Annotated in this window: 344 protein-coding genes, 4 tRNA genes, 2 rRNA genes, 2 pseudogenes and 1 riboswitch (1 of these 353 only partly in view); of the genes and pseudogenes, 144 read left to right on the plus strand and 208 right to left on the minus strand. The window is 71.1% G+C overall.

Going from position 1 to position 383,491, the window contains the following annotated elements; all coding sequences use genetic code 11:
- On the plus strand, positions 1-952 hold the 3' portion of the coding sequence (locus tag ACGFZA_RS27075; protein ID WP_385285153.1) for a peptide MFS transporter. 545 nt of this gene lie to the left of the window's left edge; the window shows 952 of its 1,497 coding nt (coding positions 546-1,497); its start codon lies beyond the left edge, outside the window; its stop codon occupies positions 950-952.
- A gap of 201 nt (positions 953-1,153) precedes the next feature.
- Here the strand turns inward: ACGFZA_RS27075 and ACGFZA_RS27080 are convergent, their stop codons facing one another.
- The 6 genes from ACGFZA_RS27080 to ACGFZA_RS27105 all read right to left on the minus strand — a co-directional run bounded on the left by ACGFZA_RS27080 (position 1,154) and on the right by ACGFZA_RS27105 (position 6,842).
- Complete coding sequence (locus ACGFZA_RS27080) at positions 1,154-2,509, minus strand: hypothetical protein (protein ID WP_393682878.1); 1,356 nt, start codon at positions 2,507-2,509, stop codon at positions 1,154-1,156.
- A 38-nt stretch (positions 2,510-2,547) separates the two neighbouring features.
- Positions 2,548-3,681 carry a hypothetical protein gene (locus ACGFZA_RS27085; RefSeq protein ID WP_393682463.1) on the minus strand — a complete coding sequence of 378 codons (1,134 nt, stop codon included), beginning with the start codon at positions 3,679-3,681 and terminating at the stop codon, positions 2,548-2,550.
- Entirely contained in the window at positions 3,678-4,781 is a 1,104-nt protein-coding gene (locus ACGFZA_RS27090) for a hypothetical protein (RefSeq protein WP_393682465.1), read from the minus strand. The genes ACGFZA_RS27085 and ACGFZA_RS27090 overlap by 4 nt, the downstream gene beginning before the upstream one ends.
- Before the next feature lie 46 nt (positions 4,782-4,827).
- Positions 4,828-5,505, minus strand: a complete 678-nt coding sequence (locus tag ACGFZA_RS27095) for a peptidase (protein WP_393682467.1) — start codon at positions 5,503-5,505, stop codon at positions 4,828-4,830.
- A gap of 192 nt (positions 5,506-5,697) precedes the next feature.
- Positions 5,698-6,246: an ATP-binding protein gene (locus tag ACGFZA_RS27100; protein WP_393682469.1), complete on the minus strand. Its 549-nt coding sequence runs from the start codon at positions 6,244-6,246 to the stop codon at positions 5,698-5,700.
- Positions 6,247-6,473: 227 nt separating this feature from the next.
- Positions 6,474-6,842 carry an STAS domain-containing protein gene (locus ACGFZA_RS27105; protein WP_393682471.1) on the minus strand — a complete coding sequence of 123 codons (369 nt, stop codon included), beginning with the start codon at positions 6,840-6,842 and terminating at the stop codon, positions 6,474-6,476.
- A 281-nt stretch (positions 6,843-7,123) separates the two neighbouring features.
- Between ACGFZA_RS27105 and ACGFZA_RS27110 the strand changes: the two genes are divergently transcribed.
- Positions 7,124-8,107, plus strand: a complete 984-nt coding sequence (locus ACGFZA_RS27110; RefSeq protein ID WP_393682880.1) for an RNA polymerase sigma factor SigF — start codon at positions 7,124-7,126, stop codon at positions 8,105-8,107.
- A gap of 189 nt (positions 8,108-8,296) precedes the next feature.
- On the opposite strand, the gene hutI is transcribed toward ACGFZA_RS27110, so the two are convergent.
- The 4 genes from hutI to hutU form a co-directional block, all read right to left on the minus strand.
- A complete protein-coding gene (gene hutI, locus ACGFZA_RS27115) occupies positions 8,297-9,484 on the minus strand; it encodes an imidazolonepropionase (RefSeq protein WP_393682473.1) in 1,188 nt (395 codons plus the stop codon).
- A gap of 107 nt (positions 9,485-9,591) precedes the next feature.
- Positions 9,592-10,980 (minus strand): formimidoylglutamate deiminase, encoded by a 1,389-nt coding sequence (locus tag ACGFZA_RS27120; protein ID WP_385285167.1) that lies wholly within the window; start codon positions 10,978-10,980, stop codon positions 9,592-9,594.
- Positions 10,977-12,191, minus strand: coding sequence for an allantoate amidohydrolase (locus ACGFZA_RS27125; RefSeq protein ID WP_393682882.1), 1,215 nt, complete (start codon positions 12,189-12,191; stop codon positions 10,977-10,979). Before ACGFZA_RS27125 ends, ACGFZA_RS27120 begins: the two co-directional genes overlap by 4 nt.
- 17 nt (positions 12,192-12,208) lie before the next feature.
- A complete protein-coding gene (gene hutU / locus ACGFZA_RS27130) occupies positions 12,209-13,921 on the minus strand; it encodes a urocanate hydratase (RefSeq protein ID WP_385285169.1) in 1,713 nt (570 codons plus the stop codon).
- Positions 13,922-14,176: 255 nt separating this feature from the next.
- On the opposite strand from hutU, the gene ACGFZA_RS27135 reads away from it, so the two are divergent.
- The 4 genes from ACGFZA_RS27135 (at position 14,177) to ACGFZA_RS27150 (ending at position 16,327) form a co-directional block, all read left to right on the plus strand.
- Entirely contained in the window at positions 14,177-14,584 is a 408-nt protein-coding gene (locus tag ACGFZA_RS27135; RefSeq protein ID WP_393682477.1) for a hypothetical protein, read from the plus strand.
- Complete coding sequence (locus tag ACGFZA_RS27140) at positions 14,581-15,366, plus strand: transcriptional regulator (protein ID WP_385285173.1); 786 nt, start codon at positions 14,581-14,583, stop codon at positions 15,364-15,366. The genes ACGFZA_RS27135 and ACGFZA_RS27140 overlap by 4 nt, the downstream gene beginning before the upstream one ends.
- 38 nt (positions 15,367-15,404) lie before the next feature.
- Positions 15,405-15,878 (plus strand): roadblock/LC7 domain-containing protein, encoded by a 474-nt coding sequence (locus ACGFZA_RS27145; protein WP_385285175.1) that lies wholly within the window; start codon positions 15,405-15,407, stop codon positions 15,876-15,878.
- A gap of 74 nt (positions 15,879-15,952) precedes the next feature.
- Positions 15,953-16,327, plus strand: a complete 375-nt coding sequence (locus tag ACGFZA_RS27150; RefSeq protein ID WP_385285177.1) for a hypothetical protein — start codon at positions 15,953-15,955, stop codon at positions 16,325-16,327.
- A 7-nt stretch (positions 16,328-16,334) separates the two neighbouring features.
- On the opposite strand, the gene ACGFZA_RS27155 is transcribed toward ACGFZA_RS27150, so the two are convergent.
- Complete coding sequence (locus ACGFZA_RS27155; protein ID WP_393682480.1) at positions 16,335-16,871, minus strand: hypothetical protein; 537 nt, start codon at positions 16,869-16,871, stop codon at positions 16,335-16,337.
- 735 nt (positions 16,872-17,606) lie between these two features.
- Entirely contained in the window at positions 17,607-18,452 is an 846-nt protein-coding gene (locus tag ACGFZA_RS27160) for a MurR/RpiR family transcriptional regulator (RefSeq protein WP_385285401.1), read from the minus strand.
- Positions 18,453-18,675: 223 nt separating this feature from the next.
- Here ACGFZA_RS27160 and ACGFZA_RS27165 point away from each other — a divergent pair, with 223 nt between their 5' ends.
- Positions 18,676-19,104, plus strand: a complete 429-nt coding sequence (locus tag ACGFZA_RS27165; RefSeq protein WP_385285399.1) for a hypothetical protein — start codon at positions 18,676-18,678, stop codon at positions 19,102-19,104.
- A gap of 15 nt (positions 19,105-19,119) precedes the next feature.
- Here ACGFZA_RS27165 and ACGFZA_RS27170 read toward each other — a convergent pair whose 3' ends face one another.
- Complete coding sequence (locus ACGFZA_RS27170; protein ID WP_385285397.1) at positions 19,120-19,881, minus strand: SDR family oxidoreductase; 762 nt, start codon at positions 19,879-19,881, stop codon at positions 19,120-19,122.
- A gap of 150 nt (positions 19,882-20,031) precedes the next feature.
- On the opposite strand from ACGFZA_RS27170, the gene ACGFZA_RS27175 reads away from it, so the two are divergent.
- On the plus strand, positions 20,032-20,901 hold the full coding sequence (locus tag ACGFZA_RS27175) for a helix-turn-helix transcriptional regulator (RefSeq protein WP_385285395.1): 870 nt from the start codon (positions 20,032-20,034) through the stop codon (positions 20,899-20,901).
- Positions 20,902-21,179: 278 nt separating this feature from the next.
- Here ACGFZA_RS27175 and ACGFZA_RS27180 read toward each other — a convergent pair whose 3' ends face one another.
- A complete protein-coding gene (locus tag ACGFZA_RS27180; protein ID WP_385285393.1) occupies positions 21,180-22,592 on the minus strand; it encodes a cystathionine beta-synthase in 1,413 nt (470 codons plus the stop codon).
- Between the two features lie 163 nt (positions 22,593-22,755).
- Between ACGFZA_RS27180 and ACGFZA_RS27185 the strand changes: the two genes are divergently transcribed.
- The 3 genes from ACGFZA_RS27185 (at position 22,756) to ACGFZA_RS27195 (ending at position 26,632) form a co-directional block, all read left to right on the plus strand.
- Complete coding sequence (locus tag ACGFZA_RS27185) at positions 22,756-23,808, plus strand: SGNH/GDSL hydrolase family protein (protein WP_385285405.1); 1,053 nt, start codon at positions 22,756-22,758, stop codon at positions 23,806-23,808.
- Positions 23,809-24,121: 313 nt separating this feature from the next.
- Positions 24,122-25,342: an acetyl-CoA C-acetyltransferase gene (locus ACGFZA_RS27190; RefSeq protein WP_385285392.1), complete on the plus strand. Its 1,221-nt coding sequence runs from the start codon at positions 24,122-24,124 to the stop codon at positions 25,340-25,342.
- A gap of 420 nt (positions 25,343-25,762) precedes the next feature.
- Positions 25,763-26,632, plus strand: coding sequence for a hypothetical protein (locus tag ACGFZA_RS27195; protein ID WP_393682484.1), 870 nt, complete (start codon positions 25,763-25,765; stop codon positions 26,630-26,632).
- 167 nt (positions 26,633-26,799) lie between these two features.
- Here ACGFZA_RS27195 and ACGFZA_RS27200 read toward each other — a convergent pair whose 3' ends face one another.
- The 3 genes from ACGFZA_RS27200 to ACGFZA_RS27210 form a co-directional block, all read right to left on the minus strand.
- Positions 26,800-27,117: a hypothetical protein gene (locus tag ACGFZA_RS27200; RefSeq protein WP_385285388.1), complete on the minus strand. Its 318-nt coding sequence runs from the start codon at positions 27,115-27,117 to the stop codon at positions 26,800-26,802.
- A 204-nt stretch (positions 27,118-27,321) separates the two neighbouring features.
- Positions 27,322-28,209 carry a Bax inhibitor-1/YccA family protein gene (locus ACGFZA_RS27205; RefSeq protein ID WP_385285386.1) on the minus strand — a complete coding sequence of 296 codons (888 nt, stop codon included), beginning with the start codon at positions 28,207-28,209 and terminating at the stop codon, positions 27,322-27,324.
- Between the two features lie 166 nt (positions 28,210-28,375).
- A complete protein-coding gene (locus ACGFZA_RS27210) occupies positions 28,376-28,972 on the minus strand; it encodes a DinB family protein (protein ID WP_385285384.1) in 597 nt (198 codons plus the stop codon).
- Positions 28,973-29,109: 137 nt separating this feature from the next.
- Between ACGFZA_RS27210 and ACGFZA_RS27215 the strand changes: the two genes are divergently transcribed.
- Complete coding sequence (locus tag ACGFZA_RS27215; RefSeq protein ID WP_385285382.1) at positions 29,110-30,291, plus strand: alpha/beta hydrolase family protein; 1,182 nt, start codon at positions 29,110-29,112, stop codon at positions 30,289-30,291.
- 4 nt (positions 30,292-30,295) lie between these two features.
- Here ACGFZA_RS27215 and ACGFZA_RS27220 read toward each other — a convergent pair whose 3' ends face one another.
- From ACGFZA_RS27220 to ACGFZA_RS27280, 13 genes are all read right to left on the minus strand, one after another.
- On the minus strand, positions 30,296-30,691 hold the full coding sequence (locus ACGFZA_RS27220) for a DUF4259 domain-containing protein (protein WP_385285403.1): 396 nt from the start codon (positions 30,689-30,691) through the stop codon (positions 30,296-30,298).
- A 79-nt stretch (positions 30,692-30,770) separates the two neighbouring features.
- Positions 30,771-31,184, minus strand: a complete 414-nt coding sequence (locus ACGFZA_RS27225; RefSeq protein ID WP_393682488.1) for a DUF3592 domain-containing protein — start codon at positions 31,182-31,184, stop codon at positions 30,771-30,773.
- A gap of 10 nt (positions 31,185-31,194) precedes the next feature.
- On the minus strand, positions 31,195-31,650 hold the full coding sequence (locus ACGFZA_RS27230; RefSeq protein WP_385285378.1) for a hypothetical protein: 456 nt from the start codon (positions 31,648-31,650) through the stop codon (positions 31,195-31,197).
- A 59-nt stretch (positions 31,651-31,709) separates the two neighbouring features.
- Complete coding sequence (locus ACGFZA_RS27235; protein WP_393682491.1) at positions 31,710-32,300, minus strand: hypothetical protein; 591 nt, start codon at positions 32,298-32,300, stop codon at positions 31,710-31,712.
- A 25-nt stretch (positions 32,301-32,325) separates the two neighbouring features.
- Complete coding sequence (locus tag ACGFZA_RS27240) at positions 32,326-33,825, minus strand: hypothetical protein (protein WP_393682493.1); 1,500 nt, start codon at positions 33,823-33,825, stop codon at positions 32,326-32,328.
- Between the two features lie 251 nt (positions 33,826-34,076).
- Positions 34,077-35,222, minus strand: a complete 1,146-nt coding sequence (locus tag ACGFZA_RS27245) for a PP2C family protein-serine/threonine phosphatase (protein WP_385285372.1) — start codon at positions 35,220-35,222, stop codon at positions 34,077-34,079.
- Between the two features lie 262 nt (positions 35,223-35,484).
- Positions 35,485-35,570 (minus strand) — tRNA-Leu (locus tag ACGFZA_RS27250).
- 248 nt (positions 35,571-35,818) lie between these two features.
- Positions 35,819-38,227: a glycoside hydrolase family 2 protein gene (locus tag ACGFZA_RS27255; protein WP_385285370.1), complete on the minus strand. Its 2,409-nt coding sequence runs from the start codon at positions 38,225-38,227 to the stop codon at positions 35,819-35,821.
- Complete coding sequence (locus tag ACGFZA_RS27260; RefSeq protein ID WP_385285368.1) at positions 38,224-39,132, minus strand: ABC transporter ATP-binding protein; 909 nt, start codon at positions 39,130-39,132, stop codon at positions 38,224-38,226. Before ACGFZA_RS27260 ends, ACGFZA_RS27255 begins: the two co-directional genes overlap by 4 nt.
- Entirely contained in the window at positions 39,117-40,058 is a 942-nt protein-coding gene (locus ACGFZA_RS27265) for an ABC transporter ATP-binding protein (protein ID WP_385285366.1), read from the minus strand. The genes ACGFZA_RS27260 and ACGFZA_RS27265 overlap by 16 nt, the downstream gene beginning before the upstream one ends.
- 44 nt (positions 40,059-40,102) lie before the next feature.
- The gene (locus tag ACGFZA_RS27270) at positions 40,103-41,029 is read right to left on the minus strand and encodes an ABC transporter permease (protein WP_385285364.1); all 927 of its coding nucleotides are present in this window, start codon (positions 41,027-41,029) and stop codon (positions 40,103-40,105) included.
- Positions 41,026-42,021, minus strand: a complete 996-nt coding sequence (locus tag ACGFZA_RS27275) for an ABC transporter permease (RefSeq protein ID WP_385285363.1) — start codon at positions 42,019-42,021, stop codon at positions 41,026-41,028. The genes ACGFZA_RS27270 and ACGFZA_RS27275 overlap by 4 nt, the downstream gene beginning before the upstream one ends.
- Before the next feature lie 216 nt (positions 42,022-42,237).
- Positions 42,238-43,974, minus strand: a complete 1,737-nt coding sequence (locus ACGFZA_RS27280; RefSeq protein ID WP_385285361.1) for an ABC transporter substrate-binding protein — start codon at positions 43,972-43,974, stop codon at positions 42,238-42,240.
- Between the two features lie 222 nt (positions 43,975-44,196).
- Here ACGFZA_RS27280 and ACGFZA_RS27285 point away from each other — a divergent pair, with 222 nt between their 5' ends.
- The 3 genes from ACGFZA_RS27285 to ACGFZA_RS27295 all read left to right on the plus strand — a co-directional run bounded on the left by ACGFZA_RS27285 (position 44,197) and on the right by ACGFZA_RS27295 (position 48,816).
- Positions 44,197-45,216, plus strand: a complete 1,020-nt coding sequence (locus ACGFZA_RS27285) for a LacI family DNA-binding transcriptional regulator (RefSeq protein WP_393682497.1) — start codon at positions 44,197-44,199, stop codon at positions 45,214-45,216.
- A 231-nt stretch (positions 45,217-45,447) separates the two neighbouring features.
- Positions 45,448-46,218: an ABC transporter ATP-binding protein gene (locus ACGFZA_RS27290; RefSeq protein ID WP_393058586.1), complete on the plus strand. Its 771-nt coding sequence runs from the start codon at positions 45,448-45,450 to the stop codon at positions 46,216-46,218.
- A gap of 69 nt (positions 46,219-46,287) precedes the next feature.
- On the plus strand, positions 46,288-48,816 hold the full coding sequence (locus ACGFZA_RS27295; RefSeq protein WP_393682500.1) for an ABC transporter permease: 2,529 nt from the start codon (positions 46,288-46,290) through the stop codon (positions 48,814-48,816).
- A gap of 64 nt (positions 48,817-48,880) precedes the next feature.
- On the opposite strand, the gene ACGFZA_RS27300 is transcribed toward ACGFZA_RS27295, so the two are convergent.
- From ACGFZA_RS27300 to ACGFZA_RS27365, 14 genes are all read right to left on the minus strand, one after another.
- Positions 48,881-50,185, minus strand: coding sequence for a class I SAM-dependent methyltransferase (locus tag ACGFZA_RS27300; RefSeq protein ID WP_385285354.1), 1,305 nt, complete (start codon positions 50,183-50,185; stop codon positions 48,881-48,883).
- A 364-nt stretch (positions 50,186-50,549) separates the two neighbouring features.
- Complete coding sequence (locus ACGFZA_RS27305) at positions 50,550-51,935, minus strand: NAD(P)/FAD-dependent oxidoreductase (RefSeq protein ID WP_306070337.1); 1,386 nt, start codon at positions 51,933-51,935, stop codon at positions 50,550-50,552.
- A gap of 435 nt (positions 51,936-52,370) precedes the next feature.
- Positions 52,371-53,315 carry an exopolyphosphatase gene (locus ACGFZA_RS27310; RefSeq protein WP_393682503.1) on the minus strand — a complete coding sequence of 315 codons (945 nt, stop codon included), beginning with the start codon at positions 53,313-53,315 and terminating at the stop codon, positions 52,371-52,373.
- Positions 53,316-53,414: 99 nt separating this feature from the next.
- The gene (locus ACGFZA_RS27315) at positions 53,415-53,954 is read right to left on the minus strand and encodes a DUF501 domain-containing protein (protein WP_385285350.1); all 540 of its coding nucleotides are present in this window, start codon (positions 53,952-53,954) and stop codon (positions 53,415-53,417) included.
- 72 nt (positions 53,955-54,026) lie between these two features.
- On the minus strand, positions 54,027-54,497 hold the full coding sequence (locus tag ACGFZA_RS27320) for a septum formation initiator family protein (protein WP_385285348.1): 471 nt from the start codon (positions 54,495-54,497) through the stop codon (positions 54,027-54,029).
- Positions 54,498-54,607: 110 nt separating this feature from the next.
- The gene (gene eno / locus ACGFZA_RS27325) at positions 54,608-55,888 is read right to left on the minus strand and encodes a phosphopyruvate hydratase (RefSeq protein WP_073738482.1); all 1,281 of its coding nucleotides are present in this window, start codon (positions 55,886-55,888) and stop codon (positions 54,608-54,610) included.
- 286 nt (positions 55,889-56,174) lie between these two features.
- Positions 56,175-56,915 carry a transglycosylase family protein gene (locus tag ACGFZA_RS27330; RefSeq protein WP_393682506.1) on the minus strand — a complete coding sequence of 247 codons (741 nt, stop codon included), beginning with the start codon at positions 56,913-56,915 and terminating at the stop codon, positions 56,175-56,177.
- 4 nt (positions 56,916-56,919) lie between these two features.
- Positions 56,920-57,091: riboswitch (cyclic di-AMP (ydaO/yuaA leader) on the minus strand.
- 301 nt (positions 57,092-57,392) lie between these two features.
- The gene (locus ACGFZA_RS27335) at positions 57,393-58,352 is read right to left on the minus strand and encodes a transglycosylase family protein (protein WP_393682508.1); all 960 of its coding nucleotides are present in this window, start codon (positions 58,350-58,352) and stop codon (positions 57,393-57,395) included.
- Positions 58,353-58,457: 105 nt separating this feature from the next.
- On the minus strand, positions 58,458-59,789 hold the full coding sequence (locus ACGFZA_RS27340; protein WP_385285342.1) for a cytochrome P450: 1,332 nt from the start codon (positions 59,787-59,789) through the stop codon (positions 58,458-58,460).
- Positions 59,790-59,818: 29 nt separating this feature from the next.
- Positions 59,819-60,805 carry a nucleoside triphosphate pyrophosphohydrolase gene (locus ACGFZA_RS27345; protein ID WP_393682511.1) on the minus strand — a complete coding sequence of 329 codons (987 nt, stop codon included), beginning with the start codon at positions 60,803-60,805 and terminating at the stop codon, positions 59,819-59,821.
- A gap of 31 nt (positions 60,806-60,836) precedes the next feature.
- Positions 60,837-61,493, minus strand: a complete 657-nt coding sequence (locus tag ACGFZA_RS27350) for a SurA N-terminal domain-containing protein (protein ID WP_385285338.1) — start codon at positions 61,491-61,493, stop codon at positions 60,837-60,839.
- A gap of 206 nt (positions 61,494-61,699) precedes the next feature.
- A complete protein-coding gene (locus ACGFZA_RS27355; protein WP_385285336.1) occupies positions 61,700-62,137 on the minus strand; it encodes a hypothetical protein in 438 nt (145 codons plus the stop codon).
- A gap of 170 nt (positions 62,138-62,307) precedes the next feature.
- On the minus strand, positions 62,308-62,709 hold the full coding sequence (locus tag ACGFZA_RS27360) for a GtrA family protein (protein ID WP_385285334.1): 402 nt from the start codon (positions 62,707-62,709) through the stop codon (positions 62,308-62,310).
- The gene (locus ACGFZA_RS27365; protein ID WP_385285332.1) at positions 62,706-63,674 is read right to left on the minus strand and encodes a glycosyltransferase family 2 protein; all 969 of its coding nucleotides are present in this window, start codon (positions 63,672-63,674) and stop codon (positions 62,706-62,708) included. Before ACGFZA_RS27365 ends, ACGFZA_RS27360 begins: the two co-directional genes overlap by 4 nt.
- 130 nt (positions 63,675-63,804) lie before the next feature.
- Between ACGFZA_RS27365 and ACGFZA_RS27370 the strand changes: the two genes are divergently transcribed.
- On the plus strand, positions 63,805-65,889 hold the full coding sequence (locus ACGFZA_RS27370; protein WP_393682515.1) for a hypothetical protein: 2,085 nt from the start codon (positions 63,805-63,807) through the stop codon (positions 65,887-65,889).
- Here ACGFZA_RS27370 and ACGFZA_RS27375 read toward each other — a convergent pair.
- The 5 genes from ACGFZA_RS27375 to ACGFZA_RS27395 all read right to left on the minus strand — a co-directional run bounded on the left by ACGFZA_RS27375 (position 65,873) and on the right by ACGFZA_RS27395 (position 71,879).
- Positions 65,873-66,889 (minus strand): hypothetical protein, encoded by a 1,017-nt coding sequence (locus tag ACGFZA_RS27375; RefSeq protein WP_393682517.1) that lies wholly within the window; start codon positions 66,887-66,889, stop codon positions 65,873-65,875. The two genes, ACGFZA_RS27370 and ACGFZA_RS27375, sit on opposite strands and share 17 nt — an antisense overlap.
- Before the next feature lie 78 nt (positions 66,890-66,967).
- The gene (locus tag ACGFZA_RS27380) at positions 66,968-67,429 is read right to left on the minus strand and encodes a suppressor of fused domain protein (protein WP_393682519.1); all 462 of its coding nucleotides are present in this window, start codon (positions 67,427-67,429) and stop codon (positions 66,968-66,970) included.
- A gap of 31 nt (positions 67,430-67,460) precedes the next feature.
- Positions 67,461-68,993: a protein kinase gene (locus tag ACGFZA_RS27385; protein ID WP_393682521.1), complete on the minus strand. Its 1,533-nt coding sequence runs from the start codon at positions 68,991-68,993 to the stop codon at positions 67,461-67,463.
- A complete protein-coding gene (locus ACGFZA_RS27390; protein WP_385285322.1) occupies positions 68,990-69,625 on the minus strand; it encodes a hypothetical protein in 636 nt (211 codons plus the stop codon). The genes ACGFZA_RS27385 and ACGFZA_RS27390 overlap by 4 nt, the downstream gene beginning before the upstream one ends.
- Before the next feature lie 121 nt (positions 69,626-69,746).
- On the minus strand, positions 69,747-71,879 hold the full coding sequence (locus ACGFZA_RS27395; protein ID WP_393682524.1) for an N-6 DNA methylase: 2,133 nt from the start codon (positions 71,877-71,879) through the stop codon (positions 69,747-69,749).
- A gap of 171 nt (positions 71,880-72,050) precedes the next feature.
- Between ACGFZA_RS27395 and ACGFZA_RS27400 the strand changes: the two genes are divergently transcribed.
- Positions 72,051-72,797 carry a hypothetical protein gene (locus tag ACGFZA_RS27400; protein WP_393682526.1) on the plus strand — a complete coding sequence of 249 codons (747 nt, stop codon included), beginning with the start codon at positions 72,051-72,053 and terminating at the stop codon, positions 72,795-72,797.
- A 132-nt stretch (positions 72,798-72,929) separates the two neighbouring features.
- On the opposite strand, the gene ACGFZA_RS27405 is transcribed toward ACGFZA_RS27400, so the two are convergent.
- Positions 72,930-73,688 (minus strand): HNH endonuclease family protein, encoded by a 759-nt coding sequence (locus ACGFZA_RS27405; protein WP_393682528.1) that lies wholly within the window; start codon positions 73,686-73,688, stop codon positions 72,930-72,932.
- Positions 73,689-73,820: 132 nt separating this feature from the next.
- Positions 73,821-74,687: a hypothetical protein gene (locus ACGFZA_RS27410; protein ID WP_393682530.1), complete on the minus strand. Its 867-nt coding sequence runs from the start codon at positions 74,685-74,687 to the stop codon at positions 73,821-73,823.
- 109 nt (positions 74,688-74,796) lie between these two features.
- Between ACGFZA_RS27410 and ACGFZA_RS27415 the strand changes: the two genes are divergently transcribed.
- Complete coding sequence (locus ACGFZA_RS27415) at positions 74,797-75,384, plus strand: TetR/AcrR family transcriptional regulator (protein ID WP_393682532.1); 588 nt, start codon at positions 74,797-74,799, stop codon at positions 75,382-75,384.
- Between the two features lie 114 nt (positions 75,385-75,498).
- A complete protein-coding gene (locus tag ACGFZA_RS27420) occupies positions 75,499-76,803 on the plus strand; it encodes an SGNH/GDSL hydrolase family protein (protein ID WP_393682534.1) in 1,305 nt (434 codons plus the stop codon).
- Positions 76,804-76,909: 106 nt separating this feature from the next.
- Here the strand turns inward: ACGFZA_RS27420 and ACGFZA_RS27425 are convergent, their stop codons facing one another.
- The 6 genes from ACGFZA_RS27425 to ACGFZA_RS27450 form a co-directional block, all read right to left on the minus strand.
- On the minus strand, positions 76,910-78,226 hold the full coding sequence (locus tag ACGFZA_RS27425) for an MFS transporter (protein ID WP_393682536.1): 1,317 nt from the start codon (positions 78,224-78,226) through the stop codon (positions 76,910-76,912).
- Positions 78,223-79,020 (minus strand): ArsR/SmtB family transcription factor, encoded by a 798-nt coding sequence (locus ACGFZA_RS27430; RefSeq protein ID WP_393682538.1) that lies wholly within the window; start codon positions 79,018-79,020, stop codon positions 78,223-78,225. The genes ACGFZA_RS27425 and ACGFZA_RS27430 overlap by 4 nt, the downstream gene beginning before the upstream one ends.
- 151 nt (positions 79,021-79,171) lie before the next feature.
- Entirely contained in the window at positions 79,172-82,702 is a 3,531-nt protein-coding gene (gene mfd, locus ACGFZA_RS27435; protein ID WP_393682540.1) for a transcription-repair coupling factor, read from the minus strand.
- Positions 82,703-83,149: 447 nt separating this feature from the next.
- Positions 83,150-85,735: an ABC transporter permease gene (locus tag ACGFZA_RS27440; RefSeq protein WP_393682542.1), complete on the minus strand. Its 2,586-nt coding sequence runs from the start codon at positions 85,733-85,735 to the stop codon at positions 83,150-83,152.
- Positions 85,732-86,502: an ABC transporter ATP-binding protein gene (locus ACGFZA_RS27445; RefSeq protein WP_385287631.1), complete on the minus strand. Its 771-nt coding sequence runs from the start codon at positions 86,500-86,502 to the stop codon at positions 85,732-85,734. The genes ACGFZA_RS27440 and ACGFZA_RS27445 overlap by 4 nt, the downstream gene beginning before the upstream one ends.
- A gap of 358 nt (positions 86,503-86,860) precedes the next feature.
- Positions 86,861-87,472 carry a TetR family transcriptional regulator gene (locus ACGFZA_RS27450; protein ID WP_385287623.1) on the minus strand — a complete coding sequence of 204 codons (612 nt, stop codon included), beginning with the start codon at positions 87,470-87,472 and terminating at the stop codon, positions 86,861-86,863.
- 73 nt (positions 87,473-87,545) lie between these two features.
- Here ACGFZA_RS27450 and ACGFZA_RS27455 point away from each other — a divergent pair, with 73 nt between their 5' ends.
- From ACGFZA_RS27455 to ACGFZA_RS27465, 3 genes are read left to right on the plus strand one after another with little or no spacing between them, the layout of a single operon-like run.
- Positions 87,546-88,238 carry an NAD(P)-dependent oxidoreductase gene (locus tag ACGFZA_RS27455; RefSeq protein ID WP_393682545.1) on the plus strand — a complete coding sequence of 231 codons (693 nt, stop codon included), beginning with the start codon at positions 87,546-87,548 and terminating at the stop codon, positions 88,236-88,238.
- Entirely contained in the window at positions 88,235-88,639 is a 405-nt protein-coding gene (locus ACGFZA_RS27460) for a pyridoxamine 5'-phosphate oxidase family protein (RefSeq protein ID WP_385287618.1), read from the plus strand. Before ACGFZA_RS27455 ends, ACGFZA_RS27460 begins: the two co-directional genes overlap by 4 nt.
- 47 nt (positions 88,640-88,686) lie before the next feature.
- Positions 88,687-89,565, plus strand: coding sequence for a haloalkane dehalogenase (locus ACGFZA_RS27465; protein ID WP_385287615.1), 879 nt, complete (start codon positions 88,687-88,689; stop codon positions 89,563-89,565).
- 116 nt (positions 89,566-89,681) lie between these two features.
- On the opposite strand, the gene ACGFZA_RS27470 is transcribed toward ACGFZA_RS27465, so the two are convergent.
- The gene (locus tag ACGFZA_RS27470) at positions 89,682-90,302 is read right to left on the minus strand and encodes a helix-turn-helix domain-containing protein (RefSeq protein ID WP_385287612.1); all 621 of its coding nucleotides are present in this window, start codon (positions 90,300-90,302) and stop codon (positions 89,682-89,684) included.
- 337 nt (positions 90,303-90,639) lie between these two features.
- On the opposite strand from ACGFZA_RS27470, the gene ACGFZA_RS27475 reads away from it, so the two are divergent.
- A complete protein-coding gene (locus tag ACGFZA_RS27475) occupies positions 90,640-92,088 on the plus strand; it encodes an NCS2 family permease (RefSeq protein WP_385287610.1) in 1,449 nt (482 codons plus the stop codon).
- A gap of 157 nt (positions 92,089-92,245) precedes the next feature.
- Here ACGFZA_RS27475 and ACGFZA_RS27480 read toward each other — a convergent pair whose 3' ends face one another.
- Complete coding sequence (locus tag ACGFZA_RS27480) at positions 92,246-93,703, minus strand: MFS transporter (protein WP_393682549.1); 1,458 nt, start codon at positions 93,701-93,703, stop codon at positions 92,246-92,248.
- 183 nt (positions 93,704-93,886) lie between these two features.
- On the opposite strand from ACGFZA_RS27480, the gene ACGFZA_RS27485 reads away from it, so the two are divergent.
- Positions 93,887-94,342 carry a MarR family winged helix-turn-helix transcriptional regulator gene (locus tag ACGFZA_RS27485; RefSeq protein WP_385287604.1) on the plus strand — a complete coding sequence of 152 codons (456 nt, stop codon included), beginning with the start codon at positions 93,887-93,889 and terminating at the stop codon, positions 94,340-94,342.
- Positions 94,343-94,476: 134 nt separating this feature from the next.
- On the opposite strand, the gene ACGFZA_RS27490 is transcribed toward ACGFZA_RS27485, so the two are convergent.
- The 3 genes from ACGFZA_RS27490 to ACGFZA_RS27500 form a co-directional block, all read right to left on the minus strand.
- Positions 94,477-95,370, minus strand: coding sequence for a cellulose-binding protein (locus tag ACGFZA_RS27490; RefSeq protein ID WP_385287602.1), 894 nt, complete (start codon positions 95,368-95,370; stop codon positions 94,477-94,479).
- Between the two features lie 193 nt (positions 95,371-95,563).
- Positions 95,564-97,990: an SUKH-4 family immunity protein gene (locus tag ACGFZA_RS27495; RefSeq protein ID WP_393682552.1), complete on the minus strand. Its 2,427-nt coding sequence runs from the start codon at positions 97,988-97,990 to the stop codon at positions 95,564-95,566.
- A gap of 5 nt (positions 97,991-97,995) precedes the next feature.
- Positions 97,996-98,973, minus strand: a complete 978-nt coding sequence (locus ACGFZA_RS27500; protein ID WP_385287596.1) for an SMI1/KNR4 family protein — start codon at positions 98,971-98,973, stop codon at positions 97,996-97,998.
- A gap of 304 nt (positions 98,974-99,277) precedes the next feature.
- On the opposite strand from ACGFZA_RS27500, the gene ACGFZA_RS27505 reads away from it, so the two are divergent.
- Complete coding sequence (locus ACGFZA_RS27505; RefSeq protein ID WP_385287595.1) at positions 99,278-99,811, plus strand: YwqJ-related putative deaminase; 534 nt, start codon at positions 99,278-99,280, stop codon at positions 99,809-99,811.
- Between the two features lie 10 nt (positions 99,812-99,821).
- Positions 99,822-100,346 carry an SUKH-3 domain-containing protein gene (locus tag ACGFZA_RS27510; protein ID WP_393682555.1) on the plus strand — a complete coding sequence of 175 codons (525 nt, stop codon included), beginning with the start codon at positions 99,822-99,824 and terminating at the stop codon, positions 100,344-100,346.
- Positions 100,347-100,417: 71 nt separating this feature from the next.
- On the opposite strand, the gene ACGFZA_RS27515 is transcribed toward ACGFZA_RS27510, so the two are convergent.
- Positions 100,418-101,719 (minus strand): sensor histidine kinase, encoded by a 1,302-nt coding sequence (locus tag ACGFZA_RS27515; RefSeq protein ID WP_385287589.1) that lies wholly within the window; start codon positions 101,717-101,719, stop codon positions 100,418-100,420.
- 150 nt (positions 101,720-101,869) lie between these two features.
- Here ACGFZA_RS27515 and ACGFZA_RS27520 point away from each other — a divergent pair.
- The 6 genes from ACGFZA_RS27520 (at position 101,870) to ACGFZA_RS27545 (ending at position 106,652) form a co-directional block, all read left to right on the plus strand.
- Positions 101,870-101,941: transfer RNA gene (locus ACGFZA_RS27520), tRNA-Gln, on the plus strand.
- Positions 101,942-102,050: 109 nt separating this feature from the next.
- Complete coding sequence (gene glmU / locus ACGFZA_RS27525; protein ID WP_393682558.1) at positions 102,051-103,499, plus strand: bifunctional UDP-N-acetylglucosamine diphosphorylase/glucosamine-1-phosphate N-acetyltransferase GlmU; 1,449 nt, start codon at positions 102,051-102,053, stop codon at positions 103,497-103,499.
- A gap of 120 nt (positions 103,500-103,619) precedes the next feature.
- Positions 103,620-104,594 (plus strand): ribose-phosphate diphosphokinase, encoded by a 975-nt coding sequence (locus ACGFZA_RS27530; RefSeq protein ID WP_024490433.1) that lies wholly within the window; start codon positions 103,620-103,622, stop codon positions 104,592-104,594.
- Positions 104,595-104,796: 202 nt separating this feature from the next.
- Positions 104,797-105,375 carry a 50S ribosomal protein L25/general stress protein Ctc gene (locus ACGFZA_RS27535; RefSeq protein ID WP_385287584.1) on the plus strand — a complete coding sequence of 193 codons (579 nt, stop codon included), beginning with the start codon at positions 104,797-104,799 and terminating at the stop codon, positions 105,373-105,375.
- A 111-nt stretch (positions 105,376-105,486) separates the two neighbouring features.
- On the plus strand, positions 105,487-106,080 hold the full coding sequence (gene pth / locus ACGFZA_RS27540) for an aminoacyl-tRNA hydrolase (RefSeq protein ID WP_330828496.1): 594 nt from the start codon (positions 105,487-105,489) through the stop codon (positions 106,078-106,080).
- Between the two features lie 101 nt (positions 106,081-106,181).
- On the plus strand, positions 106,182-106,652 hold the full coding sequence (locus tag ACGFZA_RS27545; RefSeq protein ID WP_393682562.1) for a hypothetical protein: 471 nt from the start codon (positions 106,182-106,184) through the stop codon (positions 106,650-106,652).
- 71 nt (positions 106,653-106,723) lie between these two features.
- Here the strand turns inward: ACGFZA_RS27545 and ppc are convergent, their stop codons facing one another.
- Entirely contained in the window at positions 106,724-109,453 is a 2,730-nt protein-coding gene (ppc, locus tag ACGFZA_RS27550) for a phosphoenolpyruvate carboxylase (protein WP_393682564.1), read from the minus strand.
- 367 nt (positions 109,454-109,820) lie between these two features.
- Between ppc and ACGFZA_RS27555 the strand changes: the two genes are divergently transcribed.
- Positions 109,821-110,801, plus strand: coding sequence for an acyl-CoA desaturase (locus ACGFZA_RS27555; protein ID WP_385287577.1), 981 nt, complete (start codon positions 109,821-109,823; stop codon positions 110,799-110,801).
- On the plus strand, positions 110,798-111,484 hold the full coding sequence (locus ACGFZA_RS27560; RefSeq protein ID WP_326736644.1) for a TetR/AcrR family transcriptional regulator: 687 nt from the start codon (positions 110,798-110,800) through the stop codon (positions 111,482-111,484). Before ACGFZA_RS27555 ends, ACGFZA_RS27560 begins: the two co-directional genes overlap by 4 nt.
- 33 nt (positions 111,485-111,517) lie before the next feature.
- Here the strand turns inward: ACGFZA_RS27560 and ACGFZA_RS27565 are convergent, their stop codons facing one another.
- Positions 111,518-111,901, minus strand: a complete 384-nt coding sequence (locus ACGFZA_RS27565) for a VOC family protein (protein WP_393682567.1) — start codon at positions 111,899-111,901, stop codon at positions 111,518-111,520.
- Positions 111,901-112,695, minus strand: a complete 795-nt coding sequence (locus ACGFZA_RS27570) for a trans-aconitate 2-methyltransferase (RefSeq protein ID WP_385287571.1) — start codon at positions 112,693-112,695, stop codon at positions 111,901-111,903. The genes ACGFZA_RS27565 and ACGFZA_RS27570 overlap by 1 nt, the downstream gene beginning before the upstream one ends.
- An 88-nt stretch (positions 112,696-112,783) precedes the next feature.
- On the opposite strand from ACGFZA_RS27570, the gene ACGFZA_RS27575 reads away from it, so the two are divergent.
- Positions 112,784-113,281, plus strand: a complete 498-nt coding sequence (locus ACGFZA_RS27575) for a MarR family winged helix-turn-helix transcriptional regulator (protein WP_385287568.1) — start codon at positions 112,784-112,786, stop codon at positions 113,279-113,281.
- Here ACGFZA_RS27575 and ACGFZA_RS27580 read toward each other — a convergent pair.
- A complete protein-coding gene (locus ACGFZA_RS27580) occupies positions 113,240-114,064 on the minus strand; it encodes a LuxR C-terminal-related transcriptional regulator (protein ID WP_393682885.1) in 825 nt (274 codons plus the stop codon). The genes ACGFZA_RS27575 and ACGFZA_RS27580 overlap by 42 nt on opposite strands.
- Positions 114,065-114,346: 282 nt before the next feature.
- Between ACGFZA_RS27580 and ACGFZA_RS27585 the strand changes: the two genes are divergently transcribed.
- Positions 114,347-114,787, plus strand: coding sequence for a GNAT family N-acetyltransferase (locus tag ACGFZA_RS27585; protein ID WP_385287565.1), 441 nt, complete (start codon positions 114,347-114,349; stop codon positions 114,785-114,787).
- 19 nt (positions 114,788-114,806) lie between these two features.
- On the opposite strand, the gene galK is transcribed toward ACGFZA_RS27585, so the two are convergent.
- Genes galK through galT form a run of 3 tightly spaced genes read right to left on the minus strand, consistent with a single transcriptional unit; the run spans position 114,807 to position 118,011 of the window.
- Positions 114,807-115,994 carry a galactokinase gene (gene galK, locus ACGFZA_RS27590; RefSeq protein ID WP_385287563.1) on the minus strand — a complete coding sequence of 396 codons (1,188 nt, stop codon included), beginning with the start codon at positions 115,992-115,994 and terminating at the stop codon, positions 114,807-114,809.
- Positions 115,991-116,971 (minus strand): UDP-glucose 4-epimerase GalE, encoded by a 981-nt coding sequence (galE, locus tag ACGFZA_RS27595; protein ID WP_385287561.1) that lies wholly within the window; start codon positions 116,969-116,971, stop codon positions 115,991-115,993. Before galE ends, galK begins: the two co-directional genes overlap by 4 nt.
- Positions 116,968-118,011 carry a galactose-1-phosphate uridylyltransferase gene (gene galT, locus ACGFZA_RS27600; RefSeq protein WP_385287558.1) on the minus strand — a complete coding sequence of 348 codons (1,044 nt, stop codon included), beginning with the start codon at positions 118,009-118,011 and terminating at the stop codon, positions 116,968-116,970. Before galT ends, galE begins: the two co-directional genes overlap by 4 nt.
- Positions 118,012-118,245: 234 nt before the next feature.
- Here galT and ACGFZA_RS27605 point away from each other — a divergent pair, with 234 nt between their 5' ends.
- Positions 118,246-119,916 (plus strand): sodium:solute symporter family protein, encoded by a 1,671-nt coding sequence (locus ACGFZA_RS27605; RefSeq protein ID WP_385287556.1) that lies wholly within the window; start codon positions 118,246-118,248, stop codon positions 119,914-119,916.
- Between the two features lie 15 nt (positions 119,917-119,931).
- Positions 119,932-120,228, plus strand: a complete 297-nt coding sequence (locus ACGFZA_RS27610; protein ID WP_385287554.1) for a hypothetical protein — start codon at positions 119,932-119,934, stop codon at positions 120,226-120,228.
- 31 nt (positions 120,229-120,259) lie between these two features.
- On the opposite strand, the gene ACGFZA_RS27615 is transcribed toward ACGFZA_RS27610, so the two are convergent.
- The 5 genes from ACGFZA_RS27615 to ACGFZA_RS27635 form a co-directional block, all read right to left on the minus strand.
- Positions 120,260-120,955, minus strand: coding sequence for a LuxR C-terminal-related transcriptional regulator (locus ACGFZA_RS27615; RefSeq protein ID WP_385278852.1), 696 nt, complete (start codon positions 120,953-120,955; stop codon positions 120,260-120,262).
- A 271-nt stretch (positions 120,956-121,226) separates the two neighbouring features.
- On the minus strand, positions 121,227-123,173 hold the full coding sequence (locus tag ACGFZA_RS27620; protein WP_385278854.1) for a PQQ-binding-like beta-propeller repeat protein: 1,947 nt from the start codon (positions 123,171-123,173) through the stop codon (positions 121,227-121,229).
- Between the two features lie 113 nt (positions 123,174-123,286).
- Complete coding sequence (locus tag ACGFZA_RS27625) at positions 123,287-125,152, minus strand: PQQ-binding-like beta-propeller repeat protein (RefSeq protein ID WP_393682574.1); 1,866 nt, start codon at positions 125,150-125,152, stop codon at positions 123,287-123,289.
- 262 nt (positions 125,153-125,414) lie between these two features.
- The gene (locus ACGFZA_RS27630; RefSeq protein WP_393682576.1) at positions 125,415-127,211 is read right to left on the minus strand and encodes a PQQ-binding-like beta-propeller repeat protein; all 1,797 of its coding nucleotides are present in this window, start codon (positions 127,209-127,211) and stop codon (positions 125,415-125,417) included.
- Positions 127,212-127,389: 178 nt separating this feature from the next.
- Positions 127,390-129,207 (minus strand): ABC-F family ATP-binding cassette domain-containing protein, encoded by a 1,818-nt coding sequence (locus tag ACGFZA_RS27635; protein WP_385278860.1) that lies wholly within the window; start codon positions 129,205-129,207, stop codon positions 127,390-127,392.
- Between the two features lie 192 nt (positions 129,208-129,399).
- Here ACGFZA_RS27635 and ACGFZA_RS27640 point away from each other — a divergent pair, with 192 nt between their 5' ends.
- From ACGFZA_RS27640 to ACGFZA_RS27650, 3 genes are all read left to right on the plus strand, one after another.
- On the plus strand, positions 129,400-130,044 hold the full coding sequence (locus ACGFZA_RS27640; protein ID WP_393682579.1) for a lipoprotein: 645 nt from the start codon (positions 129,400-129,402) through the stop codon (positions 130,042-130,044).
- A gap of 92 nt (positions 130,045-130,136) precedes the next feature.
- The gene (locus ACGFZA_RS27645) at positions 130,137-130,388 is read left to right on the plus strand and encodes a type II toxin-antitoxin system Phd/YefM family antitoxin (protein ID WP_385278864.1); all 252 of its coding nucleotides are present in this window, start codon (positions 130,137-130,139) and stop codon (positions 130,386-130,388) included.
- Complete coding sequence (locus ACGFZA_RS27650; RefSeq protein ID WP_385278866.1) at positions 130,385-130,645, plus strand: Txe/YoeB family addiction module toxin; 261 nt, start codon at positions 130,385-130,387, stop codon at positions 130,643-130,645. The genes ACGFZA_RS27645 and ACGFZA_RS27650 overlap by 4 nt, the downstream gene beginning before the upstream one ends.
- Here the strand turns inward: ACGFZA_RS27650 and ACGFZA_RS27655 are convergent.
- The 6 genes from ACGFZA_RS27655 to rsmI form a co-directional block, all read right to left on the minus strand.
- Positions 130,633-131,538: a 4-(cytidine 5'-diphospho)-2-C-methyl-D-erythritol kinase gene (locus ACGFZA_RS27655; RefSeq protein ID WP_385278868.1), complete on the minus strand. Its 906-nt coding sequence runs from the start codon at positions 131,536-131,538 to the stop codon at positions 130,633-130,635. The two genes, ACGFZA_RS27650 and ACGFZA_RS27655, sit on opposite strands and share 13 nt — an antisense overlap.
- Positions 131,535-132,407, minus strand: coding sequence for a 16S rRNA (adenine(1518)-N(6)/adenine(1519)-N(6))-dimethyltransferase RsmA (gene rsmA / locus ACGFZA_RS27660; protein ID WP_393682584.1), 873 nt, complete (start codon positions 132,405-132,407; stop codon positions 131,535-131,537). Before rsmA ends, ACGFZA_RS27655 begins: the two co-directional genes overlap by 4 nt.
- On the minus strand, positions 132,404-133,678 hold the full coding sequence (locus ACGFZA_RS27665) for a ubiquitin-like domain-containing protein (RefSeq protein WP_393682586.1): 1,275 nt from the start codon (positions 133,676-133,678) through the stop codon (positions 132,404-132,406). The genes rsmA and ACGFZA_RS27665 overlap by 4 nt, the downstream gene beginning before the upstream one ends.
- A 115-nt stretch (positions 133,679-133,793) precedes the next feature.
- Positions 133,794-134,660 carry a TatD family hydrolase gene (locus ACGFZA_RS27670; RefSeq protein WP_393682588.1) on the minus strand — a complete coding sequence of 289 codons (867 nt, stop codon included), beginning with the start codon at positions 134,658-134,660 and terminating at the stop codon, positions 133,794-133,796.
- A 48-nt stretch (positions 134,661-134,708) separates the two neighbouring features.
- Positions 134,709-135,089 (minus strand): hypothetical protein, encoded by a 381-nt coding sequence (locus tag ACGFZA_RS27675; protein ID WP_393682590.1) that lies wholly within the window; start codon positions 135,087-135,089, stop codon positions 134,709-134,711.
- A 159-nt stretch (positions 135,090-135,248) separates the two neighbouring features.
- Positions 135,249-136,145: a 16S rRNA (cytidine(1402)-2'-O)-methyltransferase gene (rsmI, locus tag ACGFZA_RS27680; RefSeq protein WP_393682592.1), complete on the minus strand. Its 897-nt coding sequence runs from the start codon at positions 136,143-136,145 to the stop codon at positions 135,249-135,251.
- Between the two features lie 53 nt (positions 136,146-136,198).
- Between rsmI and ACGFZA_RS27685 the strand changes: the two genes are divergently transcribed.
- From ACGFZA_RS27685 to ACGFZA_RS27700, 4 genes are all read left to right on the plus strand, one after another.
- Positions 136,199-137,977 (plus strand): dolichyl-phosphate-mannose--protein mannosyltransferase, encoded by a 1,779-nt coding sequence (locus tag ACGFZA_RS27685; RefSeq protein WP_385278880.1) that lies wholly within the window; start codon positions 136,199-136,201, stop codon positions 137,975-137,977.
- A gap of 142 nt (positions 137,978-138,119) precedes the next feature.
- Positions 138,120-139,763, plus strand: coding sequence for a penicillin-binding transpeptidase domain-containing protein (locus ACGFZA_RS27690; RefSeq protein WP_393682594.1), 1,644 nt, complete (start codon positions 138,120-138,122; stop codon positions 139,761-139,763).
- Between the two features lie 121 nt (positions 139,764-139,884).
- Positions 139,885-140,400 (plus strand): YbaK/EbsC family protein, encoded by a 516-nt coding sequence (locus ACGFZA_RS27695; RefSeq protein ID WP_393682596.1) that lies wholly within the window; start codon positions 139,885-139,887, stop codon positions 140,398-140,400.
- A complete protein-coding gene (locus tag ACGFZA_RS27700) occupies positions 140,397-141,248 on the plus strand; it encodes an EamA family transporter (RefSeq protein ID WP_393682598.1) in 852 nt (283 codons plus the stop codon). The genes ACGFZA_RS27695 and ACGFZA_RS27700 overlap by 4 nt, the downstream gene beginning before the upstream one ends.
- Positions 141,249-141,323: 75 nt before the next feature.
- Here ACGFZA_RS27700 and ACGFZA_RS27705 read toward each other — a convergent pair whose 3' ends face one another.
- On the minus strand, positions 141,324-141,704 hold the full coding sequence (locus ACGFZA_RS27705; protein ID WP_393682600.1) for a winged helix-turn-helix transcriptional regulator: 381 nt from the start codon (positions 141,702-141,704) through the stop codon (positions 141,324-141,326).
- Between the two features lie 83 nt (positions 141,705-141,787).
- On the opposite strand from ACGFZA_RS27705, the gene ACGFZA_RS27710 reads away from it, so the two are divergent.
- From ACGFZA_RS27710 to ACGFZA_RS27730, 5 genes are all read left to right on the plus strand, one after another.
- Positions 141,788-142,222: a nuclear transport factor 2 family protein gene (locus tag ACGFZA_RS27710; protein WP_393682602.1), complete on the plus strand. Its 435-nt coding sequence runs from the start codon at positions 141,788-141,790 to the stop codon at positions 142,220-142,222.
- A gap of 163 nt (positions 142,223-142,385) precedes the next feature.
- Entirely contained in the window at positions 142,386-143,006 is a 621-nt protein-coding gene (locus ACGFZA_RS27715) for an RICIN domain-containing protein (RefSeq protein WP_393682604.1), read from the plus strand.
- A 371-nt stretch (positions 143,007-143,377) separates the two neighbouring features.
- Entirely contained in the window at positions 143,378-144,490 is a 1,113-nt protein-coding gene (locus tag ACGFZA_RS27720) for a DUF1996 domain-containing protein (protein ID WP_393682606.1), read from the plus strand.
- A gap of 109 nt (positions 144,491-144,599) precedes the next feature.
- Positions 144,600-146,357, plus strand: coding sequence for a discoidin domain-containing protein (locus tag ACGFZA_RS27725; RefSeq protein ID WP_393682608.1), 1,758 nt, complete (start codon positions 144,600-144,602; stop codon positions 146,355-146,357).
- A gap of 19 nt (positions 146,358-146,376) precedes the next feature.
- Complete coding sequence (locus ACGFZA_RS27730) at positions 146,377-146,823, plus strand: DoxX family protein (RefSeq protein WP_393682887.1); 447 nt, start codon at positions 146,377-146,379, stop codon at positions 146,821-146,823.
- 71 nt (positions 146,824-146,894) lie between these two features.
- On the opposite strand, the gene ACGFZA_RS27735 is transcribed toward ACGFZA_RS27730, so the two are convergent.
- Positions 146,895-148,289 carry an MFS transporter gene (locus tag ACGFZA_RS27735; protein ID WP_393682889.1) on the minus strand — a complete coding sequence of 465 codons (1,395 nt, stop codon included), beginning with the start codon at positions 148,287-148,289 and terminating at the stop codon, positions 146,895-146,897.
- A gap of 161 nt (positions 148,290-148,450) precedes the next feature.
- On the opposite strand from ACGFZA_RS27735, the gene ACGFZA_RS27740 reads away from it, so the two are divergent.
- Positions 148,451-148,933 carry a MarR family winged helix-turn-helix transcriptional regulator gene (locus tag ACGFZA_RS27740; protein WP_385278898.1) on the plus strand — a complete coding sequence of 161 codons (483 nt, stop codon included), beginning with the start codon at positions 148,451-148,453 and terminating at the stop codon, positions 148,931-148,933.
- A 24-nt stretch (positions 148,934-148,957) separates the two neighbouring features.
- Here the strand turns inward: ACGFZA_RS27740 and ACGFZA_RS27745 are convergent, their stop codons facing one another.
- From ACGFZA_RS27745 to ACGFZA_RS27765, 5 genes are all read right to left on the minus strand, one after another.
- Positions 148,958-149,752, minus strand: a complete 795-nt coding sequence (locus tag ACGFZA_RS27745; protein ID WP_385278900.1) for an SDR family NAD(P)-dependent oxidoreductase — start codon at positions 149,750-149,752, stop codon at positions 148,958-148,960.
- Complete coding sequence (locus tag ACGFZA_RS27750) at positions 149,749-150,909, minus strand: serine hydrolase domain-containing protein (RefSeq protein ID WP_385279125.1); 1,161 nt, start codon at positions 150,907-150,909, stop codon at positions 149,749-149,751. Before ACGFZA_RS27750 ends, ACGFZA_RS27745 begins: the two co-directional genes overlap by 4 nt.
- Before the next feature lie 151 nt (positions 150,910-151,060).
- Positions 151,061-151,840, minus strand: coding sequence for an energy-coupling factor ABC transporter ATP-binding protein (locus ACGFZA_RS27755; protein WP_393682611.1), 780 nt, complete (start codon positions 151,838-151,840; stop codon positions 151,061-151,063).
- Positions 151,837-152,598, minus strand: a complete 762-nt coding sequence (cbiQ, locus tag ACGFZA_RS27760; protein WP_393682613.1) for a cobalt ECF transporter T component CbiQ — start codon at positions 152,596-152,598, stop codon at positions 151,837-151,839. Before cbiQ ends, ACGFZA_RS27755 begins: the two co-directional genes overlap by 4 nt.
- Position 152,599: 1 nt before the next feature.
- Positions 152,600-153,664, minus strand: coding sequence for an energy-coupling factor ABC transporter permease (locus ACGFZA_RS27765; RefSeq protein WP_393682615.1), 1,065 nt, complete (start codon positions 153,662-153,664; stop codon positions 152,600-152,602).
- Between the two features lie 201 nt (positions 153,665-153,865).
- On the opposite strand from ACGFZA_RS27765, the gene ACGFZA_RS27770 reads away from it, so the two are divergent.
- Positions 153,866-154,219: an SsgA family sporulation/cell division regulator gene (locus ACGFZA_RS27770; protein ID WP_385278908.1), complete on the plus strand. Its 354-nt coding sequence runs from the start codon at positions 153,866-153,868 to the stop codon at positions 154,217-154,219.
- A gap of 180 nt (positions 154,220-154,399) precedes the next feature.
- Here the strand turns inward: ACGFZA_RS27770 and ACGFZA_RS27775 are convergent, their stop codons facing one another.
- Entirely contained in the window at positions 154,400-156,643 is a 2,244-nt protein-coding gene (locus ACGFZA_RS27775; RefSeq protein WP_385278910.1) for an MMPL family transporter, read from the minus strand.
- A 124-nt stretch (positions 156,644-156,767) separates the two neighbouring features.
- Positions 156,768-157,340, minus strand: coding sequence for a TetR/AcrR family transcriptional regulator (locus ACGFZA_RS27780; RefSeq protein WP_385278912.1), 573 nt, complete (start codon positions 157,338-157,340; stop codon positions 156,768-156,770).
- 167 nt (positions 157,341-157,507) lie between these two features.
- Here ACGFZA_RS27780 and ACGFZA_RS27785 point away from each other — a divergent pair, with 167 nt between their 5' ends.
- Positions 157,508-160,792 (plus strand): S41 family peptidase, encoded by a 3,285-nt coding sequence (locus ACGFZA_RS27785; RefSeq protein WP_393682618.1) that lies wholly within the window; start codon positions 157,508-157,510, stop codon positions 160,790-160,792.
- Positions 160,793-160,824: 32 nt separating this feature from the next.
- Here ACGFZA_RS27785 and ACGFZA_RS27790 read toward each other — a convergent pair whose 3' ends face one another.
- A complete protein-coding gene (locus ACGFZA_RS27790; RefSeq protein ID WP_393682892.1) occupies positions 160,825-162,399 on the minus strand; it encodes an FAD-dependent monooxygenase in 1,575 nt (524 codons plus the stop codon).
- Positions 162,400-162,470: 71 nt separating this feature from the next.
- On the opposite strand from ACGFZA_RS27790, the gene ACGFZA_RS27795 reads away from it, so the two are divergent.
- The 3 genes from ACGFZA_RS27795 (at position 162,471) to asnB (ending at position 166,718) form a co-directional block, all read left to right on the plus strand.
- Complete coding sequence (locus tag ACGFZA_RS27795) at positions 162,471-163,109, plus strand: TetR/AcrR family transcriptional regulator (RefSeq protein WP_393682620.1); 639 nt, start codon at positions 162,471-162,473, stop codon at positions 163,107-163,109.
- A gap of 430 nt (positions 163,110-163,539) precedes the next feature.
- On the plus strand, positions 163,540-164,574 hold the full coding sequence (locus tag ACGFZA_RS27800; RefSeq protein WP_393682622.1) for a MarR family transcriptional regulator: 1,035 nt from the start codon (positions 163,540-163,542) through the stop codon (positions 164,572-164,574).
- A 314-nt stretch (positions 164,575-164,888) separates the two neighbouring features.
- Complete coding sequence (asnB, locus tag ACGFZA_RS27805) at positions 164,889-166,718, plus strand: asparagine synthase (glutamine-hydrolyzing) (RefSeq protein ID WP_393682624.1); 1,830 nt, start codon at positions 164,889-164,891, stop codon at positions 166,716-166,718.
- On the opposite strand, the gene ACGFZA_RS27810 is transcribed toward asnB, so the two are convergent.
- Entirely contained in the window at positions 166,708-167,121 is a 414-nt protein-coding gene (locus ACGFZA_RS27810; protein WP_393682626.1) for an ATP-binding protein, read from the minus strand. The two genes, asnB and ACGFZA_RS27810, sit on opposite strands and share 11 nt — an antisense overlap.
- Positions 167,118-167,336, minus strand: a complete 219-nt coding sequence (locus tag ACGFZA_RS27815; protein WP_393682628.1) for a hypothetical protein — start codon at positions 167,334-167,336, stop codon at positions 167,118-167,120. The genes ACGFZA_RS27810 and ACGFZA_RS27815 overlap by 4 nt, the downstream gene beginning before the upstream one ends.
- Positions 167,337-167,456: 120 nt before the next feature.
- Between ACGFZA_RS27815 and ACGFZA_RS27820 the strand changes: the two genes are divergently transcribed.
- Both ACGFZA_RS27820 and ACGFZA_RS27825 read left to right on the plus strand, forming a co-directional pair.
- A complete protein-coding gene (locus ACGFZA_RS27820; protein WP_393682630.1) occupies positions 167,457-168,308 on the plus strand; it encodes a helix-turn-helix domain-containing protein in 852 nt (283 codons plus the stop codon).
- Positions 168,289-168,492, plus strand: a complete 204-nt coding sequence (locus tag ACGFZA_RS27825; RefSeq protein ID WP_393682632.1) for a DUF397 domain-containing protein — start codon at positions 168,289-168,291, stop codon at positions 168,490-168,492. The genes ACGFZA_RS27820 and ACGFZA_RS27825 overlap by 20 nt, the downstream gene beginning before the upstream one ends.
- Positions 168,493-168,511: 19 nt before the next feature.
- On the opposite strand, the gene ACGFZA_RS27830 is transcribed toward ACGFZA_RS27825, so the two are convergent.
- Positions 168,512-168,940 (minus strand): nucleoside deaminase, encoded by a 429-nt coding sequence (locus ACGFZA_RS27830; RefSeq protein ID WP_385278930.1) that lies wholly within the window; start codon positions 168,938-168,940, stop codon positions 168,512-168,514.
- The gene (locus ACGFZA_RS27835) at positions 168,937-169,788 is read right to left on the minus strand and encodes an LLM class flavin-dependent oxidoreductase (RefSeq protein WP_393682635.1); all 852 of its coding nucleotides are present in this window, start codon (positions 169,786-169,788) and stop codon (positions 168,937-168,939) included. The genes ACGFZA_RS27830 and ACGFZA_RS27835 overlap by 4 nt, the downstream gene beginning before the upstream one ends.
- 94 nt (positions 169,789-169,882) lie before the next feature.
- On the opposite strand from ACGFZA_RS27835, the gene ACGFZA_RS27840 reads away from it, so the two are divergent.
- The gene (locus tag ACGFZA_RS27840; protein ID WP_385278934.1) at positions 169,883-170,350 is read left to right on the plus strand and encodes an Lrp/AsnC family transcriptional regulator; all 468 of its coding nucleotides are present in this window, start codon (positions 169,883-169,885) and stop codon (positions 170,348-170,350) included.
- 39 nt (positions 170,351-170,389) lie between these two features.
- Here ACGFZA_RS27840 and ACGFZA_RS27845 read toward each other — a convergent pair whose 3' ends face one another.
- Positions 170,390-171,304, minus strand: coding sequence for an NmrA/HSCARG family protein (locus tag ACGFZA_RS27845; RefSeq protein WP_393682637.1), 915 nt, complete (start codon positions 171,302-171,304; stop codon positions 170,390-170,392).
- Between the two features lie 117 nt (positions 171,305-171,421).
- On the opposite strand from ACGFZA_RS27845, the gene ACGFZA_RS27850 reads away from it, so the two are divergent.
- Complete coding sequence (locus ACGFZA_RS27850) at positions 171,422-171,985, plus strand: TetR/AcrR family transcriptional regulator (RefSeq protein WP_393682639.1); 564 nt, start codon at positions 171,422-171,424, stop codon at positions 171,983-171,985.
- Between the two features lie 185 nt (positions 171,986-172,170).
- Here the strand turns inward: ACGFZA_RS27850 and ACGFZA_RS27855 are convergent, their stop codons facing one another.
- The 4 genes from ACGFZA_RS27855 to ACGFZA_RS27870 form a co-directional block, all read right to left on the minus strand.
- Entirely contained in the window at positions 172,171-172,401 is a 231-nt protein-coding gene (locus tag ACGFZA_RS27855) for a hypothetical protein (protein WP_393682641.1), read from the minus strand.
- An 88-nt stretch (positions 172,402-172,489) separates the two neighbouring features.
- Positions 172,490-173,395 carry an SDR family oxidoreductase gene (locus tag ACGFZA_RS27860; protein ID WP_385278942.1) on the minus strand — a complete coding sequence of 302 codons (906 nt, stop codon included), beginning with the start codon at positions 173,393-173,395 and terminating at the stop codon, positions 172,490-172,492.
- Positions 173,392-174,333: an alpha/beta fold hydrolase gene (locus ACGFZA_RS27865; RefSeq protein ID WP_393682643.1), complete on the minus strand. Its 942-nt coding sequence runs from the start codon at positions 174,331-174,333 to the stop codon at positions 173,392-173,394. The genes ACGFZA_RS27860 and ACGFZA_RS27865 overlap by 4 nt, the downstream gene beginning before the upstream one ends.
- A complete protein-coding gene (locus ACGFZA_RS27870; RefSeq protein WP_393682645.1) occupies positions 174,330-175,856 on the minus strand; it encodes a flavin-containing monooxygenase in 1,527 nt (508 codons plus the stop codon). Before ACGFZA_RS27870 ends, ACGFZA_RS27865 begins: the two co-directional genes overlap by 4 nt.
- A 194-nt stretch (positions 175,857-176,050) precedes the next feature.
- Here ACGFZA_RS27870 and ACGFZA_RS27875 point away from each other — a divergent pair, with 194 nt between their 5' ends.
- A complete protein-coding gene (locus tag ACGFZA_RS27875) occupies positions 176,051-176,689 on the plus strand; it encodes a MerR family transcriptional regulator (RefSeq protein ID WP_385279129.1) in 639 nt (212 codons plus the stop codon).
- A gap of 228 nt (positions 176,690-176,917) precedes the next feature.
- Here ACGFZA_RS27875 and ACGFZA_RS27880 read toward each other — a convergent pair whose 3' ends face one another.
- Both ACGFZA_RS27880 and ACGFZA_RS27885 read right to left on the minus strand, forming a co-directional pair.
- Positions 176,918-179,947: a BTAD domain-containing putative transcriptional regulator gene (locus tag ACGFZA_RS27880; RefSeq protein ID WP_393682648.1), complete on the minus strand. Its 3,030-nt coding sequence runs from the start codon at positions 179,945-179,947 to the stop codon at positions 176,918-176,920.
- 364 nt (positions 179,948-180,311) lie between these two features.
- Positions 180,312-181,127, minus strand: a complete 816-nt coding sequence (locus ACGFZA_RS27885) for an exodeoxyribonuclease III (RefSeq protein ID WP_385278950.1) — start codon at positions 181,125-181,127, stop codon at positions 180,312-180,314.
- Between the two features lie 49 nt (positions 181,128-181,176).
- Between ACGFZA_RS27885 and ACGFZA_RS27890 the strand changes: the two genes are divergently transcribed.
- Complete coding sequence (locus ACGFZA_RS27890; RefSeq protein ID WP_393682650.1) at positions 181,177-181,659, plus strand: GNAT family N-acetyltransferase; 483 nt, start codon at positions 181,177-181,179, stop codon at positions 181,657-181,659.
- Here ACGFZA_RS27890 and ACGFZA_RS27895 read toward each other — a convergent pair.
- Positions 181,656-182,489: an alpha/beta fold hydrolase gene (locus ACGFZA_RS27895; protein ID WP_393682652.1), complete on the minus strand. Its 834-nt coding sequence runs from the start codon at positions 182,487-182,489 to the stop codon at positions 181,656-181,658. The two genes, ACGFZA_RS27890 and ACGFZA_RS27895, sit on opposite strands and share 4 nt — an antisense overlap.
- On the minus strand, positions 182,486-183,304 hold the full coding sequence (locus ACGFZA_RS27900) for an SAM-dependent methyltransferase (RefSeq protein ID WP_393682654.1): 819 nt from the start codon (positions 183,302-183,304) through the stop codon (positions 182,486-182,488). Before ACGFZA_RS27900 ends, ACGFZA_RS27895 begins: the two co-directional genes overlap by 4 nt.
- Before the next feature lie 199 nt (positions 183,305-183,503).
- Here ACGFZA_RS27900 and ACGFZA_RS27905 point away from each other — a divergent pair, with 199 nt between their 5' ends.
- On the plus strand, positions 183,504-184,490 hold the full coding sequence (locus ACGFZA_RS27905; RefSeq protein ID WP_393682656.1) for an aldo/keto reductase: 987 nt from the start codon (positions 183,504-183,506) through the stop codon (positions 184,488-184,490).
- A gap of 171 nt (positions 184,491-184,661) precedes the next feature.
- Here ACGFZA_RS27905 and ACGFZA_RS27910 read toward each other — a convergent pair whose 3' ends face one another.
- Complete coding sequence (locus tag ACGFZA_RS27910; RefSeq protein WP_393682658.1) at positions 184,662-185,711, minus strand: aldo/keto reductase; 1,050 nt, start codon at positions 185,709-185,711, stop codon at positions 184,662-184,664.
- Between the two features lie 108 nt (positions 185,712-185,819).
- On the opposite strand from ACGFZA_RS27910, the gene ACGFZA_RS27915 reads away from it, so the two are divergent.
- The 3 genes from ACGFZA_RS27915 to ACGFZA_RS27925 all read left to right on the plus strand — a co-directional run bounded on the left by ACGFZA_RS27915 (position 185,820) and on the right by ACGFZA_RS27925 (position 188,499).
- A complete protein-coding gene (locus ACGFZA_RS27915) occupies positions 185,820-186,239 on the plus strand; it encodes a MerR family transcriptional regulator (protein WP_385278963.1) in 420 nt (139 codons plus the stop codon).
- Between the two features lie 200 nt (positions 186,240-186,439).
- Positions 186,440-187,267, plus strand: coding sequence for a YwqG family protein (locus ACGFZA_RS27920; RefSeq protein WP_393682661.1), 828 nt, complete (start codon positions 186,440-186,442; stop codon positions 187,265-187,267).
- A complete protein-coding gene (locus ACGFZA_RS27925; RefSeq protein WP_393682663.1) occupies positions 187,267-188,499 on the plus strand; it encodes a hypothetical protein in 1,233 nt (410 codons plus the stop codon). Before ACGFZA_RS27920 ends, ACGFZA_RS27925 begins: the two co-directional genes overlap by 1 nt.
- A gap of 200 nt (positions 188,500-188,699) precedes the next feature.
- On the opposite strand, the gene ACGFZA_RS27930 is transcribed toward ACGFZA_RS27925, so the two are convergent.
- The 8 genes from ACGFZA_RS27930 to galU all read right to left on the minus strand — a co-directional run bounded on the left by ACGFZA_RS27930 (position 188,700) and on the right by galU (position 194,987).
- Positions 188,700-189,200 (minus strand): hypothetical protein, encoded by a 501-nt coding sequence (locus ACGFZA_RS27930; RefSeq protein WP_393682665.1) that lies wholly within the window; start codon positions 189,198-189,200, stop codon positions 188,700-188,702.
- Between the two features lie 264 nt (positions 189,201-189,464).
- A tRNA-Ala gene (locus ACGFZA_RS27935) sits at positions 189,465-189,538 on the minus strand.
- A 110-nt stretch (positions 189,539-189,648) separates the two neighbouring features.
- A complete protein-coding gene (gene glpR / locus ACGFZA_RS27940; protein ID WP_393682667.1) occupies positions 189,649-190,827 on the minus strand; it encodes a gephyrin-like molybdotransferase receptor GlpR in 1,179 nt (392 codons plus the stop codon).
- Between the two features lie 163 nt (positions 190,828-190,990).
- Positions 190,991-191,614, minus strand: a complete 624-nt coding sequence (locus tag ACGFZA_RS27945; RefSeq protein ID WP_393682669.1) for a GNAT family N-acetyltransferase — start codon at positions 191,612-191,614, stop codon at positions 190,991-190,993.
- 17 nt (positions 191,615-191,631) lie between these two features.
- Complete coding sequence (locus ACGFZA_RS27950) at positions 191,632-192,150, minus strand: molybdenum cofactor biosynthesis protein B (RefSeq protein WP_385278975.1); 519 nt, start codon at positions 192,148-192,150, stop codon at positions 191,632-191,634.
- On the minus strand, positions 192,147-192,647 hold the full coding sequence (gene moaC, locus ACGFZA_RS27955; protein ID WP_385278977.1) for a cyclic pyranopterin monophosphate synthase MoaC: 501 nt from the start codon (positions 192,645-192,647) through the stop codon (positions 192,147-192,149). The genes ACGFZA_RS27950 and moaC overlap by 4 nt, the downstream gene beginning before the upstream one ends.
- Before the next feature lie 122 nt (positions 192,648-192,769).
- Entirely contained in the window at positions 192,770-194,080 is a 1,311-nt protein-coding gene (gene glp, locus ACGFZA_RS27960; protein WP_385278978.1) for a gephyrin-like molybdotransferase Glp, read from the minus strand.
- 4 nt (positions 194,081-194,084) lie between these two features.
- Positions 194,085-194,987 (minus strand): UTP--glucose-1-phosphate uridylyltransferase GalU, encoded by a 903-nt coding sequence (gene galU, locus ACGFZA_RS27965; protein WP_385278980.1) that lies wholly within the window; start codon positions 194,985-194,987, stop codon positions 194,085-194,087.
- 108 nt (positions 194,988-195,095) lie between these two features.
- Between galU and ACGFZA_RS27970 the strand changes: the two genes are divergently transcribed.
- Entirely contained in the window at positions 195,096-195,680 is a 585-nt protein-coding gene (locus ACGFZA_RS27970) for a 5-formyltetrahydrofolate cyclo-ligase (protein WP_393682894.1), read from the plus strand.
- 98 nt (positions 195,681-195,778) lie between these two features.
- Here ACGFZA_RS27970 and ACGFZA_RS27975 read toward each other — a convergent pair whose 3' ends face one another.
- Positions 195,779-198,529, minus strand: a complete 2,751-nt coding sequence (locus ACGFZA_RS27975; RefSeq protein WP_385278984.1) for a penicillin acylase family protein — start codon at positions 198,527-198,529, stop codon at positions 195,779-195,781.
- A 277-nt stretch (positions 198,530-198,806) separates the two neighbouring features.
- Here ACGFZA_RS27975 and ACGFZA_RS27980 point away from each other — a divergent pair, with 277 nt between their 5' ends.
- The 6 genes from ACGFZA_RS27980 (at position 198,807) to ACGFZA_RS28005 (ending at position 204,886) form a co-directional block, all read left to right on the plus strand.
- Entirely contained in the window at positions 198,807-200,354 is a 1,548-nt protein-coding gene (locus ACGFZA_RS27980; protein WP_385278986.1) for a potassium/proton antiporter, read from the plus strand.
- 321 nt (positions 200,355-200,675) lie between these two features.
- Positions 200,676-201,959: an MFS transporter gene (locus ACGFZA_RS27985; protein ID WP_385278988.1), complete on the plus strand. Its 1,284-nt coding sequence runs from the start codon at positions 200,676-200,678 to the stop codon at positions 201,957-201,959.
- A gap of 66 nt (positions 201,960-202,025) precedes the next feature.
- Entirely contained in the window at positions 202,026-202,403 is a 378-nt protein-coding gene (locus ACGFZA_RS27990; protein ID WP_385278990.1) for an FmdB family zinc ribbon protein, read from the plus strand.
- 221 nt (positions 202,404-202,624) lie between these two features.
- Positions 202,625-203,464 (plus strand): S-methyl-5'-thioadenosine phosphorylase, encoded by an 840-nt coding sequence (locus ACGFZA_RS27995; protein ID WP_385278992.1) that lies wholly within the window; start codon positions 202,625-202,627, stop codon positions 203,462-203,464.
- A 183-nt stretch (positions 203,465-203,647) separates the two neighbouring features.
- Positions 203,648-204,226 (plus strand): hypothetical protein, encoded by a 579-nt coding sequence (locus ACGFZA_RS28000; protein ID WP_393682675.1) that lies wholly within the window; start codon positions 203,648-203,650, stop codon positions 204,224-204,226.
- 174 nt (positions 204,227-204,400) lie between these two features.
- Positions 204,401-204,886, plus strand: coding sequence for an MscL family protein (locus tag ACGFZA_RS28005; RefSeq protein ID WP_393682896.1), 486 nt, complete (start codon positions 204,401-204,403; stop codon positions 204,884-204,886).
- 25 nt (positions 204,887-204,911) lie between these two features.
- On the opposite strand, the gene ACGFZA_RS28010 is transcribed toward ACGFZA_RS28005, so the two are convergent.
- The 6 genes from ACGFZA_RS28010 to ACGFZA_RS28035 form a co-directional block, all read right to left on the minus strand.
- The gene (locus tag ACGFZA_RS28010; RefSeq protein ID WP_385278998.1) at positions 204,912-205,121 is read right to left on the minus strand and encodes a hypothetical protein; all 210 of its coding nucleotides are present in this window, start codon (positions 205,119-205,121) and stop codon (positions 204,912-204,914) included.
- Between the two features lie 81 nt (positions 205,122-205,202).
- On the minus strand, positions 205,203-205,580 hold the full coding sequence (locus tag ACGFZA_RS28015; protein ID WP_385279000.1) for a hypothetical protein: 378 nt from the start codon (positions 205,578-205,580) through the stop codon (positions 205,203-205,205).
- A complete protein-coding gene (locus ACGFZA_RS28020) occupies positions 205,577-206,371 on the minus strand; it encodes a Rieske (2Fe-2S) protein (RefSeq protein WP_393682678.1) in 795 nt (264 codons plus the stop codon). Before ACGFZA_RS28020 ends, ACGFZA_RS28015 begins: the two co-directional genes overlap by 4 nt.
- Positions 206,368-206,970, minus strand: coding sequence for a 4Fe-4S dicluster domain-containing protein (locus ACGFZA_RS28025; protein ID WP_136327991.1), 603 nt, complete (start codon positions 206,968-206,970; stop codon positions 206,368-206,370). Before ACGFZA_RS28025 ends, ACGFZA_RS28020 begins: the two co-directional genes overlap by 4 nt.
- 7 nt (positions 206,971-206,977) lie before the next feature.
- A complete protein-coding gene (locus ACGFZA_RS28030; RefSeq protein WP_393682681.1) occupies positions 206,978-209,302 on the minus strand; it encodes a molybdopterin oxidoreductase family protein in 2,325 nt (774 codons plus the stop codon).
- The gene (locus ACGFZA_RS28035; protein ID WP_393682683.1) at positions 209,299-210,450 is read right to left on the minus strand and encodes an MFS transporter; all 1,152 of its coding nucleotides are present in this window, start codon (positions 210,448-210,450) and stop codon (positions 209,299-209,301) included. The genes ACGFZA_RS28030 and ACGFZA_RS28035 overlap by 4 nt, the downstream gene beginning before the upstream one ends.
- 465 nt (positions 210,451-210,915) lie before the next feature.
- Here ACGFZA_RS28035 and ACGFZA_RS28040 point away from each other — a divergent pair, with 465 nt between their 5' ends.
- Both ACGFZA_RS28040 and ACGFZA_RS28045 read left to right on the plus strand, forming a co-directional pair.
- Positions 210,916-212,061 carry a P1 family peptidase gene (locus ACGFZA_RS28040; RefSeq protein ID WP_393682685.1) on the plus strand — a complete coding sequence of 382 codons (1,146 nt, stop codon included), beginning with the start codon at positions 210,916-210,918 and terminating at the stop codon, positions 212,059-212,061.
- A gap of 133 nt (positions 212,062-212,194) precedes the next feature.
- Positions 212,195-213,001 (plus strand): DUF6227 family protein, encoded by an 807-nt coding sequence (locus tag ACGFZA_RS28045; protein WP_385279010.1) that lies wholly within the window; start codon positions 212,195-212,197, stop codon positions 212,999-213,001.
- A gap of 96 nt (positions 213,002-213,097) precedes the next feature.
- Here the strand turns inward: ACGFZA_RS28045 and ACGFZA_RS28050 are convergent, their stop codons facing one another.
- Positions 213,098-214,645 carry an MFS transporter gene (locus tag ACGFZA_RS28050; protein ID WP_393682687.1) on the minus strand — a complete coding sequence of 516 codons (1,548 nt, stop codon included), beginning with the start codon at positions 214,643-214,645 and terminating at the stop codon, positions 213,098-213,100.
- A gap of 62 nt (positions 214,646-214,707) precedes the next feature.
- Between ACGFZA_RS28050 and ACGFZA_RS28055 the strand changes: the two genes are divergently transcribed.
- A complete protein-coding gene (locus tag ACGFZA_RS28055) occupies positions 214,708-215,679 on the plus strand; it encodes a helix-turn-helix transcriptional regulator (protein WP_385279014.1) in 972 nt (323 codons plus the stop codon).
- Between the two features lie 176 nt (positions 215,680-215,855).
- On the opposite strand, the gene ACGFZA_RS28060 is transcribed toward ACGFZA_RS28055, so the two are convergent.
- Entirely contained in the window at positions 215,856-216,854 is a 999-nt protein-coding gene (locus ACGFZA_RS28060; RefSeq protein WP_385279016.1) for an RNA polymerase sigma factor RpoD/SigA, read from the minus strand.
- Between the two features lie 148 nt (positions 216,855-217,002).
- Between ACGFZA_RS28060 and ACGFZA_RS28065 the strand changes: the two genes are divergently transcribed.
- Both ACGFZA_RS28065 and ACGFZA_RS28070 read left to right on the plus strand, forming a co-directional pair.
- Positions 217,003-217,557, plus strand: a complete 555-nt coding sequence (locus tag ACGFZA_RS28065; RefSeq protein WP_385279018.1) for a GNAT family N-acetyltransferase — start codon at positions 217,003-217,005, stop codon at positions 217,555-217,557.
- Between the two features lie 71 nt (positions 217,558-217,628).
- The gene (locus ACGFZA_RS28070; protein WP_385279020.1) at positions 217,629-218,705 is read left to right on the plus strand and encodes a questin oxidase family protein; all 1,077 of its coding nucleotides are present in this window, start codon (positions 217,629-217,631) and stop codon (positions 218,703-218,705) included.
- Positions 218,706-218,968: 263 nt separating this feature from the next.
- Here ACGFZA_RS28070 and ACGFZA_RS28075 read toward each other — a convergent pair whose 3' ends face one another.
- A complete protein-coding gene (locus tag ACGFZA_RS28075; protein WP_385279022.1) occupies positions 218,969-219,751 on the minus strand; it encodes a dioxygenase in 783 nt (260 codons plus the stop codon).
- Positions 219,752-219,885: 134 nt separating this feature from the next.
- Between ACGFZA_RS28075 and ACGFZA_RS28080 the strand changes: the two genes are divergently transcribed.
- Positions 219,886-220,401, plus strand: coding sequence for a MarR family winged helix-turn-helix transcriptional regulator (locus ACGFZA_RS28080; RefSeq protein WP_385279024.1), 516 nt, complete (start codon positions 219,886-219,888; stop codon positions 220,399-220,401).
- A gap of 111 nt (positions 220,402-220,512) precedes the next feature.
- Here the strand turns inward: ACGFZA_RS28080 and ACGFZA_RS28085 are convergent, their stop codons facing one another.
- Both ACGFZA_RS28085 and ACGFZA_RS28090 read right to left on the minus strand, forming a co-directional pair.
- Entirely contained in the window at positions 220,513-222,042 is a 1,530-nt protein-coding gene (locus ACGFZA_RS28085) for an MFS transporter (RefSeq protein ID WP_393682692.1), read from the minus strand.
- Positions 222,043-222,296: 254 nt separating this feature from the next.
- Positions 222,297-222,959, minus strand: coding sequence for a TetR/AcrR family transcriptional regulator (locus tag ACGFZA_RS28090; protein ID WP_393682694.1), 663 nt, complete (start codon positions 222,957-222,959; stop codon positions 222,297-222,299).
- 328 nt (positions 222,960-223,287) lie between these two features.
- On the opposite strand from ACGFZA_RS28090, the gene ACGFZA_RS28095 reads away from it, so the two are divergent.
- Complete coding sequence (locus ACGFZA_RS28095) at positions 223,288-224,565, plus strand: M6 family metalloprotease domain-containing protein (protein WP_385279030.1); 1,278 nt, start codon at positions 223,288-223,290, stop codon at positions 224,563-224,565.
- On the opposite strand, the gene ACGFZA_RS28100 is transcribed toward ACGFZA_RS28095, so the two are convergent.
- Entirely contained in the window at positions 224,552-226,084 is a 1,533-nt protein-coding gene (locus ACGFZA_RS28100) for a class I adenylate-forming enzyme family protein (RefSeq protein ID WP_393682695.1), read from the minus strand. The genes ACGFZA_RS28095 and ACGFZA_RS28100 overlap by 14 nt on opposite strands.
- A 303-nt stretch (positions 226,085-226,387) precedes the next feature.
- Here ACGFZA_RS28100 and ACGFZA_RS28105 point away from each other — a divergent pair, with 303 nt between their 5' ends.
- A complete protein-coding gene (locus tag ACGFZA_RS28105) occupies positions 226,388-227,011 on the plus strand; it encodes a glyoxalase (RefSeq protein ID WP_393682696.1) in 624 nt (207 codons plus the stop codon).
- A gap of 602 nt (positions 227,012-227,613) precedes the next feature.
- Here the strand turns inward: ACGFZA_RS28105 and ACGFZA_RS28110 are convergent.
- Positions 227,614-228,531, minus strand: coding sequence for a hypothetical protein (locus ACGFZA_RS28110; protein ID WP_393682698.1), 918 nt, complete (start codon positions 228,529-228,531; stop codon positions 227,614-227,616).
- 217 nt (positions 228,532-228,748) lie between these two features.
- Positions 228,749-229,210, minus strand: coding sequence for a peptidase inhibitor family I36 protein (locus tag ACGFZA_RS28115; protein ID WP_385279036.1), 462 nt, complete (start codon positions 229,208-229,210; stop codon positions 228,749-228,751).
- A 792-nt stretch (positions 229,211-230,002) separates the two neighbouring features.
- Here ACGFZA_RS28115 and ACGFZA_RS28120 point away from each other — a divergent pair.
- From ACGFZA_RS28120 to ACGFZA_RS28135, 4 genes are all read left to right on the plus strand, one after another.
- A tRNA-Arg gene (locus ACGFZA_RS28120) sits at positions 230,003-230,075 on the plus strand.
- Positions 230,076-230,592: 517 nt separating this feature from the next.
- Entirely contained in the window at positions 230,593-231,564 is a 972-nt protein-coding gene (locus ACGFZA_RS28125; protein ID WP_393682700.1) for an SGNH/GDSL hydrolase family protein, read from the plus strand.
- Positions 231,565-231,867: 303 nt separating this feature from the next.
- Positions 231,868-234,585, plus strand: a complete 2,718-nt coding sequence (locus ACGFZA_RS28130; RefSeq protein ID WP_393682702.1) for an FG-GAP-like repeat-containing protein — start codon at positions 231,868-231,870, stop codon at positions 234,583-234,585.
- 471 nt (positions 234,586-235,056) lie between these two features.
- Entirely contained in the window at positions 235,057-236,496 is a 1,440-nt protein-coding gene (locus tag ACGFZA_RS28135) for a glycosyltransferase family 39 protein (RefSeq protein ID WP_393682704.1), read from the plus strand.
- Here the strand turns inward: ACGFZA_RS28135 and ACGFZA_RS28140 are convergent.
- From ACGFZA_RS28140 to ACGFZA_RS28155, 4 genes are all read right to left on the minus strand, one after another.
- Entirely contained in the window at positions 236,484-236,708 is a 225-nt protein-coding gene (locus ACGFZA_RS28140; protein WP_393682706.1) for a hypothetical protein, read from the minus strand. The genes ACGFZA_RS28135 and ACGFZA_RS28140 overlap by 13 nt on opposite strands.
- A gap of 159 nt (positions 236,709-236,867) precedes the next feature.
- The gene (locus ACGFZA_RS28145; protein WP_393682708.1) at positions 236,868-237,734 is read right to left on the minus strand and encodes an adhesin; all 867 of its coding nucleotides are present in this window, start codon (positions 237,732-237,734) and stop codon (positions 236,868-236,870) included.
- Between the two features lie 147 nt (positions 237,735-237,881).
- On the minus strand, positions 237,882-239,873 hold the full coding sequence (locus ACGFZA_RS28150; RefSeq protein WP_393682710.1) for an MFS transporter: 1,992 nt from the start codon (positions 239,871-239,873) through the stop codon (positions 237,882-237,884).
- A gap of 249 nt (positions 239,874-240,122) precedes the next feature.
- Positions 240,123-242,888 carry a serine hydrolase gene (locus tag ACGFZA_RS28155; protein WP_393682712.1) on the minus strand — a complete coding sequence of 922 codons (2,766 nt, stop codon included), beginning with the start codon at positions 242,886-242,888 and terminating at the stop codon, positions 240,123-240,125.
- Positions 242,889-243,052: 164 nt separating this feature from the next.
- Between ACGFZA_RS28155 and ACGFZA_RS28160 the strand changes: the two genes are divergently transcribed.
- The 3 genes from ACGFZA_RS28160 to ACGFZA_RS28170 all read left to right on the plus strand — a co-directional run bounded on the left by ACGFZA_RS28160 (position 243,053) and on the right by ACGFZA_RS28170 (position 245,363).
- Positions 243,053-243,775, plus strand: coding sequence for a GPP34 family phosphoprotein (locus tag ACGFZA_RS28160; RefSeq protein ID WP_326736782.1), 723 nt, complete (start codon positions 243,053-243,055; stop codon positions 243,773-243,775).
- A 268-nt stretch (positions 243,776-244,043) separates the two neighbouring features.
- Complete coding sequence (locus tag ACGFZA_RS28165; RefSeq protein WP_385279055.1) at positions 244,044-244,913, plus strand: helix-turn-helix domain-containing protein; 870 nt, start codon at positions 244,044-244,046, stop codon at positions 244,911-244,913.
- Between the two features lie 243 nt (positions 244,914-245,156).
- A complete protein-coding gene (locus ACGFZA_RS28170) occupies positions 245,157-245,363 on the plus strand; it encodes a DUF397 domain-containing protein (protein ID WP_385279057.1) in 207 nt (68 codons plus the stop codon).
- Positions 245,364-245,509: 146 nt separating this feature from the next.
- Here ACGFZA_RS28170 and ACGFZA_RS28175 read toward each other — a convergent pair whose 3' ends face one another.
- Positions 245,510-246,379: a hypothetical protein gene (locus tag ACGFZA_RS28175; RefSeq protein ID WP_393682715.1), complete on the minus strand. Its 870-nt coding sequence runs from the start codon at positions 246,377-246,379 to the stop codon at positions 245,510-245,512.
- A gap of 79 nt (positions 246,380-246,458) precedes the next feature.
- Here ACGFZA_RS28175 and ACGFZA_RS28180 point away from each other — a divergent pair, with 79 nt between their 5' ends.
- Together ACGFZA_RS28180 and ACGFZA_RS28185 are read left to right on the plus strand one after the other, a co-directional pair.
- The gene (locus ACGFZA_RS28180; protein ID WP_393682717.1) at positions 246,459-247,241 is read left to right on the plus strand and encodes an SDR family oxidoreductase; all 783 of its coding nucleotides are present in this window, start codon (positions 246,459-246,461) and stop codon (positions 247,239-247,241) included.
- 368 nt (positions 247,242-247,609) lie between these two features.
- Positions 247,610-249,181 (plus strand): sodium:solute symporter family protein, encoded by a 1,572-nt coding sequence (locus ACGFZA_RS28185; RefSeq protein ID WP_385279062.1) that lies wholly within the window; start codon positions 247,610-247,612, stop codon positions 249,179-249,181.
- Positions 249,182-249,269: 88 nt separating this feature from the next.
- Here the strand turns inward: ACGFZA_RS28185 and ACGFZA_RS28190 are convergent, their stop codons facing one another.
- A complete protein-coding gene (locus ACGFZA_RS28190) occupies positions 249,270-250,385 on the minus strand; it encodes an ADP-ribosylglycohydrolase family protein (RefSeq protein WP_385279064.1) in 1,116 nt (371 codons plus the stop codon).
- A gap of 128 nt (positions 250,386-250,513) precedes the next feature.
- Positions 250,514-250,822 carry a hypothetical protein gene (locus ACGFZA_RS28195; protein ID WP_385279066.1) on the minus strand — a complete coding sequence of 103 codons (309 nt, stop codon included), beginning with the start codon at positions 250,820-250,822 and terminating at the stop codon, positions 250,514-250,516.
- A gap of 139 nt (positions 250,823-250,961) precedes the next feature.
- On the opposite strand from ACGFZA_RS28195, the gene ACGFZA_RS28200 reads away from it, so the two are divergent.
- The 5 genes from ACGFZA_RS28200 to ACGFZA_RS28220 all read left to right on the plus strand — a co-directional run bounded on the left by ACGFZA_RS28200 (position 250,962) and on the right by ACGFZA_RS28220 (position 255,274).
- Positions 250,962-251,786, plus strand: a complete 825-nt coding sequence (locus ACGFZA_RS28200) for a helix-turn-helix domain-containing protein (protein WP_393682720.1) — start codon at positions 250,962-250,964, stop codon at positions 251,784-251,786.
- Positions 251,783-251,995, plus strand: a complete 213-nt coding sequence (locus tag ACGFZA_RS28205; protein ID WP_393682722.1) for a DUF397 domain-containing protein — start codon at positions 251,783-251,785, stop codon at positions 251,993-251,995. Before ACGFZA_RS28200 ends, ACGFZA_RS28205 begins: the two co-directional genes overlap by 4 nt.
- Before the next feature lie 190 nt (positions 251,996-252,185).
- Entirely contained in the window at positions 252,186-252,932 is a 747-nt protein-coding gene (locus ACGFZA_RS28210; RefSeq protein ID WP_393682724.1) for a phosphotransferase family protein, read from the plus strand.
- 265 nt (positions 252,933-253,197) lie between these two features.
- A complete protein-coding gene (locus ACGFZA_RS28215; RefSeq protein ID WP_393682726.1) occupies positions 253,198-254,280 on the plus strand; it encodes a tyrosine-protein phosphatase in 1,083 nt (360 codons plus the stop codon).
- A gap of 85 nt (positions 254,281-254,365) precedes the next feature.
- Positions 254,366-255,274: an aminoglycoside phosphotransferase family protein gene (locus ACGFZA_RS28220; RefSeq protein ID WP_385279074.1), complete on the plus strand. Its 909-nt coding sequence runs from the start codon at positions 254,366-254,368 to the stop codon at positions 255,272-255,274.
- A gap of 125 nt (positions 255,275-255,399) precedes the next feature.
- Here ACGFZA_RS28220 and ACGFZA_RS28225 read toward each other — a convergent pair whose 3' ends face one another.
- Positions 255,400-256,200, minus strand: coding sequence for a hypothetical protein (locus ACGFZA_RS28225; RefSeq protein WP_393682728.1), 801 nt, complete (start codon positions 256,198-256,200; stop codon positions 255,400-255,402).
- A gap of 188 nt (positions 256,201-256,388) precedes the next feature.
- Between ACGFZA_RS28225 and ACGFZA_RS28230 the strand changes: the two genes are divergently transcribed.
- Positions 256,389-257,315: an SDR family oxidoreductase gene (locus ACGFZA_RS28230; RefSeq protein WP_385279078.1), complete on the plus strand. Its 927-nt coding sequence runs from the start codon at positions 256,389-256,391 to the stop codon at positions 257,313-257,315.
- 88 nt (positions 257,316-257,403) lie between these two features.
- On the opposite strand, the gene ACGFZA_RS28235 is transcribed toward ACGFZA_RS28230, so the two are convergent.
- Entirely contained in the window at positions 257,404-258,288 is an 885-nt protein-coding gene (locus tag ACGFZA_RS28235) for a hypothetical protein (RefSeq protein WP_393682731.1), read from the minus strand.
- A 200-nt stretch (positions 258,289-258,488) separates the two neighbouring features.
- Positions 258,489-261,071, minus strand: coding sequence for a bifunctional FO biosynthesis protein CofGH (locus tag ACGFZA_RS28240; RefSeq protein WP_393682733.1), 2,583 nt, complete (start codon positions 261,069-261,071; stop codon positions 258,489-258,491).
- Between the two features lie 129 nt (positions 261,072-261,200).
- On the opposite strand from ACGFZA_RS28240, the gene ACGFZA_RS28245 reads away from it, so the two are divergent.
- Positions 261,201-261,887, plus strand: a complete 687-nt coding sequence (locus tag ACGFZA_RS28245; protein ID WP_385279131.1) for an HAD family hydrolase — start codon at positions 261,201-261,203, stop codon at positions 261,885-261,887.
- Between the two features lie 265 nt (positions 261,888-262,152).
- Complete coding sequence (locus ACGFZA_RS28250) at positions 262,153-263,457, plus strand: DUF4157 domain-containing protein (protein ID WP_393682735.1); 1,305 nt, start codon at positions 262,153-262,155, stop codon at positions 263,455-263,457.
- Between the two features lie 149 nt (positions 263,458-263,606).
- Here the strand turns inward: ACGFZA_RS28250 and iolD are convergent, their stop codons facing one another.
- The 6 genes from iolD to ACGFZA_RS28280 are packed head-to-tail and all read right to left on the minus strand — an operon-like array spanning position 263,607 to position 270,011.
- A complete protein-coding gene (gene iolD, locus ACGFZA_RS28255; RefSeq protein WP_393682737.1) occupies positions 263,607-265,463 on the minus strand; it encodes a 3D-(3,5/4)-trihydroxycyclohexane-1,2-dione acylhydrolase (decyclizing) in 1,857 nt (618 codons plus the stop codon).
- Positions 265,460-266,299 carry a 5-deoxy-glucuronate isomerase gene (gene iolB, locus ACGFZA_RS28260; RefSeq protein WP_393682739.1) on the minus strand — a complete coding sequence of 280 codons (840 nt, stop codon included), beginning with the start codon at positions 266,297-266,299 and terminating at the stop codon, positions 265,460-265,462. Before iolB ends, iolD begins: the two co-directional genes overlap by 4 nt.
- Before the next feature lie 11 nt (positions 266,300-266,310).
- Complete coding sequence (locus tag ACGFZA_RS28265) at positions 266,311-267,186, minus strand: deoxyribose-phosphate aldolase (RefSeq protein WP_393682741.1); 876 nt, start codon at positions 267,184-267,186, stop codon at positions 266,311-266,313.
- Positions 267,179-268,123 carry a 5-dehydro-2-deoxygluconokinase gene (gene iolC / locus ACGFZA_RS28270; protein ID WP_385279133.1) on the minus strand — a complete coding sequence of 315 codons (945 nt, stop codon included), beginning with the start codon at positions 268,121-268,123 and terminating at the stop codon, positions 267,179-267,181. Before iolC ends, ACGFZA_RS28265 begins: the two co-directional genes overlap by 8 nt.
- 32 nt (positions 268,124-268,155) lie before the next feature.
- On the minus strand, positions 268,156-269,013 hold the full coding sequence (locus ACGFZA_RS28275; RefSeq protein WP_385279135.1) for a TIM barrel protein: 858 nt from the start codon (positions 269,011-269,013) through the stop codon (positions 268,156-268,158).
- Complete coding sequence (locus ACGFZA_RS28280; RefSeq protein WP_393682743.1) at positions 269,013-270,011, minus strand: Gfo/Idh/MocA family oxidoreductase; 999 nt, start codon at positions 270,009-270,011, stop codon at positions 269,013-269,015. Before ACGFZA_RS28280 ends, ACGFZA_RS28275 begins: the two co-directional genes overlap by 1 nt.
- A gap of 173 nt (positions 270,012-270,184) precedes the next feature.
- On the opposite strand from ACGFZA_RS28280, the gene ACGFZA_RS28285 reads away from it, so the two are divergent.
- A complete protein-coding gene (locus tag ACGFZA_RS28285) occupies positions 270,185-270,928 on the plus strand; it encodes a GntR family transcriptional regulator (protein WP_393682745.1) in 744 nt (247 codons plus the stop codon).
- 51 nt (positions 270,929-270,979) lie between these two features.
- Here ACGFZA_RS28285 and ACGFZA_RS28290 read toward each other — a convergent pair whose 3' ends face one another.
- The 8 genes from ACGFZA_RS28290 to ACGFZA_RS28325 all read right to left on the minus strand — a co-directional run bounded on the left by ACGFZA_RS28290 (position 270,980) and on the right by ACGFZA_RS28325 (position 276,989).
- Positions 270,980-271,585, minus strand: coding sequence for an SRPBCC family protein (locus ACGFZA_RS28290; protein WP_393682747.1), 606 nt, complete (start codon positions 271,583-271,585; stop codon positions 270,980-270,982).
- Between the two features lie 50 nt (positions 271,586-271,635).
- Complete coding sequence (locus ACGFZA_RS28295) at positions 271,636-272,247, minus strand: TetR/AcrR family transcriptional regulator (protein WP_393682749.1); 612 nt, start codon at positions 272,245-272,247, stop codon at positions 271,636-271,638.
- A 249-nt stretch (positions 272,248-272,496) separates the two neighbouring features.
- A complete protein-coding gene (locus ACGFZA_RS28300) occupies positions 272,497-273,153 on the minus strand; it encodes a maleylpyruvate isomerase N-terminal domain-containing protein (protein ID WP_393682751.1) in 657 nt (218 codons plus the stop codon).
- Between the two features lie 113 nt (positions 273,154-273,266).
- Positions 273,267-274,007: a class I SAM-dependent methyltransferase gene (locus ACGFZA_RS28305; protein ID WP_393682753.1), complete on the minus strand. Its 741-nt coding sequence runs from the start codon at positions 274,005-274,007 to the stop codon at positions 273,267-273,269.
- 137 nt (positions 274,008-274,144) lie between these two features.
- A complete protein-coding gene (locus tag ACGFZA_RS28310) occupies positions 274,145-274,606 on the minus strand; it encodes a hypothetical protein (RefSeq protein ID WP_393682755.1) in 462 nt (153 codons plus the stop codon).
- A gap of 49 nt (positions 274,607-274,655) precedes the next feature.
- Positions 274,656-275,099 carry a nuclear transport factor 2 family protein gene (locus ACGFZA_RS28315; RefSeq protein WP_393682757.1) on the minus strand — a complete coding sequence of 148 codons (444 nt, stop codon included), beginning with the start codon at positions 275,097-275,099 and terminating at the stop codon, positions 274,656-274,658.
- Positions 275,100-275,219: 120 nt separating this feature from the next.
- Positions 275,220-276,530, minus strand: a complete 1,311-nt coding sequence (locus ACGFZA_RS28320) for a serine/threonine-protein kinase (RefSeq protein WP_393682759.1) — start codon at positions 276,528-276,530, stop codon at positions 275,220-275,222.
- A gap of 126 nt (positions 276,531-276,656) precedes the next feature.
- Positions 276,657-276,989 carry a winged helix-turn-helix transcriptional regulator gene (locus tag ACGFZA_RS28325; RefSeq protein ID WP_393682761.1) on the minus strand — a complete coding sequence of 111 codons (333 nt, stop codon included), beginning with the start codon at positions 276,987-276,989 and terminating at the stop codon, positions 276,657-276,659.
- An 82-nt stretch (positions 276,990-277,071) separates the two neighbouring features.
- Between ACGFZA_RS28325 and ACGFZA_RS28330 the strand changes: the two genes are divergently transcribed.
- Both ACGFZA_RS28330 and ACGFZA_RS28335 read left to right on the plus strand, forming a co-directional pair.
- A complete protein-coding gene (locus ACGFZA_RS28330) occupies positions 277,072-277,680 on the plus strand; it encodes an NAD(P)-dependent oxidoreductase (protein WP_393682763.1) in 609 nt (202 codons plus the stop codon).
- A 251-nt stretch (positions 277,681-277,931) separates the two neighbouring features.
- Entirely contained in the window at positions 277,932-278,078 is a 147-nt protein-coding gene (locus tag ACGFZA_RS28335; protein WP_393682765.1) for a hypothetical protein, read from the plus strand.
- Positions 278,079-278,178: 100 nt separating this feature from the next.
- Here the strand turns inward: ACGFZA_RS28335 and ACGFZA_RS28340 are convergent, their stop codons facing one another.
- Positions 278,179-278,826 (minus strand): TetR/AcrR family transcriptional regulator, encoded by a 648-nt coding sequence (locus tag ACGFZA_RS28340; protein WP_393682767.1) that lies wholly within the window; start codon positions 278,824-278,826, stop codon positions 278,179-278,181.
- A 93-nt stretch (positions 278,827-278,919) separates the two neighbouring features.
- Between ACGFZA_RS28340 and ACGFZA_RS28345 the strand changes: the two genes are divergently transcribed.
- The 4 genes from ACGFZA_RS28345 (at position 278,920) to ACGFZA_RS28360 (ending at position 281,791) form a co-directional block, all read left to right on the plus strand.
- Positions 278,920-279,726, plus strand: coding sequence for an enoyl-CoA hydratase/isomerase family protein (locus ACGFZA_RS28345; RefSeq protein WP_393682769.1), 807 nt, complete (start codon positions 278,920-278,922; stop codon positions 279,724-279,726).
- Positions 279,727-279,789: 63 nt separating this feature from the next.
- A complete protein-coding gene (locus ACGFZA_RS28350; protein WP_393682771.1) occupies positions 279,790-280,131 on the plus strand; it encodes a VOC family protein in 342 nt (113 codons plus the stop codon).
- A 373-nt stretch (positions 280,132-280,504) separates the two neighbouring features.
- The gene (locus ACGFZA_RS28355) at positions 280,505-281,431 is read left to right on the plus strand and encodes a helix-turn-helix domain-containing protein (protein WP_393682773.1); all 927 of its coding nucleotides are present in this window, start codon (positions 280,505-280,507) and stop codon (positions 281,429-281,431) included.
- A gap of 147 nt (positions 281,432-281,578) precedes the next feature.
- The gene (locus ACGFZA_RS28360) at positions 281,579-281,791 is read left to right on the plus strand and encodes a hypothetical protein (RefSeq protein WP_393682775.1); all 213 of its coding nucleotides are present in this window, start codon (positions 281,579-281,581) and stop codon (positions 281,789-281,791) included.
- Between the two features lie 43 nt (positions 281,792-281,834).
- On the opposite strand, the gene ACGFZA_RS28365 is transcribed toward ACGFZA_RS28360, so the two are convergent.
- Positions 281,835-282,515, minus strand: coding sequence for a hypothetical protein (locus ACGFZA_RS28365; RefSeq protein WP_393682777.1), 681 nt, complete (start codon positions 282,513-282,515; stop codon positions 281,835-281,837).
- A 1,845-nt stretch (positions 282,516-284,360) separates the two neighbouring features.
- On the opposite strand from ACGFZA_RS28365, the gene ACGFZA_RS28370 reads away from it, so the two are divergent.
- Together ACGFZA_RS28370 and ACGFZA_RS28375 are read left to right on the plus strand one after the other, a co-directional pair.
- Positions 284,361-285,071, plus strand: a complete 711-nt coding sequence (locus ACGFZA_RS28370) for a non-ribosomal peptide synthetase (RefSeq protein ID WP_393682779.1) — start codon at positions 284,361-284,363, stop codon at positions 285,069-285,071.
- A 199-nt stretch (positions 285,072-285,270) separates the two neighbouring features.
- Positions 285,271-286,065: a hypothetical protein gene (locus tag ACGFZA_RS28375; protein ID WP_393682899.1), complete on the plus strand. Its 795-nt coding sequence runs from the start codon at positions 285,271-285,273 to the stop codon at positions 286,063-286,065.
- A 254-nt stretch (positions 286,066-286,319) separates the two neighbouring features.
- Here ACGFZA_RS28375 and ACGFZA_RS28380 read toward each other — a convergent pair whose 3' ends face one another.
- On the minus strand, positions 286,320-289,277 hold the full coding sequence (locus tag ACGFZA_RS28380; protein ID WP_393682780.1) for a hypothetical protein: 2,958 nt from the start codon (positions 289,275-289,277) through the stop codon (positions 286,320-286,322).
- Complete coding sequence (locus tag ACGFZA_RS28385; RefSeq protein ID WP_393682781.1) at positions 289,277-291,874, minus strand: S8 family serine peptidase; 2,598 nt, start codon at positions 291,872-291,874, stop codon at positions 289,277-289,279. The genes ACGFZA_RS28380 and ACGFZA_RS28385 overlap by 1 nt, the downstream gene beginning before the upstream one ends.
- Positions 291,875-292,136: 262 nt before the next feature.
- On the opposite strand from ACGFZA_RS28385, the pseudogene ACGFZA_RS28390 reads away from it, so the two are divergent.
- A pseudogene (locus tag ACGFZA_RS28390) lies at positions 292,137-292,477 on the plus strand (DUF4267 domain-containing protein).
- A gap of 46 nt (positions 292,478-292,523) precedes the next feature.
- Entirely contained in the window at positions 292,524-293,021 is a 498-nt protein-coding gene (locus tag ACGFZA_RS28395) for a cupin domain-containing protein (protein ID WP_393682782.1), read from the plus strand.
- Between the two features lie 30 nt (positions 293,022-293,051).
- On the opposite strand, the gene ACGFZA_RS28400 is transcribed toward ACGFZA_RS28395, so the two are convergent.
- Complete coding sequence (locus ACGFZA_RS28400) at positions 293,052-293,816, minus strand: MerR family transcriptional regulator (RefSeq protein ID WP_393682901.1); 765 nt, start codon at positions 293,814-293,816, stop codon at positions 293,052-293,054.
- Between the two features lie 185 nt (positions 293,817-294,001).
- On the opposite strand from ACGFZA_RS28400, the gene ACGFZA_RS28405 reads away from it, so the two are divergent.
- The 3 genes from ACGFZA_RS28405 (at position 294,002) to ACGFZA_RS28415 (ending at position 298,645) form a co-directional block, all read left to right on the plus strand.
- A complete protein-coding gene (locus ACGFZA_RS28405; protein ID WP_393682784.1) occupies positions 294,002-295,513 on the plus strand; it encodes a hypothetical protein in 1,512 nt (503 codons plus the stop codon).
- Between the two features lie 149 nt (positions 295,514-295,662).
- Positions 295,663-297,846 carry a SpaA isopeptide-forming pilin-related protein gene (locus ACGFZA_RS28410; protein WP_393682786.1) on the plus strand — a complete coding sequence of 728 codons (2,184 nt, stop codon included), beginning with the start codon at positions 295,663-295,665 and terminating at the stop codon, positions 297,844-297,846.
- 97 nt (positions 297,847-297,943) lie between these two features.
- Entirely contained in the window at positions 297,944-298,645 is a 702-nt protein-coding gene (locus tag ACGFZA_RS28415; protein WP_393682788.1) for a L,D-transpeptidase, read from the plus strand.
- Between the two features lie 24 nt (positions 298,646-298,669).
- Here ACGFZA_RS28415 and ACGFZA_RS28420 read toward each other — a convergent pair whose 3' ends face one another.
- Positions 298,670-299,515, minus strand: coding sequence for an LLM class F420-dependent oxidoreductase (locus ACGFZA_RS28420; RefSeq protein ID WP_385288467.1), 846 nt, complete (start codon positions 299,513-299,515; stop codon positions 298,670-298,672).
- 97 nt (positions 299,516-299,612) lie between these two features.
- On the opposite strand from ACGFZA_RS28420, the gene ACGFZA_RS28425 reads away from it, so the two are divergent.
- Together ACGFZA_RS28425 and ACGFZA_RS28430 are read left to right on the plus strand one after the other, a co-directional pair.
- Positions 299,613-299,957, plus strand: coding sequence for a hypothetical protein (locus ACGFZA_RS28425; RefSeq protein ID WP_393682790.1), 345 nt, complete (start codon positions 299,613-299,615; stop codon positions 299,955-299,957).
- 213 nt (positions 299,958-300,170) lie between these two features.
- Positions 300,171-301,706 carry a CehA/McbA family metallohydrolase gene (locus ACGFZA_RS28430; RefSeq protein WP_385288461.1) on the plus strand — a complete coding sequence of 512 codons (1,536 nt, stop codon included), beginning with the start codon at positions 300,171-300,173 and terminating at the stop codon, positions 301,704-301,706.
- An 11-nt stretch (positions 301,707-301,717) separates the two neighbouring features.
- Here ACGFZA_RS28430 and ACGFZA_RS28435 read toward each other — a convergent pair whose 3' ends face one another.
- From ACGFZA_RS28435 to ACGFZA_RS28470, 8 genes are all read right to left on the minus strand, one after another.
- Positions 301,718-303,124, minus strand: coding sequence for an MFS transporter (locus ACGFZA_RS28435; protein WP_393682792.1), 1,407 nt, complete (start codon positions 303,122-303,124; stop codon positions 301,718-301,720).
- A gap of 242 nt (positions 303,125-303,366) precedes the next feature.
- Positions 303,367-304,839 (minus strand): aldehyde dehydrogenase family protein, encoded by a 1,473-nt coding sequence (locus tag ACGFZA_RS28440; protein WP_393682794.1) that lies wholly within the window; start codon positions 304,837-304,839, stop codon positions 303,367-303,369.
- Positions 304,836-306,575, minus strand: a complete 1,740-nt coding sequence (locus tag ACGFZA_RS28445) for an amidohydrolase family protein (protein ID WP_385288453.1) — start codon at positions 306,573-306,575, stop codon at positions 304,836-304,838. The genes ACGFZA_RS28440 and ACGFZA_RS28445 overlap by 4 nt, the downstream gene beginning before the upstream one ends.
- A 201-nt stretch (positions 306,576-306,776) precedes the next feature.
- Entirely contained in the window at positions 306,777-307,898 is a 1,122-nt protein-coding gene (locus ACGFZA_RS28450) for an LLM class flavin-dependent oxidoreductase (RefSeq protein WP_359536360.1), read from the minus strand.
- Between the two features lie 124 nt (positions 307,899-308,022).
- Positions 308,023-308,808, minus strand: a complete 786-nt coding sequence (locus ACGFZA_RS28455) for an SDR family NAD(P)-dependent oxidoreductase (RefSeq protein WP_393682797.1) — start codon at positions 308,806-308,808, stop codon at positions 308,023-308,025.
- 10 nt (positions 308,809-308,818) lie between these two features.
- Complete coding sequence (locus ACGFZA_RS28460; RefSeq protein ID WP_393682903.1) at positions 308,819-309,736, minus strand: LLM class F420-dependent oxidoreductase; 918 nt, start codon at positions 309,734-309,736, stop codon at positions 308,819-308,821.
- Positions 309,737-310,400: 664 nt separating this feature from the next.
- Positions 310,401-312,329, minus strand: coding sequence for an AMP-dependent synthetase/ligase (locus ACGFZA_RS28465; RefSeq protein ID WP_393682799.1), 1,929 nt, complete (start codon positions 312,327-312,329; stop codon positions 310,401-310,403).
- Between the two features lie 96 nt (positions 312,330-312,425).
- The gene (locus tag ACGFZA_RS28470; protein ID WP_393682801.1) at positions 312,426-313,703 is read right to left on the minus strand and encodes an acetyl-CoA C-acetyltransferase; all 1,278 of its coding nucleotides are present in this window, start codon (positions 313,701-313,703) and stop codon (positions 312,426-312,428) included.
- A 76-nt stretch (positions 313,704-313,779) separates the two neighbouring features.
- Between ACGFZA_RS28470 and ACGFZA_RS28475 the strand changes: the two genes are divergently transcribed.
- Both ACGFZA_RS28475 and ACGFZA_RS28480 read left to right on the plus strand, forming a co-directional pair.
- Positions 313,780-315,099 carry a 3-oxoacyl-ACP reductase gene (locus ACGFZA_RS28475; RefSeq protein ID WP_385286463.1) on the plus strand — a complete coding sequence of 440 codons (1,320 nt, stop codon included), beginning with the start codon at positions 313,780-313,782 and terminating at the stop codon, positions 315,097-315,099.
- 5 nt (positions 315,100-315,104) lie between these two features.
- A complete protein-coding gene (locus ACGFZA_RS28480) occupies positions 315,105-315,926 on the plus strand; it encodes a MaoC family dehydratase (RefSeq protein ID WP_393682803.1) in 822 nt (273 codons plus the stop codon).
- Positions 315,927-315,962: 36 nt separating this feature from the next.
- Here ACGFZA_RS28480 and ACGFZA_RS28485 read toward each other — a convergent pair whose 3' ends face one another.
- From ACGFZA_RS28485 to ACGFZA_RS28510, 6 genes are all read right to left on the minus strand, one after another.
- Positions 315,963-316,586, minus strand: a complete 624-nt coding sequence (locus tag ACGFZA_RS28485) for a TetR/AcrR family transcriptional regulator (RefSeq protein WP_385286526.1) — start codon at positions 316,584-316,586, stop codon at positions 315,963-315,965.
- A gap of 203 nt (positions 316,587-316,789) precedes the next feature.
- Positions 316,790-318,133: a dicarboxylate/amino acid:cation symporter gene (locus ACGFZA_RS28490; RefSeq protein WP_385286466.1), complete on the minus strand. Its 1,344-nt coding sequence runs from the start codon at positions 318,131-318,133 to the stop codon at positions 316,790-316,792.
- 431 nt (positions 318,134-318,564) lie between these two features.
- Entirely contained in the window at positions 318,565-318,819 is a 255-nt protein-coding gene (locus ACGFZA_RS28495) for a DUF4229 domain-containing protein (RefSeq protein WP_385286528.1), read from the minus strand.
- Between the two features lie 166 nt (positions 318,820-318,985).
- On the minus strand, positions 318,986-319,510 hold the full coding sequence (locus ACGFZA_RS28500; protein WP_385286468.1) for a GNAT family N-acetyltransferase: 525 nt from the start codon (positions 319,508-319,510) through the stop codon (positions 318,986-318,988).
- 122 nt (positions 319,511-319,632) lie between these two features.
- Positions 319,633-320,796: an aminofutalosine synthase MqnE gene (gene mqnE, locus ACGFZA_RS28505; RefSeq protein WP_385286530.1), complete on the minus strand. Its 1,164-nt coding sequence runs from the start codon at positions 320,794-320,796 to the stop codon at positions 319,633-319,635.
- 49 nt (positions 320,797-320,845) lie between these two features.
- Positions 320,846-321,301, minus strand: a complete 456-nt coding sequence (locus ACGFZA_RS28510; RefSeq protein ID WP_311311891.1) for an Lrp/AsnC family transcriptional regulator — start codon at positions 321,299-321,301, stop codon at positions 320,846-320,848.
- A 132-nt stretch (positions 321,302-321,433) separates the two neighbouring features.
- Here ACGFZA_RS28510 and ACGFZA_RS28515 point away from each other — a divergent pair, with 132 nt between their 5' ends.
- On the plus strand, positions 321,434-321,568 hold the full coding sequence (locus ACGFZA_RS28515; protein ID WP_359085743.1) for a hypothetical protein: 135 nt from the start codon (positions 321,434-321,436) through the stop codon (positions 321,566-321,568).
- Positions 321,569-321,579: 11 nt separating this feature from the next.
- Here ACGFZA_RS28515 and ACGFZA_RS28520 read toward each other — a convergent pair whose 3' ends face one another.
- The 3 genes from ACGFZA_RS28520 to ACGFZA_RS28530 form a co-directional block, all read right to left on the minus strand.
- The gene (locus ACGFZA_RS28520; RefSeq protein WP_393682907.1) at positions 321,580-322,245 is read right to left on the minus strand and encodes a UbiX family flavin prenyltransferase; all 666 of its coding nucleotides are present in this window, start codon (positions 322,243-322,245) and stop codon (positions 321,580-321,582) included.
- An 82-nt stretch (positions 322,246-322,327) separates the two neighbouring features.
- Positions 322,328-323,245, minus strand: a complete 918-nt coding sequence (gene mqnP / locus ACGFZA_RS28525) for a menaquinone biosynthesis prenyltransferase MqnP (protein WP_393682806.1) — start codon at positions 323,243-323,245, stop codon at positions 322,328-322,330.
- Complete coding sequence (locus ACGFZA_RS28530; protein ID WP_385286472.1) at positions 323,242-324,699, minus strand: menaquinone biosynthesis decarboxylase; 1,458 nt, start codon at positions 324,697-324,699, stop codon at positions 323,242-323,244. The genes mqnP and ACGFZA_RS28530 overlap by 4 nt, the downstream gene beginning before the upstream one ends.
- An 89-nt stretch (positions 324,700-324,788) precedes the next feature.
- Here ACGFZA_RS28530 and ACGFZA_RS28535 point away from each other — a divergent pair, with 89 nt between their 5' ends.
- Positions 324,789-325,187, plus strand: a complete 399-nt coding sequence (locus ACGFZA_RS28535) for a PLD nuclease N-terminal domain-containing protein (protein ID WP_385286474.1) — start codon at positions 324,789-324,791, stop codon at positions 325,185-325,187.
- Positions 325,188-325,238: 51 nt separating this feature from the next.
- Here ACGFZA_RS28535 and ACGFZA_RS28540 read toward each other — a convergent pair whose 3' ends face one another.
- Positions 325,239-325,703 carry a MarR family winged helix-turn-helix transcriptional regulator gene (locus ACGFZA_RS28540; protein WP_385286476.1) on the minus strand — a complete coding sequence of 155 codons (465 nt, stop codon included), beginning with the start codon at positions 325,701-325,703 and terminating at the stop codon, positions 325,239-325,241.
- A gap of 149 nt (positions 325,704-325,852) precedes the next feature.
- Between ACGFZA_RS28540 and ACGFZA_RS28545 the strand changes: the two genes are divergently transcribed.
- The 4 genes from ACGFZA_RS28545 to ACGFZA_RS28560 all read left to right on the plus strand — a co-directional run bounded on the left by ACGFZA_RS28545 (position 325,853) and on the right by ACGFZA_RS28560 (position 331,419).
- A complete protein-coding gene (locus tag ACGFZA_RS28545; protein WP_393682809.1) occupies positions 325,853-327,160 on the plus strand; it encodes an aldehyde dehydrogenase family protein in 1,308 nt (435 codons plus the stop codon).
- Positions 327,157-327,612 carry a nucleoside deaminase gene (locus ACGFZA_RS28550; RefSeq protein ID WP_385286479.1) on the plus strand — a complete coding sequence of 152 codons (456 nt, stop codon included), beginning with the start codon at positions 327,157-327,159 and terminating at the stop codon, positions 327,610-327,612. Before ACGFZA_RS28545 ends, ACGFZA_RS28550 begins: the two co-directional genes overlap by 4 nt.
- A gap of 125 nt (positions 327,613-327,737) precedes the next feature.
- Positions 327,738-329,858 carry a hypothetical protein gene (locus tag ACGFZA_RS28555; RefSeq protein WP_393682811.1) on the plus strand — a complete coding sequence of 707 codons (2,121 nt, stop codon included), beginning with the start codon at positions 327,738-327,740 and terminating at the stop codon, positions 329,856-329,858.
- Complete coding sequence (locus tag ACGFZA_RS28560; RefSeq protein WP_393682813.1) at positions 329,851-331,419, plus strand: ABC transporter substrate-binding protein; 1,569 nt, start codon at positions 329,851-329,853, stop codon at positions 331,417-331,419. The genes ACGFZA_RS28555 and ACGFZA_RS28560 overlap by 8 nt, the downstream gene beginning before the upstream one ends.
- Positions 331,420-331,493: 74 nt before the next feature.
- Here the strand turns inward: ACGFZA_RS28560 and ccsB are convergent, their stop codons facing one another.
- The 7 genes from ccsB to hemL form a co-directional block, all read right to left on the minus strand.
- Positions 331,494-332,576, minus strand: coding sequence for a c-type cytochrome biogenesis protein CcsB (ccsB, locus tag ACGFZA_RS28565; RefSeq protein ID WP_385286486.1), 1,083 nt, complete (start codon positions 332,574-332,576; stop codon positions 331,494-331,496).
- Positions 332,573-334,360, minus strand: a complete 1,788-nt coding sequence (locus ACGFZA_RS28570; RefSeq protein WP_393682816.1) for a cytochrome c biogenesis protein ResB — start codon at positions 334,358-334,360, stop codon at positions 332,573-332,575. Before ACGFZA_RS28570 ends, ccsB begins: the two co-directional genes overlap by 4 nt.
- 7 nt (positions 334,361-334,367) lie before the next feature.
- Positions 334,368-335,129, minus strand: a complete 762-nt coding sequence (locus tag ACGFZA_RS28575; protein ID WP_393682818.1) for a cytochrome c biogenesis CcdA family protein — start codon at positions 335,127-335,129, stop codon at positions 334,368-334,370.
- Between the two features lie 4 nt (positions 335,130-335,133).
- Complete coding sequence (locus ACGFZA_RS28580) at positions 335,134-335,742, minus strand: TlpA family protein disulfide reductase (protein ID WP_385286491.1); 609 nt, start codon at positions 335,740-335,742, stop codon at positions 335,134-335,136.
- 67 nt (positions 335,743-335,809) lie between these two features.
- Positions 335,810-337,072 carry a hypothetical protein gene (locus tag ACGFZA_RS28585; RefSeq protein ID WP_393682820.1) on the minus strand — a complete coding sequence of 421 codons (1,263 nt, stop codon included), beginning with the start codon at positions 337,070-337,072 and terminating at the stop codon, positions 335,810-335,812.
- A gap of 385 nt (positions 337,073-337,457) precedes the next feature.
- On the minus strand, positions 337,458-338,159 hold the full coding sequence (locus ACGFZA_RS28590; RefSeq protein ID WP_219567288.1) for a histidine phosphatase family protein: 702 nt from the start codon (positions 338,157-338,159) through the stop codon (positions 337,458-337,460).
- On the minus strand, positions 338,156-339,481 hold the full coding sequence (gene hemL, locus ACGFZA_RS28595) for a glutamate-1-semialdehyde 2,1-aminomutase (protein ID WP_385286495.1): 1,326 nt from the start codon (positions 339,479-339,481) through the stop codon (positions 338,156-338,158). Before hemL ends, ACGFZA_RS28590 begins: the two co-directional genes overlap by 4 nt.
- Positions 339,482-339,610: 129 nt before the next feature.
- Here hemL and ACGFZA_RS28600 point away from each other — a divergent pair, with 129 nt between their 5' ends.
- From ACGFZA_RS28600 to ACGFZA_RS28615, 4 genes and pseudogenes are all read left to right on the plus strand, one after another.
- Complete coding sequence (locus tag ACGFZA_RS28600; protein WP_385286497.1) at positions 339,611-340,198, plus strand: hypothetical protein; 588 nt, start codon at positions 339,611-339,613, stop codon at positions 340,196-340,198.
- A gap of 56 nt (positions 340,199-340,254) precedes the next feature.
- A pseudogene (locus ACGFZA_RS28605) lies at positions 340,255-340,902 on the plus strand (helix-turn-helix transcriptional regulator); the annotation flags it as partial.
- Positions 340,903-341,084: 182 nt separating this feature from the next.
- Positions 341,085-341,621: a DUF3291 domain-containing protein gene (locus tag ACGFZA_RS28610; protein ID WP_393682823.1), complete on the plus strand. Its 537-nt coding sequence runs from the start codon at positions 341,085-341,087 to the stop codon at positions 341,619-341,621.
- Between the two features lie 170 nt (positions 341,622-341,791).
- Complete coding sequence (locus tag ACGFZA_RS28615) at positions 341,792-342,106, plus strand: hypothetical protein (RefSeq protein WP_385286503.1); 315 nt, start codon at positions 341,792-341,794, stop codon at positions 342,104-342,106.
- Here ACGFZA_RS28615 and ACGFZA_RS28620 read toward each other — a convergent pair.
- The gene (locus ACGFZA_RS28620) at positions 342,039-342,611 is read right to left on the minus strand and encodes a TIGR03086 family metal-binding protein (protein WP_393682825.1); all 573 of its coding nucleotides are present in this window, start codon (positions 342,609-342,611) and stop codon (positions 342,039-342,041) included. The two genes, ACGFZA_RS28615 and ACGFZA_RS28620, sit on opposite strands and share 68 nt — an antisense overlap.
- Before the next feature lie 89 nt (positions 342,612-342,700).
- On the opposite strand from ACGFZA_RS28620, the gene ACGFZA_RS28625 reads away from it, so the two are divergent.
- The 4 genes from ACGFZA_RS28625 (at position 342,701) to ACGFZA_RS28640 (ending at position 346,071) form a co-directional block, all read left to right on the plus strand.
- Entirely contained in the window at positions 342,701-343,534 is an 834-nt protein-coding gene (locus tag ACGFZA_RS28625) for a DUF6597 domain-containing transcriptional factor (RefSeq protein ID WP_393682827.1), read from the plus strand.
- 29 nt (positions 343,535-343,563) lie between these two features.
- A complete protein-coding gene (locus tag ACGFZA_RS28630; protein WP_393682829.1) occupies positions 343,564-344,094 on the plus strand; it encodes a GNAT family N-acetyltransferase in 531 nt (176 codons plus the stop codon).
- A 280-nt stretch (positions 344,095-344,374) separates the two neighbouring features.
- A complete protein-coding gene (locus ACGFZA_RS28635; RefSeq protein WP_393682831.1) occupies positions 344,375-345,214 on the plus strand; it encodes an NAD(P)H-binding protein in 840 nt (279 codons plus the stop codon).
- 83 nt (positions 345,215-345,297) lie between these two features.
- Positions 345,298-346,071 carry a Mut7-C RNAse domain-containing protein gene (locus ACGFZA_RS28640; protein WP_393682833.1) on the plus strand — a complete coding sequence of 258 codons (774 nt, stop codon included), beginning with the start codon at positions 345,298-345,300 and terminating at the stop codon, positions 346,069-346,071.
- On the opposite strand, the gene ACGFZA_RS28645 is transcribed toward ACGFZA_RS28640, so the two are convergent.
- Positions 346,068-346,556, minus strand: a complete 489-nt coding sequence (locus tag ACGFZA_RS28645; RefSeq protein ID WP_393682835.1) for a MarR family winged helix-turn-helix transcriptional regulator — start codon at positions 346,554-346,556, stop codon at positions 346,068-346,070. The genes ACGFZA_RS28640 and ACGFZA_RS28645 overlap by 4 nt on opposite strands.
- A 194-nt stretch (positions 346,557-346,750) precedes the next feature.
- Positions 346,751-347,272 carry a hypothetical protein gene (locus ACGFZA_RS28650; RefSeq protein ID WP_393682837.1) on the minus strand — a complete coding sequence of 174 codons (522 nt, stop codon included), beginning with the start codon at positions 347,270-347,272 and terminating at the stop codon, positions 346,751-346,753.
- Between the two features lie 89 nt (positions 347,273-347,361).
- Between ACGFZA_RS28650 and ACGFZA_RS28655 the strand changes: the two genes are divergently transcribed.
- Together ACGFZA_RS28655 and ACGFZA_RS28660 are read left to right on the plus strand one after the other, a co-directional pair.
- A complete protein-coding gene (locus ACGFZA_RS28655) occupies positions 347,362-347,697 on the plus strand; it encodes a YnfA family protein (protein WP_219567274.1) in 336 nt (111 codons plus the stop codon).
- A 54-nt stretch (positions 347,698-347,751) separates the two neighbouring features.
- Entirely contained in the window at positions 347,752-348,510 is a 759-nt protein-coding gene (locus ACGFZA_RS28660; RefSeq protein WP_385286516.1) for an SDR family NAD(P)-dependent oxidoreductase, read from the plus strand.
- 72 nt (positions 348,511-348,582) lie between these two features.
- Here the strand turns inward: ACGFZA_RS28660 and ACGFZA_RS28665 are convergent, their stop codons facing one another.
- The gene (locus tag ACGFZA_RS28665; RefSeq protein ID WP_385286518.1) at positions 348,583-349,776 is read right to left on the minus strand and encodes an RtcB family protein; all 1,194 of its coding nucleotides are present in this window, start codon (positions 349,774-349,776) and stop codon (positions 348,583-348,585) included.
- 170 nt (positions 349,777-349,946) lie between these two features.
- Here ACGFZA_RS28665 and ACGFZA_RS28670 point away from each other — a divergent pair, with 170 nt between their 5' ends.
- From ACGFZA_RS28670 to ACGFZA_RS28680, 3 genes are all read left to right on the plus strand, one after another.
- A complete protein-coding gene (locus ACGFZA_RS28670) occupies positions 349,947-350,822 on the plus strand; it encodes a DUF3558 domain-containing protein (protein ID WP_385286520.1) in 876 nt (291 codons plus the stop codon).
- Between the two features lie 134 nt (positions 350,823-350,956).
- Entirely contained in the window at positions 350,957-351,814 is an 858-nt protein-coding gene (locus tag ACGFZA_RS28675; protein WP_393682840.1) for a DUF3558 family protein, read from the plus strand.
- Positions 351,815-352,082: 268 nt separating this feature from the next.
- Positions 352,083-353,471, plus strand: a complete 1,389-nt coding sequence (locus tag ACGFZA_RS28680) for a DUF2637 domain-containing protein (RefSeq protein ID WP_393682842.1) — start codon at positions 352,083-352,085, stop codon at positions 353,469-353,471.
- A 91-nt stretch (positions 353,472-353,562) separates the two neighbouring features.
- Here ACGFZA_RS28680 and lysS read toward each other — a convergent pair whose 3' ends face one another.
- Complete coding sequence (gene lysS / locus ACGFZA_RS28685; RefSeq protein WP_385286533.1) at positions 353,563-355,320, minus strand: lysine--tRNA ligase; 1,758 nt, start codon at positions 355,318-355,320, stop codon at positions 353,563-353,565.
- Positions 355,321-355,455: 135 nt separating this feature from the next.
- Here lysS and argS point away from each other — a divergent pair, with 135 nt between their 5' ends.
- Positions 355,456-357,237: an arginine--tRNA ligase gene (gene argS, locus ACGFZA_RS28690; RefSeq protein WP_393682844.1), complete on the plus strand. Its 1,782-nt coding sequence runs from the start codon at positions 355,456-355,458 to the stop codon at positions 357,235-357,237.
- Positions 357,238-357,321: 84 nt separating this feature from the next.
- Here the strand turns inward: argS and ACGFZA_RS28695 are convergent, their stop codons facing one another.
- Entirely contained in the window at positions 357,322-357,750 is a 429-nt protein-coding gene (locus tag ACGFZA_RS28695) for a hypothetical protein (RefSeq protein ID WP_385288858.1), read from the minus strand.
- Between the two features lie 237 nt (positions 357,751-357,987).
- Here ACGFZA_RS28695 and ACGFZA_RS28700 point away from each other — a divergent pair, with 237 nt between their 5' ends.
- Positions 357,988-359,268: a choice-of-anchor A family protein gene (locus ACGFZA_RS28700; RefSeq protein ID WP_393682846.1), complete on the plus strand. Its 1,281-nt coding sequence runs from the start codon at positions 357,988-357,990 to the stop codon at positions 359,266-359,268.
- 140 nt (positions 359,269-359,408) lie between these two features.
- On the opposite strand, the gene ACGFZA_RS28705 is transcribed toward ACGFZA_RS28700, so the two are convergent.
- Positions 359,409-359,723, minus strand: a complete 315-nt coding sequence (locus tag ACGFZA_RS28705) for a hypothetical protein (RefSeq protein WP_385288864.1) — start codon at positions 359,721-359,723, stop codon at positions 359,409-359,411.
- A 295-nt stretch (positions 359,724-360,018) separates the two neighbouring features.
- Positions 360,019-361,515: a helix-turn-helix domain-containing protein gene (locus ACGFZA_RS28710; RefSeq protein ID WP_393682848.1), complete on the minus strand. Its 1,497-nt coding sequence runs from the start codon at positions 361,513-361,515 to the stop codon at positions 360,019-360,021.
- 416 nt (positions 361,516-361,931) lie between these two features.
- Between ACGFZA_RS28710 and ACGFZA_RS28715 the strand changes: the two genes are divergently transcribed.
- Together ACGFZA_RS28715 and ACGFZA_RS28720 are read left to right on the plus strand one after the other, a co-directional pair.
- Positions 361,932-362,717 carry a DUF4232 domain-containing protein gene (locus tag ACGFZA_RS28715; RefSeq protein ID WP_393682850.1) on the plus strand — a complete coding sequence of 262 codons (786 nt, stop codon included), beginning with the start codon at positions 361,932-361,934 and terminating at the stop codon, positions 362,715-362,717.
- Between the two features lie 55 nt (positions 362,718-362,772).
- Entirely contained in the window at positions 362,773-363,516 is a 744-nt protein-coding gene (locus tag ACGFZA_RS28720; RefSeq protein ID WP_393682852.1) for a DUF4232 domain-containing protein, read from the plus strand.
- Here the strand turns inward: ACGFZA_RS28720 and ACGFZA_RS28725 are convergent.
- Complete coding sequence (locus ACGFZA_RS28725; RefSeq protein ID WP_393682854.1) at positions 363,510-363,941, minus strand: DUF3224 domain-containing protein; 432 nt, start codon at positions 363,939-363,941, stop codon at positions 363,510-363,512. The genes ACGFZA_RS28720 and ACGFZA_RS28725 overlap by 7 nt on opposite strands.
- A gap of 136 nt (positions 363,942-364,077) precedes the next feature.
- On the opposite strand from ACGFZA_RS28725, the gene ACGFZA_RS28730 reads away from it, so the two are divergent.
- Complete coding sequence (locus tag ACGFZA_RS28730; protein ID WP_393682855.1) at positions 364,078-364,887, plus strand: HEAT repeat domain-containing protein; 810 nt, start codon at positions 364,078-364,080, stop codon at positions 364,885-364,887.
- Positions 364,888-364,983: 96 nt separating this feature from the next.
- Positions 364,984-365,772 carry a DUF4253 domain-containing protein gene (locus tag ACGFZA_RS28735; protein ID WP_393682857.1) on the plus strand — a complete coding sequence of 263 codons (789 nt, stop codon included), beginning with the start codon at positions 364,984-364,986 and terminating at the stop codon, positions 365,770-365,772.
- 64 nt (positions 365,773-365,836) lie between these two features.
- Here ACGFZA_RS28735 and hemB read toward each other — a convergent pair whose 3' ends face one another.
- The 6 genes from hemB to ACGFZA_RS28765 form a co-directional block, all read right to left on the minus strand.
- On the minus strand, positions 365,837-366,835 hold the full coding sequence (gene hemB, locus ACGFZA_RS28740; protein WP_385288884.1) for a porphobilinogen synthase: 999 nt from the start codon (positions 366,833-366,835) through the stop codon (positions 365,837-365,839).
- 113 nt (positions 366,836-366,948) lie between these two features.
- Positions 366,949-368,616 carry a uroporphyrinogen-III synthase gene (locus ACGFZA_RS28745; protein ID WP_385288649.1) on the minus strand — a complete coding sequence of 556 codons (1,668 nt, stop codon included), beginning with the start codon at positions 368,614-368,616 and terminating at the stop codon, positions 366,949-366,951.
- Positions 368,613-369,599: a hydroxymethylbilane synthase gene (gene hemC, locus ACGFZA_RS28750; protein ID WP_385288646.1), complete on the minus strand. Its 987-nt coding sequence runs from the start codon at positions 369,597-369,599 to the stop codon at positions 368,613-368,615. The genes ACGFZA_RS28745 and hemC overlap by 4 nt, the downstream gene beginning before the upstream one ends.
- Positions 369,596-371,104, minus strand: coding sequence for a glutamyl-tRNA reductase (locus ACGFZA_RS28755; RefSeq protein ID WP_393682860.1), 1,509 nt, complete (start codon positions 371,102-371,104; stop codon positions 369,596-369,598). Before ACGFZA_RS28755 ends, hemC begins: the two co-directional genes overlap by 4 nt.
- On the minus strand, positions 371,101-371,868 hold the full coding sequence (locus ACGFZA_RS28760) for a redox-sensing transcriptional repressor Rex (protein WP_393682862.1): 768 nt from the start codon (positions 371,866-371,868) through the stop codon (positions 371,101-371,103). The genes ACGFZA_RS28755 and ACGFZA_RS28760 overlap by 4 nt, the downstream gene beginning before the upstream one ends.
- Positions 371,869-372,140: 272 nt before the next feature.
- On the minus strand, positions 372,141-372,416 hold the full coding sequence (locus ACGFZA_RS28765; protein ID WP_385288639.1) for a glutaredoxin family protein: 276 nt from the start codon (positions 372,414-372,416) through the stop codon (positions 372,141-372,143).
- A gap of 159 nt (positions 372,417-372,575) precedes the next feature.
- On the opposite strand from ACGFZA_RS28765, the gene ACGFZA_RS28770 reads away from it, so the two are divergent.
- The 3 genes from ACGFZA_RS28770 (at position 372,576) to ACGFZA_RS28780 (ending at position 376,138) form a co-directional block, all read left to right on the plus strand.
- Positions 372,576-373,526: an HAD family hydrolase gene (locus ACGFZA_RS28770; protein ID WP_393682865.1), complete on the plus strand. Its 951-nt coding sequence runs from the start codon at positions 372,576-372,578 to the stop codon at positions 373,524-373,526.
- Positions 373,527-373,930: 404 nt separating this feature from the next.
- The gene (locus tag ACGFZA_RS28775) at positions 373,931-374,713 is read left to right on the plus strand and encodes an ECF subfamily RNA polymerase sigma factor, BldN family (RefSeq protein WP_385288633.1); all 783 of its coding nucleotides are present in this window, start codon (positions 373,931-373,933) and stop codon (positions 374,711-374,713) included.
- Between the two features lie 225 nt (positions 374,714-374,938).
- Positions 374,939-376,138: a DUF5667 domain-containing protein gene (locus ACGFZA_RS28780; RefSeq protein WP_393682867.1), complete on the plus strand. Its 1,200-nt coding sequence runs from the start codon at positions 374,939-374,941 to the stop codon at positions 376,136-376,138.
- Positions 376,139-376,295: 157 nt separating this feature from the next.
- On the opposite strand, the gene ACGFZA_RS28785 is transcribed toward ACGFZA_RS28780, so the two are convergent.
- From ACGFZA_RS28785 to ACGFZA_RS28830, 10 genes are all read right to left on the minus strand, one after another.
- Positions 376,296-377,324, minus strand: coding sequence for a lysophospholipid acyltransferase family protein (locus ACGFZA_RS28785; protein ID WP_385288628.1), 1,029 nt, complete (start codon positions 377,322-377,324; stop codon positions 376,296-376,298).
- A 15-nt stretch (positions 377,325-377,339) separates the two neighbouring features.
- Positions 377,340-378,410, minus strand: coding sequence for an NAD-dependent epimerase/dehydratase family protein (locus tag ACGFZA_RS28790; protein ID WP_385288625.1), 1,071 nt, complete (start codon positions 378,408-378,410; stop codon positions 377,340-377,342).
- Between the two features lie 250 nt (positions 378,411-378,660).
- Complete coding sequence (locus ACGFZA_RS28795) at positions 378,661-378,759, minus strand: 30S ribosomal protein bS22 (protein ID WP_003948845.1); 99 nt, start codon at positions 378,757-378,759, stop codon at positions 378,661-378,663.
- 110 nt (positions 378,760-378,869) lie between these two features.
- Positions 378,870-379,082 (minus strand): helix-turn-helix domain-containing protein, encoded by a 213-nt coding sequence (locus tag ACGFZA_RS28800; RefSeq protein WP_123460011.1) that lies wholly within the window; start codon positions 379,080-379,082, stop codon positions 378,870-378,872.
- Positions 379,083-379,210: 128 nt separating this feature from the next.
- The gene (locus tag ACGFZA_RS28805) at positions 379,211-380,026 is read right to left on the minus strand and encodes a phosphatase (protein WP_385288622.1); all 816 of its coding nucleotides are present in this window, start codon (positions 380,024-380,026) and stop codon (positions 379,211-379,213) included.
- Positions 380,027-380,120: 94 nt separating this feature from the next.
- Complete coding sequence (locus ACGFZA_RS28810) at positions 380,121-381,293, minus strand: acetoin utilization protein AcuC (protein ID WP_385288619.1); 1,173 nt, start codon at positions 381,291-381,293, stop codon at positions 380,121-380,123.
- Positions 381,262-382,464, minus strand: coding sequence for an MFS transporter (locus ACGFZA_RS28815; RefSeq protein ID WP_385288617.1), 1,203 nt, complete (start codon positions 382,462-382,464; stop codon positions 381,262-381,264). Before ACGFZA_RS28815 ends, ACGFZA_RS28810 begins: the two co-directional genes overlap by 32 nt.
- 42 nt (positions 382,465-382,506) lie before the next feature.
- Positions 382,507-383,151: an HAD family hydrolase gene (locus ACGFZA_RS28820; protein ID WP_385288614.1), complete on the minus strand. Its 645-nt coding sequence runs from the start codon at positions 383,149-383,151 to the stop codon at positions 382,507-382,509.
- 71 nt (positions 383,152-383,222) lie between these two features.
- Positions 383,223-383,339 (minus strand): 5S ribosomal RNA (gene rrf / locus ACGFZA_RS28825).
- A gap of 79 nt (positions 383,340-383,418) precedes the next feature.
- Positions 383,419-383,491, minus strand: a 23S ribosomal RNA gene (locus tag ACGFZA_RS28830); the annotation flags it as partial.

Genomic DNA, 383,491 nt, shown 5'->3' on the forward strand with positions numbered 1-383,491 from the left:
CTGGCACTTCGGCTTCGCGCTCGCCGCCATAGGCATGGCGCTGGGCCTCGCCCAGTTCATGCTCGGCACCCGCAACCTGAGCCCGGAGAGCGACGTCGTCTCCACCCCGGCGACGGAGCAGGAGAAGCGCTCCGTCCTGCGCAAGGGCCTGGTCTGGCTGATCGTCGCGGTCGTGTTCTACACCCTGCTCGGCATCACCGGGAACTTCGCCGACTGGGCGCTGCTGCCGATCACCGTCGCCGGCCTGATCATCCCCGTCGCCGTCCTGGTGCGCATGAAGCGCGACAAGGAGCTGACGGCCACCGAGCAGTCCAAGCTGTCGGGCTACGTCTGGTTCTTCGTGGTCGCCGCCGTCTTCTGGATGATCTACGACCAGAACGGCTCGACCCTGTCGATCTTCGGTGAGAACTCGACGACGAACAGCCTGCTCGGCTTCGACTTCCCGACGTCCTGGTACCAGTCGCTGAACCCGATCTTCATCATGGCGATCGCCCCCGTGGTCGCCTCGGGCTGGCTGTGGCTGAACAAGCGGGGCAAGGAGCCGAGCACCGCCGTCAAGTTCGCCTCCAGCCTCGTGCTGATCGGCATCTCCTTCGTCGTCTTCATGATCCCGCTGATCGACACCGCCGCCAACGGCGGCAGGGTCAGCCCGATGTGGCTGGTGGCGATCTACTTCATCCAGACGGTCGCGGAGCTCTGCCTCTCGCCGGTCGGTCTGTCCGTCACCACGAAGATGGCTCCGGCGAAGTACAGCTCCCAGATGATGGGTGTCTGGTTCCTCGCGGTCACCGCGGGCGACTCGGTGACCGGCCTGCTCACCTCCCCGCAGCTCGGCGTCGACCTGAACACCACGGGGGCGGTCGCCTTCGAGGCGGTCCTCGCGGTCATCGCCGGTGTCGGCATCTGGATGTACCGGAAGAAGGTCACCCAGCACATGGGCGACGTGAACTGATCCCCCGGTTCCACGCGCAGGGGCCGCCGCACCGCTTCCACGGTGCGGCGGCCCCTTCCGTATGCGTACGGATCCGGCTTCCGGATGGCTACCGGCCCGGGTTCCGTACGCCTGCCGGCCCGGGTTCCGCATGCCTCCCGGCCCGGGTCGCGTACGTGCACGGGTCCGGGTTTCCACCTGGGTACGGGATCCGGGTTCGGCTCACCTGCCCGAGCGCAGCCGGCGCCACGGGGTGAAGGTGAACACGGCGCCGCCCAGCAGGATCGCCGTACCGGCGACCAGGCCGAGTGCGCGCAGGGCGCCGTTGTCCTCGGCGCCGGTGGCCGCGAGCCCGCCGCCGGACGCCGTACCCCCGCCCGCCGCCGCCGCTGCTCCGCCGGAGCCCGCGCCGTCACCGCCGGAGGCACCGCCCTCCTGGGCGGTGGTGTCGAGTTCGAGCGACGCTTGCGGGGTGCCCTTGACCGCACACGGGATGTTGATCTTCTGACCGCCCAGCATGACGTCGATCGTCAGGGCACCGGGGGTGAGGGTGGACTTGCCGGAGGCACCGGGCTTGTACGTGCCGGTCATGTCGGGCAGGTTGACCGGTTTGCCCGTCTCCAGTGCCTCGGGGTTGCCGGGTCCGGTGACGTTGACCGAGCCCTTGTCGGCACCGCCGATGACGATCTTCATGGACGGCTTGAGCGCACCGGCAGGCAGCGGAGCCGGGCTGTTCATCACGCCCTTGGCGGTCTTGACCGTGAGCGCGTAGCTCCCGCCGTTCTTCTTGGCGTTGATCGTCACCTTCGAGGCGATGCCCTCCTGCGGACCGGGCGACTTGCAGGTGAAGTTCACGACGACTTCCTTGCCCGGGAAGTCGGTCGCACCCCCGCTGCCGCCGGAACCCGAGGTGGAGCCACCGGCGGTCGTGCCGCCACTGGTCGTGCCGCCCGCGGTCGTCGTACCGCCGCTCGTGGTGCCGCCGGCCGTCGTCCCCCCGGCCGTCGTCCCCCCGGCCGTCGTACCGCCCGCCGTCGTCCCCCCGGCCGTCGTGCCTCCGGCTGTGGATCCGCCGCCGTCCGTGACCTTGATCGTCGCGCCCGGCTGGACGGACTCCTTGGGGGAGCACTTGGTGTCCGTGGAGATCGGCTTGGAGACGTTGATGTTGTACCCGTCGGGCGTCAGCGTCAGGTCACCCGCCTTCTCCAGCTTCAGCGAGCCCTTCATGTCCGGCAGGATCATCGGGCTGTTCTTGGGGATCGCCGGGTTCTGCCGGGGGCCCTCCATCTTCAGGTCGCCACTCGCGGCGCCGCCCAGCTTGATCGTGCCGGTCGGCTTGACGGTGTCCTTGTCGAGGTCGAGGACATCGGGGTTGTTGGAGGCGGCCTGGACCGTCTTCCACACGACCTCGACGGTGTCCCCGACCTTCGCCTCGGCGGGCGCGGTCAGCTGCACCTTGGTGGTGCCCTGTACGGCCGGCAGTCCGGAGATGGCCGGGGGTATGCACTCCGTCTTGTACGAGATGTCGGCGGCCTGGGCAGGGCTCGCGGCCAGCAGTATGCCCGCCCCGCCGATCATCATCGCGACTCCCGCCGCGACCGTCCTGCGTTGCGTACTCACGAATGTCCCTTCGTCGTCGGTCTGTGCTCTGACGGTGCGGAATCAGGGGTGAACCACGGCAGCGCGGCCGTGGTCGTGCTCGCGGGCGGCGCGGGACCGGCGGCCGGGGCCGGGGCCGGGGCCCGCCGCAGCTTCGGGAACCTCACGGTCACGCCGGAGCGCGGGGACGAACGCCGCCCCCGCCGGCCCGCCGCGCGCCCGGGGCTCGGGCGGACCTTGTCGACGATCGCCATGCCGATCCGGAACACGGCCGCGGGCACGACGAGGCAGAGCAGGATCCAGAAGAGCGTCACGCCCCAGGGGCGGCCGACCCCCCACGGCTGCTCGGCCAGCACCTTCGTGCCGTACTTCAGCGAGATCTGGTAGTCGCCGTGGGCGCCCGCCGTCAGCTCGACGGGCAGCTCGATACGGGCCTTGCGGCCGGGCTCGACCGTCCCCCGCCACTGCCGCTCCTCCCACTGCGCCGCGTAGACGCCGTGCGCGGTGCCGACCCGGAAGACCGGGTCCTTGACCGGCGCCGAGCCGAGATTGCCGACCGTGAACACGAGACGGCGCGACGGCGGGGCGCCGAACCAGGTGAGGATCCCGCTGTCGCCCTCCAGCCGGGTGGCCGCGAGGACGGCGAGCTTTCCCTCGCCCGTCTGCTTCGGCAGTGCGGCGACGGGATGGCCGGCGACCACGAACACGGCGTCGGCCAGAGCCTGTTCACCGGTCACCGTGGCGACGTGGACCACGCAGGGGCAGGGCGCGGGCGGCTCGGCGACGGGCAGTTTCTTCGCGAAGGCGCCCTTCTTGTCGGTGGTGACGGCGCGACCCTCCGCGTTGGCACAGGAGTTGGTACCGCCGATCACGCCCCGGGCCGGGGTGGACTGCCCGCAGATCAACATCATGAGCAGGGTGTCGGACCGCCAGCCCTTGCCCTTGACGGTGATCTCGCCGCCCTTGCCCGCCTGCTTCTGCGAGAGCGTGACCACCGGCTTCGGGTCCGCCCTGCCCGGGCTTTCGGCCCGGGCCCCGGTCGCGGTCAGCAGCAGGGCGGGCAGTATCACGGCCAGCAGTGCGGCGAGCAGCACGCCCGCCCGCCCGCGGCCGTCGCTCCGGAATGCCGCCGGTCCGGTCCGTCGAGTCACGATTCCGCTCCCGCCTTCACCAAGTGCCTCTCGTCGGAGTGCTGTCGGGGATCCGGAGCCGGGTCGGCCCCGTCGTCACCTGCGCCCCGCCGCGTCCCTCGCCGGCGCCGGAGGCCGTACACCCCGGCGGCGACAGCGCCCAGGAGGAGCAGTACGCCGCCGGTCACGGGGACCCAGGGCACGAAAGCCGCCGAGGCGGTCGCCTCGCCGTGTGCCCCGCCCACCGCCGTGACGCGCAGCCGTACGGTGACGGAGTCCAGTGCGGGGGTGTCCCGCCACGGTTCGGTGAGCCGCACCCGCTGACCGGGCAGCAGCTCCACGGGCAGGGTGCGGGCGTCGCGCCGCAGCAGGGTCCCGAACACCCCGTCCGCGCCGACGGACAGGCGCGGCACGAGGACCGCGTTGCCCCGGTTGACCAGCGTGTAGTGGATGGCCCCGCCGCCCACCGTCATGCCCTCCACCGTGAGCGCGGCCAGCGTCGGCCCGCCGACCCGCAGTTGGACCCGTACGCCCACCGAGCGGCCACCGCTCTCGGCGACGATCGCGCCGGGGTGGTCACCGGGCCGCGCGTCCTGCGGCACGGTGAAGGAGACCGGCACGTCGGCCCGGGTCCGGCCGGGCACCGTCACCTCCTCGCTGGCCGTCCGCAGCCAGGCGCCGGTCCCGGTGGAGCCGTGCGCACCGCGCACTGCGAATCCGCCGTTGCCCGTGTTGTAGGCATCGGCACCGCGCAGCCGTACGGTGACCGGCTCGGGCCCCGGGTTGGTGACCGAGAGCCGGTCCTCCAGGACACTGCCCGGCAGACCCTCCAGGTAGAAGTACGGTCTGCCCTCACCCCGCCCGGAACCACTCACCGCGGGCTGCGCCGTCCAGGCAGGAGCGGCCGGATGCTCGTCGGCGCCGGCCACCGCCGTCATGGCGAGGGTGCACCACAGAGCGGCGAGCAGCGGCAGGGCGCGGGCCAGCCGTCGCACGGCGGACGGCCGTGCGGCGGCAGGTCCCGCGACGTCAGGTCCTGGGACGTCAGGTCCTGGGACAGCGGGCCTCACGGCGACGGATCCGGGGGCGAGGCGGTCGGCGTGACCGGTCAACGGCGGCATGGACGGCTCCCTGGTGCGTGACGGCGGCGGCGGTTCGCGCGGGGGGTCAGCCCGCGGCCCGCTGTCCCCGCCTGGTCAGCCACAGCACGCCGGCCGCACCGGTCAGCAGCACCGTGCCGCCGAGGGTGCCGAGCGCCACCGCCGAGTCCAGCGGGCCGGTCTTGGGCAGCGAGTCGCTGCCGCCCGACGCGCTCGCGCCGCCGCTCGTCCCCCCGCCAGCCGCGGTGACGTCGAGGGAGAGCGAGGGGCCCGGATTGTTCGACGGGGTGCAGGTCGTCGTCGTACCGAGTGCCTTGATGGTGAGCACCCCGGCGGTGAAGTCGACCTTGCCGCTCTTCTTCGGGGTGTACGTCCCCGACAGATCGTTGATCTTGATGGGGCTGTTGGCGGGGATGGCCGCCGCGTTGGCCGGACCGGAGACCTGGACCTGTCCCGGGTCGGCGCCGCCCACCTTGATCACGGCGCTGGGGTTCATCGCCCCTTTACCCAGTTCGACCGGGCTGGAGGAGACCCCCTTCTGGAAGGACATGGTGAGCTTGTAGCCGCTGCCGCTCTTGACACTCTTGATGTCGATGGGCGAGACGGCGGCCTTGTCACCGATCGGGGTCTTGCACTTGTAGTTGACGTCGACGACCGTCGCGTGGGCGGCGGGCGCGACCAGCAGCACCACCGCGCCCGCCAGCCCTGACGCCAGCGCGAGAGCTGTTCGCTTCTGGTACGACACCTAGAGTTCCCCTCATGCCGGGAGTCGCCGAGCGCCGCTTCGCGCGGCACACATAACTGACGACACATCAGATTGGGCGCTCAAGGTACGCCCGGGGCCTTGTGGAGGGAAGACAAAGAGCGCGCCGATCCGGCGCGCTCTTCGAGGGGTCCACGAACCCGGGGGGACGAGCAGGGAAAACCTGCGTGGGGGCTATACGGGGGCGGCCAGCTCCGCCCAGACGGTCTTGCCGGGCTCACCCGGCACCCGTACGACTCCCCAGTCCAGGCAGAGCCGCTGCACGATGAACATGCCGTGCCCGCCGGGCCGTCCCGCCCGGTGGGGGGTGCGGGGCGCGGGCTGTCCCGCGCCGTTGTCGGTGACCTCCACCCTCAGCGCCTTCGGCGTGCAGGCGATGCGGAGCTCGTCAGGACCGTCCGCGTGCAGGCACGCGTTGGTGACCAGCTCGGAGACGACCAGCAGGACGTCCTCGGCGGCGGCACGGCGGTCGGCGGTCGAGGCGGGGAGCCAGCCCCAGTCATGGAGCGCCTCACGGGCGAAATCGCGGGCCGTCGGCACGATGCCGGTGGCCTCTCGCAGCGACAGCGTGCGCCACTGCCGCTCCGCGGACTCCACGTGCGCGGCGGAGGGAACGCCGGGACGCGCGTCCGCGCGCAAGCCCGCGTCGGCGCGTGCACCCACGCCTGCGCCCTCCGGCTCGCGGCCGAGGTCGCCCGGCGGATGCTGCCGGGTGGTGCTCATCAGCGCTTCACCTCACCGATTCACCAGGTCGCCATCGAACAGATACAGATACGAATACTGATACGGACACTGATACAGCTACCGCACAGACACGCAGTGTGCAGGTCTTATAAGGCCCGCCGGGGTGTCTCCTGCCCGGCCGAATCGTGACAACACCCACTCCGCCTACACGGAACGCGTGACACGGGCGACAGAAGGGGCACCCGAGGCGTCGAAACGCGGCACGATCAGGTGTCCAGGGCCTCTTCGAGGGAGTCGTGGACGGTGAATACCGCCTCGGCCCCGGTGATCTCGAAGACCCGCGCCACCACCGGCAGCATTCCGGCCAAATGGACCCCTCCCCCGGCCGCCTCCGCCTTGAGGCGGGCACCGAGCAGCACGTTCAGCCCGGTCGAATCACAGAATTCGAGCTGCGAGCAGTCGACCACCAGACGCACACGCCCTTGCTCGACCGCGTACTCCAAGGGCTCGCGCAGCAGGTCCGCCGTGTGGTGATCCAGCTCACCCACCGGCGTGACAACCTCACTGCGGCCCTCGGTCCGGACCTCGACCTGAAGCCGACCCCGGTTCGCGCTGCCGACCGTCCCGCGGTCCATGCCCGTCCCTCTTCGCGTCGTCACTGTCTGCATCAATGCGCATGCAGATGCGTTGCAGCTGTCGCTGACGTTCCTAAAACAGTACGCGTTTCGTGCGCCACGCGGTAGCCGAAGAACTCAACAAAGCGGACATATAGCGTCAATTGGCGGTTGTAACGACCTGCAGGAACCGGGTAAGGGTAGGGGGACACCCAAAACACGGCCGGCTTTGGAGGCGCCGCTTCACCGCAGGAACACGTATGGGCATCGGCAGCCATATGCCGAGAACGATGGAGGAGACCATGTCACCCCGGCTCGACGAAGCGCGTACCCGCAACGCGACGTCAGCATGTCCTCAGGGACTGACCGAATCAGACTCCCCTGCTGCGGCCGTCCTGGACGGCACGCGCAACAGCACCACCAGCAGTGGCAGTGACACCAGCAGTACCGAAGACAACCGCAGCACCGAAGGCGTGACCGGTCTCGAAGGACTTCCCGAGATCCCGCCCTACTCCGAAGTGGGGCCGCTGGATGCCAGGGCCTTGTCGAAGACGCTCTTCGCCCGGCTGGAATCCCTCGAAGAGGGCACGCACGAGTACTCCTACGTACGCAACACGCTCGTCGAACTGAATCTGGCCCTGGTCAAGTTCGCCGCCTCCCGGTTCCGCTCGCGCAGCGAACCGATGGAGGACATCATCCAGGTCGGCACCATCGGCCTGATCAAGGCGATCGACCGGTTCGAACTCAGCCGGGGCGTCGAGTTCCCGACCTTCGCGATGCCGACCATCATCGGCGAGATCAAGCGCTTCTTCCGCGACACCAGCTGGTCCGTGCGCGTCCCGCGCCGCCTTCAGGAGCTGCGGCTCGACCTGGCCAAGGCGGGTGACGAGCTCGCCCAGCAGCTGGACCGTTCGCCCACTGTGGGCGAGCTCGCCGACCGCCTCGGCATCACCCACGACGAGGTCGTCGAGGGCATGGCCGCGAGCAACGCGTACACCGCGAGCTCGCTGGACGCCAAGCCCGAGGAGGACGAGAACGAGGGCGCGCTGGCCGACCGGCTCGGCTACGAGGACCACGGGCTCGAAGGCATCGAGTACGTCGAGTCCCTGAAGCCGCTGATCGCCTCGCTGCCGGGCCGCGACCGGACGATCCTCTCGCTCCGGTTCGTCGCCAACATGACGCAGTCGGAGATCGGCGAGGAGCTCGGCATCTCGCAGATGCACGTGTCCCGGCTGCTCTCCCGCACCTTGGTCAAGCTCCGCAAGGGACTGACCCTGGAGGAATGAGCGGGCACCCCGCAACACGCGTGCGGGGACTGCCCGGCGACTGCCGGACCAAGGACCTGCCCCGCCGAGGGGCAGGTCCTTCCGCGTTCTGCGGGCACGGTCACCCGTTGCGCGGTGTCACGACCGGCCTTCTCCGGCTCCGGTCACCCGTTGCGCGGCATCACGACCGGCCTTCTCCGGCCGCCCCGGTCACCCGCTGCGCGGTGTCACGACCCGCTCGCCGCGCCGCCAGACCTCGTGGACCAGCGGTACGCCCGGCCGGTAGGCGAGGTGGACGTGGCTGGGGGCATCGAGGACCACCAGGTCGGCGCGGGCGCCGACGGCGATCCGGCCGACGTCGTCGCGGCGCAGGGCCGCCGCACCGCCCGCCGTGGCGGACCAGAGCGCCTCGTCGGGGGTCATCCCCATGTCGCGCACGGCGAGGGCGATACAGAAGGGGACGGACGAGGTGAACGAGGAGCCCGGGTTGCAGTCCGTGGAGAGTGCGACGGTGGCGCCCGCGTCGAGGAGGCGTCGGGCGTCGGGCCAGGCTGCCCGGGTGGAGAACTCGGCTCCCGGGAGCAGCGTGGCGACGGTCTCCGACCCCGCCAAGGCGTCGATGTCGGCGTCGGTGAGGTGGGTGCAGTGGTCGGCGGACGCGGCATCGAGCTCGACGGCGAGCTGGACGCCGGGACCGTGCCCGAGCTGGTTGGCGTGGACCCGGGGGTGGAGGCCCTTGGCGCGGCCCGCGGTCAGGATCGCCCGGGCCTGGTCGCCGTCGAACGCGCCCTTCTCGCAGAAGACGTCGATCCAGCGCGCGTACGGGGCGCAGGCGTCGAGCATCGGACCGGTGACCAGGTCGACGTAGCCGGCCGGGTCGTCCGCGTAGTCCGGGGAGACGATGTGGGCGCCGAGGAAGGTGACCTCGTCGGTGTGACGGGCCGCGATGCGCAGGGCCCGGGCCTCGTCCTCGACGGTGAGGCCGTAACCGGACTTGGTCTCGAAGGTCGTGGTGCCCTGCCGCAGTGCCTCGGCGAGGTAGCGGGCGACGTTGGCGGAGAGCGCGTCGTCGGTGGCCGCGCGGGTGGCGGCCACGGTGGTCCTGATCCCGCCCGCGCTGTAGGCACGGCCGGACATCCGGGCGTTGAACTCCTGGGTGCGGTCGCCCGCGAAGACCAGGTGGGAGTGGGAGTCGACGAAGCCGGGGATCACGGCCCGGCCGCCCGCGTCGACGGCGTTGTCAGTGGCGGGTGCTTTGCTTGATTCACCGGTCCAGACGACCCGGTCGCCCTCGATGACGACGGCCGCGTCCTGGATCAGTCCGAGGGGGGAACTGTCACCGAGGGAGGGGTCGTTGGTGACCAGTGCGGAGATGTGGGTGAGGGCGGTCGTCGTCATCGGGGGGCTGCTCTCCTTGCGGGTGGGCGGTGGAGGGGCCTGCGCCTCGGTGCTCGGTGACGCGGGCCTGCTCGGTGGTGCGGGGCCGCTCCGTGGTGCGGGCCTGCTCAGTGGTGCAGGGCCGCGATGGCCCGGGCGAGCGCTCCGGGGACGTCACCGACCAGCTCGTGGTGTCCGTCGCGGACGATGTGCCGCCCCGCCACCACGGTGTGGCGCACATCGGCTGCGGAGGCGGCGAATACCGCTGTCTCGGCTGCCAGCCGGGGCACAGGTCCCGCCGTCCTGACGGAGTCGAGCGCGATGGTCACGAGGTCGGCAGGGGCGCCCGGTTCCAGGACGCCCGCCTCCGGCCGGCCGAGTGCGGCGTGGCCGTCGGCGGAGGCGGCGCGCAGCAGTGCGGCGGCCGTCCAGTGGCCGCGGGTCCGGGTGCGCAGGCGCTCGTTGAGCTCCATCGCGCGGGCCTCTTCGAACAGGTCGATCACGGCATGGCTGTCGCTGCCCAGCGAGAGCGGCGATCCGGCGCGCTGGAGGGCGACCGCGGGGCCGATGCCGTCGGCCAGGTCGCGTTCGGTGGTCGGACACATACAGGTGCCGGTGCTCGTCGAGCCGATGAGCTCGATGTCCTCGCCGGTCAGGTGTGTGTTGTGGACGCCGGTGGTGCGGGGGCCGAGCACGCCGTGGTCGGCGAGGAGCCGGGTGGGGGTCCGGCCGTGGGTGGCGAGGCAGGCGTCGTTCTCCGCGGTCTGTTCGGAGAGGTGGACATGGAGCGGCGCCTGCCGTTCCTCGGCCCACTGGGCGACGGTGGCGAGCTGGTCGGCGGGGACGGCCCGCACCGAGTGGACGGCGGCGCCGATCAGGGTGTGTTCGTCGCCCTTGAGGAGGGAGGCACGCTCGGCCCAGGCGTCGGCGGTGGTGTCCGAGAAGCGCTGCTGGTGCCGGTCGGGCGTCTGGTACTGGGAGGGCCGGCGGCCGAAGCCGGCGGCGAGGTAGGCGGTGTCCAGCAGGGTGATCCGGATGCCGGCCTCGCGCGCGGCCGCGATCAGGGCCTCCCCCATCGCGTTCGGGTCGTCGTAGGGGACGCCCCCGGGTCCGTGGTGCAGATAGTGGAATTCACCGACCGCGGTGATGCCGGCCAGCGCCATCTCGGCGTACACGGCGCGGGCCAGGTCGTAGTACGTGTCGGGGGTGAGCCGGGACGCGACCTGGTACATGATCTCGCGCCAGGTCCAGAAGGTGCCGGAGCCGACCTGGACGGTCGAGCGCAGGGCGCGGTGGAAGGCGTGCGAGTGGGTGTTGGCGAGACCGGGCAGGGTGAGCCCGCGCAGCACGGTCGCGCCGGGAGGCGGGGCGTCGACGCCGGTCCGCACCCCGGCGATCCGCCCGCCGGCCACCTCCAGGACGACGTCCGGTTCGACATGGGTGCCGAGCCAGGCGTGGGACAGCCAGTACGTCGCGGTGACGGGCCTGCCCGTCGCTTCCGTCGCTTTCGTCGTCATCGGCACGCGAGACCTTCCAGTACGTCGGCGAGTGCGATCACCCCGGCCACGCAGTCGTCCTCGGCGGCGTACTCGGCCGGCGAGTGCGAGATCCCGGTGGGGTTCCGTACGAACAGCATGGCGGTAGGGACCGAAGCGGACAAAATACCCGCGTCGTGTCCGGCTCCGGTGCCGAGCACGGGGACGTCGCGCCCGGTGTCCCGGATGGCGGAGCCCTTGAGGAGCGCGCCCAGCTCGTCACGGAGGGCGTGCTGGAACTCCACGACGGGCGTGAAGGACTCCCGTACGACGTCGAGGTCGATACCGGCCTGCTCGGCGTGGTCCCGGGCGGCCGCTTCGATGGCGGCGACGACCGTGTCCAGGGTGTCCTGGTCGGCAGCGCGGGAGTCGAGCCAGCCGCGCACGAGGGAGGGGATGGCGTTGACGCCGTTCGGCTCGACGGCGATCTTGCCGAAGGTGGCGAGCGCTCCGGTCAGTTCCGCCTCCCGGCGGGCCGCGAGCACGGTCTCCGCGTAGGTGAGCATCGGGTCGCGGCGGTCGACGAGCCGGGTGGTGCCCGCGTGGTTGGCCTCGCCCCGGAAGTCGAACCGCCAGCGTCCGTGCGGCCAGATGGCGGAGGCGATGCCGACCGGGTCGCCGGTGAGGTCGAGGGCACGGCCCTGCTCGACGTGGAGCTCGACGAACGCACCGATCCGGGCGAGCCGTTCGGGGTCCGGTCCGATGGCGTCGGGGTCGTACCCGGCGGCCTCCATGGCCCGGGGCAGCGTGACGCCGTCCCCGTCGCGCAGCCGGTGCGCGGCCTCGGTGGTCAGCTGCCCGGCGGCGAGCCGGGAGCCGACGCAGGCGAGGCCGAAGCGGGCCCCCTCCTCGTCACCGAAGTTGGTGATGGCCAGCGGTCGGGTGAACTCCGCTCCCCTGCAGCGGAGTTCGTCGAGCGCGGCGAAGGAGGAGACGACGCCGAGCGGCCCGTCGAAGGCTCCGCCGTCGGGCACGGAGTCGAGGTGCGAGCCGGTGACGACGGCGTCCCCCGCGAGGGGGTCGCCGAGCCAGGCCCACTGGTTGCCGTTGCGATCGGTCTCCAGGAACAGCCCCCGGGCCTCGGCCTGCATCCGGAACCAGAGACGGCAGTCGGCGTCGGCCCCGGTCCATGCGTAGCGCCGGTAGCCACCGGACTCGGCGTTGCGGCCGATGTTCCGCAACGAGGCCCACATGGCGTGGAAGGTGGGGCTCACGCGGCGGTCCCGCCCGTGCCGGACGCGTCGCCCGTGCCGGCTCCCTCGTCCGGGCCGCCCTCGCGCATCGGGACCCTGACCCCGCGCTCCGTGGCGACCGACTCCGCGATGTCGTACCCGGCGTCGACGTGCCGGATGACGCCCATGCCCGGGTCGTTGGTGAGCACGCGGCGGATCTTCTCGCCCGCCAGCTTCGTACCGTCGGCGACGGTGACCTGCCCCGCGTGGATGGAGCGGCCCATGCCGACACCGCCGCCGTGGTGGATGGAGACCCAGGAGGCGCCGGACGCCACGTTGACCATGGCGTTCAGCAGCGGCCAGTCGGCGATCGCGTCGGATCCGTCGAGCATGGCCTCGGTCTCGCGGTACGGCGAGGCGACGGAGCCGCAGTCCAGGTGGTCGCGGCCGATGGCCAGCGGGGCGACCAGCTCGCCGGCGGCGACCATGTCGTTGAAGCGCTCACCGGCCTTGTCGCGCTCGCCCTGGCCGAGCCAGCAGATGCGGGCGGGCAGGCCCTGGAAGTGGACGCGCTCGCCGGCCATCTTGATCCAGCGGTGCAGCGACTCGTTCTCCGGGAAGAGTTCGAGCATCGCCTTGTCCGTCTTGTGGATGTCGGACGCCTCACCGGAGAGCGCCGCCCAGCGGAACGGTCCCTTGCCCTCGCAGAACAGCGGCCGGATGTAGGCGGGCACGAAGCCGGGGAAGTCGAAGGCCCGCTCGTACCCGGCGAGCTGGGCCTCTCCTCGGATCGAGTTGCCGTAGTCGAAGACCTCGGCACCGGCGTCCATGAAGCCGACCATCGCCTCGACGTGCCGGGCCATCGACTCGCGGGCGCGCTGGGTGAAGTCGGCGGGCTTCTCGGCGGCGTACGCGGCCATGTCGTCGAAGTCGACGCCGAGCGGGAGGTAGGCCAGCGGGTCGTGCGCACTGGTCTGGTCGGTGACGATGTCGACCGGGGCACCCTCGGCGAGCATCCGGGGCAAGAGCTCCGCGGCGTTGCCGAGCAGCCCGATGGAGAGCGGCCTGCGCGCGTCCCTCGCCTCGGTGGCCAGCTGGAGCGCGTGCTCCAGGCTGTCCGCCCGCACATCCAGGAAGCGGTGCTCGATGCGGCGCTCGATGGCGCGCGGGTCGCAGTCGATACAGATCGCGACGCCGTCGTTCATGGTGACGGCGAGCGGCTGGGCGCCGCCCATGCCGCCGAGCCCGGCGGTCAGCGTGATCGTCCCGGCCAGCGTGCCGCCGAACTTCTTCGCGGCGACGGCCGCGAACGTCTCGTAGGTGCCCTGGAGGATGCCCTGCGTACCGATGTAGATCCACGAGCCGGCGGTCATCTGGCCGTACATGGTGAGCCCGAGCGCCTCCAGGCGGCGGAACTCCTCCCAGTTCGCCCAGTCGCCGACCAGGTTGGAGTTGGCGATCAGGACCCGCGGCGCCCACTCGTGCGTCTGCATGACGCCGACCGGACGCCCCGACTGGACGAGCATCGTCTCGTCCTGCTTGAGCGTCCGCAGCGTGCGGACCATGGCGTCGAACGAGCGCCAGTCACGGGCGGCCTTGCCCGTACCGCCGTAGACGACGAGCTTGTCGGGGTGCTCGGCGACCTCGGGGTCGAGGTTGTTCTGCAGCATGCGCAGGGCGGCTTCCTGCTGCCATCCCAGGGCGCTCAGTTCGGTACCGCGCGGTGCCCGTACGGGGCGGGGTCCTGACATGGCAATGCCTCCTCGCGACTGTGAATTTTCTATTCACATCTTGAGTGGCTGAATAGCCCCAGTCAACAGGGCGGGGCGTGAGAGCATCCGGAACCATCGCCGCCGGTCGGCCGCCTGCCCGCCCCCGGCCCGCGGCGGGGCATTTTCCCAACCCCCTCGCATGTACCAATGGAAAATGCCAGAACCTCCACCTGGAGCGAGCACGTTGCGTAACCTCAGGGTCACAGTCGCACGCAGCGTCGGAGGGGAGTCCGCGTGCCCGGAATCGACGAGTGCCTGCTCGACGTCATGAGACTGCCCGGTGCCCGTGGCGCCGCCGTGGTCGACTGGACGAGCGGTCTCGCTCTCGGCACCATCGGTGACTCGCCCAACGGCGACCACGAGGCCACCGCCGCGGAGACCGCGGAGGTGGCGCGGATGGCGGCCGAACAGCCCGCCTTCGCGGTCGGCTTACCCGAGGCGGACGGCGGGGGAGCCACGGGGACGCCGCCCGTGGAGGACGTCATCGTCACCACCCGTGCCGGGTACCACATCCTCAGATTCGTCGAGACGGACTTCGACAGCAGCGTCTTCCTCCACCTCTGGCTGGACCGCGCGGAGGGCAATCTGGCCCTGGCCCGGATACGGCTGGGCGAGATGGCCGAGCGGCTGGTCCTGGCATGAGAACACCCGCCCCCTCGAACGCCCCGGCCCCGGCCGCCGCCCTCTCCCCCATGCTCCAGCGCCTCGCCGCCGAACGGGCCACCGGCGCCCTGATGCGCGACCGCGGCACCCTCTACCTGGCCGACGGCAAGGTGGTGCACGCCGAGAGCCCGGCCACCCCCGGCATCGACGTCCTGCTCACCCGGGGCGGCTCGCTGCACCGCGAGGGCTGGTGGGACGCGGTCGCGCAGGCCGGTGCCGGGCAGCGGGTGGGGCGCTACCTCGTGGACAGCGGCCGGGTGCCGGGTGGCGCCCTGGAGCTGTGCCATCTGGGCGCCCTGTACGACGCGGCGTTCTTCGCCCTCGCCCCGACCCGGACCCCGGCCCGCTTCCGCTACGGGGTCGCCCACTGGATCGGCCCGGTCCGCCCCGTCCCCGTGGACGCCGTGCAGCGCGAGACGCTCCGGCGCCGCGAGCTGCTGGACCGGATCTGGCCCGAGGCGGTGACCGACAGCGCCCCGCTCGTACGTACCGGCCGGCCGGCCGACTCCCCCGTCCCGCCCCGCCAGCGCCGCGTACTGGAGCGCGTGGACGGAGTGCGTACGGCGACGGACATCGCGCAGGAACTGGGCAGGTCGGCGTTCCACACCCTGGTCGACCTGCGCCGGCTGGCGGCCGCCGGTCTGGTCGCCGCGGTACGGCAGCCGACGGACCCGGCCGACCGCGTCGCGCTCCCCGAGGTCACGGCCGACCCCGACGTCGCCCTGTTGCGCCGGCTCCGAGACGCATTGGAGGCCCTGTGATACGCGCGCTCAGACAGCGTGCCGGGAGGAGACAGCTGATGGTGCCCGAGGCCGAAGTGCAGGATGTCCTGGCCGAGCTCCAGCGGTTACGCGCCCGGGTTCCGCTCCTCTCCGGCGCCCTGGCGGCCAGCACCGACGGCCTCGTCCTGGCCCATGACACCCCGGGAGTGGAGGCGGAGGGCGTCGCCGCACTGACCGCGGCCGCGCTCGGTGTCTCGATCCGGATGACGGACGCGACCGGCCGCGGCGGCTTCCGCGAACTCCTCGTACGCGGCGAGACGGGCTACATCGCGACGTACGCCGCCGGCTCCTCCGCCGTGCTGACCCTGCTCGCCGAGGACCGGATCAACGTCGGCCGACTCCATCTTGAAGGCCGCAGGTCCGGCTCCCGCATCGGTGAGCTCGTCGACGCCGCCCTGGAACGCGCACCCCAGCCCGCCCCCGGCCCGCGCGCCCCGGTGACCCGCACCCCGCAGCAGCCCGGTGGCCCCCTGCCTCACCGCCCGACATGACCCCGCACGAGCCCGGCACGACCCAGAAACGGAACCGGTCGCCACGACCGGTCAGGGAAAGGAAACGAGCACTCATGGCGAACACCGAAGCGTCACTGAAGGAAGCGATGTCGTCCATCGAGGGCACCACCGGTGTCGCCCTCGTCGACTACACGAGCGGCATGGCCCTGGGCACCCTCGGCGGCGGCAAGGACTTCAACCTGGAGGTCGCGGCCGCGGGCAACACCGACGTCGTACGGGCGAAGCTCCGCACCATGGAACACCTCGGCATCCAGGACGAGATCGAGGACATCCTGATCACCCTGGGCACCCAGTACCACCTGATCCGGCTGCTCAAGACCCGTGGCAACAACGGCCTGTTCCTGTACCTGGTGCTGGACGCCAGTCGGGCCAACCTGGCCATGGCCCGCCACCAGCTGAAGAAGATCGAGGCCGACCTGGACATCTGACCCCGGATCAGTGTGAGCGCCGCGCCCCGCCCGGCGCGGCGTCGCCCGCCGCGGGCCCCGTCGTCCGGTAGGCCTCGACCTGCTTGCCGGCGGGGCGGCCGCGCCCCACCCAGTCCGTACGGACCCAGTACAGGACGTCGTCCCGGCGCTCCCGCTGCCCGATCCGGACGGCCTTGACCCAGAGCCCGGCACCGGCCCCGGCGAGCAGCAGCCCGCCCGCCCCGGGCACCGCGAACGCGCTGGCGACCGCGGCGAGAAACGCCCCGAGCAGCCACCAGCGGTGTCCCCGGCGCCAGTGGCGGACGGTCACGGCGCGGTCCTGGAGGAAGTCGGTGCGGCCGGCCCTGGTCGCACCCCGGGCGAGCGAGGCGTACCGGCCCCCGCGCGACAGCGCGACGACGGCCAGGGCGACCAGGAACAACGCCGCCCCCGCCAGCAGCCCGATGCGGCGGCCGGTGAGTCCCGGTACCAGTGCCCCGATGGCCGCCGCGACCAGGCCGGGCCACCACATGGGCGCCGCTCCGGCCCGTACGATCACGGCCACTCTCGCCAACGACTGCGCTCCGCGCCCCACGTCCGTACCCCTCTCGACGCTCCATTCCGTGGGCGCAGATTAGGGGCCGTACATGAGCGATCTCTGAGAATCCCGGTACGGGGGCCCCTTTCGGGGCCGGGTCCTATGTCTTGCCCATCCCCTGGCGGAGGGTTCCGTCCTCAATCGCCGGACAGGCGGGGGCCCCTGCGGGGCCGGGTCCTATGTCTTGCCCGGTCCTCTGGCGGAGGGTTCCGTCCTCAATCGCCGGACGGGCTTGAGAGGTGCGGGTGCTCCGCGGGGTGCGGGGTGCGCCTTTGCCCGGTGGGTAGGGGTGGGGGCCCTCCGGGGCGTCTCCTCAGAAATGGCGTGTTCACCCAGGACCGTGAGGGACCCGGGTCGTACGCCATTTCCTGCGGGGACTCCCCTGCACGCCCCCACCCTGCATCGCCTGCGTCTGTACACCGGCCCGGCGTCTGTCGCAGACGCAGGGCGGTCGGGGCCGGGGCCGTGCAGGGGAGTCCCCGCAGAACGACGAACACCGACCCGGGTCCCTCGCGTACCCGCGGAACGTTCGTCGTTTGAGGAGACGCCCCGGAGGGGCCCCGGCCCCCCACCCACCCGGCAGAGGCGCACCCCGCACCCAACGGGAACACCCGCACCAACAAGCCCGTCCGGCGATTGAGGACGGAACCCCCCGCCCGGGGACCGGGCAAGGTCAAGGAACCCCGCACCAAGGGCCGCGCGTCACTCGACGAACAGGCCCCGGGCCGCCGCCCCCGCGTCGAACTCCTCCAGCCGGGACTGCGCGTCGGGCAGGTCGTCGCACATGGCCTCCAGCAGCACCCGCCCCAGCAGCATCGGCGCGCAGGCGGTGTCGAAGGCGAGCCCCGTCCCCACGGCGGCCGGGATCAGCAGATCGCTGTGCCGGGCCACGGGGGCGAAGGCGGAGTCGGCGACCGACACCACGGTCAGGCCCTGGTTCCGCGCGTAGCCGAGCGCGTCCACGACCTCGCGGGGGTGGCGGGGCAGCGCGAAGCAGATCAGCGCACTGGCACCGGCCCGCCGGGCGGCGTCGATCCGGTCGTGCAGCATGCTGCCGCCCTCGTCGAGCACCCGGACGTCGGGGTGCACCTTGGCGGCGAAGTACCCGAACCCCCGCGCCTGTGAGGAGGCGGCGCGCAGCCCGAGCACGAGCAGGGGGCGCGAGGCGGCGAGCAGGTGTCCGGCCCGTTCGACGGGTCCCGGGTCGGCGAGCAGTTCGGCGAGGTGGCGCAGGTTCTCGATCTCGCCGAGCACCGCCTGCTGGTACTCGTTGTACGTGTTCTCCGCACCGCTGTCCGCGGCCCCGGCCGGGGCGACCTCGCGCAGGTGCTTGCGCAGCGCGGGATAGCCGTCGAAGCCGAGGGCGACGGCGAACCGGGTGACGGAGGGCTGGCTGACCCCGGCCAGTTCGGCCAGTTCGACGCTGGAGAGGAAGGGGGCGTCGCCGGCCCTGCGCACCATCGAGTGCGCGATGCGGCGCTGGGTGGGTGTGAGCCTGTGCCCCTCGAACAGCTGCTGCAGCCGTGCGGCCGGGCTGTTCCCGCTCATCCTGTCCCCTCCGTAGACCGTGCGCGCCGAGACCGGCACCGACGAATCCATTCAGCCAGCAAGGCGTCTGCATGTCCATATGCAGCCGGTCGCGGCGCACCTGTCCGGACAGGCCGGTCCGCGTGGCCCGGTACCCCCGGGACCGGGCGGAGCCCGCGGCTTCCCCGGAAACCGGGGGGTTAGCCCCACTGACCCGGCCGCCGCCGCTTCGTACCGTAGGACCATGGACGCACCCGACACCGAGCTCAAGAAGGAGCTCAACGCCACCCTTCAGGCCCGCGGCGAGCTGGGGGCGGAGTACGAGTCCGCGCTCGTCGAGTCGTTCCTGGAGAAGGTCGAGCAGCGGCTCGACGGCACGCTGGACCGCCGGGTCCGGCGGCATCTCGCGGAACAGCAGATCGTCGTCGCCCGAGGGGCGCGCGCCCCCGAAGCGCCGTTGGGGCACTTCGGTGAGCGCTTCGGGTTCGGGATCATCTCGCTGGTCCTGGCGATCCCGCTGTCCGCCATCGGTGTCGCGAACGCGGGGATCGAGGGGCTCGTCGTGGCCTGGCTCGGCATCGTCGGCGTCAACATGGTCCAGGCGGCCCACGGCGGGCGGCTGTTCAGACGCCGGGAGGCCGAGCGGCGGACGACGTCCGACTGGGAGGCCTGACCAGGGCGGCCGGCCTCACGCCTGGCGGGTCGGCAGCACGACCACCTGGCGCAGGTTGATGTGGCGTGCGCGGCTGGTCGTGTAGGCGATCAGGTCGGCGATCTCGTCGCTGGAGAGCCCGCCGAGCGCGTCGAACATGCCGTCGAGCTGGCCGCTGAGTTCCGCGTTGTCGACGTGTCCGGCCAGTTCGGAGTCGGTGAGGCCGGGCTCGATGTTCGTGACGCGGACGTCGCGCGGCCCGAGCTCGGTGCGCAGCGAGGCCGACAGGTAGGTGAGCGCGGCCTTCGTGGCGCCGTACACCGCGTAGTTGGGGAACGTGATGTGGGCGCCGATCGACGAGATGTTCACCAGGTCGGCGGTGCGGCCCTCGGTGGCGGCCGCCACCAGGTCGGCCGTGAAGGCCCGGATGATGCGCAGGACGCCCGTCACGTTGGTGTCGAGCATCCGCTGCCACTCGTCGGCGCGGCCCGCGTCCACGGGGTTCGGCAGCATCACGCCGGCCGCGTTGACCACCAGGTCCACCGGGCCGAACTCCGTGTGCACCCGCTCGGCGGCGGCGTCCACGGACGCCTGGTCGGTGACGTCGGCGGCCACGACGAGCGCCTGCCCGCCGTCGGCGGTGATCTTGGCTGCGAGCTCTTCGAGCCGCTCGGCGCGGCGGGCCAGCAGCGCCACCCGGACGCCCTGGGCGGCGAGCAGCCGGGCGGTCGCGTTCCCCATGCCGCTGGCGGCGCCGGTGATGACGGCGGTGCGGCCCGAGAGCGTTGCGTACGACATGTCCGTGACTCCTTGATGCGGGTGCCGCCGGGGCGTTTCCCCGGCCTGGGCTCCACTCTGTGACGGTGCGCGCCGGCTACCCAGGGCTGCGTCTTTCCTGGGTCCGGCAGTACCAGGCTGGGAGACGGCCAGTCTTCTACGATCGGCGGCATGGACGGCGACCTCGGAGACTTCCTCCGCTCACGACGAGCACGTATCCAGCCCGAGGACGTGGGGCTGAACTCCTACGGCCGCAGGCGCGTCCCCGGGCTCCGGCGCGAGGAGGTGGCCCAGCTCGCCGGGGTGAGCGTCGACTACTACATCCGGCTGGAGCAGGGGCGCGGCCCCAGCGTCTCCGACGCCGTGCTCGACGCGATAGCCCGGGTGCTCCGGCTGGACGGGACGGAGCACGCCTACCTGCGCACGGTGGCCCGTCCCGGGACGGGCAGGGCGACGTCCCCCGCCGCGCAGCGGGTACGGCCGGGGCTGCGGCTGCTCCTGGACACGCTGGACCCGGCGCCCGCCTTCATCCTGGGCCGCCGGATGGACGTCCTGGCGTGGAACGCGCTCGCCGACGCGCTCGTCGGCTTCTCCCGGATGCCCGCGGCCGAGCGCAACATGCCGCGCCAGACGTTCCTGGAACCGGCGGCCCGGGAGCTGTACCCGGACTGGCCGGCCGTCGCGGCGGAGACGGTCGCGTATCTGCGGCTGGACGCGGGGCTGCACCCCGATGACAAGCAGCTCGCCACCCTGGTCGGCGAACTGTCCATGAAGAGCGAGGACTTCCGCCGGCTGTGGGCGGATCACCAGGTGAAGGCGAAGACGTACGGCGTGAAGCGGATCGACCACGCGGTCGTGGGCGGGCTGACGCTTCCGTACGAGACGCTCGGCGTGCCCGGCGACCCCGATCAGTCCCTGGTGGTCTACACCCCGGAGCCCGGTTCGGAGACGGCGGAGCGCATCGCCCTGCTGGCGAGCTGGGCGGCCGCGCCGCAGGTGCCGGGCGGGGACGAGGAGGGTGCGCGCGGTCTCCGCGCATAGATATATCGCGGGGACCGCCGCACCCCCGGTTTCCCAGGGGGCGGGACGACGGCGGTCCCCGCGAAGGACGCGGTCCGGGTCAGGGCCGGTCTCGCATCCGGGCGACGGTGGAGGTCCGGGAGCCGCTCCGTAGTCCGTGTCGCCGTTTCGGTGCCGGCGGGTTTCCCTGCCGACACCCACTAATCTGCCCGAGCCGTGTTAAGCCGGTGCTGCGGGTACGTGTCGTGCTCGTACCGTTTTCGCGAAGCGCGTGTTCCGTCGCGTGCCTCGCGTCCCGTCTACGGCTGGGCGGGCGCGGCCGACGCGTCCTTGGCGAGGAACGCCAGCAGGTCCTGCCGGCTGACGACGCCCTTGGGCTTGCCCTCCACCAGCACGATCGCCGCGTCCGCCGCGCCGGTGCCGCCGAGCACCGCCATCAGGTCCTCGACCGGCTCGCCGGAGCCGACCTGTGGCAGCGGCGGCGACATGTGCTTCTCCAGCGGGTCGGTGAGCGAGGCCTGCTGGGCGAAGAGCGCGTTGAGCAGTTCCCGCTCGACGACGGAGCCGATGACCTCGGCGGCCATCACGTCGGGGTGGCCGGCGCCGGGCTTCACGATGGGCATCTGAGAGACGCCGTACTCGCGCAGCACGTCGATCGCCTCGCCGACGGTCTCCTCCGGGTGCATGTGGACGAGCGTCGGGATCGGACCCGCCTTGTAGTCGAGGACGTCGGCGACACGGGCCGACGGGCCGGTGTCCTCCAGGAAGCCGTAGTCGGCCATCCATTCGTCGTTGAAGATCTTGCTGAGGTAGCCGCGGCCGCTGTCCGGCAGCAGGACGACGACCACGTCGTCGGGCCCGAGCCGCTTCGCGACCTCCAGAGCGCCCACGACGGCCATGCCGCAGGAGCCGCCGACCAGCAGCCCCTCCTCCTTGGCGAGCCGGCGGGTCATCTGGAAGGAGTCCTTGTCGGACACGGCGACGATCTCGTCCGTGACCGTCCGGTCGTACGCCGACGGCCAGAAGTCCTCGCCGACGCCCTCGACCAGATACGGACGGCCGGAGCCGCCGGAGTAGACCGAGCCCTCCGGGTCCGCGCCGATGACCTGGACGGCGCCGCCGCTGGCCTCCTTCAGATAGCGGCCGGTGCCGCTGATCGTGCCGCCGGTACCGACGCCCGCCACGAAGTGGGTGATCTTCCCGTCCGTCTGCTCCCACAGCTCGGGACCGGTGGTCTCGTAGTGGGAGCGCGGGTTGTTCGGGTTGGAGTACTGGTCGGGCTTCCAGGCTCCCGGCGTCTCACGGACCAGCCGGTCGGAGACGTTGTAGTACGAGTCCGGGTGCTCGGGGTCGACTGCCGTCGGGCAGACGACGACCTCGGCACCGTAGGCGCGCAGAACGTTGATCTTGTCCGTGGACACCTTGTCCGGGCAGACGAAGATGCACTTGTAGCCCTTCTGCTGCGCGACGATCGCCAGGCCGACGCCCGTGTTGCCGCTCGTCGGCTCGACGATCGTGCCGCCGGGCCGCAGTTCGCCGCTCTGTTCGGCGGCCTCGATCATGCGCAGGGCGATCCGGTCCTTGACCGATCCGCCGGGGTTGAAGTACTCGACCTTGGCCAGGACCGTCGCCTGGATGCCGGCCGTCACACTGCGCAGCCTCACCAGCGGGGTATTGCCTACGAGACTGATCATCGAATCGTGGAATTGCACCGTGTACTCCGGGGTCTCCGAGATGGTGCCGCAAGAGTATGCGTACGGGCATGAGATTGGGCGAAGCGATTGAACAACGGCCACTTGGGGGCAGTTAGCTCTGTGTACGGCGGTGGGTCAGTACGGCGAGGAGGAGGTGGACCGGACTGTGTCGAGGGCAAGGGTGGCACGGCGGATCGCGGCGGGCGCGGCTTACGGCGGTGGCAGCATCGGGCTGCTCGGCGCCGCGGCGGTAGGCGTCCTGCTGGCGGAGGTCCAGCTGGCGAAGCGGCAGGTGGGAGGCGGCACCGCGCCGGTGCCGCCGAGTGCGGACGGGCGGTACGGGGTGGCCTTCGCCGGGCCTTCGGATCCGCTGCGGTTCGGGCTGCTCGGGGATTCCACGGCGGCCGGGCAGGGGGTGCGCCGGGCCGGGCAGACCCCGGGGGCGCTGCTCGCCTCGGGACTGGCGGCGGTGTCGGAGCGGCCGGTGGATCTGCGGAACGTCGCGCAGCCGGGCGCCCGGTCGGACGATCTGGAGCGGCAGGTGTCGCTGCTGCTCGCGGACCCGGCCCGGGTGCCGGACGTCTGCGTGATCATGATCGGCGCCAATGACGTCACGCACCGGATGCCCGCCACCCAGTCGGTGCGCTGTCTGACGACGGCGGTGCGCAGGCTGCGTACGGCGGGGGCCGAGGTCGTCGTGGGCACCTGCCCGGACCTGGGCACGATCGAGCCGGTCTACCAGCCGCTGCGGTGGCTGGCCCGGCGGGTGAGCCGGCAGCTGGCGGCGGCCCAGACGATCGGTTCGGTGGAACAGGGCGGGCGCACGGTGTCGCTGGGCGACCTGCTGGGTCCCGAGTTCGAGGCGAACCCGCGGGAGCTGTTCGGCCCGGACAACTACCACCCGTCCGCGGAGGGCTACGCGACGGCGGCGATGGCCGTCCTGCCGACCTTGTGCGCGGTGCTGGGGCTGTGGCCGGAGACCGACCGGCTGGACGGCGCCCGCCGCGAGGACATGCTGCCGGTGGCCAAGGCGGCCTCCCAGGCGGCCAGGGAGGCCGGTACGGAGGTCACCGGGGCCCGGGCGCCCTGGGCACTCCTCAAGCACCGCAGGCGGCGGCGCCTGCCCGCGGCCACGGAGCCGCACCCGCACCCGGAGATGCACGGGGAGGCGGGCGGCTCCACCCGGGTGGAGCGGCGCCCCGGCACCGACACGGGCTCACCCCGGCACGTCTGACGGCGGCGACGGGCCCGCGGGCCCGGCACATCCGGCGAAGACGTGCGGGTGCCCTGCCCCGGCACCTCCAGAAGGGCGGCCTGCCCCGGCACCTCCAGGAGCCCCGGCACGTCCGGGCCTGCGACCGGTCCCGCGGCCTCCGGCACGTCCGGGTCGGCAGGCGGTCTCCGCGGCCTCGGAGACCGACGAACTGAGCGGTTGCTTAGAAAAGAGGCCCGCATCACATGCCGCGTCGGGTGACCTCAGCAGTACGTCCGGGTAACTTCCAGAGCAGTCCTGCCAGACAGCCTTCCAGCCCTCATGGAGCCGCGTGATGCCCGAAGCCGTGATCGTCTCTGCTGCCCGTTCGCCCATCGGCCGGGCCTTCAAGGGTTCGCTGAAGGACCTGCGCGCGGACGACCTGACCGCCACGATCATCCAGACCGCCCTGGCCAAGGTCCCCGAGCTGGACCCGAGGGACATCGACGACCTGATGCTCGGCTGCGGCCTCCCCGGCGGCGAGCAGGGCAACAACCTGGGCCGCATCATCGCCGTACAGATGGGAATGGACCACCTTCCCGGCTGTACGGTCACGCGCTACTGCTCGTCCTCCCTGCAGACGAGCCGCATGGCGCTGCACGCCATCAAGGCCGGCGAGGGCGACGTCTTCATCTCCGCAGGTGTCGAGATGGTGTCCCGCTTCGTGAAGGGCAACTCCGACAGCCTGCCGGACACGCACAACCCGGTCTTCGCCGACGCCGAGGCCCGCACCGCCGCCCGCGCGGAGGAGTCCGGCGCGAGCTGGCACGACCCGCGCGAGGACGGCCTGGTCCCGGACGCGTACATCGCGATGGGGCAGACGGCCGAGAACCTGGCCCGGATCAAGGGCGTCACCCGTCAGGACATGGACGAGTTCGGCGTCCGGTCGCAGAACCTCGCCGAGGAAGCCCTGAAGAACGGCTTCTGGGAGCGGGAGATCACTCCGGTGACGACCCCGGACGGCACGGTGGTCTCCAAGGACGACGGTCCGCGTGCGGGCGTCTCCCTGGAGGGCGTGCAGGGCCTGAAGCCGGTCTTCCGCCCCGACGGTCTGGTCACGGCGGCCAACTGCTGCCCGCTCAACGACGGCGCCGCGGCGCTCGTGATCATGTCGGACACCAAGGCGCGCGAGCTGGGCCTGACCCCGCTGGCGCGGATCGTCTCCACCGGCGTCTCGGGCCTCTCCCCCGAGATCATGGGCTACGGACCGGTCGAGGCGAGCAAGCAGGCGCTGAAGCGGGCCGGGCTGACGATCGACGACATCGACCTCGCCGAGATCAACGAGGCGTTCGCCGCCCAGGTGATCCCGTCCTACCGCGACCTGGGCCTGCCGCTGGACAAGGTCAACGTCAACGGTGGCGCCATCGCCGTCGGCCACCCCTTCGGCATGACCGGCGCGCGGATCACCGGCACGCTGATCAACAGCCTGCAGTTCCACGACAAGCAGTTCGGCCTGGAGACCATGTGCGTGGGCGGTGGCCAGGGCATGGCGATGGTCATCGAGCGACTGAGCTGAGCCCGGCCGAAGGCACGAAGGGCACGGGCGGCACGGGCGGCTGAGCCGAGCGGGCGGGCCGAGTCGTTGCGGGGGCGGGCCGGGGCAGGTCGGTGCACCGCCCCACCCCCGCAACCCCCCTCGTTTTCGTGACGCTCCGGATCCGCCGGATCACCGGCCATCGGCGCCCGCCGGGCCCACAAGGCCCTCCGGGCCCTTCGGCCGGACGCGGTGGCCGGTTCCGAGCCCCGACCGTGACCGAATCTCCCCCAGGATGTGACCTATCTCCTGGGGGAGAGTCGTTCTCGCAGGTCACACCCGCATCAGGGTTAAACCCCAGGCCCAAAGACCTGTCCAATTCGTGACGTAATGCACTGACACATGGTGCCGGTACAGGACAAGCTGATGTAGGAAGTCGGGGGATCGATTGAAACCGGGAGTATGTCAGTGAGCGCCATGCCTCTTGCCCTGTTGCTGACCACCGCCGCCGCCACGGCCGTGGGCGCTGCCGCTCTGCACGCCGCTCACGGGCTGCGTCGACAGGTAGCCGCCCTGCGGAGAGAGCTGGCCGACGGCCGCGCCCACAGTGCGGCCGTACCCGCCCAGAGCCGTGGCGAAGCCACCCCCGCCGCCGAGATACGCGCGGCGGTCGCCGAGGCGCTGGCCGAGGAGCGGGAGCGCGAGCTCGCCGAGGCCCGCGCCTTCTGGGCCACGCAGGAGGCACGCGACGCCGCCGACGCCCCGTCCCTGCTGGGCGGTCTGGCCGGGCTGGGCGAGGACGCCCCGTTCTTCATGCCGCGTCAGAGCGACTTCGCCGGGCTGGAGTCCATGGACCTCGACGCCACCGAGGCGTTCGAGGAACTGACCGAACTGGCCGAGCTGACGGAGCTGGCCGACATGGCCGAGCTCCCGGAGACCGCCGAGTTCGCCGAGGACTCCCCCGAGCTGGCCGCGGCCCGCCGCCGCCACCCCTCCCACCCGGACTTCGTGCCGGTGCAGACTCCCGCCGTCACCGATCACGAGCGCACGGTGAACCGCCTGGAGGAGCTGGCCGACAGCCGGACCGAGCTCTCCGACGTGCGCCCCGGCCCGCTCGGCACGCTCGACGTCTACGTCTTCGCCGACGGCACCACGCTCTGTATGACCCCCGGCCACCGCGAGACGGCCGAGCAGCTGGCCGCGTCGCTGCGGGCCGGTGAGCACCCCGTGCTCCTGGGCGGTTCCGGCGTCTCCGGCGCGTACGCGCTGACGTTCTCGTGCGGCAAGGACAACGTCTACATACTGGCCGACCGCGTCATCGCGAGCTTCTAGCCCGCGGACCGGTCTCCGGCACCACCCCCGGCACAGCGGCTCTCGCCGGCCGCTGCCCCAGGACGGCGCGCCCTCATCCGGCGCGCACCACCCCGGCCGAACGCCCGCGCGCACGGCCCGGGAGAGCTCCCGCACGCACCGCTCAGGCGAACGCCCGCGCGCCCCGCTCAGGCAAAGGCCCGCGCGGCCGCCTCCTCGACGAACTGCACGGCCTCGTCCAGCTCCACGGACGGGGCCATTTCCAGTGCCACGGCCAGATCACGCCCCGCGACGGCGAGTTGGTCGCCGATGGCGAAGAGCCCGGCGTCCGGCATGATCCGCGGCTCCCGCCCCGGCGCCTCGAAGCGCTGGGCCCGCACCGCCAGTTCCCTGGCCGCGGCCAGCCCTTCGGCCGCCGCACCCCGCTGCAGCCTGCTCTGCGGGGCGGCGCGCAGCCGGTCGGCGAATCGGTCCACGGCCATGATCAGAGGCGTCGTATCGAGCACCCCGCGACCCTACGCGCCCCGCCTGGGCGGTGACCAACGGGCCGATGGCCGGGCACAGTGCCGGGAAGGACCGGCAACGCGCACCACGCGTCGGAGGCGTCGCCGCCACAGGGCGTCCCCTCTCGACGGGAAACGGCCCGCAGGCTCCGTCGTTCCGGAGCCTGCGGGCCGTTTCGTTTCCGCGATCAGGTGACGCCGTGGTGACTAGTCGTCGCCGCTGAGGATGGAGAGCAGGCGCAGCATCTCCAGGTAGATCCAGACCAGGGTCATGGTGAGGCCGAAGGCCGCCAGCCAGGACTCCTCGCGCGGAGCGCCGTACGCGATGCCGTCCTCGACCTGCTTGAAGTCCAGGGCCAGGAAGCACGCGCCGAGGATGATGCCGATGACACCGAAGAGGATGCCGAGGCCGCCGCTGCGGAAGCCCAGGCCGTCCCCGCCGCCGAACGCGGCGAACAGGAGGTTGACCACCATCAGGAGCATGAAGCCCATGGCGGCGGCCATCACGAAGCCGTAGAACCGGCGGGTGACACGGATCCAGCGCATCTTGTACGCGAGCAGCACACCGGCGAAGACACACATGGTGCCCATCACCGCCTGCATCACGACGCCCGGCGAGATGTACGTGCTGACCGCGCTGGAGATGACCCCGAGGAACACGCCCTCGAAGGCCGCGTACGCGATGATCAGCGCGGGCACGGGCTTGCGCTTGAAGGACTGGACGAGCGACAGCACGAAGGCGACGATCGCGGCGCCGATCGCGATGCCGTAGGACTTGCCCAGGTTGGCCTCGTCGACCGGCAGCAGGGCCCAGGCGAGCGCGGCGCCGAGCACGACCGTGCCCAGCGTCAGTGCCGTGCGGGTGACGACGTCGTCGATCGTCATCACACCGGAGCGCGCCGGCGCCTGCGGGGCGCCTTGCTGGGTGTCCTGCTGGGCGTAGGGGTTCGTGGCGTACGGGTTCGGGGCGGTGCCCTGCGCGTACGGGTTGGCACCCGCTGCGGGGGCCCCGGCCTGCGGTGACGCGTTGAAGCCGGCGTAACCGTTGTCGCGGCTGAAGCCCCGTCGCGAGAAGACCGGGTTGCTGCTCCTCATCTCACTCCTCCATGGCCACCCAGTGTGGCCTTCCCACAAGAGTAATGGGTAGGCAAAACAATCTCCCTAGTGCCAGGGGAGGATCTTTCCGGACCGCCGGCAGCCCGTCCGGCCGGGAAGCACCGCCCGCCGCCGGCAGGATGTCCGCCCGGCACCCGGCTCCCGGTCACCGGCCCTCTCGGCCCTTGGCCGCCTCCCGCGCCGCGCGCTCCACCCGGGCCCGGTGACCCGCCCACCACGCGGCGTCACCGGGTGCCATGTTGCGGCCCTTCTCCCGCTGGCCCGTGGCCCCGTCGATCAGCTCCCGTACGACGTCGGCGTGCCCCGCGTGGCGCTGGGTCTCGGCGACCATGTGGACGAGGACCCGGTGGAGCGTCAGCTCCTTGCCCTCTCCCCCGGGGAGCAGGCCCGTCGCGTCGAGGTCCAGCGCGTCGATCGTCGCGTCGGAGTGGGCCCACACGCGGCGGTAGTGCGCGACCGTGTCCGCACGGGACTCGTCCGCCGTCGCCCACAGATCCGCGTTCGGTTCGGCGTCACCGGCGATCCAGAGCTCCGGCGCGTCGACCGGGCGTCCGAAGACGTCGCCGAAATAGAACGCCTCGGCTCCGGTGACGTGCTTGACCAGGCCCAGCAGATTGGTGCCGGTGGGGGTCAGGGGGCGCCGGATGTCGTACTCCGGCAGTCCGTCCAGCTTCCACAAAAAGGCGTCACGGGCGTCCTGCAAGTACACGTGCAGGTCCTTCTTCTGTTCAGTTCCCGTCATGGCACCAACGTGCCGGTCACGCGCTCCGTGATCAACGGGATATCCGCGTCCGGCACGGCGGGTCAGACCAGAGAGGTACCCCAAGTACCCACGCAGGTTGATGTGTTGGGGACAGAGGGCGGCCTAGCGTCGGCTGCATGACGACCAGACCCCGCAGGGCCGCCGCCGCCACGCTGCTCGCCCTCGCCCTTTCCGTTCCCCTTGTGGGGGCCGCTCCCCACGCCTCCGCGCACGGCGTGCGGGCGCCCTCACAGGTTCCGTACACGAGCGGGCCCTCCCTGCCGCTTCCCGCCGGTCCGTACCCGGTGGGCCGTCGCACCCTGCACCTGGTCGACGGGCACCGCACCGACCCGTGGGTGCCCGCTGCGGGGAACCGGGAGCTGATGGTGTCACTGGCCTACCCGGCGCGCGGGACGGGCGGGTCCCCGGCGGCGTACATGAGCGAGGACGAGGCGCAGCTTCTGCTGGAGGCCCAGGGGCTCGGCGGCGTGGTGCCCGCAGCAACGGTCGCGGGGACACGGACGCATGCCCGGGCGGGCGCGCTCCCGGCGCCGGGGCGTTTCCCGTTGGTGCTGCTGTCTCCGGGGTTCTCGATGCCGCGTGCCACGCTCACGTCGCTCACCGACGATCTCGCGAGTCGCGGCTATGTCGTCGCCTCCGTGGACCACGCGTACGAATCCGTCGGCACGGTCTTCCCCGGGGGCCGCATGCTCCCCTGTGTCGCCTGTGAGCAGGTGGACACGGCCGAGGAGCGGGCAGCCGCCGTGCGCGGCCGGGCCCAGGACCTGTCCTTCGTGATCGACGAGCTGACGAAGGGCCGGCGGGCGGGGGCGCTGTCCCTCGCGATCGACCCGGGCCGGATCGGAATCGCCGGGCATTCGATCGGGGGCGCGAGTGCCGCGGCGACCATGGCCGTCGATCACCGGGTGCGGGCGGGGGCCGACCTGGACGGCGACTTCTTCCTGCAGCCCGCCGCCGCGGGGCTCGGCCGGCGCCCGTTCATGATGCTCGGCACCGAGTCCACGCACAGCCCCGACAGCGGGAAGACCGACTGGCCCGAGGCGTGGAGGCGGCTGAGCGGCTGGAAGCGCTGGCTGACGGTGACCGGCGCCGGGCACTTCTCCTTCACGGATCTGCCGTACATCGCCGGCCAACTGGGGCTGGAGGACCCCGCGCTGCCGCTCTCGGGGGAACGCGGCTGGTCCCTCACCCGTGACTATGTGGCCGCCTTCTTCGACCTTCATCTGCGGGGCATCGCGCAGCCGGTCCTCGACGGGCCCACGGCCACCCGTCCCGAGGTCCGGTTCCATCAGCCCTGAGGCCCTACTCCGCCTCCGCCACCACGGCCCCCGCCGCCACCGCCGACGCCTCGGCCAGGCGCTCGAAGGTCTCGTTGAGCACGGCTCTGCGCTCCTCCTTGTGGGCGGGGTCCGGCTCCAGGCCGTCGATCGTCGCCTCCCACACGGCCAGGAACGTCTTCTGCCAGGTCCGGATCAGCTCGGCCGGCGGAAGGGTGACGCCGACCCAGCCCTGTCGGTCCAGGACGAGCAGCAGTTCCAGGTTGCAGGGGACGGTCACGCCCCCGTACTCATCCGGTTCGAGCTCCACGGGGTCACCGGCCATAGCCTCCGTCACCTCGGCCACCAACCGGCCGGCCAGCTCCCCGAGATGATCCGCCGCCGTGTCGCTGTCGAAGTTGCCCGCGCCCCACGTGCCCACTGTTCCGCCTCCGCGCTGTGCGTCGTCGCTTTCGTCGCTCATCACAGCAGAGGGCACTGACAATCGGCGGTCCGGCGGGTCAGCCGAACAGGCTCTCCGGGAAGTCGGTGAGGAACATCAGCAGCACCAGCCCCATCAGCAGCAGGGAGACGGCCCCCTCGGTCAGGGCCGCGCGCGGGCTGCCCGCCAGGGTGGCCGTCCGGTGCGGGTCGGCGGGGTCGTAGCGGACCGTGACCCGCGCCCCCTCGTGGAATCGCCTGTTGCCGCCGTTGCGGAACTCGACCCATTCCCCGCCCTGCGCGGTGAACGCGAAGACGTACCAGGTCCGCCGGTCGCCCGACGAACCCGTCGCGGAGTCGCGCTCGTCCACCCGGACGCAGCGCGCCGGAGCGGACACGCCCGCGCGGGCCCCGCGCAGTTGCCGGAGGGTCCGCGCCAGAGATCTGAGCGCCACCAGCGCGACCACACCGGTGATGACGAGCGACGTGTCCATGGAGCACCCTCTAGTCGTTGCGCAGTCTGTCGACGAGGAAGCCCACCGCGCAGCCGGCCACCAGGACGACCAGCTGCACCAGGAACGTGAGCACGGTGAGGTCGCCGCCCTGAGAGAAGAAGATCACCAGCTGCAGGGCGACGGCCGGGGTGAACGCCGCGACACAGTGCCGTACCCGCGACTCCCTCGACGCCCCCTGGTGCACGGCCGCCGCGGCCCAGACCCCGAGTGCGACGCAGGCCGCGGAGGGCAGGTGGAGCAGCAGGACGGTGCGGACCGGTGAGTCCATGGTGGAGACGTCGTCGCCCGTGATGATGTCCCAGACGAGCACGGCGAGGGCCAGCTGCGACATCAGCATCACGACGATGCCCGCGGCCCAGGGAAGCATGAAGTTCAGCAGCCGCGGCCGTTCGTGGCCGGGCGCGGGGGCGGGGGCGTACCCGCGGTGCATGTCATATCGGGACATTCGACTGCCTCTTCGTCGTCGCCCGGCGTCCGGGCGCTGCGTCACCTGGAGTGCGGGCGCTACTTCACCTGGATGCTGTCGACGATCTTCGTCCGGTCCGCGTCGCTGAGCTTGCCCTCCTGGGCGTCGATGCGGACGGAGTAGATCTTTCCGCCGGAGTCGACGCCCGTGATGACCACGCCGTCGACCGTCGCACCCTTCGGGGGCGACTGCGGCACCCCCGTGCCGGTGTAGGTGAAGTCGATGCGCTTGGCATCCCTCGCCCCCGGGATACCGGCGTCCTTCGTGCTCTTCACCTCGGTGGTCGCCATGAGGAGCGCCCGGCCGACCGAGGCCGCGTCGTCCCCGGTCGAGGCGTCGGCGAAGCCGCTCTGGATCGACACCTTCACCGTGGGCCGTCCGGCCTCGCTCCGCAGGGCCGCGGCGTCGTTGAGCTTGCCGCGCTCCGCCGCGCTCTGCTCGGTGAGGCCGGCCGGGTAGGCGAGCGACACCGTCGGTCCGGCGAGCTTCTTCCAGTCGCTGGGCGTGGCGGGCGCGGCCTTGTCCGAGCCCTCGTCGCCGCCGCACGCGGTGAGCATCAGACCGGCGGTGAGTACAGCGGTGGTGACGGCGACGGCCCGCACCGTCCGCCGGACGGAAAGCTTGGTCATGATCACGTCTCCTTGCACCTGTGGATCACTTGGCACAGTAGCTGTACGGGAAGAACGACCGCTGGCCACCGGAGGGAGCCCCCAGGAATTCCGCCTTCGTCAGGCTCTTCTGCGACTCGGAGCTGGTGTAGGCGCCGTTGATGCCGGCGACTTCCAGGTTGATGTCCAGGCCGATCTCCTCGGACGAGGAGGAACCGTCGTACTCCTGCTTGCTGACCTGGCCGTGGTTGAACGCGTAGTGGCCGAAGGGGTCGCCGGCCCCGGGGTCCGTGGTCGGCACCGGCGTGCCGGTGAAGAGGTAGGTGAAGGCGCTGTTCATGCCCTGGCCGGAGAACAACTGGGCCTTGATGGCGTCGGACTCGGCCCGGGACATGTTCTTGTCGTCGAGGGGGACGGTGGTGGTGATGACCTGGGTGGTCGTACCGCCGCCCTTCGCGTTGCCGTTCACATCGCCCTTGAGGCCGGCGTTGGCCTCCGCCTTGCCCTCCAGCGTCCGCGTCATCGTGATGCTCTTCACCTTGCCGGTCTTGCTGTCGACGGTGACGGTGATGGCGCCGGCCGCCGAACCGGAGGCTTCCGCCCCCGCCTTGACCGGACCGGCCTCGCCCTTCGCGTACGCACCGCCGGTGGCCTTGGCCTGGTAGGTGTACGCGTCGGTGTTGTTGATGTGGTTCTGCGTCAGCGTGACTTCCTGGGCCTCGGAGATCTTGAGGCCCGCCTCGGCGGTGGCGCCGGGCTTCGGGGCGGGGGTGGTCGTGCCGTCCGGGTTCGTCGTGTCGGGGGCGTTCATGCCCGCGCCGAACTGGAAACCGGCCTGGGCGGCGACTTCGAGGCTGATCTTCTGCGTGGTGATGTGCTTGTTGCCGAGCCGGTCCTCGATGTTCTGCTTGAGGCGGCTCTCCTCGGCCTTCGGCCCCTTGCCGAACCAGCTGGCGATCTCGGTGGAACCACCGACGATCGGGCTGAGGTTGGAGAGCTTGTTCAGCCGGCTGAGCTTCTTGTACTCCTGGAGGTCCTTGCGGAACTGGTCCGCCTCCTCCTGGCTGTCGAAGACCCAGGTGTCGCCCGTGGTGACGGTGAGTCCGGCGGCGATCTCCACCTTGTCCTTGCCCACGTCGCCGATCTTGATACGGCCCTTGGGCTTCTCGGTGCCCTTGACCGACCCGGCGTCCGTGAAGGTCAGCGAGACCTGCTCGTCGTTGTCGTCGATCTTGCCGTCCTTGTTGACGTCCGTCCTGGCCTTGGAGGTCGTCTCCTCGAACCCGAACTCGCCGCCGAACTCGACACCGAGCGTCTCGAACGAGACCCCGAACTTTCCGCCCTGGGTGCCGGACTTGGTCACCGTGGCGCAGGTGAGGGGTTCGAACTCGGCGTTGGGGTCGCCGCCCGCCTCGTCCCCGCTCCCACCGGCGCATCCCCCGCCGCCCATGACGGAGGAGACGGCGCACGAGAACCTCTCGCTGATCCGGCCGCCGAGGCCGGTCACCAGCAGGGCGCCCACGATGGCGACGGCCACCATGACCATGCCGACGTACTCCAGGGCGGTTCCGCCCCGGTCGCCCCATGCGCCGCACGAGGATATGGTCCCCCGACACCTCGTCCGTGACATGTTCGCGTCCTCCCCGATGACCTGAGGGCTCGGAGGCTACGAGAGGTGCGGGTGGTCGGGCACGGGCCCGTGGGCCCAAATACAGGGCCCCATTGCGGACGTACGAGCGAAAGCCAGTGGGCCCAGTGGGTCCGGGCAGCGGCCGGCGCTCCGGCGGGGTCCGCCCCCTACGAGGGCTGGTGCGGGGTACGGCGTACCGCGAGGACCGCCAGGTCGTCCTGCTGGACGCCTGCGGTGAAGTCGCGTACATCGTCGATGAGTGAGCTGATCAGCCGGCCGGCGGTGATGTCGACGCGGCCGTCCAGACGCGCCTCCAGCGGGTAGAACGCGCCCTCGGGCGAACGGGCCTCGGTCAGGCCGTCGGTGCACAGCAGCAGCGTCGCCCCGGCGGGGAAGGGGAACCATGCCACGGTGCGTGGTTCGTCGACCAGGCCGGCCAGGCCCAGCGGCACGTGCTCCTCCCCCTCACCGACGGCCGAGACGGCGCCTTCGTGCAGCAGATAGGGCGGGATGTGGCCGCACCCGACGACCTGGGTGTCGGTGCCGGCGTCCACCCCGAGGACGAGCGCGGTGACGAACCGTTCGGGCTCGCCGCGCTGTGCGGCGTAGTCGTTGTGCCGGACGACCGCCGCCTCCAGCGCGTCGACGAGGGCGGTCACCGTCGGCTCGCGGTGGGCGGCCTCGCGGAAGGCTCCCACCACGTCGATGGCCATGCCGATGGCGGGCAGCCCCTTCCCCTGGACATCGCCGATCAGGACCCGGGTGCCCCAGGGAGTGGCCACCACGTCGTAGATGTCGCCGCCGACGAGCTTGTCCTGCTGCAACGGCTCGTAGACACCGTCCACGAGGACGTCGTCGGTGAGCACCGGCAACGGCCGCAGGATCTGCCTCTGCATCGCCGCCGCGGTCGACCGCAGCCGCACCAGGGCGTCCTCACGCACGATGCGCACCCGGGCCCCGTAGACGGCCAGCGCACCGAAGCCGATGGCGAACACCGTCAGGATCACCCGGTCGATGACCGGTTCCCCGGGCTGGAAGACCACCGGAGCGATGACGACGAGGCTCACCCAGGCGGAGACCAGTGCCGTCTGACTCGGACTGCACAGGGCGGCGGCGAACGCCGGCAGGAACACCAGCAGCCCCAGAAGGATCACCGCGGTCCCGGTCAGCAGTCCGAAGACGACCACCACGGCCGTCGCCGCCAGGGTCGCCAGGACGACGTCGCGGGTGGCGGGCGTGCGGATGGCGGTGATGTCGTCGTCGTCCGCCGGCCTCGGTGCCGATGACATCGCCGCACGCAGCGGACGGAACATGCGGGGGCCTCCAGCGGCAACGTGGTCGGCGCGTGCGCGTGGCGCACACGGCAGCACACAGGGAGGTCCCGATCATCCCCACCCGCCGGGGGGCCGAGGGGAGGCTGGCCGGGGCTCCGCCGAAGTGCCCCCGTTCGAGTGCGCCGGCCGGCCCTTCGGCACCGGGCTCCCGAGGAGGTCACGGCCCCCGGAGGTGGCTGGCGGGATGCCGCCGAATGCGTCGTGTCGAGCCCGCCGGCGACCCCCGTCCCCGTACGCGCGATGGTGCCCGGAGCCGGACTCGAACCGGCACGCCCCCGAGGGGCAGCGAGGTTTAAGCTCGCCGTGTCTGCATTCCACCATCCGGGCTTGGCGCGCGGCTCCGCGTTGGCACATGACCCTATCCGGGGGCTCGCCCCGACCGGACGGACAGTGGCTCGATGTTGTCTTATTTTATTGATCGCTTGAGGGTGCGTCAGCACACCCGGGAGGCATAGTCACATGCCTGGGCCGGGTGACGGGCGCGGCGGCCTCGCATCCGAATTGACGGAAAGTCGCCGCACCCACACAGCCGATTCGCCAGGGGCGCGCCACGGATCGCCAGGGGCGCGCCACCCCTACCGGGTGACGGCGTCGTTGACGCAGCGCAGCACCGGACGAGTGCCCAGGGCCTCGGGGTCCGCCAGGGCCGCTCCTGTGATCATGAACACCGCGCTCTCCCCGGGCAGCAGCGTGACGAGCATCTCGTCCACCTCGGCCGCCGGGTCCAGCCGGTCGGGGAAGAGCGCGAGGTCCCGCAGAAGGGTGCGGGCCGTCACCTCGACGCGGTAGCCGGGCGCCTCGCCCCCGCTCTCCGTCACCGTGACGTCGTACCGGGCCGGCGGCAGCGCGAGGCGGGTGTCCTCCTCGTAGAACTCCACCGCCCGGGTGTCTCCGACGCGCGCGACCAGCAGTTCACGGGTCCGGTCGGCCGGTTCGGCCACGGACGGCGGCAGCGGGACCCGGGAGACCGAGCGCGCGGCCGTGCTCACCACCACCTCCTCCTCGGCCAGCACCGCGCCGTCCAGGCCGTGCCGGGTCAGCCGCAGCGTGCCGGCCCAGGGCGTGGAGGCGTCGTTGACGAGGTGGACGGCCCCGTCGCGTACGGCGATCAGGCGGTCCGCGTACACGGCCCGCAGGGCGTACCAGAGGGGCTTGCGGCGGCCGTCGCCGTCGACGGCCGACCAGGAGACCACCGGCCAGCAGTCGTTGAGCTGCCACACGATCGTCCCCATGCAGTACGGGGTGTGGGAGCGGAAGTGGCGGATGCCGAAGGCCATGGCCCGGGCCTGGTTGAGCTGGGTGAGCCAGTGCCAGTCGTCGAAGTCCCCGCCGGGCTGCGGGAGGTGGTCGCCCAGGCCCCGGAGCAGCTTGGCGTCGCCGTCGTCGGCCTTCTGGTGGTGGGCCAGGAGCGGGGCGCCGGGGGTCAGCGGGCCGCTGACGGCGCGGCGCAGGGTGGCGTACGCGGGCGGGCCCTGGAAGCCGAACTCGGCGACGAAACGCGGCACCCGGTCCGCGTAGGCGCGGTAGTCGGCCCGGTTCCACACGTCCCAGATGTGGACGGTGCCGTGCGCCGGGTCCTGCGGGTGGATGTCCTCGGTGCCCGAGTAGGGCGAGCCGGGCCAGTACGGGCGGGTCGGGTCGGTTCCGGCGACGATCCCGGGGAGCAGTTGGTGGTAGTAGCCGTGGCCCCAGGTGCGGTCGCCCAGTTCCTTCTGCCAGTCCCAGTCGGCGTGGCCCTCCAGGTTCTCGTTGTTGCCGCACCACAGGACGAGGGAGGGGTGCGGGGCGAGGCGGGTGACGTTCTCCCGGGCCTCGGCCGCCACCTCGTCCCACAGCGGCTGCTCCTCCGGGTAGGCGGCGCAGGCGAAGGGGAAGTCCTGCCAGACCAGCAGGCCCTTCTCGTCGGCCAGGGCGTAGAAGTCGTCGCTCTCGTAGAGGCCGCCGCCCCAGACCCGGATCAGGTTCACCCCGGCGGCGACCGCCTGGTCGAGGCGGTCGGAGATCCACTGCCGGGTGAGGCGGTGCGGGAAGCAGTCCTCGGGGATCCAGTTGACGCCGCGCACGAAGACGGGTTCGCCGTTGATGACGAGGCGGAACGCCTCGCGCTCCAGCGTGACGCCGCGGAAACCGGTCCTGCCCCGCCAGGTCCGCCCGCCGAGGCGGACGGTGACGTCGTACAGGGGCTGCTCGCCGTGGCCGATCGGCCACCAGAGGCCCGCGCGCGGCACGGAGAGGACGGCGGTGGCGCGGTCCTCGCCGGCGAGGACGGTGAACGCGTGCCGCTCGCCCGCGACCTCCACGACCGCTTCCAGGGCCTCCCGGCCCGACCGGTCGACGTCGAGGGTGACGGTGAGGCGCGGCACCCCTTCGTCGTCGAGGTCGGGGAGCAGGGTGACGGAGGCGATCCGCGGACCGCTCCACGTCTCCAGCGCGACCGGCCGCCAGATGCCGGAGGTGACCAGCGTCGGCCCCCAGTCCCAGCCGAAGTTGCAGGCCATCTTGCGGATGAAGGCGTACGGCTCCGCATACGCGCCGGGCCGGTCGCCCAGCCGCTCGCGCAGCTCCTCGGCGTAGGTGTACGGGGCGGTGAACCGTACGTCGAGGGTGTTGGCGCCCTCGGTCAGCACCGCGTGGACGGGGAAGCGGTGGCTGCGGTGCTGGTTGGCGCTGCGGCCCACCTCGATGCCGTTGAGCAGGACGGTGGCCACGGTGTCGAGTCCGTCGAAGCACAGGTCGGCGTGGTCGTGCCCGTCGGGCTTCCAGTCGAACGTGGTCCGGTACGTCCAGTCGGTGCGGCCGATCCAGCCGAGCCGGTTCTCGTGGTCGTCCAGGTACGGGTCGTCGATCAGCCCCGCCGCGAGCAGGTCCGTGTGGACACAGCCCGGCACGGTGGCGGGGACGCCCCCTGTGGGGAGCCCCAGGGGCACGGGGCCGTCCGCGGTGAGCGTCCAGCCGTCGTGCAGGGGCAGGTGGCGCAGGGTCATGCGGAGGTCCTTCCGCAGTCGGGGAGCTGGGCGCAGGCGACGAAGTGGTCCGGCTCGGTCTCGTACAGGTCGGTTTCCGCGGAGCCCGCCTCGTGGAAGGCGCAGCTCTCCAGCGGCTGCGGCGGGTCCCACGGGGTGTTGAGCCGGGGCACGGCGGCCAGCAGGGTGCGGGTGTAGGGGTGGAGGGGGTTGCCGAACACCCTCTGGGTGTCGCCGCGTTCGACGACGCGGCCGCGGCGCAGCACCACGGTCTTCTCGGCGAGGTAGGTGCCGAGGGCCAGGTCGTGGGTGATGTAGAGGACGCCGAGGCCGCGTTCCTTGAGGCCGGCCAGGAGGTTGAGGACGTCGATGCGGGTGGAGGCGTCGAGCATGCTGGTGATCTCGTCGGCGACCAGGAAGCTCAGGTCGAGCAGGAGGGCGCGGGCGATGAGCAGGCGTTGCAGCTGGCCGCCGCTGAGCTGGTGCGGATAGCGGCCGAGCACCTGGCCGGGGTCCAGGCGCACATCCCGTACGGCCTTCTCGACGCGTTCGGCCCACTCCTTGTCGGAGACGCCCGGGTGGTAGGCGCGGCGGACGAGGGCGAAGACGCGGTCGGCCCGGAAGACCGGGTTGTAGCAGGAGAAGGGGTCCTGGAAGACGCCCTGGACGCGGCGGTAGAAGTCCTTTCCTGGACGGACCTGCTGTCCGTCCAGGGTGAGGCTGCCGGAGCTGACGCCGGTCAGGCCGAGGATCATCCGGCCGATGGTGGACTTCCCACTGCCGCTCTCGCCGATGAGGGAGACGACCTCGCCGGGTGCGGCGGTGAAGGACACCCGGTCGACGGCCGTGACGGAACCGCCGCCGAACGCTCCGGCGCGGTAGGTCTTGGTGACATGGTCGAGGGTCAGCATCAGGCCTTCCAGCATGCGACGGAGTGGCGGGGGGCGATCTCCACGACCGGGGGCTCCTCGGCGCACCGGTCGTCGGCGAGCGGGCAGCGGTCGCGGAAGCGGCAGCCGGCCGGCGGGTTCAGGAGGGAGGGCGGGGCGCCCGCGATGCCCTTCAGCGGTTTGTCGGCGTACCGGGCGCCGACCTCGGGCAGCGAGCCGAGCAGGAGCTTGGTGTACGGGTGGCGGGGCGCGGTCGTCAGAACCTTCGTGGGCGCCTTCTCGGCGAGCTTGCCCGCGTACATCACCATGATGGAGTCGGCGATGTGCGAGGTGAGGCCGAGGTCGTGCGTCACGAAGATCATGCTGGTGACCAGGCCCTTGTCGCGCAGCCCGGTGAGCGCGCCGACGACGGCCCGCTGGGTGGAGACGTCGAGGGCGGAGGTGACCTCGTCCGCGATGAGGACGGACGGGTCGAGGAGCGTGGAGATCACCATGACGGTGCGCTGCTTCATGCCGCCGGAGAGCTCGATCGGATAGCGGTTCAGGACGTCGTGGTCCAGGCCCACCAGATCGAGGCGGCGGTGCAGTTCGGCGGTGTCCACGCTGACGCCGCGCGAGGCGAGCAGTTCGCGGATCATGCGCCCGATGCGGCGGGTCGGGTTGAGGGCGCTCATGGAGTACTGCGGCACGAGCGATATCCGGTGGAAGCGGAAGGCGTTCATCGCCCGGTCGTCGGAGATCGGGACGTCTTCGCCGTCGAGGGTGATGGTGCCGCCCGCGTGCCGCATCCGGCCGTCGAGGCGGATCAGCGACTTGCCGAGCGTCGTCTTGCCGCAGCCGGACTCGCCCGCCAGGCCCAGGATCTCCCCGTCGGCCAGGTCGAAGCTGACGCCGTCCAGGGCCCGGACCTCGCCGCGCAGGGTGCGGTAGTGGACCCGTAGGTCGGTCACGGTCAGGGTCATGTGCTCAGGGCCTCTCCGGGATCGGTCACGGTGGAAGTCATGTCTCAGGCCTCCCGGAGCTTCGGGTTGAAGACCTCGTCGAGGCCGACGTTGGCGACGTACAGCGCACCGACGATCGCGGTGATCCCGGCGCCCGGTGGGACGAACCACCACCACATGCCGAGTTGGAGCGCGCTCCACTGCTGGGCGCTCTGCAGCATCATCCCGAGCGAGACGCCCTCGGTGGGGCCGAGCCCGATGAAGTCGAGCGAGGAGGCGATCAGTACGGATCCGCCGAAGAGCAGGATGAACATCATGAAGAGGTACGAGCTCATGTTGGGCGCGATCTCGCGGAAGACGATCCGCCAGGTGCCGCTGCCGCTGAGCCGGGCCAGGTCCACGAACTCCCGGGTGCGCAGCGAGAACGTCTGCGCGCGGATCGCTCGCGCCGCCCAGGGCCAGGAGGTCAGCCCGATGAACAGGCCCTGCACGGCGACCGAGCGGACCCCGAGGTAGGCGTTGATGATCAGCAGCACGGCGAGGGCGGGCAGCACCAGGACCACGTTGGTGATCATGTTGAGGATCTCGTCGACCGCTCCGCCGCGGTAGCCGGCCAGGAAGCCGACGAGCATGGCGATGACGGCGGCGATGGCCCCGCCGACGACGCCGACCAGGAAGGTGGCGCGCAGCCCGTGCACGAACTGGGCGTACACGTCCTGGCCGAAGGTCGTGGTGCCCATCCAGTACGTGCCGTCGGGCGGCGCGGCCTGCGGGCCCACGTATTCGTTGGGGTCGGCGTTGTCGAGCAGCGGCGGGCCGAAGACGCCGACGAGCAGGAGCAGCAGGACGACGGTGAAACCGATGATGAGTTTGGGGTTGCGCACCGCGTAGTGCAGCGTCTCGCGGCCGGGCGCGGCCGCGGCGGCAGCGGGCCCCGCCGGGGCCCCGGGGACGGGGCCGGTGTCGGTGGCCGGTTCGGGCACGGTACTCATGACTGGCCTCCTGCCATGCCGGTACGGGTCCGGGGGTCGACGACGACGTACACGATGTCGATGAGGAAGTTGGCGATCAGTACGCCGATGACGATGAACAGGAACGCGCCCTGGAGCAGGAAGAAGTCCTGGTTCTGGATCGCGGCCAGGATCAGCGAGCCGAGCCCCGGATAGGCGAAGACGATCTCGGTGACGAGGGCACCGGCCACCAGGACGCCCAGTTGCAGGGCGAGTCCGGTGATCTGGGGCAGGACGGCGTTGCGGAAGGCGTAGCGGCGGATGAGCCGCTGCGGTGCGCCGAGCGCCGACAGGTACGAGGAGTAGTCGGACTCCAGCTCGTAAATGATCATGTTGCGCATGCCGATCGCCCAGCCGCCGAGCGCGACCAGGAAGAGCGAGAGGAACGGCAGCACCCAGTGCTGGAGCAGGTCGAGGGCGAAGTCGGTGGACCAGTTCGGCTGGATGTCGAGGCTGTAACCGCCGGAGAGGGGGAACCATCCGGCCTTGGAGCCGAGCGCCCAGGCGAGGATGACGGCGATCCACATGTACGGCATCGCGGTCAGCAGGTACCCGGCCGGCAGCACGGTGTTGTCGAGCACCTTGCGGCGGGCGGCCAGCGCCCCGGCCCAGTTGCCGACGAACCAGCTGAGCAGGACGGACGGGATCATCAGCCCCAGCGTGTACGGGAGCGCGTCGAGCAGCACGTCGGCGACGGGCTTGGGGAAGACCCAGATGGACAGCCCGAAGTCGCCCTGCAGCAGGGCGCCCCAGAAGTGCAGGTACTGCTGCCAGACGGGCTCGTCGAAGCCGAAGAGGTTGTTGTAGTAGGCGCGCATGGCCTCGACGGCCTCGGGCTGCGAGACCCGGGCCCTGGCCACCATGGCGGCGACGGGGTCGCCGGGCATGAAGCGCGGGATCATCCAGTTGACGGTGACGGCGACGACGAAGGTGAGTGCGTAGATCAGAAGTTTGCGGGCGAAGTAGCGGCGCAAGTCAGCTCCCCGGAGAGAGCCCCACCGTGCGGGCGCGGTCAGGGCGGCGTGCGCACGGCGGGGCGGTCGTGGAATCGAGAGCGGCCGGCACGGAGTCGGCCGCTCTGCCGGAACGGCCGGCACAGGGCGGCCGGGCTCCCGGAACGGCCGGCACGGAGTCGGCCGTACTCTCGGAGCGGCCGGCGCGGTGCCGGCCGCTCTCTCAGAACGGGACTGTCACTTGGCGGGCTTGAGCTGGGTGAGGGCTTCGAAGCCGCCCATCTCCAGCCAGTTGCGCCACAGGGCCGGGGCGTACTTGGGCGCACCCGCGGCGTCCGACGGCCAGTTCGTCCAGCTTCCGACGGTGGACTGGGCCCAGAGGCCGTTGTACCAGAGCGGAATGACGGGCATCTCCTCGAGCTGGATCTTCTGGATCTTGGAGATGACCTTCTTCATGCCCTCGGTGTCGTCCGTCTTCACCGCGCCGAGCTCCTGGACGAGCTTCCATGCCTCGGGGTTCTCGTACCGGCCGAAGTTCACCGTGTTCTGCTGCTTCTGGACGGGCAGCTGGAACATGTACTCGTAGTACGTCCACGGGGTGTTGGACAACTGCCGCTCGTTGTTGACGACGAGATCGAAGTTGCCCTTGCCGCGGGTCTCGTTGAGGGCGTTCGCGTCGGGGAACTCGGTGGTGATGCTGATGCCCGCGTCCTTGGCCGACGAGGCGATGACCTTGGCCGCCTCCATCCAGTCGGTCCAGCCGGTGGGCACGGCCAGTTTCAGGCTGAGCTTGGAGCCGTCCTTGTTCTCCACCAGACCGTCGCCGTCGGTGTCCTTGTACCCGGCGTCCGCGAGGATCTGCTTGGCCTTGCCGGTGTCGAAGGAGAAACCCTCCTGGGCGACCAGGCCCTGATCGACGAACTTGTCCCACTGAGGGAGCAGACCGGTCGGGTTGGCGGGCTTGACCAGCTCCCCGTACACCCCCTTGACGATCTTCCCGGTGTCGACCGAGGCGGCGAGCGCCCTGCGGAAGGCCGCGTCGTTCATCGGCTTCTTCGTGGTGTTGGGCACCAGCCAGGCCGTGTTGGCGGAGAGCATGTAGGGCGGCTTGTCGTAGTACGAGACGACCTTCTTGCTCTTGATCAGCGAGGAGGCGCCGGGCAGGAAGTTGTTGCTGAGGTCCAGCTGGCCCTGGCCCAGCTGGCCGATGACGACCTCGTTGCTCGGATTGGAGACGTCGACGATGTAGCGGGGCGCGGGCTTCATGTCGAGCGCCTTGACGCCCCACCAGTCGTCACGCCGCTGCCAGACGACCCGGTCCTGGGAGTGGCTCTTGAGCGTGTACGCGCCGGTGCCGACCGGCTTGTCGTTGACGCCGTCGAGGATCTCCTTCTCCGAGCGCTTGCTCCAGATGTGCTCCGGGACGATCGGCTGCCCGTAGAGGGTGAAGTCCCACTCCTGGTAGCGGGCCTCCTTGAAGGTGAAGCGGACCGTCGTGGCGTCCACCGCCTTCGCGTCCGACAGCCAGCTCCACAGGGTGTGGAAGGACGAGGCCTCGATCTTGCCGAGCCCGTAGGAGTACGCGACGTCCTTGGCGGTCAGCGGCTTGCCGTCCGACCAGGTGATGCCCGGACGGAGCTTCATCTCGTACGTCTTGTCACCGGTCCAGCTGCCCGACTCCGCCAGCCAGGGCGTCAGCTTGCCCGCGTTGGGGTCGAAGTGGAACAGCGTCTCGTAGACCAGCCCCTTGGTGCCGGTCGCGTGGTCCCAGTTGTGCAGCGGGTTGTAGTTGGCCGGCGGCCCCCATTGCGTACCGGTGGTGTAGAGCGTCTCGTTGCGCGGAAGCGCACCGCCGCCCCCGCCGCCCGATCCGCCCGAGCCGCCCGCCGAGGAGCCGCCCCCCGTGCACGCGGTGGCGGCGAGTGCGATCACGGCGAGCGTGGCCGCGGTCCGTCCACGGAATCCCGTGCCCATCGTCCCTCCTTCTCCCCGCCGTCATTGCCGAGCGGAGTTACTGAACCGGGTAAGTGCCGTGAAGCTAAGGCCGTCAAGAGGGCATGTCAAGGGTGCGGGAGCGCTCCCATCCCTTTATTTTCTTGGGTAGTTGGGCGATCATCCTTCGAGGGGAGGAGTCGCACGCGAGAGACTGCCGACTAAGGCGTTTCGTGTAATACGAACCGGTTAAGTGAGGTCGCATTGCCCAGACACCGCCCCACGATCGCCGACATAGCGCGCCGCGCCGGGGTTTCCAAGGTCGCGGTGTCCTATGCGCTGAACGACCGGCCGGGCGTTTCCCCCGCGACCCGCGCCACCATCAAGGCGATCGCGCAGGAGATCGGCTGGCGTCCCAACAGCGCGGCCCGCGCCCTCACCCGCGCCCGGGCCGACGCGGTCGGCCTCGCCCTGTGCCGGCCCGCCCGGCTGCTCGGCATGGAGCCGTTCTTCATGGAGCTGATCAGCGGCATCGAGAGCGAACTCTCGCCGCGTGGCTGCGCCCTGCTCCTCCAGGTCGTCACCGATCCGGCGCAGGAACTGGAGGTCTACCGCCGCTGGTGGGGCGAGGGCCGGGTGGACGGCGTGTTCCTCGCCGATCTGCGCAGCCCCGACCCGCGGATCGACGGCGTCGCCGACATGGGGCTGCCGGCCGTGGTGATCGGCCACCCCTCGGCGGCCGGCCACCTGCCCTCCGTATGGTCGGACGAACACGCGGCGCTCCGGGACACCCTCACGTATCTGACCGCGCTGGGCCACCGGTCCGTCGCCCGGGTCGCGGGCATGCCCGGCCTCACCCACACGGAGCTGCGCGACCGGGCCCAGCGCGCGATCTCCGCCGAACTCGGCCTCGGTGAACCGGTCATCGTCCACACGGACTACTCCGGGCAGGACGGTGCGCATGCCACCCGGCGGCTGATCAGTTCCCCGCAGCGCCCCACCGCCGTCATCTACGACAACGACATCATGGCCGTGGCCGGTCTCTCGGTCGCCCAGGAGATGGGCCTCGACGTGCCGGCCGACCTCTCCCTCGTCGCCTGGGACGACTCCCAGCTCTCGCGCGTGGTCCGGCCGCCGCTCACCGCGCTGAGCCGCGACATCCCCGCGTACGGGGCACATGCCGCGCGCACCCTGCTGTCCCTGGTCACCGACGGTGCGGCGGCGTGCTTCGAGGACACGGCCGCCCGCCTGGTCCCGCGCGGGTCGACGGCCCCGCCGCGGTAGCGGTGCGGGCCCCGCGGGTCCACCTCGCTCAGGGTCGATGTCATACCGCAGGAGGACGCCGGAGCCCCTGTGGTGCGACTCAAGAGGGCCCCGGGAACGGGCACGTGGAGTGACGACCGGCGGCGGAACGGCGGAGACGATGGAGCGGTGCCCATCCCCCGGCCGCCGCCCCCGGCGGGGCCGGCCGGAACGGGGCCCCCGTCCCGTACGAACCCGACCCTGGAGTCTCCCGTGACCACCATGTCCACCGCTCACCGCGCCACCGCGGTGGCCGCCCGCGCCACGGAACTGTCCAAGGTCTACGGAGAGGGCGAGACCAAGGTGACCGCCCTGGACCGCGTCACCGTGGACTTCCCGCAGGGCGAGTTCACCGCGATCATGGGCCCGTCGGGATCCGGCAAGTCCACGCTGATGCACTGCGTGGCCGGCCTCGACAGCTTCAGCAGCGGCTCGGTGCGCATCGGCGAGACGGAGCTGGGGTCCCTCAAGGACAAGCAGCTCACCCAGCTGCGCCGGGACAAGATCGGGTTCATCTTCCAGGCGTTCAACCTGCTGCCGACGCTGACCGCGCTGGAGAACATCACGCTGCCGATGGACATCGCGGGCCGCAAGCCCGACCAGGACTGGCTGCGCAAGGTCATCGACATGGTCGGCCTCGCCGACCGCCTGAAGCACCGGCCCACCGAGCTCTCCGGCGGCCAGCAGCAGCGCGTCGCCGTCGCCCGCGCCCTGGCCTCGCAGCCCGAGATCATCTTCGGCGACGAGCCCACCGGAAACCTGGACTCGCGCTCCGGCGCCGAGGTCCTCGGCTTCCTGCGCAACTCGGTGCGCGAACTGGGCCAGACCGTGGTGATGGTGACCCACGACCCGGCCGCCGCCTCCTACGCGGACCGGGTCATCTTCCTCGCGGACGGCGCGATCGTCGACCAGATGATGCACCCCACCGCGGACGGGGTGCTGGACCGGATGAAGGCGTTCGACGCCAAGGGCCGCACCAGCTGAGCCCGGGCCCGCCAGGGCCTTCGCCGAACCCCCTCACCCGGAACCCCTCCCATCCCAGGACTGACAGACATGTTCCGTACCGCCCTGCGCAATGTGCTCTCGCACAAGGCCAGGCTGCTGATGACCGTCCTCGCCGTGATGCTCGGCGTGGCCTTCGTCTCCGGCACCCTGGTCTTCACCGACACCCTCGGCAACGCCTTCCGCAACCAGTCGGCGAAGAGCTACGACGACATCGCCGTCGCCGTCACCACCCACGCCGACCAGCGCGACGCGAAGTCCACCGCCATCGACGCGGCCACGCTGAAGAAGATCCAGGCCCTGGACGGCGTGGCCTCCGCCACCGGCCGGGTCGACGGCTTCGCCGGGGTCGCGGACCCCGACGGCAGGCTCATCGGCAACGGCTGGTCCAACACCGGCTCCAACTTCGCTCCCGGCAAGGACGGGAAGGACGCCCAGTACACCTTCACCGACGGCTCCGGACCGGCCGCGGCAGGCAGCGTCGCCCTGGACGAGGACACCGCGAAGAAGGGCGAGTACGAGGTCGGCGACAAGGTACGGGTCGCGACCAACGGGCCGGTGAAGGAGTACACCCTGTCCGGGGTCTTCACCACGGAGGACGGCGCCGTCAACGCCGGCGGCAGCCTGGTCCTGTTCGACACTCCGGTCGCCCAGAAGCTGTTCCTGCGGCCCGGCGAGTTCCGGGACGTCAACGTCGCCGCCTCTCCCGGCACGTCCGACGAGCAGGTGCTGGCCGCCGTCGAGCCGCTGCTGCCCAAGGACGCCGAGGCCAAGACCGGCACGGTGCGCGCGGACGAACAGGCCGATCAGACCGAGACCGCCCTGAGCAGCCTCAACAAGCTGCTGCTCGCCTTCGCGGGCATCGCCCTCTTCGTCGGCGTCTTCCTGATCGCCAACACCTTCACCATGCTGGTCGCCCAGCGCACCAAGGAGCTGGCGCTCCTGCGCGCCGTCGGCGCCTCGCGCCGCCAGGTCAAGCGTTCGGTGCTGCTCGAAGCGGCCGTGGTCGGCCTGATCGCTTCCGTGGTCGGCTTCGCCCTGGGCCTCGGGCTCGCCACCGGACTGCGCTCCGCGATGAGCCTGATCGGCGGGAAGATCCCGGCCGGGCCGCTGGTCGTCGCGCCGCTCACCGTCGCCGCCGCCTTCGGCGTCGGCGTCCTGATCACCGTGCTGGCGGCCTGGCTGCCCGCCCGCCGGGCCGCGAAGATCCCGCCCGTCGCGGCGATGAACAGCCAGTACGCGGTGGCCACGGTCAAGTCCCTGGTCCTGCGCAACTCGATCGGTGGCTTCATCACCCTGCTCGGCGGCGCCCTCGTCGTGGCCGGCGCGGCGAAGGCCGGGTCCGACGGTCAGATGCTCCTCGCGGGCGGCGCCTTCCTGGCCCTGATCGGCGTCATCATCCTGATCCCGCTGCTCTCCCGACCCGTGATCGCCCTGGTGCGCCCGCTGCTGCGGCGGCTGTTCGGGGTCTCCGGCAAGCTGGCCGCGCAGAACGCGGTCCGCAACCCGCGCCGCACCGGCGCCACCGCCTCCGCGCTGGCGATCGGGCTCACCCTCGTCACCGGCATCTCGGTGCTCGGCGTCACCCTCGGCCAGGCGGTCGACAAGATGACGACCGACAACATCAGGGCCGACTACATGGTCTCGATGGCCAGCGGCGACGCGCTCGACGAGTCGGCGCTCACCGCCCTGGGGAAGGCCGCCGGCGTCACCGCGCTCTCGCCCCAGCAGGCGGTCTGGCTGGACATCGGCGACACCTCGCTCTCGGCGTCCGGTGTCACCCCCGGGGATGTGCAGAAGGTTCTCACCGTCGACACCGTCGCGGGCTCCCTGGACTCCCTGGGCAGGGGTGAGATCGCCGTATCGGACAAGACCGCGAAGTCGCACGGCTGGAAGACCGGGGACAGCGTCCCCGTCACGTACGAGGACGACAAGAAGGGCAGCCTGAAGGTCGGCGCCCTCTACAAGGACAACGAGTTCCTCTCGCCGGTGCTGATCCCCCGCGACATCGTGGCCCCGCACCAGGGCCGTGCGGACATCCGCGAGATCTGGGTGAAGACGGAAGGCGGCGCGAGCGCGGCCCACGAGCAGGCGCTGGTCGACGCGCTGGGCGACAACCCCGGCATGAGCATCATGGACCGCAAGGACATCCGTGACATGTTCGGCGGGGGCATCAACCTCGCGATGAACATCATGTACGGGCTGCTCGCCATGGCGCTGATCATCGCGGTGCTCGGGGTCGTCAACACCCTGGCCATGTCGGTGTTCGAGCGTCAGCAGGAGATCGGCATGCTGCGGGCCATCGGCCTGGACCGGCGCAAGGTCAAGCGCATGATCCGGCTGGAGGCCGTCGTCATCTCGCTCTTCGGCGCGGCGGTCGGCATCGGGCTCGGGATGTTCCTCGGCTGGGCGATCGGCCGGACCGTGGCGGCCGAGATCCCGCAGTACGTCCTGGTCGTGCCGTGGGGCCGGATCGCGTTCTTCCTGCTCCTGGCCGGTCTGGTGGGGGTGCTGGCCGCCCTGTGGCCGGCCCGCAACGCCGCGAAGCTGAACATGCTGACGGCCATCAAGACGGAGTAGCACGCGCCAGACACGGCGGAGGGCCGGTACCCGGGCGGGTGCCGGCCCTCTGCCGTGTCCTGGATCAGCCGGCCGCCGAGGCCTTCCAGTCGCGGGCGCGCAGCGGCATGCGGGCGCCGCCGCCGTCGGCCGGGCGGACCGCGAGAATCTGGTTGACGCCGATCTTGTTGTGCTCGAAGGAGAGCGCGGAGGCCGCCATGTAGAGGCGCCAGACCCTGGCCCTGCCGGGCGAGGTCATCCGCACCGCGAGCTCCCAGTCCCGCTCCAGGTTGGCGACCCAGCGGCGCAGGGTCAGGGCGTAGTGCTCGCGGAGCGACTCGACGTCGCGCGTCTCGAAACCGGCTTCTTCGAGCGTCGCGACGGTCCGGCCCACCGGGGCCAGTTCGCCGTCCGGGAAGACATAGGCGTCGATGAACTCGTCCACGTGGTACGCGGACTCGTCCTTCTCCGGGCGGCGGGCGATCTGGTGGTTGAGGAGCCGCCCGCCGGGCTTGAGGAGTGCGTACAGGTCGTCGGCGTACTCGCGGTAGCGGACCGAGCCGACGTGTTCGGCCATGCCGATCGAGGAGATGGCGTCGTACGGGCCGTCCCTGACGTCCCGGTAGTCCTGGACCCGGATCTCGATCCGGTCGGTCAGGCCCTCCTCGGCGATGCGCTTCCTGGCGAAGGCGGCCTGCTCGACGGAGAGGGTCACTCCGGTGACGCGGGCGCCGTACTCGCGGGCGGCGTGGATGGCCATGGAGCCCCAGCCGCAGCCGACGTCCAGGAGGCGGTCGTCCTCCTTCAGCGCGAGCTTGCGGCAGACCAGGTCGAGCTTGTCGCGCTGGGCGTCCTCCAGGTTCCCGCCGTCCTCCCAGTAGGCGCAGGAGTAGACCATGGACGGGCCGAGGACCAGTGCGTAGAAGTCATTGCCCACGTCGTAGTGGTGGCTGATGGCCTCCTTGTCGCGGCGCTTCGTGTGGAGGCTGCCGGTGCGCCGGCGCACCTCCTCGGGCGGGGGCGGGGGCGGCGGCCACGGCCCGGCCAGTTGCACCAGGCCCTTGGCGGCGGCCCGCAGCTTCGGGTCGCGGACCGGGTGGACACTGCCCTTCGCCTCGCCGCCGCGCTCCCAGATCAGTTCGGCCATCAGGTCCAGGGCGGCGTACAGATCGCCTTCGATGTCGAGTTCGCCGGCCACCCAGGCGCGGGCCAGGCCCAGCTCGCCAGGCTTCCACAGCAGTCGGCGCAGGGCACGGCGGTTCCTGATGACGAGGACGGGGGCGCCGGGGGGTCCGGATTCGCTGCCGTCCCAGGCCCGGATGCGGACCGGTAGGGGTTCTCCCAGCAACTCCTGGGCGAGAGCGGTCAGCCGCGATGCGGCGTCTGCCATGGCGCACACCTCCGTGATGGTGTTTCCCAACGTGCCCAGACATGCCCACACATGTCCTGGACCACGCCCCGGCACCCTTGGCGCCGCGGCGAGGTACACCCCCCACAACAGTTTCCGGCGGCAGGGCCATCCCGCTACTGCGCAATGGAACGGCAAAATACTTGTACCGCACACGCATCCGCCGGGGTGCTGGCCCCCGCGCTCCCGCGACGGCTACCGCGCCGACCTGCGCCGATACGCCGAAGGGGCCGCCCGCACCACGGATGGCGGACGGCCCCTTCGGGCGTCGTGCGACTGCCTGTCGCGGATACGGAGATCCGCGGACCGGACCGGAGAGCCGGGGCCCTCCCGTCCGGGTGCGGGACTAGGAGGCCTTGGCCTTCTCGCCCACGGGCTTCGCGGCGGCGGGTGCCGGCGCCGGCTTGGCGGCCTCGTAGAACTCCTCGCGGGGAGTCTCCATGGCGCCGAGCGAGACGACCTCGCGCTTGAGGAACATCGCCAGGGTCCAGTCGGCGAAGATCCGGATCTTGCGGTTCCAGGTCGGCATGGCCATGCCGTGGTAGCCGCGGTGCATGTACCAGGCGAGACGGCCCTTGAGCTTGATCTTCACCTTGCCCATGACGATCATCGCGACGCCCTTGTGCAGGCCCAGACCGGCGACCGCACCCTTGTTGGCGTGGCTGTAGTCACCCTGCGGGAAGCCGCGCATCCCGGAGATGACGTTATCGCCGAGGACCTTGGCCTGACGCAGCGCGTGCTGGGCGTTCGGCGGGCACCAGGCGTTCGGGTTGCCGGCCTTGCGGCCGATCATGTCCGGAACCTGGGCGTTGTCGCCCGCGGCCCAGATGTAGTCGGTGCCCTGCACCTGGAGCTTCTCGGTGGTGTCGACGTGGCCGCGCGGGCCGAGCGGCAGGCCGAAGCGGGCCAGTGCCGGGTTCGGCTTCACACCGGCGGTCCACACGATGGTGTTGGAGTCGACCTCCAGGCCGTTCTTCAGCACCACGTGACCGTCGACGCAGGAGTCCATGGACGTCGAGAGGAAGACCTCGACACCGCGGGACTCCAGGTGCTCGCGACCCCAGGTGCCCAGCTTCGGGCCGACCTCGGGAAGGATCTTGTCGGCGGCGTCGACGAGGATGAAGCGCATGTCCTCGCGCTTCACGTTCGTGTAGTACTTCGCCGCGTCGCGGGCCATGTCCTCGACCTCGCCGATGGTCTCCGCACCGGCGAAACCGCCGCCCACGAAGACGAACGTCAGCGCCCTGCGGCGGACGTCCTCGTCGGTCGTCGAGTCAGCCTTGTCCAGCTGCTCAAGGACGTGGTTGCGCAGGCCGATGGCCTCCTCGATGCCCTTCATGCCGATGCCCTGTTCGGCCAGGCCGGGGATCGGGAAGGTACGGGAGACGGCGCCCATCGCGATGACCAGGTAGTCGAAGGGCAGCTCGTAGGCCTCGCCGACGAGCGGCGCAACCGTGGCGACCTTGCGGTCCTGGTCGATGGTCGTGACTCGGCCGGTGAGAACCTCAGCCTTGGGCAGCACGCGTCGCAGCGGGACGACGACATGCCGAGGCGAGATGCTGCCGGCAGCAGCTTCGGGGAGGAAGGGCTGGTACGTCATGTACGACCGGGGGTCGACGACCGTGACGGTCGCCTCTCCATAGCGCATCTTCTTCAGAATGCGCCGAGCTGCGTACAGGCCTACGTACCCACCGCCTACTACGAGGATCCTGGGACGCTCCGTGGTGCTCATGCCATCGAGTATCCACCCCACTCGGGGGGCACGCTCGTGAGCCCCTTCACAAGGTATGCCCCACCCTCTGCTACACTTCGCCGCCCACGTGACCCAGGTCATGAGCCGACAGGGGAACCACGGCACCCTGGCGAACGTTGTTCACCGCTTGTGAGCTGGCCCTTGAGCCGCCGAGCGGAGTGAACCACCCCTCCGATTCACACGCCCGCAACGCATCCGGAACCGTCCCGTATGCGGCGCGGAGGACCCCGCACACCCTCCCGCAGGCCCGTTCGGAGCAGAAGTCCGCCCCAGGGGGCCGAATTCCTTGTGAAGAAGTTCACGAACTTCGTCGCGCCGTGTCTCCGAAGGGGCCCGCAGAGGGGTTCCGAACGGCTCAAAAGTGCAGGCCGGAGTGCCGATGAGCGGTGTTCGAGGCCGACTGCGGGACGGCCCTCAGCGGGCCGCGTAGAAGGCGATGCCGTCGAGAATGTCGTGTTCGCTGACGACGACCTCGCGCGCGCCCGTCCGCTCCATCACGGCCAGCAGGATCAGCGCGCCCGAAGTGATCACATCGACCCGGCCCGGGTGCATCGCGCCGATCGCCGCTCGCTCGGCATGGGTGGAGGCGAGGAGCCGCCCGGTGATCTCCCGGACCTGCTCCAGGGAGATCCTGGAGTGGTGGATCGCCTCGGAGTCGTACTCCCGGAGCCCCAGGGCGATGGCGGCCACCGTGGTGACCGTACCGGCGAGGCCCACGAGCGTGGCCGCGGAGGCGATCGGGACGGTCTCCTCGGCAAGGTCCAGAGCGGCGTCCACGTCGGCCCGGATCGCGTCGATCGCGGCCGCCCCGGGCGGGTCGGCGACGACACCGTCCCGCGTCAGGTGGCGCTCGGTCATGCGGACGCAGCCGATGTCCACGGACCGGGCTGCCCGCACCCGGTCGTCACCGACGACGAACTCGGTGGAACCGCCGCCGATGTCCACGACGAGGTAGGGCCTGGCGAGGTCGTCGCGCCCGACGAGCTCCTTGGTGGCCCCGTCGAACGAGAACTCGGCCTCCTGGTCGCCGGTGATCACCTCGGGCTCGACGCCCAGGATGTCCAGCACGCCACGGACGAAGTCGTCCCGGTTCTCCGCGTCACGAGAGGCGGAGGTGGCGACGAAACGTACCTTCTCGGCGCCGAGCTCCTTGATCACCGCCGCGTACCGCCGGCAGGCGGCGAAGGTCCGCTCCAGCGCCTCGGGGGCGAGCCGTCCCGTCCGGTCGACGCCCTGCCCCAGCCGGACGATCTCCATCCGCCGGTCGAGCTCGACGAGCTCCCCGGTGGCGGGATCGGCGTCGGCGACCAGCAGACGAATGGAGTTGGTACCGCAGTCGATGGCGGCCACGCGTGTCATGTCTTCAGCCTCTCCAGCAGAACAAGCCCCTCCGGCGGCAGTCGAAGCCCCTCCCGCCGTTGAGGAGCGGGGTCCGGGGCGGGGCCCCGGCCGAAACCCTCAGCCCTCGTCCGGGGCCGCCTCGCCGCAGGGCGACACACACGGCCCCTTGCGCCACCACTCCGGCAGCATCGCGATCGCCTCGTCCCCGAGCGGGTTCACCCCCGGCCCGGCGGCCAGCGAGTGCCCGACGAGCACGTGCAGGCACTTCACCCGGTCCGGCATGCCGCCCGCGCTCGGGAAGCCCTCCAGCACCTCGATGGCGTCACGCCGCGCGATGTAGTCCTCGTGCGCCGCCCGGTAGGCCGCGGCCAGCTCGGGGTCCGTACCGAGGCGCTCGGTCATCTCCTTCATGACCCCGTTCGCCTCCAGCGTGCCGATCGCGGAGGCCGCACGCGGGCACGTCAGATAGAACGTCGTGGGGAACGGCGTACCGTCCTCCAGCCGGGGCTGTGTCTCGACCACGTCCGGGTTGCCGCACGGGCATCGGTGCGCGATCGCGCGCAGCCCCCGCGGCGGGCGCCCCAGCTGCTGCTGGAACGCGGCGATGTCCGCGTCGGTGGGCGCGGTGGACTCGGTCTGGGGAGGGGGCGTTTCCATGCCTGCCTAGGGGTTCTGATCGGACTGCTCGAACTGCGGTTCTGCAGATGTACGGGAATGAAGGGATGCGGCTCAGCCGCGGTCGGCGCTGTCGACGCCGTCCCACAGGTTGGAGTGCCACGGCCGGTCGGACTCCTCCGGCTTCCCGTTGCGCTCCTTGACCGCGTCGGGGTCGACCACGGTGTAGCCGGTCTCCCCGGGAAGAAGGTAGTGCAGGTGCTCACGGGCCAGCCGCTTGATGTACGCGTCGTCCTGGAGCCGCGCCTTCTCGTCGCGCAGCTCCTCGGTACGGGTCTCGGCCTCCTGAGCCAGCCGCTCCTGGTCGGCGATCTCGTCACGCTGCGACACGTACTGCCGCATCGGATACGCGAGCGCGACGATCAGTGAGCAGACGATCAGGGCCAGGAAGGCGGCCCGGCCGGTGAGCCGGGAACGGCGGGCCTGACGGCGGTTCTGGGACCGGTAGACGCGGGCCGCGGTCTGCTCGCCGAGCAACCGCAGCCGGGTCGCGGTGGAGAACCGGTCCCGGTCCTTCGCGGCCATGTCTCCGCCTCCCCATTACGCACGTCCGTCCCCGCACACGGTACGGGACCGAGTGCGGGGACGGACGGAGGCCGGGGCACTTGACCCGGCCGGGCTTCGTCGGGCCGGTGTCAGCCCTTGAAGCGCGGGAACGCCGAGCGGCCCGCGTACACCGCGGCGTCGTCGAGGATCTCCTCGATGCGCAGCAGCTGGTTGTACTTGGCGACACGGTCCGAGCGGGCCGGGGCGCCGGTCTTGATCTGGCCGCAGTTCACGGCGACCGCGAGGTCCGCGATGGTGACGTCCTCGGTCTCGCCGGAGCGGTGCGACATCATGCACTTGAAGCCGTTGCGCTGGGCCAGCTCGACGGCGTCCAGGGTCTCGGTCAGCGAACCGATCTGGTTGACCTTGACGAGCAGGGCGTTGGCCGAGCCCTCCTCGATGCCACGGGCCAGACGCTCCGGGTTGGTGACGAAGAGGTCGTCGCCGACGATCTGCACCTTGGCGCCGATCTTGTCGGTGATGACCTTCCAGCCGGCCCAGTCGTCCTCGTACAGCGGGTCCTCGATGGAGACCAGCGGGTACGCGGAGACGAGCTCCTCGTAGTACTCGGTCATCTCGGCGGCCGAGCGGGACTTGCCCTCGAACTCGTACTTGCCGTCCTTGTAGAACTCGGACGCGGCGACGTCGAGCGCGAGCGCGATGTCCTTGCCCGGGGCGTAGCCGGCTTCCTTGATGGCCTCGACGATGAGGTCCAGGGCGGCGCGGTTCGACTCCAGGTTCGGCGCGAAGCCGCCCTCGTCACCGAGACCGGTGGACAGGCCCTTGGTCTTCAGGACCTTCTTCAGCGTGTGGTAGACCTCGGCGCCCCAGCGCAGGGCCTCGGAGAAGGACTCCGCGCCGATCGGGGCGATCATGAACTCCTGGATGTCCACGTTGGAGTCGGCGTGCGACCCACCGTTGAGGATGTTCATCATCGGGACGGGCAGCAGGTGCGCGTTCGGACCGCCGAGGTAGCGGAACAGCGGCAGGTCCGAGGCCTCGGACGCGGCGTGGGCCACGGCGAGCGAGACGCCGAGGATGGCGTTGGCGCCGAGGGAGCCCTTGTTCTCGGTGGCGTCCAGGTCGAACATCGCCTGGTCGATCAGCCGCTGCTCGGTCGCGTCGTAGCCGACGAGCTCCGGGCCGATCTGCTCGATCACGGCGAGGACGGCCTTTTCGACACCCTTGCCGTGGTAGCGGTTGGGGTCGCCGTCGCGAAGCTCAATGGCCTCGAACGCGCCGGTGGAGGCGCCGGACGGAACAGCAGCACGGCCCGTGCTGCCGTCGTCGAGGCCGACCTCGACCTCGACCGTGGGGTTTCCGCGGGAGTCGAGGATTTCCCTGGCTACGACGACGTCGATGGACGGCACGAGGCATCTCCTTCTGGGATGTGACGCTTGTGGTGCAGGGTCGCTTTGGCCTTGCGACAAGAGCCTAACCGGCCCGGCCGCCCCAACCGGCCGACCGCCCGTCCCCTGGGACGAAAAAGGACCCAAGGGCAGGCACAGTGGGGCAAAAGGCCAGAAATTTACTGACGAGTAACGACAACAGTTGAACGGTCAACGCAGAAACCGGCGCACCCCGGACCGGTACGCACGGGGGGAGGGTGCGCGCCGGGCCGGGGCGGCCGGGGTCATCAGCGAGGAGAGATCGCGACTACTTCGTCAGGTGGAGCTGCTGACCGGGGTAGATCAGGTCGGCGTCCGTGACGATGTCCTTGTTGAGCTTGAAGAGCTGCTCCCAGCCGCCCTTGACCTTGTGGTCGGCGGCGATCTTGCTCAGGGAGTCACCGGTGATGACCTTGTACTCGCCGTCACCCTTCTCGACCTTCTTGCCGGTCGGGGTCGTGACGGTCTTCGACTCGGCCTTGGGGGCGGCCGAACGCTCGGAGCGGTTGGTGGCGGGGGCCTCGGTGCGCTCGGCCTTCTTCGGCTCGGCCTGCTTCGGGGCGGCCTCGGCCTTCGGCGCGGTCTCGGTCTTGGCGGCGGAGGAGCCGGTGTCGACACCCGGGTCGACACCGTCGTTGCTCAGGTTGCCGGCACCGGCGCAGGACCAGGCGCCCGGACCCTGCATGTCGAGGAGCTTCTCGGCGGTGGCGATCTGCTGGGCCTTGGTGGCCAGGTCGGCGCGGGCCGCGTACTGGGTGCCACCGGCGGCGGCCCAGCTGGACTGCGAGAACTGCAGGCCGCCGTAGTAGCCGTTGCCGGTGTTGATGGACCAGTTGCCACCGGACTCGCACTGGGCGACGGCGTCCCACGTGGACACGGAGGCGGCGGAAGCGCCGGTCGCACCCATCAGGGGCACGGCGATGGCGGCACCGGCGACACCGGCGAGCGTGGCGATACGGACGGCCTTGGACGGGCGACGGTGCTTGTTGCCCTTGCTGTTGAGCAGCATCGAGACTTCTCCTCACCGACGCCTACGAGGTGAGCTGTCGGGTTCGGGCCAAGTGAGTTGCCCGGTCGCACGTCCTAGCGCACGACTTCACCCCAAGCCGGTCCTGATCCGTCTTGCGACGATCGGGCCCGGCGCTTACCTGGGTCCCCCGCTCCTGCCTACGGCGCTTTACGCGTCTGTTCCCTTCGACCGACGGCAGGATTCGGCGTGACGGTCGACGGGGCCCGCGGTGCGAGCGGTTCCGACCGTAATCACACCCCACCCTCATATCCAAAGATGGACATACCGGATAAACAGCCCTTCCTTGCATCCGAAGAACCCTCGTTTGCGCAGGTCGGAACGGATGCGGCGGGACCTCCCGGACAAGACGCGCCAGTTCACGCAAAGAGACCCATGTCTCACTCCGTCAAAAGTGGGACATAGGCCTCTTAACTACCCCAATTTTTGGGGTGTTTTCAGCTGATCATCAGACTGCGCTCACTCGGTCTTCAGGCCGAGATCGAGGCTCTGGCCAGGCAGGATGAGGTCCGGGTCGGAGCCCACCTCCGCCTTGTTGGCCTCGTACAGCTGGGTCCAGCCGCCGGCCAGGTGCTGCGCGTCGGCAATCGCCCAGAGGTTGTCGCCTGCGCGCACGGTGTACGTACCGTCAGCAGCCGGGGCAGCGGTGTCGCGTGCGTCACTGTCACCGCGCGAGGCGTGCCGCCCCGCGTCACGGTCACCGGCGCGGCCACTCGCCCGGGTCTCCTCGGGGGCCGGAGCACCCCGGTGCTTGCCGGCCTTCTCCTGACCTCCTGCCGGGTCCTCCTCGGCGCCGGAGGCCTTGCCCGAGGGCGTGGCGGAGGGGGTGGCCGACGGAGAGGCGGACGCGTCCGGCTTTCCGCCCTTGCCCTTGGCGTCGTCCGCGGCGTCGCCCGTGGCCTCGTCCGCCGGCGTGGTCGCGTCCGAGGACTCGTCGTCCGACGCGGCGTCATCACCGGAGGAGTCGGCGCTCGCGGACGGGTCCGCGCTTCCGGACGGGTCGGCGGACGGGGTGCTGCCCGGGTCCACGCCCGGCAGGCCGCTGTCCACGGCGAGGCCCGAGACGACCGCGCAGCTCGGCCACGCCTTCGGCCCCTGGTCCTCCAGGACCTTCTCCGCCACGGCGATCTGCTGCGAGCGGCTGGCGAGGTCCGCGCGCTCGGCGTACGACTCGCCGCCGTACGACTTCCAGACCTCCTGCGAGAACTGCAGGCCGCCGTAGTAGCCGTTGCCGAGGTCGGCGCTCCACATCCCGCCGCTCTCGCACTCGGCCACCCGGTCCCAGGTCGAGGCGTCGGCGGCGTGCGCGCCTGCCGCGCCGAGCAGCGGGATGGCGATGGCCGAGCCGGTCACGCCTGCGGCGACGATGATCGCGGGTGCCTGCCGAGGGCGACGGTGTCTGCCGTTCGCGGAGCCCATGGGGATGCCTTCCGTGTGACTGACGAGTGACTGGTGAGTCGAACGGTGAACCTAGCGGGACTCGAACGTGTGTCACAAGTCGATGCAGCAGAGATCACGTGAAAGTCACAGAGTTGACAGAGTGTCACCTTCATCGTGTGCCCGCTCCGGTGCGAACTCCACCGGCAGCGTGCGCAGTCCACGCATGATGAGACCGCCACGCCACCGCAAATCGGCAGGATCTCCCGCAAGTCGCAGGTCCGGGAGGCGTTTCAGGAGCGTGGCGAGGGCGACCTGCCCCTCCAGCCGGGCGAGCGGCGCTCCCAGGCAGTAGTGGATTCCGTGACCGTAACCGAGGTGCTGATTGTCACGCCGCGCGAGATCCAGCACGTCCGGTCCGCCGAAGCGTTCGGGGTCCCGGTCGGCGGCCGCCAGCACCACGAGAACGGGGTCACCCCCGGCGACCCGCTGTCCGCCGATGGTCAGCGCCTCGGTGGCGTACCGCCAGGTCGCCAGCTCCACCGGGCCGTCGTACCGCAGCAGTTCCTCGACACCCGTGGCCAGGAGCTCCGTCTCCCCCGCGGCAAGGGAACCCTGGAGCCGCGCGCGCTGTTCGGGGTGACCCAGCAGGGTGTGGACGCTGTTGCCGATCAGGTTCACGGTCGTCTCAAAACCGGCAAAGAGGATGATAAAGGCCATCGCGGCAGCCTCGTTCTCCGTCAGGTGCTCACCGTGATCGCTCGCCCGGATCAGCCCCGAGATCAGGTCGTCCCCCGGGTTCTCGCGCTTGCGGTGGATCAGTTCGAGGAGATAGCTCCGCATCTTCTTCACGGACCGGGCGACCCCGCCGCGCGGCCCGCCGCCGTGGCGGATCATCATGCCCGCCCATTCCCGGAAGTCGTCCTGGTCCTCGCGCGGAACGCCCAGCAGGTCGCAGATCGCGTAGATGGGGAGCGGGAAGGCGAACTCGTGGATGAGGTCCGCCTCGCCCTTGCCGGCGAACCCGTCGATGAGCCGGTCGGTCAGCTCCTGCACGCGCGGAGCGAACTCCGCGACGCGACGCGGGGTGAACGCCTTGGACACGAGTCGGCGCAGCCGGGTGTGGTCGGGCGGGTCGATGTTCAGCAGATGCGTCATCAACTCCGCTTTGCGCTCGCCCGGGATCCCCGTCTTCCCCTTGGCGTGCGCGGACTCGGCGTGGTGCGCGGGGTTCTTGGACAGCCGGTTGTCGGCGAGGGCTTCCCTGGCGTCCGCGTACCGCGTCACCAGCCAGGCCTCGACCCCGCTGGGCAGCGTGGTGCGGTGCACGGGGCTGTGCTCCCGCAGCCAGGCGTAGGCGGGGTACGGGTCGGTGGCGAACTCCCACGTGAAGAGTTCGGGCGCGGGCGGCACGACGGGGGCCGCGTGGGCGGGGCAGCCGGTGGGGGGAGCTGGGGTCTCGGCGGGGTGGTCGTTCACCCCCCGACGTTATCCGCTGCCGTCCGCCGCTACTCCAGGCCCTCCGCCGCCCTGATGGCGTCCCGGTACGCACGCCCCGCGGCCCGCAGAGCCGCCTCCGGGTCGATGCCGTCCTCCTGGGCGCGCGCGGCCAGGGCGAGGAGCCGGTAGCCGATGGCGTCGCCCTCGGTGCCGTTCTCGTCGTCGCCCGAGGGGAGCGGCACGTCGAGTCCGGCGGTACGGGCCCGGCTCGCCAGCTTCGCGGCGAGTGCCAGGCCGGGCTGGCCGAGGGGGACCCCGTCGGTGACGGACTCGCGCTGCTTCTCGATCGCCTTCGTGCGCAGCCAGTGGGCGTGGACGTCCTCCGGCGTCTCGGCGGTCTCGTCGCCGAAGACGTGCGGGTGGCGGTGGATCAGCTTCTCGACGAGGGTGGCCGCGACGTCGTCGACGGAGAAGGGCTCCTCCTCGTCCTCCTCGGCGATGCGCGCGTGGAAGACGACCTGGAGCAGGACGTCCCCGAGCTCCTCGCGGAGCTCCTCCCGGTTGCCGTCCTCGATCGCCTCGACGAGTTCGTACGCCTCCTCGATGGCGTACCTGGCGAGGCCCTGGTGGGTCTTCTGCGAGGTCCAGGGGCATTCGAGGCGGATCCGGTCCATGACCTGGACCAGATCGAGGAGCCGGGCGCCGGGCAGGTCGTACGAGCCGGGCAGCAGCTCCAGGTTCGGCATCCGCACCCGTCCCGAACCGGCCAGCCTGGCCAGTCCGTCGGTCAGCGGCTGGTTGCCCTCGCCGCCGGTGAGGACGACGACGGTCCGGCCGCCGGCGCACGCGTCCACAAGCTCCTGCGCGTCGGGCACGCCGGGGGTGACGGTGACGCCCGCCTCGCGCAGGTAGGGCAGCTGGGGCTGGTCCTGTTCCCCGCAGTGCACGCGGTCGGCGGCGTGCAGGGTCTGCCAGGCGGGCCAGGACAGCAGTCCGGGCGCGACACGGTGGCTGGCGGTGAGCAGGACGATGCGGCCGGGGTCTTCAGCGTTCACGCGGTGAATCTACCCGGCCGCCGGTCCGTCCTCAGGCCCCGGCCTCCGCGGCAGACTGGGCCGGCTTGGTGACCTGGGTGATCCAGGGGGCCTTGTACTCCGCGAGCTGGATCTGCTGGTTGTTCCAGGTGCCGAAGCGCGGGTTGACGTCGACCTCCAGCGACTTGGACGCCTTCGTCAGTGCGTCGCCGAGGACCTTCGTGCCGGCCGGGGTGGTCGGGTCGGCGCCGAGTGCCTGGCCGAGCTTGGTCAGCTGGATCTGCTCGCGCAGGAAGGCGTCGATCTGGTCCGGGGCGATCCAGCGCTCCTGGAGCACCGCGGCGCGCAGCCCGGCCTCCCCCTTGTACTGGGCGACGGCCGACTGCCGCATCTGCTGGACCTCGGCGCGGGTGACGGTCACTCCCGCGTCCGCGGACGCCTTGTCCAGGACCCGGTCCAGGATCAGCCCGTGCAGCTTGGCGCGGACGAGCTGGCCGGACTGGTTGGTGATCTGGGCGGCCTGCTTCGAGGTGTCCTGGGCCTGGCGCACGTCGGCCACCTGGCCCTGCACGGTGGCCACCGTGATCCGGTCGCCGCCCACGACGGCCGCGGCGCCCGGGTGGGCCTGGCTGCCGCAGGCGGCGAGGAGCGGCGCTGCGGCGAGCAGCGCGGCGGAGACGGTGAGCGCGGTGCGACGGCGGCGGTGCAAAGGAGCCTCCCGAGGAGATTGTGCGGCGGTGCACAAAGCCTTGCGGTGATCGATGTTAGGCAGTGGAGCTGGTCCGGGCCACTGATTCGACCAACGATTCGGGAGGAGTTGGGGATGCGGGCGTCCGGCGGCGCGGCCGGGGCGGCGCGTCCGGACGGTCGAGGCGGGTCTCTCGTGGGGCGAGGCCCGCCCCCGCGGGGCGACCGCTACACCGTCGCCGGAGGAACGAGTCCTGCCACGGCGTCCATGTCCTTGACCCCGAACCACGGGAAGAAGATGCGCAGGGCGCTGCCCGCGGACTCGTCGAGCAGGATGAAGGAGTGCTTCACGAATCCGCGCTTGATCTCGGTCCGCGTCACGTCCTTGATCTCGAACGTGGCCAGGTGCCGGTCCGGCTTCGCGAAGGTCGGGTTGGCCTGGAACAGGAAAAGGCGTTCGCGGCTGGCCGCGAGGTACATCGGCTGGGGGGCTGCCGCGGCGATCATCGTCCCGCCGCTCAGGACCGCCGCGGCGATGCCCATCGCCACGTTCTTCTTGACGGAGACCTCGCTGAGATTCACCAGCGACGTCGCCTCGATCTGTTCACCGGGCTCCAGCATGACCGTGACGGCTTTCAGCAGGGCCCGGCGTCTTCTCGCGTTCACAACACACCTCTGTGGATGGATCAAGGAATTGCTGTGCGGCGAGCGGGGCGCGAGGAGCCGCGCCGAGGGCACCACCTCACCGGAGCCGCACGGCGCGACGGCTTCGTCCGGCTCGGCGCATATGACCGGGACACTGTGCCATACGGAATGCCGGGCTCCGCACCGCCGGCTCAGCCGACCCGTTCGACCGGTTTGGGCGGAGTGTCCGGCCTCAGCATGATCGTGCGCGAGACGACGAAGGTGATGGGGATGGCGGCCGCGGCGGCGACCAGGGGCGCGTACCGGCTGCTGAAACCGGCCAGGTCGACCAGCAGGTAGACGCCGCCGGTGGTGATGACGAAGTTGGCCGCGTTGGTGAGCGGGAAGAGCAGGAACTTCCGCCAGGTGGGCCGGGTGCGGTAGGTGAAGTACGAGTTGAGGAAGAACGAGCCGGTCATGCTGAGCGTGAAGGCCAGCACGTGCGCGGCCATGTAGGGCAGCCAGTGCAGCAGGGCGAGGTAGCAGCCGTAGTACGTGCCCGTGTTCACGACGCCCACGAGGGCGAACCGGGCCAGTTGTGCCTTGACCGTCATCGGCGTACGGGCTCCAGGGGTTCCGGCTCCGGGGCCGGCCTGCGGATCCGGGTGTTGGTGTCCTTCACCAGGAAGTGCGGGCGGCGTTTCACCTCGTAGTAGATCCGGCCGACGTACTCGCCGACCACTCCGACCATCACCATCTGGACGCCGGCGAGTGCGGTGAACACGACGAGGAGGGTGACGTATCCGGGAGTGTCGACACCCTTCACCAGGGCGACGCCGACGATCCAGGCGGCGTAGACGAAGGCCACGGACATGAGGAGCATGCCGAGGTAGAGCGCGGCGCGCAGGGGCTTGTTGTTGAAGGAGAGGAGTCCGTCGAGGCCGTAGTTCAGCAGTTTGCCGAAGGTCCAGGCGGAGCGGCCCTGTTCCCGGACGGCGTTCTCGTAGCTGAAGGTCGTGGTGGGGAAGCCGACCCAGGCGAAGAGGCCCTTGGAGAAGCGGTTGTACTCGGTGAGTTCGAGTACGGCGTCGGCGGCCCGTCGCGACAGCAGCCGGAAGTCGCCGACGCCGTCGACGAGTTCGACGTCGACGAGGCGGTTGATGAGCCAGTAGTAGGCGCGGGCGGTGAGGGTGCGGGTGACGCGGTCGCCGGTGCGGGTGCGGCGGGCGATGACCTGGTCGTAGCCCTGCGCGTGCTCCTGGAGCATGCGGCCGACGAGTTCCGGCGGGTGCTGGAGGTCGGCGTCCATGATGACGACGGCGTCGCCCTCGGCGTGCTGGAGGCCGGCCAGCATGGCGGCCTCCTTGCCGAAGTTGCGGCTGAAGGAGACGTAGCGGGCCCGGGGGTCGGCGGCGGCCAGCTCCCGCAGGATCGGCAGGGTCCGGTCCGCGCTTCCGTCGTCCACGTACACGATCTGGAACGCGTGGCCCAGGCGGGTCATCTCGTCCGTCACGCGTTCATGGAAGCGTTCGAGGATGTCTTCCTCGTTGAAGCAGGGCACCACCAGCGAGATCAGCACGCTTGTAATTCAGCCGGTCAACGTGTCGGGCGCGGATGGCCCGCATGGCCTCGTGGCGACGGCTGGGTGAACTGGTTTCCGTGTCGACATAATCGGGCGCCAGCCGCATCGTCGTCCGAAGGAGCAAGAAGTGCCGCAGAACCTCCCCTCCGGCGGAGCGCCGGCGAAAAGGCGCTCCGACCTTGCGGCCGTGAAGGCCTGGTGGCGGACGCTCGGGAGCGAGGGATGCGTGGTTCTTCCGCCACCGGGCCGGAGCCGCTACACGCAGAGCGACGGCCATGAGGACGCCGCCGAGCTGATCGGGGCGCGGGGGCTCGGCGACGGCACCTCCTTCGTCTACTGGCACTGGCAGTCCCACACGGCCTTCGACCGTTCCGGAGCGCTCCTCCGCGAGCTGAACCTGCACTGGGGCGGCGACCACGCGGTCGTCGCCGCCTGCCTCGGAGAGGGACCGCCGGGGTACCGGGTGGCCGACGGCGGGCCCCGAGGCGCCTTCGGGCTCGACCGGCTGACAGAACGGGACGGTGAAGGGCTGCCGTCTCCCGACGACGCCGCCGCTGTCCGGCAGTTCCTCACGGACGTCGACACCCCTCTCAGCCGGCGGAGGCTCCCCTACGCGTACCGGCCGCTGACCGGCCCCGAGGCCGGCTGGCTGCATGACCGGCTGCGTGCCCCGCTCGATGTGTCCGCCGCGGGTCCGTTCGTCACCTGCCTCGAACGGCGGGACGCGCTCACGTACGAGGAGGCGGCCGGGCTGCTGACGGCCTGGCAGGAGAACTACGCCGGACGGCCGACGTCCTGGGACGGCTGGTCGGCGCTGCTGCACGCGCTGCTCCGTCATGACCACCCGCGGGCCTGGGAGGTGGTCGCCGCTCTGGGTCCCGTGGCGGCGGGCGTCGCCGGGGAAGTGCCCTCGGAGCCCGGCCTCGCCGTTCTGCGGGACTGGGCGCTGGCGGGCGAGCGGGTGGCGGTCGGGCCGTGGCTGGCGGCGTATCAGGCCGTCCGGGAACCCGACTGGGTCTCGGCGGCGGGTGCGCTGGCCCGGGAGATGACGGAGTGCGGGGCGCCGGACAGGTCGGTGCGTGCGCTGTACTCCGCGCTGAGCCGGGCCGTGACGACGGTGTGGCTGCGGGGCTCGGAGGCCGGCCGGGCGGCCGAGCTGTCCTTCACCGCGTTGCTCTCGGTGCGGTTCGCGGTCGACGAGCGACTGCCGCACCGGCTCCGCGTGGCAGCCGCGGAAGTGGCGCAGGGACGGATCGCGGAGCTGCGGGAGGAAGCCGCGCTTCTCGGACCGGCTTACGCCGACGTCACCGGCACCGGCGCTGCGGACGCCCTGGCCGCCGCCGACCGGTTCGAGGCCGCCCGAGCCGGGCTCCTGTCCGGGACCGGCCCCGACCTGACGGCCTACGAGGGCGCGTTGTGCGACGTCTGGCCCCGCTACCGGACCTTGACCGAAGCCGACACCGCGTGGCTGCGGGCCCAGGTGGCGGACGGCAGGACGGCGATGCAGGGGCTCGGCTTCTGTCTCGAACTCCTCTACTCCCACGGCGCGGCCACCGCTGCCGAGGTGGACGCGCTCGTGCCGCTCTGGAAGAAGGTGCTCACCAAGCGGTACCGGACGACGTACACCGAGTGGCGCCACCCGCTGGTCACCCTGACGTGCCTGGCACTCGATCTCGGCCATCCGGTCGCGGACGAACTGGTGGCCTGGTGGGCGAAGCCGAAGCCGGTCTGGAAGAACGAGCTGCGCCTGCTCACCCATCTCGGCGCCCCCGACGAGGCCAAGGCAGCGGAACTGTGGGACTTCGTCGAATCGAGGGCCCATGACACCGGCCACCTGATGACCTGGGTGCTGATGCGCGCGAGGCTGGACGGTGTGCGTCCGCTGGAGGTCGCCGACCGGCTGGTGTGCGGGCCGGGCCGGGCGCCGTACGCACTCGACCGGACCCTGATCGGCGTGGCCGACCCGGCTCAGCCGCTGTGGCACTACAGCGTCGACCTGCGCAGCCGGGACTGGTGGAGGCGCGCCCAGGAGGTCGCGGACGACATCTCCCTGTCGCCGCAGGCACGCCGCATCGGCTTGGAGGCGGCGCGCGGGCACCATCTGATCCGCTACCCGGACCAGGTGCGCCCCGCCCCGACGAAGAGCGAGGTGGCGGAGGCTCTCGCCTGGGTCGACGGCCACGGCGACACGGAGCTCAGCCCCGGAGAATGAGCCGCGGCGGGTGGGTGAACTCCGCTCGGCAGACGAAGACGTTCATGGAGCCCCAGCGGCCCACGGTGATCCGCGTCGGGACGTTGGCGCCCATGACATCCGCTGTCGCGCGGTCCTCCTGCGGGATCCAGCTGCGGTTCCCGGCGTCCCACTCCTGGCTCGCCACCGTCATCAGGAGATCCGTCGGTGCCCCGCACGGACAGACCACGTCGACGTGCTCCGTCGACTTCCAGGGGGCGTGGCCGCCGGCCTTCCAGCCCGGCGCGACCGACAGGTCGGACCGGTAGAGGACCGCGTCCTCGTCCAGGTCGTCCTCGTCGCCCTCCCACGCGTCGATGCGCTCGCGCACGTCGTGCGGCAGTCGGCCGATGTCCGGATGCTCGACCACCTGCTCGGGGTCGAGCAGGCACGACGCGGGGACGTACCCCTCGGAGCCCACCACCTCGGGTTCCGGCTGATCTGCCAGGACCTCGCCGATCTCCGCCGACCGGCGTCCGCGCAGTGCGACGGCGGGCTCGTGACGCCCGTGGTGGGCGTCGAACGGACACCACAGGATCTGGAGCAGGTCGCACCGGGCCGGGACCGCGAGGCCGGGCACGTCCCGTCGGAACAACTGGGCCAGCGCAAGGAGGGGAACGGGGTCCGTGTCCCCGAGCGAGGGGGCATGGCGCGCCCGCTTGAACGAGCGGAGGACGTTCCCCTCCTCGTCCGTGGGGCCGGGACGCTGTCCTGGAGCGGGAACCCGGCTCCATGCCTCGTCGAGGATGCGGCGGCTCAGGCGTACGTCCGCCGTGCGCTCCCCGTAGCCCCGCCGGTGCCGCTCCGTGCAGACCGGCCAGGGTTCGTCGGCGGGCCACAGCAGCGGCCCGCCCACCGAACTGTCGTGATGCCCGGGGACTCCGGGACGCGGGTGCAGCCGGGTGGCGGTGCGCCGGTGGGCGGCCAGTTCCGGGAAGACGCTCTCGATGTCCACCGGTCGGGAGGGGGTGGTGCGGGACATGCGTCTCCTTGCACGGGGCGCCGCGCGGGCGTCGGGTTCTCCTCGCACGGTGCGGGGGCGTCGCGCGGGCGTCGGGTTCTACAGACTCGTCTGCGGGCGGCGGAGGTCGAACAGGTCGGGGTCCTGCTTCGTCAGTTCGCTCTCGAAGTCCGGCCATCCGTGCTTCTCCACGTACTCCGCCTCGATTGCGTGGAGCGGTACCAGCCACACGAGGGACACGTGCGTCCCGTTCTCCAACGTGACGGAGAAGAAGGCGTCGTCGAAGCAGATCGGCATGGCCGCATACAACGCCGTCAGGGAACCCCCGGGAGTCAACGGCATCGGCAAGGGCACGACGTCCCCGCGAAGAACCGCCCGGCCGGTCGGCCCAGACGTTTCTCCAGGTGGTCGATGAGAACAGCCACGCTTAGCTCTTACGTCGTTTCGGTGCTCGGCCGGTTCGTATCCGTACGGGCATGACGCCCGGCGGACTCGGCCCTCTGCGCTCCTGCCGGTGCCGCCGCGAGGGCCCGGCGTTCTTCGAGGCGGCACGGCGCTCATCGCTCGTCCCTTTCGTGCGTCCGGCACCGGTTCAGCCGCCCCTGACCTCCAGCTGACGCTCCAGCTGGCGGCGCAGTTCGGCCGGGAGCGGGTGGTGCGGGCCGTACATCCGCTCGGTGTCGTACAGCAGTGACTGGAGCTGGCCGCAGCCGCCCATGTGGTCGCCGAGGGCCAGCAGCAACTGGCCGATGCGGTGGCGGATCTCGTAGGAACGGGCCGGGTCGTTGTTCGTCGCGTACTGGTTCTCGTAGTACGGAAGGACCGCGCGGTACTCGGCGAGTGCGGCGGCGGGTTCGCCGAGCTGTTCCAGGCACTGCGCGGCGTCGTAGCGGAACTGCAGGGTCTGCGGGTCGGCCGGTCCGGCCTCGGCCGCGCGGTCGTCGGCCAGGCGGCGCAGTTCGGGCAGGGCGCGGCGGTACTGGCCGTCGTCCATCAGGGTCGCGGCGTACTGCTTGCGCAGGATGCGGACGACCGGGGAGCCCTCGCCGTGCTGTTCGGCGGCGGCCGGGAGGATGCCGCCGAGCATGTCGACGGCCTGGGTGATGCGGCCTTCGCCCAGGAGCCTCTTGACCTCGTCGACGGCGGCTGCGACGTCGGGCCGGGCGGGCATCGGCGCGGGCCGCTCGGCGGGCGGGGTCGTGGCGCGGTCGGGCCACGGGGCGTGGGGGCGCAGGAAGGGGCGGGTCGGGTCGAGCGGGCCCGACGGGTGTCCCGCGTTCCGGGCGGGCAGCAGGGGGGCGAGGTGTTCGTACACCTCCTGGGCGCTGGCCGGGCGGTGTTGCGGGTCCTTGGCGAGGAGCCGCAGGACGAGCGCTTCGAGGGGTTCGGGGATGTCGGGGCGGATCTGCCGGACGGGGGCCGGCGGCTCGTAGAGGTGGCGGTGCAGGACGCCGAGGGCCGTCGATCCGGTGAACGGCACGTCTCCGCTCAGGAGTTCGTGCAGGAGCACGCCGAGGGCGTAGAGGTCGGTGTACGGGCCGACGGCGCCGCCCATGGCCTGTTCGGGGGCCATGTAGGCCGGGGAGCCGATCGGTGAGCCGGTGTGGGTGAGGCGGGTGGTGTCGGTGTCCAGGACGGAGGCGACGCCGAGGTCGAGGACGACGACGGTGCCGTCCGGGCGCACCATCAGGTTGCGGGGCTTGAGGTCGCGGTGGACGATCGGCACGGCGTGCACGGCGCTCAGGACGGCGCAGAGCTGGGCGGCGACGGCGACGGACCACTGCCAGGGGTACGGATCGTGTTCGGCAAGGTGGTCGCCGAGGTCGGCGCCCTCGACGTACTGCATGACGAGGAACAGCTCGTCGCCGTCGCTGCCGGCGTCGTGGACGGTGACGAGGCCGGGGTGGTCGACCTGGGCGGTGACCCGGCACTCGCGGACGAAGCGGCGGCGCAGCTCGCCAGCGGCGTCGCTGCCGATGGGGCCGGTGACCCGGTCGGGGCGCAGCAGCTTGACCGCGACCCGGCGGTCCAGACGCTGGTCGTAGGCCGTCCAGACCTGGCCCATGCCGCCTTGTCCGAGGATCGTCGCCAGCTCGTACCGCCCGCCGATGAGGCGACCGCTCACCGGCCCTCCTCCTTACGGAGGTAGTCGCTGAGCTCGTCGAGCTCGGCGCGCACCTGGTCGAGGCGCTGGGGGTGGGGCGTCGGGTGCGGCTGGTGGGCGGGAGGCGTCGGCTGGGGCTGCGGTGTGGGGTGGGGCTGCTGGTACGGCGGCGTGTAGGGCTGCGGGACCGGAGGCTGCTGCCCGAACTGGTGCATCGGCGGCTGCACCGGTGTCTGCATGGGCACCGTGGGCCCGTACGCGTAGCCCGGGAACGGCGGCACGGGGCCGTTCGTGCCGTTCTGCCGGGCCGGCTGCGCGTAGTGGCGGATGTCCGCGACGATGAAGTGCGCGGGGGCGGCCACCATGGCGAGCAGCAGCAGCGGTATGAGGACGTAGTCGATGCCGTGGGCCTCGGAGTCGCTGCCGTCCCTGCCGATGATCGGCAGCAGGACGCAGACGAAGACGAAGCCGGCCCCGGTCATCCACCAGTCGAAGGCCCTGCGGCGCACGATCGCCAGCCGGAGCAGAGGCGTCCACAGGAGCATGCCGCAGGAGAACGCCGAGAGCACGCTGAACAGCACGCGCATCGACACGATCCAGGCCCTGCTGGGGACTGTGCGCGGCGCCGTCGGCGGTTGGCCCGGGGCGTACATGGCTGCTCCTGGATACCTGGTCATGGGACGTTCGCGCGCACGTGGACGTGCGCGCAGAACCGAGCGTAAGGGGCGACACCGACAAGGGTCCCCGGGTTGTGCGGAACCGTTGTGGTTCCGCTCACTTCGGCGTGACCGTTCCGTCCGTCAGTCCGTCGTACATCCCCTGGACGAGCCGTCCGCCGAGTTGGCCGGCGAGGCGTAGGGCGTCCTCGAAAGCGGCCAGGATGCGGAAGCGTTCGCCGTACCGCTGCTGCTCGGCCAGCGGCAGCCGGGGCAGTTGGAGGCGGCGGGCGTCGAGCCGGGTCGCGGTGGAGGCGTAGCTGCTGGCCTGGCGGTTGTTGGCGGTGCCGCGCAGGAAGCCGGCGAGGAACCAGGGGTCGAGTGCGGCCGGATCGGGGCGCAGCAGCTGGAGGTTGCGGCCGAGTGCGGCGCCCGCCGTGGCGTCGTCGATGACGCGGGCGACGGAGCCGCCGCCGAGCACGGGGACGACGACGTCGCCCGGTTCGACGAGCACGGGCTCCTCGTGCGGCCCGTCGGCGGGCAGGCTCCCCGACGGGGCGGCGGAGCCGAGGACGTCGTGCTCGGTGAGCACGGGCCCGGTGCCGGTGCCGGAGCCGCCGGTGCGGAGCTGGAGGGCGCCGGCCCGGGCGAGCTCGCCGACGGTGGTGAGCGGCCAGCGGGCGGGGGCGGAGACCTCGACGGGCGGCGGGGTGAGGCGGCCCGCGAGCCCCAGACTCTTCGTCAGCCGTTCCCTTACGTCGATCAGCTCGGCGGGTCCGTCCGCCGCGGCCGCTGCGGGCAGGTGGCGGGCAGGGGCCAGGTCGATGTCGTCGTCGAGGAGTTCGATGACCGGGACGACGCGGCTGGTGCCGAGCCGGGGGCGGCTGTTCTCTTCGCGCTCGCCGCTCGCACCGGCCTCACCGCTCGCGCCGCTCTCACGGCTCTCGCCTGTCTCACCGCCGAACGGTCGCCAGGCGTCGAGCACGGCGGCGTGCAGGGCCGGCCAGTCGAGCCGGTCGCGGCCGCTCCGGTCGGAGGCCGGTTCGGCGGGCTCGGCGGTGTCGACCAGGAGCAGTTCGGGCGAGGGGCGCGGCCCGGCGTCCGGCTTGCGCAGGACCCAGAGGTGGAGCGGGATGCCGTACGGGGGTGCGGCGCCGGCCGGGAGCGCGATGACGGCCCGCAGGGCGCCGCGCCGCAGCAGATCGGCGCGGATACGGCGGCCGGAGCGGCGCGACGCGGCGGCGGGCGGCATCAGCAGGACCGCGGTGCCGCCCTCGTGCAGATGGGCCAGCGCATGCTGCACCCAGGCGAGCTCGGACTCCGTGCGGGCGGGGAAGCCGTACTCCCAGCGCGGGTCGTAGGCGAGCTCGTGGTGTCCCCAGTTGCGCTCGTTGAACGGCGGATGGCAGAGCACGGCGTCGACGGTGAGGCCGGGAAAGGCGTCGGCGCGCAGGGTGTCACCGGTCCGCACGGCGAGCGTGCGCCCCGCGGAATCGGCGTGCAGGGCGAGCCGGAGCGCGGTGAGTGCCGCGAGGTCCGGGTCGTTCTCCTGCGCGTACAGCGCGTCCGGCCGCGCGACGGCGCCCAGCAGGGCCCCGGTCCCCGCCGCCGGGTCGAGGACGGTGCGCGGGGGCCGGCCGCCGGTGCCCGCCAGTGCGGCCATCAGCTCCGCGAGGCCGGGCGGGGTGAGCGTGTACTGCCGCGGGTTGGCGTCGAGCTGGCGCCCGAGCAGGAACTCGAAGGTCTCCCGGACCCCGGCCTCCGCGGCGAGTTCGGCGGCGGCGCGGAGCAGTGGCACGGAGGGCAGCAGTTCCGCACGGCCGGGGGTGCGTACGGCCCGTCCGGGTTCCGCTGCGGGGCCGAAGCGGTCGTCGAGCACCGCGCCGAGGGCGAGCGACAGCACACCGGCCATCGCCTCGTCCGCGACTGCGGTGAGCTCTCTCCAAGCGGCAGGGCTGCTCCGCATGAGCAACAGGGCGCTGCCCGTGTGGATCAGCGCGGGCATGGCACCCTCCGGATGGCCCGTCAGCTGTTGCCAGACCCGTTCACGGAGGGGGATCTCGGCGATCTTCCCCTGCTCGCGCAGCCACGACTCCACCGCGGACAGGGCGAACGACGGGCTCGTCTCGGTGCCGCCGACAGGCTGGGGGAAGTCGGCGTACCGGCGACGCCAGTTGCTGACGGCAGCGCGTCCCACGCCCGCGAGCCTGGCGATCCCGGCAGCGGTCACCTCTGTCGAGTTCTCCGGCACTGGCTGTCTCCCTGGTCGGTTGCCCTGTGCGGGCGAGCATACCGAGCCGACCTGTCAGCAGACCGTTCACAGCGTGTTCCCACCTCTCCCTCGTATTGAGTGTTGACTCGGTTCACAAAGACTGTCTGATGAGCGTGTCGTCACCCCATCAGCCTTCGGAGCCTTCTTCCCATGCGCCTTCTCGCCCGTACCGCCGTCAACACCCTCTGCGCCTTCACCGTGCTGGGTCTGGCCGCCTGCGGCACCGACACGCCCGCACCGAAGGACTCCGCGCCGAAGGAGTCCGCACCCTTCGCGGACCTCTCGGGCCCCGAGGTCGCCAACAAGGCCGTCACGGCCACCAAGAAGGTGAAGTCCCTGAAGATCGACGTCGACACGACGGCCGACGGGAGCAGGGTCTCCGCCCACCTCAGCAGCAACACGGCCGGAGACTGCACCGGCACGATGACCATCGGCCCGGTCGGGGCGATGGAGATCCGCAGGACCGGCGACACGGTCTACACGAAGTTCGACGAGGCGATGCTGCGCGAACAGTCCAAGGGCGAGCCCGCCGAGGACATCGACGCGGCGGTCGACATGCTCGCGGGTCACTGGCTGAAGTCGAAGGCGTCGGACCCCGACAACAAGGAGATGCTGGAACTCTGCGACCTGAGCTCCCTGCTGAAGGATTTCGAGGCCAACGACACAGGCGCCAAGAAGAGCGGGCGCACCACCGTCGACGGCCACCCCGCACTGCGCCTCACCGAGAAGGACAGCGAGGGCACGTACACGATCCTGGTGTCCACCGAGGGAGCGCCGTACATCCTCAAGGTCGACTCCAAGGGCGGCGACGACCCGATGTCGATGACGCTCTCCGAGTTCGACAAGCCCGTCGTGGTGAGCAAGCCCGCCGTGAAGGACATCGTCGACCCGGGCTGACCGCACCCGGGCGCCGCACTCGCGCCCGCACCGGGGCCCGGGCGGGACCCGTACGCCACCGCCGGGGGCGGGGGTGCCACGCCGGACGGCCCGGCCCCGGCGATACCGCCGGGGCCGGGCCGGTCATCCGGTTCAGCCCCCGCACAGCTCCAGCATGACCTTCTTGTCCGCTGTCGTGACCGGGAGTTCGTACTTCAGCGAGACCTGCGCGAACCGCAGCGCGTACGAACAGCGCACCGGCTTGTACGGCGGCAGCCACGACGCGGGACCCGAGTCGCGCTTGGCGTTGTTGGCCGGGCCGTCGACGGGAAGCAGATTGAGCGGGTCGTTCGCGATCTGCTGCCTCTTGGCCTCGTTCCAGCGGGCGGCGCCCATCTGCCAGTCGTAGGACAGCGGCATGACGTGGTCGATCTGGACCTTGGTGGCCTGCTGCTTGCGCCACTCGATGGCCGAGCCGGTGTACGGGTCCATGAGGGTCATGGCGATGACCACACAGTCCGAGCCGTCACGGAACCTGACCTTCCGGCCATCGCGGTTCAGCAGGTCGTTCCGCGTGTCACAGCCGTTCCGCGAGAGCGGGATGCCGTCGACCGAGTCCTTCCACGCGTAGCCGAACTTGTCGCGCTCGTAACCGGTCTTGGGGCCGCGCCCCTTGGTCGCCACCTTCTCGATGACCTTCCGGGCCGCCGCGCGGTCCGCGTCGGAGGTGAGGGGGGCGAGGCCCGGCTTCGTACCGTCGGGATTGTCCAACGGGCTGGCGCCGAAGCCGGTGCCGGACTGGCCGCCGCCGTTCGAGCTGCCGCTGGGCGACTCGGCACCGGACGTGATCGATTCGGGATCACAGCCGGTCAGGGCCAGCACCGCCGCCAGGCCCAGGGCCGGCACGATCACTCGACAATCGCGGGGAGATATCACTCGAAGCCGTCCTGACGGGGAGAAAGCCGAACCAACTCGGGAATTCTACGGACGTCTGCCCCGTCGGGACGTGTTCATGGCATCCGTTCACTCCGGATGCGTCGGGAGTCACACCTTGCCGATGCCCATCGTGTTCTCCGAAGGCAGCAGGCCGGAGCCGATCACCGCCACCCACAGCGGTCCGAGCAGCTCCACGAGTCGCTCCCGCTCCTGGTCGGTGAGGACTCGCCACGGAGCGGCCGCCGCCTCGTCCGTGCGCCGCTCAACCTCGGCGCGCAGCGCCCCGCCCGCTTCCGTCGCCGTACCGTCGTCCGCCACCAGGCCGCGCTTCGCGAGCCGTTCGCGAGCTTCGACCCACTCCCCGTCGCCCCATCCCCGGCTCGCGAAGACCTCCGGGCGCGCCGCGCCGATGGCGGCGAACGACACCAGCGCCTCGACCGGGTCGAGCTCCGCGGCGGCGAGCGCCGCGAGATGGCCGTCGCCGCGGTGTTCACGCAGGACCGTCGCCGCGTGCCAGAGCGCGAGGTGCGGTGCGTCCGGCCAGGGCAGTGCGGCGTTGGCGGCCGCGAGCGGACGGCCCGCCGTGTCGGCGGCCTCCGCGACGCGCCGCAGGAGCGTGGCGGCCTCGGCCGTCTCCGGAGCGGTGACCGCCTCCCCCAGCAGCGTCCCGTACGCGCGGTCGACGGCCCTGCGCCGCGCGGCGAGCACGGCGTCCGCCGAGGCGACGGACCAGGCGGCGGGAACGTACTCCCCCACCACCACCGGGCTGAAGCTGTAGAACGCCTCCGCGACCCTCCCCGCCCCGGCTTCCCCGAGCGGCGCCGCCCGCCAGGCGAAGTAGCTCGGCCAGCGCTCGTCGACGGCGTATCCGAGCGCCGAGGCCTCCTCGAACGCCTCCGGCGCGTAGTAGAGAACAGCGTGCAGGGGCTCCAGCAGGTGCCACATCTGCCGTACGCGACCCAACTCGTCGGACATGTCTCCGCCTTCCGCGGCAGCAGGATTGATCTAGCCGATGACTAGATAGCCAGCGTGCACCCGCACCGGGGAACTTGTCAATGACTAGATAGCGCGTAACCTGCTGTCCATGAGCAGCGACCGCACCTACCACCACGGCGACCTGCGGCGGGCCGTCCTCGCCACCGCACTCGACGTCATCCGTACCGAGGGCCCGGCCGCGCTGAGCCTGCGCGATCTGGCCCGCCGGGCCGGCGTCTCCCACGCCGCCCCCGCCCACCACTTCAAGGACCGCACCGGTCTGCTCACCGCCATCGCCACCGAGGGCTACGTCCTCTTCGCCGACGCCCTGGCCGACGCCCCGGACCTGCGCGAGCGGGGCGTGCGGTACGTACGGTTCGCCGCCGAGCACCCGGCCCACTTCCAGGTGATGTTCCAGCCCGAGCTCCACCGCATCGACGACCCGGACCTCATCGCGGCGAAGGTGCGGGCGACGGTGGAGCTGCGCGCGGGCGTCGACGGCCTCCCCTCCGGCGGCGGGGACGATGCCCGGCTCACCGGCGTGGCCGCTTGGTCCCTGGCCCACGGCTTCGCCACCCTGTTGCTCAGCGGGAACCTGAGCGGGGCGGTGGGCGACCGGGACCCGGAGGAGGTGTTCAGGACGCTCACCGGACTGTTCTTCCACCGCACACACCCGACTGACGCCCCCGGGGAATAGCCGGAGCCTTCGCACGATTGCCCAAGGCGTGCGCACGTGATCCACGGAACGGCCGTCCCAAGGGTCCGAAGAACCTGAAGAGTCCGAAGAGTCCGAAGAACGAGGGCGGAAATCATGGGAACCACGAACGCGACCCGGCGTGCGGGTGTCGCACTGTTATCAGCACTCACGCTGCTGGCACTGCCGGTCGTCGGCGGGCAGGTCGCCGGCACCTCCGCGACCGCGGCGGCGGCCGGTCCCGGCGCCGCGCAGCGGCCGAACCCCGGGAGCTGGCAGGGCGGCTGGGCCGCCTCACCGCAGGCGCCCACCGAGGCCTTCACACCGAACTGGTCCCAGCAGGGCTTCGCGGACCAGACGGTCCGCCAGGTCGTACGGGTCAGCACCGGTGGCACCCGGGCCCGCATCGAACTGTCCAACCGCTACGGCGGCACGCCGCTGCGGATCACCGGGGCCACGGTGGCCCGGACGGACAACGGGGCGTCGGTCGAGAAGGGTTCGGTCCGGCAGCTGACCTTCGGCGGGCACCACTCGACGACCGTTCCGGCGGGCTCCGATGCGACCAGTGACGCGGTGCCGTTCCGGACCCGGGCCCTGGAGTCGCTGACCGTCACGCTGTACCTGGCCGGGCCGACCGGGCCCGCCACCTTCCACATGATGTCGTCGTCGACGAGTTACCGGGCGCGGGGCGATCACCGTGCCGACCGCGGCGGAGCGGCGTTCACGGAGACCAGCGAGTCCTGGTACTACCTCACGGGCGTCGAGGTCAGCGGCGGTGGAATACCGCCCAGGAACGGGGTCGTGGCCTTCGGCGACTCCATCACCGACGGCGTCGGATCCACCCCGGACACGGACAACCGCTACCCCGACGAACTGGCGGAGCGGTTCGCCGCCGCCGGCCGGCCGCGCAGCGTCGTCAACCAGGGCATCGGCGGCAACCAGGTCACCAACGACACGGACTGGTTCGGGGAGAAGGGCGTGGTCCGCTTCGAGAAGGACGTGCTCGGCGAGCCCGGCGTGGGCACGGTCATCGTACTGGAGGGCATCAACGACATCGGGGCGAGCGCCGCGGGCGGGGTGGGCGCCCCCACCCCCGAGGTGTCGGTCGCGCAACTGATCGCCGGACACCGCTCATTGATCCGGCAGGCGCACGCCAGGGGCATCAGGGTGATCGGGGCGACGCTGACGCCCATCAAGGGTTCGTTCTACGACAGCCCGGTCAACGAGGCCAAGCGCGATGCCGTCAACGCCTGGATCCGCACCTCGGGCGCGTACGACGACGTGGTCGATCTGGACCGCGCCGTGTCCGACCCCGCCGACCGGGACAGCATCGCCCCGGCCTACGACTCCGGCGACCACCTGCACCCGGGCGACGCGGGCTACCGGGCGATGGCCGAGGCGCTGGACCTGCGCACGCTCTGACGGCAGGGCCGCGGCCCCTCCGCCACCGGAACGCGGCGGAGGGGCCGCACGGGGACGGAGGGGCCGCACGGGGGCTGGGGCGCACGGGGGCTGGGGCGTCGGCCGGTCAGGTGGATGCCGGTCGGCCGGCGTCCGGCACGTCGTCGGGCGCCCGCGCGCCCGGCAGGGCGTTCAGGGTGCGGATGCGCGGGATCGGCGAAGGCAGCAGCCACAGCACCGAGAGGGCCCCGCCCACCGCGGCGACGATCAGCGTCGTCCGCAGCCCGGCAGCCGTGGCGAGCGCGCCCCCGGCGACCGCGCCCAGCGGGCGGACGCCGTAGTTGAGCGTGCTGTACGCCCCCGCGACCCGGCTGCGCAGGCCGTCCGGGATCACCGTCGCCTGGAGCGAGTTGAGGTTGACGTCGAACAGCATGACGCCGAAGCCGGAGAGGAACTCCGCCGCGGCCAGCGTTCCGGCACCGAGCCAGGGCGGGCCGCCCGCCGCGGCGGCGAGCGCGAGCGGTGCGGGGAACATCACGGCACCCGCGACGATGCTGCGGCCCACGCCGAGCCGCCGGGAGATGACGGGCGCGCACACCGCGCCGAGCAGCGCGCCGGTCGCCCCGGTCCCGAGCGCGAGGCCGATCGCCCCGGCGGACAGGCCCAGGCTCCGGGTGGCGAACAGCACGAGCAGCCCGCTGCCTGCGACGAAGGTGAAGAAGTTGACCGTGGCCGCGCAGCCGAGGGTGGCCCGCAGCACCGGGTGGCGCACGACGAACGCCAGGCCCTCGCGGGCGCGTCGCAGCAACGGGACCGCGGGCGTGTCCCGATCGGCCTTCGCCGGATCGCCCCCCGGGACACGGCCGATCAGGACCGCCGACGCCACGAACGTCACGGCGTCCACCACGACGGCCACGGGCGCGGTGAGTGCCTGGACGAGCACGCCGCCGATGGCGGGGCCCGCCACCTGGGAGACCGAACGGCTGGCGCTGAGCTTGCTGTTGGCGTCGACGTAGGAGGTGCGCGGGACGAGGCGTACGAAGAACGGCGGGTAGGCGGTGTTGAACAGCACCCCGGCGGCGCCCGCCAGGATCGCCACTGCGTACAGGTGCGGGAGCGTCACCGCCCCCAGCGCGTAAGCCACCGGCAGACTCAGCAGGAACGCGGCGCGCAGCAGGTCGGCGGCGATCATCAGGCGGCGCTTGCGGGGCCGTTGGTCGACCCAGGCGCCCAGGACGATCGCGAGGAGGTTGGGGGCCCAGACGAGCGCGGTCAGCCAGGCGACCTGGTTGGCCGACGCGTCCAGGGCGTCGACCGCGATCAGCGGCAGGGCGAGCTCGGTGACCCGGTCGCCGAACTGGGAGACGGAGTGCCCGGCCCAGAAGCGGGTGAATCCGCGGTCGCGCCACAGCGATATGGCGGGGGGCCGGTCCTCGCCGTTCATGACGGCCGCCCTGCCCGCTCCTCGCCCCGCTCCCCGCCGGTCTCCGCCCCGCCGCCTTCCGCAGAAGCCCGCACCCCGGTGCCGCCCGGAGAAGCCACCGCCCCTCCACCGTCCGCAGAAGCCTGCGCCCCATTGCCTGCCGAAGGAACCTGCTCGCCGCCACCGTCCGCAGGAGCCTGCTCGCCGTCGCCCCCCGGCAGCGTCTGCTCCCCGTCGCCATCCGGCAGGACGTACCGCATCAGCCGGACACCACGACTGGCGGCCGGACGGTCCGCCGGGTCCCGGGTGACGTACGGCGCGAGCACGCGCTCCATCTCGTCCTGGATGGCGGCGAGTTCCTCGGCGGAGACCATGACGCGGGTGTACGCCAGCCCGGCCGGACCGCGCCACGCCGGATCGAGTCCGGGCTCGACCTCGGCGGCCCAGCGGCCCGGGACGTCCGCGTAGCGCAGGAACATCTGGCGCGAGAGCTCCCGCGCCGCGGACCTGCCCTCGCCGTCCGCCGGGTCCCGCGGCTCCTCGAACCGGAAGCCGCGCGCGACCGCCTCCCACCGCCGCTGCCGGCGGTCCGGGCCGGGCTCGCTGTCGCGGACCAGCCCGAAGGACGCGAGGTGGCGCAGGTGCCAGCTGGTCACCGAGGGGGTCGCGCCCACGTCCGGGGCGAGCTGGGTCGCCGTCGCCGGACCGTTCCGGCGCAGGTGGTCGAGGATCGCAAGACGCACCGGATGCGCCAGCGCACGCATCGCCTGCGGGTCGGTGATCTCGATGTCGCCCATGCGGTTACTGGAGTCCATGGCGTGAGAGCATCCTCTCACAATTCGTGAGAGTCAACTCTCACGTTCATGGCATCCAGTGACGCGTGGAGCGCTCCCCGCCGTTCCGCCCCCTTACGGCCGTTACGTCCTCTCGCGCCGCTCATGGCTCCTCACGAACCCTCCCGAAACCTCACGACCCCAGGATCGTCGTCAGGAACTCCCCGGTCCACGCCAGCAGTTCGCGTCCCACCACCGGCTTGCCGCCGATCCTGCCCCCGGTGGGGCGCGGCACCAGGATCTGGTGCAGGGCCGGCTTGATGATCGTCTTCGGGTACAGGCGCTTCAGGCGCAGCTCCTGCGACTCGCGCAGCTCCACCGGCGCGAACCGGATGTTCGACCCCTGGAGCACGATGTCCCCGACCCCGCAGGCGCGGGCCAGCATGCGCAGGCCCGCCACCAGCAGGAGGTTCTCGACCGGCTCCGGGAGCTTGCCGTAACGGTCGGTGAGCTCCTCGCGCACCGCCCTGATGTCCTCCTCCGAGGAGGCCGAGGCGATGGAGCGGTAGGCCTGCAGGCGCAGCCGCTCGCCGGGGGCGTAGTCGTGCGGGACGTGCGCGTCGACCGGGAGCTCGATCTTGACCTCCAGGGGCGGCTCCTCCTCCACCTCGCCTTCGAGGGAGGCCCGGTAGCCGGCCACCGCCTCGCCGACCATGCGGATGTACAGGTCGAAGCCGACCCCCGCGATGTGGCCGGACTGTTCGCCGCCCAGAAGGTTTCCCGCACCGCGGATTTCGAGGTCCTTCATGGCCACGTACATGCCCGCGCCCATTTCGGTGTGCTGGGCGATCGTGGCCAGGCGCTCGTGGGCCGTCTCGGTGAGCGGCTTCTCCGGCGGGTAGAGGAAGTAGGCGTAACCGCGGTCGCGGCCACGGCCGACGCGGCCGCGCAGCTGGTGGAGCTGGGAGAGGCCGAAGTTGTCGCCGCGCTCCACGATGAGGGTGTTGGCGTTGGAGATGTCGATGCCGGACTCGACGATCGTGGTGGAGACCAGCACGTCGAACTTCTTCTCCCAGAAGTCCACCACCACCTGTTCCAGGGCCTGTTCGGACATCTGGCCGTGGGCGGTGGCGATCCTGGCCTCGGGGACGATCTCGCGCAGCCGGGCGGCGGCGCGGTCGATGGACTCGACCCGGTTGTGGATGTAGAACGCCTGGCCCTCACGGAGCAGTTCGCGGCGGATCGCCGCGCCGATCTGCTTCTCCTCGTACGGGCCGACGAAGGTCAGGACCGGGTGGCGTTCCTCGGGCGGGGTGGTGATCGTCGACATCTCGCGGATGCCGGTCACCGCCATTTCGAGCGTACGGGGGATGGGCGTCGCGGACATGGTGAGGACGTCCACGTTGGCGCGGAGCTTCTTCAGCTGCTCCTTGTGCTCGACGCCGAAGCGCTGCTCCTCGTCGACGATGACCAGGCCCAGGTCCTTGAACTTCGTCTCGGAGGAGAACAGGCGGTGGGTGCCGATGACCAGGTCGACGGAGCCTTCGCGGAGCCCTTCGAGGGTCGCCTTGGACTGGGTCTCGGACTGGAAGCGGCTCAGCGCCCGTACGTTGACGGGGAACTGGGCGTACCGCTCGGTGAAGGTGCCGTAGTGCTGCTGGACCAGGAGGGTCGTGGGGACGAGGACGGCGACCTGCTTGCCGTCCTGGACCGCCTTGAAGGCCGCCCGGACCGCGATCTCCGTCTTGCCGTAGCCGACGTCGCCGCAGATCAGCCGGTCCATGGGGACGGACTTCTCCATGTCCTCCTTGACCTCGGCGATGGTGGAGAGCTGGTCGGGCGTCTCCGCGTGCGGGAAGGCGTCCTCCAGTTCGCGCTGCCAGGGGGTGTCCGGGCCGAAGACGTGGCCGGGGGCCGCCATCCGGGCCGCGTAGAGCTTGATCAGGTCGCCGGCGATCTCCTTGACGGCCTTCTTGGCGCGCGCCTTCGTCTTGGTCCAGTCGGCGCCGCCGAGCCGGTGCAGGGTGGGGGCCTCGCCGCCCACGTACTTGGTGACCTGTTCCAGCTGGTCGGTCGGGATGTAGAGCCGGTCGCCGGGCTGGCCGCGCTTGGCGGGGGCGTACTCGACGAGGAGGTACTCGCGGGTGGCGCCCTGCACCGTGCGCTGCACCATCTCGATGTAGCGGCCCACGCCGTGCTGCTCGTGGACGATGTAGTCGCCCGTCTCCAGCGTCAGCGGGTCGATGCTCTTGCGGCGGCGGGCCGGCATCCGGCCCAGGTCCTTGATGGCGGTGCGCTGGCCGGTCAGGTCCGTCTCGGTGAGGACGGCGATCCTGAGCTCGTGGTCGACGAAGCCGTGGTCGATGGCACCGCAGGAGACGTGGACGAGGGACGGGGAGATCTCGGCGAGGTCCGCGTCCAGTCGGGCCGGGATGCCTTCGCCGCTCAGCACCTCGACGGTACGGGAGGCGAGACCCTGGCCCTCGGTGACGTAGACCGTACGCCAGCCCTCGGCCAGCCAGCCCTTGGTGTCGGCGAGCGCGCGGGCGGTGTCGCCGCGGTACGCCTCCGGGGCGTGCATCCGGAGCTTGAGGGTGTCGGCGCCCAGTTCCTCGTCCGCCGCGAACGGGGAGAGGGACCACCACATCATCTCCAGCTCGCGGGCCCGGTCGCGGACGTCCGCGATGCCGCGCAGGGAGGCCGCGCCGACGTCGATCGGGGCCTCGCCGCCGCCCGCGGTGGCCGCCCACGACGCCTCCAGGAACTCCTGGCTGGTGGCGACCAGGTCCGCGGCCCGGGTACGGACCCGCTCGGGGTCGCAGACCACGGCCATGGAGCCCTCGGGCAGGACGTCGATCAGCAGTTCCATGTCGTCCACGAGGACCGGCGCGAGGGACTCCATGCCCTCCACCGCGATGCCCTCGGCGATCTTGTTGAGGAGTTCGCCCAGCTCGGGGTGGGCCTCGGCGAGCGCGGCGGCCCGTTCGCGGACCTCGTCGGTCAGCAGCAGCTCGCGGCAGGGCGGCGCCCACAGTCCGTGTTCGGCGATCTCCAGCGACCGCTGGTCGGCGACCTTGAAGTAGCGGATCTCCTCGACGTCGTCGCCCCAGAACTCCACCCGGAGCGGATGCTCCTCGGTCGGCGGGAAGACGTCCAGAATGCCGCCGCGTACGGCGAACTCACCGCGCTTCTCGACCAGTTCGACCCGGGCGTACGCGGCGGCCGCGAGCGCCTCGACCGTGCGGCCGAGATCCGCGCTCTGCCCGATCCGCAGCGCCACGGGCTCCAGGTCGCCGAGCCCCTTGACCTGCGGCTGGAGCACGGAACGGATCGGTGCGACGACGACGGAGACCGGCCCGGTCTCCGGGTCGTCCTGCCTCGGGTGCACGAGCCGCCGCAGCACGGCGAGCCGGCGCCCCACGGTGTCGGAGCGGGGCGACAGGCGCTCGTGCGGCAGCGTCTCCCAGGACGGGTACTCCGCGATCGTGTCCGGCGGCAGCAGCGTGCGCAGCGCGGCCGCCAGGTCCTCGGCCTCGCGCCCGGTCGCGGTGACGGCGAGCACGGTCCGTCCGGTGTCGCGGGCCAGTGCCGCCACGGCGAAGGGGCGCGCGGCGGGTGGACCGACCAGGTCGATGTGCATCCGGTGGCCGTCCCCGGCGGCCTTCACCGCTTCGGACAGCGCCGGGTCATGTACGACGACATCCAGCAGACCGTGCAGGCTCATGAAGGGCTTCCGTCCGGGTAACGAGGGCGAGATCTGACAGCCGGCTGCTGCCAGGGGCAACGCGAAGGGCCCGACACGTCGCACGGGCCGGGGTGTCCAGCGTACGACTCCGGGGTGACCGTCGCTTCCGCAACCGGGCTGCGCGCCGCGCGGCAGAGGGCGCGAGCGCACCTACGGAATCCGGCCTCCGGGGCGTTTGGAGGAACGCCCCGGAGGCCGGAGCCGTCAGTCTACGACGGCCACCGCGTCCCCGGTCCGTGACGGCCGGGTGCGCTCCACCGCTTCCGCGGCCCCGGGACCACACGCCCGGAAGTGGACGGCCACCCGGCGGACCGATGACGGACCGGTGACGGACCGCCTCAGCTGGTGAAGGCAGGCAGCCGGCGGCCCCGAGGGGTGCCGCCGGCTGCCTGCTCCTGGTTCCCGGGCCCGCGGACGGGCCCCGCCTCACCCGTCCGTGGCGATGGCGTTCAGGACGTTCATCCGCCCGGCCCGGAAGGCCGGGACCAGCGCCGCGAACAGTCCCACGAAGGCCGAGGCGACGAACACCGTGATGATCGTCGGCCACGGGATCTCCAGGACGCCGAGGCCCTCCAGTGCCAGCAGCTTCTGGGCCGAGGTGCCCCAGCCCATGCCCAGACCGAGGCCGAGCAGGGCGCCGAACAGGGCGATGACCACGGACTCCAGCCGGATCATCCGGCGCAGCTGGCGGCGGGAGAGGCCGATGGCGCGCATCAGACCGATCTCGCGGGTCCGCTCGACGACCGACAGGGCGAGGGTGTTCACGACCCCGAGCACCGCGACGACGATCGCCAGGGCGAGCAGGCCGTAGACGATGTTCAGCAGCTGGCCGATCTGGTCCTTCAGGTTCTGCTTGAAGTCGGTCTGGTCGAACACCTTGACCGTCGGATCGCCGGCCACGGCCGCCTTGAGCGATTCGTACGCCTGGTCCTGCTGGTCCGGTGCCGCCTTCGCGAACAGCACCGAGTCCAGGGGCATGCTGTCGGCCGGGACGTACCGCGCGACCGTGGTGAGGTTCGTGTACATCGCCCCGGAGTCGAGCGCGGAGTCGTCGGAGGTGACCGCGGCGATCTTCAGCCGGGCCGTCCTGCCGTGGTCGAAGGCGGCCGTCAGCTCGTCACCGACCTCGACCCCGTGGCGCTCCGCGAACTTCGAGCCGACGGACATCGCGTCCTTGCCGTAGACGGCGGAGAGGTCTCCCGAGAGCGTGTCGCGGGAAAGATCCTGTGTGTACGTCGGATCGGTGGCGCTCAGGCCCACCTTCGCGGTGGAGCCGTCCGGCAGGGTCAGCCGGGCCGGCACCTCCTTCGCGTGCGTGACGTGTGCGAGGTGCGGGGCGCCCTCGACCGCCGCGCTGGTCTGCTTGGTGAGCGGCCTGCCGTCACCGCCGCCCACCTGCACGATGAAGTCCGCCCCCACCGACTTGTCCAGTGCGTCCGTGGCCGAGGCCACCATGGAGGAGCCCACCACCGACAGGCAGGCCACCAGGGCCAGGCCGATCATCAGGGCCGCACCGGTCGCACCGGTACGCCGCGGGTTGCGCAGCGCGTTGCGCTCGGCCAGCCGGCCGACCGGGCCGAAGAACCTGAGGACGACGACGCTGAGTGCCCGTACGACGACCCCGGCGAGCAGCGGGCCGATGACGATGAAGCCGATGAGGGTGAGGACCACACCCAGGCCGAGGTAGAGCGAGCCGTCGCTCGACTTGTCCGCCTGCGTCGTGGCCCAGAGGGCGGCCGCGCCGCCGCCGGTGAGGACGAGGCCGATGGCGGCCCTGATCCACCCGGACTTGGCGTCCGCCGGCGTTCCGGCGTCGCGCAGGGCGGCCATCGGGGAGACCTTGCCGGCCCGGCGGGCCGGGACGTAGGCGGCCAGGACGGTCACGATGATGCCGAGCGCGAGCCCGACCACCGGGGTCGTCCAGGCGACGGTGAGGTCGCCGGTGGACAGCTCCATACCGATGGCGCCCATCAGTTTCATCAGCCCGACCGCCAGACCGACGCCGGCCACGACGCCGAGGACCGATCCGACGATGCCGAGGAGCACCGCTTCGAGCAGCACCGACCGGTTGACCTGCTTGCGGCTGGAGCCGATGGCCCGCATCAGGCCGATCTCGCGGGTCCGCTGGGCGACCAGCATCGAGAAGGTGTTGACGATCAGGAAGATGCCGACGAGGAAGGCGATCCCGGCGAAGCCGAGCATCGCGTACTTCATGACGTCGAGGAAGTCGCCCATGGAGTCCTTGTTGGCCTCCGCGGCCTCCTTCTGGGTCTGCACCTTGTACGCGGCCGAGCCGTCCAGCGCGGCGCTGACGCTCTGCTTCAACCGGGCGTCGCTGACGCCGGGTTCGGCGGTGATGGAGATCTGGGTGAAGACGTCGGCGCTGCCGAGGAGCTTGCGCTGGGCGGTGGCCGTGTCGAGGTAGACGATGGCCGCGCCCGGGTTGGTGACCTTGAAGGTGGCGATACCGCTGATGCGCGCCCTGATGTCGCCGGTGACCGCGATGGTGCGCAGCTCGTCGCCGATCTTCAGGTTGTGCTTGTCCGCGGTGTCGGCGTCGACCATGACCTCGGTCGGGCCGCGCGGGGCGTGGCCGGAGGTGATCTCCATGGAACGCAGGTCGTTCTGCGTCCAGTTGCCGGCGATCGTCGGGGCTCCCGTGTCGGACCCCATGTTCTTGTTGTGGCTGTCGACGACGGTGACCGCGGAGCTGGAGACGGCGCCCTCGGCCGTCTTGACCCCGTCGGCCTTCTCGACCTGGGCGATCACGGAGGCGGGCAGCGACTGGGGCTTGCCGTTCCCGGGGGTCTCGTCGGCCTTCGCCGTCTTCGGGCTGACGGTGACGTCGGCCGAGGTCGCGGCGAAGAGCTTGTCGAACGTGGTGTTCATCGTGTCGGTGAAGACGAGCGTGCCGCACACGAACGCCACCGACAGCAGGACGGCGACGGCGGAGAGCGCCATGCGTCCCTTGTGCGCGAAGAAGTTGCGCATCGAGGTCTTCCACACGGTCATGACGTCCGCCCGCGCGCGTCGAAGTCCTTCATGCGGTCCAGCACCTGGTCGGCGGTGGGGTTGAGCATCTCGTCGACGATGCGTCCGTCCGCGAGGTACAGCACGCGGTCGGCGTAGGAGGCGGCGACCGGGTCGTGGGTGACCATGACGATGGTCTGGCCGAGCTCGTCGACGGACTTGCGGAGGAAGTTCAGCACCTCGGCGCCGGCCCGCGAGTCCAGGTTCCCGGTCGGCTCGTCACCGAAGATGATCTCCGGCTGGGCGGCGAGTGCCCGGGCGACCGCGACGCGCTGCTGCTGGCCGCCGGAGAGCTCGGTCGGCCGGTGCTTGAGCCGCTCGGCGAGGCCGACGGTCTCGACGACCTGCCGGAGCCAGGCGGCGTCCGGCTTACGGCCCGCGATGTCCATCGGCAGCGTGATGTTCTCCAGCGCGTTGAGCGTCGGCAGGAGGTTGAACGCCTGGAAGATGAAGCCGATGCGGTCGCGGCGCAGCTGGGTGAGCTTCTTGTCCTTGAGTCCGGTGATCTCGGTCTCGGCGAGGTGGATCTGTCCGGAGGTCACGGTGTCCAGGCCGGCGAGGCAGTGCATCAGCGTGGACTTGCCGGAGCCGGACGGGCCCATGATGGCCGTGAACTGGCCGCGGGCGATGTCGACGTCGACGTGGTCGAGCGCGACGACCCGGGTCTCGCCGACCCCGTACGCCTTGACGACCTGCCGCGCTCGCGCAGCCACGGCCGTACGCCCTCCAGTGCCCCCGTGCCTGGTCATGGTTACAGCCGTTGTCACGGTTTTTCTCCTATGTCGGCGGACGACGGGTTGTCGCCGTTCTGCTGTGAAGTCTGGTCGCTGGAGGGGGTCCGGCGCGCTGGTGCCCAGCGCAGTCTTCGGGTGGGGTTTTCCCCACCCCGCCCCCTGTGGTCTGCCGCGGTCGCGGTGCGTTCCCGGTGCATGACCACGCTACGGAGCGGGCGGGGCGGACCACGTCCTCCGCCGGGAGGAACGGCCCCTGGGCCGGAGTAAGGAGCTACCCCTAGGGGTCTGGGCCCCTGGGTGGAGAGGTCTCTCAGGGGCTGCACCCGTGGGTCCCGGCCGCTGGGTGGAGCGGCGGGGGCCCGGCGCGGGCGTCTCAGGCCCTGTGGCCTGCTCCGGTGCGCTTCCTCGGGGCCAGTGCCGCGCGCAGGGCGGGGGTGAGGACGGTGCGCGTCTGAGCCGGGGTGAGGGCGGCCGGGGTGGCGAGCGGATTGAGGTAGCGGGTGTAGATGAGCCCGCCGAGGATCGTCACGACGGCGGTGGCACGGGCGGTCGCGTCGGGGCCGCCGAGGAATTCAACAAGGCGGGCCAGCAGTTCGCGTTCCAGGTATTCGCGGATCACAGCGGCGGCCTCCTCGCCCTGCGCGGTCAGCCGGCGGAAGTCCGCGTCCTCCCACAGGTCCGTCACCGCGTCGATCAGCCGGCCGGGAAGCGTGGCCGGATCACCGCCGAGGACCTCGTCCACCGCCAGCGCGTTGGCGCACTGGAACTGCATCACGTCGGCGAACAGGCCCTTCTTCGAGCCGAAGTGGTACGCGATCAGCGCCGCGTCGACCCCGGCGGCCCCGGCCACCGCGCGCAGGGTCGTGGCCCGGTAGCCGCGCTCCAGGAACAGCGCACGGGCCACCGGGACGATCGACTCGCGGGTCGGCGGATTGCCGCGGGGGCGGCCTCGGGTCCGGGCGGCGGCGGGGACGGCGTTATTCATCAGCGTTGAGCCTGCGTTCCGTGGTCGGCACAGTCAAGGCCGTTCCGCCACCGACACGAAGGACCACGACACCATGCGTATCGCAGTCTTCGGCGCCAACGGACCGACCGGCAGCCATCTCACCGAACAGGCCCTCGCCGCCGGTCACCAGGTCGTCGCCGTCACCCGCCGCCCCGGCTCCCTGCCCGCACGCCCCGGCCTCACCGTGGCCGTCGCCGATGCCACCGACCCCGCGGCCGTCGACGCTGCGATCGGCGGGACCGACGCCGTACTCTCCGCGCTGGGCACACGCTTCAGCAAGCAGACCGTCACCACGTACTCGGCGAGCGCCACGGCGATCACCGAAGCCATGGCCCGCCACGGCATCGGGCGGCTGCTCACCGTCAGCTCCAGCATCGCCGACCCGGACTGGCGGCCCACCGGCGCGCACTTCTTCAACCATGTGCTCGACCCGCTGGTCAACCGCCGCCTCGGCCGCACCCTCCACGAGGACATGCGCCGCATGGAGGCCGTGATCCGCCGGACCGGCCTCGACTGGACCCTCGTACGCCCGTCGGGCCTCTTCGAGCACCCCGTCGTCACGGACTACCGCACCGAGCGGACCAGCGCCGACGGCGTCTTCACCGCCCGTGCGGACCTCGCCGCGAGCATGCTGCGCGAGCTGACGGAGCGGCGCTACGTCCGTGCGGCCATGGGCGTCGTCACCACCGCCGTGAGACCGAACATCGCCAAGCTGATCTGGAACGAGGGCGTGAAGAAGAAGTGAGCCGGACGGCCAACGAACTCACCTCCGGCGAGAGGGAGTTCCTCGCCCTCCCCCGCACGGCCACGCTCACCACCCTGCGCCCGGACGGCACCCCGCACGTGGCCCCCGTCCGCTTCACCTACGACGCGTCCACCCGTCTGGCGCGGGTGACCACCCGGGCGGGAGCCCGCAAGTCCCGCAACATGGCGGCGCGGGGCGCGGGGGCGCCCGTCGCGCTCTGCCAGGCGGACGGCTTCCGCTGGATCACCCTCGAAGGCCGGGCCGAGGTCAGCGACGACCCGGTACGCCTGGCAGCGGCGGTCAGCCGCTACACCGCCCGCTACGGGGCGGCCCCGCCCACCCCGCCGGACCTGGTCGTCGTCGAGATCACCGTCGACCGCGTCCTGAGCCCGGGCCTGTGACCCGTACGGAATCGAAAACCCCGAACCGAAAGTGATGTGACACCGCGATGCCCACCGTTCCCGTGCTCGGCTCCACCCTCCACTACCGCGAGTCCGGCGACCCCGGCGGTCTGCCGTTCGTCTTCCTCCACGGCAACCCCACGTCCTCGCACCTGTGGCGCGACGTCCTGCCTGGTGTGGCCGCGCCCGGCCGCCGGCTGCTGGCCCCCGACCTCATCGGCATGGGCGAATCGGGGAAGCCGGAGCTCGCCTACTCCTTCGACGACCACGCCCGCCACCTCGACGCCTGGTTCGACGCGCTCGGCCTGGCCGAGGCCGTGCTGATCGGGCACGACTGGGGCGGTGCGCTCGCCTTCGACCGGGCCGCGCGCCTCCCCGGTACGGTCCGGGGCATCGCCTTCACCGAGACCATCGTCAAACCGCTGTTCGGCGACGAATTCCCGTCGGCCGGACGTGAGTTGTTCACCCTTCTGCGTACGCCGGGAGTGGGCGAGCGCATGATCCTGGACCAGTCGCTGTTCATCGAGAGGTTCCCGGACACCGTGGTCACCCCTCCGTCCCCCGCCGACCTCGACGTCTACCGCCGCCCCTTCCCGACCCCGGAGAGCCGTCGCCCGATCCTGGCGTGGGCGCGCATGATGCCGTTGGACGGTGAGCCCGCGGACGTCGTGGCGCGCGTCGAGCGCTACGGTGCCTGGCTCGCCGCGAGCCCCGAAGTCCCGAAGCTGCTGGCCGCGTTCGAGCCAGGCCCGGGCGCGATGACCGGCCGGGGGGCGGTGGCCTGGTGCGAGGAGAACATCGCGGGTCTTGAGGTCTCCCGCCACGGACCGGCCGGCCACCACTCCCCGGAGGACCGGCCCGAGGAGCTCGCCGCGGCCGTCGACGCCTGGGCCCGGCGCCACGGACTGGCGGGTCCGCGCGCCTGAGGCCGACCCGCCGTCCTGCCCGGGTACGGCACCAGGCCGCCAGCAGGCGGCACGACCGGGGTACCGAGTGGCGTGCGGCGTCGCCGGGCGAGGGCGGACCGGCCGAGGGCTGCCCCTCAGGAACGCTCCTCCAGCCTGGCCCAGAAGTGGTCGACGATCTCCTCGACATAGCGCCGCCCGTCCTCGCCGGAGGCGGTGCTGCCGCTGGCCCGGCTGAGTGTGGCCGCCATGAGGGCCTGGTACTCGTGGTACATGGAGTCCAGCGGCCCGTTCAGCTGCTTGCGCTCCACGGAGATGAGCTTGGCGATGGCGCGGACATGCGCCTGCCACCTGGTGCTGACGGCTTCGGTGAGCAGGCGGGCGAGTTCGCCCTCCAGGCCGGTGATGGCGATGTGGTCGCGCGGCGGGAGGCGGAGCAGGCTGCCGAGTTTCACGGACTGCCTCTGGTCACCGGTCCACCGGCCGGTCTCCTCCATGCGGAGGTAGGCGTCCAGGGGCAGGCCCGTACCGCGAGCGACGTCCTCGGCCGATATCCCGCAGGCGACGCGGTGCTCGCGCAGCGTCCGAGGGTGCCCCATGATCTCGCTGGGGTGGCACCACAACGCGCCTGCCAGCGCGGCGAGTTCATGGGGATCGGGCAGTGCGGTGCCGCCTTCCCACGCCGCGATGTGTTCCGGGGAGACGTGAGCCGTCCCGAAGGAGGCCCTCATTGCGTAAGCGACGTGGCCGTGGGCCATCCCGAGCTTCTCACGCAGGGCTCGGGCAGCGCGCGCATTGAAAGGGGGTGGAGGGTGCACGCACAGAACGTATGGGCAGCGTCACCAGAAAATCCACAACCGCTGTCGCCTGAATCACGGTTTGACTCCATAGATCACCGTCGATTCCGTAGGAACCGACAGACGCTTCGAGTCAGCAACAGCCTTATGGGGCAAGGCCCTTGAGCGTGCGGCCCTGGCACGTATGATCCGCTCGCAAGGCACCGCATGTGTGTTCGCACAACTGCCTGTCAGCTGTGCCCGGCAGCAGCGGTCCGCCTCTTCCCCCTTGTCCGTTGCAGGCCCAGGAGACGTATCCATGCAACCCAGCAAGACCAGCCAGGCCGAGATACCGGCGACCAGATCCGGTGAAGGCGGCCTCGACCGGTTCTTCCGCATCACCGAACGCGGATCGACCTACGGCCGGGAGATTCGCGGCGGCTTCGCCACGTTCTTCACCATGGCGTACATCCTCGTGCTCAACCCGATCATCCTCGGCGGCGCGAAGGACAAGTTCGGCGAGCAGCTGGACACGGTTCAGCTGGTGACCGCCACCGCCCTCGTGGCTGCGGTGATGACCCTGATCATGGGCGTGGGCGGCAACCTGCCGCTCGCCCTGGCCGCGGGCCTGGGCATCAACGCCGTCGTCGCGTACCAGGTCGCCCCCCTCATGGCCTGGGACGAGGCGATGGGGCTCATCGTGCTCGAAGGTCTGCTGATCTGCGTGCTCGTGGCGTCGGGTCTGCGCGAAGCGATCATGCACGCCATCCCGCAGGCTCTCAAACAAGCCATCAGCGTCGGCATCGGCCTGTTCATCGCGTTCATCGGTTTCGTCGACGCCGGGTTCGTCACCCGCATCCCGGACGCCGCGAACACCACCGTTCCCGTCCAGCTCGGCAGCGGCACCCTCACGGGCTGGCCCATGCTCGTCTTCTGCCTCGGCGTGATCATGACGATCGTCCTCCTGGCCCGCAAGGTCAAGGGCGCCATCCTCATCAGCATCGTCGTGATGACCGTGCTCTCCATCGTCATCAACTCGCTGGCCGACGTGAAGTCCTGGGGCCTGACCGTCCCCTCCATGCCCGACAAGCCCGTCGCCGCACCCGACTTCGGGCTGCTCGGCCAGTTCGACCTGTTCGGCTCGTTCGGCCAGATCAGCGTCCTGACGGTCATCCTGCTGATCTTCACCCTCATCCTGTCGGACTTCTTCGACACGATGGGCACCGTCGTCGGCGTCACCGCCGAGGCCGGGCTCCTCGACGAACGGGGACAGGTGCCGGGTCTGGGCCGGGTCCTGCTCATCGACGGCGCGGCCGCGGTCGCCGGTGGTGCCGCCTCCGCCTCGTCCGCCACCACCTACGTCGAGTCCGCCGCAGGTGTCGGCGAGGGCGCCCGCACCGGCTTCGCCAACCTCGTCACGGGCGGCATGTTCGCCCTGGCGCTCTTCTTCGCCCCCGTGCTGACCATCGTGCCCATGCAGGCCGCTTCGCCCGCACTCGTCGCGGTCGGGTTCCTGATGATGACCCAGGTCAAGCACATCGACTGGGACCGCTACGACCTCGCCATCCCGGCGTTCCTCACCATCACCGTCATGCCGCTCACCTACTCCATCACCAACGGCATCGGCGCGGGCTTCGTCACCTACGTCGTCATCAAGGCGTGCCTGGGCAAGGCCCGTGAGGTCCACTGGCTCCTCTGGATGACCGCGGCGCTCTTCCTCGTGTACTTCGCGATCGACCCGCTGGAACAGCTTCTCGACCTCAAGTAGCACGCCGGCCGCGGCCGGAGCGGCCTCTCCCGGCTGCGGAGCACGACGCCGCCCGGGAGGCCGCTCCGGGCGGCCGTGACGCCGAACTGCCCGGCTCCGGGCCCCTCGTGGGGGACGGAGCCGGGCAGTTCGGCTGTGGCGGGACCGCGGGGCCGGGTCAGCCCTTGGCCGCGGCCACCTCCGGCGAGGCGGACTCGTCGGCCTTCTCGCCCGCGGCGGCCGAGGCGCGCACGGCCGGGATGAACGTGGAGATCACCACGGCGACGAGGGCGACACCGCAGCCGAACATGAGGCCCGTACGGAACCCGGCCTCGGAGGTGAAGGTGTAGCCGGCCGTCTTCGTGGTCATCTGTCCGAGGACCGCGCCGATCACGGCGGCGCCGATCGACGTGCCGAGCGCGCGCATCAGGGTGTTGAACGCGTTGGCGGCGGCCGTCTCGGACGCCGGGACCGAGCTCATGATCAGTGCGGGCATCGCCCCGTAGGCGAGGCCGACACCGCTGCTGCTGACCATGAGGAACAGCATCAGGCCCCAGGCGGAGCCCATGAGGAGGATGCCCAGTCCGTAGGCCGCCGCGATGACCAGCACACCGCTGATCAGCGTGAACTTGGGGCCGCGGGCATCAGTGAGCTTTCCGCCCAGCGGGGAGACGATCATCATCATGACGCCGCCGGGGGCCATCCACAGACCCGCCTGGAGCATCGACTGGCCCAGGCCGTAGCCGGTGGCCTCGGGGAACTGCAGCAGCTGCGGCGCGATCAGCATGCCGGCGTACATGCCGAAGCCGACGAAGAGCGACGCGAGGTTGGTGATGAGCACGCGCGGGCGGGCCGTGGTGCGCAGGTCGACCAGCGGGTCCTTGGTGCGCAGCTCCCAGAAACCCCAGGCGACGAGCACCACGACGGCCGCGGCGAACAGGCCGACCGTCGTCGTGGAACCCCAGCCCCACTCCGCCCCCTTGGACACGGCGAGGAGCAGGCAGACCAGGCCGGCGGCCAGGCCGAGGGCGCCGGGCATGTCGAAGCGCTGCCCCTTGGCGGCGGCCGGGACATCCGGGATCAGGAACCAGACCAGCACGAAGATGGCGAGGGCCAGCACGGCGGAGCCCCAGAACAGCACCCGCCAGTTCGCGTACTGGGCGACCGCCGAGGCGATCGGCAGACCGAGGGCGCCGCCGATACCGAGGGAGGCGCTGACCAGCGCGATGGAGGAGCTCAGCTTCTCCTTCGGCACCACGTCGCGCAGCAGGGCGATGCCGAGCGGCACCATGCCCATGCCCATGCCCTGCAGACCACGTCCGACGATCATGGGGACCACGGTGGACGAGAGCGCGCAGACCACCGAGCCGGCGAACAGCGGCACCGCGCACACGAGCAGCATCCGGCGCTTGCCCAGCAGGTCGCCCAGCCGTCCGGAGACCGGCACGCACACGGCCGAGACCAGCAGGGTGGCCGTGATCACCCAGGCGGCGTTGGAGGAGGTCGTGTCGAGGATCTGCGGCAGCTCCGCGATGAGCGGTGTGACCAGGGTCTGCATGACCGCCGCCACGGTGCCGGCGAAGGCGAGGGTGGCGATCACACCGCCTGATCTGGCTGTCGGCCGGGGGGCATCCATGAGGAGGGACTCCTTGAGGGGGTTGTGGTCCCGCCTACCGGGACAGCGATGTGCATCGTACATGCCTAATGTGCCATACACGCTACGTGTCCTATGCACATCACATGAGAGCATGAGCCGTCGCCAGAATCCGACGCGCGACCGATCCCGGCGCGGAAGCAGCAGAAGCAGGAGGCCGCAGACATGCCGAGGCCCACAGAAGCGGTGGAGTACGAGCAGATGCTGCTCGGGCGCCACAGCCTCGCCGACCACCGGGGCGGACGCCACAAGAACGCCCTCCTGGACCGGAGCGCCTACACCCTGCTGAGCCGCCTGCTCGTCCAGGGGCCCATGTCCAACGGTGAACTGAGCGACGCCTTCGGCCTCGACGCCTCCACTCTCAACCGCCAGACGGCCGCCGTGACCCGCGCCGGGCTGGTCGAGCGCATCGCCGACCCCGACGGCGGCATGGCCCGCAAGTTCCGCATCACCGACCGGGGCACGGAACTGCTCGACGCGGAACGCGAACGCGTCGTCCACTCCCTGGACCAGGTCATGAAGGACTGGCCGGACGACGACATCGCCGCCTTCGCCGGCTATCTCAAGCGTTTCAACACCGGAATCGAGCAGATCTCCGCGCGCCCCTGGCCGCGCCCCTGACCGCGCGCGACCACCCCGGCCCCCGGCCGCGACGCCCCCGAAACCCGGCCGCGAGACCTCCCCGGCACGCCCCCGGAGCCCGGCCGCAGAACCCTCAGCGCCCCCGCACCGCTCCCCGCCCGCGGCCTCGCCCCTCAGTCCTCCGCCGGAGCCACCCGTCCGGTCAGCGCCGCCAGCGAGTGACGCACATGCGCCATGTGCGCCTGCACGTCCTCGCGCCCCTCCTCGTGCTCGCGCAGGATCCGCTCCGTCTCCCGCACCACCCGCTCCTCGCGCACCCGGGCCGCCGCGATCAGCTCCGCCCCCTGCGCCTCCGCGTCCTCCTGGCCGTGCCGCGCGGCCTCCTCGGCCTCGGCCAGCGCGCGCCGCGCCCCGGCCAGACCGGCCTCCGCCCGCTGCGTCAGCTCCACGTGCTCCGCCGACTGCGCCGCCTCGGCATCCGCCAGCTCCTGCCCGGCGGCCTTCCAGCGCTCGCCGTGCTCCTGCTCCTGATGGGACAGCACACTCGCGGTACGGCTCCGGGTCGCCTCCATCGCGGCCTCGGACTCCTCGCGCACCTGCGCCGCCTCCAGCCGGGCCGCGGCCCGTGCCTCACCGGCCGATCCCTCGGCCGCCGCCAGCACCTGCTCGGCATGGGCCGTCGCCGCCGACCGCATCGCCTCCGCATCGGCCCTCGCCGACTCGCGCAGGGTCCGTGCCGCCGCATCCGCCTCGTCGCGCAGCGCCTGCGACTCCTCCAGAGCGGCGCCCCGGACCGTCTCCGACTCCCCCTCGGCGAGCGCCAGAATCTGCTGCGCCCGCTCCCCCAACGAGGCGTAGTCCTGCGGCGCCAGCGCGGCGACGGCCTCGTCCAGCCGGGCCGACTCGGCCACGAGCCGCTCCGCCAGCGCCGTCAGCCGCGCCACCTGCTCCCGCGCCCCGTCCCGTTCCGCCGACAGCGCGGCCACCATCCGGTCCACCTGCTCCGGGCGATAACCGCGGCCCCGTACGCCGACGAAGCCGTGCGCGGACACCGGTGCAGAACTCATCCTTGACGCCTCTTTCCGACTACCGACGATCGAGCAATACGTCAAGGATGCGGCAATTGGCCAAGAAGTCGGAATCGATTCGATGCTTTCCGGACGGAAGCGACAGGCATCACAGCACACGGAAGAGGTGTGGCGCCCCTCCCCCGAAGGGAAGGGGCGCCACACCCCCGGCACTACCGCGACGACGCGCCCGTCAGATCAGCCCGTCCCACATCTGCTCCAGCAGCACCGACCACCAGCTCTCCGGCGAGGCCAGGGCCGCCGGGTCGAGCGCCGCCAGCTGCGCCTGGAAATCGACCGTCCAGCGGCCCGCCTGCTCGGGATTCAGCCCGAACCGCAGCCGCCACATCCGGCCCAGCAGCGCCATGCAGCGCGTGAACTCCGGCAGCCCCGTGTTCACGAACTGCGGCGGCACCGACTGCCCGCCCGGACCCGCCTCCACCGGCACGGCCACGATGTTCGCCGTGCCGTACTGCACACAGATCGCCCGGCCGAAGTCCGAACCCATCACCAGGTACGACCCCGCGTCAGGAGCCGCCTGCACCTGCCGCTGTGCCGCCAGCTCCGCCAGCGTCGGCACCACCGGCTGCCCCGGCTGCGCCCAGAAGAACGGCCCGAAGTCGGCGGGCAGACCCGCCCACACCAGCGTCCGCGCCACGATCTCCGGCACACCCTGCCGGGACACCGCGCGCTGGTCGAAACGCAGCACGCCCTGCGGGCCGAACGTCTGCAGCATCTCGTCCGCGATCGCCTCCGGCGGCACCTGCATCGCCGGCGGCACCTGCGGCAGCGGAGCCCGCACCGGCGCCGGACGCGCCGGACCGTCCGCGACCTGGTGCAGCTCCCCCTGATGCGTGAGCAGGTGCTGCATGCCCTGCTGCCGGCTCGCGTGGTCCGTGCCGTACGGGGCGACACTCGTGATCCGCACCTGCGGCCAGGTCTCCCGGATCATCCGGGCGCAGTAACCACCCGGCAGCTCGCACGACTCCAGCTCCGTGTGCAGCTCGATGACCTGCTGCGGCGGCACGTTCATCGCCCGCAGCTCGTGCAGCATCTGCCACTCGGGGTGCGGGGTGCCCGGCGCGGAACGGCGGATCAGCTGCTGCTCGCTGCCGTCCGGCGCGCGGAAGCGCAGCACGGCCTGGTAGCCGGGACCGACGGTCGGCTGACCGGCCGGCGCCTGCGGATAGCCGTACGCCGGCGGCGGGGTGTGACCCGGCGGCGGTACGGGACCGGGGGCCCCGCCCGACGACGCGCCCTGGCCCATCGGCGCACCGGGCGGACCCGGCGGACCGGGCGGCTGCGGAGCCGACGGCCCGACCCGGCCCGGCTCGGCGAACATCGTCGCCGCGTGGTGCACGCTGCCCGCGGCAGGCGGCGGCGTGGAACCGGGCGGCGCCGGAGGAGCCGGCGGCGGGGGCGCACCGGGAACCCCGGGCGGCCGCGGAGCAGGCGGCCCGACCTGACCCGGCTCGGCGAACATCGTGGCCGCATGGTGCACGTCGCCACCACGGGGCGGCGGCGTGGAACCGGGCGGCGCGGGAGGAGCCGGAGGCTGCGGCGCACCGGGCGGGCCCAGCTGCGACACCAGCTGCGTCGGCACGTACCCGCCCGCCGGAGCGCCGGGCGCACCCGGACCCGAAGGCGGCGGCAGCGGCGCGCCACCCGGCCGGGCACCCGGAGTACCGGGAGCGCCGGGCGGCGGCGGAGTGGTCGAGCCGCCCCCGCGCGCACCGCGCGGCGGAACGACCGCCTTGCTCGTCGCCTCGTCCGCGATGTCACCGGCACCGGCACGCGGGCCCGGACCGGCGGCACGGTGCGGCGCGGGGCCGCTCGGCAGGGGAGCCGGCGGCTGAGCACCGGGGCCACCGTGCACCGGCGCGGCGGGGGCCGCGGGGCCGCCCTGCGGGGGCAGGCCCGGGGCGATCGCGGTCGCAGGCAGCTGGCTGCCGCCCGACATCAGCGCCGTCGGCGCGTCGGCCGGCACCACCCGCGGCGGCTCGGCCTCGTCGTCCGCACCCGAGAGCGGCGGCGCGAACACGGTGGCGGGCAGCTCGACCTCGCCCTCGTCGGAACCCGCGTTCGTGTCGGTGCCCGCCCACGGAGTGGCCCCGACGGGCGGCTGCGGCGCGGACGCCCGCACACCCGGAGAAGCGGTCGGCTCGTACGGAACCGGCCCACCCGGCGCGGAAGGTGACGGGACCCCGGGCGGAGGTGTCCGGCCGGCCGCTTCCGCCCGGTGGTCGGGGATGCCCAGCTTGTCCGCCGCCTCCTGGAGCCACTCGGGCGGGCTCAACAGGAACGACGTCTGATTCAGATCGATGCGCTGCGCCGGCTCCGGCGTAGGCGCCGCACCGTCCGGCGCGCCGTACTCCTCCTCGTACCGCCGGATCACCTCACCCACCGGCAGCCCCGGCCACAACGTGGCCTCGCCGCTGTCCCGGGCGATCACCAACCGCTGCCGGCCACCGTCCGAGACCGGGCCCTCGGCGCGGTCCTCGGCCCACACCACGAATCCGAGCTCGAACTCACGTACGCGCACCTCCCGGTGCTGGTACGCCGGAACGTCACCGTTGACCCACTCGTCCGCGCGCTCCTGCGCCTGCGCAAAGGTCACCATCGCGCTCACCCCTCCACCGGGACAGCACGCGCGAAGCCGCCGTCCACCATCAGGTTCGCCACCGTCTCCAGCTCCGGCGGATTGCCCGCGAGCCGCTGGAGAAACGCGTCGAAGTCGGCGCCGCACGGCAGCAGCAGCCGGTCCACCCGCTCCTGCACACTCCAGCCGTCCCGGTCACGCGCGTCGTCGTAGGCGCAGAACCAGACCGAACCGACGCCGTCCCCGCGGACCTTGACCGCGAGGATGCCGCCCTGGACGAAACCGACCCCGAGATAGTCCTTGGTCAGATGGTCCCGCAGGCACTTGTTCACGTACACCAGGTCGTTCACACCGGCTTCCTCACGCACCGTGAAGAACGGCTGGTCGACCAGCAGACCGAGCTCCGCGTCCAGCGCCGCGCCGACCGGGGCCGAGCCGCCGGCCGCCTTGAGGAACGAGCGGTACGCACCGGGCAGCCGGTAGCCGAGATCCTCCTCGACCCCCTGGATCTGCTGCTCGCTCACCGCCACGGCGCCCTTCGGCAACCGGAAGTGCGCGGGCCGGGTCTCCTGCAGCGGACGCGTACCCCGCTTGTTCTGGTCCACCGCGGTCGTCGCCAGGCCGCCGTGATGCCGCAGCAGCGCCTTCACCTCGACGGGAACCAGCTCCATCCGCCGGCCGCCCGGCACGTGGTGCCAGGTCCAGCCGTGCGGAGTGGCCACCGCGGGAATCGTGCCCCACAGCTCGTGCCCGCTGGCCGCCAGCGCCGCGTTCGCCGACACGTAGTCCGTGAGCCGCAGCTCGTCCACGCCGAACCCCTGCGGGGGCTCGGCGATCTCCGCGGCGGCGCGCGCGTACGGCGCGAAGTCCGGACAGCCGTTCCCGTCCATGCGCACACCTCTGGGGTGGCGGGACGCCCGGACCGGGTCCGGGAAGTGCACGAGCTGCCCGGCGTAGGCCGCGTTCGGTGGCGCGGCTTGCTGCCCGAGCCGACCTGTCGTCATGGCGGTTGCCCCCTGCTGCGTCTGGCTGATGAGGACCGACCTGCCCACGGGGGCGGTCCAGGCACAGCCTATGCGGTGAGCCCGCAACAGACCCCGCCCCTCCGCCCCCGGGCCACTTCCGTCACCAACCGTCACAACGGGGTGACGGACGAGCGACGAACAGGCCACTGAATCGCGACACGCAGACACGTTTCACCGACCCAGCTTTCACAGGACCCGACACATTTGGCAGGCTGTCACCCGCATACACGGGGGCGTGCACATTCGGCAGCAGCCGCTGCGGGCACGGGAGGGACACAGCACCATGCACACCGCACACTCTGCACAGACCGTCACCACCGGGGACCCACGACTCAGCTGGAGCAGCGACGAGCCGGGCCACACGCCCCGGCTGACCCACCGCCGCGACGGCATCCTGCCCGCGGTGGCCGCAGCACTGTCCGTACGCGGCGAAACGCTCACCTGCACCGCGGGCAAGGGCGACCAGCCGCCGGTGCTCCACCACCTCGTCCAGGACTTCCTCGACACCCTCCCCAGCGGACAACGCGAGCGCTTCACCGGCCGCTGCCCCGAGGCCATACTGCTCTCCCGGCACCTCACCGCCGCCGAAAGCGGCCGCTCCAAGCGAGCCCAGCGCAAGCCCCTCACCAACGGCGAGGCCCGGCGCGCGCTCAAGCACGCCCGGCTCACCGCACGTCGCATCCGCGAGGACGGCGACCCCCTCCACGGCAGCTACGCGGCGCCCTGCCGCTCCTGCTCCGTCATGCTCGCCCACTTCGGCGTACGTCCCGTCGACCTCACCACGACCGGAACGGCGACCACCGCCGAGAAGGGCTGACCACGCCCCCATGCGCGACCGAACCGACGTGCCCGCACAAACCGGCCCGGCCCACCACAGCTCCACCCGCTTCCCCGTCGCCGTCGACGCCGCCCTGCGCGCCGCCGGCTGGCAGCCCGGCCGCTGGGACATCCGCCAGGCCGAGGAATGGGCGGACGCCCTGCGCTCCCACGCCTCACCCGCCGGACACCAGCACGCCGTGTTCCCGGCCGCGGTGGAGGCGTGGGCCGAGTTCGGCGGACTGCACATCACGGCCACCGCACCCGGACGGCAGATCGCGCCGCCGGCCGTGCGGATCGACCCGCTGAGCGGACTCCACCTGGCCCGGACCCTGGGAGACCTCGGACGCGCCCTGGAAACCGAAGTCGCGCCCCTGGGCGAAGAAGGGGACGGCCCGGCCGTCCTCGCCATCGACACGGACGGGCGGGTCTACAGCATCGACCACACCGGCGACTGGTACCTCGGCCCCGACATCGACAGCGCCCTCGCCACCCTCGTCACCGGCATCCAGCCGGAACGCCTGATCTCGGGCTGAGGGCGCGGCGCCCCTGCGCCGACGCGCCGCCCCGACGCCCGTACGGCAGCGCCCCGCCGACGCCCGTACCGTCACGCCGCGTCGGCGTCCGGCAGGACCGCCGACACCCGGAAACCACCCGCGTCCGTCGGACCGGACACGAAGACGCCCCCGAGCCCCAGCACCCGCTCCCGCATGCCGAGCAGCCCGTTGCCCCCGCTGGGCAGCCCCGCGTCCGCCGTGGCCGCGTCGGACGGGCCGTTCTCCACCTGCATCGCGACCTCGGAGGCCCGGTGGGCCAGGCGCACCCACGTCTTCGCACCCGCCGCGTGCTTGTGCACGTTCGTCAGGGCCTCCTGCACCACGCGGTAGGCCGTCTGCTCGACCTCCGGCGCGTACCCGCGCGCCTCGCCCTCCACCGACAGCTCCACCGTCATCCCCGCCGCCCGCGACTCCCCCACGAGCGTCTCCACCTCGTCCAGCCGCGGCCCGTCCTCCGTCGCCACCGGCGCCGCCCGGCCCACAGAAGCCAGCGGCACCTTCGTCACACGCGCCACCATCGGCTCCCCCGTGCGCAGCACGCCGAGCATCTCGCGCAACTCGGTCAGGGCCTGCCGCCCCATGTCGCCGACCAGCGCCGCGTTACGCACCGCCTTGGCCGGATCCTTCGGCGCCACCGCCTGCAGGGCCGCCGCGTGGACCACCATCAGGCTCACCCGGTGCGCGACCACGTCGTGCATCTCCCGGGCGATCCGGTTCCGCTCCTCCGTACGCGCCCACTCCGCCCGCTCCTCCGCCCGGTCCGCGAGCAGCGAGAGCTCCCGCTCCAGCGAGTCCGCGCGCTCCCGCAGGCTCTCCATCAGCCGGCGCCGCGCCCCTATGTAGAGGCCGAACAGCACGGGCGGCGCGGTCAGGCCCACCGCCATGAAGAGGGACAGCATCGGGACGTACCAGTCACCCGGACCGAAGTCCGCGTCGGCGTCGACGCCCTGCCGCAGCCGCACGTACGTGACGATGAACGTCCCCACCAGCTGCATGCTCATCAGCACCGCGGTGATCCGCCGCGGCACGTCGGACGCGGCCAGCGTGTACAGGCCGACCAGGCCCATCAGGAAGCCCATCTCGGCCGGGGTCGTCGCGATCGAGACGAGCACCACCGCGATCGGCCACTTCCGGCGCACCAGCAGTACGGCCCCGGCGAACAGCCCGAACACCACCCCCAGCGGCACCGGCAGCCCGGTGTCGCCCGCGAACTGCACCCCTTCCAGCGCACACTCCAGCGCCGAAGCCAGCGCCAGTCCCCCATCCAGTGCGACGCTCCGTCGCCGTTCCCACCACCAGTAGCCGCGGGTGGTCGGTCCCGCCGCTTCCCGGTCTGCCCCCGTTGCGGTCATGGCATCCAGCGTACGGGCGGGCGCACCTCATTTTCGGGTGACCTGCACAGCAGGTCGTGCCTATACCGTCGCGTTGAGGGCCGGTGGTACGGCATAGTGTTCCGTGCCAATCCGACAGCCTGGCGCAATGTCCGGTTCCGTCGGCTTTATTCCCCCATGGTGTAATTGGCAGCACAGTAGCTTTTGGTGCTATTTGTCCGGGTTCAAGTCCTGGTGGGGGAGCTGAGGGCCACGGGCCCCGACCCCACCGGTCGGGGCCCGCACCCATGTCCGGCCCAGCGCCCCCCGGTATCCTGCGGATGTCCAACACCCGAAGCCGAAGGGCCTATCCGTGAGCTCCGTACGCCCGGCAGCCGTCGTCGTCCTCGCAGCGGGTGAGGGCACCCGTATGAAGTCGAAGACCCCCAAGGTCCTGCACGAGATCTCCGGGCGCTCGCTCGTCGGACATGTCGTCGCCGCCTCTCGCGAGCTGGACCCGCAGCACCTCGTCGTGGTCGTCGGCCACGCGAGCGAGCAGGTCACCGCCCATCTCGGCGCCGCGGACACCCAGGTGCGCACCGCCTACCAGGCCGAGCAGAAGGGCACCGGCAACGCGGTGCGCGTCGCGCTCGACGAGCTGGGCGGGACCGTCGAGGGCACCGTGATCGTCGTCTGCGGCGACACCCCGCTGCTGTCCGGCGAGACGCTCGCCGCGCTCGCCGCCACCCACACCGCCGACGCCAACGCCGTCACCGTGCTCAGCGCCGAGGTCCCCGACTCCACCGGCTACGGCCGGATCGTGCGCGACGCGGCGACCGGCGCGGTCACCGAGATCGTCGAGCACAAGGACGCCACGGACGCGCAGCGCGCGATCCGGGAGATCAACTCCGGAGTGTTCGCGTTCGACGGGCGGCTCCTCACGGACGCGCTCGGCAAGGTGCGCACGGACAACAGCCAGGGCGAGGAGTACCTCACCGACGTGCTGTCGATCCTGCGCGAGGCCGGGCACCGGGTCGGCGCCTCGGTCGCCGGTGACCACCGGGAGATCCTCGGGATCAACAACCGCGTGCAGCTCGCCGAGGCCCGCCGGCTGCTGAACCAGCGGCTGCTGGAGCGGGCGATGACGGCGGGCGTGACCGTGGTGGACCCGGCGTCGACGCTGATCGACGTCACGGTCACCTACGAGCGGGACGCGATCGTGCACCCGGGTACACAGCTGCTGGGCGCGACGCATCTCGCGGAGGATGCCGAGGTCGGCCCGAACTCCCGGCTGACGGACACCGTCGTCCACGCGGGCGCCCGGGTGGACAACACCGTCGCCGACGGCGCCGAGGTCGGTCCGGGCGCGCTGGTCGGCCCGTTCGCCTATCTGCGGCCGGGCACGAAGCTGGGCGCGAAGGCCAAGGCCGGCACGTACGTGGAGATGAAGAACGCCACGATCGGAGAAGGGACGAAGGTCCCCCACCTGTCGTACGTCGGCGACGCGACGATCGGCGACCACACCAACATCGGTGCGGCGAGCGTCTTCGTGAACTACGACGGCGTGAACAAACACCACACGACGATCGGCTCCCACTGCCGTACCGGTTCGGACAATATGTTTGTGGCGCCTGTCACGGTCGGGGACGGCGTCTACACCGCGGCCGGCTCGGTCATCACGAAGGACGTGCCGGCCGGTTCGCTGGCCGTGGCCCGTGGCCAGCAAAGGAATATCGAGGGTTGGGTGGCCCGTAAGCGTCCGGGCAGCGCGGCCGCGCAGGCGGCCCTGGCCGCGGCGGAGGACACCGACAGCGAAAGCTGACCGGAAACAGGTGCGCCGCGCACGGCGTACCGTGATAGATGCTCACCCCATTTCGGCTGGCTCGTTGCACATCGGGACATCTGCGTGCAGCGCCAGATACACGTCTGAGGAGACTGTGCTGTGACCGGGATCAAGACGACCGGCGAGAAGAAACTGATGTTCTTCTCCGGCCGCGCCCACCCCGAGCTGGCCGAGGAGGTCGCGCACCAACTGGGTGTGGGCCTCGTGCCGACGAAGGCCTTCGATTTCGCCAACGGTGAGATCTACGTCCGCTTCCAGGAGTCCGCCCGCGGCGCCGACTGCTTCCTGATCCAGAGCCACACGGCTCCGATCAACAAGTGGATCATGGAGCAGCTGATCATGCTGGACGCGCTGAAGCGCGCGTCGGCCCGTTCCATCACGGTGATCGTGCCGTTCTACGGCTACGCCCGTCAGGACAAGAAGCACCGCGGCCGCGAGCCGATCTCGGCCCGTCTGATCGCGGACCTGATGAAGACGGCGGGTGCGGACCGCATCCTCACCGTCGACCTGCACACCGACCAGATCCAGGGCTTCTTCGACGGCCCGGTCGACCACCTCTTCGCGCTGCCGATCCTGGCCGACTACGTCGGCGCCAAGGTCGACCGCTCGAAGCTGACGATCGTGTCGCCGGACGCCGGACGCGTCCGCGTCGCCGACCGCTGGTGCGACCGCCTGGACGCCCCGCTGGCGATCGTGCACAAGCGCCGCGACAAGGACGTGCCCAACCAGGTCAGCGTCCACGAGGTCGTGGGCAACGTCGAGGGCCGGGTCTGTGTCCTGGTCGACGACATGATCGACACCGGTGGCACGATCTGCGCCGCCGCGGACGCCCTGTTCGCGCACGGTGCCGAGGACGTCATAGTGACGGCGACGCACGGCGTGCTCTCGGGTCCGGCCGCCGACCGGCTGAAGAACTCGAAGGTGAGCGAGTTCGTGTTCACGGACACGCTGCCGACCCCGGGCGAGCTGGAGCTGGACAAGATCACGGTGCTCTCGATCGCGCCGACCATCGCGCGCGCGGTGCGCGAGGTGTTCGAGGACGGTTCGGTCACGAGCCTCTTCGAGGAGCAGTAGGCCCTTCCCCTCCGGGGCGAAGAGCGTCACAGAAGATCCACTTTGGGGTGCGGCCTCCCCGCCGGGTAGACTCAGCGAGTTGCTCGGCGAGGGAGGCCGTACTCATAGGTACGGCGGTCCGTTATCGACGCGCTCTTCGTAGCAGGCCTGTCGTGGGCCGGGTGACCATCCGTAGTTTTGTCACCTTACGAGGAGTGCAGTCATGGCCGAGATCAAGCTCGCCGCCGAGGTCCGTTCCGAGTTCGGCAAGGGCGCCGCCCGCCGTACCCGTCGCGCCAACCTGGTTCCCGCCGTCGTCTACGGCCACGGCGCCGACGCGGTCCACATCACGCTCCCGGCCCACGAGCTGCAGCTCGCGCTCCGTACCGCCAACGTCCTCATCGGTCTCGAGATCGACGGCAAGGACGCCCTGGTCATCCCGAAGGCCGTGCAGCGCAACGCCCTCAAGGGCAACATCGAGCACGTCGACCTGCTGACCGTGAAGCGCGGCGAAAAGGTCGAGGTCGAGATCGCGGTGCACGTCGAGGGCGAGCTGGCCCCGGGCGGCAACCTGCTCGAGTACGTGCAGAACACCCTGCTCGTCGAGGCCGAGGCCACGCACATCCCCGAGTCCGTCACGGTCTCCATCGCGGGCCTGGACGCCGGCGACTCGATCCTCGCCAAGGACGTCCCGCTGCCCAAGGGCTCCGTGCTGGCCGGTGACGAGGACGCCGTCGTGCTCCAGGTCGTCACCGCTCAGGTCGAGGAGGCCCCCGCGGAGGAGGCTCCCGCCGAGGCCTGAGCCTCACCCCACCTGCTTGACTGACGGGGTGGCGGTCTCCTTCCGGGGGCCCGCCGCCCCGTTTGCCTGTTCCCTGTCGCCACCCGCCCGTACGCGAGGAGACCCAGCGCCATGTCCGACGCCAATGACCCCTGGCTGATCGTGGGCCTGGGCAATCCCGGTCCCGAGTACGCGGCGAACCGCCACAACGTGGGCTTCATGGTCGCCGACCTGCTCGCGGAGCGGATCGGCGGGAAGTTCAAGCGGGCCCCCAAGGCGCAGGCGCAGGTGCTGGAGGGGCGGATCGGCCCGCCCGGTCCGCTGAGCCGCCGCGTGGTCGTGGCCAAGCCGATGTCGTACATGAACCTGTCGGGCGGCCCGGTCTCGGCGCTGCGCGACTTCTACAAGGTGCCGCTCGACCACGTCGTGGCCGTCCACGACGAACTGGACATCGACTACGGCACGCTGCGGCTGAAGCTGGGCGGTGGCGACAACGGGCACAACGGTCTGAAGTCGATGACGAAGTCGATGGGGCCCGACTACCACCGGATCCGGTTCGGGATCGGGCGTCCGCCGGGGCGGATGCAGGTGGCGGATTTCGTGTTGAAGGACTTCTCCTCCACGGAGCGCAAGGAGCTCGCCTTCCTGGTGGACCGGGCGGCGGACTCGGTGGAGTGTCTGCTGGCCGAGGGGCTGGAGCGGGCGCAGAGCGCCTACAACTCCTGAGCCGCGCGGGCGGGCGTGAATCCCGACATACCGACAGGTAAGTGGGCTGTTTTCGGCCACAACTTGACCGACCGCAGGGCCCTGGCCAAGGATCGGCCCCCATGAAGCGCAGCTCCTCCCGCCGTGCCCTGCAGTACGGCCGCAGCGCGGCGCTCGGCTGCGTCGTCCTGCTGCTGCTCGTCGCGGGCGTGCTGTCCTCGTGGGACTCGGCCCATCACATCGTGCTGGCCAAGGGCCGTGAACACGGGACGATGACGGTCACGGGGTGCGGCAGCGAGGTCTGCACGGGTCCCTACACACCGACCGACGACGGGGCCGCGCGCTCCCGGGTGTCGGTCGAGAAGTCCGTCGCGGCGCAGAAGGGGGACCGTTTCCCCGTGGTCGTGAAGCCCGGCACCTTCGAGGTCGTACGCACCGGGACACCGGGTTTCCTGCATGCGTGGATGCCGCTGGGCGGGGCGCTGGTCCTGGCCGGCCTCGTGATCGGCGGCGGTCTGCGGCTGCCCCGGATCGGCTGGGGTGCCGGGATCGCGGGCGGGGCCCTGCTCGTGGCGACGTTCATCGCCCTGTGAGGGGACCCCGCCCGCGACCGTGTCGGTCAGCCGGTCTCGATCAGCCGGTGCCGGTCAGCCGGTCCTGCTGATCAGCCGGTGTTGCGCAGTCCGGCGGCGACACCGTTGACGGTGAGCAGCAGGGCGCGGGCGAGCAGCGGGTCGGCTTCCTCGCCGCGTTCGGCCGACTGGCGCTGACGGGCCAGCAGGGACACCTGGAGGTAGGAGATCGGGTCCAGGTAGGCGTCGCGGATGGCGAAGGTCTGCTGGAGCACCGGGCTGGTGCCGAGCAGTTCGGTGTTGCCGGTGACCTTGAGGACTTCCTGCACGGTCAGCGCGTGCTCGGCCTCGATGTCGTCGAAGACGTGCTTGAGCTCGTCGGGGACGAGCGTGTCGACGTAGTGCCGGGCGATGCGCAGGTCGGTCTTGGCGAGGGTCATCTCCACGTTGGAGATGAAGTTCTGGAAGAAGTGCCACTGTTCGTGCATCTCTTCCAGGACGGTGTCCAGACCGGCCTCGCGCAGCGCCTTGAGGCCGGAGCCGACGCCGTACCAGCCGGGCACGATCTGCCGTGACTGGGTCCAGCCGAAGACCCACGGGATGGCGCGCAGGCCGTCGAGCGAGACGCCGGAGCCGGGCCGGCGGGAGGGCCTGGAGCCCAGGTGCAGGTCGGCGAGCTGGTCCACCGGGGTGGAGGCGAGGAAGTACGTCGGCAGGTCGGGGTCCTCGACCAGCTTGCGGTACGCGGCGTGGGCGGCGTCGGAGACGGTGTCCATGGCCGCGTCCCAGCGGGCCAGGGCCTCGTCGGACTGGCGGGGCGCGGTGTGCAGCGCGGAGGCCTGGAGGGTGGCCGCGACGGTCAGCTCCAGGTTCTCGCGGGCGAGCGCGGGGATGAGGTACTTGTCGGAGATGACCTCGCCCTGCTCGGTCACCTTGATCTCGCCCTCCAGCGTGCCCCACGGCTGCGCGAGGATCGCGTCGTGCGAGGGGCCGCCGCCGCGGCCGACGGTGCCGCCGCGGCCGTGGAAGAGGCGCAGGCGCACGCCGTAGCGGTGGGCGACGTCGCGCAGCCGGCGCTGGGCGCGGTGGATCTCCCACTGGGAGGTGGTGATGCCGCCGAACTTGGAGGAGTCGGAGTACCCGAGCATGACCTCCTGGACGTCGCCGCGGAGCGAGACGAGCCGGCGGTACGAGGGGTCGGCGAGCATCTCGTCGAGGATGACGTCGGCGGCCTTGAGCTCGTCGGTGGTCTCCAGGAGCGGCACGATGCCGATCTTGGCCCAGCCGCCGTGCAGGTCCAGGAGGCCCGCCTCGCGGGCGAGGACGGCGGCGGCGAAGACGTCGTCGGCGCCCTGGCACATCGAGATGATGTAGGACTCGATGACTTCGGGGCCGAAGCGCTCGAAGGCCTGGCTGATGGTGTGGAAGACGCCGAGGGTCTTCTCGCCCGCGGCGTCCAGCGGGGCCGGGGTCGGGGCGAGCGGGCGACGGGAGCGGAGCTCCTTGGCGAGGAGCTTCTGCCGGTAGTCGCGCGGCATGTCGGCGTAGCGCCAGGACTCCTCGCCGAGGCGGTCGAAGAGCTGGCCCAGGGCGTGGTGGTGGGCGTCGGCGTGTTCGCGTACGTCCATGGTGGCGAGCTGGAGGCCGAAGGCGTTCAGCGTGCGGATGGTGCGGTCCATCCGGCCGTCGGCGACGATGCCGCCCTTGTGCTCGCGCAGCGAGGTCTGGATGAGGGCCAGGTCGGCGATGAGTCCGGCGGTGCCCAGGTAGTCGCAGCCGGGGCGGTGCGGGGTGCCGGAGGCGAGGCGCTCGCGGGTGTTGACGAGCTTCTGCCGGATGCAGGTGGCCTTGAGCCGGTAGGGCTCCTCGGCGTTCAGCCGCTTGTAGCGGGGGCTGATCTCGGGGAGCGCTTCCAGGTCGGCCTGGAGGGAGGCGAGGAGCTCGTCGGTGGCTCCGGTGTAGCGGATGGAGTTGGAGAGCAGTCCGCGCAGCTGGTCGACCAGTTCGAGGGCGTCGGTGATGCCGTGCTCGTGCTGGAGGATCAGCACCTCCCAGGTGACGGCGGGCGTCACGTTGGGGTTGCCGTCGCGGTCGCCGCCGATCCAGGTGCCGAAGGTGAGCGGGCGGGTACCGGCGGGCAGTTCGACGCCGACACGGTCCAGCTCGGCGGCCAGGTCCTCCAGGACGTCGCCCACGGCGTTGGCGTGGAGCTCGTCGAGGTAGTAGATGGCGTTGCGGGCCTCGTCGGCCGGCTCCGGGCGGACCACGCGCAGCTCGTCGGTCTGCCAGATGAGGTCGATGTTCTCGGCGAGCCGGATGTCCTGGCGGCGCCGGTCGGCCTCGATGACCGGGGTCTCCAGGAGTGCGGCGATGCGGCGGAGCTTGTTCAGTACGGAGCGCCGCGCGGCCTCGGTGGGGTGCGCGGTGAAGACGGGCCGTACGTTGAGGTTCTTGACGGTCTCGCGCAGGTGCTCGGGGTCCGCGTCCTTGAGCCGGTCGGCGGTCCGGGCGAGGAGCCCGCCCTCGGCGGCGCGCCGGTCGCGCATCTCGTGGGCGCGGTGGACCTGCTCGGTGACGTTCGCGAGGTGGAAGTAGGTGGAGAAGGCCCGCACGAGCTGTGCGGCGGTCTCCAGGTCCGTGTCGCCGAGGAGCTCGGCCGCGGCCTCGCCGTCGGTACGGGTCAGGGCGCGGACGCGCTCGACGAGGTCGAGGAGCTCCGGGCCCTCCTGGCGTACGAGGGCCTCGCCCAGCAGGTCGCCGAGGCGGCGGATGTCGGCGCGCAGCTCGGGGCTGGCGGCAGGGGTCTGGTCGGCACTGCTCACAGTGTGCGGCTCCTTGCAGTGGTTGAGCACGGGATCCGGGGCCCACGGCTGGCAGCGGTGCTGACGCAACCCCCCGGGTGGCAGGGTGCGGACCGCGCTGTCCGACCTCTCCAGGATAGGTGTCCGTGCTGTCGGTGCTGTTCGCGGCCCGAGAGGTGCCCGCCTGTTCATGACGGGTACGTGCGGGGTACGCGTCATGTCCCCTACCCCGTATAGCACCAGTACGTGCCGTCTCCTCGCCCTCTCGTGTGGCGGGCCTCCTCGCTGCCATACTTACGACGCCGTAGGTTACGGGTGCGTAGCCCGAGGGTCTCCCGTGCGGAGGCCCTGCCTTTCCGCCGCATTCTCACCCCCCAGGGGACTCCCCATGAAGACCAGCCCCGAAGTGATCGAGGCCGCTCAGACGGCTGACGTCCAGGATCTTCCCCTCGCCACGCTCGGCGGGGACAACAAGCGGTCGATCGAGCAGATCGCGCTCCTGCTGTTCATCGTCGTGCCGTTCGTGGCTCTGGTAGCGGCGGTGCCGCTGGCCTGGGGCCGCGGTGTGAGCTGGCTCGACCTGGGCCTGCTGGTGGCGATGTACTTCATCGGCTGCCATGGCATCACGATCGGTTTCCACCGTTACTTCACGCATGGTTCGTTCAAGGCGAAGCGTCCGCTCCGCATCGCCCTGGCCGTGGCCGGTTCGCTGGCGGTGGAGGGCCCGGTGGTCCGCTGGGTGGCCGACCACCGCAAGCACCACCGCTTCTCCGACGCGGAGGGCGACCCGCACTCGCCGTGGCGTTTCGGCGAGACGCTGCCGGCCCTGCTGAAGGGCCTCTGGTGGGCGCACATCGCCTGGATGTTCGACGAGGAGCGGACGCCTCAGCAGAAGTACGCCCCCGATCTGATCAGGGACCCGGCGATCCGCGGGATCTCCCGTCACTTCCTCACCTTCACGATCGTCTCGCTGGCCATTCCGCCGCTGGTGGGGGGCCTGGTCACAATGTCGTGGTGGGGTGCGGCGACCGCGTTCTTCTGGGGCTCGCTGGTCCGGGTGGCACTGCTGCACCACGTGACGTGGTCGATCAACTCGATCTGCCACGCGGTGGGCAAGCGCCCCTTCAAGTCCCGCGACAAGTCCGGCAACGTGTGGTGGCTGGCGATCCTGTCGTGCGGTGAGTCCTGGCACAACCTGCACCACGCGGACCCGACGAGTGCGCGGCACGGCGTGATGCGCGGTCAGATCGATTCGAGCGCGCGGCTGATCCGCTGGTTCGAGAAGCTGGGCTGGGCGACCGATGTGCGCTGGCCCGACTCCGCCCGTATCGAGTCCCGGCGCCACCCCGCGCGGGCCGACGCGGCATGATTGACGACGTGGCGACCGACTCAAGCGCAAGCAGCGAGAACACCCGTGCACCCTCGGCCCGGCGAGCCCGCCGGGTGCGGATGACCGGGAAGGAACGCCGCGAGCAGTTGCTCGACATCGGTCGCACCCTCTTCGCCGACAAGGGCTTCGAAGGCACCTCGGTGGAGGAGATCGCGGCGCGTGCCGGGGTTTCCAAGCCGGTGGTGTACGAGCACTTCGGCGGCAAGGAGGGGCTGTACGCCGTCGTGGTGGACCGGGAGATGCGTCAGCTCCTGGAGATGGTGAACACCGCGCTGACCGCCGGTCATCCGCGTGAGCTCCTGGAGCAGGCGGCGTTCGCGCTGCTGGACTACATCGAGACGTACACCGACGGTTTCCGCATCCTGGTCCGCGACTCGCCGGTGGCCCAGTCGACGGGCACGTTCGCCTCGCTCATCAGTGATATCGCCACACAGGTGGAGGACATCCTGGGGCTGGAGTTCAAGGCCCGGGGCTTCGATCCGAAGCTGGCCCCGCTGTACGCGCAGGCGCTGGTCGGGATGGTGGCACTGACGGGTCAGTGGTGGGTGAACGCGCGCAAGCCCAAGAAGGCGGAGGTCGCCGCCCATCTGGTGAATCTGGCCTGGCACGGTCTGGAGAACCTGGAGTCGAAGCCGCGGCTGATCGGGCACCGCAAGAACTGAGCGTCGGCGGCATACGTACGCGACGGGGTCCCGTCACCGGTGCTCCGGTGCCGGGGCCCCGTCCGGTTCCAGGAACTCCAGCCGGTTGCCCACCGGGTCGTGGCTGAAGAAGCGGCGGTGGCCCGGCAGGTCCCCGTCCCACCGCACCTCGGCGCCGCGCTCCGCCAGCCGGGCCGCGTACGCCTCGATGTCCTGCACCCGCAGGCCCGGGTGGGCCTTGCGGGCCGGGCGGAACTCCGCCTCGACGCCCAGGTGGAGCTGGACCGGCCCGGCCTGGAACCAGCAGCCGCCGCGGGCGGCCAGGACCGGCGGCTTGGGGATCTCCGTCATGCCGAGGATCCGTACGTAGTACGCGCGCAGGGCCTCCTCCGAGCCCGCGGGGGCGGCCAGCTGGACGTGGTCGACGGCGGCGATCATCACTTCTCCCGGTGGGCTACGGCGAAGACGCGTCGGAACGGGAAGACCGTGCCGTGCGGGCCCGCGGGGTACGCGGCGCGCAGCAGGTCGCGGTATTCGGCGAGGAAGGCGTCCCGGGCCTCCTCGTCGTCGGCGAGGGCGGTGAGGACCGGGCGCAGCCCGGTGCCCTTCACCCAGTCGAGGACGGGGTCCTCACCGTGCAGGAGGTGGAGGTAGGTGGTCTCCCAGACGTCGGCCGTGCGGTGGGGGCCCGTGAGGCGGTCCAGGTAGCCGGCGGGGGCGAGGACCGCGTCCGCGTGGCGCAGACGGCCGCCGAGGCGGCCGCGCCAGCGCGGGGACTCGGCGAGTTCGCGCATCAGGACGTGCGAGGGCTGGTCGAAGTTGCCCGGGACCTGGAGGGCGAGGGTGCCACCGGGGGTGAGGCCGTCCAGCCATCCGGGGAAGCGGTCGGCGTGGCCGGGGACCCATTGGAGCAGGGCGTTGGAGATGATCAGGTCGTGCGGCTCGGCGGGGATCCAGGTCGCGGCGTCGGCTTCGGCGAAGTCCAGCAGGGCGGTGGCGTGGGCGCGGGCCCGTTCCAGCATCTGCGGGGAGTTGTCGTAGCCGGTGATACGGGCCGCCGGCCAGCGTGCGGCGAGCAAAGCGGTGACGTTGCCCGCGCCGCAGCCGAGGTCGGCGATGCGGGGGGCGGCGGCCGGCGGTTCGGGGACGCGGGCCAGCAGGTCGTGGAAGGGGCGGGTGCGATGGTCCGCGTGGCGCAGGTACTGCTGCGGGTCCCAGGTGGGTGCGGTCATGGGATCAGGATCGGCCGACAGGTATCTTGATGTCAAGAGACTCGAATTCAAGAGACTTCATGTCGACAGACCCTCTACACTGATCCACATGGAGGACGAGGTCGACCGACTGGTCGCTGCATGGCGCCGCGAGCGCCCCGACCTCGACGTGGAACCACTCGAGGTCCTCAGCCGCGTCTCCCGCCTGGCCCGCCACCTCGACCGGGCCCGCAGAATCGCCTTCGCCGAGCACCACCTGGAACCGTGGGAGTTCGACGTCCTCACGTCGCTGCGCCGCGCCGGCGCCCCGTACCAGCTCTCCCCCGGCCAGCTCCTCACCCAGACCCTGGTCACCTCGGGCACGATGACCAACCGCATCGACCGGCTGACCAAGAAGAATCTCGTCGAGCGGCTCCCCGACCCCAGCGACCGCCGCGGCGTGCTGGTCCGGCTGACCGCCGAGGGCCGCGACAAGGCCGATCAGTCCCTGGCGGGCCTGCTCGCCCAGGAACGCGCCATCCTGGGCGAGCTCTCCCGCCAGCAGCGGGGCGAACTGGCGGGTCTGCTACGCCGGTTGACTGCCCCGTTCGACAACATCCCCGGCTAGGACCCGGTCCGCCGCCTCCGGTACCAGCGCGGGCGATCCCAGGTCGGCCGGGCCGACACCCGCCCGTCTCGCCAGCGCGACGGCCGCCAGCGTCGAGTGCACGCCCAGCTTCCCCAGCACGTTCTGCATGTGCGTACGCACCGTGTGCGGGGAGAGGAAGAGCCGCTCCGCCACCGCCTTGCGGCCGAGACCCGCCACCATGCAGCGCAGCACCTCGCGCTCGCGCGGGGTCAGGGACTCGACGAGCTGTTCGCTCTCGGTGCGGTGCTTGCGGTCCGCCATCAGCTCCCGCAGTACGCCCGTGAGCAGCGCGGGCGGCAGATGCGTCTCCTCGCGCAGCACGCCGCGGATCACCGCGAGCAGCCGTTGCAGCGAGCTGTCCTTGGCGACCCAGCCACAGGCACCCGACTGGAGCGCGAGCGCGGCCCGGCGCGGGTCGTCCTTCTCGGCGAGCACCACCGTGCGCACCGACGGCCGCAGCGCACGGATGCCGGCCACCAGGGAGATGCCGTCGACCAGGGCGTTCTCGCCGGCCCTGGGAGCGGGCACCGGCACCGGGCCGGCGGCCGGCCGGCCGGGCGGGCGCACGATGCCCAGCTCGGCGTCGACCAGTATCACGTCGTAACCGCGCCCCTCGGCCGCCGCGCGTTCCAGACACCGCAGGGCGGCCGGACCACTGCCCGCCGCGGCCACGTCCACGTCCGGCTCGGCGGCGAGCGCCGCGGCGAGTGACTCGGCGAAAATGCGGTGGTCGTCGACGACGAGAACCCGGATACGGGCCACAGGCACCCCCACGCTGTGTGTGTTTCTGGGGCGCCCGGAACGCGCGACCCCCGGCAGGGAGGGACCGGCACGGGTGCGACGCCCGGAGCGGGGAGTTGAACCGCAGTCCACGGCCGCCGCCGTGTGTCGACTGCCCCTCCGCCCGGGCGTCGCACCCGGCTGTCTCGTACCCCTGAATCAGCACCGGCCCCCGCCGGTGCTGTGCATCAGGGTACGGGCGGCGGCCGGGAGCGGAAGCCGATTCACAGAACTGGCGGCCGGTCCGGTCCTAGGCTGTGGTTCATGTTCCGTCTTGAGACAGAAGTGGACAAAGAACGACGTCAGCTGCTGAACAGGCGGCTGCGTGACGACAACACGGCCCGCTCACCGCGGATCCGCGCCCTGCGCGATACGCCCGCCGCACTCGAAGTCCCGCTGGAGGTGTGGGCGCTGGACGCCGAGGGGCGGGTCGCCGCGGGGCTGACCGGCCGCACCTGGGCGTACTGGCTCCATGTGGATCTGCTGTGGGTCGACGTCCGCCACCGCGGTTCCGGCCTCGGCTCGCGACTGCTCGCCGAGGCGGAACGGGTGGCCCGGACGGACCGGTCCTGCGCCCGCTCCCGGGTGGAGACCTGGGACTTCCAGGCCCCGGACTTCTACCGGAAGCGGGGTTACGAGGTGAGCGGGCGGGTCGAGAACTACCCGCCCGGAGTCACCGAGTTCACGCTCACCAAGGAACTCTGACGAACGGCTCGCGCCCGGCTCAGGCGAGCCGGCGGGCCCCCGCCGAAGGCACCGCGGGGAAGACGCCCGGGGCCGCGTAGCCCGCGGCGGCGAACGCCTCCTGCACGGACTTGGCGACCGTGTCCGCCTGCGACTCCTCCACGAGCACGATCGCCGAGCCGCCGAAGCCGCCACCGGTCATCCGCGCGCCGAGCGCGCCGGCCGCGTTCGCCGTCTCGACGACCAGGTCCAGCTCCACGCAGGAGACCCGCAGATCGTCGCGGAGCGAGACATGCCCGGCGGTGAGAACCGGACCCGCCGCGCGCACCTCGCCGGAGTCGAGCAGCGCGATGACCTGCTCGACGCGCTGGTTGTCGCCGACCACATGGCGTACGTAGCGCACGACGGACTCGTCCGCACCGGCCGCGGCCAGGGTGTCGAGCGCGGTGCCCAGCTCCCCGTACGGAAGCTCGCGCAGGGTACGGATGCCGAGGAGGCGGGCGCCCTCCTCGCAGCCGGCCCGCCGCTCCGCGTAGGCGCCGTCACCCAGCGCGTGCTTGACGCGGGTGTCGACGACCAGGAGCCGCAGGCCCTGGGCGGCCAGGTCGAAGGGGACCTGGCGCTGGGTGAGGTCTCGGGTGTCCAGGTGCAGCGCGTGGCCCTCGGTGCAGCAGGCCGACGCCATCTGGTCCATGACGCCGCAGGGGACGCCGACGAACGCGTTCTCGGCGCGCTGGGCGAGGACCGCGAGCTCGGCGAGGGTGAGTCCGAGACCGAAGAGGTCGTTCAGGGCCAGGCCCGTCACCACTTCGAGCGCGGCGGACGAGGAGAGCCCGGCGCCGGTGGGGACGGTGGAGGACAGCTGGATGTCGGCACCGGTGATCTCGTGACCGGCCTCACGCAGGGCCCAGACGACCCCGGCGGGGTAGGCGGCCCAGCCGTGGCCGTCCTTCGGGGTCAGCGCGTCGACGCGGAGCTGGACGACGCCGCCCGGCACATCCGTGGAGTGCAGCCGCAGCTCGCCGTCGGTGCGGCGGGCGACGGCGGCCCGTGCGGTGTGCGGCAGCGCGAGCGGCATCACGAAGCCGTCGTTGAAGTCGGTGTACTCGCCGATCAGGTTGACCCGGCCGGGGGCGGCCCAGACCCCCTCGGGCGCGCTCCCGTACAGCTCGGTGAACGAGGCGGTGAGATCGGTGAAGGAGGTGGTCGGCTCAGCGTTGTCGGTCATGGTGCGGTGGGCTCCTCTCGGCGGGCGAACGTCCAGGCGTCGGAGACGATTCCGGCCAGGTCGGCGCGGGACGGCTGCCAGCCGAGGCGCTCCCTGGCGGTGGCGGCGGAGGCGACGAGGACGGCCGGGTCGCCGGCGCGGCGCGGGGCCGCGGTCTCGGGGACGGGGTGGCCGGTGACCTCGCGGACGGTCTCGATGACCTCGCGGACCGAGAAGCCGTTGCCGTTACCGAGGTTGCAGATCAGGTGCTCGCCCTCGGTGGCGGCGTCGAGGGCCAGCAGGTGGGCCTCGGCGAGGTCGGCGACGTGGATGTAGTCGCGGACGCAGGTGCCGTCGGGGGTGGGGTAGTCGTCGCCGTAGACGGAGATCGACGCGCGCTGCCCGAGCGCGACCTGGAGGACCAGCGGGATGAGGTGGGACTCGGGGCTGTGCCGCTCGCCGCAGCTGCCGTACGCCCCCGCCACGTTGAAGTAGCGCAGCGAGACCGCGGCCAGCCCGTGGGCGGCCGCCTCACCGGTGATCATGTGGTCGACGGCGAGCTTGGTGGCGCCGTACGGGCTGGTCGGGGCGGTGGGGGCGGCCTCGGTGATGGGGCTGGAGACCGGCTCGCCGTAGGTGGCGGCGGTGGAGGAGAAGACCAGGGTGCGCACCCCGGCGTCGCGCATCGCGGCGAGCAGGGCGGTGGAGCCGCCCACGTTGTTGACCCAGTACTTCTCCGGGTCGGCCACGGACTCGCCGACCTGGGAGTACGCGGCGAAGTGCAGCACCCCGTCGTAGGAGGAGTCCAGGTACTTCGCGGCGTCCTGGATGCGGCCCTCGACGAACTCTGCGCCGGCCGGGACGCCCTCGCGGAAACCGGTGGAGAGGTCGTCGAGGACGGTGACGGCGTGCCCCGCCTCCAGCAGGTGCTGGGCGACCACGCTGCCCACGTATCCCGCGCCGCCGGTCACCAGGTACTTCTTCGGGGACTTGCTCACTCGCTCGCTACCTCTCGCAGTCGCTGGGCCGCGGTCTCCGGCGGCACGTCGTTGATGAACACGTTCATGCCGGATTCGGAACCCGCGAGGAACTTCAGCTTGCCGGAGGTGCGTCGGATGGTGAAAAGCTCCAGATGGAGCGCGAAGTCATCCCGTCCCCCGACTCCGAACGGCGCCTGGTGCCAGGCGGAGATGTACGGGGTCGGCGGCTCGCCGGGGCCGAAGATCCGGTCGAATCGCCTCAAGAGTTCCAGATAGACCTGTGGGAATTCCGTGCGTGCGGCCTCGTCGAGCTCCCGCAGGTCGGGAACGCGGTGGCGGGGGTAGAGATGGACCTCGTACGGCCAGTGCGCCGCGTACGGGACGAAGGCCACCCAGTGCTCGGCGGCGAGGACGATCCGGGAGCCGTCCGCCTCCTCGCGGGCCAGCACGTCGTCGAAGAGGTTGCCGCCGGTCTCCGCGTGGTGGGCGGCCGCGGAGCGGAGCATCAGCTGGGTGCGCGGGGTGACGAAGGGGTAGCCGTAGATCTGGCCGTGCGGGTGGCCGAGCGTGACGCCGATCTCGGCGCCCCGGTTCTCGAAGCAGAACACCTGAGTGACCTGCGGGAGCTCGGCGAGCTCCGCGGTGCGGTCGGTCCACGCCTCCAGGACGAGTGCGGCCTGCTCCTCGGTGAGGTCGGCGAAGGACGCGTCGTGGTCGGAGGTGAAGCAGACGACCTCGCAGCGGCCGGAGTCGCCGGCGAGCGAGGGGAAGCGGTTCTCGAAGACGGCGACGTCGTAGTCCGGCTCCGGGATCTCGCTCCGCCGGCCCTCCCGAGAGGGGCAGAGCGGGCACTCGTCGGCCGGGGGGTGGTAGATGCGGCCCTGGCGGTGCGAGGCGATGGCGACGCTGTCGCCGAGCAGCGGGTCGCGGCGGACCTCGGACGAGGTCGAGACGGGGTCGAGCGGACGCCGGTCCACGGCGTCGCGGACGACGTCGTCACGGCTGTCGTAGTAGATCAGCTCCCGGCCGTCGGCGAGCGTCGTAACCGTCTTCTTCACCAGACTCCTCCCAAACAGAACCGCACACAATGAACCACAAATCAACAGACTCGTCAATGAGTCCACGCGCGCGGCGTGAGAGGGATCTCCGGGGCGGCATCGCGGTTAAGGCCCCTGTTTTCGGCAATACGATCACAATCCAACAAAGAACCTCATGGGAAGTGTTCATTTTTTGAACACAAGAGCGTAGTTTCCTTCGGGTTCAGTTCGCGCAACGAAGCGAGATACCCCCACATGCAATATCTGGCTGCAGGGCTCCGGCTCCCCACGAACGGGCTCGACTACACGATCCTGGCGATCTACTTCGCCGTCGTCCTCGGCATCGGCTTCGCCGCCCGGGCGAGCGTGAAGACGAGCCTCGACTTCTTCCTGTCCGGACGGTCACTGCCCGCATGGGTGACCGGTCTGGCCTTCGTCGCGGCGAATCTCGGCGCCACGGAGATCCTCGGCATGGCCGCGACCGGCGCGCAGTACGGCGTCGCGGTCGTCCACTGGTACTGGATCGGCGCCATCCCGGCGATGGTCTTCCTGGGCCTCGTGATGATGCCCTTCTACTACCGCTCGAAGGTGCGCTCCGTACCGGAGTTCCTGCTGCACCGCTTCGACAAGTCGGCGCATCTGCTCAGTTCCATACTCTTCGCGTTCTCGGCGGTACTGATCGCGGGCGTCAACCTGTACGCCCTGTCGATCGTCGTGGAGGCGCTCCTCGGCTGGCCGCAGTGGGTCGCGATCGTGGTCGCGGGCCTCTTCGTCCTCATCTACATCACCATCGGCGGCCTCTCCTCCGCGATCTACAACGAGGTGCTGCAGTTCTTCGTCATCCTCGCGGCCCTGATCCCGCTGACCGTGCTGGGCCTCAAGCGTGTCGGCGGCTGGGACGGCCTGAGCGACTCGCTGGAATCGAGTCACGGCGCGAACTTCATGACCGCCTGGGGCGGCACCGGCATCGGTGACGCCAACCCCCTCGGCGCCAACTGGCTGACGATCATCCTCGGCCTGGGCTTCGTGCTCTCGTTCGGCTACTGGACGACGAACTTCGCCGAGGTCCAGCGCGCCCTGTCCGCGAAGAACCTCTCGGCCGCCCAGCGCACCCCGCTGATCGCCGCGTTCCCGAAGATCTTCATCGTCTTCCTCGTGATGATCCCCGGCCTGGTCGCCGCCGTGGTCGTGCCCAACATCGGCACCGCCGGCTCGGACACGACCTACAACGACGCCATCCCGCTCCTGATGCGGGAGCTGCTGCCCAACGGTGTACTCGGCATCGCGGTGACCGGTCTGCTCGCCGCCTTCATGGCCGGCATGGCCGCCAACGTCTCCTCGTTCAACACGGTGTTCACCACGGACATCTGGGCGCGGTACGTGAAGAAGGACCAGCCGGACGCGTACTACCTGGGCTTCGGCCGCAAGATCACGGTGCTCGGGGTGCTGGCCTCCATCGGCACGGCGTTCATCGCCTCCAGCTTCTCCAACATCATGAGCTACCTCCAGACGCTGTTCTCCTTCTTCAACGTCCCGCTGTTCGTGGTCTTCATCATCGGCATGTTCTGGAAGCGCGCCTCGATGAAGTCGGGCGTCTGGGGCCTGCTGGCGGGCACCACCGCCGCGATGGTCAACTACTTCGTGATCTACAAGCAGGGTGTCATCGACATCCCGACCGACCAGGGCGCCAACTTCGTCTCCGCGATCGTCGGTTTCGTCGCCGGTGCGGTCGTCATGGTCGCGGTCACGCTGTTCACGGCTCCCAAGCCCGAGGCCGAACTGGCCGGCCTGGTGTACGGAACCGAGTCCCCGGACGCCGACGAGCTGCCCGAGGAGGGCGACGACGCCTGGTACCGCAGGCCCGCGCTGCTGGGCTGGGGCGCGATCGTGCTCGCCGCCCTGTGCTACGTCCCCTACTCGTTCTGATCGGAGTCACCCACCATGTCCGACCTGCACAAGGAAGTCTCCGAGCTGGAGCGGAAGTCCGCCACGGCGGCCCGGCTGTTCGACATCCGGACGATCATCGGCGGTCTCTTCGTGGTCTACGGAGTCATCGTCACCATCGCCGGGATCAACCCGTCCGACGCCGACCTGAAGAAGGCCGAGGGCGTCCACATCAACCTGTGGACCGGTCTCGCCATGCTGGCCCTCGGGCTGTTCTTCCTGGTCTGGCTGAAGCTGCGCCCGGCCCAGCCGCCGGCGGTCGCGCCCGACACCACGGACGCGCCCGGCAACTGACGCACCCTCACACCGCAGGGGCCGGACACCGTCAGCCGACGGTGTCCGGCCCCTGCGGCGTCCCCAGCGCGGCCCGGTCCAGCAGGCCGGTACGGGCGGCGAGCGCCGCCGCCTCCAGCCGGGAGCCGACACCCAGCTTCATCAGCACGCGCTGCACATGCGTACGGGCGGTGCTCGGCGCGATCCGCATCCCGACCGCGATCAGCCGGGTGTCCTCGCCCTCGGCGACCCGGACCAGGACCTCGACCTCGCGCGGAGTGAGCATCTGCAGCAGCCGCCGGCCCTCGTCGTCCGGCTGCGCCGCCGGGTTGAGCAGTTCGGCGAAGGCGCCCTGGAGCAGCTGCGGCGCGATCGCCGCCTCGCCCGCCCGCGCCTTGGCGATCGCCCGCTCGACGCCCTCGATGCGTTCGTCGTGCCGGACGTACCCCGCCGCGCCTGCCGCGAAGGCGGCCGCGATACCGCGCGGACTGGGCACCGGGCCCAGGACCACCACGGCGGTCTGCGGGCGCTCGCGCCTGATCCTGACGACCGGGTCGAAGGTGCCCGGTTCGGCGGGTGCCGCCGTGCCGAACAGGCAGATCTCCGGCGCCCTGCTGACGACCAGTTCCGCCGCCCCCGAGGTGGGAGCGGCGGCGGCCAGCACCCGGTGCCCCCGCAGTTTCAGCGCCGAGGCGAGCGCCTCGGCCACCAGTCGGTGGTCATCGATCACCATGAGCCGCACGCCCATCGAGCAACCCCCCCTCGTACCGGCAGGCCCCCCGGCCCTCTCCAGACCCGGCAAGTTACACGCTTGTTCGAGGCGGCGGGCGTCTTAGCCGGCAGAAGGATCGAGATAGCCCGCTTCGGGTGCTTTCACGACGAGTTGATGACTCATCATGGCTGGATTCCGGCGGTTGTCACCCGCATGGCGACCATGAGTGGCCTGAATCGTTCCGGGTGCGGACATGCGTGTGGGGGTGGAGCCGGCCCGGCTCCACCCCCACCTGTGCGCCGGGCGGTCAGCTCGTGCTGAACGAGACGACCAGGTACTCCTTGTCGTCCAGCGAGCTCTCCCGCGGCTTGCTGACCATCGTCTCCGAGATGTACAGCCTGCCGCTGCCGTAGAGATACTCGGCGTAGTCGGAGGAGAAGCTGGTCTCCGCGTCCCGGACGGACTCGTCGCCCGGGTTGTCCATCAGCAGGGTCTGCTTGAAGGTGCCGCCGTCGATGGAGACGATCTGGCCGCCCTTGTCGTACGGGGGCTCCTTGTACGCGATGATGTTGCCGCCGTCCATGCGGACCGGGAACATCGTGTAGCGCTCGCCCGCGTCGGCCCGGTCACTGGTCGGCTTGCCGGTGGTCAGGTCGAACGAGACGATCTCGTTGGTGTTGCCGTACTCGCCGGTCCCCTCGTGCTCCTCGGTGGGCACGTAGATGCGGTTGTTGCCGACGGCGAGGTGCTGGCAGCTCTCGACCTTGGTGGAGCGGCAGCTCGCCGCGTACTTCTCGCCGTCCGCGGCGATCCTGGTGAGCAGCTTGCCGCTGGAGGCGTCGATCGAGAAGAAGTCCGAGATGCCGCTGCCGTCGCCCGCGGTGTCGCCGACGTCGGCGGCGACGACCAGCGGCTTGGTGGAGACGATGCTGGCGTACTCGACGCCGGGCGGCATCTTGTACGACGAGAGCGGGGCGCCCGTCGTCGGGTTCAGGGCCTGGATGACCAGCTGCGGGTCGTCGTACGTCCCGCACTTGCGGACCACGGCCAGCGCCTCGCCGCCGCCGTACCCCTTGTCGTAGCAGCCGTCCGTGGAGACCTTCGGCTTCCAGCGCTCGGCGCCGGTGTTCAGGTCGAAGGCCGCACCGCCCTCGGTGCCGCCGGCGGCGACCGTGGTGCCGCTGAGGGTGATCTCGTCGAACCGGACCGGGCGGTCACCGCCGGTGGACGCGGTCACCGACTTGTTCCACATGAGCTTGCCGGTGTTCAGGTCGAGGGCGCCCACCTGGTTGCAGGTGGGGTACTTGTTCGACGCGGTCCGCTTGCCCTCCTCGAAGGCGACGGCCGTCTTGAAGTCCTTGCTCATGTGCGGGGATGCGGCGCACAGCTGGCCGTCCAGCGGGATCGACCAGAGCTTGGTGCCCTTGGCCAGGTCGTAGCCGACGACCTCGTTGACGCCCGTCTTCACGTACGCCTTGTCGGTCAGCCAGGAACCGGCGACCGTGGTGACATCGGTGACCTTGGGCTGCGGAAGCTGGAAGCCGACCTGGGCCTTGGTGTTGGCCGGGGCCTTCTCCTTGCCCCCGCCGCCGAGGGTGCTGCCCGAACCGCCCTTGTTCTCGCCGGTGGTGCCGGCGGAGGTGGACGCCTCGTCCTTCTTCTTGCCCTCGTCGTCGCCGCCGCTCGAAGCGAACCAGACACCGCCGCCGATGATCAGCGCCACGGCGACCACCGCGGCGACGATGATCTGGGACTGGGTGGAGAACTTCTTCGGTCCGTTGCCGCCGGGCTGCTGCGGCTGCTGCATCGGGGCCGTCGGGTAGCCGTAGCCCTGCTGCTGCGTCGGCTGGCCGGGCGGGAATCCGTACCCCTGCTGCGGAGCCTGGCCGGGCGGGAACCCGTAACCGGACGGCTGCGTCGGCTGCCCCTGCGGGTAGCCGTAACCGGGCTGCTGCTGCGGCGGGCCCTGCGGGTAGCCGTAACCGGGCTGCTGCTGGGGCGGGCCCGCGGGAGGCGGGGTGCCGTAGCCGCCCTGGGCCGGGGGCGGCGGGGTGCCGTAGCCGCCGCCCTGGGCCGGGGGCGGCGGGGTGGCCGGCTGCTTGCCGAACGGGTCGGCGGGCGGCGGCGTCGGGGCGCCGAAACCACCGGGCGGCGGGTCCTGCGGGGCGCCGAAACCACCGGGTGGGGGGTCCTGCGGCGCGCCGAACCCGCCCTGGGACGGGTCGTTGGGCGGCGGCTGGGGCGGCTGCGTCATGGCGTTGCGTACCTCTGGAGAAGGGGAGTCGGGCGGTGGGTCCGGAGCCGGTCGCGGGCGGGTCTGCCGCCGCCCGCGACCGGTGGTGTTCCTGCGGGTGCCGTGGGGAGCGGTTACTTGCCGAAGGCCATCATGGTCTTCGTCTCCAGCTCTTCCTCGTCGTTGGTCGCGCTGACCCGGCCGCTGGCGATGAACGAGCGGCCGCCCGCGTAGAGCACCTTCTCGTCGTAGAACGAGCTCTCGACCTGAGCCATCGAGGCCGGGTGCTGGAGCACCATCTTCGGGCTGCCGCCGGAGGGTGCCAGGGTGGCGATCCCGCCGCCCTTGTTGTACCCGGCGTCCACGTAGAGGATCAGGTTGCCGCCCTCCATTCCCAGCGGCTTCATGGTCTGCTCGGCCGGGGCCTTCGCCTTCCACTTCGTCTTGCCGGTGTTCAGGTTGAAGGCGACGACCTGGTTGGTGCGGGCGGAACCGCTGGTGTCGTCCTGCGTCCGCATGTAGAGCGTGTTGGCGTCGGCCGTGACACCGTCGCAGCCGTCGACGGGCTTGCCGAAGATGGCGAAGGCGTTGCCGCAGGCCATCGGGAACTTGTCACCCTTGTCGCTGATGATCTGGGAGCGCAGCGAGCCGTTCTCCTTGAGCGCGAGGATGCTCCACTTCTTGTCCTTGCTGCTGTCGCCCTTGGTCAGCGACACGATGAGCGGGCTCACCGAGTAGATGTTGTCGACCTCCCAGCCGCGGGCCGGCTTGTAGGTCCACTTCGGCTTGCCGGTGGTCGGGTCGACCTGCTCGATCTCGTGCTGCGGGTTGTCGACGTCGCTGGTACGGCAGTTGGTGGCGGCGATCAGCTTGGCACCGCCCGCGAAGGCGAACGGCTGGCAGATCCCGTCGCGCTTGCCGAACAGTTCCTTGCCGTCGCTGACCCGGTAGGCGTTGGAGCCGCCGGTGCGGCCGACCGTCACGGTGTTGCCGCTGATGGCGAGGGAGAGGTCCGACATCATGTCGAAGAGTCCGCTCTTCTTGACCTCCTTCTTCCACCCCGCCTTCCCCGTGTTGAGGTCGATCAGCTGGAGGGCGGAGCAGTCGGCCTTGTCGGTCGTGCCGTTCTTCACCGCGATGACGATCTTGCCGTCCGTGGTGGTCTGGTGCGGGGCGGAGCAGATGTCGGCGGGGAGCTTCAGCTTCCACTTCTGCTTGCCGTCCGCCACCGAGTAGCCGGAGACCGTGCGGTACATGCCCTTGACGACGGTGTCGCCGACGATCCACGGGCCGTATACGTCCGCGCCGTTGCGCGGCAGGTCCACGTCGTTCTTCTGGAGCCAGAGGACCTTCGCCTCGCCGGGCTTGCGCCCGCCGTTCAGGTCGTCGCTGCCCTCACGGCCGGTGCCGTTGCCGTCACCCTCGTCGACGGTGGGCGACGCGGTCGGCGTCCGGACCTCGCCGCTCTTCTTCGCGACGGGCTTCTTGTCGTCGTCGCCCCCGCTCGACAGCAGGTAGACACCGCCGCCGATGACCAGCAGCGCGGCGACCGCGGCTCCGATGATCGCCGCGGGCTTGCCCTTGAACGGGCCACCGCCACCGGGCGGCGCGGGGACCGGCGCCCCCGGGTACTGCTGCTGCGGATAGCCGTAACCGGGCTGCTGCGGCTGGCCGTAGGGGCCGGGCTGCTGGGCGTACGGACCCGGCTGCTGCTGCCCGTAGGGGCCGGGCTGCTGGGGCTGGCCGTAGGGGCCCGGCTGCTGGGCGTACGGACCCGGCTGCTGGGGCCGGCCGTACGGACCCGGCTGCTGCGGCTGTCCCGGTGCCTGGCCCGGCTGCTGGGGGTAGCCGTATCCCGGCTGGGCGGCCGGCGCCTGGGGCGGCTGAGCGGGCGGCGGCGTCTGCGGCGGGCCCTGGGGCGGCTGCGGAACCCCCTGCGACGGCTCCTGCGGAGCGCCGAAGCCTCCCTGCGGCGGTTGCTGGCTGGGCGGCTGGGTCATCAGCGCGTCCCCCTTCATGCGGTCCGGTGCCCGGTCCGGACTCCCCCGCGATCACGCCGGAGCTCGGGGAATCAGCGAAGACCCCCTGAATTAACGGCGAAATGGAGCGAATCGGGCATGGATCCCGCAGTGTTACGACAGTCGAGCGGGGCTTCTTTGTACCACCCGGCCCGCCGCCCGCTGCGGTTCGGTCCACCCCTGTTCCCAAGGGAGAACCGGCCCGTGATACCGCCGTTATGCCTGCGAGAGCCCTGATCGGCAGTCAGTTGCCGAAGGCCGCGATGGATCGCGTCTCGATCTCCTCGTCGTCCGAACCGCTGATCCGCGAGCTCGTGAGGAAGCTGCGTCCGTCCACGTAGGAGATGTTCGGCTCGAAGAAGCCGCGCTCAAGGGCGGAGGCGGATGCCGGGTGCCGCACCACCATGTCCCATGTGCCGCCCGTGGCCGGGAGGGAGGCGATGCCGCCCCCCTTGTTCTTCGCCGCACCGAGGTACATCAGCAGCTTGCCGCCCTCCGTCCGCAGCGGGGTGAGGGGCTGCTCCTTCGGGGAGGTCACCGTCCACGTGGCCTTGCCGGTGGACAGGTCGAAGGCGGCGACCTTGTTGCCGTCACCGGCCTTGAGGTCGACGGCCTTGGTCGCCATGTAGAAGGTGTTCGCACCGGCGGCCACCCCGGTGCAGCTGTCGAGGTTGGCTCCCTGGACACGACGGTCCTTGTCGCACGAGACGGCGTACTCGCCCGGTCCGCCGGAGAGCTGGGTGCGGTAGGTGCCGTTGGCGTTGAGGACCAGGATCGCCCACTTCTTCGGCTGCGTGAGTGAGATGACGATGGGGTCGGCGGAGTAGATCTGCGCGACCTGCCAGCCCTTCTTGACCTTGTACGTCCACTGCACCTTGCCGGTGGCGGGGTCGATCCGCTGCACCTGGTGTTCCTTGTGGTCGTCCGCGGCGGTCTGGCAGCTCGCCGCGGCGATGGCCACGGGGCCGCTGGCGAATCCGAACGGCTGGCACTTGCCGGGCAGTTTGCCGAACAGCACCTTGCCGTCGCTGACCCGGAAGGCGTCGGTCCTGCTGGTGCGCCCCACGGTCACGGTGTCGCCGTTGATCGCCATCGCGAGGTCGGAGAGCCCGTCCCAGGCACCGTCGCGGGCGTACTGCTTGCGCCAGCCGGCCTTGCCCGTCGTGAGGTCCACCATCTGGAGGTTGTCGCAGAACGCGTCGTCCGACGTGCTGTCCTCGATGCCCAGGACGATCTTGCCGTCGGCGGTGGGCCGGGTGGGCGCGGCGCACGCGTCGGTGGGCAGCCGCAGCGTCCACTCGACCGTGCCGTCGGCTGCCGAATAGCCCGTGACCGTGTGGTACATGGCCGTGACGACGGTGTCGCCGGCGAACCACGGGCCGTAGAAGTCCTCGCCGCCCTCCGGGAGATCGACGCCGCTCTTCCGGAGCCAGAGGGCCTTCGCCTCCCCCGGCTTGCGCGTCGCGTTGATGGCGGCGGCCTCGGCGCGCGGGGTGACCGTACCGTCGTCGTCGGTGTCCCCCTTGCCGTCACCCTGGTCCACGGTCGGCGAGGGCGCCGGCGGCGCGGAGGTGTGTCCGCCGTGCGCCGTGCTCTTGCCGCCTCCGTCGTCGCCGGTGGCGAGCCAGATGCCGCCACCTGCGAGGAGCACCACCGCGAGCAGGCCGCCGACGATCATCCCGGTCCGGCCGCGGAACCGGCCGCCGCCCCGGGGGCCGTCGGGCCGCGGGGGCAGCGTCGGAGGGCCGTACCCCTGCTGCTGCTGCTGCGGGTGCTGCGGCTGTTGCTGGGGCGGGTAGCCGTATCCGTAGCCCTGAGCCGGCTGGTTGTACGGGCCGGGCTGACTGCCGTAGGAACCGGGCTGCCCGTACGGACCGGACCCGGTGTCGTACGGACCGGACCCGGTGTCGTACGGACCGGGCCGACCGTACGGACCGGCGGGCTGCGGCGGGGCGGCCGGAGGCGGATACGCCCCGGGCGGCGGGTCGTAAGGAGCTCCGAACCCGCCCTGCGGCGGCTGCTGTCCGGGCGGCTGGCTCATCGGCCCGTCCCCCTGTTCCGTTGTTGTTCCGTCGGTGCCTGTGGTGCTTCGCGGGTGCGGCTGCCGCGCCGGGGCAGGGCAGGGCAGGACTTCTTTCTACCACCCGCCCCACAGGCCCCAGCGGCCACACCGATCACGGCAGTTGCACAGGCCGCGCGGTCGGCGCCTCAGCGGCCGGTCAGGCCTCCTCGGCCAGTTCCAGCCAGCGCATCTCCAGCACATCGCGCTCCGCGACCAGCTCGCGCAGCTCGGCGTCGAGCTTCGCGACCTTCTCGAAGTCCGTGGCGTTGTCGGCGATCTGGGCGTGCAGCGTCGTCTCGCGGGTCGACATCTTGTCGAGCTGCCGCTCCACCTTCTGGAGTTCCTTCTTGGCCGCGCGGGCCTCCTGCGGCGAGACACCCGGTGCCGGGGCGGCGGCGGCCCGTGAAGCCGCGGCAGGTGCGGCGGGCGTGGCGGTGCCCGCCATCTGCAGCCTGCGCTCCAGGTACTCGTCGATGCCGCGCGGCAGCATCCGCAGCGACTTGTCGCCGAGGAGCGCCAGCACCTTGTCCGTGGTGCGCTCGATGAAGAACCGGTCGTGGGAGATCACGATCATCGACCCGGGCCAGCCGTCGAGGAGGTCCTCCAGCTGGGTCAGGGTCTCGATGTCCAGGTCGTTGGTGGGCTCGTCGAGGAACAGGACGTTCGGCTCGTCCATCAGCAGGCGCAGGATCTGGAGCCGGCGCCGCTCACCGCCGGAGAGGTCGCCGACCGGGGTCCACTGCTTCTCCTTCGAGAAGCCGAACTGCTCGCAGAGCTGGCCCGCGGTCATCTCCCGGCCCTTGCCGAGGTCGACCCGGTCGCGCACCTGCTGCACGGCCTCCAGCACCCGGAGGTTCGGGTTGAGCTCCGCCACCTCCTGGGAGAGGTAGGCCAGCTTCACGGTCTTGCCGACGATGATCTTCCCGTCGGCGGGCTGCGCCTCGCCCTGGGTGCGGGCCGCCTGCTCCAGTGCCCGCAGCAGCGAGGTCTTGCCCGCGCCGTTGACCCCGACCAGGCCGATCCGGTCGCCGGGGCCGAGCTGCCAGGTGAGATGGGTGAGCAGCGTCTTGGGGCCGGCCTGGACGGTCACGTCCTCCAGCTCGAAGACGGTCTTGCCGAGCCGGGCGTTGGCGAACTTCATCAGCGCGCTGGTGTCGCGGGGCGGCGGCACATCGGCGATCAGCTCGTTGGCCGCCTCGATGCGGTAGCGGGGCTTGGAGGTACGGGCGGGGGCGCCGCGCCGCAGCCAGGCCAGCTCCTTGCGCATCAGGTTCTGCCGCTTGCCCTCTTCGGTGGCGGCGATCCGCTCCCGTTCGGCACGGGCGAAGACGTAGTCGCTGTAGCCGCCCTCGTACTCGTGGACCGTGCCGCGCTGCACGTCCCACATGCGGGTGCAGACCTGGTCGAGGAACCACCGGTCGTGGGTGACGCAGACCAGTGCGGAGCGGCGGGCGCGCAGATGTCCGGCCAGCCAGGAGATGCCCTCGACGTCGAGGTGGTTGGTCGGCTCGTCGAGGACGATCAGGTCCTGTTCGGCGATGAGCAGCTTGGCCAGCGCGATCCGGCGGCGCTCGCCACCGGAGAGCGGGGCGATGACGGTGTCCAGGCCCTGCTCGAAGCCGGCCAGTTCGAGACCGCCGAACAGTCCGGTCAGCACGTCGCGGATCTTGGCGCTGCCCGCCCACTCGTGGTCGGCCAGATCGCCGATGACCTCGTGGCGGATCGTCGCCTTCGGGTCGAGCGAATCGTGCTGGGTCAGGACGCCGAGACGCAGTCCCCCGTTGTGGGTGACCCGGCCGGTGTCCGCCTCCTCCAGCTTGGCGAGCATCCGGATGAGGGTCGTCTTGCCATCTCCGTTACGGCCGACGACACCGATCCGGTCCCCCTCGGACACGCCGAGGGACACACCGTCGAGCAGCGCACGGGTGCCGTACACCTTGCTGACCTGCTCGACATTGACGAGGTTGACGGCCACAAACGCTCCAGCTCGAAGGAGAACACTGAACCTTCAGCGTAGTCGCCATGGCGCAGACCTCCGTACGAGCGCCCGCTCACCCGCGCCGGGCCGGTCGGGAAACGGCGTTCGCCCGGACACCTCGGTGCGGTACCTTGCCCGGATTGATCAAGATCCGGGCCGGTTCCGGGTCTCACCGGGGTGGGGAACTTCATGACACGACGTACGGTTCGCGGGCTCGTGCCCGTCCTGCTGGCTGCCGTCGCGCTGGCCGGCTGCTCGTCGGGGTCCGGCGGTACGGAGGCGGACACCAAGCCGGGCGGCGGAGCGGCCGCGCACGGGGCGGGTGCGAAGATCGCGGCCAAGGGCGGCACGGTCGGGGGCTCCGGTTCCGGATGCGAGCTGCCGGTCGTCTTCGACCTGGCGCAGCACTGGAAGGCGAAGGCCGTGGCGCCCGTGGAGCCGGACTCGGAGCTGGCCGGGCTCGCCCGGCAGGGACCCGTCGCGATGGTGTGCGAGATCGACGCGAAGCCGGCCGGGCACATCGGGTTCCTGCGGGTGTGGCAGGGCGAGGGCAAGGCGAGCACGGCGCGCCAGGCGCTGGAGGGCTTCGTGAAGGCCGACGAGAACGCCTCGAAGATCACGTACACGCAGACCGAGGCCGGGAAGCTGTCCGTGACCGAGGTGGCCTACACCGTCTACAGCAAGATCATGGAGGAGTCGCGCCCGGCCCGCGCCTTCGCCGTCACCACCCCGGACGGGCCGGTCGTCGTGCATCTGGGCGGTCTGGACGCGCAGGAGCACCAGGGCATGCTGCCCGCGTTCGAGCTGGCGAAGCGGAGCGTGCGGCTCGGCTGAGGCCGTACACGTATCGCCGTTGCCCTCGCCGGAGCGCTGTACGTACACTTACCTGTACGTACAGCATCCTGTACATCTTCGAGGAGGCGGCCGTGCGGACGATGACCTACACCGAGTCACGGGCCAAGTACGCCGAGACCCTCAGCGCGGTCGTCGACGACCGCGAAGAGGTCATAGTGACGCGCGCCGGGCACGAGCCCGTGGTGATCGTGGCGCTCGACGAGTACGAGGCCATGAAGGAGACGGCCTACCTGTACCGGAGCCCCGAGAACGCGCGTCGCGTGCTGGCGGCGATCGATGATCTCGAGAACGGTGACGGCTCGGTCCGGGAGCTCGTCGAGTGAAACTGGTCTGGCACGAGACCGCGTGGGCGGACTACGTGTGGTGGCAGGCCCAGGACCGGAAGATCCTCAAGCGGATCAACGCCCTGCTCCAGGACGTCGTTCGCAACGGGAACGAGGGCATCGGCAAGCCGGAGCCCCTGCGGCACGGTTTCCACGGGTACTGGTCCCGGAGGATCAGCGACGAACACCGCCTCGTGTACCGCGTGGCCGAGGACGAGGTGCGGATCGCCTCCTGCCGCTACCACTACGGCCGCTGAATCGTCGCCCCCGGTGCCGGGGATGACGCGATCCGGGCGGTGCGGCAGCTCCCCGAGGCGGTCAGCGCGTCGGCGATGGCGCGGGCCGACGCCTCGTCCTCGGTGAGGAACGCGGTGGTCGGCCCGGAGCCCGAGACCAGCGCGGCCCGTGCGCCCGCGACGGTGCCCGCGGCGAGGGTGCGGGCCAGCGAGGGCCGCAGCGACAGCGCCGGGGCCTGGAGGTCGTTGCTGAGGACTCCGGCGAGGGCCCCGGTGTCGCCGGACCGCAGCGCGCCCAGGAGCGCGGGTGATACGACGGGCTCGGGCACCCGGGTCCCCTCCGTGAGCCGGTCGAACTCGCGGTAGACGGCCGGGGTGGAGAGGCCGCCGTCGGCGACTGCGAAGACCCAGTGGAAGGTGCCGCCGACCTCGACGGGGGTCAGCTGCTCGCCGCGGCCGACCCCGAGGGCCGCCCCGCCGACGAGGCTGAACGGCACGTCGCTGCCCAGCTCGGCGCAGATGGCGAGGAGCTCCTCGCGGGTGGCACCGGTGGACCAGAGCGCGTCGCACGCCAGGAGGGCGCCGGCCGCGTCCGCGCTCCCGCCCGCCATTCCGCCCGCGACCGGGATGTCCTTGGCGATGTGGATGTGGACGTCGGGTGCGATGCCGTGCCGCTCGGCCAGCGCCGTCGCCGCGCGGGCGGCGAGGTTGGTGGCGTCCAGCGGGACCTGGGCGGCGTCCGGGCCCGAGCAGGTGATGCGCAGCCCGTCGGCCGGGGTGACGGTGACCTCGTCGTACAGGCCGACGGCAAGGAAGACGTTGGCCAGGTCGTGGAAGCCGTCGGGGCGCGCGGCGCCGACCGCGAGCTGCACGTTGACCTTGGCGGGCACCCGGACGGTGACGCTCGCGCTCATGCGGACAGCTCCGGCTTGTTCTCGGCGATGGCGGCGAACTCCTCGACCGTGAGCGCCTCGCCGCGGGCCTGCGGCGAGACGCCGGCCGCGACCAGGGCGGCCTCGGCGGCGGGCGCGGACCCGGCCCATCCGGACAGCGCCGCCCGCAGCGTCTTGCGGCGCTGGGCGAAGGCGGCGTCGACGACCGCGAAGACCTCGGCCTTGCTCGCCGTGGTGGCGACGGGCTCGGTGCGCCGCACCAGCGACACCAGGCCCGAGTCGACGTTGGGCGCGGGCCAGAAGACCTTGCGGCCGATGGAGCCGGCGCGCTTGACGTCGGTGTACCAGTTGGCCTTCACCGACGGCACGCCGTAGACCTTGTTGCCCGGCCTGGCGGCCAGCCGGTCGGCGACCTCGGCCTGGACCATGACGAGGGTGCGCTCGATGCTCGGGAAGCGGTCGAGCATGGTGAGCAGCACGGGCACCGCGACGTTGTACGGAAGGTTGGCGACCAGCGCGGTGGGCGGCGGGCCCGGCAGCTCCCGGACGAGCATCGCGTCCGAGTGGACGAGAGCGAACCGGTCGGCGCGCCCCGGCATCCGGGCGGCGACGGTGGCCGGCAGGGCGGACGCCAGCACGTCGTCGATCTCGACGGCGACGACCCGGTCGGCCGCCTCCAGCAGAGCCAGGGTCAGCGAGCCCAGACCGGGGCCGACCTCGACCACCACGTCGTCCGGGCGGACCTCCGCGGTGCGCACGATCCGGCGGACCGTGTTGGCGTCGATGACGAAGTTCTGACCGCGCTGCTTCGTGGGGCGTACGCCCAGCGTCGCGGCCAGCTCGCGGATGTCTGCGGGGCCCAGGAGGGCGTCGGGCTCTGTGGTGCTCACCTGTTAAGCGTACGGGCTGTCGGCCTTCCGCCCGCCCCGGCCGTGCGGGGGCCGGTGCCGGCCTTCACGACCCGGCTGACGGGTTCCCGTACGACCTCGGCCGCCAGCACCCGGGGCTTCTGCCGGACGCCGTTGACGGTCCGCAGGGCGTACATCACGCGCCGCGAACCGTCCCGTCCCTCCCGCTCGACCCGCTCCGTACCGGCGGGGATCGCCCCGTCCCCGGACCGCTCCACCCCGTACGGCAGCAGCTCCTCGCGCACCACCCGGGCGGTGGTGATCCGGAGCACCGAGACGGTCTGGCCCTCCCGCGGGAAGCTGTCCGGGGCCACGGACGTGGTGTCCTCGCCGCGCAGGACGACACCGGCCCGGGCGACGGCCTCGCGGACGGTGGCGGCGGTGGTGCGGACGGTGTGTTCGCGGCCGTCGGCCATCACGGTGACGGTGCGCTCGGTGCGTACGTCCAGGGTCAGTCCGGTACGTCCGATCGGCGCGGACCGGGAGACGGAGAGGTAGGCGCCGTCGGCCCGCACGCCCAGTCGGCGCAGGGCGGCGCCGACGGTGGGTTCGGAGGTCCAGACCCTGCGCCGCACCCCGTCGAGCGTGAGCGTCACCGGGCGCGGGCCGCCGACGGTGATCACGTCGCCGTCGCCGATGCGGGTGCCGGGGGCCGGGCTCACCGCCAGGGCGTCGTCGACGTCGACGCCCTGTTCGGCCAGGAGCTCCCCCACGTCGTCCGCGAAGGTGTGCAGGGTGCGGGGCTCCCCGTCGATGTCCAGCGTCACCGCCTTGTCCTCGGCGACGAACGCGGTCGTCCCGCCCGCCAGGAACGCGACCACGAGGGCCTGCGGGACCAGGCGGCGCAGCTGCTCGGGACGGACCGGCACCCGGCGGCGCCGGGCACCCCGCCGCGCCCCGGACCGGCGGGCGGGGGCCGGGACGGTGAGCGCGGTGACGGTGGGGGCCTGCGCGATGCGTGCGGCGCCGCCGGTCGCGGTCACCGTCCGCCCCGTCGGCACGTCGACGACGGTCGGCGTGTGCCGGTTCCACGCGGCGAGCGTCAGCTCCTCGTGCGGCGGCACGGCGGACGGCCCCGGCACCACGACGGTGTGCGGCGGCACGGGCGACGCGCCCGGCACCACGACCGCATGCGGCGACACGGGGGACGGACCCGGCACCACGACGGTGGCGGGCCCGCGTGTCCCGGCCGCCGCTCTGCGTCCCCTGCCGCTGCCGCGCGCGGCGCGGTGACTGCCCTGCGAATTGCTCACGACGCTCGCTCCAGAAGATCCGTACCGGCCCGGCTCACTCTTGGCGCCCGGGACGATAGCGGAGCTCCGGTGACTCTCCAAAACGGCGCGACTACACAGCGTCGACTCGGGCCGGTCAGTAGTCGAACGCGCGAGCCGTGTTGCCGGCGATCGCCGACGCCAGGGTGTCCTCGTCGACGCCCTTGACCGCGGCCATGGCGCGCAGCGTGACCGGAATCAGATACGGCGCGTTAGGCCGTCCGCGGTACGGGGCGGGGGTGAGGAAGGGCGCGTCGGTCTCGACCAGGACCAGTTCCATGGGCGCGACGGCCAGCGCGTCACGCAGCGGCTGGGCGTTCTTGAACGTCATGTTGCCCGCGAAGGACATGAAGTACCCGGCGTCCGCGCAGACGCGGGCCATGTCGGCGTCGCCGGAGTAGCAGTGGAAGACGGTCCGCTCGGGGGCGCCCGCGTCGGCGAGGATGCGCAGCACATCGGCGTGCGCCTCGCGATCGTGGATGACGAGCGCCTTGCCGTGCCGTTTGGCGATCTCGATGTGGGCCCGGAAGGACTCCTCCTGGGCGGCCATGCCTTCGGGGCCGGTCCGGAAGTAGTCGAGCCCCGTCTCACCGACGCCCCGTACATGGTCCAGCGCGGCCAGTGCGTCGATCTCGGCGAGCGCCTCGTGGAGCGCGGCCGTCCCACCGCCCTCGCGCGCGCCCTGCCGCGACCAGTTGTCCGGGTCGCCGTGCACGATGCGCGGCGCCTCGTTGGGGTGCAGCGCCACGGCCGCGTACACACCCGCGTGCGCGGCCGCCGTCTCGGCGGCCCAGCGCGAGCCCTTCACGTCGCAGCCCACCTGGATCACGGTCGTCACGTTCACCGCGGCGGCCCTGGCCAGGCCCTCCTCGACGGTGCCGTCCTGCATGTCCAGATGGGTGTGCGAATCGGCGACCGGCACCCGGAGGGGCTCGGGCAGCGGCGGGGCTTCGGTACGGCTCATGGCCACGATCGTACGAGGACCGTGGCCCCGGACCTCACCCCGCGGGCGTCACCTGCGGTGGAAGGGGTGGAACAGGTCGGAGAGGTGCCAGTGGTGGTCTCCCGCGGGAGCCGCCGTGGCGGCCACGGGCTCCCGCACCTCGGCATCGGCCTCTTTCGCCGCGGCCGGCCGGCGGTTCTGGAGCAGCTGCTGCACCGTCGAGACCCGTCCGGCCCGCATGATCCGTACGACGTGCCCGCCGCAGTTGGTGCAGGTGGGCGTGGAAAGCGGGGACGGCACCCGTTCGCCGTCCGCCTTGTAGACCACGAATGCTTTGTTGGAGCCGTCGACGTGGTGCTCTATTTCGTAGGCCTGTTCCCAGCCGTGTCCGCACCTCATGCAGGCGAAGGCATACGCCTCGTGCACGGTGGTTGCTGCGATCTCGCTCATGCCTGCTCCTCTTGTCCGCCGGACAAGCACTCCGGAGAATGCGTCCTGAATCCAGTGGACGCCTTTACCGGCGGGAGCGCACCGGGCCCTGTCGAGTGTTGGAGCGGTTTTGGCCTTCTCGTGGCAAAAGGGGCCGGAACGCGGCTCGCGCTTTGCCTTTCACGATAGTCCTTTACCGTCCGCCGGTCCGTTCCGAGCCGCATTCTTTGCCGCGACGACCGCGTCGAACACCTCGCGTTTGGGCAGCCCCGCCGCGGCGGCCACAGCGGCGATCGCCTCCTTGCGCCGCTCCCCCGCCTCCTCGCGCACCTGCACCCTGCGCACCAGCTCCTCGGCGTCGAGTTCCTCGGCCCCGGAGTCGGCAGCTCCCTCGACGACGACGGTGATCTCGCCGCGTACGCCCTCGGCCGCCCAGACGGCGAGCTCGCCCAGCGGACCGCGCTTCACTTCCTCGTACGTCTTGGTCAGCTCCCGGCACACCGCGGCGCGCCGGTCGACCCCGAAGACCTCGGCCATCGCGGCGAGGGTGTCGTCGAGGCGGTGCGGGGCCTCGAAGAACACCATGGTGCGGCGCTCGTCGGCGACCTCGCGGAGCTTGCCGAGGCGTTCACCGGCCTTGCGCGGCAGGAAGCCCTCGAAGCAGAACCGGTCCACCGGGAGGGCGGACAGGGCGAGCGCGGTGAGCACCGCCGAGGGGCCCGGCACCGCGGTGACCTTGATGTCCTTCTCCACCGCGGCGGCGACCAGCCGGTAGCCGGGGTCGGAGACGGACGGCATCCCCGCGTCCGTGACCAGCAGCACCCGGGCGCCGCCCAGCAGCGCCTCGACGAGTTCGGGCGTACGGGCGGACTCGTTGCCCTCGAAGTAGGAGACGACACGCCCCGTGGTGTGGATGCCCAGCGCCTGGGTCAGCCGGCGCAGCCGGCGGGTGTCCTCGGCGGCGACGACATCGGCCGTCTCCAGTTCTGCGGCGAGTCGTGGCGGGGCGTCCGCCACATCGCCGATGGGGGTCCCTGCGAGTACCAGCGTTCCAGTCGTTCCAGTCACAACGTCCATCCTCCCAGCACGGGCGACAGGACTCGCACAGATGCGTTCCCTACGATGGCGCGGTGACGAGTACTGCGCCCGAAGCCCGGCAGGGCCAAGACGCCGGGGAACACCATGGCCCGGAGCCGACTTCCTGGCAGCAGCGGCTGCGCCGCTTCGGCCATTCCCCGCGCCCCGGTATCGGGCTGCGCGAGCGGCTGGTTCCGCCGTACACCCGCCCGGGGGGCCAGTTGTGGGCGGTGCTCGGGATTCCCCCGCTGCTCGCGGACCGGCTGGTGCGCTGGTCGGCCTGGGGCGGTCCGCTGCTGGTGGCGGCGGTCGCCGGGGTGCTGCGGTTCTGGAACCTGGGCAGTCCGCACGCGGTGATATTCGATGAGACGTATTACGCCAAGGACTCCTGGGCGCTCATCAAGCAGGGGTACGAGGGGGCGTGGCCCAAGGACGTCGACAAGCTGATCCTCAACGATCCGTCGCAGGTCCCGGTCCCGACCGATCCGGGTTACGTGGTCCACCCGCCGGTCGGCAAGTGGATCATCGGGATCGGTGAGCAGATCTTCGGATTCACGCCGTTCGGCTGGCGGTTCATGGTCGCCGTGCTCGGCACGCTGTCGGTGCTGATGCTGTGCCGGATCGGCCGCAGGCTGTTCCGCTCGACGTTCCTGGGCTGCCTGGCGGGCGGACTGCTGGCGGTGGACGGCCTGCACTTCGTGATGAGCCGCACCGCGCTGCTCGACCTGGTGCTGATGTTCTTCGTGCTGGCCGCGTTCGGCTGTCTGCTGATCGACCGGGACTGGGCCAGGCGCAAGCTCGCCGCCGCGCTGCCGGTCGACGAGGACGGGGTGCTGCGGCCGGACACCGGGGTCGCGGAGGGGCTGCGGCTGGGCTGGCGTCCGTGGCGGATCGCGGCCGGCGTCTCCCTCGGGCTGGCCTCCGCCACCAAGTGGAACGGCCTGTACGTCATGGTCGCGTTCGGCCTGATGACGGTCCTGTGGGACGTGGGCGCCCGGAGGACCGCGGGCGCGGTACAGCCGCACAAGGCGGTGCTGAAGCGGGACCTGCTGCCGGCGTTCGTGTCCACGGTGCCGGTCGCGGTCCTCACGTACCTCGCCTCCTGGACCGGCTGGATCATCCACAACGACCCCGACCACCACGGCTACTACCGGGACTGGGCGGCGACCGACGGCGAGGGCGGCAGCTGGACCTGGCTGCCGGACTGGCTGCGCAGCCTGTGGCACTACGAGAACCAGGTCTACGACTTCCATGTGAACCTGACGTCCGGTCACACCTACCAGTCCAATCCGTGGAGCTGGATCGTGATGGGCCGGCCCGTCTCGTACTTCTACGAGGAGCAGAACGGCTGCGCCCGGTCGGCGACCGGCAAATGCGCCCGCGAGGTGCTGGCTCTCGGCACGCCCCTGCTGTGGTGGGCCGGGTGCTTCGCCCTGCTGTACGTGCTGTGGCGCTGGGTCTTCCGCCGCGACTGGCGGGCGGGCGCGATCGCCTGCGGAGTGGCCGCGGGATGGGTGCCGTGGTTCCTCTACCAGGAACGCACCATTTTCCTTTTCTACGCGGTCGTGTTCGTGCCCTTCCTCTGTCTCGCGGTGGCGATGATGATCGGCGCGATGCTGGGTCCTGCGGCAGGCACCGGAACGAAACACGAACTGGGCCTGGCAAAGGGAGATCCTTCGGGTGAACGACGCCGGACCGTCGGGGCCGTGGCGGCCGGCGTACTGGTCCTCCTGATCATCTGGAATTTCATCTATTTCTGGCCGCTGTATACCGGCACTCCGATTCCCGAGGATTCCTGGCGCGACCGGATGTGGCTGGATACCTGGATTTGACCGTTCTGTTCATGTCCTCCATGCCGCGGCGGATCGCATTCCGGTAACAACCGGCTCCCCCGTCACGGCCGTCCCGTAATGTGCCGGGTACAGCCACCTTGAACGCGTTCAAGGTGGCCTCCTGGGGAGGGGGACTGCAGGGATGCGCAGTGGAGTGAAGGTCGCCGTGGTCGGCGGAGTGTTCGCGGTCGTGGTCGGCGGAGTGGGCTACGGGGCCTACAACATCCTGGACGGGCTCGGCAGCAGCGGGGTCGGGGGCGGCACGGACACCAAGGCCACCTCGGCCGAGGTGAAGACAGGGCCGGTCACCAAGGACGAGATCGCCGACACGTCCGAGAAGTTCCTCGCCGCATGGGCGAAGGGCGACGCGGCCACCGCTGCCGCGCTCACCAACAACGAGGGCGACGCCAAGCCGGCCCTGGTCGGCTACAGCGAATCGGCCCACGTCACCAAGGCCGTGATCACCGCGGGCACGGCGACCGGCTCGAAGGTGCCGTACACGGTCAAGGCGACCGTCTCCTACGGTGGAACGACGAAGCCCTGGTCGTACGCCTCCGAGCTGACGGTGGTGCGCGGTCTGACCACGGGCCGCCCGCTCGTCGACTGGCTCCCCTCCGTCATCCATCCGGACCTCGACAAGGGCGAGACGCTGGAGACCGGCGAGTCGCAGACCGCGGCGATCGAGGCGGTCGACCGCAACGGCACCGTGCTCACCAAGGAGAAGTACCCGTCGCTGGGCACCATCTTGGACGACCTGCGCAAGAGGTACAGCGCGCAGGCCGGCGGCACCGCCGGCATCGAGACCTGGATCAACAGCGCGAACGCCGACGCGGCGGACAGGACGCTGCTGACCCTGGTCAAGGGGAAGCCGGGCAAAGTGCCGACCACCCTGGACGCGAACACCCAGGCGGCGGCCGAGACCGCGGTCAAGCAGTTCAGCGGCGCTTCGGTGGTAGCGGTGAAACCGTCCACCGGCGAGATCCGCGCGGTGGCCAACAACCCGGCTTCCGGCTTCAACGCGGCGATGCAGGGCGCACAGGCGCCGGGCTCCACGATGAAGATCGTGACGGCCGCGCTGCTCATCGAGAAGGGGCTCGCCTCCGCGAACAGCCCCGTCGAGTGCCCCAAGAACGTGATGTACCAAGGAACCACGTTCCACAACCTGAAGTACTTCTCGCTCCCGGACACGGACACGTTCACGTCCAGCTTCGCCCAGTCCTGCAACACGGCCTTCATCAAGCTGATCGACGATGTGAAGGACGACGCGGCGCTCGGCAAGGAGGCCCGGGACGTCTTCGGGATCGGCCTGGTCTGGAAGACCGGTGTCACGTCCGTCGACGGCAGCGTGCCCGAGGCGACCGGCGGCGAGGCGGCGGCCCAGTACATCGGCCAGGGCACGGTGACGATGAACGCGCTCAACATGGCGTCGGTCACCGCGACGGCCCGCACCGGCACCTTCCGTCAGCCGGTCCTCGTACCGAGCACTCTGGACGGCCGTCGGCTCGTGACCGCCGCGCGGTCGCTGTCGCCGAACGTCACGGGCCAGCTGAACGACATGATGCGGGCCACCGCCTCCTGGGGCACCGGCAAGGCGGCCATGTCCTCGGTCCGCGGGGACAAGGGGGCCAAGACCGGCTCGGCGGAGGTGGAGGGGCAGGGGAAGTCCAACAGCTGGTTCACCGGGTTCAAGGACGACCTCGCGGCAGCGGCGGTCGTCCAGTCCGGCGGACACGGCGGGGACGCGGCCGGCCCGCTCGTCGCCGCGGTCCTGCGCGCGGGGCAGTGACGACGGGACTCCTCCCGCCTGTGCTCCGGGGCCTCTGCCGCAGCTGCGGCAGAGGCCCCCTGCCGTGCCGTCCCGGCAACCCGATCGCACGCCCCCGACCACAGCCGATAGCGTGCGGGGCATGAGTACTTCAGACGCCCCCGCGCCGACGGGGGGCGACACCTCCGCCGCCCACCCCCGATTCGCCGAGGCCCTGCGCGAGCTCGGACTCGACGTCGAGATCCGCCGCTTCCCGGAGGCCACCCGGACCGCGGCCGAGGCCGCGGCCGCTCTCGGCTGCGAGCTCGGCGAGATCGTCAAGTCGCTGATCTTCGAGGCCGACGGGGTGCCGGTACTGGTCCTCATGGACGGCTCCTCGCGCGTCGATATGGAGCTCGTACGCCAGGAGTTGGGGGCGGCGAAGGTACGCCGGCCGGGCGCGGACGTGGTCCGGGAGGCCACCGGTTACGCGATCGGCGGCGTGCCGCCCTTCGGGCACCGCACCAGGACCCGGGTCCTGGCCGACCGCGGGCTGCTCGCCCACGCGACGGTGTGGGCGGCGGCCGGTACCCCGTACACGGTCTTCCCGCTCGACCCGCAGACGCTGATCGGGCACGCCGGCGGCACCGTGGTGGACGTACGCGAGCAGACCGGGTGACGCCGCTGGTGGCCATGGCCGTCCTGGCGGCCGCCTTCACACACGCCGGCTGGAACGCCATCGCGCATGCGATCAAGGACCAGTTGCTGTCCTTCACCCTGATCTCCGGGGGCGGCCTGCTGATCGGCGCGGCCGCCGCCTGCTTCGTTCCGTTCCCGGCCGCGGAGGCGTGGCCGTACCTGATCGTCTCCGCCGCCCTGCACGTGGCGTACATGCTGCTGCTGATGCGGTCGTTCACCCTGGGCGACTTCGGCCAGATGTATCCGATCGCGCGCGGCACGGCCCCGCTCGTGGTCACCGTCCTCGCCGCCGTCTTCGTGGGCGAACACCCGGACGGCTGGGCCACGGCGGGCGTCGCCGTCGCCTCGGCCGGACTGGTCGGGCTGGCCCTGTGGGGCATCCGCGGCGCGGGCAAGCGCCCGCAGTGGCCCGCGATCCTGGCCGCGCTCGCGACCGGCCTCGCCATCGCCGGCTACACGACGGTGGACGGAGTCGGCGTACGCGCCTCCGGCAGCTCGCTCGGCTACATCGCCTGGCTGATGATCCTGGAGGGCGTCGCCATCCCGCTCTACGCCCTCTGCCGCCGCCGCTCCGACCTGCCCGCCCAGCTCCGCCCGTACGCGCTGCGCGGCCTGCTCGGCGCGGCCCTGTCGGTGACGGCGTACGGCCTCGTCCTGTGGGCCCAGACCCGCGCGGCCCTCGCCCCGGTCGCGGCGCTGCGCGAGTCGTCGATCATCGTGGGCGCGGCCATCGGGACCGTCGTCTTCAAGGAACGGTTCGGCGCACCGCGGATCGCGGCGGCGGGGCTGATGGTGGTGGGCATCGGGCTGATGCTGCACACGGGTTGAGACGCGGTGGCGGGCGCACACGACCGCGCGCGGGGCCGCCGCCCGTGACCTCCGGCGGGGGCACCACCTGCGGGGTCAGCTGCCGTGTTCGCGGTCGTACGCGGCCCGGGCGGCGGCGACCGTGCCGCGGTGGCGCCCGGCCCAGTCGGTGAGCTCCAGCAGCGAACTGTGGAGCTCCCGGGCCATTTCCGTCAGCGTGTACTCGACCTTGGGCGGAACGACCGGATGGACGGTGCGTACGAGCAGGCCGTCCCGCTCCAGCTTGCGCAACTTGAGCGTGAGCATGCGCCTGCTGATCCCGCTGATCGAACGCTCCAGCTCCGTGAAGCGCACCGGCCCCTGCGCGGCGGCCACCAGGATGCCGATGCTCCACTTCCCGGAGACGTGGTCGAGGACCTCCGCGACCGGGCACGCCTCGCCTGCCAGGACTGACACATCGATGTGACTCCGGGACATGAGAGTGCCTTCTTCCGCCGGGCCCGATGGTGACCAACCATGTACTCCGTATCCCATCGTGCACCAACCCGGAAGGCGGCTCGATGCTCCAGGAACTCACAGACCGCGCTGCGATCACGGCTGTCGTCACCGCGTACGCGACGGCCCTGGACACCCGGGACTGGGCGGCCCTGGGCACGCTGTTCACCGACGACGCCTGCTGGGAGTACGGCGGTTCGGGAGAACGGATCTGCGGACCCGCCGCAATCGTCGCCAGGATCAGCAACGGCCTGGAGCGCATCGACGCCACCCAGCACCTGAACGGCAATCATGTCGCCGCGGTACACGGTGACGAGGCCGAGCACACGTGCTACTACCAGGCCCAGCACATCCGCCACGGCCTGCCCGGTGGCGACAGGTTCCTCGGCGCGGGCCGCTACGACGACCGGCTGCGCCGCACTCCGGACGGCTGGCGTTTCACCCACCGCAGGATCACCACCGTCTGGAGCGAGGGAAACCCCGCCGTGATGACGTCCTGACGTCGGACAGAGCCCTTCGCAGGTCGCCCGGACCGGGTCGGGGATGATCCCTGGACTCCGGGCGAGCGAGTACGGCAACCTGATCACGCTTCGTACCGCTGGAAGGTGTGACATGAAGCGAAGACACAGGCCAGGACACACGACAACCCGAGGGACTTCACCCATGCGCAAGACTTTCGCCCTGACCGCCGCCGCCGTCGGAATGATCGGGGCACTCGCCGCCGCGCCCAGCGCGTCGGCCTCCGTCGCGAACGAGGCGGAGCCGTCCCCCGTCGTGGCGGTCGACCCCATGCTGCCCGCCCCCGAAGCGGTTCCGTTCAACACTCCGGAAGGAACGGACGTCAACGAATCCGGGGGCAGCGTCTTCACCGGAGTCAAGAACTTCATCCAGTACGGGTACGGAACGTGCCTGGACGACAGCAACGCCTACGGGCTCCGTCTGCACACGTGCAGCAGCAAGAGTGCCGGCAACCCTTACCAGACCTGGGACTGGAGAAGCGAGGGCAACTACTTCCGGTTCAAGAACCGCAACACGCTCCTCTGCCTCGACGGCAGCAGCGGCCACGGTGTACGCACGCACACATGCAGCGACGCCAGTTACAACAACGGCTACCAGGCGTGGCGGCTGTACGCCACCAACCCCGGTGAGACCTATGCCAGTTGGCAGAACGTAGCCACCGGCCAGTGCATGGACTACAGCTCCGGCCACGGCCTGCGCCTCCACACATGCAGCACCGCGAGCTTCAGCAACGGCTACCAGACCTGGAGCTACAAGCAGGGGTGATCTCCCCTCGGGCCGCATGCGATCCGTCCGCCACCGGCGAGGGCATGCGGCCCGCCTCCCCGGCCCCCGGATGACAACCGGTGACGGCCGGCCACGGGTTCGGGAACAGGCACTCGGCCCGCTCCTGGACCTCGATCGCGCGAGGGCGGGAATCCGGTCCGGACCCGCACCGCCGGATACGACCGCCCGGGGCAACTCCGCCCAGGTCACGCCCCCTTGCCGCCGACAACCCGTACGGGGCGGGCGCCCGCGGCCGGAACAAGCTCCGTTAACCAACTATTGACACGCTCTTGTCAGGAGCGGAACACTCCGAGTTGGGAGAGCGCTCTCCCAACTCCATGCACACCCCCACGACGCAGCAGGAGGTCTCCATGCCACGGAGGTCGAGAACCCTCACCGGACTGCTCTTGTTCACCTCGCTGACCCTGACCACGGCAGGGATCGCCGGGATCGCGGCGACAGCGAACGCTTCCCCCGAGACGCCGGCCGCGGCGGCGGGCACGCACACCGCCCACAACGCCGCGTACTCCATGCCCGGGATGCCCGGCATGGCCGCGTCCACCCAGGCCTCGGGCGACGACCCGGACGGCGACGGCTACATCATGGCCAACCCGCCGGTCACCGGGGTCACCCCCTCGACGGCGGTCCCGCCGCAGGCGTACTTCCACGAGTTCCAGGCCAAGTGCGCCCCGACGCACACCGCTCCGGACGACCCGATCGTCTACCCGGGGCAGCCCGGCAAGTCGCACGACCACACGTTCATGGGCAACACCACCACGAACGCCGACAGCACCACCGCCTCGCTCGAAGCGGGTGGCACCACCTGCCTGGCGCCCGGCGACAAGTCCGGGTACTGGATGCCCAGCCTGTTCAACGGGACCCAGAAGGTCCTCCCCCAGGGCGTCCAGACGATCTACTACAAGTCGGGCGTCACCGACTACACCAGCGTGCGGCCCTTCCCGCGGGGCCTGCGGTACGTCGTCGGCAGCCCGATGCAGACCCAGGAGGAGTTCAAGAACCTCAAGGGCACCGTCGAGGGCTGGGAGTGCGGCGACAGCTTCAAGAACTACAACTTCCCGGCGACCTGCCCGAGCCGCCAGGACGTCCAGCTCAACCTGCGTCTCCAGGCGCCCAGTTGCTGGGATGGCATCCACCTGGACACGCCCGACCACAAGAGCCACATGGCGTACCCGGTGGCCGGCGGCGCGAACTACAACTCCTGCCCGGCCGACCACCCCGTCGCCCTGCCGATGATCGAGTTCAAGATGGCCTGGCCGGTCAACGGTGACATGTCGCAGGTGAAGCTGGCGAGCGGCGCCGGATACTCCTTCCACTACGACTTCATGAACGGCTGGGACGCCGCCACGCTCGACGCGATGGTCACCCACTGCGTCAAGGGCGGGCTCCAGTGCGACCCGCACGGCTACGACGAGAACCACCCCGGAGCCGGCGCGGTGCTCGACGGGAACTACGAACTGCCGTAGTCCACAGCCCCACACCCCCCACACCACGGGGCCTTTTTTCGGCCTTCGACGGAGAGCGCTCTCCAAGATCGCGTACGTCACACCCTCCCCACCCGCAAGGAGCAACCTGATGCACCATCCCCCCACACGCAAGGCCAAACGCCTGGTGGCGCCGCTCGCGGCGGCGGCGCTGCTCGGCGGCGGTCTGCTCGCCGCGCAGGCGCCCGCCGCCCAGGCGGCCGGAAACGTCGTGAAGGTCACCGGTTCACAGGGCGACTGGCAGCTGACCGTGGACGGTTCGCCGTACACGGTCAAGGGCCTCACCTGGGGCCCCTCGGTCGCCGACGCCGGGAAGTACATGCCCGACGTGAAGTCCATGGGCGTCAACACCATCCGCACCTGGGGCACCGATGCCACCAGCAAGCCGCTCTTCGACACGGCGGCGGCCAACGGCATCAAGGTGATCGCCGGCTTCTGGCTCCAGCCGGGCGGCGGCCCCGGGAGCGGTGGCTGTGTGAACTACCTGACGGACACCGAGTACAAGAACAACATGCTCGCCGAGTTCCCCAAGTGGGTCGACACCTACAAGGACAACCCCGGCGTGCTGATGTGGAACGTGGGCAACGAGTCCACGCTCGGCCTCCAGAACTGTTACGGCGGCGACGAGCTGGAAGCCCAGCGCAACGCGTACACGACCTTCGTCAACGACATCGCGAAGAAGATCCACCAGGTCGACCCGAACCACCCGGTGACCTCGACCGACGCCTGGACCGGTGCGTGGCCGTACTACAAGAAGAACGCCCCGGACCTGGACCTGTACGCCGTCAACGCCTACAACGCCGTCTGCAACATCAAGTCCGACTGGGAGCAGGGAGGTTACGACAAGCCCTACATCGTCACCGAGACCGGTCCGGCCGGTGAGTGGGAGGTCGACGACGACGCGAACGGCGTCCCGGCCGAGCCGACCGACGTCGCCAAGGCCGAGGGGTACGAGAAGGCCTGGGGCTGCATCACCGGGCACACCGGGGTGGCGCTCGGCGCCACGATGTTCCACTACGGCGTCGAGGACGACTTCGGCGGCGTCTGGTTCAACCTGCTCCCCGGCGGTGAGAAGCGTCTTTCGTACTACGCCGTGAAGAAGGCCTACGGGGCCGGCACCTCGGGCGACAACACCCCGCCGGTGATCACGGACATGGCGGTGGAAGGTGCCACCACCGGCGTCCCCACCGGCGGCGACGTGAAGATCAGCACCCGCACCAGTGACCCCGACGGCGACGCGATCACCTACCAGGTCCTCTTCAGCAGCAACTACATCGACCAGAACAAGGCGCTGGTCCCCGCCGAGACCAAGGACAACGGCGACGGCACGCTGACCGCGAAGGCCCCGAGCAAGACGGGCGTCTACAAGGTCTATGTGAAGGCCACGGACGGAAAGGGCAACGAGGGCATCGAGACCAAGTCCCTCAAGGTGGTCCCGCCGAAGGTGGACGGGACGAACGTGTCCCGGGGCAAGACCGCCACCGCGTCCAGCTTCCAGACCGACCCGACCGGCGGCTGCCCGTGCGGTGCGGCCAACGCGGTGGACGGCACGTTCGACACCCGCTGGGCCAGCGACTGGAGCGACCCCCAGTGGCTCCAGGTCGACCTCGGCGCCTCGACGACGTTCAAGCACGTCCAGCTCGCCTGGGACCCGGCGTTCGGTAAGGCGTACGACATCCAGACGTCCGAGGACGGGCAGAACTGGACGACGGTGAAGTCGGTGACCGACGGCAACGGCGACATCGACGACATCGACGTCAACGGCACCGGCCGCTACGTCCGCGTCAACGGCATCGCACGCGGCTCCGGTTACGGCTACTCGCTCTACGAGTTCGGCGTCTACAGCTGACAGGAGGCGGGCACTCATGATGGTCACGCGCCTCGGACGGGCTCAGCCCTACGCGCTCAGCCTGTTCCGGATCGTCGTCGGACTGCTCTTCACCTGCCATGGCATCGCGTCGCTCTTCGGCGTGCTCGGCAGGCCGATGCTCTCCGCGGGCACCTGGCCGGGGTGGTACGCGGCCGTCATCCAACTGGTCGGCGGCGCCCTGGTGCTGCTCGGCCTCGGTACGAGAACGGCCGCACTGGTGGGCTCCGGCTCCATGGCGTTCGCGTACTTCGACGTCCACCAGCGGGCAGGCCTGCTGCCGATACAGAACGGCGGCGAGGCGGCGGCCTTCTTCTGCTGGACGCTGCTGCTGCTCGTCTTCTCCGGTCCGGGCGTGCTGGCCATGGACCGGCTGCCGGTCTTCCGCGGAGCCACCCGGGAGAGCGCGGGGACGCGGCAGGAGCAGCACCTGGGGGTACCCGCCTGAGGGGACGGGTACGTCCGCACACCGGCCCCCCGGGACTGCCTCCGGGGGGCCGGTGCCGTGTGCCGGAGCCGTCACCCGGCGGGGCGCTCCGCCGCCTGCGCGTACTCCTCGCCCTCGGGCCTGGCCTTCTTCGGCAGCAGGAGCGTGACGGCGAGGAACGCCGCCAGCAGGCAGGCCTGCGCGATCAGCGCGTGGCGGAAGCCGGCGGTGAACTCACCGGCGCCCGCCCGGTCGAAGAACACCGAGCCGAAGACGGCCACGCCGATCGAGCCGCCGATGGACTGCACCGCCGTGAGCACGCCGGAGGCGGAGCCGATCTCGCTGTCGTCGACGGCGGCGAGGATGAAGCTGAACAGGGCGGCGATCACCATGCCCGCGCCGATGCCGGAGACTGCCACCCCGGGCGCGATGTCCCACACGGAGAACGACCCGGTCGCGCCGAGCTCGTACCAGAGCAGTCCGGCGCCCGCGAGCTGCACGAGCGGGCCGATCTGGAGGACCGCCCGGCCGATCCGTTCGGCGAGGAACGCACCGCTGACCGCGCCGCCGATCGCCGTCCCCACGGCGAGCGGCAGGTTGCCGAGACCGGCCTCACCGGCGGTGAAGTGCTGTCCGATCTGGAGGTACAGGGTGAGGACGAGCTGGCTGCCGACCAGTCCGCCGAAGAACAGCGCGATTCCGCCGAGCCCCACGGTGAACGCGGGCTTGCGCAGCAGCGCGGGGGTCACCAGCGGCTCGCGTTCCCGGGCGGCGGTGCGGCGCTGCTGGAGGGCGAAGGCGGCGAATCCGAGGGCGGACGCGGCCATGGACAGCCAGGTCCACAGCGGCCATCCGGACTCCTGGCCCTGATTCAGCGGCAGGACCAGCAGGGCGCAGGACAGGGCCACCAGGGCCGCGCCCACCCCGTCGACGACCACCGTGCGGTCGCCGGGCTTCTTCGGTACGACTTTCGCGGCGACGATCAGCGCGGCGATGCCGATGGGCAGGTTGACCAGGAAGACCAGCCGCCAGCCGAGGCCCAGGAAGTCGCCCTGGATCAGTCCGCCGCCCAGCACCGGGCCGATGATCCCGCCGAGGCCGAGAACGGGTCCGAAGATGCCGAAGACCTTGGTGAGTTCGGCGCCGGAGAAGTTCTCCCGCAGCAGGCCGAGGCCCTGCGGCAGGAGCATCGCGCCCGCGGCGCCCTGGAGCAGCCGGAAGACGATCAGCGCCCCGATGCCCGGAGCGCACGCGCAGAGCAGCGAGGTGAGGGTGAAGGCGGCGAGACCGGTCAGGAACATCCGGCGGCGCCCGTACCGGTCGCCGAGCCTGCCGCCCAGGATCAGACCGGCGCCCAGGGTGAGTGCGTAGCCGCCGATCACCCATTGGAGGCCGACCGGACCCGCCCCGAGGGACTTCTCCAGTTCGGGTCCGGCCACGTTGACGATGGACGCGTCCAGCAGGTCCATGATCTCCGCGACGAGCATCACCGCCAGGATCAGCCAGCGCCACCGGTACGGGGCATCCCCCGCCCGGTCCTCGGCCGGGGCGGTGGCTCCGGCGCCGGCCGCGATCGGATCCGCGCTCATTTTACCTCAGATCATTGATTACCAATTTTATTAGCAATATCGAGAGTATCCTGAGCCGCATGGATGTCAATCTGCCTGCCGCCGATCCCGCAGAGCCCACGCCGAGCGGTGGTGCCATCCGTGAGCAGCTGCGGAATCTCACGCTCCGGCAGCAGCGGTTCGAGCGGTTCCTGGGCCGCCGGCTGCACGTGGACGCCGCCGGTCTCGCCGTGATGGACCACCTCGTCAACGTCGGGCCGACGACGCCCACCGAGCTCGCCCGCAGACTGGACGCCTCGACGGCGGCGACGACGCTGGTGATCGACCGGCTCGTCGCGGGCGGCCACGCCCTCCGCGAACCGCACCCCACCGACCGCCGCAAGGTGATCGTCGCCCCGGCCGCGCACTGGGGCGCCACGGCGTACGAGCACGTATCGCCGGTCATCGACGGTGTCACGGAGGCCGCCGCGGAGCTCTCGCCGGACGAGCAGGCGGTCGTGGCGGCGTTCCTGGCGCGGATCGTGGGCGTGTACGACGACGCGACGAACCGCGCGAACGGCTGATCCGCCGGGACGTGCGGGACAGCCTCAGTCCTGCGCGAGCGCCTGCCGGAAGCCCGTGTTCACCGCGGTCAGCCCGCCGTCCACGCACAGGGTCGTGCCGGTGACCCACGCCGCGTCGCGCGAGGCGAGGAAGGCGACGGCGGCGGCGATGTCCTCCGGTTCGCCGACCCGGCCGAGCGGGTAGAGGCCGCTCACCCGGGACAGCTCGGCCTCGCGGCCGGCCCAGGCGTCGGTGCGGATCGTGCCGGGCGTGACCAGGTTGACCCGCACCCCGCGCGGTCCGGCATGACCCGCGAGCGTACGGGTGAGGCCGGCCAGGCCCGCCTTGGCGGCGCTGTAGGCGTGGTTGCCGAAGTCCTGCACCCCGTTGACCGAGCCGATGCTCACGATCGCGCCCCGGCCGGACGCGGCGAGATGCGGCAGCGCGGCACGCGCGCAGCGGTAGGCGCCGGAGAGCGTGACGTCCAGGTCGCGCTGCCAGACCTCGTCCGGCTCGTCCTCGAAGAGCGCGGCGTCCGGCGTGCACGCGTAGGCGTTGTTGACCAGCACGTCGAGTCCGCCGAACCGGGAGACGGCCTGCTCCACCGCCGCTTCGACCGCCGCCCGGTCGGCCACGTCGCAGGCGAAGGCATCGGCCTCACCGCCGCTCTCCCGGATCCGCGTCGCCACACGCCCCGCCCGGTCGCCGTCGAGGTCGGTGACCAGGACGCGGGCACCCTCGGCGGCCAGCCGGCGGGCGATGGCGGCGCCGATGCCCTGGCCGGCGCCGGTGACGAGGACGCTGTATCCGTCGAAGCGCGAAAGCGCGGCAGAAGTCATAGCGCCGAACGTAGCGCGCGTACCAGCGCCTGGGCACGGGGGTCGGCGGTGACTCCCTTCTGCAGACCGTTCGTCACATAGCCGAAGGCGATGCCGGATTCGGGGTCGGCGAAGCCCAGCGAACCGCCCCTCCCCGGGTGCCCGAAGGAGCCGGGTGCGAGCAGCGGGCTGGCCGGGCCGTGGAGCATGTAGCCCAGCCCGAAACGGGTGTTGACGACCAGGACCCGGTCCGGGCCCGCCGACTCCTCGGTGCGGGCCAGGGTGAGGGTGGCCGGGGCGAACAGCCGGTGCCCATCGACCGGGCCGATCATCGCGGCGTAGCAGCGGGCCAGGCCGCGCGCGGTGGCGGTGCCGTTGGACGCGGGGAGTTCGGCGGCCCGGTAGCCGGGGTCGTTCTCGTCGGGCAGCGGGTCGATGGCGCCGAACGCCCGGCGGGTCAGCGACTCCGGGTCGCGGTAGGCCTCGACGACCGAGCGCTTGGGGCGCATCCGCAACGCGCCCGTGCCGTCACCCGAGGGCGCCTCGACCGGCCCGATCCGGCCGATCCGGTGTGCCTCGTCCGCCGGGATCCCGAACCAGAAGTCCAGGCCGAGCGGGCGGGCGATCTCCTCGGCGACCCAGCGGCCGACGGTCCGCCCGGTGACGCGTCGCACCAGTTCACCGACGAGCCAGCTGTAGGTCTGCGCGTGGTAGCCGTGATCCGTTCCGGGCTCCCACTGGGGGCGCTGGGCGGCGACCGCCTGCGGACCGCTCACCCCGTCGGCCGCCTCGTCGGGGGTCAGCGGCCGGTCCAGGGCCGGGAGTCCGGCCCGGTGGGCGAGGAGGTGGCGGACGAGGACGCGTTCCTTGCCGTTCGCCTTGAACTCCGGCCAGTACGTGCCGACCGGGGCGTGCAGGTCGATCTGGCCGCGCTGGTGCAGCAGCAGCGGGACGGCCGCGGCGATGCCCTTGCCGGCCGAGCGGACGATCTGCACGGTGTCGACGGCCCACGGTTCGACGCCGTCGACATCTCTCGTTCCGGCCCACAGGTCGACGACCTTGCGCCCGTGCCGGTAGACGGTGACCGCTGCCCCGCGGTCTCCGCGCTGCTCGAAGTTTCGGATGAAAGCATCCCGGACCGGTTCGAATCCGGGCGCCGCCGTGCCCCGTACGTCCACGCCTGCTCCTGCGCTCCCGCTCATCCCCCCATGGTGCATTGCGCCGCAGGTCGCGGGTGGGGCGGGTCACCTCAAGTTCACCGTCCCGGAACGTGAGGCGTCACGGTACGCGAAGCATCACGGCACGCGAAGCATCACGGCACACGAGGCGTCACGGCACACGAACCGTCACGGACCGCGGGTCGAACCCGAAGGGGAGCTCCAGCCGGTGGGTGCGCATCAGTTCCTCGTCGCACAGGAGGTCCTGGGTGCGGTCGTCGGCGGCGATGACGCCCTCACTGAGGATGACCGCGCGGCCGCAGAGCTCCAGGGCGTACGGCAGGTCGTGCGTCACCATCAGCACGGTGACGTCCAGGGACCGCAGGATGTCGGCGAGTTCGCGGCGGGCCGCCGGGTCGAGGTTGGAGGAGGGTTCGTCCAGGACGAGGATCTCCGGCCGCATGGCGAGGACCGTGGCGACGGCGATGCGGCGGCGCTGGCCGAAGGACAGGTGGTGCGGGGGCCGGTTCGCGTACTCCTCCATGCCGACCTGCTTGAGCGCTTCGGTGACGCGCTCCTCCAGTTCGGCGCCGCGCAGCCCGCCGGCGGCGGGCCCGAAGGCGACGTCCTCGCGGACGGTGGGCATGAAGAGCTGGTCGTCGGGGTCCTGGAAGACGATGCCGACGCGGCGGCGGATCTCGGCGAGGTTGCGCTTCTCGACCGGGAGCCCGGCCACCCGGACGCTGCCGGCTCCGGCGTCGAGGATGCCGTTGAGGTGGAGGACGAGGGTGGTCTTGCCGGCGCCGTTCGGGCCGAGCAGGGCCACGCGCTCGCCGCGGGCGACGGTCAGGTCGACGCCGAAGAGCGCCTGGTGGCCGTCGGGGTAGGCGTAGGCGAGACCGCTGACCTCCAGGGAGGGCGGCGGTGCGGGTGTGGCGGAGGGCTGGCTCATACGGTCCATCCCAGCAGACAGACGACGAGGGCGAGCAGGGGGAGTACCGAGGCGTACGCCCACTGGGTACGCGAGGCCGTCACCTCGTCGATCACCGGCATGGAGCCGGTGTAGCCGCGGCTGACCATCGCGAGGTGGACGCGTTCGCCGCGTTCGTACGACCGGATGAACAGGGCGCCCGCCGTCTTGCCGAGGACACCCCACTGCCGTATGCCGCGCGCCTCGAATCCGCGCGAGCGGCGGGCGATGGACATCCGGCGCATCTCGTCGGTGATCACATCGCCGTACCGGATCATGAAGGAGGCGATCTGGACGAGCAGCGGAGGCAGCTTCAGGCGCTGGAGGCCGAGCAGCAGGGAGCGCAGCTCGGTGGTGGAGGCGAGGAGCACGGAGGCTGCGACGCCGAGGGTGCCCTTGGCGAGGACGTTCCAGGCGCCCCAGAGTCCGGGGACGCTGACGGAGAGCCCGAGGACGTGGGTCTGCTCGCCGGGCACGACGAACGGCATGAGCAGGGCGAAGGCGACGAACGGCACCTCGATCAGCAGCCGCTTGAGGAGGAAGGCGGCCGGGATGCGGGCCGCGGCGGTGGCGCCCGCGATCAGCAGCGCGTACAGCCCGAAGGCCCACACGGCCTCGCGCGGGGTGGTGACGACGACCACGACGAAGGCGAAGACCGCGGCGAGCTTGCAGTGCGGCGGCAGGTCGTGGACCGGCGAGTGCCCGTGCCGGTAGAGCTTGTGGGCGTGGCCCGCGCCCACGTCAGACCCTCTCGTCGGTACGGGAGTCGCTGTGCGCGGGCTCGTCGTCCGTGCGACGGCGGCGGCTGACCACGTAGAACGCGCCGCTGCCGACGACGAGGGTGGCACCGACGCCGATCACGCCGGCCAGTCCGCCGGAGAGCCGGGCGTCGGAGACGTCCTTGACGCCGTAATCGGCGAGCGGGGAGTCCTTGGCGGCGTGGTCCTTGGCCTCCTTGTCGATGCCCTGGTCGGTGGCGACCTTCTCCAGGCCGTCCGGGTTGGCGGAGGCGTAGAAGGAGACGAAGCCGGCCAGGACGAGGGCGGTGACCAGGCCGGTGGCCCACAGGCCCTTGGTGGAGCGGTGTGCGACGGCGGTCTCGCGGGCGGGAGCGGGGGCGTCGACGAGTTCGCCGTCGATGCGGAGCTTGAGCGGGGCGGTGAGGCCCCGGGCACCGTGGACCAGGTCGGGGCGGACGGCGATGACGGCGCCGACGGTCAGCGCGGTGATCGCGGCCTCGCCGATGCCGATCAGGACGTGGACCCCGACCATCGCGGTGAAGACCTTGCCGATCGGGATGTCGGTCGTGCCGCCGATCCAGTACATCAGCGTGAAGGCGGCGGCCGCGGCCGGTACGGAGACCAGCGCGGCGACGAAGGACGCGGCGGTCATGGAGCGGCGGGTGCGGGGCAGCACGCCGACCAGGCCGCGGAAGAGGGCGTAGGCGACGACGGTGGTCACGATGCCCATGTCGAGGATGTTCACGCCGAGCGCGGTGAGCCCGCCGTCGGCGAAGAGGATGCCCTGCATCAGGAGGACGACGGATATGCAGAGGATCCCGGTGTAGGGCCCGACCAGGATCGCGGCCAGCGCCCCTCCCAGCAGGTGCCCGCTGGTGCCGGCCGCGACGGGGAAGTTCAGCATCTGCACGGCGAAGATGAAGGCGGCGACCAGCCCGGCCAGCGGCGCGGTGCGTTCGTTCAGCTCCCGCCGGGCCCCTTTCAGGCTGACGGCCACGGCTCCGGCAGCCACGACTCCGGCGACGGCGGAGACGGGTGCGTTGATGAATCCGTCGGGTACGTGCATGGGGGCGGCTCCGCTTCCTGCGTTCCTGCATTGCTGCGCGGGGTCATGAACCTCTCAATGATAGGGCCTTGTTGCGAAGCCTTTGCAAGAGCGGGTCCGTCACAACTACCAAGTCGCCCTATCGTGCTCTTTTACGAAAATATGGGACATTGGATGACGAAGACCCAAGAGAAGACGGATGTGCACAGGAGGAGCCGGCCCATGTCCCCCGTGATCAAAGAACATGCCCGAGCCCGGCTCGTCACCGACGCCCGCGACCTGCCCGTGGTCCCCGTCGAGCTGCGGTACGACACCGCCGCCGCCCCCGACACCATCCAGGTCGCCTTCCCCGGCGGCACGCAGTGGGCGGTCCCCCGCGATCTGCTGGAGCGCGGTCTGCGCTCCCCCTCCGAAGAGGACAGCTTCCGGATCTGGCCGTGCGGCCGGGTCCAGCTGGTCGTCGAACACCATGCGGCGGGAGGAGTCGACGTGGTGCAGTTCGACTGCGCGCCACTGATCCGGTTCCTGCGACGCACGCACCGCCAGGCACCCAGAACCGAGACCGCGCCCGCCTGATACGCCCGCCCGCCGCCACCTCATGGCGAGAGCCCCCGTGCACATGTGCACGGGGGCTCTCGTCGCTCCGGCCCCCCGTCCCCACAGGTAACCGGCGCTTCCGGGGCCGCGTTCCGCTCAGACGCGGCCCCGGAGGTCAGCGGCTCGTTCGAGCAGCCCGACGGGCGCTCTCCGGCCGGCTCAGACGCGGCTCAGCTCACGCTCTCCGCCCGCGTCCGGACCGGCGTCGCCCGCGTCGCCGCCGGAGGTGGTGGAGAGCTCCTTGCGCAGCCCCTCACCCTCGACGTCCACGTTGGGCAGCGCCCGGTCCAGCCAGCGCGGCAGCCACCAGGCACGCTTCCCGAGCAGCGCGAGCACCGCGGGCACGATGGCCATGCGGACGACGAACGCGTCGAAGAAGACGGCGATGGCCAGGGAGAAGCCGATCATCTTGATCATCTGCTCGCTGGAGCCGATGAATCCGGAGAAGACCGCCATCATGATCACGGCCGCGGCCGTGACGACCCGGGCACCGTGCTTGAAGCCGGTGACGATGGCCTGGCCGGGCTTCTCGCCGTGGACGTACGCCTCACGCATCCGCGTCACGAGGAAGACCTCGTAGTCCATCGCGAGACCGAAGACCACACCCACCATGAAGATCGGCATCATCGACATGATCGGACCGGTCTGCTCGACCCCGAACAGTCCGCCGAGCCAGCCCCACTGGAAGACCGCGACGACCGCGCCCAGGGCCGCGACGACCGAGAGCAGGAAGCCGAGCGCCGCCTTCAGCGGCACCAGGATCGACCGGAAGACCACCATCAGCAGCAGGAAGGCGAGGCCGACGACGAGCGCCAGGTAGGGCAGCAGCGCGTCGTTCATCTTCTGCGAGAAGTCGATGTTCATCGCGGTGGCACCGGTGACGAGCACCTCGGCGCCGGTGTCGGACTTGATGTCCTTGCCCGCGTCGCGGATCGCGTGGACCACGTTCTCCGTCTCGACGGAGCTCGGCCGGTCCTTCGGGATGACGGTGATCATCGCCGCGTCGCCGGCCTTGTTGAAGGTGGCCGGGGTGACGGCGACGACACCCTTCATGCCGGAGATCTCGTCACCGACCTGCTTCGCGGCGGTCTTGCCGTCGGAGCTGTTCGCGGTGTCGACGACGACCAGCAGCGGGCCGTTGAAGCCGGGGCCGAAGCCCTCGGAGAGCGTGTCGTAGGCGCGGCGCTGGGTGGTGCTGGTGGGCTGGGAGCCGTCGTCCGGCAGACCCATCTCCAGCGAAGCGGCCGGGATCGCGATCGTGCCCAGGCCGATGACACCGACCAGCAGCACCCACACCGGCTTGCGCAGCACGAACCGCGCCCAGCGGGTGCCCATGTTCGGCTTGGCGTCGGGCTTGTTCTCCGCCTCGGCGGCCTTGCGCGCCTTGCGTCCCATGACCCGCTTGCCCACGAAGCCCAGCATGGCCGGGACGAGGGTGAGGGCGATGAGGACGGCGATCGCGACCGTACCGGCGGCGGCGAAGCCCATCTTCGACAGCATCGGGATGTTGACGACGGCCAGGCCGACCAGGGCGATGACCACGGTGAGCCCGGCGAAGACGACCGCGGAACCCGCGGTGCCGACCGCACGGCCGGCCGCTTCCTCGCGCTCCCGGCCCTCGGCCAGTTCGGCGCGGTAGCGGGAGACGATGAAGAGCGCGTAGTCGATGCCGACCGCGAGGCCGATCATCATCGCGAGGGTCGAGGTGGTGGACCCGAGGTCGAGCACATTGGCCAGGGCGGTGATCGTCGAGACACCGATGCCGACACCGATCAGGGCGGTCAGCAGCGGCAGCCCCGCAGCGATCAGCGAGCCGAAGGTGATGACGAGCACCACCGCCGCCAGCGCGATACCGATGACCTCGGTGGCACCGGTCTCCGGCATCACCTGGAGCGCGTCACCGCCGATCTCCACGGTCATCCCGCTCTTCTGCGCCGCCTCGCCCGAGTCCTCCAGGGCGTCCCGGGTCGCGTCGGTCAGCTCCATCGAGTTGACCTTGTACGTCACCGAGATGTACGCGGTCGTGCCGTTCTTGGAGACGGCCTTGCCGCCGCCGGCGTACGGGTCGGCCACCGAGGCGATCTGGTCCGAGCCGGACTCCAGCTCACCGGTGATCTTCTTGACCTCGGCCTTGTTGGCCGGGTCCGTCATCTTCTCGCCCTCGGGGGCCTTGAAGACGATGCGCGCGGTCGCGCCGTCGGCACTGGAGTCGGGGAAGCGCTGTTCCAGCAGGTCGAAGGCCTTCTGCGCCTCCGTACCCGGGATCGAGAAGGAGCTGGAGGTGGCGGTGGACGCGGAGGCCGCGCCGAATCCGGCGAGTGCCAGCAGTGCCACCCAGATCAGGGCGACATAGCGGCGGCGCCGGAAGGCGAGCCGTCCGAGCTTGTAGAGGAATGTGGCCACGGAGGCGTACTCCCGGTCAGGTCGTTGAGTGGAAAAGGGCGTGAGGAACCAGCCCGACGACGAGAGCGGCGTGTCAGGTGGGGCTTGGGGAGGGGGCCGTGCGGGTGTGCCGTGGGGACGGCGGTCAGACTCCGAGAGCGGGGAGGATCACGGAGTCGACGTAGTCGAAGAGGAACGCCTGGTCCACCGGGCGGTCCTCGACGAGCTGCCGAGCGGCGAACGCACCGATCAGCATATGGGGCAGATATTTGAGCGCCGGATTGTCCGGACGCACTTCCCCCCGGTCCACGGCCCGTCGCAGCAGCAGGTCGAGGCCGGTCATCTCCGGCTCGATCAGCAGCTCGCGCAGGGCCTGCAGGAGGTCGGGGTTCTCATGGACGGCATGGCTCAGGCCCCGCATCAGCGCGGAGTCCTTCTCCATCTGACAGTCGTCACTACGGCCCAGGACGGCATGGAAGTCACCGCGCAGCGAGCCGGTGTCGACGTCGCTGAGGGAAACGGGCTTGTTGTGCCGCATGGCCGTGACGACGAGCTCGGGCTTGCTCCCCCACTGGCGGTAGAGGGTGGCCTTGCTGGAACGGGTACGGGCGGCGACGGCGTCCATCGTGAGGGCGTCGTAACCGACCTCGCGGAGCAGGTCGAGCACGGCGGCGTACAGCTCGCTCTCACGCTCGGGCGTGAGCCGTGTGCGTGCCATGGTCGACCTCCTGTTCCCTGAGCTCGGGCGATTCGTTCGTCAGTCAATCGAACGAAACTGTTTCGTACACATCGACGGTACCCCGGGCGCCCAGCGAAACGAAATCGTTTCGCTTGTGTTCCGCACCACAAGTTGCCGCGGCCCCCTCACGCGGAAAGCATTGGGGGGTGAGTGACGACGTCTCGTATCTCCGGTTCCCGCACCTCCACGACGATCTGCTCTGCTTCGCCGCGGAGGACGATCTCTGGGTGGCCCCCCTCGTCCCCGAGGGCGAGGTGCCCGGGCGCGCCTGGCGCGTGACCGTCGACCGCACCAGAGTCAGCCATCCGCGCTTCTCCCCCGACGGGACCCGGATCGCCTACACGACCTGGCGCAGCCTCGACCCGGAGATCCATCTGGCGCCCGTCGCCGGCGGCCCGGCCCGCCGGCTCACCTACTGGGGCTCGACGGACGCCCGGGTCTGCGGCTGGACGCCCGACCCCGGGGACTCCGCACAGATCCTGGCCGTGTCCTCGCACCGGCAGCCGTTCTCCTACTTCTCCTGGGCCTACAGCGTGCCCACGGACGGCAGCCCCGGGGGCAGGCTGCCCTGGGGCCCGGTCTCCGACATCGCCGTCGCCGACGTCGACGGCGAGCGCCGCACCCTGCTCCTCACCGGAAAGCCGCCGCACGAGCCGGCCGCCTGGAAGCGGTACCGGGGCGGCGCGACCGGGCGGCTGTGGCTGCACGGCGAGCGGCTGCTCCCGGACATCGGCGGGCACCTGGACTCACCGATGTTCGTCGGCGGCCGCATCGCGTTCCTCTCCGACCACGAGGGCGTCGGCAACCTCTACTCCTGCCTGCCCGACGGCACGGACCTGCGCCGCCACACGGACCACGACGCGTTCTACGCCCGGCACGCCTCCAGCGACGGACGGCGGGTCGTCTACCAGTGCGCGGGCGAGGTGTGGCTGGTCGACGACCTCCAGTCGCCCGACGCCGTGCCCCGCAAGCTGGAGGTCCGGCTCGGCGGCCCGCGCGCCGGCCGGCGCACGTACCAGGTACCGGCCGCCAGCAACATCGACTCGCTCTCCGTGGACGAGACCGGCCGGGCCAGCGCCGTCGCCGTCCGCGGCAGCCTGTACTGGCTGACCCACCGCGACGGCCCCGCCCGCACCATCGCCGACACCCCCGGCGTCCGGGTCCGGCTGCCGGAGATGCTCGGCAGCGGTGGCCAGGTCGCGTACGTCACCGACGCGGAGGGCGAGGACGCGATCGAGATCGCCTCCCTGCCGCGCGCCAGCGGCGACCGCGCGCCGCGCCGGCTCGCCTCGGGCCGGATCGGCCGGGTCCAGGAACTGATCGCCGACCCGGACGGCGAACGGCTCGCCATCGCCTCGCACGACGGCCGTCTCCTCCTCCTGGACACCGACGAGGAGACGTCCACCGGCGAGCCCACCGAACTGATCCGCTCCGTCAACGGCCCGGTCCGCGATCTGGCGTTCTCCCCGGACGGCGCCTGGCTGACCTGGTCGCACCCCGGCATCGGCCGCTCGCTGCGCAAGATCAAACTCGCCCGTATCCAGGGCACCGGCTCCCCCGTGACCGTCGACGTCACCAACGGCCGCTTCGAGGACGAGAACCCCGTCTTCACCAGCGACGGCCGCTATCTCGCCTTCCTCTCCTGGCGCGGCTTCGACCCGGTGTACGACGTGCACACCGGCGACCTCTCCTTCCCCCTCGGCTGCCGCCCGTACCTGGTCCCGCTCTCCTCGGCGACCCCCTCCCCCTTCGCCCTCTCCCCCGACGGCCGGCCCGCCGCGGGCGGCCTGGACCCGCTGGACTCCGACGAGGCGGAGGCGGCCGAGGGCTCCACGGTCACGGTCGAGTTCGAGGGCCTGGAGAGCCGGGTCACCCCCTTCCCCGTCTCCGCCTCCAAGTACTCGGCGCTGTATCCGGTCAGCGGCGGCGGGCTGGTCTGGCTGCGCTGGCCGATCTCGGGCGCGCTCGGCGAGACGTTCGCCAACCCGGCGGACATGTCGGGCCGCCCGACCCTGGAGTACTTCAACATCACCAAGGCGAAGAAGAGCGAACTCGTCGACCACCTCGACTGGTTCGCCGTCAGCGGCGACGCCTCCCGCCTCGTGGTCATGGACGACGGCGAACTGCGCGCCGTCCCCGCCACCGAGCCCGGCGACAACGACTCCACCGTCTACCTGGACCTGCGCCGCATCCTGCACGAGGCCGACCCGCCGGCCGAGTGGCGGGGAGCCTACGACGAGGCGGGCCGCCTCATCCGCTCCTACTTCTGGGAGCCGGACATGTGCGGCATCGACTGGCCGGCCGTCCTCGACCAGTACCGCCCCCTGGTCGAACGGGTCGCCACCCCCGACGAGTTCGCCGACCTCCTCCGCGAAGTCCTGGGCGAACTGGGCACGTCCCACGCCTACGTCTCCCCCGCCCGCCGCAACGAGGGCCCCCCGCACTACCAGCGGGCGATCGGCCTGCTCGGCGCCAACTTCCTCTGCCGGGACGGCGCATGGGTCATCCGGCGGATCCTGCCCGGCGACTCCTCCGACTCCAAGGCCCGCTCCCCGCTGGCCGGTACGGGCATCCGCGAGGGCGCGGTCCTCACCCACGTCGACGGCCGCCCGGTCGACCCGGTCGCCGGCCCCTACCCCCTGCTCTCCGCCGCGGGCGGCACCACGGTCGAACTGACCTTCCGCCCCGCCGAGGGCGAGGGCCGCTCCCGCCGCGTCGCGATCGTCCCCCTGGTCGACGAACGCCCGCTGCGCTACCAGGACTGGGTGGCCAAACGCCGCGAAGTCGTACGCGACCTGAGCGGCGGCCGCTGCGGCTACCTGCACATTCCCGACATGGGCGGCTCGGGCTGGGCCCAGTTCAACCGCGACCTGCGCCTGGAGGTCTCCCGCCCGGCCCTGATCGTCGACGTACGCGGCAACGCGGGCGGCCACATCAGCGAACTGGTCATCGAAAAGCTCACCCGCACCATCCTCGGCTGGGACCTCACCCGCGACGCCCAACCGGTCTCCTACGCCTCCAACGCTCCCCGGGGCCCGGTCGTCGCCCTGGCCGACGAGGCGACCTCCTCCGACGGCGACATGATCACCGCCGCGTTCCGCCTCTTGAAGCTGGGCCCGGTGGTGGGCCAGCGCACCTGGGGCGGGGTCGTCGGCATGACGGGCCGCCACCGCCTGGGCGACGGCACGGTGATCACCGTCCCGATGAACGCGGCCTGGTTCGACACGTACGGCTGGTCGGTGGAGAACCACGGCGTGGAGCCGGACCTGGAGGCGCTACGCACCCCGCTGGACTGGGCGGAGGGCCGCCACGCCGTCCTGGACGACGCGGTGCGGGTCGCCCTGGACCTACTGGCCGCCCACCCCCCGGCGACCGCACCGACGTACGACACGGCCCCGGACCGAAGGCGGCCGCCGCTGCCGCCGCGGTAACGGGGCCGCCCCCGCACGCCCTCCGGCCCCCGCTACGGACGCCCCGCCGGCGCCCCGAACCACCGCTCCAGCGCGTCGGTCAAGGCGGCCTCCGGCTTGGCCGGGGCGCTCGCACCGGGGCGGTCCTCAGCCCAGGCCGTGAACCCGTCCGGCCGCACCAGAAGCCCGGACAGCTCCGGCCGCCCGGGGCAGACGGCCGTCCTGACGTCCACCCGGTCCCCGTAGCCTTCGGCCACAGCACGCAGCTCCGCATCGTCGCGCAGGTCGAGAAGCAGGGCGCGGCCGCCGTGAAGGTGGTCGGCGAGCCGGGTGCCGTCGGCGAACTCCAGGTCGGGCGCGCTGCCACCGACCAGTGGATGGCTGCCCGGCAGGTCATAGCGCTGCCAGACACCGGAGATCTTCTTGACCAGGTGCGTGGTGCCGTCGACCGTATGCGTCATGTCGGTGAACACCTCGCGCAGCTTGCGCGCGTGCGACTCCGGTCGCATGAGCGCGATCTGGGCGCGCGTCCAGTCCAGCACCCAAGCGCCGATCGGGTGCCGTTCGCTCGTGTACGAGTCGAGGAGGCTCTCCGGTGCCCGGCCGCACGCCACGGCGGCAAGCTTCCAGCCCAGGTTCATCGCGTCCCCCATGCCGAGGTTCAGTCCCTGCCCGCCGAACGGCGAGTGCACATGGGCGGAGTCGCCCGCGAGCAGCACCCGGCCGGCCCGATAACTGGTGACCTGACGGCAGTTGTCGGTGAACCGCGTCACCGTGCCCACCTCGGTCACGGTGACGTCCACACCGGACACCCGGCGCAGGCTGCCTTGCAACTCCTCGGCAGTGACGGGCGCCGTACGGTCGACGGGCGGCCCGTCGAACTCGACGGTGAGGACGCGGCCGGGGAGCGGACCGTGGGTGTAGACGCCGGTGTCCGTCGCGGTCCAGCCGCCCGCGAGCCCTTCGGCACCGGTCAGGCCGGCCAGCGCCTGGTAACCGGTGATCTCCGGCGGCGTACCGGGGAAGTCGAACCCGGCGAGCTTGCGCACGAGGCTGCGTCCGCCGTCGCAGCCGACCAGCCGGCCCGCCCGTACGGACTCGGGCGCCGAACCGTCGACCGACGCCAGGTGCACGGTCACCCCGTCGTCGTCCTGCTCAAAACCTGTCATCTCGACCCCGCGACGCAGCTCGACGCCGAGCTCCCCGGCGCGCTCGGCGAGCATCACCTCCAGCGAGGACTGAGCCACCATGCCCACGTCCCCTGCGGGACCCACGTCCGCGAAGGCCGGATCCGCCGCATCGAGCAGGGCCGCATCGAGCATGATCCCGGCGAAGTGCCCGGCGAACTTCGGGGGCGGCGGAGCGTTCCCGTCCCCGCCGCGCGACCGCTGGAACTCCCGGAACCGGTCCATCGACTCCTGCTGGACCTTCACCAGCGCGGGCAGAAACCCCCGCCGGTCGAGGGCCACGGCGGTGGGGATGTTGATGGCCCCCGCCTTGATCGTCTCGTCCACTTCGGTCAGGCGCTCGACGACCAACACACGGGGCACCCCGCCGAGTCCAAGTTCGCAGCCGAGCATCAGGCCGACGGGCCCGGCGCCGACCACCACCACGTCGTAGTGCGTCATGAGATCCATGACAGATAACTTTAGTCACTACAAACATGTATCCGCTATAGGTTCATCGATATGCTTCCGTCATGACGAAGGAACGGGAAACCCGCGAAGCAGCCGCGCTGCCCCTGCGGGAGCGCAAGAAACGGGCGACGCGGCAGCGGATCTCGGATGTGGCGACGGGGCTGTTCCTGGCGAACGGCTTCGACGCTGTGACAGTCGCTGACGTCGCGCGGGCCGCCGAGGTCTCCACCATGACGGTCTTCAACCACTTCCCGCGCAAGGAGGACCTCTTCCTCGACCGCACCCCCCAGGCGATCGAGTTGTTCACTGGGGCCGTGCGGCTACGGGGACCGAACGACACCCCGTTGGGCGCACTGCGCCGCCTGGCACTCGAACTCCTCGATCAGCACCACCCGCTGTCCGCCGTGGACGACGACTTCCCGGCCTTCTGGCGGATCGTCATCGCGTCACCCGCCCTGTGCGCCCGCGCCCGCGAGGCCGTCGAGGAGGTGGAGAACGCCCTGGCCCGAGCGCTTGCGGAGACCGACCCCGGATCCGCCGACCCGGCCTTCGCGGCGGCCCTGATCGTCGCCGCCTACCGCTCCAACTACCTCACCACCGCCCGCCGCCTGCTCGCGGGGGAGGCTGCGGAGGCGCTGGCAGACGACCACAGGACACGGGTGTGCGCGGCGTTCGACGCACTGGAGGCGGCGCTGAAGTAGGAGTGCACAGGCGGTTGGTGCGCCTCCGACGGCCGGACGAGACCAGGGTCCGAGACTCGGGGCTCGAGACTCGGGGTTCGAGACTCGGGGTTCGAGACTCGGGGTTCGAGAGTCGAGCTTCGGAAGGCCCTGTTCACTCTTTCGTGGGTACGTGACGGGCGCTCGGCCCGAGTCTCGGCCCTCGGGATCCGAGCGCCGAGGTCCGGGTTTCGAGAGTCGAGCGATGTCTGACAACCGGTGGGTAAAAGAAGGTGGTCGGGGAAACCTCCCCCACCTCCCTGACCCGTAACGGCGAGCAAGTATGACCGTTTGTGACCGACTTGCGGCGCAGCGTCGCGGCTGCCTACGGTGCCCCCAACGTAACGACCCCGACGCGGTGTTGATGCACCGGCCGGGGTCTCACCCAAGATCGAAAGACGACACCGATCTCGTGGCTATCCAGAACTTTAGTCCTGCCCTGCCGACGCCCGCAGTCCCGGCTCCGTGCCCGAAGGCCAGCCCCGGCTACGGCAAGCGTTCCGTCCCGGACCAGCTCCCGCCCCGCGATGACGACTTCGCGTGCCTGCCCGAGCGGGAGCGGTACATCGCCGGATACGTAGACACGCTCCCCGAGGGCGCCGCCATGAACATCAAGTCGCTCGCCAAATGCCAACCGCTGTACGGGCAGATGGCCGTCGGCAGCGCACTTCGGGCCCTGGGCGTGGCCGGTCACCTGCGCCAGGCCCGGTGCGCGGTCGGCGACGGCGACAACCTCCGCTGGGTCACCCGCACCTTCTGGTCCCGCACCGCCCGCGACAACGAGTGGTGGAACACTTTCCTCACCGCCGAGGCACGCCACCACCTGCCGGAGCCAGTGACCACATCCGCCACGCCCCCACCGCCGTGGGTCCCCGCCGAGCCCGCAACCTCCGCCGCCGCACCCGAAAAGCCCGACACGCCCGCCCCCGGCCCCGTCGTACCGCCCCAGCGCACCGGGCAGCCCCAGCCCGCCACGCCGGTGGACCCGTCGCCCGCCTACCTCGCCCTGACCCGGCTGGGCCCCGCCGACAGGCGCCTGGGGCTCTCGCAGGACGACTGCCGGGAGCTGGAGGAGCTCGCCGCCGAGTGGTTCGCACGCGGTGCGGACGCCGACTACTTCCTCCACACCCTCACCGCAGGGCTTCCCGCGACCGTCGATTCACCCCTCGGCTTCGTGAGGAAGCGCCTCATTACCAAGCTCCCGCCCCGGCAGCCCGCCACCCCTGCCCCCGCACCGCCGGGCACGCCCACACCCCGCCTGATGGTCGAATGCACCGACTGCGGCGCCCCCGGCCAGGCCGAAGCCTTCCGCGACGGCCTGTGCGCACCCTGCCGACAGCCCATCCAGGGCTCCGACGCCGGTCCGGCGCCCGCCGAAGATCCCTGCATCGAGCGCGACATCCAGGCCCACGTAAAGCGGCTGCGCGAGCAACTGAAGCTGCGCTGACGCACTCCCCCGCCCGCCCACCCGGCCCGACTCCCCCGCCGGTTGCACTGGCCGCTCCGTCTGCGATCCACGGCCGGCCGCGAACGCCCCGGCGCTGAGCGAGATCGATTGCCCGACACCGCCCCACCAGGGAATTTCGCTCTCACCCCGTGATTGGCTCAAAGTTTCCGGACCTGCACGAAACCTGCCGTTAACAGGAATTTACCTGTCTGAAATACCACACAGGCAATCGGTGACGCGTCGTGGACTCACTGCATGTATGGGGCAACAGTCATCCGAGGCAACTTTCTTCGATCGAGTGAATCGAGGTTCGTATGTGCGGAATCACCGGCTGGGTCTCCTACCGCCGCGATCTGACGGAACATCACGATGACATCGACGCCATGACACAGACCATGTCGTGCCGCGGCCCGGACGCGGCGGGCGCATGGGTAGCACCCCACGCCGCCCTGGGGCACCGGCGGCTCGCCGTGATCGACCTCCCCGGCGGTGCGCAGCCGATGACCGTGGACACTCCCGACGGAGCGGTCTGCATGGTCTACTCCGGCGAGGCGTACAACTTCACCGAGCTGCGCGCGGAACTACGCCGTGCCGGACAGCGGTTCGACACCGACTCCGACACCGAAGTGGTCCTGCGGGGCTACGTCGTGTGGGGCGAGAAGCTCGTGGAACACCTCAACGGGATGTACGCCTTCGCCATCTGGGACGCCCGGACCGAGCGCCTGGTGATGATCCGCGACCGGATGGGCATCAAGCCGTTCTACTACTACGAGACCGAGGACGGCGTCATCTTCGGCTCGGAACCCAAGGCGATCCTGGCCAACCCCACCGTCTCCCCCGTCGTGGGCCTCGACGGACTGCGTGAGGTCTTCGCCGGGGCCAAGACCCCCGGTGCCGCCGTCTGGGAAGGCATGCACGAGGTGCGGCCCGGCGAGATCATCGTCCTCGACCGCGGCGGAATGCGCCGCCACACCTACTGGCAGCTGCGTTCCGAGCCCCACACCGACAGCAAGGACCAAACAGTCGCGCACGTGCGGGAGTTACTCGACGACATCGTCCAGCGCCAGCTCGTCGCCGACGTGCCCCGCTGCACGCTGCTCTCCGGCGGCCTGGACTCCTCCGCGCTCACGGCTCTCTCACAGATCCACCTCGCGCCCCAGGGCGAGACGGTGCGCAGCTTCGCCGTCGACTTCCCCGACCAGGACAAGCACTTCCAGGCCATGGACGTCTCGCCCACCCAGGACACTCCCTACGTCCACGCCCTCGCCGAACACGTCGGCTGCGCCCACCAGGACATCATCCTGGACGGGGCAGCCCTGTCGGCCCCCGAGGTCCGCCGCGCGGCGGTCGGCGCCCGTGACCTGCCGACCGGCATAGGCGACCGCGACAACTCCCTCTACCTGCTCTTCGCCGCGGTCCGCCGCCACTCCACCGTGGCCCTGTCCGGCGAGTCGGCCGACGAGGTGTTCGGCGGCTATCCGTGGTTCCACGACGAGCGGCGCCACGCCGAGACGTTCCCCTGGCTGGCGGGCTCTCACGCGCTGATCGAGTCGGGCAGCCAGGTCAGCGAGGACCTCAAGCCCGCGCTCGGCCTCGGCGACTTCCTCGCCGAGAGCTACCGCACGGCCGTCGCGGAGACCCCCGTCCTCGACGGTGAGACCGGCCTCGACCAGCGCATGCGGGTCGTCAGCTACCTCCATCTGACCCGCATGGTGCAGGTCCTCCTGGACCGCAAGGACCGGATGAGCATGGCGGTCGGCCTGGAGGTCCGCGTCCCGTTCTGCGACCACCGTCTCGTGCAGTACGTCTTCAACGCCCCCTGGTCCCTCAAGACCTTCGACGGCCGCGAGAAGAGCCTGTTGCGCGCCGCCACCCGTGACGTCCTGCCCGCATCCGTCGCCAACCGCAAGAAGAGCGGATACCCGGGCACGTTCGACCCCGCCTATGTCGAGGCCATCCAGTCCCAGGGGGCCGGCCTGCTGCGATCCGGGCACGCGGCGACGGACCTGGTCAACCGGGAACGCCTCACCGAGGCCACCACCCTCCCGGCCGCCGACCTGAACCAGCAGCAGCGGATGCTCCTGGAGCGGACCCTCGACCTGGGGGCGTGGTTCGACCTCCACCGTCCGACGGTCAAGGTCTGACCCCGGCGGCGAGGCAGGACTCGGCAGGGGCCCTCAGTTCGCACCACACGGTCTTGCTGTACGGCCCCTGCTCCACGCCCCATCCCAGCGCCAGCGCATCCACGAGCCACATGCCGCGCCCGGACGTGCGGTCGGCCCCGGCGGACCGGAGCACCGGCCGGACACCGGGCGCGGGATCGCTCACCGCGACACGGATGCGACCGGCCCGCGTACCGCTGATCCGCAGCGTGACCGGCGTCCCCTCACCGAGGTGATCGATCACGTTGGTCAGCAACTCGCTGACGCACAGGCCCAGATCGCCCACATCCGCAGCCCCGAACCACGTCCGCAGCATCCGCCGCACCTCCGGCACGGCCTTCGGCACGGCGATCAGGTCCACCGAGAGCGGCAGCACCCCCGTCACCCTCCGGCCGCCATGCGCAGCGCCTCGGCCAGCCGATGCGCGGTGGCCGCGTTGCAGTTGCCGAGCGCGATCAGCGGCGGCCGGGTCGTGCGCGCGGCGAGGGTCAGGGGGTCGACGCCGAGCGAGGGGAGGGTGATGCCGTGCGCGGTGAGCGCGGCACGGAGAGCGTCGATCTCCGCGCCGATGTCGTACGTGACGTGCTGCGAGTCGTCCATGAGGGGCCCGTACACCTTTCGTTGCTGACTGTGACGAACGCCTCACACGCTGCCGTACGGACCTCTACCGTGAAAGAGGTTCCCGCTCCACAGAGCACAGCGCGAAAGGCGGTCGGCAGAGTGGCCACACGCAAGGAGATCGACGGATCGGCGGGAGTCCCGCAGTTCTACGGGAAGGAGCTGCGCTTCAAGAGGGAGGAAGCGGGCCTGACCCTGGAGAAGCTGGTCGAGGGCAGCTTCTTCGGCATCACGTACCTGAGCGAGATCGAGCACGGGCATCGGCGGATGCCGGTGGAACTGGCGCAGCATGTGGACCGGGTGCTGGGGACGGACGGGTTCTTCCAACGGCGTTGTGAAGACGTACGGAAAGCCAAGCAGGGGGCTCATGCCGCGTACTTCGCCGGGGTCATGGAGGCCGAGACGCGGGCTCGGTCCATCAGCGAATGGTCCGGCACCCTGATTCCCGGACTTCTGCAGACCCGGGCGTATGCCCGTGCCCTCGTCGACTCCGCGCATTCATTGGACTCACCGGAGGAAGTCGAGGCCAAGATCGACAGCCGACTGGGGCGAGCCCGGCTCTTCACCAACCCCAAGAGGCCTGAGTATTGGGTGATCCTTCATGAGGCCCTGGTGGACCACCCCATCATCCCGCCTGCCGAGATGGCGGAGCAGTTGGACCACATCGGCACCCTGATGCGACGCCGCCGCATCGTTGCACAGATCCTTCCGTGGAACGGCCCGACCCGCTCCCTCACTGAATTGCCGCTTTTTCTCATGGATTTCGACAACGAGCCACCGCTGCTCTACACAGAGGGCGCCTACCACGGTCAGACCATCGATGATCCGGCCCTCGTGATGCGATACCGCAAGGCCTACGATCGGCTCAGGGCCGCTGCACTGCCGCCAGAGGCGTCCCTCACTCTGATCGACAAGGCGGCTGAGGAGTACCGGCATGGCCAGCCCCGACCTTGACCTCAGCGCTGCGGCCTGGCGCAAGAGCAGCCACAGCAACGGCGATGGCGGTAACTGCCTCGAAGTAGCCGAAGCCCACCCCGGCCTCGTCCCCGTACGCGACTCCAAGTGCCCCGACGGCCCCGTGCTCATCGTGAACGCCGCCGCCTGGGCGCCGTTCGTCGAGGCCGTCAAGGCGCCCTGACCTGCCGGAAACGCAGAGGTCAGGCGTAGTACGGCTCCATCACCGCCCGCACCTCCTCCAGCAGCGCCGGTCCCTCCTGCGGCACGGGCGGGCGGCCGTTGCCCGGCCTGATGTCCAGGAGCTGTTCGCTCGACAGGGCGAACACCACGCGACGCAGCCCCGCCTGCTGGATGGCCGCCTCGCACATCGAGCAGGCCTGGCAGCTGGTGTACATCGTGGTGGCCGCCGCCGTGGCCGCGTCCAGTTCCCTCGCCGCCCAGCGTGCGAGCTTCAGTTCGGGGTGCGCGGTGATGTCCCGGTCGGTGAGTGTCGTGTTGCGGTCCTCGGCCAGGACCGTCCCGTCCGGGGCCGCCAGCAGCGAGCCGAACGGCGGGTTGCCGCTTTCGCGCGCCTCGGCCGCGAGGGCGATGGCCCGTCGGAGGAGGGTGTGGTCGTCGGGCGTGGTCATGGCTGCTCCTTCAGGTTCAGGTGTGCGGCCACCGTGGCGAGTGCCTGCTGGGCCGGCTGCGGATGCATGGTCTCGCGTGGGTCGCCGTGGTACGGGTCGAGGACGACCGTGTCGGCGCCCATCAGCCGCAGTCGGTCGAGGTCGTCCATGATCTGGTCGATCGTCCCCTCGCCGGCGAGGCGTTGCGGGCCGTCGACCGGCGTGGCGGTGGGACGGAGCACGATCCGGGGGGCGAAGGCGGGTACGGGGAGGCCCTCTTCGTACGCGGCCGACTTCAGCCGGTCCGCGGCGTCCCGCAGCCAGGGCATCGTGCAGCGCAGCGGATGCCAGGCGTCCCCGAGCCGCACGGCCCGGCGCAGGCCCGCGTCGCTGTTGCCGCCGACCCACAGCGGGATCGTCCCGCTTCCGTACGCGGCCGTGTCGGCCCACGCCTCCCGCATGTCCCTCAGGGCGGCGTCGGTCAGTCGTCCCCGCTGCTCGAAGGGGACGCCGAGGGCGGCGAACTCCTGCCGCGCCCAGCCCACCCCCACGCCGAGGACCAGCCGGCCGCCGCTGAGGGCGTCCAGGTTGGCCGCCATCCGGGCGGTGAGCAGCGGGTGCCGGTAGGGGGCGATGAGGACCGTCGTACCGAGCCGTATCCGGGTGGTGAGACCGGCCAGCCAGGACAAGGTGGTGAAGGGCTCGTAGAAGGGGGCCGGATACTGCTCGGCGACATCGGGCGTGATGGCGATGTGGTCGGAGACCATCAGCAGGTCGAAGCCCAGTCCCTCCACGGTCCGGGCCCAGTCGTGCAGGACTCCGGGGTCGGTGCCGGGTCCGAAGTTGAGGACGTTCACTCCGATCTTCATGGGGCCGAGCCTAGCCAGGCCGTACCGGTCGGCTGAAGGGATTCCTGCCTGTGCAGGCGCAGTTCACCCGTGGATCCCCCGGTAATCTGCGCGAATGGCCGAGAATCTTGATGCGACCGACTGGGCGATCCTCGACGAGCTCCAGCGGGACGGCAGGATCGCGTTCACGGAGCTGGCCCGGCGGGTGAACCTGAGCGCGTCGGCGACGACGGAGCGGGTGCGGCGGCTGGAGGCGGCCGGGGTCGTCACGGGGTACCGCGCGGAAGTGGATCTGGAGCGGGCCGGGTATGTGGCCCTGGCGGTCGTCCGGCTGAAGTACCCGGGGAGCCGGCACGAGCCGTTGCACCGCATGCTCCGGGAGCGGCCGGAGATCCTGGAGTGCCTGCGTACCACCGGGGACGACTGCTACGTCCTGAAGGTGGCGGCCACCTCGATGGCGCACCTGGAGGAAATCGTCGACGCGCTGGCCGAGTTCGGGAGCACGACCACCAACCTCGTCTTCAGCCGGACGCTGCCGCTGCGCGGCCCGCGCGAGCCCCGGGTGGATGTCACCGCCCGGTGATGAGCGGATCGGCGCCCCCCGCACGGGCGGCCGCTCCTCTCACCGCGCGGCTGTGTCCCGCAGATGATCTCCGGCCCATTCCTCGAAGGTGAGGAGGGGGATGCCGAGTGCCCGCGCGAATTCCGGGCGGGCGGGCTGAGTGTGCTCGTTGATGTGTGACTGGCCGAAGCCCATGTCCGGCATCCCGGCGGCCGTCGCCTCTTCCCCTGTCAGGTCGGGCGCGGTCAGCTCGACGCCGAGGTGGAGAGAGAGGATCGTGGCGATCTCCGTCATCGTCAGGAAGTCGCTCGCCAGCTCCAGCTCGACACCGTCGAAGCGCGCCGGCGCGGCAATGGCTGCCGCGGCTGCCCTGCCGATGTCCTCGACCGCGACGAGGGACAGCCGGGTTGCGGGCTTCAGCAGGCTCACCAGGCCACCCTCCACCCCGCGGGGGAACATGATCTCCTTGGCCGGGAGGAAGTTCTCCATGAAGAAGCCCGGCTTGATGAGTGTCCAGTGCGTGAAGCCGGCCTCGCGCACCCGGTCCTGGATCCCGGCCTTCGCGGTGTAGTAGGGCTCCATCCAGGCCCAACGGCCTGTGACCCAGCTGACGTGCTGCCCGGCGCCGGAGACGGATGTGTGCACGAACTGCGGCACTCCCGCCGCCTTCGCGCTCTCGATCAGGTTGACGGCCTGGGCCACCTCGCCTTCGAAGGCGCGTCCGTGCACGTCGGGCATCTGCACGGAGAAGACCGCGCGGGCCCCTTCGGCAGCCCGGACCAGGGAGCCGCGGTCGTCGAGGTCGCCGGTGACCAGCTCTGCGCCGAGTGCTTCGACGGCCTTCGCCCGGGCCGTGTCCGGGTCACGGACCAGCGCCCGGACGGGAACACCGGTCGCGAGCAGTGCGCGGGCGGTGGCGCCGCCCTGCTGACCCGTGGCTCCGACTACCAGGGCGGGGGAGGAATCTGAAGGCATGGTGCTCCTCAGGTAGTGGCACGCTGTGGTGGCACGCGAATATATGGCGGGGCCCGCCACTTATGCCTGGGTACGATACGGAGGCCCCCACCACTTAGCAAGGCCGGAGATGACGCCATGACGGGCCAGCGCGCGGACGCCCGGCGCAACTACGCGCGGATCCTCGCCGTCGCCGAGGAGGAGGTCGCCGCACGGGGTGCCGACGCCTCCCTGGAGAACATCGCCCGCACAGCCGGAGTCGGATCGGCCACCGTGCGCCGCCACTTCCCCAGTCGGCACGCCCTGCTGGAGGCGGTGTTCAGCGAGCGGATCGAGGCCCTGGTCGCCCGCGCCACGGCGTCGGCCGGGGCACCCGACGCCCGGGCCGCCCTGCTGGATTGGCTGGGCGGGCTCACCGCGTACGCCTCCTCTGCGCGGGGCCTGGCCGACGCGCTGACCCTGGCCGGAACGGACGACCCGGATCACGTCGACGCCTGCTGCTCGGCGAAGCTCACCGGGGCGGCCGACCCGCTGCTCCAACGCGCCGCGCAGGCCGGTGCGGTGGCGTCGGACGTGACCGCCGCCGACCTGATCACACTGGTCACCGGAATCGTCCTGGCCACGGAACACCACCCGAACCCCGCCGCCGAGGCGCACCGACTGCTCGGCCTCACCCTGCGGGGAGTCAGCCCGCAGGGATGACAGGAGACGGCACCTGACTCTCGGGCTGTCGGGGCAACGCCTGTCCGCGAACCCCCGGATCACCGAGGACTGAGGGACGCCCCCTTCCCCCGACCCGCGAGAGCCCCCGGGGAATCCACGCGAAAAGGGCGCACCCGGAACGAACCGGGTGCGCCCCTCAGCACGCGACGCTCAGAAGCGCGACATCAACGGTCGAAGCGCTCCCGCACGTCGTCCGCCGCACCCTGGGCGCGGTCGCGACCCTGCTCGGACGCCTGGCGGGCCCGGTCGGACGCGTCCTGACGACGGTCCTGACCCTGGCCCGGACGCTGGCCCTGGCGCTGACCCTGGCCCTGGTTCTTGCCGTCCTTCATGCGCTTCTGGCCCTGGTCGGCGAGGTCCTGCGCCTTGTCCTTGAACTGGTCGGCGATGCCCATGCTGTTCACTCCTATGTGAGGGTGCTTGGGGATGGCCCCGTCGGGGCCTCGACCAGACTTACACGCCAGGACATACGACGCATTTCGATCACTTACGCTGCGTATCCGTCGCCGCTCGCGAAGCCCGTTCGTCCTGGTCAGCCGCACCACCGGCGCCCACGAGCCCCTTGCCGACGCCCTCCAGCCGGGGCCCGAACCGCTTCATCTCCCGCTGGCCGACCGCACCGATCAGGCTCGGCAGGTAGCCGCGCACGGACTGCATCCCGCGCAGCCACCACTGGGCGTACACATGCGGGGAACGCCGCTCGATACCGGCCACGATGCGGTCGACGGCCGGGCCCAGCGGGTATGTGCGGTTCGACGGCCACGGCAGCCGCTGGCGCAGCTCCCGCATCACGTCGTCCTCGTCCGCGCCGCGCACCATGTCGGTGTCGGTCCAGGAGAGGTAGCCGACGCCCACCTTCACGCCCCGGTAGCCGACCTCCGCCCGCAGGCTGTGGGCGAACGCCTCGACGCCCGACTTGGACGCGCAGTACGCGGTCATCATGGGGGCCGGGGTGATCGCGGCCAGTGACGCTATCTGGAGGAAGTAGCCGCGGCTCTCCATCAGGATCGGCAGGAACGCCCGGCCGGTCACCGCGCCGCCGATCAGGTTGACCTCGATGACCCGCCGCCAGGCCACCGGATCGGAGTCGACGAACGGTCCGCCGGAGGCGACGCCCGCGTTGGCGACGACGATGTCGATCTTCCCGAAGCGTTCCTTGACCTCCTGCGCGATCCGCGCCATCGCCTCGTGGTCGGTGACGTCCGCGTGCCAGTGGTCGCTGTCCCCGTGCAGCCGCTCGGAGACCTTCTTCAGCTCGTCCGGCTCCAGGCCGACCAGCGCCAGCTTCGCGCCGCGCGCCGAGAGTTTGCGCGCCAGCAGCTCACCCACGCCGCGTGCCGCGCCCGTGACGACGACGACCTGGCCTTCGAGACTGCGCCTGCCGCTCATGCGACCTCCTCCTTGCCCTCGACATCGGTCGTACCCCGTACCGGGAGGTACGTGGTCACCAGTTCCCGGATCGCCGCCGTGACGATCTCCGGCGCCTCGACCGGCGTCATATGACCCATACCCGCCAGCTCGGTGAGACCGAGGCAGTCGGGCAACGCCGCCGCGAGCGCCCGGGCGTGGACGGGCGGCGTCAGCCGGTCGCCGGTACCCGCGATCACCGCGGTGGGCACCCGCAGCTCCCGTACGCCCTCGTCGAGGTCGAGGTCCGCGAGCACATGCCCCCAGGCGACCCGGGCCGACCGCGGACACGCGTGCACGATCCGCGCGCAGGCGTCGACCCGGTCCGGGGCCGAACCGGCTCCCATCGTCCCGTACTTGAGGATGCGCCGGGAGACCGGTGTGACCGGTCCGAGCGGCGCCCGCGCCCCGAGGATCGCACGCGTCACCCGGGTCCGCACGGCACCGGCGCGCATCGGCACGACGAGTGACTCCGCGATCAGCCGGGAGCTGCCGGTGCTGCACAGCAGGGCGGCGGCGGCGTGTTCGCGCAGCCCGGCCCGGCGCGAGGCGGACATGATCGTCATGCCCCCCATGGAGTGCCCGGCCAGGACGGCCTTCTCCCCCGGGGCGAGGGTGGCGGCGAGCACCGCTTCGAGGTCGTCGGCCAGCGCCTCGGTGCTGTACCCGTCGCGCCCCGCCGAGGGCGAGGTGCCGTGGCCGCGCTGGTCGTAGGCGACGACGCGGTGGTCGACGGCGAGGTCCCTGATCTGCGCGTCCCAGAAGTGGGTGTTGCAGGTCCAGCCGTGCGACAGGACCACCGTGGGGGCGCCGTCCTGTCCGTGCACCTCGACGTGTATGCGGGAGCCGTCGGCGGAGACGGCCATCAGCTCGCGCACGGGCACCGGCCGGGGGTGCGCGCCGCGCAGGGGCCGGCTCATCCCGCCACCTCCTCGGTGACAGCGGCGGTCTTCTTCGCGTCCCGTTGCGCGGGGACCCGTATGACCTCGTACTCCGCGAGGTTGACCTCTCGCGTCGCCGTGCGGAACTCGGCGGTGGTGCCCGGCCAGACGGTGGTGTTGCGCCCGTTGGCGTCCAGGTACCAGCTGTCGCAGCCGCCGGTGTTCCAGACCGTGCGCTTCATCCGCTCCTGGACCCGGCGGTTCCAGGCCCCGACGGCGGAGGTGCGCGCGTCGAGTGCGACGCGGCCGCCCAGCACGTTCAACTGGCGCATGTAGTCGGCCATGTAGTTCAGCTGGGCCTCGATCATGAGGATCATCGAGGAGTTGCCGAGCCCCGTGTTGGGGCCGATGATCGTCATCCAGTTCGGGAAGCCGGTCGCGCTCGCGCCGCGCAGCGCCTGCATGCCGTCCTTCCACGCCTCGGTGAGCGTGATGCCGTCCGCGCCCACCACCCGCTCGGCGATCGGCATGTCGGTGACGTGGAAGCCGGTGCCGAAGATGATCGCGTCGACCTCGGCCTCCGTACCGTCGGACGCCACGACCGTGGAGCCGCGCACCTCGCTGAGTCCGGAGGCGACCACGTCCACGTTGGGCTGGGCGAGCGCCGGGTAGTAGGCGCTGGAGAGCAGGATGCGCTTGCAGCCGATGCGGTACGAGGGGGTCAGCTTGGCCCGCAGCGCCGGGTCCTTGATCGACCGGGCCATGTTGGACTTGGCTATGCGCTCGATCAGGCCCAGCTGGTCGGGGTGCTTGGTGAAGGCACTGACCTGCAACTCCCGTATGCCCCACAGCAGTCCGCGGCGTGCGGTGCCGGTGAAGGGGAGCGTGCGGTGCAGCCAGCGCTCGGCACCGCTGATCGCGCGGTCCATCCGCGGCATGACCCAGGGCGGGGTGCGCTGGAAGAGGGTCAGCTTGCCGGCCTTCGGCTGGATCGCCGGCACGATCTGGATCGCGGAGGCGCCGGTGCCGATCATCGCGACGCGCTTGCCGGTCAGGTCGGCGTCGTGGTCCCAGCGGGCGGAGTGGAAGACCTTGCCGGGGAAGTCGGCGAGCCCCGGTATGTCGGGCGTCTTCGGGTCCGAGAGCGGGCCGGTCGCGGAGACGACGACGTCGGCGACGACCGTCGTGCCGTTGGCGCTCTCGATGACCCAGTTCAGCGCGTCGTTGTCCCAGCGCATCATCGTCACCTCGTGGTTCAGCCTGAGGTGCGGCCGCAGCCCGAAGGTGTCCGCGACGTGCTCCAGGTAGGCGCGTATGTGCTCCTGCCCGGAAAAGGTGCGCGGCCACTCGGGGTTGGGGGCGAACGAGAACGAGTAGAGGTGGGACGGTACGTCGCAGGCGCAGCCCGGATAACTGTTGTCGCGCCAGGTGCCGCCGACCGAGTCGGCCCGTTCCAGGATCACGAAATCGGTGATGCCTTCGCGGCGCAGCCGGACGGCGGCCCCAAGTCCCCCGAATCCGGATCCGATCACCGCCACTCGTACATGCTCGTGCTGGGCCATGCTGCCGCCTCCCGCGGTACGTCACACGACTCTGCCAGCAATCACTGGCATTGTTGGGAGAGTAGAGCAGCTTCGTACCGATGGGTAGGGATCCGACGGGGGAAAGTTACCGGCGGTACAAGCACCGGCCTCCCTCGTGGCGAGGCCGGTAGGGTGCGGGGGTGGCAGAAGGACACGAGCACCGCGAATACCGCATGGAGGAGCTGGCCGAGGAGGCCGGCATCCCCGTCCGGACCCTGCGCTTCTACCGGGAACGCGGCCTGATCTCGCCACCTCGGCGCGAGGGCCGGATCGCCTGGTACGACGACCACCACCTCGCCCGGCTGCGCACCATCACCGGCCTGCTGGAGCGCGGCCACACCCTCACCGGCATCGCCGACCTGGCCCGCACCTTCGACAGCGGCCGCGACGTCGCCGAGGTGCTGGGCCTGGGCGAACCGACCGAGGAGACCCCGGTCCGGCTCACGCCCGAGCAGCTGGCGGACTACTTCAAGGACGACTCCACGCCGGAGAACCTGGCGACGGCCATGGAACTCGGCTACCTCGGCACGGACGGCGACGCGATCGTGCACATCAGCCGCCGCCTCCTGGAGGTGTCGGCCGAGCTCGTACGCGAAGGGGTCCCGCTCGCCGAGGTGCTCGCCTCCGGCCGCCGGGTCCGCGAGCACGCGGACGCCCTGGCCGACCTCTTCGTCACGACGCTGCGCGCCCACAGCACGGAGGCCGAACCACCCCAACTGCGCCCACTGGCGCGCGCGGTGGTGGACGCGGAACTCTCCATGGCCCTGGACCGGCGGCTGCGGCAGGAGAAGCCGGAGGCGGAGGAGAGGTAGCCGCCCGGACGGTGTGCGGGCGGCTGCTCCGGAGGGCTCCCTCCGCAAAGGCGCCTCGGCCTGCAGCTGTTCTGCAAGTTTTTTGCATCAGGGCACTGGAAGTGTCGCGGGAGCGGGCGGTCGTGGCCGGGGTGAAGCGAGGCACGGGGGTTCCCGTTTCACCCCGCCCGTCGTTCGTGAACCGTTGAAGCAGGGGCCGGGGTGAAGCGAGGCACGGGGGTTCCCGCTTCACCCCGGCCCCCGGGCCGCCGACAGGACGGTGCGGGCCCGGTGCTCCACCGGCCGCAGACCCAGCTCCCGGGCCGCCGCCAGGGCGGCTTCCGCCAGCTCCACGGCGGCCTCGGCGTCCCCCTCCGCGTACCGCACCAGGGCCAGGACGGTCCGGGCCTCCGCCTCCTGATGCCGGAAGCCGGAGCGGCCGGCGATCTCCAGTGCTTCCTCCAAGCACGCCACCGCCTGGGGCAACTCCGCGCTGATACGCGACAGTTCACCGATATTGATCAGACAGTCGATCAGCGCGGTGGGGTCCGCCGTCTCACGGGCGAACGCCAGCGCCTTCCCGGCCAGCGGGCGGGCCAGGTCGAGGCGGCCGGTGTCACGGTGTGCGCGCGCGAGGATCTCGTGGGCGTCCGCTTCGTTGCGGCGCTTGGCGTGTTCCTGGGACAGCCGCAACGCCCGGGTTCCGTCGGCGAGCGCCGCCTCGTAATCCCCCCGGCCGTGGTGAGCTATGGCCCGGTTGATCAGCGGGCTGATGGTGCCCATCGGCTGCCCGTGTCCCAGGGCGAGCTCGATGGCCTCACTCGCGCGCTCGATCGCCTGCTCCGGCTCCCCGAGGTAGGAGTGGATCAGGGCCATCGTGTTGAGGGAGATACCGAGGAGCACCGGGCGGTCGAGGTCGCGGAACAGATCCACACCGCGTTGCTGCCATTCCCCAGCCTCACGCATCTGACCGCGACGCCCGTAGTAGACGGCCAGGTTGGACATGACGCTCACCTCGCCAGGGACGAAGCCGGCGCTCCGGTACCCCGCCAGGGCGCCGAGGAAGTGGTCCAGGTTGCTTCCCTGGTCCTCGGTGTGGTGGCCCAGAACGCCGAGGCTCTGCAGCATCGCCGCCCGCGCGAGGGGAACACCCGCGGCCTCGGCGGCGTGCAGACCGGCGGTGGCTATCGCCTTCCATTCGACCCTGTGGTGACGGTAGTAGACGTACATGCGCAGCTGGTCGGCGATCTGCCAGGCGATGTGCGGCGGGCCCGTCGCGGCAGCGCCGCCGACCACGGCGACCAGGTTCGTGAGTTCCTGGTCGAGCCATCCCAGGGCCTGCCTCCGGTCGGCGAACCGTCCGGAGGCGGCGCGCTCCCGCGGCAGCTGGGCGACACCCGTGTACTCGAAGGCGGTGGCGGCCTCGGCCGTGGCGAGATACCAGTCGCACAGCCGCTGCCACGCCTCCTCGTGCGCGGGCTGCGCCGCGGCGTGCTCTGCCGCGTACAGCCGCAGCAGGTCGTGGAAGACGAAGCGGTCGGCCGCGGTGCGCTGGAGCAGGCTCGCGTCGGCCAGCACATCGAGGAGTTCCTCGGCCGCCGCCGGTTCGGCCCCCAGCAGAGCCGCGGCGGCCTCCGCGCCGAAGTCCGGCCCGGGGTGCAGGCCGAGCAGGGCGAACAGCCGGACCGCGGCCGGATCCAGGACGGCGAGCGAGTGGTCGAAGGCGGTGCGGACCGCGGCCCGGCGGTCACCGGCGATGGAGAGTTTCGCCAGGCGTCCCGCCCCGTCCAGGTCGGCGGTGTAAGCCTCCAGCGACCGTCCCGGCCTGGCCGCGAGATTGGCCGCGGCGATCCGCAGGGCCAGAGGGAGCCGCGCGCACTGCTCGGCCAGCCGCCGGGACGCCTCCGGCTCCGCGGCCACCCGCCCCTCACCGAGGACGCCGGACAGCAGGGCGTGCGCCTCGTCCGGGTCCAGTACCTGCAGCCGTACGGCGTGCGCGGCATGGCTGACACCGAGACCGCGCAGCTCGGGACGGCTGGTGATCAGCACGGCCGCCCCCGCCGTACCGGGCAGCAGCGGCCGGACCTGCTCGGCGTCCGCAGCGTCGTCGAGCACGATGAGCACCCGGCGGCCGGCGAGCCGGCCGCGGAAGACGGCGGCCCGGTCGTCCAGCGCCTCCGGAATCGCGGCCGTGTCCAGGCCGGAGGCGTGCAGCAGGGCCGCCAGGACCTCGGACGGATCGCGCGGCCGGTCGCCCGCGCCCAGCAGCCGCACGTACCACTGCCCGTGCGGGAAGACCGGCCGCAGCCGATGACCGAGGTGCACCGCCATCGCCGTCTTGCCGACGCCGGGCGTGCCGGTGATGACGACCGGCGCGGCGGGTTCACCCTGCGCCGCCGCCGTCAGCAGGGACTCCAGTTCCCGTACCGCCTCATCACGGCCCACGAACCCGGGCACTGCGAAGGGGAGTTGATACTGAACGGTCCAGTCGCGCTGTCCGTCGCCCGTGGCGGCCGCCGTGGGCCGGGCAGGGGCCGCTCCCAGCTCCGGGGCGTCGCGCAGGATCGCCTCGTGCAGGTGCCGCAGGGCGGTGCCCGGGTCGACTCCGAGCTCCTGCGCCAGGCTCCGCCGGAACGATGCGTAGTGAGCAAGCGCTTCGGCCTGCCTGCCGGAGCGGAACAGCGCGGTCATGAGCTGGGCGGCGAGCCGCTCGTCCCACGGATGTTCGGCGGCGAGACCGCGCAACTGCTCGGTGAGGCCGGCCGGCTCGCCCACGGCGAGGCGGTGGTCGACGCGGTCCAGCAGGGCGGCCAGCCGCTCCTGCTCCAGGCGGGCGCGTACGGCTTCGGCCCAGGTGCCGGCTATGCCGGAAATCGGTTCGCCGTGCCACAGGTCCAGCGCCTCGTCCAGAATCCGCTCCGCCTCCGTATCACTGTCGGCGGTGCGGGCCTTCGCGGTCAGACTCCGGAAGCGGTGCAGATCGACGTCGGCGGCCGGGGCCGTGAGCAGGTAGCCGCCGGCCCGGCGATGTATCCCCACCGTGTCGTCGTCCTGCGGGGACAGGGCGCCCCGCAGACGGGCGAGGTAGCTGTGGAGCGTGCTGCGCGCGGTGGGGGGCGGGGAGTCGCCCCATACGCACTGGATCAGATGATCGGTGGAGAGTGTGACCCCCGGGGCCAGCAGGAACGCGGCCAGGACACATCGCTGCTTCGGCGAGCCGAGGGGTAGCGGGCGGCCGTCGCACGAGACCACGACGGGGCCCAGGAGCTGGAATTCCAAGCGGTGTCACCCGTCCGTCGGTTTGCGGCAGGCACGCGTTGCTGTCGGCACCGCCAGGTCGGCTCGGCGCCGCACCGGCGGCGCCGGCCGCACGGTGTCGCCGCGGAGGCTACCGCCGGTGGTCTGTTGAAGCACGCGGCCAACCTAGCGCGGCCCGGCTCCCGCGCCCGAGGAGGGGGGCGACCGCCCCCGGGCCCGGCCGGCCCTCCGGGGCGCGACGAACGCCGGGCGGGAGACGGCGTTCCGCGCTCTCGGTGGACGGGCCGGCACGGGCGTCCGGCGGCACAGCCGTCCGGCGGCACGACCGTCGGGCGGCACGGGCATCCGGCGGCACAGCCGGACAGAGGCTTCCCCCGCCACCGCCCTACAGGTCGAACACAGCGGTCACGGGCGCGTGGTCGCTCCACCGCTCCTCGTGGGTGGCGGCCCGCTCGACGTACGCCTTCACGGCCTTCGCCGCCAGCCCGGCGGTGGCCACCTGGTAGTCGATGCGCCAGCCCGTGTCGTTGTCGAAGGCGCGCCCGCGGTAGGACCACCACGAGTAGGGACCCTCCACGTCCGGGTGCAGGGAGCGCACGACGTCGACGTACGCGGCCTCGCCGAAGACCCGCGTCATCCACTCCCGCTCCTCGGGGAGGAAGCCGGAGTTCTTCTTGTTGCCCTTCCAGTTCTTGAGGTCGGCCTCCTTGTGGGCGATGTTCCAGTCGCCGCACACGACGACCTCGCGGCCCTCGGCGGCGGCGCGCGTCTTCAGGCCGGTGAGGTAGGGCAGGAAGGCCGCCATGAAGCGCTCCTTCTCCTCCTGCTTCTCCGTGCCGACCTCGCCCGAGGGGAGATAGAGGCTCGCGACCGTGACGCCCGGCAGGTCGATCTCGACATACCGCCCGCTCGTGTCGAACTCCTCGCCGCCTTCGCCCGCGAAGCCTCCGAACCCGATCTGGACGCGCTCGGGCGCCCGGCGGGAGTAGAGCGAGACCCCGGCCCGGCCCTTGGCGGCGGCAGGGGCGTGGACGGTGTGCCAGCCCTCCGGCTCACGTACCTCCTCGGGCAGCTGCTTCGCCTCGGCCCGCACCTCCTGGAGGCAGATCACATCGGCGTCGGTCTGCGCCAGCCACTCGACGAAGCCCTTCTTCGCGGCGGCGCGGAGACCGTTTACATTCACGGTGGTCACAGTGAGCATTCCGGCACGATACCGACCCGGTAGCCCGCATACATGTACCATCTATTGCATGCTTATCCAGCCTCGTCCGTACGATCACCCCGATGCCGTCAAACTCAACGATCTCGTGCAGCTCGAATACGCCGAGCGCTACGGGGACGAGGGCGACATCACACCGCTGGACGCCACGATGTTCGACCCGCCGCACGGCCTGTACCTGCTCGCCTACGACGCGTCGGACCGCCCGGTGGCCACCGGCGGCTGGCGCTCGCAGGAGCGCAATGCCGAGGGCTACTCGGACGGCGACGCCGAGCTCAAGCGGATGTTCGTGATAGCCGAGGGCCGCGGCCAGGGGCTGGCCCGCCGCATCCTGGCCGCCCTGGAGGCCGACGCCCACGCGGCGGGCCGCACCCGCATGGTGCTGGAGACCGGCGACCAGCAGCCCGAGGCGATCGCGCTCTACCTCTCCAGCGGCTACACACCCTGCGAGAAGTTCGGCCACTACCGGACGTACGACAGCAGCCGCTGCTTCGCGAAGCCGCTCCGCCCCTAAGGCCTGTCGAGGTCCTGGGCCAGCGCCTTCGCCAGGAACCGCACCACCGCGTCGTTGAACGCCTCCGGCCGCTCCACACCGGGCAGATGACCGGCCCCCTCGATCACGACCAGCTCCGCGCCCGGGATCAGCCCGTGCAGGAGCCGGGCCTCCGGGACGGGCGTGTAGACGTCGTCCGCGCCGACGAGGACGAGGACCGGCACATCGGCCCCGGCGAGCGAGTCGCGGTAGTCGGGCCGCTCGGCCCGGCCCCGCAGCGCGGCCGCCGCCCCCTCGGGAGAGGTGTTCCGCATCATGCGCAGCACCCGCGCGGCGACGTCCGGCAGCCCGGTGACGTTGTACGGGGCCAGCATCTTGTCGATCACCTCGTCCGCGTACCCGCCCATACCCTCGGCGAGCAGCCGATCGGCGAGGCGGTTACGGAACGCCTTGCCGTCCGGCGTCTCGGCGACCGGTGACGTGTCGGACAGGACCAGCGCCGCCACCCGGTCCGGGTGGGCGCGGTGGAACTCCATGGCGATCTGACCGCCCATGGACACCCCGCCGACGACGGCCCGTGCGATGCCCAGGTGTTCCAGCAGCGCGGCGATGTCCCCGGCGAAGTCCGCGAGCAGGGTGCGGCCGGGGACGATACCACTGTCCCCGTACCCCCGCAGATCGGGGACGACCACCCGGTATCCGGCCGTGACCAGCGCCTCGGTCTGCGGCTGCCACATGGTCCGGTTGAACGGGTGCCCGTGGACGAGGACGACGGGCGGCTTTTCCCCGGCCGGCCCCAGGTCGTCGTACGCGAGCACCGTGCCGTCCTCCGCGGTGAACCGGGCGCTCACCGGACCACGCGCCCGACACCCACGTAGAAACCACTGCGCTCGACGACCGGCGCCGGCTCCTCCCGGTACCACTCGGTCGCGGGGACGAGCCCCGGCTCGACGAGCTCCAGCCCCTCGAAGAACGGCTCGACCTCTGCGCGCGTACGCATCCGCAGCGCGATGGCGCCCTTCTTGTACGCCGTCTCGGTCTCCTGCTTCAGCTCCGGGTGCTGGTCGGCGGTGCCGTGCGAGAGGACCAGGTAACTGCCGGTGGGCAGCGCGTCGACCAGGGTGCGGGTGATGCCGTACGGGTCCTGGTCGTCCGGCATGAAGTGCATCAGCGCGATGAGGGACAGGGCGATGGGCCGGTCGAAGTCCAGGAGTTTCCTGGCCCGTTCGAGGATCGCCTCCGGCTCCCGCACATCGGCGTGGAGGTAGTCCGTGGCGCCTTCCGGCGTACTGACGAGGAGCGCCTCCGCATGGCGCAGGACGATCGGGTCGTTGTCCGCGTAGACGATTCGGGCCGTCGGCGTGATCGCCTGGACGATCTGGTGGAGGTTGGGCTCGGTGGGGATGCCTGTACCGATGTCCAGGAACTGGTCGATCCCGCCGCGCGCCAGCCAGGCGGAGGCCCGGTGCATGAACGCCCGGTTCCGCGCGGCGTTCCCGCGCGCCTCCTCCGGCAGGCTCTCCGCCACCTGCTGATCCACCGGGTAGTTGTCCTTGCCGCAGAGCAACCAGTCGTAGACACGGGCGGGATGGGGCCTACTGGTGTCGATCCGGGGCTGGGACTGGGACTGGGGCTCGGGCTGGGGCTGAGGTATTCCTGTCGTCACAGGACGCTCCTTGGTGCGGAGAACTTCACGAGCGGGTAAACGCTTTCAGCGTAGGCGACGGTGGCCGCCACCCGGCCCCGGGCGACCGCGCCGATACCTCCGACGCCCGTACACCGCCCTTGCGTTGAAGCGCACTTCAACAAGCACACTCCCTTCCACGGCCGCCGAACGACGGTGACCGGAACCGGAGGGGAACGTCATGAAGTACCGCACCATCGGCACAGATCCCGCCACCCGCCGCGAGGTGAGCGTCCTCGCGCTCGGCGCGATGCTCTTCGGGTCGGTCACCGACGAGCGGACCTCGTTCGCGATCCTGGACCACTTCGTCGAAGCCGGCGGTACGTTCATCGACACCTCCGACAACTACGCGTACTGGGTCGAGGGCGGCCTCGGCGGCCAGAGCGAACGGCTCCTCGGCGCGTGGCGGCGCAGCCGCGGCATCGGGGACGAGATCGTCATCGCCACCAAGCTGGGCGCCGAACCGCTCGCCCCCGGCACCGGGTTCGTCGACAACCCGGAGGGCCTGTCGGCGAAGGCGGTCCACGAGGCCGTCGAACGCAGCCGGGAACGCCTCGGGGTGGAGAAGCTCGACCTGCTCTACGCGCACATCGAGGACCGGACCGTCCCGCTCGCCGAGACCGTCGAGGCGCTCGGGGAGCTGAGCGCTGCGGGCACGGTCGGGCTGCTGGGCGCCAGCAACCACGCCACCTGGCGGGTGGAACGCGCCCGGGCGCTCGCGGCCGCCGCCGGGCTCCCCGGCTACGAGGTGCTGCAGTACCAGCACAGCCACCTGCGCCCCCGCTTCGACGTCCCCAGCCCCCTCTTCGAGGACGGCAGCCTGGGCCACGCCGGGCCGGAGCTGCTCAGTTACCTGCGCGCCGAGCCGGACCTGACCCTGGTCGCGTACTCCCCGCTGCTCGCCGGCGCGTACACCCGCCCGGACAAGCCGCTCCCCGAGGACTACGACCACCCGGGCACCCCCGCCCGCCTCGCCGTCCTGCGCGAAGTCGCCGCCGAGACGGGGGCGAGCATCAACCAGGTCGTCCTGGCCTGGCAGATCGGCGGCCGGCTTCCGGTGATCCCGCTGGCCGGGGCGTCGTCGGTGGCCCAGCTGAAGGAGAACCTCGCGGCCGTGGACCTGGAGCTGACGGACAAACAGCGGGCGCGCCTGGACGGGGCGCACTGAGGCGCGGGGCCCGGACCCTCAGTTCTTCCCTCCAGGGCCGCTGAGGCGCTGCGGGCGCCTGAACCTCTTCCCGTTCCGTGGAGTGCGCGCGGGCGGCGGCGTCGGGCGCGGCGGGGGGCTGCGTTCCGTTCTCGGCGTGGCCGCCGCCCCGGGAGGCGGGACGCCGCGGCTTCAGGCTGCCGCGCGTGCGTCGAGCGGGCGGCGACGGAGCGCGGTCTCGGTCAGTGAGCGCGGCGGGAACGAGGCGGCCGGGTTGTACAGGTTCGTTCCGGGCGGAACGATGGCGTCGATCCGGTCGAGCGTCGCATCGTCCAGGGTCAGTGCGGCGCCCTTGAGCAGGTCTTCCAGCTGCTGCATCGTCCGCGGTCCGATGATGGCCGACGTGACGGCCGGGTGAGCCACCGTGAAGGCCACGGCGAGCTGCGGCAGGGTGCAGCCGATGCTCTCCGCGAGTTCGACGAGCTGTTCCACGGCGTCGAACTTGGCCGCGTTCGCAGCGAGCGCGGGATCGAAGTTCGCCGGCCGGATCGCGGCACGACCGGTGGCCAGGTCCGCGGGTACGTCCTTGCGGTGCCTGCCGGTGAGGAATCCGAAGGCCAAGGGGCTCCAGACCAGTACCCCCATGCCGTAGCGCTCGCAGACCGGCAGGAGCGAGGACTCGATGCCACGGGCCAGGATCGAGTAGGGCGGCTGGTCGGTGCGGAAGCGTCCCAGGCTGCGGCGCTCGGATACGTGGTGGGCCTCGACGATCTCCTCGGCCTGGTAGTTCGAGCAGCCGAACGAGCGGATCTTCCCCTGGCGCACGAGGTCGTCGAGGACGGAGAGGGTCTCCTCCACATCGGTGGTGTGGTCGGGGAAGTGGATCTGGTAGAGATCGATCCAGTCGGTGTTCAGACGCCGGAGGCTGTCCTCGACCGCCTTGAGTATCCAACGCCGCGAGTTTCCGCCGCGATTGGGACCTTCGCCCATCGGGAAGTGGACCTTGGTGGCGAGCACGACGTCGTCCCGGCGCCCGCGCAGCGCCTTGCCCACGATCTCCTCGCTCTCGCCCCGGCCGTACATGTCGGCCGTGTCGACGAAGTTGATCCCCTGGTCGAGGGCCGTGTGGATGATGCGGGCGCAGTCGTCGTGGTCGGAGTTGAATCCCTCCTGGAACATCATGGTGCCGAGGCAGTGGACGCTGACCTCGATGCCGGTCCTGCCGAGGGCGCGATAGCGCATGGTGGTGCTCCCTTGATAACGATCACGCTGGGCGACAGGAGCGTCGGCCGCACGAGGAACCCTAGGAACTAGAGCCCTCTCTAGATCAAGCCCGTTAGCCTGGGCGGCATGGTTGAGGTTTCCACGAGCCTGAGCATCGGACAGGTCGCCGAGCGCACCGGTCTGAGCGTTCACGCGCTGCGCTTCTACGAGCAGGAGGGCCTGTTCGTCAACACCGTGGTCCGCGGGCCCGGCGGGCGCCGCGTCTACAGCCAGGACGACGTGGACTGGCTGACCGTCTGCATCATCCTCCGCGCCTCCGGCATGCCCCTGACCGTGCTTCGCCGGTACGTCGAGCTCGTCAGAGAGGGCGCCGGCAACGCGGAGGACCGTCTCGCGCTCATGCGTGAGCACCAGAAGCGGGTCACCGCCCAGATCGGCAGGCTCACCGAGTCCCTGGACCTGATCACCTTCAAGGTCGGGGTGTACGAGGACCTTGTCGCCCAGGGGGACGCCGCCGGGGCATGCCACGGCCCGTCCCTCGCCTGACGAAACGCTCACACCACGCGCCTTCTTGGGCGTAGGAAGACCGCTTCCCCGGACGGACGTGAACAAGGACGGGCGGCCGGCCGCCCACGGTGAGGCGGGCTGCTCATGCCGCGGGAGGACCGTCCGGGCCGCTGTCAGTGGCGTCGGGGATGATCGGGCATATGACACGTGGTTCCCGAGAGGCTTTTCGCTCTCTCGCCTTGCAGCATCTGTCGCCCGGGGACGCCGGGAAGTGGCTCGGCCTGCTTCGCCCCGGAGTGCGTCTTCAGGTGGCGACCGGTCCGGACGCCGTGGTGGGCCGGCTCGGTGGCCTGCCAGGTCTGGCGGCCGCGACGGAGTGGCCGGTGTGGGAGGGGAACGGCCCGCTCTCCTTCGTCGCCTCGATCGACTGCGCACGCCTGCCGACGTCTGCGCCGGACATCGGTCTGCCCACGGCGGGAACGCTGCTGTTCTTCTACTTCGACGGGCAGCTGGACGACGGCGACGCTCTCGTCCTGGCCGAGGACCGGGAGAGCTGGGCGGGCGCCCGCGTGCTCTACGTCGCAGCCGGCGAAGAGGTTGCGGAGCGTGAGGCTCCGGCGGGACTCACGCCGTATCCGGTGGTGACGCTCACCGCTCGGACGGAGATGACGGCGACCGAGCCCTGGCATCCGTCCGTCCGCGCCGCGTTCGCGCCGGATGCCCCGATGAGAAACCGGTACGACCACCCCGTGTGCTCGCAGAAGTTCCTCGACGCGCTGGGGGAGTTCGACGGCGAGGTGGGACACCGGATCGGCGGCCACCCTCACTCGATACAGAACCCGGTCGAGATCGAGATCGCGGAGGCGGTCCTCGACGGCCAGGTGCCGTGGGACGACCCCCGGCTGTCCCAGGAGGCGGGCGGCTGGGTGCTGCTGGCCCAGTTCGACAGCGAGGACGCCGCGGACATGATGTGGGGCGATGCCGGAGCCCTGTACTGGCTGATCCGCCCGGAGGACCTGGCGGAGCGGCGCTTCGAGCGGGCGATGTTCACCTGGCAGTGCGGCTGATGGCCGCGGCACCTCCCGACTGGGGAGTCCAGTACACGCTGAGCCTGCCGAATGAGGCCGCCGCCCGGGCCGCCGCGGCCGAGGTGTCCGGCCAGGGGCACCGTCTGACGGCCGTGCGGGTCCACGATCACTTCCGGTACGTCCCGTCGAGCCCCTCGTACGACCGGCCGTCGATGGACCCGGAGCTGGAGGGCTGGTGGCAGGTCTTATCACTGGCCGTCCACAGCGGGTACGAACGGATGGCTCTTGAGCCGTTCCTCCGGAGTCAACGGATTCGAGTCGCCCAGGTGGCCCGCGCCCACGGCGGTTTCGCGGAGGGTTCCGCCGAAGGGCATGCCGTGACGCTCGAAGAGTTCTTCGCCCGGGACGGCCTGGTCCATGAGCGGACCGGCGCCGAAGTCCCCCTTCCGAGTCCACTGCCCACGGATCCCGCACGCCCTGCGGCCGGTCCGCCCTGGAAGCCCAGTGAGATCGGTGAGCCCGCAGCGGTGATCCAGGCCGTGGTGGCGGTCGCGGAACGCATGTACGGCAGTGCGGAGGACGCGCCGGACGCCGTGGGGTGGCTGCTCGATGAGGAGTTCGCGTGCGGCGAGCCCTACGAGTCCACGGGTGACTTCCTCGGCGATCTCTCGGACGCGGTGGCCCACCAGGGCACCTGCACCGACGCCACGGTCGAGGCCGTCCCGTTCCTCGTGGAGCTGATCTGCGACGAAAGCATCGCGCCCGGCGGCCGGTTGGTTCTGCTCGGCGACCTGTTGCGGCTTGCGGCTTCGGGTCCCACGGCAGCGGTCTCCCTGGCCGACCGCGTCACCGCGCTCGGAGGTGCCTGGCAGGAGCCCGCGGCTGCCTGCCTGACACGCCGGGCCATCGCCGACGGACTGCCGAGGCTGCTGTCCCGCCGGGAGGGAGAGAGTGACGGCGTCCGGTTCGTTCTCGCCGCCCTCACGGCGCTCTGTGGTCTTCCTGACCGGTGCGCACTCTCGGGGCCGGCCGCTCCGCCGGCTCCGGCAGGCAGCTCCCGCGCCGATGTCGTATCGCTCGTGGCAGCGCTGCTCCAGGACGACCGGGAAGGCGTGGTCACCGCACTGGACCGGCTGGCGTCCTGGTCGCCCGGCATCGCCGAGAAGGCCGGCCCGCACGTAAATCCTCGGACTCTGGGACGGGCGATCCTCCCGTTGCTCGTCCTGGAAGACGTGACGTCAGGCATCGCGGCAGAACGTGATCTGCCGTAGCCGCCCACGCCATGGACGTACGCGCGGACGCGGACGCGACGCATGACGACGACGGCTCCTGCCCCCCGCCCGGCGCGGAGGCTGATCGTGCTGAAGGACGGTGGTTCGGCCGCTGCCCGGCGCGGAGGCTGATCGTGCTGAAGGACGGTGGTTCGGCCGCTGCCCGGCAGAGCGTGCTGAAGATTTTCCACGAGGAAGCGTCAGGACTTGTGGATCGTGCCGGATTGGCGTTGATCCACATCTTGCAGCCGGCGGTTCGCCGCGTTCCGAACGCGGCGGGTTCGTCCCCGTTCGGCGAGCAGGCTGAGGGCCTCATGTGAGGTGACGACGCGTACGACCGTGGCCGTGCGTTGGAACCAGTCGGTTGCGGTGGTGAGCTCCTCCGCGGTCCACGGCTCATCCAGCGCGACTGCTCTGAGCAGGGTCCACTCGCGCAGCCGACGGGCGAGGAAGGGTCGGTCCCCGATGACGGTCGCGAAGGTGTTGGCCCAAGCGGTGAACGCCGGGTCGGTCAGCAGGTCGGCGGCCCGACGCTCAAGCCGGCGGTTGACCGCGGCCTCCGCCATCGATACGTGCGGATCGTTCAGGACGGTGGCCACCAGGGCGGCCTCGTCCGCCTCCGAGACATCTTCCAGATCCTGCAGGTAGCTGCGGTAGCGGAGGTGCTCGGGGGGCTCCTCGTCGAGGGACTGGTCGGTCATGCGGCGAGCCTTTCCGGTCGCTGGAGCCAGCAGGCGGGACGGACCGGGATCACGCGTGCCCGCATACAGCCCACAAACGCCGTATACACCTGAACCTCCCCGAAACATCAGGCCGACGACCGCCAGGCAACCGCCTCCGGCACCGATCGCGTTCGGATCACTCCTCCAACAACCCCCGGAAACGCCAAGATCCCGCCCGATCAATCAGATCGGACGGGATCTTGTGAACTCTTCCTGAGCTGACTCAGAAACAGCCTTGCAGGGTGGACCTGTGGGGATTTGAACCCCAGACCCCCTCGATGCGAACGAGGTGCGCTACCAGACTGCGCCACAGGCCCTTGCAACGAGTGAAACTTTAGCACCCCGACCGGGGTGCTCGGAAATCCGTTCCGCGCTGGTCAGCCGAGTCGGTGTGGCAGTCGGTGTCGCAGCGGGCGGGGCGGGCGTCTCACTCGTTGGCCGCGCGGGGGCGGTCGTCCTCGTCGTACTGGTCGAAGAGCGGTGTCCGGCCCCGGTCGCGCGCGCGGCGGGACTGGGCGGAGCGCTGGCGGGGCGCCGGGTCGACCGGGGCAGCCGCGGTCTGCGGGGTGGCCGCCGGGGTGGGCTCGGCGGTGCTGGAGCGGGCCGCGCTCCAGGTCTCCGGGTTGCCGACCTCGACGCCGCCCGTGGCGCGCGGGGCGACCGGGGCGGTGACATAGGTCGGCAGCGGGACGGGGACGGGCTCCCAGCTGTCGCCCTGGACCCGGCCCCGCTCGCGCTGCTGGTCGACCCACTCCGCGTGGTCCGTCTGCTCGACCAGGGCGCGGCGGCCCGCCTCCTGCGGGGAGACCGTGGGGGTGGGTTCGGGCCCGGGGTGACGGGCTTCGGGGTCCTCGTCGGACTCGGCGGGGGCCGTCGCGGCCGGCTGGTGGCGACGGGGGCGGCTCTCGCGGAGCCGCTGCGCCGCGACCTCCGCCCGGCGCCGGTCCATGGTGAAGGCGAACCTCCGCCGCTCCTGCGCGCGCAGATGCACGATGTACGTGCTCAGCAGCACGGCGGGAACCGCGGGAGCCCAGAGGAGACGGAGGCCGCCGACCGCGGCGACGACCGCGCCGAGCGTGAAGCCGAGAAAGAGGACGACGGTGGTACGGCGACGGCGCGCGAGGACCTGCAGGCGCTGCGCACGCCGGGCGCGCTCCGCGTCGATCCCGCCGGGGCGCGGGCGCCTGGCCGATCCCGACGCGGATGCGGAGACGGAGGAACCGGTGGGCGCGGGCCGCTTACGGGCCGCGCGTTCCTGGGCGGAGTCCCCCTGGTCGGAGTGCTCCGGCGCACGGGCCGGGTCGTGCACCCGGGCCTCGGTGTGCGCCGGAGGCGCGGAAAAGGCCCGGACGTCGACGGAATCCATTCGGTCCGTGACTGCGTCCGGGTCGGCGTCGGGCGCCGCCTCCTCGTCGGTGCGCTCCCGCAGCTCCTTGGCGTACCGGCGCTCCATCGCCGCGCGTCCGGACAGCAGCCGGATGGCGGTGCTGAAGCGTTCCGTCGGACGGGCTTCGTTGAGCTCGTCCTGCCTGCGGAGCCACATCGGTACCAAGTAGGCGGCCCATGCCCCGACAATGACTGCGTAGATCAGGCCGCTGCTGCTCACATCTCACACCGTAGAGGGGTTTGCGTGGAGGCATCCGCCAATTGGCGCGGTGTGTCGCACGATCTGGCTGATATCACGGACTTTTTTTGTGATTGTTCGGATCAACAGTCGGCGTGTGTGCGTTCGTTAGCGGTCATCGCCCGATCAATTTCGAACACACATTTCATTTCACGTGAAACTCCGGACGCTCCGGAGGCTGCGGACGCGCCCGGTGCCACCTCCGCAGCAGGCCGTCGGGCACCTCCTCCGCGGTGAGCGCGTAGATCAGATGGTCCCGCCAGGCGCCGTCGATGTGCAGATAGCGGGGCCGCAGCCCTTCCTCACGGAATCCGAGTTTCTCCACCACCCGGCGGCTGGGCCCGTTCTCCGGGCGAATGCACACCTCGATGCGGTGCAGTCCGACCACGCGGAAACAATGGTCGACGGCGAGGGCGACCGCGGTCGGCATCACGCCCCGGCCCGCCACCTCCTGGTCCACCCAGTAGCCCACGTGACCCGAGCACATCGACCCCCAGGTGATTCCGGCCACGGTCAGCTGACCGACCAGCCGGCCCTCGTACTCGATGGCGAACGGCAGCATCCGTCCGGCGTTGGCCTCGGCGCGCAGATGGCGGACCATCTGGCGGTACGTGGGGCGCTGCGCCACCGGGCCGCCGGGAGCGGGCGGCGGCACGGTCGCCTCCCAGGGGCGCAGCCAGTCCCGGTTGCGCCGGTTGACCTCACGCCACACGCGCTGGTCGCGCACTTTTATCGGCCGGAGGGCGACGTCGCCGTCCACCAGGATCACCGGCCAGGTCGGGACGTTCAGCTCGGGCTCCCCGGTCGGGGGTGATCGCCGCCGCGGAGCTGCTCGACGGCGTGCACCAGGAGTCGGGTCAGGACAGCGAGCCCGTCGCGCACCCCGCCGGTGGAGCCGGGGAGGTTGACGACGAGCGTGCGGCCGGCCACGCCCGCCAGACCGCGCGAGAGTGCGGCCGTGGGGACCTTGTCCCGGCCCTCGGCGCGGATCGCCTCGGGGATGCCGGGCACCTCGTGGTCCAGGACGCGGCGGGTGGCCTCGGGGGTGCGGTCGGTGGGCGAGATGCCCGTACCGCCGGTGGTCACGATGACGTCGTAGGCGGCGGCCACCCCGGCCCGCAGCGCCTGTTCGACCGGGTCGCCGTCGGGGACGACCTGGGGTCCGTCGACGGTGAAGCCGAGCCCGGCCAGCGCCTCGGCGATCAGCGGGCCGCCCTTGTCGGCGTAGACCCCGGCGGAGGCCCGGTTGGACGCGGTCACCACGAGGGCGCGGTAGCCGGCGGAGGGCGCCTGCGGGGTGCTCATGCGTCCGCCCCGCCGGGCGCGTTGCGCCGGTAGTCGCCGGACTTGCCGCCCGACTTCGCCTCGACCCGGATGTCCGTGATGACCGCGGACTTGTCGACCGCCTTGATCATGTCGACGACGGTGAGCGCGGCGACCGAGACCGCGGTCAGGGCCTCCATCTCCACGCCCGTGCGGTCCGTCGTCTTCACGGTGGCCGTGATCTCCACCGCGTCGTCGGCCACGGCGAGATCGACCGTGACACCGGAGACGGCGAGCGGGTGGCAGAGGGGGATCAGGTCCGGGGTGCGCTTGGCACCCATGATCCCGGCGATGCGTGCGGTGGCGAGGGCGTCGCCCTTGGGGACCCCCTCGCCCCGGAGCAGCTCGATGACACGCGGCGAGACGAGGACCCGGCCGCCGGCGCGGGCGACGCGCGCGGTGACGTCCTTCGCGGAGACGTCGACCATGCGGGCGGCGCCCGCCTCGTCGATGTGCGTCAGCCTGTTCTGCGTACTCAACTAACTCCGCCTAGCGGTAGGGCGCCGGTTGCCCCGGTGCTGCACCGGGGTGCAGGTCCGGGGTCCGGGGGGTGTCCCCCGGAAGGCACAGCGGCAGATACCGTACCGCCACCGGGCGCCGGTCAGCGGAGCAGGATCACCTCGGTGTCCGCGCCGGGCTCGGCGGAGGTGATGTCCTCGGGCAGCACGATCAGCGCGTCGGCCTGGGCGAGCGCGGCGATCAGGTGCGAGCCGGAACCGCCGACAGGGGTCACGGTGCCCGCCTGCGCGTCGTACGTACCGCGCAGGAACTGCCGCCTGCCGGCCGGTGAGGACAGCGCCTTGTCCGTGACCAGCGAGGCCCTGACGGTCGGGCGGTTCACGTCGGGCAGGCCCATCAGGGTGCGGATCGCGGGCCGTACGAACAGCTCGAAGGACACGTAGCTGGAGACCGGGTTACCGGGCAGCGCCAGCAGTGGGGTGTGATCGGGGCCGATGGAGCCGAAGCCCTGCGGCTTGCCGGGCTGCATGGCGAGCTTGCGGAAGTCGACGCCGCCGCCCGGCTCATCCTCGTCGCCCACCGAGGACAGGGCCTCCTTCACGACGTCGTACGCGCCCACGCTGACGCCGCCCGTGGTGACGACGATGTCGGCCCGGATCAGCTGGTCCTCGATCGTGGACCGCAGCGTCTCGGCGTCGTCGGACACGGCGCCGACCCGGTAGGCGATCGCTCCGGCCTCGCGCGCGGCGGCCGTCAGCGCGAAGCTGTTCGAGTCGTAGATCTGGCCGCCGGTCAGTTCCTCGCCGGGCTGGACCAGTTCGCTGCCGGTGGAGATGACGACGACGCGCGGCCGGGGCCGCACCTTCACCGTGGAACGGCCGATCGCGGCGAGCAGGCCGATCTGCGGCGCTCCGATCACCGACCCGGCACGCAGCGCCAGATCGCCCGGCCGGACGTCGCTGCCGCGGTCCCGGACATGGGCACGGGCCTTGACCGGCCGGTGGACGCGGACCTCGCCGGCCGCCCCCTCGGGGGCGTCGCTGTGGGCGCGCATCGTGGCGGCGGGTCCCTCGCCCGTGCCGCCGTCGGTCCACTCGACCGGGATCACCGCCTCGGCACCGGCCGGAAGCGGGGCGCCCGTCATGATGCGGGCGGCCTCGCCCGGCCCCACGCGCTGGTCGCCGAGCAGTCCGGCGTCGCCCGCCGCGACGTCCCCGATGACGGTGAGGACGGCGGGGAACTCCTCGGTGGCGCCCTCCACATCGGCGACACGGACCGCGTAGCCGTCCATCGAGCTGTTGTCGAAGGGCGGCAGGGCGATCTCCACCACGACGTCCTCGACCAGGACGCAGCCCTGCGCCTCGGGCAGTTGCAGCTCGATGGGTTCGAGCGGCCTCACCGCGGCGAGGATGTCTTCCAGGTGCTCGTCCACCGACCAGATCGTGCTGCTCAAGGTCCTACATCTCCTCGGTGACGTAACTGCGGAGCCAGGTCCGGAACTCCGGGCCCAGGTCTTCACGTTCGCACGCGAGTCTGACAATGGCACGGAGGTAATCGCTCCGGTCACCGGTGTCATAGCGGCGGCCCTTGAAGACGACGCCGTGCACCGGGCCGCCGGTCTTCTCGTCCTCGGCCAGGAGCTGGAGGGCGTCCGTCAGCTGGATCTCGTCGCCGCGGCCCGGCTCGGTCCGGCGCAGTATGTCGAAGACCGCGGGGTCCAGGACGTAGCGGCCGATGATGGCGAGGTTGCTGGGCGCGTCGGCCGGTTCGGGCTTCTCGACCAGGCCGGTGATTCGCACCACGTCGCCCTCGGCGGTCGGCTCGACGGCCGCACAGCCGTACTGGTGGATCAGTTCCGGCGCGACCTCCATGAGCGCGATGACGCTGCCGCCCTCGCGCTCCTGGATCTCCACCATGCGCGCCAGCAGCGGGTCGCGCGGGTCGATCAGGTCGTCGCCGAGCAGGACCGCGAACGGCTGGTCGCCGACGTGCGGTGCCGCGCACAGCACCGCGTGGCCGAGGCCCCTCGGGTCGCCCTGGCGGACGTAGTGCATGGTGGCGAGGTCGCTCGACTCCTGGACCCTGCGCAGCCGTTCGGCGTCGCCCTTGCGGGTCAGCGCCGACTCCAGTTCGTAATTGCGGTCGAAGTGGTCCTCCAGGGGACGCTTGTTGCGACCGGTGATCATCAGGACGTCGGAGAGTCCGGCGGCGACCGCCTCCTCGACGACGTACTGGATGGCAGGCTTGTCGACGACAGGAAGCATCTCCTTGGGCGTGGCCTTGGTGGCCGGCAGGAAGCGGGTGCCGAGGCCTGCCGCCGGGATGACAGCCTTGCTGATCCTGAGGTTCGACTGAGTCATGCGCAGAACCCTAACCGGCGCAGATGGGCGGAAGGTGAGCCTCCGGTTAACTTTGTACTTAAATATGCCGGTACGAGAGGCTCTAGGGGTGCCCTGTTGAACACCGACATGTCCGCAAAGGCGCTGTTGCGGCGTGATCTGCTCGCCGCACGACGCCTTCTGACCAGTGAGGACGCCGATCGGGCCGCCGCGGTTCTGGCCCGTCGCGCACTCGAACTCCCGGAGGTCGCCGGGGCCCGTACGGTCGCCGCGTACGTCTCGGTGGGGCGGGAGCCCGGGACCCGTGCCCTGCTGGACGCGTTGCGCGCACGGGGCGTTCGCGTCCTGCTGCCGGTACTCCTCGCGGACAACGACCTGGACTGGGCTCCGTACGAGGGAGCGGACCACCTCGGGAAGGCCGGCCGCGGGCTCCTGGAGCCCGACGGGGTGCGGCTCGGCCCCGACGCCGTCCTGGACGCGGAGGTGGTGCTGCTTCCCGGCCTCGCCGTGGACGGGCGCGGGATGCGGCTCGGCCGCGGCGGCGGCAGCTACGACCGGGTGCTGGCGCGCCTCGCGGCGGCCGGGGCGCATCCCGCGCTGGTCGTGCTGCTGTACGACGACGAGGTGACCGCGCGGGTCCCGGAGGAACCGCACGACCACCCCGTGGACGCCGTGGTGACACCGGCCGGCCCGCGCCGCTTCGGCGACGCCTGAAGGTCTGCCGGCAGCGGCCGGTCCACGGACCCCGGAGGCGCTCTCCGAAGGGCCGGGGGCCGGCCTTCGGAGGAGCCTGCGAGGGACGCGGCCCGCCCTTACGGCTTCAGCGTCAGCGTGTCCGTGGTCGCCTCGGACACCGCGTTCGTGCCGAAGGACCAGTCGAGCAGTTCACCGTTGACCCACTTGTCGGTCTGGTCGGTGTAGTGCGCGCTGAACGCGTGCCCGGAGGCGCCGGTGAGGTTGATCCAGCGGGACTTGTCCCAGTCCCCCACGTTGACGACCATCCGCATCGACGGGACCCAGACGACCTCGTAGCCGCCGGCCGCGTTCCACCCGGTGGCGTTCACCGCGGCCTCACCGCCGCCGAGGTTCCAGGGGCCCCGGTTGAGCGCCCGCTGGAGCAGTCCGGGCCCTTCCGTGCCGAGGGTCTGGTTCTTCAGGGTCAGCTGGTGCAGCCGGCCCCAGCTCCAGGTGGTGATGTCCTTGCCGAGCTTGGCCGTCAGCTCCCAGCGGGCGTCCTTCATCGCGCGGGCGAAGAGCTCCTCGCGGTTGTCGGTCGCCCGGTCCTTGCGGTTCGCCGGCGCCTTCCACCACGCGCTGTCCGGCTTGTCCATGAGGTTCGCGACCACCTGGTACCAGCGGTCACCGCCGTCCGGCTGCGCGGAGTCGGCGTCGCGCTGACCGCATTCGCGTACCAGCGTGTCCTGCTCGTCGACCGGACCCGAGCTCTTGGCCGGGGGCACGTTCAGGCACTCGCCCTCGACGCGCATCTCCTTGGGCAGCTTGTCGCCGAAGGCCAGCTTGAGGATGTTGCGCCAGACCGCGTTGAAGTACGCGGCGGCGGCCGAGTCGGCCTCCTGGGTGTAGTCCCAGCCCTCCAGCAGCTTCTGCGCCTCGCGGATGTCCTTGTCCGAGATGTTGATCTTCATCAGCTCGGGCACCAGCAGCGCGGCGATCTCGCTGGTGTTGTCCATCTGCATCTTCTGCATGTCTTCGGTCGAGATCTTCCCGCCGCCCTTGATCTTCGACTGGACGAGGTCGTTGATCCGCTGGCTGCGGCTGCCGTAGCCCCAGTCCTTGGTGAGCAGGTACGGGTACTTGTCCTCGTCGACCACCGCCTGGTTGGCGGTGACGATGTAGCCGCGCTTGGGGTCGTACTCGTACGGCAGCTCATCGAACGGGATCGGGTCCTTCTTCCAGCCGTACGCCGAGGACCAGCCGGGGCTGGGCATCGTGCCGTCACCGGACGTGCGGACCGGGATCTTGCCGGGGGCCTGGTAACCGATGTGGCCCTTGGTGTCGGCGTAGATGAGGTTCTGCGAGGGGACCTCGAAGTGCTCGGCCGCCGCACGGAAGGAGGCGAAGTCCTTGGCCCGGTTGAGCTCGAAGACGGCGTCCATGGTCTTGCCGGGTTCCAGCGCGGTCCACTTCAGCGCCACCCCGTAGCCGTCCGCCCGGTCGGGGGCGGCATTGCTGACGGGGGCCTTCTGGCCGACCTTCTCCAGCTCGCTGCTGCGGTCGGAGACGAGCGGGCCGTTGTTGGTCTCGCGCACGGTGATGTGCCGGCTCTTCCCGCCCGCGACCTTGATGGTCTCCTCGCGGACCGTGAAGGGCTTCACCTTGCCGTCGTACAGGTAGCCGTCGCCCGAGACCTTCTCCAGGAAGAGGTCGGTGACGTCGGCGCCGAGGTTGGTGAAGCCCCAGGCGATGTCCTGGTTGTGGCCGATGACCACGCCGGGCATGCCGGAGAAGGTGTAGCCGGCGGTGTCGTACTTGCAGGTCGCCGAGACAGCGCGGCAGTGCAGCCCCATCTGGTACCAGAGCGAGGGCAGCTGCGGCGCCAGGTGCGGGTCGTTGGCCAGCAGCGGCTTGCCGGTGGTCGTGTACTGCCCCGAGACGACCCAGGAGTTCGAGCCGATGCCGTTGCCGTTGGGGCCCAGCAGGGCGGGGATCTCGTCCAGGGTGTCGGAGAGCGCGCCGAGCTGGGCGGTGAGGCCCTGGGTGGCGCCCTCGGCGGTCGCCGAGCCGGTGCCGGCGGACGGCGTCGCCTGCGGATCGAACGTCCCGGTGACCGGGGAGATCCCGCCCTCGCTGACGATCGGCTCGTGCTTGTCGTACGGGTAGGGCGGGTACAGGTCCTCGATCTGCTTCGCGTCGAGCCGGCTGGTCATCAGCGAACGGTCGATCTCGTCCTGCATGTTGCCGCGCAGGTCCCAGGCCATGGCCTTCAGCCAGGCGACCGAGTCGACCGGGGTCCACTCGGTGGGCTTGTAGTCGTTGGTGAAGCCGAGGGCCGCGTACTCGACGGAGATGTCCTTGCCGTCGCGGTCCTTGAGGTAGGCGTTCACCCCGTCCGCGTACGCCTGGAGGTTCTTCTTGGTCTCGTCCGACAGGACGTTGTCGTACTCCTCCTGCGCGACCTTGCGCCAGCCCAGCGTGCGCAGGAAGGAGTCCGTCTCGACCTGTCCGGAGCCGAACATCTCGGAGAGCCGGCCGGCCGTCATGTGACGGCGGACGTCCATCTCCCAGAAGCGGTCCTGCGCCTGGACGAAGCCCTGGGCGCGGAAGAGGTCGGCGTCTGAGTCCGCGTAGATCTGCGGGATCCCGTAGCTGTCGCGCTTGACTTCGACGGTGCCGCCGAGTCCGGCGAGCCGGGCCGTCCCGGTGGTCTGGGGGTACGAGGCGCGCACAGTGGATACGGACCAGTACGTTCCGTAACCGATACCCGCGACAAGCGCCAGCACCAGAACGATCACGATCAGGCGGGCGCGTCGCCCCTTCTTCTTGACGGTCCCGCCGCCGGCGGTACCGGTGGAGCCGGAAGAGGCGGTTGTGTTGGCGGGCATCGCTGTCCTTCGAGGGGCAGGGTGGTCCTGGGAGTGCAGGAGCAACCATAGGCGCAGCGCCGAGGCCGGTCCGACGCGGTATCGGGATGGTTCGAATTGCGTAGCGATCGCACGAATGCTCGAACGCATCAAGAAAACGTTAAAGATTAGGTAAGGTAACGAAGTAACCCGCCGCCGGAAGTCGATCCGGCAGGCGTACGCAGGGAAGGACCGGCCACTGACTGTCCACGCGCTCAACGAACTCCTGCTCGTCTGCTCGCTCGTCCTGCTCGTCGCGGTGGCCGCGGTACGCATCTCGTCCCGCAGCGGGCTCCCCAGCCTGCTCCTGTACCTCGGCATCGGGATCGCCCTGGGCCAGGACGGCTTCTTCGACGTCAAGTTCGACAATGCGGAACTGACCCAGGTGATCGGCTACGCGGCCCTGGTCGTGATCCTCGCCGAGGGCGGCCTCGGCACGAAGTGGAAAGAGATCAGACCCGCGTTGCCCGCGGCCGTCGTCCTCTCCCTCGTCGGCGTGGGCGTGAGCGTGGGCGTCACCGCGGCCGGAGCGCACTACCTGGTCGGCCTGGAATGGCGGCAGGCGCTGATCATCGGCGCCGTCGTCTCGTCCACGGACGCCGCCGCGGTCTTCTCCGTCCTGCGCAAGGTACCGCTGCCCGCCCGGATCACCGGCGTCCTGGAGGCCGAGTCCGGCTTCAACGACGCCCCCGTGGTGATCCTGGTCGTGGCCTTCTCCACCGTGGGACCGGTCGACAGCTGGTACGTCCTGGTCGGCGAGATAGCCCTGGAGCTGGCGATCGGCGCCGCCATGGGCATCGCCGTCGGCTGGCTCGGCTCGTACGGACTGCGGCATGTGGCACTGCCCGCCTCGGGCCTCTACCCGATCGCCGTGATGGCGATCGCGGTGTCCGCTTACGCGGCCGGCGCGATGCTGCACGGAAGCGGATTCCTCGCCGTCTACCTCGCCGCGATGATCCTCGGCAACGCCAAACTGCCGCACTGGCCCGCCACCCGCGGCTTCGCCGACGGGCTCGGCTGGCTGGCCCAGATCGGCATGTTCGTCCTGCTCGGGCTGCTCGTCACCCCGCACGACCTGATCGACGACTTCTGGCCCGCCGTCGTGGTGGGACTGGTGCTGACCGTGGTGGCGCGGCCGCTGGAGGTCTTCATCTCGCTGGCGCCCTTCCGGCTCCCCTGGCAGGAGAAGGCCCTCATGTCCTGGGCCGGACTGCGCGGCGCGGTGCCCATCATCCTGGCGACCATCCCCATGGTGTCCGGGATCGAGGGCTCCACCCGGGTCTTCAACATCGTCTTCGTGCTCGTCGTCGTCTACACCCTCATCCAGGGACCGACCCTGCCCTGGCTCGCCAAGGCCCTCAAGATCGCCGAAGACCCGTCCGAGGCGGCCGACCTGGGCATCGAATCGGCGCCCCTGGAGCGGCTGCGCGGACATCTGCTCTCGGTGGCCATCCCCGCGAAGTCGAAGATGCACGGCGTCGAGGTCGGCGAACTGCGCCTGCCCGCGGGAGCGGCGGTGACTCTGGTCGTCCGGGACGGCAAGAGCTTCGTACCCGCACCCTCGACCGTGCTGCGCCGGGGCGACGAACTGCTGGTCGTGACGACCGATCCGGTGCGCGACGCCACCGAGGCCCGGCTGCGCGCGATCGGCGAGGGCGGCAAGCTGGCCGGCTGGCTGGGCGCCGGCAGCGCGGGCGACGACGGACCCCACGTGGGCAACGCGCTCAAGGCGGTCAAGAAGCTGGGCAGGACGGACGACGCCAGAAAGCACGAGGGACGGTCGCGTGACGCCAAGGCGCACCACTGAGGGTGCGCCGAGGATGCGCGATGCCCCCGTGTTCGCAGGTGACAGGGGTTGGCTTGCACACATTCACAGGGGCGCAGGCGTCTTTGCCTGTAGCATGAAGAAAACCTAGATCGACCTATTTGATCCACCAACTCTGCCTGATGCAGAGCTGGCGCGACCGTATGGCGGTCGTGGCGTCCTCCGCCTCTGTCGCGAGCGCCCGGCATCTACCGCAGTTCCGCGCGAAGAGGACAGCTCTCGGCAGCTCCTGACCGGGTCCGCACCCACGTGCCGGCCCGCCTCGCAGGAGCACGGCCACCAGGCGGCAGAAAGGCATGGACCGTGGCGTCCACGGTCTCCGACCGCCCCGGATACGGGCAGTTGCTGCGCACCCCGGGTGCGTGGACCTTCCTCCTGCCGGGCTTCGCCGCACGGCAGCCCTTCGCGATGCTGACCATCGGCATCGTTCTGCTCGTCCAGCACACCACCGGTTCGTACGGCAGCGCCGGCGCCGTCGCCGCCGTGACCGGCGTCTCGATGGCCCTGTTCGCCCCCCAGACCGGCAAGCTCGCCGACCGCTTCGGCCAGCGTGCCGTGCTGCTGCCCGGCGTCCTCGTACACACGGCGTCCGTCTCCGCCCTGACCGCGCTCGCGCTGGCGGACGCCCCGATGTGGGCGCTGTTCGCCGCGGCCGTTCCGACGGGCGCCTCCGTCCCGCAGATCGGCCCGATGGTGCGCGCCCGCTGGGCGGCCGTGCTCGGGGCCGCTCCGGGCCGCGAGGCCTCGCCGCTCATGTCGACGGCGGCGGCCTTCGAGTCGGTGACGGACGAGTTCACGTTCGTCATCGGTCCGGTCCTCGCCACCGCGCTGTGCACCGGCGTGCATCCGGCGGCGGGGCTGATCGCCGAGGCCGCACTGACCCTGTGCGGCGGCCTGCTCTTCGCCGCGCAGCGCGCCACCCAGCCCGCGGTGCGCAACGCGTCGGCCGCCGGCTCCCGGCGCCACACCTCCGCACTGTCCGTGCCCGGCGTCCGCGTGCTCGCGGTGGCCTTCCTCGGGATCGGCGCGGTGTTCGGCGGGATGCAGGTCTCGCTGACCGCCTTCGCCGAGGAGATCGGCAGCCCCGGTGCGAACGGCCTGCTGTACGGGATCTTCGCCGCCGGCAACATGCTGGCCGGTATCGCCTGCGGGGCCATCGCCTGGAAGAGCGGCCCGCGGCGCCGGCTGATCGCCGGATACGCGGCCCTGACCCTCACCGCGTCGGGCCTGTGGGCGGTGCACTCCGTGCCGCTTCTGGCAGGACTCGGACTGCTGGTCGGACTCTCCATCGCCCCGGCCCTGATCAGCGGCTACACCCTGGTCGAGGCGCTCGTCCCGGGATCGGCGCGGACCGAGGCGTTCACCTGGCTCACGGGCGCGGTCGCGCTCGGCCAGGCGGCGGCGGTGACGGTGGCCGGGCAGCTCGCGGACGCCCATGGCGCGAGCACCGGATTCCTGGTGCCGCTGGTGGGTACGGTGCTGGCGCTGGTGACCCTGGTGAGCCTGCGTTCGCGGCTCCTCCCGAGAAGTTCGGGGCGGACCGTGGCACGTGGGATCGGTCACCGCGGGCCGGTCACGGTGGACTGATGCCGAGGAATACGTCAGTATGGAGCGTCGTTAGCACTCATTGAGTCAGAGTGCCAGGAGGAACAAGTGCCGACCTATCAGTACCAGTGCACCGAGTGTGGCGAGGGCCTCGAAGCGGTGCAGAAGTTCACCGATGACGCCCTCACGGTGTGCCCGAGCTGCGACGGACGCCTGAAGAAGGTGTTCTCGGCGGTCGGCATCGTGTTCAAGGGTTCCGGTTTCTACCGGAACGACAGTCGCGGTTCCTCGTCGAGCAGCACGCCGGCCCCGGCCACTGCGAAGACCTCCGGTTCCGGATCGTCGTCCTCGACGGGATCGGACGCGAAGTCGTCCTCGTCGTCGACGTCCTCCTCGGGTTCGTCCGGCTCTTCCGGCTCTTCCACGGCGTCTTCTTCGTCGTCCTCGTCTTCTTCGTCCTCGTCGAGCGGTTCTTCGGCCGCCTGAGGCGCCTGTCCGACCGCTCCACCTGGCTTCACCGAAGACCCCGCCGATCCACTCGGCGGGGTCTTCGGCGTTCTGCGCGCACTGCGTCGCGTGCGGCGGGGTGTCCGTCAGCCGGGGTGGGCCGGCTGGGCGGGGCGGGGAGGCAGTTGCGGTGGGAGGGGCGGCAGCCCGTGCTCCCGGCCGACTGCGTAGGCCGCGCGGCGAACGCCTACTGTGACCGCATGGTGAACGCAGAGGCAGAGATCGGTGTGATCGGCGGTTCGGGGCTGTACTCCTTCCTGGAGGACGTCACCGAAGTCCGCGTGGAGACCCCTTACGGAGCGCCGAGCGACTCCGTCTTCCTCGGCGAGATCGGCGGCCGCCGGGTCGCCTTCCTCCCCCGTCACGGACGCGGCCATCACGTGCCGCCGCACCGCATCAATTACCGCGCCAATCTGTGGGCATTGCGCTCGGTCGGCGTGCGCCAGGTGCTCGGGCCGTGCGCGGTGGGCGGGCTGCGGCCGGAGTACGGGCCGGGGACACTGCTCGTACCGGACCAGCTGGTGGACCGTACGAAGGCGCGTGTCCAGACCTTCTACGACGGGGAGACCCGGGCGGACGGGACGGCACCGAACGTGGTGCACCTGGGTTTCGCGGACCCGTACTGCCCCGAGGGGCGCAAGGCCGCTCTGGCGGCGGCCCGGGGACGGGACTGGGAAGCGGTGGACGGCGGAACGCTCGTGGTCGTCGAGGGGCCGCGCTTCTCGACCCGGGCGGAATCGCGCTGGCACGCGGCGATGGGCTGGTCGGTGGTCGGGATGACCGGACACCCCGAGGCCGTGCTCGCCCGCGAGTTGGGCCTCTGCTACACGACGATGACGCTGGTCACGGACCTGGACGCCGGCGCGGAGGCCGGAGAGGGTGTCTCCCACGAGGAGGTGCTCAAGGTGTTCGCCGCCAATGTCGACCGGCTGCGTTCGGTCCTCTTCGACGCGGTGGCCGCTCTGCCCGCGGACGCCGACCGGGACTGCCTGTGCGCGCATGCGCTGGACGGGATCGAGACGGGGATCGAGCTGCCGTAGCCGGTCGACTCCTGTTTCCCTCACGCGAGTGAGGGAGTTTTCCACATCGTGTGGGCCGTCCACAGGGCTCAGCGGGAATCTCGCGGGTGAGGGAACGTGGGTGCTGTCCGGCCGGTCCTCTTCGGCCGGACAGCACCCACGATCCGATTGCTCTGAACTCCCTCACCGCAGGCGGTGTTTGCCATGCCTTCCTACACCTCGTCCAGCCCCTCTCCTCCTTCGCTCTTCGCTCCCCCGCCCCTGCCCGCCCCCGCGCCCCCGCCCGGCGGGGTGCCGCCGTTTCCCCCGCTGCGGGTGCGCGGAGGCGGTGGGCACGGGCTGCGGCGGGCGGTGTGGCGGCAGCGGCGGGCGATGGCCGCGGGGCTGGCCCTGACGGCTGCCGCGCTGGCCGCTTCGGGGCTCGGCAGCAGTGGGGCGGGGAGCGGACCGGGGCCCGTGGCCGGGGCGTCCGACGCCTCCGGCAGCGCCTCGCGCCCCGTGTCGCCGCCGGCCCGTCTGGTGTCCGCGCCCGTCCGGATCGCGGATGCGGAGACGGTCCGGCTGCTGCGGCCCGGCGACCGGGTCGACGTGATCGCGTCCGAGGGTGCCGGGGCGGACTCCCGGGTGCTGGCGAAGGGTGCGCGGGTGACCCGGGTGCCTTCGGCGTCCGTCGGGGGTTCCATGGAGGACGGGGCGCTGATCGTGCTCTCCGTGCCACGGGCGACGGCCACGGCACTGGCCGGTGCGGGGATCTCGGCCGGTTTTGCGGTGATCCTGTGTTGATTCGTACTGACGAACTGTCACGTCACCTGGCAAGAGACGCGCATGGGCTGAATTCCCCCCATCCTGCCGTAAGTTGCGGAACATCTTGTTCCTCTTACGACACGGACGAAGGACGGCTCACGCGTGAGCGAGAAGAAGAAAGTCAGCCTGCTGGACGGCTTCAAGGCCTTCCTGATGCGCGGCAACGTGATCGATCTGGCGGTCGCCGTCGTCATCGGCGCCGCGTTCACGAACATCGTGAACGCGGTGGTCAAGGGCGTGATCAACCCGCTCGTCGGTGCGTTCGGCACCAAGGACCTGGAGAGCTACAGCTCCTGCCTCAAGGGCCCCTGCACGACGGATCCGAAGACGGGCGAGGCGACCGAGGGAATCCGGATCCTGTGGGGTTCGGTGCTCAGCGCCACCCTCAGCTTCCTGATCACCGCTGCCGTCGTCTACTTCCTGGTGGTGCTCCCGATGGCGAAGTACCTCGCCCGCCGGGCCGCCATGCAGGCGGCGAAGGAAGGCGTGCAGGAGACGATGGAGGTCAGCGAGCTGGAGGTCCTGAAGGAGATCCGCGACGCACTCGTATCCCAGCGCAGTGGCAGTGGCAACGGCAGTGGCAACGGCCCGGCGCAGGGGAACAGCGGCGCGGATCCGGGGCGGGGTCACCAGGAGTAGCACCGCGGGTCGCGCGAGGGCGGGCTCAGACGTGGTGCGGGGGCTTCTCGTCGAGGAACCGGGCCAGGTCGGCGGAGCTGCCACCGGAGGGGGCCCGCTCGCCCCACCCCCGGTCCGTGTCGTCCGCGGACTGCTGGTCCAGCGGATCGTCGAAGATCAGTGCCGGCTTGGGCTTCGGCCGGTCCGGCGAGCTCGGCTTCGCATCGCGCGGTCCGGGGGCGGGGGCGGTACTCATACCTCCAGGGTACGGCCGCACCCCGGGTGGACGGGTGCCCCGGCGTGCGCCCGCGTTCGGGGCGGGACGCCGGGGCACCGCTCAACGGTCCTTGGGGTCGAGCCACCAGAGGCCGAGCACGACGAGGAACGACAGACAGAGGAATCCGGCCCCCCACCACGCGGTACCGGTGTTGCCCTCCATCCATTCGTCGATGACGACCGTGAGTCCCCAGAGCTGCCCGATGACGACGGTCATGGCCAGGGTCAGCCGTGCCGTCAGTTTCGAGGACCGCTCCGGTTCCTGGTCGGTGCCCGCTCCTGGCCCCGGCCCGGTGTGGCGGACACGGGGGTCGCCGTAGCCGCTGGTGGACCGGATCTGGGGGTAGCGCTCGTGGACGGGCCGGTTGAGTTCGGGCCGTGCGCTGCCCGGGTGGTACTCCGGGTAGTTCGGGCCGGTGGGCTGCTGGGCGTCGCTCATGTCCGCCTGCCGGAGGTCTGGGACTCGGTGGCCCCGGTACGGGAGGTGCCGGTTGCCCCCGCGCGGGAGGTGCCGGTGGCCCCGGCATGGGCCGTGCCGGCAGCCCCGGTGCGGGAGGGGTTGCCGGCCCCCGGGGCTTCGGGGGCTTCGGCGCCCCTGCGGACTCCGGGGCAGCCGATCCGGGAGGCGAGGTCCGGGCGGTCGTCGCCGAGCTGACGGCACAGCCCCTGTTCGATGCTCTCGTCGGAACGGGTGGTGCCGATCGCCCAGATGCTGCCGTCCGTCTGCTCGGTGAGAACCACCTTGGGCAGGCCGCGGGGCGGCGGGCCTGCGGTGACATCGCCGGTGCGGGCGTCGAAGACGCCCTCGTGACAGGGGCAGTACAGCTCGCCCTCGGAGCCCCGGTCCTTCCGCCACAGCACGGCGCAGGCCAGGTGTGTGCAGATCGCCGAGTAGCCGACGAGGGTGCCGTCATCGAGCCGGACGGCGACTGCCTTGTCCTCCTCCTCCGGATAACTGAAGGCGAGGGACTCCCCCGGCAGCAGCTGCGAGCTGATCCTCTTCGGCGCGGGCGCCTTGCTGTCCTCGGGGTCACCGTGGCGCGGGAGCATGCCGGCCGCCACGCCGAGCCCGCCGACGGCGAGACCGCCGGAGACGGTGGCGACGATGCGGAGGTAGTCGCGGCGGGTGGTGAGGGAATCGGCGGCGATCCGGTCGTGCAGGGCCTCGCGCGGGTCCCCGGAAGGCGGCTGTCGCGGGTCCCCGGGGGGCGGTTGTTCGGTGACGGTCATCGGCGGACGTCCTTCCCGTTGATCTCCACGACGGGCAGGCCACCGGGCACGGGCCACTGGACCCGGTCGGCGGGGACGACCATGGCGACCCCGGTGCGGACCTCGGTCTCGCCGAAGACGAAGGTGTCGGCGACCTGGACTCCGGGGCGTTCGGCCTGGAGCTCCTCGACGGTCCCGTAGAAGAGCGCTCCGGTCGGGCAGACGGTGGCGCACATGGGGGCGAGACCGTAGGCGGTGCGGTCGTAGCAGAGGTTGCACTTCATCTGCAGCTTCGCCTGGAGGTCGATCTTCGGTACGCCGAAGGGGCAGGCGTTGACGCAGTTGGCGCAGCCGATGCAGCGGGTGGTGTCCGCCTGCTGCACCACCCCGTCCGCGGTCACCAGGATCGCGTCGGCGGGGCAGACCTCGGCGCAGGGGGCGACGGGGTCCTCGCAGTGCATACAGACCGTGGGAAGGGAGGCGACGGACTGGCCCTCGTCGGTGTAGTCGAGGTGGATCATCGACTTGCCCCGGTGCGAATCGCATTCCCGGCAGGCGGAGACACAGGCCTGGCAGCCGATGCAGCGCCCCGGGTCGATGAAGATCGTTCTGCCCATCATGCGGGCATCAGCTCCTTTCCGAGGTGCCACGGCCCTGCGGGGACGTGGGCGGCAGCGGGTCGGTGCGGGAGACCTGGGTCTCGGGGTAGGCGACATGGCCGGGCGCGACCGGGGGTGCGGGGACTTCGTCGATCCGTTCGGCGTGCTCGATGCGGCAGGCGCACACCTTGTACTCGGGGATCTTGGAGCGGGGGTCCAGGGCGTCGATGGTCAGCGCGTTGGCCGCGGTGGGGACGGGCCAGTGGTACGGGATGAAGACGGTGTCGGGGCGGATCGCCTCGGTGACCAGGGCGGGGAAGACCTCGCTGCCGCGCCGGGTGACGACGCGGACCGGTTCGCCGTTGCGGAAGCCGTGGGAGGGGTGGATCTCGGCCCAGGGGCGCGGGGTCTGTTCGACGAGGGCGCCCAGGCGGCGGGTCTGGTTGCCGGAGAGGAAGTGCGCGACGGTGCGACCGGTGGTGAGGGACATGGGGTGGTCGTCGTCGTACGGGTCCATCGGCAGGTGCCATTCGACGACCTGCATATGGATCTTGCCGTCGGGGTGGTAGGTCCTGCCGTCCTCGAAGAGCCGGGGGGTGCCGGGATGGTCGGTGGACGGGCAGGGCCAGGCGATTCCGCCGGTCTCCTCCAGCCGTTCGTAGGTGATGCCGTAGTAGTCGTTGACGGTGCCTGCGGAGGCGATCCGCAGCTCGTCGAAGACCTCGCGGGAATCGGCGAAGGCGAATTTGTCGCCCGCGCCGAGACGTCTGGCCAGTTCGCACATCACCCAGGTGTCGGTCCGTACGCCGGGGGGCGGGTCCTGGGCCTTGTTGTGCTTGACCACCCGGGCCTCGGCGTTGGCCATCACCCCGTCGTCCTCGGCCCAGGTCGTGACGGGGAAGACGACATGGGCGTTGGCAGCGGTCTCGGAAAGGAAGAAGTCGAATTGCGCGTGGAACTCCGCGGTGTCGTACCCCTCCTTGACCACCTTGTAGTTGGGCAGGGAGACGAACGGGTTGTTGCAGATGCCGATCAGTCCGCGGATCTCGCGGCGCTGCATCTGCCAGACCATTTCCATCATCGAAGTTCCGGCGGGCGGGAGTTCGGACTCCTCGATGCCCCAGATCTCGCAGATCTGGCGGCGGTGCTCCTCGTTCAGGATCGAGCGGCCGCCCGGCAGGAGGTCGGACTTCTGGCCGTGCTCGCGGCCGCCCTGCCCGTTGCCCTGGCCGGTGATGGTGCCGTAGCCGGCGCCGGGCCTGCCGATGTGTCCGGTGGCGGTGCAGAGGTTGATCACGCTGAGGCAGTTCTCGACGCCCTGCGAGTGGTGCTCGATGCCGCGGGCGTGCCAGGCCATGGCCTTGGGTGCGCGGGCGAAGGTGCGGGCGACCTGGACGATCTGTTCGGCGGGGATCCCGCAGATCTCGGCGGCCCGGGAGGGCGGGTACTCGGCGACCTTGGCCTTGACCTCCTCCCAGCCGGTGGCGTGGGCGGCGAGGTAGTTCTCGTCGGTGAGGCCTTCCTCGATGACCACGTGGAGCACGGAGTTGAAGAACGCCGAGTCCGTCCCCGGCTTGAGGGCGACATGGATGTCGGCGGTCCGGGCGATGGCCGTCTCGCGCGGATCGATGACGATCAGGCTGGCGCCGCGGTCCCGGGCACCCCACACGTACTGGGTCATCACGGGGAAGCACTCGCCGACGTTGGAGCCCGCGATCAGCAGGCAGTCGGTGAGCAGGATGTCGGAGAAGGGGTTGCCGGCCCGGTCGATGCCGAAGGCGAGCTTGTTGGCGCCCGCCGCGCTGACCATGCAGAGCCGGCCGTTGTAGTCGACGTGCCGGGTCTTGAGCGCGACCCGGGCGAACTTGCCGACGAGATAGGTCTTCTCGGAGAACAGGCTCGCGCCGCCGAGCAGCCCGAAGGCGTCGTTGCCGTAGGTCTGCTGGATGCGCTTGATCTCGGCGACGGTGAAGTCGAGCGCCTCGTCCCAGGAGACCTCCCGGAACTCCTCGTCACGGGAGCGGCGCATGAGCGGGGCGGTGAGCCGGTCGGGGTGGTTGACCTGCTGGTACGCGTTGATGCCCTTGGGGCACAGGCGCATCCGGTTGATGTCGTGGTTGCGGGGTTCGACGCCGAAGACCTTGCCGCCGCGGTCGACGCGCAGATACATCCCGCACTGCACCCCGCAGAAGCAGCAGTGGGTGGGGACGAGCGTTTCGCCGTTCTGGTCGGCGTGCCACTGGTCGGCGGGGATGCCGCCGGCGTCGCGGAAGGCGCGGGTGCCGGGCGGGGCGAGAGAGGGGTCGAGGGGGACGACCGCACGGGTGTCGGCTGCTCGCGGATCCGCGGTCACTTGAAGCCCTTCTTCACCTGGGAGAGATAGGCGCTGCCGCGCAGCACCCGCTTGCAGCGCGGGCAGTACTCGGCCCACTGGTCGAAGTCGAGGCTGAGGTCGCGCATGGTGCCGCGGAGGTTCTCGACGTACGGGGCGGTGTCGATGGGCTCCTCGCAGCGCCGGCAGCTGAAGACCTCCTGGTCTTGCCGGCCGGTGTACTTGAACAGCTGCATGCCGACGGCGGCGGGGCGCTGGACGATGTGGAAGAACTTCCCGAACGGGATGTAGATGAGGGTGAAGACCACCGAGACCATATGGAGGATCGCCAGGAACTCGTATCCCCCGCCGTGCAGGAAGATCGACGAGAAGGTGAGGAGCAGCCCCGTCACGGAGATGACGATCAGCGCGATCAGCGGCACCAGGTCGTAGCCGAAGCGCTGGCCGGTGATGGCGCCGCGGTCCTTCATCCGGCGCCACAGGAAGTAGGAGGCGCCGGGGATGACGAGGACGGCGGCGATGTCGAGGCCGTGGAACATCAGCCAGCCGAGGAAGTCCAGGGAGTCGAAGCCGACGATCTTGAAGCCCCAGATGCGCATCTCGTAGCCGGGCCCCGATCCCGTGCCCGAGGTGAAGGTGAACCAGCCCCAGGTCAGCGGGAAGGTGATCAGCGAGGCGAGGATGCAGCCCCAGAAGATCAGCTGGTGGGCGGCCCAGCGTGCGTGGGAGCGGGCGCCGAGGAACTTCTGGAAGCCGAGGTAGGTGGCGATCATCTTCGGCAGGGCGGTGGGCGCCCTGCGGAAGTTCTCGGCCGAGAAGAGGCTCCCCCAGCCCTTCTTGAAGAGCCGTCGGGCGCCGGGGGCCGAGACCCAGACCGTGTAGCGGTAGGCGACGCCGAAGGCGAGGAAGACCGTGGCCACGGCGTACGGCAGCAGCGCGGAGTCGAAGTTCTCCAGGAACCTGCTGCCGAGCACGATGGCCACGATCAGCAGGAGGGAGACGATCACGCCGGCCGCGGTGGCTCGGGCGGTGACGGACCGGGGGACGGCGGCGCCGGAGCGGGCGGGCCCGCCGGAGGGCGGCGGGGCGACGGCCTCGTCGGATGAGCCGGTGTGGTCACCGGGGGCGGGCTGCGCTGCTGCGGCAGAGGCTTCTGGTGGCTCGGTCACGCCGTCAGCGTAGGGCCGTATGGGGATATTAGTCCTGTTTTATGGCCTTACGGGGTGAGCGCGTCGCGGCGGGGCGGCAAGTGGGGTGCGCGTTCGGATTACGGCTCACACGGCGTACGGTCCGTGCGCGGCGAAAACCGCGCGGGCGGAGGCGAGCCGCCCGGGCGCGGGAGGGGCGCCATGGAGGGCGAACGGCTTTCCCGGCGACCTCGGTGAAGGGCCTCTGATCCCGCCGGCTGCCGGCGGGATCAGAAGCCCTTCACCGATCCCGTCGACTGCCGGCGCGGACCACGCATACAGTGTCCGAGCTGGGCGTTCTCGCGGGGCCTTGGACCATCGTCCACTTGTGAATGCATTCACAAGAATTTCGGCCTGTCCTGCTTTCCCCCGGCTGCCCGGCGGGTACGTTCACGATGCCCGCCCCCTCCCGGAGCAGTCAGCCACCCGCACCACAAGGAGCACCGGATGACCGGCCAGGACACCTCAGCCCCCGCGGCTCCGCCTTCACCTGGACCACAGCGGAGGGACGCGCTGACCGATGTCGCCGGGCTCCGCGTCGGGCATGCGCGGGTCGCGGGCGAGGGCGCGCTCAGCGGCACCACGGTGGTCCTCGCGCCCGAGGGCGGCGCGGTCGCGGCCGTCGACGTCCGTGGCGGCGGGCCGGGCACCCGCGAGACGGACGCGCTCGATCCGCGCAATCTGGTGCAGCGCGTCGACGCCGTGGTCCTCACGGGCGGCAGCGCGTTCGGGCTGGACGCGGCGTCCGGGGTGATGGCGTGGCTGGAGGAGCAGGGGCGCGGCGTGCGGGTCGGCGCCGATCCGGCCCAGGTGGTGCCGGTGGTCCCCGCGGCCTGCGTCTTCGACCTGGGGCGCGGCGGCGACTGGCGGGCCCGGCCCGACGCCTCGACCGGCCGGGCGGCGGTGGAGGACGCGGCGGGCACGGAGCCGGGCGCCGCGGTCGCCGAGGGCTGCGTCGGTGCGGGCACGGGCGCGGTAGCCGGGCAGCTGAAGGGCGGGGTGGGCACGGCGAGCGTCCTGCTGCCGTCCGGGATCACGGTGGCGGCGCTGGCGGTGGTGAACGCGGCGGGCTCCGCGCTCGATCCCCGTACCGGGGTGCTGTACGGGGAGTACGGCGGCGCCGAACCGGCCGTCGCGCCCGCGCCGGAGATCCACCAGGAGGCGCAACGGCGCCTGACACAGGCGCACGATGCCCACGCACGCCCCCCGCTCAACACCACGCTCGCCGTCGTCGCCACGGACGCCGACCTCGGCCGCGCACAGGCCCAGAAGCTCGCGGGGACCGCGCACGACGGGCTGGCGCGCGCCATCCGGCCCGTCCACCTGATGACCGACGGGGACACCGTCTTCGCGCTGGCGACCGCCGGGCGGACACTCGATCCGGCGGACCCGACGGCCCTCAACGACCTGCTCGCGGCGGGCGCGGAGGCCGTGGCCCGGGCCATCGTGAAGGCCGTGCGGGCCGCCACGGGCGTCAACGGCCGCGACGGCGGCGGCACATACCTCGCGTACGGCGATCTCTACGACACACCGCGGCAATCGGCACAGTCACCGGACAATAGGGTGCACGGCGCCGACTCGCCCTCGGGGTAGGGAAGTTCGGACGAGGAGAGGGAACCTTCTGCGTGCGCCGTACGTTTTTCCCAACCCCGGTCACGATGTCAGACCCAGGGACTACGTTGAGCACGCACCAAGTCACACGCGGCGACGGCCTGGAGACAGCACCTTGAGCGATCCGTACGAGACAACCGAGCAGCACCTCGATGGACTCCTGCGACGGGCTCTCAACTCGTTCGACCTGCCCGACAGTACGGTCGAGCGGCTCGGCACCGCGCTCGCCCACAGCAGCTCCCTGCATTCCTCGCACCACAGTTCCTCCCTGCACCGCGAGACCTACCGCCACACATATCTGCTGGCCGACGGCACACCGCTCACCCTGTGGGAGCTCGTGCACTGCGGCTCGCGCGACGCCACGGACCCGGGACACGGCCCGTGCGACGCCACGGATCCGGCATACGGCGCGCGGGCGCGGGACGGCTTCCGGCAGCACGAGCTGTACGACGACGAGGCCGACGCCCACATCGCGGCCGCCCGGCTGGCCGGCGGCTTCCGCGACGGTCCGGTCTTCGAGCACGACGGGCCGCAGGCCGACCTGGAGATCCTCGACGCCCTGATGGCGGCCCCACCGGCCCCGATGCCCCGGATGTACGCCCCGGACAACTCGGCGGACCACGCCCGCCGGGTCCTGCGCCGCGCGGAGAACCGGGACGTGCCGGGCAAGGCGACGGCGCTCCTGCTGCGGTCGGCCTTCGCCCACCACATCACCCAGGTCTTCGGGCGCCAGTGCCAGGTGGACGGACGGGACGCGGGTTTCACCCTGTACGAGCACGCCTTCCTGCTGCTCGACGGCAGAGAGACGAGCCTGTGGGAGGTCGAGCACACGGCGACGCCGGACGGCCGTCACATGTGCGAGGTGTACGGCGACGAGAAGGCGGCGCGCGGCGCGATGGAAAGCCGTACCCGCATCTGCTGACCCCCGCCCGGCCCCGGGCATGACGGTGCCCGCACCCCGACCGGGGTGCGGGCACCGTCACACTCCTCCGCTTGCTCCCTGACGCACTGCGTCCGCTCAGTGCGTCAGCACCGGCTCCTTGGCAGGTTCGTCGGCGGGGCCGGTGGGCTCGGCGCTCTCGTCGCCGCCCTCCACGTGCTGCTTCGGCCGGGCCGGCAGCGCGAACATCAGCAGGAAGATCACCGCGAGCACGCCGGCCACCCACCACAGCGAGTGCTCGAAGGCGTCGGCAAAGGCCGGGCCGATCTGCGGCGGCGTCAGGTGGTCGCCCATCGCGCCGATGAAGATGACCGAGACGAGGGCGAGCCCCAGCGCGTTGCCCATCTGCTGCACGGTGTTGAAAAGCCCGGACGCCGATCCGGAGTGCTCCTTGGGCACCTCGGACAGCACCGCGTCGGCCAGCGGGGCCACGATCAGGCCCATGCCGAGGCCCATGACCACCAGCGGCAGCGCCATCTGCCAGGAGGCGATGTCCATGCCGTAGCGGTTGGACTCCCAGATGTAGAGCAGCAGACCGGCGATCATGAGCAGGGCCCCCGCCTGGAGCACCTTGCGGCCGAACTTCGGCACCAGCTTCTGCACGGAGATACCGGCGGCGAAGGAGACGGCGACCGAGAACGGGATGCCCGTCGTACCGGCACGCAGCGCGCTCCAGCCGAGGCCCTCCTGCATGTACAGCGTCCAGACCAGGAAGAAGATGCCGAGGCCGACGCCGAAGGTCAGCTGTACGGCGATGCCCGCGGCGAAGCTCTTCACCCGGAACAGCGAGAGCTCGACCAGCGGCGAACCGTCGCGGCGCGCCTTGGCCCGCTCGAACAGGACGAGGGCGGTGAAGACGACGACGCTGCCGGCCATCGACAGGTAGCCCCAGAGCGGCCAGCCCAGTTCCTCGCCGCGGGTCAGCGGGTAGATGAGCATGAGCATCGCCAGCGTCACCAGCACCACCCCGACCATGTCGAGGCGGAGCGCCTTCGGCGCCTTGGACTCGGTGATGAACTTCCGCCCCAGGATCAGACCCACGATGCCGACCGGCAGGTTGATCAGGAAGATCGGGCGCCATTCGAGACCGGCGATGTTCCACTCGGTGAGCAACGCGCCCAGCAGCGGCCCCGACACGGCACCGAGGCCGACGATCGCGCCGAAGAGGCCGAATACCTTGCCGCGCTCGTGCGCCGGGAACGTGGCATGCACGATCGACAGCACCTGCGGCACCATCAGCGCGGCCGTGCCGCCTTGGAGGATGCGGGAGGCGACGAGCATCTCCGGGTTCGCGGCGAATCCGCACAGCGCGGAGGCCACGGTGAAGCCACCGATCCCGATGAGGAAGAGCCGCTTGCGGCCGTAGATGTCACCGAGCCGGCCGCCGGTGATCAGACCGGCGGCGAAGGCCAGGGCGTATCCGGCGGTGATCCACTGGATCGAGCTGAAGGAGGCGCCGGTGTCCTCCCTGATGCTCGGGATGGCGATGTTGACGATCGTGACGTCCACCAGGTCCATGAAGGCGGCGGTCATCACGATGGCCAGGGCGAACCACCGTCGGCGGTCCGACGGGCTCGGGGCCGCGGGAGCGTCCGCCGGTGACGGCAGGGGTGCGGAAGAAGTCATATGAGGAAGTTAAACGTCGATTAGGTCAGGTCATGACCCAATGGGCGGGCATCCTGAGTGACATGACCGACACCCCGGCACGACTGCTGAACCTGCTGTCACTGCTCCAGACGCCGCGCGAGTGGCCGGGCAGTGAGCTCGCCGACCGGCTCGACGTCAGCCCGCGCACCATCCGCCGCGACATCGACCGCCTCCGTGACCTGGGCTATCCCGTCGAGGCGTCACGCGGCTCGGTCGGCGGCTACCGGCTCGTGGCCGGTACGGCGATGCCGCCGCTGCTTCTGGACGACGAGGAGGCGGTGGCCATCGCGGTGGGCCTGCGGGCCGGGGCCGGCCACGCCATCGAAGGGGTCGACGAGGCCTCCGTACGGGCACTGGCCAAGCTGGAACAGGTCCTGCCCTCCCGGCTGCGCCACCGGGTCTCCACCCTGCAGAACGCCACGATGCCGCTGGCCCGCGGGGACGGCTCGACAATCGACCCGCAGACGCTGACCGTGATGGCGTCCGCGGTGACCGGGCGGGAGCGGCTGCGGTTCGCCTACCGCGCGGGGGACGGCGCCGAGACCAGGAGACAGGTCGAGCCGTACCGCCTGGTGAGCACCGGGTGGCGCTGGTATCTCGTCGCGTACGACCTGGAGCGGGAAGACTGGCGCACCTTCCGGGTCGACCGGGTGAGCAGCCCCTTCGCGACGGGTGCCCGTTTCGCTCCGCGCGAGCTGCCGACGGGCGACGCGGCGGAGTTCCTCAGCAGTTCCATGGCGCGCAGGCAGCCGGAGCTGGCGGTCGACGTGAGCTTCGCGGCCCCCGCCGACTTCGTGGCGTCGCGGCTGCCCGCCTCGATCGGCCCGCTGGAACAGACCGGCGAGCACAGCTGCCGGCTGCGGGCGGTACTGACCGACTCGCTGGAATGGGTGGCGCTGCGCCTCGCGCTGGTGGACTGCGAGTTCACCGCGCACCAGCCGCCCCAGCTCGTGACGTATCTGAAGGACCTGGGCGGCAGGCTGACCCGCGCGGCGGCGTCCCCCGCCGCATAGAGCCACGCTGCCGGGAAAGCCGCCGGGAATCCGGAGTGGACTGCCGGAAAGGGCTGCCGGAAAGGGCTGCCGGAAAAGGGATGAGCCCCGGCGCCAGGGGGGGGTGGGCGCCGGGACTCAGCTATAGGGGGCCACCGATGTGAAGCGGCCCAATTCGGAGGTTACTGGACGCGAGCTCACGCCGCAGCGTCAAAGCCCGTGTCGTGAGCCATTCGCTTCAGTTCGAGCAGTGCGTGCTTCTCGATCTGGCGGATCCGCTCGCGGGTGAGCCCGTGCTGCTTGCCCACCTCCGTGAGGGTCCGCTCACGGCCGTCCTCGATGCCGTACCGCATACGGATGATCGACGCGGTGCGGTTGTCGAGCTTGCCGATCAGCTCCTCCAGCTCCTCGCTGCGCAGCAGTGTCATGACGGACTGCTCGGGCGAAACGGCGGAGGTGTCCTCCAGGAGGTCACCGAACTGCGTGTCGCCGTCGTCGTCCACCGACATGTTCAGACTGACCGGGTCACGGGCCCAGTCCAGGACGTCGCTGACCCGCGACGTGGTCGAGTCCAGCTCGGCGGCGATCTCCGAGTGCTCCGGGTCGCGCCCGTGCTCGCGGTTGAACTCGCGCTGCACACGGCGGATCCGGCCGAGCTCCTCCACCAGGTGGACGGGGAGCCGGATCGTGCGCGACTGGTCGGCTATGGAACGGGTGATGGCCTGCCGGATCCACCACGTCGCATACGTGGAGAACTTGAAGCCCTTGGCGTAATCGAACTTCTCGACCGCGCGCACCAGGCCGGCGTTGCCCTCCTGGATCAGGTCGAGCAGGGGCAGTCCCGCTCGCGGATAGCGGCGGGCGACGGCAACGACGAGGCGGAGATTGGAACGGATGAATATGTCCTTGGCGCGCTCGCCCTCGGCGACCAGCGCCTCCAGCTCCTCGCGCGAGGCCCCGCCGGCTTCGCTCTCCACCGACCCGTCGAGGACCTGCTGTGCGAAGACACCCGCTTCCAGGGTCTGCGACAGCTCGACCTCCTTGGCGGCATCGAGCAGCGGCGTGCGCGCGATCTCGTCCAGGTACATGCCGACCAGGTCGCGATCGGCGATCTCCCCGCCCACGGCGCGAACACTGCTTGCCCGGTTGGTCCCGCCAGTGGCGGACGAACGACGGGCGACGGCACGGGTTGCCATGCGTGCTCCCTTGCTGAGTAGGTCGCGACACCCTTTCGGGTGCCCTGCATCCGATGGAAACAACGACTGGAATCCGGACAGAATTCCCATGACCGGCATTCATTTTCGAGATCATGCAGTACCCTGTCGCGTCACCAGGGGAGGGCGCATGCCACAGTCGGGCACAGAGGTGCAGGTCAGGCCGGGTATCGAGGCCGATCTCGAGCCCCTCACGGACATCTACAACCACTACGTGCGTGAGACCGCCCTCACATTCGACACGGTCCCCTTCACTCCCGAGCAGCGTCTGCCCTGGTTGCGCTCCCACCCTGAAGACGGCCCGCACCGGCTTCTGGTTGCTCAGGACGTCCGCAATACGGACGAAACGAGCGGGGCGGGCCCCCGGATCCTGGGCTACGCCACCAGCAGCGCGTTCCGCCCCAAAGCGGCGTACTCCACATCCGTCGAGGTGAGCGTCTACTGCGCCCCCGGCACCACGGGGCGTGGTCTCGGCACCCTCCTCTACTCGGCGCTCTTCGACGCCCTCGCCGGCGAGGACCTGCGCCGCGCCTACGCGGGCATCGCCCGGCCCAACGAGCCCTCGGTCCGGCTGCACGAGCGCTTCGGCTTCCGCCACATCGGTACGTACTCGGAGGTCGGCCGGAAGTTCGACCGGTACTGGGACGTGTCCTGGTACGAGAAACGCCTGGGACCGCAGACCTAGTCCCGGCAGCCGCCCCGTCCGGGACCGCAGCCCGTTACCGGGCGCCGCCCCGGTGCCTACCGTGATGCCCCATGGACCTCACGACGCACACCTCGTCCGACGCCTCCGGCACGCTCGACGAAGCGCTGGAGCGGCTCCACTCCTTCGGCCCCGAGCGGGGCGGCTGGCTGAGCAATCACGCCCCGATGGCCGTGGAGGCGCTGGTGCGCCACGGCCGGGCAACAGCCGTGCACCGGTGGCTGGACCACTACCGGCACAAGCTGGAGGACATGCCGGACCCGGCCGCCGAGGTGACCCCGGAGAACTGGCAGCAGGCGCTCGGAGATCCGCGGCGCATCGCCGACTGGGCGGTGTACTTCGAGCGCGAGACGGCCGACCGCCCCTGGCGCGACGTCCTCGCCGAGTGGTGGCCGCGGCTGCTCCCCGGCATCGCGGCCGGCGCCACGCACCCGGTGATCCGGGTCGGCCACAGTGTGCGCACCCTGCTGACCCCGCAGGATGACGGGCCTCGCGCGACCGGGCCGGGCGTGCCGGAGAACGGGCCCCGTGTGGCCGAGCTGGCCCATGCCCTCGGCTACTGGGCGGCCCGCCATCAGCCGCTGCCCCCGCTGTCCTCGCTCGCCCCGGCACCCGATGCCGCCACCGCACTGGACGCCGTGCTGCCGGTGCCCGACCAGAGCGGCGGCATCCGGGCCCGGCTGGATCAGCTGACCGCGTTCCCCCGGTGGCCGGCCGGGCCCGTGGACGGCCCCGACACCGCCCGCGCCCGGCTGGAGGAACTGGTGCGGGCCGCCACCCATCGCTATGCGACGTACGGATACGGCGCGCCGATCATGCTGGTGCACGCCGCCACCGCACCCAACGCCGTGCTGCGCACCCTCCCCGCGCTCCCCCGCGAGCTGTGGGCGCCGAGCGTGGATGCCGCCTGGGCGGCGAGCGCGGCAGTCACCGCCGCGTACTCCCCGGCGCGGCCCGCCGACCCGGTGCCCGTGCCTGGCGGACTGTCTCCCGAGGAGGTCTTCGCACGGGCGGCGGCCCACGGCGACGACCACACCATCAAGTTCACCGACACGGCGCTGGACATCGGCGACGCGACCGCGCTGGCCGCAGCGCTCCGCTCGGTCGAACTGAACCCGCCGGCGCTCTGAACGCTCCGCTCGGTCGGACTGAACCCGCCGGCGCTCTGAACCGGGACGGGCACAGGCGGGCGGGGGAAAGCCCGCCCTGTACCCGCCGTTCCCGCCCCGGGGCGGGCACCGGGGAACAGCCCGCACCAGGCCCGGCGTACCGACCCTGGGCGGACTGGAAAGGCCCGCACCCGGTCCGACGTCCCGACCTGCGGGCGGCAGAAGAGAGCCCGCCCCCAGGTCGGACACTTCACCCCGGGGGCGGGCAGGGGGAAAGGCCCGCCTCAGCCGAACTGCACCGAGCGCTTGGCCAGCCCCATCCAGAAGCCTTCGATCACGCTGCGCCCCTGGTCCAGCTCCTGCTCCGCGGCCCCGAGCGTGACGAAGAGGGGGGCGAAGTGCTCGGTGCGCGGGTGGGCCAGCCGGCCTGCCGGTGACTTGTGCTCGAAGTCCAGCAGCGCGTCGATGTCCTGCGCCTGGAGTGCCCGGTGGCCCCAGTCGTCGAACTCCGCGGACCAGCCGGGCACGCCGCCGCCCGTGTGCCGCAGTGCGGCCAGGTTGTGCGTGAAGAAGCCGCTGCCGACGATCAGGACGCCCTCGTCGCGCAGCGGCGCGAGCTTGCGCCCGATCTCCATCAGCTTCTGCGGGTCCAGCGTCGGCATGGAGATCTGCAGGACCGGGATGTCGGCCGCCGGGAACATCTCCACCAGCGGGACGTACGCACCGTGGTCGAGGCCGCGGTCGGGGATGTCCTGGACCGGCGTGCCGGCGCCGCGCAGCAGCTTGCGGACGTTCTCGGCCAGTGCGGGGGCGCCCGGGGCGGCGTACCGCACCTGGTAGTAGTGCTCGGGGAAGCCCCAGAAGTCGTAGACCAGGGGGATCGTCTCGGTGGCGCCCAGCGCGAGCGGGGCCTCTTCCCAGTGGGCCGAGACCATGAGGACGGCGGTGGGTCGCGGCAGCCCGGCGGACCAGGCGGCCAGCTCGCCGGGCCAGACCGGGTCGTCGGCCAGCGGCGGTGCGCCGTGCGAGAGATAGAGGGCGGGCATGCGCTCCGCGGTGACTGTCATGACACTCCCCATCCACTGCTGCTCAAGGTAAGTCTTCTACGGGGCCTTCGACAGGAACAGTTCTTTAATGTTCAAGTTCCCACCTTCGGAGACCTTAGCTCTATCTAGTTCAACTTTCAAGAAAAGGTCGTACAGTGGAGTACATGACCACGGCATTCACCGGTGAGCAGCCGCGTTGGCTCACCGACGAAGAACAGAGCGTCTGGCGTGCGTACCTGCACGCCACCACGCTCCTGGAGGATCACCTCGACCGCCAGTTGCAGCGCGATGCCGGCATGCCGCACATCTACTACGGACTGCTCGTCCAGCTCTCCCAGGCGCCCCGCCGTCAGAAGCGGATGACCGAACTGGCCAAGGACGCCAAGATCACCCGATCCCGGCTCTCGCACGCCGTCGCCCGGCTGGAGAAGAGCGGCTGGGTGCGCCGCGAGGACTGCCCGTCCGACAAGCGCGGCCAGAACGCCGTCCTCACCGAGGAGGGCCACGAGATGCTCCGCCGTTCGGCCCCGGGCCACGTCAGCGCCGTACGTCAGGCCATGTTCGACCGGCTCAGCCCCGAGCAGGTGCGCACGCTCGGCGAGATCATGCAGGTCATGGCGGCCGGACTCCAGCCGGAGGGCACCGACGCGGACCTTCCCTGGCTCCGCTGACCGCGCCGCGCACCGCCCCCACCCCCGAACGCGCCTCTGCCCCGGTTCCGTCGAACGGAACCGGGGCAGAGTTCGCTTCACACCGCGTCACGGCACGCCGCGCGCGAGGGGTCAGTGCGCGATGACCGGCACCTTGACCTCGTCCTCGACGGCGTCGGCGGAACCGGTGCCCCCGGACGCCGTGGTCGTCGCCGACGGACGGCCGGCGTTGATGAAGGTCCCCGCGATCGCGGCGGCCACCACCAGGATGCCGACGGCCCACCAGATGGCGCCGGTGAAGCCGTGCACCATCGACTGGAGCTTCAGCAGCTCCGGGTCGGTGGCACCGAGCGCGGCGTGCGAGGTGGCGTACGCCGTGGCGGCGGAGGCGGCGATGGTGTTGAGCAGCGCGGTGCCGATCGCACCGCCGACCTGCTGCGAGGTGTTGACCATCGCGGAGGCCACCCCCGCGTCACGCGGCTCGATGCCGTGCGTGGCCAGCGACATGGCGGGCATGAAGGCCGTACCCATGCCCAGGCCCAGCAGGAGCTGACCCGGGAGGATGACCGCAGCGTAGGACGAGTCGATCTCCAGCTGCGTCAGCAGCAGCATGCCGACGCCGGCGAGCAGGAAGCCCGGGGCCATCAGCAGGCGGGCCGGGACCCGCGTCATCAGCCGGGCACCGATCTGCGTCGACCCGGTGATCATGCCCACGATCATCGGCATGAAGGCGAAGCCGGTCTTGATCGGGGAGTAGCCCTTGACGACCTGGAGGTAGTACGTGAGGAACAGGAACAGACCGAACATCGCGATGACGGCCAGGCCCAGCGAGAGGTAGACACCGCCGCGGTTGCGGTCCATCACGACGCGCAGCGGGAGCAGCGGCGACTTGACCTTGGACTCGGTCAGGACGAAGGCCAGCAGCAGCACACCGGCGGCGACGAACGTGCCGATGGTCAGCGCGTCCGACCAGCCGCTGGACTCGGCGCGGGTGAATCCGTAGACCAGCGAGACCAGACCCAGCGCGGACAGGACGACGCCCGGGATGTCGAGCGAGGAGCGGTTACGGCCGCCGGCCGGCTCGCGGATCACGAAGTACGCACCGGCTGCGGCGACGATCGCGAAGGGGATGTTGACGAAGAAGGTCCAGCGCCAGTTCAGCGTCTGGGTGAGGAAACCGCCGAGGATCAGGCCGACGGCGCCACCGCCACCGGCGATCGCCCCGTAGATGCCGAACGCCTTGGCGCGCTCCTTGGCGTCGGTGAACATGACCGCGAGCAGCGAGAGGGCCGCCGGGGCGAGCAGCGCGCCGAACACGCCCTGAAGGGCGCGGGAGCCGAACAGCATGCCCTGGTTCTGCGCCGCGCCACCGAGGGCGGAGGCCAGCGCGAAGCCGATCAGACCGACGACGAAGGTGCGCTTGCGGCCCCAGAGGTCGGCGATCCGGCCTCCGAAGAGCAGCAGCCCGCCGAAGGCGAGGGCATAGGCCGTGATGACCCACTGCTTGTTGGCATCGGTGATGCCGAGGTCGGTCTGGGCGTGCGGAAGCGCGATGTTCACGATGGTGGCGTCGAGGACGACCATCAACTGCGCGAGGGCGATGAACGCCAGCGCCTTCCAGCGACTGGGGTCCGGGAGTCGGATATCAGCTGTTTTTGACATGGGAGTAGCCACCTAAGGACGCGCGAGGGCGCGCGAGGTCGTGAACCGCGAATGCGGTGAAGGCCGGGCGGAAGCGAGGGTCGGACTCTGGGGTCAGGGAGGAGGAGGGTCGGACTCCGGTCGGGGAGGAAGAGAGGGTCGGACTCCGGTCAGGGAGAAGGAGGGTCGGACTCCGGTCGCGGAGAAAGGGAAGAAGACGGTCGCGGCGTGGCCTGCACACGGCCGGGCATCGGGTCGGACGCCCGGCGCGTTGGTCAGTTCCGGCGCCGCAGGTCCTCCAAGGTCGCCGCCGTTCCGGGCAGTCGGGACCGGGCCGGAGCCTCCAGTCCGTCCAGGAACAGCTGGATGTGGCGGTGGGCGAACCGGTCGATGTTCAGGCAGGCGATGCCTGGCAGCGGCCGGGTGAGCTGGGAGAGGACGACCAGTACGTCGCCGACGGCGATGTCGGTACGCAGGCGCCCCGCGGACATGGCGCGCCCGACGAGCCCCTCGACGGCCCCTTCGAGGCGTCGGCGCTCGGCGAGCAGTTCGGGATGGTCCTTGTCGAAGCCGCCGGACAGCATGGGGCACAGCGCCCCGATCCGTTCGTCGGCAGCCGCGTGCACGAAGCGGCTGAGCGCGACGAAGGGGTCGGACTCCTCCCTCGCAGCCTCCTCGGCACGGTCGGTGGTGCGGGAGGTGACCGCGAGGACGACCTCGTGGGTCAGCGCGGCCCGGTCGGGGAAGTTCCGGTAGAGGGTGGCGTTGCCGACGCCTGCGCGGCGGGCGACCTCGTCGAGCGGCACATCGGGGCCGAACTCGACGAACATCTCGCGCGCGGCCGTCACGATCCGCTCCCGGTTGCGCAGCGCGTCGGCCCGCGGGCGGGGCGTACGCGGCTGCGCGGTTCCGGCTGCGGTGCGGGCGGCGGTGTCCACGGCGGCGCTCCTTCTCTTCCTGGTCTTCCGGTCTCGGGCTCTCGTGCGGCGGAACCCTGCCGGGCTCGTGCCGTTCCTGCGTACGTCACTCCGGCGACCCCTCGGGTTAACCGGGGACCGCCTCCCCGTTTTGCGGGGGACACCGATACAAACGGGGAACTGGTCCCCGGTTATTTCCCCCGACGATGTGTCCTGAGTCACATCATCGGACCGGGGCAAAAACCCACCGATCGGCGCACCCAACGCGCGGCGCCGCACCGCCCGGCCGAGGCTGATCGACAGAGCGCAGTCGGGGTCGGCCGACTGCCGCGGACCCGAAGGCGCCTCTATGCAGCAGCCCCGCCACCGGATACGCAAGCACCGTCACCCGGTGGCCCTCGGCGCGGCAACGGCCCTGGTCATCGCTGCACTGGCCTCGGCCAGCAGCACCCTTCCCCTGCCCAGCCGGGCCTCCGCGGGACCGATGACGAGCCCCCAGGCGGCCGGTCTGGGCCCGTGCCGGATATCGGCGGAGATGGGTGTGCAGATGTCGGAGGGCATGCCCACGCAGCCGGGCTACGCCCGCTCCACCGGCCAGGTGCACGCACTGAACCTGATGATCGACTTCCCCGACGCGGAGGGGAAGGAGCCGGCCATGGACCGGCTCGCGGAGTTCTTCCCGCAGACCACGGACTGGTTCCGCACCAGCTCCTACGGGCGCCTCACCTACGTACCCGAAGCACCGGTGAAGACCTGGCTGCGGATGCCGCTGCCGTTCTCGGCGTACGGGATCGAGCGCGGATCACCGTACGAACCCGGCTACCGCCACCTCGTCCAGGACATCGTCGCCGCCGCCGACCCGAAGGTGGACTTCACCGCATACGACCTGATCAACATCCTGGTCACGCCGAACGCCGGACCCTCGGCCCTGGACACCGTGCTGTCCGTGACCTTCTCGGGCAACGACGACGCTCCGTACGCGGACGGCGTCCCGCTCTCCAACACGTCCTTCGTCTACAGCCGCCAGGACGACGGCTCGGGCTCGTACCCCCAGACCGGCTACCGCGTCCTGCCGCACGAGAACGGCCATGTCTTCGGCCTGCCCGACCTCTACACGATGGAGGGCGGGGGCTCGGTCGGGCACTGGGACATCATGTCGGAGGACTGGGGCGCCAATAACGACCTGCTGGGCTGGCACAAGTGGAAGCTCGGCTGGCTGGACAACAACCAGATCAGCTGCGCCTCCCGCCCCGGCACCAGCGACCACGTCCTGGAACCGCTGGCCACCCACGGCGGCACGAAGCTGGCGTTCGTCCCGCTGACCGCGGAATCCGGCTACGCGGTGGAGGTGCGGACCCAGGCCGGAAACGACCAGGAGGTCTGCCGGCCGGGTGTGCTGATCTACAAGGTGAGCTCGGACGTCGACACCGGCCAGGGGCCCGTGTCCGTCACGGACAGCACCAAGGACAGCAGCGGCTGCACCCGGCTGCCCAACGTCCACGCCGAACTGTCCGATGCCCCGTTCCAGCCCGGTCAGACCTTCGACGACCGGGCCAACGGGATCCGCATCTCGGTGCTCGACAAGGACGCCAAGGGCGACTACCGCGTACGCATCACTCGCCTCTGACCGTCCGCGCCACCCCGTCCACGAGATCCGCCCGCGCAACCCGGTCCACGAGATCCACCCGCGACACCCTGTCCACGAGATCCACCCGCCCGTCCCGGATCACCGCCAGGTCTCCGGTACGGAACCAGCCGTCGGCGAACGACCGCGCCGTGGCCTCCGCGTCCCGCCAGTACCCACGAGCCAGCGCCTGGCCGCGGAGCCACAGTTCGCCCGTCTCCCCGTCGGGCAGCGTCTCGCCCGCCGGACCGGCGATCCGCACCTCGGTGGTCGGCGTCGGCCGCCCCGCACTGCCCGGGTGGAGCCGGCACTCGGCACCGAAGTTCGCCATGACTCCGCCGCCGGTCTCGGCCGGCCCGTAACCGCCGCACGGTTCGATCCGCTCCCCGTAGCGGGCCGTCAACCGCGCGACCAGGTCCCGCGGTACGGCGGATCCGCCGGTGTCGAGCGTCTGGAGACTCTCCAGCCCGTCCCCCGTCCGAGCGGCCGCGTCCAGCAGCTCGCGGGCGGTCGCCGGCGCCGCGGAGCAGTGCGTGACGCGGTGCTCCCGGATGAGCCGCAGTGCCTCCTGCGCGTCCCATGTGCGCATCAGGACGACGGCGCCACCCGCCGACATCGCGGCATGGACGCCGGTGAGCGCGGCAACGTGGAAGGACGGGAACGTCAGCAGCGTGACGGGCGCGGGCCCCTGCCCCGGGACGGTTCCCCGGCCGAGCGCGGAGGCCGCCGCGTGGAAACGTGGGTTGCGCGCGGCGCCCGCCTGGGCCAGCTGCGTGGCGACAGCTCCCTCGGGCCTGCCGGTGGTACCCGAGGTGTAGATGATCGTCGCATCGTCCTCGGGCCGGATCTCGACGTCCGGCGGCGCGGCGAACGGATCGGGCGCCGGCAGGTCTTCGTACCGCTCGACGCCCTCGAAAGGCATCCCGCCGCGCGCCTCACCGCGGCCGTGGTCCTCGCCACGAAAGACGATCACCCGCGCCCCGGCCCTTCGGGCCCAGTCCGCCACCAGGGGCAACCGCTCCCCGTCGACGAGCAGCACCCCCGGCCCGCAGTCCTCCAGCACGTACGCGAACTCGCCCTCCGTCCATCGGACGTCCAGCGGTACGGCGACCAGTCCGGCCAACTGCGCGGCCCAGAAGGCGATCTGCCACTCCGGGCAGTCGCTCATCGCGACCACCGCACGGTCGCCCGGGCGGAGGCCGTACCTCTCGCTCAGCCGGCATGCCAGCTGGGAGGCGGCGGCGAAGAACTCTCCGTACGAACAGCCGCGCTCCCCCGCGATCAGGAACGGCTGGTCCCCGAACGCCCACGTGGTCTCCACGAACTCACGGAGGGTCCTGGGCCCGTCCGCGTACACGAGCGAACCCGCCTGCGGCCCGTACTCCTCCCGCACCACGGCGAACGGACCACGGGGACCACTCAGCGCGGCATGCACACGCGCCGCCGCTTCGGTCGCGGCGGCGTCGGCCACGACCGCCGGGGCGGACGGAGGTACGGCTGGGGTCGGATCGGAATGCGGCACGGACAACCTTCCTGAGCACAACGCCGGGCGGCACGCACGCAGGCACGCACGTATGCACCGAGTAGTTCACGTCCTGTCCCGCCCGCACTGCCATTCCCGCGCCAGTGACGCACCTCACAGAACGATCGATCGCGCCCGAAAGCACGCGACCCCCGGAAACGGGCCGACGGGCCGGCCGGAGCGCGGCCGACGGTGGGTGCCGGGTGGCGGGTGGCGGGTGGCGGGTGGCAGTCGGCACCCGGCGGCGGAACCGGTCAGGAATCAAGAAGCACCCGCGGCAGGCCCGCAATTAGCGTGAAACGCATGACCTTCATCGAAGCCCTCACCCTTGAGGTGGCCGACACCACGGCCGCCCACCGCTTCTACGCCGCCCTCGGTCTGGACACCCGGGTGGGCCTGCGCTCGTCGGACGCGCCGACCACCGGATTCCGCGGGTTCTCGCTGTCGCTCACGATGTCCCAGCCGGCCGACGTCCGCGGCTTCGTCGACGCCGCTGTCGATGCCGGTGCCACGTCACTGAAGCCCGCCACCAAGTCGTTCTGGGGCTACGGCGGCGTCGTCCGGGCCCCGGACGGAACGATCTGGAAGATCGCCACATCGGCGAAGAAGGACACCGCCCCGGCCACCGGGCAGATCGACCAGATGGTCCTCCTGCTGGGCACGGCGAGCGTGACCGCGAGCAAGCGCTTCTACGTCGAGCGCGGCCTCACCGTGGCCAAGAGCTTCGGCAGCAAGTACGTCGAGTTCGACACCCAGGGCAGCCCCGTCAAGCTGGCCCTCTACGGACGCCGCGCCCTCGCCAAGGACGTCGGCGTCCCGGTCGACGGCACCGGCTCGCACCGGCTCGCACTCGCGGGCGATACGGGCGCGTTCACCGACCCGGACGGATTCGGCTGGGAGGCCGCCTCGCTGACGCCCGCGCCTTGATCCGGGGCCCGGGGTCCGGGATCAGGGGGCCGGGGCCTCCCGGTGGAGGGGCGCATTCACACCGCAAAAGGAGTAGAGAAGACGAAACGGCTCGACCGACCGCAACTCCGGAATTCCGGTCGAGCCGCGTCGACAGCGCCACCCGTGTCGGCAGCGAGCGAACCGGCGCGATGGCGTATGTGCGTGATCCAATCCACCCCGACCGGGTCGCAAGGGCAAACGGGAGGTGGTGCCGGGAACGACGGATGCGGGACTGCGGCGGGGAGTGCGGGGATGAACGCGGAAGGCATCGCTGACCTCATCGCTCAAGCTGGGCAGAAGGCCCCCCGTCTCCGTGCCGGGGCAGCGGACGAGCTCCCCGCAGCCACGTCCGGGGGCCTCCCCGCAGCCAGTCCGGGGGGCGGACCACTCTGCGTTGACGCCCTTGATCCCGCTGAACCGCGACCGCGAGGCGTACTTACGCGAGCGGGCCACCTCCGCGCTGGGCCAACTCGCCAAGGTGGACGGTCCAAGGGTGGACACGGGCAGCCGCATCAGTGACAGCGCCACCCGAACCGATCATCGCGCTCCCTACCCCGCAACGATCCCACCACGGGCCGACATCACGCCCCTGTGGGCACTCGGTCGATTCGATTGCCAAGCGCTTCGGTTTCCCTCTTGAGCCCGTCAAGAACACCCTTCTTCTCTTTTATGAGACGTTTCTGCTTTTCTACTTCAACCCTATGCCATTTTTCGACGAACAACACATTTCTTTTACACTTCACATCAGCGACAGCAGTGGACTTCTCCGCGCCGGACGGGTCTCCCTCATGCTGCCAACGGCGATCACCAACCGCATCCTCGGGTGTGTCGTACTTGTATCCCGCATTCCTCATGCATGCTTTCCATCGAATTACAGCATCAACGACGATCCGGTCATTCCTCGAACTTTCCCAGGTTCCGTAGCGCATAGCGTCGAGCGTGGTGGAAATCAGCCCTTGCGGAGGAAGCCCCAGCTTCCTGTACGCCTCTCCACGGCATCCCCCTTCAGGGATCTTCCTTCCGGACAGAGTTTTCAGATTCTCCCCCGTGTACAGATTTATTGTTTCGCGAGGAAGATTCCTGGTTCTTTCAATGTTCTCCCGGCCGACCCTCAGCGCCTCTTTGCGAGTTACGCCATGGGGGAGCGGGACAGCGTATCCGAACTTTCTGGCATCACCTTCGTTGACAACCCCATATCGTCGAGAGTTGTCGGCCACCTCGGACACCTGCTCGACGGGCTTCGGCCAATCGAGACCAAAACCTTTCATACATTCACTGGAAAGCACATAGACTGCCGATTTAAAACGTTGTCGCTCGGTCTTCTTCAGCGCATATTCATCAAGCGGAAGAATAATATCAAGCCCTTGATAATAGCCACTCGCTTTCGGAATTTTCATGGGCGTGGCCGCGCCGCGATCACGCACCTCTCCGTTCGCGCATCCGCTGACCAAAAGACCGAGCAAGGAAAACGTGGCAGCCAAACGAACCCTGCCGATCACGTCATCGCTCCCATACATGCACTACAACCCGTTCAAAGCCGACGGCCTCGACAATCCTCGTTCGAGGCGATGGGAAATCTCCTGAAACGTCAACGGCGACATCGCACTCACATTTCATTCGACGGAGGTCCAGCCAGGACATCGAGTCTGGCTGAACCTCCGCCGGCACCTCATTTAGTACATCAGGAGTGACACATGCTCACCCAGAATCAGCGCCTCAGTTGGGGCAGGCTGCGTTGTTAGCAAAGCAATGCGAGCTCCACTTATCGCTCCAACCGCCCTCCCAGTTCACTTTCCACCCCGGGACATTCCCCATGGCGGTGCCCGTGTAATTCACTCCGGCGTAGAAGGTGACCTCGGTGTCAGGATCCCGATTCCACGTGGAAGACACGGTGTCGTTGATGCCGACGCTGCTCCCGTAGTACGTTCCGGTGTACGAGGCTTTGCTGTAGAGAGTGTCGTAGACCTTACCCGTATTGTTATTGGTGTCATACAGGCACACTTCTCCACCGTTGGAACTTTCACATACGCCGTTATAGCTACCCGCAGCGGCGCTACCGGTGAAGGCGGCGGTGGCAATGAAGGCAGCAGCCCCGATTACAGAAATACCTCTTAGTCTTGGCACGAAATTTACCCCTCCCAGTTGTGTGGAAATTCGTTCTTCGTTGAGCAGCCACAAGGCAGCTTCCGGCCCGCCGATCAGCTAAGGCGGGGATATTCGAACGGTTGGATTAGCAAAGGGAGATTAACACCGGGCCTACTTCCGATCAACCATCGAATACCAGCCATGTGGCTCAAACTTAATAGCCACATATCGACGGAACCGTAAACGTTGATGCCGATTCATCACACGCGTTATGGCCGCATTTATTCGATGCCACAGGTGGAATACTGGATTCCGGCTCTGTTTTCGAACTCACCCCCATGCGCCTTGAGCACCGCCGCTTTGCCCGACTCCTCCTTCCTCGGCCGATCGTTGCCCGGCCGGGCCGGCACCGGGTCCTGGTGCGCGGTGAACCGCCGCAGTCGTCGGGGAGCGCCCGGCTGCCCGGCTCCGCACGCGTCGCACTTCCCTGAGTGGCGCCGTCGGGTGAGGACGTTGGCCCCCGTCCGCGCACATCGACGGGGCCCCGCAGCCGCGCCCGCTACACGCCGGTTCGGGCATCCGCGCTGCCCGCACAGGCGGCCGGCATCTGATCACGCCGGCTTCAGCCCTCTCCGCACCCCGTTGGAACCCCGCAGGTCAAACGGCGCGCGTGCCCCACGCCGACGCCTGGAGACAACGGGGGCGACCTCCGCAACCCCTATCCGCTACGCTGTCAGCGGTCAGTCGACCTTCAGGGCACCTGCCCGGGAAGGTGTCCATCCGGACCCCGCCCCGGCACCGCCCACAAGGGAGCCTGACCAGGGCGCTTGTCGCACTCCGCCCGGCCTTCCCCTGGGATGTCCGGCAAGGTTCACGACAAGCCCCGCCTTCGTAGCTCAGGGGATAGAGCACCGCTCTCCTAAAGCGGGTGTCGCAGGTTCGAATCCTGCCGGGGGCACAGGGAAAAGAGCACCCCTCAACGTTGAGGGGTGCTCTTTTGGCATCCGCCTCCGACATCAACGGCGGCCACTCACGGCCGGGCCGCCTGTGGAGCAGCCGGCCCATGTGACGGATCGCCTCGCCGCTGCGTGTCCTGGACGACGTATGTGACGACGCATGTATAGACGTCCGTCACGAGGCTCGCCACGTTCCGAGTGGCCTCGGTCCGGATCGGTCGATCGTCATCGGAATGCGTCGGCGCCGCCCGGCGCGTGCGTGGAGGAGTTCCCTGCCTCACCGTGACGCCCCCCTGGATTCCCGCGTCCTCCGTCAAGCCGGGTCGGCACCTGCCCTGTTGGGGGCGAAATGCCCACGGCTGACGAGGAGCCGGGCAGGCACGCTTGCGGCCGTCCGAGCTGCGGGCGGTAGGCACTCCAGGACCCTCCCGGGTGAACTCTACGTAGTTGATCTAGTACTCAGAGTGATCCTGTGCGTACGGTCAGCGCGTTACCCCCCGCCGTATTTCTGGAGAACCCATGGAACGCTTCCGCACCCGTCCTGCCCTGCTGGCCTTGGCCACGGCTCTCGCCGCCGGCGCTCTTGCCCCCGCTCAGCTCGTCGGAGCACAACCCGCCGCCGCGGCGAGCTACGACTGGGTGGCCTTGGGCGACTCGTACACCGCCGGCGTCATCCAGGCCGCCGGCGACGTCTACGAGTACCCGCGCGACGGGTGCGAGCGCACCGACCGGTCCTACCCGCAGGTCATCGACCGGGACTTCGGCTCACTGATCGAGCTGACCAACGTCAGCTGCGGCGCTGCCACGATCGAGGACATCACCTTCCGCGCACAGGAGCCGATCGGCCGCAACGTGCCGGGCAACCCCGACCCGGACTACCCCTTCCCCCCGGTACCTCCGCAGTCCGAGGCCGTCAGTCCCGGCACTGACGTGATCACCGTCGGGGTGGGCGGCAACACCCTCGGCTTCGGCGAGATCCTCTTCAAGTGCATCGAACTGGGGTCGGGCAGCGACGGCAAGGGCACGCCCTGCAAGGACGAACTGGCCGCGAGCATCCCCGGGCGGCTGACCAAGGTCAGCACCCAGTACGGCCAGATGCTCGCCAAGCTTCACGAGAGGGCCTCGGACGCCAAGATCCTGGCTGTGGGCTACCCCACGGTCATCCCCGAGGACGCCTCCAAGTGCGGCTACAACAACCAGCACCAGTTCCTCTCGATCACCCAGGGCGACCTTGACTGGCTCCGCCAGGACGTCCTGGAACCCCTCAACCGGACCATCGAGAAGTCGGCCGACGCCCCCAGCTCCACCACCTTCGTCAACCTCTACGACTCGTCCCGGGACCACAGCGTCTGCGACAGCCGCAAGTGGGTCGAAGGCGTCTTCGACGGCGACAACCGCATCACCCTCGTCCACCCCAACGCCGCGGGCCACCGCAACGCCGCCGACCACGTCGCCTCGGCGATCCTGAACGCCATCGCTCCGTCGGACTGACCAGCACACGGCAGCCCGCCCCCGAAAGCAGCACCACCCGGGGAGCCGCCCGCGGAGCCAACTCACCGCAGGCGCTTCCGGGAGCCCAACCCCCTGACATGACAACGGCCTTGCCACCGGCCCCGTGGCTTCTCGGTTTCCGGGACACGGCGAGGAGGCCGGGCCGGTGGATCATCCCCGGGTGATGTGTCCCACCCGACGCCAGGTGTGACACTCCTCGCCCCGCGGACGCTGGATACTTCAGACCATCACGAAGACTTGTGGTGCTCACGTGACCGCGAACGGAAACAATGGGGTGGGGCATTGAGCCCGCGCACAAAGCACGCGTACAAACCGCTGAGCCTGAAGAGACGGGCCTGGCTGACCATCGGAGCCGTAGTCCTGGCGGGGGCGGGGGCGACGGCGTACGCCGTCGCGGGGCCGGCCGGCAACGGGCCGGGGAACGGTCACAAGGGCCGGGCCGCAGCCGTGCGTACGGTCAAGCTCGCCGGCCAGGGTGCCGGTCGCAAAGGGCTCCCGAAGCAGGACACCGCGCAGTTCAGCGCCGCGCTGCTGACGTGGTCGGACCCGGACGTCAAGCTCAAGGGGACCGCCCAGATCCGGTCGAAGGAGGCCGGGACCGGCGAGTGGTCGGGCTGGCAGGCCCTGCCGGACGACCCCTTCTCCGCCGATGGCAAGGAGGCCGCGGACGCGGCCACCCGCGGCGGTACCGCCTCGGTCTGGACCGGGCCCTCGGACGGCGTCGAGGTGCGGGTGGTGGCCGCCGACGGCTCCGCCTCCGCGCTCCCGGCCGGCATGGACGTGAAGCTCCTCGACCCGGGCACCGACCCGAAGAGCGCCGCGAAGCCCGTCGCGTACGCGCAGGACCCCACGCCGACCCCGGTGGACACGACGCCCGCGGGCACGTCCAACGACACGGCCTCGCCCTCTCCCTCGGACACCGCGACGCCGCCGCCGAGTGACTCGGCGTCCCCGTCGGACACCGCGTCGCCCAGCAGCACCCCGAGCGGCACGCCCAGCGAAACGGTCACGCCCTCCCCGTCCCCGACGGTCCCGGCTCCCCTCCCCTCGACCGTCGTCAAGCCGCCGGTCATCACGCAGGCCGAGTGGGGTGCCTCCACGGACTACGACGGCACGCCCGGGTACGGCCAGGAGATCAAGGCCGCCGTCGTCCATCACACCGGCGTCGACCAGGACAACGCTGTCCCGTGCAGCCAGTCGAAGGCCCGGATGCGCACCATCCAGCAGGAGCACTTCGCCCGCGGCTACTACGACATCGGCTACAACTTCGTCGTCGACCGCTGCGGCCAGATCTTCGAGGGCCGAAGCGGCGGCATGGACCTCCCGGTGGTCGGCGCCCATGACGTCGGCTTCAACACCAACACGGTCGGCATCTCGTACATCGGCAACACGATGACGCTGAAGCCGACCCGGGCCGGCCTCGAGGCCATCTCCCGCGTCATCGCGTGGAAGTTCGGCATGTACGGCATCAGCCCGACCTCCAACGTGACGCTGGTGTCCGGTTCGCCGCTCGGCCAGGACGGCAACAAGGTCGCCCAGGGCGACTCGATCACGCTGCCCCGGGTCTTCGGCCACCGTGACACCAACAGCACGCTCTGCCCCGGCGACGCGCTGTACAGCAAGCTGCCGCTGATCCGCACCCTCGCGGCCGCGCCCGGCATCTCGCACGCCCTCACCCGCACGGACTTCAACGGTGACGGCGTGACCGACCTGGTCGCCGGCACCCCGAAGACGGCGAGCAGCGCCGGTTCGGTCACGGTCGTCCCCGGCGGGGACAGCGGCCCGGTCGCCACCGCCAAGCGCATCATCGACCAGAACAGCGAAGGCGTCCCCGGGAGCAGCGAATCCGGTGACCTCTTCGGCTCGTCCAACGCCTACGGCGACGTGAACGGCGACGGATACGGCGACCTCGTCATCGGCTCGCCCGGCGAGGACGACACCAGCGGCCACGCCGACTCGGGCTTCGTCACCGTGATGTACGGCCCCGCGCTCACCACCGGCACCTCGTACGGGACCGCCACCGCGACCCGCGCCGCCGGTGAGAAGCTCGGCACCTCCGTCGCCACCGGTGACTTCAACGCGGACGGCAAGGCCGACGTCTTCTCGGTCGCGCCCGGCAAGCCCGGCCGCTGGTGGTCGTACGACTCCGCGTCCGGCGCGGCCAAGTCGGGATATCTGAACACCACCGCCTACACCGCGGCCGTCTCCTACGCGGCCGTCGCCACCGGTGACTTCAACCGGGACGGTTACGCGGACGCGGCGGTCAACTTCCGTGACCCGACCGGCATCTCCCGGCTCCTGTGGCTGAAGGGCTCGGCCACGGGCCTGCAGCGCGTCGGCATTCTCACCGCAAAGGGCGGCCGCTCCCTCGCCGCGGGCGACGTCACCGGCGACGGGATCGACGACCTGGTCGTCGGACAGCCGGGCACGACCGAGTCGGGTTCCACCGCCAAGGGCGGCACGGTCGCCCTGGTCAAGGGCACGACGACCGGACTCACCTCGACCGGCGTCATCACGCTCGGACAGGACTCCGCCAATGTGCCGGGTACCGGCGAGACGGGCGACGACCTCGGCGCCGCGGTCGCCGTCGGCGACTACAACCTGGACGGTTACGCGGACGTTCTGGCCGGAGCCCCGAACGAGGACATCTCCCGCGGCGGTGTGAGCCGGGTCGACGCCGGTACGGTGATCCTCTTCAAGGGCACCTCCGCCGGTATCTCCGGCACCGGCTCGGTCGCGTACAGCCAGGACACGGCCGACGTCAGCGGCGACACCGAGACCGGCGACCGGCTCGGGTCCTCCGTCCTCCTCCAGGACCTGTCCGGCTACGGCCGTGCGGACCTGGCGATCGGCGCGGACGGCGAGAACGCGGGCGACGGCGTCTTCCTGCAGATGGACAGTGGCAGCGCGGGCGTCTCCCCCAAGAGCACGGTCTACTACGGCCGTTCCAACCTCGGCACCCCGGCAGCGGCCCACGTGGGCCAGACGCTGACGCCGTAGCGGCTCGGGCACGACACGAGGGGCCGGTACCCAGCGAGCAGCGCTGGGTACCGGCTCCTTCCGCATGTGCGCGGCCGGGAGGACTACGTCCGCCGGGCGAATGACCCTCCGCCGTAGTTCCTGCGACGGACCCCTGGGGTCGCCATCGCAGGTGACGACCCCGACGGGGCTGCCGCCTAGCGTGTTCCAGGTGATCGGGATCGTCCGGCGACCGCCCGGCATTCCAGTGGTCCCCTTCGCCCCGAGCAGAGGTTCGCCATGCCTGGAAACCCCAAATCTGTCATGCGCAGGTCAATTACAGGAGGGGTGGCGCCGCTCCGGTCAGAGCTCCCGCCCGGAGCGGTTCACGACGCGGGACGCGAAGCAGGACACGACGCAACACAGGCAGGACATGGCGCGGGACGCGGAGCAGGAGAGGAAGCGGGACATGGCGCGGGACGCGTCGCGGCCGGGACGGCGACCCTCGCTCTCGTGCTCGGCCTGTGGGGCATCGCGCGCGGCAACAGCATGTGGCGCGACGAGGCGGCGACCTGGGAGGCCGCCCACAGGAGCATCCCCGAGACCGTGCGCCTGCTGGAGCGGATCGACGTCGTCCACGGCCTCTACTACCTGTTCATGCACGGGGTGTTCGCGCTCGCCGGAGACAGCCTCGTGGTCCTGCGGCTGCCCTCCGTCCTGGCCATGGCCGGCGCCGCCGCCCTGGTCTCCCTCCTGGGTTCCCGGCTGGCCGGCCGGCACGCGGGACTGGCCTGCGGGCCGGCCTTCGCCCTGATCCCCGCGGTCCAGCAGTACGCGCAGGAAGGGCGCCCCTACGCCCTGGTGACGGCCTGCACGGCCCTGGCCTGCCTCCTCCTGGTCGCGGCGGTGGAGAGTCCGGGTACGGGGCGCTGGGCGGCGTACGGCGGGGCCGTGCTGGTCGCGGCACTGCTCAACTGGTTCTCGCTGCTGATGCTGTGCGCCCACGCGGCGACGATCGTCCTGGCCCGGCCGCCCCGCGCCACCGTGGTGCGCTGGGGGGTGGCCTCGGCCAGCGCCGTGGCCTGCACGCTCCCCCTCGTGGTGGCGAGCGGGGCGCAGTCGCAACAGGTGGCCTGGATCCGTCCCGTCAGCCCGGGCACGCTGTCCGGCCTCCTGCTGACGTTAGCCGCAGGCACCCTCTGCGCAGGGGCGATACGGCCGGGAGAACGCCGCCGCGCGCCCCGCGGCACACGAGTCCCGCTCACCGCGGTCGCCCTGCCCCTGCTCGTGCTTCCCCCGCTCGTACTGCTCGCGGCCTCCCTGATCCGTCCCGTCTACCTCACCCGCTACGTCCTGTTCCACCACATCGGGCTCGCCCTGCTCATCGGCGGAGCCTGCCACGCGCTCGCGCTCCGGCTGCGCGCCTCCCCTCACCGGACGATCGCCGCGGTCATGGCGCCCGCCTTCGTCGCGCTGCTCCCCGTACAACTGTCCCTGCGCGAGGCCGACAGCCGGGTCGACGACGTCATGGCCACGGCCGGCAGCGTCGCCGCCGTCCGCGGGACGGGTGACGCGGTGCTGTACATCCCCGCCGCGCGCCGTGACACCGCCCTCGTCTCCCCCGCCGCCTTCACCGGGATCAGGGACCTGGCACTGGTGCGGGGCCCGTCGGAATCCGGCACCCTGAGCGGCGTGGAGGGCAGCCCGCAACGGATAGCCGCCGCGATGCGCACCGCACCCCGGATCCTCGTCGTCAGCGACGCGGGGGCCCCGCCCGCCGCCACGGATCGCGACCGGGCCAAACAGCTCGTCCTGAGGGCGCACTTCATCCGCTGCTCCGCGGTCCTCGCAGGCGGCCGCCAGGTCACGGTGTACCACCGCCGGGGCGACCGCGGCGGCTGCGGCGGGCCGGTCGCGGCACCGAGCCGCCCCCACGCCGGTCAACGACCCTGATTCCTCGGGTGGTTGCGCGCCATGCGCTCATTGCCGAACTTGTACGCACCCGTCCAGCGGGCCATCACCGCCTGCGCGTCCCCGGCCTCCGCCTCGGCCACGAACCTGGCCGCCCGGTCACCACGCAGCGTCGTCGCCTTGCGGTCGCGGTGGGTGATGACGACGGTGCCGTCGTTGCGGGCCTCGTAGCTGAACCCCGAGGGTGCCGGCATGGTCGGACCTGCCTTCTCTCGCGTCCGTGCGCCTCTGCCCATACTCACGTGTATCCGCTCGGATCCGCTCGCATTTTTGCCCGGATCCGCTCGTGCCCCCCTTCGTATCGGACGGACCGGGAGAACGTGAGAACGTACCCGTCCCCCGCGCACGCCGCCTCAGCGGCAGGATGCCTTCAGCTGCGCCGCCGCATGATGCGCACCCACCAGCTGCGTACTGCCCCAGTCCCGGCCCCGGTCGATCAGCTGGACCGCGAAGGTGTCGCCCTTGACCGGGTAGCTGTTCACGTCGACCGCGCTGCCGCGATGCACGGTCTGGAGTACGGCGAAGCCCCTGTACGCGGAGTCCGCGTCCTCGGGGTCGGACAGCACCCGGTAGACGGTGGGGTTCCCGGCGACGTCCCGGTCGCGGTCCGAGCGCGGGACGAAGACGGTCAGCGCGCACTCACGGAATCCGGGCCCCAGGTGCCAGGACCAGGTGGCGGTGCTGCCGCCGTCCTCGTCAGGGCTGCCGGACATCGGGACGGCGCTGAACCGGCCGTCGCACGAGCCGCCGTGGAAGCCGCCCGAGGTGACCGTGTACCAGCCCGCGTCACCGTTCTCGAAGCGCCCGTCCTCGCGGTACTCCCCCGTCGTGCAGCCGGGGCCCGCCCACGCCGTGTAGCGGTAGGCCGGGGCGGACGGGCTGCTGCCGGGGTCCGGGGCGGTCGCGGCCGGTGAGGACGCGGGGGCGCCGGTGTCCGGTCCGGCGTCCGAGGGGCTGATGCGGGTGGGGGCGCCGCCCGCCCGGTCACCGGCCCCGCCGCCCGAGCGGCCCGCCGCGCCGATGCGGGTCTCGCCGCCCGCCGACGCGATGAGCGACACGGCCGTGACCAGGAAGCCGGTCAGCACCACCACGCCCGCGGCCAGCCAGGCCTTACGGCTCCCCGGCAGCGTGGACATCCGGCCCGCGAGTGTCTCCCGGGCGATCCACGCACCGTCCCCGCCGCCCGCACGCCGCGCACCGTCGCAGTCGGGACAGCTCATACCGGGCAGCGCACCACGCCGCTCGCCGCCGCACTGTTGGCACCTCATGGCAGCACACCATGCCAGTGCGGCGTCCCCGCAGGGAGAGTTCGTACGGAATAGGCCCGGCCGGTCCCCGTACCGTGGCGCGGGGACCGGTGGCGGGTGTCAGCGCAGTTCGTCCGGGCACGGTGTCCCGGGCGACAGCTGGTAGGGGGCTCCGAGCCGGTACACGCCGGGGCGCGGGGCGAGCAGTTCCGTCCACTCGTCGCCGTGCTCGTCCTCGTCCACCTTGATCAGGCAGCCGTTCGTGTTCACGAACGACCTCGGGCTGTCCTTGTCCGCGCGCTGCTTGGACGCCTCGGTCTCCTGCGGCCGCTCCAGGCTCCTGCCCTCGTCGTCGACGACGGCGAGCCAGCGCGAGAACGGGATACGGATCAGGACCCGGCCCGCCTTCTTCACGTGGATGGTCAGCTCCTCGGCGCTGGCCTCGTCCACCGTCGCCGGGGGATCGGCCATCGGCACGGGGCTGTCGACCGCGAAGAGCCGCCAGTTCTCGTCGGACCAGATCGCCTTGAGGTACGGCAGCCCCTTGCCGACCAGCTCCGCCTCCTGGACGGCGCCGCTGGAGTCCGGGTCGCCCGTGGGCAGCACCACGTAGTGCACGGCCCAGCGGTCGAGCCACTGGCGGTAGTTGACGGCGTCCAGGGTGTCGTCGTAGAAGAGCGGATTGCGCTCCATGTCGGCCTGCCGGTTCCAGCCGCGCGCCAGATTGACGTACGGCAGCATCGCGGCCGCCTCCCGGTGGCTGCTCGGCGGGACCACCTCGACCCGGCCCCGGTCCGCACCGACCTGCTGGAGCTGATCGACCATCGGGGCCAGCGCACGCGCCCACGACGCGGTGGGCGCGGTCTTGACGATGTCGTCGACACCCTTGAAGCCGATCCAGAAGTTCAGCCCCGCGAACGCGAGGACCAGCGCGTACCACTTACGGGAGCGCGGCACGGTGTACGGCAGCGCGGCCAGCAGCACGACCCCGGCGAACAGCATCGCCATCCGCGAGACGTTCGAGCCGATCTGCGAGTCGACCACATAGGTCAGCAGCGTCCCGATGCCGTACACGGCGGCCGCGGTGCGCACCGTCTTCCAGTCGCCCGGCACCAGGAAGAAGACGAGAACGGCGAAGACGAACGGTCCCGACAGCGTCGCGATCGACATCGGCTGCGTACCGGAGAACGGGAACAGCCACGCGGACAGCGCCACCACCACGATCGGCGCAAGACCCAGGGCGTACGCGCCGGGACGCCGCTTGTTCAGGAACAGCGCGGCCGCGATCACCCCGAGGAAGAGCCCGGCCACCGGGCTGCCCGCCGTAGCGAGCGCGGCGAGCGGTGCGGCGACGGCCGCCTTCGCCCAGCGCTTGTACCGCCACCGGTACGGCCAGCAGAACACCGCCGCCGTCGCACCGATTGCGAACATCATGCCGAGCCCGAACGTCACCCGGCCCGACAGCGCGTTGCACAGATACGCGAAGACGCCTGCCATCGAGCAGGCCAGCGGATTGCGCACCGCCTTCACCCGGTAGAGGATCAGCGAGGTCAGCCCCGCCGAGACCGTCCCGGCGATCATCATCGTCGTGCGCACGCCGAGCAGCGACATCAGATACGGCGAGACGACGCTGTACGAGACGGGGTGCATGCCCCCGTACCAGGCCAGGTTGTACGCGGTCCCGGGGTGCCTGCCGACGAACTCGGCCCAGGCGTCCTGGGCCGCGATGTCGCCACCGCTGTTGGCGAAGAAGAGGAACCAGAGAATGTGGACGGCGGCCGCCACGGCCGTCGTCAGCAGCACCGGATGCCGCAGGCATCGCTGCTTGAGGCCGTCGAACCGCCCGGCGAGCCGAGGGGTCCCGCCGGGGCCGGTCGATCGGTCCGGGCCGCTAGTCCCGTCCGCTCCGGCAGTCGTGTCGGGGTCGGGTCCGGTAGTTGTGTCGGGTCCCGTAGTCCCGCCGGATCCGGTCGATCCGGTCGTACCGGGTCCGGCGGTCCCGTCGGGGCCGGTCGATCGGTCCTGTTCGGTCGGTCCGTCCGTCCCGCTCGCGCTCCTCCCGGAGCTTGCGGAATCCGTACTGCCCGCCCGTGTCGGCTCGGCCGTGGTCACTGCGACTCTCCCCGTCCCTCCCCGGACGCGTTGGGACCGCCGGCTTGCCTGCTCGGGTCTCATGGGCGGGAAGACGCGTTCCAGGGTCCACGCGTTGCCTCCGGGACGCTAACACGCACACTCTCGTCGCCGCCCCGAAAAGGCCCGTGAGGTGACGCGCACCTCGGTGGACGCCGGGCGCGACGGTGCCCTGCGGAAGCGGATCCCGCAGGGCACCGGAGCTGCGCACGCACCCGTCGGTGCGAAGCGTCAGCCGATCCGGGTCAGCTTCTGGCCGAAGGCCGGGTCCTTCAGGTCCTGCTGGAGAGCGACCGGGGCGCTGACCTTGCCGGGGCCCGTCCCCACCGTCACCACGCCGACCTTCGTGCCCGCCTTCATGCTGCGCGAGATCTCCTCGCCGTTGCCCTGTACGGAGAGCTCGACCTTGAGGCCGGGCCAGCCCTTCGCCTTCAGGTCACCGGTCGCGACCAGCGGAGTGTGGCCGCCGAAGCCGTCGTCGACGTATCCGACGACATCGCCCTTCTTGACGACCGTGGCGGACGTCACGGCCTCCTGTGCGTCCTTGATCAGCTTGAGGCTGTTGTTCAGCGACATCACCAGGCTGTCGTACGGCTGCCCGGTGCCCGCCTGCTGCCCCATGACCGCGCCGTAGATCCAGAGCTTCTTGCCGTCCACCACCGTGTTGGCGGACCAGACAAGGTTGCCGCCGGCCGGCGTGGAGGAGCCGGTCTTGATGCCGCTCACGCCCGGCTCCAGCAGGATCGTGTTGTTGTTGTAGATCGTCGTGTCGATGCCTTCGATGTCGATCTGCGGGGTGTCCACGATCTCCCGGAGCACCTCGTTCTGCATCACGGCCCTGGCCAGCTTGAGCTGGTCGACAGCGGTGGAGACGGTCGTCTTCTTCAGACCGCTCGGGTCCGTGTACGTGGTGCCGGTCATACCGAGGTCCTTGGCCGCCGCGTTCATCTTCGCGACGAACTCGGTCTCGGACGAGTCCCAGCGGGCGAAGAGGCGCGCCGCGTTGTTCCCCGACGGGATCATCAGCAGCTGCAGCAGCTGCTTCTCGGTGAACTGCTGCCCCTTGCTGATCGGCGCGGTGGACTCGTCACCCAGCTTGGACTCGTCCTCGGCCTGCTGATCGACGGTGATCTTCTCGCCCTGCTGCTTGCCGGTGAGCGGGTGCTCCTTGAGCACCACGTACGCCGTCATGATCTTGGCGACGCTGGCGATGGGCGCCGGCTTCTGCGCCCCCGCCGAACCGAGGGACCCGACACCGTCCACGGTGACCGCCGACTGTCCCTGGTCCGGCCAGGAGAGGTTCGGATCGCCGCCCTTGAACGTGTACGACGACTGCGCCGTCATCGTGAGTACGGGGGTCGGCAACGGGCGCACCATCTGCACGATCGCAAACACGATCAGCAGCAGGAGGACCAGCGGGGTCCAGATCTTGACGCGGCGCACAGCCGTGCGGACCGGGGTCTCCGGCGGCGGCGGGGTGTTCGTCAGCTCGGCCAGGAGGTCGAGCGGCGGCCTGGGCGGCATCGGCTGCTGCCGGGTCCGCTCGGCACCGCTGAGCGACGCGTCGGGCTGCTGCCGGCCGGCACCGGGCGCGGCTGCCGGTGAGGGCGTCTCCGGTGCGCGAGGTGCGGGAGCGGGGCGTACGTCGTCCGCACGCAGCGGCACGAACTTGCTGGTCCGCTCGGCAGGGGACTCCGGCCGGGTCCCGGTCTCCGGCTTCGGCTTCGCCGGTGGCGGGGTGATCTTCAGCGCGGTCGTGGGCTGGTCGACGCGGGGCAGCTTCGGCGTCTTGAAGACGGCCGTCGCCTGATCGATTCCGCGCTCGTCCCCCACGGGCTGCGCCTCGTCGCCGGACGCCTCGCGGGTCCGCGGAACACGCGCCTCGGACGTGCTGTCCGGGGCATCGCGGTCGGAGGAATCCTCGGCAGAGGAATCAGCCGCCGAGGTCTCGTCGGCGGAGGTCTCGTCGGCCTCGGGAGCGGACTCGGACTCGGACTCGGACTCGGCACCAGCCTTGGTCTCGTCCTCGGCCTCGGCATCGGACTCGGACTCGGCTACGTCGCTCTTCGCGTCGTCGCTCGTGGAGACCCAGGCGGCAACGGCTGCACGCAGCCGCGCATCGCCGCCCTCGGTCTCGGCGCCCTCGGTCTCGGCGGCCTCATCCGGCTCGACGGCCGTCTCCGGCTTCACGACCTTCTCCGGCTCGGCGGCCGGGCCGGACGCCACGGGCTCGGACTTCCCGGACTCCTCCGCCTTCTCGGACGCGACGGACTCGTCGGCGTCGGCGGGCTCTGCCCCCTCCGCGGCCTCCACGGGCTCCAACGGCCCCTCGGGCTCCCCGGACGCCTCCGCAGCGCCCGGACCGGCCTCAGAGGCCTCCACCGGGCCCTCAGCGCCTTCCGCGGCCTCCGCGGCCCCTGCCGCCGTGCGCGCGGCAGCCTCGGGCCCCTGAGCGGTCACCTCATCGGTTTCGGCGGGGTCGCTCGAAGCGGCCTTATCGGCGGAGTCGCTCGAAGCGGCCTTCTCGGCCGCCGCGTCGACCCCATCGCCCGCGTCACCGTCGGCGGTCCCGGCATCCGCATCGCCGCCGTCACGAGAATCGCCGTCGCCGGCCGCCTCGGCAGCGCCATCGTCCTCAACACCGGCCTCGACATCGGCGACACGGGCAACGTCCGCGCCCGTCGCGTCCGCGTCCGCCGCGTTCGCCGCATCCGCATCCGCATCCGCATCCGCGTCCGCCGCAACCTCGTCCACGGCCCCGCCCTCGGCGCCCCCGGCATCCTCGGCGTCCTCCGCCTCCGGCCCGGACCGCTGCGTGCGGAAAACGGCCGTTGCCGTGTCCACTCCGCTTCCGGACTCCGCCGGAGAGCCGGGTTCACGGAACACCGCAAGCCGCGGATCGGCCTCGCTCCGAGTCGTTCCCGACGACTTCTGCTGCTCCGACTTGTCGGGGGACTCGCCCGCCACCGATGCCTCCTCCATGCGGCGCGGGGACATCCCCGCGCTGTCCGAACCGTCTACCAGTGTCCCGTGTGAACCCATGTCCGGGCTGCTAGACGAGAACGACATACCTACTGGTTCCCGTACAAAGCACCCAGGCACCCTCGACAGACAGATGTGAGAGGGGTCACCCTGTCACTCATCCACGCGGGGAGGCATGGATGGGCAGGAGCCGCAGAACAATTCCGGAGGAGCTTCTGCTGCTCGCTCTGGACCCGACCACGGGTACCACAGCGCAGCCGCAGTCGCTCGACCTCGGCCTGGCCGGGGCCCAGCTAGTAGAGCTGGCTCTGGCAGGACGGATAGCCCCTGATGGGGATCGTATCGCCGTGGTGATGCCACGGCCGACAGGAGATCCGACTCTGGACTCCGCACTGGAACTGCTGCGCAGACGCGGCAGCCCGGTCCGGGCCGTCCACTGGATCGGCGGACCCCGGCTGGGGCTCCGCCAGATTTACCTCGCTCATCTGGAGCGGTGCGGCATGGTGCATGCCGTGGCGGGCCAGATGTGCGGAGTGCTGCCGACGACTCGCTACCAGGCGACGGACACGGCAATCAGCCGGGACATCAGAACCAGGCTGGACAGTGCGATCCGCACCGGCGTACCGCCGGACCCGCGGACCGCGGCGCTCGCCGCACTGGCCCACGCGGTCGGACTCGGCAAGCACCTGTACCCCGGGAACGAGGGGCGCTCCTCGCGCTCCCGGCTCCGGGACCTGATCAGGCACGACCCCATGGGCGGTCTCGTGGCGCATGCCGTGATGGACGTCCAGAACGGGGCGGTCGCACAACCGCGCCGCAACCAGGCGGCCGGAGTTCCGTTGCAACAGCAAGTGCAGTCGCAGTCACGCCGCGACAGCATGGCGCACACCGCGGTCCACTAGGGCCGCACGGGCGTCGACGCAGCACCCGCACCACCCGCATCACTTGCACCGTTTCACTCGCACCGCAACGCATCACCGCAACAACCGCATACCGCCGCACCGTCGTCCCCAAGACCCGGTTCGGGAGCCGCACCAAGCGCGGGGCAGCCGGGACCACCGACTGCCCCGCGCCGCTGCGTGTGGCCGTTTCCCAGCGCGGCCGGGGGCACGGGTGGCAATCTGCTGAGCAGTAGATACGCACAGCTACATAGCCGGAGGTGCCGTTTCCGTGCCGTCCAACGTCAATCCCACCGTCAGGCGACGCCGGTTGGGTCAGGAGTTGCGCCGACTGCGCGAGGTCAAGGGCATGACGGCCGAGGAGGTGGCGGAGCGGCTGCTGGTCTCGCAGTCCAAGATCAGCCGCCTGGAGAACGGCCGCCGCTCGATCAGCCAGCGTGACGTACGCGATCTCTGCGGGGTGTACGAGGTCGAGGACGTCCGGGTCGTCGAATCGCTCATGCAGATGGCCAAGGACTCCCGCCAGCAGGGCTGGTGGCACGCCTTCGGCGACATCCCGTACAGCGTCTACATCGGCCTGGAGACCGATGCCGAGTCGCTGCGGGTGTACGAACCCCAGGTGATCCCCGGCCTGTTGCAGACCCGGCAGTACGCCGAGGCGCTGATCAACGGCGCGCTTCCGGAGGCCCCCCAGTCGGACATCGACAAGCGCGTCAGCGTCCGTTCGCGCCGCCAGGAACGGATCACCACCCCCGAGCACCCGCTGCGGCTGTGGGCGGTCATCGACGAGTCCGCGCTGCGCCGGCTGGTCGGCGGCAAGCAGGTGATGATCGAGCAGCTGGAGCGTCTGGTGGAGCTGTCGCACCTGCCGCACGTGACCGTCCAGGTGCTGCCGTTCGACATGGGGGCCCACCCGGGCATCAACGGGCAGTACGCCATTCTGGAATTCCCGGACGCCGCGGATTCCAGCGTGGTCTATATCGAGGGCGTCACCAGCGACCTCTATCTGGAGAAGGCGAATGACGTGCAGCGCTACAGCGTCATGTACGAGCACCTGCGGGCCCAGGCGCTGAATGTGGAGCAGACCCGGCATTTCATCGGCGGGATCGCGAAGGAGTACACCGGCCTGAACACCAAGTGAACTCCGGCCGTACGGGCGTATAAACCAGCCAGCCCGCAAAGTCCGGTATGCGAGAAATGAATCGATGTTACGGGTGAGGCGACGGCACGGTACACCGTCGCCACCTCGTAGCGGAAGACCTGCATGGTATATACCATCCGGTCGAGTGAACGGCCCCTTCACTCAGGGAGCTTGGCGAGTAGCGTCGATCACGCCAACGGGGAATCCGCTGGCGCTCACACAACTCTCTGAACCGGAGTGAACATGGCCATTCGTCAGGGTGCTACGGAAAACTGGACGAAGTCGTCGTATTCCGGGGGCAACGGCGCCTGCGTCGAAGTCAAGTCCCCTCTCGTGCAGGCGATTGCCGTACGCGACTCGAAGGCCCCCGAAGGACCTTCGCTCACCTTCGCCCCCGGCGCCTGGACCGCGTTCGTGCGTGATGTCACCGAGGGCTCCGTCGACGCCTGACCGGTGTTTTCCATAGCGCGTATCGCCGCACCGATTCAGGTGCTGCCGGTAGCCCTCTCGCCCGGTTCGCCGTCCTGGCCGAGGGGGCTTTCCGCACGCGTCGCGGGAAGGGAACCATCGCGGCACGGCGCCGCGCGGTGCCCGGCTCAGCGCAGCTGATCGACGTACCGGTCCGTGCCCGGCACGGTCGGGATGAACGGCGCCACCAGCTCGACCCGCCCCAGACCCGATTCCGCGACCGTCGCGTCGAGCCCGGCGAAGTGCTCGGCCCAGCAGGCTCGCGGGTCCTCCTGGAGAAACCAGAGCAGGGTCAGCCGGGTGCCGACGCCCTCGACCTGCTTCACATAGGTCATCCGGTCGCCCGGCAACGGCGTGGGACGGAACACCGTCACCATCGCCGCGGGCGACCCGTTCAGCCGCTTCGGCAGATGCCGGGAGCGCAGCCACTCCAGCAACTCGGTCCGCTGTGCGGGCCCTTCGGCGTCGATCACCTGGAGGACCAGCCCGCTGTACGGGTGGTCCAGGGCGTGGAAGTCCCGGGGCCCCGCGGCCCCGTCCCGGTAGACCGTCGCCTCGTGGTCCTGGAACGCCGTGAAGACGTGGGTGCGGTCCTGGTAGACGCGGCCGTCGCGGTTCAGCCGCTTGTTGATGCCGACGGTCCACTTCATGTGGTCGTCGTAGCGCCCGTCCGTCACCCAGTACGTGGACAGATAGCACCCGGCTCCGACCGGCTGCGCGATCGCCGACTTCTCCGGGTAGCGCAGTTCCTGGAGCTCCCGGGTGGCCACCCAGCGGCGGCCGGCGAACATCCAGGGCATCGCCATCGCGCCCGCGTAGTAGTGATCGTCCTCGTACCACCGGTTGTACGCGAACTCGTGGCCCGGGTGCGGCTCCACCATGGTGATCAGCGCGTGGCCGGGATGGACTCCGTACGGCCCCAGCGCGGCCAGTTCGGCGTACGTACCGCTGCGCGTACCGTCGCCCGGCACCGCTTCGGGCCTCGTTCCCTCACTCATGCCGTTCCCCTTCCGTACTCCGCCGGAGGGACCTACTCTGACGCCCCGTCAGAAGAACTGCCAGAGCCGGGAGGCGCCGATGTTGCTCACGGGGAAGACCGTCATCGTGTCGGGAGTGGGCGCGGGGCTCGGGCATCAGATCGCCGCCACGGTCGTACGGGACGGGGGGAACGCCGTCCTCGGGGCCCGCACCGCGGCCAACCTCGCGAAATCGGCCGCCGAGATCGATCCCGAGGGGCGGCACACCGCGCACCTGGCCACCGACATCACGGACGAGGCGCAGTGCGAGGCGCTCGCGGCGCTGGCCGTCGAGCGGTTCGGGCGGATCGACGCGGTGGTCCATGTCGCTGCCTGGGACAGCTATTTCGGCGGGGTCGAGGACGCCGACCTGGACACCTGGAAGGCGGTCGTCGACGTCAATCTGCTCGGCACCCTGCGGATGACGCGCGCCTGCCTGCCCGCGCTCAAGGAGCGGGGCGGATCGGTCGTCGTCATCGGCACCCAGTCCGCGGTGGCGGCGCCGTCCCAGGTGCGGCAGGCGGCGTACGCGGCCTCCAAGGGCGCGCTCACCTCGGCGATGTACTCCATGGCCCGGGAGTTCGGGCCGCACCGGATCCGGGTGAACACCGTGCTGCCGGGCTGGATGTGGGGGCCGCCGGTGCAGGCCTACGTGCAGTTCACCGCGCACACCGAGAAGGTGCCCGAGTCCGAGGTGCTGGCGAGGCTCTCGGAGCGCATGGCGCTGCCGGAGCTGGCGACGGACGGCGACGTGGCGGAGGCCGCGGTCTTCCTGGCCTCCGACCGGGCACGGGCGATCACCGGACAGTCCCTGCTCGTCAACGCCGGCGAGCTGATGCGCTGACGCGCGGGCGCGCTCCGCAGGGATTTCGGCAAGGTCAGTTCTCCTCCTTCTCGGCCGCACGGGACCCGCATCCCGTGCGGTCTTTCGGCGTTCCTGGATGTTCCCTGTATCTCTGCACAGCCTGACGAAGTGCCCGCTCATCGTGTGGCCCCCGTCACGTGCACGACAACGCTTTCGTGGGTCAAGAACAAGTAAAATCGTTCGGCTTACTGATCCACGTTCACATTTCTGACCGGCGAAGACCTTGACCGAGGTACCGAACAGGCGGTTCAATCCCCGAAGTCCCCGTTCCCGCACGGGGACACCGCTGAACGGCCGTACTGACGAAGTGCGTACCCGTTCACAAGGCGGACCCCAGGAGGGGGCACATGAACAGTCTCGACTGGGTCGTGCTCATCGGCTACTTCGGCGTGATGATCGCGATCGGACTCTGGTCCCACAAGCGTGTGGACAACGTCAGCGACTTCTTCACGGCCGGCGGCAAGATGCCGTGGTGGCTTTCCGGCATCTCGCACCACATGTCCGGCTACAGCGCCGTGATGTTCACCGGCTACGCCGGCATCGCGTACCAGTACGGCGTCACGTCCTTCGTGACGTGGTCGCTCCCGATCGCCATCGGCATCGGGATCGGCGCCAAGCTCTTCGCTCCCCGGCTCAACCGGCTGCGCTCGCGGCTCCACGTCGCCTCGCCGCTCGAATACCTGAAGAACCGCTACAACATCCAGACCCAGCAGGCACTCGCCTGGTCGGGCCTGCTGCTGAAGATCGTGGACGTCGGCGCCAAGTGGGCGGCCATCGCCACCCTGCTCTCCGTCTTCACGGGCATCACCCTGACGCAGGGCATCTTCATCACGGGCATCATCACGGCCATCTACTGCACGGTCGGCGGCCTGTGGGCCGACGCGCTGACCGAGCTGGGCCAGTTCGTCATCCAGCTGTTCGCCGGTATCGCGATGCTCGTCACCGCGATGAGCAAGCTCGACGGCTTCAGCACGCTGTGGACGGTCTGGGACAAGCTGCCCGAGGGCCACACGGACCCGACGGCCGGTCCGTACACCGTGACCTTCCTGCTGGCGTACCTGTTCATCAAGACCTTCGAGTACAACGGCGGCATGTGGAACCAGGCCCAGCGCTACATGGCCACGGACTCCGCAGCCTCCGCGACCCGCTCGGCGCGGCTCTCCGCCGTCCTGTGGCTGGTCTGGCCGACGGTCCTGTTCTTCCCGATGTGGTGCGCCCCGCTGCTCGTCGACGCGCAGAAGCCGGACGCCTCGGACAGCTACGCGCTGATGACCGAGCAACTGCTCCCGCACGGTCTGCTGGGCCTGGTCGTCGTCGGCTTCTTCTCGCACACGATGGCGATGTGCTCCTCGGACGCCAACGCCATCGCGGCGGTCTTCACCCGCGACATCGCCCCCGTCTTCTCCAAGGCGGCCCGCAACTGGAACGCGCGGGCCGGCCTGCTGGCCGCCCGGCTGTCCACCCTCGGCTTCCTGGGCCTGTCCATGGCGCTGGCGACACAGATCAACTCGCCGACGTTCAAGGACATCATCTCGGTCGTCATCAAGTGGGTCGCCGGCCTGATGGGACCGATCGCCATCCCGTTCATGCTGGGTCTGCTGCGCCGGTTCCGTAAGTCGGGACCGACGGCCGCGCTCACCAGCTGGGCGGCGGGTCTGCTGGCGTTCTACTTCACCAACTACAACTTCGACGGTTCCGTGAAGACGGACGTCGCCCTGCAGTACCAGGTGGCACTGCCGCTGGCGATCTCGCTGGTGCTCTACGTCGTCATCGGCTTCATCAAGCCGGAGGACACCCCGGAGCGCGACGCGGTCATCGAGCGGATCAACACGGACGGCGACGACTCGGAGGCCGCCGCGGCCCTGCCGGTCCAGCGCGGTCCCGAGGACGTGGCAGCCGTGGAGGGCGTGAAGGACTGACGCCCGCGGCGGTACGCGGGGTGCGGGGCGGGGGTACGGATGCGGCGGCTTCCGTAACCCCGCCCCGCACCCCGTTCCGGCTCCCCGTTCAGCCGCGCGGGTAGCGGGCCAGCCAGCCCGGTGCGGCGGCGGCCGGGCCGTGCAGGGCGGGCCCCTGTGTCATCTCCATGGCGAAGTCGTCGGCGAGCTCCAGGAGCGTGGCGCGCCCCTCCAGTTCGGCCAGCCAGGCCGGCGGCAGCGCGGTCTCGCCGTGCAGCGCGCCGAGCAGCGCCCCGCACAGGGCCCCGGTGGCCGCGGACGGCCCGCCGTGGTTCACGGCCAGCCGCAGCCCGTGCCGGATGTCCTCGCCCACCAGGGCGCAGTACACGGCCACCGCGAGCACCTCCTCGGCGGAGTCCGTGGCGCCCAGCGACTCGATGAGCGCGGGGCCCGGAATGCCCTGCCGCACGGTACCGAGGGCCTGTTGGAGCGCTTCGGTGACGGGCTCGTGGCCCGGCCGCTCGGTGAGCAGGGCCAGCGCGTGCTGCACGGAACCGTCCAGCGTCTCGCCGCGCGCCAGCCCGTGCACGATCACGGAGAAGGCGCCGGCCGAGAGGAGGGCGGTGGGGTGGCCGTGCGTCTGGGCGGCGCACTCGACGGCCAGCTGGAACACGAGTTGCGGCTCCCAGCCGACGAGCAGCCCGAACGGTGCGGAACGGGTGAGCGCGGCCGAGTCGTGCGCGGCCGGGTACTTGGGCCGGTCGAGCGTGCCCATGACCGTGTCGCCGAAGCCGCCCAGACACTCCCGGGTGGGCGCGCGGCGGCTGTAGAGCCACTCCTGCCCGGCGAGCCAGCCGTTGTCCTTGCGCCGTTCGTCGGGCCCCCAGTCGTGCTGCGTGGCGGCCCAGCGCAGATGGGCCAGGTGCACATCGGTGGGCGGGTGCCAGGCGCCGGTGTCGCGGCGGACCTGGGCGCGGATCAGCCCGTCGACGGTGAACAGGGTGAGCTGGGTGACGGCGGTGACCCGGCCGCGCCCGCCGTGTGCGGGCACGAAGTCGGTGACCGCGTCGGCCCCGTGGGCCTCGCGGATCTCCTCCAGCGTGAGCCCGCTGACGCCCGCGCCGAGCGCGTCACCGATGGCTCCGCCGAGCAGCGCGCCGCGCACCCGGCTGCGGAAGTCCTGCTGTTCGGCACGGCCCCAGACAGCTGTGGTCGCTGAGCTCACCGTGCCCCTTCCCCTCGGTCCGCCGACTCGTTTCCGTGTGCGACTGTGCGGTGACTGCGCAGCACTGTAATCGAACGACCACGGGGCCAACGGGGGCGGAACGGTATGTACGAAGTAGCTGGTTCGGTTCAGTTTTGCGCGGCATTCTCCGGAGATTGCCGCTGCATCCGAAGGCCCCGGCTGTGCGCGATGCGCAACAGATCCCCCAGCGATTCCGTGGCCCGGGTGAGCGCGAACCGCACCGCCCGTTCCCCCGCCGCCCGGTCCGCCAGCACGGCCCGCGACCCGGCCCACACCTGCTCGCCGCACTCGATCTGCTCGTCCTCCATGTCGTCGGCCATCCGGGACATCAGGCTCCACGGATCGTCGGTGCTCAGCCAGCACGGTTTGCCCTCCGGGGAGGCCCAGGGAAGGAGGCGGGGAGGAAGGTCGGCCATGACTGCTCCTGACGGCCGGCGGGCGCTGTGTCCCACCGACGGGTGACGGTGACGGATCGTGACCCGATGATGACGCGCCCGCCGTACGCTCGGACAGGACGACACGATTGCCCGCGCGCAGGACAACGGAGGGCCGCCGATGACCGAACCCACGCCCACGGACGAGGAGTCGGGCCGCGCCGCGCTCGGCCGGGCCCTTCGGTACTTACGCGAGAAGGCGGGCCTGTCGCTGGGGCAACTGGCCGAGAAGACCCGCTACGACAAGAGCTACCTCTACCGCCTGGAGGTCAGCCAACGTCTCTCCAAGCTCGCGGTGATGGAGGACCTGGACCGGTTCTACGACTCCGGGGGCCTGCTGATGCAGCTCTGGAAGGTGGCGCGCAAGGAGGTCTTCAAGGACCGGTACAAGGAGTTCATGCGGCTGGAGCCGACGGCTCGCATCATGCACCTCTTCACGCTCGGCATCCCGGGACTGCTCCAGACGGAGGAGGTGGCGCGGGAGCTGTTGTCCGGCGCCCAGGAAACCGACACCGAGGCCGAGTTGGTGGAGGAGCAGGTCATAGCGCGCATGGGACGGCAGCAACTGCTGCACCGCAAACCGGCTCCGTCCGTGCGGATCATCATGGACGAGTACGCGCTCCGCAGGCCGGTCGCCGACTCCAAGGCGTGGGACGGACAACTGACGCATCTGCTCGACATGAGCGAGGCGTCCTCCGTAGTCCTTCAGGTCCTGCCCTTCGCCGCCGGGGCCCACCATCTGATGGACGGTTCCCTGACGTTGCTGTGGCAGGACGACGCGAGCGCCGTTGCCTACACGGAAGGCAATGGATGCGCCGAGCTGATCGAGGATCCGGCCGCCGTGACGCGCTACCGGCTGTCCTACGATCGGCTCCGGGATCTGGCGCTGCCCCCGCCGGACTCCACCGCGTTCATCAGGGGTGTCCTGGAGGAACACAGATCATGAGCCGAACCCCCGAACTCTCCACCGCGACCTGGCGTAAGTCCAGCTACAGCGACGGCGGCGCCAACAACTGCGTCGAGGTCTCGGACACCTTCCCCGGCCTCGTCCCCGTCCGCGACAGCAAGACCCCCGCCGGCCCGGTCCTGGTCTTCGGGCCCGGGGCCTGGTCCGCGTTCGTGGGGTTCGCCGGAGCCGGGCACACCCTCGGATGACGGGACAGGACCGAGGACTTCGGACGGCGATGCGGCGCTGAGCACGCCTGACAGCGATGGCGGGCTCACCCCGGCCGGAGGCCGCCGCGCACGAGGGCGCGGGACGCGGGCGGCGGGACGCGGGCGACCGCGTCGTCGCATGCGACAGACCCGGCGACATCGGTGATCGCGCCCGGGATACTGGTCGCCCATGGATGAGGTAGAGGTCGTCGTCGCCCATTCCGAGCGTGCGACTCTGCGCGTCGGCGACGTGTTCCTGAAGGTGGACCCCGACCGGGCGCGCATCGACGCCGAGGTCGAGGCGATGTCGCTAGCGCCGGTCCCCACCCCGGAAGTCCTGTGGCGCAAGCCGCCCGTGCTCGCGATCGCCGCCGTCCCGGGGACGGCCCTCGGGCGCCTGGGCAGGCCGTCGACCAGGTCGCCGGCGGCGTGGTCCGCGGCGGGCGCCGCCATGCGGAAGCTGCACGAGGCACCCCCGCCGGCCCGGCCGGGCCGGGCCGGGCGGAGCACGGTCGCGCTGGCGGCGGAACTCGACGACGAGTGCGAGTTGCTCGTGTCGAGAAACGTCCTGCCCGCCGACCTGGTCATCCGCAACCGCCAGGTCGCCGAGGCGGCACTCCGACCATGGACCCCGGCCTTCACACACGGCGATCTGCAGATCGCACACGTCTTCGTCGACGACGACGAGGTCACGGGCATCATCGACTGGTCCGAGGCGGGCCGGGGCGACGCCCTGTACGACGTCGCCACCTTCACGCTCGGGCACGAGGAACACCTCGACGACGTCATCGACGGCTACGGGACTGCCGTCGACCTCGACGTGATCCACGCCTGGTGGTCGTTGCGAAGCCTGCTGGCGGTTCGCTGGCTGATCGAGCACGGCTTCGACGCCTTCGCTCCGGGCTGCGAGGTCGACGTACTGAGATCCCGGATGTGAGGCCGACGTGCTGCGGTCCCGGATGTGAGGCTGCGCGGCACGGACTGCCGGGTTCGCGTCCGACGCATCGGGGCACTGCCGGAAAGCCCCAGGGAACTCCAGGGACCTCCTACTGCCAGGAGTCCTCGGAGCCTTGAGCCGGTTCCCGCCCCTCACCGGAGTCGTGCGTGCACCCCGGCCCGGGGCGCACGGTGTTCGGCCCGGATTCCGGCCGTGTTCACCGACCGTTGGCCGGGGCCTCGTCGGGTCTTTCGACGATCTCCCCATGAAGCAACTGACTCGTGCCACCGCCACCTCCTGCGCCCTGGCCGCCGCCCTTCTCGTGGGGCTCACGGCTCCGGCCGCCTCCGCCCACCCCTCCCCCGCCGCACCGGGCCAGGGCTCCCACGGACGCATCCCGTTCACCGAGGCCACGGTGACCGCGAACGACAACGGCACGTACACCGTGGAGTGGAAGGCCCCCGGCATACGCCGCGTCGCCGTCAGGGCGAACGGCCGTACCGTCGCGACGGGCGGCCCGGCGGGCCGGGTCACCGTGCGCGGGCTGCCCGCGGCCGACCGTCAGTGGTTCGACCTCGTACCCGAGCGTGGCGGCTCCCTGCACCTCGCGGACCGGCTCATCGCCCTCCAGGGCGCGGTCAACTTCCGTGACGCGGGCGGCTACCGCACCGCCGACGGCCACTGGGTGAAGATGGGCGAGGTCTACCGCTCCGACGCCCTGGACAAGCTCACCACCGCCGACCTGGCGAAGCTGCGGCGCCTGTCGGTCCGTACGGTCTTCGACCTGCGCATGGCGTCCGAGCGCACGGCCGCCCCGGACCTCGTCCCGGCCGGTGCCCGCCACGTCGTCGCGGACGTCCTGGCCGGTTCCCCCACCTTCACCGCGATGCCGACGACCCCGGCCGAGGGCGTGGCGATGATGGTCGAGGGCGAGAAGTTCATGGTCAGCGGTGACACCGCGAAGAGCGCGTACCGCTCGGTCTTCGGCGGGATCGCGGACGACCGCTCGCGGGCCGTCGTCTTCCACTGCACGGCGGGCAAGGACCGTACGGGCTGGGCCAACGCCGCCCTGCTCACGGCGATCGGCGTACCGCGCTCCACGGTCATGGCGGACTACCTCGCCTCCAACGACTACCGTGCCGAGGCCAACGCGGCGGCGCTCGCCTCGATGCCGGCGGCCCAGGCCGCGGTGTACAAGCCGCTGCTCGACGTGCGCCCCGAGTACCTCAACTCCGGATTCACGGAGGTCGGCAAGGAGTTCGGGTCCTTCACGGCATACGAGAAGCGCGCTCTCGGCCTGGACGCCGGGGACATCCGCGAGCTGAAGCGGGACCTGCTGGTGGGCTGACGGCATGCGGTCCGGCCCCGCCGCACGCCGCGGGGCCGGACCGAATTCCGTTGCGGGGCGGCGCCCGCGGAGCGATGATCGCGCGATGCCCTCTCCTCACCCCGACGGCCGCGCCGGAATCGACGCGGCGCTCGTGCAGCGCCTGATCGCCGCCCAGTACCCGCAGTGGAGCGCACTGCCCGTGACCCCGGTGGAGGTGGACGGCTGGGACAACCGGACCTACCGCCTCGGCGACGCGATGACGGTCCGCCTCCCCACGGCCGCCGGGTACGTCCCCGCGGTGGAGAAGGAGCACCACTGGCTGCCGCGCCTCGCCCCTGCCCTGCCCGTCGCCGTCCCACCGGTGCTGGCCCTGGGGGCTCCGGGCGAGGGCTATCCGCATCCGTGGTCGGTCCGGCGCTGGCTGCGGGGCGAGACCGCCGCGCGGGGCCGTATCGACGACCTTTCGCGGTTCGCGGTCCAGGTGGCCGGTTTCCTCGTCGCCCTCCAGCGCTGCGACGCGACGGACGGCCCGCTCGCCGGGCCGCACAGCTGGTACCGGGGCGCCTCACCCGCCCACTACGACGAAGAGACCCGGCGCTGCCTGGAAGCCCTGGTGGACCGTGTCGACACGGACCGAGCCCGCACGGTCTGGGACGCCGCGCTCGCCGCCGAGTGGCGCGGGGAGCCGGTGTGGTTCCACGGCGACATCGCCTCCGGCAATCTGCTGATCGAAGGCGGCGAACTCTCGGCCGTCATCGACTTCGGTACGTCGGGGGTCGGCGATCCGGCCTGTGACCTGGTGATCGCGTGGGGGTTCTTCGACGGGGACAGCCGGGAGGCGTTCCGCGAGGCCGTCGGCCAGGACGCCGGGACGTGGGCGCGGGCCCGGGGCTGGGCCCTGTGGAAGGCACTGCTGAACCTGACGGGGGACATCGGCGCGGACCCGGAACGGGCCGGCAATGAGCTGCGGGTGATCGAGGCGGTCCTGGCCGACCATGACCGGTTCAGCTGACGTGATGGCGGTCCTCGGCCATGCCCGGTTCAGCTGACGCGATGCCCGTCCTCGACCATGCCCGGTTCAGCTGACGCGATGCCCGTCCTGCCCGCTCGGAGCGGAGTCGTGCGGGGCCGGCGCCGTCACCGTCCGGGCAGGTTGACGCGGTACTCGGCACGGGAGGCTCCGCGCATTGAGCTCGCCACCTCGGCGGCGTGCCGCGCCTGGGCCGCGGACAGGCGTCTGGCCGCCCACAGCAGCGCCGCCGCGTCGGCGGCCTCCGGAGCCGGTGGCCGCGGGGGCGCAGGGAGTACGACTCCGGTCAGCGCGGCGAGTTCGCCCGCTTCGATCCCCAGGAGGGCGGCGAAGTCCGTCACCAGGCGAGGTGTCAGCTCCTTGCGCCCCGCGCCGATCACTCCGTACGTGGCCGCCGACAGGTACGTGGGCGTCAGGACCGCCAGTGTGTGCGCCAGGCCCGTCGGGCTCAGGTTGCGGTACTGGCACATGCGGATCAGCCGGCCGCCCGGACCCTCGGCCAGGGGAACGGCCCGCTCCGGGACGAAGGGCGAGCGGCGGTCCGCCTGCGGAAGCGAGCGGACATGGGACAGGAGTTGACGGCGCCCCTCCGCCGGGAGGTGCGCCGCATCCATCACCAGGTGCGGAACGCACCGGGCAGCCGCGGCATCCAACGGCGCCAGGTCGTCCGGGACCGCCAGTCCCGCGAGGACGAACAGATCGGCGGCGTGCAGGCCCAGCGCGGGCGCCCACCGCCGAAGCGCCTCCTCGCCGGGGTGCTCCCCCGCGAGCACCGCCCGGACCTCTTCGTCGGCCGGCCCGGCACGGCGGCCCGCCTCCGGTGCGACGATGCCTCTGTGGTCCCGCAACCAGACCCGGAACGCGTCGGACCCGTCGTGCGGGCGGCTCCGGTCTGCTGCGGTGGACACGGTCCGATTCTGGCAGCTCATCACCCGGGGCGCGGCTTCCGGGCGGAGCGCCCACCCACCCCTGACGGGTCGGGCGGCGAGGTACGGCACAGGGTGTCCGGTTGCACGTCGGGCACCGGGCCGCCGGCCCTCGCCGACGACCTGTGTGGACCCGCGCGAACAGGCAGACACGAACCTTGAGGAGATCCATGTCCGACCCATCGAAACCGGCACTCCGAGGAAGGACCGCCCTGGTCGCGGGCGCCACCCGGGGCGCCGGGCGGGGCATCGCCGTCCAGCTCGGCGCGGCAGGTGCGACCGTCTACGTCACCGGCCGCACGACGCGGGAGCGGCGCTCGGAGTACGACCGGCCGGAGACGATCGAGGACACCGCGGAGCTCGTCACCGCCGCCGGCGGTACCGGCATCGCGGTGCCGACCGACCACCTGGTGCCCGAGCAGGTCCGTGCGCTGGCCGAGCGCATCGACGCGGAACAGGGCGGGCTCGACGTGCTCGTCAACGACATCTGGGGCGGCGAGCGGCTGTTCGCGTTCGACAAGCCGGTGTGGGAGCACGACCTCGACGACGGACTGCGGCTGCTCCGGCTGGGCGTGGAGACCCACGCGATCACGAGCCACTTCCTGCTGCCCCTGCTGGTGCGGCGACCGGGCGGGCTCGTGGTCGAGATGACCGACGGCACGGCCGCGTACAACCGCGCGAACTACCGGAACTCCTACTTCTACGACCTGGTGAAGAACAGTGTGCTGCGCATGGCGTTCGTGCTGGCCCACGAGTTGAAGCCGCACGGCGGGACGGCGGTGGCGCTCACTCCCGGCTGGCTGCGTTCGGAGATGATGCTCGACGCGTTCGGTGTGGCCGAGGAGAACTGGCGCGACGCGCTCGCCGAGGTCCCGCACTTCTGTATCTCGGAGAGCCCGGCGTACGTCGGGCGTGGGGTCGCCGCTCTGGCCGCGGACGCCGGTCTCGGACGCTGGAACGGCGAGTCGCTGTCCAGCGGACAGCTCGCCCAGGAGTACGGCTTCACCGACCTCGACGGCTCCCGGCCCGACTGCTGGCGCTATCTGGTCGAGGTCGACGCCGCGGGGAAGCCGGCGGACGCAACGGGGTACCGGTGAGGGTCTGGCCGTAGCACGGCGACCGTTCGGGCGGCTGGGACCGGCGAGGTCCCGGCCGTCCCGGCCTCTTCCGCCGGAGGGGGCCCGCCTACTCCCCGGCGAAGACGTCCTCGACCGATTCCGCGGTGGGAGCCCGCAGGAGCCAGCGGTTCAGGGTGTCGACATCGCCGCAGGTGGTGATCCGCTCACGCGCCTCGTCGGATACGTCGACACGCCGTTGCGCGAGGAAGAGCAGAATGCCCTGCGCGATGCCCTCGGTCCGGCCCTCGGTCCGGCCCTCGTCCCGGATTTCCTCTGCCATGAAGGACTTGTAGAAAGTGAGGTCCACGGCCACCAGGTTCCTCCACTGTTGTGCGGCCCGGCGGTTGCCCAGGCCTTGTGCGGTGAGTTCGACAAGGGGATCGGCGATGATTTCAGGCACGTCCCGCAGAGCGGTGGACAGCGTCTTCAGTATGGTACCGATGTCCGGATCGGCGGCATGTGTGATCGCCGCCAACGTGGCGAGTGCCAGGTCCTTGCGTGCCTCAGGGACATTGGTGATCACCGGCATGTTATGGGGGCCCGCGACGAGTGGACGCAGGGTGAGCGCGGGCCACTGACGGGGCCCGATGGAGACCGGGCAGGAGGCCCATTCAGCGGTCGCACGGTCCTGGCAGACGACCAGCAGCAGCGGCGGAAGCCGGTATTTCGTGTACAGGTACGACAGGTAATAGGCCCAGCTCGCCGGCTTGTCCGTGTCCTTCTTCCCTTGGGCTTCGACGGCCAGGAGGAACGGCTCGTCGTCCTCCGTGTCCAGGCGCAGCAGGGTGTCCACACGACGTTCGACGGGACGGTTCTCGGTCAGGTCGGTGGGCATCACGGTGACCGAGACGAGTGGGGAGATCGTGATCCCCAGAACCTCCGAGACGCGGGAGAACAGTCCCGGGTGCTCCTGGAAGATGCGGTGCATCGCCTCGTGCGGCGAACCGACCATTCGGGACTCCTGCGAGTGACGTGTGATGCCCGAACTTCCACCCGGGCAATGGGTCGCTATTGCCCGGAGCATATGCACGCCAGCATCACTCGGGCCCCGTCCGCAGAGCCGTCCCACCCATGTGAGTGACGTACCCGGAACGGCAGTTGCGCGCAGCCGCTTCCGGAGCCCGCCCGACGGGCTCCGGAAGCGCGCCCCCCTTACTGCGGCAGCACCGGCAGCAGCTCCGGCAGGTGTCCGTCCGAGGCTGCGGCCGCCGTCACCCGCTCGGCCGGCACCTCCCCGTACAGCGTCGTCCGCGGCTTCGCCGGGCGGCCGGCGGCCGCGGCCACCGCGACCAGGTCCTGCACGGACTTGTACGAGCCGTAACTCGACCCCGCCATGCGGGAGATGGTCTCCTCCATCAGCGTGCCGCCCAGGTCGTTCGCGCCCGAGCGGAGCATCTCCGCCGCGCCCTCCGTGCCCAGCTTCACCCAGCTGGTCTGGATATTGGTGATGTGCGGGTGGAGCAGGAGGCGGGCCATGGCGATGACGGCCCGGTTGTCGCGGTCCGTGGGACCGGGGCGGGCGATGCCGGCCAGGTAGACGGGCGCGTTGGTGTGGATGAAGGGGAGCGTCACGAACTCCGTGAAACCGCCCGTCTCCTGCTGGAGGCGGGCCAGGGTCCGCAGGTGGCCCAGCCAGTGCCGGGGCTGGTCGACATGGCCGTACATCATGGTGGACGAGGAGCGCAGGCCCACCTCGTGGGCGGTCCTGATGACCTCCAGCCAGGTCGCGGTGGGCAGCTTGCCCTTGGTGAGGACCCAGCGGACCTCGTCGTCCAGGATCTCCGCCGCCGTGCCGGGGATGGAGTCGAGCCCGGCCTCCTTCGCGGCGACGAGCCAGTCCCGGATGGACATGCCGGTGCGGGTGGCGCCGTTGACGACCTCCATCGGCGAGAAGGCGTGGACGTGCATGCCGGGGACACGCTCCTTCACCGCCCGCGCGATGTCGAAGTACGCGGTGCCGGGCAGGTCCGGGTGGATGCCGCCCTGCATGCAGACCTCGACCGCGCCGACGTCCCACGCCTGCGCGGCCCGGTCGGCGACCTGGTCCAGGGAGAGGGTGTACGCGTCGGCGTCGGTGCGCCGCTGGGCGAAGGCGCAGAAGCGGCAGCCGGTGTAGCAGACGTTGGTGAAGTTGATGTTGCGCGTGACGATGTACGTGACGTCGTCGCCGACGACGTCACGGCGCAGGGCGTCCGCGATCCGGCACAGCTCGTCAAGCGCGAGCCCGTCCGCGTGCAGCAGGGTGAGCGCCTGGTCGTCCGTGAGCTTCGTCGGGTCGGCGGCGGCCTGGCTCAGGGCGCCCTTCACATCGGTGCCGATGCGGGAGGGGACCATGCCGGGCGCGGCCGCCTCGCGGAGCGCCTCCCAGTCCCCGTACACCTCGTCGAAGTCGTCGCGGCGGTCGCCGGTACGGCCTTCCGTGTCGATGGTGCGGTGCAGATCCGTGCGGCCGGAGGCGTTGAAGCCCTCGTCGGGCTCCTGCCACGGCAGTCCGACGGGGATCGCCCCCTCCTTCGCGAGCCCGGTCTCCGGGTCGGCGAGGGCGCGGACGTGCGGGAGCAGGCGGGGGTCCAGCCAGGGCTCGCCGCGCTGGATGAACTCCGGGTAGATGGTGAGGCGTTCGCGGAGCGCGAAGCCGGACTCGGCTGTCCGCGCGGCGAGGTCGTCGATGTGCGGCCACGGGCGCTCGGGGTTCACGTGGTCCGGGGTGAGCGGCGAGACGCCGCCCCAGTCGTCGATCCCGGCGCCGACGATCAGCGCGTACTCCGCGTCAACGAGGTTCGGCGGGGCCTGGATGCGGGCGGACGGGCCGAGGATGTGGCGGGCGACGGCGATGGCCGCGGCCAGCTCCTCCAGCTCCGCGTCCGGCATGGCGCGCATCGCCGTGTCGGGCTTGGCGCGGAAGTTCTGGACGATGACTTCCTGGATGCCGTGGTAGGCGCGGGCGGTCCTGCGCAGCTCGAAGAGGGAGTCGGCACGCTCCTCGTACGACTCGCCGATCCCGATGAGGATGCCGGTGGTGAAGGGGACGTTGGACCGGCCCGCGTCCTCCAGGACCCGCAGCCGCACGGCCGGTTCCTTGTCCGGGGAGCCGTGGTGGGGGCCGCCGGGCTCGGACCACAGGCGGGTCGCGGTCGTCTCCAGCATCATGCCCATGGAGGGCGCGACCGGCTTGAGGCGCTGGAGGTCGGTCCAGGTCAGCACGCCCGGGTTGAGGTGCGGGAGGAGACCGGTCTCCTCCAGGACGCGGATCGCCATGGCGCGTACGTACGCGAGGGTGTCGTCGTACCCCTCGGCCTCCAGCCACTCCCGGGCCTCGGGCCAGCGGTCCTCGGGCCGGTCGCCGAGGGTGAACAGCGCTTCCTTGCAGCCCATCCGCGCACCCTCGCGGGCGATGTCGAGGACCTCGTCCGGCGACAGGAACATGCCGTGGCCCTCGCGCCGCAGCTTGCCGGGGACGGTGACGAAGGTGCAGTAGTGGCACTTGTCCCGGCACAGCCGGGTCAGCGGGATGAAGACCTTGCGGGAGTACGTGATGACGCCGGGCCGGCCCGCCGCCTCCAGGCCCACGTCCCGCACCCGGGCGGCGGAGGCGGCGAGATCCGTCAGATCGTCGCCGCGCGCCTGGAGCAGGACGGCGGCCTCGGCCACGTCGAGGGCGACACCGTCTCTGGCACGCTTGAGGGCACGTCGCATGGAGTTGGTGGTGGGGCGTCCGCGCTGAGGATCGGTCATGAACCGAGCATACGAGCGAGTAGCCGACCGGTGACCGGCCGGATCTCCCGCAGGTCACCCCCGCCCCTGCCGCCCCGGCCGCGCGGCGGCCCGCTCCCCGCAGGCTCGGCCCGTAGGCTCGGCACGGTGATGGAAACGATCGTCTTCGACATCGGCGAGACACTCATCCGCGACGACCGCTACTGGGCGTCCTGGGCCAACTGGCTCGGCGTCCCGCCGCACACACTGAGTGCGCTGGTCGGGGCCGCGGTCGTCCAGGGGCGGGACAGCGCCGACGCGCTGACCATGCTGCGCCCCGACATGGACATCACCGAGGCCTCGATGGCGCGCACCGCCGCCGGGCGCGGTGAGCACCTGGACGAGTCGGACCTCTACCCGGACGTGCGGCCGGCGCTGGCGGAACTGCGGGGGCTGGGCGTACGGGTGGTGGTCGCGGGCAACGGGACGGCGCGGGCCGGGGAACTGCTGCGAGGGCTGGACCTGCCCGCGGACGTGGTCGTCACCTCGGACGAGTGGGGCGTCGCCAAGCCGGACCCGGAGTTCTTCGCCCGCGTCCTGGAGGTGTCCGGGTCGGACCCGCAGTCGACGCTGTACGTGGGCGACCACCCGGCCGGCGACCTGTTCCCGGCCAAGTCCTCGGGGCTGCTGGCGGCGCACATCCGGCGGGGGGCGTGCGGGTACTGGTGGGCGGATCACCCGGATGTGGTGGAGACGGCGGACTTCCGGATCAACGCGCTGACGGAGCTGCCGGCCCTCCTGGGCAAGGCGGCGGACGTGCCGGTGCCGCCGCGCCCGAGGCTGCTGCGGGTGCTGTAGCCGCGCCCCGCCGGCCACCGCGACCGGGGCCCCGCTGCCGGTACAGCAGCCACGCCGGGAGCGCCTCGTCCGGGCCCGTACGGACGGTGGGTCTGCCCGGAATCTGCCCTCGCGCACCTGTCGGACACCCTCTGCGGGGTGTTTCGTGGTGGGGTCCGTGCCGTCGGCGAAAGGCGTTCCGTTGTTGCACGAGCGAGGCTCCGAACGGGCCGACGGTAAACAGTCAGCGTCGCGGGTGCGAACCCCGACGGACCACGCCGGCATCATGGCGCTTCAGCGCAGCGTCGGAAACGCCGCGGTGCTGCACATGCTGCAACTGGCCGGCCACCAGGACGAACAGCACCAGCACGGCGCGGACTGCGGCCACCACGAGGTGCCTGCGGCGGGCACCCACGTACAGCGGTCCGCCGTCCACGAGGTACTGGCCGGATCGGGCAGGCCGCTCGGCACCCCGCTGCGCGAGGAGATGGAATCCCGGCTGGGCGCGGACTTCTCCGAGGTCCGCATCCACGAGGACAGCGCCGCCCGCGCCTCGGCCGCCGGGGTCGGGGCCCGCGCCTACACGTCCGGCAACCACGTCGTCATCGGTGACGGCGGCGGCGACAAGCACACGCTCGCGCACGAGCTCACCCACGTGATCCAGCAACGCCACGGGGCCGTCTCCGGCACCGACAACGGCAGCGGGCTGTCGATCAGCGACCCCGGCGACCGCTTCGAACGCGAGGCCGAGGCCAACGCCCGCCGCGCCATGTCGGGACCGGCGCCGGAGGTGCAGCGTGCGGTCCTGGACCAGGCCCCCGCAGGCGCGGGACGCGCCCGCTCTTCGGGCACCGCCGTCCAGCGCGCCGGCACGGGAGGCCACGCGCAGGGCGACCACGTGTTCAACGCTCTCGACGCCACGGCCGCACAGATCGCCGACGCACTCGCGGCACGCGCGGAGGCGTTCCGCAAGGGGCCGGAGCTCGACGACCTCACCAAGAAGGCCATCGCGAAGAACGCCAACCTCCGGACCGCGTTCAGTGCGAAGCTCGGTGCGTTGACGACGGCTGTCACCGCTCTGCGGGCGTCCGCGGTCCACGCCGGGAACCTCGGCCATCCCAACGACAGCAGCGTGGCTCACTACGCGTTCATCGCGACCCTGGCGGAGGACTCGGTCACGGGGCCGGACGCGAACGCGTCGACGTTCGGGGAGTTCTCCCGAGAGCTGAAGGGGCAGGCCGCAGCGGCAGGGTCGGCAGGCTGGGAACTCGGCGACCTGGCCGTCACGGCCCCGGGCTGGGGCACCCTGCTCGAAGCGAAGATCTTCGACCCGGACGCGGTGACGAAGATCAGGAACAGCCGCCTGGGAGGCGGTCAGGCCGGTGCCTTCAACACATGGCTCACGAACACCAAGGACGCGTACGGGATTCTGTACTTCCGGCTGATCACGGCCATGAGGGCACTGGACACCTTCATCCGGTGGACCACGTCGACCCAGAACAACATCTACAAGATCGAGGACGCCGGTCGCACCGACTGGGCCCGGGCCGACGCGGACACCTATGTGCCGCTCGCGCCGGAGCCCCAGTAGCCGCCGGCCGACCCACCCGGCCGAGCCGGCTGAGGAACAGCGCGGCGGCGCACGGCGGTGCGCCGCCGGTCCGCCGCCGCCGGTCCGCGCGTCGCGCCGTGTCCGCCCCCGGCGCGGCCGGCGCGTCGGGGGCGTCGGGGGCGGCTCCCTCAGAGGTACGGCCGCTGGGCCGACTTGGCGTTCACGTAGGCCTCGCGTGCGGCCCCGGTCTCCGGGGCGTCGGAGACCTCCGCGACCGGGACGTCCCACCAGGCCCCGGAGGACGGCCCGGGCACCAGCGGGTCGGTCTCGATGTGGATCACCGTGCACCGGTCGGAGGCCCTGGCCTCGGCAAGTGCCTCGCGGAGACGGGCGATGGAGGCGACGCACAGGACGTCCGCCCCCAGGCTCGCCGCGTTGGCCGCCAGGTCGACCGGCAGCGGGCCGCCCTCCAGCGCTCCGCTGTCCGCGTCGCGGTAGCGGTACCAGGTGCCGAAGCGTGGTGCGCCGACCGTCTCGGAGAGCGCCCCGATCGACGCGAAGCCGTGGTTCTGGACCAGGACGACGATGAGCTTGACCCCTTCGGCGACGGCCGTCACCAGCTCCTGCGCCATCATCAGGTAGGAGCCGTCGCCCACCATGACGAAGACCTCGCGCTCCGGGGCGGCGAGTTTCACGCCGAGCCCGCCGGCGATCTCGTAACCCATGCAGGAGTACCCGTACTCGACGTGGTACTGCTTCGGGTCCGCCGGCCGCCAGAGCCTGTGCAGGTCGCCCGGGAGCGATCCGGCCGCGCAGATCACCACACCGTCCTCGCCGGCCGCCTCGTTGACCGCTCCGACCACCTCGGACTGTGCGGGTTTCGGGGTGTGCCCCAGCCGGTGGGCGGCGTCCACGGCCGCGTCCCAGTCGCGGGTCAGCGCGCCGGTCCGTGCGCGGTGCTCCGGGGACACCTGCCAGTCGGCCAGTTCGGCGGTCAGCGCCTCCAGTGCGGTACGGGCGTCGGCGACCATCGCCAGTCCGGCGTGCTTGACGGCGTCGAAGCGGGCCACGTTGATGTTGAGGAACCGGACGCCGGGATCGGCGAACAGGGTGTGCGAGGCGGTGGTGAAGTCGCTGTAGCGGGTCCCGATGCCGATCACCAGGTCGGCCTCCCGGGCCAGTGCGTCGGCCGCCGTCGTGCCGGTGTGCCCGACGGCGCCCGCCGCGGACGGGTGGCCGTGCCGGAGAGCGCCCTTGCCGGCCTGTGTCTCGGCGACGGGGATGCCGGTGGCACGGGCGAAGGCGTCCAGCGCCTCGGTGGCGCCCGCGTAGACGACGCCGCCCCCGGCCACGACGAGCGGGCGGCGGGCGGCCCGGATCATCCGGACGGCGTCGGCCAGCACGTGGGCCTGCGGGGCCGGCCGGTCGATGCGCCACACCCGGGGCGCCAGGAACTCCTCGGGCCAGTCGTGGGCCTCCGCCTGCACGTCCTGGGGCAGCGCGAGCGTCACCGCGCCGGTGTCCACCGGGTCGGTGAGCGTACGCACAGCCGCCAGGGCGGCGCCGATCAGCTGCTCGGGACGGCTGATCCGGTCGAAGTACCGGGAGACGGGCCGGAAGACGTCGTTGACGCTCACGTCCCCCGCCCACGGCGCCTCCAGCTGCTGGAGCACCGGTTCGGCGACGCGCGTGGCGAAGGTGTCCCCCGGCAGGAGCAGCACCGGGAGCCGGTTGATGGTGGCCCCGGCGGCGGCCGTGACCATGTTGGTGGCGCCGGGGCCGACCGAGGAGGTGCAGGCGAACGTCGAGAGACGGTCGGTCATCCGCGCGTACGCGGCCGCCGTGTGCACCATGGCCTGTTCGTTGCGGGCCTGGTAGTACGTCAGGTCGCGGTTCTCCCACAGCGCCTGTCCCAGCCCCGCGAGGTTGCCGTGCCCGAAGATCCCGAAGCAGCCGGCGAACAGGCGACGGCTCTCCCCGTCCCGCTCGGTGTGCTGGGCGACCAGGAACCGCACCAGGGCCTGGGCGACGGTGAGCCGGATCATGATGCCCCTTCCGTGGGCGGTGTCCCGGAGGCGGCCGGAGCGGCGTCCCAGGTCTCGCGGATCCAGGCGTGTTCCGGATCGTCGGTGATCCGCCAGGCACGTTCGTCGTGCGGGCCCGCCATGACGTTGAGGTAGTACATGGGGTAGCCGGGCAGGGCCGCCGACGGGCCGTGCCAGCCGTCCGGCACCAGCACGACGTCGCCGGTGCGGACTTCGGCCGTCTCCCCGGCGCGGCCCGGCGGGCTGCCGCCGAGCCGGTGCTGGCCGAAGCCGCCGCGGCCGATCTCGAAGTAGTAGACCTCCTCCAGCTCCGACTCGGTCGCGGTGTGCTCGTCGTGCTTGTGCGGCGGATAGCTGGACCAGTTCCCGTCCGGGGTGAGGACCTCCACCACGATCAGGCGGTCGCACGCGAAGTCGTCGGCGCTGGCCAGGTTGTGGACCCGCCGCAGGCAGGAGCCCGAGCCGCGGGTCTCGACCGGTACCCCCTCGGCCGGTCCGCGGCGGAACGGCAGGTCCCGCAGGGCGGTGCCGCTCGCCAGCGCGAAGCGGCCGCCGCCGGGGCTGCTGAGGACGGCGTCGCTGCGGCGGGGGACGTAGGCGAAGTCGCTCACACCGTCGAAGACCCCTTTGCGCCCGGCCAGTTCGAACTCCTGCGGGCCGCGGCGTACGGAGCAGGAGCCGGACAGCGGGAGCACGATCACCTCGCGTTCCTGCGTACGGAACGGCTGCGAGCCGCCGGGGCCGAGTTCCAGCACCCGGAGTCCCGTGTGCCGCATGCCGGTGTCCACGGTCCAGGGGCCGTGTGCGGTGCTGCCCGCGGGCTGGTGGCCGTCCATGGCGTCTCCTCTCACAGCAGGCCGACGGCGGTGTCCACCGCTGCGGCCACGTCGTCGTCGGGCGGGTAGAGCAGCGACCGGCCGACGACCAGGCCGCGCACGGTGGGGAGGCGGAGCGCCTTCTCCCAGGAGGCGTACGTCTCGTCCGGGGTGCCCGGGGGATCTCCGCCGAGGAGCAGCGCGGGAAGCGTCGAGGCTTCCATCACCGCTTCCATGTGGTCGACCACGGGGACCTTCAGCCAGGTGTAGGCGGAGGTGCGGCCGAGGCCCTGGGCGATGGCCAGGGCCCGGACCATGGCTTCGGGGCGCAGGTCGTTGACCGCCCGGCCGTCCGGCCCGCGCCTGATCCAGAACGGTTCGACCAGGGCTGTCAGCCTGCGGTCCGCGAGCGCGGAGACGGCGTCGGCGCAGCCCGCCAGGGTGGCGGCGGTGGCGGCGTCGGCCGGATCGATGCGCAGGAGCATCTTCCCGGCGTCGAAGCCCATCTCCTCGATCGCGGCGGCGTCGTAGGCGGTGAACCGGTCGTCCATCTCGAAGACCGTCCCGGGTACGCCGCCGCGGTTCATGGAGCCGATGACGACCTTGTCCTCCAGGGCGCCGAGGAGCAGCAGATCCTCCAGTACGTCGGGGGTGCCGAGCACGCCGTCGACACCGGGGCGTTCCAGGGCGGTGAGCAGGCGGTCGAGCAGTCCGGCACGGTTCGCCATGGCGTCGGAGCGGCCGCGCACGGCGAGGACGCCGCGGGCCGGATGGTCGGCGGCCACCAGCATCAGCCGGCCGGAGGGCTGGATCATCGGGCGCCGGCTGCGGCGCCGGGCCGCCTCCAGGATCGCTTCGGGCCGCCGGGCCCGGGTCTCCGTCAGGGTCTGCAGCACTCCGTCACGCATGCGGTGCCGCTTCGTGGGAGGGGGTGTCTTCCATCATGTCCTCCACCTGTGGGGTCGTCGGCATGTCGGGGGCGCAGAAGAGCCGCCCCGCGACGTGGGCGCCTGCGGCGTTGGCGAAGCGGAGGGTCCTTTCGAGCGGCCAGCCCGCGAGCAGGCCGTGGCACAGGGCGCCGCCGAAGGCGTCGCCCGCTCCCAGGCCGTTGACGACGCGGACGGGGTGGGGGGCGACCACGACCCGCTCGGTGGCGGTGCGTGCCAGTACTCCTGCGGGTCCCTGTTTGACCACGGCCAGTTCGATGCCGGTGGCGAGCAGGGCGTCGGCCGCGGCGTCCGGGTCGCGTACGCCGACGGCCGCCTCGCACTCGTCGAGGTTGCCGACGGCCACGGTGGCTCCGGCGAGGGCGGCCCGCAGGGCGGGTCCTGCGGCCTGCGGGGAGGGCCAGAGTCCGGGCCGGTAGTCGAGGTCGAGCACGGTGATCCCGGACCGGTCGCGGGCGGTCAGGGCGGCGAGGTGGGCGGACGCGCTGGGTTCGGCGGAGAGCCCGGTGCCGGTGACCCACAGGAGTCCGGCCGCGCGCACCTCGTCCAGGTCCAGCTCCTCGGGGCTGATCCGGAGGTCCGGGGTGCCGGGCGGGCGGTAGAACCAGATGGGGAAGTCGTCGGGCGGGAAGACCTCGCAGAAGGTGACCGGGGTCGGGGGTCCGGCGACGGGAGGGACCCGGGCGGCGTCGACTCCGTAACGGCGCAGCTCGGCTCTGAGGTAGTCGCCGAAGGGGTCCTGTCCGGTGCGGCTGATCAGGGCGGTGCGGCGGCCGTGCCGGGCGGCGGCGACGGAGACGTTCGCGGCGCTGCCGCCCAGGTGTTTGCCGAAGGTCTCGACGTCGGCCAGGCCCACCCCCTGCTGGAGCGGGTAGAGGTCCACCCCGAGCCGCCCCATGACCAGGACCTCGGGCGCGGGCCCCGCGGCCGTCACGACGTCACCTCGGTCAGATGGGCCAGGGACGCCACGACATCGGCCAGCGGCCCCTCGCCCACGGCGGGTTCGGCGTCGAGCACGGTGTCCTGTTCGAGTACGTACCACCCGGTGTAGCCGGCCGCGTCGAGCGCTGTGGTGATCGCGGAGATGTCCACGTCACCGCGGCCGAGCGGCTGGTAGAGGCCGGTCCGGACGGCTTCCGTGTACGTGACGTCCCCGGCTCGGACCCGGGCGGCGAGCGCCGCGTCGACGTCCTTGAGGTGGACGTGGGCGATGCGGTCCGCGGCCCGGCGGGCCAGGGCCACGGGGTCGGTGCCGCCGGCCAGCAGGTGGCCGGTGTCCAGGCAGAGGGGGACGGAGCTGCCGGTGAGGACCCGTTCGACCTCGTCCGGGCCCTCGACCATCGTGCCGATGTGCGGGTGCAGGGTGGCGGTGACGCCCTCGGCGCCGGCGTGGGCGGCGATCCGGTCGAGGTTGGCCAGCAGGGCGTCCCATTCCCGGGCGGAGAGTTCCGGGCGGGCGTCGTAGCCGTCGGCCCCGGTGGCGGCGGCCAGGACCAGGGTCCGGGCGGACCCGAATCCGGCCAGGGCGCGCCGGACCTCGGGCAGCGGGTCGCGGCCGGGGTCGTGGAGGACCACGGGGACGAATCCGCCGACTGCGGCCAGGCCGTGACCGGCCAGCAGTCCGGCGCGGGCGTCCGGGTCCTGCGGCAGGAAGCCGTCGGGCCCGAACTCGGTGGCGGCCAGTCCTGCGGCGGCCATCTCCTCCAGCACCCGCTGCGGGGCCATCTGGTGTCCCCAGCCGGGGACTTCGCACACACCCCAGGAGATGGGGGCTCCGGCTACGCGGATCATCGGCCCGTCTCCTCTACTCGTACGGGACGGCCGGTGCGGCACGAACGGTCGGCGGCCTCGGCCACCAGCAGGGCGGCCAGCGCGTCGTCCCCCGTGCAGGGGCTGGGGCGGGCTCCCGCGGCGACCTCGGTGAAGGCGGTCAGCTCGGCGACGTACGCGTCGCGGAAGCGGCTGAGGAAACCGTCGTGGGAGACGGATCCGGGCTGCGGTCCGCCGTCGGCGAAGCGGAGGGGGGCGCGGGGGCCGAGGCCGGTGGCCAGGGTGCCGTGGGAGCCGGCCACCTCCATCCGTACGTCGTAACCGGCGCCGTTGTAACGGGTGGCGGTGCAGGCCACCAGGGTGCCGTCGTCGAGAGTGAGGACGGTGACCGCGGTGTCGACGTCCCCGGCGGCGGTGAAGCAGGAATCGCCCCGGTTGGCGCCGGTGGCGCTGACCTCGACGACCTCGCGGCCGGTCACCCAGCGCACGATGTCGAAGTCGTGGACCGCGCAGTCGCGGAAGATCCCGCCCGACGCGGGCAGGTATCCGGCCGGTGGCGGGGCCGGGTCCGCGGTGCAGGCCCGGACGGTGTGCAGCCAGCCCAGCTCACCGGCGGCGACGGCGTCGCGCAGGGCGGTGTAGCCGGCGTCGAACCGGCGCTGGAAGCCGACTTGGAGCGGGACGCCGGTGCCGTCGAGTTCGGCCAGCAGGGCGCGGGTCCCGGCGAGGGTGTCGGCGATCGGCTTCTCGCAGAAGACGGGCACTCCGGCGCCGGCCGCGGCGCGCACGAGGTCCGCGTGGGCGGCGGTGGGGGCGGCGACCACGACACCGTCCAGGCCGGAGTCCAGCAGGCCGTCGAGGTCGGGGGCGTGCTCGGCACCGATTTTGACGGCCAGTTCGTGCGCCTGGCGTTCGACGGCGTCATGGAGGACGACCCGCTTCACGGCGGGCAGTCCGATCAGGGTCTCGGCGTGGAACGTGCCGATCCGGCCGGTACCGATGAGTCCGATGCGCATGCGCGAATGCCTCCGGTTCGAGGAGGAGTGGATTCCTGTCTGATGCCTGCCCCTGATTTGTATCCTCGGCACTCACAACGAGTCAAGCATTTGTTCTGACATATATACGTACTGAGCTGGCGTCACGAGGTGCTGCATACTGAACGCCCGGCACCACGCGTCGAGGAGTCCCCATGGAATCGATCACCCGGCTCATAAGCATCGACCGCAGCAGTCCGGTGCCGCTGTACTTCCAGGTCGCGCAGCAGCTCCAACAGCTCATCGAATCGGGCACGTTGGCGCCCGGCACCCGGCTGGAGAACGAGATCGCCCTGGCGGACAAGTTCGGGCTCTCGCGCCCGACGATGCGTCAGGCCATGCAGTACCTCGTCGACAAGGGGCTCCTCGCCCGCAAGCGCGGGGTGGGCACCCAGGTCGTCAACAACCGGGTACGCAGGCAGGTCGAACTGACCAGCCTCTTCGACGACCTGAAGCGGGCCGACCGCCGGCCCCGCACCGAGGTGCTGTCCCTGCAGACCGCGCCCGCCGCGGGCCCCGTGGCGGCCGCGCTCGGAGTCGAGCCCGGCACACCCACCGTGGCACTGCGCAGGCTGCGTTACGCGAACGACGAGCCCATAGCCGTCATGCAGAACCACCTGCCGGCCGACCTGCTGCCCCTGACCGAGGACGACCTCACCGCACACGGCCTCTACGAACTGCTGCGGCGGGCCGGGGTCTCCCTGCGCACCGCCCGCCAGACCGTCGGGGCCCGCCGGGCCACGGCCGCCGAGGCCCGCCTGCTGGGCGAGGGCCGCGGCGCCACCCTGCTCACCATGGAACGTACGGTCCAGGGCGACGCGGGCCGCCCGGTGGAATTCGGCTCGCACCTCTACCGCGCGTCCCGGTACTCCTTCGAGATGACGCTGACCGCGTACTGAACGGCTCGGCGGGATGCCGACGAGCGGCAGCGGGCGCGTACCCGGCCCACGTCACTCACGCCCCACCGCCTCGACCCGTCGGGCCAGGGCCTCGTTCATCGCACGGAACTGCGGGAGCGTGGCGTCCCTCAACTGCCCCTCCACGAATGGCACGGCGACCCCGGTGAAGGACTCGCTCTGGGTGAGGCGGACCCGGCCGCCCTCGATCTCCTCGATCACGAACCGGTGCTCGCCGTCAGCGATCCAGCCGGGCCCCATCTTCCCGAGCCACCGCAGCTCCCGGCCCGGCTCCACGGTCAGGAGTTCCGGGGTGAAGACGGTGTCCCCCGTCCGGTCGTGCATCACGTTGCGCAGGGTCGCACCCTCTTCTAGACGCCCGCCCTCCGATGTCACCTTCGTCGAGGTCATGAACGGGTTCCACCGCGGATAGGCGGACAGGTCGGTCAGCACCTGCCAGACCTCGTCGGACGACGCCTCGATCTCGATGGAGGCGGTCAGCCGGACGGGGTGGGTGTTGGTCCACGCCGTGTACCCGCCGAGCAGGGCGACGAGGGCCGCCCCTGTTCCGAGGAGTACGCGGCGCCTGCGGCGCCGACGGGGAGCGGGAGCGGGAGTCGGGGGCGTATCGGTCGGCGTGGACGGTAAGGCGGTGGCCATCGTCGGACGTCCTCTCGTCAGGGGTTACGGGATCCGGGGCACGGCCCGCCTCAGGCGGTCGCGCCCCGCAGCGCACTGGTCACGAGCAGGTCGACATAGGCGGTGTCGAGAGGACGGCCCGTGATGAGCAGCCGGTAGTACAGGGCGCCGGCCAACTGGTCGAAGAGCACCTCGGGCTCGACACCCTCGCGCAACTCCCCCGCGTCCCTTGCCTGTTCGATGAGCCGGAGCACCAAGGCGTTGCGCCGGACGAACACGGCCTGCACGGCGGAGCCGATGTCCGCGTGACGCGCGGCGGCGGCGGCGACCTCGGCGACGAGCCCGGCGGACGCGTCGCCCGACGCGGCGGGGCGTCCGGCGAGCCGCATCCGGTCGAGGCCGTCGAGGATCGCTCCTAGGTAGCGCGTGAGATCGGCGCGCACGTCGCCCCGGTACTCGACGGAGACCTCGTCCTGCATCCGCGCCACGACTGCGACGACGAGGTGGTCCTTGGTGGGCCATCGCCGGTACAGGGTGGTCTTGGCGACCCCGGCCTTCACCGCCACTTCGTCGACCGAGAAGGCGTCGTAGCCGCGTGCGAGCAGCAGCTCCAGGGCCGCGCCGGTGATGCGGACGTCCGCCGCCTCACTGCGCGGCCGACCGCGCCGGACTGCCGGTTCCACGGACCCACCCCTTATCGCTACGACCGTTTCGTAAAACGAAGGTAGCGCCGAACGAGTCATTACGCAACGGTGGTAGCGAATATACTCAGCCGAGATTCCCGTACAGAACAGCGAAGCTCCCCCACACTGCGACGGGTCCGCGGCGGCCGCTACCGCGTGATGTAAGAGATCCGGGACGCACGAGTCACCGTGATCGTGATTCACGCGGGTCGCGTCGGTTGACCTCCGCCCCCGGACACGCGGGGCCCGTCAGCCGAGGAAGAGCGGCAGGCGCGCGGCCAGGACGCCGATTTCGGCCGTCTCCGCCTCGGTCGGGGCCCGTCGCCCGGTGCCGATGAGCAAGGCATCCCGGTCGGAGAGCGAGGCGGGGAACGCCGCCCCGGCGATCGACTCCAGGAGCGCACGCGAGCGGGCGAGGCCGTCCGGCGGCGGGTCCACCGCGTCCGGGAGGTGCGCGATCAGGTCGAGGTGGTGCAGCGTCCACTCCAGGACGTACGTGGTGAGGTACTCGGCGACCGTGAACACCTCGTCGCGGGTGCCGACCCGGGCCGCGGGATCCGCGAGACCGGCAGCCCGGCTTGCGGCCGAACCCACGTCGTCCAGATGGAACTTGAGCAGCCACGGCTCCTCGTACGCCGCCGCGAGACGCACGGTCAGCGCGTCGAGCGGGTCGTCACCGGTCGGCGGCGTGCCGGAGACCTCCCAATAGGTCACCGCGTCCCGGGTCGGCTCCGAAGAGGCGGGCGTGGCGAGGGTGATCAGGACGTCCTGGGCGTCGATGACCAGGTGACACACCAGGTCTCGTACGAGCCAGCCGGTGCAGCCGGAAGGGCGGGCGAAGTCCTCGTCCGGGACTTCGGCGACCGCTGCGCGCAGCGCTGTCCATGAGCGGGAGAAGAGATCCATCGCCGCAAGCTAGCAGCGCCCGGCTCCGACGCCCCCAACCCGCCCGCCCGACCTCGTACCAGCCCTGACCGAACCCTTCCGGCGCGGCACCGAGGACGCGCGAGCGGCAGTGCTTACGGTTTGTGGGTGACCCAGAGCATTTCCGCCGGCCAGCGGTGTGCCCAGTCGGGCGGATCGGTCTGGTTGTAGCCGTTGGCTGCCGCGGGTTCGGGCCGCGGCTCGATGAGGTCGTCGATGACGAGACCGGCACCGCGCAGGACCTTGATCCAGCCGCCGTAGGTGAGCTGATAGCTGACCGCGTCCTCACCTTCGGCGATGGCGTCCAGACCGAAGTAGTCCTGGTGCAGCGTCGTGGTCGCACGGCCGGCGGCTTCGTCGTAGCAGGCCTCGAACCAGGGGCTGGCGACGTTGAACACCAGGCGCCCACCGTGGCGCAGGATGCGTGCGGCCTCCGGGACCGCCAGGTGCGGGGGCGCCCAGCTGAGCCCGCCGTAGTCACAGAAGACCAGGTCGAAGCTGTCGGCGGCGAACGGGAGGTGTTCGGCGGCGCCTTGCACCAGCGGGTAGCGGGCCCCTCCCATCGCGCCGGCTGCCGCGGCGAGCTGGGCTTCGGACAGGTCGAGCCCGACCACGTCGGCGCCCTCCGCCGCGAGCACCCTGGACCACTGGCCTGCGCCGCAGCCGAGTTCGAGGACACGCTTGCCGGTGACGTCGCCCAGGGCGTTCAGGTGCGTGTCGGCAATGGCGTACGTACCCCACAGCCGGGGCGCCGCGCCGATCTGCGGGTCGTGTCTGTGCTGGTAGCCGCCGCTGATCCGGTTCCAGAACCGCCGATTGGCGGGAATGCTGTCCACGCGCCGACTCAAGCACTGACCGCCGGGGCGGTCAACACGATTGTGCTGCGCCCGGGACGGCTCCCCGGGTCACGGGTGTCCTGTCCGGCTGCCGACGCGCCGGGACGCGATGGGACACGCTCCCGCTGGGACAGCCCTTAGATATGAATGAGGATCTGTCGCAGGGGATGTCCGAGCGCCCCCGCCAGAGAGTCCAGCTCCCCGTCGGTCAGCCACGCCCGGTTCGGATACAGAACCTCGATCCTGAACCGCGCGAACCCCATCGGCCAGTCGTACACCAGATCGTTGAGCGACGTCTCGACATCGCAACAGGGGACGGTCACCATGAGCGTGGGAAAGCCCTCGTCGTAGCACTTCGAGACGGCATCGCCCCACCAGCCGAGTGCGCACTCCGCACCGCACCGCGGGCAGGAGACCCTCTCCAGGTTGGCGAAGCAGTGGACCACCTCGACGCTGTCGTGCCACTTGGCTTCCAGGCCGCGTCGGGCGTCCTCGTCCGGAAGCATCCCGGACAGCACCACGGCAGCACGATCCGCCGCATCCCTGCTGGGCTGCCAGTACGGATCGGCCGGAATCACCGTCAGGTAGTCGTCACTCATCGCCCGTCCCCACGCCCGCCGCGGCCCGCCTCCTCGGTCTCCGCCCCGTTCAGTCGGGCAGGACGAGAGGCTCCACACCCCGCCCGGCCTCCCGCCGCACGGAAACCTTCCGGTGCCGGATGCGCCAGCCCCGACCGGTCCGCACGAGCTGATCCTCATAGGTGAAGCTCGCCACCGACCCGTCCTGGTTCAGGGCGATGCCCTTCGACCACGCCCGGGCCCCCTCGCCGTCCTCGCGCGCGATCACATTGGTGACGTGGTGGGCGAGCGGGCCGTCGGAGCCGTGACGGTGCGCTGCCGCGATGTAGAGGTCGAGGCGTCGACCGGAGAGGCCGGGGGCCGGCAGGGGGGCGAGACCGAGAGCGGAGGCGTCCACCACGAGGTCGGCGGTGAACACCTCGTCGAACCGCTCATAGGCGCCCGCGTCGCACAGATGACCATGAAGTGCGATCACCTCGTGGATCTCCAGACGATCACTGCCGGTCAAGCTCATTTCCCCACCCCACTGTTGGTACGTACACACCCGTCCACCCACCCCGCGCTGCCGTGAGACAGCCCGGGGACACCCGCGATTCCGCACCAACGGAACGCGGAACACGCTGTACTTGGGCCGCTATCCGAAGACCTCCAGGATCAGCGGCAGGTCCTCCAGCCATTCCTGGAGACGGGCCCGCTTACGAGCGGCGATCAGGCACGGATACGCGGTACCGTCGTGGAACCTGACCGTGACGCTGAGGTGTTTCGGGCCCCAGGCCGCGTACTCGACCGTGCTGATCTGGGCCCAGGTGAACTGCACATCACCGGCCGCCGTGCCGAACTCGACGCCCACGGAGTCGATCAGAAGGTGACTGTCCGGGGCAACCGCGAGGAAGTCGAGGTCGTTCCCGGGACCGGGCGCCACATGCCCTCCAGGAGAGAACGCGGCGGCGAACGCGGGGGCGAACCCGGGTCCGAAACCGGGGCCGGGGGCGAACCCTGCCCCGGGAGCGGGGCCGAAGCCGGGAGCGGGGCCGAAGCCGGGGGTGTCACCGGTCGGCGACCGGTCCCACTGCATCGGAGTGGCGTTGGACGGTGCGTAGGAGGGCGGCGGGGGTACCGCCATCGTCGGGGGGTGCGCCGCGCCACTCGGCACGAACAGGTCCAACAGGCCTTCGGGTGTGGGCCGTTGCCCCGGCTCCTTGGCCAGGCACGACGCGACGACCGGCCGCAGCCCCTCAGGCAGCGCGGCCAGGTCCGGCGTCTCGTGCACCGACCGATACATCAGCCCCATCGGCGTACCCGCCCCGAACGCGCTGCCGCCCGCCGCCGCGACGAGCACCGCGCCGAGCGCGAACACATCGGCCGCGCCCCCGACTTCCTGCCCCTGCGCCTGCTCGGGCGCCAGGAACCCCGGCGTGCCGAAGGCCATGCCGGTGGCCGTCAGACGGGTCGACTCCAGCGCCCGCGCGATACCGAAGTCCAGGACCCGTGGCCCGTCCGAGGCCATGATGATGTTCCCCGGCTTCAGATCACGGTGCACCAGGCCGCAGCGGTGGATCGCCGCCAGCGCTTCGGCAAGGGCCGCGCCCAGCTGCCGTAGCCGCGCCTCGCCCATCGGCCCCTCGGCTTCGACCAGCGCGGAGAGCGTGGGCCCGGGAACGTAAGCCGTGGCCAGCCAGGGCGCCGCCGCATCCGGGTCAGCGTCCACCACCTGCGCCGTGTGGAAGCCGCCGACGCGGCGCGCGGCCTCGACCTCGGCGCGGAACCGCTCCCGGAAGTGCGGGTCGGTCGCGAGCTCCGAGCGCGCCACCTTCACGGCCACCGCACGCCCGCCGCGCGAGCGCGCCAGATAGACGACGCCCATCCCGCCGGCGCCCAGCTCCCGCTCCACGGCGTAGCCGCCGACACTCTCCGGCAGGCCCCCGCCGTCCGCCCCGTACCCCATGCGCCGTACGCCTCCCCCTGTGCATCAGCGCCTCAGTATGACGCAGGCCCTGGGGGCAGGGGGCAGGGGACCGCAGGCCCGGAACCGGTCAGGGGCGGGCGCCTGCGCGCCCCTGCGTCCCCTGGCTCAGGGGGCCTCTCCCGAACGCTCCAGGTCGAGCGCGACCGTACGCACCGCATCGACGATCGGCAGCAGTTTGCGGCCGAGGGGAGTGAGGTCGTACACCGTCGACTGCTTGCTCATCGACTCGGCGACCCGGCTGACGATGCCGGCCTCCTCCAGCTTGCGCAGGCGATTGGTGAGGGTCACCGCGTTGACCTTCGGGACGGCCCGCTGAAGTTCGTTGAAGCGCATCTCCGACTTCTGCAGCGTCATCACGATCGCCAGCGTCCACAGGTCACCGACGACCGACAGGATCTGCATGCAGCGCGCGGTCTGGGGGTCCTCCGTCTGATCCATGATGCCGCCCAGTCTAGGACGCGTGCTATCTTCACTGGTAAATTTTCTTTAGTGGTTTGTCGTGAGGAAGGTGTCACCCGCCATGAGAATCACGATCTTCGGCGCGACCGGACGCATGGGGCAGCTGCTGGTCCAGCAGGCCCTCGACGCGGGCCACGCGGTCACCGCCTACGCCCGCACCCCCGCCAAGCTCCGCCTCACCCACCCGGACCTCACCGTCGTCGCCGGACAGCTCGACGACGACGAGGCGATCCTCGAAGCCGTACGCACCGCCGACGCCGTCATCGAGGGCGTCGGCTCCGAGAGCGCCGCGACCCGCAGGATCATCGCCGCCATGGAAACCGCCGGCGTCAAACGGTTCGTGGTCGTGTCCACGTGCAGCGTGCCGGACCCGGCCGACCGGCCGGACCTCAAGTTCAAAGCCCTCGTCCGCATGGTCAGGACCGCCGCGCCCCGCCCGTACGCCGAAGTGCGCTCAGCGGCGGAGGCGGTACGCGCCAGCAAGCTGGACTGGACGCTGGTCCGCGTGGCCAAGCTCAACGACAAGCCCGCCACCGGAGACATCAAGGTCGGGCACTACGGACACGGGGTCGTGGACCTCTCCCTCGGCCGCGCCGACATGGCGGCCTTCCTCCTCAGCCAAGTGACCGACGAGACGTACGTGCGCGACGCCCCGGCCATCAGCAACTGACCACACCCGACCGCCTCGGCGCGGCGGCACGCTGGCGGAGTGGGGAGAGGAAGGGGCGGCCACAGGCAGCGGTGACCGGGCATTGCCGGGCCGTGCGCGTAACAAACCTCTCCCAACTCCGCTCCGTAGACCTGGGGTTCCCACGGTCTACGGCGCGCAACGCCCGCGCGGCATTCCGCCCACACCGTCTTCCCGACCACGCGCTCGGCCACGCCCCACTTCGCCGCCAGCGCCTCGACCAGGTGCAGGCCGTGGCCCGCCTCCGCGTCGACGCCCTGACCGACCGCGAGGAACACCCCGCCCTCGACGGCACGTTCACCTTGAATCTCCAGGCCCCCCACGTCGACGTGGCCCCCGCTGCCTGGTCCGCCTTCGTCGCCTACGCCTGCCGGGGCTGATCCCGGGGCCGGCCCGGGACACCGGAGCGCCCTGAAAGCGCCGGCGGGGTGCGCTGCGCGGCCAACTCCCGTCCGGCATGCCACCGCATCGGCGGATTGATCATTCCCCGCGGAGGCCCCGGCCGCCACCGGACGGCTTTTCGTACGGGTCCGGCTCTCCGCGGGGCCGCACGCCGGTCACCACGACATCGAGCAGGTGACCGATCTGTTTCGCCCGTTCCCGGGCACCCTCGGTGGCTACCGCGATGCCGTTGGCCAGGGTGAGCAGATCCGAGATCGTGAGATCGCTCCGGGCCGCGCCCTCCTGCTGTGCCTGTCGCAGGAGCTCCCCGCCCGCCGCACGCACCTCGTCGTGACGGGCCTCCACGTGTGTCCCGGACTCGGCCGGCTCCTCGGAGAGCAGCGCGGCAAGGCCACGGAACGTGCAGTTGTGCTCCACGACTTCCCGCATCCACAGGTCAAGGGCCCGCCCTGGTCCGAACTCGTCCGAGAGCCCACGTGCTCGCGCGCAGAGGGCCCCGACCCGCTCGTCCATCACCGCAGCGGCAAGTGCGTGTCTCCCCCGGAAGTGGCGGTGCAGCGTCGCCGAGCCGACGCCCGCATGCCCGGCAATCCGCTCCAGCGAAACCAACACACCTTCCTGCGCGAAGAGTTGACCGGCTGATGCCATGATCCGCTCGCGGCTGATCCGGGCATCGGCACGCACGTGCCGATCGGCACCCGCGCGCACCTCGTCGTCTGGCTGCATTCGTTCCCGTCTTCTCACTAAATGGGGTCTGACCCCGTTTACTGTGGCATGGTGAGGCGCCAGGCTCCTGCCGATCGAAAGGTTCGATGCCCGATGCCCGATGCCCTTGGTGATCGCGACAAGCTTGTCGGCGGCTTCGTGGAACGCCCGTCGCTGGATCGGTATGCCACCGCTTTCTCCGAGCACTTCGCCATCCAACGGGACGCGGGAGTCATCGAGATCCGTATGCACACTGCGGGCCGATCGGCCGTCCTTTCGCGTGCGCTGCTGAACGCCTGGGGGCGCGTGCTCACGGAGGCCGGCGCGGACCCGGACAACGAGGTCGTGATCATCACGGGCACGGACGGACACTGGATGGCCGGGGTGGACCACCGGTCGTTCGCGCAACCGTTGTCGCAGTGGTCCAGCGACATGCTGTACGAGCAGTACGCAGACGGGGTACGGCTGCTTGAGGGCCTGGTTCTCCACGTCGACGTACCGACCATCGGTGTCCTGAACGGGCCCGGACCGCGACAGGAACTGGCCTTGATGTGCGACATCACCCTGTGCGCCGACGACGTGGTGATCGCGGACGGGAACTTCGCCGCAGGTTCGGTGCCCGGCGACGGCATGCACCTGGCGCTGGAGGAGCTGATCGGCACCAAGCGTGCCGCCCACCTCGCCTACACGGGCAAGGGGATCGACTCCGCGACCGCGCTGCGATGGGGGCTGGTCAACGAGGTGCTCCCGAGGGAACAGCTGATGGACCGGGCCCGCCGAATCGCGGAGACGGTCATGGCTGCGCCTCGTACATCCCGTCGACTCACCCATGCGGTCGTCAGCCGCCCGTGGCGGCGCAGGATCTCCGAGGATCTGCGTGGCCTGTATGCGCGTCAACTTCTGGCCGGCAGTGGCCATTAGCGCCGCCGCGAACTCACCCGGCCATCCGGACACCCGGCACACTCCAAGGAGCCCCCAGCGACCATGAACATCGACTCCGTAATTGCGCGCCAGCGTGTTGACGACCTGGATGCAGCCATCCCCTTCTACGAGAAGTTGACTGGCCTGACGGCCGCCCGCTTCGCCTTCGCCGGGGTGACTCTGGCTGCCATCGGCCCCTTCCTGCTGTTCAGCGGGCCCGACGAGGCGGTGCAACAGATCGCCGGAGTCGCGGCGACTCTGGCGGTCGTCGACCTGGAGGCGGCAGTCGACGAAGCCGTAACGGCCGGGGCCGCCGTGCTGAGACCGGCCCAGCCCACCCCCAACGGCCATCGCGCGGTGCTCCGCCACCCCCACGGGGGCGTGTACGAGTACGTCGGCCCCTGAGTGACCCGTCACGCCCTGGCTGCCCAGTACGCCTGCCGGGCCTGCCGGGCCTGCCGGGCCTGCCGGGCCTGCCCCCGGATCGTGCGCCACCGGGTCGCGGGAATCCACGACGCGGTACCCACATCGTGGATTTCCGCGTCCCGGTGCGCCGCGACGTAAAGGCTTTTAAAGGCTCTTGGAAGAGAACTGAATACCCACCCAACCCGCCCGGCGTCCTCGTCACCCGCACGGGTGAGGTTCGCCAACTGAGCTGGATTTGCCCCCGGTTGCGTGGCATATGCTCGCCGCACCAAACTTCAGACCTCTGACGGCCCCCGCCGGGACGACAATCCCGAGCGGGGGCCTGACCAACACGGAAGTGAACCCCTTCCTGATGGCTACCTCGCAGGTTATCGCGGCCCCCTATGTCCCGCCCTCTGGCGTCGAACATGTCAACGTCCGCCACACCGAACGCTTCACCGTCGTGGGCAATCACCTCAGTCAGCACCCCGAACTCTCCCTCGCCGCCCGGGGCCTGGCCCTCCACATCCAGTCGCTGCCGCCCGGCGCCAAGATCGGCATCAAGACCCTCGCCGCCCGCCTGCCCGCCGACAGCGAGCACCGCATCGCCGGGGCCCTGCGGGAGCTGGAGCAGCACGGCTACTTGAAGCGCACCCGGGTGCGCTCGCCGGAGGGGAAGGTCTACACGCGCACCGTCTCGTACAACCACCCGGACCCTGCCGCCCTCGCCAAGGCGCAGACGCAGACGCAGACGGTCAAGCCGCGCAAGCCCCGCCCGGCCCCGGCACCGGCACCGGCACCGGCACCGGCACCCGAGCCCACCCCCGCGCCGTCCCCGGCGCACCCCGCGCCCCTCCCCCGCGTCCCCGCGCCCACCGCCAAGAAGCCCCCGCGCCCACCGCTGCCCCAGCCGGTCAATCCCCGGCCGCAGCTGCTCCAGGCTGCCGCGCTCCTCCTCGTCGGGCTACAGAACCAGGACGCCGAACTCGTCCTGACCGAGGAGCAGATCGACTTCCTCGCTCCCGGTGTGGCGGCATGGTTCGAGCGCGACGCCTCGCCCGCCGCCGTACGCAAAGCGCTCACCGCGGACCTGCCCAGGCCCGTACGGTTCCCGGCACAGCTGGTGAGGCACCGGCTCACGGTCTCCCTGCCGTCCGGGCGCTCCCTGCCTGCCGCGTTCCGCCCGGTGCCGATGCAGAACTGCGACGGCTGCGACCGGGCGTTCAGGGCTCCGGAGCCGGGCAGCTGCGACGAGTGCGCAGGGGCCACGGACACGTACCCGCTGAACAGCTGCGGTTGAATGGGCCGGTGAACGAGACCGCAGCGCTCCACAGACGGTGCGCTCGGCTTCGCCCCACTGCCCCTTCTCCGGGCCCTGCATGAGGCCCTGGCCGCCACAGGCTGCACGGCGCTGCCCGAGCTGGACCGGCCGCAGGTGGCCTACCAGGTGACCGGTGTCAGCGGCGACCTGTGCACGCCCGCCCTTCCCTGGGGCGACATGGATGTCACGCCCTGCCTCGCCCGGGCCCTGCGCACCTGTGACCCGGCTGGGTTCGACATCCAGTACGTCGAGTTGGACGACCTGATCCGTATGCGGCACGCCCTCGGCCGCCCCAAGGATCTCCGTCGCGCGGCCGAACTTGAGGCCTTGCGCCCCTGAGAAGCGCACACGCAGCGGCCTCGGGGCGGGGCCTCCTGCGGGGTCACCCCTCCGGGACGTACCGGACGCCCGCGAGAGGCGCGGTGGGCTGTGCGCCGAACTTCTCCGCGACGGTGCCCTCGGTGCCGTGGTGCACCACCTGGAGGGCGACATGGGTGTCCCATTCGCGCAGGTCGAGCCGCACGCGGGGGGAGCCGCCCTCGGACTTCATGTTCACGATCAACTCGTCCGGGTATCCGGCACGGTTGAGTGCGGTCCGCACCTCGGCGGCGTCCTCGCCCGTGCCCTTGAGGGCGGTGGTGACGTGCGCGGCGAACTTGTCCGCGTAGCAGATCTCGGGCTTGGTGAGCGGGACCGGCTCCAGAAGGCTCCCGTCGGGCACGGGCGGCGCGGAGTCCTCGGTGACGGGCGGATCGGCGGGCACGGGAAGGCGGTCGCCGGGATCACCCGTGGGCTTGATGGAGGGGTCTTCTTCGGGAACGGTGGGGATCTCGCCGGGGCCGAGGACCTTGTCGGTCTTGCTGTCGTCCAGCGGCGGGCAGTCGGCGGTAAGCCCGAGGGACAGCCTCATGAAATCGACCACCGGTTCGCCGGAGCCCTCGCCCTCGGACGCCGGGGCGACCCTGTCGGTCTTCATGGCGGCGGCCTGGGGCGTGCTGGAGCAGGCGGTGAGAGTGAGTGCGCCCAGAGCGAGGGTGGCTGCGGCGTGCGCTATTCGAGGCATGTCGTCAACGTAGAGTCGCGCGCCGCCACAGCCATGAGTACGTGTACTCACCTCGAAGCCGGGCCCCGTACGGGGGCGTTCGCCGACTGGGGCTTTCGCGGGGGCATCTGCTCGCGGTCGGTGCCTGCCGCCCGAGACGGGGTCGGCAGTGTTGTCAGTGGCCTGCGGCATGATGCTGGGCACGTGACGGCCTGCCTGGCAGAGGCTTTGAGCCGTGCTCGACGAGGGGAGTGCTGTGCATAGGCCGGTCGCAGGTGAGGTGTGCGTCCACGATCGCCAGATCTACGTCGAGAGCGATCCTGGCGGCGTCAGACCTGACCTCGCCAAGGCGCTCACCCACCAGATCGGGGGGCTGTGCGGCGCTGCGGCACCAGGTGTGATCGTCCTGTCCACCGGGCTGTACGCGGGCGACGTCGGCTTTGTCGTGGAAGTCCACGAAACGGCACCTGCGCTGGACCCGGTCTGGGATGACGTGATGGAGGTGTCCTACCGCCCCGCGTCGGAACGCACACGGCTGGTACAGGGGGACGCCGAGGCCGCATGGGACCTGGGTCTCGCTCGGACCGACTACCGGGTCCGGTACTGCGCCCGGGGAATGGACGAGGGAAGGGAGCTCTCCACCAGAGGTGCCGGGGAGCCGCAGGCGGACAGTTACCTCCTGCAGTTCTGGCCTGCCCCACCCCGCCCGGACGAGGTCATCCGCCACACCTCGCGGATGGCCGGGGACCTGCACATGTACGCTCGCGCGACGGCGCGCACGCCCGAACAGCTCGCCGAGGCCGGCCGTCTGACTCGCCAGGTGTTCCAACGGGCCGCCGAGGAGCGGGCCGAACAAGCCGCCGAGGGGCGGCGCCTGCACCACGAGGAATGGGAGTGGGGTGGACGGCTGCCGAGTGAGCGGCTGCGTCGTGCCCGTGAGAGCAACGTCCTGGGTCTGCTCCGCTTCGACAGCGACCTGGTGCACGCCCTCGATGTCGTGGGTCCCGAGGTCCAGCGTGCAGTGGCATTGCTGGCCGCGCGGCGTGCGTGCGAGGCCGCAGGCCTGACCGATGTGCCGTGGGTGGCCCGGGCGCTCTCGGAATTGGCGGAGGGACACCCTCTGCCGGCGCCGTTCGACAACCCGGCCCGGATGCGGGAGGCCCTGCGCTCCGACCCTCGGGTACCGGACACGTCGGTGCTCGGGGCGATACCTCCGCAGCGGCCTCCGTACGTCCCGCCACCGTCCGCCGACACAACGAACAAGGCCTTCGTGACGGTGCACCCTGCCGCTACGCCACAGACCCGGGGCCTGATCTCGCAGCCGCACTTCGCTCTTCCCGCCGTGCTCGCCGCTGCCAAGCCCGCACCGCTCACGGCTGCACTGGACGCGGTATGGCATGCCCTGAACACATACGGCGAGCACTACCCCGGCCTGCTGGACGAGATCCGGTCGGTGTGCGCCGAGCGGGCCATGAGTGTTGACGCTGCACTCCGTACCCGTACCACCCCGCCCCGCCCGGTCGACGTCACCGCGGTCGCCCCGCAACTGACCCCGCTGGCACGCACGGCGACCCGGCTGCATCCCCGCCCCGGGTCGCCCACACCGTACGAGAGTTCAGTCGGCGGGCCGCTGCTGTGGCCCGCCGACGAGCCGTGGCCGCACTGCGACGGACCGCACAAGTGGGACGGGCTCAACGCGATCCATTCGCCGGAGGACGTGCGGCAGCAGCGACGCATACAGGCGGCGGTGGCAAACCGGCCGGGTGGCGAGCCCCCGAGGACCCGGTACACGCCCGCGGAACGGCGATCGCTGAGCGGATCCAGACCGGCCGCCCATGGCCCGAGGGCCCGATACCCCTGCTGCCCGTGGCCCAGTTGTACGTACGCGACGTCCCCATGCTGTGCCCGCCCGGGCAGGCCGAGGCAGATCTGCTTCAAGTGCTGTGGTGCCCCTTCGACCACCTCGCGCATCCCGAGACCGCGCTGTTCTGGCGGTCCGCCGACACAGTCACCGACATCCTCGACACACCCCCCGAACCGCCCGCGATCCAGTTCCCCGGCTACCTGCCGGAGCCGTGCCTGCTGGCACCGGAGCAGATCACCGAGTACCCCAACATCATGGAACTGGGCAAAGGGCTCCAGCAACAGCTGGAGGACTGGCGCAGATGGCAGGAAGCCGGCGCCGTTCTGGGCAGCTCTGACACGCCCTACCCCCTGGACAGCTCTGACAGGCCCTACTCGAAGGATTTTTACAATGAGTTCTACACAGGCAGGCTGTCCGTCGCTCCCGGCTGGAAGGTCGGTGGATGGACCCGTTGGGACCTCACCGATCCCCGGCCCCGGCTCTGTCCCTCATGCGGCACCGAAATGGATCCGCTGCTGACCATCGCCTCAGAGGAATGGAACTCGAACTATCCCGACTGGATTCCCCACGAGGACCGTGCCCGCTCGCTGTCATCCACCACCCATCCTGAACCGCACAACCCGACCATGCTCGGCCTCGCCGGAGGCTACGGCCTGCAACTGCACGTCTGCCCGGTATCCCCGGACCACCCGCACATCGAGCTGATCCAGTGAGCCGATTCCCGGTCAGCAGTTGCCCGGCCGTCTGCTGGACTTCGGCGGCGGCCGGCTCCAGTTCCAGTTCCAGTTCCAGTTCCAGCAGGCGATGCTCCGGCAGGTCGGCTATCTCCAGCCGACCTGCCGGGTACACCGTGACCTCCACCGGTACCTCGCACGGACCCAGTTGTCAGACATCACTGGCAGCATCCCTCCTATGAACGCCACCGTTACCACCCCGCCCCGGGCTGATGCCGTGAACGCTTACGGGAAGACCATCGACCGGGCGGACGTCTCACCGTTCACGCCTTCTCTCGCCAAAGCAGTGTTCAGGGACCTGACCCCGATGCACGTCTCCCGGCCGGCCGCGATAGCAGCCGCGTCGGTGACGCGGACCGTGCTGACGGAGATCATCGACGCCGCGAGGAGGGCGGCGGCAGAGGAGAACCGAACGAGACTGCTTCCCACGGACCTGATCTCGGCGATCGACCGGGACGTCGAACTCGACGTGGGGGGCACGTGGTTCGGATACAGCTCGACGTTCAAGGAGCGGATGGGTGTCGTGCGCGACGCCGAGGGTGTCATCGTGACCCCTCCCAAGCGCAGCAGGTCGCGCAGACCGAGCGCTGTGGCCGGCTCCCACCGGTTCGAGGCCGGGGTCAGGAAGCTGCTGCGTAGCCAGGGGGTGTCGGCCGTCCCGGCGATGGTCCGCGACCTGGACGGGATCGCGAGCACGTTCCTGACGGACCTCGCCCGGGACGCGGTGATGGTCGTCCGCGAGGACGGGGTCAAGCGTTTCGGTACGGTCGCCTCAGTGATGCCGGGCGGCGAACCGGCTCCGCCCCTCGCGCTCGACGAATCCCTCCGGGCCCTGTCCGTCCGCAGCGGGGCCAGGCGGACCGTCGGTCGGGATGACGTCATGGCCGCCACCAGGATGCGGTTGTTCGTCGGCATCAGGCAGCGCGCCCTCGCCGAGGCACGCGAGGCGACACGCGACGCTTCGGCGGGCTGAGCGGAGCGGCCGACCGCCGACGTCGCCACCCAGGGGCGATCCCTACGCCTCGCCCTCTCTGAAATTCCGCCGGTCGGCGGTTCCCCAGTACCACCCCAGAGAAGCCGGGCGAGGCGTAGGGATCTCCGGAACCGTATGTCGTTGCCATTACTGGTGCGTTACATGCCGGCACACGCCAACTGGGCTTGCGGGAAACGCGTGAGCCGGCGTCCCCGCACTGGTGCGGGAAACGCCGGCTCAGAGGGTGCGGGATGTCAGGCGTTGTCGATGGTCAGGGTGATGGCCGAACGGATGGCGGTGTAGGAGCCCGAGACCTCGTTGCCGACGAGGCCCGCCGTGCGGTCGGTGCCGTAGGCGTCGAAGGGCAGGGTGACGATCTCGTCCTTGCCGTCGCCGTCGAGGTCGGCCACGAAGTGCTCGCGGGCTCCCCAGGCGTTGAAGCCGGTGACGGCCAACTGGTACGGCTCGACGTCGGCCTTCAGCACCTCGGGCCTGAAGAGCGCGACGAACGTCTCGCCGCTGCGGACGAGGATGCGGGCGCCGTCGGGGCCCGTGGCGAAGGAGCCGCTGCGGATCTCGGCGATGGCACGGGCGTGGCCGTCCACGCCATCCGCGCCGTAGGTGCGGAGCGAGGCGAGGCTGTTCTCCACCAGGCCCTCGGGGCCCGTCGTCCAGTTGGCCAGGGTGGCGTAGCCGCCCGCCTCGGCCTCGTGCAGCAGTTCGCCGGTGCGGCCGTCGCGGATCTGGACCATGTTGGTCAGCTGGTTGGGCGGCAGCTGCTCCGAGTTGCCGCGCACCACGTAGGTGAAGACCACCGCGTGACCGTCGGCGTACGGGATGCCGGACGAGGCGAACGTGCCGGCGCGCAGCGGCATGCCGAGGACGTCGCCCTGGCTGGTGCTGGGTGCCTTCGGGGTGAACGACCAGGCGGCCGAGCCGTCCTTGCCGTTCAGCGCGACGCCGCCCACAGCGACCGGAGCGGTGGGGCCCTGGCCGCGGGACTGGTACTGGGCGTAGATCTTGCCGTCGGCGGCCGACAGGTCGGCGAACGCCGGGGTGCCGATCTCCGCCGGGACCGTGTACTCCCACTTCAGGGAGCCGTTGCCCTCGTAGGCGCGGACCTTGTCGGTCGCCACGGTGACCTCGGCGACGCCGTCGCCGTCGAGGTCGGAAGCCACGACGTTACGGACGTACTCGCCGGCGCCCGCCTCGATGACGGTGCGGACCTTGCCGGTGCGGGCGTCGACGATGGCGGTCGCCGTACTCGCGGCGACGATCAGCTCGTCGCGTCCGTCGCCGGTGGTGTCGGCCTTGATGACCTGGACCACGCGGCCGGGCAGCGTCGCCGACCACAGCCGCTTCGGCTGACCGGACACCATCGACGTGCCGTCGTAGGCGAACAGGCCGTTGGACGAGCCGCCGAGGACGACGTCGTTCTTCCTGTCGCCGTTGATGTCCGTGGTGGCGGCGGTGGTGGGGACGCCTTCCAGCGGCTGCACGGCCTTCTGCGCGCCGTTGCCGACGTTGTAGACGCGTACGTTCTGGTCGGTGTCGACGGTCCGTATCCGCCACGAGCCGTCCTTGAACGGCTCGGTGTACAACGGCGAGCCGATGACGCCGCTCTTCTCCCACTTCACGGCACCCTTGGTACCGCTCAGGACGGAGATCTTGGCGTAGTGGGAGCCGTAGCGGTTCTCGGCGGCCTGCAAGTCCGTGTCGTCCAGGTAGGAGGCGACGATCTTGCCGTCGACCGCCTTCAGGCCCCAGGCGGCGGCGACGTCGCCCTCGTCGCCCGTCCGCTTGACGGTGCGCGCCCAGAGCAGGCTCGCGTCGTCGCCGTCGAGCGCGCGGACGCTGTTGGTGTTCATGTCGGGAACCGGGCTGTACGGGGATTCGGAGAGCGTCGACTCGCTGACCGTGTACTCCGGCTTGGCGCTGCCCTGAATGTCACCGATCTCCAGTGCGAGGGGAAGCGCGTTGATCCGCTCGGTGAGGGTGGTCCGGGTGCCGTCGGCGATGTCGTACGCGGCGATCTCGTACTTCACGCCCTCGGTGTAGTCCGACTGCTCCAGCGCCACGACGCGGTCACGCTTGGCGTCCAGGCGCAGCTGCCGTACGTAGAGGCTCCCGGTCTGCTCCCACTTGACGCTGCCGTCCTCGGTGTCGATCACCAGGGTGTGGCCGCTGGGGTTCTGGTCGGTGGCGTAGTCGCGGTCCTGGTTCCAGGATGCGGCGATCAGCCCGTCGCCCAGCGGCTGGAGCGAGCCCCACTGGACGCCGTTGTAGAGCTCTGCTTCGTGCGTCCAGGTCTGCTTCGGGGTGAGCTTGCCGTCGGCGAAGTCGAAGCGGATGCCGGTCAGGGTGGCCTTGGAGCCGGCCGGGGAGTTCATGTTGGAGAACGCGGAGTCCGCGATCACCAGTGTCTTGCCGACCAGTTTGACGTTGTAGGCGGCCGCGTAGAGCTTCGACCACAGTGTCTTGCCGGTGGCGCCGTCCAGGACCGTGACGAAGGTGCCGTTGGGCAGCGAGGAGCCGGGGGAGGTGAACGGGCGGTAGGGCAGTACGCCGTTTTCGGCGGTGAAGACGATGTCGTCCACGCCGTCGCCCGTCAGGTCGCCGGTGGTGACACCGTCGTCACTGGCCATGGCGAACGGGCTGATCGCGTTGAAGCCCATCACCACGGCGGGCGGGTAGGGCTCCTTGCTGCCGCGCGGGGACGGGGTGATCTGCCAGTCCGTGTCCAGGGACGTGGCGTCACGCGACCAGAGCTGCTTGCCGTCGGCGCCGACGCGCTGGATCGGGCTGAGCCCGTTGACGCTGAAGTAGTCGCCCTTCGAGCCGCCGACCGGGAAGGTGGCGGCCATGCCCTGGGCGCCCTCGATGCCGGACTTCTTGGTCAGCTTCCAGGGACTGGTGGCGTCGGTCGACGCACCGCTGTCGGCCGTGGAGGCGTCCTCGCCCGCCGCGGAGGCGGCGGTCTTGTCGGCGGTTGCCTTGGCTGCCTGGGCTGCCTCCCGGGCATCTGCCTGGCTCCGCCCGTCGCCGTAGACGTCGGGCATGAGGCGGCCGGCCATCTCCGCGGCCTGGCTGTCGGTGAGCTTCAGGATGCCGTTGCTGTCGTCGGCGTGGACCGCCGGGGCGATGCTCAGGGCGAGGCCGGAGGCAACCAGCATGGAGGCCAGGCGCAGGCCCCGTCGTTGCGGGTTTCTCATCAGATGTCCTTCGGGGAGAAGCGGAGGGCGGTGGCGTCGCTGAGGACGGTCTCGTTGAACGAGCTGCCGAGACCGTCGGTGCCCGCCTGGTTCTCGATGCCGGTGGTGGCCGAACCGCCGCGCTGCGAGGCGGCGCTGCCGAGGCCCTTGTACTGGAGGGTGACGGCGCCGGTGGCCTCGTCGAAGAGGACCTCGAAGGAGACACGCACCGAGGTGTCGGAGACGAAGGCGGCGTTGTTCCACACGATGGCGAACTGCCGGGAGCCGGTCTTGCCGGTGACGGCCGTCTGGACGCTCGACTTCTTGTCCAGGGTCAGGTCGTCCCAGAAGGCGGCGACGACACCGTTGGGCTGGGCGGCCGCCGGCAGAGCGGTGTTGACGTAGTCGCCCAGGCGCGGCTGCAGGAAGTTGACCAGGCCGTTGGTGGTGACGGAGGCGCTGGTGTAACTCACGCCGTAGTGGCGCACCGGGAACGGCAGGCTGATCTTCGTGGCGTCCTCGTCACCGGTCAGGGCGACGCTCTTCGAGCCCTTGACCCAGGAGGAGGCGACGGGGGCGCAGGAGTAGGTACCGGCCGCGTCCGTACGGTTGGGCAGCTTGACGTCTGCCGTCTCGTCGCCGTCGACCTTCAGCGCGCCGTTGTAGACGCCGTTGCACACGACCGGGGCGGCCGGGGCGACGGACAGCGTGTAGGCGCCCTCGGCGACCTTCGGCAGGGTGAACAGGCCCTGGCTGTCGGTGGCGACCGCCGCGATCGGGGTGCCGGTCACGGAGACGGTGGCCTTCGCGAGCGGCCGGCCGGTGACGTCGAGCACCTTGCCGGTCACCTGGTGCGCCGGCACTGCGGTGAGCGAGAGGTCCTGCGTCAGGGGCTGACCCGTGGCCAGTTCGACGCCCGAGACCGTGCCGGTCACGTAGCCGTAGGAGCCGGCCGAGAAGCTGTAGGTGCCCGGGAGCAGCGACAGCCGGTAGGAGCCGTCGGTACCGGTGGTCACCGAGCGGTTCGTGGAGTCGTTCGTGGCCTTGACGGTGACGCCCGACAGCGCGGCGCCGCTCGCCTTGTCCGTGATCTTTCCGGACACCGTCACCGCGGTGTGCGGGGCCTTCTCCACGGAGGCGAAGATGTCGAGCTTGCCCTCGCCCCACACGTTGTTCATGCCGGCGGTGCCGCCGCAGTGCGTGTCCTCGACGTCGCGCGCGCCCTCGTTCAGGAGCGCGCGGGTGCCCTCGATGTCACCGATGAGCGAGGGGGCCGCCGACCACAGCAGCGCGACCGCGCCCGCGACGTGCGGGGTCGCCATCGACGTACCGCTGATGGTGTTGTACGACGAACCGGGCCAGGTGGCCGTGACGTCGACGCCCGGTGCCGAGATGTTCGGCTTCGCGAGGCCGTCGATCGGGGAGGGGCCGAAGCCGGAGAACTTGGCGATCTTCCCGGTGGAGTCGTACGCGCCCACGCCGTAGGAGGCGACCTGCGCGCCCGGCGGGTGCGTGGTGGAGCAGGTGACGCCGTCACCGTCGTTGCCGGCCGCGAAGGCCTCGAAGATGCCCGCGGAGTTCCAGGCCTCGACGATCTCCTTGTAGAAGGTGTTGTCGTCACCGCCCCAGGAGTTGTTGACGATGTTCGGCGCGAGGTCCGGGCGCGGGTTCTGCCCGTTGTGGTCGGTCGGGGCGAGGATCCACTGACCGGCCTTGAGGAGGTAGTCGTCCGTGCACTTGTCGGACTCGCAGCCCTTGGCCGCGATCCACTTCGCGTCCGGGGCGACACCGATGCCGTGCTTGCCGACCATCGTGCCCATCGTGTGGGTCCCGTGGCCCTGGTTGTCGCACGGCGTACCGGACGTGCCGCAGGCCCCGGACGGGTCGTAGAAGTTGTAGTCGTGCGTGAACGAGCCGTCGCCGTTGTTGCCCCGGTACTGCTGCACCAGGTCCGGGTGGTCGTACTGCACACCCGAGTCGACGCTGGCGATGACGATGCCCTCGCCGCGGTTGTCGTACTGCGACCAGACCTGGTCGGCCTTGATGTCCTTGACGCCCCACTCCGGGGTGTCGTCGCCCGTGGCGGAGGAGTCGGCCCCTGCCGAGACGGTGCGCGATGCGGTGACCTTCGCGTCGGAGGTCTCGATGTCGTCGAGCTTGTACGTCCGTGCCTTGACGATCCGGGCCACGTCGGACCGCTTCGCCAGCTCGTCCACCAGCGCCTGGTCGCCGGTCACCTGGACCGTGTTGGCGATCCAGTAGTCCTGGTGCCCGACCTTCTCCTTGTCGAGGAAGGCGGCGAGCGAGCGCTGGCCCTTGTGCGCGGTGTCGCGCAGCGACTTGTAGGCGGCCTGGGCCGCCTGGGCGTGGGTCGTCTTGCGCTTGGCGGCCGTGAGGTCGGCCTGGTCCTTGAGCACGACGAAGAAGCGGGCGTCCGCGCCGTTGCGCACGGCGGACGCGAGTCCGGCGTCGATCTTGACCGATGCCGGGATCGACGGTGCGGAGTCGGCGGAGTCGGCAAGGGCGGGTACGGGACTGGCCAGCAGCGCGGCAGCCGCGCTGAGCGAGGCCACCGCCCACACGGCGCGTCTACGCCTGGGCGATCGGGGCAGGTGCATCGAGGCACTCCTCCGGGGGAAGGCGGTCGGGTGACCGGACCCTAGGAGGCCGCCGTTACTCGGCCATTACAGGCCACTTGTTCTCGCCGTGTCCGCCCCGGTGCGGCCCCGCCGCCGCTGGCAGACGGCCGTTTTCCGGAGATCGTGAACTCAGAGGTAGACGGTCCGTTGCCGAGATCGTTGTTGCCGGGGTGCTCGGATTCTTCGAAGCTGATGCGGCGTAATGCTGCGCCCGCACATCCGTTTCCCGAGGAGCGGTCACATGACCCTCGCTGCCTGCACCTTGGCAAGCATGCTCGACCTGCTCGTCCTGTTCATCGGGATCCGGTTCCTGTTCCGGCCCGGTCCGGCCGCCGCAGGCTACGGGGTGCCCGCCAAGGCCGACGGGTGCGGGACGGGACGTTCGGCATCATGGGGCCGGCCCTGCCGGCGTTCGAGGGTGCCCATGCCGGGGGCTGGTTCATGCTGGTCGTGGCACTGTGCCCGCTCGGGGACACCGTGATCGTGCTGCGGAACGGAGGGACCAAGGCCGTCGCGTACGAAATCCACTTCGCCACCGCCGTCGCCGTCCTCATCAGCGCGGCCCTGCTGTTCGCCGTCTGAGCCACCGGGGCGCCCGTACGGGCGCCGCAGACCCCAGGAGTTCCTCATGTCCCTCGTCCTGCCCGACTTCTCCTCGTCCGTGATCGTCCGCTCGGCCGACGCCGAAGTGGTCGGTGGCGCGCCCACCACGATCCGTCTGCTGGCCGACAGCAGCGAGACCGGCGGTGCGCTTTCCACCCAGCGGGTCACCCTCGCGGGCGGCGCCGACGGTGCGCGTCCGCACCGTCACGACAACTCCGCCGAGATGTTCTACATGCTGGACGGCGCCGCCCAGTTCCTCTCCGGCGACGAGGTCGTCACCGCGGAGCCCGGCGATCTGGTCGTCGTCCCTCCGGGCCTCCCGCACGCCTTCGCCGCGGCTCCCGGATGCGATGCCGACATCCTCATCGTCATCACGCCGGGCGTCGAACGCTTCGAGTACTTCCGCCACTTGAAGCGCATCGCACTGGGCGAGGTCACCCCGGAGAGCCTGCTGGAGGTGCAGGAGTTGTACGACACCTACTTCCTGGGCAGCAAGGCGTGGGACGGGGCGCGGGCCAAGTAGGCCGTCGGAGGGCGGCGGGGGCGGCCCCGGTCAGCTCAGGCGGGCCTCGGCGTACACGACCATCGCATCGCGCTGGTACGCGGCCAGGCCGTCGGCGATGCGGTCGAAGTTGGCCCGCATCCGCGGGTCGTCGACGTACGTCCGGCCCAGGCCCCGGTAGGCCTCCGCGTTCGGCGTCCAGAACCGGCAGACGCCCCGGAAGTGCGCGTCCGTCTCCGCCTGCACCGCGGGGTCGTCGGCCGGTGTGCCCAGGACCATGAACTCCGCGAGCCGGATCATCTGCGCGGTGGCTTCCCGCTGCCACGCCTCCTGGTCCGCATCGGTCATCGTGCGCACGGCCCGGCGGGACTCCGCCCATGCCTCCGGCCACCGCTCGCGCACCTCGGAGTCCTGCTCCGCGGTGTGTTCGAGCCCCTCGAACAGGTTCTCCGGCCTGTTGATCCTCACCATGGCGTTGCCGTCCTTCCCTTCCTCCAGTTCGGTGATGGTCCGCTCGACCGTGCGGACGAGCGTGTCCAGCCGGTCACGCTCCTCACGCAGCCGCCTGCTGTGCTCGCGCAGTGCGCTCACCGGGTCGGTGCGCTCGTCCAGCACACGGCGGATCTCACGCAGCCCCAGACCCAGCTCCCGCATCAGCAGGATCCGCTGCAGGCGCAGCAGTCCGGCCTCCTCGTAGAAGCGGTGCCCGTTGCTCCCGGTCCCCGCAGGCGGCAGCAGGCCGATCTCGTCGTAGTGCCGCAGCGTCCGGGACGTCACCCCGGACATCCGCACCACCTCCGCGATCGACCAGGCCATGGCCGCGCCTCCCTCCACCGGGCCGGTTCCTCCGGCCACCCCATGACCGTAGGAGTTGACGCAACGGAAAGCGCAAGCCGGACGCGGCGGGGGCACGCGGCCCGTTCCCGGCCAGGAGGCCAGGAGGGCAGGAGGCCGGAACGCCGGGAGGCCGGGAGCCCGCGTGGCCGTGCGACCATTCCGCCGTGACGCATGAGCAGATACCCGGAACCGGCGTTCCGGCCGCACTCCGGTCGGTCGGTGTGGCGCTCAATCCGGCCGCGCCCGTCGACATCCTGCTGCGGCTGCTCGCGGACGGGCCGGACGAGGCTCGGGAGGTGCTGTGCCGGGACCGGGTGCTGCCCGGTGCCGTGGTGGATGCGGTGGTGGCCCACCCGGACGCGAGGACGCGTGCCTTCTTCGCCCAGAACCCGTACGCCGATCCGGAGCAGCGGGCACGGCTGGTGGACGATCCGGAGTACCGCGTGCGGGGGCATCTGGCCCGGGAGCCCCGGGCCGACGACGTCTGCCTGCCCCGGCCGCTGCCGGACCGGACCGTCGTGCGGATCGTCGAGACGTACGAGAACGACCACCTGGGGGAGCTCAACCGGCTGGTCTCGCCCGGTCTCCAGCGGGCGATGACCACTCATCCCTCGGCCAAGGTCCGCAGCATGGGGATCGGCCGCCTCTCCTGGAAGTCCCTGACACCCGACGTACGGGACGCCCTGCTGGCAGACCCCGATCCGGAGGTCCGCAGCAGCGCCGACGCGAGCCGGCATCTGCACGAACGGCTCCTCGATCCCGACGCGGTACGGGAGGACCTTCCCGCACACCACTGCCATGCGCGTACCCATCTGCTGCTCCACGGGGCGCTCGCTCCGGATGTCGTGGCGGAGGCGCTGCCCCAGGACGCCTGGCTGATCGCCGGCAACGACAGCACGCCGCCGGAGACCGTGGCCCTGCTGGCCGCCCACCCCGACCCCGCGGTGCGTACCCGCGTCGCGCAGCGGCCCGGTCTGGGGCCGGCCGAACGCCGCGCACTCGCCGTGGACGCCGACCCGGGCGTGCGCCTCACCCTCTCCGTGCACCCGGCGCTGACCGAGGCGGAACGGGCCGCGATCGACTACGAGGTGGATCAGGACGGGTGGTACAGCCGCTGTCCGGTGTACGACCCCGAGTCGCTGCCCGGCCCGGAGCACGTCCGCGCCCTCGCGCTGTCCGCCCACCCGCTGCTGCGGCGGCGGGCCGCTCGGCAGCCGCATCTCCCCACCGGCCTGGTCGCACTCCTGGCGGACGACTCCGACCTCGGCGTACGCGTCCTGCTCGGCCAGAACCACCCGGACGCCCCGGCCGCGCTGCTGCTCCGCTGCTTCCTGGAGTACACCGGCCGCGACCGGTGGCATCTCACCGGGCACGGCAACTTCCCCCGCGCCGGGCTCGCCCGGTTCGCCGGGGACGAGGATCCGGCGGTCCGGCGGCTGGCCCTGCTCGATCCCGGGATGTCCGGGGACGCCGCCGACCGGCTCACCCGCGACCCCGACCCGCAGGTCCGCGCGGACGCTGCGCGCCACCCGCGGCTGCCGCAGGACCGCATCGCGGCGCTGCTCGATGATCCGGAGCTCGCCCGGTGGGCTGCCGCGAATCCGGCGCTGCCGGTCGCGACGATGTACGGACTGACCGCCGCGGTTCCGGGAGAGGCGACGGGCGACAACCGCTGAACCGGGACCGGCCGGAGACGTAGAACTGAAGGGCGCAAAGTTGCAGGCCGCATCCGGGGGCGGTCCGTCCGGGTGGGGCGGGCCACTGGACGGGGCAATGGCACGTGTCGCCCCGGGGCCGGTGTACCGGCGCCGCCCAGGATGCCCGTATGAGACCCCTGACCAGGCGCTTTGCCGCGCTGCGGGCACGCGCCCGAACCACCGGCGCGGCGTGTGCCGTGCTGGCGACCGTCGTCCCCGCGTTCGCCCTCGGCCTGAGCGCGGCCCCCGCCGCCGCCGCGTCCCTGCCCGGCGGGCTCGGCCCGTGCGTGGAGGGAGACTGCCCGGACCCGTTCCCGGAGATCAACAACGGGGATATCGCGGGCCGGGACGACGCGATCAACATCTACGTCGGGGACGACTTCCTCGTACGCGGCCGTGCGTCCGAGGCCGAGGGCCGGGTCGTGGTGCTCGACGACTTCGACCAGGACAAGGACCCGGAGGCGGGCCAGGGGTACAACCTCGGCATCGTCGGCGTCGGGTCCCGTGTGGCGCCGCCCGTCGACTCCGACTTCCTGACCACCGGCGGAGACGTGACGATCGCCGCCGGCGAGACCCTCGACACGACGGGCGGCCTCGTCGGCGAGGTGGGCACCGTGCGCTACGCCGGTACGCAGACCGGCACCGTCACCGGGGCCCTCGTCCAGGACGACGACGCGGCGGCCCCCTACGTGGGCCTGCGCGACCAGCTCACCGACGCCAGCCAGTGCTACGCACGGCCCGACGGAGAGCTCCGGACCCCGACCGGGACCGCGGTCAACCAGGGCACCCAGACGCTCTTCACGGGTGACGGGACGTCCGCGCTCCAGGTCTTCAACGTCGACTTCGACATGACGGCCGCCGACGGCGGCCAGCAGGGAGTCGTCTTCGAGCCGCTGAGCATCCCCGACGACGCGACGGTCCTGGTCAACGTCATCGGGGCCGACCGCACGATCAACACCTACAGCGGCGGAATCGACGACGCCACCGACCCGCTGAACGCCTACCGCGAACGCCTCCTGTGGAACTTCCCCGACGCCACCACCGTGGACCTGGCGGGAACCGGCCAGTTCCAGGGCAGCTTCCTGATGGGCGAGCAGTCCTCGATGACCACGGTGTCCCTCCCGGGCGTCAACGGCAGGTTCTTCACGACGGGCTCGGTGACGCACACCAGCTCCGCGACCGGCGGTGGCGGCCAGGAGTTCCACGCGTACCCGTTCAACGGCGACCCCCCGGACTGCGACGGACCGCAGCCGGTGACGGGCGAGGTGAGGGTCCTGAAGACGGACGCGGAGACCGGTGACCCGCTCGCAGGGGCCGACTTCGAGCTCTGGCGCGAGACCAACGGCGCCGACGGCCTCCAGACCACCGGCACAACCCCCGACACCATGGTCACCACCTGCACCACACCGGCCAACGGCATCTGCGCCGCGACCACCACACCCGGCACCTACTACTGGCGCGAGACCGCAGCACCCGACGGCTACGAACTGCCGGATCCGGCCGTGTTCGGCCCCCTCGCACTGACCGAGGACAACGCCGACACCGGCGTCCAGACCGAAGCCGCCAACACCCAGGAACCCGTACCGCCCGTCACCGGTGAAGTCCGAGTCCTCAAGACGGACTCAGAAACCGGTGACCCGCTCGCGGGGGCCGACTTCGAGCTCTGGCGCGAGACCAACGGCGCCGACGGCCTCCAGACCACCGGCACAACCCCCGACACCATGGTCACCACCTGCACCACACCGGCCAACGGCATCTGCGCCGCGACCACCACACCCGGCACCTACTACTGGCGCGAGACCGCAGCACCCGACGGCTACGAACTGCCGGATCCGGCCGTGTTCGGCCCCCTCGCACTGACCGAGGACAACGCCGACACCGGCGTCCAGACCGAAGCCGCCAACACCCAGGAACCCGTACCGCCCGTCACGGGTTCGCTCACCGTGGAGAAGACGGACGCGAAGAACGGGCAGCCGCTGGCCGGAGCCGTCTTCGAGCTGTGGCGCGAGACCAACGACGTGCCCGGACTCCAGACGACCGGGACGAATCCCGACACGCTCGCCGACGCGGGGTGCTCGACCGGCGACACGGGTGAGTGCGCGTTCGACGATCTGCCCCTCGGTGAGTACTACCTGCGCGAGATCGCCGTCCCGGAGGGCTACGTCCTGCCGGCCAACCCCGTCTCGGGGCCGTACGAGCTGACGGAGGCCAACAGCTCTCAGGGCGTCACCGTCGAGCTGTCCAACCGACGCGGCGAGCCCTGCAAGGGCAAGGACTGCAAGAAGCGCGTCCACGAGGGTGCACGCGCCTGACCTGATCACTCACCCGGCCGTCCATCGATGGGCGGCCGGGCGGGCGCACTGGTTGGCTGGCAGGACCTCGGTTCCCGATCAGCCAGGAGGTCCGGCAGTGCGTCCCAACAGCCTCATCGGTGCCGTGGCCGCCACAGCGACCACGGCACTGCTGTGTACCGCGGCCCCCTCGGTCGCCGCCCCGGCCGCCTCCGCGGACGACACCGCGTGCACGGCCCCGGCCGGTCCGTACCAGCGGCAGCTGGAGAAGCACCTCGGCCGGCCCGTGGACGGCCGCCAGTCCCCGGCCGACTGCCGGGCCATCCGGTCCTTCCAGGCCGGGCACGGGCGGCCCCATCCCGACGGCCACGCCGACCTCGGCACGTACCGCACCGTGCTGGTCGTCGAAGCGGCACCGGACCCGAACGCCGCCGGCCACTGCCCGGTCGGGACCACCCGCGTCACCTGCGTCGACATGGACCGCCAACTGCTGTGGGTGCAGAAGGGCAAGCGGGTCGTCTTCGGGCCCGCCCCCATCCGTACGGGCCGCGACGCGCAGGAGACCCGCCCGGGGTGGCACTCGATCTACTGGCGCCATCGCGACCACGTCTCCACGATCTACGACAACGCCCCCATGCCTTACGCCCAGTTCTTCGACGGCGGACAGGCGCTCCACGGACACCCGGGCGACCTGTACGACGGCGGGGGCTCGGCGGGCTGCGTCAACCTGACCGTGGACGACGCGGCGGCGCTGTGGGACCTCCTCGCGGTGGACGACCGCGTCTACGTCTGGGGCGTCAAGCCCGGCACGGCCGGCTGACGGCCGGCCCGGGCCGGCCGGCCCTCAGAGGTACTCCGCGTACGCGTCCAGCGTCCGCAGCACCTCCGGTTCGGCGGCCGGAGGCAGTTGGAGGACGATCTCCTCGATACCCAGGTCCGCGTAGTGCGCCAGCTTGCCCGGGCTCGGCAGGACCGCGTACGGGACCACCTGGAGGTCCTTCGGGTCGCGGCCCGCCGACTCCCAGGCCGTACGGAGCACGGGCACCGACTCCGTCAGGCCCCGGCCGCCGATCGGCATCCAGCCGTCCGCGTACTCCGCGATGTGCGCGAACAGCTTCGGGCCCGCCGCGCCGCCGATCAGGGTGCGCGGGCCGGCCACCGGGCCGCGGGGTTCCTGGACCGGCTTCGGGTAGACGTGACTGGCCCGGACGGAGCCGAACTCGCCTTCGTAGGCCGTCGGTTCGGGGGCCCACAGGGCGCGCATGAGGGCCATCCGGTCCCGGCCGAGCTCCCGGCGCGTCGACCAGTTCACACCGTGGTCCGCCGCCTCCTCCACGTTCCAGCCGAAGCCGAGACCCAGCGTGAAGCGGCCGCCGGAGAGATGGTCGAGGGTGGCGATCTGCTTGGCCAGATCGATCGGGTCGTGCTGGGTGACCAGAGTGATCCCGGTGCCGAGCGCCAGCCGTTCGGTCACCGCGGCGGCCTGCCCGAGGGCGACGAACGGGTCCAGGGTGCGGCCGTACTCGGGCGGCAGATCGCCACCCCCGGGGTAAAGAGTTTCCCTGCTCACCGGGATGTGCGTGTGCTCCGGGAGATAGAGCCCGGCGAATCCCCGCTGCTCAAGCTGGCGCGCGAGCCGCACCGGTGTGATCGTTTCGTCGGTGAGGAAGATCGTCGTGGCGATCCGCATTCGAGGACACCTCCGTCGTTGTCTGGTGGCGGCTCAAACGTATGCCGTACGGTGCGCAAAGCCGAGCCTTCGGCGACTTCGGGGGAGGTCCACCACCATGCACCGTACGCGCACGCGCACCACGCTCACGGCTCTGTTCCTGACGGGCGTCCTCGTCGGCGGCGCACCCGTCGCGGCATCGGCCGCCGCGCCCGCATCCGCCGTATCCCGGACCGCCTCGGTGCGGAGCGCCGGACACGTGGACGGCGCGTCAGCCGTCCGCACCGGTGTGCGCGAGGCGGCGCACACGTACAAGAACAAAAGCAAGAGCAAGAGCAAGAAGCGGCGGAAGCACGGCTCGGGCGGGTTCGGGGGCGGGCTGATCGTGGGCATCGCGCTGGCCGTGATCGTGGCCGGCATCATCGCGTTCGTGCTCGTCTCGCGGTCACGGCGCAACTCATAGACTCCGCGCCACTCGCCACCCCGGTCGGGTGGCGAGTGGCGCGGTCCTCCCCGCGCTTCCCCGGCCGGACGGCGCGGTCCTCCCGCACCCCCTCGGCCGACGTGGTGCGGATCCACCCGGCTCCCCCGTGGTTCACCCGGCGTTCACGGACCCCGTTCACGGTGTCGGGTACGGAGACCTCGTCTCGGCCCACGACGCCCCGGGAGCCCTCGCATGCCCGCACCGCATCCCGCGCACCGCCCGATCGCCAGGCGCGGCCTTCTCGTCACATCGGCCGCCACCGCCCTAACGTTGGGCACCGTGAGCTTCGCCGACGCCGCCGACGCCCCGGAAGCGGACGACCCGGGAGGCGCGACCAGGACCCGAACCGTGCGCGGCGTCCTGCCCACCGGGTCGCCCGACTACGTCTACCTGCCCGTCGATGTGCCGCGCGGCGTAGCCGAGATCGCCGTGTCGTACGCGTACGAGAAGCCGCCCGTCCCCACCGGCACGCAGGGCAACGCGCTCGACATCGGCATCTTCGACGAGCGCGGCACGGACCTCGGCGGGCCGGGGTTCCGCGGCTGGTCCGGCGGGGCGCGCAGCAGCTTCTTCATCCGGGCCGACGAGGCGACGCCCGGCTATCTCGCGGGGCCGGTACGGGCGGGGACCTGGCACATCGCCCTCGGTCCGTACACCGTGGCGCCCGAGGGGCTGCCGTACGAGGTGACGGTCACCCTGCGCCTCGGCGCGGCCGGTTCCACGCCCGAGCCGGTGTATCCGCCGGAGCGCGCCAAGGGGCGCGGGCGCGCCTGGTACCGCGGGGACTGCCATCTGCACTCCGTCCACTCGGACGGGAAGCGGACGCCGGCCGAGATCGCCGCCGCGGCCCGTGCGGCCGGGCTCGACTTCGTCAACAGCAGTGAGCACAACACCACCTCCGCACACGGCGCCTGGGGCGGGCTGTGGGGGGACGACCTGCTCGTCCTCACCGGAGAGGAGGTCACCACCCGCAACGGGCACGTCCTCGCGCTCGGCACCGACGCGGGGACCTGGGTGGACTGGCGCTACCGGGCCAGGGACAACCGGTTCGGGCACTACGCCAAGGCCGTGCGCCGGGCCGGCGGCCTCGTCGTACCCGCCCATCCGCACGCCACCTGCATCGGCTGCCACTGGAAGTTCGGCTTCGGCGAGGCGGACGCCGTGGAGGTGTGGAACGGGGCGTACACCCCGGAGGACGAGATCGCCCTCGCCGAGTGGGACAACTCGCTGGTGGCCGCGGCACGTTCCGGCCGCCCGTGGGTACCGGCGATGGGCAACAGCGACGCGCACCGCGAGCCGGACAAGGTGGGGCTCCCGCAGACCGTCGTGCTCGCCGACGAGCTGTCGCGCGAGGCGGTCCTGGCCGGGATCCGGGCCGGGCACTCCTACGTCGCGGAGTCCTCGGCCGTCTCGCTGGCCTTCGGCGTCTCGGGCGGGCGCGGGCAGCACGCGGGGATCGGGGAGCGGCTGCGGGTCACCGGGGACGACACGCCCGTCACGGTGCGCCTGGAGGTCACCGGGGCCCCCGGCTGCACCGCGCACCTCGTCACCGACCAGGGCACGCTGTTCACGGCCGCGCTACCGGAGTCGGGCACGGGGACGGTGCAGTGGCGTACGACGCCCGCCTACGCCGCCTACGTGCGCGCCGAGGTCCGGCACCCCGTCTCCGTGCCGGGGCTGCCCGGAGCCCTTGCGGCGCTCACCAATCCGGTGTTCCTGGAGGGCTGACGGGGCAGCCCTCAGGAGGAGGGCGCTCCGGGAGGGCCGGCCGGGCAGCCTTCCTCGGACCGGGTGGACGGGACGGCTGCCGCCGTCGGCGTACGGTCCGGTCCGGGCACGGCAAGGGCACGCAACCGCTGGGCGCAGCAGCGTTGTTGTACGAGTGCGAGCCCCGCGACCACCGTCCCGAGCGCCAGCCAGCCCGCCGGCCCCGCCGCCATCACCACGCCGGTCAGCAACGGCGGTCCCGCGGACTTCTGGATGGACTGGGACATGCCGGCCACCCCCAGGTAGGCGGCCCGTTCGCCGGGAGGCGCGAGCAGGACGGCCAGCTCCCACGAGCTCACCGAGCGCATCAGCTCCGCGAGGGTGACCAGCACCGCCGCCGCGAGCAGGACCACGGCGGCGGTCCAGGTCCCGCACCGGGTGGCGGCGGCGAGCAGGGCACAGCAGGCGGCCATCAGGACTCCGCCCAGCACGACCGTCCGCAGCACGCGCCGCGGGCCCTCCGCCCGCCGGGAGACGGTGAGTTGCAGCGTGACGACCAGCACGGTGTTGATGACGAGGACGGCCGGTACGAGGGCGTGGGGCGCCGAGGTGCTGCTCACCAGCCAGAGGGGCAGGCCGACGCCGAGGACGGAGTCGTCGAGGTTCATCGGGATGTCGAGGAGGACGAAGCGGAGGTAGCCGCGATCCCGCCAGGGGCTCGTGGGCCGGGCGGGACCGCGGGGGACCGCCGGGGCCGTGCCGGGCGCCTCGCTCTTCGCGACTTCCACCGTCACCGTGTCGCGCGGTTCGCCGGTGCGCCGGACCAGGAGGGCGGCGACGGCGAAGGACAACGCGTTGGCGAGGATCATGGCGCGGTAGGCGTCCGCGGTGCCGATGGCCAGGCCGATGGCCGCGAGACCGGCGCCGACGCCGTAGCCGGCGTTGGCCGCGCTGCGGGACAACGCCTGGTAGGCCGCCCGGCGTTCGCCCGCCGTACGGGTGGCGAACAGCATCTCCAGCGTCTTCGCCGACCGGTCGCCGAGGTAGGTGGCCGCGATGACGGGGAGCAGGGCCGTGAACCCGGTGCACGTCAGCACCAGGGTCAGGGTGAGCAGCCTGAGCAGATGGCAGCCGATCAGCAGCGGGCGGACCGGGAAGCGGCCGGCGAGCCGTCCGGCCAGGGGCGAACCGGCGATGCCCGCGACTCCGGCCGTCCCCAGCAGCAGTCCGATCTGCTGAGGGCTCAGATGCGTGACGAAGGTGAGGTAGAGGACCGAGGAGGCGGCCCACAGGCCGGATCCGGTGCGGTCGACGGCCAGGGCGAGCAGCATGATCCGGGCGTTCCGGCCGCCCGGCGGGTTCCGCAACTGGGCCAGCAGCCCCTGCCCGCCCTCGCCCCGCTTCTTCCCCGAGCTTCCGCTCCCCGCCGTGCGGCGCACCGCCCACCCCCGGTTATCTCGACATCAAGAGACTTGCAGACCCGGGGAAGCCTGCCGGGAGTCATTCTCGATGTCAAGATACTTGATAGCGAGATACTCGCTTCTCGCCTGTCGACCGGATCGCGGCCGGCCCGGGACGACCGGATCACGGCCGGCCCGGGAACGACGGGATCTCGGCCGGCCCGGGAACGCAGCGGGGCCCGGAGCCTCTGTGGCCCCGAGCCCCTCCGTCCCCTCGCTCCTCAGCCCGGCCAGACGATCGACTGCGTCTCGCTGTACGCGTGGAGGGCGTACGAGCCGACGTCGCGGCCGACCCCGCTCCGCTTGAACCCGCCGAACGGGGCCTCCATGTTCCGGCCGATGGTGTTCACCCCGACCCCGCCGGCGCGCAGCCGGCGGGCGGTGCGGAAGGCGCGGGCCACGTCACCCGACCAGACGTAGTCGATCAGCCCGTAGTCGCTGTCGTTGGCGAGCGCGATGCCCTCCTCGTCGTCGTCGAAGGGGACGACCACCACGACCGGGCCGAAGATCTCCTCCCGCACCACCCGCATGTCGTTGGTGCAGTCGGCCAGCAGCGTCGGGGCGACGTAGAAGCCGCGGCCGGTCGGGTCCGGGCGTTCGCCGCCCGTGACGACCCGGGCCCCTTCCTTCCGGCCCAGCTCCACGTACGCCTCGATGCGGTCGCGGTGCGCGGCGGAGATGACCGGGCCGACGACCGTCCCCTTCGCCCTCGGATCGCCGACCGTCAGATACCCGGCGTACGCGGTGAGCTTCTCGATCAGCGCGTCGTGGACGCCCCTTTGGACCAGGACGCGGGTCGGAGCCGTACAGATCTGTCCGCTGTAGAACGAGAACGTCGTCCCGATGCCCGCGACCGCCGAGTCGAGGTCCGCGTCGTCGAGGACGACGGCGGCGCCCTTCCCGCCCAGCTCCATCAGCTGCCGTTTCATGCTCCGGCCACAGACCTCGGCGATGCGCTGCCCGACGGACGTGGAGCCGGTGAAGCTGACCATGTCGACGTCGGGCGCGTCCACCGCGGCCTCGCCCACTCCGGGCGCCGACCCGCTGACCACGTTGACGACGCCCGCCGGCACGCCCGCCTCCGCGAGGGCCTCGGCCATCCGGTAGACGGAGAGCGGGTCCTGCGGGGCGGGTTTCACGACGACCGTGTTGCCCATCGCGAGCGCGGGCGCGATCTTGCCTGCCGGGTTGGCCCAGGGGTTGTTGTACGAGGTGATGCAGGTGACGACGCCGACCGGCTGCCGGACCGCGAGCGCCCCGAAGATCCCGGCCCGGCCCATCGGCCCGGCCTCGTTGATCTGCGGCGCGATCGCCTGCTCGACCGGCTCCAGCGCGCCCTTCGCGTACCGCCGGAAGCGGGCCGCGCCCACGGCGACCTGCATGCCCCGGGCCGTACCGGTGGTGGCGCCGCTCTCCGCCTGCGCGAGGTCCGCGTGGGCGAGGAAGTCGCGCTGCATCAGGCCGGCCGCGCGGTCGAGGATCCCGGCGCGTTCCTCGGGGCGGGTACGGGACCAGGTGGCGAAGGCGGCACGGGCCGCGGCGGCCGCCTCGTACACCTGCGCGCAGCTCGCCTCGGGGGCGAGGCCGACGGTCTCCTCGGTGGCCGGGTCGACCACCTCGTAGTGGCCGTCGGCAGGTTCGGTCCACTCGCCGTCGATGAAGAGCCGCTGTTCCCGGGTCCGGTTCTCGCTCATACGGTGCTCACCGTCCGGGTGTCGCGGCCGGAGCGGAGCACCGTGCCGGGGACCGCGCCGGTCACCTTGTCGTCGCGCAGGGTCTCCACCCCGTTGACGCGGACCGACACGATGCCCAGCGCCTTGGAGTCGAGCCGGGGGCTGTCGCCCGGCAGGTCGTGGACGAGGGTGGCGGGGCCCGCGTCGATGCGTTCGGGATCGAAGAGCACGAGGTCGGCGTGGAAGCCCTCCTCCACGCGCCCCCGGTCGCGCAGTCCGAAGAGGCGAGCGGGGTCGTCGGTGAGCATCCTGACGGCCTGCTCCAGCGGCACGAGCTTGCGGCCGCGCAGGCAGTCGCCGAGGAAGCGCGTGGTGTACGGGGCGCCGCACATCCGGTCCAGATGGGCGCCGGCGTCGGAGCCCCCGAGCATGACGTCCTCGTGCTCCCAGGTCCGCTGCCGCAGCGCCCAGGAGTCGGGGTCGTTGTCGGTGGGCATCGGCCACAGGACCGTACGCAGTTCGTCGGCCGCGCAGATCTCGACCAGGCACTGGAAGGCGTCCTGGCCGCGCTCGGCGGCGATGTCCTTCACGACGCGCCCGCTGAGGCCCTCGTTCGCCTCGCTGTACGTGTCGCCGATGACGTAGCGCCCGAAGTTCGCGAGACGGCGGAAGACGCCCGCCTCCTTGCTGTTGGCGCGGCGCAGCATCTCGGCGCGGGTGTCCGCGTCACGGAGCCGCTCGATGCGCTCCGGTACGGGCAGGGCCAGGATGTCGCCCCAGCCCGGGATCAGGTTGAGAGCGCAGAACGTGCCGAGCGACATGTTCATCGGGGTGAGGATCGGCATCGTGAGCGCGACGATGCGGCCCCCCGCGCGACGGGCGCGTTCGCTGGGGACCAGCTGGCGCGGGACGCGTTCGGGGACGGCGGCGTCGATGGTCAGGACGTTCCAGTTGAGCGGGCGCCCTGCGGCGGCCGTCATGTCGACGAGCAGCTCGATCTCGTCGTCCGAGAACTGGTCGAGACAGCCGGCCACGATCGCCTCGATCTGCGTGCCCTCGTGCTCGCCGACGGCACGGGACAGCGCGAGAAGCTCCTCCGGCAGCGCGTGCCGAGAGGCGACGGGCATCCCGTCGCCGTCGGAGTGCGTGGAGGACTGCGTGGTGGACAGGCCCCACGCCCCGGCGTCCATCGCGTCGTGGAACAGTGCGAGCATGGCGTCCAGTTGGGCGGGCGTGGGCCGGCCGCCGACCGCGTCCGCGCCCATGACGTGGCGGCGCAGGGCGCAGTGGCCGACCATGAAGCCGGCGTTGACGGCGATCCGCCCGTCGAGCGCGTCGAGGTACTCGCGGAAGCTGGACCAGCTCCAGTCGACGCCCTCCTCCAGGGCCTTGAGCGCCATGCCCTCGACGCGCGACATCATGCGCCGGGTGTAGTCGGCGTCCTCGGGACGGTCCGGGTGGAGCGGGGCGAGGGTGAACCCGCAGTTGCCGCCGGCGACGGTGGTGACGCCGTGGTTCATCGACGGAGTCGCGTACGGGTCCCAGAAGAGCTGGGCGTCGTAGTGCGTGTGCGGGTCGACGAAGCCGGGCGCGAGGACGAGGCCGGTGGCGTCCTCGGAGGTCACCGCGTCCTCGGCGACGGTCCCGGGCTCCGCGATGACGGCGATACGGCCGTCCCGGATGCCGATGTCCGCGGGGTAGGAGGGCCCGCCGGTGCCGTCCACGACGGTCGCTCCGCGGATGAGGTGGTCGAGCATGACGGGGTCCCTTTCTTCTTGGTGGTCTGTTGCGCCGGGGTGCGTACGGCCGCGGTACGCACCCCGGCTCGCGGAGCGGCGGTCCGGGAAGACGCCGCCCGTGTGTGGGGGGAGGCCCCTGGGCTCCCCCGGACGTCGTCCGGGGGAGATCGAGGAGCGGGGTACGGGGGCGGCGCCCCGGGAGCCCGCGCCCCCGGCCGGCTACGCCGCGTCGCGGAACCGCGTCGTCCGGTGGACCGGATCCGTGTCGATCTTCGGGATCACGTGCTCACCGATCAGCTTGATCGAGTTCATCGTGTCCTCGGGGCTGATCCCGATCGGCAGCCCGAAGCTCAGCTGGTCCGCCCCGGCCTGCTCCCAGCGCCGGCACTGCCCCAGTACCTCGTCCGGGTCGCCGCAGATCATCAGTTCCTCGGCGATCAGGAGCTCGATGATCTCCTCGGAGTACTCCGGCAGCAGCTCCGGCCACTCCGGTATCCCCTCCGGCCGGGGGAAGGTGTCGTGGTAGCGGAACAGCAGCGACTGGAGGTAGTTCAGCCCGCCGCCGACCGCGATCTCGACGGCCTTCTTGTGGGTCTCGGCGCAGATCGCCGTGGACGTGACCATGACGTTGTCGTTGACGAAGTCACCGACCGGCTCCGCGTCCTTGACGGCGTTCTTGTAGGACTCGACGACCCACTCCATGTCGGAGACCTTCTGCACGCTGAAGCCCAGCACGCCGAGCCCCTTCTTGCCCGCCATGGCGTACGAGGGCGGCGAGCCGGCCGCGTACCACATCGCCGGGTGCGACTTCCCGTACGGCTTGGGCAGGATCTTGCGCGGCGGCAGCGACCAGTGCTTGCCCTGGAAGCCGACGTACTCGTCCTGGAGCCACATCTTGGGGAACTCGGCGATGGTCTCTTCCCAGAGTTCCTTGGTGTGGTTCATGTCGGTGATGCCCGGCATGAACCCGAGGATCTCGTGGGTGCCCGCCCCGCGGCCGGAGCCGAACTCGAAGCGCCCCTCCGAGAGGTGGTCCATCATGGCGACCTTCTCGGCCACCTTGACCGGGTGGTTGACCGGGGCCAGCGGGTTGAAGATGCCGGATCCGAGGTGGATGCGCTCCGTGGCGTGTGCGAGATAGCCCAGGTACACATCGTTGGCCGAGAGATGCGAGTACTCCTCCAGGAAGTGGTGCTCGGAGGCCCAGGCGTACTTGAAGCCGGACTTGTCCGCCTGGATGACGTACTCGGTCTCCTCGATCAGCGCCTTGTGCTCTGCCCCGGGGTCGGCCTTGGCCCGCGCGGCGGGCACGTACCCCTGTACAAAGAGCCCGAATTCCAAGGGGGTTCACCGTCCTCAATCGTTTCTGACACATCGTCAGATTTTGATGTGTCCGACTGTTCCACCGACACCCCGACCCGTCAATACCTGATACTCCGTCAGACGGGACGGGCGGGCGGCGCGGTCAGAAGAGGCTGACGCCCGCCAGCCATCCGCCGTCGATGACGAACGGCTGCCCGGTGATGTACGAGGAGTCCTCCGAGGTCAGGAAGAGCGCGAGCGCCGCCACCTCCTCGGGCCGGCCGATCCGGCCGAGCGGGACGAGCTTCTTGTACAGCGCGCCCACGGCCTCGGCCGTCTCCTCCGGGTCCGCGTCCGGGTCCAGCGCCGCCGGATTGGTCATCGGGGTGTCCACGGCGCCGGGGCACATGGCGTTGACCCGGATACCCTTCGCGGCCAGCTCCACCGCCGCCACCCTGGTCAGCCCCAGCACGGCGTGCTTGGTCGCCGCGTACGCGCCGACGAACGCCATGCCGGTGAGCCCGGTGTACGAGGAGGTGTTGACGATGGTCCCGCCGCCCGCCGCCTCGATCTCGGGCGCGACGTTCCTGATGCCCAGGAAGGCGCCCACCTGGTTGACCTGCACCACCTGCTGGAACTCCTCCAGCGGCGTGGTCACCAGCTCGTTGAAGCGCAGGATGCCCGCGTTGTTGACCAGCCCGTCGATCTTCCCGAAGGCGCCCTTCGCGGCGGCGACGGCGGCCTGCCAGTCCGCCTCCTGGCTCACGTCCAGGTGCACGAACAGCGCGGTCTCCTCCCCCAGCTCCTTCGCGAGGGCCTCGCCCTGCGCGTCGAGCACATCGGCGATCACCACCCGCGCACCCTCGGCGGCGAACAGCCGCGCCTCCTGCTCGCCCTGTCCGCGCGCCGCGCCACTGATCAGCACGACCCGCCCGTCCAGCTTGCCCATGGCCTGACTCCTACCTGTCGATGGTGCCGAGGTGAGGTGCGACTTCGGCGGCGAACGCCGCCATCTGATCGGTCAGTTCACTCCTGCTGCGGCTGCGGAAGCGCACCTGGATCTGATGCACCCCCATCGCGCCGTACTCCCGCAGCGACTCCGCGAGGGCCTCCGGCTTCCCGCTGAGCGTGCGGCGCCCCACGGACCAGTCCGGCTCCCCCACGTACAGCGGCTCGGTGATGGCGCCGACGACGATCGGCCTGTCCACCCCCGCCTCCTCGCGCAGGGCGTGCAGCCTGGCGATCTGGGCGGGCAGCTTCGCCCGCGGATCCCCCTGCGGCAGCCACCCGTCCCCGCGCACGGCGGCCCGGCGCACCGCGGCGGGCGTCGAGCCGCCCACCCAGACCGGCACCCGTTCCTGGGCGGGCCGGGGCAGCTGTCCGAGCCCGCTGAAGGAGAACCGCTCCCCCGCGAACTCCGGGTACTCCTCCGGCCCGAGCGCGGCCTTGAGCGCGTCGATGCTCTCGTCGAGCACCCCGCCCCGCCCCTCGAAGTCCGCCCCGAGCGCCTCGAACTCCTCCCGCACATGCCCGGCACCCACCCCGAGGACCAGCCGGCCGCCGCTGAGGTGGTCGAGGGTGGCGTACTGCTTGGCGGTGGCCAGCGGATGCCGCAGCCCGACGACGGCCACATGACTCATGAGCAGCACGCGCTCGGTGATCCCCGCGAGAAAGGCGAGCGTCGCCACCGGGTCGTACCAGACGGTGCTCATCGCCTCCGCGAGCCTGCGGGGAATGGCGACGTGGTCACAGCTCGCCAGGTAGGTGAACCCGGACCGGTCGGCGGTGCGGGCGATCTCGGCGAGGTCGGCCGGGGTGGCCCCGGCCTCCCACGGCTCTGCGTAGATGGCGCTCTGCGACTGGATCGGGAGCTGCATCCCGTACGACAGCGGTCCGGCGGTCAGTATCGGCACCGAACGGCCTCCTTCCCCTGGAATGACCCTGACGCAATCTGACGGCTCGTCACATTCCGAGCGGAGTCATCGTCGTACCTGACGCCGCATCAGGCAAGGGGGGTGGGGGGCGCCCTCAATCGCCGGACGGGCTTGAGAGGTGCGGGTGCCCCTGTGGGGTGCGGGGTGCCACCGCCGGGTGGGTGGGGGTGGGGTCCCTCCGGGGCGTCTCCTCAGAAATGGCGTGTTCACCCGGGACCGTGAGGGACCCGGGTCGTACGCCATTTCCTGCGGGGACTCCCCTGCACGCCCCCACCCGGCATCGCCTGCGTCTGCACACCGGCCCTGCGTCTGTCGCAGACGCAGGACGGCCGGGGCCGGGGCCGTGCAGGGGAGTCCCCGCAGAACGACGAACACCGACCCGGGTCCCTCGCGTACCGGCGGAACGTTCGTCGTTTGAGGAGACGCCCCGGAGGGGCCCCGGACCCCCACCCACCGGGGAACGGCGCACCGCACCACCGCGGAGCACCCGCACAAACCAGCCCGTCCGGCGATTGAGGACGGAACCCCCCGCCCGAGGACCGGGCAAGACACGGGACCCGGCCCCGCAGGGCCCCCCGCCCGGGGCAAGGGCAAGGGCGCACCGCCCCTACTTCCGGTACAGCTCCTCGATCTCCGCCCCGAAGTCCCGAGCAATCGCATCCCGCTTCAGCTTCAGCGACGGCGTCAGATGGCCGCCCTCCTCCGTGAAGTCCACCGGCAGCACCGTGAACTTGCGTATGGACTCCGCCCGGGACACCAGCCGGTTGGCCTCGTCCACCGCGCGCTGGAGCGACACGCGCAGGTCCTCGTCGTGGACGAGGTCGCGGATCGGGACGTCCTGCTTCTTCTTCATCTGCCGCCAGTGGGACAGCCCGTCCGGCTCCAGGGTGATCAGGGCGCTGATGAACGACCGGTTGTCGCCGACCACCATGCACTGGCTGACCAGCGGGTGGGCGCGCAGCCAGTCCTCCAGCGGGGCCGGGGTGACGTTCTTGCCGCCCGACGTGATGATGATGTCCTTCTTGCGGCCGGTGATCGTCAGGTAGCCGTCCTCGTCGAGCGCGCCCAGGTCGCCGGTGGCGAACCAGCCGCCGTCCAGGGCGGGGACGGCCTCGCCGCGTTCGGTGTCCCAGTAGCCCTGGAACACCTGGCCGCCGCTGAGCAGCACCTCGCCGTCCTCCGCGATGCGTACGGCGGTGCCGGGGAGCGGCCAGCCGACCGTGCCCAGGCGGGGTTTGAGCGGCGGGGTGACGGTGGCGGCCGCGGTGGTCTCCGTCAGTCCGTAGCCCTCGAAGATCTCGATGCCGGCGCCCGCGTAGAAGGCGGCGAGCCGGCGGCCCAGGGGGGAGCCGCCGCAGACCGCGTAGCGGACATGGCCGCCGAGCGCGGCCCGGATGCGGCGGTAGACCAGCGGGTCGTAGAGCGCGCGTGCCGCCCGCAGGCCGAGCCCCGGGCCGGGGCCCGTGCCGTGCTCGGCGGCCTCGACGGCCTGGCCGTAGCGCTGGGCGATCCGCGCCGCACGGTCGAAGGACGAGGCGCGGCCCATCTTCTCGGCGGTGGCCCGGCCGGTGTTGTAGACCTTTTCCAGTACGTACGGGATGGCCAGCAGGAACGACGGTTTGAAGCCGGCCAGGTCGGCGAGCAGGTCCTCGGTCCGGATCGACGGGGCATGGCCGAGGCGGACCCGGGAGCGAAGACAGCCGATCGCGACCATCCGGCCGAACACGTGCGACAGCGGCAGGAACAGCAGCGTGGACGCCGGGTACTTGCTGACCGTCTTGAAGACCGGGTGCAGCAGCTCGATGGCGTTGTCGACCTCGGCGAAGAAGTTGCCGTGCGTCAGGACGCACCCCTTGGGGCGGCCGGTGGTGCCCGAGGTGTAGATGAGGGTGGCCGGGGTCTCCGGTTCCAGGGTGGCGCGGCGGGCGGCGACGGCGTCGTCGGGGATGTCCTTGCCGAGCGTCTTCAGCCGCCCCAGCGCGCCCGTGTCGAACTGCCACAGGTGGGTGAGGTCGCCGAGCTGTTTGCGTTCCTGGCTGATGACGCGGCCCTGCTCCGCCGTCTCGACGGCGCAGGCGACCGCGCCGGAGTCCTGGAGGATCCAGCGGGCCTGGAAGGCGGACGAGGTCGGGTAGATGGGGACGGTGACCAGGCCGGCGGCCCAGGACGCGAAGTCGAGCAGCGTCCACTCGTACGTCGTACGCGCCATGATCGCGATCCGGTCGCCGCCCCGCAGGCCCTCCGCGATCAGGCCCTTGGCGACGGCGAGGACCTCGGCCGCGAACTCCGTCGCCGTCACGTCCTGCCAGCTGCCGTCCGGCTGCTTGCGGCTGAGTACGGCGTCCGAGGGCGCCTCGCGGGCGTTGTCGAACGGGATCTCGGCGAGCGAGCCGCGGCGCACGGGCGGGGCGAACGCCGGTACGGAGACCTGCTGGACGCTGCCGTCGGCGGCCCTGACCTTCGTCGGCTCGACCAGGACGGGTGCGGAGGGGGCGGGTGCGGAGGGGGCGGGTGAAGGGGCGGGTGGCGTGGACACGTGCGGCTCCTCGACGTCGGGGTCGTGCGGTTCACCTGGTGCGGACGACGGCAGGCGCTGGGGCCTTGGTCGGACTGTGCTCGACTTCGCTGCGGTTCACACGCGTTCGAGGATCGCCGTGACGCCCTGACCGCCCGCCGCGCAGATCGAGATCAGTCCGCGGCCCGGGGCGTCGCGTTCCGCGAGCAGCTTCGCGAGGGTGGCGACGATCCGTGCGCCCGTCGCGGCGAACGGGTGCCCGGTGGCGAGGGAGGACCCCGCCACGTTGAGCTTGTCCCGGTCGACGGGGGCCAGCCCCTGCTTCTCCCAGGCAGCCAGTGTGGCGAGCACCTGGGAGGCGAAGGCCTCGTGGACCTCGAAGAGGTCGAAGTCCTCGATGCCGAGCCCGGCCCGCTCCAGCAGGCGGGGCACGGCGTACGCGGGCGCCATCAGCAGCCCGTCCTCGCCGCCCACGTAGTCGACCGCGGCCGTTTCGTACAGGGAGAGGTAGGCCAGCGGTTCCCGGCCGTGCCGCTCGGCCCACTCCTCGCTCGCCAGCAGCACCGTCGCGGCGCCGTCCGTGAGCGGGGTCGAGTTGCCCGCGGTCATCGTGGCGTCCGGGTGGTCCGTGCCGAACACCGGCTTCAGCGTGGCGAGTTTCTCCACCGTGGAGCCCGGGCGCAGGTTCTGGTCGCGGTCCAGGCCGAGGTACGGGACGACGAGGTCGTCCAGGAAGCCCCGGTCGTACGCGGCGGCGAGCCGCTGGTGGCTGGTGGCGGCGAGCCGGTCCTGCGCGGCGCGGCCGATGTCCCACTGCCTCGCGGTGACCGCCGCGTGGTCGCCCATCGACAGGCCGGTGCGCGGCTCGGCGTTGCGCGGGATGTCCGGGACGAGGTGCCGGGGGCGTACCCGGGCGAGTGCCGCCGCCTTGCCGCCCGTCGACTTCGCGCGCCGCGCGGACAGCAGCAGCCGGCGCAATTCGTCGTTGACGCCGAGCGGCGCGTCGCTGGTGGTGTCCGCACCGCCCGCGATCGCGCAGTCGACCGCCCCCAGCGTGATCTTGTTGGCGGCCGCGATGACCGCCTGGAGGCCGGTGCCGCAGGCCTGCTGGAGGTCGTACGCGGGCGTGCGCGGGTCGAGGAGCGAGCCGAGGACGGTCTCCCGGGCCAGGTTGAAGTCCCGGCTGTGCTTGAGGACCGCACCGGCGGCGAACTCGCCGACCCGCTGCCCCTGGAGTCCGAACCGCTCGACCAGACCGTTCAGCGCCGCGGTGAGCATCTGCTGGTTGGAGGCCTGCGCGTACGGCCCGTCGGAGCGCGCGAAGGGGATACGGCTGCCGCCGATGACCGCGACCCTGCGGGGCTGCGGGAGTGCGAGGGGGATCAACTCGACCAACTCATCTCGACCAGCTCCTGACTCTTGAGTAACCTTACTCTGGAGTAAATCTACGACCGAGCAGGGAGTCTGGACAATGGCCGACCGCTATCTGCACCTGACCGGCACAGCCACCGGCCGATTCCTGACCCGGAGACTCGGCCTGCCCCAGCCCGCCCCGCTGCGCCGCTGGACCCTGGAGACCCAGACCCTCACCGGCCCGGTCCTCCACCTCACCGCCGGGGACTCCGCCCTCACGGACGAACTCCGCACCGTCCTCGCCGCCTGCGGACCGGAGGTCGTGGCACGCGCCGACCGGCCCGCCGGAATCGTCCTGGACGCGACGGCCGTCGACACCGCCGCCGGACTCGCAGCCGTACACGCCGCACTCCACCCGGTCGTCCGCTCCCTCGCGCCGGGAGGCCGCGTCGTCGTCCTCGGGGTGCGCCCGTCCCCGGACGACCATCACCAGGCCGCCGCCCAGCAGGCCCTCGAAGGCTTCGTGCGCTCACTCGGCAAGGAGATCGGCAAGGGCTCCACCGTCCAGCTGCTGCGCATCGCGCCCGGCGGGGTCGCCGGCGCCGGGTCCACCCTGCGCTTCCTGCTCTCCCCCCGGTCCGCGTACATCAGCGGCCAGGTCATCGAGGTGACCGACGCCGCCCCCGACCCCGTCGCCGACTGGGCGGCCCCCCTCACCGGCCGCACCGCACTGGTCACCGGCGCGGCACGCGGCATCGGCGCCGCGGTCGCCTCGGTCCTGGCCCGCGACGGCGCGCACGTCATCTGCCTGGACATCCCGCAGGCCCAGGAGGACCTGGTGCGCACCGCGGACCGGCTCGGCGCCACCGCCCTGCCGCTGGACATCACCGCGGACGACGCGGCCGAGCGGATCGCCGCCGCAGCGCCGGACGGCCTCGACATCCTCGTCCACAACGCCGGCATCACCCGTGACCGGCGGCTCGCCAACATGGCCGCCGACCGCTGGGCCTCGGTCATCGACGTCAACCTCGACAGCGTCCTGCGCACCACCGACGCCCTGCTGAAGGCCGGTACGGTCAACCGCGGCGGCCGGATCGTCGCCACCGCCTCCATCGCCGGCATCGCGGGCAACAACGGCCAGACGAACTACGCGGCCAGCAAGGCCGGCATCATCGGCCTGGTCCGCTCCCTCGCGCCACGCGCCGCCGCCGACCACGGCGTCACGGTCAACGCGGTGGCCCCCGGCTTCATCGAGACGAAGATGACCGCGGCCGTCCCCCTCTTCATCCGGGAGGCCGGCCGCCGGATGAACTCCCTCTCGCAGGGCGGTCTCCCGGTCGACGTCGCCGAGACCACCGCCTGGTTCGCCCAGCCCGCCTCCGGCGCCGTCAACGGACAGATCGTCCGGGTCTGCGGCCAGAGCCTGCTGGGAGCGTGACGCGGATGCCGAGCCTGACCCTGTCCCTGGCGCGCGGAGCCGCGGCGTCCCCGTTCAAACGGGCCGGCCGGCCCGGCGCCACACTGCCGGCCGACCGGCCGACCCGGCCGGCCGCACCGACCGCCCCCGGACCGCTGGCCGCGTACAACAGGCTCTGCGGATTCACCGGGCCGGACACCCTGCCGGTCACCTACCCGCACGTCCTGGCCTTCCCGCTGGCCATGGACCTGATGACCCGGCGGCACTTCCCGCTGCCGGTCACCGGCCTCGTCCACACCTGGATCGAGATCACCGCGCACCGGCCGCTGCTCCCGGCGGACGAACTGGAACTCTCGGTGCACGCGGACGAGTTGCGGCCGCACCGGCGCGGCACCGAGGTCACGATGGTCACCGGGGCGAGGCTGGCGGGCGAGCTGGTGTGGGAGTCCCGCAGCGGCTATCTGTCCCGCCACGCGACCCGTACGGCCACGGCCCCGGCCCCCGCCGCTCCCGAACCGGCACTCCCCGCCGTCACCGAGTGGCGGCTGCCGGCCGACCTCGGGCGGCGCTACGGAGCCGCGTCCGGCGACCGCAACCCGATCCACCTGTACCCGCTGACCGCCCGGCTGTTCGGCTTCCCGCGCGCCATCGCACACGGCATGTGGACCGTCGCCCGCTGCCTCGCCGAGGCCCCGCAGCCCCACCTGATCCACTCGGTACGGGCCGACTTCAAGGCCCCCGTCCTGCTGCCCGGCACCGTCACCTACGCCACGGACGGCGCCGCCTTCCAGCTCCGCGGCGACGGCGGACGCGTCCACCTGACGGGGACGGCGAGCGCGGCCGCCTGACAGGGGCGACAGCGGCTGCGGGCCCGGAGGCCGGTGCTACACCCGGCCCGGGGCCTGCCAGGGACGACCGTTCATCAGGTTCTCCAGACCGGCCCAGGAGAAGTTCATCAAGGTGGCCGCGGCCTCCTTCGCCGAGACGCCCGGAGTCTCGTTCGCCCAGCCGGCGAGCGCCTCAGCGGCGCCCACCAACGCCTGCGCGAGCCCCGTCACATCGCGGTCGGGAAGCGCCGGATCACTGTGCGCCTCGCGCGCCGCGGCGCCGATGAGACCCGTCACGAACGCAACGATCTCCTCGCGCATCACGTTCACCTCACCGGCGAACGGCTCCCCGTGCGTCCGTGCCTGCCGGTACAGCACCGCCCAGCCGTGCGGGTTCTCCGCGGTGTGCGTGAAGAACGCCCGCAGCCCCTCCCAGAGTTGGCGGTCCGCCGGCAGCCCCGGCTGCACGCCCGCCTGCACGGCGGCGACCAGCGCTTTCGCCTCGCGCGCGATGCACGCGGAGAAGAGTTCGTCCTTGGAGTTCAGATAGAGGTAGACCAACGGCTTGGACACGCCGGCGAGCTCGGCGATCTCGTCCATCGAGGCCGCGCGGAATCCCCGCTGCCCGAAGATCTGCACCGCGGCGTCCATCATCTGCTGCTCACGCACCGCGCGCGGCATCCGTTTGCTCTTCACAGCACCCACGTCGACTTCCTCCCGCCCCCGATGCCCTACTCCTCGGTAAGCGTACGGCGCGGGCCGCCTCGCCGCGTCGCACGGAGCGGGGTTCGCACCGCGCGGACGGCCGGAAATCATCGCCCGGCACACGGGAGCGCCCCCGGTCCAGTGGGACCGGGGGCGCTCCTGGGGATCGTGCGTGCGGGTTACGCGGCGACCGCCACGCGCTCCCGCTCGGTCGCGGGCACCTCGTCCTCGACCGGGGAGGCCGAGGCCGAGTTGTACGCGTCGTGGTCGAGGATCTTCTCGCGGGCCGCGACGATCACCGGGACGAGAGCCTGGCCGGCCACGTTCGTCGCCGTCCGCATCATGTCCAGGATCGGGTCGATGGCCATCAGCAGGCCGACACCCTCCAGCGGGAGGCCCAGCGTCGACAGCGTCAGGGTCAGCATGACCGTGGCGCCGGTCAGACCGGCGGTGGCCGCCGAACCGATCACCGAGACGAACGCGATGAGGATGTAGTCACCGACGCCCAGCTGCACGTCGAAGATCTGCGCGATGAAGATCGCGGCCAGCGCCGGGTAGATCGCGGCGCAGCCGTCCATCTTGGTCGTCGCGCCGAACGGGACGGCGAAGGAGGCGTACTCCTTCGGGACGCCGAGGCGCTCGGTGACCTTCTGGGTGACCGGCATCGTGCCGACCGAGGAGCGGGAGACGAAGGCGAGCTGGATCGCGGGCCAGGCGCCCTTGAAGAACTGGAGCGGGCTGACCTTGGCGACGGTGGCGAGCAGCAGCGGGTAGACGCCGAACATGACCAGGGCGCAGCCGATGTAGACGTCGGCGGTGAACGTCGCGTACTTGCCGATCAGGTCCCAGCCGTAGTCGGCGATCGCGTAGCCGATGAGGCCGACGGTGCCGAGCGGGGCGAGGCGGATGACCCACCACAGGGCCTTCTGGAGGAGCTCCAGGACCGACTCGCTGAGGGTGAGGATCGGCTGGGCCTTCTCGCCGAGCTTCAGCGCGGCGATACCGGCGACGGCGGCCATGAAGACGATCTGGAGGACGTTCAGCTCGGTGAACGGCGTGATCACGTCGCTCGGAACGATGCCTGTCAGGAAGTCGAGCCAGGAGCCTGCGTGCTCGGGGAGCTTGCCGTCCTTCGGCGTGAGGCCGGTGCCGGAGCCCGGGTTCGTGATCAGGCCGATCGCGAGGCCGATGGCGACCGCGATCAGCGAGGTGATCATGAACCAGAGGACGGTGCGGCCTGCCAGCCGGGCGGCGTTGTTGACCTTGCGCAGGTTGGTGATCGACACCAGGATCGCGAAGAAGACGAGCGGTGCGACGGCCAGCTTCAGCAGCTGGACGAAGATGTGGCCGATCTTGTCGAGCGTGGTGTAGAGCCACTCGATGTCGTAGCTGCGGGTGAGCCAGCCGAGCAGGACGCCGAGCACGAGGCCGGCGACGATCTGGGCCCAGAACGGGACCTTGGGTATGCGGAAACCGGAGCCGGTGGGCTCATCGGTGGTGGTGGACGCGGGGTTCGCGGACACGGACACACTCCAGATGTGACGCATCGGGACGCACGGGGGCGCGGTGCGGGGGACGGGGGTGCGGCGCCCGCGTCAGGGGCGGCGCCGCTGCATGATGCCGGTTCAGACGTTGCGGCAACAGACCGCGGACATACAGCGGCAGAGATCGACATGCAGGCGCTCCACGAGCGGGATGCTCGCGGCAGGTCGGAGGCGCACAGCTGTCTTCATGTCGAACACGTTAACACTTGAACTTTGAGAACCTCAAAGGTCTTCTTTGGGGATCCGGAGCGGCCGGCGGCCCGTCGATCCGGACGGTCCACGCTCAACACCCGTCCCGGGAACGCGAAAACCCCAGTACAGGAGCGGTCGCTCCGATGCTGGGGTTTCGAGAAGAACGGGGGCGGGTGTGAGGAAGCTTACAAATTCCTTACTCTGCCCTCACCGAATCACTACTGGCTGACGCTGTCCTCGCGCGTGCGGTTCGATTCGAGGCGGGCCTTGGCGCGGTCGACCGAGGACACGATCTGCACGGACATCTCGTCGCGCTGCTTGCGCAGGAGTACGTAGCTGAGCGGCGCGGAGAGCACCAGCGCGAGCAGGACGACCCAGACGACGTTGGATCCGCCCGCGCCGGAGGGGATGAGCCCGAAGTTGACGGCGATGGCGGCGACGACGAGGCAGCCGACGAAGATGCTCAGACGCATCGCGGTGTACCGGACGGTTGCGCTCGGCTTGGCAGCGGACACAGCTGGCCTTCTCTCTACGTACGACAGTCCTGCCCGACCAGTGAAGCATGCCCCACAATCGATCAGTTCGGAGGGCTGCGCCAAGCACGTGCCGGAATCCCTCCCCCGACCCCGCCGCCCGCGCTCAGCGGAGCGGCAGCAGCATGATGACGTCGTCCCGGTCGTCGCCCTCGGCCACCCGGATCGCCCCCGGCACCCGTCCGACCTCCTTGTAGCCGCAGGCGCCGTAGAAGCGGTCGGCGCCCGTGCCGCCGCGGCAGGTGAGCCGGATAGCCTCGATGCCGTCGAGGGTGCGCGCGGCGTCGGCGGCCGCGGCCATCAGATCGCGGCCGTAGCCGCGGCCCTGGTGCCGGGGGTGGACCATGACGGTGTAGATCCAGAGCCAGTGCCTCATCAGCCGGTGGGTGTTGTGGGTGAGGAAGGCCGTGGCGGCGACGGCACCCTCCTCGTCGTAGCCGACGAGCAGCCGGGTCCGGCCCTCGGCCATCGCGGTCAGGTGCTTGACCAGCTCGGGCCGGACGTCGTCGGCCGTCACGGGCGGCACGAAGCCCACCGCGCCGCCCGCGTTGGACACATCGGCCCACAGCGCGGCTATACCGTCCCGGACGGACGGGTCGAACGAGGGATCCAGCTCAAATGTAAGCGCCATATGCGCAGATTAACCATTACTCCCTTTCGGCTCAACCACCGTCCGAAACGCGAGAAAGCTCCGGCCGGGGACGGCGGCCGGAGCTTTCGTACAGCGGTACGCGCGACGGGGCGCGCGCAGGTTCAGACCCGCATCGGCTGCGGCGACTCGCGCCGGTCCGCGTCCGGGCCCGGGTACTCACGGATGATCTCGTACCGGGTGTTGCGCTCCACGGGCCGGAAGCCGGCGTCGCGGATCAGGTCCAGCAGATCCTCACGGCCCAGCTTGTTCGGCGTGCCGTAGTTGTCCGCGTCGTGCGTGATCTTGTACTCGACGACCGAGCCGTCCATGTCGTCCGCGCCGTGCTGGAGCGCCAGCTGGGCGGTCTGCACGCCGTGCATCACCCAGAAGACCTTGACGTGCGGAACGTTGTCGAACAGCAGGCGGGAGACCGCGAAGGTCTTCAGCGCCTCCGCGCCGGTCGCCATCGTCGTCCGCGCCTGGAGCTTGTTGCGGACCTTGCCGTCCTTCATGTCCACGAAGTCGTGCTGGTAGCGCAGCGGGATGAAGACCTGGAAACCGCCGGTCTCGTCCTGCAGCTCACGCAGCCGCAGCACGTGGTCGACGCGGTGACGGGGCTCCTCGATGTGCCCGTACAGCATCGTCGCCGGGGTCTTCAGACCCTTCTCGTGCGCGAGCCGGTGGATGCGCGACCAGTCCTCCCAGTGGGTGGCGTGGTCGACGATGTGCTGACGGACCTCCCAGTCGAAGATCTCCGCACCGCCGCCGGTGAGCGACTCCAGACCGGCCTCGATGAGCTCGTCGAGGATCTCGGAGGCCGAGAGCCCGGAGATGGTCTCGAAGTGGTGGATCTCGGTGGCGGTGAACGCCTTGAGGGAGACCGACGGCAGCGCTTCCTTCAGCGCGCTCAGCGAACGCGGGTAGTAGCGCCACGGCAGGGTGGGGTGCAGCCCGTTGACGATGTGCAGCTCGGTGAGGCTCTCGCCCTCCATCGCCTTCGCGAGACGGACGGCCTCCTCGATGCGCATCGTGTACGCGTCCTTCTCGCCCGGCTTGCGCTGGAACGAGCAGTACGCGCACGAGGCGGTGCACACGTTGGTCATGTTGAGGTGACGATTGACGTTGAAGTGGACGACGTCGCCGTTCTTGCGCGTACGCACCTCATGGGCCAGACCGCCGAGCCAGGCCAGGTCGTCGGACTCGTAGAGCGCGATCCCGTCCTCGCGGGTCAGCCGCTCACCGTCCCGGACCTTCTGCTCCAGCTCGCGCTTGAGTCCCGCGTCCACTAGGGCGCCTCCCATTTCTCTCCGTAACAGCCTTCAGCTCACCGTACGCCTAGCCCTCTTCGGGAAGGTCTCCGACCCGGTTCTCCCACTTGGTGGACAGGACGATCGTGGTCCGCGTCCGGGAGACGCCCTTGGTACCGCTGAGCCGGCGGATGGTCTTCTCCAGGCCGTCCACGTCACCGACCCGGACCTTGAGCATGTAGGAGTCGTCGCCCGCGATGAACCAGGCGTCCTCGATCTCGGCAAGGTCCTTCAGCCGGCGCGCCACGTCCTCGTGGTCGGCGGCGTCGGAGAGCGAGATGCCGATCAGGGCCGTGACCCCGAGGCCGAGCGAGGCGGCGTCGACGGTGGCGCGGTATCCGGTGATGACACCGGCGGTTTCCAGCCGGTTGATGCGGTCGGTGACGCTGGGCCCGGAGAGCCCCACGAGCCGCCCCAGCTCGGCGTACGAGGCCCTGCCGTTCTCCCTGAGGGCCTGAATGAGCTGCCTGTCCACCGCGTCCATGTGACTGAAACCTTCCATTGTTCAGCAGTATCGCAAGTCTACGTGTAGAATCTAAGGCATGCAGGCTTCGCGGCCTGCAAATCTTTCCGAACTTCCAAAAAACGCATTCGAATCTTCAGGAGTGGATACACCGTGTACACGATCGAGATGGCCTACGCCCGGATGCGCGAGCTGCAGGACCTGGCCAACCGCTCGCGTGCCCATCAGCCCGCCGCGGCCCACCGGGTCGACAGGACCCGCAACCCGCGCACCCCCAAGAAGCGCTGACTCCACCCGGATCAGCCGCGAGAGCCACCACCGAGCTCTCCCTCCCAGCGGCGGTACAGCAGATGCGGCACCCCTGCCGCGTCCAGCACCCGCCCCGCGACGAAATCCACCAGATCCTGGATGTGCGTCGCCCCCGCGTAGAACGCCGGAGAGGCGGGCAGCACGACCGCGCCCGCCTCGTCCAGGGCCACCATGTGCCTCAGCGTCTGGCCGTTCAGCGGCGTCTCGCGCACCGCGACGACCAGCTTCCGCCGCTCCTTGAGCGTCACGCTCGCGGCCCGCTGCAGCAGATCCTTCGAGAGCCCGAGCGCCACCCCGGCCACACAGGCCGTCGACGCGGGCACGATCAGCATCCCCTTCGCCGGATACGACCCCGAGGACGGCCCCGCGGCCAGATCGCCGGCCGCCCAGTGCCGCACCCCGGACACGTCCACGTCGAAGGTGTGCGGCTTCCCGTCCGCCCCCCGTGCCAGCCAGCCGCGCAGATCCTCCTGCCAGTGGGCGTCACGGAACGCGATCCCCGTCTCGTCCAGCAGCGTGAGGCGCGAGGCCCGGCTGACCACCAGGTCGACCCTCTCCCCCGCGGCCAGCAGACCGCGCAGCACGGCGGCGGCGAATGGGGTGCCCGAAGCGCCCGAAACCCCGACAATCCAAGGCTCTCGCCGCTGCTGACTCACTGAAGTCCCGGAATCCACACCCCCGAGCCTATCCGGCAGGCCGCAGCGCGGGCGCGTCAGGAGTTCGGACCCGGAACGGGTACTACACCGTCAGGCCCCGCACCAGCAGGTCCAGCAGCGCGCAGGCGAACAGCGCGATCCCGATGAACCCGTTGACCTGGAAGAACGCCCGGTTCAGCCGCGAGAGATCGTGCGGCCGCACCACCCGGTGCTCGTACACGAAGGCCACGGCGACGATCACCATGCCGATCCAGTAGAAGAGCCCGGCCTCCGTGGCCAGACCGAACCAGACCAGCAGGCCCGTCGTCACCGCGTGACAGACCCGGGCCCCCCACAGCGCCGCCGGGACGCCGAAGCGCGCCGGGACGGACAGCACCCCGTGGGCGCGGTCGGCCTGCACGTCCTGGCAGGCGAAGATCAGGTCGAAGCCGCCGATCCAGACCCCGACGGCCAGCCCCAGGATCACCGCGTCCCACGACCAGCTGCCCGTCACCGCCAGCCAGGCGCCGATGGGCCCCATGGCCTGGGCGATGCCCAGGATGGCGTGCGGGTAGTTCGTGAACCGCTTGCCGTACGGGTAGACGACCATCGGGATCACCGCGAGCGGCGCCAGCGCCAGACAGAGCGGGTTCAGCAGAGCCGCCGCCCCGAGGAACACGACGACGGCGACGAGCGCGCCGGTCCACGCCGACTTCACCGACACCGCGCCCGTCACCAGCTCGCGGCCCGCGGTACGCGGATTGCGGGCGTCGATCTCCCGGTCGATGATCCGGTTCGCGGCCATCGCGAACGTCCGCAGCCCGACCATGGCGATGGTGACCAGCAGCAGCGTGACCCAGTGGATCGACTCGTCGTCGGCGAACATCGCGGTCAGCGCGGCGATGTACGCGAAGGGCAGCGCGAAGACCGAGTGCTCGATCATCACGAGCCGCAGGAACGCCTTGACCTTGCTGTTCGGTTGCGCGGGCCCGGAGCCCAGGGTCGCTTCGGCGGCGCTCACAGTCCGTATTCCTTCCACCGGCGGTCGACCTTCGCCGCCGTGTCCGGGTCGGACTCGACCATGTCCGGCCAGCCCCCGTCCCGGGTGTAGCCCTCCTCGGGCCACTTCTTCGTCGCGTCGATGCCCGCCTTGCCGCCCCAGAACTGCTGGTAGGAGGCGTGGTCGAGATGGTCGACGGGCCCCTCGGCGACGGTGAGGTCGCGTGCGTAGTCGGTGTTGCCGAGCGCCCGCCACGACACCTCGTGCAGATCGTGGACGTCGCAGTCGGAGTCCACGACGACGATCAGCTTCGTCAGCGACATCATGTGCGCGCCCCAGATCGCGCTCATCACCTTCTGGGCGTGCTTCGGGTACTTCTTGTCGATCGAGACGATCGCACAGTTGTGGAAGCCACCGGACTCGGGCAGGTGGTAGTCCACGATGTCCGGCACGATGATCTTGAGCAGCGGCAGGAAGAACCGCTCGGTGGCGCGGCCCAGCGGCCCGTCCTCGGTCGGCGGCCGGCCGACGACGATGGACTGGAGCAGCGGCCGCTTGCGCATGGTCACGCAGTCGATGGTCAGCGCGGGGAACGGTTCCTGCGGCGTGTAGAAGCCGGTGTGGTCCCCGAACGGCCCCTCGGGAAGCATCTCCCCGGGCTCCAGCCATCCTTCGATGACGACTTCGGCGTTGGCCGGGACCTGGAGCGGGACGGTCTTGCAGTCGACCATCTCGATGCGCTTGCCCTGGATGAACCCGGCGAAGAGGTACTCGTCGATGTCCCCGGGCAGCGGCGCGGTGGAGGCGTACGTGACCGCGGGCGGCGCGCCGAAGGCGATGGCGACCGGCAGCCTCTCGCCGCGCTTGGCGGCGACCTGGTAGTGGTTGCGGCTGTCCTTGTGGATCTGCCAGTGCATCCCGATGGTGCGGCGGTCGTGGCGCTGGAGGCGGTAGAGCCCGAGGTTCCGGACGCCGGTCTCAGGGTGTTTGGTGTGGGTGAGCCCCAGGTTGAAGAAGGAGCCGCCGTCCTTGGGCCAGGTGAACAGGGCGGGCAGCAGGTCCAGGTCCACGTCGTCGCCGGTGAGGACGACCTCCTGGACGGGCGCGTTCTCGCTCTTCACCTTCTTCGGCGGTACGTGCACCATCGTGCCGAGCTTGCCGAAGGCCTCCCGGACGCCGACGAAGCCGTGCGGCAGCTCGGGCTTGAGCAGTCCGCCGATCTTGTCGCTGATGTCGGCGTAGGACTTCAGCCCGAGCGCCTTGAGGAGGCGCTTGTCGGTGCCGAAGACGTTCATGGCCAGGGGCATCGAGGAGCCCTTGACGTTCTCGAAGAGCAGCGCCGGCCCGCCGGCCTTGTTCACCCGGTCGACGATCTCACCGACCTCCAGGTAGGGGTCGACCTCGGCCTTGATGCGCTTGAGCTCGCCCTCGCGCTCCAGAGCCCGGAGGAGGGATCGAAGATCGTCGTAAGCCATACGCCCCAGTATCGGCCACCCGCTACCCTGGGCCCGTCACCGGGGCGGGACATTGCCCCCGCCAACTCTCCTCGGGGGGACCTTCCACCATGTTCCGGGCCCTGATCTATCTCCTGCCGCTGGCACTGACGATCTACGCGTTCATCGACTGCCTGAACACCCCGGAGGACGAGGCCAAGCACCTGCCGAAGATCGCCTGGGTCTTCATCATCCTGCTGTTCTGGATCGTCGGCCCGATCGTGTGGCTGGCCGCGGGCAAGTTGCGCGAGGTCCCCGCCGGAGGCCGCACGCCGTCCGAATGGCACCGCAACCACCGTCAGCGGTGGGTGGCACCGGACGACAATCCCGACTTCCTGAAGTCCCTGAAGGACGAGAACGAGAAGGACGAGGCCGTCCTCAAGGACTGGGAGGCGGACCTGCGCCGCCGCGAGGACGAGCTCAAGCGGCGGGAGAACGGGCCGGAGGGCTCGGCACCGCCCGCTTCCTGACCGCGTCCGCCGCCCCCGCTTCCCGGCCGTCGCCCCTCTGCCGCTTCCCGGTCACGCGTACAGCTGCTGCCCCAGCTTGTCGAGCAGGGGCAGCAGCGCTGTGCGCTCCTCCGGGGTGAGCGCTTCGAGCGCGGCGTGCACGGCGCGCATCTCGGCGCGGATGGTGTAGGCGAGCGCCGTGCCCTCGGGGGTGCGGCTCGCGACCTTGGAGCGGCGGTCGTCGGGGGACGGGGTCCGGCTGACCAGGCCGCGGGTCTCCATGCGGCCGACGAGGCCGGTGGCGTTGGACGCGTCGCAGACCAGGTGGGCGGCGAGCGCGCTCATCGGCATGGGTTCGTTGAGCGCGATCAGCGCGCGGGCCTGCGAGGTGGACAGGCCGTGGCGGGCGGCGACGGCGGTGAGGTCGTCGTGGTGGCCGCGGACCACGAGGGCCAGGGGCTCCAGGAGGTCCTCCGGGGTCGGGACGGGTCGATCGTCCGGAGCAGCGGCGGCGCGGGGCGTCGGTTCGGTGGTCATGGTCGGCCATTCTTCGATCGGCGTCCGTCGACATTTATTTGACATGCTCAACTTTTGACAGTTACATGAACTGGATTGCTTGAGCATATCAAGTTCCATGCCGGCCTCGCCGGTGTTCAGCCGCAGTCCCCCATCGCAGGGAGTACCCCATGCCTTCCGCATCCGAGACCGTCGACCGCCTTCGCGCCACCTTCCGTACCGGGCGGACCAAGAGCCTCGACTGGCGCACGGATCAGCTCCGGCGACTGCGGGCGCTGCTCACGGAGCGCGGTGACGAGCTCGCCGCCGCGCTCAACGCCGACCTCGGCAAGAGCCGCAAGGAGGCGTACCGCACCGAGATCGACTTCACGGTCCGCGAGATCGACCACACGCTGGAGCACCTCGCCGACTGGCTGCGGCCCGAGCCCGCCCCCGTACCGGCCTCGCTGCGCGGCGCGACGGCGCACACCGTGCAGGACCCGCTCGGCGTCGTCCTGGTCATCGCACCCTGGAACTACCCGGCGCAGCTGCTGCTGGCCCCGGTCGTCGGCGCGCTGGCCGGGGGCAACGCGGTCGTGGTCAAGCCGAGCGAGATGGCGCCCGCGACCTCCGCGGCCGTCGCGCGGCTGCTGCCGCAGTACCTGGACACGGACGCGGTCGCCGTCGTGGAGGGGGCGGTCCCCGAGACCACCGCGCTGCTCGCGGAGCGCTTCGACCACATCTTCTACACCGGCAACGGCACGGTGGGCCGCATCGTGATGGCGGCCGCCGCCAGGCACCTGACGCCGGTGACGCTCGAACTGGGCGGCAAGTCACCGGTGTTCGTGGACCGGGACACGGACCCGAAGGCCGTCGCCGGCCGGCTGGCGGCCGGCAAGTTCCTGAACGCGGGCCAGACGTGCGTCGCCCCCGACTACGTCCTGACCGACCCGGAGACCGGTGCCGCCCTCGCGGACGCGCTCGCCGCCGCGGTCGAGGGACTGTACGGGGCGGACCCCTCGACGCACCCGGAGTACGGGCGGATCGTGAACCAGCGCCACTTCGACCGGCTGACGGGGCTGCTGGGCTCGGGCCGCACGGTGACCGGCGGGACGTACGACCGGGACAGCAGGTACATCGCGCCGACCGTGCTGGCCGACGTGGCGCCGGACGCGCCCGTGATGCGGGAGGAGATCTTCGGCCCGGTGCTGCCGATCGTCACGGTCGACGGGCTCGACGAGGCGATCGCGTTCATCAACGACCGCGACAAGCCGCTCGCCCTGTACGCGTTCACCGATTCGGACGCCGTACGCGAACGGCTGGTCGCCGAGACGTCCTCGGGCGCGGTCGGCATCGGACTGCCGCTGGCCCATCTCACGGTGTCGGACCTGCCGTTCGGCGGCGTCGGCGAGAGCGGGATGGGGAGTTACCACGGCCGGTACTCGCTGGAGACCTTCAGCCACCGCAAGGCGGTCCTGGACACCCCGATGCCCTCGTGAGCGCGCCCGGCCGGGACGCGGTGTGGCTGGCCACCGCCCTCGACGAGGCGCGCGCCGGTCTCGCCGAGGGCGGCATCCCGATCGGTGCCGCCCTGTACGGGGCGGACGGCACGCTGCTGGGGCGCGGCCGCAACCGCCGGGTCCAGGACGGCGATCCGTCGACGCACGCGGAGACGGCCGCCTTCCGGGCGGCCGGGCGGCAGCGTTCGTACCGGGGCACGACGATGGTGACGACGCTGTCGCCGTGCTGGTACTGCTCGGGCCTCGTGCGGCAGTTCGGGATCTCGCGGGTGGTGATCGGCGAGGCGGAGACCTTCCACGGCGGGCACGACTGGCTGGCCCGGCACGGGGTGGAGATCGTGGTGCTCGACGACGCCGCCTGCGTGGAGCTGATGCGCGGTTTCGTACGGGAGCACCCCGCCCTGTGGAACGAGGACATCGGCGACGACTGACCTCCCTCACCGCGCACCGCGCCCCCGCCTCGATCGTTCGAAAATTGTCACCGCCCTCCAACACCCGGTCGATAAACTGATGTTGACGGAGTGGCAGATCGGAGTGCGGCGGCGCTGGGGGTGCTGTGGAGCGAGAGCTGTACGGGCGCGAGGCAGTTTTCGGTGATGACGGACTTGCGGCGCGCCTGACCGGCCTCACTCCACACGGCTCGCGGCGGGTCGCCTGCGAGCACGGCGACGATCCGCCGGTCGCGGTGCTGACGGGCGGCCGCGGCATGGGCAAGACGGCGGTGCTCAAGCAACTGCGCAGCCTGTACCGCGAGATCACCCCGGTCGCCCTGGTGGACTGCGAGGCCGTGCTGCCGCCCGCGGATCCGGGGCCCGGCTGGACGCCGGTGACGGGGGTGCTGCCGGAGCTGGCCACCCAGCTCACGGCCCGGGTGCACGCGGCCCGTCCGGTGCAGTTTCCCCGCCTCGGTCTGGGCCTCGTGGCGGTGGCTTCGGTGTCCTGGCGGCGGGAGGACGAATCGCGGGCCCAGCGCGACCTGCAGTCGCTCGGCCCGGTGCTGGCGACGCTCGACACCCGGGGCGACGCCGCGACGGGCTGGGTCACCAAGGTGCTCACGAAACTGGCGGCCGGAGCCTTCGACTCGGTGGCGCCGATGGCGGGCATGGTGGCCGAGGCGACCGTGGAGACGGTGCTGGAGGAGACGTTCAGCCGGTTCCAGCGGCGGTCGGCCGACTGGTACGGGACCTATCCGCACGCGGGCGGCAACGGACGCATCGGACTGCGGCAGCTCGCGGTCGACTTCGAGCGCGGCGGCGATCTGCGCCGCCGCGCCGAGGACCATCTGGTGCTGGCCCTGGTCGAGGACCTGGTGCGGGCGTACCGGGGAATGGCGCGCGGTGCCCGGCGGGGCCGTCCGGTCCTGCTTCTCGACAACGCGCACACGGAGCTGGGCCGCCGGCTCGTCGAGCCGCTGCTGCGGCAGCGCACGGCCGGCGTGCGGGACCAGATCGCGGTGTTCGCGTCGTCCCGCGTCCATGACCACGCGGGGCTGAGCCACGCGGTGCGCCGACGTCTGCCCGAGGTGGCACACGCCTCGCACTGGGCGCGGGGCACGGAGGTGACCTCCGGGATCCTGGCCGTCGGCCTCACCCCTCTGGACGCGTCCCACGTCCGCTCGGCGCTCGACCGGCACGATCCGCACGGCCGGACCCCCGCCGGGCTGGCGCGCGGGGTGCACCGGCTGACGGGCGGGCGGCCGCTCGGCGTGGCCCTGCTGGCGCAGGCGGCGGGCGAGTCGCCGGACCCGGGCGCCCTGGTGCCGGGGGCGCTGCTGGACGGCACGGTGGAGCTGCGCGAGGACCGGCCGCCGGTGCGGGTGGCGGACGAGCTGCTGGAGCGGCTGCTGCCCGGGCAGCGTCCGGACGTGCTGAGCGTGCTGGCCGCCGCGCACGGCGAGGACTCGGCGCGGCTGCTGGCCACGACCCGGCTGCGCGGGGAGTCGTCGGACGGCGATGTGGCGCTGCGGGTGCGGGACGCGCTGCGGGCGGAGGACTGGCCGGTGGGGCCGGAGCACTTCGTCGCCGATCCGCTGCTGCGGTCGCTGCTCCTGCACCGGCTGCGGTTCCAGGACGACGACCCGCCGTACTACGCGGCGTGGCGGGCGGTGCACGAGACGCTGCGTTCGGCGTACGCGGCCGGGGGCGCCTGCCCCAGCGAGCCGCACCGGCTGCACCAGGAGCTGGTGCTGGGCGGGGCGGAGGACTGCGTCACGCACCTGCGGGTGCAGTTCGCCCGGCCCGATGTGCTGAGCTGGCTCGACGCGCTGCGGTTCGTCGCCTCGGCCCCCTTCCCGCGCCCGCCCGGCAGCACCGGTCCCGATCCGCGGCGGGCCGTCGCACTGGGGCGGGCGGCCGCTTCGGACGACGAGCGGGCGGCGTTGGCCGGGCTCGTCGAGCGGGACGCCGAACTCCAGTTGCAGTTGAGGCGGTTGCTCCACGCCGTCTGGCTGCTGTCCGATCCGCTGGCGCTGCCCGACGAAGAGGTGATCGACAAGATGGCGCACGAGCTGCGGCAGTTGTCCGGCAGGCACGCGACGGGGCACGCGGTGCTCTGGGACGCGGCGACGCACTGGCCGCGCGATCTGCGGGAGTGGCGGGCCCTGTCCATGCCGCCGGGGGCGCCCGCCCCCGTCCGGGGCGGGCCGCACCGCCCGGGGGGCGGTGGTCCGGATGCGTAATCCGCTGCGGTACCGCCTGTGGTGGACCACCCGGCAGAAGATCGTCACCTCGGTCGTGGTGGCCGCCCTGCTGGTCACGGCCGGCTGGTACGGGGTGGACCGCGTCACCGCACCCGAGGACCGCTCCTGCGCGGCGGGAGTGGAACGGCCGCAGGGCAGCGACGAGTGCGTCGGGGTGTCCGGGGACGGCTACGACTTCGGGCAGTCGCAGCTGACGTCGGCCGCGGCGGCGATCGGCCGGGAGAACCGCTCGCTGAAGAAGGACGCCCCGTACGCGACGGTGGCGCTGCTGCTCCCGCTGACCTCGACCGACGCGTCCATGCGCACGAAGGTGCTGCACGAGCTCCAGGGGGCGTTCGCCGCGCAGTACCGGGCCAATCACCACGCGAACGGGCAGGTCCCGCAGATCCGCCTGGTGCTCGCGAACATCGGGAACAACAGCCTCCAGTGGCGCCCGGCGGTGGACCGGCTGCTGACGATGACGGGGGCTCCGGACCGGCTGCGCGCGGTGTCCGGGGTCGCGATCAGCAGTACGCAGACCAAGGAAGCGGTGAAGGAGCTGACCGGGGCCGGGATTCCGGTCGTGGGCTCCACGATCACCGCCGACGACATCGCCAACGGCCCGGCCGGCGACCCGTTCCCCGGCCTGGCCCGGGTGTCGCCCACCAACCGGGACGAGGCCCGCGCCCTGGCCTCGTTCGGTGAGGTGAAGGCGGACAAGGCGTTGCTGGTGCAGGACACCCGCAGCGGCGACCACTACACGGACACCCTGAAGTCGGCGTTCCGGAATCTGCTGAAGGGGTCGAAGTACGAGCCGGAGCTGTTCACCTCGCGCAAGGACCCGTACGACGAGGGCACCACGGCCAACACCTTCGAGCAGATCACCCACCTCATCTGCGACACGGACGCGGACACGGTGTTCTTCGCCGGGCGCCACGTCCAGCTGCGCCAGTTCGTCAACGCGCTGGGCGCGCGCGGCTGTCAGAGCCGCCGCTTCACGGTGCTCACGGGTGACGAGGGCTCGTACCTGGGCGACGACGAAAAGCTCGACCGGGACGCGCTGCGGCGCAAGGTGACCGTCCGCTACGCCTCGCTGGCCCATCCGGACGCCTGGCCCACGGTGGCGGCGGGCAAGAAGCAGCCCACGGGCGGTTCGGCACAGGACTACCGGGCGTTCACCGGTCTGCTGGCCGAGGTGGGAAGGAAGCCGGTCGGCCCGATCGGGCCGACCGCGCACGACGACCTGACCGACGGACAGGTGATCATCGCCCATGACGCGATGACGCTGGCGGTGGCGGGTATCCGGCGGGCGACCACGGACGGGAAGGAGATCCCCGGGCTGGAGGACGTGGGCGGCCAGTGGCCCCGGGTGAAGGGGTCCCTGCGGGTGCGGGGGGCCAGCGGCTGGATCTGCCTCGACAACCACGGCAACCCGTACAACAAGGCCGTACCGGTGGTGGAGCTGGCACCGGACCCGCCGCACCAGCGGTTCTCGGCGCTGGCCTGGCCGGAGGGGGCGCCGCCGAAGGAGCAGTGCCTGCCCCCGTCGTCGGCGCCCTGACCCGGGAACGGAAGACGGCTGCCCGCCCCCGCCGGAGCGGGGACGGGCAGCCGTGGGGTGCGGGCCCCGGGGGCTCAGACGCCGGCGTAGGAGTGCTTGCCGGTGACGAAGATGTTGACGCCGTAGTAGTTGAAGATCCAGCAGCCGAAGGCGATCAGCGCCAGGTAGGCGGCCTTGCGGCCCTTCCATCCGGCCGTCGCACGGGCGTGCAGGTAACAGGCGTACGCGACCCAGGTGATGAAGGACCAGACCTCCTTGGGGTCCCAGCCCCAGTACCGGCCCCAGGCGTCACCGGCCCAGATCGCACCCGCGATGATCGTGAACGTCCACAGCGGGAAGACGGCGGCGTTGATCCGGTACGAGAACTTGTCGAGGCTCGACGCGGACGGCATCCGGGAGAGCACCGAATGGGCGAACGTGCCCGGCTGCCCCCCGTTGGCGATCTTGCTCTCGTAGCTGTCGCGGAAGAGGTAGATGAGCGTGCCGATGCCGCCGATGAAGAACACGGCACCGCAGATGATGGCGGTGGAGACGTGGATCCACAGCCAGTACGAGTGCAGGGCGGGCACCAGCTGGTCGCTGGAGGTGTAGAGCACCGTGGTCGCGAGGCCGAGGTCCAGCAGGATGGCCGTGACCAGGATCAGGCCCATCCAGCGGACGTTCTTCTTCAGCGCGAGCAGGATCAGGTACGCGCCGACCGCCACCGTGGAGAAGGTGATGGAGAACTCGTACATGTTGCCCCAGGGGGCCCGCTGCACGGACAGGGCGCGGGCGATGACCCCGCCCGCCTGGACGAGGAAGGCGAGCACGGTCATGGAGACCGCGATCCGCCCGTAGAGGTCGCCCTTGAAGGTGCCGCCCGCGGCACCGGGTCCGTCCGGCACATCGCGCGATCCGGCCGCGGAACGGGTGACGATCTTCGGCCGCTCCAGTACGGCGGTGGTGCCGCCCTTCTGCGCGACCTGGACCTTCACCGTGCCGGCGGCGGCCTGCTCGGCCGTCAGCTCGGCGGCGGTGCGGCCGACCTTGCTCCGGGAACCGAACACCCACTCCGCGATGTGCGCGAAGAAGGCCAGCGTGTAGACGGCCATCGACGAATAGATCAGCACATTGCTGGTGTGTGCCAGGTTCTCGTTGGTTGCGGCGGCGAGATTCACTTCTCAGCCCCTTCGGAAGGTTCTGCGGAGGACGCGGCGGCGACGGGGGTGCCGGGGTCCGGATCGGGGTCGGGGTCGGTGTCTGGGCCGGACGCGGTGGGCGCCACGGCGTTGAGCGTGACCGCGAGATCGGCCAGCTCCTCGGGAAGCTTCGCGGACTCGCTGCGGCCGAGCCCCGCCATTTCGACGACGGTGACGCCGTCGGCGCCGCGTACGGCGCGGATCCAGACCCGGCGCCGCTGGATGAACAGGGAGCCGGCGAGTCCGGCGATCGCGCCGATGGCCCCGGTGAGCGCCCAGCCGCTGGCGGGCTGCTTCGAGATCTGGAAGCTGGCCCACTCCTGGAGGCCTTCGAAGGTGATGGAGCCTGCCCCGTCGGGCAGCTTCATCGTCTCGCCGACGAGCAGGCGCTGCTTGAGCTGCTTGCCCTGGGAGTTCTTGAACTCCTTCATCTTGGACGTGTCGAGCTGGTACACGTTCTGCGCGATGCCGGAGTCGACGCCGAGCGAGCCGTGGAAACCGTTGAGCGCGAGAACCGGCATGTCGGCGGCCGGGAACTGCGAGAACATCGTGCCCTTGCCGTTGCCGGCGAAGGTCGGCACGAAGAACGCCTGGAAGCCCAGCTGCTCCTTCTTGCCGTCCTTGCCGCGGTAACCGTCCATCACCTTGATCGCACCGGACGACGTGACGTTGTTGTCGATGGGCAGCAGCGGCACGGCGGCCTTGTAGACCTCCTTGCCCCTGCCGTCCTTGACGGAGACGACGGGCGCGTAGCCGTGGGCGTTGAGATAGACCTTCGTACCGTCGACGACCAGGGGTTCGTTGACCTTGATGACCTTCTTCTCGGCCTTGCCGTAGGCGCCCTTCGAGTACGTCACGCGCGCCTCGTAGGTCCGCGGCGTGCCGATCTGGGGGCCGCTGCGCTCGTACGTGCCGATGAAGTCGTCGAGGGTGAAGCTGAAGGGGACCAGCGAGTCGTTGTCGAAGAGCGAGCCGGACTTGAAGTCGTCGTACTGGGTGATCGTGTTGGAGAAACCGTCGCCCTCGACGACCAGCTTGGCGCCCTCGGACTTGAAGAGCTGTCCCCAGGCGAAGGCCACCAGCATCACGATGAGCGCGATGTGGAACATCAGGTTCCCGGCCTCGCGCAGATAGCCCTTCTCGGCCGCGACCGCGTCCCCGTCGACATGGGCCCGGTAGCGGCGCTTGCGCATCATCGCGAGCGCGGCCTCGTGGACCTGCCCGGGCTCGGCCTCGGTGCGCCAGGTGGTGTACGCGGGCAGCCGGGTCAGGCGCCCCGGTGCGCCCGGCGGGCGGCTGCGCAGCTGGCCGATGAAGGTGCCGGTGCGCGGCACGATGCAGCCGATGAGGGAGACGAACAGCAGGATGTAGATCGCGGAGAACCACACCGAGCTGTAGACGTCGAAGAACTGGAGCTTCTCGTAGATCGGCGTGACGGTGGTGTGGAGCCCCTTGAAGGTCTGCACCTTGAGCTCGTCGACGCTGTTCTGCGGGATCAGGGAGCCGGGGATGGCGCCGAGCGACAGCAGGAAGAGCAGGATCAGCGCGACCCGCATGGAGGTGAGCTGCCGCCAGAACCAGCGGGCCCAGCCGATGACGCCCATGGCGGGAAGGCTCGCCAGGCTCTCCTCGCGCGGGGCGGTCGAGAGCTGGGAGCCGGCGGCGCCGAGCTCCTGGGCCGTCTCCCGGTCCCGCTCGGCGCGCACCTCCCGCTCGTCGGGGCGCTCGCGCTTCTGGGACGGGTTGGACTTGGTGTTGCTCATTCGGTACTCAGATCCCCACCGTGAAGCCGGCGGACCAGCCCTGTAGTTCCTGCATCATGCTGCCCCACGCGCCGGTCAGCAGGAGCAGCCCGGTCACGATCATCATGCCGCCGCCGATGCGCATGACCCAGGCGTAGTGGCGCTTGACCCAGCCGAACGCGCCGAGCGCCTTGCGGAAGGCGACGGCCGCGAGCACGAACGGGATGCCGAGGCCCAGACAGTAGGCGACGGTCAGTATCGCCCCGCGTCCGGCGGTCCCCTGGTCCATCGCGAGGATGCTCACCGAGCTGAGCGTAGGGCCGAGGCACGGCGTCCAGCCGATCCCGAAGAGCGCGCCGAGCAGCGGGGCACCGACCAGGCCGGTCACCGGCTTCCTGTGGATGCGGAACTCGCGCTGGGTCATCCACGGCATCAGGCCCATGAAGAAGAGGCCCATGAGGATCATCAGCACGCCGAGGACCTTGGTGAGCGGTCCGCTGTTCGCCTGGAGCGTGTCGCCGAAGTAGCCGAAGAGGGCGCCTCCGGAGACGAACACAGCGGTGAAACCGGCCACGAAGAGCGAGGCGCCCGCGACCATGCGCCCCCGCCGGGCGTCGGCCAGATCGGCCCCGCTGACTCCGGTGACGTAACTGAGGTAGCCGGGGACGAGCGGCAGGACGCAGGGCGAGAAGAAGGAGACGAGCCCGCCGAGCAGGGCGATGGGCAGGGCGACGAGCAGGGCCCCGCTCAGGACCGTCTCGTTCTGTGTGGCGGCGGCGAGGGTGATCACCTGATCACTTCTCCGCGATCAGCGGGTCGAGCATCTTGTGCAGGTTGGTGTCGTCGAGCGGGCCCACGAAGCGGGCGGCCAGCTTCCCGTCCCGGTCGATGACGACGGTCGACGGGATGGACTGCAGCTTGAACGTCCCCTTGGGGAAGCGGAGCAGGAGCTTGCCGGTCCGGTCGTAGAAGCTGGGGTAGGTGACCCCGAAGTCCTTCTCGAAGCTGATGGCCTGGGCGCGCTCCGCGTCGCGGGTGTTGACCCCGACGAACTGGACGCCCTGGCCCTCGGTCTCCTTGGCCACCTTGGTGAAGTACTTCGACTCCAGCCGGCAGGGGGCGCACCACGAGCCCCAGGCGTTGAGCACGATGATCTTGCCCTTGTAGTCGGCGAGGTCGAGCTTCTTGCCGTCCAGAGTCTCGCCGTCGAGCTTCGGCGCGTCGGCCCGCTCGCCCTTGGGCGCGGTGGCGATCCCGCCGGTGCCCGTGACGAAGTTGGTGTCGCCGCCGCCACCGGTCTGGCCGTCCGAGCTGCACGCGCTCAGCGTCAGTGCGAGCGCGACGGCCGCCGCGGGGGCGGCGAGCAGGGTGAAGCGGCGTCGATGTGCGCGGCCATAGCTCATGTGAAAAGTTTCGCATGGCGGTTTCGGGGATCTTGGGCACCCCCCTCGGTGCCCGTAAAGCCCGTTGTCAGGCTTGTTTAAAGAACGTGTTCCAACCGCCGTCGGGGGCCTGCCCGACCTCCAGCGAACGGAGCTTGGCGAGCACCGCGGGATCCTGGACGTCGAGCCAGTCGACGAACTGCCGGAAGGAGACGAGGCGCACATCCGGCTTCCCGGCGATGTGCTTGAGCGCGTCCTCGACCGCATCCATATAGATGCCGCCGTTCCACTCCTCGAAGTGATTTCCGATGTAGAACGGCGCACGGTTCGTCTCGTACGCGCGCTGGAAACCGCTGATGTACGACTGCGTGGCCTGCTCGCGCCAGCCCGGATACCGGGAGGGCATTCCCCTGGTCGAATTCAGCGACTGGTTGGCCAGGATGTTGTAGTCCATGGAGAGGACCTCGAAGCTGTGCCCGGGGAAGGGGATGCCCTGGAGCGGCAGGTCCCACACGTCCATGCGCTTGGTGGGCCAGACCTGGGTGCCGCCGGGCGAACTGGCGTCGTAGCGCCATCCCAGCTTCTTCGCGGTGGGCAGCAGATTGTCCTGTCCGAGCAGACAGGGGGTACGGCCTCCGATGAGTTCCTTGCGGTAATCGAAGGGCAGCGGATCGAGGTCGGTCCAGCCGGTGTTGGTGCGCCATTCGGTGACGAAGGAGATCGACTGATCGATTTCGCTCTGCCACTCGGAGGCCGACCAGTTGCCCACCGATCCGGAACCGCCGCAGAAATGCCCGTTGAAGTGCGTCCCGATCTCGTGCCCGTCGAGCCAGGCCTGGCGCACGTTGTTCAGCGTCTCCTTGATGTGGCCGTCGGTGAGATAGCCGATGTCGGAGGCGCCGATGGGGTTGTTCGGCGGGCGGTAGAGGGTTTTCTTCGATTCGGGCAGCAGATAGAGCCCGGACAGGAAGAAGGTCATCGCCGCGTCGTGCTGTTTGGCGAGTTCCAGAAAACGCGGGAACAGTCCGTTTCCGACCTCGCCGGCGCCGTCCCAGGAAAAGATCACGAACTGCGGCGGCTTCTGGCCCGGTTCGAGCGGAACGGGCGCGGACGGCTGGTGCGGCTGCTTCCCGGTGTCGGCGGTGGAACCGTCCCCGATGGCACGGACGTCCTTCTTCGCGGGTCCGTTGCCCTTGACCGCACCGTCGGTGCCCTTCTGGCCCTTGGCACCCTTGTCCGGCCCGGCCCCACCCGTACGGGAGGTACCGGATGAACTGCAGCCCGCCACCCCGACGGCGGCCGCGGCCCCAAGTCCGGCTCCGAGCAAACCCCTTCGGCTGATGTCACGCATGCGGATCCCATCTGCGGTCGTTTTGCCTCAAGTCCATACAAACTGCCAAAGGCTTAGATGGGCGAAGCAACACGGAGGTTCCGCGAATTAGCACACAATTCTTTACGGAACCAGACCCCGACCATGACCGAACGCAAGATCGACCCCGAAACCTCCTCAAAAACCGCAGCACGAAACCCGGGCGCACAAATACCGCCCGGTTGGCTCACAAACAGTCAGGAACTTCACCTCGGGCCGCCGAACGGCCACATCTCGGACCGCAGCGGCCCGCATCAAGCCGGTCCGGCGATCGAGGACGAGCGGTCACCCGGACGAACCCGGGCCCGCCCACCGGCCGAACCGGGGACGGGCCCGGCCCCGAAGACCTCCGGCCCGGGGACAGCCCTTACGCGCCGAACCCCTTCGACGCCCCCTTCACCGGCTTCGCCCCCGCCAGCAGATGCGCCGGCACCAGATCCCGGGCCGGCTCCGAGTACCCGACGGACACGATCTTGTCGCCCTGGTACGTGAAGCTGGTCAGCGAGGCGAGCGTGCACTGCCGCTTGCGCGGGTCGTGCCACAGCCTGCGCCGCTCCACGAAGCTGCGCACGATCCAGATCGGCAGCTGGTGGCTGACGCACACCGCCTCGTGGCCACGGGCCGCGTCGCGCGCCGCGTCCAGGGCGCCCATCATCCGGACGACCTGCTCGATGTACGGCTCACCCCACGACGGCCGGAACGGATTCGTCAGGTGCTTCCAGTTGTCCGGCTTGCGCAGCGCCCCGTCGCCGACGCCGAAGGTCTTGCCCTCGAAGACGTTGGCGGCCTCGATGAGCCGCTCGTCCGTGGCGAGGTCCAGGCCGTGCGTCTTGGCGATCGGCGTCGCCGTCTCCTGGGCCCGCTCCAGCGGAGAGGCGACGACATGCGTGATGTCGCGCTTGTCCAGGTGCTCGGCGACCCGGTCGGCCATCTGCCGGCCGAGCTCGGAGAGGTGGTAGCCGGGCCGGCGTCCGTACAGCACGCCCTCCGGGTTGTGCACCTCCCCGTGGCGCATCAGGTGGACGACGGTGATGTCCTTGCGTCCGGCGTTGCTGCTGGTCTCGCTCATGCGGTGGCCTCCGATGCGGCGCGGGCTGCTGCGGGCAGCGCGGCGGCGATCCGCTCGACGGCCCGGGTGTCGTGGGCGGTCGAGACGAACCACGACTCGAACGCGGACGGCGGGAGGTAGACACCCTGCGCCAGCATCGCGTGGAAGAACGCCGTGAAGCGGAAGGCCTCCTGCCGCTTGGCGTCGTCATAGGTGCGCACGGGACCGTCCGTGAAGAAGACGGAGAACATGTTGCTCGCCGCCTGCACGGTGTGCGCGACGCCCTCCTTGTCCAGGGCCTGGCTCACCAGCCCCCGGATCTCCGCGGAGACCGCGTCGACCTTCGCGTACGCGGCGTCGTCCAGCAGTCGCAGCTGGGCTAGACCGGCCGCGGTGGCGACCGGGTTACCGGAGAGGGTGCCCGCCTGGTAGACCGGGCCGACGGGCGCCAGGTGCGCCATCACGTCGGCGCGGCCGCCGAACGCCGCGGCCGGGAAGCCGCCGCCCATCACCTTGCCGAACGTCATCAGGTCGGGCCGTACCCCGTCGATGCCGAACCAGCCGGCCTTCGACGTACGGAAGCCGGTCATGACCTCGTCGGAGATGTACAGCGCGCCGTTGGCGGCACAGATCTCCTTGAGCCCCGCGTTGAAGCCGTCCAGCGGCGGCACGACGCCCATGTTGCCCGGCGACGCCTCGGTGATCACGCAGGCGATCTCGCCGGGCTGCGCGGCGAACGCGGCCCGCACGGCCTCCAGGTCGTTGTACGGCAGCACGATCGTGTCGCCGGCCTGGGCGCCGGTGACGCCCGGCGTGTCCGGCAGGCCGAAGGTCGCCAGCCCGGACCCGGCGGCGGCGAGCAGCGCGTCGACGTGACCGTGGTAGCAGCCGGCGAACTTCACGATCTTCGCCCGGCCGGTGAAACCACGGGCGAGACGGATCGCGGACATGGTCGCCTCGGTGCCGGACGACACGAGCCGTACCTGCTCCACGGGCTCGACCCGGGCCACGATCTCCTCGGCGAGCGCGACCTCGCCCTCGCCGGGCGTACCGAACGAGGTGCCGCGGGCGACAGCCTCCTGGACGGCCGCGATGACATCGGGGTGGGAATGGCCGAGAATCATCGGCCCCCACGAGCACACGAGGTCAACATATTCATGACCGTCGGCGTCGGTGAGGTACGGACCCTTGCCGGACACCATGAAGCGGGGCGTACCGCCCACGGCCCGGAAGGCACGTACAGGAGAGTTCACGCCACCGGGCGTCACGAGGGACGCGCGGTCGAAAAGCGTCTGCGAAACTGAGGCGTCAGGGGCGTCATAGGGAAAGCTCACACATGCCATGGTGTCAGAGCCACGGACGGACTTGCGGACAGGTGTTTCACCGCACGCCCGCGGGGGAGGTCACTGACACGATGATCGGGTTGCGCGGCGGGGGCTGTGTCTCCTAGTTAGTAGTCGGGTGGATGAAATATGCATCGCGGTGGCGGAGTGGGCGAAGGGACCGACGACCTGGGGCCCGAGCCTGCCCGGCGGGGTCGGCACCGGCGCGAGGCTGAGCGCAAGCAGGGCATACAGTCCGCTGGCGCACAGGTCGGAGCCGGAAGCAGGAGTGGTGGCCGGGTGGGGGTGACCTACAAGTATTTCGGGGCCCCCGACGGGGCCACTGCCGCACGCGTGCCCATTTCCATGCGTCCCGAGGAGCTCGGCGGCGACGAGCTGGGCATGGGCGGCATGTTCACCAAGATCAAGCCGGAGACGGTGGCCGCGATGGTCCTCACCGGCATACAGGGCATACCCCTGCACAAGGTCCCGCCGCTGGAGCTGGTCGTCCTGCACCCCGACTACGCGGTGGTCAAGCTCCCCATGACGGTCGTGGACCCGCTGCGGGACGTGGGCGAGGAGTCCGTGGGCGCCGCGGCCTTCATCTGGTCGACGGTTCCCGACCGCGGCGGCCCGCGCGACGCGTTCAACGTCTACCAGCTGCTGCACGAGTGGCAGGATTTCAGCCATCGTCTGCACGACGCGGGACACCAGGCGTACTGCCTGGTGTGGCCCTGACCCCACCCCCTCCCGGCGACGGCTTCGTCAATCGCCGTTAGTTATAGAGTCGCGCCGTGAGCAGCGAGGATGCCGCCCTGGAGGCGTTGGCCGCACTGGGTGATCCCGTGCGGCGCGGACTGTACCGGCACGTCACCGGGGCGCCGGGCGAGGTGGGCCGGGACGCGGCGGCCGAAGCGGTCGGGGTGTCCCGCTCGCTGGCCGCGTTCCACCTGGACAAGCTGGTCGAGGCCGGACTGCTGGAGGTGTGCTTCCGGCGGCTTTCGGGGCGCAGCGGCCCGGGGGCGGGCCGGCCGTCGAAGCTGTACCGACGGGCCGAGGGCGAACGCACGGTGTCCGTACCTCCCCGCTCCTACGACACCGCGAGCCGGCTGCTGGCCGAAGTGGTGGAGCAGGCCGGGCTCGACGGAGAACTGCAGACGGCGGCAAGGGCGGCCGGGGAGGCCGAGGGCGCCTCGGATCGCGAGACGGATCCGGTCGAGGCGCTGCGCTCGCGCGGTTACGAGCCGTTCCACGACGGCGGGACGCTCCGGCTGAACAACTGCCCGTTCCACGCCCTGGCCGACCAGTTCCCCGCCCTGGTCTGCGGGATGAACCTGGCGAAGATCCAGGGCCTGCTCGCCGGGCTGCCCGGGGGCCGGGGCTGGAAAGCCGCGATGGATCCCCTGCCGCACGGGTGCTGCGTATCCCTCGAAGCCGCGCAGGAAACGGCACAGGAGACCGCGAAGGGCCCGGCGGACCCGGCGGACCCGGCGGACCCGGCGGACCCGGCGGACCCGGCGGACCCGGCGGACCCGGCGGACCCGGCGGACCCGGCGGACCCGGCAGGCGCAGTCTAAAAAAGTATTCATTGACTTTAGAAGGTTCACCCGGCCATGCTTGCCCGGTGACCAACTTCCACCTGGCCCAGGTCAACGTCGGGCGCATCCTCGCCCCACTCGACAGCCCCCGGCTGGCCGACTTCGTCGCCCAGCTCCCGGAGATCAACGCGGTCGCCGATCAGGCACCCGGCTTCGTCTGGCGCATGGTCGACGACAGCGGATCCGACGCGACGAACCTGCGTCCCGAGAACGACGACGACATGCTCCTGATCAACTGCTCGGTGTGGGAATCGGCCGAGGCGTTGCGGAACTTCACGTACCGCAGCGAGCACCTCAAGGTGCTGGCGCGCCGCCGGGAATGGTTCGAGCGCCTCGCCGACTTCCATCACGCCCTGTGGTGGGTCCCCGCAGGACACCGCCCGAGCGTCGACGAGGCGATGAACCGCATCGCCCTGATCCGCGACGTCGGGGAAGGCCCCGAGGCGTTCACCTTCCGCGCCCCGCACCCCCCGCCGGCCGAGTCCCCCGGCACCTTGGGGCACGGCCGCCGCGACATCCCCTCCCCCACTGAACACGCTCCCGCCGAACACACACCCCGCTGAGCGGTCCGCCGCCGAACACGCGGCCCAGTACGCGTCACCCCTGCCGCCCACCTGCACGAACAGCGTCCTTCAGCCAGCCCTATCCGGCCATTCATTGGCCGAAGAATGATCTTCAGCTGACGTGTCGCACCTGCCGATGCAGGAGGCATCGACTCTGAAGGGGGCCTGCCGTGGGCGACACTCTGCTGGCTCTGTCCATTCCCGTACTGGTCTTCGCCGGCGGCATCTACGCAGCGTGTGAGAGCTGGTGGCGGCGCCGTCATCCGGCGCCGCCGTCCCCGTACACCCATCAGGCGGCCCGGCTCGCCGAGCGGGCGATGCTCGTGGATGCCGAGCGGATCGTGGAGGGCGCGTACGGCACCCTCGGCACGCTCTACGACAGCCCGACGGCGGACACGCCGGTTCCGGCCATCGGCGTCAGGCCCGGGACGGCTGCCAGCCGGGATCACGACCAGTCAGCGCCAGCACCCGCGCAAAGGGGCTAGCCCCGTCCGGTACGGGGAACGGCTCGCCGAACATGCCCGCCTCGCGGGCCCTCGGCGCCATCCCCGCCAGGGCGGGCCCGATCTCGTCCACCACGTCCGCGTCCGGCACGAACTCCTGGCCGGTGGCCCGGGCCAGGTCCCATGCGTGCACGGTCAGATCACCGAGCACCATCTGTCCCACCGTCCGGGCGGGGAACCCCATCGAGCCCGCGGTTCCCTCCTCGGCGCCCGGCGCCGCCCACGCCTCGACCAGCGCGGCCGTCTCCTCGCCGAAGCGCCGCCGCCAGTCCCCTACGACCGCGTCCGGGGTCTCACCGAAGTCCGCGTCCTTCCTGGCCGCGAGCGCCGTGAAGTTGACGACCACCTGGACGAGATGGCTGATCAGGGCACGGACGTCGTACTCCGCGCACGGTGTGGGGTCTTCCAGGCGGCTGTCGTCGATCCCGCGCACCACGGGCAGCGCGCCGCCGGCCGCCGCATCCAGCAATTCACTGATCTTCTTCATGCCTCGACCCTGCACCCGGCCACGACCCGGGTCTTGAAGAAACGCGACACATGGGACACGGAAGCGACCGCGTCATAGGATCGGCAGCCATGCCCGGCTCCCGAGGTCCCCGACGCGACACCCGGGGCATCGTCGACGCCCCCGAGCTGTTCACGCACGTGCGCTTCCGGCGCCGCGAACCCGCCCCCGCGCTGCGCCCCTACCTGGAGCACTACTGGCTGATCGACTGGGACCTGCGTCACCCGTACGCCTCCCATCTGGTCCCGCACCCCAGCGTCAACCTGGTCTTCGAGCGGTACGCGGGCTGCGGCGACGAGGACGCCGGGTTCGCGGAGGTCTCGGGCATCGGGCTGGAGCTCTTCACGCAGAAGCTGGAGGGGCGGGGGCGGGTCTGCGGTGTGCAGTTCCGGCCGGGCGGCTTCCGGCCGTTCGCACCCGGCCGGCCCGTGTCGGAGTGGACGGGGCGCCGGGTCCCGGCATCCGAGGTGTTCGCGCCGCCCGCCCCGCCGTCGGCCGTGCTGGACCCCGGGCAGGAGGACGCGCGGGTCGCGGCGCTCGACGCGTATCTGCTGGCGCTCGGCCCGCAACCGGATCCCCAGGCCGAACAGGCCATGGCCCTGGTCGATCTGGTGCGCACCGACCGCACGGTCCGCCGCGTCGACGAACTGGCCCGCACCGAGGGACTGTCGGTGCGCTCCCTGCAGCGTCTGTTCGCCACCTACGTGGGCGTCGGCCCCAAGTGGGTCATCCTGCGCTACCGCATCCACGAGGCACTGGAACGCGCCGAGTCGGACCCGGCGGTGGACTGGGCGCAGCTCGCCGCGGATCTCGGCTACAGCGACCAGGCGCACCTGGTCAGAGACTTCACGGCCACGGTCGGCGTCCCGCCGACCGCGCTCGCCGAGCACGCCCGCGCCCGCTGACTGTCAGTGGCCCGTCCTACAGTTCTGGCATGGAGCGGACCGCAGCATCATCCGTACGGCTCGAACCCTGGTCCCGGAGCGACCTCCAACTGCTCCGCCGTGCCAACGCACCGGAGCTGATGGACCACCTCGGCGGCCCCGAGTCGGAGGAGCAGCTCATAGGGCGCCACGGCCGCTATGTGGCGCTGAGCGCGGACCGGACGGGCCGGGGCAGGATGTTCCGCATCGCACTGCCCGGTGAGGCCGAGGCCGTGGGCACCATCGGTTTCTGGGAGCGCACCTGGAAGGGCCAGGAGGTGTACGAGACGGGGTGGGCCGTCCTCGCGGAGTTCCAGGGCCGCGGCATCGCGTCGGCCGCCACGCTGGCCGTGGCCGAGCAGGCGCGTGCCGAGAACAAGCACCGCTACCTGCACGCCTACCCGTCCGTGGACAACGGCGCGTCGAACGGGGTGTGCCGCAAGGCGGGTTTCCAGCTGATCGGCGCGTGCGAGATCGAGTACCCGCCGGGACACCCGATGCTGACCCACGACTGGCGACTGGACCTCCACCCGGAACGCTGACCGGCTGGAGCGGCACGCGCGGGGGGCGTGTGAGGGCACGCGCGGGGGCGGGCGCGCGGGGGGCGTGCGAGGGCGCGCGCGGGGGCGGGCGTGCGGGGACGGCCCGGGGATGCCCTCACCGGAGCGGACCCGGGGCGACCGCACCGGGGCGGGGCACAAAGCGTTTGACGGGTGCCTCCGCCTCCTGGATATTTACCTGCGTCACGCAGCTTATGTGTGTCGCAGGCGAATCTGCCCAGACTTCCGCCCCACCCACCCCGCACCCCGAGGAGACCCGCCCATGCTCACCCTTGTCACCGGCTGCCGCGGCCGCGTAGGTTCCGCACTCGTTTCCCTCCTGCACGAGCGCGGCCACGCCGTGCGCGCAGGCTCCCGCAACTCCGGCGAGCTCTCGCCGCCGGCGGGCGTCCCGTCCGCAGCCTGCGATCTCGGCGACCCCAGCACCTTCGCGGCCGCCCTGGAAGGCGTCGACTCCGTCTTCCTCTACGCGGAGCCGTCCCGCATCACCGAGTTCCTCGCCGCCGCACGGACCGCAGGCGTCGCGCACATCGTCCTGCTCTCCTCCAGCGCGGTCCTCGGCCCGGACGCCGGGTCCAACCCGATCGCCGCCTCCCACCACGCGGTGGAACAGGCGCTGGGCGACTCCCCCCTCACCACGACCCTGCTGCGCCCCGGCGCCTTCGCGGGCAACGCCTACCAGTGGTCGGAGTCCTTCCGGTCCGGCCGCCCCGTCGAACTGCCCTACCCGGACAGCCGGACCAGCCCCATCGACGAGACCGACATCGCCGAGGCGGCCCTCGCCGTCCTCACCGACACGCGGCTGAAGGGCTCGGCGTATCACCTGACCGGCCCCGAATCCCTCACCGCCACCGAGCAGGTCGAGCTGCTGGCCGCCGCGTCGGGCAGTCCCGTCACCGTCCGCACCGTGAGCAGGGCCGCCTGGAAGGCGTCCGTCTCGCCCTTCGTCCCGGAGGAGATCGCCGAGGCACTGCTCGACTACTGGGCCGCCACGGACGGGTCCGCCGCCGAAGTCACCCGCGAAACCGAGAAACTGACCGGTCGTCCGGCCCGTACCTTCGCGGCCTGGGCCTCCGGGCACGCCGACGCCTTCCGCGCCTGACGCCTCGCACGCGCGCTCCTGCCCGCACGCGCACGATCCCGAATTCCGTGGCCCGCCGCCCGCCCCGATGACATCCTGACCAGGTGAACGGACCCGAGATCCACGTCGAAGTCGCTCCCGAACTCCGCCTCTTCGTCGCGCACGAACGCCGCCTGGGCCGGACGGCCGTGACCACCGACGGCTCGTCCACCCTCGGTCACGTCGTGGAGTCACTGGGCGTTCCGCTCACCGAGGCCGGCGAGCTCCTCGTCGACGGGCACCCCGTCGCGGTCTCACACATCCCCGCCGCGGGCGAGACGGTCGACGTCCGGGCGGTCCGGCGTCCGCAGAGCGTGCCGGGCGCACCCCTGCGGTTCCTGCTCGACGTCCACCTCGGCACGCTCGCGCGACGACTGCGGCTGCTCGGGGTCGACGCGGCGTACGAGAGCGAGGACATCGGTGATCCGGCCCTGGCCACGCGCTCGGCGACGGAGCGGCGGGTCCTGCTCTCCCGGGACCGGGGGCTGCTGCACCGGCGGGAGATCTGGGCGGGGGCGTACGTCTACAGCGACCGCCCCGAGGCGCAGTTGCGTGACGTACTGGAGCGGTTCGCGCCGGTCCTTGCCCCGTGGACGCGATGCACGGCGTGCAACGGACCGCTGACGGCGGCCGACAAGGACTCCGTCAGCGCACATCTGGAACGCGGCACGCAGCGGTCGTACGACGTCTTCGCCCAGTGCACGGAGTGCGACCGGGTGTACTGGCACGGCGCCCACCACGCCCGGCTGGAGGCGATCGTCACCGACGCGGTCCGCGAATTCGGCAACGCCCTGGCCGGACCGGACAGGCCCCCGACCGGAGCGCCGCCACGGCCTTAGGCGGTGTCGCCGTCGCGCAGCCGCTCGATCTGCACCGCGCTCAGCTCCACCGTGCGCCGCATATGGGCGATGAGGAAGGCGACTTCGTCGTCTCCGTACGCATCGAACAGCGCCGCCCAACCGCTGTTCAGCCGCTCCCAGACCGCACCGAACTCCGCCATCCGCTCGGGCACCGTCGCGACGAGCACCCGCCGCCGGTCCGCCGTGTCCCGTTCGCGGGTCACGTAGCCGGCCCGCTCCAGCCGGTCGACGAGCCGGGTCGCCGACCCGGTGGTGAGCCCGGTCAGCTCCGCGACACGGCCCGTGGTGACGGGACCGGCCTCCAGCCCGAGCAGGTTCAGGCACTGCAGATCAGTGGGGTGCAGCCGCAGGTGGTCGGCGACGGCCTGGTTGAACAGGGCGTACGAGGCCATGTAGCGGCGCGACGTGACCGCCAGCTCGGCCAGCAGCACGCTGCGGCGCGGGGCGGATGACTTCTGCGGCATGCGGAGAGTGTACGAAGCGGGACATCGCCCACGCCCTCGCTCCCGCAGGCGCGCCTCACCAGGGGGGGCCGGTGCCCGCGTCATGGGCGAGGGACCGGACGGGGGCGCGCCCCGGACAGTCGAGCCGCCCCGGACGCCCGCACCGCCCGAGGCGTTCAAGCCCCGCCGCACCTGTGGGACCGGGCCAGGCCCGCTCAGAAGACGTAGTCGTCCCCCGTGGCGAGCGCCAGCACCTCGTGCTCGCTGTTCTTCGCGTTCCGGTCCGCCGCCCCGCCGTTCCACACGGTGTCGATCCGGACGACCACCTCCGCCGGGCGGCCCGCGAGCTGTAGTTCGAGGGCCAGCCGCGGCTGCTCGTAACCGTCCGCGTGCAACGCACCCGTCCGGCACAGCACGGTCGCCCGGTCGGCCCGCAGGCACTCCTGCGGCAGCTTCTGGCGGCCGGCCAGCGGTACGGAGACCCGTAGCCGCACGGTGACTCCGGCCAGGTCCGCCGGCCCGCGGTTCTCGCTGCGCAGCCAGATCCCGAGCCCGGTACCCCACAACGAGACATGCCCGTGGTGCGACACATCCGCCTCCGGTGCGATGTTCCGCCCCACCGGCGTACCGACGGGCGATCCGACGGCCGCGGCCGTCCCGCCCACACCCAGCGCCACCGCCGACGCCATTGCCGCCGCAGCGGACACACCCAGCAAAGCCTTACGCGTCACGACCATGCCCTGAAGATACAGATCATCACGAATTATCCATATTTACCCACTGGTTCGGCGCGTCTCGGGTACGTGTCCATGGCACGCTTCCCCCCATGTCCGTGATCCGCTCCATCGCCCTCTTCGTCGTCGCCGCCCTGTTCGAGATCGGTGGCGCCTGGCTCGTGTGGCAGGGGGTCCGCGAACACCGCGGCTGGGCCTGGATCGGCGGGGGCATCATCGCCCTGGCCACCTACGGCTTCGTCGCCACCCTCCAGCCGGACGGCGAGTTCGGGCGGGTGCTCGCCGCGTACGGCGGGGTCTTCGTCGTGGGGTCGATCGCCTGGGGCATGGCCGCCGACGGCTACCGGCCCGACCGGTGGGACGTGACGGGTGCGCTGATCTGCCTGGCCGGTATGGCCGTGATCATGTATGCCCCCCGCAACCACTGACCGCGCCCCTGCCTATCCTGACCCCGTACCGATCAGCTGTCCGAGGAGCCCGCCATGGCCGCATCCCCCATCGCCGTCATCACCGGAGCGAGCAGCGGCATCGGCGCCGCGACCGCCCGGCAGCTGGCGGCCGCCGGCTTCCGCGTGGTGCTGACCGCCCGCCGCAAGGACCGCATCGAGGCGCTCGCCGCCGAGATCACCGAGGCGGGCCACGAGGCCACGGCCTACGCCCTGGACGTCACCGACCGTGCCGCGGTCGACGAGTTCGCCACCGCGTTCCGCACTCTCGCCGTCCTCGTCAACAACGCGGGCGGCGCGCTCGGGGCCGACCCCGTCGCCACCGGCGACCCGGCGGACTGGCGCCAGATGTACGAGACCAACGTCATCGGCACGCTCAACGTCACCCAGGCCCTGCTCCCGGCCCTCACCGCGGGCGGGAACGGCACGGTGGTCATCCTCTCCTCGACCGCGGGACTCTCCACCTACGAGGGCGGCGGCGGCTATGTGGCCGCCAAGCACGGCGAGCACGTCCTGGCGGAGACCCTGCGCCTGGAGATCGTCGGCACCCCCGTCCGCGTCATCGAGGTCGCCCCCGGCATGGTCAAGACGGAGGAGTTCGCCACCACGCGCTTCCGCGGCGACGCCGAGAAGGCCGCCAAGGTCTACGCGGGCGTCGACGCCCCCCTCACCGCGGACGACGTGGCCGACACGATCACCTGGGCCATCACCCGCCCCAGCCACGTGAACATCGACCTCCTGGTGGTCCGCCCCCGCGCCCAGGCGTCCAACTCCAAGGTCCACCGCACGGTCTGACCGCCCGCACACGGACACATGTGCGGGGTGAGGCTCCCCCGTGGGCCTCACCCCGCCGGCGGTCCGCCGCTTTCAGCCCTTCACGCAGATGACCTGCTTCAGCTTCGCGACGACCTCGACGAGGTCGCGCTGCTGGTCGATGACCTTCTCGATCGACTTGTAGGCGCCCGGGATCTCGTCGACGACGCCGGAATCCTTACGGCATTCCACGCCCCGCGTCTGGTCCTCCAGGTCCTGCGTCGAGAAGCGCCGCTTGGCGGCGTTCCTGCTCATCTTCCGGCCCGCGCCGTGCGAGGCCGAGTTGAAGGACTTCTCGTTGCCGAGACCCTTCACGATGTACGAGCCGGTGCCCATCGAGCCCGGGATGATCCCGAAGTCACCGGAGCCGGCCCGGATGGCCCCCTTGCGGGTGACCAGCAGGTCCATGCCCTCGTACCGCTCCTCCGCCACGTAGTTGTGGTGACAGGAGATGACCGGCTCGAAGGTCACCTTGGCCTTTTTGAACTCCTTGCGGACCACGTCCTGGAAGAGCGCCATCATGACCGCGCGGTTGAGCTTCGCGTACTCCTGCGCCCAGAACAGGTCGTTGCGGTAGTCCTGCATCGGCGGGGTGTCCGCGAGGAACACCGCCAGGTCACGGTCGACGAGCCCCTGGTTGTGCGGCAGCTTCTGCGCCTGGCCGATGTGGAAGTCGGCCAGTTCCTTGCCGATGTTCCGGGACCCGGAGTGCAGCATCAGCCAGACCGAACCCGCCTCGTCGAGGCAGAACTCGATGAAGTGATTTCCCGATCCGAGCGTTCCCATCTGCTTCGTGGCCCGCTCCTGACGGAACTTGACCGCGTCGGCCACCCCGTCGAACCGCGCCCAGAAGTCGTCCCAGCGGGCCGCCCCGAGATCGTGCAGCCGGCCCGGGTCCACCGGATCGTCGTGCATCCCCCGGCCCACCGGAATGGCCTGCTCGATCTTCGACCGGAGCCGGGACAGGTCCCCGGGCAGGTCGTTGGCGGTCAGCGAGGTCTTCACCGCGGACATTCCGCAGCCGATGTCCACACCCACCGCCGCGGGGCAGACCGCACCGTGCATCGCGATCACCGACCCGACCGTGGCGCCCTTGCCGAAGTGGACGTCCGGCATCACGGCGAGGCCCTTGATCCAGGGCAGGGTGGCGACGTTGCGCAGCTGCTGCATCGCGACGTCCTCGACCGACGCCGGGTCGGCCCACATACGGATGGGCACCTTCGCACCCGGCACCTCTACATACGACATAGTTCCTCGATTCCCCCGAAAAGTCTGAAAACGCAAAACCGGTGCCAAGGTCGGCAAATGAGTCGGCCGACCGGCATTCACAGCGGCGCGTGCGATACACATTGTGTCCACCGGCCGCCATCGAGCGGCAACCGTTTTTCGTGCGAAGGGAGCCCAGGACCGTGCGACGAATGGCGTACGTACCCGGCGCCGTGCTGATCGCGGCACTCGTCGCCGGCTGCAGTGCCGGCACCGAAGGCGACGTATCCGCCTCGGACAGCAAGCCCGGCACCCTGACCACCTCCGCCGCGCCCCCGGGCAAGTACCTCACCCTCCCGGAAGCCTGCCGGGCCATCCCCCTCGCCACCCTGAAGGACCTCCTGCCCGGCGCCGCGCAACTGCCCGAGGCCCAGCAGGACAAGGTGTACGAGGGCACGCCCGCCGGAACCTTCGACACGGACCGCCGCGTCGGCTGCCGCTGGACGTCCGACGCGCCCGACGCCTCCCGCAGCATCGCCATCGACTTCGAGCGCGTCGTCTCGTACGACCCGTCCGTGAGCGACGACGACCGCGCCCGCGAGGTGTACGCGAAGAAGGAGGACGCCGCGCACCTCCCCTCGACCTCCCTCCCGCCCGACGGCACGGACAAGGCGACGGCCTCGGCCGAGGGCTCCACGACGGGGACCGAGAAGGCCGGAAGCACCGGCGGAACCGACGGCAAGAAGGACCCGGCCCCGGGCTCCGGTACCGAACCGACCAGCAGCGCGACGCCCGGCGCGGACGACGGCACCTCGGACGACGGCTCCGGCGGCAGCCCCGCCGAGAACCTCCAGCCCCGCGTCCTCGACACACTCGGGGACAGCGCGTTTCTGGACGATGCGCTCACCCGGGCAGGTTCCACCGCACAGCACCGCACGGTGAGCGTGGTATTCCGCACATCGAACGTCATCGTCACCATCGAGTACACCGCGCAGCCGGCCCTCTCCACCGAGGTCCCCGACAGCAAGGAACTGCAGGAGAAGGCCCAGGCACTGGGCGAGAAGCTGGTGGACACCTTCAGCGAATAGCCCCGCCCACGGCCGTCCCGGACAGGGCGCCGACCGCCCCGCGGACCTCCCTGCCGAGGCGGCATCCGGCGCCCGTCCGTCGTACCGTGGCCCTCCGGACCGCCCGACCGCCGCTCCACCCGAGTGAAGGAACCATGCACCGATCAGCCCCGCGACTCACCCGCATACTCGCCTGCGCCGCCGTCCCGGTGATGCTCGTCGTCGCCGGCTGCTCGTCGGACTCCGACGGCAAGAAGGACGACGCCTCCTCCTCGTCCGCCGCACCGGACGCGACGCAGACGGAACCGGCCGTCGCGCCGGCGAAGTTCGCCGCGCTGCCCGACCCGTGCAAGTCGATCACCGCGAAGACGGTCAAGTCCCTGGTCCCCTCGGCCAAGACCAAGAGCGGCACCCGCGGCAAGTCCAGCGACGAATCCGTGCGCGGCGGCTGCTCGTGGAACGGCCTCGACGACAACGGCATCAAGGGCTCCCAGTACCGCTGGCTCGACGTCGGCTTCACCCGCTTCGCTTCCGACCAGGCCCTGGGCAGCGGCGCCGACCGCGCCCAGGCGGACTACACGAAGCAGGTCGCCAAGGCCCAGGCGGCCGAAGGTGCGAAGAAGCTCGCCACCGCCCCCGTCGGCTCCATCGGTGAGCAGGCCACCCGGATCACGTACGACCTCACCAAAACGGGTGAGGACTTCAAGTACGCGACCGTCATCGCCCGTACGGGGAACGTCGTGGTCACCCTCAACTACAACGGTGCCGGGTACGCGGGAGCCAAGACCCCGTCCGCCGCCGACATCGTGAAGGGCGCCGAGAAGGCCGCCAAGGAGGCGGTCGCCTCGGTCGCCGCCGCCAACGGATCCGCACAGCCGAGCGGCTCGCCGAAGCCCTCCCAGTCCACCGGGGCCAAGGAATCCGGCAAGGCGACGAGCAAGGCGACCGGCAAGGCGACGAGCAAGGCGACCGGCAAGGCGACCAGCGCGGCCGCGGCCAAGAAGACGAGCTGACCGCCCCCGCCGCCCGCCCGGCACCCGGGGAGCGGACAAGCCGCGACAGCGGCCGTGAGGCATCCGTGAGCGACAGCCGGCAGCCTCAACCCTCCCCCGCAGAAGCGGTCTTGCGAAGCCCGGTCCTCACCCGAGAACCGGGCTTCGCCCCTCCCCGCGCAACGCACCACGCCGGCATGTGCCAGGCTGTGCCCGCCAGAACTCGAAGTCGTCCCGCTGGAACGGACGTCGGAGACACAGAATTGGGGAGGGGTCGCGGGTGGCCGCGATGCAGCTGACACGCACGCACCGGATACTCATCGGGCTCGTGGTCGCCGGTGCGGTGCTCATCGCAGCGATCGGTTTCGCGGGCTCGTACGCGGCGGTGCGCGAGCTCGCCGAGCAGAAGGGCTTCGGCGGCTTCTCGGTCGTCTTCCCGATCGGCATCGACGCCGGGATCTGCGTCCTGCTCGCGCTGGACCTCCTGCTGACCTGGCTGCGCATCCCGTTCCCGCTGCTGCGCCAGACTGCCTGGCTGCTGACCGCGGCCACGATCGCGTTCAACGGCGCGGCCGCCTGGCCCGACCCGCTCGGGGTCGGCATGCACGCCGTCATCCCGATCCTGTTCGTCGTCTCCGTCGAAGCCGCCCGCCACGCCGTGGGCCGGATCGCCGACATCACCGCCGACAAGCACATGGAGGGCGTCCGCCTCACCCGCTGGCTGCTTTCGCCCGTCCCCACCTTCAAACTGTGGCGGCGGATGAAGCTGTGGGAGCTGCGGTCGTACGAGCAGGTCATCAAGCTCGAACAGGACCGGCTGATCTACCAGGCCCGCCTCCAGGCCCGCTTCGGCCGCAACTGGCGCCGCAAGGCCCCCGTCGAATCCCTCATGCCGCTCCGCCTCGCCAAGTTCGGCGTCCCCCTCGCCGACACCGGCCCCACCGGACTCGCCGCCGCCGGCATCGAACCCGCCCTCCTGCCCCCGGCCCCCGCCCAGACCGCCGCCCCGGCCACCACCACCACCGCCGTGGAAACAGCCCCGCAGGCCGAACTCGCGTACGCCCCCCAGCAGGAGCAGTACGCCCAGACGGTCCCCGGGGAATGGGCCGAGGAGCCGCCCGCCGAGGGCCCCGGCTCGCACGAGAGCCCGTGGTTCGCGGCACAGGTTCCGGACGGGGCGTACGAGGGTTCGTACAACCCGACGTACGTCGAGGGACTCGAGCCCACCCCGGTCATGATCCCGTCGGGTCCCGGCGGCCGCACCCGCCCGCTGGGCAACGTCGGCACGATCGGTGCCGTGCCCGGCCCCCGTACCGAGCAGATGCCGCCGGCCCCCGAGGGCGAGGCGCAGGCGGCGCAGGCCCCGGAGCAGGTCCGGATCCCGGTCCAGGAGCAGGCCCCGGTCCAGGAGCAGCAGCCGACGCCCGTCGTCGAGGCCGCCGACGAGTGGGCCGAGGAGTGGGCGCAGGAGGACGCGGAGTTCAGCGAGATCGCCTACGAGGTCTTCGCGGCGTTCGTGACGCAGCACAGCACGTACCCCAGCATCGAGGTCCTCGACATACACCTGTCGGACGGCCACAACGTGCGGCACCCGCGCAGCGTGGCCCTGCTCCGCCAGCTGATCCAGGGCTTCAAGAACCGCTACCACGCCGAGCTCGAGGCCGACCACATCGCCTGAGCCGGCGGTCAGCGGCACCCCGCACGCCCATGACGAAGGGCCGTCACCCGGATCACCGGGTGACGGCCCTTCGTCCTGCGTGGTGACGCGGCTACGCGCCGAGCAGCCTGCGCACCCGGTCCGCCCCCACCGCGAGCAGCAGGGTGGGCAGGCGCGGGCCGGTGTCCCGGCTGACCAGCAGCCGGTACAGCAGCGCGAAGAAGGACCGCTGCGCCGCCTTCAGCTCCGGCGTCGGCTTGGCGTCGGCGTCCAGCCCCTCCAGCACCTTCGGCACGCCGTACACGAGCGTGGTCAGGCCGTCCAGTGACCAGTGCGAGTCCAGCCCCTCCAGGAGCAGCCGCAGCGACTCGCGCCCCTGCTCGTCCAGCGAGCCGAGAAGCTCCTTGTCCGGCTCGTCGCGAACGATGGTGCGGGCCTCGGCCGGGACCTGGGTGGTGATCCAGCTCTCGGCCCGGTCGAGCCGCGGCCTGGCCTCGTCCAGCGAGGTCAGCGGGCTCGACGGGTCCAGCTCGCTGAGGATGCGCAGCGTCTGGTCCTCGGCGCCTGCCGTGATGTCGGCGACCGAGGCGAGGGTGCGGTACGGCAGCGGCCGCGGCGTGCTCGGCAGCTCACCGGCGGCCGTGCCGATCGCGCGGGTGTACGCGGCGGCGTCCGCCGGCAGCACGGAGCCGTCGGCGACCTTGCGGCCCAGCGAGTCCCACTCGTCGTAGAGCCGCTGGATCTCCTGGTCGAAGGCGATCTTGAAGGACTGGTTGGGCCTGCGGCGCGCGTACAGCCAGCGCAGCAGCGGCGCCTCCATGATCTTCAGCGCGTCGGCCGGGGTCGGCACGCCGCCCTTGGAGGAGGACATCTTCGCCATCCCGGAGATGCCGACGAACGCGTACATCGGTCCGATCGGCTGCACGCCGTCGAAGATCTCGCGGACGATCTGGCCGCCGACGACGAACGACGACCCGGGCGAGGAGTGGTCGACCCCGCTCGGCTCGAAGATCACGCCCTCGAACGCCCAGCGCATCGGCCAGTCGACCTTCCAGACGAGCTTGCCGCGGTTGAACTCCTTCAGCCGGACCGTCTCGGCGAAGCCGCAGGCCGTGCAGGTGTAGTTCAGCTCGGTGCTCTCGTCGTCGTACGACGTGACCGTCGTCAGGTCCTTCTCGCAGTTGCCGCAGTAGGGCTTGTACGGGAAGTAGCCGGCCGAGCCGCCGCTGCCGTCGTCCTCGCTCGCCGCACCGGAGCCCGCCTCGGCCTCCAGCTCGGCCTCGTCGGCCTTCTTCTGCTGCGGCTTCTTGCCCTTGCCGCCCGCCGCCGGGTCCTTCTTGGTCCGGTAGCGGTCCAGGACGGCGTCGATGTCCGCGCGGTGGCGCATCGCGTGCAGGATCTGCTCGCGGTACGTCCCCGCCAGGTACTGCTCCGTCTGGCTGATTCCGTCGTACTCGACGCCCAGCTCGTCCAGGGCCGCCGTCATGGCGGCCTTGAAGTGCTCGGCCCAGTTCGGATACGCGGAGCCGGCCGGGGCGGGCACCGAGGTCAGCGGCTTGCCGATGTGGTCGGCCCAGGACGCGTCGACGCCCTCGACGCCGTTCGGCACCTTGCGGTAGCGGTCGTAGTCGTCCCACGAGATCAGGTGCCGGACGGTGTACCCGCGGCGGCGGATCTCGTCGGCGACCAGGTGCGGGGTCATGACCTCACGGAGGTTGCCCAGGTGGATCGGGCCCGACGGGGAGAGGCCGGACGCGACGACGACCGGTTTGCCAGGCGCACGACGCTCCGATTCGGCGATGACCTCGTCCGCGAAGCGGGAGACCCAGTCGGTCTCGGTGCTGCTCTGACTCTGAGCCACGGTCGGCACGTCCTTCTCTCTTGTAGGACTCATAGGGGCACCGACCATTCTCCCAGGTACCGCCCACAGCGCGAAAACGGCTTTACGGGCCGTGGGATACTTGGGGTCATCCCTTGTACCCCTACGGAAACGGCAGCCCGTCCCATGCCTGAGCACGGCTCGGTCAATTCCCTCGCTTCCACGCTCCAGCAGCAGCTGGCGGACGCCCTGACGGCAGCGCTGCCGGATGCCGGTACCGCGGACCCGCTGCTGCGCCGAAGCGACCGGGCCGACTTCCAGGCCAACGGCATCCTGGCGCTCGCCAAGAAGCTCAAGGGCAATCCGCGCGAGCTGGCCGCCCAGGTCACCGCCGCCCTTCCGGCGACGGACCTGATCAAGGACATCGAGGTCTCCGGACCCGGCTTCCTGAACATCACGCTCTCGGACAAGGCGGTCATCGAGACGCTGGCCGCGCGCGCCGCGGACGAGTCGGGCCGGCTCGGCGTGCCGTACGACAGCTCCGCCGGCACCACCGTCATCGACTACGCCCAGCCGAACGTGGCCAAGGAGATGCACGTCGGCCACCTGCGGTCCGCCGTGATCGGCGACGCGATGGTGCAGATCCTGGAGTTCACCGGCGAGTCCGTCGTCCGGCGGCACCACATCGGCGACTGGGGCACCCAGTTCGGCATGCTCATCCAGTACCTGATCGAGCACCCGGACGAGCTGAACCACGAGGGTGACGAGGCCGACGGCGAAGCCGCCATGTCGTCCCTGAACCGGCTCTACAAGGCGTCCCGGGTCCTGTTCGACTCGGACGAGGAGTTCAAGGCCCGCTCGCGGGACCGGGTGGTCGCGCTCCAGGCCGGTGAGCCGGAGACGCTCGCCATGTGGCAGCGGTTCGTCGACGAGTCGAAGATCTACTTCTACTCGGTCTTCGACAAGCTCGACATGGAGATCAGCGACCCCGACATCGTCGGCGAGTCCGGCTACAACGACATGCTGGAGGAGACCTGCCGGATCCTGGAGGAGACGGGCGTCGCCGTCCGCTCCGAGGGTGCGCTCTGCGTCTTCTTCGACGACGTGAAGGGCCCGGACGGCAACCCGACCCCGCTGATCGTCAAGAAGACGAACGGCGGCTACGGCTACGCCGCGACCGACCTCTCCGCGATCCGCGACCGGGTGCAGAACCTCAAGGCGGACACCCTGCTGTACGTGGTGGACGCGCGGCAGTCCCTGCACTTCAAGATGGTCTTCGAGACGGCCCGCCGGGCAGGCTGGCTGAACGAGGACGTGAAGGCGCACCAGCTCGCCTTCGGCACGGTGCTCGGCAAGGACGGCAAGCCGTTCAAGACCCGTGAGGGTGTCACCGTCCGGCTTCAGGACCTGCTGGACGAGGCGGTCGAGCGGGCGACGGCCGTGGTCCGGGAGAAGGCCGAGAAGATCGGCCTGTCCGAGGAGGAGATCGTCGAGAACGGCCGGTACGTCGGCGTGGGCGCCGTGAAGTACGCGGACCTGTCGACCTCCGCCGTGCGGGACTACAAGTTCGACCTGGACCAGATGGTGTCGCTGCACGGCGACACGTCGGTGTACCTCCAGTACGCGTACGCGCGTATCCGCTCGATCCTGCGCAAGGCGGGCGACGCGAAGCCGGTCGCGCACCCGGAGCTGGAGCTGGCCCCGGCCGAGCGGGCGCTGGGTCTGCACCTGGACCAGTTCGGCGAGGTGCTGTCGGAGGTGGCGGCTGGCTACGAGCCGCACAAGCTGGCGGCGTACCTCTACCAGCTCGCCTCGCACCTCACCACGTTCTACGACCAGTGCCAGGTCCTGAGCGACGCCAACCCGGCCGAGGTCGTGGAGAACCGGCTGTTCCTCGTCGAGCTCACCGCCCGCACCCTGCACCAGGGCATGGCGCTGCTCGGCATCAGGACCCCCGAGCGCCTCTGAGCGCCGCACGTCCGTACGGAACGGGGCGGGGCCCGGCACACATCGGTGTGCCGGGCCCCGCCCCGTTCCGGCTCCGGGTCCGCGTCACTCCGGCCGGCCGAGCGCCCAACCGGACACGTCGGACAGCCGCCCGCGCCACAACGGGAGCCGCAGCGGAGCCGTACCGCCGAAGAGGAGCGTGGCATCCCTCAGGTGGATCCACCGCGGCAACTGCGACGCACCCTCGTCGGCGCCGACTTCCTTGATGCCCTGGTCCACCGTCTCGGGGAACTCGGCGATGAGGTTGGCGCCTTCACCCTCGACCTGCCGCAGGCTCCTGGACCAGTCCGCCTTCCACGCCTCGTGCCCGATCACGTCACCGTGCAGCACACCGGCGGGGATGGTCAGCGTGAGCGGCAGCCCGGAGCGCATCTCCCTGTCGAGCAACTGGACCAGCAACTGGAGCTGAAGATCGGGCACCGGCTCGATGATCACCGCAGTCGAGTCCGGTGCGGGGCCTGCGGACTCGTTCATGAGCTGTTCCCTTCGCCGCGGCGGCGCGCCCGGAAGCAGATCCGCACGAACCGCATGGTCTGGTCCCGCTCACCTTCCCCGAGGAGGGGACCGCACTCCTGCTGACACCCCGGTCTCGGTCCCGTCTCACACCGGGGCGATTCCTCCATTGGACTTGACCAATTTTCAGATGAGAGGAAATCATGACCGAAGTCGCCACAGAACCTTCATAACTGCTCCGCGGGAGAACCACGCATCATGCGTATATCCACCACTGCTGCCCTCGCGGCACTCGGCGGTGCCCTGGTACTCGGGCTCACCGTCGCACCGGCCGCCCAGGCCACCCCCACCCGGACGGGCTGCACCACGGACGCCTTCGGAATCGCCGGTAAGTACGGCGAGTTCGTCCTCGGGGACGACGTCCACTCCCCCGATGCGGAAGGTGCCGTGGCCGTTGGTGGCAACGCCGACTTCCGGGGCGGGTTCAGCGTCGCCAACGAACTGTCGGCCGCCGAGGTCGACGCCCTGCCCGGCCGGGCATCGCTCGTCGTGCGCGGCGACCTGCTCAACGGCGCATCGGCCACCGTCGCGATGAAGGGCAACGCGGTCGTCGGCGGCAAGGTCAAGGACCGGGCCGTCGAACTACACAACGGCACCTTCAGCCAGAAGGCCGACCTCATCGACTTCGAGGCGGAGTTCGCCAAGCTCGGGTCCTACTCGGCCGCGCTGGCCCAGGAGCCCACGACCTCGGGCGCCCAGGTGCGGCTCGAAGGGAACCGGCTGACCCTGGAGGGCGGCGACAGCGGCCGCAACGTCTTCTCGGTGCCGGCGGACCAGCTGGAGAAGGCCAAGGAGGTCTTCATCAAGGTTCCGGCCGGGGCGACGACGATCGTCAACGTCACGGGCAGGGACTACGACATGGCGGCCGCCGGGACCACGGGCTTCTTCCTGTCGGGTGGTCAGGACTTCGTCCTGGACGACAAGCTGCAGAGCGCGTCCGAGGGCGCGGTGCGGGCCAAGCTGCTGTGGAACTTCCCCGACGCCACCGCGGTCACCAAGAACAGCCAGGCCGCCTGGCCCGGCAGCGTACTCGCCCCCAAGGCCCACCTGGAGCTGGGCACGGCCGCACCGGTCAACGGTTCGGTGTGGGTGGCCTCCCTGCACGGTTCGGGCGGGGCCGAGACGCACCACTTCCCCTTCACCGGCTGCCTCCCCGAGGCCCCCGGCACAGAGACCCCGGCGCCCGGCACGACCCCGAGCACCACCCCCGCGACGACGCCGCCGGCCACGGGCACCCCGTCGGCCCCGGTGACCACGCCGTCCGGGAGCTCCACTCCGTCCGGCAGCCCGTCCGGATCCGCGGCGCCCGGCACCCCGGCCCCGTCCGGCAGTTCCGCACCGGGCACCTCCGGCGGCGGTGAGGGCGACCTGGCCTCGACCGGCAGCAACGGCACGATCCCGATCGTCATCGGCGGCGCGGTCGTACTCGCCGCAGGCGCCGGCCTGGTCGTGGCGGCCCGCCGCCGCAAGCAGGCCTGACGCACCCCGTACGGCACACCCCCGTACGACACACGCCGGGCGCGGATCCACCGCGCCCGGCGCCCCGGTCCCGGATCCGGTCGACGTGTGCCGGAACCGCTTCGGCGCCCCTCACCGCCTGCGCGGCGGGGCGCCGCCCGTCACCAGTCGACGGTGTCGACCCAGATCGAGACGACGTATCCCGGTCCCCACGGGTTCGTGGCGACGGACGTCTGCCCCGGCACGGCCCAGTCACCGAGAACGATCCGCTGCGGAAGCCGCGGGTCCAGGGCCCTCAGCACCGCGTGGATCCGGTGGTGCCCGGTTCCGCCGGTGCACAGGCTGGTCACGGTGCTCGCGGAGGAGATCGTGCAGTTGTCGGGAGCCGCCTGGGCGGCGGGGGCCGCGGCCAGCAGCGTACCTACGGCGGTCATGGCAACGGCGGCGGTGCCGATCACACTGCGCTTCCTGAACATGGGACTCCTTGGTCCGGCCTCGAGAGAGGTCGCTCCGGGCCGCCGTCCGACGGCCCGTCCGTACGGGTGGAACGGTGAGACGAATCCGTCCCGGCTCCGCCCGCCGGACACGGCCCTCCGCGACGCGCAGCCCCCTGAACGGCCTGCGGGCGCCCGACAGGAAAACGGTCGCGGAGTAGCAACCCCCCTCGAAAGAAAGGAGATTGCGTGAAGGAGTCTGCCGAAGCGTGCAGGCCCTGACAAGACCACTTCACCATCTGGTCCAGTCCAATCCAGGCAGCCGGACCGGCCGTCGTCAGCCGCCCTGCCCCTCCAGCGACTCCGAGATGTCCTCCCACTCGGACGTATCGGTCCGGTAGTTGTACACGGGCCGGTCCCTCATGCTCGCCGTACGGAACGGCTTGCCGTTGTCGTCGATCCGCAGGGTCCCGGTCCGGCCCCCGCTGGACCATTCCAGCTCCAGGTACCAGGCCACGTCATGGCTCTCCGTGTGCGCGTCGAGGTGGAACACCTCCACGTCGGTGGAGCTCACCCGGTACGGGAAGTTCTTCGCCGCGACGACTCCGCCGGCGTCCTCACCGGCGACCGGCTGCGAGACGGGCTGACCGGCGTCCAGGTCGATGTTGAACGTCTGCGGCACGATGCCGCCCCCGCACCCCTCCCCCATCGAGTACGCGGGCCAGTCGTTGGCCGCCTTCTGCGACACCACCCGGACATGGAGCGCGTTCAGGACGACCGCGTCCTGCGAAGCCCCCTGCACGGTGAGATCGATCAGCATCTTCCCGCCGTCCACCCCGCCCAGCTGCGCCGCCCAGTTCCGCCTGGCCCGGTCCTGGACATCGGGCACCGGCGGCATGCCCTTGGGGTCGCGGTCGAGCAGAAAGTACTGCCCGCAGGGCCAGTCCCAGTTGTACGAACTGATGGTGGCCGTCACCGGCACGCCCTGGGGCGCGGCCTTCTTCTCCCCCTTCGGGTCCGCTCCCTCGGCGACCGTGGACCTCGTGGCCGAGGCGGAGGGCTTCGCGGAGCCGCTGCTCGCGGACGACGAGGGCTTCGAAGGACTCGGTGACGAAGGCGCGCTGCCGCTCCGTCCGGGCGTGGACGGTGCGTTGCTGCGGGGCGCGTCCATTCCCTCGTCGTGCGGACGGTCGCCCTTGTAGTCGTTGAGCGCCAGCGCGGCGGGCACGGTGAGCGCCACGACCGCGACGGCCGCGAGCAGCACGCGCAGCCGCTTGCCGGACAGTCGGCGCGAGGCCGGCGGGGAGCCGGCGGACAGCCGCGCGTCCGGCGTCACGTCCCCGGCCGCCGGTTCCGGCACCGGTTCCCGCGGCTCCGATCCCGACCGCGGCTCCGGCCTGCCCACCGGCCCCGATCCCGATCCCGGCTCCGGCTCCGGCCTGCCCACCGGCTCCGAGCCCAGCTCCGGTTCCGCTTCCGGTTCCCGCCGGTTCACCGGGGCCGGATCCGGCTCCGGCGATGCCGCGCGTTCCGACGCCACCGTCACCGGCTCGACCGCCTCGGCACTCTCCGTCTTCCGAGCGCCTCTCCGCTTCGCCTCGTCGGCCAGGATCCACTGCCGGTGCAACGCCACCAGCTCGTCCGACCGCGCACGGCACACGCGCGCGAAACGTTCGACCGGCGCGTAGTCGTGCGGGACCGCGTCACCGTTGCAGTACCGATGGATCGTGGAGGTGCTCATGTGCAGCTTCTGGGCCAGCGCTCCGTAGCTCAGCCCGGAGCGCTGCTTGAGCCCCCTGAGCAATGCCGCGAAGTCCTGGATCTCCGTGCCCACCCTGACCGTTCCCCTCTCCTACCCTCCCGGAACGGCGTCCCAGGCAGGTGATGTCATCGCAGGTCAGAGGCCGTTTTCCCGTTCCAGCGTCCCGTACCGCCCGGCATTCGTTGCCACCGGATCCGCGGACGGGACACGATGTTGGAACACACCGCAGCAGCACCCCGGCAAGGGCGAGCAGCGCGACTCGTACATCCACCACCTGCCCGTCCCCGGGAGCCGCAGTGCGTACACGTCCTCGACTCAGCCTGACCGACGCAGTGGCCACAGGAGTCCTGATCGCCTCTGTCGCGACCGTCATCACACTCCTGTGGCACCTCTGACCACACGTCATTGTCCAGTACACCGGTCAGCACCCGGTGCGCCAAAGCGGCGCCCCACGTTCCGCAACACCTTCCGAACAGAAACGGCCTCTCATGCGCACCCTCGCCTTCCGCCGCGCCGCCCGCACCTCCGCCCTCGGCGCCCTCGCACTCATCGCATCCCTGTCCCTGACGGCCTGCCAGGGCGACGACCCGGCGCCCTACGACGACCACGCCTCCGCCTCGGCCGGCTCGTCCTCCCGGACCCCGGCGGAAAGCTCAGGAGGCAAGGGCACGGCAGCCCCTGACGCCGGCCAGGGCAAGAACTCCGCCGGTTCGAGCGCCGGTTCGGACTCTGGTTCGGGCTCGGGTTCGGACTCTGGTTCGGGTTCCGCTTCCGGTTCCGGTTCCGGTTCGGACTCGGGCGAGGACTCCGACGCCGCCGCGTCCAAGCCGAAGGGCGCCGGACCGGCCACGGTGACCTGCAACGGAGAGAACTCCAAGCTGTCGCTGACCGAGGTGGCACGGCCGGTCAACCACCTGCTGCTCACCCTGACCAACGTCGGCTCGAAGGCCTGCAACGCCTACTACTACCCGTACCTGAAGTTCGGCGAGGCCCAGTCCGTTCCGAAGACCTTCGAGGACAGCAAGCCGCAGGCGGTGGCGACCATCAACCCGGGCGAGTCCGTCTACACCGGCGTCCTGACCTCGGCGGCCGACGGCAGCGGCTCGAACGGATACTCCACCAACGACGTGAGCGTCAGCTTCCAGAACAGCGACGGCAACTCCGACGGCACCGGCCCCGCAGTCAGCGTCCCGCTCTCCAAGAGCACGTTCGTGGACAGCAGCCTGAGCGTCACCTACTGGCAGATGAGCATGGACGACGCCCTCCAGTACTGACCACCACGCACCCTCGCCCTCATCCACACCACTGCACCTCACGGGGAGTCCCACCATGCGCAGCAATCGCATCCGCACCACCGCCCTCGCCGCCACCGCCCTCCTGGCCGCCCTCTCCCTCACCGCGTGCAGCAGTGACAACGGCAGCGGCGAAAGCGCCAAGGCCGAAGCGGCCGCTCCGGCAGCGCGCACCACCGCCAAGGAGTCCCCGTCCCCGGCCGCCCAGCCGGACAAGGACGCCACGGACACCGCGACCGACGCCCACGCGAGCAGCGCGCAGGGCAACCCGACCGCACCCCCCGCCGAGAGCGACGGGAAGAACACCACCGGCACCACGAACCGGGCGGGCAGCGGCAGCGGCACCACCAGCCGCACCCCCGTCACCTGCGACGGCAAGAACACCAGGACCGCCGTCAGCACGGTGAGCCGCCCCATCAACCACCTGCTGCTGACCCTCACCAACACGGGCAGCCGGCCCTGCTACGCGTACTACGCGCCCAAGCTCCGGTTCGACGACGCGCAGGCCGTCTTCCCGGTCCTCGACGCCAGCAGGCCCCAGGCCGTCGTGACACTGCAACCGGGAGAGTCCGCGTACGCCGCCATCGGCCTGACCGGCGAGCCCGGCGCCGGCCCGGCCCCGCGCAAGGCCACCCGCCTTCAGGTGAACTTCTCCGGACGGAGCCCCGAGGGCTCCACCGGCACCCCGACCGAGCTGACGCTTCCGTCCCGCACCTACTGGGACGACAACGGCTTCGTCACCTACTGGCAGACCGAGATGGCCGACGCGCTCACCTACTGAGCCCCGTCCACGGGCGCGGCGTCGAAGTCGAAGTCGAACCAGATCCGGTGCCGGCCGTCCTCGTCGACGGCCAGCCCGCCGCCCCCACGGATGCCCGTCAGTGCGCCGGTCCCGCTCGACGGCGCGATCGCGAAGAACTCGTTGGCGCGGTCGTCACCGCTCGTCGCGGCCGAGTGCACGAAGTTGAACGTCCCCTCGCGGCCGTCGACCACGCCCTCGAAGGCCTCCATCGCCACGTACGTACCCACGCCGGCGGCCTGGTCGAACGCGGCGGTGAAAAAGGTCGTCGAACGCCCGGTGATCTCGCCCTCGAAGCTCTTCACGATCGTCGCGACGCCCATCGGAAGACGGGTCTCGACCTCGGGGACGGGCTTCAGGTCGGACGGGACGAACGAGGAGACGGTGAAGGTGCCGGAAGCTCTCATGCCGTCAATCGTAGGGACCCCCTCGGACATCCGGCCGGGAATCGCGGGACCGGTTGATCACGAGGCCGGACGGACGGGCACGTCCCTGCCGGCGCTCACGGGCGTACGCCCCTTCCGCTCCCCTACGATCGGCGCCATGGCCATGTTCGTCCACCTGACACCCGCCGCGCACGCGGCCCGCATCCGCAAGTCCGGTGTACGGGCCGCCAGTCACGGCCACGACGGCGACAAGGGCCTGTTCTGCTTCCCGGTCCTGCCGTCCTACACCCTGACCCACCAGTGGCTGCGCGAGCTCTCCCGCCGCGGCGGCCCGCGCGGCCTCGTCGCCGTCCGGCTGAGGCTCCCGGACGACGAACCCGTCACGGTCGGCCACTACAGCAACCGCCCGGGCAGGACCCCCACCCGCACCACGGCCGCCGACGCCGTGCGGCGGGTGGCCTCGTTGGAGGACCCCCGCGGCTGGGAGGTCTTCCTCCCCCGGGCCGCGACCCGGGACGAGATCCACCGCATACACGCGGTCCGCCAGGTCACCGGCTGGCGCTACTTCCCCGGCTCCAACGGCACACCGCCCTGCACCTGTTACGGCTGCCGGGTGCGCGGGGAGTACGGCTCGCAGCGCCTGCGCCGCCGACGCCCTCACCCGCTGGACGGGCCCGCACCCGCGACGCCCGTGCTGCTCGCCCGGATCTCCGAAGCCGGCGACCCCGGCGACGCCGCCCAACTGTGCGCGACCCTGCACTGGTTCGGCTTCCGCCGACGCGGACCGGTCGCCCGACTGGCCCACCTCGCAGGTCATCCCGACGCAGATGTCCGCCTGGCCCTGGTCGAGGCCGTGGCCCGCTGGCGGACCCCCGGAGTCGACGCGCTGCTCCAGCAGCTGGCCGACGACCCGGACGAGGTCGTACGCGAAGCGGTCGTCTTCACCGGCCGGCTGAACCCGGCCTGACCGGCAGCCCCGAACAAGCGGCCGGCGGAACGGCCTGCGGGGCAATGCGCCCGGCTGGGCGACCGGTTGTCAGTGGCCGCCCGTACGCTCCTGGACATGGCGACGCTTCCGAACCCGCTCCCGTCCCTGGCCACGTCAGGGCTCCGACTCCCGCCCGGCACCCTTGTGGACGCCACGATCGACGAGCCGTGGCACGAACCCCTGCTCTGGTACGCGAACGGGCCCGCGGCGCCCGGCACGTGGGCCTCGCTGCGCGACGCGGGACGGAGCCACGGGCTGCTGCCCGTACTCATCGACCGCGGCAGCCGCGACCAGGGGCCCGAGGTCTGGGACCTCAACCCGGCCGACACCTCGTACCCCGGCGACCACGACGCCGAAGACGTCCTGAGCGAGGTCTGGGACGCCTACGCGGAGGACGAGCTCGACACCGGGAACACCTGGCCGGGGCTGGCGCCCGTCCCCCTGGCCGAGGGCCCGGACAGCCCGGAGGAACTGGCCGCCGCGATGGCGGACATGCTCACCGATGACGGCATGGCGATGGAAGGTGCGCGCCTGGCGCTCGTCCCGGCCAGGCGCAGTGCGGACATCCCGGCCGCGATCGGCTGGGGCGGCCCGCTCAACCACGAGAACGACGTCGCGCGGCTCTGCGCCGTCCTGCGCTCCTGGGAGGACCGCTTCGGCATACGGGTCCTGTCGCTCGGCTTCGACACCCTGGCGGTCTCCGTGGCCCGCCCGCCCACGACACAGGAGGAGGCGCTGGCCCTGGCCGCCGAGCACTTCGCCTTCTGCCCGGACAACATCCAGCAGTCCACGCTCAACACCCTGGAGGCCTATGCGGAGAAGGCGCTGCTGAACCAGGAGGCCTGGTCCTTCTGGTGGGACTGAGGAACCGCCCCACCGCCGGACCGGCCTCCGCCGGGAACGGCCCGGCTTCCGCCACAGGCCTCCGTCAGGAACGGCCCAGCTTCTGCGCGACCTCGGTCGCCCAGTAGGTCAGGATCATCTGCGCGCCCGCGCGCCGGATGCCGGTCAGGCTCTCCAGGATCGCCGCGTCCCGGTCGATCCAGCCCTTCTCGGCGGCTGCCTCGATCATCGCGTACTCACCACTGATCTGGTACGCGGCGACGGGCACGTCCACCGAGTCGGCGACCTTCGCGAGGACGTCGAGGTACGGTCCGGCCGGCTTGACCATGACCATGTCCGCGCCCTCGGCGAGGTCCAGCGCCAGCTCGCGCATCGACTCGCGGAGGTTGGCCGGGTCCTGCTGGTACGTCTTGCGGTCGCCCTTGAGCGAGGAGCCGACGGCCTCCCGGAAGGGGCCGTAGAAGGCGGAGGAGTACTTCGCCGTGTACGCGAGGATCGACACGTCCTCGTACCCGGTCTGGTCGAGCGCGTCGCGGATCACGCCGACCTGGCCGTCCATCATGCCGCTGGGGCCGACCACATGGGCGCCCGCGTCGGCCTGGACCTGGGCCATCTCCGCGTACCGCTCCAGCGTCGCGTCGTTGTCGACCCGGCCGTCCTCGGTCAGCACGCCGCAGTGGCCGTGGTCGGTGGTCTCGTCCAGACAGAGGTCGGACATGACCACGAGATCGTCACCGACCTCCGCGCGCACCGCGCGCAGACCGAGCTGGAGGATGCCGTCCGGGTCGGTGCCCGCCGTGCCGCGGGCGTCCTTCTTCTCGTCCAGGGGCACACCGAACAGCATGATCCCGGAGACGCCCGCCGTGACCGCGTCGACGGCGGCCTTCCGCAGGGTGTCCAGGGTGTGCTGCTGCACGCCGGGCATGGCCGAGATGGCGACGGGGGCGTCGATGCCCTCGCGCACGAACGCGGGCAGGATCAGGTTCGCCGGGTCGAGCCGTGTCTCGGCGACCATCCGCCGCATCACGGGGGTCGTCCGCAGCCGTCGGGGGCGAGAGCCGGGGAAGTTTCCGTACACAGTCATCCTTCGAGACTAGACCCGTGCACATGACGCTCTTACCGACACCTGGGCCGGGAAAAGCGGACGGGGTCCGGTCCGCCGAAGCGGACCGGACCCCGTACCTGCTGCCGGACGGATCAGGTCGTCGTACGACGCCGCCGCGCACCCGGACGGCGCTCGCTCGGCCGCGTCACCGGGTCACCGGCCTCCTTCGCCGCGTCCCGGCGCTGCGCACCGAACTCGGCGAGGGCCTCGGCCAGCTTGTGCACCGAGGGCTCCGGCGACAGGACGTCGACGCGCAGGCCGTGCTCCTCGGCGGTCTTCGCCGTGGCCGGGCCGATACACGCGATGATCGTCACGTTGTGCGGCTTGCCGGCGATGCCGACGAGATTGCGCACGGTCGAGGACGAGGTGAAGAGCACCGCGTCGAAACCGCCGCCCTTGATGGCCTCACGCGTGTCGGCGGGCGGCGGCGAGGCGCGGACCGTGCGGTACGCGGTGACGTCGTCGACCTCCCAGCCCAGCTCGATCAGCCCGGCCACCAGGGTCTCGGTGGCGATGTCGGCGCGCGGCAGGAAGACACGGTCGATCGGGTCGAAGACCGGGTCGTACGGCGGCCAGTCCTCCAGCAGGCCCGCGGCGGACTGCTCACCGGAGGGCACCAGGTCCGGCTTCACACCGAAGTCGACGAGCGCGGCGGCGGTCTGCTCGCCGACGGCCGCGACCTTGATCCCGGCGAAGGCACGGGCGTCGAGCCCGTACTCCTCGAACTTCTCCCGGACGGCCTTCACCGCGTTGACCGAGGTGAACGCGATCCACTCGTAGCGGCCCGTGACCAGGCCCTTGACCGCCCGCTCCATCTGCTGGGGCGTACGCGGCGGCTCGACGGCGATCGTCGGGACCTCGTGCGGCACGGCACCGTACGAACGCAGCTGGTCGGAGAGCGACGCCGCCTGCTCCTTCGTACGCGGCACGAGCACCTTCCAGCCGAACATCGGCTTGGACTCGAACCACGCGAGCTGGTCGCGCTGGGCGGCGGAGCTGCGCTCCCCGACCACGGCTATGACGGGCTGGTGCCCGTCCGGCGAGGGCAGGATCTTGCCCTGCTTGAAGACCTGGGCGATCGTGCCGAGCGTCGCCGTCCAGGTGCGCTGGCGCGTCGTCGTACCGGCGACCGTCACGGTCAGCGGGGTGTCGGGCTTGCGGCCCGCCGAGACCAGCTCGCCGGCGGCCGCGGCCACCGCGTCGAGCTGCGTCGAGATCACGCACGTGGAGTCGCTCGCGCCGACCTCGCTCCAGCAGCGGTCCGAGGCGGTACGGGCGTCGACGAAGCGGACGTCCGCGCCCTGCGCGTCGCGCAGCGGCACCCCGGCGTACGCGGGCACGCCCACGACGTTGGCGACACCCGGCACGACCTCGAAGGGAATGCCCGCGGCGGCGCAGGCCAGCATCTCGCTGCCCGCGTTGCCGTCGAGTCCGGGATCACCGGAGACGGCACGGACGACCCGCCTGCCGCCCTTCGCGGCCTCCATGACAAGATTGACCGCATCCCTGAGAACGGGAACACCGGCGGCTGTTGACTGCGCGTCAACAACCGTCAGCTCAGGCGTGCTTACGCCTGCCCGCGCATGGCAGCGGACGACGCCGAGAACGTCCGGCTCGGCGACAAGAACGTCCGCGCTCGCAAGCGCCTCGACGGCGCGCAGAGTCAGCAGTCCCGGGTCGCCGGGACCGGCGCCGAGGAAGGTGACGTGCCCTGCGGACAGGACAGGAAAATCGGATGCGGCGTGGCCGGTGGGGCTCAAAGTGCTCGCTCCCCCATAAGACCGGCCGCACCCTTGGCGAGCATCTCGGCCGCGAGTTCGCGACCGAGGGCCGCCGCGTCGTCGTGCGACGTGGGGACGGGACCGGTGGTGGACATCTGTACCAGCGAGGAACCGTCGATGGAACCGACGACACCGCGCAGGCGCAGTTCGTTGACAGCCTGGCCGTCGGCCAGGAGGTCGGCCAGCGCACCCACAGGTGCGGAGCAGCCGGCCTCCAGGGCGGCGAGCAGGGAACGCTCGGCGGTCACGGCGGCCCGGGTGTACGGGTCGTCGAGCTCGGCGAGCGCGGCGGCGAGGTCGGCGCTGCTGGCAGCGCACTCGATCGCCAGTGCTCCCTGGCCGGGAGCGGGCAGAACGGTGTCGACCGACAGGAAATCGGTCACCTCACCGCTCCGTCCGAGGCGGCTGAGCCCGGCCGCGGCGAGTACCACCGCGTCGAGTTCACCGCTTCGTACGAATCCGATACGCGTATCGACGTTGCCGCGGATCGGCACGGTCTCGATGTCGAGTCCGTGACTACGGGCGTACGCGTTGAGCTGCGCCATGCGGCGCGGCGAGCCGGTGCCGACGCGGGCGCCGGCCGGCAGCTGCTCGAAGGTCAGCCCGTCGCGCGCCACCAGGGCGTCGCGCGGGTCCTCGCGCACCGGCACAGCGGCCAGCACCAGGCCCTCGGGCTGCGCGGTCGGCAGGTCCTTGAGCGAGTGGACGGCGAAGTCCACCTCGCCGCGCAGCAGCGCCTCACGCAGCGCGGCGACGAAGACGCCGGTGCCGCCGATCTGCACGAGGTGCTCGCGGGAGGTGTCCCCGTACGTGGTGATCTCGACGAGTTCGACGGCGCGGCCGGTCACCTCGCTGACCGCGTCGGCCACCAGGCCGGACTGCGCCATGGCGAGCTTGCTGCGCCGGGTCCCCAGCCTCAGCGGCTGGGTTGACCCCGCGCCCAGGGGTGAGTTGTCGGTCATGACCGCCCTCGATTCGGGTCGTTCAGGTCTGCCCGGGAGACGGCGGCGACCGTCTGCGGGTCGAGGTCGAAGAGTTCCCGCAGCGCATCGGCGTACCCGGCGCCGCCGGGCTCGCTGGCGAGCTGCTTGACCCGCACGGTGGGCGCGTGCAGGAGCTTGTCGACGACGCGGCGCACGGTCTGCGAGATCTCGGCGCGCTGCTTCTCGTCCAGATCGGGGAGGCGCCCGTCCAGCCGTGCGATCTCGCCCGCGACCACTCCTGCGGCCATCGTGCGCAGGGCGACGACGGTGGGGGTGATGTGGGCGGCGCGCTGGGCGGCACCGAAGGCGGCGACCTCGTCGGCGACGATGCTGCGCACCTGGTCCACATCGGCCGCCATCGGGGCGTCCGCGGAGGCCTCCGCGAGCGACTCGATGTCGACGAGGCGCACACCGTCGAGGCGGGCGGCGCCGCCGTCGATGTCGCGCGGCATGGCGAGGTCCAGCAGGGCGAGGCGGACGGGGCCGGTCGACTGGGCCGGGATCCGGCGCACGGCGGCCTGGGCCTGCGCGATCACGGTGGCGGAACCGTTCTCCACCCACGCGGCGTGCTGCTCGTCCGGCTGGACGGGTGCCGGTGCCGCCACCGCGACGGGCGCGGCGGGCATCTCGTACGCGGGAGCCGGGTCGATCCCGAGCGCTCCGGCGACGGCCTCGGCGCTCAGCACGAGCCCGGTGGCACCGGTGCAGGAGACGGCGATGTCGGCACGTGTCAGTTCGTCGGAGACCGCGTCCATCTCCACGGCCCGGGCGGCCACTCCCGTACCGCCGGCCTGGTTGAGGATCTCGACCAGCCGGTCGGCGCGGGCGCGGGTGCGGTTGGCGACGACGATCTCGGCGACACCGGTGCGGGCCAGGGTGGCGGCGGCCAGCGAGGACATCGAGCCCGCGCCGATCACCAGGGCGCGCTTGCCCTTCGCCCAGGCCGCGGTGTCGCGCCCGTCGGCGAGCTGCTCCAGGCCGAAGGTGACGAGCGACTGCCCGGCCCGGTCGATCCCGGTCTCGCTGTGGGCGCGCTTGCCGACCCGCAGGGCCTGCTGGAAGAGGTCGTTCAGCAGCCGGCCGGCGGTGTGGAGCTCCTGCCCCAGCGCCAGCGCGTCCTTGATCTGGCCGAGGATCTGGCCCTCGCCCACGACCATCGAGTCCAGTCCGCAGGCCACCGAGAAGAGGTGGTGGACGGCCCGGTCCTCGTAGTGCACATAGAGATACGGAGTGAGCTCGTCCAGCCCGACGCCGCTGTGCTGGGCGAGCAGGGTCGACAGCTCGGCGACGCCCGCGTGGAACTTGTCCACGTCGGCGTACAGCTCGATGCGGTTGCAGGTGGCGAGGACGGCGGCCTCGACCGCGGGCTCCGCGGCGAGGGTGTCCTGGAGCAGCTTGGCCTGGCTCTCGGCGGACAGCGAGGCCCGCTCCAGCACCGACACGGGGGCGCTGCGGTGGCTCAGCCCTACGACAAGGAGGCTCATGCCGGCATCACGGCGGGCATGTCCCCGTCGGGTCCCTTCCGGTTGCTGGTCGTCGCGCGCACGGGCGGCGCCGCCGGGTCGGGGCCGCTGTCGGCGGCCTCCTCGCCGGCCTTGCGCTGCTCGTGGAACGCGAGGATCTGCAGCTCGATCGAGAGGTCGACCTTGCGTACGTCGACGCCGTCGGGCACCGAGAGCACGGTCGGGGCGAAGTTCAGGATGGAGGTGACGCCCGCGGCGACGAGCCGGTCGCAGACCTGCTGGGCCGCGCCGGGCGGTGTGGTGATCACACCGATCGAGACGCCGTTCTCGCTGATGATGCGGTCCAGGTCGTCGGCATGCTGGACGGGGATCCCGGCGACGGGCGTTCCGGCCATCGCGGGGTCGGCGTCGATCAGCGCGGCGACCCGGAAGCCGCGGGAGGCGAAACCGCCGTAGTTGGCGAGGGCCGCGCCGAGGTTGCCGATGCCGACGATGGCGACCGGCCAGTCCTGGGTGAGGCCGAGTTCGCGCGAGATCTGGTAGACGAGATACTCGACGTCGTAGCCGACGCCGCGCGTCCCGTACGAGCCGAGATAGCTGAAGTCCTTGCGCAGCTTCGCGGAGTTGACCCCCGCCGCCGCGGCGAGCTCCTCGGAGGAGACCGTGGGTACCGAGCGCTCGGAGAGCGCGGTCAGTGCGCGGAGATACAGCGGAAGTCGGGCGACGGTGGCCTCGGGAATTCCTCGGCTACGGGTCGCCGGTCGGTGATTTCGGCCAGTTGCCACGGTGCTCCTGCGGGATGAGCGGGGCTGCAGGCGGCCGTATGTCCCAAGACCGCCCCGTCGAATGCAGGCTATGTCTTTGTGAACGCGTGCACAAAGATAGTGTCCGTTTTGTCCGGTCAAAGTGACCGGGGTCACGCGCATTCGCCGGGCGATCCAGGAACCGCGGATCGCATCAGCCCGTTGCAGGCCCGAAGGGGGCAAAGCGGAACACACTCCTCACAGCCACGCCCCCGAGACCACTCAAAACGCCCACGATGGTAACCGGGTTTCACTCAGGAAATCAGCGCACTGCGCAGTCTGGCCGGGTCCACCCGCCAGAACGTGTGCTGTTCGTTATCAACGAGGACCACGGGGATCTGCTCCCAGTACTCCTTGTACAGCGCCTCGTCCTGAGTGATGTCCTTCTCCTCCCAGGACGCGCCGGTCTCCTCGCAGACCGTCCGCACCACCGCCCTGGCGTCGTCGCAGAGGTGACACCCCGGCTTCCCGACCAGGGTCACCACACGGTCGGCGGCCTTCTTCTTCGTACGACGCAGCAGGGGACTCATACCTTTCATTCTGCGCCGCTCCCGGGCCCGATCCGCCCTCGATCCGGCCTTGAACCGGTACGCCCGGAATCGCCCGTTTAACGTGTCGGCCTCCGAGAGTTCACGCCACCGCATCCCGGCAGGTCGGGAAGGGGCGGGGTGACTGGCTATGCTCACGGCATGGCCGCTCTTGGATGGCTCACACCGCGTAGGCGTTCCGCGACAGCACGCAGCGTGCTGGCAGGCGAAGCAGCGGCGGAGGCAGCACGGAAGTCCTCGCTCGCCGCCGAGCAGTCCGCCGCCGCCGAGGACGGCGCCGCTCCCGACGCGCAGGAGGAACCGGAGTTCCCCGTCGTCGGCGACGACCGGGCCGCCGCCTTCTTCGACCTCGACAACACCGTCATGCAGGGCGCGGCGATCTTCCACTTCGGCCGCGGGCTGTACAAACGGAAGTTCTTCGAGCGCCGCGAGCTCACCCGGTTCGCCTGGCAGCAGGCGTGGTTCCGGCTGGCCGGCGTGGAGGACCCCGAACACATGCAGGACGCGCGCGACAGCGCCCTGTCCATCGTCAAGGGCCACCGCGTCTCCGAGCTGATGTCGATCGGCGAGGAGATCTACGACGAGTACATGGCCGACCGCATCTGGCCCGGCACCCGCGCACTCGCCCAGGCCCACCTCGACGCCGGCCAGAAGGTCTGGCTGGTCACCGCCGCCCCCGTGGAGACGGCCACGATCATCGCCCGCCGGCTCGGTCTGACCGGGGCGCTGGGCACCGTCGCCGAATCGGTCGACGGCGTCTACACCGGGCGCCTGGTCGGCGAACCGCTGCACGGCCCGGCGAAGGCCGAGGCGGTACGCGCGCTGGCCGCGGCGGAGGGCCTGGACCTGGCCCGCTGCGCGGCGTACAGCGACTCGCACAACGACATCCCGATGCTGTCCCTGGTCGGGCACCCGTACGCGATCAACCCGGACACCAAGCTGCGCAAGCACGCGCGCGCCCGGGACTGGCGGCTGCGCGACTACCGGACCGGCCGCAAGGCCGCCAAGGTCGGCATCCCGGCCGCCGCCGGCGTGGGCGCCCTCGCCGGCGGCACCGCGGCGGCCGTCGCCCTGCACCGCCGCCGCCGCTGACGGACCGGCCGCGGGCTCCGATGGCGGGCCCCGGTAGCGAGCCTCGGCCGTGGGATCCGGCGGTGGGCGCCGACCGTGGGCCGGGCCACGCCCGGCCCACGCCGCCAATCGGGGCCCCTTGCCCGGCGACCGCCCCGGCCAGTCGGGTTACCCGCACTCGACCACAACCTGTCGCCGCTCCCGGCAGATCTCGAAATAATTCGATCAACAACCGGTCACGATGTGCTACTTGATGCGTCGAATAGTCGCTACAGAAGCGACGTAATCGGTGATTTGAGCAACTGGGTGTAGCACTGCCTGTACGAAGCGTTATTCTCCTCAGACGCATTCCGGAACCCACCACTCACTACGACGAGTGACGGTTTCGCACTGCACGTGATGGAAGCTCTGCCTCTGGGAGTCCCGTGTACCCACACGTCGGGGTTGACGCCTCGGGCCTGGCTACGCTGCGCGCAACGGTCGCCGACCGCTTGCGCGGCTTCGTCCCCACCGCGTACGCCGTACCCGCCTTTGCCACCCCTGCACCTGCCGGCCCCTGCTACGCCCTGGCCGAACGCGGCGCGGCGGTCGGAAGACGCAGCAACCGCGGCGCAACGACCACGACCACGTCCACCGTTCGTCGGCCCACGGCCGACAGCGACAGCGCGCGCATGATGGATCTCGTCGAGCGCGCACAGGCCGGTGAGGCTGACGCCTTCGGCCGCCTCTACGACCAGTACAGCGACACCGTGTACCGCTACATCTACTACCGGGTGGGCGGCAAGGCGACTGCGGAGGACCTCACGAGTGAGACCTTCCTGCGCGCCCTGCGGCGCATCTCCACCTTCACCTGGCAGGGCCGTGACTTCGGTGCCTGGCTGGTCACCATCGCTCGCAACCTGGTCGCCGACCACTTCAAATCCAGTCGCTTCCGACTGGAAGTGACCACCGGCGAAATGCTCGACGCCAACGAGGTCGAGCGCAGTCCCGAGGACTCCGTCCTGGAATCCCTCTCCAATGCCGCACTGCTGCAAGCCGTGCGCCGACTCAACCCCCAGCAGCAGGAGTGCGTGACCCTGCGCTTCCTGCAAGGCCTCTCGGTCGCCGAGACCGCCCGGGCGATGGGCAAGAACGAGGGCGCGATCAAGACCCTGCAGTATCGCGCCGTCCGCACCCTTGCCCGGCTTCTTCCGGACGATGCCCGCTGACCCCACCCCGAGCCGAATCACTCTCGGCGATATGTTCATCACGCACTGGTCCGATCATCTTTCGTGCGTAACCCAAGTGCCGCGCCGCTCGTTGTGCCGGTTGCAGGCCCCCTGTCGTCACCCCATGTCCGCGGACACTCACTCTTTCGTGTGGATGCGCTCAAGGTGTGCAACCTTCCGGACCCACAGGGGAGTCGACCGTCATGACGAGAGGAGGTGCCGCCAGTGATCGCAAACGTTTCGGCACACCGGCGGGCGAACGCCTTCGCCCAGGCCCTGGAGGAGCAGTCGCTCCGCGGTGCGGCGGCCGTACAGCCCGAGGACCCGGCCGAACAGGCCGGCCCCGGACCGCTGTTGGCCCTGGCGAACGGCCTCGGTGAGCTACCGAAGCCGGAGTTGGATCCCGAGGTCAAAGTGGTGCAGCGAGCGCAGCTCGTCGCCGCCATGGAGGCCATGTTCGCCGAGGGCGGCGCAGCCGCGGACCCTACGGTGCCCGAACAACGGGGCAAGGGGGCCCACCGGGCCTCGCCACTCCGGAAACTGCGCCCCAGATCGCGCTGGACGAAGGGGCTCGCAGCCGGCGGGCTCACCGTCGGTGTGGCCGCAGGGGCCTTCGGCGGAGTGGCGGCTGCCAGTTCCGACGCCCTGCCGGGTGACTCCCTCTACGGGCTCAAGCGCGGCATGGAGGACATCCACCTCGGCCTGGCCGACGGCGACGCGGACCGCGGCGAGGTCTACCTGGACCAGGCCTCGACCCGGCTGAGCGAGGCCCGCAGGCTGATGGAGCGCGCCCGCTCCGGCGACCTGGACCACGAACAGCTCGGCGAGGTCAGGCGCACGCTCAACGGCATGACCCACGACGCCACCGAGGGCCACCGCCTCCTCCACGCCGCCTACGCACGCGACGGCGCGATCGGGCCCATCCAGACCCTGGACTCCTTCGCCCGCGCACACCGCGACAGCTGGAGCAGCCTCCGCGACAGCCTCCCCCTGCAGCTGACCGACGTCGGCGACCAGGTGAGTTCGGTCTTCGCGGCCATAGACGAAGAGGTCGAGCCGCTGCAGTCCCTGCTCCCCCGCCCTCCGGAGACGAGCAACGGATCCCGGGAGTCCGGTACCACCGGTACCGGCTCGGCCCCGTCCTCCCGCTCGCACGCCCCGTCGCCCTCGTCCCCCGCCGGCACACACGACAGCAGCGGTACGGGCACCAGTTCCTCGCCCCGGCCGTCGGACTCGGGCAGCACCCCGGCGGACGGCCTGATCGGCGGCGGCGCGGACGGGCTCTTCGACCCGCCGTCGCCCGGCGCCACCACACCGACGCAGGAGACACCCAGCACGACACCGTCGCCGGACGTCACCCTTCCGCCGCTGATCCCCGGCCTGATCGGCGGCCTGGGAATCGACGCCGAGGACGACAAGAACTGACGCGATCGCCGGACGGGCCCGGTCGAGCCCGTCCGGCAGCCTCAAGCCCTCACGGCCATGGAGGGCGGAGCCGGACGGCACCCGCGCCCCGGACACCCGGGGCCGGCCATGCCCGGCCCGTCCGGCGGTCGAGGACGGACCCCCACGACCGCACGCCTCAGAAGAACACCGAGCGCCGCTGGACCAGCAGCTTGTACAGCGTGTGCTGAATCTGCTCCCGCACCTGATCCGTCAGGTTGAACATGAGCATCGGATCCTCCGCCGCCTCCACCGGATATCCGTCCGTGGGGATCGGCTCACCGAACTGGATCGTCCACTTCGTCGGCAACGGCACCGCCCCCAGCGGCCCCAGCCACGGGAACGTCGGCGTGATCGGGAAGTACGGGATACCCAACAGCCGCGCCAACGTCTTCGAGTTGCCGATCATCGGGTAGATCTCCTCCGCCCCCACGATCGAGCACGGCACGATCGGCACCCCGGCCCGCAAGGCCGTCGACACGAAGCCGCCGCGCCCGAAGCGCTGGAGCTTGTACCGCTCGCCGAACGGCTTGCCGATGCCCTTGAACCCCTCCGGCATCACGCCGACGACCTCGCCCTGCCGCAGCAGCCGCTCCGCGTCCTCCGCGCAGGCCAGTGTGTGACCGGCCTTGCGCGCCAGCTCGTTGACGACCGGAAGCATGAAGACCAGGTCCGCCGCGAGCAGCCGCAGATGCCGCTCCGCCGGATGGTTGTCGTGCACCGCGACCTGGAGCATCAGCCCGTCCAGCGGCAGCGTCCCCGAGTGGTTGGACACGATGAGCGCCCCGCCGTCCGACGGGATGTTCTCGATGCCCTTCACCTCGACCCGGAAGTACTTCTCGTACACCGGCCGCAGCACCGACATCAGGACCTGGTCGGTGAGCTCCTCGTCGTAACCGAACTCGTCGACGTCGTACTCGCCCGTGACCCGCCGCCGCAGAAACGCGAGCCCGCTCGCGATCCGCCGGTCCCAGCCGCCGCCTCCCGCGTCCTCAGAGGCCACCACAGCCTCCTCCTGCCTCTCCGGAGGCAGCGTGGCACCCGGCTGCCCGGGCAGGGCGCTGACGGACCCTGTGCCGCTTCCCGAGGGCCGCCGGCGCGCGGCGCGCGGCCCGCCCCCCGACCGCGAACGGTCGTCGTCGAACGGAATGACCTTGGCATCCGCCATCGTCGGTGCGCTCCTCTACCTGACGCTCGGAGTCGGGTGTGTGTCGCCGCCGGCCCCACCGGCGAACGGCGTCGCGGCCAGCCTGTCGACGGCCCGGCCCACCGCCGCGGGCGGCAGCAGCCCCGGACCCCGGCTGCGCGCGAACTCGGCGAAGGTCTCCGCCGTGGAGAACCGCGGCCGGAAACCCAGCGTCTCGCGCATCTGGACCGTGGATACCACCCTGCCATGGGTGAGCAGCCGGATCTGTTCCGGCGAGAAGTCCGTCATGCCGACGGTGCGCAGCGCCTGCCCGACCCATGTGACCGCGGGCAGCAGCAGCGGCATCGTCGGCCGCCCCAGCCGCCGCGAACACTGCGACAGCAGCAGCACCCCGTCCCCCGCGATGTTGAACGTGCCGCTGTTCAGGGTCCCGCGCCGCGGTTCGCCCGCGGCGATGCCCAGGACGTCGAGGACGTCGTCCTCGTGGACGAACTGGAGCCTCGGGTCGTACCCGAACACCGTCGGCAACACCGGCAGCGACAGATAGTCGGCGAGCGGCGAATCGGGGTCGGGCCCCAGGATGTTCGCGAACCTCAGCACGCACACGGCCACGTCCGGCCTGCGGCGCGCGAAGCCCCGTACGTACCCCTCGACCTCCACCGCGTCCTTCGCGAAGCCACCGCCGGGCAGGGACTTGGGCGGGGTCGTCTCGTGGAAGACCGCCGGATCGCGCGGTGCGGAGCCGTAGACACCCGTACTGGACTTCACCACCATCCGCCTGATGGACGGCGCCTTCTGGCAGGCACCGAGCAGTTGCATGGTGCCGATGACGTTGGTCTCCTTGACCGCGGCACGCCCCTGGGCCCCGAGCGCCCTGGCGCTGACGTCCAGGTGGACGACCGTGTCGACCGCGTGCTCGGCGAGGACTCTGGCGATGGCGGGCTGGCGGATGTCCGCGCGGACGAAGACCGCGTCGCCCAGCCGGTGGCCGGGCGCGACCGCGTCGACCGCGATCACCCGGTCCACGTCCGGATCACGCTGGATGCGCCGCACGAACCGGCCGCCCAGCTGCCGGGCCGCTCCCGTGACGAGCACGACCTTCCCCAAGATCAGCGCCTTCCGTCGGTCTCGCGCGAAGTGAGTGGGATGAATGAGGTGAGCGAAGGGGACGCCCCGCGAGAGGCACTCCCCCGGTCGTCACCGTAGCGGGTGGATGTTGCCCTGTGATGACTGCGCGGCGGCCCTGTTCCGCGTCTTGGCCCGAATGTGCGCACCCTCCGCGCATACCCCCCGTACAGCACCGCAGCCCTCCCGCCTGATCGGCGGAAGGGCTGCGGACTTCACGAACTGCGTTCGCTTACTTCTTGTTGCGACGCTGAACGCGCGTGCGCTTGAGCAGCTTGCGGTGCTTCTTCTTGGCCATCCGCTTACGCCGCTTCTTGATAACAGAGCCCACGACTACCCTCGCTCACTTCTTCTTCACTGGTGCGGGGCGTCTGGGCCCACACGACCTACGTCGGCCTAGCCTACCCGCCACCGCGTGAGGTACGTAATCCGAGGGGAATGTCAGGCCGTCCCCACCCCCACGAAGGACTCGCGGAGATACTCGTGAACCGCTTGCTCCGGCACCCGGAAGGACCTTCCCACCCGGATCGCCGGCAGATGACCGCTGTGCACCAAGCGGTACACCGTCATCTTCGACACTCGCATGACCGAGGCGACTTCCGCCACAGTCAGAAACTTGACCTCGTTGAGAGGCCTCTCGCTGTCAGCAGCCATGACCCACCTGTACCTTCCGCACGAGACGCGCACCGGCTTCCCCTCCGGTGACTCTTCGTCGTTGTGCGCTCACTCCCCAGATTAGGGGCGGGTGATGCGAGTGGGGAAGAGGAGAGACGATCGGCCGCCTACTGTGACAGACACGCCCGATTGAGTACATAGCGCGTCAGCGGCAGGTAGTACGCGGACCGCACGGCGTCGTCGAGCGGAACGGCGACCGACACCCGGCCCTCCGCCTCCCCGACGAACAGTGCCGGATCGTCCGTATCGGCCAGGCCGATCGCCTCGATGCCCAGCTGACCTGCCCCGCAGACCCACCCGTGGTCCCCCACGACGAGCTCCGGCAGCAGTCCCCCGGCGTCCGCGGCGGCCTCCAGAGCCACCCTCAGCGGCAGTGGTGAGTGGGTGTGTGCGCCGGTGCCACCACCCGGCACTCCCGCGCCGGGTTCGCGCACCATCGCGACCCCCCGTACGTAGTCGAGGTTGCACGTACGTACGCCGAACCGGGTCGTTATGTCGATACGTCGCCCCTGCGCGGGGGTGAGCACGGCACATCCCGCCGCCGACAAGGCGTCTGCCAGCGCCGCGTAGAAACCCAGCAGACGGTGCGGATGCCCCGTCCCGAACAGCACCGGCGCCCGCCGCGCCGCGGCATCCGACAAGCGGCCGGCGAAGGCGTCCAGCCCCGCCACCGTCCGCTCCGGATCGATCACGTCAGGGCCCGAGACATGCGCGGGATCGTCCGAGACCCCGCACTTGTCGGCCATGAGCCGCAGCAGGTCCCGCTCCCCCCACACCCGTCCGGGATCGAGGCCGAGCGTCACCCGCGGATCCCTGGCCGCGAACAGCCGATAGCTCCGCAGACTCAGTTCCCTCGAGGTGGCCACGGGCCCGGCCAGCCGGGCCGCCAGCAGATGCGCACGCAGCGCTCCGGTGCTCAACACCCTGCCGATGCTCCCCCACCCACCGTACGCAGGGGCCAAAACCCGGATTACGCCCCACAGTTGGCGTAATCGGCACTCCACCGCACTCCTGACGTCAGGTCAGCAGCCCCCGCAGCGGGAACGCCGCACGCCTGGTCGCCAGCACCGCCTGGTCCAGCCGGTCGGCGGGATCGTAACCGTCCTCCCACGCCTTCCACGACGGGATCCGCCCATCCGTCATCCGGGCCGGCCCGAGCTGCCGGGTCCGGGCGTAGACCTCGTCCCGCCACGACGACGGGATCACCGACTCCGGGTCCACGGGCGCGTGCGCGGCGATCCCCACCAGATGCGTCCAGGACCGCGGCACCACGTCCACCACCGCATAACCACCCCCGCCCAGCGCCACCCAGCGCCCGCCCTCCGCGTACTCGTGCGCCAGATCGTGGCAGGCCGCCATCACGGCCCGCTGCGCGTCCAGCGACACCGCGAGATGGGCCAGCGGGTCCTCGAAGTGCGTATCGGCCCCGTGCTGCGTCACCAGGACCTGAGGCCGGAAGTCCGCCAGCAGTTCCGGCACCACCGCGTGGAACGCCCGCAGCCATCCCGCGTCCCCCGTACCGGCCGGAAGCGCCACATTGACCGCACCGCCCTCTCCCGCCCCGGCACCGGTCTCCTCCGGCCAGCCGGTCTGCGGGAAGAGCGTCCGCGGGTGCTCGTGCAGCGACACCGTCAGAACCCGCGGGTCCTCCCAGAACGCCGCCTGCACCCCGTCGCCGTGGTGCACGTCCACATCGACGTACGCGACCCGCTCGGCCCCCAGCTCCAGCAGCCGCGCGATGGCGAGCGCCGGATCGTTGTAGATACAGAAACCCGCGGCCCCGCCGGGCATGGCGTGATGGAGGCCGCCGGTGAAGTTCACCGCGTGCCCGGTCCCGCCCCGCCACACCGCCTCGGCGGCCGCCACCGACTGCCCGGCGATCAGCGCCGACACCTCGTGCATCCCGGCGAACGCCGGATCGTCCGTCGTCCCGATCCCGTAGCTCTGGTCCGCCGCCCGCGGATCGGCGGAGGCCGCCCGCACAGCCGCCACGTAGTCCGGCCGGTGCACGAGCCGCAGTGTCGAATCGCCGGCCGCCTTGGCCGCCACGACATCCACCGCCCGGTCGAGACCGAACGCCCGCACCAACCCCATCGTCAGGGCGAGCCTGACCGGGTCCATGGGATGACTGTCCCCGAAGTCGTATCCCGTTACTGCGTCATCCCACATCAACTGTGCGCGGCCGCTCATGCCCGCCACCGTATCGGGCGGGCTCCGCTCCGAACGACTTGGCGTACACCAGCGTCGCGAGCACCAGCACCATCGGTACGAGCATCGCGCCCCGGTAGCTCCACGCGTCCCCGAGCGCCCCCACCAGGGGCGAGCCCACCAGGAATCCCACGTAGTTGAAGATGTTGAGCCGGGCAATGGCGGTGTCGCTCGCCCCGGGGAACATCCGCCCGGCGGCCGCGAAGGTCTGCGGCACGATCACACAGAGCCCGAGCCCCAGCATGGTGAACCCGAGCATCCCGGTCCAGGCCCCGCCGGCGACGGCGACCACTCCGAACCCCGCCGCGGCCAGCACACTCCCGGACCGCACCACGGCCACGGCACCGAACCGCCGCACCCCGAAGTCCCCGACGGCCCGCCCCAGCAGCGTCGTCACCATGTAGACGTTGTACGGGACGGTCGAGAGCTGCTCCGAACTCCCCAGCACATCCTGCAGATACTTCGCGCTCCAGTTGGAGACCGTCGAATCCCCGATGTACGCGAAGCACATCACCAGACAGAGCGGCATCAGCAACTTGAAGGAGACCGAGCCGGCCTTCCCCCGATCCGCGCCCAGCAGCTCCTCCTCCTGCTTCCCCTCGACGTACCACCGGCTCCCGACGAACGCCACGGGCAGCAGCACCACGACGACCGGAAGGTACGAGACCAGCAGCGACAGATCCCAGTGCGCCCCGGCCCACGCCATCGACGCCCCGGCGATCCCGCCCAGGCTGTACGCGGCGTGGAAACCGAGCATGATGGAACGTCCGTACGCCCGCTGAAGACTGACCCCCATCATGTTCATGGAGGCGTCCAGCGCACCGACGGAGATCCCGAACAGGCCGAGCGCCAGGGCCGCTTCCCACACCTCGCTCCCGGCACCGACGCCGAGCAGCGCAAGCAGCACGACCGGCTGCGCCCACCGCAGAACCACCCTCGGCCGCACGCGCGCGACCACCTTCTCGGTGACCACGCTTCCCACGCCGGCCAGGATCGGCACGGCGGCGAGGAACACGGGCAGCAGGCCGTCGGATATCCCGTACCTGTCCTGGATCGCGGGGATCCGGGTCACGAGGAGAGCGAAGGTGACGCCCTGCACGAAGAAGCTCAACGCGAGGGAAGCCCTGCCGTGCCGCAAACGTGCATCTGTCATGTGCGCGAGCGTAGAGGCAGTCTCTACCCATGGGTAGACACGTCAGGCAAGCAATTCCCGCAGCTGTCCCATGTCGGAGAAATGCCCGGTCACCCCGGCCAGCCGGTCCGCCGGCATCATCGAGGTGAACCCGTACACGTCCATGCCCGCGGCCTTCGCCGCCTCCACCCCGAGCGGGCTGTCCTCGATGACGACACAGTGCTCGGGAGCCACTCCCATCCGCTCGGCGGCGAGCAGGAACAGATCGGGCGCCGGCTTCCCCCGGCCCACGTCCTCGGCCGAGAAGATCCACTCCTCCTCGAACCACTGGTCGAGCCCTGTCGCGCGATGGCTGACGCGGATCCGTTCGTGGCTGCTGGAGGAGGCGACGCAGTACGGAACCCCGTCGGCGACGAGCTCCCCCAGCACGCCCTCCACGCCGGGAACGGGTTCCAGCTCCCGCTGGAACGCGGCGAAGATCCGTGAGTGGAGCGTGTCGTTGAAGTCCGCGGGCAGCTTCTCCCCGCCCCGCTCCTCGACGAGGTCGTGCACCCGGTGCACGGCGGACCCCATGTAGTCACGGAGGGACTCCTCGTACGAGGTGGGGTGCCCGAGCTCGGTGAGGTACCCGGCCAGGATGGTGTTGGCGATCGGCTCGCTGTCCACGAGCACCCCGTCGTTGTCGAAGATGACCAGTTCGTAGCGCATGTCATGACCTTAAACGGTCGGAACGCAGAAAAGCCCCGTGCCACAAGGGCACGGGGCTTTTCATAAAAGGAGTTCGGCGGCGTCCTACTCTCCCACAGGGTCCCCCCTGCAGTACCATCGGCGCTGAAAGGCTTAGCTTCCGGGTTCGGAATGTAACCGGGCGTTTCCCTAACGCAATGACCACCGAAACACTATGAAATTAACCAACACCGGAACAAAACACGGCCGTTCGTTATTTCAGAACTAACACAGTGGACGCGAGCAACTGAGGACAAGCCCTCGGCCTATTAGTACCAGTCAGCTCCACCCGTTACCGGGCTTCCACATCTGGCCTATCAAC

This window comes from Streptomyces sp. NPDC048211, assembly GCF_043202315.1.
Classification (GTDB): Bacteria; Actinomycetota; Actinomycetes; order Streptomycetales; family Streptomycetaceae; genus Streptomyces.

What these genes read in the sequence shown, in the direction of transcription:
- ACGFZA_RS28240 (WP_393682733.1), bottom strand. Translation starts at nt 261,071, where the DNA reads ATGACCGATCCTCAGCGCGGACGCCCCACCACCAACTCCATGCGACGT.
- ACGFZA_RS27950 (WP_385278975.1), bottom strand. Translation starts at nt 192,150, where the DNA reads ATGAGCACCCCGCAGGCGCCCTCCGCCGGCTACCGCGCCCTCGTGGTG.
- ACGFZA_RS28810 (WP_385288619.1), bottom strand. Translation starts at nt 381,293, where the DNA reads ATGAGCGGCCGCGCACAGTTGATGTGGGATGACGCAGTAACGGGATAC.
- ACGFZA_RS27575 (WP_385287568.1), top strand. Translation starts at nt 112,784, where the DNA reads ATGGAGGACGAGGTCGACCGACTGGTCGCTGCATGGCGCCGCGAGCGC.
- ACGFZA_RS28350 (WP_393682771.1), top strand. Translation starts at nt 279,790, where the DNA reads ATGAACATCGACTCCGTAATTGCGCGCCAGCGTGTTGACGACCTGGAT.
- ACGFZA_RS28545 (WP_393682809.1), top strand. Translation starts at nt 325,853, where the DNA reads ATGCCTTCCGCATCCGAGACCGTCGACCGCCTTCGCGCCACCTTCCGT.
- ACGFZA_RS28355 (WP_393682773.1), top strand. Translation starts at nt 280,505, where the DNA reads ATGGCTACCTCGCAGGTTATCGCGGCCCCCTATGTCCCGCCCTCTGGC.
- ACGFZA_RS27190 (WP_385285392.1), top strand. Translation starts at nt 24,122, where the DNA reads ATGCCCGAAGCCGTGATCGTCTCTGCTGCCCGTTCGCCCATCGGCCGG.
- ACGFZA_RS27655 (WP_385278868.1), bottom strand. Translation starts at nt 131,538, where the DNA reads ATGAGCGCGAGCGTCACCGTCCGGGTGCCCGCCAAGGTCAACGTGCAG.
- argS (WP_393682844.1), top strand. Translation starts at nt 355,456, where the DNA reads ATGCCTGAGCACGGCTCGGTCAATTCCCTCGCTTCCACGCTCCAGCAG.
- ACGFZA_RS28700 (WP_393682846.1), top strand. Translation starts at nt 357,988, where the DNA reads ATGCGTATATCCACCACTGCTGCCCTCGCGGCACTCGGCGGTGCCCTG.
- ACGFZA_RS27995 (WP_385278992.1), top strand. Translation starts at nt 202,625, where the DNA reads ATGGTGAACGCAGAGGCAGAGATCGGTGTGATCGGCGGTTCGGGGCTG.
- ACGFZA_RS27890 (WP_393682650.1), top strand. Translation starts at nt 181,177, where the DNA reads ATGCTTATCCAGCCTCGTCCGTACGATCACCCCGATGCCGTCAAACTC.
- ACGFZA_RS27605 (WP_385287556.1), top strand. Translation starts at nt 118,246, where the DNA reads ATGCAATATCTGGCTGCAGGGCTCCGGCTCCCCACGAACGGGCTCGAC.
- ACGFZA_RS28210 (WP_393682724.1), top strand. Translation starts at nt 252,186, where the DNA reads ATGGATGAGGTAGAGGTCGTCGTCGCCCATTCCGAGCGTGCGACTCTG.
- ACGFZA_RS27640 (WP_393682579.1), top strand. Translation starts at nt 129,400, where the DNA reads ATGACACGACGTACGGTTCGCGGGCTCGTGCCCGTCCTGCTGGCTGCC.
- ACGFZA_RS28785 (WP_385288628.1), bottom strand. Translation starts at nt 377,324, where the DNA reads ATGGCGGATGCCAAGGTCATTCCGTTCGACGACGACCGTTCGCGGTCG.
- ACGFZA_RS28385 (WP_393682781.1), bottom strand. Translation starts at nt 291,874, where the DNA reads ATGCACCTGCCCCGATCGCCCAGGCGTAGACGCGCCGTGTGGGCGGTG.
- ACGFZA_RS28055 (WP_385279014.1), top strand. Translation starts at nt 214,708, where the DNA reads ATGACCGACACCCCGGCACGACTGCTGAACCTGCTGTCACTGCTCCAG.
- ACGFZA_RS28715 (WP_393682850.1), top strand. Translation starts at nt 361,932, where the DNA reads ATGCGCACCCTCGCCTTCCGCCGCGCCGCCCGCACCTCCGCCCTCGGC.
- ACGFZA_RS27380 (WP_393682519.1), bottom strand. Translation starts at nt 67,429, where the DNA reads ATGAGCGCCGTGCCGCCTCGAAGAACGCCGGGCCCTCGCGGCGGCACC.
- ACGFZA_RS27470 (WP_385287612.1), bottom strand. Translation starts at nt 90,302, where the DNA reads ATGGCCCACGGCCACGTCGCTTACGCAATGAGGGCCTCCTTCGGGACG.
- iolD (WP_393682737.1), bottom strand. Translation starts at nt 265,463, where the DNA reads ATGATCCGGCTCACCGTCGCCCAGGCCCTGGTGCGGTTCCTGGTCGCC.
- ACGFZA_RS27715 (WP_393682604.1), top strand. Translation starts at nt 142,386, where the DNA reads ATGCGCAAGACTTTCGCCCTGACCGCCGCCGCCGTCGGAATGATCGGG.
- ACGFZA_RS27865 (WP_393682643.1), bottom strand. Translation starts at nt 174,333, where the DNA reads ATGAGCCGGCCCCTGCGCGGCGCGCACCCCCGGCCGGTGCCCGTGCGC.
- ACGFZA_RS28495 (WP_385286528.1), bottom strand. Translation starts at nt 318,819, where the DNA reads ATGCGTCTGAGCATCTTCGTCGGCTGCCTCGTCGTCGCCGCCATCGCC.
- ACGFZA_RS27410 (WP_393682530.1), bottom strand. Translation starts at nt 74,687, where the DNA reads ATGTCCGACGAGTTGGGTCGCGTACGGCAGATGTGGCACCTGCTGGAG.
- ACGFZA_RS28125 (WP_393682700.1), top strand. Translation starts at nt 230,593, where the DNA reads ATGGAACGCTTCCGCACCCGTCCTGCCCTGCTGGCCTTGGCCACGGCT.
- ACGFZA_RS27260 (WP_385285368.1), bottom strand. Translation starts at nt 39,132, where the DNA reads ATGCTGGAAGGCCTGATGCTGACCCTCGACCATGTCACCAAGACCTAC.
- ACGFZA_RS28480 (WP_393682803.1), top strand. Translation starts at nt 315,105, where the DNA reads ATGCCGAGCCTGACCCTGTCCCTGGCGCGCGGAGCCGCGGCGTCCCCG.
- ACGFZA_RS27485 (WP_385287604.1), top strand. Translation starts at nt 93,887, where the DNA reads ATGCCGAGGCCCACAGAAGCGGTGGAGTACGAGCAGATGCTGCTCGGG.
- ACGFZA_RS28000 (WP_393682675.1), top strand. Translation starts at nt 203,648, where the DNA reads ATGCCTTCCTACACCTCGTCCAGCCCCTCTCCTCCTTCGCTCTTCGCT.
- ACGFZA_RS28770 (WP_393682865.1), top strand. Translation starts at nt 372,576, where the DNA reads ATGGCCGCTCTTGGATGGCTCACACCGCGTAGGCGTTCCGCGACAGCA.
- ACGFZA_RS27515 (WP_385287589.1), bottom strand. Translation starts at nt 101,719, where the DNA reads ATGACCGCAACGGGGGCAGACCGGGAAGCGGCGGGACCGACCACCCGC.
- ACGFZA_RS27295 (WP_393682500.1), top strand. Translation starts at nt 46,288, where the DNA reads ATGTTCCGTACCGCCCTGCGCAATGTGCTCTCGCACAAGGCCAGGCTG.
- ACGFZA_RS27795 (WP_393682620.1), top strand. Translation starts at nt 162,471, where the DNA reads ATGACGAAGGAACGGGAAACCCGCGAAGCAGCCGCGCTGCCCCTGCGG.
- ACGFZA_RS28475 (WP_385286463.1), top strand. Translation starts at nt 313,780, where the DNA reads ATGGCCGACCGCTATCTGCACCTGACCGGCACAGCCACCGGCCGATTC.
- ACGFZA_RS28185 (WP_385279062.1), top strand. Translation starts at nt 247,610, where the DNA reads ATGAACAGTCTCGACTGGGTCGTGCTCATCGGCTACTTCGGCGTGATG.
- ACGFZA_RS28280 (WP_393682743.1), bottom strand. Translation starts at nt 270,011, where the DNA reads ATGCGCATCGGACTCATCGGTACCGGCCGGATCGGCACGTTCCACGCC.
- ACGFZA_RS28020 (WP_393682678.1), bottom strand. Translation starts at nt 206,371, where the DNA reads ATGACCGTCACCGAACAACCGCCCCCCGGGGACCCGCGACAGCCGCCT.
- ACGFZA_RS27215 (WP_385285382.1), top strand. Translation starts at nt 29,110, where the DNA reads ATGACGACCAGACCCCGCAGGGCCGCCGCCGCCACGCTGCTCGCCCTC.
- ACGFZA_RS27390 (WP_385285322.1), bottom strand. Translation starts at nt 69,625, where the DNA reads ATGTACGCCCCGGGCCAACCGCCGACGGCGCCGCGCACAGTCCCCAGC.
- ACGFZA_RS27505 (WP_385287595.1), top strand. Translation starts at nt 99,278, where the DNA reads ATGCACACCGCACACTCTGCACAGACCGTCACCACCGGGGACCCACGA.
- ACGFZA_RS27245 (WP_385285372.1), bottom strand. Translation starts at nt 35,222, where the DNA reads ATGTTCCGTCCGCTGCGTGCGGCGATGTCATCGGCACCGAGGCCGGCG.
- ACGFZA_RS27465 (WP_385287615.1), top strand. Translation starts at nt 88,687, where the DNA reads ATGCCCACCGTTCCCGTGCTCGGCTCCACCCTCCACTACCGCGAGTCC.
- hemB (WP_385288884.1), bottom strand. Translation starts at nt 366,835, where the DNA reads ATGACTGTGTACGGAAACTTCCCCGGCTCTCGCCCCCGACGGCTGCGG.
- ACGFZA_RS28765 (WP_385288639.1), bottom strand. Translation starts at nt 372,416, where the DNA reads ATGAGTCCCCTGCTGCGTCGTACGAAGAAGAAGGCCGCCGACCGTGTG.
- ACGFZA_RS28265 (WP_393682741.1), bottom strand. Translation starts at nt 267,186, where the DNA reads ATGCGTGACGGAGTGCTGCAGACCCTGACGGAGACCCGGGCCCGGCGG.
- ACGFZA_RS27480 (WP_393682549.1), bottom strand. Translation starts at nt 93,703, where the DNA reads ATGGATGCCCCCCGGCCGACAGCCAGATCAGGCGGTGTGATCGCCACC.
- ACGFZA_RS27790 (WP_393682892.1), bottom strand. Translation starts at nt 162,399, where the DNA reads ATGACGCACTACGACGTGGTGGTGGTCGGCGCCGGGCCCGTCGGCCTG.
- ACGFZA_RS27930 (WP_393682665.1), bottom strand. Translation starts at nt 189,200, where the DNA reads ATGACCGACCAGTCCCTCGACGAGGAGCCCCCCGAGCACCTCCGCTAC.
- ACGFZA_RS27415 (WP_393682532.1), top strand. Translation starts at nt 74,797, where the DNA reads ATGAGCAGCGACCGCACCTACCACCACGGCGACCTGCGGCGGGCCGTC.
- ACGFZA_RS27720 (WP_393682606.1), top strand. Translation starts at nt 143,378, where the DNA reads ATGCCACGGAGGTCGAGAACCCTCACCGGACTGCTCTTGTTCACCTCG.
- ACGFZA_RS27870 (WP_393682645.1), bottom strand. Translation starts at nt 175,856, where the DNA reads ATGGCCCAGCACGAGCATGTACGAGTGGCGGTGATCGGATCCGGATTC.
- ACGFZA_RS27165 (WP_385285399.1), top strand. Translation starts at nt 18,676, where the DNA reads ATGGACGCACCCGACACCGAGCTCAAGAAGGAGCTCAACGCCACCCTT.
- ACGFZA_RS28800 (WP_123460011.1), bottom strand. Translation starts at nt 379,082, where the DNA reads ATGGCTGCTGACAGCGAGAGGCCTCTCAACGAGGTCAAGTTTCTGACT.
- ACGFZA_RS27225 (WP_393682488.1), bottom strand. Translation starts at nt 31,184, where the DNA reads ATGGACACGTCGCTCGTCATCACCGGTGTGGTCGCGCTGGTGGCGCTC.
- ACGFZA_RS27670 (WP_393682588.1), bottom strand. Translation starts at nt 134,660, where the DNA reads ATGAGCCGTACCGAAGCCCCGCCGCTGCCCGAGCCCCTCCGGGTGCCG.
- ACGFZA_RS28680 (WP_393682842.1), top strand. Translation starts at nt 352,083, where the DNA reads ATGCAGCTGACACGCACGCACCGGATACTCATCGGGCTCGTGGTCGCC.
- ACGFZA_RS28600 (WP_385286497.1), top strand. Translation starts at nt 339,611, where the DNA reads ATGCATCGCGGTGGCGGAGTGGGCGAAGGGACCGACGACCTGGGGCCC.
- hutU (WP_385285169.1), bottom strand. Translation starts at nt 13,921, where the DNA reads ATGTCAGGACCCCGCCCCGTACGGGCACCGCGCGGTACCGAACTGAGC.
- ACGFZA_RS28175 (WP_393682715.1), bottom strand. Translation starts at nt 246,379, where the DNA reads ATGAGTGAGGGAACGAGGCCCGAAGCGGTGCCGGGCGACGGTACGCGC.
- ACGFZA_RS27735 (WP_393682889.1), bottom strand. Translation starts at nt 148,289, where the DNA reads ATGCTCGTCGCGGAGATCATGGACCTGCTGGACGCGTCCATCGTCAAC.
- ACGFZA_RS27475 (WP_385287610.1), top strand. Translation starts at nt 90,640, where the DNA reads ATGCAACCCAGCAAGACCAGCCAGGCCGAGATACCGGCGACCAGATCC.
- ACGFZA_RS28720 (WP_393682852.1), top strand. Translation starts at nt 362,773, where the DNA reads ATGCGCAGCAATCGCATCCGCACCACCGCCCTCGCCGCCACCGCCCTC.
- ACGFZA_RS28580 (WP_385286491.1), bottom strand. Translation starts at nt 335,742, where the DNA reads ATGAGCTATGGCCGCGCACATCGACGCCGCTTCACCCTGCTCGCCGCC.
- ACGFZA_RS28500 (WP_385286468.1), bottom strand. Translation starts at nt 319,510, where the DNA reads ATGGCGCTTACATTTGAGCTGGATCCCTCGTTCGACCCGTCCGTCCGG.
- ACGFZA_RS28070 (WP_385279020.1), top strand. Translation starts at nt 217,629, where the DNA reads ATGGACCTCACGACGCACACCTCGTCCGACGCCTCCGGCACGCTCGAC.
- ACGFZA_RS27490 (WP_385287602.1), bottom strand. Translation starts at nt 95,370, where the DNA reads ATGAGTTCTGCACCGGTGTCCGCGCACGGCTTCGTCGGCGTACGGGGC.
- ACGFZA_RS27230 (WP_385285378.1), bottom strand. Translation starts at nt 31,650, where the DNA reads ATGTCCCGATATGACATGCACCGCGGGTACGCCCCCGCCCCCGCGCCC.
- ACGFZA_RS27705 (WP_393682600.1), bottom strand. Translation starts at nt 141,704, where the DNA reads ATGTCCCGGAGTCACATCGATGTGTCAGTCCTGGCAGGCGAGGCGTGC.
- ACGFZA_RS28085 (WP_393682692.1), bottom strand. Translation starts at nt 222,042, where the DNA reads ATGTCAAAAACAGCTGATATCCGACTCCCGGACCCCAGTCGCTGGAAG.
- ACGFZA_RS27210 (WP_385285384.1), bottom strand. Translation starts at nt 28,972, where the DNA reads ATGACGGGAACTGAACAGAAGAAGGACCTGCACGTGTACTTGCAGGAC.
- ACGFZA_RS28315 (WP_393682757.1), bottom strand. Translation starts at nt 275,099, where the DNA reads ATGAGCTTGACCGGCAGTGATCGTCTGGAGATCCACGAGGTGATCGCA.
- ACGFZA_RS27500 (WP_385287596.1), bottom strand. Translation starts at nt 98,973, where the DNA reads ATGACGACAGGTCGGCTCGGGCAGCAAGCCGCGCCACCGAACGCGGCC.
- ACGFZA_RS28815 (WP_385288617.1), bottom strand. Translation starts at nt 382,464, where the DNA reads ATGACAGATGCACGTTTGCGGCACGGCAGGGCTTCCCTCGCGTTGAGC.
- ACGFZA_RS27430 (WP_393682538.1), bottom strand. Translation starts at nt 79,020, where the DNA reads ATGGACTCCAGTAACCGCATGGGCGACATCGAGATCACCGACCCGCAG.
- ACGFZA_RS27170 (WP_385285397.1), bottom strand. Translation starts at nt 19,881, where the DNA reads ATGTCGTACGCAACGCTCTCGGGCCGCACCGCCGTCATCACCGGCGCC.
- ACGFZA_RS27315 (WP_385285350.1), bottom strand. Translation starts at nt 53,954, where the DNA reads ATGGAAACGCCCCCTCCCCAGACCGAGTCCACCGCGCCCACCGACGCG.
- ACGFZA_RS27910 (WP_393682658.1), bottom strand. Translation starts at nt 185,711, where the DNA reads ATGCGCTATCGCGCCCTCGGCAGGACCGGCATCGAGGTCAGCGTCCAC.
- ACGFZA_RS28200 (WP_393682720.1), top strand. Translation starts at nt 250,962, where the DNA reads ATGACCGAACCCACGCCCACGGACGAGGAGTCGGGCCGCGCCGCGCTC.
- ACGFZA_RS27615 (WP_385278852.1), bottom strand. Translation starts at nt 120,955, where the DNA reads ATGGGCGTGCGGCTCATGGTGATCGATGACCACCGACTGGTGGCCGAG.
- ACGFZA_RS27440 (WP_393682542.1), bottom strand. Translation starts at nt 85,735, where the DNA reads ATGACCGTGTGGAAGACCTCGATGCGCAACTTCTTCGCGCACAAGGGA.
- ACGFZA_RS27850 (WP_393682639.1), top strand. Translation starts at nt 171,422, where the DNA reads ATGACGGGCCAGCGCGCGGACGCCCGGCGCAACTACGCGCGGATCCTC.
- ACGFZA_RS28755 (WP_393682860.1), bottom strand. Translation starts at nt 371,104, where the DNA reads ATGAGCCTCCTTGTCGTAGGGCTGAGCCACCGCAGCGCCCCCGTGTCG.
- ACGFZA_RS27885 (WP_385278950.1), bottom strand. Translation starts at nt 181,127, where the DNA reads ATGCTCACTGTGACCACCGTGAATGTAAACGGTCTCCGCGCCGCCGCG.
- ACGFZA_RS27360 (WP_385285334.1), bottom strand. Translation starts at nt 62,709, where the DNA reads ATGACGGTCAAGGCACAACTGGCCCGGTTCGCCCTCGTGGGCGTCGTG.
- ACGFZA_RS27690 (WP_393682594.1), top strand. Translation starts at nt 138,120, where the DNA reads ATGCGCAGTGGAGTGAAGGTCGCCGTGGTCGGCGGAGTGTTCGCGGTC.
- ACGFZA_RS28635 (WP_393682831.1), top strand. Translation starts at nt 344,375, where the DNA reads ATGCTCACCCTTGTCACCGGCTGCCGCGGCCGCGTAGGTTCCGCACTC.
- ACGFZA_RS27270 (WP_385285364.1), bottom strand. Translation starts at nt 41,029, where the DNA reads ATGAGTACCGTGCCCGAACCGGCCACCGACACCGGCCCCGTCCCCGGG.
- ACGFZA_RS28005 (WP_393682896.1), top strand. Translation starts at nt 204,401, where the DNA reads ATGCGCGGCAACGTGATCGATCTGGCGGTCGCCGTCGTCATCGGCGCC.
- ACGFZA_RS27140 (WP_385285173.1), top strand. Translation starts at nt 14,581, where the DNA reads ATGAGAACACCCGCCCCCTCGAACGCCCCGGCCCCGGCCGCCGCCCTC.
- ACGFZA_RS28530 (WP_385286472.1), bottom strand. Translation starts at nt 324,699, where the DNA reads ATGGCTTACGACGATCTTCGATCCCTCCTCCGGGCTCTGGAGCGCGAG.
- ACGFZA_RS27565 (WP_393682567.1), bottom strand. Translation starts at nt 111,901, where the DNA reads ATGATCGCCGCCGTCGACCACGTCCAGCTGGCCGCCCCCGCGGGCTCG.
- mfd (WP_393682540.1), bottom strand. Translation starts at nt 82,702, where the DNA reads ATGAGCCTGCACGGTCTGCTGGATGTCGTCGTACATGACCCGGCGCTG.
- ACGFZA_RS27495 (WP_393682552.1), bottom strand. Translation starts at nt 97,990, where the DNA reads ATGGTGACCTTTGCGCAGGCGCAGGAGCGCGCGGACGAGTGGGTCAAC.
- ACGFZA_RS27815 (WP_393682628.1), bottom strand. Translation starts at nt 167,336, where the DNA reads ATGGACGACTCGCAGCACGTCACGTACGACATCGGCGCGGAGATCGAC.
- galU (WP_385278980.1), bottom strand. Translation starts at nt 194,987, where the DNA reads ATGACTCAGTCGAACCTCAGGATCAGCAAGGCTGTCATCCCGGCGGCA.
- ACGFZA_RS28170 (WP_385279057.1), top strand. Translation starts at nt 245,157, where the DNA reads ATGGCCATTCGTCAGGGTGCTACGGAAAACTGGACGAAGTCGTCGTAT.
- ACGFZA_RS27610 (WP_385287554.1), top strand. Translation starts at nt 119,932, where the DNA reads ATGTCCGACCTGCACAAGGAAGTCTCCGAGCTGGAGCGGAAGTCCGCC.
- ACGFZA_RS28345 (WP_393682769.1), top strand. Translation starts at nt 278,920, where the DNA reads ATGCCCGATGCCCTTGGTGATCGCGACAAGCTTGTCGGCGGCTTCGTG.
- ACGFZA_RS28540 (WP_385286476.1), bottom strand. Translation starts at nt 325,703, where the DNA reads ATGACCACCGAACCGACGCCCCGCGCCGCCGCTGCTCCGGACGATCGA.
- ACGFZA_RS27710 (WP_393682602.1), top strand. Translation starts at nt 141,788, where the DNA reads ATGCTCCAGGAACTCACAGACCGCGCTGCGATCACGGCTGTCGTCACC.
- ACGFZA_RS27150 (WP_385285177.1), top strand. Translation starts at nt 15,953, where the DNA reads ATGGCGAACACCGAAGCGTCACTGAAGGAAGCGATGTCGTCCATCGAG.
- ACGFZA_RS28460 (WP_393682903.1), bottom strand. Translation starts at nt 309,736, where the DNA reads ATGCAGCTCCCGATCCAGTCGCAGAGCGCCATCTACGCAGAGCCGTGG.
- ACGFZA_RS27300 (WP_385285354.1), bottom strand. Translation starts at nt 50,185, where the DNA reads ATGGCAGACGCCGCATCGCGGCTGACCGCTCTCGCCCAGGAGTTGCTG.
- ACGFZA_RS27535 (WP_385287584.1), top strand. Translation starts at nt 104,797, where the DNA reads ATGGCCGAGATCAAGCTCGCCGCCGAGGTCCGTTCCGAGTTCGGCAAG.
- ACGFZA_RS27860 (WP_385278942.1), bottom strand. Translation starts at nt 173,395, where the DNA reads ATGAGCGGCAGGCGCAGTCTCGAAGGCCAGGTCGTCGTCGTCACGGGC.
- ACGFZA_RS28590 (WP_219567288.1), bottom strand. Translation starts at nt 338,159, where the DNA reads ATGAGCGAGACCAGCAGCAACGCCGGACGCAAGGACATCACCGTCGTC.
- ACGFZA_RS28630 (WP_393682829.1), top strand. Translation starts at nt 343,564, where the DNA reads ATGGAGCGGACCGCAGCATCATCCGTACGGCTCGAACCCTGGTCCCGG.
- ACGFZA_RS28330 (WP_393682763.1), top strand. Translation starts at nt 277,072, where the DNA reads ATGAGAATCACGATCTTCGGCGCGACCGGACGCATGGGGCAGCTGCTG.
- ACGFZA_RS27630 (WP_393682576.1), bottom strand. Translation starts at nt 127,211, where the DNA reads ATGAGCCAGCCGCCCGGACAGCAGCCGCCGCAGGGCGGGTTCGGAGCT.
- ACGFZA_RS28510 (WP_311311891.1), bottom strand. Translation starts at nt 321,301, where the DNA reads ATGGACGCGGTGGACAGGCAGCTCATTCAGGCCCTCAGGGAGAACGGC.
- ACGFZA_RS27090 (WP_393682465.1), bottom strand. Translation starts at nt 4,781, where the DNA reads ATGCCGCCGTTGACCGGTCACGCCGACCGCCTCGCCCCCGGATCCGTC.
- ACGFZA_RS27445 (WP_385287631.1), bottom strand. Translation starts at nt 86,502, where the DNA reads ATGACCAGGCACGGGGGCACTGGAGGGCGTACGGCCGTGGCTGCGCGA.
- ACGFZA_RS27875 (WP_385279129.1), top strand. Translation starts at nt 176,051, where the DNA reads ATGGAGGAGCTGGCCGAGGAGGCCGGCATCCCCGTCCGGACCCTGCGC.
- ACGFZA_RS28040 (WP_393682685.1), top strand. Translation starts at nt 210,916, where the DNA reads ATGACCGGCCAGGACACCTCAGCCCCCGCGGCTCCGCCTTCACCTGGA.
- ACGFZA_RS27510 (WP_393682555.1), top strand. Translation starts at nt 99,822, where the DNA reads ATGCGCGACCGAACCGACGTGCCCGCACAAACCGGCCCGGCCCACCAC.
- ACGFZA_RS28140 (WP_393682706.1), bottom strand. Translation starts at nt 236,708, where the DNA reads ATGCCGGCACCCTCGGGGTTCAGCTACGAGGCCCGCAACGACGGCACC.
- ACGFZA_RS27765 (WP_393682615.1), bottom strand. Translation starts at nt 153,664, where the DNA reads ATGCACGTACCCGACGGATTCATCAACGCACCCGTCTCCGCCGTCGCC.
- ACGFZA_RS28625 (WP_393682827.1), top strand. Translation starts at nt 342,701, where the DNA reads ATGCCCGGCTCCCGAGGTCCCCGACGCGACACCCGGGGCATCGTCGAC.
- ACGFZA_RS27280 (WP_385285361.1), bottom strand. Translation starts at nt 43,974, where the DNA reads ATGGGCACGGGATTCCGTGGACGGACCGCGGCCACGCTCGCCGTGATC.
- ACGFZA_RS28650 (WP_393682837.1), bottom strand. Translation starts at nt 347,272, where the DNA reads ATGGTCGTGACGCGTAAGGCTTTGCTGGGTGTGTCCGCTGCGGCGGCA.
- ACGFZA_RS27840 (WP_385278934.1), top strand. Translation starts at nt 169,883, where the DNA reads ATGGCCGAGAATCTTGATGCGACCGACTGGGCGATCCTCGACGAGCTC.
- ACGFZA_RS28375 (WP_393682899.1), top strand. Translation starts at nt 285,271, where the DNA reads ATGAACGCCACCGTTACCACCCCGCCCCGGGCTGATGCCGTGAACGCT.
- ACGFZA_RS28425 (WP_393682790.1), top strand. Translation starts at nt 299,613, where the DNA reads ATGCACCGTACGCGCACGCGCACCACGCTCACGGCTCTGTTCCTGACG.
- ACGFZA_RS27835 (WP_393682635.1), bottom strand. Translation starts at nt 169,788, where the DNA reads ATGAAGATCGGAGTGAACGTCCTCAACTTCGGACCCGGCACCGACCCC.
- ACGFZA_RS28285 (WP_393682745.1), top strand. Translation starts at nt 270,185, where the DNA reads ATGGAATCGATCACCCGGCTCATAAGCATCGACCGCAGCAGTCCGGTG.
- ACGFZA_RS27310 (WP_393682503.1), bottom strand. Translation starts at nt 53,315, where the DNA reads ATGACACGCGTGGCCGCCATCGACTGCGGTACCAACTCCATTCGTCTG.
- ACGFZA_RS27970 (WP_393682894.1), top strand. Translation starts at nt 195,096, where the DNA reads ATGTCCGCAAAGGCGCTGTTGCGGCGTGATCTGCTCGCCGCACGACGC.
- ACGFZA_RS27175 (WP_385285395.1), top strand. Translation starts at nt 20,032, where the DNA reads ATGGACGGCGACCTCGGAGACTTCCTCCGCTCACGACGAGCACGTATC.
- ACGFZA_RS28585 (WP_393682820.1), bottom strand. Translation starts at nt 337,072, where the DNA reads ATGCGTGACATCAGCCGAAGGGGTTTGCTCGGAGCCGGACTTGGGGCC.
- ACGFZA_RS28570 (WP_393682816.1), bottom strand. Translation starts at nt 334,360, where the DNA reads ATGAGCAACACCAAGTCCAACCCGTCCCAGAAGCGCGAGCGCCCCGAC.
- ACGFZA_RS27450 (WP_385287623.1), bottom strand. Translation starts at nt 87,472, where the DNA reads ATGAATAACGCCGTCCCCGCCGCCGCCCGGACCCGAGGCCGCCCCCGC.
- ACGFZA_RS27975 (WP_385278984.1), bottom strand. Translation starts at nt 198,529, where the DNA reads ATGCCCGCCAACACAACCGCCTCTTCCGGCTCCACCGGTACCGCCGGC.
- ACGFZA_RS27745 (WP_385278900.1), bottom strand. Translation starts at nt 149,752, where the DNA reads ATGACTTCTGCCGCGCTTTCGCGCTTCGACGGATACAGCGTCCTCGTC.
- ACGFZA_RS28215 (WP_393682726.1), top strand. Translation starts at nt 253,198, where the DNA reads ATGAAGCAACTGACTCGTGCCACCGCCACCTCCTGCGCCCTGGCCGCC.
- ACGFZA_RS28665 (WP_385286518.1), bottom strand. Translation starts at nt 349,776, where the DNA reads ATGTCGTATGTAGAGGTGCCGGGTGCGAAGGTGCCCATCCGTATGTGG.
- ACGFZA_RS27925 (WP_393682663.1), top strand. Translation starts at nt 187,267, where the DNA reads ATGGCCGCGGCACCTCCCGACTGGGGAGTCCAGTACACGCTGAGCCTG.
- ACGFZA_RS27545 (WP_393682562.1), top strand. Translation starts at nt 106,182, where the DNA reads ATGAAGCGCAGCTCCTCCCGCCGTGCCCTGCAGTACGGCCGCAGCGCG.
- ACGFZA_RS28645 (WP_393682835.1), bottom strand. Translation starts at nt 346,556, where the DNA reads ATGCCGCAGAAGTCATCCGCCCCGCGCCGCAGCGTGCTGCTGGCCGAG.
- ACGFZA_RS27255 (WP_385285370.1), bottom strand. Translation starts at nt 38,227, where the DNA reads ATGACCCTGCGCCACCTGCCCCTGCACGACGGCTGGACGCTCACCGCG.
- ACGFZA_RS27830 (WP_385278930.1), bottom strand. Translation starts at nt 168,940, where the DNA reads ATGACCACGCCCGACGACCACACCCTCCTCCGACGGGCCATCGCCCTC.
- ACGFZA_RS28105 (WP_393682696.1), top strand. Translation starts at nt 226,388, where the DNA reads ATGACCTTCATCGAAGCCCTCACCCTTGAGGTGGCCGACACCACGGCC.
- ACGFZA_RS27455 (WP_393682545.1), top strand. Translation starts at nt 87,546, where the DNA reads ATGCGTATCGCAGTCTTCGGCGCCAACGGACCGACCGGCAGCCATCTC.
- ACGFZA_RS27330 (WP_393682506.1), bottom strand. Translation starts at nt 56,915, where the DNA reads ATGCTGCTCAACAGCAAGGGCAACAAGCACCGTCGCCCGTCCAAGGCC.
- ACGFZA_RS27120 (WP_385285167.1), bottom strand. Translation starts at nt 10,980, where the DNA reads ATGACGACGAAAGCGACGGAAGCGACGGGCAGGCCCGTCACCGCGACG.
- ACGFZA_RS28660 (WP_385286516.1), top strand. Translation starts at nt 347,752, where the DNA reads ATGGCCGCATCCCCCATCGCCGTCATCACCGGAGCGAGCAGCGGCATC.
- ACGFZA_RS28300 (WP_393682751.1), bottom strand. Translation starts at nt 273,153, where the DNA reads ATGGATCTCTTCTCCCGCTCATGGACAGCGCTGCGCGCAGCGGTCGCC.
- ACGFZA_RS27915 (WP_385278963.1), top strand. Translation starts at nt 185,820, where the DNA reads ATGGTTGAGGTTTCCACGAGCCTGAGCATCGGACAGGTCGCCGAGCGC.
- ACGFZA_RS28410 (WP_393682786.1), top strand. Translation starts at nt 295,663, where the DNA reads ATGAGACCCCTGACCAGGCGCTTTGCCGCGCTGCGGGCACGCGCCCGA.
- ACGFZA_RS28695 (WP_385288858.1), bottom strand. Translation starts at nt 357,750, where the DNA reads ATGAACGAGTCCGCAGGCCCCGCACCGGACTCGACTGCGGTGATCATC.
- ACGFZA_RS28725 (WP_393682854.1), bottom strand. Translation starts at nt 363,941, where the DNA reads ATGAGAGCTTCCGGCACCTTCACCGTCTCCTCGTTCGTCCCGTCCGAC.
- ACGFZA_RS28820 (WP_385288614.1), bottom strand. Translation starts at nt 383,151, where the DNA reads ATGCGCTACGAACTGGTCATCTTCGACAACGACGGGGTGCTCGTGGAC.
- ACGFZA_RS28180 (WP_393682717.1), top strand. Translation starts at nt 246,459, where the DNA reads ATGTTGCTCACGGGGAAGACCGTCATCGTGTCGGGAGTGGGCGCGGGG.
- ACGFZA_RS28365 (WP_393682777.1), bottom strand. Translation starts at nt 282,515, where the DNA reads ATGCCTCGAATAGCGCACGCCGCAGCCACCCTCGCTCTGGGCGCACTC.
- ACGFZA_RS27740 (WP_385278898.1), top strand. Translation starts at nt 148,451, where the DNA reads ATGGATGTCAATCTGCCTGCCGCCGATCCCGCAGAGCCCACGCCGAGC.
- ACGFZA_RS27235 (WP_393682491.1), bottom strand. Translation starts at nt 32,300, where the DNA reads ATGACCAAGCTTTCCGTCCGGCGGACGGTGCGGGCCGTCGCCGTCACC.
- ACGFZA_RS27730 (WP_393682887.1), top strand. Translation starts at nt 146,377, where the DNA reads ATGGTCACGCGCCTCGGACGGGCTCAGCCCTACGCGCTCAGCCTGTTC.
- ACGFZA_RS27555 (WP_385287577.1), top strand. Translation starts at nt 109,821, where the DNA reads ATGAAGACCAGCCCCGAAGTGATCGAGGCCGCTCAGACGGCTGACGTC.
- ACGFZA_RS27755 (WP_393682611.1), bottom strand. Translation starts at nt 151,840, where the DNA reads ATGAGCCAGCCCTCCGCCACACCCGCACCGCCGCCCTCCCTGGAGGTC.
- ACGFZA_RS28195 (WP_385279066.1), bottom strand. Translation starts at nt 250,822, where the DNA reads ATGGCCGACCTTCCTCCCCGCCTCCTTCCCTGGGCCTCCCCGGAGGGC.
- ACGFZA_RS28730 (WP_393682855.1), top strand. Translation starts at nt 364,078, where the DNA reads ATGGCCATGTTCGTCCACCTGACACCCGCCGCGCACGCGGCCCGCATC.
- ACGFZA_RS27780 (WP_385278912.1), bottom strand. Translation starts at nt 157,340, where the DNA reads ATGGCACGCACACGGCTCACGCCCGAGCGTGAGAGCGAGCTGTACGCC.
- ACGFZA_RS28340 (WP_393682767.1), bottom strand. Translation starts at nt 278,826, where the DNA reads ATGCAGCCAGACGACGAGGTGCGCGCGGGTGCCGATCGGCACGTGCGT.
- ACGFZA_RS27725 (WP_393682608.1), top strand. Translation starts at nt 144,600, where the DNA reads ATGCACCATCCCCCCACACGCAAGGCCAAACGCCTGGTGGCGCCGCTC.
- ACGFZA_RS28310 (WP_393682755.1), bottom strand. Translation starts at nt 274,606, where the DNA reads ATGAGTGACGACTACCTGACGGTGATTCCGGCCGATCCGTACTGGCAG.
- ACGFZA_RS27100 (WP_393682469.1), bottom strand. Translation starts at nt 6,246, where the DNA reads ATGAGCACCACCCGGCAGCATCCGCCGGGCGACCTCGGCCGCGAGCCG.
- ACGFZA_RS28675 (WP_393682840.1), top strand. Translation starts at nt 350,957, where the DNA reads ATGCACCGATCAGCCCCGCGACTCACCCGCATACTCGCCTGCGCCGCC.
- ACGFZA_RS27125 (WP_393682882.1), bottom strand. Translation starts at nt 12,191, where the DNA reads ATGTGGGCCTCGTTGCGGAACATCGGCCGCAACGCCGAGTCCGGTGGC.
- ACGFZA_RS28455 (WP_393682797.1), bottom strand. Translation starts at nt 308,808, where the DNA reads ATGGGCAAGCTGGACGGGCGGGTCGTGCTGATCAGTGGCGCGGCGCGC.
- ACGFZA_RS28380 (WP_393682780.1), bottom strand. Translation starts at nt 289,277, where the DNA reads ATGAGAAACCCGCAACGACGGGGCCTGCGCCTGGCCTCCATGCTGGTT.
- ACGFZA_RS28535 (WP_385286474.1), top strand. Translation starts at nt 324,789, where the DNA reads ATGTTCCGGGCCCTGATCTATCTCCTGCCGCTGGCACTGACGATCTAC.
- ACGFZA_RS28145 (WP_393682708.1), bottom strand. Translation starts at nt 237,734, where the DNA reads ATGAGCTGTCCCGACTGCGACGGTGCGCGGCGTGCGGGCGGCGGGGAC.
- ACGFZA_RS28735 (WP_393682857.1), top strand. Translation starts at nt 364,984, where the DNA reads ATGGCGACGCTTCCGAACCCGCTCCCGTCCCTGGCCACGTCAGGGCTC.
- rsmI (WP_393682592.1), bottom strand. Translation starts at nt 136,145, where the DNA reads ATGGACGTTGTGACTGGAACGACTGGAACGCTGGTACTCGCAGGGACC.
- ACGFZA_RS27265 (WP_385285366.1), bottom strand. Translation starts at nt 40,058, where the DNA reads ATGACCCTGACCGTGACCGACCTACGGGTCCACTACCGCACCCTGCGC.
- ACGFZA_RS27105 (WP_393682471.1), bottom strand. Translation starts at nt 6,842, where the DNA reads ATGGACCGCGGGACGGTCGGCAGCGCGAACCGGGGTCGGCTTCAGGTC.
- ACGFZA_RS27080 (WP_393682878.1), bottom strand. Translation starts at nt 2,509, where the DNA reads ATGATCGGCGGGGCGGGCATACTGCTGGCCGCGAGCCCTGCCCAGGCC.
- ACGFZA_RS28655 (WP_219567274.1), top strand. Translation starts at nt 347,362, where the DNA reads ATGTCCGTGATCCGCTCCATCGCCCTCTTCGTCGTCGCCGCCCTGTTC.
- ACGFZA_RS27145 (WP_385285175.1), top strand. Translation starts at nt 15,405, where the DNA reads ATGGTGCCCGAGGCCGAAGTGCAGGATGTCCTGGCCGAGCTCCAGCGG.
- ACGFZA_RS27400 (WP_393682526.1), top strand. Translation starts at nt 72,051, where the DNA reads ATGCGCCTTCTCGCCCGTACCGCCGTCAACACCCTCTGCGCCTTCACC.
- ACGFZA_RS28440 (WP_393682794.1), bottom strand. Translation starts at nt 304,839, where the DNA reads ATGAGCGAGAACCGGACCCGGGAACAGCGGCTCTTCATCGACGGCGAG.
- ACGFZA_RS28620 (WP_393682825.1), bottom strand. Translation starts at nt 342,611, where the DNA reads ATGAAGAAGATCAGTGAATTGCTGGATGCGGCGGCCGGCGGCGCGCTG.
- ACGFZA_RS27570 (WP_385287571.1), bottom strand. Translation starts at nt 112,695, where the DNA reads ATGACCGCACCCACCTGGGACCCGCAGCAGTACCTGCGCCACGCGGAC.
- ACGFZA_RS27675 (WP_393682590.1), bottom strand. Translation starts at nt 135,089, where the DNA reads ATGAGCGAGATCGCAGCAACCACCGTGCACGAGGCGTATGCCTTCGCC.
- galK (WP_385287563.1), bottom strand. Translation starts at nt 115,994, where the DNA reads ATGACCGACAACGCTGAGCCGACCACCTCCTTCACCGATCTCACCGCC.
- ACGFZA_RS28025 (WP_136327991.1), bottom strand. Translation starts at nt 206,970, where the DNA reads ATGATGGGCAGAACGATCTTCATCGACCCGGGGCGCTGCATCGGCTGC.
- ACGFZA_RS27305 (WP_306070337.1), bottom strand. Translation starts at nt 51,935, where the DNA reads ATGAGCACCACGGAGCGTCCCAGGATCCTCGTAGTAGGCGGTGGGTAC.
- ACGFZA_RS28160 (WP_326736782.1), top strand. Translation starts at nt 243,053, where the DNA reads ATGGGCAGGAGCCGCAGAACAATTCCGGAGGAGCTTCTGCTGCTCGCT.
- ACGFZA_RS28010 (WP_385278998.1), bottom strand. Translation starts at nt 205,121, where the DNA reads ATGAGTACCGCCCCCGCCCCCGGACCGCGCGATGCGAAGCCGAGCTCG.
- ACGFZA_RS27695 (WP_393682596.1), top strand. Translation starts at nt 139,885, where the DNA reads ATGAGTACTTCAGACGCCCCCGCGCCGACGGGGGGCGACACCTCCGCC.
- ACGFZA_RS28325 (WP_393682761.1), bottom strand. Translation starts at nt 276,989, where the DNA reads ATGGATCAGACGGAGGACCCCCAGACCGCGCGCTGCATGCAGATCCTG.
- ACGFZA_RS27770 (WP_385278908.1), top strand. Translation starts at nt 153,866, where the DNA reads ATGTCCCCCGTGATCAAAGAACATGCCCGAGCCCGGCTCGTCACCGAC.
- ACGFZA_RS27375 (WP_393682517.1), bottom strand. Translation starts at nt 66,889, where the DNA reads ATGTCCCGCACCACCCCCTCCCGACCGGTGGACATCGAGAGCGTCTTC.
- asnB (WP_393682624.1), top strand. Translation starts at nt 164,889, where the DNA reads ATGTGCGGAATCACCGGCTGGGTCTCCTACCGCCGCGATCTGACGGAA.
- ACGFZA_RS27825 (WP_393682632.1), top strand. Translation starts at nt 168,289, where the DNA reads ATGGCCAGCCCCGACCTTGACCTCAGCGCTGCGGCCTGGCGCAAGAGC.
- ACGFZA_RS27560 (WP_326736644.1), top strand. Translation starts at nt 110,798, where the DNA reads ATGATTGACGACGTGGCGACCGACTCAAGCGCAAGCAGCGAGAACACC.
- ACGFZA_RS28065 (WP_385279018.1), top strand. Translation starts at nt 217,003, where the DNA reads ATGCCACAGTCGGGCACAGAGGTGCAGGTCAGGCCGGGTATCGAGGCC.
- iolB (WP_393682739.1), bottom strand. Translation starts at nt 266,299, where the DNA reads ATGGACGGCCACCAGCCCGCGGGCAGCACCGCACACGGCCCCTGGACC.
- ACGFZA_RS27845 (WP_393682637.1), bottom strand. Translation starts at nt 171,304, where the DNA reads ATGCCTTCAGATTCCTCCCCCGCCCTGGTAGTCGGAGCCACGGGTCAG.
- ACGFZA_RS28095 (WP_385279030.1), top strand. Translation starts at nt 223,288, where the DNA reads ATGCAGCAGCCCCGCCACCGGATACGCAAGCACCGTCACCCGGTGGCC.
- pth (WP_330828496.1), top strand. Translation starts at nt 105,487, where the DNA reads ATGTCCGACGCCAATGACCCCTGGCTGATCGTGGGCCTGGGCAATCCC.
- ACGFZA_RS28420 (WP_385288467.1), bottom strand. Translation starts at nt 299,515, where the DNA reads ATGCGGATCGCCACGACGATCTTCCTCACCGACGAAACGATCACACCG.
- ACGFZA_RS28050 (WP_393682687.1), bottom strand. Translation starts at nt 214,645, where the DNA reads ATGACTTCTTCCGCACCCCTGCCGTCACCGGCGGACGCTCCCGCGGCC.
- ACGFZA_RS28485 (WP_385286526.1), bottom strand. Translation starts at nt 316,586, where the DNA reads ATGCCGCGCGCGGTGCGTGAGCAGCAGATGATGGACGCCGCGGTGCAG.
- ACGFZA_RS27335 (WP_393682508.1), bottom strand. Translation starts at nt 58,352, where the DNA reads ATGGGCTCCGCGAACGGCAGACACCGTCGCCCTCGGCAGGCACCCGCG.
- ACGFZA_RS28445 (WP_385288453.1), bottom strand. Translation starts at nt 306,575, where the DNA reads ATGCTCGACCACCTCATCCGCGGAGCGACCGTCGTGGACGGCACCGGC.
- ACGFZA_RS28290 (WP_393682747.1), bottom strand. Translation starts at nt 271,585, where the DNA reads ATGGCCACCGCCTTACCGTCCACGCCGACCGATACGCCCCCGACTCCC.
- ACGFZA_RS28250 (WP_393682735.1), top strand. Translation starts at nt 262,153, where the DNA reads ATGGCGCTTCAGCGCAGCGTCGGAAACGCCGCGGTGCTGCACATGCTG.
- ACGFZA_RS27160 (WP_385285401.1), bottom strand. Translation starts at nt 18,452, where the DNA reads ATGAGCGGGAACAGCCCGGCCGCACGGCTGCAGCAGCTGTTCGAGGGG.
- ACGFZA_RS28235 (WP_393682731.1), bottom strand. Translation starts at nt 258,288, where the DNA reads ATGGTCGGTTCGCCGCACGAGGCGATGCACCGCATCTTCCAGGAGCAC.
- ACGFZA_RS27205 (WP_385285386.1), bottom strand. Translation starts at nt 28,209, where the DNA reads ATGAGGAGCAGCAACCCGGTCTTCTCGCGACGGGGCTTCAGCCGCGAC.
- ACGFZA_RS28705 (WP_385288864.1), bottom strand. Translation starts at nt 359,723, where the DNA reads ATGTTCAGGAAGCGCAGTGTGATCGGCACCGCCGCCGTTGCCATGACC.
- ACGFZA_RS27195 (WP_393682484.1), top strand. Translation starts at nt 25,763, where the DNA reads ATGTCAGTGAGCGCCATGCCTCTTGCCCTGTTGCTGACCACCGCCGCC.
- ACGFZA_RS28245 (WP_385279131.1), top strand. Translation starts at nt 261,201, where the DNA reads ATGGAAACGATCGTCTTCGACATCGGCGAGACACTCATCCGCGACGAC.
- ACGFZA_RS27420 (WP_393682534.1), top strand. Translation starts at nt 75,499, where the DNA reads ATGGGAACCACGAACGCGACCCGGCGTGCGGGTGTCGCACTGTTATCA.
- ACGFZA_RS27585 (WP_385287565.1), top strand. Translation starts at nt 114,347, where the DNA reads ATGTTCCGTCTTGAGACAGAAGTGGACAAAGAACGACGTCAGCTGCTG.
- hemC (WP_385288646.1), bottom strand. Translation starts at nt 369,599, where the DNA reads ATGACCGACAACTCACCCCTGGGCGCGGGGTCAACCCAGCCGCTGAGG.
- hutI (WP_393682473.1), bottom strand. Translation starts at nt 9,484, where the DNA reads ATGACGACGACCGCCCTCACCCACATCTCCGCACTGGTCACCAACGAC.
- ACGFZA_RS28220 (WP_385279074.1), top strand. Translation starts at nt 254,366, where the DNA reads ATGCCCTCTCCTCACCCCGACGGCCGCGCCGGAATCGACGCGGCGCTC.
- ACGFZA_RS27425 (WP_393682536.1), bottom strand. Translation starts at nt 78,226, where the DNA reads ATGAACGGCGAGGACCGGCCCCCCGCCATATCGCTGTGGCGCGACCGC.
- ACGFZA_RS28015 (WP_385279000.1), bottom strand. Translation starts at nt 205,580, where the DNA reads ATGAGCGACGCCCAGCAGCCCACCGGCCCGAACTACCCGGAGTACCAC.
- ACGFZA_RS27110 (WP_393682880.1), top strand. Translation starts at nt 7,124, where the DNA reads ATGTCACCCCGGCTCGACGAAGCGCGTACCCGCAACGCGACGTCAGCA.
- ACGFZA_RS27905 (WP_393682656.1), top strand. Translation starts at nt 183,504, where the DNA reads ATGAAGTACCGCACCATCGGCACAGATCCCGCCACCCGCCGCGAGGTG.
- ACGFZA_RS28395 (WP_393682782.1), top strand. Translation starts at nt 292,524, where the DNA reads ATGTCCCTCGTCCTGCCCGACTTCTCCTCGTCCGTGATCGTCCGCTCG.
- ACGFZA_RS27320 (WP_385285348.1), bottom strand. Translation starts at nt 54,497, where the DNA reads ATGGCCGCGAAGGACCGGGACCGGTTCTCCACCGCGACCCGGCTGCGG.
- ACGFZA_RS28205 (WP_393682722.1), top strand. Translation starts at nt 251,783, where the DNA reads ATGAGCCGAACCCCCGAACTCTCCACCGCGACCTGGCGTAAGTCCAGC.
- ACGFZA_RS28230 (WP_385279078.1), top strand. Translation starts at nt 256,389, where the DNA reads ATGTCCGACCCATCGAAACCGGCACTCCGAGGAAGGACCGCCCTGGTC.
- ACGFZA_RS27855 (WP_393682641.1), bottom strand. Translation starts at nt 172,401, where the DNA reads ATGGGCATCGCCGACCAGTTCAAGGACAAGGCGCAGGACCTCGCCGAC.
- ACGFZA_RS28075 (WP_385279022.1), bottom strand. Translation starts at nt 219,751, where the DNA reads ATGACAGTCACCGCGGAGCGCATGCCCGCCCTCTATCTCTCGCACGGC.
- ACGFZA_RS28670 (WP_385286520.1), top strand. Translation starts at nt 349,947, where the DNA reads ATGGCGTACGTACCCGGCGCCGTGCTGATCGCGGCACTCGTCGCCGGC.
- iolC (WP_385279133.1), bottom strand. Translation starts at nt 268,123, where the DNA reads ATGGGGCGGCTCGGGGTGGACCTCTACCCGCTCCAGCAGGGGGTGGGC.
- ACGFZA_RS28400 (WP_393682901.1), bottom strand. Translation starts at nt 293,816, where the DNA reads ATGGCCTGGTCGATCGCGGAGGTGGTGCGGATGTCCGGGGTGACGTCC.
- ACGFZA_RS28155 (WP_393682712.1), bottom strand. Translation starts at nt 242,888, where the DNA reads ATGTCCCCGCGCCGCATGGAGGAGGCATCGGTGGCGGGCGAGTCCCCC.
- ACGFZA_RS28430 (WP_385288461.1), top strand. Translation starts at nt 300,171, where the DNA reads ATGCCCGCACCGCATCCCGCGCACCGCCCGATCGCCAGGCGCGGCCTT.
- ACGFZA_RS28060 (WP_385279016.1), bottom strand. Translation starts at nt 216,854, where the DNA reads ATGGCAACCCGTGCCGTCGCCCGTCGTTCGTCCGCCACTGGCGGGACC.
- ACGFZA_RS28320 (WP_393682759.1), bottom strand. Translation starts at nt 276,530, where the DNA reads ATGGGGTACGGGGCGGACGGCGGGGGCCTGCCGGAGAGTGTCGGCGGC.
- ACGFZA_RS27240 (WP_393682493.1), bottom strand. Translation starts at nt 33,825, where the DNA reads ATGGTCATGGTGGCCGTCGCCATCGTGGGCGCCCTGCTGGTGACCGGC.
- ACGFZA_RS27625 (WP_393682574.1), bottom strand. Translation starts at nt 125,152, where the DNA reads ATGACCCAGCCGCCCAGCCAGCAACCGCCGCAGGGAGGCTTCGGCGCT.
- hemL (WP_385286495.1), bottom strand. Translation starts at nt 339,481, where the DNA reads ATGGCATGTGTGAGCTTTCCCTATGACGCCCCTGACGCCTCAGTTTCG.
- ACGFZA_RS27620 (WP_385278854.1), bottom strand. Translation starts at nt 123,173, where the DNA reads ATGACGCAGCCGCCCCAGCCGCCGCCCAACGACCCGTCCCAGGGCGGG.
- ACGFZA_RS28560 (WP_393682813.1), top strand. Translation starts at nt 329,851, where the DNA reads ATGCGTAATCCGCTGCGGTACCGCCTGTGGTGGACCACCCGGCAGAAG.